The 461,373-nt window shown below is 43.4% G+C and carries 388 protein-coding genes, 11 tRNA genes, 1 other RNA gene, 4 pseudogenes and 1 riboswitch (2 of these 405 running past the window's edge); of the genes and pseudogenes, 277 read left to right on the top strand and 127 right to left on the bottom strand.

What is annotated here, in order from left to right; genetic code table 11:
* Both DC094_RS02535 and DC094_RS02530 read right to left on the bottom strand, forming a co-directional pair.
* Positions 1-650, bottom strand: partial view of a KpsF/GutQ family sugar-phosphate isomerase gene (locus DC094_RS02535; protein ID WP_116685507.1) — the 5' portion only. The gene continues 325 nt to the left of window position 1, outside the view; the window shows 650 of its 975 coding nt (coding positions 1-650); its start codon is at positions 648-650; the stop codon falls past the left edge of the window.
* Between the two features lie 25 nt (positions 651-675).
* The gene (locus tag DC094_RS02530) at positions 676-1,635 is read right to left on the bottom strand and encodes a calcium/sodium antiporter (protein ID WP_116686179.1); all 960 of its coding nucleotides are present in this window, start codon (positions 1,633-1,635) and stop codon (positions 676-678) included.
* Positions 1,636-1,854: 219 nt separating this feature from the next.
* Between DC094_RS02530 and DC094_RS02525 the strand changes: the two genes are divergently transcribed.
* The 10 genes from DC094_RS02525 to DC094_RS21825 all read left to right on the top strand — a co-directional run bounded on the left by DC094_RS02525 (position 1,855) and on the right by DC094_RS21825 (position 8,693).
* Positions 1,855-2,670: an ATP-binding cassette domain-containing protein gene (locus DC094_RS02525; RefSeq protein WP_116685506.1), complete on the top strand. Its 816-nt coding sequence runs from the start codon at positions 1,855-1,857 to the stop codon at positions 2,668-2,670.
* Positions 2,670-3,455, top strand: a complete 786-nt coding sequence (mlaE, locus tag DC094_RS02520) for a lipid asymmetry maintenance ABC transporter permease subunit MlaE (protein ID WP_116685505.1) — start codon at positions 2,670-2,672, stop codon at positions 3,453-3,455. The genes DC094_RS02525 and mlaE overlap by 1 nt, the downstream gene beginning before the upstream one ends.
* Complete coding sequence (gene mlaD / locus DC094_RS02515; protein WP_116685504.1) at positions 3,455-3,937, top strand: outer membrane lipid asymmetry maintenance protein MlaD; 483 nt, start codon at positions 3,455-3,457, stop codon at positions 3,935-3,937. The genes mlaE and mlaD overlap by 1 nt, the downstream gene beginning before the upstream one ends.
* On the top strand, positions 3,938-4,549 hold the full coding sequence (locus tag DC094_RS02510) for an MlaC/ttg2D family ABC transporter substrate-binding protein (protein ID WP_116685503.1): 612 nt from the start codon (positions 3,938-3,940) through the stop codon (positions 4,547-4,549).
* Entirely contained in the window at positions 4,542-4,874 is a 333-nt protein-coding gene (locus DC094_RS02505; protein ID WP_116685502.1) for an STAS domain-containing protein, read from the top strand. Before DC094_RS02510 ends, DC094_RS02505 begins: the two co-directional genes overlap by 8 nt.
* Before the next feature lie 51 nt (positions 4,875-4,925).
* Entirely contained in the window at positions 4,926-5,192 is a 267-nt protein-coding gene (locus DC094_RS02500; protein WP_116685501.1) for a BolA family protein, read from the top strand.
* Between the two features lie 17 nt (positions 5,193-5,209).
* Positions 5,210-6,472, top strand: coding sequence for a UDP-N-acetylglucosamine 1-carboxyvinyltransferase (murA, locus tag DC094_RS02495; protein WP_116685500.1), 1,263 nt, complete (start codon positions 5,210-5,212; stop codon positions 6,470-6,472).
* A gap of 12 nt (positions 6,473-6,484) precedes the next feature.
* Entirely contained in the window at positions 6,485-7,126 is a 642-nt protein-coding gene (hisG, locus tag DC094_RS02490; RefSeq protein ID WP_116685499.1) for an ATP phosphoribosyltransferase, read from the top strand.
* Between the two features lie 77 nt (positions 7,127-7,203).
* A complete protein-coding gene (hisC, locus tag DC094_RS02485) occupies positions 7,204-8,316 on the top strand; it encodes a histidinol-phosphate transaminase (protein WP_116685498.1) in 1,113 nt (370 codons plus the stop codon).
* Between the two features lie 179 nt (positions 8,317-8,495).
* A complete protein-coding gene (locus tag DC094_RS21825; RefSeq protein WP_133245446.1) occupies positions 8,496-8,693 on the top strand; it encodes a hypothetical protein in 198 nt (65 codons plus the stop codon).
* A 167-nt stretch (positions 8,694-8,860) separates the two neighbouring features.
* Here the strand turns inward: DC094_RS21825 and DC094_RS02480 are convergent, their stop codons facing one another.
* Complete coding sequence (locus DC094_RS02480; protein ID WP_116685497.1) at positions 8,861-9,979, bottom strand: S1C family serine protease; 1,119 nt, start codon at positions 9,977-9,979, stop codon at positions 8,861-8,863.
* A 238-nt stretch (positions 9,980-10,217) separates the two neighbouring features.
* On the opposite strand from DC094_RS02480, the gene DC094_RS02475 reads away from it, so the two are divergent.
* Together DC094_RS02475 and DC094_RS02470 are read left to right on the top strand one after the other, a co-directional pair.
* Positions 10,218-10,964 (top strand): Nif3-like dinuclear metal center hexameric protein, encoded by a 747-nt coding sequence (locus tag DC094_RS02475; RefSeq protein WP_116685496.1) that lies wholly within the window; start codon positions 10,218-10,220, stop codon positions 10,962-10,964.
* Positions 10,965-11,178: 214 nt separating this feature from the next.
* On the top strand, positions 11,179-13,302 hold the full coding sequence (locus DC094_RS02470) for a two-component system response regulator (protein WP_116685495.1): 2,124 nt from the start codon (positions 11,179-11,181) through the stop codon (positions 13,300-13,302).
* Between the two features lie 117 nt (positions 13,303-13,419).
* Here the strand turns inward: DC094_RS02470 and DC094_RS02465 are convergent, their stop codons facing one another.
* Positions 13,420-14,787, bottom strand: a complete 1,368-nt coding sequence (locus tag DC094_RS02465; protein ID WP_116685494.1) for a DegQ family serine endoprotease — start codon at positions 14,785-14,787, stop codon at positions 13,420-13,422.
* Between the two features lie 435 nt (positions 14,788-15,222).
* Here DC094_RS02465 and DC094_RS02460 point away from each other — a divergent pair, with 435 nt between their 5' ends.
* From DC094_RS02460 to DC094_RS02430, 7 genes are all read left to right on the top strand, one after another.
* Positions 15,223-16,356 carry a hypothetical protein gene (locus DC094_RS02460; RefSeq protein WP_133245445.1) on the top strand — a complete coding sequence of 378 codons (1,134 nt, stop codon included), beginning with the start codon at positions 15,223-15,225 and terminating at the stop codon, positions 16,354-16,356.
* A gap of 351 nt (positions 16,357-16,707) precedes the next feature.
* Positions 16,708-17,121: a hypothetical protein gene (locus DC094_RS02455; protein WP_116685492.1), complete on the top strand. Its 414-nt coding sequence runs from the start codon at positions 16,708-16,710 to the stop codon at positions 17,119-17,121.
* Positions 17,122-17,616: a hypothetical protein gene (locus DC094_RS02450; protein WP_116685491.1), complete on the top strand. Its 495-nt coding sequence runs from the start codon at positions 17,122-17,124 to the stop codon at positions 17,614-17,616.
* A gap of 204 nt (positions 17,617-17,820) precedes the next feature.
* Positions 17,821-18,357 (top strand): hypothetical protein, encoded by a 537-nt coding sequence (locus DC094_RS02445; RefSeq protein ID WP_133245444.1) that lies wholly within the window; start codon positions 17,821-17,823, stop codon positions 18,355-18,357.
* A gap of 8 nt (positions 18,358-18,365) precedes the next feature.
* Positions 18,366-18,749 (top strand): hypothetical protein, encoded by a 384-nt coding sequence (locus tag DC094_RS02440; protein ID WP_116685489.1) that lies wholly within the window; start codon positions 18,366-18,368, stop codon positions 18,747-18,749.
* Between the two features lie 316 nt (positions 18,750-19,065).
* Positions 19,066-19,818, top strand: a complete 753-nt coding sequence (locus DC094_RS02435) for a hypothetical protein (protein WP_116685488.1) — start codon at positions 19,066-19,068, stop codon at positions 19,816-19,818.
* Complete coding sequence (locus DC094_RS02430; RefSeq protein ID WP_116685487.1) at positions 19,818-20,033, top strand: hypothetical protein; 216 nt, start codon at positions 19,818-19,820, stop codon at positions 20,031-20,033. The genes DC094_RS02435 and DC094_RS02430 overlap by 1 nt, the downstream gene beginning before the upstream one ends.
* 17 nt (positions 20,034-20,050) lie before the next feature.
* On the opposite strand, the gene tnpC (DC094_RS02425) is transcribed toward DC094_RS02430, so the two are convergent.
* A complete protein-coding gene (tnpC, locus tag DC094_RS02425) occupies positions 20,051-21,493 on the bottom strand; it encodes an IS66 family transposase (RefSeq protein WP_116685486.1) in 1,443 nt (480 codons plus the stop codon).
* Positions 21,494-22,119: 626 nt separating this feature from the next.
* Here tnpC (DC094_RS02425) and DC094_RS02420 point away from each other — a divergent pair.
* A complete protein-coding gene (locus DC094_RS02420; protein WP_116685485.1) occupies positions 22,120-22,320 on the top strand; it encodes a hypothetical protein in 201 nt (66 codons plus the stop codon).
* A 249-nt stretch (positions 22,321-22,569) separates the two neighbouring features.
* Positions 22,570-23,076 carry a hypothetical protein gene (locus tag DC094_RS02415; protein ID WP_116685484.1) on the top strand — a complete coding sequence of 169 codons (507 nt, stop codon included), beginning with the start codon at positions 22,570-22,572 and terminating at the stop codon, positions 23,074-23,076.
* A gap of 273 nt (positions 23,077-23,349) precedes the next feature.
* Here DC094_RS02415 and DC094_RS02405 read toward each other — a convergent pair whose 3' ends face one another.
* A complete protein-coding gene (locus tag DC094_RS02405; protein ID WP_116685482.1) occupies positions 23,350-25,011 on the bottom strand; it encodes an FAD-dependent oxidoreductase in 1,662 nt (553 codons plus the stop codon).
* A 252-nt stretch (positions 25,012-25,263) separates the two neighbouring features.
* Positions 25,264-25,788, bottom strand: coding sequence for a peptide deformylase (def, locus tag DC094_RS02400; protein WP_116685481.1), 525 nt, complete (start codon positions 25,786-25,788; stop codon positions 25,264-25,266).
* A 111-nt stretch (positions 25,789-25,899) separates the two neighbouring features.
* Here def and DC094_RS02395 point away from each other — a divergent pair, with 111 nt between their 5' ends.
* From DC094_RS02395 to DC094_RS02355, 9 genes are all read left to right on the top strand, one after another.
* The gene (locus DC094_RS02395; protein ID WP_158527195.1) at positions 25,900-26,544 is read left to right on the top strand and encodes an alpha/beta hydrolase; all 645 of its coding nucleotides are present in this window, start codon (positions 25,900-25,902) and stop codon (positions 26,542-26,544) included.
* A gap of 128 nt (positions 26,545-26,672) precedes the next feature.
* On the top strand, positions 26,673-27,761 hold the full coding sequence (zapE, locus tag DC094_RS02390) for a cell division protein ZapE (protein ID WP_116685479.1): 1,089 nt from the start codon (positions 26,673-26,675) through the stop codon (positions 27,759-27,761).
* Between the two features lie 85 nt (positions 27,762-27,846).
* Positions 27,847-28,275: a 50S ribosomal protein L13 gene (gene rplM / locus DC094_RS02385; protein ID WP_116685478.1), complete on the top strand. Its 429-nt coding sequence runs from the start codon at positions 27,847-27,849 to the stop codon at positions 28,273-28,275.
* A gap of 9 nt (positions 28,276-28,284) precedes the next feature.
* Entirely contained in the window at positions 28,285-28,677 is a 393-nt protein-coding gene (rpsI, locus tag DC094_RS02380; RefSeq protein ID WP_116685477.1) for a 30S ribosomal protein S9, read from the top strand.
* Between the two features lie 453 nt (positions 28,678-29,130).
* Positions 29,131-29,730: a ubiquinol-cytochrome c reductase iron-sulfur subunit gene (gene petA / locus DC094_RS02375; protein ID WP_116685476.1), complete on the top strand. Its 600-nt coding sequence runs from the start codon at positions 29,131-29,133 to the stop codon at positions 29,728-29,730.
* A complete protein-coding gene (locus tag DC094_RS02370) occupies positions 29,730-30,935 on the top strand; it encodes a cytochrome b (RefSeq protein WP_116685475.1) in 1,206 nt (401 codons plus the stop codon). The genes petA and DC094_RS02370 overlap by 1 nt, the downstream gene beginning before the upstream one ends.
* On the top strand, positions 30,935-31,672 hold the full coding sequence (locus DC094_RS02365; RefSeq protein ID WP_116685474.1) for a cytochrome c1: 738 nt from the start codon (positions 30,935-30,937) through the stop codon (positions 31,670-31,672). Before DC094_RS02370 ends, DC094_RS02365 begins: the two co-directional genes overlap by 1 nt.
* Before the next feature lie 101 nt (positions 31,673-31,773).
* Positions 31,774-32,400 carry a stringent starvation protein SspA gene (gene sspA, locus DC094_RS02360; protein ID WP_116685473.1) on the top strand — a complete coding sequence of 209 codons (627 nt, stop codon included), beginning with the start codon at positions 31,774-31,776 and terminating at the stop codon, positions 32,398-32,400.
* Between the two features lie 2 nt (positions 32,401-32,402).
* Entirely contained in the window at positions 32,403-32,969 is a 567-nt protein-coding gene (locus tag DC094_RS02355) for a ClpXP protease specificity-enhancing factor (RefSeq protein ID WP_369406192.1), read from the top strand.
* Positions 32,970-33,143: 174 nt separating this feature from the next.
* Here the strand turns inward: DC094_RS02355 and DC094_RS02350 are convergent, their stop codons facing one another.
* From DC094_RS02350 to DC094_RS02340, 3 genes are read right to left on the bottom strand one after another with little or no spacing between them, the layout of a single operon-like run.
* Positions 33,144-33,734, bottom strand: coding sequence for a phosphoheptose isomerase (locus DC094_RS02350; RefSeq protein ID WP_116685472.1), 591 nt, complete (start codon positions 33,732-33,734; stop codon positions 33,144-33,146).
* 12 nt (positions 33,735-33,746) lie between these two features.
* Positions 33,747-34,142, bottom strand: a complete 396-nt coding sequence (locus DC094_RS02345) for a YraN family protein (protein ID WP_206605552.1) — start codon at positions 34,140-34,142, stop codon at positions 33,747-33,749.
* On the bottom strand, positions 34,139-36,004 hold the full coding sequence (locus tag DC094_RS02340; protein ID WP_116685471.1) for a penicillin-binding protein activator: 1,866 nt from the start codon (positions 36,002-36,004) through the stop codon (positions 34,139-34,141). Before DC094_RS02340 ends, DC094_RS02345 begins: the two co-directional genes overlap by 4 nt.
* 49 nt (positions 36,005-36,053) lie before the next feature.
* Between DC094_RS02340 and rsmI the strand changes: the two genes are divergently transcribed.
* From rsmI to lpxC, 19 genes are all read left to right on the top strand, one after another.
* A complete protein-coding gene (gene rsmI, locus DC094_RS02335) occupies positions 36,054-36,911 on the top strand; it encodes a 16S rRNA (cytidine(1402)-2'-O)-methyltransferase (protein WP_116685470.1) in 858 nt (285 codons plus the stop codon).
* A 192-nt stretch (positions 36,912-37,103) separates the two neighbouring features.
* Positions 37,104-37,460: RNase P RNA component class A (gene rnpB, locus DC094_RS02330), an RNA gene on the top strand.
* 291 nt (positions 37,461-37,751) lie between these two features.
* Positions 37,752-38,207 (top strand): division/cell wall cluster transcriptional repressor MraZ, encoded by a 456-nt coding sequence (gene mraZ, locus DC094_RS02325; RefSeq protein WP_133245442.1) that lies wholly within the window; start codon positions 37,752-37,754, stop codon positions 38,205-38,207.
* The gene (gene rsmH / locus DC094_RS02320) at positions 38,138-39,151 is read left to right on the top strand and encodes a 16S rRNA (cytosine(1402)-N(4))-methyltransferase RsmH (RefSeq protein ID WP_422615579.1); all 1,014 of its coding nucleotides are present in this window, start codon (positions 38,138-38,140) and stop codon (positions 39,149-39,151) included. Before mraZ ends, rsmH begins: the two co-directional genes overlap by 70 nt.
* 2 nt (positions 39,152-39,153) lie before the next feature.
* The gene (gene ftsL / locus DC094_RS02315; RefSeq protein WP_116685467.1) at positions 39,154-39,435 is read left to right on the top strand and encodes a cell division protein FtsL; all 282 of its coding nucleotides are present in this window, start codon (positions 39,154-39,156) and stop codon (positions 39,433-39,435) included.
* The gene (locus DC094_RS02310) at positions 39,432-41,150 is read left to right on the top strand and encodes a peptidoglycan D,D-transpeptidase FtsI family protein (RefSeq protein WP_116685466.1); all 1,719 of its coding nucleotides are present in this window, start codon (positions 39,432-39,434) and stop codon (positions 41,148-41,150) included. The genes ftsL and DC094_RS02310 overlap by 4 nt, the downstream gene beginning before the upstream one ends.
* On the top strand, positions 41,134-42,654 hold the full coding sequence (locus tag DC094_RS02305) for a UDP-N-acetylmuramoyl-L-alanyl-D-glutamate--2,6-diaminopimelate ligase (RefSeq protein WP_116685465.1): 1,521 nt from the start codon (positions 41,134-41,136) through the stop codon (positions 42,652-42,654). The genes DC094_RS02310 and DC094_RS02305 overlap by 17 nt, the downstream gene beginning before the upstream one ends.
* The gene (locus DC094_RS02300) at positions 42,647-44,017 is read left to right on the top strand and encodes a UDP-N-acetylmuramoyl-tripeptide--D-alanyl-D-alanine ligase (protein ID WP_116685464.1); all 1,371 of its coding nucleotides are present in this window, start codon (positions 42,647-42,649) and stop codon (positions 44,015-44,017) included. Before DC094_RS02305 ends, DC094_RS02300 begins: the two co-directional genes overlap by 8 nt.
* Positions 44,017-45,099 carry a phospho-N-acetylmuramoyl-pentapeptide-transferase gene (gene mraY / locus DC094_RS02295; RefSeq protein ID WP_116685463.1) on the top strand — a complete coding sequence of 361 codons (1,083 nt, stop codon included), beginning with the start codon at positions 44,017-44,019 and terminating at the stop codon, positions 45,097-45,099. The genes DC094_RS02300 and mraY overlap by 1 nt, the downstream gene beginning before the upstream one ends.
* Positions 45,100-46,443 (top strand): UDP-N-acetylmuramoyl-L-alanine--D-glutamate ligase, encoded by a 1,344-nt coding sequence (gene murD / locus DC094_RS02290; protein WP_116685462.1) that lies wholly within the window; start codon positions 45,100-45,102, stop codon positions 46,441-46,443.
* Positions 46,440-47,675 carry a putative lipid II flippase FtsW gene (gene ftsW, locus DC094_RS02285; protein ID WP_116685461.1) on the top strand — a complete coding sequence of 412 codons (1,236 nt, stop codon included), beginning with the start codon at positions 46,440-46,442 and terminating at the stop codon, positions 47,673-47,675. The genes murD and ftsW overlap by 4 nt, the downstream gene beginning before the upstream one ends.
* A complete protein-coding gene (gene murG, locus DC094_RS02280; RefSeq protein ID WP_178030860.1) occupies positions 47,672-48,754 on the top strand; it encodes an undecaprenyldiphospho-muramoylpentapeptide beta-N-acetylglucosaminyltransferase in 1,083 nt (360 codons plus the stop codon). The genes ftsW and murG overlap by 4 nt, the downstream gene beginning before the upstream one ends.
* A gap of 16 nt (positions 48,755-48,770) precedes the next feature.
* Positions 48,771-50,165: a UDP-N-acetylmuramate--L-alanine ligase gene (gene murC / locus DC094_RS02275; protein ID WP_116686176.1), complete on the top strand. Its 1,395-nt coding sequence runs from the start codon at positions 48,771-48,773 to the stop codon at positions 50,163-50,165.
* Positions 50,165-51,055 (top strand): UDP-N-acetylmuramate dehydrogenase, encoded by an 891-nt coding sequence (murB, locus tag DC094_RS02270; protein WP_116685459.1) that lies wholly within the window; start codon positions 50,165-50,167, stop codon positions 51,053-51,055. Before murC ends, murB begins: the two co-directional genes overlap by 1 nt.
* On the top strand, positions 51,052-52,047 hold the full coding sequence (locus DC094_RS02265; protein WP_241503945.1) for a D-alanine--D-alanine ligase: 996 nt from the start codon (positions 51,052-51,054) through the stop codon (positions 52,045-52,047). The genes murB and DC094_RS02265 overlap by 4 nt, the downstream gene beginning before the upstream one ends.
* A gap of 4 nt (positions 52,048-52,051) precedes the next feature.
* Positions 52,052-53,029 carry a cell division protein FtsQ/DivIB gene (locus DC094_RS02260; protein ID WP_116685458.1) on the top strand — a complete coding sequence of 326 codons (978 nt, stop codon included), beginning with the start codon at positions 52,052-52,054 and terminating at the stop codon, positions 53,027-53,029.
* A 24-nt stretch (positions 53,030-53,053) separates the two neighbouring features.
* Positions 53,054-54,289: a cell division protein FtsA gene (ftsA, locus tag DC094_RS02255; protein WP_116685457.1), complete on the top strand. Its 1,236-nt coding sequence runs from the start codon at positions 53,054-53,056 to the stop codon at positions 54,287-54,289.
* A gap of 78 nt (positions 54,290-54,367) precedes the next feature.
* Entirely contained in the window at positions 54,368-55,507 is a 1,140-nt protein-coding gene (ftsZ, locus tag DC094_RS02250) for a cell division protein FtsZ (protein ID WP_116685456.1), read from the top strand.
* A gap of 161 nt (positions 55,508-55,668) precedes the next feature.
* Positions 55,669-56,577, top strand: a complete 909-nt coding sequence (lpxC, locus tag DC094_RS02245) for a UDP-3-O-acyl-N-acetylglucosamine deacetylase (RefSeq protein ID WP_116686174.1) — start codon at positions 55,669-55,671, stop codon at positions 56,575-56,577.
* On the opposite strand, the gene DC094_RS02240 is transcribed toward lpxC, so the two are convergent.
* The gene (locus DC094_RS02240) at positions 56,578-57,039 is read right to left on the bottom strand and encodes a DciA family protein (RefSeq protein ID WP_116685455.1); all 462 of its coding nucleotides are present in this window, start codon (positions 57,037-57,039) and stop codon (positions 56,578-56,580) included.
* Here DC094_RS02240 and DC094_RS02235 point away from each other — a divergent pair.
* The 5 genes from DC094_RS02235 to DC094_RS02215 all read left to right on the top strand — a co-directional run bounded on the left by DC094_RS02235 (position 57,038) and on the right by DC094_RS02215 (position 63,176).
* On the top strand, positions 57,038-57,982 hold the full coding sequence (locus DC094_RS02235; protein ID WP_116685454.1) for a M23 family metallopeptidase: 945 nt from the start codon (positions 57,038-57,040) through the stop codon (positions 57,980-57,982). The genes DC094_RS02240 and DC094_RS02235 overlap by 2 nt on opposite strands.
* Before the next feature lie 140 nt (positions 57,983-58,122).
* Entirely contained in the window at positions 58,123-60,834 is a 2,712-nt protein-coding gene (gene secA, locus DC094_RS02230; RefSeq protein WP_116685453.1) for a preprotein translocase subunit SecA, read from the top strand.
* A gap of 71 nt (positions 60,835-60,905) precedes the next feature.
* The gene (argJ, locus tag DC094_RS02225) at positions 60,906-62,123 is read left to right on the top strand and encodes a bifunctional glutamate N-acetyltransferase/amino-acid acetyltransferase ArgJ (RefSeq protein WP_116685452.1); all 1,218 of its coding nucleotides are present in this window, start codon (positions 60,906-60,908) and stop codon (positions 62,121-62,123) included.
* Entirely contained in the window at positions 62,123-62,971 is an 849-nt protein-coding gene (gene mutT, locus DC094_RS02220) for an 8-oxo-dGTP diphosphatase MutT (protein WP_116685451.1), read from the top strand. The genes argJ and mutT overlap by 1 nt, the downstream gene beginning before the upstream one ends.
* Positions 62,964-63,176, top strand: coding sequence for a DNA gyrase inhibitor YacG (locus DC094_RS02215; RefSeq protein ID WP_116685450.1), 213 nt, complete (start codon positions 62,964-62,966; stop codon positions 63,174-63,176). The genes mutT and DC094_RS02215 overlap by 8 nt, the downstream gene beginning before the upstream one ends.
* Here the strand turns inward: DC094_RS02215 and zapD are convergent.
* From zapD to DC094_RS22490, 6 genes are all read right to left on the bottom strand, one after another.
* Positions 63,139-63,882 (bottom strand): cell division protein ZapD, encoded by a 744-nt coding sequence (zapD, locus tag DC094_RS02210; RefSeq protein WP_116685449.1) that lies wholly within the window; start codon positions 63,880-63,882, stop codon positions 63,139-63,141. The genes DC094_RS02215 and zapD overlap by 38 nt on opposite strands.
* 23 nt (positions 63,883-63,905) lie before the next feature.
* Positions 63,906-64,517 carry a dephospho-CoA kinase gene (coaE, locus tag DC094_RS02205; protein ID WP_116685448.1) on the bottom strand — a complete coding sequence of 204 codons (612 nt, stop codon included), beginning with the start codon at positions 64,515-64,517 and terminating at the stop codon, positions 63,906-63,908.
* Positions 64,518-64,525: 8 nt separating this feature from the next.
* The gene (locus tag DC094_RS02200; RefSeq protein WP_339374112.1) at positions 64,526-65,428 is read right to left on the bottom strand and encodes a prepilin peptidase; all 903 of its coding nucleotides are present in this window, start codon (positions 65,426-65,428) and stop codon (positions 64,526-64,528) included.
* Positions 65,429-65,507: 79 nt separating this feature from the next.
* Positions 65,508-66,725, bottom strand: coding sequence for a type II secretion system F family protein (locus tag DC094_RS02195; RefSeq protein WP_116685447.1), 1,218 nt, complete (start codon positions 66,723-66,725; stop codon positions 65,508-65,510).
* Positions 66,726-66,878: 153 nt separating this feature from the next.
* Positions 66,879-68,600 (bottom strand): type IV-A pilus assembly ATPase PilB, encoded by a 1,722-nt coding sequence (pilB, locus tag DC094_RS02190; RefSeq protein WP_116685446.1) that lies wholly within the window; start codon positions 68,598-68,600, stop codon positions 66,879-66,881.
* A 161-nt stretch (positions 68,601-68,761) separates the two neighbouring features.
* On the bottom strand, positions 68,762-69,196 hold the full coding sequence (locus DC094_RS22490; protein ID WP_116685445.1) for a pilin: 435 nt from the start codon (positions 69,194-69,196) through the stop codon (positions 68,762-68,764).
* Positions 69,197-69,367: 171 nt separating this feature from the next.
* Between DC094_RS22490 and DC094_RS02180 the strand changes: the two genes are divergently transcribed.
* The 3 genes from DC094_RS02180 to DC094_RS02170 are packed head-to-tail and all read left to right on the top strand — an operon-like array spanning position 69,368 to position 73,786.
* The gene (locus tag DC094_RS02180; protein WP_116685444.1) at positions 69,368-71,251 is read left to right on the top strand and encodes a hypothetical protein; all 1,884 of its coding nucleotides are present in this window, start codon (positions 69,368-69,370) and stop codon (positions 71,249-71,251) included.
* Entirely contained in the window at positions 71,248-72,117 is an 870-nt protein-coding gene (locus tag DC094_RS02175; protein ID WP_116685443.1) for a glycosyltransferase family 2 protein, read from the top strand. The genes DC094_RS02180 and DC094_RS02175 overlap by 4 nt, the downstream gene beginning before the upstream one ends.
* Entirely contained in the window at positions 72,110-73,786 is a 1,677-nt protein-coding gene (locus DC094_RS02170) for an ATP-binding cassette domain-containing protein (RefSeq protein WP_158527194.1), read from the top strand. The genes DC094_RS02175 and DC094_RS02170 overlap by 8 nt, the downstream gene beginning before the upstream one ends.
* On the opposite strand, the gene DC094_RS02165 is transcribed toward DC094_RS02170, so the two are convergent.
* Genes DC094_RS02165 through DC094_RS02145 form a run of 5 tightly spaced genes read right to left on the bottom strand, consistent with a single transcriptional unit; the run spans position 73,731 to position 78,331 of the window.
* Positions 73,731-74,843, bottom strand: coding sequence for a UDP-N-acetyl glucosamine 2-epimerase (locus DC094_RS02165; protein ID WP_116685441.1), 1,113 nt, complete (start codon positions 74,841-74,843; stop codon positions 73,731-73,733). The genes DC094_RS02170 and DC094_RS02165 overlap by 56 nt on opposite strands.
* Positions 74,840-75,805 (bottom strand): glycosyltransferase family 2 protein, encoded by a 966-nt coding sequence (locus DC094_RS02160; RefSeq protein ID WP_116685440.1) that lies wholly within the window; start codon positions 75,803-75,805, stop codon positions 74,840-74,842. The genes DC094_RS02165 and DC094_RS02160 overlap by 4 nt, the downstream gene beginning before the upstream one ends.
* Complete coding sequence (locus DC094_RS02155; protein WP_206605550.1) at positions 75,802-76,158, bottom strand: DMT family transporter; 357 nt, start codon at positions 76,156-76,158, stop codon at positions 75,802-75,804. The genes DC094_RS02160 and DC094_RS02155 overlap by 4 nt, the downstream gene beginning before the upstream one ends.
* Positions 76,155-77,546: a glycosyltransferase family 39 protein gene (locus DC094_RS02150; RefSeq protein WP_116685439.1), complete on the bottom strand. Its 1,392-nt coding sequence runs from the start codon at positions 77,544-77,546 to the stop codon at positions 76,155-76,157. Before DC094_RS02150 ends, DC094_RS02155 begins: the two co-directional genes overlap by 4 nt.
* Positions 77,543-78,331: a hypothetical protein gene (locus tag DC094_RS02145; RefSeq protein WP_116685438.1), complete on the bottom strand. Its 789-nt coding sequence runs from the start codon at positions 78,329-78,331 to the stop codon at positions 77,543-77,545. The genes DC094_RS02150 and DC094_RS02145 overlap by 4 nt, the downstream gene beginning before the upstream one ends.
* Before the next feature lie 413 nt (positions 78,332-78,744).
* Between DC094_RS02145 and pdxH the strand changes: the two genes are divergently transcribed.
* From pdxH to DC094_RS02130, 3 genes are all read left to right on the top strand, one after another.
* On the top strand, positions 78,745-79,386 hold the full coding sequence (gene pdxH, locus DC094_RS02140; RefSeq protein ID WP_116685437.1) for a pyridoxamine 5'-phosphate oxidase: 642 nt from the start codon (positions 78,745-78,747) through the stop codon (positions 79,384-79,386).
* 158 nt (positions 79,387-79,544) lie between these two features.
* Entirely contained in the window at positions 79,545-81,653 is a 2,109-nt protein-coding gene (locus tag DC094_RS02135; RefSeq protein WP_116685436.1) for an ATP-dependent helicase, read from the top strand.
* 63 nt (positions 81,654-81,716) lie between these two features.
* The gene (locus DC094_RS02130; RefSeq protein WP_116685435.1) at positions 81,717-82,349 is read left to right on the top strand and encodes a hypothetical protein; all 633 of its coding nucleotides are present in this window, start codon (positions 81,717-81,719) and stop codon (positions 82,347-82,349) included.
* 138 nt (positions 82,350-82,487) lie between these two features.
* On the opposite strand, the gene DC094_RS02125 is transcribed toward DC094_RS02130, so the two are convergent.
* The 12 genes from DC094_RS02125 to trxB all read right to left on the bottom strand — a co-directional run bounded on the left by DC094_RS02125 (position 82,488) and on the right by trxB (position 96,931).
* On the bottom strand, positions 82,488-84,083 hold the full coding sequence (locus tag DC094_RS02125; RefSeq protein WP_116685434.1) for an ABC-F family ATPase: 1,596 nt from the start codon (positions 84,081-84,083) through the stop codon (positions 82,488-82,490).
* A 324-nt stretch (positions 84,084-84,407) separates the two neighbouring features.
* Complete coding sequence (locus tag DC094_RS02120) at positions 84,408-85,751, bottom strand: sulfurtransferase (protein WP_116685433.1); 1,344 nt, start codon at positions 85,749-85,751, stop codon at positions 84,408-84,410.
* A gap of 39 nt (positions 85,752-85,790) precedes the next feature.
* Entirely contained in the window at positions 85,791-87,140 is a 1,350-nt protein-coding gene (locus DC094_RS02115; protein ID WP_116685432.1) for a hypothetical protein, read from the bottom strand.
* 13 nt (positions 87,141-87,153) lie between these two features.
* Positions 87,154-87,975: a hypothetical protein gene (locus DC094_RS02110; protein WP_116685431.1), complete on the bottom strand. Its 822-nt coding sequence runs from the start codon at positions 87,973-87,975 to the stop codon at positions 87,154-87,156.
* A gap of 438 nt (positions 87,976-88,413) precedes the next feature.
* Positions 88,414-88,797 (bottom strand): GrdX family protein, encoded by a 384-nt coding sequence (locus DC094_RS02105; protein WP_116685430.1) that lies wholly within the window; start codon positions 88,795-88,797, stop codon positions 88,414-88,416.
* 297 nt (positions 88,798-89,094) lie between these two features.
* Positions 89,095-90,393: a glycine reductase complex selenoprotein B gene (grdB, locus tag DC094_RS02100; RefSeq protein ID WP_116685429.1), complete on the bottom strand. Its 1,299-nt coding sequence runs from the start codon at positions 90,391-90,393 to the stop codon at positions 89,095-89,097.
* Between the two features lie 10 nt (positions 90,394-90,403).
* Positions 90,404-91,696, bottom strand: a complete 1,293-nt coding sequence (locus DC094_RS02095; RefSeq protein WP_116685428.1) for a glycine/sarcosine/betaine reductase component B subunit — start codon at positions 91,694-91,696, stop codon at positions 90,404-90,406.
* Between the two features lie 75 nt (positions 91,697-91,771).
* Complete coding sequence (gene grdD, locus DC094_RS02090; protein ID WP_116685427.1) at positions 91,772-92,926, bottom strand: glycine/sarcosine/betaine reductase complex component C subunit alpha; 1,155 nt, start codon at positions 92,924-92,926, stop codon at positions 91,772-91,774.
* Between the two features lie 2 nt (positions 92,927-92,928).
* Entirely contained in the window at positions 92,929-94,455 is a 1,527-nt protein-coding gene (gene grdC, locus DC094_RS02085) for a glycine/sarcosine/betaine reductase complex component C subunit beta (RefSeq protein WP_116685426.1), read from the bottom strand.
* Positions 94,456-94,662: 207 nt separating this feature from the next.
* On the bottom strand, positions 94,663-95,109 hold the full coding sequence (gene grdA / locus DC094_RS02080) for a glycine/sarcosine/betaine reductase complex selenoprotein A (RefSeq protein WP_116685425.1): 447 nt from the start codon (positions 95,107-95,109) through the stop codon (positions 94,663-94,665).
* Between the two features lie 237 nt (positions 95,110-95,346).
* Entirely contained in the window at positions 95,347-95,664 is a 318-nt protein-coding gene (gene trxA, locus DC094_RS02075; protein ID WP_116685424.1) for a thioredoxin TrxA, read from the bottom strand.
* 58 nt (positions 95,665-95,722) lie between these two features.
* Positions 95,723-96,931 carry a thioredoxin-disulfide reductase gene (gene trxB, locus DC094_RS02070; RefSeq protein WP_116685423.1) on the bottom strand — a complete coding sequence of 403 codons (1,209 nt, stop codon included), beginning with the start codon at positions 96,929-96,931 and terminating at the stop codon, positions 95,723-95,725.
* Positions 96,932-97,736: 805 nt separating this feature from the next.
* Here trxB and DC094_RS02065 point away from each other — a divergent pair.
* The 5 genes from DC094_RS02065 to selD all read left to right on the top strand — a co-directional run bounded on the left by DC094_RS02065 (position 97,737) and on the right by selD (position 104,125).
* A complete protein-coding gene (locus DC094_RS02065) occupies positions 97,737-98,777 on the top strand; it encodes a PTS sugar transporter subunit IIC (RefSeq protein WP_116685422.1) in 1,041 nt (346 codons plus the stop codon).
* A 346-nt stretch (positions 98,778-99,123) separates the two neighbouring features.
* A tRNA-Sec gene (locus tag DC094_RS21995) sits at positions 99,124-99,215 on the top strand.
* Positions 99,216-99,450: 235 nt separating this feature from the next.
* Positions 99,451-100,833, top strand: a complete 1,383-nt coding sequence (gene selA / locus DC094_RS02055; RefSeq protein ID WP_116685420.1) for an L-seryl-tRNA(Sec) selenium transferase — start codon at positions 99,451-99,453, stop codon at positions 100,831-100,833.
* A 240-nt stretch (positions 100,834-101,073) separates the two neighbouring features.
* Positions 101,074-102,858 (top strand): selenocysteine-specific translation elongation factor, encoded by a 1,785-nt coding sequence (selB, locus tag DC094_RS02050; protein ID WP_116685419.1) that lies wholly within the window; start codon positions 101,074-101,076, stop codon positions 102,856-102,858.
* A 208-nt stretch (positions 102,859-103,066) separates the two neighbouring features.
* Complete coding sequence (selD, locus tag DC094_RS02040; RefSeq protein ID WP_116686171.1) at positions 103,067-104,125, top strand: selenide, water dikinase SelD; 1,059 nt, start codon at positions 103,067-103,069, stop codon at positions 104,123-104,125.
* A 138-nt stretch (positions 104,126-104,263) separates the two neighbouring features.
* Here the strand turns inward: selD and DC094_RS02035 are convergent, their stop codons facing one another.
* Together DC094_RS02035 and DC094_RS02030 are read right to left on the bottom strand one after the other, a co-directional pair.
* The gene (locus tag DC094_RS02035; protein WP_133245441.1) at positions 104,264-104,674 is read right to left on the bottom strand and encodes a hypothetical protein; all 411 of its coding nucleotides are present in this window, start codon (positions 104,672-104,674) and stop codon (positions 104,264-104,266) included.
* 916 nt (positions 104,675-105,590) lie between these two features.
* Positions 105,591-106,229 (bottom strand): hypothetical protein, encoded by a 639-nt coding sequence (locus DC094_RS02030; RefSeq protein WP_116685416.1) that lies wholly within the window; start codon positions 106,227-106,229, stop codon positions 105,591-105,593.
* A 246-nt stretch (positions 106,230-106,475) separates the two neighbouring features.
* Here DC094_RS02030 and DC094_RS21990 point away from each other — a divergent pair, with 246 nt between their 5' ends.
* The 7 genes from DC094_RS21990 to DC094_RS02005 all read left to right on the top strand — a co-directional run bounded on the left by DC094_RS21990 (position 106,476) and on the right by DC094_RS02005 (position 112,475).
* The gene (locus DC094_RS21990) at positions 106,476-106,646 is read left to right on the top strand and encodes a hypothetical protein (RefSeq protein ID WP_158527193.1); all 171 of its coding nucleotides are present in this window, start codon (positions 106,476-106,478) and stop codon (positions 106,644-106,646) included.
* A 273-nt stretch (positions 106,647-106,919) separates the two neighbouring features.
* The gene (locus DC094_RS02025) at positions 106,920-107,255 is read left to right on the top strand and encodes a hypothetical protein (RefSeq protein WP_116685415.1); all 336 of its coding nucleotides are present in this window, start codon (positions 106,920-106,922) and stop codon (positions 107,253-107,255) included.
* A gap of 153 nt (positions 107,256-107,408) precedes the next feature.
* Positions 107,409-107,555: a transposase gene (locus tag DC094_RS22670; protein ID WP_255420855.1), complete on the top strand. Its 147-nt coding sequence runs from the start codon at positions 107,409-107,411 to the stop codon at positions 107,553-107,555.
* A 188-nt stretch (positions 107,556-107,743) separates the two neighbouring features.
* On the top strand, positions 107,744-107,905 hold the full coding sequence (locus DC094_RS21985; protein ID WP_158527192.1) for a hypothetical protein: 162 nt from the start codon (positions 107,744-107,746) through the stop codon (positions 107,903-107,905).
* Between the two features lie 444 nt (positions 107,906-108,349).
* Positions 108,350-109,447, top strand: a complete 1,098-nt coding sequence (locus tag DC094_RS02015) for a transposase (RefSeq protein WP_116685413.1) — start codon at positions 108,350-108,352, stop codon at positions 109,445-109,447.
* Positions 109,448-110,053: 606 nt separating this feature from the next.
* Positions 110,054-110,944: a hypothetical protein gene (locus tag DC094_RS02010; protein WP_116685412.1), complete on the top strand. Its 891-nt coding sequence runs from the start codon at positions 110,054-110,056 to the stop codon at positions 110,942-110,944.
* Between the two features lie 208 nt (positions 110,945-111,152).
* Entirely contained in the window at positions 111,153-112,475 is a 1,323-nt protein-coding gene (locus DC094_RS02005) for a hypothetical protein (protein WP_116685411.1), read from the top strand.
* Positions 112,476-112,717: 242 nt separating this feature from the next.
* Here the strand turns inward: DC094_RS02005 and DC094_RS02000 are convergent, their stop codons facing one another.
* The 5 genes from DC094_RS02000 to DC094_RS01975 all read right to left on the bottom strand — a co-directional run bounded on the left by DC094_RS02000 (position 112,718) and on the right by DC094_RS01975 (position 121,094).
* Positions 112,718-113,686 carry an IS4 family transposase gene (locus tag DC094_RS02000; RefSeq protein ID WP_158527191.1) on the bottom strand — a complete coding sequence of 323 codons (969 nt, stop codon included), beginning with the start codon at positions 113,684-113,686 and terminating at the stop codon, positions 112,718-112,720.
* Positions 113,687-114,140: 454 nt separating this feature from the next.
* On the bottom strand, positions 114,141-117,263 hold the full coding sequence (locus DC094_RS01990) for an efflux RND transporter permease subunit (protein ID WP_116685408.1): 3,123 nt from the start codon (positions 117,261-117,263) through the stop codon (positions 114,141-114,143).
* On the bottom strand, positions 117,260-118,597 hold the full coding sequence (locus DC094_RS01985; RefSeq protein WP_116685407.1) for an efflux RND transporter periplasmic adaptor subunit: 1,338 nt from the start codon (positions 118,595-118,597) through the stop codon (positions 117,260-117,262). Before DC094_RS01985 ends, DC094_RS01990 begins: the two co-directional genes overlap by 4 nt.
* A 21-nt stretch (positions 118,598-118,618) precedes the next feature.
* Positions 118,619-119,350, bottom strand: coding sequence for a TetR/AcrR family transcriptional regulator (locus DC094_RS01980; protein ID WP_116685406.1), 732 nt, complete (start codon positions 119,348-119,350; stop codon positions 118,619-118,621).
* Between the two features lie 283 nt (positions 119,351-119,633).
* Positions 119,634-121,094 (bottom strand): aminotransferase-like domain-containing protein, encoded by a 1,461-nt coding sequence (locus tag DC094_RS01975; protein ID WP_116685405.1) that lies wholly within the window; start codon positions 121,092-121,094, stop codon positions 119,634-119,636.
* A 136-nt stretch (positions 121,095-121,230) separates the two neighbouring features.
* Between DC094_RS01975 and DC094_RS01970 the strand changes: the two genes are divergently transcribed.
* The 6 genes from DC094_RS01970 to DC094_RS01945 all read left to right on the top strand — a co-directional run bounded on the left by DC094_RS01970 (position 121,231) and on the right by DC094_RS01945 (position 131,301).
* Positions 121,231-122,136, top strand: a complete 906-nt coding sequence (locus tag DC094_RS01970; RefSeq protein WP_116685404.1) for a DMT family transporter — start codon at positions 121,231-121,233, stop codon at positions 122,134-122,136.
* A 1,662-nt stretch (positions 122,137-123,798) separates the two neighbouring features.
* Positions 123,799-125,250, top strand: coding sequence for a DUF3360 family protein (locus DC094_RS01965; protein WP_116685403.1), 1,452 nt, complete (start codon positions 123,799-123,801; stop codon positions 125,248-125,250).
* Between the two features lie 2,511 nt (positions 125,251-127,761).
* Positions 127,762-128,409: an acetate uptake transporter gene (locus tag DC094_RS01960; protein ID WP_241503943.1), complete on the top strand. Its 648-nt coding sequence runs from the start codon at positions 127,762-127,764 to the stop codon at positions 128,407-128,409.
* A gap of 292 nt (positions 128,410-128,701) precedes the next feature.
* Positions 128,702-129,424 (top strand): spondin domain-containing protein, encoded by a 723-nt coding sequence (locus tag DC094_RS01955; protein WP_116685402.1) that lies wholly within the window; start codon positions 128,702-128,704, stop codon positions 129,422-129,424.
* A 317-nt stretch (positions 129,425-129,741) separates the two neighbouring features.
* A complete protein-coding gene (locus DC094_RS01950; RefSeq protein WP_170114586.1) occupies positions 129,742-130,647 on the top strand; it encodes a DUF2167 domain-containing protein in 906 nt (301 codons plus the stop codon).
* Between the two features lie 12 nt (positions 130,648-130,659).
* Positions 130,660-131,301: a hypothetical protein gene (locus DC094_RS01945; RefSeq protein ID WP_133245440.1), complete on the top strand. Its 642-nt coding sequence runs from the start codon at positions 130,660-130,662 to the stop codon at positions 131,299-131,301.
* A gap of 58 nt (positions 131,302-131,359) precedes the next feature.
* Here DC094_RS01945 and DC094_RS01940 read toward each other — a convergent pair whose 3' ends face one another.
* Both DC094_RS01940 and DC094_RS01935 read right to left on the bottom strand, forming a co-directional pair.
* Complete coding sequence (locus tag DC094_RS01940) at positions 131,360-131,713, bottom strand: HPP family protein (RefSeq protein ID WP_422615578.1); 354 nt, start codon at positions 131,711-131,713, stop codon at positions 131,360-131,362.
* Positions 131,714-131,756: 43 nt separating this feature from the next.
* Positions 131,757-132,419: a hypothetical protein gene (locus DC094_RS01935; protein WP_116685399.1), complete on the bottom strand. Its 663-nt coding sequence runs from the start codon at positions 132,417-132,419 to the stop codon at positions 131,757-131,759.
* Positions 132,420-132,912: 493 nt separating this feature from the next.
* On the opposite strand from DC094_RS01935, the gene DC094_RS01930 reads away from it, so the two are divergent.
* Positions 132,913-133,893: a hypothetical protein gene (locus DC094_RS01930; RefSeq protein ID WP_133245439.1), complete on the top strand. Its 981-nt coding sequence runs from the start codon at positions 132,913-132,915 to the stop codon at positions 133,891-133,893.
* A gap of 44 nt (positions 133,894-133,937) precedes the next feature.
* On the opposite strand, the gene DC094_RS01925 is transcribed toward DC094_RS01930, so the two are convergent.
* The 5 genes from DC094_RS01925 to DC094_RS01905 form a co-directional block, all read right to left on the bottom strand.
* On the bottom strand, positions 133,938-134,456 hold the full coding sequence (locus tag DC094_RS01925) for a GNAT family N-acetyltransferase (protein ID WP_241503942.1): 519 nt from the start codon (positions 134,454-134,456) through the stop codon (positions 133,938-133,940).
* A 33-nt stretch (positions 134,457-134,489) separates the two neighbouring features.
* Positions 134,490-134,783, bottom strand: a complete 294-nt coding sequence (locus DC094_RS01920; protein WP_116685397.1) for a hypothetical protein — start codon at positions 134,781-134,783, stop codon at positions 134,490-134,492.
* Between the two features lie 1,036 nt (positions 134,784-135,819).
* On the bottom strand, positions 135,820-137,631 hold the full coding sequence (locus DC094_RS01915) for an ABC transporter ATP-binding protein (RefSeq protein ID WP_116686167.1): 1,812 nt from the start codon (positions 137,629-137,631) through the stop codon (positions 135,820-135,822).
* The gene (locus tag DC094_RS01910; RefSeq protein ID WP_116685396.1) at positions 137,621-139,417 is read right to left on the bottom strand and encodes an ABC transporter ATP-binding protein; all 1,797 of its coding nucleotides are present in this window, start codon (positions 139,415-139,417) and stop codon (positions 137,621-137,623) included. The genes DC094_RS01915 and DC094_RS01910 overlap by 11 nt, the downstream gene beginning before the upstream one ends.
* Positions 139,418-139,964: 547 nt before the next feature.
* A complete protein-coding gene (locus DC094_RS01905; RefSeq protein ID WP_116685395.1) occupies positions 139,965-140,504 on the bottom strand; it encodes an NUDIX domain-containing protein in 540 nt (179 codons plus the stop codon).
* 423 nt (positions 140,505-140,927) lie between these two features.
* On the opposite strand from DC094_RS01905, the gene DC094_RS01900 reads away from it, so the two are divergent.
* Positions 140,928-141,161 (top strand): hypothetical protein, encoded by a 234-nt coding sequence (locus tag DC094_RS01900; protein ID WP_116685394.1) that lies wholly within the window; start codon positions 140,928-140,930, stop codon positions 141,159-141,161.
* Between the two features lie 288 nt (positions 141,162-141,449).
* Here DC094_RS01900 and DC094_RS01895 read toward each other — a convergent pair whose 3' ends face one another.
* The 5 genes from DC094_RS01895 to DC094_RS01875 form a co-directional block, all read right to left on the bottom strand.
* Positions 141,450-142,061, bottom strand: coding sequence for a cytochrome b/b6 domain-containing protein (locus DC094_RS01895; RefSeq protein ID WP_116685393.1), 612 nt, complete (start codon positions 142,059-142,061; stop codon positions 141,450-141,452).
* 1 nt (position 142,062) lies between these two features.
* Entirely contained in the window at positions 142,063-143,697 is a 1,635-nt protein-coding gene (locus DC094_RS01890; RefSeq protein ID WP_116685392.1) for a tetrathionate reductase family octaheme c-type cytochrome, read from the bottom strand.
* Between the two features lie 284 nt (positions 143,698-143,981).
* On the bottom strand, positions 143,982-145,010 hold the full coding sequence (gene tdh / locus DC094_RS01885) for an L-threonine 3-dehydrogenase (protein WP_116685391.1): 1,029 nt from the start codon (positions 145,008-145,010) through the stop codon (positions 143,982-143,984).
* A 36-nt stretch (positions 145,011-145,046) separates the two neighbouring features.
* Complete coding sequence (locus tag DC094_RS01880; protein WP_116685390.1) at positions 145,047-146,243, bottom strand: glycine C-acetyltransferase; 1,197 nt, start codon at positions 146,241-146,243, stop codon at positions 145,047-145,049.
* Positions 146,244-146,482: 239 nt separating this feature from the next.
* Positions 146,483-148,378 carry a methyl-accepting chemotaxis protein gene (locus DC094_RS01875; protein WP_116685389.1) on the bottom strand — a complete coding sequence of 632 codons (1,896 nt, stop codon included), beginning with the start codon at positions 148,376-148,378 and terminating at the stop codon, positions 146,483-146,485.
* 503 nt (positions 148,379-148,881) lie between these two features.
* On the opposite strand from DC094_RS01875, the gene gap reads away from it, so the two are divergent.
* Together gap and pfkA are read left to right on the top strand one after the other, a co-directional pair.
* Entirely contained in the window at positions 148,882-149,889 is a 1,008-nt protein-coding gene (gene gap, locus DC094_RS01870) for a type I glyceraldehyde-3-phosphate dehydrogenase (RefSeq protein ID WP_116685388.1), read from the top strand.
* 206 nt (positions 149,890-150,095) lie between these two features.
* Positions 150,096-151,082, top strand: a complete 987-nt coding sequence (gene pfkA / locus DC094_RS01865) for a 6-phosphofructokinase (RefSeq protein WP_116685387.1) — start codon at positions 150,096-150,098, stop codon at positions 151,080-151,082.
* 133 nt (positions 151,083-151,215) lie between these two features.
* Here pfkA and pssA read toward each other — a convergent pair whose 3' ends face one another.
* On the bottom strand, positions 151,216-152,553 hold the full coding sequence (gene pssA / locus DC094_RS01860) for a CDP-diacylglycerol--serine O-phosphatidyltransferase (protein ID WP_116685386.1): 1,338 nt from the start codon (positions 152,551-152,553) through the stop codon (positions 151,216-151,218).
* A 552-nt stretch (positions 152,554-153,105) separates the two neighbouring features.
* Between pssA and DC094_RS01855 the strand changes: the two genes are divergently transcribed.
* Positions 153,106-153,984 (top strand): DMT family transporter, encoded by an 879-nt coding sequence (locus DC094_RS01855; protein WP_116685385.1) that lies wholly within the window; start codon positions 153,106-153,108, stop codon positions 153,982-153,984.
* Between the two features lie 84 nt (positions 153,985-154,068).
* On the opposite strand, the gene DC094_RS01850 is transcribed toward DC094_RS01855, so the two are convergent.
* Positions 154,069-154,734, bottom strand: a complete 666-nt coding sequence (locus DC094_RS01850; protein ID WP_116685384.1) for a thiopurine S-methyltransferase — start codon at positions 154,732-154,734, stop codon at positions 154,069-154,071.
* A gap of 100 nt (positions 154,735-154,834) precedes the next feature.
* Here DC094_RS01850 and rarD point away from each other — a divergent pair, with 100 nt between their 5' ends.
* The 7 genes from rarD (at position 154,835) to DC094_RS01815 (ending at position 165,062) form a co-directional block, all read left to right on the top strand.
* Entirely contained in the window at positions 154,835-155,716 is an 882-nt protein-coding gene (gene rarD / locus DC094_RS01845) for an EamA family transporter RarD (protein ID WP_116685383.1), read from the top strand.
* A 222-nt stretch (positions 155,717-155,938) separates the two neighbouring features.
* Positions 155,939-156,457 (top strand): type IV pilus modification protein PilV, encoded by a 519-nt coding sequence (pilV, locus tag DC094_RS01840; RefSeq protein WP_116685382.1) that lies wholly within the window; start codon positions 155,939-155,941, stop codon positions 156,455-156,457.
* Complete coding sequence (locus DC094_RS01835; protein WP_116685381.1) at positions 156,454-157,218, top strand: PilW family protein; 765 nt, start codon at positions 156,454-156,456, stop codon at positions 157,216-157,218. Before pilV ends, DC094_RS01835 begins: the two co-directional genes overlap by 4 nt.
* 23 nt (positions 157,219-157,241) lie before the next feature.
* Positions 157,242-157,856: a pilus assembly PilX family protein gene (locus DC094_RS01830; RefSeq protein WP_116685380.1), complete on the top strand. Its 615-nt coding sequence runs from the start codon at positions 157,242-157,244 to the stop codon at positions 157,854-157,856.
* A gap of 1,335 nt (positions 157,857-159,191) precedes the next feature.
* Positions 159,192-162,677: a pilus assembly protein gene (locus DC094_RS01825; RefSeq protein ID WP_158527190.1), complete on the top strand. Its 3,486-nt coding sequence runs from the start codon at positions 159,192-159,194 to the stop codon at positions 162,675-162,677.
* A gap of 194 nt (positions 162,678-162,871) precedes the next feature.
* On the top strand, positions 162,872-163,075 hold the full coding sequence (locus DC094_RS01820) for a type II toxin-antitoxin system HicB family antitoxin (RefSeq protein WP_116685378.1): 204 nt from the start codon (positions 162,872-162,874) through the stop codon (positions 163,073-163,075).
* Positions 163,076-163,214: 139 nt separating this feature from the next.
* The gene (locus DC094_RS01815) at positions 163,215-165,062 is read left to right on the top strand and encodes a DEAD/DEAH box helicase (protein WP_116685377.1); all 1,848 of its coding nucleotides are present in this window, start codon (positions 163,215-163,217) and stop codon (positions 165,060-165,062) included.
* 66 nt (positions 165,063-165,128) lie between these two features.
* On the opposite strand, the gene DC094_RS01810 is transcribed toward DC094_RS01815, so the two are convergent.
* A complete protein-coding gene (locus DC094_RS01810; protein WP_116685376.1) occupies positions 165,129-165,800 on the bottom strand; it encodes a YiaD family glycine zipper/OmpA-like lipoprotein in 672 nt (223 codons plus the stop codon).
* 263 nt (positions 165,801-166,063) lie between these two features.
* Positions 166,064-166,366 carry a ribosome assembly RNA-binding protein YhbY gene (gene yhbY / locus DC094_RS01805; RefSeq protein WP_116685375.1) on the bottom strand — a complete coding sequence of 101 codons (303 nt, stop codon included), beginning with the start codon at positions 166,364-166,366 and terminating at the stop codon, positions 166,064-166,066.
* Positions 166,367-166,483: 117 nt separating this feature from the next.
* Here yhbY and rlmE point away from each other — a divergent pair, with 117 nt between their 5' ends.
* The 16 genes from rlmE (at position 166,484) to DC094_RS01725 (ending at position 182,559) form a co-directional block, all read left to right on the top strand.
* On the top strand, positions 166,484-167,104 hold the full coding sequence (gene rlmE, locus DC094_RS01800; RefSeq protein WP_116685374.1) for a 23S rRNA (uridine(2552)-2'-O)-methyltransferase RlmE: 621 nt from the start codon (positions 166,484-166,486) through the stop codon (positions 167,102-167,104).
* 80 nt (positions 167,105-167,184) lie between these two features.
* Complete coding sequence (gene ftsH, locus DC094_RS01795) at positions 167,185-169,134, top strand: ATP-dependent zinc metalloprotease FtsH (RefSeq protein WP_206605580.1); 1,950 nt, start codon at positions 167,185-167,187, stop codon at positions 169,132-169,134.
* Between the two features lie 145 nt (positions 169,135-169,279).
* Positions 169,280-170,119, top strand: a complete 840-nt coding sequence (gene folP, locus DC094_RS01790) for a dihydropteroate synthase (protein ID WP_116685372.1) — start codon at positions 169,280-169,282, stop codon at positions 170,117-170,119.
* A 2-nt stretch (positions 170,120-170,121) separates the two neighbouring features.
* Positions 170,122-171,474, top strand: coding sequence for a phosphoglucosamine mutase (gene glmM / locus DC094_RS01785; protein ID WP_116685371.1), 1,353 nt, complete (start codon positions 170,122-170,124; stop codon positions 171,472-171,474).
* Positions 171,475-171,498: 24 nt separating this feature from the next.
* Positions 171,499-172,248, top strand: coding sequence for a triose-phosphate isomerase (tpiA, locus tag DC094_RS01780; protein ID WP_116685370.1), 750 nt, complete (start codon positions 171,499-171,501; stop codon positions 172,246-172,248).
* Positions 172,249-172,254: 6 nt separating this feature from the next.
* Positions 172,255-172,623, top strand: coding sequence for a preprotein translocase subunit SecG (secG, locus tag DC094_RS01775; RefSeq protein WP_116685369.1), 369 nt, complete (start codon positions 172,255-172,257; stop codon positions 172,621-172,623).
* Between the two features lie 9 nt (positions 172,624-172,632).
* A tRNA-Leu gene (locus DC094_RS01770) sits at positions 172,633-172,717 on the top strand.
* Positions 172,718-172,809: 92 nt separating this feature from the next.
* Positions 172,810-172,885: transfer RNA gene (locus DC094_RS01765), tRNA-Met, on the top strand.
* A 96-nt stretch (positions 172,886-172,981) separates the two neighbouring features.
* On the top strand, positions 172,982-173,437 hold the full coding sequence (rimP, locus tag DC094_RS01760; RefSeq protein WP_116685368.1) for a ribosome maturation factor RimP: 456 nt from the start codon (positions 172,982-172,984) through the stop codon (positions 173,435-173,437).
* Between the two features lie 40 nt (positions 173,438-173,477).
* On the top strand, positions 173,478-174,971 hold the full coding sequence (gene nusA, locus DC094_RS01755; protein ID WP_116685367.1) for a transcription termination factor NusA: 1,494 nt from the start codon (positions 173,478-173,480) through the stop codon (positions 174,969-174,971).
* Between the two features lie 20 nt (positions 174,972-174,991).
* Positions 174,992-177,685, top strand: a complete 2,694-nt coding sequence (gene infB, locus DC094_RS01750; RefSeq protein WP_116685366.1) for a translation initiation factor IF-2 — start codon at positions 174,992-174,994, stop codon at positions 177,683-177,685.
* A 5-nt stretch (positions 177,686-177,690) separates the two neighbouring features.
* Complete coding sequence (gene rbfA, locus DC094_RS01745; RefSeq protein WP_116685365.1) at positions 177,691-178,065, top strand: 30S ribosome-binding factor RbfA; 375 nt, start codon at positions 177,691-177,693, stop codon at positions 178,063-178,065.
* Positions 178,065-178,994, top strand: coding sequence for a tRNA pseudouridine(55) synthase TruB (gene truB, locus DC094_RS01740; protein WP_116685364.1), 930 nt, complete (start codon positions 178,065-178,067; stop codon positions 178,992-178,994). The genes rbfA and truB overlap by 1 nt, the downstream gene beginning before the upstream one ends.
* 75 nt (positions 178,995-179,069) lie before the next feature.
* Entirely contained in the window at positions 179,070-179,336 is a 267-nt protein-coding gene (rpsO, locus tag DC094_RS01735; RefSeq protein WP_116685363.1) for a 30S ribosomal protein S15, read from the top strand.
* 31 nt (positions 179,337-179,367) lie between these two features.
* Entirely contained in the window at positions 179,368-181,524 is a 2,157-nt protein-coding gene (gene pnp / locus DC094_RS01730) for a polyribonucleotide nucleotidyltransferase (RefSeq protein ID WP_116685362.1), read from the top strand.
* A 246-nt stretch (positions 181,525-181,770) separates the two neighbouring features.
* Positions 181,771-182,559 carry a hypothetical protein gene (locus DC094_RS01725; RefSeq protein ID WP_133245438.1) on the top strand — a complete coding sequence of 263 codons (789 nt, stop codon included), beginning with the start codon at positions 181,771-181,773 and terminating at the stop codon, positions 182,557-182,559.
* A gap of 160 nt (positions 182,560-182,719) precedes the next feature.
* Here the strand turns inward: DC094_RS01725 and DC094_RS22665 are convergent, their stop codons facing one another.
* Complete coding sequence (locus tag DC094_RS22665; RefSeq protein WP_255420853.1) at positions 182,720-182,842, bottom strand: hypothetical protein; 123 nt, start codon at positions 182,840-182,842, stop codon at positions 182,720-182,722.
* 77 nt (positions 182,843-182,919) lie between these two features.
* Between DC094_RS22665 and DC094_RS01720 the strand changes: the two genes are divergently transcribed.
* Both DC094_RS01720 and DC094_RS01715 read left to right on the top strand, forming a co-directional pair.
* Positions 182,920-183,525, top strand: coding sequence for a DUF2238 domain-containing protein (locus DC094_RS01720; RefSeq protein WP_116685360.1), 606 nt, complete (start codon positions 182,920-182,922; stop codon positions 183,523-183,525).
* 192 nt (positions 183,526-183,717) lie between these two features.
* Positions 183,718-184,179, top strand: coding sequence for a DUF2489 domain-containing protein (locus DC094_RS01715; protein WP_116685359.1), 462 nt, complete (start codon positions 183,718-183,720; stop codon positions 184,177-184,179).
* 65 nt (positions 184,180-184,244) lie between these two features.
* Here the strand turns inward: DC094_RS01715 and DC094_RS01710 are convergent, their stop codons facing one another.
* Entirely contained in the window at positions 184,245-184,772 is a 528-nt protein-coding gene (locus tag DC094_RS01710; RefSeq protein ID WP_116685358.1) for a P-loop NTPase family protein, read from the bottom strand.
* A gap of 113 nt (positions 184,773-184,885) precedes the next feature.
* A complete protein-coding gene (locus DC094_RS01705; RefSeq protein ID WP_116685357.1) occupies positions 184,886-185,185 on the bottom strand; it encodes a hypothetical protein in 300 nt (99 codons plus the stop codon).
* A gap of 1,181 nt (positions 185,186-186,366) precedes the next feature.
* On the opposite strand from DC094_RS01705, the gene DC094_RS01700 reads away from it, so the two are divergent.
* Positions 186,367-186,573: a cold-shock protein gene (locus DC094_RS01700; RefSeq protein ID WP_116685356.1), complete on the top strand. Its 207-nt coding sequence runs from the start codon at positions 186,367-186,369 to the stop codon at positions 186,571-186,573.
* Positions 186,574-187,029: 456 nt separating this feature from the next.
* Here DC094_RS01700 and DC094_RS01695 read toward each other — a convergent pair whose 3' ends face one another.
* Together DC094_RS01695 and DC094_RS01690 are read right to left on the bottom strand one after the other, a co-directional pair.
* Positions 187,030-187,257, bottom strand: a complete 228-nt coding sequence (locus DC094_RS01695) for a hypothetical protein (protein WP_116685355.1) — start codon at positions 187,255-187,257, stop codon at positions 187,030-187,032.
* 175 nt (positions 187,258-187,432) lie between these two features.
* Positions 187,433-187,855: a cupin domain-containing protein gene (locus DC094_RS01690; protein WP_116685354.1), complete on the bottom strand. Its 423-nt coding sequence runs from the start codon at positions 187,853-187,855 to the stop codon at positions 187,433-187,435.
* Between the two features lie 62 nt (positions 187,856-187,917).
* Between DC094_RS01690 and DC094_RS01685 the strand changes: the two genes are divergently transcribed.
* Entirely contained in the window at positions 187,918-188,808 is an 891-nt protein-coding gene (locus DC094_RS01685; RefSeq protein ID WP_116685353.1) for a LysR family transcriptional regulator, read from the top strand.
* 45 nt (positions 188,809-188,853) lie between these two features.
* Here DC094_RS01685 and DC094_RS01680 read toward each other — a convergent pair whose 3' ends face one another.
* Complete coding sequence (locus tag DC094_RS01680; protein WP_116685352.1) at positions 188,854-189,768, bottom strand: pseudouridine synthase; 915 nt, start codon at positions 189,766-189,768, stop codon at positions 188,854-188,856.
* 191 nt (positions 189,769-189,959) lie between these two features.
* Here DC094_RS01680 and DC094_RS01675 point away from each other — a divergent pair, with 191 nt between their 5' ends.
* The 3 genes from DC094_RS01675 (at position 189,960) to hemH (ending at position 191,898) form a co-directional block, all read left to right on the top strand.
* Complete coding sequence (locus tag DC094_RS01675; protein ID WP_116685351.1) at positions 189,960-190,616, top strand: glycoside hydrolase family 19 protein; 657 nt, start codon at positions 189,960-189,962, stop codon at positions 190,614-190,616.
* Positions 190,617-190,659: 43 nt separating this feature from the next.
* Positions 190,660-190,812 (top strand): hypothetical protein, encoded by a 153-nt coding sequence (locus DC094_RS21980; protein ID WP_158527189.1) that lies wholly within the window; start codon positions 190,660-190,662, stop codon positions 190,810-190,812.
* 66 nt (positions 190,813-190,878) lie between these two features.
* Positions 190,879-191,898 carry a ferrochelatase gene (gene hemH, locus DC094_RS01670; RefSeq protein ID WP_116685350.1) on the top strand — a complete coding sequence of 340 codons (1,020 nt, stop codon included), beginning with the start codon at positions 190,879-190,881 and terminating at the stop codon, positions 191,896-191,898.
* 81 nt (positions 191,899-191,979) lie between these two features.
* On the opposite strand, the gene DC094_RS01665 is transcribed toward hemH, so the two are convergent.
* A complete protein-coding gene (locus DC094_RS01665; protein WP_133245437.1) occupies positions 191,980-193,131 on the bottom strand; it encodes a hypothetical protein in 1,152 nt (383 codons plus the stop codon).
* Positions 193,132-193,406: 275 nt separating this feature from the next.
* Here DC094_RS01665 and DC094_RS01660 point away from each other — a divergent pair, with 275 nt between their 5' ends.
* Positions 193,407-194,168 (top strand): SDR family NAD(P)-dependent oxidoreductase, encoded by a 762-nt coding sequence (locus tag DC094_RS01660; RefSeq protein ID WP_116685348.1) that lies wholly within the window; start codon positions 193,407-193,409, stop codon positions 194,166-194,168.
* Between the two features lie 103 nt (positions 194,169-194,271).
* Here DC094_RS01660 and DC094_RS01655 read toward each other — a convergent pair whose 3' ends face one another.
* Positions 194,272-194,436 carry a CCGSCS motif protein gene (locus DC094_RS01655; RefSeq protein WP_304598346.1) on the bottom strand — a complete coding sequence of 55 codons (165 nt, stop codon included), beginning with the start codon at positions 194,434-194,436 and terminating at the stop codon, positions 194,272-194,274.
* 244 nt (positions 194,437-194,680) lie between these two features.
* Between DC094_RS01655 and DC094_RS01650 the strand changes: the two genes are divergently transcribed.
* From DC094_RS01650 to DC094_RS22985, 4 genes are all read left to right on the top strand, one after another.
* Positions 194,681-196,168: a cryptochrome/photolyase family protein gene (locus DC094_RS01650; RefSeq protein WP_116685346.1), complete on the top strand. Its 1,488-nt coding sequence runs from the start codon at positions 194,681-194,683 to the stop codon at positions 196,166-196,168.
* 616 nt (positions 196,169-196,784) lie between these two features.
* Entirely contained in the window at positions 196,785-197,924 is a 1,140-nt protein-coding gene (locus tag DC094_RS01645; protein WP_116685345.1) for an ISAs1 family transposase, read from the top strand.
* 662 nt (positions 197,925-198,586) lie between these two features.
* Complete coding sequence (locus tag DC094_RS01640; protein ID WP_116685344.1) at positions 198,587-199,462, top strand: DUF5677 domain-containing protein; 876 nt, start codon at positions 198,587-198,589, stop codon at positions 199,460-199,462.
* 102 nt (positions 199,463-199,564) lie between these two features.
* Entirely contained in the window at positions 199,565-199,717 is a 153-nt protein-coding gene (locus DC094_RS22985; RefSeq protein WP_422615575.1) for an ECs_2282 family putative zinc-binding protein, read from the top strand.
* Positions 199,718-199,843: 126 nt separating this feature from the next.
* Here DC094_RS22985 and DC094_RS01630 read toward each other — a convergent pair.
* Positions 199,844-200,642, bottom strand: a protein-coding gene (locus tag DC094_RS01630) for an IS5 family transposase (protein ID WP_116685343.1) whose coding sequence is annotated in 2 segments (ribosomal slippage) — positions 199,844-200,362 and positions 200,364-200,642 — 798 coding nt in all. Because the reading frame shifts where the segments join, the coding sequence is not laid out codon by codon here.
* A gap of 388 nt (positions 200,643-201,030) precedes the next feature.
* Here DC094_RS01630 and DC094_RS01625 point away from each other — a divergent pair.
* From DC094_RS01625 to DC094_RS01600, 7 genes are all read left to right on the top strand, one after another.
* Positions 201,031-202,008: a hypothetical protein gene (locus DC094_RS01625; protein ID WP_116685342.1), complete on the top strand. Its 978-nt coding sequence runs from the start codon at positions 201,031-201,033 to the stop codon at positions 202,006-202,008.
* 50 nt (positions 202,009-202,058) lie between these two features.
* Positions 202,059-202,205 carry a hypothetical protein gene (locus tag DC094_RS21975; RefSeq protein ID WP_158527188.1) on the top strand — a complete coding sequence of 49 codons (147 nt, stop codon included), beginning with the start codon at positions 202,059-202,061 and terminating at the stop codon, positions 202,203-202,205.
* A gap of 165 nt (positions 202,206-202,370) precedes the next feature.
* Positions 202,371-203,354 (top strand): hypothetical protein, encoded by a 984-nt coding sequence (locus tag DC094_RS01620; protein WP_116685341.1) that lies wholly within the window; start codon positions 202,371-202,373, stop codon positions 203,352-203,354.
* Between the two features lie 176 nt (positions 203,355-203,530).
* On the top strand, positions 203,531-203,845 hold the full coding sequence (locus DC094_RS01615; RefSeq protein ID WP_133245436.1) for a hypothetical protein: 315 nt from the start codon (positions 203,531-203,533) through the stop codon (positions 203,843-203,845).
* A complete protein-coding gene (locus tag DC094_RS01610) occupies positions 203,842-205,356 on the top strand; it encodes a hypothetical protein (protein WP_116685339.1) in 1,515 nt (504 codons plus the stop codon). Before DC094_RS01615 ends, DC094_RS01610 begins: the two co-directional genes overlap by 4 nt.
* Before the next feature lie 88 nt (positions 205,357-205,444).
* Positions 205,445-205,693: a hypothetical protein gene (locus DC094_RS01605; RefSeq protein ID WP_116685338.1), complete on the top strand. Its 249-nt coding sequence runs from the start codon at positions 205,445-205,447 to the stop codon at positions 205,691-205,693.
* Positions 205,690-207,204, top strand: a complete 1,515-nt coding sequence (locus DC094_RS01600) for a hypothetical protein (RefSeq protein ID WP_116685337.1) — start codon at positions 205,690-205,692, stop codon at positions 207,202-207,204. The genes DC094_RS01605 and DC094_RS01600 overlap by 4 nt, the downstream gene beginning before the upstream one ends.
* Before the next feature lie 555 nt (positions 207,205-207,759).
* On the opposite strand, the gene DC094_RS01595 is transcribed toward DC094_RS01600, so the two are convergent.
* A complete protein-coding gene (locus DC094_RS01595) occupies positions 207,760-208,569 on the bottom strand; it encodes a YopT-type cysteine protease domain-containing protein (RefSeq protein ID WP_116685336.1) in 810 nt (269 codons plus the stop codon).
* A gap of 218 nt (positions 208,570-208,787) precedes the next feature.
* Between DC094_RS01595 and tnpA the strand changes: the two genes are divergently transcribed.
* The 3 genes from tnpA to DC094_RS01580 all read left to right on the top strand — a co-directional run bounded on the left by tnpA (position 208,788) and on the right by DC094_RS01580 (position 210,479).
* Complete coding sequence (gene tnpA, locus DC094_RS22980; RefSeq protein ID WP_422615574.1) at positions 208,788-208,892, top strand: IS66 family insertion sequence element accessory protein TnpA; 105 nt, start codon at positions 208,788-208,790, stop codon at positions 208,890-208,892.
* 345 nt (positions 208,893-209,237) lie between these two features.
* Positions 209,238-209,690 (top strand): hypothetical protein, encoded by a 453-nt coding sequence (locus DC094_RS01585; protein ID WP_116685334.1) that lies wholly within the window; start codon positions 209,238-209,240, stop codon positions 209,688-209,690.
* Positions 209,691-209,708: 18 nt separating this feature from the next.
* A complete protein-coding gene (locus DC094_RS01580) occupies positions 209,709-210,479 on the top strand; it encodes a transglutaminase-like domain-containing protein (protein WP_116685333.1) in 771 nt (256 codons plus the stop codon).
* A 41-nt stretch (positions 210,480-210,520) separates the two neighbouring features.
* Here DC094_RS01580 and DC094_RS01575 read toward each other — a convergent pair whose 3' ends face one another.
* Together DC094_RS01575 and DC094_RS01570 are read right to left on the bottom strand one after the other, a co-directional pair.
* Entirely contained in the window at positions 210,521-212,428 is a 1,908-nt protein-coding gene (locus DC094_RS01575; RefSeq protein WP_116685332.1) for a methyl-accepting chemotaxis protein, read from the bottom strand.
* Positions 212,429-212,706: 278 nt separating this feature from the next.
* On the bottom strand, positions 212,707-214,569 hold the full coding sequence (locus tag DC094_RS01570; protein WP_158527187.1) for a methyl-accepting chemotaxis protein: 1,863 nt from the start codon (positions 214,567-214,569) through the stop codon (positions 212,707-212,709).
* Positions 214,570-215,260: 691 nt separating this feature from the next.
* Between DC094_RS01570 and ygeW the strand changes: the two genes are divergently transcribed.
* The 9 genes from ygeW to lpoB all read left to right on the top strand — a co-directional run bounded on the left by ygeW (position 215,261) and on the right by lpoB (position 226,961).
* Entirely contained in the window at positions 215,261-216,454 is a 1,194-nt protein-coding gene (ygeW, locus tag DC094_RS01565) for a knotted carbamoyltransferase YgeW (protein WP_133245434.1), read from the top strand.
* An 83-nt stretch (positions 216,455-216,537) separates the two neighbouring features.
* Positions 216,538-217,740 carry a threonine synthase gene (locus DC094_RS01560; RefSeq protein ID WP_116685329.1) on the top strand — a complete coding sequence of 401 codons (1,203 nt, stop codon included), beginning with the start codon at positions 216,538-216,540 and terminating at the stop codon, positions 217,738-217,740.
* 74 nt (positions 217,741-217,814) lie between these two features.
* Positions 217,815-219,032, top strand: coding sequence for a YgeY family selenium metabolism-linked hydrolase (locus DC094_RS01555; protein ID WP_116685328.1), 1,218 nt, complete (start codon positions 217,815-217,817; stop codon positions 219,030-219,032).
* 90 nt (positions 219,033-219,122) lie between these two features.
* Positions 219,123-220,592, top strand: a complete 1,470-nt coding sequence (hydA, locus tag DC094_RS01550; RefSeq protein WP_116685327.1) for a dihydropyrimidinase — start codon at positions 219,123-219,125, stop codon at positions 220,590-220,592.
* Between the two features lie 682 nt (positions 220,593-221,274).
* Positions 221,275-222,234 carry a carbamate kinase gene (gene arcC, locus DC094_RS01545; RefSeq protein WP_116685326.1) on the top strand — a complete coding sequence of 320 codons (960 nt, stop codon included), beginning with the start codon at positions 221,275-221,277 and terminating at the stop codon, positions 222,232-222,234.
* 193 nt (positions 222,235-222,427) lie between these two features.
* Positions 222,428-224,287, top strand: coding sequence for a sigma-54 interaction domain-containing protein (locus DC094_RS01540; protein ID WP_116685325.1), 1,860 nt, complete (start codon positions 222,428-222,430; stop codon positions 224,285-224,287).
* A gap of 304 nt (positions 224,288-224,591) precedes the next feature.
* The gene (locus DC094_RS01535; RefSeq protein WP_133245433.1) at positions 224,592-225,911 is read left to right on the top strand and encodes a COG3014 family protein; all 1,320 of its coding nucleotides are present in this window, start codon (positions 224,592-224,594) and stop codon (positions 225,909-225,911) included.
* Positions 225,912-225,941: 30 nt separating this feature from the next.
* On the top strand, positions 225,942-226,334 hold the full coding sequence (locus tag DC094_RS01530) for a YcfL family putative periplasmic lipoprotein (protein WP_116685323.1): 393 nt from the start codon (positions 225,942-225,944) through the stop codon (positions 226,332-226,334).
* Between the two features lie 12 nt (positions 226,335-226,346).
* Positions 226,347-226,961 carry a penicillin-binding protein activator LpoB gene (gene lpoB / locus DC094_RS01525; RefSeq protein ID WP_241503941.1) on the top strand — a complete coding sequence of 205 codons (615 nt, stop codon included), beginning with the start codon at positions 226,347-226,349 and terminating at the stop codon, positions 226,959-226,961.
* A gap of 72 nt (positions 226,962-227,033) precedes the next feature.
* On the opposite strand, the gene DC094_RS01520 is transcribed toward lpoB, so the two are convergent.
* Positions 227,034-228,743 (bottom strand): FG-GAP repeat domain-containing protein, encoded by a 1,710-nt coding sequence (locus DC094_RS01520; protein WP_116685322.1) that lies wholly within the window; start codon positions 228,741-228,743, stop codon positions 227,034-227,036.
* A 777-nt stretch (positions 228,744-229,520) separates the two neighbouring features.
* Between DC094_RS01520 and DC094_RS01515 the strand changes: the two genes are divergently transcribed.
* Together DC094_RS01515 and DC094_RS01510 are read left to right on the top strand one after the other, a co-directional pair.
* Positions 229,521-229,922 (top strand): DUF4870 domain-containing protein, encoded by a 402-nt coding sequence (locus DC094_RS01515; protein WP_116685321.1) that lies wholly within the window; start codon positions 229,521-229,523, stop codon positions 229,920-229,922.
* Positions 229,923-230,265: 343 nt separating this feature from the next.
* Positions 230,266-231,456 carry a multidrug effflux MFS transporter gene (locus tag DC094_RS01510; protein ID WP_116685320.1) on the top strand — a complete coding sequence of 397 codons (1,191 nt, stop codon included), beginning with the start codon at positions 230,266-230,268 and terminating at the stop codon, positions 231,454-231,456.
* Between the two features lie 86 nt (positions 231,457-231,542).
* Here DC094_RS01510 and DC094_RS01505 read toward each other — a convergent pair whose 3' ends face one another.
* Genes DC094_RS01505 through DC094_RS01495 form a run of 3 tightly spaced genes read right to left on the bottom strand, consistent with a single transcriptional unit; the run spans position 231,543 to position 236,558 of the window.
* Complete coding sequence (locus DC094_RS01505) at positions 231,543-233,300, bottom strand: ankyrin repeat domain-containing protein (protein ID WP_116685319.1); 1,758 nt, start codon at positions 233,298-233,300, stop codon at positions 231,543-231,545.
* Positions 233,300-234,898, bottom strand: coding sequence for a hypothetical protein (locus tag DC094_RS01500; RefSeq protein WP_116685318.1), 1,599 nt, complete (start codon positions 234,896-234,898; stop codon positions 233,300-233,302). The genes DC094_RS01505 and DC094_RS01500 overlap by 1 nt, the downstream gene beginning before the upstream one ends.
* 4 nt (positions 234,899-234,902) lie before the next feature.
* Complete coding sequence (locus tag DC094_RS01495) at positions 234,903-236,558, bottom strand: hypothetical protein (RefSeq protein ID WP_116685317.1); 1,656 nt, start codon at positions 236,556-236,558, stop codon at positions 234,903-234,905.
* Between the two features lie 665 nt (positions 236,559-237,223).
* Here DC094_RS01495 and DC094_RS01490 point away from each other — a divergent pair.
* On the top strand, positions 237,224-238,627 hold the full coding sequence (locus DC094_RS01490; protein WP_116685316.1) for a hypothetical protein: 1,404 nt from the start codon (positions 237,224-237,226) through the stop codon (positions 238,625-238,627).
* Positions 238,628-239,076: 449 nt separating this feature from the next.
* Here the strand turns inward: DC094_RS01490 and DC094_RS01485 are convergent, their stop codons facing one another.
* The 3 genes from DC094_RS01485 to DC094_RS01475 form a co-directional block, all read right to left on the bottom strand.
* Positions 239,077-239,799, bottom strand: a complete 723-nt coding sequence (locus DC094_RS01485; protein WP_116685315.1) for a hypothetical protein — start codon at positions 239,797-239,799, stop codon at positions 239,077-239,079.
* A gap of 202 nt (positions 239,800-240,001) precedes the next feature.
* Positions 240,002-240,199, bottom strand: a complete 198-nt coding sequence (locus DC094_RS01480) for a hypothetical protein (RefSeq protein WP_116685314.1) — start codon at positions 240,197-240,199, stop codon at positions 240,002-240,004.
* Positions 240,200-240,303: 104 nt separating this feature from the next.
* Positions 240,304-240,570, bottom strand: coding sequence for a hypothetical protein (locus DC094_RS01475; RefSeq protein ID WP_116685313.1), 267 nt, complete (start codon positions 240,568-240,570; stop codon positions 240,304-240,306).
* A 202-nt stretch (positions 240,571-240,772) separates the two neighbouring features.
* Here DC094_RS01475 and DC094_RS01470 point away from each other — a divergent pair, with 202 nt between their 5' ends.
* Entirely contained in the window at positions 240,773-241,351 is a 579-nt protein-coding gene (locus DC094_RS01470) for a hypothetical protein (RefSeq protein WP_116685312.1), read from the top strand.
* A gap of 9 nt (positions 241,352-241,360) precedes the next feature.
* On the opposite strand, the gene DC094_RS01465 is transcribed toward DC094_RS01470, so the two are convergent.
* Together DC094_RS01465 and DC094_RS01460 are read right to left on the bottom strand one after the other, a co-directional pair.
* Positions 241,361-241,675, bottom strand: a complete 315-nt coding sequence (locus DC094_RS01465; RefSeq protein WP_116685311.1) for a hypothetical protein — start codon at positions 241,673-241,675, stop codon at positions 241,361-241,363.
* A gap of 275 nt (positions 241,676-241,950) precedes the next feature.
* Entirely contained in the window at positions 241,951-242,346 is a 396-nt protein-coding gene (locus DC094_RS01460; RefSeq protein ID WP_116685310.1) for a hypothetical protein, read from the bottom strand.
* Between the two features lie 1,091 nt (positions 242,347-243,437).
* Between DC094_RS01460 and ygfK the strand changes: the two genes are divergently transcribed.
* From ygfK to DC094_RS01435, 5 genes are all read left to right on the top strand, one after another.
* Positions 243,438-246,599 carry a putative selenate reductase subunit YgfK gene (gene ygfK / locus DC094_RS01455; protein ID WP_116685309.1) on the top strand — a complete coding sequence of 1,054 codons (3,162 nt, stop codon included), beginning with the start codon at positions 243,438-243,440 and terminating at the stop codon, positions 246,597-246,599.
* 451 nt (positions 246,600-247,050) lie between these two features.
* A complete protein-coding gene (ssnA, locus tag DC094_RS01450; RefSeq protein ID WP_116686165.1) occupies positions 247,051-248,388 on the top strand; it encodes a putative aminohydrolase SsnA in 1,338 nt (445 codons plus the stop codon).
* 365 nt (positions 248,389-248,753) lie between these two features.
* Positions 248,754-250,130 carry an NCS2 family permease gene (locus DC094_RS01445; RefSeq protein WP_116685308.1) on the top strand — a complete coding sequence of 459 codons (1,377 nt, stop codon included), beginning with the start codon at positions 248,754-248,756 and terminating at the stop codon, positions 250,128-250,130.
* Between the two features lie 380 nt (positions 250,131-250,510).
* Positions 250,511-251,290, top strand: coding sequence for an FAD binding domain-containing protein (locus tag DC094_RS01440; protein WP_116685307.1), 780 nt, complete (start codon positions 250,511-250,513; stop codon positions 251,288-251,290).
* A complete protein-coding gene (locus DC094_RS01435) occupies positions 251,290-254,181 on the top strand; it encodes a molybdopterin-dependent oxidoreductase Mo/Fe-S-binding subunit (RefSeq protein ID WP_241503940.1) in 2,892 nt (963 codons plus the stop codon). Before DC094_RS01440 ends, DC094_RS01435 begins: the two co-directional genes overlap by 1 nt.
* 143 nt (positions 254,182-254,324) lie before the next feature.
* Here DC094_RS01435 and DC094_RS01430 read toward each other — a convergent pair whose 3' ends face one another.
* From DC094_RS01430 to DC094_RS01415, 4 genes are all read right to left on the bottom strand, one after another.
* On the bottom strand, positions 254,325-254,966 hold the full coding sequence (locus DC094_RS01430) for a hypothetical protein (protein WP_116685305.1): 642 nt from the start codon (positions 254,964-254,966) through the stop codon (positions 254,325-254,327).
* Positions 254,967-255,046: 80 nt separating this feature from the next.
* Positions 255,047-255,757, bottom strand: a complete 711-nt coding sequence (locus DC094_RS01425) for a hypothetical protein (protein ID WP_116685304.1) — start codon at positions 255,755-255,757, stop codon at positions 255,047-255,049.
* A 135-nt stretch (positions 255,758-255,892) separates the two neighbouring features.
* Positions 255,893-256,546: a hypothetical protein gene (locus DC094_RS01420; RefSeq protein WP_116685303.1), complete on the bottom strand. Its 654-nt coding sequence runs from the start codon at positions 256,544-256,546 to the stop codon at positions 255,893-255,895.
* A 38-nt stretch (positions 256,547-256,584) separates the two neighbouring features.
* Positions 256,585-257,277, bottom strand: a complete 693-nt coding sequence (locus DC094_RS01415) for a hypothetical protein (RefSeq protein WP_116685302.1) — start codon at positions 257,275-257,277, stop codon at positions 256,585-256,587.
* 790 nt (positions 257,278-258,067) lie between these two features.
* Here DC094_RS01415 and DC094_RS01410 point away from each other — a divergent pair.
* The 4 genes from DC094_RS01410 to DC094_RS01395 all read left to right on the top strand — a co-directional run bounded on the left by DC094_RS01410 (position 258,068) and on the right by DC094_RS01395 (position 266,149).
* Positions 258,068-259,756 (top strand): NAD(P)-binding protein, encoded by a 1,689-nt coding sequence (locus tag DC094_RS01410; protein WP_116685301.1) that lies wholly within the window; start codon positions 258,068-258,070, stop codon positions 259,754-259,756.
* A complete protein-coding gene (gene nifJ, locus DC094_RS01405; protein ID WP_206605546.1) occupies positions 259,753-263,376 on the top strand; it encodes a pyruvate:ferredoxin (flavodoxin) oxidoreductase in 3,624 nt (1,207 codons plus the stop codon). The genes DC094_RS01410 and nifJ overlap by 4 nt, the downstream gene beginning before the upstream one ends.
* Before the next feature lie 822 nt (positions 263,377-264,198).
* The gene (locus tag DC094_RS01400) at positions 264,199-265,641 is read left to right on the top strand and encodes an SIR2 family protein (RefSeq protein ID WP_116685300.1); all 1,443 of its coding nucleotides are present in this window, start codon (positions 264,199-264,201) and stop codon (positions 265,639-265,641) included.
* A gap of 13 nt (positions 265,642-265,654) precedes the next feature.
* Entirely contained in the window at positions 265,655-266,149 is a 495-nt protein-coding gene (locus DC094_RS01395; RefSeq protein ID WP_116685299.1) for a TIR domain-containing protein, read from the top strand.
* 249 nt (positions 266,150-266,398) lie between these two features.
* Here the strand turns inward: DC094_RS01395 and DC094_RS01390 are convergent, their stop codons facing one another.
* Together DC094_RS01390 and DC094_RS01385 are read right to left on the bottom strand one after the other, a co-directional pair.
* On the bottom strand, positions 266,399-267,451 hold the full coding sequence (locus DC094_RS01390; RefSeq protein ID WP_116685298.1) for an IS91 family transposase: 1,053 nt from the start codon (positions 267,449-267,451) through the stop codon (positions 266,399-266,401).
* A pseudogene (locus tag DC094_RS01385) lies at positions 267,448-267,957 on the bottom strand (tyrosine-type recombinase/integrase); the annotation flags it as partial. The pseudogene DC094_RS01385 and the gene DC094_RS01390, both read right to left, overlap by 4 nt.
* A 154-nt stretch (positions 267,958-268,111) precedes the next feature.
* Here DC094_RS01385 and DC094_RS01380 point away from each other — a divergent pair.
* Complete coding sequence (locus DC094_RS01380) at positions 268,112-269,215, top strand: transposase (RefSeq protein ID WP_133245432.1); 1,104 nt, start codon at positions 268,112-268,114, stop codon at positions 269,213-269,215.
* A 248-nt stretch (positions 269,216-269,463) separates the two neighbouring features.
* Here the strand turns inward: DC094_RS01380 and DC094_RS01375 are convergent, their stop codons facing one another.
* From DC094_RS01375 to DC094_RS01360, 3 genes are all read right to left on the bottom strand, one after another.
* The gene (locus tag DC094_RS01375) at positions 269,464-270,147 is read right to left on the bottom strand and encodes a hypothetical protein (protein ID WP_133245431.1); all 684 of its coding nucleotides are present in this window, start codon (positions 270,145-270,147) and stop codon (positions 269,464-269,466) included.
* A 1,064-nt stretch (positions 270,148-271,211) separates the two neighbouring features.
* A complete protein-coding gene (locus DC094_RS01370) occupies positions 271,212-272,603 on the bottom strand; it encodes a hypothetical protein (RefSeq protein ID WP_116685294.1) in 1,392 nt (463 codons plus the stop codon).
* 282 nt (positions 272,604-272,885) lie between these two features.
* Positions 272,886-274,268, bottom strand: a complete 1,383-nt coding sequence (locus tag DC094_RS01360; RefSeq protein WP_116685292.1) for a hypothetical protein — start codon at positions 274,266-274,268, stop codon at positions 272,886-272,888.
* Between the two features lie 825 nt (positions 274,269-275,093).
* Here DC094_RS01360 and DC094_RS01355 point away from each other — a divergent pair.
* The 6 genes from DC094_RS01355 (at position 275,094) to DC094_RS01330 (ending at position 282,722) form a co-directional block, all read left to right on the top strand.
* A complete protein-coding gene (locus DC094_RS01355; RefSeq protein WP_116685291.1) occupies positions 275,094-276,089 on the top strand; it encodes a dihydroorotate dehydrogenase-like protein in 996 nt (331 codons plus the stop codon).
* Positions 276,090-276,515: 426 nt separating this feature from the next.
* Positions 276,516-277,832, top strand: coding sequence for a guanine deaminase (guaD, locus tag DC094_RS01350; RefSeq protein ID WP_133245430.1), 1,317 nt, complete (start codon positions 276,516-276,518; stop codon positions 277,830-277,832).
* A gap of 121 nt (positions 277,833-277,953) precedes the next feature.
* Positions 277,954-278,511, top strand: coding sequence for a hypothetical protein (locus DC094_RS01345; protein WP_116685289.1), 558 nt, complete (start codon positions 277,954-277,956; stop codon positions 278,509-278,511).
* Positions 278,512-278,952: 441 nt separating this feature from the next.
* Positions 278,953-281,247 (top strand): xanthine dehydrogenase subunit XdhA, encoded by a 2,295-nt coding sequence (gene xdhA, locus DC094_RS01340; protein ID WP_116685288.1) that lies wholly within the window; start codon positions 278,953-278,955, stop codon positions 281,245-281,247.
* 18 nt (positions 281,248-281,265) lie between these two features.
* Entirely contained in the window at positions 281,266-282,198 is a 933-nt protein-coding gene (xdhB, locus tag DC094_RS01335; protein WP_116685287.1) for a xanthine dehydrogenase subunit XdhB, read from the top strand.
* The gene (locus DC094_RS01330; RefSeq protein WP_241503939.1) at positions 282,198-282,722 is read left to right on the top strand and encodes a (2Fe-2S)-binding protein; all 525 of its coding nucleotides are present in this window, start codon (positions 282,198-282,200) and stop codon (positions 282,720-282,722) included. The genes xdhB and DC094_RS01330 overlap by 1 nt, the downstream gene beginning before the upstream one ends.
* Positions 282,723-282,855: 133 nt before the next feature.
* Here the strand turns inward: DC094_RS01330 and DC094_RS01325 are convergent, their stop codons facing one another.
* Positions 282,856-283,440, bottom strand: a complete 585-nt coding sequence (locus DC094_RS01325; protein WP_116685286.1) for a ricin-type beta-trefoil lectin domain protein — start codon at positions 283,438-283,440, stop codon at positions 282,856-282,858.
* A gap of 268 nt (positions 283,441-283,708) precedes the next feature.
* A complete protein-coding gene (locus tag DC094_RS01320; RefSeq protein WP_116685285.1) occupies positions 283,709-283,909 on the bottom strand; it encodes a hypothetical protein in 201 nt (66 codons plus the stop codon).
* 139 nt (positions 283,910-284,048) lie between these two features.
* Here DC094_RS01320 and DC094_RS01315 point away from each other — a divergent pair, with 139 nt between their 5' ends.
* Positions 284,049-284,294: a hypothetical protein gene (locus DC094_RS01315; protein ID WP_133245429.1), complete on the top strand. Its 246-nt coding sequence runs from the start codon at positions 284,049-284,051 to the stop codon at positions 284,292-284,294.
* A gap of 67 nt (positions 284,295-284,361) precedes the next feature.
* Entirely contained in the window at positions 284,362-285,717 is a 1,356-nt protein-coding gene (locus tag DC094_RS01310; protein ID WP_241503938.1) for an NCS2 family permease, read from the top strand.
* 64 nt (positions 285,718-285,781) lie between these two features.
* Here the strand turns inward: DC094_RS01310 and DC094_RS01305 are convergent, their stop codons facing one another.
* The 3 genes from DC094_RS01305 to DC094_RS01295 form a co-directional block, all read right to left on the bottom strand.
* Positions 285,782-289,513 (bottom strand): pilus assembly protein, encoded by a 3,732-nt coding sequence (locus DC094_RS01305; protein ID WP_116685283.1) that lies wholly within the window; start codon positions 289,511-289,513, stop codon positions 285,782-285,784.
* A 389-nt stretch (positions 289,514-289,902) separates the two neighbouring features.
* Positions 289,903-293,739 carry a pilus assembly protein gene (locus tag DC094_RS01300; RefSeq protein ID WP_116685282.1) on the bottom strand — a complete coding sequence of 1,279 codons (3,837 nt, stop codon included), beginning with the start codon at positions 293,737-293,739 and terminating at the stop codon, positions 289,903-289,905.
* A 375-nt stretch (positions 293,740-294,114) separates the two neighbouring features.
* Positions 294,115-294,354 (bottom strand): hypothetical protein, encoded by a 240-nt coding sequence (locus DC094_RS01295; protein WP_116685281.1) that lies wholly within the window; start codon positions 294,352-294,354, stop codon positions 294,115-294,117.
* A gap of 92 nt (positions 294,355-294,446) precedes the next feature.
* Between DC094_RS01295 and truA the strand changes: the two genes are divergently transcribed.
* The 21 genes from truA to DC094_RS01180 all read left to right on the top strand — a co-directional run bounded on the left by truA (position 294,447) and on the right by DC094_RS01180 (position 319,029).
* Positions 294,447-295,250 carry a tRNA pseudouridine(38-40) synthase TruA gene (gene truA / locus DC094_RS01290; protein WP_116685280.1) on the top strand — a complete coding sequence of 268 codons (804 nt, stop codon included), beginning with the start codon at positions 294,447-294,449 and terminating at the stop codon, positions 295,248-295,250.
* Positions 295,251-295,398: 148 nt separating this feature from the next.
* Positions 295,399-296,013, top strand: coding sequence for a phosphoribosylanthranilate isomerase (locus tag DC094_RS01285; RefSeq protein ID WP_116685279.1), 615 nt, complete (start codon positions 295,399-295,401; stop codon positions 296,011-296,013).
* Between the two features lie 16 nt (positions 296,014-296,029).
* On the top strand, positions 296,030-297,229 hold the full coding sequence (trpB, locus tag DC094_RS01280; RefSeq protein WP_116686161.1) for a tryptophan synthase subunit beta: 1,200 nt from the start codon (positions 296,030-296,032) through the stop codon (positions 297,227-297,229).
* Positions 297,226-298,038 carry a tryptophan synthase subunit alpha gene (trpA, locus tag DC094_RS01275; protein WP_116685278.1) on the top strand — a complete coding sequence of 271 codons (813 nt, stop codon included), beginning with the start codon at positions 297,226-297,228 and terminating at the stop codon, positions 298,036-298,038. The genes trpB and trpA overlap by 4 nt, the downstream gene beginning before the upstream one ends.
* Before the next feature lie 15 nt (positions 298,039-298,053).
* Positions 298,054-298,914, top strand: a complete 861-nt coding sequence (gene accD / locus DC094_RS01270; RefSeq protein WP_116685277.1) for an acetyl-CoA carboxylase, carboxyltransferase subunit beta — start codon at positions 298,054-298,056, stop codon at positions 298,912-298,914.
* Positions 298,911-300,191 carry a bifunctional tetrahydrofolate synthase/dihydrofolate synthase gene (gene folC / locus DC094_RS01265; RefSeq protein ID WP_116685276.1) on the top strand — a complete coding sequence of 427 codons (1,281 nt, stop codon included), beginning with the start codon at positions 298,911-298,913 and terminating at the stop codon, positions 300,189-300,191. Before accD ends, folC begins: the two co-directional genes overlap by 4 nt.
* Positions 300,188-300,781, top strand: coding sequence for an SPOR domain-containing protein (locus tag DC094_RS01260; RefSeq protein ID WP_116685275.1), 594 nt, complete (start codon positions 300,188-300,190; stop codon positions 300,779-300,781). The genes folC and DC094_RS01260 overlap by 4 nt, the downstream gene beginning before the upstream one ends.
* Positions 300,782-300,834: 53 nt before the next feature.
* On the top strand, positions 300,835-301,320 hold the full coding sequence (locus DC094_RS01255) for a CvpA family protein (RefSeq protein WP_116685274.1): 486 nt from the start codon (positions 300,835-300,837) through the stop codon (positions 301,318-301,320).
* A gap of 212 nt (positions 301,321-301,532) precedes the next feature.
* Positions 301,533-303,041: an amidophosphoribosyltransferase gene (purF, locus tag DC094_RS01250; RefSeq protein ID WP_116685273.1), complete on the top strand. Its 1,509-nt coding sequence runs from the start codon at positions 301,533-301,535 to the stop codon at positions 303,039-303,041.
* Between the two features lie 269 nt (positions 303,042-303,310).
* Positions 303,311-304,513 (top strand): O-succinylhomoserine sulfhydrylase, encoded by a 1,203-nt coding sequence (locus DC094_RS01240; protein ID WP_116685271.1) that lies wholly within the window; start codon positions 303,311-303,313, stop codon positions 304,511-304,513.
* 103 nt (positions 304,514-304,616) lie between these two features.
* Positions 304,617-305,564 (top strand): AAA family ATPase, encoded by a 948-nt coding sequence (locus DC094_RS01235; protein ID WP_116685270.1) that lies wholly within the window; start codon positions 304,617-304,619, stop codon positions 305,562-305,564.
* Entirely contained in the window at positions 305,561-306,541 is a 981-nt protein-coding gene (locus tag DC094_RS01230; RefSeq protein WP_116685269.1) for a DUF58 domain-containing protein, read from the top strand. The genes DC094_RS01235 and DC094_RS01230 overlap by 4 nt, the downstream gene beginning before the upstream one ends.
* Positions 306,531-308,513 (top strand): transglutaminase TgpA family protein, encoded by a 1,983-nt coding sequence (locus DC094_RS01225; RefSeq protein ID WP_116685268.1) that lies wholly within the window; start codon positions 306,531-306,533, stop codon positions 308,511-308,513. Before DC094_RS01230 ends, DC094_RS01225 begins: the two co-directional genes overlap by 11 nt.
* Complete coding sequence (locus DC094_RS01220) at positions 308,513-309,334, top strand: ferritin-like domain-containing protein (protein WP_116685267.1); 822 nt, start codon at positions 308,513-308,515, stop codon at positions 309,332-309,334. Before DC094_RS01225 ends, DC094_RS01220 begins: the two co-directional genes overlap by 1 nt.
* Positions 309,335-309,931: 597 nt before the next feature.
* Positions 309,932-312,199, top strand: a complete 2,268-nt coding sequence (locus DC094_RS01210) for an nSTAND3 domain-containing NTPase (protein ID WP_116685265.1) — start codon at positions 309,932-309,934, stop codon at positions 312,197-312,199.
* A 331-nt stretch (positions 312,200-312,530) separates the two neighbouring features.
* Entirely contained in the window at positions 312,531-313,652 is a 1,122-nt protein-coding gene (locus DC094_RS01205; protein WP_116685264.1) for a transposase, read from the top strand.
* A 381-nt stretch (positions 313,653-314,033) separates the two neighbouring features.
* Positions 314,034-314,450 carry a hypothetical protein gene (locus DC094_RS01200; RefSeq protein ID WP_116685263.1) on the top strand — a complete coding sequence of 139 codons (417 nt, stop codon included), beginning with the start codon at positions 314,034-314,036 and terminating at the stop codon, positions 314,448-314,450.
* Positions 314,451-314,966: 516 nt separating this feature from the next.
* Positions 314,967-315,482 carry a metal-dependent hydrolase gene (locus DC094_RS01195; RefSeq protein WP_116685262.1) on the top strand — a complete coding sequence of 172 codons (516 nt, stop codon included), beginning with the start codon at positions 314,967-314,969 and terminating at the stop codon, positions 315,480-315,482.
* 184 nt (positions 315,483-315,666) lie between these two features.
* On the top strand, positions 315,667-316,053 hold the full coding sequence (locus tag DC094_RS01190; RefSeq protein WP_116685261.1) for a tetratricopeptide repeat protein: 387 nt from the start codon (positions 315,667-315,669) through the stop codon (positions 316,051-316,053).
* A gap of 288 nt (positions 316,054-316,341) precedes the next feature.
* Positions 316,342-317,784, top strand: a complete 1,443-nt coding sequence (gene tnpC, locus DC094_RS01185; RefSeq protein ID WP_116685260.1) for an IS66 family transposase — start codon at positions 316,342-316,344, stop codon at positions 317,782-317,784.
* A gap of 396 nt (positions 317,785-318,180) precedes the next feature.
* Complete coding sequence (locus DC094_RS01180; protein WP_133245428.1) at positions 318,181-319,029, top strand: glycosyltransferase family 32 protein; 849 nt, start codon at positions 318,181-318,183, stop codon at positions 319,027-319,029.
* Between the two features lie 101 nt (positions 319,030-319,130).
* On the opposite strand, the gene brnQ is transcribed toward DC094_RS01180, so the two are convergent.
* The 4 genes from brnQ to DC094_RS01160 form a co-directional block, all read right to left on the bottom strand.
* On the bottom strand, positions 319,131-320,450 hold the full coding sequence (gene brnQ, locus DC094_RS01175) for a branched-chain amino acid transport system II carrier protein (protein WP_116685258.1): 1,320 nt from the start codon (positions 320,448-320,450) through the stop codon (positions 319,131-319,133).
* A gap of 158 nt (positions 320,451-320,608) precedes the next feature.
* Positions 320,609-321,334 (bottom strand): UDP-2,3-diacylglucosamine diphosphatase, encoded by a 726-nt coding sequence (locus DC094_RS01170; RefSeq protein ID WP_116685257.1) that lies wholly within the window; start codon positions 321,332-321,334, stop codon positions 320,609-320,611.
* Positions 321,335-321,387: 53 nt separating this feature from the next.
* The gene (locus tag DC094_RS01165) at positions 321,388-321,888 is read right to left on the bottom strand and encodes a peptidylprolyl isomerase (RefSeq protein WP_116685256.1); all 501 of its coding nucleotides are present in this window, start codon (positions 321,886-321,888) and stop codon (positions 321,388-321,390) included.
* A gap of 8 nt (positions 321,889-321,896) precedes the next feature.
* Positions 321,897-322,469, bottom strand: a complete 573-nt coding sequence (locus DC094_RS01160; RefSeq protein ID WP_116685255.1) for a peptidylprolyl isomerase — start codon at positions 322,467-322,469, stop codon at positions 321,897-321,899.
* A 571-nt stretch (positions 322,470-323,040) separates the two neighbouring features.
* On the opposite strand from DC094_RS01160, the gene DC094_RS01155 reads away from it, so the two are divergent.
* Positions 323,041-324,072, top strand: a complete 1,032-nt coding sequence (locus DC094_RS01155; RefSeq protein WP_116685254.1) for an AraC family transcriptional regulator — start codon at positions 323,041-323,043, stop codon at positions 324,070-324,072.
* A gap of 82 nt (positions 324,073-324,154) precedes the next feature.
* On the opposite strand, the gene DC094_RS01150 is transcribed toward DC094_RS01155, so the two are convergent.
* On the bottom strand, positions 324,155-328,042 hold the full coding sequence (locus DC094_RS01150) for a hypothetical protein (protein WP_116685253.1): 3,888 nt from the start codon (positions 328,040-328,042) through the stop codon (positions 324,155-324,157).
* Between the two features lie 316 nt (positions 328,043-328,358).
* Between DC094_RS01150 and cysS the strand changes: the two genes are divergently transcribed.
* The 12 genes from cysS to DC094_RS01090 all read left to right on the top strand — a co-directional run bounded on the left by cysS (position 328,359) and on the right by DC094_RS01090 (position 339,121).
* Positions 328,359-329,732: a cysteine--tRNA ligase gene (gene cysS / locus DC094_RS01145; RefSeq protein WP_116685252.1), complete on the top strand. Its 1,374-nt coding sequence runs from the start codon at positions 328,359-328,361 to the stop codon at positions 329,730-329,732.
* A gap of 232 nt (positions 329,733-329,964) precedes the next feature.
* Positions 329,965-330,041: transfer RNA gene (locus DC094_RS01140), tRNA-Arg, on the top strand.
* 19 nt (positions 330,042-330,060) lie between these two features.
* A tRNA-His gene (locus DC094_RS01135) sits at positions 330,061-330,136 on the top strand.
* Between the two features lie 67 nt (positions 330,137-330,203).
* Positions 330,204-330,279 (top strand) — tRNA-His (locus DC094_RS01130).
* Positions 330,280-330,319: 40 nt separating this feature from the next.
* Positions 330,320-330,404, top strand: a tRNA-Leu gene (locus tag DC094_RS01125).
* 130 nt (positions 330,405-330,534) lie between these two features.
* Positions 330,535-331,839 (top strand): trigger factor, encoded by a 1,305-nt coding sequence (gene tig / locus DC094_RS01120; protein ID WP_116686160.1) that lies wholly within the window; start codon positions 330,535-330,537, stop codon positions 331,837-331,839.
* Between the two features lie 200 nt (positions 331,840-332,039).
* A complete protein-coding gene (gene clpP, locus DC094_RS01115; RefSeq protein ID WP_116685251.1) occupies positions 332,040-332,669 on the top strand; it encodes an ATP-dependent Clp endopeptidase proteolytic subunit ClpP in 630 nt (209 codons plus the stop codon).
* Positions 332,670-332,784: 115 nt separating this feature from the next.
* The gene (gene clpX / locus DC094_RS01110) at positions 332,785-334,074 is read left to right on the top strand and encodes an ATP-dependent Clp protease ATP-binding subunit ClpX (RefSeq protein WP_116685250.1); all 1,290 of its coding nucleotides are present in this window, start codon (positions 332,785-332,787) and stop codon (positions 334,072-334,074) included.
* Between the two features lie 124 nt (positions 334,075-334,198).
* Positions 334,199-336,622, top strand: a complete 2,424-nt coding sequence (gene lon / locus DC094_RS01105) for an endopeptidase La (protein WP_116685249.1) — start codon at positions 334,199-334,201, stop codon at positions 336,620-336,622.
* Positions 336,623-336,733: 111 nt separating this feature from the next.
* The gene (hbs, locus tag DC094_RS01100; RefSeq protein WP_116685248.1) at positions 336,734-337,006 is read left to right on the top strand and encodes a non-specific DNA-binding protein Hbs; all 273 of its coding nucleotides are present in this window, start codon (positions 336,734-336,736) and stop codon (positions 337,004-337,006) included.
* Positions 337,007-337,015: 9 nt separating this feature from the next.
* Positions 337,016-337,089, top strand: a tRNA-Leu gene (locus DC094_RS01095).
* 145 nt (positions 337,090-337,234) lie between these two features.
* Positions 337,235-339,121: a SurA N-terminal domain-containing protein gene (locus DC094_RS01090; protein WP_116685247.1), complete on the top strand. Its 1,887-nt coding sequence runs from the start codon at positions 337,235-337,237 to the stop codon at positions 339,119-339,121.
* A 60-nt stretch (positions 339,122-339,181) separates the two neighbouring features.
* Here DC094_RS01090 and DC094_RS01085 read toward each other — a convergent pair whose 3' ends face one another.
* Positions 339,182-339,943 carry a PNPOx family protein gene (locus DC094_RS01085; RefSeq protein ID WP_133245427.1) on the bottom strand — a complete coding sequence of 254 codons (762 nt, stop codon included), beginning with the start codon at positions 339,941-339,943 and terminating at the stop codon, positions 339,182-339,184.
* 308 nt (positions 339,944-340,251) lie between these two features.
* Here DC094_RS01085 and DC094_RS01080 point away from each other — a divergent pair, with 308 nt between their 5' ends.
* On the top strand, positions 340,252-341,253 hold the full coding sequence (locus DC094_RS01080) for an AraC family transcriptional regulator (protein ID WP_116685245.1): 1,002 nt from the start codon (positions 340,252-340,254) through the stop codon (positions 341,251-341,253).
* Between the two features lie 53 nt (positions 341,254-341,306).
* Here the strand turns inward: DC094_RS01080 and DC094_RS01075 are convergent, their stop codons facing one another.
* The 4 genes and pseudogenes from DC094_RS01075 to DC094_RS01060 form a co-directional block, all read right to left on the bottom strand.
* Positions 341,307-342,785 carry a hypothetical protein gene (locus tag DC094_RS01075; RefSeq protein WP_116685244.1) on the bottom strand — a complete coding sequence of 493 codons (1,479 nt, stop codon included), beginning with the start codon at positions 342,783-342,785 and terminating at the stop codon, positions 341,307-341,309.
* Positions 342,786-342,819: 34 nt separating this feature from the next.
* On the bottom strand, positions 342,820-344,085 hold the full coding sequence (locus DC094_RS01070) for a hypothetical protein (protein WP_116685243.1): 1,266 nt from the start codon (positions 344,083-344,085) through the stop codon (positions 342,820-342,822).
* Between the two features lie 215 nt (positions 344,086-344,300).
* Positions 344,301-345,743, bottom strand: a complete 1,443-nt coding sequence (tnpC, locus tag DC094_RS01065; RefSeq protein WP_116685242.1) for an IS66 family transposase — start codon at positions 345,741-345,743, stop codon at positions 344,301-344,303.
* Positions 345,744-346,330: 587 nt separating this feature from the next.
* Positions 346,331-346,495 (bottom strand): annotated as a pseudogene (locus DC094_RS01060) (YciI family protein); the annotation flags it as partial.
* Positions 346,496-346,741: 246 nt separating this feature from the next.
* On the opposite strand from DC094_RS01060, the gene DC094_RS01055 reads away from it, so the two are divergent.
* The gene (locus DC094_RS01055; protein WP_133245426.1) at positions 346,742-347,329 is read left to right on the top strand and encodes a hypothetical protein; all 588 of its coding nucleotides are present in this window, start codon (positions 346,742-346,744) and stop codon (positions 347,327-347,329) included.
* An 82-nt stretch (positions 347,330-347,411) separates the two neighbouring features.
* Here DC094_RS01055 and DC094_RS01050 read toward each other — a convergent pair whose 3' ends face one another.
* Genes DC094_RS01050 through DC094_RS01040 form a run of 3 tightly spaced genes read right to left on the bottom strand, consistent with a single transcriptional unit; the run spans position 347,412 to position 348,581 of the window.
* Complete coding sequence (locus DC094_RS01050; RefSeq protein ID WP_116685239.1) at positions 347,412-347,708, bottom strand: YciI family protein; 297 nt, start codon at positions 347,706-347,708, stop codon at positions 347,412-347,414.
* Positions 347,690-348,004, bottom strand: coding sequence for a hypothetical protein (locus DC094_RS01045; protein ID WP_133245425.1), 315 nt, complete (start codon positions 348,002-348,004; stop codon positions 347,690-347,692). Before DC094_RS01045 ends, DC094_RS01050 begins: the two co-directional genes overlap by 19 nt.
* Positions 348,005-348,032: 28 nt before the next feature.
* On the bottom strand, positions 348,033-348,581 hold the full coding sequence (locus DC094_RS01040; RefSeq protein WP_116685237.1) for a septation protein A: 549 nt from the start codon (positions 348,579-348,581) through the stop codon (positions 348,033-348,035).
* A gap of 139 nt (positions 348,582-348,720) precedes the next feature.
* Here DC094_RS01040 and DC094_RS01035 point away from each other — a divergent pair, with 139 nt between their 5' ends.
* The 10 genes from DC094_RS01035 (at position 348,721) to DC094_RS00990 (ending at position 358,356) form a co-directional block, all read left to right on the top strand.
* Positions 348,721-349,569 carry a PHP domain-containing protein gene (locus DC094_RS01035; protein WP_133245424.1) on the top strand — a complete coding sequence of 283 codons (849 nt, stop codon included), beginning with the start codon at positions 348,721-348,723 and terminating at the stop codon, positions 349,567-349,569.
* Positions 349,570-350,193 carry an L-threonylcarbamoyladenylate synthase gene (locus tag DC094_RS01030; protein ID WP_116685235.1) on the top strand — a complete coding sequence of 208 codons (624 nt, stop codon included), beginning with the start codon at positions 349,570-349,572 and terminating at the stop codon, positions 350,191-350,193. It begins immediately after the preceding gene.
* A 101-nt stretch (positions 350,194-350,294) separates the two neighbouring features.
* Complete coding sequence (locus tag DC094_RS01025; RefSeq protein ID WP_206605545.1) at positions 350,295-351,500, top strand: tryptophan--tRNA ligase; 1,206 nt, start codon at positions 350,295-350,297, stop codon at positions 351,498-351,500.
* Positions 351,501-352,514, top strand: a complete 1,014-nt coding sequence (locus DC094_RS01020; protein WP_116685234.1) for a segregation and condensation protein A — start codon at positions 351,501-351,503, stop codon at positions 352,512-352,514.
* Positions 352,514-354,163: an SMC-Scp complex subunit ScpB gene (gene scpB / locus DC094_RS01015; protein WP_116685233.1), complete on the top strand. Its 1,650-nt coding sequence runs from the start codon at positions 352,514-352,516 to the stop codon at positions 354,161-354,163. The genes DC094_RS01020 and scpB overlap by 1 nt, the downstream gene beginning before the upstream one ends.
* Positions 354,160-355,044 carry a 23S rRNA pseudouridine(2605) synthase RluB gene (gene rluB, locus DC094_RS01010; RefSeq protein WP_116685232.1) on the top strand — a complete coding sequence of 295 codons (885 nt, stop codon included), beginning with the start codon at positions 354,160-354,162 and terminating at the stop codon, positions 355,042-355,044. Before scpB ends, rluB begins: the two co-directional genes overlap by 4 nt.
* 659 nt (positions 355,045-355,703) lie before the next feature.
* Positions 355,704-356,258 carry a 3-hydroxyacyl-[acyl-carrier-protein] dehydratase FabA gene (gene fabA / locus DC094_RS01005; protein WP_116685231.1) on the top strand — a complete coding sequence of 185 codons (555 nt, stop codon included), beginning with the start codon at positions 355,704-355,706 and terminating at the stop codon, positions 356,256-356,258.
* Positions 356,259-356,261: 3 nt separating this feature from the next.
* The gene (gene fabB / locus DC094_RS01000) at positions 356,262-357,467 is read left to right on the top strand and encodes a beta-ketoacyl-ACP synthase I (RefSeq protein ID WP_116685230.1); all 1,206 of its coding nucleotides are present in this window, start codon (positions 356,262-356,264) and stop codon (positions 357,465-357,467) included.
* 145 nt (positions 357,468-357,612) lie between these two features.
* A complete protein-coding gene (locus DC094_RS00995) occupies positions 357,613-357,897 on the top strand; it encodes a nucleotidyltransferase domain-containing protein (RefSeq protein WP_116685229.1) in 285 nt (94 codons plus the stop codon).
* Positions 357,898-357,912: 15 nt separating this feature from the next.
* On the top strand, positions 357,913-358,356 hold the full coding sequence (locus DC094_RS00990; RefSeq protein ID WP_116685228.1) for a hypothetical protein: 444 nt from the start codon (positions 357,913-357,915) through the stop codon (positions 358,354-358,356).
* A 111-nt stretch (positions 358,357-358,467) separates the two neighbouring features.
* Here DC094_RS00990 and DC094_RS22790 read toward each other — a convergent pair whose 3' ends face one another.
* The 4 genes from DC094_RS22790 to DC094_RS00975 all read right to left on the bottom strand — a co-directional run bounded on the left by DC094_RS22790 (position 358,468) and on the right by DC094_RS00975 (position 360,954).
* The gene (locus tag DC094_RS22790; RefSeq protein WP_369406195.1) at positions 358,468-358,644 is read right to left on the bottom strand and encodes a hypothetical protein; all 177 of its coding nucleotides are present in this window, start codon (positions 358,642-358,644) and stop codon (positions 358,468-358,470) included.
* 181 nt (positions 358,645-358,825) lie between these two features.
* Positions 358,826-359,665 (bottom strand): polyphosphate kinase 2, encoded by an 840-nt coding sequence (gene ppk2, locus DC094_RS00985; RefSeq protein ID WP_116685227.1) that lies wholly within the window; start codon positions 359,663-359,665, stop codon positions 358,826-358,828.
* Positions 359,666-360,080: 415 nt separating this feature from the next.
* A complete protein-coding gene (locus tag DC094_RS00980) occupies positions 360,081-360,455 on the bottom strand; it encodes a nuclear transport factor 2 family protein (RefSeq protein WP_116685226.1) in 375 nt (124 codons plus the stop codon).
* A 34-nt stretch (positions 360,456-360,489) separates the two neighbouring features.
* Complete coding sequence (locus DC094_RS00975; RefSeq protein WP_116685225.1) at positions 360,490-360,954, bottom strand: VOC family protein; 465 nt, start codon at positions 360,952-360,954, stop codon at positions 360,490-360,492.
* Positions 360,955-361,063: 109 nt separating this feature from the next.
* Here DC094_RS00975 and DC094_RS00970 point away from each other — a divergent pair, with 109 nt between their 5' ends.
* The 5 genes from DC094_RS00970 to DC094_RS00950 all read left to right on the top strand — a co-directional run bounded on the left by DC094_RS00970 (position 361,064) and on the right by DC094_RS00950 (position 367,100).
* Complete coding sequence (locus tag DC094_RS00970) at positions 361,064-361,996, top strand: LysR family transcriptional regulator (protein WP_116685224.1); 933 nt, start codon at positions 361,064-361,066, stop codon at positions 361,994-361,996.
* A 145-nt stretch (positions 361,997-362,141) separates the two neighbouring features.
* Complete coding sequence (locus DC094_RS00965; RefSeq protein WP_158527186.1) at positions 362,142-363,917, top strand: esterase/lipase family protein; 1,776 nt, start codon at positions 362,142-362,144, stop codon at positions 363,915-363,917.
* 64 nt (positions 363,918-363,981) lie between these two features.
* Complete coding sequence (locus tag DC094_RS00960; protein ID WP_133245423.1) at positions 363,982-364,929, top strand: hypothetical protein; 948 nt, start codon at positions 363,982-363,984, stop codon at positions 364,927-364,929.
* 125 nt (positions 364,930-365,054) lie between these two features.
* Positions 365,055-366,014 (top strand): hypothetical protein, encoded by a 960-nt coding sequence (locus DC094_RS00955; protein WP_116685221.1) that lies wholly within the window; start codon positions 365,055-365,057, stop codon positions 366,012-366,014.
* Positions 366,015-366,137: 123 nt separating this feature from the next.
* Positions 366,138-367,100 carry a hypothetical protein gene (locus DC094_RS00950; protein WP_116685220.1) on the top strand — a complete coding sequence of 321 codons (963 nt, stop codon included), beginning with the start codon at positions 366,138-366,140 and terminating at the stop codon, positions 367,098-367,100.
* 55 nt (positions 367,101-367,155) lie between these two features.
* On the opposite strand, the gene DC094_RS00945 is transcribed toward DC094_RS00950, so the two are convergent.
* Entirely contained in the window at positions 367,156-367,428 is a 273-nt protein-coding gene (locus tag DC094_RS00945) for a hypothetical protein (protein ID WP_206605544.1), read from the bottom strand.
* Positions 367,429-367,703: 275 nt separating this feature from the next.
* On the bottom strand, positions 367,704-368,183 hold the full coding sequence (locus DC094_RS00940) for a hypothetical protein (RefSeq protein ID WP_133245422.1): 480 nt from the start codon (positions 368,181-368,183) through the stop codon (positions 367,704-367,706).
* Positions 368,184-368,602: 419 nt separating this feature from the next.
* On the opposite strand from DC094_RS00940, the gene DC094_RS00935 reads away from it, so the two are divergent.
* Positions 368,603-368,950 (top strand): hypothetical protein, encoded by a 348-nt coding sequence (locus DC094_RS00935; RefSeq protein WP_116685218.1) that lies wholly within the window; start codon positions 368,603-368,605, stop codon positions 368,948-368,950.
* A gap of 210 nt (positions 368,951-369,160) precedes the next feature.
* Positions 369,161-370,603: pseudogene (gene tnpC / locus DC094_RS00930) on the top strand (IS66 family transposase).
* 206 nt (positions 370,604-370,809) lie between these two features.
* Here tnpC (DC094_RS00930) and DC094_RS00925 read toward each other — a convergent pair.
* From DC094_RS00925 to DC094_RS00910, 4 genes are all read right to left on the bottom strand, one after another.
* Complete coding sequence (locus tag DC094_RS00925; protein WP_116686157.1) at positions 370,810-371,574, bottom strand: YciK family oxidoreductase; 765 nt, start codon at positions 371,572-371,574, stop codon at positions 370,810-370,812.
* Between the two features lie 47 nt (positions 371,575-371,621).
* On the bottom strand, positions 371,622-372,296 hold the full coding sequence (locus tag DC094_RS00920; protein ID WP_116685217.1) for an HAD family hydrolase: 675 nt from the start codon (positions 372,294-372,296) through the stop codon (positions 371,622-371,624).
* A gap of 121 nt (positions 372,297-372,417) precedes the next feature.
* Entirely contained in the window at positions 372,418-373,131 is a 714-nt protein-coding gene (ubiG, locus tag DC094_RS00915) for a bifunctional 2-polyprenyl-6-hydroxyphenol methylase/3-demethylubiquinol 3-O-methyltransferase UbiG (protein WP_255420851.1), read from the bottom strand.
* A 63-nt stretch (positions 373,132-373,194) separates the two neighbouring features.
* The gene (locus tag DC094_RS00910) at positions 373,195-374,514 is read right to left on the bottom strand and encodes a TRZ/ATZ family hydrolase (protein ID WP_116685216.1); all 1,320 of its coding nucleotides are present in this window, start codon (positions 374,512-374,514) and stop codon (positions 373,195-373,197) included.
* Between the two features lie 208 nt (positions 374,515-374,722).
* On the opposite strand from DC094_RS00910, the gene mtnA reads away from it, so the two are divergent.
* The 25 genes from mtnA (at position 374,723) to DC094_RS00785 (ending at position 401,853) form a co-directional block, all read left to right on the top strand.
* The gene (gene mtnA / locus DC094_RS00905; RefSeq protein ID WP_116686155.1) at positions 374,723-375,808 is read left to right on the top strand and encodes an S-methyl-5-thioribose-1-phosphate isomerase; all 1,086 of its coding nucleotides are present in this window, start codon (positions 374,723-374,725) and stop codon (positions 375,806-375,808) included.
* A 113-nt stretch (positions 375,809-375,921) separates the two neighbouring features.
* Positions 375,922-378,606 (top strand): DNA gyrase subunit A, encoded by a 2,685-nt coding sequence (gene gyrA / locus DC094_RS00900; RefSeq protein ID WP_116685215.1) that lies wholly within the window; start codon positions 375,922-375,924, stop codon positions 378,604-378,606.
* A gap of 54 nt (positions 378,607-378,660) precedes the next feature.
* Positions 378,661-379,770, top strand: a complete 1,110-nt coding sequence (gene serC / locus DC094_RS00895; RefSeq protein ID WP_116686154.1) for a 3-phosphoserine/phosphohydroxythreonine transaminase — start codon at positions 378,661-378,663, stop codon at positions 379,768-379,770.
* Positions 379,771-379,832: 62 nt separating this feature from the next.
* Positions 379,833-380,954, top strand: a complete 1,122-nt coding sequence (gene pheA, locus DC094_RS00890) for a prephenate dehydratase (protein WP_241503937.1) — start codon at positions 379,833-379,835, stop codon at positions 380,952-380,954.
* Between the two features lie 136 nt (positions 380,955-381,090).
* Positions 381,091-382,224: a histidinol-phosphate transaminase gene (gene hisC / locus DC094_RS00885; protein WP_116685214.1), complete on the top strand. Its 1,134-nt coding sequence runs from the start codon at positions 381,091-381,093 to the stop codon at positions 382,222-382,224.
* Positions 382,214-383,110 carry a prephenate dehydrogenase gene (locus DC094_RS22785; RefSeq protein WP_116685213.1) on the top strand — a complete coding sequence of 299 codons (897 nt, stop codon included), beginning with the start codon at positions 382,214-382,216 and terminating at the stop codon, positions 383,108-383,110. Before hisC (DC094_RS00885) ends, DC094_RS22785 begins: the two co-directional genes overlap by 11 nt.
* A 2-nt stretch (positions 383,111-383,112) precedes the next feature.
* Positions 383,113-384,477: a 3-phosphoshikimate 1-carboxyvinyltransferase gene (gene aroA / locus DC094_RS22780; RefSeq protein WP_116685212.1), complete on the top strand. Its 1,365-nt coding sequence runs from the start codon at positions 383,113-383,115 to the stop codon at positions 384,475-384,477.
* On the top strand, positions 384,474-385,148 hold the full coding sequence (cmk, locus tag DC094_RS00870) for a (d)CMP kinase (protein WP_116685211.1): 675 nt from the start codon (positions 384,474-384,476) through the stop codon (positions 385,146-385,148). The genes aroA and cmk overlap by 4 nt, the downstream gene beginning before the upstream one ends.
* Before the next feature lie 122 nt (positions 385,149-385,270).
* Positions 385,271-386,944, top strand: a complete 1,674-nt coding sequence (gene rpsA / locus DC094_RS00865) for a 30S ribosomal protein S1 (protein ID WP_116685210.1) — start codon at positions 385,271-385,273, stop codon at positions 386,942-386,944.
* 102 nt (positions 386,945-387,046) lie between these two features.
* A complete protein-coding gene (ihfB, locus tag DC094_RS00860; RefSeq protein ID WP_116685209.1) occupies positions 387,047-387,337 on the top strand; it encodes an integration host factor subunit beta in 291 nt (96 codons plus the stop codon).
* A 177-nt stretch (positions 387,338-387,514) separates the two neighbouring features.
* Positions 387,515-387,745 carry a LapA family protein gene (locus tag DC094_RS00855; RefSeq protein ID WP_158527185.1) on the top strand — a complete coding sequence of 77 codons (231 nt, stop codon included), beginning with the start codon at positions 387,515-387,517 and terminating at the stop codon, positions 387,743-387,745.
* A gap of 5 nt (positions 387,746-387,750) precedes the next feature.
* Positions 387,751-388,908 (top strand): lipopolysaccharide assembly protein LapB, encoded by a 1,158-nt coding sequence (gene lapB / locus DC094_RS00850; protein ID WP_116685207.1) that lies wholly within the window; start codon positions 387,751-387,753, stop codon positions 388,906-388,908.
* Positions 388,909-389,040: 132 nt separating this feature from the next.
* Entirely contained in the window at positions 389,041-389,787 is a 747-nt protein-coding gene (gene pyrF, locus DC094_RS00845) for an orotidine-5'-phosphate decarboxylase (protein WP_116685206.1), read from the top strand.
* Between the two features lie 260 nt (positions 389,788-390,047).
* Positions 390,048-390,377: a helix-hairpin-helix domain-containing protein gene (locus DC094_RS00840; RefSeq protein WP_178030857.1), complete on the top strand. Its 330-nt coding sequence runs from the start codon at positions 390,048-390,050 to the stop codon at positions 390,375-390,377.
* A gap of 182 nt (positions 390,378-390,559) precedes the next feature.
* A complete protein-coding gene (gene kdsA, locus DC094_RS00835; protein WP_116685205.1) occupies positions 390,560-391,399 on the top strand; it encodes a 3-deoxy-8-phosphooctulonate synthase in 840 nt (279 codons plus the stop codon).
* Between the two features lie 204 nt (positions 391,400-391,603).
* A complete protein-coding gene (locus DC094_RS00830; RefSeq protein WP_206605543.1) occupies positions 391,604-393,697 on the top strand; it encodes a type VI secretion system Vgr family protein in 2,094 nt (697 codons plus the stop codon).
* Complete coding sequence (locus DC094_RS00825; RefSeq protein ID WP_116685204.1) at positions 393,694-394,392, top strand: DUF4123 domain-containing protein; 699 nt, start codon at positions 393,694-393,696, stop codon at positions 394,390-394,392. Before DC094_RS00830 ends, DC094_RS00825 begins: the two co-directional genes overlap by 4 nt.
* A gap of 65 nt (positions 394,393-394,457) precedes the next feature.
* Positions 394,458-394,748, top strand: coding sequence for a PAAR domain-containing protein (locus DC094_RS00820; RefSeq protein WP_116685203.1), 291 nt, complete (start codon positions 394,458-394,460; stop codon positions 394,746-394,748).
* Positions 394,749-394,775: 27 nt separating this feature from the next.
* Positions 394,776-395,132 carry a hypothetical protein gene (locus DC094_RS00815; protein ID WP_116685202.1) on the top strand — a complete coding sequence of 119 codons (357 nt, stop codon included), beginning with the start codon at positions 394,776-394,778 and terminating at the stop codon, positions 395,130-395,132.
* Positions 395,122-396,861: a lipase family protein gene (locus tag DC094_RS00810; RefSeq protein ID WP_116685201.1), complete on the top strand. Its 1,740-nt coding sequence runs from the start codon at positions 395,122-395,124 to the stop codon at positions 396,859-396,861. The genes DC094_RS00815 and DC094_RS00810 overlap by 11 nt, the downstream gene beginning before the upstream one ends.
* Positions 396,858-397,877 (top strand): hypothetical protein, encoded by a 1,020-nt coding sequence (locus DC094_RS00805; protein ID WP_116685200.1) that lies wholly within the window; start codon positions 396,858-396,860, stop codon positions 397,875-397,877. Before DC094_RS00810 ends, DC094_RS00805 begins: the two co-directional genes overlap by 4 nt.
* 30 nt (positions 397,878-397,907) lie before the next feature.
* Entirely contained in the window at positions 397,908-398,849 is a 942-nt protein-coding gene (locus DC094_RS00800; protein ID WP_116685199.1) for a hypothetical protein, read from the top strand.
* Positions 398,846-399,859 (top strand): hypothetical protein, encoded by a 1,014-nt coding sequence (locus DC094_RS00795; protein WP_133245420.1) that lies wholly within the window; start codon positions 398,846-398,848, stop codon positions 399,857-399,859. Before DC094_RS00800 ends, DC094_RS00795 begins: the two co-directional genes overlap by 4 nt.
* A 30-nt stretch (positions 399,860-399,889) precedes the next feature.
* Complete coding sequence (locus DC094_RS00790) at positions 399,890-400,837, top strand: hypothetical protein (protein WP_116685197.1); 948 nt, start codon at positions 399,890-399,892, stop codon at positions 400,835-400,837.
* Positions 400,834-401,853: a hypothetical protein gene (locus DC094_RS00785; protein ID WP_116685196.1), complete on the top strand. Its 1,020-nt coding sequence runs from the start codon at positions 400,834-400,836 to the stop codon at positions 401,851-401,853. Before DC094_RS00790 ends, DC094_RS00785 begins: the two co-directional genes overlap by 4 nt.
* Positions 401,854-401,926: 73 nt before the next feature.
* Here the strand turns inward: DC094_RS00785 and DC094_RS00780 are convergent, their stop codons facing one another.
* The 3 genes from DC094_RS00780 to DC094_RS00770 form a co-directional block, all read right to left on the bottom strand.
* Complete coding sequence (locus DC094_RS00780; protein ID WP_116685195.1) at positions 401,927-403,357, bottom strand: pectin acetylesterase-family hydrolase; 1,431 nt, start codon at positions 403,355-403,357, stop codon at positions 401,927-401,929.
* Positions 403,358-403,612: 255 nt separating this feature from the next.
* Positions 403,613-403,688 (bottom strand) — tRNA-Asn (locus DC094_RS00775).
* 300 nt (positions 403,689-403,988) lie between these two features.
* Positions 403,989-405,173: a pyridoxal phosphate-dependent aminotransferase gene (locus DC094_RS00770; protein ID WP_116685194.1), complete on the bottom strand. Its 1,185-nt coding sequence runs from the start codon at positions 405,171-405,173 to the stop codon at positions 403,989-403,991.
* 95 nt (positions 405,174-405,268) lie between these two features.
* On the opposite strand from DC094_RS00770, the gene uvrB reads away from it, so the two are divergent.
* Together uvrB and DC094_RS00760 are read left to right on the top strand one after the other, a co-directional pair.
* On the top strand, positions 405,269-407,284 hold the full coding sequence (gene uvrB / locus DC094_RS00765; RefSeq protein ID WP_116685193.1) for an excinuclease ABC subunit UvrB: 2,016 nt from the start codon (positions 405,269-405,271) through the stop codon (positions 407,282-407,284).
* A 489-nt stretch (positions 407,285-407,773) separates the two neighbouring features.
* Positions 407,774-407,850: transfer RNA gene (locus DC094_RS00760), tRNA-Val, on the top strand.
* Between the two features lie 171 nt (positions 407,851-408,021).
* Here the strand turns inward: DC094_RS00760 and DC094_RS00755 are convergent.
* Together DC094_RS00755 and DC094_RS00750 are read right to left on the bottom strand one after the other, a co-directional pair.
* Positions 408,022-408,459, bottom strand: a complete 438-nt coding sequence (locus DC094_RS00755; RefSeq protein WP_116685192.1) for a hypothetical protein — start codon at positions 408,457-408,459, stop codon at positions 408,022-408,024.
* A gap of 91 nt (positions 408,460-408,550) precedes the next feature.
* On the bottom strand, positions 408,551-409,369 hold the full coding sequence (locus DC094_RS00750) for an alpha/beta fold hydrolase (protein ID WP_116685191.1): 819 nt from the start codon (positions 409,367-409,369) through the stop codon (positions 408,551-408,553).
* A gap of 352 nt (positions 409,370-409,721) precedes the next feature.
* Between DC094_RS00750 and DC094_RS00745 the strand changes: the two genes are divergently transcribed.
* Positions 409,722-410,360 carry a DUF2268 domain-containing putative Zn-dependent protease gene (locus DC094_RS00745; protein ID WP_116685190.1) on the top strand — a complete coding sequence of 213 codons (639 nt, stop codon included), beginning with the start codon at positions 409,722-409,724 and terminating at the stop codon, positions 410,358-410,360.
* Between the two features lie 85 nt (positions 410,361-410,445).
* On the opposite strand, the gene DC094_RS00740 is transcribed toward DC094_RS00745, so the two are convergent.
* Positions 410,446-412,656: an acyltransferase family protein gene (locus DC094_RS00740; RefSeq protein ID WP_116685189.1), complete on the bottom strand. Its 2,211-nt coding sequence runs from the start codon at positions 412,654-412,656 to the stop codon at positions 410,446-410,448.
* 679 nt (positions 412,657-413,335) lie between these two features.
* Between DC094_RS00740 and thrS the strand changes: the two genes are divergently transcribed.
* The 10 genes and pseudogenes from thrS to tcdA all read left to right on the top strand — a co-directional run bounded on the left by thrS (position 413,336) and on the right by tcdA (position 421,824).
* Entirely contained in the window at positions 413,336-415,264 is a 1,929-nt protein-coding gene (gene thrS, locus DC094_RS00735) for a threonine--tRNA ligase (RefSeq protein WP_116685188.1), read from the top strand.
* A 9-nt stretch (positions 415,265-415,273) separates the two neighbouring features.
* On the top strand, positions 415,274-415,792 hold the full coding sequence (gene infC / locus DC094_RS00730; RefSeq protein WP_422615573.1) for a translation initiation factor IF-3: 519 nt from the start codon (positions 415,274-415,276) through the stop codon (positions 415,790-415,792).
* A 43-nt stretch (positions 415,793-415,835) separates the two neighbouring features.
* On the top strand, positions 415,836-416,033 hold the full coding sequence (gene rpmI / locus DC094_RS00725) for a 50S ribosomal protein L35 (protein WP_116685186.1): 198 nt from the start codon (positions 415,836-415,838) through the stop codon (positions 416,031-416,033).
* 16 nt (positions 416,034-416,049) lie between these two features.
* Complete coding sequence (gene rplT / locus DC094_RS00720) at positions 416,050-416,406, top strand: 50S ribosomal protein L20 (protein ID WP_116685185.1); 357 nt, start codon at positions 416,050-416,052, stop codon at positions 416,404-416,406.
* 127 nt (positions 416,407-416,533) lie between these two features.
* Positions 416,534-417,559: a phenylalanine--tRNA ligase subunit alpha gene (gene pheS, locus DC094_RS00715; protein WP_116685184.1), complete on the top strand. Its 1,026-nt coding sequence runs from the start codon at positions 416,534-416,536 to the stop codon at positions 417,557-417,559.
* Between the two features lie 20 nt (positions 417,560-417,579).
* Positions 417,580-419,961: a phenylalanine--tRNA ligase subunit beta gene (gene pheT / locus DC094_RS00710; protein ID WP_116685183.1), complete on the top strand. Its 2,382-nt coding sequence runs from the start codon at positions 417,580-417,582 to the stop codon at positions 419,959-419,961.
* 4 nt (positions 419,962-419,965) lie between these two features.
* Entirely contained in the window at positions 419,966-420,265 is a 300-nt protein-coding gene (ihfA, locus tag DC094_RS00705; RefSeq protein WP_116685182.1) for an integration host factor subunit alpha, read from the top strand.
* A pseudogene (locus DC094_RS22480) lies at positions 420,246-420,500 on the top strand (MerR family transcriptional regulator); the annotation flags it as partial. The gene ihfA and the pseudogene DC094_RS22480, both read left to right, overlap by 20 nt.
* Before the next feature lie 360 nt (positions 420,501-420,860).
* Positions 420,861-420,937, top strand: a tRNA-Pro gene (locus DC094_RS00695).
* A 92-nt stretch (positions 420,938-421,029) separates the two neighbouring features.
* Complete coding sequence (tcdA, locus tag DC094_RS00690; protein ID WP_255420850.1) at positions 421,030-421,824, top strand: tRNA cyclic N6-threonylcarbamoyladenosine(37) synthase TcdA; 795 nt, start codon at positions 421,030-421,032, stop codon at positions 421,822-421,824.
* 26 nt (positions 421,825-421,850) lie between these two features.
* Here the strand turns inward: tcdA and DC094_RS00685 are convergent, their stop codons facing one another.
* The 4 genes from DC094_RS00685 to DC094_RS00670 form a co-directional block, all read right to left on the bottom strand.
* Entirely contained in the window at positions 421,851-422,303 is a 453-nt protein-coding gene (locus tag DC094_RS00685) for a SufE family protein (protein ID WP_116685180.1), read from the bottom strand.
* Positions 422,300-423,532, bottom strand: coding sequence for an aminotransferase class V-fold PLP-dependent enzyme (locus tag DC094_RS00680; protein ID WP_206605542.1), 1,233 nt, complete (start codon positions 423,530-423,532; stop codon positions 422,300-422,302). Before DC094_RS00680 ends, DC094_RS00685 begins: the two co-directional genes overlap by 4 nt.
* Before the next feature lie 151 nt (positions 423,533-423,683).
* Positions 423,684-424,502, bottom strand: a complete 819-nt coding sequence (locus tag DC094_RS00675; protein ID WP_116685179.1) for a 4'-phosphopantetheinyl transferase family protein — start codon at positions 424,500-424,502, stop codon at positions 423,684-423,686.
* A 260-nt stretch (positions 424,503-424,762) separates the two neighbouring features.
* On the bottom strand, positions 424,763-425,401 hold the full coding sequence (locus tag DC094_RS00670) for a hypothetical protein (protein WP_116685178.1): 639 nt from the start codon (positions 425,399-425,401) through the stop codon (positions 424,763-424,765).
* 140 nt (positions 425,402-425,541) lie between these two features.
* Here DC094_RS00670 and mobA point away from each other — a divergent pair, with 140 nt between their 5' ends.
* From mobA to DC094_RS00540, 26 genes are all read left to right on the top strand, one after another.
* Entirely contained in the window at positions 425,542-426,111 is a 570-nt protein-coding gene (mobA, locus tag DC094_RS00665; protein WP_116685177.1) for a molybdenum cofactor guanylyltransferase, read from the top strand.
* On the top strand, positions 426,108-426,599 hold the full coding sequence (moaC, locus tag DC094_RS00660; protein ID WP_116685176.1) for a cyclic pyranopterin monophosphate synthase MoaC: 492 nt from the start codon (positions 426,108-426,110) through the stop codon (positions 426,597-426,599). The genes mobA and moaC overlap by 4 nt, the downstream gene beginning before the upstream one ends.
* Entirely contained in the window at positions 426,592-426,840 is a 249-nt protein-coding gene (gene moaD / locus DC094_RS00655; RefSeq protein WP_116685175.1) for a molybdopterin converting factor subunit 1, read from the top strand. Before moaC ends, moaD begins: the two co-directional genes overlap by 8 nt.
* On the top strand, positions 426,840-427,286 hold the full coding sequence (gene moaE / locus DC094_RS00650) for a molybdopterin synthase catalytic subunit MoaE (RefSeq protein WP_369406191.1): 447 nt from the start codon (positions 426,840-426,842) through the stop codon (positions 427,284-427,286). Before moaD ends, moaE begins: the two co-directional genes overlap by 1 nt.
* Positions 427,287-427,536: 250 nt before the next feature.
* A complete protein-coding gene (locus tag DC094_RS00645; protein WP_116685173.1) occupies positions 427,537-427,995 on the top strand; it encodes a hypothetical protein in 459 nt (152 codons plus the stop codon).
* Between the two features lie 160 nt (positions 427,996-428,155).
* A complete protein-coding gene (locus DC094_RS00640) occupies positions 428,156-429,838 on the top strand; it encodes an Ig-like domain-containing protein (RefSeq protein WP_116685172.1) in 1,683 nt (560 codons plus the stop codon).
* Between the two features lie 92 nt (positions 429,839-429,930).
* A complete protein-coding gene (locus DC094_RS00635; protein ID WP_116685171.1) occupies positions 429,931-432,231 on the top strand; it encodes an ATP-binding protein in 2,301 nt (766 codons plus the stop codon).
* A gap of 23 nt (positions 432,232-432,254) precedes the next feature.
* On the top strand, positions 432,255-432,509 hold the full coding sequence (locus DC094_RS00630; RefSeq protein ID WP_116685170.1) for a DUF1315 family protein: 255 nt from the start codon (positions 432,255-432,257) through the stop codon (positions 432,507-432,509).
* Positions 432,509-433,072: a rhomboid family intramembrane serine protease gene (locus tag DC094_RS00625; RefSeq protein WP_116685169.1), complete on the top strand. Its 564-nt coding sequence runs from the start codon at positions 432,509-432,511 to the stop codon at positions 433,070-433,072. The genes DC094_RS00630 and DC094_RS00625 overlap by 1 nt, the downstream gene beginning before the upstream one ends.
* Before the next feature lie 129 nt (positions 433,073-433,201).
* Positions 433,202-435,229, top strand: coding sequence for an NADPH-dependent 2,4-dienoyl-CoA reductase (locus tag DC094_RS00620; protein WP_116685168.1), 2,028 nt, complete (start codon positions 433,202-433,204; stop codon positions 435,227-435,229).
* A gap of 286 nt (positions 435,230-435,515) precedes the next feature.
* Complete coding sequence (locus DC094_RS00615) at positions 435,516-436,343, top strand: DUF2797 domain-containing protein (RefSeq protein ID WP_116685167.1); 828 nt, start codon at positions 435,516-435,518, stop codon at positions 436,341-436,343.
* 49 nt (positions 436,344-436,392) lie between these two features.
* Positions 436,393-439,008: an aminopeptidase N gene (pepN, locus tag DC094_RS00610; protein WP_116685166.1), complete on the top strand. Its 2,616-nt coding sequence runs from the start codon at positions 436,393-436,395 to the stop codon at positions 439,006-439,008.
* A 1-nt stretch (position 439,009) separates the two neighbouring features.
* Positions 439,010-439,231 (top strand): DUF2835 family protein, encoded by a 222-nt coding sequence (locus DC094_RS00605; protein ID WP_116685165.1) that lies wholly within the window; start codon positions 439,010-439,012, stop codon positions 439,229-439,231.
* A gap of 101 nt (positions 439,232-439,332) precedes the next feature.
* The gene (locus tag DC094_RS00600; protein WP_116685164.1) at positions 439,333-440,040 is read left to right on the top strand and encodes a hypothetical protein; all 708 of its coding nucleotides are present in this window, start codon (positions 439,333-439,335) and stop codon (positions 440,038-440,040) included.
* Positions 440,041-440,247: 207 nt separating this feature from the next.
* Positions 440,248-445,086 carry an NAD-glutamate dehydrogenase gene (locus DC094_RS00595; RefSeq protein ID WP_116685163.1) on the top strand — a complete coding sequence of 1,613 codons (4,839 nt, stop codon included), beginning with the start codon at positions 440,248-440,250 and terminating at the stop codon, positions 445,084-445,086.
* A gap of 11 nt (positions 445,087-445,097) precedes the next feature.
* Positions 445,098-446,495, top strand: coding sequence for a glycosyltransferase (locus tag DC094_RS00590; RefSeq protein WP_206605541.1), 1,398 nt, complete (start codon positions 445,098-445,100; stop codon positions 446,493-446,495).
* Between the two features lie 147 nt (positions 446,496-446,642).
* Positions 446,643-447,623 carry a hypothetical protein gene (locus DC094_RS00585; RefSeq protein WP_116685162.1) on the top strand — a complete coding sequence of 327 codons (981 nt, stop codon included), beginning with the start codon at positions 446,643-446,645 and terminating at the stop codon, positions 447,621-447,623.
* Between the two features lie 54 nt (positions 447,624-447,677).
* On the top strand, positions 447,678-447,962 hold the full coding sequence (locus DC094_RS00580) for an IQM protein middle domain-containing protein (RefSeq protein WP_116685161.1): 285 nt from the start codon (positions 447,678-447,680) through the stop codon (positions 447,960-447,962).
* A gap of 204 nt (positions 447,963-448,166) precedes the next feature.
* On the top strand, positions 448,167-449,162 hold the full coding sequence (gene pyrD, locus DC094_RS00575) for a quinone-dependent dihydroorotate dehydrogenase (protein WP_116685160.1): 996 nt from the start codon (positions 448,167-448,169) through the stop codon (positions 449,160-449,162).
* An 8-nt stretch (positions 449,163-449,170) separates the two neighbouring features.
* On the top strand, positions 449,171-451,141 hold the full coding sequence (locus DC094_RS00570; RefSeq protein ID WP_116685159.1) for a heme lyase CcmF/NrfE family subunit: 1,971 nt from the start codon (positions 449,171-449,173) through the stop codon (positions 451,139-451,141).
* Positions 451,138-451,662, top strand: coding sequence for a DsbE family thiol:disulfide interchange protein (locus tag DC094_RS00565; RefSeq protein ID WP_116685158.1), 525 nt, complete (start codon positions 451,138-451,140; stop codon positions 451,660-451,662). Before DC094_RS00570 ends, DC094_RS00565 begins: the two co-directional genes overlap by 4 nt.
* Positions 451,659-452,147 (top strand): cytochrome c-type biogenesis protein, encoded by a 489-nt coding sequence (locus DC094_RS00560; protein WP_241503934.1) that lies wholly within the window; start codon positions 451,659-451,661, stop codon positions 452,145-452,147. Before DC094_RS00565 ends, DC094_RS00560 begins: the two co-directional genes overlap by 4 nt.
* Positions 452,140-453,465 carry a c-type cytochrome biogenesis protein CcmI gene (gene ccmI, locus DC094_RS00555; RefSeq protein ID WP_116685157.1) on the top strand — a complete coding sequence of 442 codons (1,326 nt, stop codon included), beginning with the start codon at positions 452,140-452,142 and terminating at the stop codon, positions 453,463-453,465. The genes DC094_RS00560 and ccmI overlap by 8 nt, the downstream gene beginning before the upstream one ends.
* Positions 453,466-453,644: 179 nt before the next feature.
* Positions 453,645-453,876, top strand: a riboswitch (cobalamin riboswitch).
* Between the two features lie 165 nt (positions 453,877-454,041).
* Positions 454,042-458,655, top strand: coding sequence for a cobaltochelatase subunit CobN (locus DC094_RS00550; protein ID WP_116685156.1), 4,614 nt, complete (start codon positions 454,042-454,044; stop codon positions 458,653-458,655).
* 1 nt (position 458,656) lies between these two features.
* Positions 458,657-459,220: a MotA/TolQ/ExbB proton channel family protein gene (locus DC094_RS00545; RefSeq protein ID WP_116685155.1), complete on the top strand. Its 564-nt coding sequence runs from the start codon at positions 458,657-458,659 to the stop codon at positions 459,218-459,220.
* Entirely contained in the window at positions 459,213-459,506 is a 294-nt protein-coding gene (locus tag DC094_RS00540) for a DUF2149 domain-containing protein (protein ID WP_116685154.1), read from the top strand. Before DC094_RS00545 ends, DC094_RS00540 begins: the two co-directional genes overlap by 8 nt.
* Before the next feature lie 79 nt (positions 459,507-459,585).
* Here the strand turns inward: DC094_RS00540 and DC094_RS00535 are convergent, their stop codons facing one another.
* On the bottom strand, positions 459,586-460,461 hold the full coding sequence (locus DC094_RS00535) for a DNA replication terminus site-binding protein (RefSeq protein WP_133245419.1): 876 nt from the start codon (positions 460,459-460,461) through the stop codon (positions 459,586-459,588).
* A 453-nt stretch (positions 460,462-460,914) separates the two neighbouring features.
* On the opposite strand from DC094_RS00535, the gene DC094_RS21820 reads away from it, so the two are divergent.
* Positions 460,915-461,097 carry a hypothetical protein gene (locus DC094_RS21820; RefSeq protein WP_133245418.1) on the top strand — a complete coding sequence of 61 codons (183 nt, stop codon included), beginning with the start codon at positions 460,915-460,917 and terminating at the stop codon, positions 461,095-461,097.
* A gap of 93 nt (positions 461,098-461,190) precedes the next feature.
* Here DC094_RS21820 and DC094_RS00530 read toward each other — a convergent pair whose 3' ends face one another.
* On the bottom strand, positions 461,191-461,373 hold the 3' portion of the coding sequence (locus tag DC094_RS00530) for an HU family DNA-binding protein (protein ID WP_369406194.1). 114 nt of this gene lie beyond the right edge of the window; the window shows 183 of its 297 coding nt (coding positions 115-297); its start codon lies off the right edge, out of view; it ends in the stop codon at positions 461,191-461,193.

The following is a 461,373-nucleotide window of genomic DNA, read 5'->3' as shown; positions in this document are numbered from 1 at the left end:
TCTTCAGGTACTGATGGAATCCGCTCGCCGGTATGCATCAAATCGCTGACCTTAACCAGTAATCTTCTGCCGAGGCTGCCGCCAGGATGAGAAAAAGCAAAATCTTCTTCAGTAAAACCCTTGGCTTCTAAAAGCGCGACCGCCAGTGCATCGCCCATCACCAAAGTGGCAGTGGTGCTGGATGTTGGCGCTAATCCTAATGGACAGGCTTCTTTTTCGACTGCCACATTCAAATTGACGCTAGCGCGGCGAGATAAAGTTGATTCTGGTCGGCCTGTCATGCTGATAAGAGGAATATTCATTCGCTGTATCAGTGGCAACAAGGTGATGACTTCAGAAGTTTCGCCAGAATTGGAGAGTGCCAATACCACATCTTGGCGGGTAATCATGCCAAGGTCGCCGTGACTGGCCTCACCCGGATGAACAAAAAATGCCGGAGTGCCGGTACTGGCCAAAGTGGCTGCAATTTTTCCGCCGATATGGCCGGATTTACCCATGCCGGTTACGACAACACGGCCTTTGCACTCGAGCATAATCTGACAGGCTTTGCCGAAATCCTGATCGATTCTTGATTGGAGTGCTGCAATGGCATCAGTTTCGGTACGAATAACCGCTAGGCCAAGCGCTAAAAACTGTTCTTGCTGAGTCATGGGTATTTCTCCGATAGGAATTCAGTTAACTAACGCTTTGGAATCCCAGTAAAGTCATATAGCCAATAAACAGGCTTAAAAGAAGTGCGCCTTGTCGACGGCTAAGCTGCTGTCGATGTCTGCCGTGCATTAGAAACAGAGCAAGCAATAGCGTCAAGCCCACCATTGCCGGTAAGTCACGATAAATAGCTTCGCTGGCGACATTAGATGGGCTGATCAGGCCGGGAATACCCAATACAGCAAGAATATTGAAAATATTCGAGCCGACCACTGCGCCAATCGCCATTTCACCGTGGCCTTTTCTTGCACTGGACACTGCGGCAGCTAATTCCGGCAAGCTGGTACCGATAGCGATAATGGTTAAGCCGATTAAAAGTTCACTAAGACCGGCTAGCCGAGCTAGGTCTACCGCGCCAGAAACTAGCATTTTCGAACCCATCGGCAGCAAAATCATGCCAGCAACTAACCAAAACCATGCCTGTTTTGGTTGCATCGGATCAGGCATATCAACCTCAGGCGCTTTGCCGCTTTTGCTCTGCTGCATACCTTGGCGAATTAGCCAGATCATAAACACGGCCAAGCCAACAAAAAGAATCGTGCCGTCTAGTTGATCAAGGTGGCCATCTACTAATAATCCCGCAGCTAGCAATGTGACGAGTAATAGCTGTGGGATTTCACGTTTTAATATTGCGTTATCGGTAGTTAATGGTGCGATTAGCGCTGAACAGCCGAGAACCAAGGCAATGTTAGTGATGTTGGAGCCGATAACATTGCCGACCACAATATCGCCAGCACCTTCGCTAGCCGCGATAACACCGACCAGCATCTCTGGAGCAGAAGATCCGATAGCGACGATGGTCAAGCCAATCAGTGTTGGAGATATGCCTAATAAAGCGGCAACTGCAGCGGCACCGCCGATGAACTTATCAGCACTCCAACCGAGTAAAACCAAACCTGCGAGTGTGAGTAAAATTGCTGTAATCATAATTTCGAGCTTTAACAATAATGGCGGCAATGTAAGAAGAGTGCACCAAAGATGCAACTGTTTAATTCATATTGGTTATTGACCACGGCTGTCAGACCGGACAAACTTGCGATCTTCCCGAGGTATGGGATTTTGTTTTTTTTATGGATTTTGTACTGATTTTCACCGAGTTAGAAACTAATGTGAACTTTAGTACAGTGAAAGCGTGGCATATTGTAAATGACTCAACAGAACGACAATCTGATTGAAGTTCGTGATTTAAAATTCTCTCGCGGCAATCGCATTATTTATGACGGAATCGATATGGATATCCGTCGCGGAAAAATTACTGCTTTTATGGGGCCGAGTGGCACGGGTAAAACTACCTTGCTGCGGATTATCGGTGGTGAGCTGACTCCGGATTCTGGTGATGTATCAATTGATGGGCTGTCTGTGCCTAATATGACGCGCAAACAGCTATTTGATATCCGGCGTGATATGGGGATGATGTTTCAAAGCAGTGCATTGTTTAGTCAGTTAACTGTTTTTGAAAATGTCGCTTTTCCTATCCGTGAACACACCAATCTGTCAGAAAATATGATTCGTGATTTAGTGTTAATGAAACTAGATGCGGTGGGATTACGCGGTGCTAGGGATTTAATGCCAACCGAACTTTCTGGTGGTATGGCTCGCCGGGTTGCAATGGCCAGAGCGGTTGCATTGGATCCGGCGTTAATTATGTATGACGAACCTTTTGTAGGTCAGGATCCCATTTCAATGGGCGTACTAGTTACGCTGATCAAACGGTTAAATGATGCATTGCAACTTACTTCAGTAATTGTTTCTCACGATGTGCCAGAAGTAGCTTCAATTGCTGATTACATTTACTTAGTTGCCAATGGCAAAGTGATTGGCCAAGGCACCCCTGAAGAATTGAAATATAATGATGCGCCGAGGGTTAAGCAGTTTATGACGGGCTTACCTGATGGTCCGGTGCCATTTCATTTTCCGGCTGAAGATTTTGCCAAAGATTTATTGGCCGGGAGTAAAGCGTAATGCTGGATCATATTTTACGCGTTGGCAGATCTGGTAGTGACTGGATCGAGACAGTAGGCCGTGCAGGTATTTTTCTCGCCCAATCCATTTTCAGAGTACCCAAACCGCGTAGCGGCTTTCCTGCGTTGGTTGGGCAATTATATTCAGTGGGTGTTTTATCGTTACTGATTATTATTGTTTCAGCGCTGTTTATTGGCATGGTACTCGGGCTTCAGGGCTACACTATTTTGGTATCGTTTGGTGCTGAAGAAGCGTTAGGGCCGATGGTATCTTTAACGCTGGTTCGAGAATTAGGCCCGGTAGTTGCTGGTTTATTATTTGCCGGTCGTGCTGGTTCGGCATTAACTGCTGAAATTGGTTTAATGAAGGCAACAGAGCAGCTTTCTTCGATGGCAATGATGGCGGTTGATCCATTGCAACGAGTGATTGCACCAAGGTTCTGGGCAGGTTTTATTTCATTGCCGCTGCTAACGTTTATTTTCACCAGTGTTGGTGTAATGGGCGGTTATCTAGTGGGCGTGCAATGGTTGGGAATAGATAGTGGTGCCTTTTGGGGCAACATGCAGCAGGCAGTCGATTGGAGTGATGATGTTTTAAACGGCACGATAAAGAGTATTGTTTTCGGCGCTGTAGTTACTTGGATTGCTGTGTTTCAAGGATTTAATTGTATTCCGACTTCGGAAGGGATTGGTCGAGCAACCACAAGAACAGTGGTCTACGGCTCGTTAGCTATTTTGGGGTTGGATTTTATACTGACTGCCGTGATGTTTGGAGGATTGGCTTAATGAGAAGCCGTGGTCAAGAGTTTACCGTTGGTCTGTTTTTAATTATTGGCTTTGCTGCATTAGTGTTTATCGCGCTAAAAATCAGTGGCCTTGCGTTTGGTCAAGATCGTCTTGCTTACTCAGTTTCTGCTCGCTTTGAAAATGTTGGAAGTTTAGCAATTAGGGCACCTGTCACTATTGCTGGTGTCAAAGTAGGTGAAATCACCAAAATTGATTTTGACTCAGATACTTTCGAAGCAGTCGTAACCGTTGGAATGTATCAAGGCTATAACAAAATCCCCGCGGATACTTCTGCTAGCATTCATACCGCAGGCTTATTAGGTTCCCAGTATCTGGCCTTGTCACCTGGTGGTGATGATGAGTCGTTGGAGCAGGGTAGTGAAATTGAAATTACCCAATCAGCATTGGTATTAGAAGAACTGGTTGGACAGTTCCTGTTTAACGCAGGTTCAAATAGTAGCAATGAAGACGAGGAATTCTAAGTGAAAAAGTTATTGGGACTGTTTTTGTCTTTATCTTTGTTAATCAGCAGTTCTGTCTATGCCGATGATAACGCAGATGGTATAGCCGCGGTTCAGCTAGTTGATTCTGCAATTAGTAAAATGCTGCAGGAATTAAATCAGCGCAAAGATGAAATTAAAACGGATGACACGGTTGTTCCGGATATTCTGCGCCGTCAGGTAGTGCCGTATTTTGATGTGGTGCGTATGTCAAAAATTTCTTTAGGAAAATACTGGAGAAAACTGACGACTGATCAAAAGAGACAGTTTCTTGCTCGCTACACTGAATTAGTTATTGATACCTACAGCAAGGCTTTTGGCTCTTATAACGGCGAGCGAGTTGAAATTGTCGATAAAGTCAGCAAGGTGCGTAAAGGCAAAACGACCGTGCGTACACGTATTTTAAGAGATGTTGGCGCGCCGGTTTCAATTAACTACAAGATGTATACTGCCAAGTCGGGTATGTGGAAAGTCTACGACGTGCAAATTGAAGGCATTAGCATGGTGTCTTCATACAAGTCGCAGTTTTCTTCAACCATTAAGAAAGATGGTATTAATGGTTTGATGGAAAAATTGGGAATGGGTAATGGGTAGTCCTGTTGCCGAGCGAAATCTGAAGCAAAAAGCTCTGTTGCAAATTGAATCAGATGGTTGCTGGAAGCTCTCTGGCTGTTTGAACTTTGCTTGTGTATCCATGCTGGAACAGCAACTGGTTCAGGCAATAGAAAAAGCCAACCAAGATTTGCAGATAGACTTATCCGGCGTTGAGCACAGTGATTCCAGCGCAATTGCGCTATTAGTCAGCGCTTGGCGACTCGCCGAGCGACAAAATATATCAATAAAATTTACCGGTTTGCCGGACCAATTGATAACCATTGCTCAGTTATCTTCCCTCGATCACGTGCTACCTCTCGCCTGAGGTAGCAACTTTCATTATAATTGTTCGCTTGCCCGTTAGTTGGGGATATCGATGGATACCAATCAAGTCAAGCAGCTGCTCGAAGCAGATCTGCCAGATTGCTCGTTTGAAGTAAAAAGTGAGCATGTCGCCGGTGATGGCGGCCATTACGAAATTCATGCTGTGGGCGAATGCTTTGGCGAGTTGTCTCGAGTAAAAGCGCAACAGTTAGTGATGCGATGTATTGCAAAGCAAATTGCATCCAATGAAATTCATGCGGTACATATTCGTACTTACACACAACAACAATGGAATTCCTATCAGGGTAATCAATCCTGATTCGAGGCTGGTTCTAAATGGATAAATTAATGATCACCGGAGGCTCACCATTAGAAGGTGAAGTTCGTATTTCCGGTGCTAAAAATGCGGCGCTGCCGATTTTAATGTCAACTGTGCTGGCTGATGGTCCTATGTTGATCAGCAATGTGCCTCATCTGCACGATGTCACCACGACACTGGAATTGCTCGGTCGTCTGGGTGCGGAAATGACTTTGCATGAAGGCATGGCTGTTGAAATTGACCCAACCAAGATGGATTCCTTTGTCGCGCCCTACGAATTGGTGAAAACCATGCGCGCCTCTATCTTAATTCTTGGCCCGTTATTGGCTAAGCACGGTAGGGCTGATGTGTCTTTACCGGGTGGTTGTGCGATCGGTTCTCGTCCGGTTGATTTACACCTGAATGGTTTAACTGCCATGGGTGCAGATATCAAACTTGAAAATGGTTATATCAAAGCCCGGGTCGATGGTCGTTTAAAAGGCGCTCGGTTGGTGATGAATGAAGTCACAGTAACTGGTACCGAAAACCTGATGATGGCGGCAGTGCTGGCTGAAGGTACTACTACGATCGAAAATGCCGCGCGTGAACCAGAAGTAGTTGATTTAGCGATCTGCTTAAACGGCATTGGCGCTAAAATCTCTGGCGCTGGTACCGATACCATCACCATTGAAGGTGTTGAGCGTTTAACGGGTGGTGAGCACAGAATTTGTCCAGATCGTATCGAAACCGGTACTTATTTGGTGGCCGCGGCAATTACCGGTGGCAAAATCAAGTGTACTCATGCCGATCCAAGCTTGTTGGATGCCGTAGTCGTTAAGTTGGAAGAGTGTGGTGCCGATATCGATTGCGGCAAAGACTACATCACGCTGGATATGAAAGGTAAGCGACCTAAAGCAGTGAGCTTTAAAACGGCACCTTACCCAGCTTTCCCTACCGACATGCAAGCACAGTTCACAGCTTTAAATTTGGTTGCTGAAGGTGCAGGTATGATTACCGAAACCATTTTCGAAAACCGGTTTATGCATGTGCAAGAAATGCAGCGCATGGGCGGTAATATTCGAGTGGAAGGTAATACTGCATTTAGTCAGGGCGTTGAAAGCTTAACGGCCGCACCAGTAATGGCGACCGACTTGCGAGCGTCTGCATCTCTGGTATTAGCCGGACTGGTTGCTAAAGGCACCACCATTGTTGATCGGATTTATCACATCGACCGTGGTTATGAGCGAATTGAAGAAAAACTGTCACAGATTGGCGCCAAAATTAAACGCTTACCGGATTAAAGTGACTTTATTATGAGTGATAGCAGCCTGATTATTGCCCTGTCGAAGGGGCGCATTCTTAAAGAAACGCTGCCAATGCTGGCTAATGCCGGCATTGAATTACTGGAAGATCCAGATACCAGCCGCAAGCTGATTTTTGATACCAGTGATCCGCAGGTAAAGCTGGTGATTATTCGAGCGACCGATGTGCCGACTTATGTTGAGCATGGCGCGGCCGATTTGGGTGTTGCCGGTAAAGATGTGCTGATGGAGCATGGCTGCGAAAACTTGTATGAACCGCTGGATCTGAAAATTGCCAATTGCAAATTGATGACTGCGGCAGCGGTAACCGCTCCGGCATCGAACTCGGCGGGTAGAAGCCGAGTTCGTGTTGCGACCAAATTCGTCAACATCGCCAAGCGCTGGTACGCCAGTCAAGGCATTCAAGCCGAAGTCATTAAACTCTATGGTTCTATGGAATTAGCACCATTAGTAGGGCTGGCAGATGAAATTGTTGATGTAGTCGATACCGGAAATACCCTGAGAGCTAATGGATTAGAACCTCGGGAATTAATTTGTCATATCAGTTCGCGTTTAGTGGTCAATAAAGCTTCTATGAAGTTAAAACACCAAAAAATTCGCAGCCTGATAGATAAACTGTCGCAAGCCGTTTAATATTTTCTGTTTGTTTAAATAGAAAAAAACGGCGCTAGCCAACTTGTGATAATCACCCTGATTTTCCTGGAACCGCTATGAATAAAACGGCTATAAATACAACGATAGACACGCTAATTCGTCCAGAAATTAAAGCGCTCAATGCTTATAACGTGCCTTCATCCGATGGCATGATCAAATTAGATGCTATGGAAAATCCTTACGGTTGGCCCAAAGAGCTCAAGAAAGAGTTAAAGGCTCGCTTGGCCGACGCTGCAATTCATCGTTATCCAGACCCAAAAGCAACCGGCCTTAAAATGCAGTTGCGCCGAGTAATGAATGTGCCAGAAACCCAGGCAATGATGCTGGGCAACGGTTCAGATGAATTAATTCAGGTGCTAGCAATGGCAATTGCCAGCGCAGATCGAGTGATGATGGCGCCTGAGCCTGGCTTTGTGATGTATCCGATGGTGGCTAAATTTGTCGGAATGCAATATGTCGGCGTGCCGCTTAATAGCGATTTTTCTCTCGACTTGGCGGCATTTTTAACCGCGATTGAAACCCATCAGCCCTCGTTAATTTTCTTGGCCTATCCCAATAATCCAACCGGTAATTTGTTTGACGCTGAAGCGGTAGAAAAAATTATCGAAGCAGCGCCGGGCGTGGTGGTGGTTGATGAAGCCTATAACGCATTTACCGACCAAAGCTTTATGTCTCGCTTGGGGCAGCCGGGTTTTGAAAATCTGTTAGTGATGCGCACGGTGTCAAAAATGGGTTTAGCAGGCTTACGGTTAGGCATGCTAGCGGGTTCACCAGCCTGGGTTGCCGAACTAGAAAAGCTGCGTTTGCCGTATAACATTAACTGCCTAACTCAAATTGCAGCAGAATTTATGCTCAAGCACGACGGCAAGCTGGCCGAGCAAGCGGATGCTATTCGTGTCGATCGACAAAAAATGCAGCAAGATTTACAAATGCTGCCGGGAGTTGAAGTCTTTCCCAGTGAAGCCAATTTCTTGTTAGTGCGTGTGCCGCAAGGCAAAGCCAGTTGGTTGCACCAACAATTACAGCTACGCCGCATTCTGATTAAAAAGCTCGATGGCGGTCACCCACTGTTAACCGATTGCTTGCGCCTAACCATTGGCACGCCAACCGAGAATATGGCGCTAATGGCGGCATTGGTTGAGTTGCTCGACCCGGAGTCAGAAAGCTAAGTTTAATTGGATTGTTGATTTGAAAGGCCGGTTTTCCGGCCTTTTTTGTGGGTGGTGGAAAGGTAGTGTCCCAATTGTTTTAATAAACTTCATAATGTGGCTTAGTAAACCTAGCAAAGCGCTGCTAAGTTTTTTCTATTGAATCTTGCTAAGAACTAATAATTTAAAAGGAAGTTATAATGACTCATACAGTAACTAAGGTGGTTTGTTCCGATTGTAATCAAGAGTTTCCAGGGGTTCTACATGGTTTATTTGATCTAAATAAAAGATACGCTGCAGAGTGCCCTGAATGTAATAATGTGACTATTTTCAATGGAGTCTCTGATTTTATTGATACAGAAATTTCTTCTAGTGCGGTTGAAATAAAATGTATTTAAAGTCATAAATGTAATAATGTTTTTTTGCTTAAATAATATCTGCGATAGTCACGGTTTCAGTAATGAATGCAGGATGTAGTTTATAAAAGTAAGTCAGCCTGTATTAATAATGCCAAAAGAAAACCGCACCTTGCCATCAGGTGCGGTAATAGAACGGAATTTTAAGTTTAACTCTCTGGCCGAGTCCCCGCAGTCGCCATCAGTTTTTTATTTTCGCCGTTGCGCACTATTTGAATACTAAATCGATTTTCTGGCCGCATGCGGGCGATAAGGTCGAGTGCTTGGCGCTGGTTGTAGATGGCTTCTTGGCCGATGTAGGTCAGAATATCGCCGCTTTTTAAACCGGCTTTATCGGCAGGGCCGAGTGGTTGCACGCTGACCACTAATAAGCCGTGTTGTAAATTAAATAGGTGCATTTCCTGAGGTTCTAACTGGCGGGCACTAATGCCGAGCCAGCCGCGAATGACTCGGCCATATTGAATGATTTGCTTCAGCACTTCAGTGGCCAAACTAGACGGAATAGCAAAACCTATGCCGTTAGAACCGCCGCCATTTCGTGAATAAATCGCCGAATTAATAGCAACCAGTTCACCCCATGCATTAATTAATGCACCGCCAGAATTGCCCGGATTGATTGCAGCATCGGTTTGAATGAAATCTTCAATGGTGTTCAAACCTAGCCGATTAAGTCCGGTGGCACTGACAACGCCCATGCTCACTGCTTGACCCACGCCAAACGGATTACCAATCGCCAGTACAATGTCGCCAATGCGTACTGGGTGCATGGTGTTCAATGGAATGGTCGGTAATTGGCCGAGGTCGATTTGTAAAACGGCTAGGTCGGTATCTCGGTCAAAGCCAACGAGCCTAGCTTGTGAGAAACGACCATCGCGTAAACTGACGTTAATCGAGTCGGCGTTTTGCACCACGTGATAGTTGGTCAGTACATAGCCATCTTTAGTAAAGATAACTCCGGAACCGAGGCTGGTTTCGAATTCAGGTTTTGCTCGAAATGGCTGGCTCTCGATTAGTGGCAGTAGATCGGCCGATTTCAGCAATGGGTTGAGCGGTTGACTAATCGGTTGTTCAATTCGCTTGCTGGTATAGATATTGACCACGGCCGGTGCAGCTTTTTGCACTGCATTGGCAAAGCTAGTGTGGGTTGGTTGGAAGTCATCGTTATCACTGGAACCACTGAAAATCTCTGGCTGAATCAGCCATAACAGCGCGGCAGCCATCAAACCGGTGGCAATGCTCTGAAGAAAAAACTTTACGCTGCTGTTCATGGTTTAAAGTTCATCGTCCATTAAGTTGTGACTTATTTGCTAGTGCTACCAAATAAGTTTGGCAGACTGATTTTGACATTTTGTTATGAAATGTCGGTCGAAATCTCATTTTTCAATTGAATATCGACAATAGCAGGCAAGCGAGCCAAAATTGTTTGCCTATTGGCTGAGGACAAAATCTCAAGCGATAGGTATAAAGATCAATAATGCTTTTTGATATTGAGGATTACAACTGATCATGGCGCAACTGCGAGAGATTTGCCGTTACACGGATCAACTGCTGGAAGCTGGCAGTTTTAAAGACTATTGCCCGAACGGTTTGCAGCTAGAAGGAAAGGCTGAAGTTAAAAAAATTGTTTCAGGCGTTACCGCATCGGCAGACTTGATTGATCAAGCGATTGCCCAGGGTGCCGATTTGCTGCTGGTCCATCATGGTTGGTTCTGGAAAAACGAGCCAAGCCCAATTATTGGAATGCGTAAACGGCGCATTGCCAAAATGCTCCAGTCAGATATCAGCCTGCTGGCTTATCACTTGCCATTGGATGCACACCCGCAGCTAGGCAATAATGTACAACTTGGTCAGCTGCTCGATATTGATTTTCAGCCAGCGCAAAATCAGATGTTAGTTACGCAAGGTGAGTTGCCCCAGGCAATGTCAGCCGAGCAACTAGCGCAACATCTTGAATTAAAACTAGGTCGTGCACCGCTGCATTTTGGCCATGGCCCAAAGCAGATTAAGCGAGTGGCTTGGTGTACCGGTGGCGCACAGTCTTATATTCAAACGGCGCTGGATATGGGGGTTGATGCTTATATTACCGGTGAAGTTTCCGAGGCAACGTTTCATATTGCTAGAGAAGCAGGGATTCATTTCTTCGCTGCCGGTCATCATGCAACCGAACGTGGTGGAGTAAAAGCACTTGGTGATCACCTTGCAGAAAATTTTTCGATCGAACATCAATTTATTGATCTAATCAATCCGGTCTAACTCACCATGAGCGGCCAAATATTTAGATTGAGCGGTGGTTTTCTGTTTTAACCCATCGCTCAATTAATTACGTCACCTGTGGTATCAAATTTCCTTTGGTTTAAGTCTTTTTCTGTTACCTATGCTTTGTCTATGGAGGATAGCTGTCACTGCTGACATGTTGTCTGCCAGATAGGTTATTCACCCAGGGAAAAACTAACAGGGACACTGCTCTATGCAGCCACACGAGCTTCCGCAGCATCAACCATTGGTATTAGTGGTCGACGATGATCCAGTGATAAGGATGATGCTCAAACGCTTTTTGGAAGCGCAAAATATTCAGGTCAGTGAAGCAGTCAACGGCCAGGTCGCGCTGGACAAAATAAACCAGGAAAAACCAGACTTGGTATTGCTCGATTGTGCAATGCCGGTAATGGATGGTTTTGAAGCTTGCCAGAAGCTGCGATCAATTGAGCAATTTGCAGAAATTCCAATACTAATGATTACTTCATTAGAAGATGAGGCGTCAGTCGATAAGGCCTTTGAAGCAGGCGCCAGCGATTACATTACTAAGCCAATCAACTGGGCAATTTTGCGTCATCGTTTACATCGAATGATTAGCTCACGACAAACTCAAAATGAATTGGAATTAGCGTTTCGGGTGCTTGAAAGCACCAGCGAAGCAGTGATTATTATGAGCCTTGAAGGGGGCTTGTTGTCGGTGAATCGAGCGTTTACCAACATTACCGGCTTCACCCGGGATGATGTTCAAGGCCACAGTTTCAAATGGCTACTCAGTGAGTGCGATGATCATCAAGTGGAAATTGCTTGGTCGGGCTTAATGCGTGACGGTCATTGGCAAGGCGAACTAAAAGGGCGACGCAGAAAAGGTGACAGCTTTCCGCAATGGTTGAGTTTGTCGCTGGTGCGTAATAGTCGCGGTGAGGCAGTTAACGCATTGGCAATTGCCGCTGATATCAGCCGAATTCGCGATTCCGAACAGCAGCTAGATTATCTAGCCACCCACGATCCATTAACGGATTTGCCGAATCGCAGCCATTTCTTTGATCGCTTGCGCCGTTCTATTCGCCAAAGACAAGATCCGGGGATGTTGGCGGTGATGCTGATCGATCTTGATCGATTCAAAATTATCAATGAAAGCCTCGGCCACCCAATTGGTGACCAATTATTGTTGGCTGTGGCAGAACGATTAAAAGCAGAATTGCGTGAAGGCGATACGATTGCCAGACAAGGCGGTGATGAATTTGCGGTGGTGCTTTATGGAGTCACTCGAGTTAGAGCGGTTGCTGATTTAGCCAATCATTTATTAAAACAACTCACTGCGCCGTTTCAGCTGAAAGAACACCAATTGCATATCACCAGTTCCATCGGCATTAGTTTATGTCCAGCCGATGGCACTGATGCAGCGACCTTACTGAGAAATGCCGAACTGGCAATGTATTACGCCAAAGACCAAGGCAAAAATACCTTCCAGTTTTATTCACCAGAAATGAATGCTAAGGCGATGGAAAATCTATCGCTGGAAAATGATTTACGTGGTGCGCTAGCTCGAAATGAATTAGTAGTTTTTTATCAGCCTAAAGTAGATATCGCATCGGGAATTACTGTCGGTGCTGAAGCACTAATTCGCTGGGAGCATCCAAAGCTTGGGCAAATCTCACCGCTGAAATTTATTCCAATTGCTGAAGAAATCGGTTTGATCAATGACATTGGCCAATGGGTGTTGGCGCAAGCTTGTACTCAAGCCAAGCTTTGGCAGCAGCAAACGCCGGGTTTTGTAATTAGCGTGAATGTTTCACCGCAGCAATTTCGAGACGAAGATTTATTAGATCGAGTACAGGCAACGATTGCTCGTTCAGGCATCGACCCGTATAAGGTTGAGCTGGAATTAACCGAAGGCTGTTTGATGGATAGTGTCGAAAGTAATATCCAAACGCTGGAGGCACTAAAAGATCTTGGAGTTCGGCTGTCAGTAGATGATTTTGGAACGGGTTACTCTTCGTTAGCTTATTTAAAGCGTTTTCCAGTCGATGTATTAAAAATTGACCGATCTTTCGTTCGAGATTTAGCTAGTGACCCTGAGGATGCAGCGATTGTTTGCACCATTATTTCATTGGCGCATAGCCTGAAATTAGAAGTGGTTGCAGAGGGCGTTGAAGATACCGAGCAGTTGGCATTTCTAGCCAAACAAAATTGTGATCAATTTCAGGGCTATTTGTGTTCTCGCCCGGTGCCACCGGAAAACTTCCATTCTTTATTGAGCGCTCCGGCTAATTGGTTTTGTCTGCCAAGGCAGAAACAAAAAAGAAGTGACGATTCGCCGCCACTTAATCCGTAATTCTTAGCCTGAAATGTTTTTTGTTGAGTTGAATTTAGTTTTACTTCGAAAAAAAGGCCGTCATTTTAAATGACGGCCATTTTTTTATTGCTGTTTGTTGTTAATGGGTGCTTTTAATTACTTGAGCAGTAGGTAGAAAGAACCACGACCTCGAATCACATTTAACAGCAGTTCGCTTTGTGAGCGCTTAGCAATTTTACCTAGCTGCTTGATGCTATTCACACCACGGCGATTGACTGAATAAATAATATCGCCTGGGCGTAAGCCTTGATTCCATGCCGGGCTAAAGCGCTCAACTTGAGAGATCTCGACACCTTGCACGCCTTCAGTAATTTCTTCATCGCGGGCTTTTAAAATCGCACCCGCCAGTTGAGGGTGGATTGTTTCAGCTCGAGATTTTTTCTGCTCAGGTGCTTGAATCACCACTTTGGCAATTTTCTTTTTGCCGTCGCGAATATAAGTCACTTTTACTTTAGTGCCGCTGCGCAATAAACCAATGCTGTTGCGTAATTGGGCGCCATCCTTAACTTTTTTACCATCGACAGCGATGATGATGTCGTCTTTTTGCAGGCCCGCTTTTTTAGCGCCGGTGTTATCAAAGACTTTTTGTACCAGTGCGCCGTAGTCGACATCTGTGTCGAAATAAGGCTGTAGTTCGGCAGTAAAATCGCCAATTTGAACCCCTAAAATACCGCGTTGAACTTCACCGTGTTTCACGAGTTGATCGGTGAGGCTTTTTGCCATATTGATTGGAATAGCAAAGCCAATACCAACGTTACCGCCGCCTGGAGCGATAATAGCGGTGTTAATGCCGACTAGTTCACCACGAAGGTTAACCAGTGCGCCGCCGGAGTTGCCGGGGTTAATTGAAGCATCGGTTTGAATAAAGTCTTCATAGCCTTCAATACCTAAACCACTACGGCCTAAGGCGCTGACAATACCGGAAGTGACGGTTTGCCCTAATCCGAATGGATTGCCGATGGCAACTACAAAATCACCGACCCGCAAGCTATCGGAATTAGATAAAGGAATCGCAGTGAGATTTTTCGCTTCAACTTGAATTACTGCAACGTCTGAATCTGGATCGCCACCAATTAACTTAGCGTCTAATTCACGGCCATCACGCAGGGTGACTTTAATTTCATCGGCTTTATCGATCACGTGATTGTTGGTCAGGATGTAGCCGTTTTCAGCATCAATTACCACGCCTGAACCGAGGCTTTGTGTCGGGCGACCTTCTTGGCGAGGGCGGCGAGCGTTAGGGCCAAAGAAGAATTCAAATGGGTCAACTTGCTGTCTGGACGATGATTTGGCTTTGCTGCGAGTTGCAATGTTTACAACTGCAGGGGTGGATCGTTCCAGCATAGGTGCAAGGCTGGGAATTTGTTCACCATCAACCGCTAAAGGCAATGCCGCTTGGGCTGCGCCTGAAGTTCCGACAACAGAGGTGAAAACTAAAATGAAGCACGCGAGCAATTTTTGCATAATTATGGGGCACTCCAGCCGATAGGAAATGGATAAAATAACGTTTCAAGATCTTAAAAAGGTCGTATGAGATGACGAGCTTTGCAAGCTTGTTGTTGGTGATTTTGAGTGATAAATGTGGCTGAAGTTCAGCAAGCAATGTGCAGAAATATGGGAAGTACCTAATGTAAAGCCGTTGATCGTTAGATCTTGCAGTGCGATTGCTGACGGTTCCGGCAATATAATCTTGTTAGATGCTAGGTGGAGGTCGCTCTAGAGAGAGTGAAAACGTTACTTAATTTGATGGTGTGTCAGCTTTTTGATTGAGGTAATATCTATTTATATATAGAATAAGCGGCAAATATAAAAGTAATCAGCGGTGTAATGTGAGTTTGAAATAATTGCCTTCCAGTTTGCCAGTTAATGCTTTATTACCTGCCAGGCCGTGGCTGGAAAATGAGTGCTGATAGTCCAACCTACGCGGGTGCTTATTTAGCAGTGGGTGTTGATTTACAAGGTATTGCACCGAAGCAGTTTGAGCAGTTGCAAGTCGAGCTAGAAGCCACTAAAGCCCAGCTTGAAGAGGAAAACCTCGACGGCTTGACCAAGCACGATCTAACCGGGGCCATTATGCAAACCGGTGTGCTAGGTTATTTCGGCATGACCTATGCGCAAGATAAATTGGCAGCGCAGTTACAAAATGCAGTGACGTATCGCACGCCGTCCTACGGCACGTTTGGTATTGCGCCGACGGTAAGTTATTGGTTTGGTTTACCGCGTGATATCAAATTTGCTGGAGTGGGAATGGATATCGACCGGCTGGGGTTTGCGACCGAAGTGGGTAACAATTGTTATGTCGATTGGACCACATTGAACAGAGCCAGCGCAGCCCGGGCATCGGCATTTGAACATTTAATTCCTGAGATGCTGTTTGCTAACACCTCACAAACCAACTCTGAAGGCTCTGCCCAAGGCTCACCTCAAGGCGTTAGTGCGGTTAAGGCACTGCAAGTTGCAGCGCAGCAAGGGCAAAAGATTTTTACCCTGACCCAGACTAATATCGACCAGCTGAACAATATCTCGATTGATTCCGCCACCAAAAACGAAATCCGCAATGCGATTAGCCAAGGAAAAACCGTGCAAGTTCATGAGCGGGAAATCAACTACTTCGGCTGGAGTGGCTCGGGTTATATTATCGAAAATCCAGAAACCGGCAGTGGTGCATATAAAATTACCGGTGGGGCGAATGGGGCAATATTAATAGTTCTTGGATTACTTGTTTTGTTTTTATTGGGAATTAAAATATTTTTGCTCGGTGGAGTTGTGCTTACAGCTGTTATGAGTGCAGCGTTGGTTGCATTTGTTAATGCTGCTTTGGCGATGATTGCCTTAGGTATTTCTTTAGTTGCAGAAAGCTTGGGGCAGAAATTGATTGCAGATGTAGCATGTGCATTTTCATGGGTGTTTATAGGAGGGTCGATAGGAGGGTTGTTGGCTTTCTTTTTACCTGCTGTAGGAATAATTGGATCCAGTATAGTTAGTGAAGCGATAGGTGTTATAGCAATATTTTCTCAGTGTTCGATTTTATGATTAGGCTTTTTCTGGTTTTACTTACAGAGTTGATAGCTATTTCTTTAGGCGGGTATTTTGCTTTCAAATATGAGTCTATAGCCTGGGGCGTTGCAATGTTTGCTGTTTATAATTTGGCTTTTCTTCCGGTAATTTTCATAAAAAGGGAATAGGGTGAAGTGCATTGCTTAAAGGCAGTGCCATATATGGCAGGTTTTGTCGTGTGTTTTCAACAGTTGCTTTGACTATCGGCGGGCTGATTTTGGGTGGTTTTTGGGTAGGCGCTCTTGTGTTCTGGGCAGCATCGTTTTTGCTAGGGAATGCCCTTGTAGCAGTTGCTCAAAGTGAAGTGAGCTGCTCTTTGAGAAGAATATGATCAGATCAATTTATTTTGAATCAGAACAAGTTGCCAGAAAATTTTTGGCTTTATCTGTAGTCTGTCCTCCGTGGGCGATAATGTTGTTGCCTAAGCGGCACAGGGTTCTGGCAAGTGGTGCTTTCTTGTTACTGCTCGGAGCTGGAGTAGTTATGTACTTATCAAACATTGGGAACTGGTTTTATCAATATGCGATGTATACAGGCTCCTACTCCCTGATTGCTTTTTATCCGCTGCAAAAGCGTTTCAGCGAAAAATTGATTCTTACATATAAGGCCCTGCTTTTGCTGGTATGGCTTATCTCAATGGGGCTGGCTTTGACCGTCCCGTTTGTTTTAAAAGGTGTCGCTGTTTTGCTGCTTGGCCTAATTGCTTGGAGTTTTTTATGGCTTGATTTCAGGGGAGATTAGATGGGCTATTTTGTTTTTGGTCTGTTGTTATGGATGACGGGCATTTGGGGATTTTATCGTTTTGAGCATTCGGAGTACTTACAGGGCGTGTGGTACTTTTGGATTATGCTGGCTGGACTGTTTTTGATTTACCAGAAAACCCCCGGTAACAAGATTTTCTATAGGGATAAAGAATCTGTGGTTAAAGAATTGTTGCTTGGAATCGTTTTTTTCGGGTCTTTCCTGAGGGGGTATTTTTCTAATGATTATTTTGTAAACAAAGAGCTACAAAAACATGGTGCTTACACAAAAGTAACCAAACTAAGCTGGCGTCGAAACTGTGATGGCAAGTACGCATGCAAGGATAAGGCGTACTTTGAATTTGAGTATAAAGGGGAAATATTTCGTAATGCGCATCGGGTTGATTGGGAAGATCGAAACCACCCGGTTCAAATTCACTTTTCTACCAATACTCCAGATGTTGCGTTTTTAGTACCGGTGGATGAAAAGAAGTAATGATATTTGGATTTGACTGGCAGCTGTGACAATTCCGGTTGCACTTAAGTGCTATTTGGAGAGCTAACACATAAAGGCAGTGCCGCCCAACAAGGGCAGAAGATATTTACCTTAACCAAAGATAATATCGATCAGTTAAATAATATCTCGATTGATCATGCCGCCAAAAACGAAATCCGTAATGCCATTAGCCAGGGTAAAACCGTGCAAGTGCATGAAAAAGAAATCAACTACTTCGGCTGGAGTGGCTCGGGATATATTATCGAAAACCCCGAGACCGGCAGCGGTGCATATAAAATCACCGGCGGGGCGAATGGGGCGGCACTTATAAATTATCTTTATGGCATGATCGCTTTTTTATTGGGTGCGGCTGATGGATATACGGGTAAGTTTGCTAAATATGCTGATGCATGGTGGTCGGAAAAAATAAAAAAACTTCAATCAGCTGCAAAATTAGCAAAAGTGGCAGGAGTATTTGGTTTGCTTGTAGGGTTTACTTCAATTGCCTTAAGTGAACACTCTTTAGAATCAAAAATTGGATTGGCAGTAATATCGGTAGTTGCATTTGCAATTACATTAGAAGTAGTTGCGCTGGTGGTCGCTGCGATATCTTCTTCGGCAATCGCCTTTTTAATTGGAGGTGCAGTTGCAGCAATAATTGCTGTTTTTGCAAATACCTTGGGTAATTATTTGTTTTCACATGTGAGACGATGGGATGAGCAGTTCGCTCGGTTTGCATAAGGATTGAAATGAATATCATCATTATATTTATGGGTTTGGCTATCTGCTTATATGCAATCATTTGGTATGTTTGGAGTTTGTTTTGGGTGGATATTCAGGCAAAAGTAATGCAGGTCGAGTATGTAAATAAATCTGTTCCTGGAAGTGTTCTCTTTAGATTGAAATATAAGGCGGTCTTATATAAATTCATGTTAAATAAAGAAAAGAAGCTTGGGGGGCAGCAAGGGTTGTTTTTGAAAGGGTTTGGCCCAAATGTTTTAGTTGGAGATACTGTGATTGTTATAAAAAACCCTTCAAGCAATTTTTTCTGTTTGAAAAGAAGGTTTTTTGATTTTTGTGTAATGCTTGCACTGATTGCTGTTGGAGCAGGGGCAATGTTTGCATTTTGGTAGAGAAAAGCATACAGCCCAAAGGAATGGTAAGAGCAGGAGCAAATGAATCTTATGCATAAGTAATCTGATTTTCTTTTGATTGGAAAATGAGTATTGATAGCCCAGCCTATGCCAGCGTTGGTCTGGTGGTTGGGCTTGATTTTCGGTGTTAACGAAACAAGGGAAAACAGATGCCAGCCAAAGATTTCACTCCTTCATAATGGCTGCAAATAAAAAATATTAATTCACGGTAGACCAGTAATGAAAATTACTGGTCTACCGATATGATGTCAGTGTCATCAAAACCATTAATCTTGAACAGCTGGGAGCGACCGAAGTGGGTAATAACTGCTATGTCGACTGGACTACTTTAAACCGCACCAGTGCGGCGCGGGCATCGGCATTTGAGCATTTAATTCCTGAAATGCTGTTTAACAATGATTCAACAGACCCGGCAAATGCGCCGCAAGCTGTTAGTGCTGTCAAGGCGTTGCAAGTCGCTGCGCAGCAAGGGCAAAAAATCTTTACCCTGACCCAGGAAAATATCGACCAGCTGAACAATATCTCGATTGATTCCGCCACCAAAAACGAAATCCGCAATGCGATTAGCCAAGGAAAAACCGTGCAAGTTCATGAGCGGGAAATCAACTACTTCGGCTGGAGTGGCTCGGGTTATATTATCGAAAATCCAGAAACCGGCAGTGGTGCATATAAAATTACAGGTGGAGCGAATGGGAGTTGGGAAGCTCTTGATGAAGACCTCGCCGGTTGGTTAACGGCCATTGGTTTTTTCACTGGGATTTTAGCGGGTGCTGTCAGTTCTGTTTTGATTGCTGTTCTTCTTTTGGTTGTATCGATAGTTATTGCTGCAATCCTTGTATATGACTTACTGCACGCGAGAGCAAATTCAGATAGCAAATGCAGGGATGCGTTTTTAGCTTTATCATCAATTGCTGTTGTGTTTGTAGTTATAGGTTTTTTTGTGAATCCGATGTTGGGTCTAGTTGCTTTATATGCTTCCCTGATTGCGGGGAATTCTTTAGCGCCATCCGACCAGGCATGTAAAGACTTAGCAAGGAGGCCTGCTTGATGTTGCCAATTATTGGTTTTGGGTGTCTGGGCGCAAGCTTGTTCTTTTGTATTTATTTTGTCTATGCGCTTGTATCTAAAAAAGTATATGCGGCAGGTAGATGGCTATATCGTTGTGAAGATACAGCGGCGTACTGGATTGCTTTAGTGGGGGTTGTCGTGATGATGGTTTTCACTTTTTTCTGCGCTGGGATATATCTGCCAGGTTTGTTTTGAGGTAACCATTCAGCATGTCACACCAACCGATCCAATTTCTCCTGAATAAAGTCCGGCCATTTACCCGCAAATAATAACGACAAAGCTTCCCCAACACCGACCCCATTTTTTTGGCAGGTCGATATATAGCTCCGGATTCTGCAATACGCTTTCACGCCATCCCATGAGCGGAAGCAGCCTGATATCTTCTGCTGAACCTTGCTCATACGGAAGTCCCGTTCACCCTGATTATTGGTAAACGGTGCTCGGGTATTACTCATAAACCGCAGCACGTCTGCTTCAAAATCCCGCAGCCGCTCTAATAAATTTCTCGATTTACTTCGTGCTAATTTCCCTCGTTTTAATTGACCTTTTTTATCCGCTTTTTTTGGCTCAGGTGCCGGGCATTCCCGATCACCTGCTTTTAATATTTTTCGATATCGCTTCACCCATTTTTGACACTGCTTTTCATCCAACTCACCCCCCGCCTCATTGACTGCCGTATTCATTTCATAAAGCAGATCTTCCATTGCCTTGGCCCACTGCTGGCCATCTTGCTCATGGGCTCGCGCCAATTCACGTACATGATGGGCGTTACACAATACATGCAAGCACAGCACAAATCGGTAGTAGCTTTTCCAGTGATCGTGTACCAATAAACCGGTAAATTTAGGCAAGATGTCGATCGCTTCCATTGCCTCGATACCTCTTGATTCATGCGCTTCAATCCACGTCCAGCGGTCATTGCTCGCGACATGTAGCCACTTTCGTTTACCATTGATATTGACGCCGGTTTCATCGGCATGAATCAAATCTCCAGCACGCAAAATAGCCGGTACTAACTGAGCAAATGGCTTCAGTCGATGAAAAGCTTCCTGATTAAAATTGGCAAGGCTACCGGTGCTGATTGGCGCATCCAATATCTCAGCGAAGTGCTTTTGAGTCCGTTCATAAGGAATCAGCTGGTAGCTCGACATATAAACCGCGTTGGCTTTAAACTCATTGCCATATTGTATTGGCCGAGTGACCCCTTGCGGAAACTCAGCAACAAACTGGTTACCCTGCTCGTCTTGTAGAATCTGCGCCCGATATTCGGTGACATATCGGGTAATACGAACATCAACTACTTGGCGGCTTTCACTGCCAACAACACGGTATTTTCCTTTCGGCAATTGGCTACGATCAATCGTAATATCCAGCACTTCATCTGGGTCTTTCACCGGTGATAAATTACTGCCTTTATGGCCAGGCTGCCCGCCTGGGTTTTTATTGCTTTTGGCGCGCGATTTCTTTTCTCGATTAGGATCTGCCGATGGCGGAATGCTGGAGTTTTTGCTGTTTAGCCCTTTGCTATCAAGCAATATCTTAACGACGAGCATCAGCATACGAACCATCGCCACCAGTTCGGGCGGTAAGCTTTTGCTTTTGGCTAACAATCGCTCGGTTTCAGCGATTGTTTTATTAATTTCGATTGAGTCCATGCGGTTATTATCGCACAGGTTTTCAGGGTGGTTTTTTTGTCTCTGAGGCTTACTGTGGCGACTTTTTAGAAGCGGAATGCTGATGCGCTATTCTGAGCAAAAAACATTGATAATCAGGTGTGTTAATAGCAGTTTAATGCGGCGTTTAAGTGGTATTCTGAAAGAGGTGCTTAAATTCGGGAAAATATCAAAAAACCTGTCAAGCGATTTTTATATTAAATTGTGCTGAATGGTTACGTTTTGAGTGCATAGAAAATTAACCTGTATTTACGGGGTATATATGAACAAAGTGCACATTGCTTGGAAGCTGTTGACTACTTCAGTCGCTTTTTATACAGGTGAACAATGAAGCAAGTATATGTACCGCAACATAACCCCAAGCAGCTGAACCGATTTAAGGTGCTTTTTATTGGTGTCGCACTGTCCATTGCTGCGGTCATTCAGTTTGAAAGGGAGGTTTATGTTTAAGACCATGATGGTTTTTCTAGCTGCAATGACAGGCTTGTGGTGTCTTTGTCGGTCCAATTATTGGGATTGTATTAATGTATACGGGATTAATTGCGGCAGGTGGAGCAATGGCTGCGGCAAATAGCGCGATTTGCAGGAATAGCTGAGGTGCTGACATCGTGGATGTGCTCAAATATGCAGGAATGTTTGAAATTGTTTTTTGTTGTTATGGGGTTATATCTAGCCGGATTTTCTTTAAAGGCGGTTGGCAGTATCGGTCTGAACCAGGGGATTCTTATTGGTCGGGCGTCTTTATTCATGGCTTTGCCGGGGTTATGCTGGTAATCGTTACGGGTATGGCACCTGATGCTGCATTTTAATACAGCCAATTTTTGGGGGATGAGTTTGTCGTAATGTTGTCGGTAATAGGTTTTGGATGCTAGTTTTTTCTTTGTAATTTATCTGGTGCATGCGCTTTTATCAAAAAAAGTTTATGCGGCGGGGCGTTGGTTGTATCGCTAAGATAATGCTGCAGCTTATTGGTTTGTTGTACTAGGTGTTGTGATTATGATTGGATTTACTTTCGCCGGTGCCACGATTTATATTCCGAGTTTATTTGAGGAGCAAGTTTGATCGAGTCAAATACCAAGCAGAATTTTGCCCCGCAGCACTCGCCAGAGAAAATTCGTCGTTTTAAAGTGGTTTTTATTTCACTGGCAATAATGGTTGCTGCGGTAATTCAGTTTGTTTGGTTTCCATGGTTTCGAGAATTTGCCGATACTGTACAGTGTCAAAATTATCTTTGGTTTGATGCCGAGGTTAATGGCGCTGGAGTTATGTTCTACGGACTTTTTGTGGGTATTCCGGCGATGTTCGCATCAATCGGAATAGGCATGTTTTTATTACGCGGCAGAAAAATACTGCGAGCGGGCCAAGATCCATTGCCGGGTGAAAAGGTCTATTTCCGCAGGCGCTATGTATTTGGCATGACTGTCTATGCTAAAGCGTTGTTGCCAGTGTTGCTTGGCGTGTTCGCATTAATGATGGCGTTTTGGGGGTATGGTCAGGCAGGAAATATATTGGCTGAAACTAATTGGTCGCAAATTAACCAGGCGTGTATTGCTGGCCTAGGTTAAGTGTTGCAGAAACTTAAAGCTGCCCTGAACGCAAGGTTGGAAGAACTCCTGAGCCTTCTGGTAGATATCGTAAAATGTCAGATGGCGCTTCGTGACCGCCATGGATGGTGGAAATTCCGAGAAATCAAGGGATCATTTCTGGTCTTATCTAACCTACTTGGCATCGAATTAAGCATCTAAATAAATAAGGTGTTTATTAATGCTATGGTTTTAGGTTTTTAAAAAAAACAGCACTTGCAAAACTTTTGCAAGTGCTGTTTTTTTTGCCGTAAATTAATTGGCAATTTTCTGTTGCGGATCTTCTATTGGCACAGGCTTCAAATATTCCGGGTAATGACTTTCGATATATTCTTCGAAATATTGTTCTAGTGCTGGGAAGACTTTGGTGAAACGACGGAAATCTTTACGATCCATCACCAAAACGGTGGTTTCTTCTAAGGCAGTTACTGCGCCGGTAGTAGCCGATGGCTGGCCGGGTATTTGACCGAGCAATTCACGCTCACCCAAATGTTCGCCCTTGCCCATGGTTTTAATGAACTGCTGGCCATCAGGGCCTTTCATGGTTACGCCCAAGGTGCCTTTTACAATGGTGTAGAAACCTTCTGGAATCTGGCCGGGGTAAAAAACAATATCGCCTTGGGCAAATCGCAAATAACGAGCTGAAGGTTCTGACCATTGCTTGAACTTAACTGTGGTGCGTGGAAAGCAATAATCTAGGAACCAGTTAATACCCACTCGTAGCTTGGTCATGCCACCGGGCAGCATGCCGAGATAAAAAGTACGCCATAAAATCCAGGCAAAGGTGCCAGAAAGTTTAATGCCGAACATTTCACCGACTGCCTTATAAGCACCAATCGAGGCTAGTGAGCCGAGCGGTTTATAGTCAAATGGCTTTAACGGTTTTTCGGTGAGCAGGCATTGCATGTTTCTTGCCAAGCACAATGCTTCGCGAGACGCGAATTGCGCTGTTGGCGGTGCAAAGCGCGGTTTGCCGTCTTTGTCTTCGGGTAATGGAATTAGTGCCGCATCACCTAATGCCCAAACCCGTTCCATTCCTTTGACTTGAAAGAACGAATCAGTCGCCAGTTTGCCGCGTTCTAATTCAACTGGAAGTGCTTTTAGTAACTGGGATGGGCCGTTGCCGATAGTGGCAACAATGGTGGCGGTTTCCAGTCGCTGGCCATCCATAGTTTCGACCATGGTGCCAGTGGCTGATTTAATGCCAACACCTAACAGCATTTCTATGCCGCGTTTTTTTAGCTGTAGTGCGGTGTAATCTGCTAGTTTTTCCGGTAGTTCCGGTAAAATTCTTGGCAAGTATTCAATCAACATAATGCGGATTTCTGCTCGGGTAATGTTCGGGTAGAACTTGAGTGAGCGCGTCAGCATTTCTTCCATTTCACCGGTGGTTTCAACCCCGGAGAAACCACCGCCAGCAACGATAAAGGTTAATAATCGTCGTTTTAATTGCGGGTCGTGGGTGACGTCCGCATGTTCCAGGCAGTTGATAATATGATTACGCAGCCGATGGGCGTCGGCGAGGTTTTTCATTCTTAGGGCGTGTTCTTGCAAGCCCGGAAAGCGACTCAGGTCCACTTGCTGGCCACTGGCGATAACCAGTTGATCATAGCTCAGTGGAACCATAACGCGTTTGCGTCCCTGCATTACATAGACACGCTGGTTTGCGTGATCAATCCGACGAATATCCGCCATACGGAATTTGACGCCGGGTAACAGGGCGCGCAGAGGGGAAACTGCATCTTCGGCATTGATGGTGCCAGCAGCAACTTCAGGCAGCAAAGGCTGAAATACGAAATAGTTGTTTTCGCAAACCAGCTCAATATCGTGGTCTTTTCCTAGTAACTTTTGCAGATGTTTGGCGCAGAATACGCCGCCAAAACCGCCTCCGAGCACTAGTATTTTTTGCCTTGCCATTGTTATACCTCCAATATCACATCTTGAATGAAGGTGCCGGACAGGTTGCTTTTATAGTTGCGATTGAGTGATTTTTGGTGCGACAAATAATGTAGCTAACCTATCGTCTCAATGCCTGTCTGGCTAAATTTTTATATTTGTGCGTTGCAGCAAATTGGTTGTGGATTAAGCCGAAGTGGCGGTTAAAAGTCAAGAAAGCGCTTAAAAAATTAAGGGTTGTTAGTTGGTTGTCAAGAATGCACTGAAAAACATTCAAGTCTGGTTTTGCTGAAAAAGCTCTTCTTCAAAACCTAACGTTTCTAAGCTAGTCATGCGATCTGGGAATAATCGACCTTCTAGGTGATCGCATTCATGCTGGATGACTCGAGCATGAAATCCACTCACTTCGTTTTCTACTTTGTTGCCGTTTTTATCTAAGCCGTAATAATGAATTTGATGAAAGCGAGGCACTTGTCCGCGAATGCCGGGCAGGCTAAGGCAGCCTTCCCAATCTTCAAATTTTTCTTGCGATGTTGGTGTGATCATTGGATTGATAAGAATGGTTTGCGGTATTGCTGGCTGATCGGGATAGCGCGGATTGTGTTCAAAACCAAAGATCACTAGCTGCAGATCAATGCCAATTTGTGGCGCGGCTAGCCCGGCACCATCATAATGGCGCATGGTATCAAGCATGTCTTGAATCAGTAGTTTGATATCAGCTGAGGTTGGATCTTCAACTTCGCGTGCCTGACGGCGCAGTAACGGATCACCCATCCGTAGGATACGTCTAACAGCCATTTGGTTGCTTCCCGTTGCCAGTTAATGCAGCTTCTATTATCGTCGCAGGCGAGCACTTTTGAAAAGTGCATTCGAGCAAATAAATTATTTATTAGAAATCAGGAGTTTCAGATGATTGAAATGCCAAGTGGCGATGCTGCGCTGAACTTCATCGGCGGCGGTGGCAATATTCAGGCGCACTGGACTGCTCCTAAGGGTGAGTCAAAGAATGTTTCTGCTTTGGTTTGCCATCCGCACCCGCTGGGTGGCGGCACCATGGACAATAAAGTGGTTACCACGCTGACACGTAATTTCCGCGATGCAGGTATTGGCTGTTTGCGGTTAAATTTCCGTGGCGTTGGCCATAGTGAAGGTGGTTTTGATTTTGGTGTTGGTGAATCAGAAGATGTAATGATTTTGCTGCATTGGTTGCGCAGGCAAAACCCTGACCACAAAATTTTGCTGGCTGGCTTCTCTTTTGGATCGTTTGTTTCCCTACGAGCAGCGAATTTACTTCCTAAAGAGATTGTTGAGCGTATTTTATTGATTGCACCGCCAGTGCTTCGTTTTAACTTTCGAGCGATTGGTGCGCCGGTGCATCCGTTAACCATTATTCAGCCGCAACAGGATGAAATAGTTTCACCTCAGGCAGTAGAAGCTTGGGTTTCTGAGTTGCAGGGTGATAAACAGTTTATAAAAGCAGAAGCTTGTGGTCATTTTTTCCATGGCCAGTTGAGCTTGCTAAAGGATTTGGTTAACCAGAACTTTGTTGGTTAAATCTTGAGTTGAGCCGGGTGGGTGGATGATCTGCTCGGCTCAATTGAAAAATATAATTATAAAGCGCCGATTAATTGGTGAATTTTGTCATTTGATCGGCCAAGTTGTTGCGGTAGGAGATAAACAGGGTGACACCCGAACAAAGATATCAGCAGGATCTTCAACAGCCGGGATTCACTTCTGATCCAGCACAGCAATTAGCGGTGTCGCATTTGCAGCGTTTGTATCAGGACTACTGTGCCGCCATCAATAAAAAGGCCGGTTTGCTTGACCGCTGGATTAAGAAAAAGAACGAACCGCTCAAGGGTGTTTATTTTTGGGGTGGCGTTGGTCGAGGCAAAACTTATCTAGTAGATGTTTTCTTTGAATGCCTGCCAGGCGAGCGAAAGCAGCGAGTGCATTTCCACCGCTTTATGCGCAGCGTTCATGCTTCATTGGATAAACATAAAGGTCAGAAAAACCCGCTACAGGTGATCGCTAAAGAATTTGCCGATCAGTGTGACATTCTTTGTTTCGATGAATTTTTTGTCTCAGACATTACAGATGCAATGATTTTAGCTGGACTAATGGAAGCCTTGTTTGAAAATGGAGTTTCCCTGGTGGCGACTTCTAATATTGCGCCGGACGGTTTATATCGAAATGGTTTGCAGCGAGCGCGTTTTCTACCGGCAATTGATTTGATCAAGCAGTTCACGGAAGTGGTGAATGTGGATGGTGGTGTCGATTATCGATTGCGAGCACTGGAAAAAGCCGAGATTTATCATTCGCCGCTAGACCAGCAAGCTGAAAAAGGTTTGCGGCAATATTTTTCAATGCTGGCGCCTGAAGTCGGCGGGCGCAGTCAGCAAGCGTTAGAAGTAGAAGGGCGTTTAATTGATGTCAAAATGGCTGGCGATGGTGTGGTTTGGTTGGATTTTCATGCCATTTGTAAAACCGCCAGAAGCACTGCCGACTATATAGAAATAGCGCGCTGTCATCATTCTGTTCTGGTGTCAGGTGTCGAACACATGGATGATGCCGGCAATGATCATGCGCGGCGGTTCATTAACATGGTTGATGAATTTTACGACCGCTGCGTTAAACTTATAATGTCTGCAGAAGTGCCTCTGGATCAGCTATATTCCGGTAAACAGCTTGCTTTTGAGTTCAAAAGAACTCGCAGTCGGCTGCAGGAAATGCAATCTCATGAGTATCTCGCGCGTAAACACTTGCCATAAAACGTGAATAAAGGCTTGTGTGCGCTGGAGGGTTTATGTAGAATCCCGGCACTTTCTACAGTCAATATCCTGTGGTTTCAAGATAATGAAGACTTTTACAGCTACGCCGCAAACAGTCAAACGTGACTGGTATGTCGTAGACGCAGAGGGCAAGACTCTCGGTCGTATGGCGGCAGAAATTGCAACTCGTTTGCGCGGAAAACATAAGCCTGAGTACACTCCTCACGTTGATACTGGTGATTACATCATCGTTATCAATGCTGAGAAGGTTAAAGTTACTGGTAATAAGGCACAAGACAAAATGTACTATCACCACACTGGTTTTCCAGGTGGTTTGAAGACTGTCAACTTCGCTAAGCTGAATCAAACTTTCCCTGAGCGGATTATTGAGAAAGCGGTCAAGGGTATGTTGCCCCGCGGTCCTTTGGGTCGTGAAATGTATCGGAAGCTGAAAGTGTATGCGGGTGCCGAGCACCAGCACGCAGCCCAGCAACCTCAGGTACTGGACATTTAACGGAGAGCTATGATGGCAAACTTTGATTACGGTACTGGTCGTCGCAAGAGCTCTACAGCTCGTGTATTTATGCGTCCAGGCAGCGGCAACATTACGATTAATGGCCGTTCGATAGATGTATATTTTGGTCGTGAAACTTCTCGCATGGTTGTTCGTCAGCCATTAGAGTTAGTTGAAATGACTGATCGTTTTGACTTGGCAATCACTGTTAAAGGTGGTGGTATTTCTGGTCAAGCGGGCGCAATCCGCCACGGTATTACTCGTGCGTTGATGGAGTATGACGAAACTTTGCGTGGCGCACTGCGTCAAGCTGGTTACGTTACTCGTGACTCGCGTGAAGTTGAGCGGAAGAAAGTGGGTCTGCATAAAGCGCGTAAGCGTCCGCAGTTCTCCAAGCGTTAATCCGCTGCCTCCGGGCAAAAGATCAAAAAAGCCGACTTGTTTACAAGTCGGCTTTTTTTATGGTTTTTATTTTAGAGGGGGCTTTTGTTGTCTTTGCTCAGCTTTTTGTATGGCTGTTGAGGCCTAAATGGCCCGGCAATACAAGAACTTGATATGTACCTTTGCTGATTTCCCCTACATTTTCTATTGATTGCTTGTTGATAGATGAAAAAATTTATTAAGCCGCTTCAGCTGTTTGGTTGTAATTAAACGTTTTGATCAGTGTTGATGAATGCTTTGATTGTTGTAACGCTTGGTGCATTTCTTTATCATTCGTGCGGTTTTATGTTTCTTGCCCCAGGTCAAGGGTGGACTAAGTGTTCACGCTAGGTCAGGAGGTCGAGCATTTAGGGGCATTCGCTTGTCCGCGTTCCATCTCGAGAGACATGGATAAAAAAATAGAGGGTAGAAGTAATGAGTGCTGACGGTATTGATACTGGACGCCGCCGTTTCTTGCTGGCTGCCACCAGTGCGGTGGGTGGTGTAGGTGCGGTAGGTGTAGCAGTACCTTTTGTTTCATCCTGGCAGCCTAGTGCCAGAGCTCAAGCGGCAGGCGCGCCGGTTGAGGTTGATGTGAGCAAACTTAATCCAGGTGAGCAAATCACGGTAAGCTGGCGAGGAAAGCCAGTTTGGATCGTCAGACGTTCCCCAGAAATGTTGGATCAGCTTAAAGAGCTGGATGGACTGTTGCGAGACCCTGCATCTGAAGTGGATAGTCAGCAGCCGCTTGGTGGTTACGCGACGAATGCGCATCGCTCGATCAATCCTGAGTATTTGGTTTTAGTCGGTTTATGCACCCATTTAGGTTGCGTGCCACTATTTAAGCCAGAAGCGGGAAGTGTCGGTGATGATTGGGTTGGAGGATTTTTCTGCCCTTGCCACGGATCGAAATTCGATTTGGCTGGTCGAGTATTCCAGGGGGTGCCTGCACCAACTAACTTGGTAGTTCCTCCTTATACATTTGTCAGTGAATCGGTCATGGTTGTTGGCGTTGATTCAGGGGAGGCTGCGTAATGAATGGTTTAATGACTTGGCTTAATCAGCGCCTGCCGGTGACTGATAAGTGGAATCAACATTTGGCGCAGTATTACGCCGCAAGAAACCTGAATTTTTGGTATTTCTTTGGTTCGTTGTCGCTGTTGGTTTTGGTTAACCAGCTGCTAACCGGCGTATGGCTGACCATGTTTTATGATACGGGCAGTCCATTTGCCTCGGTTGAATACATCATGCGTGATGTTGAGTTCGGTTGGTTGATTCGCTACATGCACTCTACGGGTGCTTCGGCATTCTTCTTAGTTGTGTATCTGCATATGTTCCGTGGCTTGTTGTATGGCTCTTACCAAGCGCCACGCGAATTAATTTGGACCTTCGGCATGCTGATTTATCTGGCATTGATGGCTGAAGCCTTTATGGGTTATTTGCTGCCATGGGGTCAGATGTCTTACTGGGGTGCGCAAGTAATTATTTCGCTGTTTGGTGCCATTCCAGTGATTGGTGATGACCTTACTTTATGGATTCGTGGTGATTACGTTGTCTCGTTAGCTACCATGAGCCGCTTCTTTGCGCTGCATGTAGTAGCTTTGCCTCTAGTGTTGGTTGTGTTGGTATTCTTGCATTTGGTTGCACTTCACGAAGTGGGTTCAAACAATCCTGATGGCGTTGATATCAAAAAGCATAAGGATGAAAAAGGTGTTCCCCTTGACGGAATCGCTTTCCATCCTTACTACACGGTTAAAGATATTGTTGGTGTAGTGTTCTTCCTGATTTTGTTTTGCGGTGTAATTTTCTTTGCGCCAGAAATGGGTAACTACTTCCTAGAAGCAGCTAACTTTGAGCAAGCAAATCCACTGAAGACACCAGAGCACATTGCGCCAGTTTGGTATTTTACGCCTTTCTACGCAATTTTGAGGGCGGTGCCAGATAAGCTGGGTGGCGTTATTCTAATGTTTGCTGCGGTAGGTATGTTGTTTGCCTTGCCATGGTTGGATAAGAGTAAGGTGAAGTCGATTCGCTATCGCGGTTGGATGTTTAAGTTGGCGGTGACTTTATTCACTATTAGCTTTGTAGTTTTAGGTTGGTTGGGTCTTCAAGCGCCAACGGACGCTAAGACGTTGTTATCGCAGCTTTGTACCTTTATCTACTTTGCGTTCTTTATTCTGATGCCGTTTTATACCAAGTGGGATAAAACCAAGCCTGTGCCAGAGAGAGTGACATCCTAATGAAAAAGTTGCTTATTTCCTTTTTGATGTTTCTTTTGCCGAGCTTGTCAATGGCAGCTGGTGGTGGCTACCCACTAGATAGTGTTGATCTTGATCTGACTGACAAGGCTGCGTTGCAGCGGGGTGCCAAGCTGTTTGTTGGCTCTTGCATGGGTTGTCACTCAGCTAAATATCAGCGTTGGAATCGTATGGGTAAGGATCTGGGGATTAGTGACCAGCAATTGCTGGATAACTTTATCTTTGATGGATCTAAAGTCGGTGACCATATGACCAGTTCAATCGATCCGGTTGATGCGGCAACATGGTTCGGCGCATCGCCTCCTGATTTAACCTTGGTTTCTCGTGTTCGTGGTAATGATTGGTTATACACCTACATGCGTAGCTTCTATAAGGATGAGTCTCGCCCTTGGGGTGTTAACAATGCAGTCTTCCCGGATGTGGGTATGCCTCACATTTTGCAAGGCTTGCAAGGTTTGGCGGATCCGGTATGGCGCACTGAAAAAGTGGGCGATAAAGAAATAAAAGTTCTAGATCGTCTGCAAATGACCCAGCCTGGTTCGATGTCTGTTGCAGAATATGATGCAACGGTTAAAGACCTCGTAACTTTCCTGAGTTATATTGGAGAGCCAGTTCAGCTGGAGCGTCAGCGGCTGGGTGTATGGGTTATTTTGTTCCTGATGGTGTTATTGGCGTTCTCTTACCTGTTGAAGAAAGAGTTCTGGCGAGACGTGCACTAATTTTTCGGGCATAATACACCTTTGGAGTGTCGGGTTGCCGACACTCCTTTTCGTGTTTTTGAATGGTTGGTTTTCTTTAACTCTAACCAGGGGAGCGAGTAATGGCGACAGTAGCCAACAAGCGTTCTGTGATGACGTTGTATTCTGATCCGGTTGACTTGTATAGCCATCAGGTTCGAATCGTTTTGGCAGAAAAAGGCGTGAGTTTCGAAGTAGTTGATGTAGCACCAGAGCGTGCTAAAGATCTACTGGCAGATATTAATCCTTACGGCATTTTACCTACTTTGGTAGATCGGGATTTAATGCTGTATGACGCGGCGATTATCATTGAATATCTTGATGAGCGTTTCCCGCATCCACCATTGTTGCCTGTATATCCAGTTCAGCGTGCGCAGTGTCGTTTAATGATGCACCGTGTTGAGCAGGATCTTTATTCGGCACTGGCTCGTGTTCAAAGCGGTAGCAAGACTGATGCTGCTAGAGCGCGTAAGGAAATCATTGATAGCTTGGTAGCTATCGCTCCGATTTTCGGTGAAAAGCCATTCTTCATGAGTGACGAATTTACTTTGGTTGATTGCTATTTTGCACCGCTATTGTGGCGTTTACCTTCTCTGGGTATTGAATTGCCAGCCACGGCGCGTGATATTCATGAATACCAGAAACGTTTGTTTGATCGTGAATCTTTCAAGGCAAGCTTGACTGATTCTGAGCGAGAAATGCGGAGCTAATCATGATGACTCCCCGGCGTCCCTACATGCTACGTGCAATTTACGACTGGCTGCTCGATAACCAGTGTACGCCACACTTATTGGTGGATGCAGAGCAAGAAGGGGTGGTAGTACCAACTCAATACGTTGAAGGTGGGCAAATTGTTTTAAATTTGGCACCCACTGCAGTTCGCGGCCTTGAGTTGGGGGATGACGAGGTTGGTTTCTCAGCACGTTTTGGCGGTACGCCAATGCAGGTTCGAGTACCTATGTCTGCTGTTTTAGCGGTATATGCCCGCGAAAATGGGCAAGGTATGGTGTTTCCTGAAGAATATCTTCAGGAGGGTGGTGAGGCTGAAGCTGAAGGTTTGATTTCAGAAGGTGAATTATCAGTAGAAAAAACTGAGACGGCACCATCAGCATCTTTGTCTGGATTGTCTAGCGTAAAAAAAGCTGCTTTAGAAGGCGTTGAAGCGGTTGAAAGTAAATCGGCGGTTGAGTCGGTTGCTAAATCAACCAGTCAAAGTTCCAAGGCTGCAACGGCAAAACCTGCTGAAAAGAAACGCCCGGCATTGCGCGTAGTAAAATAAACTGCAATTTCGGAAAAAAACGGCAAGTCAGTGAAAACTGATTTGCCGTTTTTTTTATGTATAGGTTTCTTTTATTTTTTGTAGATTTAATCGCGGCTAAATTTTAGGCATAAAAAAACACCTTGCGTGATTAGCTAGAGGGCTGCGCAAGGTGTTTATTGTGTCTAAAGGTTTCTATTCAAACCCAAATAAGCAGTTGTCAATCAGGTCGCACAAACTGTGGATGACCAGCATGTGGACTTCTTGAATTCTTGGTGTGCTGTCGCAAGGAACTCTGATTTCAACGTCATTGTCGGATAATCGCTCGGCCATTTCGCCGCCGGTTTTTCCGGTTAAAGCGATTACCACCATTTCACGTTCATGGGCAGCTTCGATGACTTCAACCAGATTGGCAGAATCACCGGAAGTGCTAATGGCGAGTAAGATGTCACCTTCCTGGCCTAGCGCGCGTAATTGCTTAGCAAAAATTTCGCTAAATCCATAATCATTGCCAATTGCGGTGATGGTGGCTAACTCTGAAGTTAGTGTCATCGCAGGCAAGCTGGGGCGCTCGGTTTCAAAGCGGTTTAATAGGCCGGCAGTAAATAGTTGGGCGTTGGAGGTTGAACCGCCGTTTCCGCAACTAACTATTTTTTTTCCGTCGATAAGGCATTGAACCATCAGGTCTGCTGCGGCTGCGATAGGTTCTGAAATTTCATCTGCGGCAACAATTTTTGCCTGAATGCTATCGCTAAAGCTTTGTCGAATGCGCTCGGTTAAATCCATTGGTCTTCCGTATTAAAAGGCTCCGGGCAGCCAGTTGGTCTTGCCAGGTTGCAGGGAGATTACATCAAAACGGCATCGTGGCTCCATGCTATTCCGATGAACATAGCGCTGGAGGTAGATTTGTGCGCTTTTGCGAATCTTATTCTGCTTGCTTGGTGAGACGCTGGCAGCCGGTGATCCGTGTCGGCTGTTGTTGCGATATCTGACTTCGACAAACACCAAGGTTTGCCGATCTTTCATAATTAGGTCGATTTCACCGTGTTTGCAGTGAAAATTTCTGCCCAGTAGTTTTAAGCCTTGCTCAATTAAAAATCGCTCTGCTTGGCGTTCTTTTTTCTGCCAAAGTCGCAGGCTGGAAAAATGCTCCAGCCATTGTAGGATGCGATTGAAAATTAAAGAGTTGCTCAATTAACTGGTTTCTCTCGAAGTTGGCTGTGACCCCTGCGATATTTTGCCCAAACCAGATTTCGATGAATGCTCTGGTCTTGGTCCATGCAGAGTTGCCCGGTTTGTCCGTTACTGCAAAAACCTTCTAGTTGAACAAACCTTGGCAGTTGGCTAATCAGATTGTAGGCGTCAAAACCGAAGGCATACAGATTTTGATAGCGAGGGTCCTGATAAATTTCTGCAACTGGCTTTAGTGGGCTGGACTGATACTTCCATGGCAGATCAACCAAACGGATTCCGTTGAGGTCTTTATCGCCATCACCTGTTGCTTGATATTGGCTATTTACATGGGAAGTTGCGTAGACCGGTATGTCGGCAGCGTAATAGTAATCAAATAATGGCCGTAATAATTTTGCTTGCTGCGGGCGTGATGCGATGAAGATAGCATCTATGTCTTGTCGGCGACGTGGTCGGCTTTCCATTTGGCGGCCGTAAACTCGTTTTAGGCGACGAATTCTTGCTTCAGAGCTATCGACTTTCAGCAGTTTGCGAATGCCTTTAGATAGTTGGTCGTCGGTGGTAAAGCGAAACTGGCTGGCTACTTCGCCGTCCAATTTTTCCCATTCTTGACTAAATGCACGATTTAAACGATCACCCCAAGAACTGGCGGGTGTCAGTACAGCGACGCGCTCGATTTCATCAAAATGCATCTGTTCGGCAATTTCCCGGGTGTCATCTTCCGGTGATAGGGCGAACTGGAATAGCTGTTGGCTCGGTTGGCTATCTAGCGAGTCGTTGCGGTTATCAAGCGTTACTACTTCTACACCGAGGGTTTCTTTTAAGTAGTTAAGTGCCAGTACTGGTACTTGAAGATCCATTTGTGCCAGCTGGCTAACTCTTTCTTTGGTTAGTGGGCCAATCACTGCTTGTGCGCCATCGGTAATCGCCTGCTGGTAAACCAAGCCGATGTCTTGCTTACTGGTGTCATAAACTTTTAGTGTCGGCCTTTGCTCTGCTGATTGTTCAAACCAGGCAGTGCTGATGCCGCGCATAATTGCTTTGCTGGCAGCTTCGGTTCGGCCGCTGGCAGGTAAAATAATTGCAATTTGTTGCGGCATAAATGGCATGGCTTGTAGAAGCTTGCCGACGCTTTCAGGGGTGAAGTCTTTTGCCGGATGTGCTGGGTAGCTGGCTTGCCAGTTTGACCAAGCGCCCTGGAATTGGTCTGGATCTGCAGCATTGTTGTTGGATAGTAAGCGTAGATCTATCCAACCACTGGCTTCATCGGGTGGCGGCTGAAAACGAAAAGCATCTAAGGCAGCGGCTTCCATTTTAGAAAGATTTTGCCACAGCCTTTGATAGTTTTCTGCTTTAGCTTGTTGGTTGATTAACTGATGACCTAGATTAATTCGGGCTTGTAGGCTGTCGAGCAAATTATTAGAAGCTTCTGCTTGCAGTGCGCGAATTTCCATCAGCATTAACCGCTGTTCGGTAAGGAGTGCTGGTTGGGTTAGCAGTTGCAGGTAAATATCAATTTGCGATGGATCACCTTGTAATAATTCCAGTTGAGCAATCAATAGCAATGATTGATTTTGGTAAGGCTGGGAAAGCATTTGTGGCTTAATTTGCCGTGCAATTTCCAGTGCTTGGGGTAATTGTTGCTGTTGCTTTAGCCGTTCAGATGCTTCCATAAGCCACCGAGCCTTGCGGCTGCCGCTACTTTTTTCTGCTTGAAGTAATAGTTGTTCAACGCTAAGCGAGTGTTGGTCAAAGCGCTCCACCGGGGCGCTAATTTGTTTTGCTGGGGGTGTGCTGGAACAAGCAGCTAGTAAAAAGCTGGCAACGAGGAGGCTTGCTGGAAGATAATGGCTAACTGGTTTCATCTCGGCTCTGGATTGCTACCCGGGCTCAATAGTGTACCCGTATAAAAGTATGGATGAAAAAACAAATATTACACCTGCAACGCTTTATATCGTTGCAACGCCGATTGGCAACTTACAAGACATCTCTGCGCGGGCTCTGGCCGTTTTGGCTCAGGTCGATGGTGTTGCTGCAGAAGATACCCGTCATACCAGAAAATTGTTAGATTTTTTTGGTATCAAGCAGTCTTTGGTGTCACTGCATGACTATAACGAACAGGCGCGTTCTGTTGAATTAGTAAAGCGACTGGCCAATGGCGAGTCTTTGGCGCTAGTTTCCGATGCCGGTACACCGCTAATTAGTGATCCGGGTTATCGGTTGGTCAGTGAAGTGCGAAAAGCGGGTTTTGCTGTCAGTCCGGTGCCGGGGGCTTGTGCTTTAGTTGCTGCGCTGTCTGCTTCTGGTTTGCCGAGTGACCGCTTTGCCTTCGAAGGTTTTTTGCCAGCGAAATCATCGGGACGAAAGCAAAAGCTGGAAGCGATCGCAGCAGATACTCGAACCCTGATTTTTTATGAATCTTGTCACCGTATTGAATCTTCTTTGCAAGATATGCAACAAGCGCTGGGTGATCGGCAGGTTGTGTTAGGTCGTGAAATTACCAAGCGATTCGAAACCTTTTTAGAAGGATCTTTTTCTGAGTTATTGGTGCGACTTGCTGAAGATTCGGATCAAAAGCGCGGTGAGTTTGTGGTGTTGGTGCGTGGTGCCGACGAAGATATCACTAAGCTGGTATCGCTTGATGCAGAAAAAGTACTCAAGTTGTTATTGCCTGAGTTACCACCGAAAAAAGCGGTGAAAATTGCTGCTGAGTTAACCGGCGAGGCGAAGAACGTGCTTTATCAAATGGCGCTGGATATGAAAGATCAGTAGCCAGTTATAGTCAGTGGTTTTTTTTGATTGCGGGCTATTGCAAAAAAAGCACCAGTAAACAACGCAACTAAATGATATGAAGTGTAAAAAGTTAAAGCGTGATTTTTTAGCTGTTAGCCATTGAAGATTGATCTTCGATATTTGGTCAAATGATGCTTGCTTTTTATCTGTTTCGACATTAGCCTGCACGGCGGAGTTGACCTAGACAATCGCCGCCTGACTTGCTTGCATTTCAGGGGGAGGAAAGTCCGGGCTCCATAGGGTAGAGTGCCAGGTAACGCCTGGGGGGCGTGAGCCTACGGAAAGTGCAACAGAAAATAAACCGCCTAAGTGCCTAGCACCGGTAAGGTTGAAATGGTGCGGTAAGAGCGCACCGCGCGGCTGGTAACAGGCGTGGCATGGTAAACCCCACTCGGAGCAAGACCAAATAGGGATCCGCTAGGCGTGACCCGCGCCGGATCCGGGTAGGTTGCTTGAGGCTTGTGGCGACGCAAGTCCTAGACGAATGATTGTCCACGACAAAACCCGGCTTACAGGTCGACTCCACCTTCTTTATTGATATCTGCCAGCACATTTATACTGGGTGCTGGCAGAAATCAAATCTTGATATTGCTCACGAAACAAAACAAATCATTTCATTTTTCCAAATTCAATAAGTAGCTGTTTTGCTGAAGCGAGCCGTTAAGGTTTGCCGATTTTGCGTTGGTAACTGCTTGTTTCACGTGGGAAACGCTGTTGACAAGCGGGGTGGCGCAGACCATAGTGTCGGAAAGTGGGGTGAAGTGTCTGATAGTGGGATAATTCAACTCGACCAAGGAACGGTTGCCTTAAGGATTATTCGTGTTACTCGGAACCAGTTTTGTCAATTTAGATAGCAAAGGACGAATGGCTTTGCCCAGTCGTTATCGCACCTTGCTGTCTGAAACACTGGATCTGGATGACGGAGATTCGATTCAACTGGTTTTGGTACCTGACTTGGAATCTGCCTGTTTGTCTATCTATCCATTGAATCAATGGCAGCTAATCCTGAAAAAAATCGATGGCTTGGCCAATACCAGTGGCAATAAACAGTTTAAGCGCTGGTTGTTGGGTAACGCCGAAGTGGTGGAAGCGGATCGCAATGGTCGAATTCTAATTCCGCCACGTTTAAGAGAAATTGCCAAGCTGGAGCGTGCTCTCGCTTTAGTCGGACAAAGTACCAAGTTTGAAGTCTGGGACGACCAACGCTGGAAAGCCGCCAATGGCGAGCTGCCAGATATGAGTCAAGTGTCAGGCATCGAGGAGATTCCACTCTGAGTAATGAGCAGTACAGTCACAAGCCGGTACTTTTTGAGGCTTGCATTGACGGATTAAATATTAAACCTTCAGGTCGCTATCTCGATGGCACTTTTGGGCGAGGCGGCCACAGTCGCGGAATTCTAGAAAAGTTGGATCAAGATGGTGAGCTTTGGGTAGTCGATCGTGACCCAGAAGCTTTAGCAGTTGCCGACGCGCTAGCTGCAGAAGATTCTCGAGTAAAAGTCTGTCGCGGTAGTTTTGCTGATCTGGCAGAAATGATCGACCTCGATCAGTACGGTGCCAGCTTTGATGGGGTGCTGTTTGATTTTGGCGTTTCTTCTCCTCAGTTAGACGATGCACGTCGCGGATTCAGTTTTTTGCGCGATGGCCCGTTAGATATGCGGATGGATCCTACTAGTGGCATCAGTGCCGCAGAATGGTTGAATACTGCAGCTCCAGCCGATATTGCGGCAATTTTTCATCGTTATGGTGAGGAGCGTTATACCCGTCGTATTGTTGATGCAATTATTGAGCAGCGCGAAGAAGAGCCGCTTGAAACGACTAAACAGTTGGCAAAGCTAGTTGATTTAGCCGTGCCGAAAAGATCGCGACAAATTGGCAAACACCCTGCGACTCGGGTATTCCAGGCCACGCGAATTTTTATCAATGATGAATTGGGCGCAATCGAAACTATGTTGCCTGCGACTTTAAAGTTGCTGGTACCACAAGGACGGTTGGTGATTATTAGCTTCCATTCACTGGAAGACCGAATTATTAAGCGCTTTATTCGTGATCAGGAACGAGGCAAGCAGTTGCCGCGTGATTTGCCTGTGATGCATAAGGACACGGAAGGCACGCTTAAAGCACTTGGCAAGGCAATTAAAGGCAGCGCTGAAGATGCCTTGGAAAATAGCCGAGCACGAAGTGCTGTGCTGAGAATTGCGGAACGCACAGGAATTTAACTATGGCTGCGCTTGGCAGGCAGTGGTTACTGGTCAGCATCGCGCTTTGGTTATTGGTGATAGGTTCAGCCGTTGCAGTCGTCAATGTAACGCACTTGAATCGACAAACCTTTGCCCGGTGGCAAAAGTTGCAAGTTGAAAAACAGCAACTGGAAGTTCGCTGGCAGCAATTGTTATTAGAAGAAAGTACCTGGGCAACACATAGTCGTGTTGCCCAGGTAGCGCAAAAAAAACTGGGCATGGAATTGCCCAAGGCAGCAGACGTGATAGTGGTGAGGCCATGACTGAACAACTAAAAAGCATCAAGGACTGGAGGCTTTGGCTGGTTGCCATTTTAATGATAATGGCGCTAGGTGCAGTGTTGTATCGAATGGCTGATATTCAGTTGTTGAATCCAGATTTTCTTCGTAATCAGGGTGATGCTCGATCGCTACGGGTAGTGTCTATTCCTGCTGGTCGCGGCATGATCACCGATCGCTATGGCAAGCCGCTTGCTATCAGCACCCCGGTTAAAAGTGTTTGGGCCGATCCTTCCAAAATTGATCCAGAAAATGAGCGCTTAGATAAGCTCTGTCGCCAACTTTCCCTCGGTTGTAAAAAATTACGCAAACGTTTAACCCGCTCTCAAAGTAAAGAGTTTCTGTGGGTCAAACGGCATGTCAATCCAGCGCTAGCTGAGAAAGTAAGCGCGCTAAAAATCCCTGGCATCTTCTTACAAACCGAATATCGCCGCTACTACCCTGCAGGTGAAGTTGCCGCCCATGTGGTGGGCTTTACCGACATCGATTTGAATGGTCAGGAAGGTATCGAGCGTAGTTTTGATCGTCAGCTTCAGGGTGCTAATGGCAATAAGCGAGTGTTAAAAAACCTGCAAGGCCAAGTGGTTGAAGAGATCGAGCGAATTGCTGAACCTCGTGCTGGTAAATCTTTAGCCTTAAGCATCGATTTAAGAATGCAATATCTTGCCTATCGGGAATTAAAAGCCAAGGTGGCCGAAGTAGGCGGTAGCGCTGGCTCGGTAGTAGTAATGGATATTAAAACCGGTGAGGTTTTAGCCATGGCATCTCAACCTTCATTTAATCCCAATGACCGACGCCAGTTAAAGCCACAGTCATTGAGAAATCGCGCGGTAACCGACACGATTGAGCCAGGTTCGACCATGAAGCCGTTAACGGTTTTAGCCGGAATTGAGTCAGGCAAGTTTGATATAGATAGTTTGATCAATGTTTCGCCCCGCGTAATGAAGCTAGACGGTGGTGTGGTTCGAGATCATCGAGATTTTGGCAAGCTATCGCTGGCCGGCATTTTACAGAAATCCAGTAATATTGGAGTCAGTCGGATTGCTTTAGATTTACCACCGAATCAATTGCAAGGTACTTTTGCCAAAGTAGGGCTAGGTATGGCTACCGGCATAGAGCTTCCAGGTGAAAGTAGTGGAAAGCTTTCGGATCGTTATAAATGGAAAGAAATCGATTTGGCTACCATGTCGTTTGGATATGGTTTGAGCGTGACGCCGATTCAGCTGGCGCGCGCCTATTCAGCTTTGGCCAACAAAGGTAAATTACTTCATCCAACCTTATTGAAAACTGACAAGGTGCTGGGCGGCGAGCAGGTACTTGATGCGGTAGCTAGCGAGCAAGTTGTTTCAATGATGGAAGGTGTCGTCAGTCGAGAAGGAACCGCTTTTAAAGCGAGCGTTGCTGGTTATCGAGTGGCAGGAAAAACCGGTACGGTCCGTCAAGCAACGGCCGGTGGTTATTCCGATGATTCTTATATGGCTTTTTTCGCCGGTGTTGCACCGGCAACTAATCCTAGATTAGCCATGGTAGTCGTAGTCCGTGATCCGCGCGGAGATAATTACCATGGTGGCGATGTCGCTGCACCGGTGTTTTCCCGGGTGATGGCGGGAGGTTTACGTTTAATGAATATTGCTCCGGATCAGAGTTTACCGGGGTTGCTGGCAGCTCGAGAGGTGATTACTAATGAAGTCACTCGCTGAGCTGTTGTCTGGCTGGTGTGAAGTTCCGGATCTGCAAGTTAAAGGTCTAGCTTTAGATAGTCGACAGATTCAACCTGGATATGCGTTTATCGCAGTACAAGGAAATACTGGCCACGGGCTGGATTTTCTTGCTCAAGCAGAAAAAGCAGGTGCTTGTGCAATTATTCTTGATCAGCATGACGATTCCGCTTTTCAAAGCGATTTACCGCTAGTTCGATTGCCTAAATTGAAAAACCGGGTGGGTAAATTAGCCTCGCGTTTTTATGAGCACCCTTCAGTGCAAATGCCGTTAGTTGGCATTACCGGCACCAATGGTAAAACTTCCTGTAGCTTATTTTTAGCTCATTGCTGGAATCAACTAGGTTCGCAAGGTGGCGTCATTGGTACTTTAGGTACTGGCGCGGTTGATAGTGACCAAGATGCGGCAGAACAATTGCAAGAGACAGGTAATACCACGCCGGATCCGGTAACTGTGCAAGCGGCTTTAGCGGGAATGTATCAGCAAGGTGTTCGCCATGCAGCGATTGAAGTGTCATCCCATGCAATGGATCAGCATCGAGTGGAAGGCTGCCGTTTCGAAACCGGCTTATTCACCAATTTAACCCAAGATCATCTGGATTATCACAGCTCGATGGAGCAATACGGCGAAGCGAAAGCCAAGCTATTTCTGGAAATGCCATTGCAGCATGCGGTAGTGAATTTGGATGATGCTTTTGGCATTCGATTGCTGCAACAACTGAAACAACAACGACCAGAAATTACCCGTATCGGTTATAGCGTTTATCCGCAGCCACAAGGCTTAGATTTGTGTGATCGTTTTGTAGTTACCGAACAATCGGTATTAGATCAGAACGGTTGCCAAGCGAAATTAAATACTAGCTGGGGTCAGTTTGATTTTGCCAACCAGCAGTTGCTGGCCAGTTTTAATCTGTCGAATTTGTTGGGTGTGATCGGTTGCTTACTGTTAGATTTCGCACCAGAGAAAGTGCTGCAGGCAGCATCAAATCTTAAGCCAGTGCCGGGGCGACTGAATCGTTTTGGTGGTAGTGAACTGCCACTAGTTGTCGTTGATTACGCCCATACGCCAGATGCATTGCAGCAAGTGTTATCTGCGTTACGTCCGTTGGTCAGCGGCAAAAGTTACTGTGTCTTTGGCTGTGGTGGTGATCGGGATCGTAATAAGCGACCTCAAATGGCCGCCGCTGCAGAACAAAATTCTGATCAGTTGGTGATTACTCAAGATAATTCTCGCTTTGAAGATCCAGCGCAAATTTTTGCCGATATTAAAACCGGCTTGCAGCAGCCTGATTTAGCCTGGTTAGAGCCAGAGCGCAATCAGGCAATTGCCAAGGCGCTGTCGGTTGCCAAGGCGGGAGATTTAATCGTTGTGGCTGGCAAAGGCCATGAAGATTATCTGGATATTCAAGGTAAGAAATCCTTCTGGTCTGATCTACAAGCGGTAAGTGAATTGTTGCAAGCAAAAGCTGGAGAGCAATATGTTTAATGCTTCTTTAGCCGATATGGCAAAAATGCTACGGGCAGAATTAACTGCCGATGTGCAAGTAACCGGCGTTTCGATTGATACGCGAACTATTACGTCGGGTAATTTATTTGTGGCGATTGCCGGTGACCGGTTTGATGGTCATAACTTCGCCGAAAAAGCGGCTCAGCTGGGTGCTGCAGCATTGTTAGTTGAGCGAAAGCTAGATGTTGATTTGCCAATGCTGATTGTCCCTGACGCTACCTTGGCTTTAGGAAGAATCGCCCGTTGGTGGCGAAGGCAGTTAGATCTTAAAGTCGTTGGTATTACTGGTAGCTGCGGCAAAACCAGTGTTAAAGAAATGCTGGCATCGATTTTGAGCGGTCAAGATCAGACCTTGGCAACTAAGGGTAATTTAAATAATCACTTGGGCGTGCCACTAACCTTGCTTCAACTCAGCGAACAAGATCGTTATGCAGTGATCGAAATGGGTGCCAATCATGTCGGTGAAATTGAATATCTAACTGGGTTGGCTAAGCCTGATGTGGCATTAGTAAATAATGTTGCTGCGGCGCATTTGTCTGGTTTTGGCAGTTTGCAGGGTGTTGCGCGTGCTAAGGGCGAAATTTATCAATCGCTACGCGGCAATGATGTTGCACTGATAAATGACGATGATCAGTATGCTTCCTATTTCAGTCGATTAGTCAATTGCCATGAAAGCCGTTTTGGCTTGGGTGCTGGCGCTCGAGTGACTGCCGATCAAATCAAGATTCAATCTAACGGTTGTTATCAGTTTCAATTGGTAATGCCCGAAGGGAGCTATCCGGTCAAATTGAGTTTGCCAGGTCAGCATCAAATTAATAATGCACTAGCGGCAGCATCTGCCGCACGCGCATTAAAAATAGCACCGGAAATTATTGTCGCAGGGCTACAGCGTGCGCTGCCAGTGTCGGGTCGTTTGCGTCCAATTGAACTAAGTGATGGCTCGTTGATTCTGGATGATAGCTATAACGCCAACCCAGATTCGGTAAAGGCAGCGATAGATGTTGCGTTGGAATTGGCTAAGCATCGCCAACAAAAATCCTTGTTGCTATTAGGTGATATGGCAGAACTGGGTGAAAGAGCTGACGAGCTGCATTATCAAGTTGGTGTATATGCCCGGAAAAAAGGCCTGAATGGTTTATTATCGGTCGGCAAATTATCAGCCAAGGCAGCCAGAGGCTTCCTCGGTAAGCAAAGAGACACTAATAGTAGTTTTTCCGACCAGCAATCACTGGTCGAAGCTGCTCGAAAGCAGATGAGTGTGGGAGCCGTTGTGTTAGTTAAAGGATCAAGAAGTGCCGCTATGGATCAAGTTGTAAGTCAATTGTCAGAGGGAACCAACTAATGTTGCTTTGGTTGAGCCAGAATCTGACCCAATATTATTCAGGATTTAATTTATTTCAGTATTTGACCATGCGTGGCGTATTAGGTGTTTTAACCGCGCTGGCATTTTCATTGCTACTTGGCCCATACATGATTCGCAAGTTACGTGAGTTATCAATCGGACAAACAATTCGTACCGAAGGCCCGCAAACCCATTTAGCTAAATCAGGTACGCCAACTATGGGTGGTGCACTGATTTTATTGTCCATCGGTTTTAGTACTTTGCTATGGGCTGACCTGAGCAACCGCTACGTTTGGGTGGTGTTGTTGGTGACCTTAGTTTTTGGTGCCGTAGGCTGGGTTGATGATTGGCGCAAGGTCGTTAATAAAGACACCAAAGGCTTGCCAGCACGCTGGAAGTATTTATGGCAGTCGGTTGCAGGTTTTGGTGCAGCGATTTATCTCTATTATGGCCATTCTTCACCGGCAGAAATTGATCTATTGATTCCGTTTTTCCCCGGCGTATCGTTCATGATTGGCCCGGCATTTATTGCACTGACTTATTTTGTAATTGTTGGTTCAAGTAATGCGGTCAACCTGACTGATGGTCTGGATGGATTAGCCATTATGCCAACAGTATTAATTGCAGGTGCTTTGGCAATTTTCGCTTATGCCTCAGGTCGAGCAGACTTCTCTGATTATTTAGGTGTGCCATTTATCGCAGGTTCTGGCGAATTAATGGTGTTCTGTGCCTCGATTGTTGGCGCCGGGTTGGGCTTTTTATGGTTTAACACTTATCCAGCCCAAGTATTTATGGGAGATGTTGGAGCTTTGGCATTAGGTGCAGCGCTGGGTGTTGTCGCGGTTATTGTTCGCCAGGAATTGGTCTTCTTCATTATGAGCGGCGTATTTGTTGCTGAAACTGTTTCGGTCATTCTACAAGTGGCGTCATTTAAATTGACCGGCCGTAGAATTTTCCGTATGGCACCGTTGCACCACCACTTTGAATTGAAAGGCTGGGCGGAACCAAAAGTCATTGTTCGGTTTTGGATTATTACAGTAATTCTGGTGGCGATTGGTTTGGCCAGCCTCAAGATTAGGTAGATGATGGAAAAAGATTTAACGGTAATTGTCGGGCTAGGCCTTAGTGGTTTGTCAGTTGCTCGCTTTCTCAAATCGAGATCGCGGGCTTTTGCCGTTATGGACACGCGCCAGCAGCCTCCAGGAATGGATCAATTAACCGAGCTTGCACCAGAGGCACATTTAATTTGTGGTCGATTGGATCAAGCGCTGTTAGAAAGTGCGGCCTTGGTGGTAGTTAGTCCGGGTATTTCAATTAAAATACCAGAGATTGCGGCGCTGCCGGCGCAAAAAATAATCGGTGATATTGAGTTATTTGCTGATGCGCTGCGAAAAGAGCAGTCGGCGGCAAAAGTCATTGCGATTACCGGTGCTAATGCCAAAAGCACCGTAACCACTTTAATGGGCGAGATGGCGCAATCTGCCAGAGTTAATGCGGTTATCGGCGGTAATTTAGGGCGGCCCGCGTTGGATTTATTAGCAGAAAAAGCCGACTGGTATGTATTGGAATTATCCAGTTTTCAACTAGAAACCACTTCAACATTAAAACCTGCCGTTGCGACGATTTTAAATATTAGTCCTGATCATATGGATCGTTACGACAGTTTTGCGGATTATTGCGCCGCTAAGCAACGGGTTTATTTGGATGCTGAGCATTGTCTGATTAATCAAGATGATCAATTAACTTGGGTTGATAACAGTTCAGCAAATTTTGCTATTGGATCGATTTGTTCTGATAGTCAGAGCTGGCGTTTAGATAATGGCCAATTATTTAAAGGCACTGAAAAATTATTATCGATTGCAGAAATGAAGCTGTCAGGTTTACACAACCAAGTGAATGCGCTGTCTGCTTTGGCATTAGCAGACCTAGCGGGTTGGCCGCTTGAAAAGTGTTTAGCTGGAATAAAACAATTTTCTGGCCTAGAGCACCGCTGTCAATGGGTTGGCAATGTTGCTGGAGTCGATTGTTATAACGATTCTAAAGGCACCAATGTTGGCGCAACAGAAGCGGCAATCGCCGGTTTAGCCGATTATTCTGAAAATGGCCGAAAGCTGGTTTTAATAGTGGGTGGCCAAGGTAAAGGGCAGGACTTTTCACCTTTAGCTCAAGTTGCTAATCAAGTGGTGTCGCATGTGGTGTTGATCGGTGAAGATGCCCAGCAGCTGGCCGAAGTATTTGCTCCGATTTGCTCGTGCCATTTTGCTGATTCAATGGAAAATGCAATCGAAATGGGTTTGCACTTTGCAAAGGCCGGTGATGGTTTATTGCTTTCTCCCGCCTGCGCCAGTTTTGATATGTTCAAAAGCTTTGTTGTTCGCGGTGAAGTGTTCACTCGTGAGATTAAACGTCTTGAGGTGCTGGCATGAGTAGCACTTCTATTTCAGCTAACTTCTCAACGCTTGTAAATTACAGTGTGGAGAATTTTAGCTGGAAGAAAATACTGCAATGGCCAAAACCAGATGCAACATTATTAACTGCTGCACTCATTTTAGCGAGTATTGGACTAGTAATGGTGGCATCAGCATCGGTTAGTGTTGCCGATAAAAACTTTTCTGATCCATTGCATTATTTTTGGCGTCAGGCTGCATTTTTGTTGATGGGTCTAATAATAGGCGCTATAGCATTTCGCTTGCCATTACAGTTCTGGTATCGAATTAGTAAGTGGCTGTTGATTTTAAGTATTGCATTACTAATTGCAGTATTAATCCCTGGTGTTGGTAAATCGGTTAATGGCAGTATCCGCTGGATTCCCTTGGCAGGAATTAATATTCAGGTTTCTGAGCTGGTTAAGCTATTTGTGATTATTTATTTAGCCGGTTATCTACAGCGTCGCCAAGAAGAAGTGAAGCTAGAGTTGATGGGTTTTATCAAGCCACTTTTGTTGCTGGGAATGGTGGTGGGTTTGTTGTTATTTGAGCCAGATTTTGGCGCGTCGGTGATTATTATGGCAACGGCGATGGGGATGATGTTTTTAGCCGGTGCCAAGTTAGTTCAATTTGCAGTGCTAGGCGGCAGTTTGGCAATTGGCGCATCAGCGTTGGTAATTGCAGAGCCCTATCGATTAAGTCGTTTAACCAGTTTTTCTGATCCATGGGCCGATCCATTTGGCAGTGGTTATCAGTTAACTCAGGCGTTAATGGCGATCGGCAGAGGCGACTGGTTTGGCTTAGGATTGGGTTCCAGTATTCAGAAAATGATGTATCTGCCAGAAGCACATACTGATTTTATTATTTCTGTGTTGGCTGAAGAACTTGGCTTTATTGGGATTGTATTTATTTGCGGTCTTTTTGCTTGCTTGGTTTGGCGGGGGCTATTGATGGCCTATCAAGCGAAACAGCAGCAGCAATTATTTGTGGCTTATTGTGGCTTTGGAATTTCTTTGTGGCTGGGTTTGCAAGTGATCGTTAATTTGGGGGTGAATGCTGGATTGCTACCCACCAAAGGACTCACCTTGCCATTGATCAGCTATGGCGGTAGTTCATTGATCGTAAACTGCGTGGCGATTGCCTTATTGATGCGAGTGCAGCTTGAAACGATGCAGTTCGCAAAAACGGGCACAAAGCAGGCTAAAAAAAGTAGTAGGGAGAAGCGATCATGAGCCGAGTATTAGTGATGGCAGGTGGTACCGGTGGCCATATTTATCCGGCACTGGCGGTCGCAAAAAATCTAACAGCAAAAGGCTGGCAAGTTGAATGGTTAGGAACCCCAAGAGGTTTGGAAAATCAGTTGGTGCCGCAAGCTGGTTTCCCGTTGAATCATATTTCTGTCAGTGGTGTTCGCGGTAAAGGGGTTGCTGGGTTGTTGGCAGCACCTTGGAAAATTTTAAAGTCTTGCTTGCAGGCTAGAAAATTACTTAAACAATTAAAGCCAGATTTGGTGATTGGCTTTGGTGGTTTCGCATCTGGCCCCGGTGGTTTAATGGCTAGCGTTATGAATATACCGTTGGTCATTCATGAGCAAAATGCAATAGCAGGCACCACCAATAAAATTTTGGCTGGTCGGGCTAGCCGAGTTTTACAGGCTTTTCCTAATGCCTTAAAAAATGGTGTGGTCACTGGTAATCCGGTTCGTGATGAAATTGTCGAACTGAGTGATTTAGTGGTTGCTGAGGCTATTGATAGTTCTGTACAGAAAAAACTGAAATTGTTAATCGTGGGTGGCAGTTTAGGTGCTTTGGCATTGAACAAAGCAATGCCAGCAGTTGCTTCAGGTTTGGCTGATAAAGTAGAAGTTTGGCACCAAACTGGAGCGCGTACTTTAGAGATTGCCCAGCAAGGTTATGCTGAGCAATCGTTAGTTATTGAGCCCAAAGTCACCGCTTATATTGACGATATGGCTAGTGCATATGCATGGGCAGATCTAGTGGTTTGTCGTGCGGGTGCTTTAACTGTTTCAGAAGTCGCGGCGGCAGGTTTGCCTGCGATATTTATTCCTTTCCCGCAAGCGATCGATGATCACCAAACGGCAAATGCCGGTTACTTGGTTGATAAAGACGCAGCGGTATTACTCGCGCAATCGGATCTGACATCAGAAAGATTGCAGAAATTAATCGAATCCTATTTAACACCCGAAGGCCGAAAACAGCTGGCGCAAATGGCAAGCAATGCCAAAAAAGCCGCCATCGTTGATGCTACTGAGGTTGTTGTTAAGCATTGTCTGGAGGTCACTGGTGGCTGATTCAAAACTTTTTTCTATGCCGCAAATGCGTCGAACCAATCATATTCATTTTATTGGAATTGGCGGTGTTGGTATGGGTGGTATAGCAGAGGTTTTATTAAACCAGGGCTATGAGATTAGTGGTAGTGATCTTGCCTCAAATCCGGTGACCAAGCGGCTGCAACAGGCCGGAGCAACGATTTATTCTGAGCATTTAGAAAGTAATGTTGAACGCGCCGATGTCGTAGTGGTTTCCACTGCAATTAACGAAGCCAACCCAGAAATTCAACGTGCCCGTGTTTTGCGCATTCCAATTGTGCCACGTGCTGAAATGCTGGCTGAGCTAATGCGTTTTCGCCACGGTATTGCGGTTGCTGGTACTCACGGTAAAACGACCACTACCAGTCTGACTGCCAGCCTGTTTGCCGAAGGTGGCATGGATCCCACCTTTGTTATTGGTGGTCGATTAAATAGTGCCGGTACTAATGCTCGCTTGGGTAGTGGTCGCTATTTAATTGCCGAAGCTGATGAGTCGGATGCATCATTTTTGCATTTACAGCCAATGGTTGCTGTCGTCACCAATATCGATGAAGACCATATGGCAACTTATGGTGGTGATTTCGAAAAGCTGAAAGATACATTTGTTGAGTTTTTACACCACCTGCCATTTTATGGCCAGGCAGTGATGTGTATTGACGATCCCGTTGTGCGGGAAATTTTGCCAAGAATTCAACGGCCATTGATGACTTATGGCTTTAGCGACGATGCAGACTTCCGTGCAATTGATGCCAAATTTGATGGCATGTGCAGCCACTTCACAGTCATTACGCCGGAAGGCATTCGTTTTCCGGTGAAATTAAACCTACCGGGTCAGCATAATATTTTAAATACTTTGGCTTCTATTGCAGTGGCGATGGATCACGGCGTTGACCAGCAATCGATTATTAATGCATTAGAAAAATTTGAAGGTATTGGCCGTCGCTTCCAGGTTCACGATGTAAAGGCTCCGGCTGGTGAAGTAATGATGATCGATGACTATGGCCATCATCCACGCGAAGTTCAGGCGACTTTATCGGCCATTCGTAATGGCTGGCCTGAAAGACGATTAGTTGCAGTTTTCCAGCCGCATCGTTATAGCCGCACCCGAGATCTTTATGAAGATTTCGTTCAAGTGTTATCACAAGTTGATGTGTTGGTCATGCTGGAAGTTTATTCGGCCGGTGAAAAACCTATTCCAAATGTTGATAGCCGATCTTTGTGTGGTTCTATCCGCCAGAGAGGTTCGGTTGATCCAGTTTATTGTGATCAGAAAGAATTAAATAGAGTGCTAGCTGGATTGCTGCGAAGTGACGATATCTTATTGCTTCAAGGTGCCGGAAATATTGGTCAATTAGCAGCGGCTATTGCCAATGATGGGTTGGAGGCGAATTAATGCAGTCGCTTGAGCTGAGAGGAAAATTGCAAGAAAACCATTCGCTAGCAGCTCATACTAGTTGGCGAGTCGGTGGTGCTGCTCAGCGTTATTATCAGCCGGCTGATTTAGCTGATCTGCAAGTTTTTTTATCTCAGCTACCTGAAGATGAACCTTTGTTCTGGTTGGGGCTGGGAAGTAATATTCTAGTACGTGATGGTGGTTTTAAAGGCACAGTAATCGCTACATTAAATCGTCTGAATAAACTGGAAATTGATAGCCAGCAACAAACGGTATACGCCGAAGCTGGCGTTACTTGTAGCAAGCTGGCTCGTAATAGCGCCAAAGCGAATTTAATTGGTGGTGGCTTTTTAGCTGGTATTCCAGGAACTATCGGTGGCGCGTTAAAAATGAACGCAGGTGCTTTTGGTGGTGAAACTTGGCCGCACGTCCAATTTGTTGATTGTTTGAATCATCAAGGTGCATTAATTCGACGATCTGCCGATGAATATAAGGCGGGTTATCGTTCAGTTATTGGGCCTGAAAATGAATGGTTTGTTGCGGCTGGTTTTGTTTTTAAATCGGGTGATGGCGAACAAGAGCTAGAAGCGATTCGAGCTTTATTAGATAAACGTCAACAAAGTCAACCAATTGGATTGCCGACGGCAGGCTCGACATTTAGAAATCCACAAGGGAATTTTGCTGCCAAGCTGATTCAAGATTGTGGATTAAAAGGATATAAAATTGGTGGCGCCGAAGTATCGCCAAAGCATGCCAATTTTATTGTAAATACTGGTGGTGCTAGTTCTGATGATATTGAAGCATTAATCGAACTGGTGCAGCAGCGGGTTTTTGAGGATTCAGGCATTAAACTGCAGCCTGAAGTAGAAATGGTTGGAGATCGACTATGAATGATCAGATGCTGGCAGATTTTCCTGAGCTGAAAATAGATCCAGTGGATTTTGGTCGAGTAGCCGTTTTGTTAGGCGGCGACTCTGCTGAGCGGGAAGTTTCTTTGCAATCTGGCGCTGCTGTTTTAAGTGCTCTGCAATCACAAGGGATTGATGCTTTTGCATTGGATACTGCAAAAGCTGACTGGCAGTTGCAATTGTCTGGAATTAATCGAGTCTTTAATGCATTGCATGGTCGAGGCGGTGAAGATGGTTTAATTCAAGGGTTGTTGGATTCGCTGAAAATTCCTTATACCGGAAGTGGTGTGCTGGGTTCTGCTTTGGGTATGGATAAACTGCGCTGCAAAATGATCTGGCGTCAGTTGGATTTACCTACACCTGATTGGCAGGAAATAGTGATTGATCGGCAAAATTTCTCCACTTTAGAAAAACAATTGGAAAAAATGCCCTTGCCGGTAATGATCAAGCCATACTGTGAAGGATCAAGTGTTGGGATGAGCCCGGTTTTCAATGCCGTTGAATTGAAGCCTGCATTAGAACTGGCAGCAAAATATACCGATCACCTTTTAGCTGAATCATATATTAAAGGTGGTGAATATACGGTCTCTATTTTAGGTGGTAGAGCACTGCCTTCGGTGCACATGGAAACGCCGAATAAATTTTATGATTATGACGCTAAGTATTTAGCGAATGACACTGAATATTACTGCCCAGGCCTGGATTTAGAAACTGAGCGATTGTTAGGTGATATTGCACTCAGGGCATTTAAAGCCGTTGGTTGTAGTGGTTGGGGGCGTGTTGATTTTATGAGAGATAGTCAGGGTAATTTCTGGCTACTTGAAGTGAATACTATCCCCGGAATGACTAGTCATAGTTTGGTGCCGATGGCAGCCAAGAGTATTGGCTTGGATTTTCCCATGTTAGTAAAAGTTATTTTAGCGGCAACATTAACTGGAAATCCAAATATCACTACTAAAGATTACGGAGCATAGGCTGATGGACCAGCGAATTGAGCCACAGATGTCGAATGAAGCAAATCTAAATCTTGATTCAGACGCGCTTTCTGTGGACGCTTCGCTGGAAATTACCTCATCTACAGGTGAAGGCTTTTCTTCATTAACTGATGATGTGTTAACTGCTCGATCAGATGATGAACTTATTGATCATGTAAATGAAATTGCTATGCCAACTAAAAAGGTTAGCAAGGCTAGAAGGCCAGTAATTAAAGTGCAATTAAAAAGGAGCTTTCGCCATAGACTGACGGTGGCGAGTTCTTCCAGTATTTTACTGTTGGTTTTTGTTGTTATGTGGGGTGGCGCGGTATTAATTAGCAGACCACAAAATTGGCCAATTAGTCATGTTGAAGTGATAGGTGTGATTAACCAGCAGGATCAAGCGCGGATACAGCAGCAATTAAAAGGTATTGCGTCAGATGGTTTTTTTAATTTGAAATTACCTGAATGGCAGTACAAGTTAGAGCAAATCCCTTGGGTGGCTCAAGTGCAGTTGCAAAGAGTTTGGCCGGATCATTTACGGGTTCAAGTGGCAATGCGTCAGCCTGCTGCTCGTTGGGGAAATCAAGCATTGATTGATATCTCCGGTAAAGTTTTTTTACCTGGAGGGAAGGGATTGCCGACAGAGTCGGGTATCATTGATGCACCTGACAGTTTGTCAGAATCAGCCTTGGCATTATTCGCTGCCAGCAGTGAACTTTTAGCGTCGGAGCAGTTAACTATTGAGCGGTTAAGACTCAATCAGCGAAGAAGTGTCGAAATAGTTTTAAAGAACGGTTTGTTGCTTAAAGCGGGTGATATGGCTTTAGCAGAAAATCGATTACGGCGGATGATCGGTGTCTATAAAAAGCACTTAAGTCCGGTTTTGAATGATATTGACTATGTCGATTTACGCCATACGCACGGTTTTGCTGTAGGATGGCGCGAATCGGTAAAAGCTCGGAAAGGAAAGAATGCCTGAGTTATGGAGCGGGGATAAATCTCAATGACGAGAAATCCAGAGAAGAACCTGATTGTCGGCCTCGATATTGGCACTTCGAAAGTAGTGTGTATTGTGGGTGAGATAGCGGTTGATGGTCGACTAAATATCGTCGGTATCGGCTCTCAGTCCTCGCGTGGCTTGAAGAAAGGTGTTGTGGTTAACATCGAATCGACAGTTGATGCGATCCAGCGGGCGGTTGAAGAAGCAGAATTGATGGCAGGTTGCCGTGTTCATTCTGTTTATGCCGGTATTGCTGGAAGTCATATTCGTAGTTTGAACTCCCATGGAATTGTTGCGATTCGCGACCAAGAAGTGGTTGAAGCCGATGTTGATCGTGTTATTGATGCTGCTAGAGCAGTAGCAATTCCTGCCGATCAGAAAATTCTGCATATTTTACCGCAAGAATTTGTAATAGATACTCAAGATGGTATTCGTGAGCCGGTGGGCATGTCGGGCGTACGTCTGGAAGCTAAAGTCCATATGGTAACGGGAGCAGTCAGCGCTGCGCAGAACATCATTAAATGTGTTCGCCGCTGTGGCCTTGAAGTTGAAGATATTATTCTTGAGCAATTGGCATCTAGTTATTCTGTTTTAACAGATGACGAGAAAGAGCTCGGTGTGTGCTTGGTAGATATCGGTGGCGGAACAACCGATATGGCAATTTATACTGATGGTGCAATTCGCCATACAGCAGTCATTCCAATTGCCGGTGATCAAGTCACTAATGACATTGCGGTCGCACTAAGAACACCGACCCAACATGCCGAAGACATTAAAATCCGTTTTGGTAGTGCATTAACCTCACTGGCCAGTATGGATGATCGAGTAGAAGTACCAAGTGTTGGAGATCGACCTCCAAGGCAGATGTCTCGCCAAACTTTAGCTGAAGTGATTGAACCAAGGTATGAAGAATTATTCACTTTGGTTCAGGCTGAGCTTCGTCGAAGTGGTTTTGAAGATATTATTGCTGCCGGCATTGTATTAACCGGTGGTACTTCGAAAATGGAAGGCGCAATTGACCTGGCTGAAGAAGTATTTCATATGCCGGTTCGATTGGGTGTTCCGCAAGGGATTAGTGGTCTTTCAGATGTTGCATGCAACCCAATCCACGCCACAGGTGTTGGATTGTTATGCTATGGTCGCCAGCAGCAACATACCTCTAGAAAATCCAGGCTACCTGTAGAGAAAGGTGATGGTTTGTTTAGTAAGGTCAAAAATTGGTTTCAGGGGAATTTCTAAATTGTTCTGGAAAAAAAGTATTGAAAAAAGGGAAGCGCACGCGCGACGGGTAAACCGGGAAACTGGAGGAGTTTCTGTATGTTTGAATTAATGGATACGTATCCTGATAGTGCAGTAATCAAAGTTGTTGGTGTCGGTGGCGGTGGCGGTAATGCTATTGATCACATGATGAGTACTGCCATCGAAGGTGTTGAATTTGTTGTTGCGAATACGGATGTTCAGGCGCTGAAGAAAAGCCCTGCGCAATCAACGATTCAATTGGGTCAGGAAATTACTAAAGGCTTGGGTGCTGGTGCCAATCCAAACGTGGGTCGTGAGGCTGCATTGGAAGATCGCGAAAGAATTCGTGAGATGCTAGATGGTGCCGATATGGTCTTTATTACTGCAGGTATGGGTGGCGGAACCGGAACAGGTGCTGCGCCAGTATTTGCAGAGATTGCTAATGAGCTAGGTATTTTGACAGTAGCGGTAGTCACAAAGCCGTTCCCGTTTGAAGGCCGTCGCCGCATGGATATTGCACTTCAAGGTATTGAAGAGTTAAGTAAACATGTTGACTCGCTGATTACGATTCCAAACGAAAAGCTATTAAGTGTTTTAGGTAAAGGCACCACTTTACTCGATGCATTTAAAGCCGCTAACAGCGTATTGCAAGGTGCCGTTCAAGGTATTGCGGAGCTGATTACTCGACCTGGTTTAATTAACGTCGACTTTGCTGACGTGCGAACTGTAATGTCTGAAATGGGCATGGCAATGATGGGTACCGGTATCGCCAGTGGCGAAGGCCGTGCTCAAGAAGCCGCGCGCATGGCAATTTCCAGCCCGTTATTGGAAGACGTTAACTTATATGGTGCTCACGGTATTCTGGTCAACATCACATCCGGTATGGATATGGCAATTGACGAGTTTGAAGAAGTGGGTAACACGGTTAAGGAGTTCGCATCTGATGATGCAACGGTTGTTGTCGGTACCGTAATTGACCCAGAGATGCAGGATGAAATGCGGGTAACCGTGGTTGCAACTGGTCTGGGTGAAGTACAAAAGAAAGAGTCTGTGAAGTTGGTGGCAGAAACCAAAAAATCAGATGGTACATTAGACATCGATAAGTTGGATCGTCCAGCTGTATTGCGCAAGCAGGAAGCTCAAAAGGCAGCTAACCCAGCTGGCTCAGATATGGAGTATCTTGATATTCCAGCATTTTTGAGAAAGCAGGCTGATTAGGTTATTTGATGTTCAAGCACGTTTGAAATGAGCGCTAGGCTAAATGCTAACTTGATGCACTTTTTTTATGTTAGTATTTGCCATCATTTTGGATCTGCTTGAGCGATAGCCGCAGAGCTCCAGTTTTATTAACGATTTATGCCGCTTTGGTGCCAGTAGAAATGATCAGGCAGAGAACTTTAAAGAACAAGATTCGAGCAACAGGTGTTGGGTTGCACACAGGTGAAAAGGTCTATTTGACATTGAAACCTGCTCCGGTGAATACAGGTATTGTATTCCGTCGTGTCGACTTAAACCCGGTTGTCGAAATCCCTGCCAGCTTTGATAACGTTGGCGATACAACGCTGTCTACCACGTTGGTAAACGGTGATGTGCGCGTTTCTACAGTTGAGCATTTGCTGTCTGCGATGGCAGGATTAGGAATCGATAACGCCTATGTTGAAGTAACGGCTTCTGAAGTGCCGATTATGGATGGTAGTGCGGGTCCTTTTGTATTCCTGATTCAATCTGCAGGTGTTACTGAGCAATCAGCGCCAAAAGAATTTATTCGCATAAAGCGTAAAATTGTTGTTGAAGATGGCGATAAACGTGCTGTTTTTGAACCGTTTGATGGCTTCAAAGTATCTTTCACTATTGATTTTAATCACCCGGTATTCCGTGGCCGTAGTCAGCATGCGATGCTAGACCTCTCTAGTACTTCTTTTGTTAAAGAGATCAGTCGTGCGCGTACTTTCGGCTTTATGCGTGATATCGAATTCCTCCGTGAGCGAAATCTGGCTTTAGGTGGCAGTGTTAATAATGCGATCGTAATGGATGATTACCGAATTCTAAATGATGACGGTCTTCGCTATGACGATGAATTTGTAAAACACAAGATATTAGACGCTATCGGTGATCTTTACTTGCTAGGCAAAGGTTTAATTGGTGCATTTATTGGTCATAAATCTGGTCATGGTTTGAATAATCAGTTGTTACGTGAACTGGTTAAAAACCCTGATGCTTGGGAAGTTGTGACATTTGAAGCGGAAGACGTCCCCGTTTCTTATATGACACCGGTTACTGCCGATTAATTAGTTATCAAATCCGGCGCTGACGGCGAGGTTTTTCAAAGCTGCGCTCAATTCCGGATCTGAAATATCTTGCGCAGCATTAGTGAGTGCTTCTTTTGCTGTGCGAGACTTTCGTGCTTCTCGTTTACCCTTTAAGCCACCTGACATTTTCGGCTTGTGAACGGTTGGTCGGATAATCACTTCAAGTGCGGAAATACTCCTCAAGCCCACTTCTTGTTGGCAGCGAGCCAAGATTTCCGGTGTTAAAAACTTGAGTCTGGTCGCCCAAGCGGAATGTGTTACCTGAAGCACCAACTTTCCTACACTATAGTTAGCTACAGTAACCTGAGGTGCAAGGATAGGGGGAAGTAGCAGTTTGAATCTTAGATCCAGACGCTGAAGCTTTTCGGCACGACTAATAAGGTTGTTGAGCTTACTTTCTGTAAGCAGCTGTTTAATAGGTCGGGTATTGGAAGTTTGCATGGGTAATAAGTCTTCAGCACAGTTCGCAGAGTTTACTTTAATCAAGCGTAGTCTCAAAGGTGTTAGTAGTCGTTCGTTTAATCTACGTCCGCTTATCTTTGGGTTAATTTCGCTGGTTATCGTTCCTGCATTGGTTACATCTTCTTTCACTTGGTTTTTCACTGGTAAGCCTGCCAGAGAAGATCGTCAAAAAATTGTTCAACTGCAGCAGCAAACGCAGGATGATCAACTTCAATTGCAAGACCTACAACGTCAATATCAACAAGATTTGGATGCTTTAGCCATTCGCATGGGGCGCTTGCAGTCACATATGATGCGATTAAATGCATTAGGTGGTCGCTTGGTTGAAAATTCAGGTCTTGAAAAAGGTGAATTTGATTTTTTGTCTGAGCCAGGTCGTGGTGGCCCTGGAGATGTGCTTTATGCGGAAAATGGTATTGGTGAAAGCAAGCTTAAAGAGCGAGTGAACCGATTAACCGGTTTGATTGCAGATCGGGACATGCAGTTACAAGCCCTTTCAAAGTTGTATACCGGCAGTGAAATCTCTAAAGAATCCAATCTTTCTGGTAGGCCCATTTCTGGTGGGTGGTTGTCGTCTCCCTATGGTATGCGGACAGATCCGTTTAATGGCCGTCAAGTACTGCATAAGGGCATCGATTTTGCCGGAAAACTTGGCAGTGAAGTCACTGCAATTGCCGGAGGGGTCGTCACATGGGCAGACAAGCGGTATGGTTATGGGCAAATGGTTGAGGTAAGTCATGCTGATGGGCTGGTCACTCGATATGGGCATAATAGCCAGTTGGTTGTAAAACGGGGGGATTTGGTTGCAAAAGGACAGGTAATAGCCAAGATGGGATCGAGTGGTCGATCAACGGGACCTCATGTACACCTTGAAGTCTTGAAAAATGGTCGCCATGTTAATCCTTCACGATATTTACGATAGAAATCATCGTAAATTCGCTGTGTGGCCAGAATTTTTTGGATGATCTTGCCCACAGTCTATTTCACGGCGTTAGAATAAGACGCTAGAATGCCTTATCTCCTGCAAGAAAGGGCAGGCAACCAACGGATAGCTACTGCCACATGATCAGTAAAGTATTTACCAAGATTTTCGGAAGTCGCAATCAGCGGCTGGTTCGAGGCATGAACAAAACTGTTCAACAGATAAATGTACTTGAGCCCGACCTTCAAAAACTCACCGACGAACAATTAATTGCTAAAACAGCGGAATTCCGTGAGCGCATCGCCAATGGTGAAACATTGGATAAGTTGCTGCCTGAAGCATTTGCTGTTGCAAGAGAAGCATCGGTTCGAGTGATGGGTATGCGCCATTATGACGTTCAGATGATTGGTGGCTTGGTGCTACACCAGGGCAAGATCTCTGAAATGGCCACAGGCGAAGGTAAAACCCTGATGGCAACCCTACCTATCTACCTAAATGCATTAACCAGCAAAGGTGTTCACGTTATTACCGTGAACGACTACCTTGCAAAGCGTGATGCCGAGTGGATGCGTCCATTATATGAATTCCTTGGTCTATCTGTTGGGGTAAACCTTTCAGGTATGCAGCCTCCGGAAAAGCAGCAGGCTTATGCTTGTGATATTACCTACGGCACAAATAATGAATATGGTTTCGATTATCTTCGAGACAATATGGCATTTCGCGCCGAAGACAAGGTTCAGCGACCGCTGAATTTCGCAATTGTCGATGAAGTGGATTCGATCCTGATCGACGAAGCTAGAACGCCGTTGATTATTTCTGGTCCAGCTGAAGACAGCTCTGAGTTGTACAATAAGATGAATGTTCTGGCACCTCAGCTAGAACGTCAGCAAGAAGAAGAAGGTCCCGGTGACTTTTCGGTAGATGAAAAGAGCAAGCAAATTTTCCTGACTGACCAGGGTCATGAGAAAATTGAAGAATTGTTAGTTGATGCTGGCATGATGGATGAGGGGGACACTTTATACGGTGCTTCCGGTGTTAGCTTACTGCATCATATTAATGCGGCGTTACGTGCGCATAATTTGTTCCAGAAAGATGTCGATTATATTGTTCGTAATGATCAAGTTATTATCGTTGATGAGCATACAGGTCGAACCATGGAAGGCCGTCGCTGGTCAGATGGCTTGCACCAAGCTATCGAAGCTAGAGAAGGTGTATCGGTTCAAAATGAGAACCAAACGCTTGCGTCTATCACCTTTCAGAATTATTTCCGTATTTACCAAAAACTGGGTGGCATGACCGGTACTGCTGATACTGAAGCTTTTGAATTCCAGCAAATTTACAGCTTGGAAGTGGTGGTTACTCCAACTAACCGACCTATGCAGCGTAAAGATCATGGCGACTTGGTTTATCTGAATCAGACCGATAAATTCAATGCAATTGTTGAAGCTATTAAAGAATGTGCTGAGAAGAAACAACCGGTTTTGGTTGGTACGGTATCAATTGAAATTTCAGAATTTTTATCGGACATGCTTAAAAAAGCAGGTATCGAGCATAATGTTCTGAATGCTAAATTTCATGCTAAAGAAGCCGAAATTGTTGAGACTGCCGGTTTACCAGGTCAGGTAACGATTGCAACCAACATGGCTGGTCGTGGTACCGATATTATGTTGGGTGGTAATTTAAATGCAGAGTTAGATCTGCTGGAAAATCCAACTCAAGAAGAAATTGATGCAGTTAAGGCTGATTGGAAAAAGCGCCATGAAGCAGTATTGACTGCTGGCGGTCTGCATATTTTGGGTACTGAACGCCATGAATCTCGACGTATCGATAATCAGTTGCGTGGTCGTGCTGGTCGTCAGGGTGACGCAGGTTCCAGTCGTTTCTATCTGTCATTAGAAGATGATTTAATGCGAATTTTCGCTTCTGATCGAGTTTCTGGAATGATGCAGAAGCTGGGTATGGAAGAAGGTGAAGCGATTGAACACCGTTGGGTGAGTCGAGCGATTGAAAATGCTCAGCGTAAAGTTGAAGGTCGTAACTTTGATGTCCGTAAGCAATTGCTGGAATATGATGATGTTGCTAACGATCAACGCCGAGTAGTCTACCAGCAGCGTAATGAGTTGCTAGAATCTGAAGAAATTATTGAAACCGTTAATACAGTTCGTGAAGATGTACTGGATACTGTGTTTGGTTCGTATGTTCCACTGCAAAGTTTGGAAGAGCAGTGGGATGTTAAAGGATTAGAGCAAGCGATTGCTCAGCAGTTTGCAACTGAATTCCCATTACAGCAGTGGCTGGATGAGGATGATAAGCTGGACTCTGAGAAGCTGCGCGACAAGATTCACAATGAGCTGGTTACTATTTATCAAACCAAGGTTGAGCAGGCTGGATCGGATATTTTCCGCCAGGTTGAAAAGAGCCTGATGCTGCAAACGCTAGATCGGTTGTGGAAAGAGCATTTGGCTGCAATGGATCATTTGCGTATGGGTATCCACTTCCGTGGTTATGCGCAGAAGAACCCTAAGCAAGAATATAAAAAAGAAGCCTTTGAATTATTCAGCAATTTACTAGATGAGTTGAAAGCTGAAGTCATTAAGTTGTTGAGCTTTATTCAAGTGCAAAGCCAAGATGAAGCTGAGGAGCTGGAAGAAGAGCGCCGTCGTCGTGCAGCCGAACTAGAGCAGTTAGAGTATGCGCGCGAAGAGATGAATCAACAGGCAGAAACAAGCCAAGCAACCGGTACCGATGGTGCTAATGTACCTTTCCGACGTAGTGATAAGGTAGGCAGAAATGAGCCCTGCCCTTGTGGTTCGGGTAAAAAGTACAAACAATGCCACGGCAAGCTTGCTTAAAAGTTAAAAAAACTCGATAAACAAATGGCTCCGAAATGGAGCCATTTTTTTAAATTTGGCGGAGAAAAATAATGGCTGTGGGTACAGGTGAATTTCCAGAAATGAACCCGGTAAAAGGTTTTGCTCTAGGTACTACCAAAGCAGGTGTTCGCTATCCGGATCGTAAAGACCTGGTAATTATGTCGCTAGTGCAAGGTTCAGAAACTGCCGCTACTTTTACTAAAAACCGTTTTTGTGCCGCACCAGTTACTTTGGCCAAGCAGCATATGCAATTGCAATCTAGTCGGTACTGGTTAGTCAATACAGGTAATGCGAATGCAGGTACCGGTCAGCAAGGTATGCAGGATGCGCTTGACTGTTGTGCTGCGCTAGCTAAAAAAACCGACCAACCGATTGAGGCTGTACTGCCATTTTCTACTGGTGTGATTGGTGAAAAGCTATCTACAGATAAGGTAATTGCTGGCTTGGATGCTGCGTTGTCGGATTTAAATGAATCTGGTTGGCTGTCTGCTGCCCAGGGCATTATGACCACAGATACTCGACCTAAAGGCGCTTCAATTAAAACCGAAATAGCAGGTAAATCGGTCACGCTAACAGGTATGTCGAAAGGGGCGGGAATGATTTGTCCTAACATGGCAACCATGCTTGGTTTTGCTGCGACAGACGTAAAAATGCCCGCGGATTTATTGCAACAAGCGCTAGCTGAAGCAGTAAATCAGTCGTTTAATTCGATTACTGTTGATGGCGATACTTCTACTAACGATGCTTGCATGTTAGCGGCTACGGGGCAGGGTGAGTTGGAGATTACTTCAGCGGATCAAGCTGAGTACCCGATATTCTGTAATCTATTAAATCAGCTAATGCTTGAGCTAGCACAAGCGATTGTTTGTGATGGCGAGGGCGCGACCAAACTGATCGAATTTAAAGTAATTAATGGTGCGTCGGTCGAAGATTGTCGCGAGGTTGGTTATACCTTGGCACATTCTCCTTTGGTAAAAACTGCATTTTTTGCTTGCGACCCTAACTGGGGCAGAATGGTGGCGGCAATTGGTCGAGCAAAAATCGATCAGTTGGATATTGATGCTATTTCGTTGAAATTAGGGGGTGTGGCATTAATCACCCAAGGTCAGCCAGATCCGACTTACACCGAACAGGCAGGGCAACAGGTGATGGATCAGCAGTCGATTTGTGTCACTGTCGATCTAGCTGCGGGTAATTCGCAAGCCAGCATCTGGACTACCGACCTTTCCCATGAATATGTAACGATCAACGCGGATTATCGTAGCTAATGTTGCAAGTAGTCGCAGGAATTATTCGTCGCGCGGGTAAAGTTTGTATTTGCCGGCGACCGTCGGATAAGCATGAAGGTGATAAATGGGAATTCCCTGGTGGAAAAATTGAGCCAGGTGAAACCCATCAAGAGGCGCTTTATCGCGAACTAGATGAAGAGGTTGGTATTCAGATAGGTCAGGCAGAACCATTGTGTCGATTAGTTTATCGCTACCCAGAAAAAACAGTCTGTTTGAATTTTATGGTAATCGATCATTTTTCAAATGAGCCGTGGGGTAAAGAGGGGCAACCGCTTCAATGGGTCGATCAGAATGACTTGGCAAGTTTTACTTTTCCGAAAGCCAATTTCCCGGTAATTAAAGTATTGTCATTGCCGCAACAGTGTCGAGTTGTTTCTGCCGAACAAATAACCGAAAACATATTGAGTGGGTCGGCGCAAAATGCGGATTTATTGTGTTTGCAACGAGGCCGTCAAACAATAGTCGAGTACGCTGAAACAGCTGCAAATTTGCTTTCTAATTTGCCCTGTGCAGATCATTTATTAGTTGATGACTTTGCTTTGGCACAGCAATTAGCGTGTGGTTATTTTGGCGGAATTTCTGATTCAATGCATGATGGCAAGAAAATACTATTGGCTCAGATTTGTAGTAATGCTAGTCAAATTGAGAAGGCGATTAATGCCAAAGCTGATGTGTTGTTGCTTGATAAAATCACAGATTCTTCTGAATCGATTTCACAATTAATGGATTTCTGCTCGTTACCCGTTTATCTGCAAGCGGCAAATATTGTGCAAGCCAAACGCTTGGGTGCCAAGGGCGTTATTTTAAGAGAACAAATGAATGACTGATCAAACTTCGAAAAGCGAACAGCGAATTCACCGCTGCCCGCAATGTAAAAAATCAATGATATGGAGTACCGATAATCCATGGCGCCCATTTTGTTGTGAGCGTTGTCGGCAAATTGATTTTGGTGATTGGGCAGATGAAAAACACCGGATTGCCGGTGATCCAGTGCCTAATAACAGCCAAGATCTAGAGGATGACTATCTTTAATAGCAATGCCTTGCTGAGAAAATAATTGCAAGGTAAAGCACTGGCCGCTGCCGCTGATAATGGGGTAGCCAGTAAAACTTTTGGCGAGCTGGACTCTAACCAGTCGCCATTTTTCACTATTTTTAGGCTTAGGGGATTCAATTGCTCCTGAGCTAGCTTCTAACCTTTGATAAGGTGAAAAATCTCGCGCCAATTGCAGTAAAAGATCCAGTCCATGTTCGAGCAATTCAAATTGTTGGTGCCATCTTCCTAGGTCATGAGCACTTTCTTCGCTATATAGCCAGTGCTTCAATATCGGCATTTCAAAGTCACAAAACCCGCCGGGAAGCAAAGCTTTTCGAGTCATGGCTTTCCATAAGTGATCACTTTCCAGCGTACTATCAAACCTACCGGCTCGGCCGCATAAATCACGAGAAGTGTTTTGTAATTCACCGATTAAGTAATCTAGCCGACTTTGGTCAACCGCCGGATTAGTTTGTAATGGTTTGAGTTTGAGCTCGAGTTGATCAAGGCTGCGAGAAAGCTCAACTTTGGGATCGACACGCATACACAAGGTAGACACCTCGACTAATGAGCGAGCTGCGGCAAGTTGTTGTCCATTGCTGTTGTAGCATTTGAAATGCTGAAAAAGCTGATGAAGTCGCAGAAACTGGCGAAAAGCTTCATCTAATGGAAATTCGTATGTTAAAAAATCAGAAGATGCCATTTGGCTCTGGCTAAAATAAGTATTTAATCAATTTTAGCAGAAGCTAATCTGAGATAGGTATTTTGCAGTGAAACTAATTGCGATTGCTGCATTTCGATCGGCTGTGAATTGTCGATGACATCGTCTGCCGCTGCGATTCTTTGTTCTCGAGTGGCTTGAGATGCAATGATTTTGTTAACTAACTCTAAATTTGAACCGTCTCTGGCAATCGTTCGCTCTATTTGCAATTCGATGGGGACATCGACAACTAAAATGCGGTCGACTAATTTTTTGAAATCAGATTCAATTAATAGCGGTACTTCAAATATGACGTAGGGGCTGGAAGATATTTGAGCCTGATGCAACATATGTTGACGAATAGCGGGGTGTAACAGTTGTTCCAGCCATAATTTTTGTTTAGGTTGATCAAAAATTGCAGCGCGAAGTTTATGTCGATCTAGTTGATGATTTTGATCGACAATATCTGATCCAAAGTGAGTGATAATTTTTAAAAGAGCAGGTGTTCCCGGTTCAACAACCGCACGAGCAGTTTGGTCTGCATCAATTACATCGATGCCTTGCTGGCGAAAGAATTGGCTAATGGTGCTTTTGCCACTGCCAATTCCTCCGGTTAAGCCGACAATAAAATTACTCATTTCCCAGCTTATCCCAGTAAGTAGCTTTGATAGAAATTAATAATTTGATCACCCCATAGCAAACAAATCCAACCAGCAGCAGCTAAAAATGGGCCGAATGGAATTGGCTTAGATTTATCTCTGCCTTGCAATGCGATTAATGCGATGCCTACTACCGCACCGACTAGTGATGAACATAAAATAATGACTGGAAGTTTTGTCCAACCCATTAATGCACCAAGCGCAGCCAGTAGTTTGAAGTCACCATAACCCATGCCTTCCTTGCCAGTGATTAGTTTAAATACCCAATAAACGGACCATAAACTTAGGTAGCCAGCCATTGCGCCAATCAGCGCTTGTTCCGGTGAGACAAATACATTGCCAAGACTGGCAAGTAAGGCAAGCCACAATAGTCCCAAAGTTAATTGATCTGGAAGAAGTTGGGTGTCGTAATCAATCATGGTTGCTGCGACCAGAATCCAACTTGCAATGACTGCAACTAGACCGGCTTGAGTCCAACCAAAATAGTAGAGTGCAATGGCTGAAATGGTGGCAGTTGCTAGTTCAATAATCGGGTAGCGCGCGCTAATGGGGGTTTTGCAGTCGCGGCACTTTCCGGCTAAAAACAAATAACTAATCACAGGGATATTTTCTAATGCAGAAATTTTGTGGCTGCATTTAGGACATCGTGAAGCGGGTGTTGCGATATTAAATTTTGACTGTTGTTGCTCTTCGATGGCTTTGCGAGCAGATTCGGTTAGATCTTGAGGGAAGCATTCGGCGTATTCCTCACGCCAGCCACGCTCCATCATGATCGGCGTGCGATAAATAACCACATTTAGAAAGCTACCAACCAACAGTGAAAAAATAAAAACGATCGAGACTTGTGCCATCAAAGGCAAAGATGCGAGCTCAGCTAAGAAAGAAAACACCAGTTAGGAATCCTGCAAGGAGAGAAACTACCAATCGGCACTCGAGTGAATCGAGCGCCGAATTTATATGATTTGTGGTTTATACCACTTGGCCTAGCTTGAAGATTGGTAAGTACATAGCAACTACTAAGCCACCGATGACTACGCCAAGGAAGACCATGATGATTGGCTCTAATAAGCTAGAAAGGCCATCTACTGCAGTATCTACTTCTTCTTCATAAATATCTGCGACCTTTTCTAGCATGCTGTCCAAAGCGCCGGATTCCTCACCAATCGCCACCATTTGAACGACTAGGTTAGGGAATAGATTTCGTTCCCTCATTGCAGCGTTTAACCGAGTACCTGTCGCTACTTCATCTTTAATTTGGTGGATTGCTTTCTGGTAAACTAAATTGCCACAAGCGCCGGCAACTGTGTCCATAGCTTCAATTAGAGGTACGCCTGCGGCAAAAGTAGTTGATAGCGTGCGAGCGAATCGCGCAACAACACCCTTGTCTAAAATTGGGCCAATAACTGGGATTTTTAACAGGAATCTATCGATTCCGGCGCGAAATGCTTCAGATGATCTATGGGTCTGAATGAAGGCATATGAAGATGCAACAATAATACCTAATGCTGCCCACCAATAGTCTTGCAAGAATCGAGAAGCACCAATAACCATCTTGGTAAAGGCTGGTAAATCAGCGCCGAAACCAGCAAACAGAGTCTCAAACTGAGGTACCACAAAGATTAGCAAAATAGCAGTAACGATCATTGCCACCAGCATGATCGCTGTTGGATAGAACATTGCTTTTTTGATTTTACGCTTCAAAGATTCTGACTTTTCTTTATATAGCGCAATTCGCTCCAGCATTGCTTCCAATGAACCGGATTGTTCGCCTGCTGCTATCAAGTTGCAAAATAAGTCATCAAACTGTCGAGGGTGTTTTTTTAGTGCAGATGAAAAAGTAGAACCACTTTCGACGTCAGTTTTGATATCCAAAATCAACTGGCGCATGCCTGCTTTATCTGAACCTTGGGCGCAAATATCAAAAGACTGAACTAACGGAACACCAGCCTTCATCATTGTTGCCAGCTGCCTTGCAAAAGCAGCAATATCCTCAGTCTTAGGCGGCTTGATTCTAGCGGCAAATAACGGTTGAGGTTTTTTGCGCACGCGTTTTGGGTTGATTCCCTGTTTACGCAGATTAGCCTTGGCAATTGCAAGAGAAGGCGCGGTAATTTCTCCGGTGGATGCCTGTCCTTTGCGATCGGCTCCCTGCCAAGAAAAAACAAAGGTTTTTATCGTTTCAGCCATGTTTTAATCCTGAACCATTCTAAAGGGGCAGCTGGAAGCTGACCTGTTTGTCCCAAATTGTACCAGTATGTTCGGTATATCAATACTGACAAGTGGTTGAGAAAATAAATTAGTGCATTTTCTTAACAATTTGTCACCGAATTAACAATCGGCTTAATCTTTGGTTACCCGATTCACTTCAGCCAAACTGGTCACTCCGTGGCGAATTTTTTCAAGACCTGATGCTCGAAGGTCTGGGATTTCTTCTTTTTTCGCCTGGTCGGCAATATCGATAGCATTGCCACCGCTCATAATGATTCGGCCAATGCTATCGGAAATCGGCATTACTTGGTAAATACCAACACGTCCTTTATAGCCACCAGTACACCGATTACATCCTTTAGGTTCAAAAACAATCAGATCTTCGACTTCTTCTTTCTTGAAACCTTCAGCAAGCAGTGCTTCTGTAGGTATTTCAGCGCGAGTTTTGCATTGCTCACAAAGACGTCGAGCAAGACGCTGCGCAATAACTAATTGAACTGATGTTGCAATGTTAAACGGTGCAACACCCATATTAAGTAATCGAGAAAGTGTTTCTGGGGCACTGTTGGTGTGAAGTGTGGACAGTACTAAGTGACCTGTTTGCGAAGCTTTAATCGCAATTTCGGCCGTTTCTAAATCTCGGATTTCACCAACCATAACTACGTCAGGGTCTTGGCGAAGGAATGCTCGTAATGCAGTGCTAAAAGTCAGGCCGGCTTTAGGGTTAACGTTAACCTGGTTTACGCCGGGCAAGTTAATTTCTGCCGGGTCTTCAGCAGTAGAAATATTGCATTCAGGCGTATTAAGAATATTCAAACCGGTGTAGAGAGATACTGTTTTACCGGAGCCAGTTGGCCCAGTAACCAGGATCATTCCTTGAGGTTGAGAGAGTGCGGCTTCGTAAATAGCTTTCTGTTCTGGTTCGTAACCCAGAGCATCAATGCCAAGTTGGGCGCTGGATGGGTCGAGTATACGCAGTACAACTTTTTCACCAAACAAGGTCGGACAAGTACTAACACGGAAATCGATAGCACGATTTTTTGAAATGCGCATTTTAATTCGACCATCCTGCGGGACGCGTCGCTCGGAAATATCTAAGCGAGACATTACTTTTAAACGCGCTGAAAAACGTGCCGACAGGTTGACTGGAGGTGTCGCAACTTCTCGTAAAATACCGTCTTGCCTCAGACGGATACGATACATTTTCTCATAAGGCTCGAAGTGAACATCAGATGCGCCAAGGTTAATTGCATCTAATAAAATTTTGTTTACATAGCGGACAATTGGTGCGTCATCTTCTCCGTTACCAACGCCAGAATCCTGGCCTTCGCCTTCTTCATCACCACCAATATCCAATGTATCAAGGTCAGTATCGGCAAGGTTGTCAAAAGCAGAAGCTTGTTGAGCGCTTAGAACCTTATCAGCAATACGCTTTAACTTATCTTCCTCAACCAAAATTGCTTCAGTACTAACGCCAGTATTGAATTTAATTTCATCTAGCGCTTGCAGGTTGGTTGGGTCAGAAAGGGCTACAAATAAGCGATTACCGCGACGTAATATAGGTAAGGCGTTGTGTTTACGAATTAATTTCTCATCAACAATGCCTAGAGGAATGACTTCTGGGTCAATCGCATCAAGATCGAAAAATGGAGTGCCAAAATGCTCGGATGCAGTTGCTGCAATCTTGGTTGGCGAAATAATGCCTTCTTCAACCAGATAGCTTACGAGGTGTTTTTTTTTCTTCTGTGCTTCTTCAACAACAGAACGGGCTTGTTGTTCTTCGATTAAATTGCTAGTGATCAGCTGTTTAATCAAGCCACTTAAATGAGTATTGCCGCCACTTCTTGGTGTCATAACGAGATGCTAGGTCCTTGATCAAGCACAATATATCGGTTTGAAGGCATTGGTTGCCGGTGTCTGGTGGCGACAAATGCTTAAATAGTATGTAGCAAGCAATCCAACTTGGGAAGAGGTGCGACCAAGGTATAGTCACACCTCGACTATTTAGTATCGAATTATTTACAGCTTGATGGAGAGTAGTCGGCGCTAAATGGTGTGGCCGTATTGGTAGTACAAGTCCAAGTCAGGCGGCCATTAGTAATAGCTGTCCCTGAGTTGCTGACTAGATTAAATTGAACCCGTTTGTTAGTACGAACGGTACCCGTTGCAGTGATGGTAATAGCAGCATTACTGCCACCGCCAGTAATGTTAACACTGCCATTTGGGGTTGATGGGCTTGAAACCGAAGCTGAGCTTGGAGTGCGTAATTCAACCGCAACAAATTCTGCAATTTCAGCTTTAGGCTCCGAAGTTAGTGCTAGGACCTCAGTTGCTTCTGCGCGACCCAAATAAGTTTGGTATGCAGGCAAGGCTACCGCGGCCAAAATACCAATGATCGCAATAACGATCATCAATTCAATCAATGTGAAACCTTTGTTTAGTACTTTCATTGTCTATCCCTTTCAATGTTGTCTAACCTTGGCTGAATTAATAGCGGTTATTAGCCATGGGTAAGAGTGAATTTATACCCTCAGCCAGAGTATGGTTCAGAATAATTTTTTTTTATGACAAATTTTGTCCGTCTGACTACATTGTTTTTATGGCACTCAAAAAAAAACTCTATGACTAGCCGGTTGGTTATTGTTGCAGCCATTTTTTTATTTTTAATTTCTGGTGTAACAGGTCCATTCATGTTGGATGATTTTCCCAACATATTGCACAATCCGGCAGTGCTTTGGGGTGAGTTTAGTTTTGCCAATGTTGTTAATGCTATTGCCTCTAGCCCCAGTGGAATTATCAATCGTCCCTTACCTGTATTGAGTTTTGGTATTACATACTGGTTGTTTGGTATTGATGCAACAGCATTTAAACTTATCAATTTTGTGATTCATATCGCTAACGCTTTGTTGGTGTATTCATTAGTTAAGCATCTTTGCCGGTTATTACCTGAAAAACTCCGTCAGCAGAATTTAGCCTTTTGGATTGCATTGATTTGGGCGCTCCACCCTCTGCAGATTTCTTCTGTATTTTATGTCGTACAGCGCATGACGCTAATGTCTAGTTTCTTCATGCTGTTAATCATGAATGTTTATTTGCTGGCTTTGCTGAAGCCAGATGCTAATCACAAAAAATACTTGCAAGGTTTGGGGTGGGTGCTTGTTTTGTTAGTTCTGGGTTTTCTGTGCAAGGAAAATATAGTTCTGGCAATACCGCTAATATGGCTTTTAGATAGAGCGTTTCGCACAGGAGGCCAAGTAAGGCAAAGTAACTTGATTGGCCATGTGTTTTTTTCAGTATTTCTATACCTTCCTGCCTGTTTGATTGTTATTTATTCTTTTGTATCTCCTGAATGGTTTCTGGTGGACTACAGCAAAAGAGATTTTGACCTAGTAGAACGACTATTTTCACAAGTGATCATTGTGAAGAATTACTGGGTATGGTCAATTTGGCCAGATATAAGCCAGCTAGGGCTGTTTCATGATGATTTCGTTATTGTCAGATCAATGAGCTGGGCGTTATGGCTAACGTTATTCTTTCATGTCGCATTGTTGATCGTTAGTTTGGTTTTATGGAAAAGATCGGTGTTTTTTTCTGTCTCGATTCTGTTCTTTTATACTAACCACTTACTAGAGTCGACTTTAATTCCATTAGAGCTGATTTTTGAGCACCGTAATTATCTAGCATTACTTGGTCCTGTTTCGATTGTTGTTGTAGCGGTGAGCTCACTTTTAACAAAGATGCAAAATATCAGGTTACGTCCGATAGTCATGTTTGTCCTTGTTTTGTGCTTTGCCTTGCCTGCTTCACTTCGAGCCTATCAGTGGGGTACACCGGGATTATGGGTGCAAATGGAGGTTGAGAATCATCCTAAATCAGTTCGAGCAAGGCATGCTTTCTTAGTTCAGCTATTTCATAACTCGGTTGAGAATGGAATATCACTAAAGACTGAACAGCTTATAAATGTGCATTTAAATAAAGTATTACAACTAGATCAGAATCATTTGGCCTCCCTAGTGATGATTATTAAGTTGCGATCAGTATTGGAAAAAGAGCAAAGAGATCAAGACTTGCAGCTATTATACGGCAGACTTAGTAAGGCAAATGCTAATTTGGAGCTTCATAAATCTCACTTTCAGGACTTACTTCAATGCCAGCTTGACGGCTACTGTAAATTTAAACCTCAGGTGTTAGAAAAATCTTATGCTGCGATTGGCAGTAACCCAAATTATTCTGACGAATTTAGAGCAGATCTTATGGCGACATGGGCTGTTTATGTCGGCCAGGCATATAAGTTTGATAGTCAAATTGAAGCACTATTATTACAAGCGAATGCAGTAGCCAAAACCCCTTACGTATACGAATCTCTTGCTCAATATTATCTATTGTCAGGTTCATTAGGCAAAGTGAATCAGTTATTGAGCGAATGGCCACAATCTCGTGGATCATGGATCGCCCGGCGTCGAGTAAAAGGCTGGTTAAAAAACTATTCGGAAAATAAAAAATGAGTAAGGATCTAACAATCATTCTTCCAGCCAAAAATGAAGCGAATACCATCGGTTTGTTATTGGATCAATTAGTTGAAAAATTCCCTTTAGCGACTGTTATTGTTGTCAATGATGGCTCAAGTGATGATACCGGAGTCATTGCAAAGCAGCATGGTGTGTCAGTCATTTCGCATCCTTACTGCAAGGGTAATGGCGCTGCAATCAAAACCGGGACTCGGCAAGTAAGAACTCAGTGGATTGCAACCATGGATGCCGACGGACAACATCAAGCACAAGATTTAATGTTGCTATATAAAAAAGCTCAACAAGGTTTTGATATGGTGGTTGGCGCAAGAAACAAGCAAGGTCAAGCCAGTATTTTTCGTTTAATGGCAAATAAGTTTTATAACACTTTAGCAAGCTGGATTACCGGCCATAAGATTCAAGATTTAACATCGGGTATGCGTGTAGTTCGAACTGATTGTTTTCGTCGTTTTCTCTACCTTTTTCCGAATGGGTTTTCTTATCCGACTACCTCGACAATGGCATTTTTTAGAGCTGGATATAGTGTTACGTATCAAAATATTGATGTGAAGAAGCGGGTAGGAAAAAGCCATATAAAAATGTTTCGAGATGGTGCAAGGTTTTTACTGATTATCTTTAAAGTTGGTACTTTGTATTCGCCTTTGAAGCTTTTCACGCCAATCAGTTTGGTATTTTTTGTTCTGGGGCTTGCTTATTACGGTTACACCTTCAGTTTCTATAGTCGCTTCACCAATATGTCCGCATTACTTTTGATTACTTCAGTGCTGATCTTTCTTATCGGAATTGTTTCTGAGCAAATTACTGTGCTTCAGTACTCTAAAGGTGATGTGGAAGATGAATAAGCTGCTAGTCAGGTTATACCAGGTCATTGAAGCTGAGCAGAAAAAGCATGTGTGGATATTGCTGGTTTTAATGGTGCTGACCAGTGTTACTGAGTTAGCGGGTATTGGTGCTATAGTGCCGTTAATGATGGTGGCCAGTTATCCGGAAAAAATAAATGATTTTGGCCTGCTGATTCCTGACTGGTTGTTGGTTGGCAATAATTTATTGATTGTCTCTGGTGCAATTTTTCTCGTTTTTATTGTGATTTCAAATCTAGTGCAAATCTTCACGCAATTTTTTCTAAATCGATTCTCTCAGGGTGTTGCTAGTAAGTTAGGTAATCGTCTTTTAGTTTATTATCTTCATCAACCTTTAGTATTTCATCTGAATAGTGATAGCAAACAGCTTCAAAGCTATATGATCAATGAACTTGATCGGGTCGGTACGAACATTATTGCACCAGCCTTAAGATTTTTTTCACGCGTTATTTCTATTGCCCTAGTAAGTGCTGTGGTTTTTGTTCTATCACCGATCATCGCGATATCGCTAATGGCCGTGTTAGTAGGTGCTTATTGGTTGATTTTTAGAGTTTTGAGAGGGCGGGCAGAAAATAATGGCCGTGAAATAAGTCGGCTGTCGACCAAAAGAATACAATACCTCATCGAGGGTTTTGAAGGTATTCGAGAGTTATTGATCTATCAGAAGCAACAGCTGTATACCGATAGTTATGCGAAAACTAATTTGCAGATTAGTCGTTCGCAAGCAGACAATCTCACGCTGGGTTTTGCACCTCATTACTTGGTTGAATTAGTCGCTTTGGTTGGCATGCTAGTGATTACTTTGAGCTTTATGATCAGCATGGGAGGGATCGTTAATGCATTGCCATGGATTGCTTTTTACGCGATGGCTGCATTTAGGTTGATTCCAGCTTTTCAGCAGGCTTACTTGGCCTTAGCTAGTATGCGAGGAAGCCAAGCATCACTTGAACTATTAATTGATGATCTTGAAAAATCGAAATTGTTTAGACCAGGATTAATCGATGAAGTAGATGTTAATCCAATTAACGTAATTCAGTTAAAAAATATGGATTTTTCTTTTAATGGCGAGTTTAAATTGTTCTCTAAATTAAATTATTCTTTTTTCAATGATGGGATAACCTTGCTTAAAGGGCCTTCGGGTCTGGGTAAGAGTACACTAGCAAATCTGATTATGGGATTGCTTAAACCTGATTCTGGAGAAGTTCAATATGACCAGCAACCATCTGCTTATGGATTGATAGGTTTGGTGCCTCAGCATGTGTTTTTATTGAATGCCACGGTGGAGAAAAATATTGCTTTTGGTAAAAAAATTGATCCGAAACGAATTTCTTGGGCAATTAAAATGGCAGAAATAGATTTTCTTAGCCAAGATGGGGCGCAACAAATAGTCGAAGATAGCGGTAAAAATTTCAGTGGTGGTCAGAGGCAAAGGCTGGGTTTAGCAAGAGCTTTATATCAGGAACATAGCTGGTTGGTTTTGGATGAAGCAACCAGTGCACTGGATGCTGATCTAGAAGAAAAAATTATTGCAAGCATCCAAAGCTACTCCAAGAATCATGGTGTTATTGTTATTAGTCATAGTTCGGCCTGGGAGTCTAAGGCTGACAAGATTCTGGATCTACAGCAGCAACATAGCGAGCCAGCCAGCTAACGATATAGGCACTGGGAGAGTCTTGACTGAATTGGTCAGGGCTTTGGAGTTTCTCGATATTATCAATACACCGAATAAGCTGCTGCATATTGCCACAAAGTCGCACATTAGTGGTTAAACCTTCTTGGCGCTCGGTATGATTTCTCGCTAATAAGCAAGGTTTTCCCAAGTAACTACATTCCTCCTGGTTACTGCCACCATCGCTGATTAATAGTTCTGCATGTGTTAACAGATGTAAAAAATCCCGATGAGTGTATCTAGGCCTTAATTCAATGTTGGGGTTGTTACCTAACCGTTCGGTGAGTTGAAATTTTTCTAATTGTTTAACAGTTGGTGGATGCAATATAAACAATAATGGGATTTTTTTTGCTGCAACTTCCAGCCAATGAATTAATTCAATAAATCTTTCAGAATCAAAAATATTTTCAAATCTGTGTAGTGATACCAATGCATATTTATAGTTAGGAATAGATAGATCATCAGATGCAGGTTGTGAAAGTGAATATTTTACAGAATCAAGTAAAGTATTTTGTTGGGTGTTAACACTTTGCCCTGAAAATTTTTCTAAGTTTTTCTCAGCCCAGTCACCAGGGGCGAAGTAGATATGGCTGAGTCGGAACACTAAAAGCCGTGTCAATTCTTCAGGAAATGGGTTTCGTAAATTGAACGAACGCAAACCTGATTCAACGTGGGCAACTTTCATTCCTGCCAACCTAGCAATCAAAGCGCCAATCAATGTGCTAAACGTGTCGCCATGCACCAACACGATGTCGTCAGGCCCGGTGTTTTTACCCCACACCCATGACTTAAAAAAAATCCCCATGCTAATAAGTTTTAACATCCATAACAGCATAGAGAACATTCCTGTGATGTCTTTATGCTGGTGTAAGGTAACATCAGGATTTTTTAGTCCAAAATCGCTTCGTAAGCTGTCAATAGTCTGCTGATGTTGACCGGTAAAAATAAACCGCCATTCGAGTTGTTTCTCTTGTAATTCGATCATGATCGGCGCCATTTTAATCAATTGTGCCTTGGTACCTAAAATTACATGAATCATGGCGCATCTCCATTTTCTGGAAGTACTTTATGTAACGGGATTCTCGGTTCAGAAGCGATATCTTGCTGTAATGTAGCTAATAACAATTGAAAACCTAATATAATCGGTAGAGCCGACAACATAACAGTACCATTGCTAGCAAATTCACCTGAAATAGAAAACTGAATCCACTTGATAATTCCAAATACAATGCCATAGCCAGTTAAAAATATTCCGCTTAACATCCAGATGCTGGCGATATTGAAATCCCGTAGAAAGTAATTGTAACCCAGTCGTTTAAATAGGTTTCTGCAATGCTTTCGGCTGAACTCTCCAATGCTAGAAATTGGATTTAAGCTACTAGGTTCGCCTTGATAAGTTGCTTTCATGGGGATGTCGATCACCAGTGCACGAATCGTGTTTAACCTGAAAAGCAGATCAGATTCGAAAAAATAACGCTGTTCTAATTTATCTAGCTCTAGCCGACGAGCAACATGGCTATGGATGGCGAAAAAACCATTGTTGGGATCCATAACACTCCAATAGCCGGTAGATAACTTGCTAAGAAAAGACAACCCGGCGTTGCCAAATAAACGAATTTTAGGCATTTGTTCTAGCATTGTAAGGCTCCAGAATCGATTGCCCTTGGTAAAGTCTGCTTTGCCTTCAATAATCGGCGCAATAAATCTAGGAATGATCCTTGGATTCATTTGGCCGTCACTATCGATACGAACAATCACTTTAGGGTTAAGCTTAAGTGCCGCTTTAATTCCGCTACAAACTGCACCGCCAACCCCTTTGTTTTGTTGGTGCTGAATTACTTGGATTCGGCTGTCAGCAATGATCGACATTGCATGTTGAACAGAATTTTCTGGGCAAGCGTCATCTACCAGAATAATAGAATCAATTTCAGGGCCAACTTGCTTTAAAACTTCTGGCAGCTGATCTCGTGTTTTATAACAAGGAATTATTAAACAGATCATGCGCTAAATCCAATAATCATAACACCAGAAATGATAAATAAAATTCCACATAATTGAGGTGTGGAAATCGGTTCGTTAAATAAAACAAAAGAAAATAGAGGAACTAACCCAAAAGCAAGTGCAATAAATGGATAGGCGATATTTAGCGGAACGCTTCTGAGTAATTGAATCCATAAAATAGTCATGGATCCATACAAGACGAGTGCGCCCCATAATAACGGTTGATGTAATCCGCTAGCGAGTGCAGCCAACCCTTCTCCTTTGATATTAACCGCACCGGCACGGAACATTAATTGCCCGCCACTAAGACCTAAAACGCATAATGCACACAAACCGGCTTGATTCAGGGTCATTGTTTGCCTTTTTCTTTAGTTACGAATTTAAGCCATAGAAGGTATGCACTAGAAAAGGCAACTAAATAGATTGCCCAATGAACCGGCCAGCCGTAGCGTGGTAAGGGTGCCATCACTACATGAACCGCTGTGAAATAAACCACGAGTAAGCTAGAGATTAACAGTGTTATGTTGTGCCCGCGAAAGAAAGTAGCAAAAACAAATAATGCAGCGAATAATCCAAATAAATATATCGGCGTATGAATGGTTTGTACTGACTTCTCGATCGCATCGAAAATGGTTACATTATCAAACAATGAGTAGTTGACTGAATAAATATGAGGGCCGCCAGCACCTGCAATAATATTGCCTGACCAGAACATTTGAGGTTTCTCAAATAAATACCATCGTAGGTATTTGTCTGGTTCTTTTTGAGCTCGCTGTGAAATTATAGATGTCGCATTGCTAATCGATTGAGACATAAGCTGATATTCGGGATCTTCCTGATAAGGCCTGCCCTGTAGTGTTGGGTCATTATGAATTAAGTCTGGATAACCGCCAAGTGCGATAGAGGGCGCTGCCAAGCCTGCTTTCCCTGACACGTGAATTTGCCAGGGCATGATAACCAACAACCAACTAACAAAAATGAGCAGTGCACTTTTTTTGAAAGTTTTTACTGCGTGAGGAATTAGTAATAACGGAAATGATAAAATTGCAGGGCGAATGAGAGCAGAAAATCCAAATAAAATACCGCAAGCAAACAATAACCATCTTTTATTGTTTTCATTGGCGGCAATGTAGCACCAACAAGACAGTAGTAAGCAAAATATAAACCAGGCTTCAGTTAATACATAACTGACCGATGCAATCATCCAAGGTGATACGCTAAAAATCAAAGCAGGGAAAATACTAAAAAGATTAGGAATTACTCTTAAACTGAGACGATAAACAATGAGTGCGCTGAGTGCGCCGAGAACAGATTGAACCATCAAGGTAATCATATAAAACTGATGTTGATTGCTACTGAAAGACCAGATTGAAGATAACAGCCAAGGGTAGCCTGGAGTAATGTAACTAGTCGCCTCGTAGGGTACAGCCATGCTTAGAGAGTAGCCATGGCCAGTAGCTAGGTTAAAGCCAAGCAGTGCATACTTACCCGCATCAGCTCGAAAAGGAAGGTCAACATCTACCGTTATTGCATAAGTAAGCCGTAGAATTAATGCGAGTGAGAAAATGGCGAAGCTAATTAGATAGTAATTAGGCCGCTGGTGAGATTCTGTTTCACTACGAACATAAGCGGCTTTTTCTTTAGCGGCCCTAACTTTCTCTCTTTTTTCTGCAAGCGCCTTGTTTAACTGATGGTAGCCAGTGATCCCCGGTTTCTTCTTATCTTTGACAAACATATTCATTGTATTGCGTCCATTGCAAAGTGATTGACTAGCTTGCCGTTTTGATTGATGAGTAATAATCGACTTTGATAATGTCCAGCATGAATTACTGGATATAAAACCAAATTATCTTGATTAATATTGTCTTGTATTTTTTTAGTGACTTTAGCATTTTCAAAAAAATCGCTGTTGAATTTTTTTGCTGCAATAAATCGTTCAAGGTTTTGTGGAAAGCTTGAAAATAAATCGCCCTGACTCCATTCAAAAATACCTGACTGGATTTTACTAATTGAAGCTAAAAGCTTATCAACATCATCTTCAGCGGCGGGTTCAATAAATATTAAGGCAGGAGATTGATCGCTAAAGTGAGTGGCGTGGTCGGCTGGCAATCTTTGTGTGATTAGTTCGTGGGCATAAAAGGTATGGAACTTACCATTAGTTTCAACAAAACTAATCCCTGCCGGGCGACTTTCCCATGTTGCCCAAACACCGCCACTTAGCGCAGCTAATTGAATAAAACCAATAGCTAACAAGTCTTTTTTGATTAAGCTAGTAGCTTTGTTAGGGTTGAAAATTATTAATGTAATCAGCGGTCCTAATACAAGATCGCAACCAAGAATTAGCCACAAACCCTGGTAGCCGCCGTCGGTGAAGAATAATGGCCCGGGATACCAGATAAAAACTAGCCAATAAGAAAGTACAATCAGAATTAAGGTACTGATGAGCAGATGAATCAAAAATGCTTTGGCGCGAGTTTTTGCAGTAACAAATAGTATTGCTGGAGTAATCTTTTCAACCTGTTCCATGGCTTATTTTCTTGATTTTGTTTGCAGGGGATACCTCACAAAGTGTAGACCCAATTTTCTGATTGCTGGATTTAATTGAGTCGAACTCAATAGCGAGCCAAGTTAATTTTATGCATGTATTTTATACCGTTATCATTGATGCTGTTGATGTTGGTTAGAATAGGTGTTTCAGGTTGTAATAGGTTGCTCTTTTAGCTGTGTTTTTAAATGTTGGTTCGAATGGTGTTTTGAATTTATCAGTAAACCTATAGAGAGAGCCGCTATTCAACCATGGTTGGTCAGGCCAAAGAATCGATACAAAGCTGATGATGACTATGCTAAAAATGCTGATATGAGTGGGGTAGCCCAATTGAATCCAGTACAATCTGTAGTAGATAAACGCTACTGCACAGCACAATGATTGGAGAGGCTGAATGCGCGATCTGAGTGATATCCGCCGTGAGTATTGTCAAGGCGGCTTAAGAAGAGACGATTTGCCAGAGCAGCCTATGGCGTTGTTCGAACGTTGGATGGAACAGGCAAAAGATGCCGGCTTGTCAGACCCAACAGCAATGAGCGTTGCAACGGTCGATCATAGCGGCCAACCGTTTCAACGAATTGTTCTGCTTAAGCGGTTTGATGACAATGGCTTTGTTTTTTTTACCAATTTGGGCAGCCGCAAGGCAAAACATTTGGCTGAAAATTCCAAAACCAGTTTATTGTTTCCATGGCATAGCCTGGAGCGCCAAGTTCATATAACGGGTGAAGCAGAAAAGCTGAGCACAACCGAAGTGCTCAAATACTTCATGACTCGGCCAAAAGAAAGTCAGATTGCTGCCTGGGTTTCCAAGCAAAGTAGCCGAATTACCGCGCGAAGTGTTTTGGAAGGCAAGTTCTTTGAAATGAAGCAAAAATTTTCTAAGGGTGAAGTTCCTTTACCAGAATTTTGGGGTGGTTACCGGATAAAGGCGGAAACCATTGAATTTTGGCAAGGCGGTGAACACCGATTGCATGACCGCTTCCTTTATAACAAGCAAGATCAGCAAGATTGGGATATTGAGCGGTTAGCACCTTAATTACCTAATAAGAAATAAAAAGCAGTGATTGCAACAAGATTTTTATACTGGTTGCAGCGCTGCTTTTAACTAGAAAGACAGTGCCATTCTCAATTGCTTTATGATTAGTGGCGCAACCGGTACAATCCATCGCTTGATTTTCTAAATAAGATCCTGCTTTGGTTGCGCTGACGTTTGAACAACAAGCGGTGGTTACCCACGCTTCTAATGCCCCATCTGATGGTTCATCCCATGCATTAGTTGCTGCGGTTGCCGGTTCCGGTAAAAGCACCACATTGGTTGAGCGAATTATCTATTTGCTTTCTCAGGGTACAGACCCGCAACGAATACTGGTGTTGATGTTCAACAAATCAGCTCAGGTCGATTTTCAGAACAAACTCAGCCAACGTTGCCGCCAAATGCAACTGCCGAATGTGCAGGTATTAACCTTTCATGCGTTAGGGTTACGAATTTGCCGCTGGATGAGCAAGCAAGGCATCATGCCCAGCATGAGATTGCTGGAAAGTGACGGAAAATTACAGCAACTATTAAAGCAGGCAATTAAGGCTTCAGCGCCGGTTCCCAGAGATAAAGATCAACAAGAAATGCAGCAAGAGCTGCTTGACTGGATGGACTTGTGCAAATCAGAAAACCTACCGCCGCATAAAGCTCATGCTTGTAAGGTGGATGGAAAAACCGTCGACGCGTTTTTTCTGCGAGTATTTGCTAACTATGAAAAATTGCGCCATCAGCAAGATATCCAATCTTTTTCAGACCTGATTTATGACCCACTGCGTTTATGCGCAACTGATGCGGCATTGGCCAAGCGACTGGGCAATCGATACGATCATATTCTGGTCGATGAATACCAAGATATAAATTTATCGCAGCAATCGTTGCTAGAGCTATTGGCCGGTGAGCGGGCCAAGGTGATGGTAGTCGGCGACGAAGACCAGTGCATTTATGCCTGGCGCGGTTCTCGACCAGAATTTATGGGCCAGTGGTTTGAACAACGTTTCTCTAATGAAGCACACAAGGTTCAGCGTTATACCCTGAGCTATACCTTTCGGTTTGGTCATCAGCTATCGCTACTGGCGAATAGCCTAATTCGACATAACCGCCAGCGACAAAGAAAATTATGTATTTCCCATGCCAGTTGCGGCGAAACCAAAATTATCCAGCGTGGTTTTAAATCAGAAGCGGCAGAAAGCCATTTGCCTCAACTACTTAGCCAATGGAATTTATCCGGCAGAAAACTCAGTGAAGTAGCAATATTAGTTCGGACTTTTTCGATGAGTCTGGTTTCTGAGCTGCAACTTCGCCAAGCAGGCATTGCTTATAAGATTGAAGGAGCTGCGCCATGCTCTGAGCGTGCCGAGCTTCAGTTATGGTTGGTACTGCTTTCATTAGGATTAGATAAAGGCTGGGCAGATCAAAACAAAACTTTTTTGATTAAAGGCTTTCAGGCGTTGTTACGCTTTTCTGGTTTGTATCTTACAGCCAGCTGGCAAGAATCAATCGCTAGGGAAATGGCCTCAGCGCCAGAAAAAGCATTAAAAACATTCGATGACTTAACCGACAATTCACAAATTAAACCCTTTGTTCGTAGTCGCATGCGAGATTGTTTGCGGGCATGGCGTTGGTTAAGGAAACATTTGCAACCTGATATGAATGCCGCCGACGCATTGGTTGGAATTGAACAGCAGTGTGATTTGTTATCGCAGTTTCGTAGCCAAAGCCTACGTCAGGAATTGGCCACCGATCGACAGCGATTATATGAAAGCCTAATTGATTTTGCCCGGGCCAGTGATTACTCGCTGCAAGCGTTATTGGCAGAATTTTCAAAACCGCAAACCCAGCCGCAGGGTGATTGCTTGTTGATTACCTCGGTGCATCAATCTAAAGGCCGGGAATGGCCATTAGTGATTTTACCGGAGCTATTTGATGGCCGTTTCCCTTGGTATGCCGGTTCAGCTGGCTCAGTGCTACAAGCCGATCTTGAGGAAGAGCGGCGACTATTTTATGTCGCAGCGACCCGCGCTAAAGAACAATTATTGTTGCTTCACCCATACGACCCTCGTTTGGCTCGATTCACCCAGAACAATCGCGCAGCCAAAAACAGCACGCCAGTGGCCAGTCGCTTTTTATATGAATCTCAATTATCAGAGGTGCGGCAATGGAGTGCGCAAATAGAGCAGGGTGAAATGACTGATGAAGAAAAGTTGCCAGAATGGGTGAAGAATTATTTTGATATTGTGTATCCGGCGCAATTAGTCGATGTAAAATAAAGCCCCTTTTTTCAGAAGGGTAGTGATTGCAATTGTAAGATAAAACAATCAAAAGGTGTTGAGTTGAAACATAAAGTTGCTGTTGTATTTATTTGTATGCTTATCTCTGCTTGCTCAGGAACTGGGGGGGCAATTGGAGGTTTAATACCTGCGCCAAAATTATTAAAAGGAAATGTTTCAGGCGATATTTATTATGCTCAAGACGGTTCTTTTCAGGTGAATTTACCCCATCCTCCGAGTGTAAGCTCAAGTGAATGGAGGTATACAAAGGTAACTGAAGGAACAACTGATACATTCACTAAAGTTATTTTTGGTCCGGCGGCTTTTGATATTAATTTTTATCATGTGACTTTTATCAAGCAGTCTGAAATCAATGGTTTTTCGAGTCATTCTGACCAATTGTTTAATGACGTTACAAAGATGCAAGTATATCGTGAGGTGCATGAGCCTAAACAGTTGGTTAAAAAATCAATTGTGATTAATGGTAATAAAGGTTTCTACTCAGCCCATCAAATGGGCCCTTCGCAATGGCTTCTAGCCGCCGTTGTTTATTTTGATGATAGTTATTATGTTGTAGAAGCTGACATATCAAGATCTGTTAAAGGGCCGTTCAATCCTTCCGAGGAAGAAGTTATTAATATGGAATATCAAGTATTTAATCGTTTATTGGAAGGTTTTAAGGTATCGCCACAATAGAAATGTTCAATGTACCTATATGTTAAGTGCTTTAGATATTCCCTAATAAAAAAGCGGTTAATAACGCAATGTTATTAACCGCTTTTTTTGATCATTTAAGATCTGCCGTGTGGTGGCAAATTAATTAACTAATCGTAATTAACCCTTCAAACCTTGGCTAGCAAGGTATTCATCGTAGGTGCCTTGGAAATCAATCACTTTATGATCTTTGATTTCTACGACACGAGTCGCTAGCGATGATACAAATTCACGGTCATGGCTCACGAAGAGCAAGGTGCCATCAAACTCTTTAAGGGCGATATTCAGTGCTTCGATTGCTTCCATATCCATGTGGTTGGTTGGCTCATCCATGACCAAGACGTTAATGTCCATCATCATTAACTTACCAAACAATAAACGGTTTTTTTCGCCGCCTGAGCAAACTTTAGCTTTTTTGTTAATGTCATTTTCAGTAAATAACAAGCGCCCTAACATGCCACGAACCGTTAAATCGTTATGTTTCGGAGTGCGCCATTGGGACATCCAATCAAACAGGTTCAAGTCGCCTTCAAATTCATCGCTACTATCTTGCGGGCAATAACCGATGGTGGCGTTTTCAGACCATTTAATTACACCGCTGTTGGCTTTTAGATCATTGATTAAGCAACGTAAGAAGGTCGTTTTACCCACGCCATTTTCACCAATTACTGCCAGCTTGGCACCAGCTTCTAAAATAAAGCTACCGTCGTTAAACAGTGGATGATTATCAAAACCGTGGGATAGCTCTTCTAATATCAAAGCCTGGCGGTGTAATCGTTTGTCTTGTTTAAAGCTGATAGACGGAACTAAACGGCTTGAAGATTTAACTTCATCTAGCTTAATTTTATCCATCTTCTTGGCGCGAGAGCTGGCTTGCTTAGCTTTCGATGCATTAGCACCGAAGCGATTGACGAAGTCTTGTAGCTCGTCAATTTCAGCACTCTTTTTGGCATTTTCAGAAAGCAACTGATCACGAATTAAAGAAGATGCCGCCATAAAGTATTCGTAGTTACCGGGATAAATGCGTAACTCGCCGTAATCAATATCGGCCATGTGAGTGCAGACTGAGTTTAAGAAGTGACGATCGTGGGAAATAATGATCATCGTGCACTTGCGCTGGTTCAGTACGTTTTCTAACCAACTAATAGTATGGATATCCAGGTTGTTGGTTGGCTCATCGAGCAGCAAAATATCAGGGTTAGAAAACAGAGCTTGGGCTAACAGCACGCGTACTTTCCAACCGGGAGCGACTTGGCTCATTAGCCTAAAGTGATATTTTTCACTGATACCGGCTTCCAGCAAAATGTCGCCAGCGCGGCTTTCAGCGCTGTAGCCGTCCATTTCGGCAAACAAAACTTCAAGGTGCGCAACTTCCATGCCTTGTTCTTCGCTCATTTCTGGCAAAGAATAAATCCGATCACGCTCTTGCTTGACCTTCCACAGTTCAGTGTCACCCATGATTACCGCATCAATCACGCTGTATTCTTCAAACGCAAACTGATCCTGGCTTAACGTGCCTACCTTCTCGCCTGGAGTAATTGAGATGTTGCCCGAGGTTGGCTCTAGCTCACCACTGAGGATCTTCATGAAAGTCGACTTGCCACAGCCGTTGGCACCGATCAAACCATAGCGGTTGCCGTTACCAAATTTAGCTGAAATGTTTTCGAACAAAGGCTCAGCGCCAAACTGCATGGTGATATTTGCGGTAGAAATCAAAGGAGTTCCATGGAGGGAAATAAAACGTGAATGAACCAATAGCTAAAAAGCTGAAGATGTATAGCCAAAGTGATCGGAGATTCAGGTGGACGGCTAACGAGTGAACCCCAAGAGCTCACATTAGTAAGCGATTAGAGTCAACGAGAGCACAGCAGCTTCAAATACGACGGGCATAGGCGCGCGCAGTATAAATAGATGTAGAGCAAAAGTCGATTTTAAGAACAAGCTCAACCAAGGTTGTCGCTAGGTGGGGCTGTAGCAATAATGTCTTTAGTTGATTAAGACCGATCACCCGGTCTTAATCATTTAGAATAAGCACTACAACTATTTAGATAGCGCTTGCTGCTTGTCTAATATTTGCGGTTTATTAATGGTTCCTTTGCTGATGGGGTTGCTTGCTTCGCTACTCCAGCGCATCCAGCCACTACTATAAATACTGGCATTTTCAAATCCCATCGCGCGGGTGTACCACCATACTTCGGCAGCACGCCAGCCAGAACCACAGTAATAAGAAATATTCATTTCTTTTGAAATGTTGTTTTGATCCAAGAAATTTTGCAATGACGCTTGCCAGCGCATGGTTTGATCGGGATTACGGTAATTAGACATGTCCCAGCTGCCTTTTGGCCCTGAAGGCGCGTTTAAGGCACCTGGAATCCGACCTTTTTTATCAAAATAACCATAGCCACTGATTTCACCGTAGAACTCCGGTAAAGACCTTACGCTGACTAGTGCTGAGTTTGGCTGTTTACGCAGTTGCTTGGCTTGTTCGATATTGATAATCACCGTGCTATCGCCTTCGCCGGTTACGCCAAAGTTCTCAATTGACTGAGGTTGATTCCAACCTTTTTCTAGCGGCATTTCGAGTTTTTTCCAAGTATCAAAAGTGCCATTGAGAACCTTAACGTTTTCTACTCCGGCATATTGCATAATCGCACCGCCACGGGTTGAACCCATAGGATCGGAGCTATAAACAATTACTTCTGAATTTTTGTCGATGCCGATTTTTTCCAGCGCAGTACGAATCACTTCTACCGGGCGAGCCTCCCAAATCGGTGGCATTTCAAATTCAATGTCATCCCAGTAAATTGCACCGGGAATATGACTCTTTCGATAGTCTTTGCCTTTGCCACCGTCCCAGCCAATTTGAACAATCACTGCTTTGCCAATACGGCTTTCAATATAACTAGCCGGAACTAGCGTTTGAAATCCCTGCAACTTTTGTAGCTCGAAGTTTTTGCCCCACTGGCTAAATTCACCGGTGACTTCAAAAACTTGTTCAGCTGAAATGTTTTTTTCAGCAATTAATCGCTTGGCAACGGTTTCACGCTGCAAATCAGTTTCACCATAAACGGCAATTTTCTGGTCTTTTTTAACTTCCAGTCGAGCAATTGCTGCATCCAGATCCAGCTGCCAATTTATCCAACGTGCAGAAAGTAATTCAGCAGATGGTAAGTGGCCACTAGCAGCATCTTTGTTTTTTGTCCAGCCGTTGAATGCATCAGGACTGCGGCTATCAACCAGCAGATAGTCGCCAGATAAAGCTTGGCTTGGCTGAATTTTCGTAAGCTGATCTGACGCTGGTGCTTTTTCAGCGGTAGCAAAGCAACCGGCAAGCATTAAACTGGCTGCAAGCGCGCCAAAGCTACGGGAAAATTTAAATTTCATATTCACACTCCGATTTTCGACGTCCCTGTCTGAAAAATATTAAATAATGTTGATTGGGTAGTTTAGAGTGATGCGGGTTTGATAGCTGGTGCGCACGGAACCGGAAGTACCTGTTCCGCCATAATCTGGATCGCTATCTATGAAACGACTTTTCTGTGTCTGTTTGTTTCTAGAATGCTGCAAGCTAAGCTCTGCGCCGTTGCTGCCAAATTGCTGGCTGATTTTCAAGCCAAATTCGCGCTGACGGTGTAAGTACATATCCATGGTTTTTCTAAGTTGCTTGTGGAGATCATCGCCGTAAATTAGATAGCTATCGATAGATAAACCTTGCTGCAATTGGTCTAAGTTCGCGCCAAGATTCCACTTAATTGCTTTTTCTCCAGCATGATGGAATAGAGAGTTATCGTTATAACCGGCAACATAAAAACCACATGATTGGCATGATTGACCTTGCTGATTTCTCCAGCGAGTAGACATTTCCAAGTCTGATTTGTCATTGGTATAACTAAATGCCAAGCCACTGCGGAATTGGTTATAACTGCCGCCCATACGCAAACCAATATGATTATTTTCGTATTGGGTACCGCTATTTTCGATTTCTTTACGTTCACGATATTGAACGCCAGCTTCAATGCTCAATTGATTTGATAAGCGAGTTTGGAATTCTAATTGAGCCATTCGATAATATTTAATGCCTTTTTGCCGTGCAAAACTAGCTAACCCAGACAGTTGACCATTAGAAAAGTCAGCTTGTGCTACATAGATGGGTGCTTTTCTGACGATACCCACACCGGTTTCTAACTTTGCAAAGCTTTCATAGTTTTGATCATTCGATGCACTAGATCGAGATGCTTTAGTAAGGTCTAGTTTGAATAAATCGGTTTGATATTGTAAAGAGGTGGCTGCAAATATCAGTGGTGCAGTTTTAATATCACCTGAATTTAATAATTCTAAATCTAACGGCATGTAACCGTAGCGAATTTTGCTATTGCTATTTGGTGTTATTTCTAAAGCACCTGATATTCTTCCGAATGAATTTTTATTATTTTTTAATACATAAAGACTGTCATCACCATCAGGATCATCAAGGTTTAGATGCAATTTTCCAACCAGATAAGCGTTGCTTTCCAATGTTAAAAAAGGATTTATTTTTGCTTTTCCAAATAAATGAAATGCTTGCGCACGGTAGTGGCTGTACTTATTTGTGAAGCTAGCGTTAATATATGGTACGTCATCAGGGTGCTTTGAAATAAATGAGGAGTTAGAATCATTACGTTCTAAAACATCCATAGAAAAAGTCCGGCTTAACATATTCAAGCTATATTCTGGTGCTGCTTGTGCACTGCCACAGGCCAGTGCGATTAATGTTACGATATTAATTGCTTTCATGATGATGCTCTCCCTAGTTTAAATTTATTTTAATTTGATGTTGCTGTTGACCTAACTGAACTTGAATCTGCATATCAGACATTTGTAATTGTTGAGGGTCTAGTAATAAATACCCGGTAACCACTTGGCCTGGAGCTACTTCAGTGGCTTTTAATGCACTATTCCAACCGGCTGGAGGGATAAAGCCTGCCATAGTCCTTGCCGGATCAACTTTGCAATCTTTGCCAAATGCCGAGCTGGAAAATTGTTTCAAAACTTTTTCGGCTGAGTTGCCGTAAAGTTTCTGTAAGTCGATTTTTGACTCTATTTTTAAATCTTTTGTCGGGTCGAAAAGAAAGCTTTTGCTTCCATTGTTGCTAATCATTAAAACTAGTTTTGATGGTGTTTTTGCATATTGAGTTTCAGGTAAATAAACCGCTAAATCTGAAGATGGCAGTTGACTGATGTTTGCTACATAGCCAGGTATTTGTGTGTCTGGTTGCTGTAAATGCTCAAAAGTAACTTTTTTCGGTGTACTAATGCAGGCGGTCAATAAAAAGGCAGCCGCAGTGATACCCCAGAGATTTCTGGTGCCGGAATGATTCATGGTTTTTTCCGTAAAAAGCGAGTTATGAGAAATGTTGCAGATAGAAGTATCTGATGAAGGCGTTTTCAGATTAGTGTCGATCGGAATAAAGCGATTAACTAGAGAACGTTTAAATTCAAAGAGGGTATGGAGAAGATCTAACGAAGTTTTTTTAAAACGAACAGGTGCGTTGTCAGAATGTAGAGAGGCTACATTACTGGCTTTGCGGGGTAAGGTGTCGACACGCGACACGCCTTTATAGGCACTCATTGGCGCGCTCGCAACAGGTAAGACCTGTTTGCAGCGCTATCTAGAAAATTCATTTTTGAAATTCACTGATAGATAAATTGAAATTACTCGAGCAGTGTATCAAGCATGTTTTTTTCAACTAATGATGAAAGTCAAATATATTGAGCTATTCAGTTAAGAATTAAATTTAGGCAAGCAGTGCTCAGCAATGAATAGTGATTAATTCAATTGCTAGAAAATAATAGTGGTGACTGAAATTTTGATGATTGGATACAGATAAAGCGTATTGCAAAGGAGAGTAGGGTGGTTGCTTTGCTTTTTGTTGTATTGCCACGAATTTTGAAAAGTTGCTTCGAAGCTAAGTTACTTAGTAAGCCTCTTGTCGCCTGTCTGCCAGGCCAGGCGACATTTGAGGTAACTTCCCTGTCTCAATATTTCACTGAGCGCAATAAGAAGACTTTATACCTTTGGTAATACTTTAATTCCGGTACTGACCAAAGAGTTATCAATTACTCGGAAATCTTCTAGAGTCGCTTCATTAAAAACACGCTTTCTGGCACAGCCAACCAACATGTGAAAACGATCCAGTGCATTTTCAATAATGCTCAAAGATTCCATGTCCATTGCAGCACCGTCTACTACATTGACAACCACTGAACGGAAAGGACTTTCGCCAGGTTTAACACTACCCGCCATTGGATGGGTCATGATTTTCGCACCGGTATGAACCAAGTCACGAACCTTAACAAAGACCGCTTCATAGCTATCCATTTCTTCAATTGCGTAAGTGCTGGACCAGTTTTCAATGACCAGTCGGTTGTTGGTAACAATGGTAACTGCCATGAGCATCTCCAATAGAATTTGGTTTTACAAAAGCCGAATAGAATGTTTTCGGTCAGACCAAATCCTAAAAAATAACGAATAAATAATGACTAACAGTATCTGTGATTTTGACAGTTTTGCATTGATCTAAGCAGATTTTATAGTTAACTATTTTGAATGGTGGAGCGGTTGATGATTTGAATAATATTGGTGATTATCAGATTACTTATGGCAGCGGGAATTGATTTGCTGGTGCTTTTATTTCAGACATAAAAAAAGGAGCGCCGAAGCACTCCTCTTTTTGATAGCTAAACCGACTTAGAATACAGTCTGTTCAGAAATTTCTGTAACCAAAGATTGCAGAGATTTTTCTACCATGTTGTAACGTAACTTGTATTCGTCTTCCTTGCTTTGCTTCGGATCACCCAGTGGATGAGGGATAGCAATAGCAGGAACGATACGGTTCGCGCCAACAGTCAATGAGATTGGCACAACAGTTACGATGTGAACAATCGGCATTACTTTTTCAATTTCTTTCAGAATCGTTGCGCCGCAACGAGTACAAGTGCCTCAAGTGGAGGTCATGATGGCTGCAGAAACACCTGCATCCAGCATTCTTTGTGCGATTTCTGCGCCGTAAGCTTTAGAGCTTGAAGTTGCAGTACCGTTACCAACAGTTGAGTAGAACTTGTTATGTAACTCGCCCAGCTTGCCTTCTTTAACCATGTCACGCAGAACGTCAACAGGCAGAACGCGGTTTGGATCTTCGTTACATGCAACCGGATCGTAACCACCGTGTGCGGTTTCGTGATCAGCTTCGGTCAGCGTTGCGAAGTCGGAGATATCATACTCGCCGAACTTGGATGCTGAAGAAGACTCGATGCGATCAGGGTTGCCCTTAGGAACAACACCACCAGAAGTAACCAGAGCAATTTTAGCGTTAGCCAGGCTCTTGATTGCTGCAAATGGTTCAACACGGTCAAACGTAGGCATAGCGTATTCAGTTTCGAATTCCGCGCCTTCCAGCTTAGCGATCAGCATTTCTACTGCACGAGCTGCACCACGTTTTTCAGCGAACATGTTGATACGCAAGCCGCGAGGCATGTAGCCTTCTTCAGCTGGCATACCCAGTTTGCCGTCTTTCGCGATGAAAGATTCAACCAGCTTGATCATGGCAGGCAATGATTTACGCATGCCGCCAGCGCTGTTTGAAGTCTCAACCATGAAAGAGAAGTTTTTGAACAGGTCGTAACCTGGATTCTCTGGGTACATACCAGTGATGGTAGTAATACCTTTCTCTTTAGCGATTTCGCCAACACGGCCACAAGCCATGCCGTAACGACCAGCGTTGAAAGCAGGACCAGCAACGATCAGGTCAGGCTTAACAGCGTCGATAGTTTCAGAGATAAACTGCTCAGCTGCTTCTTCGTTCTCGTTGAACCAAGAGTCACCGCAAATGATAGTTTTAACAACTTCAGCCTTACCAGCCAGTGACTTATGCACTTGTGCTGAAGGACCAACTTGTCCGTCTACCAGCTCTGGCCCGATGTGAGCCATTTCCTCGCCACCCTTCTGACCGAAGAACTGGTTGAGGTAGTAAAGAATTTTAATACTCATATTCTACTCCTTAGCCCGCACGCGCAGTCAGAAAGTTATAACCCAGCTCGTTAGTAGCACCGGTGATTGCTTGAATTTCGGTTACGATTGAACCGTCTTCACGCAAACTTCCGTCAGTACCACCAGCAATCATATCGGCATACTTAGCATGACCGATGATCCGCTCCATAGGAGGCAGTTCAACAACCATATTCGCATTACCGTTAGAGATAACTGCGTCGCCTTTAGGAGTCGAGTCAGCCAGTGAAGGTGAATCGCCTTTAGGACCAGCATATTCGTCAGTAACTAGAACAGTCTGCAGACCTTTAGCGGTCAGCTTGTTACAGTTCATGACCAAGTCAGCGTCTGGGTTACCGAAGCCTTCTTCAGAAACGATAGCTGCATCCCAGCCCATCATTTCAGCTAACTTAGCTACGTAGTTTGAGCTACGTTCTTTGTCAGCCAGAGTAACGTTTTCATTAGTAATGATAACGCCCATGAAGTTGTACTTCGTACCGTGATGCTCATACAGCTCATGAATGATTGGGCTGTTCTGATGCACGATGGTAGGGTTTTTGTCACAAGCTGATACACAGTTACCGCTGATGATCGCGCCATCCATTACTTCGGTAGGGTAGATCAGAGTAGGCAGGATCTGTTTAACATCAACACCGTACAAGTACGTGTCGTGCATCAGGCCCTGGCTTTGCAGCATGTAAACGTAACCAATCTTAGGCAGCTCAGGGTATTGAGCAGCCTGCTCCAGCATAGGCAGAGTTTCATAAGATTTAACTTCGTCAGGCTTAGCCTCTAAAGCAATCTTGCCAATGAACTTGGCAGTCTCTAAACCTACTGAGCGCAGAATTTCTTCGTGAATGTATTGGTTACATTCTTCAGAAACTTCGCAAGTAACAACCAGGTTCTTAGTCTTAGAGAAAGGCGTGTATTCCGCGCCAGTTCCAGACATATCGATGATGCCTTCCTGGAAACCAACAACGTGACCACAAGTTACAACAGCCATACCTTTCAGTACGTTGGTGCGACCTTCGCCAACCATTGCTTCTTCACCAGATAAACGACCTGGGAAGATAGTACCTGGACCAGAAACCTTAACGCGAGGCTCGATTACGTCCTTAACAGGCATAATACGAGTGCTCTCGCCAGGTAAAGCGATGTCCAGCTTGATTTCAGTAATACGATCGTCGAGGGTGCGGATGAATGCCACCAGCTCCTCGTTGTTGATAACGACCTCATTGCCGTTCAGCTTGGTTTCGTTGCCGAAACTTAGCTTCTCGACTGAGATGTTTCCAATTTCAAGTTTCATTTCGTTCTCCAGAAGGAAACTTATTAAAAACAATGTGGAATCGGAGCCCGCGTCCGGCGGACCCCAATCCACCAGTTAGGCGATGAATTCTGCTTTTGTCAGGATAACTACTGATTTTTCACGATCTTCAGCGGCCATCATGACAACAGGTCCGGTACAACCCATTCCTGTCTTGGCAAAGATGCCTTCTTTCCAAAGTGCAACTTTTGCATCTTCGATATCGAGAATGTCGACACCTCCGATATCAGCGTCACAAACTTTTTCAGCAGGCTCTTTAACGTCTTCTTCGGTAGAAACAGGCTTGGCTTTAGGTGCAACACTTTCCAGTGCAGCTTCCAGACCTGCTTTCTTAGCTGCGGCCAGTTCGGCGCTATACAGCTTTAATACGTCTCTTTCCGCACAATCAGCGATCAGGCGCAGGGCTCCAGCAATCATTGGAGCGCCAGAAGCGCGAGAAATAATACCGACCAAGCGCTCAGCTTCTTCACCTAAACCTGGACCGTAACCGAAGCCTGTTGCTTCAAAGCTGCCGCCAGTGGTGTAAGAGCTGAAGATTTTCATCATCAGGTTGCCAGTCAGGCTATCGCAAACCATTACGTCTGGAGTGCCTTTCAGCAGGTCGTTGCCACGCATCAGAGCGCCACCGTCTGCACGGCTTGACTCGGTGAAGGTTGCATCCCAACCGCCGTCTTGCAGCTTCTTGACCACACGCTCTACTACTGAAGCAGAGTCGATGTTCAAGATGCCGATCGTTGGCTTAGCAATACCGGTGGCTTTCGCCAGAGCGATACCTGCGATGGCATTCTTAACCATTGCTGGAACACGAGCGGTGTCGCTGGTACCAGTAGTGGTTGCAATAATCATTTCGCGACCTTCGGCAGGTGTAATCACCTTACCGACTGTTGCTACACCCAGAGGGAAGCTATAGTGCACGGTCACACAACCCATGATTTCGCCGCTGTCTAACAGCTTTTCCATCACTTCGTGGGACTGGTGCAGATCCGTTGCTGGATGCTGCTCGAATTCGTCTTGTTCGATATCACTACCGATCAGAACAACTTCGATGTCTTTGTTACGAGCTGCCAAACGAGCTGCGCGCATCAATTCTTCAGGGCCATGCTCGCTACCGGTCAAGGTGAGACCGATCCGCTTACGACCCATTTGGCCGGTCAGCAGGCCAGAGGCCGAATCACTGAAAGCACCGGCCAGTGCTTTTTTAAGCTCTGACATGATTACTTCTCCAGAAGACGCTCAGCGACATCCTTCATGGCTTCAGCTACTAACTGACGCGCTTCGTCTTGATCGAAACCGGCAGATGCAGACTCGCCAGAGTTCTTCTCGATCAGAACTGAGATACCGTCAAACAGGTTGGTCATACGACCCAGGAACAATGAACCTTTACCAACAACCATAAAGTTGTTGATTTTTTCGCCCATGATCGCGTCACGACCGTGGCCTAAGTAAGGTGCGCCTGAAGGGATATGACCCTGAGTAGGAGCGAAACCAACGATGCCGTGATCGGCAACAAAGTTCATCAGTTCTTTACGCTCTAACTGACCTTGTTTAACTGCTAAAGCAGCAATCATCTTGTAGTTGGCTTCTGGAACATCACCGGCGCCAGCAGGCTTGGTGATTTCAGCGTTTTGCAGTTCAGCAGAGAAACGGTCAACACTAGTGATAGGGCGACCATGCTTAGCTAAAGGTGCGCTGATCAGAGCGTTCATTACTGCTTGAGGAGCAGAACCGGTACCGATGGTGTGACGACCTACGATATCGGTGTTAACGATTGGGCTTACGCCGTCGTTTTGACCAATGATGCAAGCGAAACCAGCCAGCATATCTTCTAATACAGGTACGTCTTTCTTAACGTGATCACGGCCGTTCAACGCCAGCTTGCCTACAGCACCGCCAGCAACAACCATAACCTTGTTAAATACGCCGGCTTTTACTAACGCAGCAGCGTGAATGATGGTGTGAGCAGGTGCCGCACAGAAGCCGCGGATGTCACAACCTGTTGCAGCGTCGCAACCTACTAATTCACCAATCGCTTTAGCGAAGTTACCGCCGCCACGTTGGTTGATGTCGCCACAAGCTTCTTCTGAACATTCGATGATGTAATCAACGTCGCTCAGATCTAAACCTTGTTGCTTAAGGTGTAGGGCTGCTAGAACACCTGAAGCTTTAACTGCCAGGTTTTCTAAAATGATGTGTGCAGACAGGTTTTCGTCTTGATCGTGTGCTTGCTTAACCACACCAACCAACTGACCTTCAAACATCAAAGGCTCAGCTTTATGTGTGTCAACCAAAGCTTGCATGCTCGCCTGGTCTTCTGCTTTAGCAGCGTCCAGAGTGAACAAGTCTTTCAGTACAGGGTGATTAGCAACTTCAACATTCGCTCTTTCGATGAAGTCAGCAGTTAAAGTCACCAGGTCGAAAGCATCGTTGTACTTAAGCAGTGCGTAGAATTCGATTTCCGGCATGATTTCGCCGAACTTACCGAAACGACTGACAGTAGCATCTTGGTTGTTGTACCAAGGCTGTGGAATTTCGGCCAACTGCTCAGGGGTGATGTTACCGATATAACATTGGTTTGCAGGATAGGCTGCAGAAATATCGAATGGGCGAACCGCCTTCTCCAAGTTGTCCAGGAATTCCTGGTCGCCAGCTGTACGAGCTGCAACTTGGTTAGAACCGAAGGGGATAAAGTCGGGGGTTTGCGCCAATACGTAACTGGCACCTGTTAGAACCGGAAAGTCCACGACTGCTACTCCGTTAAATTGATTTCAGAAATTGCTCGAAAAAAAAGCTGAATAAATAACATCAGTTATTTTTCGGTCAAACTCTGCAACTCAGGATTGCTAAATCTGTGATTATTTATTTTATTTCCGCCCGCCAGCAGTTTAAAAAACTGCTGGCCGCGGATTGAAAACCGGTTTATTAGCGAGAGCCAACAAACCTATTTTCAATTAACGGAATTCTTTCATTTCTGAAACAATTTCGTCTACTGGCAGAACCATTTCCATCATGCCAACCTGTTCTTCGAACACGTCTGCATCACATTCTGCTTTAATCTCGTCTTCAACTACGTGGTACACGGAAAGTCCTAACTGGACTCCGGCCAAAGGACCTGCAAAAGTAGGATCGCCAGAGATAACAGTTTCAGCAGCTAAGCCAGAGGCTTCAGCTTCTGCGCCGCCCAAGATCACAACTAGATCTTCAGCACCGTATTTTTCTGCTAAATCTTTAATCCGCTTTTGGTTTTCCAGGTCCATGGCGCCAGCGCTAGTTCAGACGAAACACTCGGTAACACTAAATACAACTTCAGCACCTGCGGTCTTAACTACTTCTTCAATAGCTGGACCTGGTACGCCGTCGCGGTCACCGAGAATAACGACCTTTTTGCCCTTCAGCATGGTAATTACTCTGGTTAAAAAAACTCAAAAACAAGAAAATAAAAAAGCATCCTAATTTTTATTTTCACCTGAATGCCTTTTTCGCATCCAATTCCCTTTAGTGGTTTTACCATTTAACTGGTCATTCCATTTTAAGGGAAAGCAAGAATTCCGTTGCCTGCTTTGATACTTAGTATTCTACGACGCTGAATTTACGAGACGATGATTAAAGTCAGTAATTATTACGTCGCAAAGCACTTAAAGGTATTTTTTAATAGAAGCTTCGATTTCTGAAGCGTCCATTTCTTCGCCAGACAGGTGCTCTTGCTTCTCACCGTTGACGTAGAAGACCATTGAAGGCAAGCCCATTACGCCTTGCTTCATAGCTAAGCGACGGCCACCTTTGATATTCAACTTACAGAACTTAATCTTGTCGCCGTACTGCTCAGACAGAGCAACTACGTCAGGCATAATTTCCATGCAACGACCGCAGCTCTCGCCCCAGAAGTCAATCATTACAACGCCTTCAAAATTAGTAACTTCTTCTTCGAAATTGTCTTTAGTGATATCAAGCATTTTAGTGCCCCTAATAAATTTAAATATTAATAAAAACTTAATAAACGAAATTAATCGATTATAACAATTCTTTTAAAGTGTCAGCAGTTGGTGATGCAACACGCTTAATTTCTTGGCCGTCACGGAAGTGAATAACAGTAAAGCCGCCAGAAACGCTATAGCGATCTGCGATATTGCTGCTTTTATAAGTATCCATAGTGACCAGCTTCAAGCTGTTATCAGCTGCTAGCTTATCTAGGTGAGGCATCATTTCGATGCTCATTTCTTCCAGAGGATTCCAGAATACAACCAGCACATCGCCTTCAGCTTTAGTGACTGAATGCTGCCAGTGTTCTTCTTCGTGGATGTAACGCTCTGAAGCAACCGCTGCAGTTGCACCGTCGCCCGCTGCAGTTACTACCTGACGCAAGAATTTGTCACATACGTCGCCAGCAGCAAATACGCCAGGAACGTTGGTTTCTTGCATGTCACCAGTGGTGATGTAGCCGCCGTTGCTTAATTCAACGAAGCCTTCCAGGAACTTGGTGTTAGGTACGGTACCAACGAACATGAATACGCCGTCACACTCGACTTCTTCAATCTCACCAGTCTTCAGGTTTTTAACCTTAACGCCACCAACTAATTCGTCACCGCAAATTTCAGCGACAGAAGAGTTCCAGATGAACTCAATCTTGTCGTTAGCGAAAGCCTGCTCTTGGGCAGTACGGTCAGCGTCTAGAGTACCTTCGTCGTGCAGTACAACCATTTTCACGCTGTTAACGAACTTAGTCAGGAATACTGATTCTTCAACTGCAGTATTACCGCTACCTACAACAACGATGTCTAAATCTTCAAAGAAGTCAGCATCGCAAGTTGCGCAATAAGAAACACCTTTGCCGGTGAATTCTTTTTCGCCAGGAATATTCAGAATGCGTGGGCCAGCACCTGTAGAAAGAATCAGGCTCTTGGCTTGGTAAGTTTCACCTTTTTTAGTGGTGACAGTTTTAATAAAACCATCGTCTGCCACTTTAATGTCGGTGACTTCACCACGTTTGATTTCTACACCGAATTTTTCAGCATGTGCTTGGAAAGTGTCCATCAGCGCTGGGCCGGTAGATTCCATTACACCAGGCCAGTTTTCTAGCTCAGAAGTTTTTGCACACTGTCCGCCAGTACGTGAAGCACCTTCTAACATAAGTGTCTTCATTTTACCGCGTGCACAATAAATACCAGCAGTCAGACCACCAGGGCCTCCACCAATAATAAGAACGTCATAGATATCAGTCATGTCACTCATTCCTTACTGTTCGTTGACTCAAGCTAACGGTCTGTTTTATCGGTGGCTAAACAACAAGTACGTTGTTTAATAATTCTGCCATCCTAGCAACAAATTAACTTCGTTAGCGGCCACTAAATAACCCTGCGAGAATGGTGCTCTTTAACCCTTTAGAGGTAATTGATCTGTAGCAACAGAGGGTCTTTTTATTCAATAAATATTGTGAACATTCACTTTTTTTGAAAATGATTTTGTGTCACGTTAATTTTAAAAAGACCTAACTGGTTATATTTAAAAGTTAATTTCGATTTCTAGATATTGGTAAGACAAATTTTATTTACATAACAGATAAACGCTAAATAGTGTCAGTTATTTGGTATTACCAAAGTCTGCATACTACTAGTCAAAACAAAGGTAGTTGATGTTTTGGTAATACCAAAATTTATTTGTGTCGCTAAAAATGCTTTTTTAGAAAATAATAAATAGTTTCGAGTTGTCAGGAATTTTTCTGAAAGTGATACAGATGTAAATCTGGTGGGATTAAATTCAATGCGAAATTGTTGCATTGAAGATTAAGTTAACACTAAAAAAAACCAAAAACAAAAGAAGATGCCAATGCAGATCATAAATTCGACGGGAATGAATTGTCATACCAGTGGAAGTTGATCCCGGTCACACGCCAACTTTATTTTGGTTACAAAATCGAGCCTCACTGCAATTTAGTTGATTGCATTCGACGGTGAAAGAAAAGCGCCGTACAGAAGAATTTTTAAAAGATCATATAAAGATCATCCTGCAGGTAAAGAGAGGTATCAGCATGGAACTCGTTAAAGGTATTGGCTTGCTATTAGCAGCCTTAACTGTGTTTTCGTTATTCAGTCGTTACGCCCCTAAGGGCAACAAAGCAATGGGCGGCCTTGCGGCTGCAGCAGTTGCAAGTTTTCTGGTAGAAGCAGTACACGCTTATATCACCGGTGATTTCATGGGAATCGGTTTCTTGAAAGAGACTGGTTTGGCAGCAGGCTCCATGGGTGGCCCAGCAGCAGCAGCTTTAGTTGCACTTTCTCTGGGTGTTGCACCTGTATTTGCTATCGTTGCAGCAATTGCTGTTAAAGGTTCTGGCATTTTAGCTGGCTTTATTGCTGGTTATATTTGCTCGTTCTTATCACAGCAAATTCAGCGTCATTTGCCAGACGGCATCGATATGATCGTTGGCGCCATCGTTATTGCTCCAATCGCTTATTTAATTGCCTTCTACTCAGGCCCAGTTGTTGATAGCGCGATGGCTGTAATTGGCGGCGCGATCACACAAGCAACCACATCATCTCCATACATGATGGGCTTCTTGTTAGGCGGTCTGATCAAGATGATCTGTACTTCTCCACTCAGCTCCATGGCACTAACCGCCATACTGGGACTGACGGGGCTACCGATGGGTATTGCAGCACTGGCTTGTGTCGGCGGCTCATTCACTAACGGTATTATCTTCAAGCGTCTGAAGCTGGGTGATAACAGTCGTGTTGCAGCAATCATGCTGGAGCCACTGACTCAGGCTGACATCGTTACCCGTAACGCATTCAAAGTTTACTCTTGTAACTTCTTTGGTGGTGCGTTGGCAGGTATGGTTGCGGTTTACTTCAACATCATCAACAACGCTCCAGGTACTGCGGCTCCAATCCCAGGTTTGTTGGCACCATTCGCCTTTAACGATGCATCGACTGTATTGATGGCGATTGTTGGCGCAGCAATCGGTGGTATTGCAGCAGGCTTTGTATGTACAGAAGTACATATCCGAGTTGCAAAAATGCGCGGCAAGCCAATCAGTGCAGAAGCTGAGATGGTTCCAGAGGCTGCATAAATTGCCTTCTCTGTAGCACGCGTTATAATCTCGATCTAACAAAGGGCCTTGCTTGCAAGGCCCTTTGTTTTTTTAGCTACAGCCATAGGGTTTTAGCTAGAGAATGTTTAGTAGGGCAGTTTGTTTTAAGTGTTCCTGTAAAATTGTTTTATCTAATATAGCTAGCAATAAACCATGCGTAATTTGTGGTTTTAAAAAATTGTTAAATAAAGAAGCGTATGACTAAAGCGCTCAATGGTAAGACCTTTTGTGTTTTTGAAATTAAAAATAAAAAGCACAAAAATTTGCAGGGCTGATTTAAAGCAATGTTTAAATCGTTTTTTAGGCTATTATAAAACGCATATTCGGAAGCAGATGAGATCTGGTGGTCTCCGCGGTCTTCAAAACCGTTGTTAGCCGCTTCGGCTATGGCAAGTTCGATTCTTGCCTCTTCCGCCAAATTTTTTCGTCACCACAATCTGTTTTGTTTGTCGCGGTTAGTTAACCCGGTGGCGAATATTAGAAAGCTGATACACGTGGTGTATCGGCTTTTTTTGTATTGATACTTTATGTTTTATCTAAAAAGTCTCGAGTTTTGTCCCTCGGGCGATTTGATAATTAATAAGGCACTAATACTTAACCGAATGCTTCAATCTTGGTGCTCTATCCTATGTGGAGTACGGGAGTGTGATTCATGACCGAACAATCTAACGACAGCCTATCTCGCCGCTTACCCCAAGTGGAGCAGATTCTTCAGGCGCCTTCTCTTCAAAAACATATCGATCAATTAAGCCGTCCTTTAGTGACTGCATTGGTGCGCCAAGCCTTGGCTAAAATTCGTGCCAGCGAAACCTTCCGTAGCGAAGGTGTCACTGAAAAAGCGGTTTGGAAAGCGATCCACCATATTTGTGATGATCAACTGCAGCAGCGCCATCAGCGGGTAATCAATGCGACAGGTACGGTCATTCACACCAATCTAGGTCGATCTCCGATTGATCCGGATATCTGGGATGCAGTAAAGGCAGCGAACACTGGCTACTGTAATCTGGAAATTAAATTAAATGACGGCAAGCGCGGACAAAGAAAAGGAATTATTCCTCAGCTTTTAACCGCATTAACCAGCGCCGAAGATTCGACGGTGGTTAATAACAATGCGTCGGCTATTTATTTATTACTTAGCGAATTGGCCAGCGGAAAAGAAGTCATTGTTTCTCGTGGCGAGCAGATCCAAATTGGTGGCGGTTTCCGCATTCCTGATATTTTGCAGCAGTCCGGCGCAATATTGGTTGAAGTGGGCACCACTAACATCACCACTGCCGATGACTATATCGATGCCGTAACAGAAAATACCGCCATGGTATTGATGGTGCACCGTTCCAATTTTGCGATTCGCGGCTTTACTGAGTCACCTTCAATTAAAGAAGTGGCCGACCGGTTGCCCAAGCATGTTTTGTTGGCGATGGATCAGGGCTGCGGCATGACCACAGAAACCTTCACCGATGAACCCCAAGTGAGCAGTTACTTAAAAAGTGGTGCTGATTTGGTGTGTTTTTCAGGCGATAAAATTATCGGTGGCCCGCAAGCCGGGATCATTAGTGGCAAGCGGCCATTAATCAAGCGAATTGAAAAGCACCCATTAATGCGTGCCTTTAGACCTTGCCGAATGGTCTATTCAATGCTTGAAGAACTGATGATTCAAAAACTCAATAAAAAGCAGGCTGGTAGCGGCATTGCAGAAGCAACGGTTAATTGGGTTGACCAGGCACAGCAAAAAGGTGCCCAACTGGCAGAGAATTTAAATGCTTTGTTGGCCGATCAGCCTAAGCGCTCGGTTGAGCTTTTCCAGGATCAAATGATGGTGGGCGGTGGCACGACGCCAGATGAATACTTCCCATCATGGGCGCTGGAGCTAAAGCTCAACCAGCGGCCTGATAAATTGCTCGAGACCATGCGTTGCTGGCCAACCCCGGTTATCGGCACGATCCGTGATGGCCGAGTGATTTTGAATATGGCGACTATTCTGCCGCAAGATTGGTCGGTGCTAGAGCAGCAGCTGAGTAATTACTTACAAAGCTAGTGTTGCTGTTGAGTGATGTATCCAGTTAAAAAGTTTTTGGTTAAATAAGTGCGCCGGAGAAAATTAATTCGAAAATAAATTAAATTGGTAAAACCTTTTTTTTGTTTATTTTAAGTAATTAATTTATAACCCGGAGTTAAATTTAAAAAATCTGATATTTGTAAAAAGACTATTTGCCGGGAACATATTTAAATCCAGCAAAAATTACTGAATGTCAGAAAATGGTTAGGAGTTCGCCGCGTGAGAAATGCAGTTATTGGCACTGCCGGCCACGTAGACCACGGTAAAACAGCACTGATTCATGCATTAACCGGCATTATGACCGCGCGTAAGCATGAACAAGACCGTGGTATGACCATGGATTTGGGCTTTGCCTGGTTCCCCGATGATGAAGGCGGTGCGGTAGGTGTGATCGATGTACCGGGTCACGAGCGTTATATCCGCAACATGGTATCCGGTGTTTGGAGTCTTGATTTAGCATTGCTGGTGATTTCTGCTGAAGAAGGCTGGATGCCAATGACCACCGACCATTTACGTGTGCTTTCTGCCATGGGGGTAAGCAACGTTATTTTGGTGGTCAATAAATGTGACTTGGTTGATGCTGAAACATTAGCGATGGTTGAAGAAGACGCGCTAGATAAATGCATGGAAATCGCCGATATCTTGCCAGATTCCATTAGCGTTTCTGCACTTGAAGGCACTAACATTCAAAAATTGCGTCAAATGGTGCTTAAGCAATTACGCACTGGTGAGCAACCGCCGCGCATGCCAGGTTCACACCTTTATATAGATAGAGTGTTTACCGTTAACGGCATTGGTACTGTGGTAACCGGTTCGTTAGCGGGTGAGCAAATTGAACATGGCCAGAAAATGACCATGTTGCCGGGCGGCCAGCAAGTGCAAGTTAAAGCACTTCAATCTTATAAAAAAGATCTGAAAACTGCCGTGCCCACTTCGCGAGTGGCGGTGGGCCTTAAAGGTGTTGCCAAAAAAGATGTCGAGCGTGGGCATTGTTTGGTTGCTAGCGGCAGTGGCTTTAAACCGATTAAAGATATGCTGGTGCGGCTGGATTTTGAAGCCGCTGGTGGCAAGCACAACCGTGAAGTGGAAGTGGTGTTAGGAACGGCTCACTCATTGGCACGTTTGATCCCGTTAAAAGATAGCCGTTTTGCCCGCTTGAAAATTAGCGATGCAATTAGTTGTCACTGGGGGCAAAAGCTAGTGATCATTCGCCACGGTGGTAGCGACATTTTACATGCTGCCGAAGTGGTTTGGATGGGTGAGCTTGAGCGTTCATTGCGTAGCAAAGTTCAGCCAATGCTAGAGCGATTACCTGAAAAACTCGAAACACACCTAGAGCAACAGCTCGGCTTAGAAATCAATGGCTATGCTGAAATTTCTGTGAGTGAACGCTCACTTTCGGGTGATTATGTGACCTTGGGCCGTTGGTTGGCCACCCAGAGTTTCCAGCAAAAAAGTTTCGACAAAATCGTTGAACTCCTTGGCTCAGAAACGACCACATTTAGTGCGGATGAAATCAGTTCCAAGTTGTCTATAGAAATTGGCTTGTTGGAATTGCTGCTCAACCAGTTGCAAGAGCAAGGATTGATTCGAAATCAAGGTGGTGTATGGCAAACAGGTGGCGGTGCTGATGAAGCGCAGCTATCTGAGTTGGCACTGACCATTTTACAAAAAATCCGTGACAACGGAAAAGCAGGTTTCGAAGCCGAACGTGAAAAAATTCCAGGTGCCCAGAAAGAACTGCGAAACTTGGTGCGACTTGAATTTATCATTCAAATGGAAGGCAAGTTATATTACCCGCTTGATTTATACCAAGAGCTGGTGGTTGAAATTCTTCAAGGTCGAGCAGTCGGTGACAAAATGACCATTGCGCAAGCTAGAGAAATTTCCGGCCTATCGCGAAAATTCCTGATTCCGTTGCTCAACCGCATGTCGATTGATGGTTTTGTTCGTAATGAGAATCCAGAGCGGGTCGTGCTGAAGTTGCCACAAGCTGAATTATAGGTTGGATGAGCGCAGCGCCATCCGACATCGTTTGTGTATTTAAAGCGTTGTTGGTGCTTCAAGTATTGTTGTCGCTATCTGATATCGTGAGTGTTGTCGATTTTGTTAATCGCAGCATTTATAAGTTATTACTCACTAACTCGTCTTGGCTCTTGTTCTTTCAGGGCGGGTTGGAAAAGCCAGCAAATTAGCAGGCAGGATGAAAACGATGAGTCAAGAAATCGAAACAACTGAACCGGTCCGTCTCACCCAGTATTCCCATGGCGCTGGCTGAGGCTGCAAACTTTCTCCCAGAGTTCTGGGACAAATTCTTCAAGGAATGGAAGCATCGCCTGACTTTCCTGGTTTAATCGTTGGTAATGACACCAGCGACGATGCGGCTGTGTTTGATATGGGAAATGGTGAGTCAATAATCTCGACCACCGATTTCTTTATGCCGATTGTTGACGACCCATACGACTTCGGCCGTATCGCGGCAGCCAACTCGATTAGTGATGTCTACGCAATGGGCGGAAAACCCATGATGGCGATTGCCATTTTAGGTTGGCCAATTAACAAGCTCGGCCCAGAAGTTGCGCGCAAAGTTATTGAAGGTGGTCGAGCAGCTTGTTTGGAAGCCGGCATTCCTTTAGCAGGCGGTCATAGTATCGATGCGCCAGAACCTATTTTTGGTTTAGCAGTTACCGGTCGTGTGCCAACAGAAAAAGTGAAACGCAATAACTCGGTTAAAAAAGGCGACAAGCTTTATTTAACCAAACCATTGGGTATTGGCATTCTGACTACCGCAGAGAAAAAGGGTAAATTGCAAGCCGAGCATGCCCATGTTGCCCGCGATGCCATGTGCCAGTTAAATAAAATTGGTGCAGATCTTGGCGAAATGTCAGGTGTGCAAGCCGTTACTGATGTCACCGGTTTTGGTTTAATGGGCCACCTGCTAGAAATGATTCGCGACAGTGAATTTCAGGCCGAACTGGATTTTGATTCGCTGCCGTTAGTAGAAGGCGCAGAACATTATCGCCAGTTAGGTTGTGTACCAGGCGGAACTCATCGCAACTTCGAAAGCTTCGGCCATCAAGTGGCTGAACTCACCGAACAGCAAAAACAGATTTTATGTGACCCACAAACCTCAGGCGGTTTGTTGGTTGCAGTATCTGAAGATGCATGCGCTGACGTTGAAGCACTGGGTCAGAAATACGGCTTGGAGTTAAAACCGATTGGCGATATTACCGATCGAGCGGCAGAAGAAACTTTGGTGGTAATGAAGTAACGACTTACCGCTACAGTTGTATAAAAACCGGAGTTGCGAAAGTGGCTCCGGTTTTTTGTTTAAGTGGTTGAGGCAATCTTTTTTGTTTAATGCTGGTTTGGTTATAGCTGTAGGTGGGAGGGGGCGCTGGCAGGTTGTTTAATCTTTACAGAATGCTGAATTTTCAGTATCACCTCGGAGCCATTCTCGCTTTTCCATAGAGACTTTTTTTGTGGCGTCATTCATTTCCCAGTAGCAAGAAAAAAGTTCACTTTTTGCATTGAATACATACTTGTGCCCGTCTTCAGGTAAGAACCGTAAATTCAGTAGGCAATAGGTCTCGGAAAAACCCACGCTGTATTGAAATGACAGCTCTTGGTCAGCTAAAACTACATGAGTGACTTCTTCAGATGGTTTTATGATGGGGAGTGATTTGCGTCGCTCGCAATTTTTAGAAATTTCATAAAAGGCTAGACCAAGCTTTCCGTTAGTCATGTTGTTGAAGGTGATTTCAGCGCGAGGGCCTTCTGTAGGAGCAACATAGGGAATGGAGCATCCGCTGAATAACACAGCAAATACTAAAGTGTTTTCATATCATTATTCACTTTCGAAAAAATTTAAGAGCAGCGTATTATTTTAAATCAATCGCTTTAGGAAAGGTACTGTTTGACAGTCATAAAATTATTCGTCAATTTTAAGCCCAGTTGAGTTGAATAGCATGTTTACAGTGGTCGAATAGCTTGCAGCCCATGATTGGTTTGAGGTACTAGCGGCAGATCAGTCGCTGGTAGTTTTGAAGTAACGACTTGCCGCTACAGTTGTATAAAAAACCGGAGTTTCGAAAGCAGCTCCGGTTTTTTTGTGCCGGTTGGTTAGATTAGGCTAGGAATGATCCCTTTATTTTTTGGAATTTCCATTATCTGTGGTAGTCACGCAGCGTCATCTGACACCATTCAGGGTGGCCACGAAGCACCATCCGATATTTTTCCAAAACCTGTAGGTTGTGCTGATCCTAAAGTGAACCACAATAACCCAAAATGGAAAGTTTGAATTGCAAACAAAACCTGTCAAAACAAAACCTGTCAGGCATAAATTGATTTATAAGACCCTACTAATAATTAATTCTTTTAATTTTTCAGTAGGGTTTTTCTTTTATATGCTACCTAAACTTCAATAGCGTAGGTATGCAGTGCTATGACAGATCACAATTTTAATTCTGCTCAATCTCTTTCTGATAGCCCCTTTGATTTAGGTCGTCGCTATACCAAACAAAACTTGCCAGGCATAAATTGATTTCTGCTGGCGCTAAAGGCATTGCCTCTTCTATAATGGCTGACCCTTGATTTCAAACATTGCTACGGCTCACGCAAACCACCATGCAGTTTTCTAAATTTACGCCTTGCATAGCAGCAATCTCATATTTTCTATCAAAATCATAAGGTTGCTTCTGTCGCGTAGCTTCCAAAGCCAGAATTTCCTAGTTTAATTATTGAGCAGTTAATTCTGCAACAAAGAACTTTTCCGTCCCAGGAAAACAGCGCAAATGTTGGTTAATCCAAGTACCTAGGGAAGATTCTGGTACAAAATACTCACCATTCATTGAGCAAAAAAAAGCATAATAATTTTTGCCTAAAGATTTCTCAACATGACATGCGATAGCGTGCCCATTTCCTGGTGCGTAAATTCCAATTAAAAAGTATGAGCCCGTTTGAGCAGAAAACATAAGATCAGTTAACAAATGATTGTCTTCCGCACTACCTATTGGTATCCTACTCAAGTTTTTTTCGGATGTCGCCAATTCCAACCCAACAAAATTTGCCGCCGCTTGCAGGGATGAGTGCAAGCATTTGTTTTTGCTTTCGCCTTTGTTTTTGCTTTTTCTTAATAATTGAATAAATATATTTTGAACAGCTAAAGTTGAATAATAATAAGAATCTGTAGCTTCTTTATCAGATATTCGAGAAATTCTCTCTTCTTTTTTTTCAAAAATACTAAACTTGGCGATTGACCGCAACCAGTTTAGCGACATTCCAAAACATAACCCTCTTCGTTGAACGGGATAATCTGTCAACTTTCTCACCAGGCTTGCATCACTATACTCTTGGGTTTGAAATAAACTGTTCATATTTAGCTCCAGTAGCGTCAAAACGCTATGCTACAACTATCAAACAAAACCTGCCAAGCATAAATTGATTTATAAGATCCTACTAATAAATAATTCTTTTAATTTCTCAGCGGGGTTTTTGTTTTATATGCTACCTAAGGGGCGCAGAAATTTAAAAAAACCTGAACTATCGAATTGTTCTGCTGCCAAACAAATATCGCATTCAAATTGTTTCCTGCTGTGTTAGACATACCTAAATCGAAAGACATGAAGTTATGGGAAGACACTGCCAATCAACTCAAAGGCAGTGCAAGACGGAAATTTATGGCCCAAGTCGTTGATTCTTCAGGCAGAAGCGGCCAAGTTTTTGCACAAGATCACCTTGGCTGGAGTCGCTCCACTATTCAGAAAGGCGCAATTGAGCTGGCCACCGGCTAGGATTTTCAAGATCAATTCCATCTGCGCGGTAGAAAAAGGCTGAAGAACGACTGCCACAGCCGCTTGCAAACAAAACCTGCCAAGCATAAATTGATTTATAAGATCCTACTAATAAATAATTCTTTTAATTTCTCAGCGGGGTTTTTGTTTTATATGCTACCTAAGGGGCGCAGAAATTTAAAAAAAACCTGAACTATCCAATTGTTCTGCTGCCAAACAAATATCGCATTCAAATTGTTTCCTGCTGTGTTAGACATACCTAAATCGAAAGACATGAAGTTATGGGAGGACACTGCCAATCAACTCAAAGGCAGTGCAAGACGTAAATTTATGGCACAAGTCGTTGATTTTTTGGGCAGAGGCGGCCAAGTTTTTGCACAAGATCACCCCGGCTGGAGTCGATCCACTATTCAGAAAGGCGCAATTGAGCTGGCCACCGGCCAGGATTTTCAAGATCAATTCCATCTGCGCGGTAAAAAAAAGGCTGAAGAACGACTGCCACAGCTGCTTGAGCATATTCAAGAGATTGTTGAGCCCACTTCACAGACGGATCCCACGTTCCGTAGCACCCGAAGCTATACCCCTATCACTGCGGGCATGGTTCGCTAGAAATTGATTTCTCAATTTAAATACAAAGACGAAACCCTTCCTTGCGAAAGAACTATTTTAAACAAACTCAATCAATTGGGTTATCACCCAATGAAAGTTCGTAAATGTAAACCTTTAAAAAAAAACAAAACTTGCCAGGCATAAATTGATTTAGTGGAGCCGCCTTTTGGAAACATCAACACAACCAAAGGTCTCCGTCAATTCAGTTTACGAGGAAAGGCCAAGGTGAATGCGCAGTGGTTGATGTTCTGCATGGTGCATAACATCGAGAAAATTCAAAGATATGGCCAAGCAGTTTGAGATTGATCTGATTGATGGAAAATAAACCGACAATCCGGCAATATAGTCGACCAAAGCAACAACCAAACCGAGCCAGAACCACCCGATTATGAATCTGAGATTCGCCATTGGCAGACCAAGTAGACTCAAAATTCTGATTGAACCGGGTTAATCTACAGGCTCGTTATGTTTTATCGTCGAGGTCACGTGTGAAATTAGTACAATGGACATTATTCATTGATATGTTGGGGTATCGAGATATCAATGGCGCAATAAACTCTGAAGCTAAAGCAAAAGAGTTTATTGCCTTCATGGAAGAAAACAAAGCAGGTTTAGATTTTACTAATAGGTCTGAAGTTAAAGAAAAATAGTAACCATTCAGCATGTCATACCAACCGATCCAATTTCTTCTGAATAAAGTCCGGCCATTTACCCGCAAATAATAACGACAAAGCCTCCCCGACACCATGTTTTTGGAAAACAAAACCTGCCAGGCATAAATTGATTTATAAAGCCCCGCTGCGAATTAATTCTTTTAATTTCTCAGCGGGGTTTTTGTTTTATATGCTACCTAAACTTCAATAGCGTAGGTATGCAGTGCTATGACAGGTCATAATTTTAATTCTGTTCAACCTCTTTCTGATAGCCCGTTTGATTTTGGTCGTCGCTATACCGATACGGTTGAAATTGCGAACAAAACCTGCCAGGCATAAATTGATTTATAAAGCCCTGCTGCGAATTAATTTTTTTGATTTCTCAGCGGGGTTTTTGTTTTATATGCTACCTAAACTTCAATAGCGTAGGTATGCAGTGCTATGACAGATCACAATTTTAATTCTGCTCAATCTCTTTCTGATAGCTCCTTTGATTTTGGTCGTCGCTATACCGATACGGTTGAAATTGCCAAGGTGGGGCCGCGTCGTGTGGGAATGAACCCACAGTTTTGCCATTGGTTCCACTGCATGAGTAGGGTATGTCGCAAGGCGTGGCTGTGTGGTGTTGACCCGGACACCGGTGAAAGCTTTGAGCACCGCCGAGATTGGATTGTTAAGCGTTTGGCATTGCTGGCTGACGCTTTTTCTATTGAAATTGCTAGTTATACCGTGATGAGTAACCATTACCATTTGGTGCTGTGCGTTAACTTAGAAAAAGCCAATAGCTGGAGTGGTGATGAGGTTTTGCGCCGTTGGTGCAAAGTGTACCAAGGGCCTGAAATGGTTCGCCGTTATTTAGAGGGTGACAATTTAATGCCGTTAGAATTGCAATATGTTGAAAGTTTTGTTGATGAATATCGCCAGCGGTTGGTCGATTTAAGTTGGTTTATGCGCAGCCTGAATGAACCATTAGCAAGAATGGCGAATAAAGAAGATAAATGCACTGGGCATTTTTGGGAAGGGCGCTTTAAAGCGCAGGCTTTGTTAGATGAACAAGCCATTTTAACTTGCATGGCTTATGTTGATTTAAATCCGTTGCGTGCAGGTATAGCGAAAACGCCAGAGCAGTCAGATTATACTTCGATCCAACAAAGAATTATTCGTAATAGTAAGAAAAAATCATTCAAATCTGCTAAAGAAAAAAAAGGTAGCTCTGTAGTTAAGCCAAAACTAAAATCTTTTAAAAGCAAGGACTCGTCCCAAGAAAACATTCCTTTCTCTTATCAAGATTATTTAACGCTGGTTGACCAAGCCGCACGAATTATTCGTTCAGGAAAAGCTGTAATAGATGATTCTTTACCGCCGATTATTGAACGGTTAGATATTGACCAAACCGTTTGGATTCAGACTATGGGCCAAGGGGGTAATAAATTCCACCGGGCAGTAGGGTGTTTGGCATCGCTAAGAAAACATGCGCTTCAATTGAAACAATTTTGGGTCAGCGGTTCGGGTTCGGATCGATTATTTAAAAATTCATGAGTGAGGGCCGTAGAATTTAATAAATACCCTATCTCTTTCGGCACTTAATTTTATGCCAGGTAGGTTAGATTAACGGAGCGCCATCTGACACTTTGTATTATTCGTCAGACGGCGCTGGGGCTTTTCTAACCTACGGGATGATTTTAAATTTCCGTGATCCTAAATATATTCTATTGTGAATAAAATAAATAATGCCTGGCATGTTTTAGACAATATTAAAGAGCAGAGCAACCATTATCATTTAGTGCTGTGCGTTAACCTAGAAAAAGCCAATAGCTGGAATAGTGATGAGGTTTTGCGCCGTTGGTGCAAGGTGTGCCGATTTAGACCGCTGGGTAGAATATTACAACCATGAAGGAACTTATCAGGGGGAAATGTGCGGTGGCTGAACGCTAGCGACTACACTCGAATATGGAAAAAAGATTTGGGCTGAAAAGAATTCAGTTAAAATTAACAAGACAATCTCGGAAAAATAATCGACAGCTGTCAGGTTAAGTCTGAATCACTACGCATTAACAGTAATTGTTAAATATATATTTAACTAAACAATGCCTTCAGCCCCTAGAGATTTTTACTGATCAACATAGTGAATAAAGAAGCAAATAAATGAATAAATTATTGTTATCAGCTGGTTTATTACTAGCATCAGGTCCAGCATTAGCAACTGACAACGTTCAGTATCAACGCTGTTTCATTAATGGCTTCAGTAGCTACGCATATACAGTTACCGATTTAAATGGTGATACTACAGTTACGGCTCAACTTTTAGCTCCTCGCATGCAAGACTTAACATATCGAGATTCTAATAGTGTTAGCCCTGTAGGTTATCGTGCTACAGAGTCACGCTACACGGTTACTTTATACTTGCGAAATGGCACTTCACGCGACTTCACTAGTTTTGATGGAATGGGTGGTGGTAACCTAAATATTCCTCAGGTTCATGACCAAGTTAATGCTTACATGTTAGCTGTACCTCATGATTTAGCTCCTATTGATTATAATGTGGTTTACAACTTTGAAGCTCGTGCTCGTGAAGGTGCAAGTACTTATGAGTACCGTTACTCTACGTCAAGCTTATTCCCTGAGTTAGTAGAAGATTTCCCATGGTTACTCGATGGAGTGTTCGCTGCTCAAGAGCATGTCTTAGACCCTCAGATATACACTCAGTGCTGGAATATCGATACACCAGATGATGTTATTTCTGAACCAGATGTACCTACTCCAACTGAAGAAAATGCCATAGGTAATGAGTGGATTGAACGTTTGATTTTATTGCACCCAGAATTAGAAATATTTAACCTTGATGTTGACAGTGCTATTGCAACATTAAATGGATCTCAACGCTACTCAGCTAAAAGATACCGAGCTGGAACATACACTAAACAGTGGGCTGTAGATCGTATTAACCGTCACTCAGAAACGCCCATCGACGTAACACGTCTTAAACTTGTGCTTCAACATATTGATGAGCAAGAACCGGATGTAGAGCGTCAATAAAGACAAATTATGTCCAGCATGTTTTATTAATATTTAAATTAAAAAATTATGAGGAGGTTATTATTAGGATTATTAGAAATTGGATTATTGGCATTAATAGCGCTAGGAGCTAAGAGAGGTGTATTCGTTTACAGAACTGATATTAAAAAGTTAATTAAATTATAATAAAGGGACGCCTTAACAATTCCTGACGAGGAAAATTAGAATAATGAGTAAGACAATGAAAAAACTATTATTACTAGCAGTAATCGTTATGGGAACGGTTGCTTGTCAGCAAGGAGAGCAAACAGTCTTAGAGGCTGAAATTCAAGAAGTTGAAAATAGTTGGCAGGACTCCTTAACTCAAGTAGACAGCAAGGAGCCTAATGCCGGAAGGTATGCAACTCCAGTCCCTCGACATGGATTAGTTAAGCTTGGAACTCAAGACAGGCGTACTAGAGATTTTAACCTTATCTGGTCAGAGCATATCTCGGATGTGACTATACTCGTTGTCCTAGCACACGGAGAAGGAATATGGCATGGAGAACACTATGACTCACAGACTATTAATTACGTTAGAGACTCTAACTTGATTGATGAAGTGTATTTCACAGGCGTAGATGTTACTGGAACACGTATCACTGGAGATGTTAATTTAGTAACTAAACGAGACGAGCTACTTCGTAATAATCTATTATATGCTGTCGAGGGAGCAAATAGCTTAGAAGGCGTTGTAGGAGATGAGTTTTATCTCTATTATGCTGATACTCGCACATACATTAAATTCAAAAGCAATACTGAAGACAACTCTGGCGGATCTGTTGAGAGCTATGTAAGCTTTCCTTTTGACGCTAACGATGAATTCATTCGTGACTGTATTGAAAACCACTCATACACTACTCGCCTAGGTGATTACCGAATTGAGTATGGTGTGATTAAATGGCAACTAAATGGAGAGGATCAACCAGACTTAGATTCGTTTGAGCAAGCTGGTCCAACTAGCTACTGGCCTAGTCAATTTCTAGTACCATCTTATACTAATACTACTTACCGTCACCCATCTTTAGGTTATTCTAATTGGAGAGGTGTATTATTCTTTACTGAAGCAGACATAATTGCTGATCCAAATACTTCATACTATTCCTATCGTAGAATCTGTACAGGTGATCCTGTGCTTCCTGTGCTTGGTTCTTTAGAGAATCCTGTTGAAACTGCTGACGAATTTGCATCAGTTAGGGATACTGACTCTATCTTTGTTAAGCAAACTTCGACTGGAGCGATCCTTCGTCTAGGCAGACAATGTGGACCGGTCTTTAAGTTTGCTGGAGATATTGCTGACGGATTAGCTGATTGGGTTATCAATGATGATGGTACTTTATCATTCATCTCATGGTTAAACGGACAGCGATGTGCTAGTACTGCAAACATCAACGACGAGCATAAGCAACTGCAGTATATAATTGAGACACAGCTTCAATGGACTACATCTACTAACTTTGGAACAATAGTTCCTAGAGAGATCTACCCTAACGGAGATCCTGCTGGAAACTAATCACTAAAAACAATATGAAAAAACTATTATTAATGGCGGCAATCATCCTAGGGGGGGTGCTTACCAAAAAGAAGATGTAGCTAACGATACTATGTTAGTTCAAGAGATTGAAACAGTTAACTGGCAGGATTCACTATCGCTGGTAGATAGCAAAGATCCAAGTGCTGGGAAGTATGCAACACCACTACCTCAATATGGGTTAGTTACGTTGGGAGATAAAAAGCCTAATGGAAACTCATTCGTCAGACATTAAGAGTGGGTGTCATTACTAACCCACTATTACAACGACCTTTTTTATTGTCTCGCTTTTTATTTTGCCTACCCGCTTCCTCACCCCATAGCCACATTAATTGATCCCAGCACTCCTTCGCTCGATCTGTATATTTTCGTACAAACCAACGCCAATATTCTGTAATTTGTGAAGTGCCTAGTTTTGAAGCCTGCCAAGTTGACAATACCCGATCAACTACCTGCTCACTCTGGTAAGCCATAATTCGGCGGAGCAAAGCACCAATCAAACTCGCCCAAATTAGACCTTCTGCAATCTCTGGATTTCTAGTATTTATTTTTTTCAGGTTTGTCAGGCTTTTCCACTCTTTAAACAACAATTCAATTTGCCAGCGCAGCCGATAGCCTTGGCGAACGTCATCCGCGCTAAATTGGTCTTCCTGCAAGTTGGTCGCAAGGCTTTCAAACTGTTTCTGGTCTCGATTCCAACGTACAATTAATCTGACGTTGTGTTCGCATCCCTTCCATCGCACTTGTAAATCAGTAGGTTGTCGTTGTTTGAATTTGCTATAGGCATCTTTTAACTTTTTCCCTACCAGTTTGGGGTTACTCGAACAGGCCACTATTTCAGGATTAATTGAGATGCTTGCACGCACAATATAATGCACATTACTTGCACTCCATTGATCCATTTGTTGCGTATCAAAGTAGCCGCAGTCAAGTAGCCCTAACACCGATGATTGATCCGTCCAGTCCGGCATATACTGGCGCTCAGCATGCGTATCTGGCGAATCATTTAGTAAATCCATGGTGCAATGAAGTTCAATGGCTGCGGGTGATGTTTCACTAAACCTGCCAGGGAATGCGTTTTTCAGTCCTTTGTGCAAGCCCATGCTACAGCCGTCATGAGCAAAAATTCTTTTAAAGACTTTGAATGGACTATCTTTTTTAAATTTCAACACTTGTGACTTAAATTCAGCCAAAAGCAAGCCGAGCAATTAGCGCATTGTGTCAGCAAATGCAGGTTTTGAAACACGGTAATAACAAGCGCGATAACTAAGAGAAATGCCCGTTAAATCTACAAAATGCGATTTTAAGCAGGAAACGCCTCGAATATTACCTTGCATGACGGCAGAGATAATGGCACTAAGAAACTGATCAGGAATAACTTTTCTTATTCGCTTGAAAAGCTGCTTATCCGGTTCGTCATTTTTTTTGAGAATCGAGTCAAACAAAGATTGGATTTTTTTGTAAAAAAGTTAAATTTATGATTGTTCATGCTGCGCTTGAGGATTGTTTTGGCGAATATGAGACAAGTGTGGCGTGAGCAAATTCCCTTCAGATCCACTTCCATTCTAATTCGATATAACGCACTGATTTTTAGATAAACCTTTCTTATTGTCTAACGAATGTTACTTGGCTAGGTTTTTCTTGAATTTAAGAGGTTTTTAATTCTACCAAACCAAAATCTTCCAGGATCATATAAAAACAAGGCAAAATTAACACTACCAGAATACTCGAGCTGGCGAGGCCAAAGATTAAACTAACCACTAATGGCTGCACGATCTGCGCCTGTAAACTGGTTTCTAATAAAATTGGCAAAGTGCCTGCTATGGTGGTGGCGGTGGTAATGAAAATGGCACGGAAGCGTGAGTGCGCCGCCTGAACAGCGCTTTGGTGCAAGCTCATGCCGTCAGCAATATGCACTTTAATATAGGTCACCAGTAGTATTGAGTTGTTGACCACAATGCCCGCCAGAGAAACAAAACCAAGCATGCTAGGCATGGTGAAATCATAACCAAACAGCAGATGCCCCCATAAGCTGCCAATCAGTGCCAAGGGAATGGCCAGCATAACAATAATCGGTTCGGCATAACTTCGGAACTGAAAACTAAGAATAATAAAGACACCGATTAAACCCATTAAAAACTTTTGCATGATGGATTTTCCGGTGGTATTTCCTTGCTTAAGTTCTCCTTGGTAACTGAAAGATAAATTCGGGTATTTTTCTAGTAATGGCAATATGGTGGTTTTTTCAACTTCAGCAATAATTTGCTGAGTATTGGCATAGCGGGTATCAATATCGCCAATTAAAGTGACGGTACGTTGCCCGTTGACTCGGTTAATCCGTGCATAGCCACGGTCAGGCGTAATATTGGTTAAAGATGCCAGTGGAATTTGCTGGCCATTATTCAAGGTGATTGGGAAATTCTGCAATTGCTGCAGGCTGGATTTATCTCGGTCAGATAACTGAACATCAACTTTTAAAGTCTGGCTGCCCCGTTGGAATTCATCGGCGGTGATCCCAAAATAGCCGCTGCGCAACTGGTTAGCGATTAATAAACCATCTACGCCCAATGCCGATGCTGAAGGTAGTAGTTCGATTTTCCATTCAGGCTTACCGGGGCGTAGATCATCCAATACATCGACAACGCCTTGATAGCTAATCAGTTGCTGTCGGATTTCCCAGGCGGCTTCAGAGAGCTGTTGTAGGTTTTCACTATGTAATTGAATTTCAATCGGCCGGCCCGATGGGCCAAGTGTAGGTTCTTTAAAAGCAAGCTGAATAGCACCAGCCACTTCGCCTACAGAGTCGCGCCAGCGATCTTTAACGGTATAAATAGAGCTATTTCGCGTCTCGGCAGTTAATATGTCGGCTCTAACTGTGGCGATATGGGTGCCTTTTTCAAAAGCATCGCCGTTTTGATTGTATTCAACAGTTATGCTTTTAATCAGAGATTGTGGTTGACCATTTAATTCTGGCTGTAACAGCGTTAAATCCTGATTAATTAATTCCAGTTGTTTAACACTGCGCTGAACAATTTTTTTGGTTTGATCTAAAGGCGTTCCTTGCGGCATAAGTAACCGCATTTCTAAAATATCACCTTCAAGACTAGGGAATGCTTTGAATTTAATGGCACCACCGGCCAGCAATGAAATAGTCATAAAAAACAAAGCGAACGCAGCGCCAGAAGCTAGGTATCGATGTTGGGTCAGTCGCTCAACTAGGTTGACTAATTGCTTGTGACGGAAGTTTTCGAATGTCTGATTAAACCACCGTTTTATTTTAGGCTGCTTGACTGTTTCTTCAGCGGTTTGAGGGTGCATTAAAAGGCTGTGATACAAATGGCAGGGCAAAATAAAGAATGCTTCGATTAAGCTAACAGCGACGGTCGCCAATAACACTTGGGGGAAAACTTGCAGTACCGCACCGATATCGCCGCTCAGCCAAAGTAAGCCGATAAATACTGAGGCGGTGGTTAAAAAGGATGAAAATACGCCAGGGCCAACTAACAATACGCCGTCGATAGCGCCTTGTAAGGCACTTTTGCCTTTTTCTAGTTGATGGGCAATGCTCTCGGCAATAACAATTGCATCATCCATTAAGATACCGATCGACATTAATAGCGCGACCATTGAAATCATATTGATGCTGACGCCCATTAATGACATCAGCCAAAATGCGCCCATAAAGGAAACAGGCAAACCCATGGCGACCCAAAAAGAATAGCGCCAGCCAAAGAACAGCCACATTACAGCAAACACTAATAAAATACCTTGCCAGGCATTGCCCAAAAGCATGTTCAAACGATCTTCAACAATTTTGGCAGTATCTTGCGTCAGCGTCAGATCGATTCTTTTAGGTGCTTGTTTTTCTAATTGGTTGACAAACTGTTTTACCTGATCGACTAATACCAATGCATCTTGTGATTTGGTTTTATTGATTTTTAATAGTGCAGTACGTTTTCCACCTATAAAAACCGATACTTCATCTTTTTCAAAACGCTCGGTTACCTGTGCGATATCGGAAAGGCGTAGTACGCCGCCCTGTGGCGTGTTCGATATAATAGTTGTTGCCAAGCTGACAGCGGTTACTTTTTGCTGATCGACCCGGATTAATAAGGTTTTACCCTGTGTTTCAAGATTGCCAGAAGGCAGCTTTACATTTTGCCGTTTAATTCGCTGCGCCACTTGTTCAATCGATAAACCATATTGGCGTAATAATGGCAGATTGAGGCGAACACTTAATTGTTGATCAGAAAATCCTTGCAGCTCTATTAAAGAAATATCAGGCAGCTTTTGTAATTGGTCTTTCACTGATTCAGCATATTGTTTGAGATGAAAATCTGCAGTGTCAGCACTAATTGCCAGAGTAATTAATGGATCGTTGCGACCGATTTCTTTAATCAGTGGGCTTTCAGCTTGCTGGGGAAAATTATCAATAGCATCAACTTCGGTTTTTACATCTGAAAGCAAGCGGGCAATATTACCGCCTTCCTCTAGCTCGACGGTTAGTTTTCCCTGACCTTCACGGGATTCACAACTTAAGGTGTCAATCTGCGCTAAGCCATCGATGGCCTCTTCTAATGGCACGCAAATACCCGTTTCTACATCACTGGTGCTGGCACCGGGATAAATCACGCTGACTTGCAGCTTGCGGTTGGCAAATTCGGGAAAGGTTTCTCTTTTAATATTGGGCAGCGCACTCACGCCCAATATTAAAATAAGCAACATTAATAAATTCGATGCAGTGGGGTGCTTGGCAAAGTAACCGATCATTGGTTTTCACCTATTGCTTGATTACTCGTTGTTTGGTTAATTTTTTGACGAAGCTGCATGCCAGCAACGGCAGGCACTAAATCATTAAGTACCAGCCGCTCGCCACCGATTAGGCCGCTATTGATGATGGTTTGGTTGCCAATTTGAAAACCTGGCTGAACCTTATGAATTTGTAGTTGCTGATTTTTATCGAGCAAATAAACTTGTTGCCCTTGCAATGCTCGAGTTGGAATAGCGATGAGCGATTGCTTAGGGGCAAAAATGCGCACTTCAACGTACATCTCATTAGTAAGTACGGGTCGATTGGCAATATTAAAAATTTGCTGCTCGGGTTTTATATCAACCGTTAAAGGCAATGTATTGGACCGAAGATTAATACTCTCACCGGTGGATGTCACTTTACCCTGCCAGCTAAAGGTTTGCTGGCCGAGATGCAAAATAACCTTAGCTGGCAGGTTTAATTGTTGAATATCTGGGGTGGTTGGGCTGAGAAGTTCAAGCTGCTTGATATAAGCGGTGAACTGGCGTAGTTGGCTAATTGAAACTTCAGCCGGAACCTGCATGGTGCCGACCTGATGCGCCACGACCATTAATTCAGAAGGTGAAACCAGTTGAAAATTTTCGGCATTAACTTTGGCAATTCTGGCGTCAAATGGCAGGCGAACTTCAGTTTTATCGAGTAAACGTTGTGCTTGGGAAATTCGTGATTGGCTAACAGCAATTTTTGCCTTGGCAATTTCAATGGAAGCGGGTTGCTGTTCAAGATTATTTTTAATATCCAATAATTTTTTCTGCTGGGAAAAAACGTGTTGTTGCTCGGCATCAACCAAACTTTGCGACACTAGATTTTTCTCAAGTAAACCTTGTTTTCTTTGAAGCTCTTTTTGTTGTAACTGTAAATTGTTTCTTTCCAATTTAATCGAGAGGGTTAGCTTTTTTTGATTTAATAAAATTCTCGATAGTTCCGCTTCCGATGACTGTAGGTCTGATTTCGCTTGGGCAAGTTTAAGCTGATAATCCACCGGATCAATTTTTAAAATTAAGCTGTCAGCAGGCAGTGTTTTTCCCGGTTCTAGGTCAGGGTGACGGTAGATCACTCGGCCAGACACTTCAGAGCGAGCATTCCAGGTTTCTTTCGGCTGAACACGGCCATAGCCAATTAGGTAAGGCTGTAATGTTTGTGCCTGCACCTGAATGGTTTCGACTAGCACTGAGTTATCTAGTGCTGTTTTTTTTTCAGGGGCGGGTTTGTTTTTGGCGATAACAATTAAAATAAAAATAGCGATAATAGGTAAAATAATCAGCCAGGATTTTTTCTTTAGTAGGATGTTCATAATTACCTCCTGAGCTGATGGTTATTGTTTTTCACTATTTTTATTGGCAATGCTTTTATCATCAGAGCTTTGATCTTGCTTGCAACCATTTTTCAAAACTTCTAGGTTGTGCTGCAACATGCTGTCGGCAAAATCATTATCAAATGGCAAGCCGGTGACAAACTCAATGTTACTGCGCATTATCCAGGGGAATAGGGTAATAGACATCATATGTAGATGTAGAAAAACAGAGTTTATATCTGATCGCACTTGGCCGGATTGTTGTAAATCTTCAATGAGTTTTTTAAAGTGGGGAAAACGATCTTGCTTGATTACCTGTAGAAATAAATCTCGATATTGCCCCTCGCCCAGCACCATTTCTCGCATCATCAACACCGGGAATTGCGGGTGTTGCTTGATGACTTGTTGGAACGCAGTTGGCAGCATTTCTAATGTAAGTGGCTGGTTTTCAGAATAGCTTTCTAGGAAATTCAGAACGTCGCCGGTGACCGCTTCAAACATTGCCTTGTACAGGCCTTCTTTATTGATGAAGTAATAACGAATCAATGCCGGTGTCACGCCAGCTTCTGCTGCGAGCATTCGGGTGGTTACTTTGTGGTAAGGCGTTTGGGTAAAACAGGTTTTAGCCGCTTCGAGTAGCTTGCCTCTGGCGCTGTCTTTGCTTGGCTGATTGGATGAATTGGGCATGCCCGTTGCTGCAGTCGGAACGGGTGATATCGGCAGGTTTTTTTTAGGGCGGCCAGGCTTTGCCATCGCAAACGTCTCAACAAGAATAACGAGTGACTATGATATGGCTTTACTAGAAATTCACCAGCTGATTAATTATCCATTTAATGGCTTTTGAGTAATAACGCCGTGTAAGTTTGACGAGGCCGAGAATGTTCCAAGCATTTTCAGCATTTCTTACTCCCCACTTCCATGTGGATCATGTAACGAAATCAGATGCCTAGCAAATAATTTGTAAGCATCTGATTGCGCTTAAAGTTTATCAAGCTTACAGTGATCGAGATAATTTTCCGTTCTGTAGATCATGGTGTTAAGGATTTTTCAAAACTGCTTGATTAATCAGCTTGCCAATCAATACCAATGCAGCAATTTGCTGCTCATCACCATTAAATGTTGAAAAATTCATCCGTAAACAATTTTTAAACTGGCCGCTGGCAGAAAATAAACTACCTGGAGTAATGCCGATATTGTTTTGATCGGCCTGTTCAAAGATCCAGTTAGTATCGATGTTTTTGGGAAACTCAACCCAACAAAGGAAGCTACCGGTAGGCTCGCTTAGAGTAAAAAGTTGTGGCCAATGTAAATAGAGCGCTTCTTTGAAGTTAAGCCAGCGCTGCTGATAAATGCTGCGCATTCTTCTTAAGTGTCGTTCATAGTGGCTGTCTTTTAGAAAATCGGCGGCAGCATATTGAACCACACCAGGCGAGGCCATCGTCATCATACATTTCAAAAAGTTAACTTTTTCAAAGTACTTTCCTGCAGCCACCCAGCCGATTCGTATATCTGAATGCAGTGTTTTAGAAAGAGAGCTGCAATAAATAACACGATTCTCCTTATCGAGGCTTTTGAGGGTGGTTGGTTTGTTGTGGTAATAAAGTTCGCCGAACACATCGTCTTCAATAATAGGAAGTTGTTGTGTTTTGGTAATGTCTAATAATTGTTGTTTTTTATTGGTAGGCATTTCAAAACCCAGTGGGTTATTGAAATTAGGATTTAATAATAGGGCTTTTATTGGCCACTTTTTAAGTGCGTCGTCCAATAATTCCAGATTAATACCATGTGACGGGTCTGAAGGGATCTCCAGTACTTTCATGCCTAGCGCTTCAATGCAGCTTAAAGTGCCATAAAAACAAGGGGTCTCAACAGCAATAGTATCGCCAGAATTGGCAGTGGCTAATAACGATAGGGTGACTGCTTCTTGGGCGCCGTTGGTAATTACTAGGTCATCGGCTGATACTGTTTGGTTTCCAATAGAAAGGCGACGGCAAATTTGCTGTCGTAATGCTAATAAACCGGGTGCGTGGGTGTAGTGGCTGTTGGCTTTGCTGCTGTTGGCAAATTGATATGATTGGCGTGCAAGTATCTGATAAAAACGGCGGCAGGCAGGGTGCTGAATTGCTGGGTGGGCGCTACCAAACTGAATTTTATTTTGATCCGATGCGGCGGCCAATACTTTTAAGGGCAGTGCACCTAGCTGAACTTTTTTCGGCTGAAGTGCATTGGGTGAGGCTTTTGCTTTGCTATGACCGCTTGTGCTGGTGCCATTTGTTTCGGCGCGATTTACTTGGTGGGTAACCACAAATCCGCTACGATCTTTAGGTTCAATTAATAGCTCAGCTTCAAGCTCTTGGTAAGCTCGAATAATGGTGTTTTTGCCAAAACCACTTTGCAAACTCAGGCTTCTAATCGACGGCAAGGTATCACCCGGCCTGAGTGTGCCTTGCTGGATTTGTTGCTGCAGTTGCTGGAATATAATCTGATATCGCTTCATGGGTACAGTTTAACGGAAAATGAGTTTGTTGAGTGTGTTTTTATAACTGTACCCATAAAGGAACATGCAATCTGTTTCTGTCTTTATCTGTTAAATATCTGCAGAGTAGTCGTATGACAACATTTACTTTACCTTCATGTTAACTCAACTTGGCTCGCCAGCACTTCGCCAGCAACTAACCCAATGGATTCCATTGGTTTTTGTGCTGTTGTGGAGCACTGGTTTCATCGGTGGTAAGTATGCCTTGCCGTATATCGAGCCATTTTATCTGTTGTTTATTCGGATGCTGATCACTTTATTGGTATTCGGAGCGCTGATTAGCCATTTCAAACCAAGTTGGCCGACATTTCGCCAAGCTGGGCATCAATTATTGGTGGGTTCTTTAGTGCACGCGGGGTATTTGGGCGGAGTTTATGCTGCAATAAAATGGCAAATGCCGGCAGGAATTGTTTCTTTGCTAGTTGGCCTGCAGCCCTTATTGACTGCAGTTATAGCATGGTTCGTTATTTCTGAGCGTTTATCAATCCGACAATGGACAGGCTTGTTGCTTGGCTTAGCTGGTGTTGTGATGGTGTTGCTTCAAGGACAAGCCGTTGGTGATTTTCAGTTGTCACCTGCTTCAATGATTGCTGCTGCTGTCGCATTGGTTAGTATTTCTATAGGAACGCTGTACCAGAAAAAATTCGGACAAGGGGTCGATTTATTAACCGGTACCTTCTACCAGTATGTGGCTACAGTATTTTGGATGGGCTTGTTGACTTGGCAATTTGAGGATCAATTAATTATTTGGCAGCCGCAATTAATTATTGGGATGCTTTGGTTAGTTTTTGGTGTGTCGGTGGCTGCAATATTGTTATTAATGCTAATGATTCGACAGGGTGCTGCATCCAGTGTTGCCAGTTATTTTTACTTGGTGCCACCGGTTACCGCAATTGAGTCATGGTTATTGTTTGATGAATCGCTTTCCGCCGGTGCTCTAGCTGGAATGGTGCTTGCAGTAACGGGTGTTTATTTAATGGTTAAAAAAGCAGGGGGTAAGTGATTTAATTCGAACAATAATTAAATCAGATTTGTTTTTATTTAATGTTTTATGTTTGTTGTTTATTGTTTTTCATCCCTTCTTTTAATAAATCATTATTTCAAAGCTCAGATTTAATGTTAACTTCCATCTCGATCGCCATTTCTGCAAGACACTAGGTTTTCAACCACTGCTACACCAACTTCCCGCTTTTTGGTAAATATCTACAAGCTTCCCACTTAAATCTCTAGCGGCTTAACACTTGTTGGGTAGCTATCTTTCCTCAAATGATGGCTTTTAACTAGGTCATGACCAATCGCAGTCAGCTCAAAAGTTCGGCTCTTGATTCTCAAAACAGCGATTGCTTCGTTCAGTCCAGTTTCTTAGGTATATGCATTATTGTAGAAATTAATATTTTCCATTAATGAATGTTTCTATAGAAAGTGTATTTTTCTTTTTTGGTTAGTGGCGTCAAAACGAACATTTACACTCCACCTATTGGTATGACATCTGTTGCAGCATATTTGAGAATATTGACCTGAGTTAGTGGTTAAAAGGCATCGATTTTATCTGGATACAACTAAGTATTGGTAACTAGTTATTAAATAAGTGAAATTATTTTTTTGACGAGTAAAGAGGCACTGAAAATAGATGTTTATTGTCTCCGGTCAGTAATCTGTTCGGAGTTGATTGACTCAAATTTTCTCTCAATATAAAGTTTTTATGAAATCCACTGTTGCTTATTCAACAGTTCACGCAATAACGGTCATTTCTTTTGTAGTTGATAAAAAATCAACTTTGGGTGCTTGCTGATTTTTGAAGCAAACATGCTTAGATATTAGCCAACTTGTGTTGTGCTTGTTGTTACTAATGCTTTCTCTTTACAGTGCAGCTAATGCTTATCATGCTGATTTTAAAGTTTTCTTTGAGTCTTGGCTATGTTTTTTGGTTAGCGCTCTAGCTTTGCTGTGAAAGATTCTTTCTTAAGAACATCTTATTATCGATTTCGCTTATCAGATTAGTAAACTTTTATCATTTCTCATTAATCTGATGAAGTTGTTTTTTATTCGGATGTGATGAATTTTATTGTTTCTATGTAAGATATTGGGAAGAAAGCTAACTAACTGAAATAATTGTTTATTTTTATTTTTGTTTTTGGTGAGGTGTTTTATTAGCTTCTTGTACTTCATTGAATCGCGAATAAAAACAATCCAATGAGTTCTATGACTGACTGTTTTGTTGTCAAGATGGTCAGTATTTCAGTGCCCGAAAGATAAGTTTGTATGGTGCGTTTGGCGGTCAAATGTTTGGTCGACCAATTTGTTTGCAGTTGCTAGTTTTCTTGAACCCTTTGAATTATGGGCTTTTGCGGTGATCTTGTCTGATTGATTGGCTTGAAGAGTCAATTTAAATCAATGTTTGAGCGGGTTTAAGGTAAATCCGACCTGCATCAATTGACGAGGAATACCTCTCAAGATAAAGTCCAAAATATTAAATTTTTGTGTTTTTGTTTTCTTAAAATTTTGAGATTTCATTTATGAATATAAATCGAATGGTTTCCATAAAAGGAGCCATAACAAACCCCGCGATCATTGGGCTGATGTATTTTGGTATTACCACAATACTGATGGAAGTTCATAGTACTGATTTCTTATCGTTTTATTGGACTTGATCTAGGGGTAACTAATGTCAGAACAACCAGCTAGCGAATACCAGCAGCGCCATAAGCCTGCTAGTGAATTCGAGAGTCGCGATGAATATTTAAATCACGAACTCTCTATTATGAGTTTTAAAAGATGGGGAATTAACCTGCCTTTTAAAGATTATGGTGTTGAGCTTGAAGATTGGGTGCCTGCTTTGGCAGCAACCATTGGTAAAGTAGTAATGGTAACGGCCATGGCAGCAGCGTTTGCTGCGCAGTTTGGTCTAACGCCTGAATTCGTTGCCGAGAACGTTCGATATGAATTGTTGATTGGTGCAGTGTTTGTACTGATTTTTGCAGCAGTATTGAATCCAAATACCAACTTGGCAGGCACACACGGACCAATGATTCCATTGATTCCGTTGATTGCTGCTGCGGGTGGACACCCATTGGCGCTTGGTTTAATGGTGGCAGCATTCGGTCTTTTATTAAGTGCGACTAAAGGCGGCTCTAAACTGGTCAATTTGACGGGTGAGGGAGTAAGGGGTGGTTTGTTAATCTACCTCGGTGCCGTAGGTTTGATCGGTCAGATTGGCAAGTTAGAAATCTGGGCGGAAGGTATTGGTCGGGGTGAAGTATCCTTCGGCGTAATTTTGGCCACCATCGTTATTTATGCCTACCTAGCCCGGGTACAAAAACGCTGGTTGGCCATTCCATTGTGTTCCTTATTAGCGGGTGTTGTAGCCTTTGCGATGGGAACGCCGTTTGAATTTGTGACCGAGCCTGGCTTGCCAGAGTTCAGCCCATTCTACTGGTGGGGTGAGGACACAGGTTGGAAGATGGGTTGGCCTGAACTGAGCCATTATATTGCAGTAATGCCTTATGCATTGTTAGCCGTTGCAATGTGGTCTCCAGACTTCCTAGGTCACCGTGTATTCCAGGAATTAAACTATCCAAAGAAAGCTAAAAACGTTCTGATGAATGTTGATGACACAATGACTGTGTGTTCAGTTCGTCAAGGTGTTGGTGTCTTCTTGGGCGGTTCGAACTTAGCATCTTCTTGGGGTACTTACATGGTCCCAGCAGCTATTGCTAAGCGTCCAATTCCAGGCGGTGCAATCCTGACTGGCGGAATGTGCTTCGCTGCTGCGGTTATTGGTTATCCAATGGATCTGGCAATGTGGGAACCGGTATTACGTGTTGCCTTATTAGTTGGTGTATTCCTGCCATTGCTGGAAGCGGGCATGCAGATGGTTCCAGATAACAAGAGCGCGCAGAGTGCGGGTATCTGTATCTTCTCATGTGCTTTCATCAACCCTGTATTCGGTTGGGCATTAACCATGTTGCTCGATAACATGGGCTTCATCGGTGATAAAGAGCGTAGTGCTAAATTGCCAATGATGGATAAGCTAAGTATTCCTCTGGCGGCGTTTGTTGTTTGTGTGGGTGCTTTGGCACTGGTCGGACAGTTGCCAGGTATTCCAGCGCTGCTGTAATCGATTGAAAGTGTGATACGTTAAAAGTCTGCAAAATTTTTATGGCCACGAATATTGTTGGGTCAAAATGTCTTTTACTACCTTGTAAAAGACATGGTTCAACAATAATTGTGGCCTAGCACTTATTCCCCCTCCCGCTTTACTTAACATCACTTCCAGCTATCCCAAACACTTAACATCCACCATGCTTACCATCTGGCTGCATTTCAACTTGCTGTTGATATTGGCTGTTAGAATCAGCATGCTGATATTTGCTAGCTGGTGGTTCCATTCTGCTGATTACTGTTGATCCAATTCTTTAGGCACTTCAATTTCTAAGCTAACTTTTATGTTGTTGCTTACGATGTTTTAAAAGGCTGCTTTTTTGAAATTCTTGTGCTGCTGATTACCCATCCATACACCCCCGTTTTCTCGTTACCTTTCCTAATACAGCTCCTTTCTCCCTGAGATTTCTTTGCCGGTATTATAAACCAGCTGTTTTGAAGCTTAGGCTTTGTCGTGGCTCACTTGTGTGTCGTAAGGTGCCTAGGCTCCAATTACTCACTTGGTGGGAATAAATGTTGAGTTAAGGCTCAGAGAAGATCTATGGTGCTTAATATCCAGTGAATCACCAGATGAACAAGCTAGACAATACAGGCGATAGTGTTGAGGGCGGTTTTTACTTAGGCTGGCCGAGTGCCAAGTTGGACTAACCAATACCAATTAGTGGCTGAGTCGCAAATGCTCGGACTGAATAACTAATCAAATGCTATGCAAGCAACAGAGAGCACCAAATTGTTGGAGTTATTTTGTTGAGTGCAATCATGATTGTGAAATGTAGCTTTGAGGTGGGTGAAAGTTTTTTATGCAGAGGTAAGACAACTCGAGCTGTCAGTTTGCAATTTATGGGTAAAACGTGACTGATCTTCTTGGTTGTCTTCGTTTCTTGTGATTTCTAAGTCTTGCTCTAGATCAAGTAGTTTGTTGACCTATCTGCATCAGCTGAAGTTTGATTGTTCCTTTTCTTGCTCTAATGATTGATTTAGAAAATATCAATGCAACTCAAATCGACTCGTGAGGGCTGGTTGTTTGTGATGGATTGCCTTACTTAATCGTTTTAGCAATCATTTCCCGCTGTACCCTAGTTTTATTGAGATGGTTGTATCTTGTATTGATAGTGCTGTTAGTGGCTCAATTCATGTCTGAGTGCAAGCAAAGTTTTCCTGCTGTTATTCACGATAGTTGACAGGTCTCTGTGTTTTGCCGGTAGCTGCCTCTCAACATGTGTTGGTGTCGATCGGTTGGTTTACCTGTTGTAGTGTATCTGATTGCTTTTTATGGTTTTGTTGCACTTGCTGCTTAGAGCGATGGTGTTGTTTTTAAAAAACTGAAAGATGTTTTTCTATTCGTTAGGTGCTGGTGAGCTAAATATATTGAAAATAAAGATGCTTTATATAAGTACTTTCATTTAAAAGATTCATTGCATTTTCTGATTAAATTAAAATCTAATGAAGACTATAGGTTGAATAAGTTTTTACGCCAGAATATGTCGAGTCCGATGCCAGTGTCAAAATTAGTGAAAGCGTTGGCGTCAAAATTGGTACTGGCATCAATGAATAGTAAAGCTTCTACTCTAATTTTTTAACTTGTTGAAATTATGAGTTATATTAGATTGTTCTCGAAGTGGAAAGAAACCGTTCTTAAGAAATGGAACTTAAGGTTTATCTAAAAAAAGTGCCAGAAAAACAAAAGTCAACATTGGTATTTAAATGAATTAATTTTTAGTTTCTGAGTTTTGTGGTGGTAGCTTATCGGGCCGATAGAAGTATTTTTTTTGAATGTTTCATTTGATTATTTTTTTATTATGATGATTTAGTTGTGTATCTTTTGGTAAATGAGTCAGGTGCTCAGCTTTAAGTAGTAATGAAAGCTGTATTTATGCCTTATTATCATTTGGTTGTCAGTCTTTTTTGGTCATTGCTTTTCAGATTTTTTCAAAAAATCTGCGTTGAAATTCGCCGCTAAAAATCAGTCTTGGTGGGTGATGCAAAAACAGTTGTAAAAAAAACACTGGAAATCGACTTAAAGGTTCATACTACTTTCTGGGTGTTGTTTGTTTTTCAGCTCAGCTTGTACGAAGAACTTCTCTGTTTGAAAATGCGCGCATTTCGGTAAAATATTATATTCAATCTTTTTACTTGTATCAATTTGCAAGTGGTTGTTAATTATTGGTTGAGTTTTTTCGTAGTCTGAAAATCAGATTATTATCAGGTGCTTGTGTGAGGTTTGCGTTGCAAGCGAGGTTTTTTAATATTTCTTATGATGATGTTTTTGTGAATCATTTGTTATGTTTATGATATTGAAAGTTAAATGAATGATTTTTAAAATGAGTTATTTTTTCATCTTAAAATGTTATTTGTCGCTAGTCAGTAATAAGATTACTCTTAATTGACTCTCTTAAATGCTCGAGATAAAGTCTGCCGGATTTTTTTATATTCATGATCAATTCAAAAAAATTCGGGGATTTCATCAGTGAGTAACGCACAGGTCGTTGATCTACAGGAAGCAGCTGTAGCGCAGCCGGTTTCACAGCCGATTGCACAACAAAGTGGAGAGCAGATAATTACGGTTAAAGATACCATCGCTAACCCAGCACCATTGGGATTGATGTGTTTTGGTATGACAACTGTATTGCTTAATATCCATAACGCAGGTTTTTTACCTTTATCAGCAATGATTATTGCAATGGGTTTGTTCTTTGGTGGCGCTACGCAAATGATTGCGGGTGTTCAGGAATTCAAAAAGAACAATACTTTTGGTGCAACTGCATTTACATCGTACGGTGCTTTCTGGATTGTTTTGGTTGGCATCTGGACATTGCCTGCAATGGGTTTGGCGGCAAAGCCAACAGCAATTGACATGGGTTGGTTCTTGGTAATGTGGGGCATCTTCACAGCGTTCATGTTTATCGGTACTTTAAAGCAGACGCGTGCTAACCAAACCATCTTTGGTTCGCTGACAATTTTGTTTTTCTTGTTAGCAGCAGCTGATTTTACCGGTAGTACGACCATCAAGCATATTGCTGGTTGGGAAGGTATGTTCTGTGGTTTCTCTGCAATTTATACTGCAATGGCACAAGTTTTGAATGAAGTGTATGGCCGTAAGGTTTTACCACTGTAAGAGTTGGTGAGTAGTTCGCGCTCTGGTTTAAAGCCAGACTAGGGCTAGTTTTCAGGCGAATGCGTGGGAAGCGCGAACTACCTACAACTTATTACAGATTTCACCGGTATATGTTTCACTAATTTTTTGCTCACTATTCGGCTCAAACGCATCAGTTAGAGTCAAAAAGTACACCTCTGTGAATCTCTTTTTTAGAATATAACTGCCAAATGTAATAACGAGTATGCAGATCGAGCAGTGAACTTTCAGCATTTCGATAAGTCGTATTTAAAAATCACCAAAAAAATATGACATGAAAAACCAATTTTATTTTGTAGCAGCAATTTTGTGTTCAAGCTTGCTCATGGGTTGTGGCGGCTCTAGTAGTTCTGACAATAGCGATGCTGGCATTAATAACCAAGGTGCAGCTCAAGCTAACTACCGGCTAACCTTCAGCCCTAGCTGGAGTGCAGTAGCCTTTCCAACCAACTTCCCTTTTGGCCCGCATTTCTCGCCAATTATTGGTGCAACACATAACCAACAAACGGTTATCTGGCGACCGAGTGATCAACTATCTACTTCAGGTATTGAGTCAATGGCTGAAACTGGGAGCACTAGTGGTTTACGCAATGAACTGCAGTTGCGGCAAAATCAAGCAACAGTAGATCAAATCTTCAGTGGCCGCTTAATCAATTCTCCTGGTAGCACCAGTATTACTCTTACGGTCAGTGAATCTCATCCGCTCGTTTCGGCGGTCAGCATGCTAGCGCCAAGTCCCGACTGGTTTGTTGGCATTCGAGATGTCTCTTTAAGAGAAAATGGCCAATGGATAGATTCGATTAATCTAGACCTTGCTTTATATGATGCAGGAACTGACTTAGGTGAGCGATATACCTCAGCCAACAGAGATGGTGGTGATCGAATAATTACTCGTTTGACCAGTGATTCTTCTGATACAGATTTTGCAAACGGGGTTCATCGAACCAGTGGCGTTTTTGTTGGCACGATTGAGATTCAACGTGTTGATATCCCCTAAACCGAATGCATTTCTCTTGCAGTGAACGAACAATGACTAGTCAATTGATAGCGACTGGCTAGTCATTGTTCGTGGTATTTGTGTTGTACCATTCCCGCCTCGAAAGACTCGTTAGATCATCACCCCATAAGCTGAGTTATGGCATTCTCGATTGCGATTCAGAGCGCAGGTAAGTTGCTATGCGTGGCGATTGAAGCCTGGCAACTGCGCACGATTGATTCTTCTATTCAAGTTTATGAATAGGTATTCATTAGTTTTGATCCGGATTGAATAAATTATTGCCACAGAGTAGTCAGTATTCAGTCCTGGGGGATGGTATGAAATTAACAGTGTTTTTAAAAAAAATAAGCTGTGTTTGTTGCTTGTTATTGCTATCGGTAACTGCAATGGCACAACAAGAAAGTGACTCTGGAATTACCCAAGAGCAGCAACAAGAAATGCAGCGCTTTGTTGATAGTATCAACTGGCAACAAGGTGAAATTAAATTATTAGACGGCGCGGTTACTTTAAATGTCGGCTCTGAATTTTACTATTTAAGCCCGGCTGATGCAGAAAAAATTCTAGTCGAGTTATGGGGCAATATTCCCGGCGCTGGATCTCAAAGTGTCGGTATGATTTTCCCGTCTGATGTGTCTCCATACGAACAAGATTCTTGGGCATCAATCATTCAATATGAAGAAGATGGTTATGTTTCAGACGAAGATGCGGCTGATATTAACTACGATGAATTGCTTGGGACAATGCAAGACGATACCAGAGAATCGAGCAAGCGGCGAACTGAGCGAGGTTACGGCACAGTCGAGCTGATTGGTTGGGCATCACGCCCTTATTATGATTCGGTAAATAAGAAATTGCATTGGGCCAAAGAAATGCGTTTTGATGGAAGTGAAGCGCATACCTTAAATTATAATATTCGAGTTTTAGGCCGCAAAGGCGTTCTGGTGTTGAACTTTATCGCTGGAATGGATCAGTTAGACCAAATTAATGGCAGTGTAGATAAAGTACTGCGAATGGCTGAATTTAACCAAGGCGATCGATATCAGGATTTCGATCCAGATATCGATGAAATTGCTGCTTATGGTATTGGTGCATTGGTCGCCGGTAAGGTCATTGCCAAAACAGGCCTTTTGGCGGGCTTGTTCATTCTTTTGAAGAAGTTTGGCATTATTGGTTTGGTTGCACTGGCGGGCTTATTTGGTAAATTCTTTAAAAAGAAAAAATAGGGAGTGGAATAAGTGAAAAATCTAATAAAGTTAATGGTAATGTTAATTCCGGTGTGGGCTTTGTCTGGCTGTATTATGGCGGTAAATAATGTCAATAAAGGTTATCAGTTCCCGGTTGAAAAAAATGAAGGTGTTTTGTTAGCAAGTATTACCCAAGCAGGATTTGGGGCTAGAACCGCTATTTCATCGACGTATTATTTTAGAAATATAGAAACCGGAAAAAAGCATAGAATCAGTATTTCTCCAAGTCTATTGCCTGGTTTAGGGTCTAATTCTGATTTTTCTTCAGATTATGGCAAAGTCGTTGCAGTGAATTTACCTGCAGGAGACTATGAGTTTAACTCATGGCGTGCAAGTAATAACCAAGTTGCGCTAACTCCAGGGTATTTGCTGCCAGCGGGGTTTACTATTGAAAAAGGTAAAGCTACTTATGTTGGTAATATTTATGCTCAGATTCGATCAATGAAAAATTTATTTGGTATTAGTGTTCTGGGCGATGTAGAAGTATCTTTTTTAGATAAATTGCAACGAGATTTACCTGTTATTACATCGCTATACCCATTTGTGAATAATCAAAACTTAACGGTGAAGATTGCTCATGAAGGGGCTTGGCCAATTGACATTGAACGTTTGAAAGCCAACCAAGCTCAATAAATAGAACCCCCTGTGGCGATGGTCCAATAGTCACAGGGGTTGTCGGTTGTTTAGGCGATTAAAATCTTTGATGAATTTTTTTAGCCAGCCACGCAAGTGCGACCATTAATAAGGCACCACTTAAAACCGGCGTTAAAATAAACCCCCGGTTTTGCCCAGTCAGCATAATCAACATAGGGTTAGCACCAGCAGGTGGATGCGTTGTTTTACTGGCTAACATTGCGGTAATTGCTAGGCCGGTAGCCAAACCCAGTGACCAAGGTGCAACGCCAACAAACTGGCTAAAGCCGACGCCAATAATCGCTGCAATCAAATGGCCAAATATCACATTCTTAGGTTGGGCTAATAGGCTGTCGGGTACACCGAAAACCAGCACTGCGGTTGTGCCAAAAGGTGCCATTAGCCATAGAATGCTGCACAGAGCTTTTATATTAAAAATCTTAAGCGCTTAAAAATCAAACACCTAAGGAATCTAAGAGTGCATTCATCTCTAATGAGTAAGTTGCTTTGGTAGAGTCCATTGCAGAATAATTCATGATTTGCATATTCGTGCGGTGCTTTTCAGAGTCGTCAATGAGTATTATATCTGTGGAGTCTTGGTCAGCATACTTTAGTTGATCATTCAATAAGAAATAAGTCTGAACAACCTTGTCGACCCAAACGCCATTTCTGGTCATGCCAAAAAGTAAGTTTCCCTTGCCAAAGAATGGCTTTCCTTCACCGGTCATCTCATCGTTAACAGCACTCATTATGCTGAAAGGATCTCCTATGTTGGATCTGTTTATCACTCTATGTTGGATGTCTGGGGCTAAGCATGCCCCGGCATTGAAGTGTTTAGATAAAAATTCGACTACGGGTTTTTCAGGATAAATCGCAGCAGTCATAACTCTGAACTCGGCTTTTCCTTGACTTATCGCTTGCCCTAATCGGGAAAAGAAACTGATGTGTAAGGCTTGATGAAGCAAGTTAAACTCATGAATCAAACCATCCTCAGTGACTTGCATAGCATAAGTGTCAGATGACATGTTTTTTTTCTGAAAGTCACTCAGCTTTTCTTTTTGAGAGCTATTACAAATTATTGTTTGGTCTAGATCGAGAAAAATCAATTTTTTTGACATTGTGTTGTATTAACTTTTAGATCGCATTAAATTGATTTTTTCATAAGCTGGAGCCATAGGCAAACGTGGCAAGTTAAATTGTTTTTTTTCTAACTACCTGTTTAATTTGTATTAAATGATTTTGTTTATTTTTTGGTTGTTATTTATTTTTATTCTGACAAGTGGTTCACATTTCATTAATCTCTTTGGATTTAACTGGCGTAGAATATAATCCCCCCCTGTTTCTTGAGACAAATAACCGCACGTTTTGTGTTTGATTTCGTTGTTTGATTTCGTTGTTTGACTCACATGGAAGTGGAAGATCTCGAAAAATGTTGGGAACATTTCGGTCTAATCAAACTTACAGTAGGCGCTAGCGAATAGCTTACATAGTGCTTGATAAAATGTGGGCATCGTAGGTCAGAAGATGTGAGAGGTTTTCTATCAATATTCGGACAATTTTAAATTTCTGAGGCCCTTATATTGTCGAATGCATCTTAAAGCTTGCACGAGCTTGCTTGAACAAAGAAAGGTAGCGGCAGAATTTGATAAAAAGATACCTTCTGGTCCAGCTGAATACTACACTGCAGAAGCATGGAAATCGGTCTCTTTCAGGGTAGAAGGAATAAAAAACATGGATGCTGTATTTCACAATTTATTTTGCAGAAGGATTGTTATCGACGGTAAGCTAACTTGGATGCCACCAAGACCTTCGGCGACTGACGGTCTTTCTGCTAAATTAATGGAAACAGAGGTAATATTTCATCGGGAATATATAAACTTCATTTCATCTGAAAATGTAATAAGTGAAACCTTTGAAATATGTAGCCTGGTTATTGAGCATTTTCCACCGGATCAATATTGTTATATTGGGATAGGCTCGTCACCCTTAATGATTATCCCAGGGCTTCAGGCATTAGCTCCCGAAGCTACATCATGCTTGATACCATTTTGTTATACTGACAGAACAATAAAAGATCAAGAAAAACATGAAGTTCTTGACATAAGCGAAGATCAAAGAAAAAATCTACAAGCGCATTTTTCATACTTCATATCAAAAGCGCCAAATAAGAAAGTTTTAATTATTGATAAAATAGCGACGGGTGCCAGTCTGTTTGTTGCTCTGGGTGAACTCGGGAGATATTTTGGAGGTGCCGAGGTAGAGGGGTTAGCTTTGATATCTAGTCTTTATGAAAAAGAAGATATAGATTTTTCAACTGAATATATTTCAAAGTCTTTTGGAACGGTCAAGACCTCATTTTTGCACCCGATTAAATTAACGATCTTTTCTGAATTAATGGAAAATCGATACATTAAAGCATTAAAAAATCATCCGCAATACCGAGTTCCTGAAAGCCCTGTTCCTACCCGTTCACCACCAAGCCTTACATGGCTGGCACTTAAAGCAGTAATAGAATTAAAGTTTGCTGAGATTTCCAAAGGAGCACCGCTTTCAAATAAGCGATTTGCAATAACTAGGAAAACTCAAAATTAACTGGGTTTTGATGGATGTTTTGTGATTGTTTTTTTCAAAAAAAATCAATCTTGTTCTGAAAACGATTCATGGTAAGTAACCGTGCCTTTAGGATCAGCGTCTTGAAGCACCAATGCTTGAAAATATTCAGCAGGAACATCTGGAGGTATCAGGCTATCTAGCGGTTTAAAGCCAAACCGGTGATAGTAATTAGGATCGCCAAGTAATACACAGCCGTTAGCATTGAGTTTTTTCAACTCTACAATTGCTGCATGCATTAATTTAGAACCAACGCCCTTGCCTTGTTCTTTTGGTGTCACAGAGATTGGCCCCAAGCCATACCACCCATCTGATCCGCATGAAATCGCAACCGGTGATAAAGCCACATGCCCAATAATTTGAACCGAATCTTCTGCAATAAGTGAAATTGTTAATGCGCCAGAATCACGCAAAGCTTTCACAATAAATTGTTCAGTGTGATCGGTATGCGGTGCATTAAGAAACGCAGCAACCGTAACGTCATCAATGTTTTGAATATCGCTGGTTTTTTCTGGTCGAATGTTAATGCCAATGAAATGCCTCAAAATAAAATTATTTGTTTTTTTGTTATCTGCAAATTAACTCATCAAATCTTTATGCCAGTAAGCCACTTTGTTTTGAGTAAACCATTTCATGTTTTCAGGGCCTTCAAAAACTCGAAGTTGCTTAAGCTCGATACCATAGCGAGTAAAAATTGCGATTAAGTCTCGCAACTCTTCGTCAGAAATATGATTGGATGAAACTGTCACCTCAAGTTCAGTGCCAAAACCTTCAACCTTGGTGACACTTTCAATTGAGTTGAGCCAATTGAAAAATGCAGTTTCATCGCCTTGGGATAGGTATGAAACACTATCGAAGATTAATTTTACCACTGAGTTTTCCTTTGTAAATTAAAATTGAGGCCAGGTATTTGGGGTTGTTATGCATTTTTACTCCAAACTGGACCATTTTTTCTTGAATAGTTGATTAGCGCGTAATAGTAAGGGGTGGGAAAAGCTATAGCAATAACGATCATACCTGCTAGGTGATAGGGTGGGATGATACTTTCATTAAATATGATGTAGGTTTTTGACAAGATACTATATGAAAAGCTTGCCAGCCTGAGGGGTTCCACACTTTAATTCTTTTTACATAGCAGTAAAGTATGAAGCAGCCTACAAGGTTGAAAGTACCAGAGAACAAATTTCCAGTTAATAGTGTTCCCAATGAGCTGAAGGTAAAGATAAATATATAAACATTCCAGAGTTTGTTTTTCATATGTGTAAGATTAAAAAATATGTAACCGGTTGTTAGAATGCGTGCTCGATACATTGATTGTTCAGTATGCCAGTCGAATCATTACATTTATAAATTAAAAATGTTTTTGATTTAACCTTGTCTGGCAACTCGTTCACGCCCGTTTTTTTCAAGATAACAAGTTTCTTGTTATCCGGAAATGCTTGCTGGTTAACTTACTGATCTAAATCTATTTGGTTTGAAGATTATTCGGTGAACAGCAGACTAAAAATGGTCACTGAATGGCTTTCAACTTCCAATTGCGCTGTTTGTATATACAGTTAATGTAGGTTTGTGCGAGATAGTTGATACATTTTATTAGATTAATTCAAAGCTGATGTTATGAGAACAAGTTCATGTATTCGTAGTATGCCGAAGTGTGCTTGAATGGCAAGGGCATTCAGATATATGAAAGAATCTCAAAACGGTCTGCTGGGAGCGCGGGTGGCCCGCCTGCAAAGTGCCAAAGGCACTCTGTTGAAGATGATAATGCTGATGCATTATCAATGCAGGCGAGCCGCCTCAGCTTGGGCATGAAGGAAATGCAGAACGAATGTCGGGAACATTTTCTGTCTGCGCCATCCTACTCAGGGCATCCTGCCCTGCCATTTAGTCGTGCGCTCCCAGTAATTATCAGCTTGCGGCTTCCACCTTGGCGGCTTGCTGCTGCAATTGGTACATCGAACGGTAAAGCCCATCGTCTAGTTGCATTAATTGTTGATGATTGCCGCTTTCAACAATTTCGCCATGGGATAACACCAAAATATTATCAGCATGTTTAATGGTCGATAATCGGTGAGCGACCATAATCATGCTGACTTGTCCGTGTAATTCCATTAATGCGCGCTGCACCACTTGTTCGGTTTCTGAATCGACATTGGCGGTTGCCTCATCCAATAACAAAATTCTTGGCGATGCTGCCAGCGCTCGGGCAATTACTAATTGCTGCCGTTGGCCGGTTGAAAGGCGGGTGCCGCGCTCACCCAGTTCGGTTTGATAGCCATTAGGTAATCGACTGATCATGCTATGCAAGTGCGCTTGCTTGGCTGCTTTTTCAATTTGCTGCTGCGGTAATTTACGCCCCATATCGATATTCTCACCAATGCTACCGGCGATAATAAATGGCTCTTGGGGAATTAAGCCGATACCTGCACGTAATGAATCGTGACCAAATTGTTCGATCGGTTGATCATCAAAACAAATGGCATTTTCATTGGCAGAATAAAAATTGAGCAACAGTGAAAGTAGTGTGCTTTTACCACTGCCGGTATGGCCGACCACGGCATAAAACTGCCCAGGATTTACCTGAAAATTAAGGTCTTTTAATATGGGTTTATCTGGGTGATACGCAAAGTTAAGCTTTTCAACGCAGATTTTACCCTTGGTGATTTCTGCCTCAGTTTGACCAGAGCTTTGACTAGAGTTTTGATGCCAAGTTTGCTCACCGGCTTGCATTAAACGGTTAACCCGCTCACCGGCAACCATCGCTTGTTGGTAGAGATTAAATCGCTGGGTTATTTCTGCCAATGGCTCAGTGAAGCGACCGAGGTAACTTAAAAAGGCGTACAGCACGCCGATTTCAGCAACACCGGAAACCACTTGTAAGCTGAAAATCCAGACAATCGCTAACAGTACTAATACGCTTAGCAGATCAATCATTGGCCGCAGCAATGCGCCGCTGGCGCGGATAGTTTTCATTCGAGCCAGGTAATAACCTTGGTTCACTTTTGAAAACTGATCGCTAAATCGCTGCTGTTGATTGCTTGCTTGTAAAACTGTCATGCCAGAGATGGATTCACTGACTCGGCCGTTAATGTCTGAACGTAATTCTCTAGCTTCTTGTACTGCGGCGCCAGAAAACTTTTCATACAAGTAAATCACACAGATAACCGCGGGAATCAGTGCCAGAGCGGCTAGCATTAGTTGGACATTCAGCAGCGCCATTGCAATTAAAATGCCTGCAAGAAAAACAACGTTGCCGATGACCACCGATAAAAACTGAACATATAAGTCTTTGATAGATTCAGTGTCATTAGTGATTCGGCTCACCAGTTGCCCGGTCATGGCTTTGTCAAAATAAGCCATGGGCAGTTTTAATACGTGGGCAAATACTTTCTTGCGAATATCTTGCACGGCTTCTAGAGCGATATCGGTAAAACGCATGGTTTGCTGGTAACGAAACCAAGCAGCAGCAAATTGTGAAATTAAATAAGCAGATAATAATAAAATTAAACTGATTGATTCAAAATTTTTCGGCAGCAGGTAATCATCGATGAATATTTTAGCCAACATTGGGCCGACAACGTCCGCCACAGTTGCTAGTAGAAGAAACGTCACGGCTCGGGTTAATAATGGTCTATCTCGCCAGATATAGCTGGTGAGTAGTTTGAAAGCGCCGTGCTTTTTATCGGCATGGTTAGGCTTTAGCTGCTGGTTAGTGCTCATCTTGACTTTTCCCATCTAGCTCGGCTTCCATTTGCTGATACGTCCACATACGGCTGTACCAACCATCGCTTTTACTCAGCGTTAAATGATCACCTTGTTGGCTAATTTCACCATGATTGAGCACTAGAATTTGATCGGCTTGTTCAACAGCAGATAAACGATGGCAAATGATAATACAGGCTCGGTTGGGTTGTGCTTTGAGTTGCTGTCGTAAGTGAGACAGAATTCGCTGTTCGGTATGTACATCTACCGCCGATAACGCATCATCCAATACTAAAATCGGTGCCTGACTAATTAATGCCCGGGCGATGGTTAATCGTTGTCGTTGTCCGCCCGATAAGGTGACACCGCGTTCACCGACTAAGGTGTCATAACCTTGGGGGAAGTTTTGAATGTCATCATCGAGTGCGGCTACTTTAGCTGCTTGACGAATTTCTTGCATGGTGGCGTTAGGCCTTGCCAGTGCAATGTTATCGGCAATTGAAATACTGAATAAGAAACTGTCTTGTGGCACCCATGCGAATTGAGCGCGAAGTTGATCTAGTGTTAATTGCTCTAATGAAATGCCGCCCAGTTTAATTTGTCCGGATTTGCTTTGCCATTGCCGCATTAAAAGTTGAATTAATGTGGTTTTGCCTGAACCGGTTGGCCCAACAATCCCCAGTAATTTTCCAGATTCCAGTTCAAAGCTAATGTCATTGAGAATTTTGACCGGTTGCTGTTCCGGGTAGTCAATAATTTCGGTGTCATCATGCTGATAATCAAAGTCGAGGTTGTTGACTGAAATTTCGCTGGAGGCCACCGAAACATTGCCGTTATCGGCAATCGTATCAGGCGTATTTAACAATTTATCGACCCGTTTAAATGCCGCGCTACCTCGTTCGATAATATTTAACAGCCAGCCAAAGGCGAACATTGGCCAAATTAATTGCCCAAGATAAAGCGAAAAACTGGTGAGCTGGCCAACAGTTAATTGGTCTTTCCAGATTAACCAGCCACCACCGGTCAGTGTTAGAAATGTGGCTAGGGTCAGACTGATATAAATAGCCGGTTCATATAAAGCTTCGGCTTTAGCAACCTGATAATTTGACTGGGCTGCTTTTGCAGTAATTTGGTTGAATTGATCGCTTTCGGCTTGTTCTCGGCCCATTGCCTTGACCAGGCGAATCCCTGAAAGTGCTTCTTGAGCTTTATCATTTAAGTCAGAGAAGCGTTCCAACGAATCATGAAAATGCTGGTGAACCTGCATGGATATTTTATAAAAGGCATATCCCATAAAAGGGAAGGGCAGCAGAGCGATCATGCTTAAGCGCCAGTCAATAGCGACAACCATCATTACCAGCACTAATAAAAACGTCAGTAATCCATCAAAGCCAGACAACACACCTTCACCGGCAGCTAATTCAATTGCATCGATATCATTAGTGGCGCGCGCCATTAAATCACCAGTGCCGTGGCTGCTATAAAATGCAGAACCAAGCCGGGTTAATCGGTCAAAGAAACGTTGGCGTAAAATTCCACCTAGCTGATAAGAAGTCCCAAATAACACGACTCGCCAGCCATAGCGCAAACCATATATCGCCAGACCAATAGTGAATAGTAGCCCGAGGCGAAATGAAATGTTGCTGGTCATATGGCCAGCTTGAATCAGCTGGTCGATGGTATCGCCAACCAGCCAGGGTACCGACACGTTCAGCGCAGATACTGCCGCTAGCATCAGCAGTGCAACAGAGTAGGTACGCCAGTTTTCGAGGAAGAACCATTTGAGGTGGCGAAACAGCGCCATAGAGCTACAGCCTAAAATTTTTACCGAATAAGATCAGGTCATATACAGGCGAGAAGAGTTAAAAACAAGACTGCAGAAAAGTAATCGGCAGTTTCAATAATGCAATATCAGCGAATAGGCTTTTATTTTTTTCAGACAAAAAAAACCAGAGGCTGGGAAAACCTCTGGTAAGTGCCTTATTTCGCATTCAAACAGAGAGAACTATCTTTGCAGGGCGAGCATCACAAGCCTTCGCTTCGATGGGTGTTAATTTACCGTTCTATATTGCAACAAATATTGACCAAATGTGATTGTTGCAATGGGTGTAGTCGTCAGGGTTATGACGCCAAATTGTAAGCAAAAAAAACCAGAGGTAGGGAGCCTCTGGTAAGTGTCTACTTTATATTCAAACAGAGAGAACTATCTTTGCAGGGCGAGCATCACAAGCCTTCGCTTCGATGGGTATTAATTTACCGTTCTATATTGCAACAAATATTGACCAAATGTGATTGTTGCAATGGGCGAGTTAGTTATAAAGGCCTGTAACAGATTTGGTGTAACTTCCTGCTTAACTCGCTATTAATTCCTCAGCTATTACCTTCAGCATGAAGGTTTCGCGCTCAATCGATAGCCCTTTCTTTGGACTATTGGCGATGACATCTTCATTATGAGCAATCGCAGTATCGATATTGATCCATATAGGCTTCATGCCGTTGCTGACTTCATGGGATTCATAAGCGGTATCACCCAATTGGTCATCTATTTCACAGGTATAACAATGGGAGATCATATGAATGATGTCTGCATCCGTTTTATACCAAGGGCGGTATTCATCATAACGGGCGAACGGCTGCACATTGCAAATACCCTGCGCACCGGTTTCTTCCTTAAGCTCGCGGATTAAACCTTCTACCTCATCTTCCCCTTCGTCGATACCACCACCGGGTAGGCTGTAATCATGATAACGCTCTGTAAATAACAGCAGAATGTCAGAATCCCTTAAGACAATAGCACGGGCAGCATGGCGTTCGATAATGATGTGCTTAGATGTAGATGAGACATCCGATTTAGATAGCTCTGGATGGAAAGCAGTTTTTAGTAGGCGCATTTAAAAGATTCAAAACTATGGGTAGTTAATTCAGCGGCATTTTAGCGTAATTAGGCGAGACGGCACGAAAAAATATTTTGTTTTTATCGGGGACTCTGACATAAGGAGTGTGGAATATAATAAATAGTCCGTTTAGAAGTGCCTAACATTATGTTGTGCGGTTTGATAAGCCAAAGGTCAATCAGGTAATTCTAAATTTTAAGCAAAAAAAACCAGAGGTAGGGGGCCTCTGGTTAATCAGTTTCTTGCAGAGAGGGGTACAAATTCAATCGGCTAGCCAACGCTCTTTGGTTGCCAATGTTGTTTAATTTAATTGACAATCTTGCAACAAAAAATCACCAAATAAGGAAGCACTATGCAGAGTGGTGAAGTGATTTATCAAGAGTAAATCTAACGGTCATAATTTACAGGTTAAAGGTTGCTTTGTCTGAAATCCAAATAAAATTCCGCATTGAGCATAAAGAGACAGCTGCTTTAAAAAACACCACAACAGCGGTCATACCAGCTGTAGCTAAGAATTTGGCGAAGGTTTTTAGGCTCAAAATATCACTGGGAGCGCAGGCAGCTCGCCTGCAAGGTGTCGAAGGCACAGTTGATTCTTATGATAATTTCAAACGCTATCGCATTTTAAAGCAAGCCGCTTCGGCTTGTGCGTGACCTCCAAGGAAGGAGGAAATGCAGAACAAATGTTGGGAACATTTTCTGTCTGCGTCACCCCATCTCCTAAATTACGATTTTAGCGCCTGCGTCATCCTACTCTGGGCATCTTGCCCTTCTATTTAGTCGTGCGCTCCCAGTCAGTTTTGAGTTTTTAGCAAAAAAGTATACTCACAAAGCTTCCAGTTTCGGCTATGTGTATCTTGATAAAAAAAGCAAGCATCATATGGGGGGATGCTTGCCGTTGCTCAGCTGAGCAGTGCTGATGAAAAAATGTACCAACTTGGATTACTCTTTCTCGTTTTCGTCCTCTTCAATTTCAGCATATCCAGTGACCATCGATTTAATGTGTTCGGTGGGTGTTTCGCCGGTGGTGGTTAAGTAAATATGACCTATTACGAAAACCAGCATTAAAAATGCACCGGCAGTATGCAGCCCGGCGATAATGGGCAGCGCTTGGTGTGCACCGGTGCCCATCCATAGTCCGTAGAACATGTAAAACAGTCCGCTACCCCATATCAGTGGTAGCAGCAGCATTTTTAATCCTAGATAGGCCAGTCTCTGCAGTGGATTATGTTTGGCCCAGCGCTTGCGACGGTAAGGGTGGTTTTCTCCTTTAAAAATACCCACCATATAAAAGCGAATAACATCATTTAATTGATAGCTAGTCGGCACATAATGGCGCCATTGTCCGGTGGTTAAATGCCAAAACAAAGCGAATACCCAGAGACCGATTAATATCCAAGCAGTAATTTCATGAATCATTACCGCTTGTTTAAATCCCAGCAATTGATAACTGCCATGAATTTCAAAGCCACTCGCCAATAAGGCAAAAATCATCAGCATTTGTGAGCCATGCCAAAAGCGTTCAAAGCGAGTAAAAATCAATGCTTGTTTCATGTTATTGCTCCTTTGAACTGCTACGAACCACTCTAAATAACCCGTGAGCTAGGACGCCAGCTAGTGTTAGTAAAACTAACAACCAACCGGTTGTATCTAGCCAGCTAAAGGAATCTCTGCCGGGTAAATACATATCCGTTAGCTTTGCCAGTCGGCTGTTTTTCTGTTGATGGCACTGCTGACAGTCGAGCGCATTTTCTGCCGGGGCAACCATATGAGTAATTGGAAACAAATAAGTGGATGAGACAAATTCCAGTTGGCCACTATAAGGTTGTCCGGCCGCTTTCATGCCTGTTTTGGCGGCTTTATCCCAGTTGAAGTGTTTCCAAAAAGCATTTTCATCTTTACCAAATAAGTGCGGAACAATCATTTGCTCAGTTACTGCATCTCTGGGCGTGACACTACGCATCACTTTAAATGGCCAAATACGCGCTTCTGGATCGGCGGCGTTACCTTGTAGCTTAACTAGGTCAACTGAACCATCTTCATTTTTAGTGGTTTTTTCACCAATTAATGTGTAATCGGTTTTTCCATTGAACCAGAAATATTCAGGTTGAACATTTCGTTGCCATTTAAAATCACCTTTTTTAGGGTGATAAGTAATATAGCCTTCATCATCTTTAATCATTTTCTTGCTGTTTCCTGCGGTTGACCAATCCCAAAACACTTTGGTTTTTCGCTGCCGAGCAAACTCGGGAATATGGCAGGTTTCACAGGCTACTTTTTCTGTGTGCTGATTCAGTTTTTCGGCTGCATCACCTTTGTGGGGTGTTTGATCGTGGCAAGATTCGCAGCTGGCGCGTCCGCCTTTACTATGACCAGGTATATCTATGCCGTTGTTGTCTTTAGCATTCATCACCAATCGGCTACCTGCTGTTTGGTGTGACTCGGTGGTATGGCAATTCTGACAGCTGAAATTTAAGCCATCTTCATCCATATGCACATCTAACTCGAAATCTGGTTGCTTCAAACTGGAGTCCAGATCACCATGTTTTACCCCATCACCGCCGCCGCCATAGAAATGGCAAGCGCCGCAGTTCTCTCGTTTTGGATCACCCACATGCTGTGCCACATTGACTAAATCGACGGCTGGGCGAATCTTGCCAGATTTTGCTGGCCATTCTTTTGCCTGATAATTGGGGTGGCCAGCATCAGTCGGGAATTTTTTATATTTGCCGGTGGTGTCATGGCATGCAAGGCAGTCAACTCGGCTTTGATCTGAAAAATCAAAACCATCATCCTTCCAGCCATACCCTGCATGGCAGCTAGTGCAGCGGGCTTCATTCGTTTTTACCGCCATGCAAAAATTATTAATTATGTTGTCTTTTCCCGGCGCATTTTCAGCGGTAATTAATTGATCACTAGAAAATTTTGCTGGGTTGATTTTCCAGTTCCAGTGAATGCTTTTATGTACTTGGCTTGAAGCTTCGGTATGGCATTCAAGGCAGGCTTTAGTCACATCAGGGCCGGTTTTAAATGGGCCTTTTAGTTGCTCAAACTGGCGGTGATCAGCAGTAGATGCCTGAAGTGGTAATGAAAAGAAAACAACAAAAACGAGTAGCAAAGCAAAAAAATGATTGATTTTGCCAAGCGACAATAATAAATATTTTAAAGGTTTATTCACTCTGCTATGCATCAGGGATGTCCTTTGACAAAGAGAAGTTACCGGTGATGTTAAAGCGCTATTGATATGGTTAATTTGATCTGCGTCAATTTATTAGATAAATCTAATGTGTTATTTCTAAAGTATCTTGCCAGATGTATCTTGAGATTGGTTTTGATACTGCCGATGAAGGGGAGTTCTGGTTAATTTTGAGCATAAAAAAGCCCAGTAAATTTACCAGGCTTTTTGATTGCGCTTAAGCCAATTAGAAATCAGTGAAAGCTAATCAATAAAACGCATCAGTAAAAACCAATAGTTTAGGTCCAATCCAGAACCACTTTACCGGCTTTACCGCTAGCCATGACCTCAAAGGCTTCTTTGTAGTCATCGACTTTGAAGTGGTGGGTAATAATCGGAGAAATATCTAAACCTGACTGAAGCATACTGGTCATTTTGTACCAGGTTTCAAACATTTCTCGGCCATAGATACCTTTAATGGTCAGCATTTTAAAGATCACCAAATTCCAGTCGATGGTGGTGTCTTTTGCAGGAATGCCTAGCAGAGAAATTTTACCGCCGTGTTCCATGCGCTCTAACATTTGTTGAAATGCCTGGCCATTGCCAGACATTTCCATGCCGACATCAAAACCTTCTTTCATACCCAGCTCGGCCATCACGTCATCAAGATTTTCAGTGGCCACGTTAACCGCACGGGTTACCGCACCCATCTTACGTGCCAGATCTAACCGGTATTCATTTACATCAGTAATCACCACATGGCGAGCACCAGCGTGACGTGCGATGGCAGTTGCCATGATGCCGATTGGCCCTGCACCAGTAATTAATACATCTTCACCGACCATATCAAATGAAAGGGCGGTGTGGACTGCATTACCAAACGGGTCAAATACACTGGCCATATCATCGCTGATATCATCGGGCAGTGGATAAACATTGACCGCAGGAATACATAAGTATTCAGCAAAAGCACCTTCACGGTTAACACCAACACCCTTAGTGTTAATGCATAAATGGCGGCGGCCTGCGCGGCAATTACGGCAATGGCCGCAAATTAAATGACCTTCACCAGAAACGCGCTGACCAATTTTCAAGCCAGCAACTTCAGAACCTAATTCAACAATTTCACCGGCGAATTCATGGCCGACGGTCATTCCAAGAGGAATGGTTTTTTGCGACCATTCATCCCAGTTGTAGATATGGATGTCAGTACCGCAAATAGCGGTCTTTTTAATTTTGATCAAGACATCGTTGTGACCAACTTCGGGGACGGGTTTATCGTCCATCCAGATGCCTTTCTCACCATGTAATTTGGCAAGGGTTTTCATCGTAATACTTCCTTAAAATAATTAACTGATTACGGTTTAAATAACGCCCAGTTCACGGCCGATTTTTTCAAATGCTGCAATGGCTCGGTCGATATGAGATTTATCGTGAGCTGCTGACATTTGAGTACGAATACGCGCTTGCCCTTTTGGCACCACTGGGAAACTGAAATTAACAACATAAATGCCTTCAGCCAGCATTTTTTCAGCAAAGCTCTTCGCTAGCTTTGCGTCACCCAGCATCACTGGAATAATCGCATGATCTTTACCGGCTAAGGTAAAGCCACGCTGCTGCATTTCGCTACGGAAGTAGGCGCTGTTGTCTTTTAATTTCTTGCGTAAATCGCTACCCTGACTAAGTAATTCAAGTACCTTGATAGAACCACCGGCAATAGCTGGTGCCAAGGTATTTGAAAATAGGTAAGGGCGTGAACGGTTACGCAACCAGTCGATGACTTCTTTTTTAGCAGAAGTGTAGCCGCCAGACGCGCCACCTAAAGCTTTGCCCAGGGTACCTGTGATGATGTCTACTCGATCCATTACATCGCAGTATTCGTGGGTGCCGCGGCCGTTTTCACCAATAAAGCCCACCGCGTGTGAATCATCAACCATCACTAATGCGTTGTATTTATCTGCTAGATCACAAATACCTTTTAAATCAGCAATAATGCCATCCATTGAGAATACGCCGTCAGTGGCAATCAACTTATGGCGAGCGCCTGCTTCATCGGCAGCTTTTAACTGAACTTCTAAATCGGTCAGATCGTTGTTGGCATAACGGAAGCGCTTGGTTTTTGATAAGCGAACACCGTCGATAATTGAAGCATGGTTTAATGCATCAGAAATAATCGCATCTTCTGGGCCAAGCAAGGTTTCGAATAAACCGCCGTTGGCATCAAAGCAAGAAGAATAAAGAATAGTATCTTCCATGCCGAGGAATTCAGAGATCTTTTGCTCTAGCTCTTTATGTACATCTTGGGTGCCGCAGATAAAGCGAACTGATGCCATGCCATAGCCATATTTTTCAAAAGCTTGCTGGCCGGCCTTGATCAGTTCAGGGTGATTGGCTAATCCCAAATAGTTGTTGGCGCAAAAGTTCAGTACCTGCTCGCCGCTGCTGACTTGAATGGCAGCCTGCTGCTGGGAAGTAATCACCCGCTCATCTTTATAAAGACCCTGTTCTTTAAGGTCTTCGAGCTGATTTTGGATTTGGCTATAGAAAGATGACTTACTCATGTTTGTATTCTCGACTCATGTTCAGAGAAGGTTGTCAGTGCCCGTGCTCATGCAGCGGTTCCAACAAATATAGTGACATTGTTATTGAAAATTGGCTGGTAAAAATTGTCAGTCATCATGTAAAAGAAGAGTTGTATCAGGTTTAGCAGTTTCATATAGAAAAACCGCGAATGATAGCTGAATCATTCGCGGCTGGTTATGTTTCGAGATAAAAGGTTTTGTCTATAATAATGAGTTGGTTAAGACAATTTGAACTGTTTAACCAAGCTATTTAACTGATCGTTGCAGCTGGCCAATTGTTGGGTGTTACTGTTGGCTTGTTGGCCGCTTTGTTCTAACTGCGCCACCATTTCACTGATTCGATTCAAGTTGCGACTAATTTCATCAGAAACGGCGCTTTGTTCTTCTGCTGCGACGGCAATTTGTGAGCTCAATTCATCAATTTGTTTAATGCTGCCACTCATTGAATCCAAGCTGCCGGAAACATCTGAAGTCACTTCGGCGGTTTGTTGACAACTTTGACGGGTTTTATCCATCGCATTAACCATGCTGGCAGAACCGTTATTTAAGCGGGCTAGCATTTCATTAATTTCAGAAGTGCTTTGCTGGGTTCTAGCAGCCAGCGCTCTTACCTCATCGGCAACGACTGCAAAACCGCGACCTTGTTCACCGGCACGTGCCGCTTCAATCGCCGCATTTAATGCTAATAAATTCGTTTGTTCGGCAATGCTGCCGATCACTTCTAATACTGAGCTGATCTGGTGGGTATCTTGGCTCATTGATTCGATCGATTGCGACATCGAATCGACTTCACCGACTAGGTCAGCAACGCTTTGTACTGACTGTTCAACTACTTTTTGTGATTGGGCCGATTCATTATTGGCCGAGTTGGTAAAGCTGGCAGTATCGGTTGCGCTCTTGGCAACATTTTCTGCGGTGGCATTCATTTCAGTGACTGCAGCAACGACCTGTTCGGTTTCTGCAACATGGGCGGTTAGGATTTTCTGGTTATGCTGATTTTGTTGTTTAAGTGAGTTAATTTCAGCTGAGATATGAACACTTGCTTGATCGATTTCCAGCATCATGCTTTGCAGTTTTTCAATAAAGCTATTAATACCCAAAGCGATCTGCCCTAAATCATCCTGACTATTTACTTCTAGGCGGCGAGTTAAATCACCCGAGCCTTGGCCTAATGAAACAGCCATTTGTTTTAATGAAGTAATGGGTCGATAGAGAATATTCAGAATCAAGACAATCGCAATCATCGACAGAATGATTAAAATCAGAGAGCTGGTAATTGATGCATTAAGTGCTTGGGTAACCTCGGCGTAAGCGACGTCCTTATCAACACCAATTAATAAATACCAATAGCTACCATCAAATTGTTGAATCGGTTTAATATAGGCAATTTTATCAACGCCGCCGAGTACAAATTCAAATTGATTGGTTTGTCGTTGTAACATGACACGTTGCAATTCAGCTAATTCAGGGTGTTGCCCTAGCTGTTGCCCAGGTTTATCGGCTTCACCAGTCGAAGCAATGGTTCTGCCCTTGCTGTCGTAAATGGCTGCAATACCGCCATTTAGGTCGATACCTTTAACAATTTCAGTTAACCGGTCGAGATAGACATCCGCTAAAACTACGCCGCGCAGGGTTGGTGTGACAAGACTAATCACCGGTTTTCCGGTAATGGAATCGGTATAAATTTCAGTCATTGCGGTTCGGCCTGAGCGACGACCTAATTGATACCAAGCACGGCCAGTCGGACGATAGCTTAGCGGAAATACGCCGTTGTCGCCGCCAACAGCACCATAAGCTGTGTCATCGTCATAAGCGGCGATTAGGTTTGAAATTCCTGAAATGTTAGTAATGGCCTTAGCTGTATCTACATAGCTGGCTGCCGTGCGATTCTGGTTATAAAATGCAACCGACTGTTCAGTGACGCGAGCTTTATCATTCAGCCAGCTCTTGATGCTTTGTGCTTCAGAAGTCATGATTTGTTGAGACAGAGTCTCAATGCTTTTTATTTTTTCTTGTTTAAAATTGTCAAAAGCCATCCAGTTAGAAACCACTAGCGCTAAAACGACTAATAAAGCTGATGACAAGATGATTTTTTCTTTGAATCCCAGGCGCATTTTTCAACACTCTAATAGGTTTGATGTAAAGCTTATGCGCTCTTATCGGCTAAATTGAGCTGAGCTAAAGTGTTATTGAGTGTTAGCTTTGTCTTGCTTGATTTGAGTCAATTTCTTGGTCTTTGAATATTCTGACTTGGTTTTTATTGGCAACTGATAAAGGTAGAAGAATTTTTTCCATGACTGATTGTTTTTTTTAATCTTATAATTTCAAGAGGTTATTTTTATGGCGCAAACTGTCAGGTTTTTTGTTACCGAGCTAAATGAAAGTCGCTAACCTATTTGTTGCCAAGTCTTTCATGAGTTTCGACAACGTTTACACCATCTTTGATCAAGGGAAGTCGTCTCAAACTAGGCTAAAATCTGCATCTCAATAGTGAATATCGACTTTGGTTATTTGATGACTTCTCGGTATTGGCTGGTTTGCCCGAATCTATCGCGTCCAGTGCAAAGCTGGTCATTAGTGGTGGTGGGCTGGATTTGTTAGATGAGAGAGCGGATAGATGATTAAAATTGCAATTAATGGTTATGGTCGTATCGGTCGCAACGTACTGCGTTCTTTATATGAAAACGGCCGCACAGAAGAATTCCGTATCGTTGCTATCAACGATTTGGGTGATGCGAAAACCAATGCGCACCTGACCCAGTATGACACCGTTCACGGCCGTTTCGCTGAAACCGTAACTGCGACTGACGACGCACTGATGATCGCGGGTCATGAAGTTAAGATCTTCGCTCAACGTGATCCTGCTTTATTGCCATGGGCTGAGCTGGAAGTTGACGTTGTTCTGGAATGTACCGGTATTTTCCGCTCTAAAGAAGCTTGCCAGGCACACATCGATGCTGGCGCTAAGAAAGTCATCGTTTCAGCTCCAGGGCAAAATGTTGACGCGACCATCGTATATGGCGTTAACGAAAGCGAAATAACTGCAGACATGACCGTTATCTCTAACGCGTCTTGTACTACAAACTGCCTGGCACCAATCGCTAAGCCATTAAACGACGAGTTGGGCATTGAGTCTGGCGTGATGACCACCATCCACGCTTACACTAACGACCAAGTGCTAACTGACGTTTATCACACTGACTTGTACCGTGCACGTGCGGCAGGCCTGAACATGATCCCTACCAAAACCGGCGCTGCAGAGGCGGTTGGCCTGGTAGTACCAGAGCTGCAAGGTAAGTTTGCAGGTATGGCGGTTCGTGTTCCTACTGCTAACGTTTCTTTGATTGACTTGAACTTCATCTCTGGCCGTGACACGACGGTTGAAGAAGTGAATGCAATCATCGAAAAAGCAATGGGTCAGGGCAACATGGGTAAAGTGTTACACGTAAACACTAAGCCATTAGTTTCAATCGACTTCAATCACAGCGCATTCTCTTCAAACTTTGACGCGACTCAAACTCGAGTACAAGGCCGTCTGGTTAAGGTAATGAGCTGGTACGACAACGAGTGGGCTTTCTCCTGCCGTATGTTAGACACTGCTAAAGCGCTGATGGAAGCGAAGTAGTCGTCATAGCGGGCGGTATTCATTAATCTAATGCCGTCCGCTTTTTGTATGATATGTTTTTGTGAAAACACGTAAGTGTTTATCGATTAAATAGCTCGGAGATAAGTTGTTTAGTCAATAAATATTCAGATTTCAAAACAACCGCGAATTGCCATAAATAAATTCTAATTTTAGTTTGTGATATTAAATTTACTGGAGCTGAAACCATGCTGAATGGATTAAAAAAAATTGGTGTAATGACCTCAGGTGGTGACGCCCCTGGTATGAATGCAGCTGTTCGTGCAGTGGTTCGTGCTTGTAGTTATTATGAAATTACACCTTGTGCAATTTATTCCGGCTACCAAGGTTTGATTGACGGTAAAATTGAAGAAATGGGCCCGCGTTCGGTAGCGAATATTTTGAGTCAAGGTGGCACGGTTTTAAAGTCTGCCCGGTGTATGGAATTTCGAACAGAAGAAGGCCGAAGAAAAGCCTATGAGCAATTTATGGCAGCTGGTCTAGGTGCTTTGATTGTTATTGGCGGTGACGGCTCATTCACTGGTGCGCGTTTATTCCAAAAAGAATTTGGTATTCCGGTGGTCGGTATTCCTGGAACTATCGATAATGATATTTTTGGTACTGACTTTACCATTGGTTATGACACAGCGCTCAATACCGTAGTCGATGCTGTCGATAAAATCCGCGATACTGCTAGCTCACATGATCGGTTGTTTTTTATTGAAGTGATGGGTCGTGATGCGGGATTTATTGCATTAAATTCAGGTATTGCTACCGGTGTAGAGCAAATCTTAATTCCAGAAATTAATAAGCCAGTTGAACAATTAATTGATCGTATTCGCCAGAGTGGCCGGGCAGGCAAAGGCTCTAGCATGATTATGGTTGCTGAAGGCGATAAAAGCGGTAGTAATATTTATCAGCTGGCAGACAAAGTGCAAGAACAGTTGCCAGAATATGATATTAAAGTAACCGTGCTAGGTCATATTCAACGTGGCGGTCGACCAAGTTGTTCTGACCGAGTGTTAGCCAGCCGGTTGGGCGTTGCAGCTGTTAAGTCTTTAAAAGATGGCATTAGCGGCGTAATGGTGGGTGTTCGTAAGGGTGAAGTTGCCTTAACACCATTGGAAGAAGCGATTAAGCAACACAATGAAATCGATCCATTGTTGCTGGAAGTTGCAGAGATCACTTCGATTTAAGGGACTAATAATTCAATTGCAATATCGTTTTTATTGAACGCATAATTAATAAAATAGATACAAAACGGGAAGCTATTTGGCTTCCCGTTTTGCATGATCGATGATTCCGAAATAGTTGTAAGAATATTTCAAGCTATAAAAAGTTTCGTAAAATAAGCGTAGATTGTGTTCGTTGAACACGTTTTAACAGCCGCTGCACTTTTTCCGGGTAGCTTTTTTGCTCGTCAACATCAGTGTAATGATCTAAACGTTTTGAGTGGGTTAATATTTGCTGTTGTTCTTGTTGAAATTTATCAGCGAGTTGGCCTGTTTTATCATTAATAAGCAAGCCATTTTCTAAGTCTCTACCCCAAGCCCTTGGGTTTAGATTGTTGCCGGTAATCATGGCGTAGCGCTGATCAATGAACATTCCTTTTAGATGGAATGAATGGTGATCATGCTTCCAAAGCCTAATGTTCAATTGTTGATTATCAATAAAACGCTGATATCGTTTAGTAAATTTGCGTAAAATTGTTTCATACAAATACGGGACGGCCCCGATAATTGAAAATGGCTGATCTTCAGGAATATAAAAATCATTAGCAGTTTTGTCGCCAACAATAATCGTGATAGTTACTCCACGCTTTAATAGTTGAGTGATGTCTTTTGTGACACTGCGTGGGAAATTAAAGTAAGGCGTGCAAATAAATACCGATTGATCTGCGCTTTGAAGCAAGTGATGAATGCTGTTATTCAGTGGGTTCTGCTTTTTACCTAATCCTGCCAGCGGTGTGACGGTTAAATCACCTTCAGACGCAGTAAATTGATAATTTAATGTACGAAGATGGCGTTTAAAGCTGGCAATTTCTGATTTAATCATCTTGGCAGAAGGGATATCAACTTGGTCGAGACGATGCACTGCGCTGGTAGCGATAATGCCGTTCAGCAAGTAATCCGCCATGCTGTTGGCTAATTCTTGAGATTCAATTTGGTGATAGCGATCGTAGCGATAACGATCTTGTTGGTGTAAATAAACATCATTGATGCTGGCGCCGGAATACAACACCGTGTCATCAATTACGAATCCCTTAAGGTGTAATACACCCAGAAACTCTCTGCCTTTTACCGGAACACCATAAATTTCCACACCTGACTGGTGCTTGTTGGCCATTTGTTGGTAGAAGGTGTGGTTGCCACCACCGGCTTTACCAATCAACCCTCTTTGCGCCCGGTGAAAATCTACCAGAATTTTAACATCCAACTCCGGCCGAACGAGTTTGGCCTGGTGAAGGGCTTGTAAAATTTCCCGGCCAGCATCATCTTCTTGCAGGTAAAGTGCAACAATATAGATACGGCGCTGTGCCTGTGAAATTAGCTCCAGCATGCGGGCTTTATAATCACGGGCTGAAAACAGTACCTGTAATTGATCGGCTTGTACTGGTACGCCTGGCAAATTTGCTAGGAAGTCCATTGAGCGGGCGGGTTGGGCCATGGTTCGGGTAACGATCCGTCGCGGTGTTGAGGGTTTGAATTGTAACAGTGCTTTGTAAGGGTGCAAAATTCTGTTGTTACCTCATGTCGGGATTCAGGGTTGTTTAATTATAAGTTGTTGTAATAAGGTATAATTATGAGATTCGTTTAAAACTGAAACTTATCTAGTTGTCGTTATTTTAAGCAAGAAAACGTTTACATAAGACATCTTCTGTTGCGGCGCTTATCCTATTATCTTGAACGAAGGAGGTTAAAAAGGGGCGTTAGGTGTCTAGCCACAAGAAGTCACGCCAACATCAGCAACAAGTGATTTTAAAATCTGGGCAACCATTAGTGTTCGGCAGCGTGAGTTGTTCGCCTATTACTTTTGATATGTTATTGCAGGCTGAGTTTGGCTCGCAGCTTCTCAAAGGCAGGTGCAACAAGATGCTATAAATAAGAGTCGCTTGGTTTTTGTTCGAGCAGAGTTTTTTGTTTGCCAAGGTGGTTTGCTTTTGTTCTATTTTTTCTAGTTTGAGATTGCTAGCTTTAAAAAAAACATTTGGAATAGTTGATGAATAATGAAAGCAAAGGGATGATGTACGGCGTGCTCGCCGTGAGTGCATTTTCCTTAACGCTGCCGGCGACTCGTCATATTATTGAGTTTTTTAATCCGGTATTTCTAGGTTTGGGGCGAGCGGTTGTCGCTGCGCTGATTGCTGGTGGTATTCTAATTTTCACTGGTCAATCCTGGCCTTCAAAACAACAACTAGTTCAATTAATTTTAATCGCCTTAGGTGTAGTGATTGGCTTTCCAGTACTTTCAGCTGTGGCGATGCAGTATGTTGCTGCTTCCCATGGTGGTGTTGTGCTCGGTCTATTACCATTAACCACAACACTGTTTGCTGTTTTGATTACCGCAGAAAGACCATCAACGGGGTTTTGGCTGATGGCTATATTGGGAAGCTTGTTGGTGGTCGCTTTTTCCTTAATTAAAGGCGGGGGAAGTTTACATCTGGCCGATTTCGCTTTGCTAGGAAGTATTATTTTTGCCGGGGTGGGTTATGCCGTGGGTGGCAAGTTATCCCGACAGCTCGGAGGCTGGCAGGTAATATGCTGGGCACTAGTGATCGCGCTGCCGTTCATTGTAATTCCAAGTGGCTATTATTTTCCTGAAAATCCAGAATTAATTCCATTGGAGGCATGGCTTTCGTTTTTATATTTAGCTTTGGTTAGCCAGTTGTTTGGTTTATTTTTGTGGAACAAAGGCTTGGCTATAGGTGGGATTTCAAGAGTGAGTCAAACTCAATTGCTACAACCCTTTATTACACTTATAGCCTCGGCAATAATGTTAAGCGAAGTGCTAGAATTGCAGACTATTTTATTCGCGATGGCTACCGGGTTAGTCGTTTTTTTCGGAAAGAAATCGGCGATTAGAGCATCCGTAAAATAATATTTTGATTGGGAAATTTGAGCAGGAGTGCTCTTGGCCAAGTGAAAAGCTAGTTTGGCTAGCAAATATCACCCGGCCTAATAATTACTTGCGCTGAATTAACCAAGCTGTTTCATACACCCACTGAGCGCCTTTTTTTCTAAATTTTCCTTCCTGCTGTAACACATCGGCTCGTTCGAGTTGTTTGACTTGCCAATTATTTGCAAATAGCTGTTCAACCTGCTGAGGCGATGTCGAAAAAGGAGGGCCAATGATAGTGTCGTTTTGCGTATCGTAATCCAGTGTAATCAACAGAATATTGCTGCCTGGCGCTGTGATCTGATATAGCTTATCGATATAATTTTTCTGCATTTTTTGTGGCAATGCGATTAGTGCAGCTCGATCATAAATTAATGAATAAGTATTTGTTTCTGATAATTTAAAAAAATCACCCACCATAATTTCTAGTTGATCAACGCTGTAGTGGCTGAAATCTTTTTTAGTAGTAATTGTTGGTGTCAGCTGCTGTTCAGAGAAAAAATCTGATGCAGCGATCGCGCTCAGTTCAACACCTTGCACATTGAATTTTTGCTGGCGCAGCCATAACAAATCGATACTTTTTCCACATAAAGGCACCAGAACAGTTGCATGACCAGGTTTGTGCCCAGCCGTTTGTGAAAGCCAATATTTTTCGAGTAGCGGGTGACTGTGTGGCAAATGAAAACCAATTTGCTTCTGTTCCCATTTGTTATGCCAAAACTGGTGTTCCATAGCTGCCTTTGATCAATAAGAGTTGGACTTGATTAGCCAAACAAGTAACCTTTCTCTCCCTTTGAAGCAAGTTTTTAGTGAAGTTAAGAGGAATGTTTTTGTGGAACAAACGACCCGGGGCAGCAGTTTCGCATTGCTGGCGTTTATTTGGTGGGGGTTGTCGCCAATCTATTTTAAAGCAGTTTCAGATGTACTGCCGGTCGAAATTTTAGCTCATAGAGTGGTTTGGTCATTCTTACTGGTTTCGCTGATTTTATTTTTTACTCATAAACTTGATGGCGTTCGCCGAATCCTTTCTAGCAAGAAACAAATTGGTTTTATGCTGCTTAGTTCATTACTGATTTCAGGCAATTGGCTGACTTTTATTTGGGCTGTGGGTAACGATCGAGTAATAGAAGCTAGCCTTGGTTATTACATAAACCCATTGGTATCGATTTTTCTAGGCATGTTATTTCTAGGCGAGCGATTAAACAAGGTGCAGTGGTTAGCACTTACTTTGGCTGCAACTGGTGTGTTAATACAGTTAGTTGTAGTCGGTTATTTGCCATGGGTTGCTTTGGTTTTGGCATTTAGCTTTGGTTTTTATGGACTTGTCCGCAAAATAGCCCCAGCTGATGCCTTTACTGGTTTATGGTTTGAAACCGCTTTAGCATTGCCGCTAGCGTTAATGGGCTTGGCTTGGTTGGGTGGTGGGGAAATAGTATCGGGATCTGCTATTGATGTTGGATTGTTGGCGATTTCTGGAGTAGTCACAACATTGCCATTAATTTGGTTTGCTATCGCGGCTCGTTTGTTGCCATTAAGTTTTTTAGGGTTCTTTCAATATATTGCGCCGACCGTTTCATTATTGTTAGCGATATTTTTGTTTGGTGAATCTTTGACCGCTTCAATAATGCTGACGTTTGCTTTTATATGGACAGCGCTTGGTTTGTTGGTTGCTCAAGCTGTGAGGCGTTACAGTAAAACACGTCGCAATGCTTAAATTACATTAACTACTTGGTTTTAAAGTTTTTAATGATTTCTGTGATGGGCTTGTCATACTGCTTATATTTCTAGTAATTTTTTCCTCAATTTTTGATTGATTAGGTTTGTCCTGCTCGCTGTACCGTCCGACTGAAGTTGCATGCGCTGCCTAGATGGCTAGTTATAAGATTTTTAACAAGAAACACTAAATCTGACGTATCGCAAAGCAGGAGTTGATCGTATGCAGCGGGGGTTTTCCCTTATTGAGGTCCTTCTAGCGCTGGTAGTAATGAGTGCAGGCATGCTTGGGCTGGCCTTTCAGCAGCTGGAAGCTGCGCAAATGGGCACTGCTCGGCAACTTCAGTCTCGAGCAGTGGCGTTAAGTAATGAATTGATTGAGTCGATCAAGGCTAATCCTGCTGGGTGGAGTGGATATTATAAAGCGCCGGGTACAGCATTCCCTGTTGAAATCGCTGCTTGTACTGCAGCGACATCTTGCACAGTTAGCGAATTGGCAGCGCGTGAATTATTTGATTGGCGATTAAAGGTCAGGCGAATGATGCCACAAGTAACAGACGCTCAGCTAAATAGTGGTTTTTATATTTGTCACGATCCAGACCCAACTGATGTAAATGTTTGTAATGGTGATAATGCTAGTAGTGAGCGCCAGCAAACGGTCATTCAAATGACTTGGGATTCTTTTGCCGATGGTTCGGGTGCAGTAACAACCCAGCAATTTAGAGTGGTATTTTGGCCATGATTAAATTTTCTCGACCTTCTCAACAACAAGGCATTAGCTTGATTGAGCTGATGATCTCATTGGTGCTGGGGTTGTTGGTTTTAGCTGCGGTTTCGAGAGTATTTGTTGCAGGGCAAACAACCGATCGAAATATGATGGTTCGCCAGCAATTACAGCAGCAAGCCAGATCAGTCGAAAGCCGGATTGAATTAATGCTGAGAGAAGCAGGCTATCGGATTCGTGCTCAAGATGATCCATGGTTAACTTTTCCTGAGGTTGCTGCAGCTAACGATTGTCCAGCAATGGCCGCTGGGGTTGTGATTGCACCGGCAACTACAGGAAATGGTATTTGTTTCCGTCGGCAGTTTTCTACAACGGATAAAACTTGTCTTGGAACATTTGCTGGGGCAGAGGCTGTGCATACTCAGCGAATATTTTTTAATGCACAAAATCAATTACGTTGCGCGGTTGGTGCAAATGATAGTTTATTAGCTAGCATGGTGGGTGATTTCAGAATTCGTTATGGCATTAGACCCGCAGGACAAAGTTCGGGTTTAAGCTATTTTACAAGTGGCACAACGTCACCTACTGATGCTGAATTGACTCGATTGGGTGCAGTTCGACTTGATTTACTTATGCTTAGTACGCAAAACGTGAATAGCGCTGTAGCTAATTATTTTTTTCCGTTAGATGCTGCTGCAGCCACCACAATTACAACGGGAGATGACCGGTTATATATTCCTCGCAGCATGGTTATCAGTATTAGAAACCGAACGATTTAATTTAGTTGGCTAGGAAGTAAATAATGATGAAGAAACAACGCGGGATCGTTTTACTAGTCAGTTTGGTTTTATTGATCGTCATGAGTTTGATTGTTTTACCGACTTTAGAGCAAGGCGTTATTGATCAAAAATTAGTCGTAGTTAACTCAGATCATCAATTGGCTGATGTTGGGTCAGAGGCTGCTTTAACCGGTGGCGAGGAAGCATTGCAAAACCTGACAGATGCGCCTGCTGCAGACCATAAAGCTGATGACATTGTAACGCCAGCCAGAGTAGATAGTTCAGGTGAACTTGAAGACTTACCTGCGACTTGGGCTTGGTGGTTAAATCCTGAGGATGATGGTTTACAAAAAACATTCCAGTTTGGTTTGAAAATTACTGGAGAAGACGGTAATGCAGTCACGGACGCTGATGGTAATAATCAAATAAAATTTGGTGACTTAACTGCACCGCCAAGGTATGTAATTGAATATGTGGGTTATGACTTGCAGGATTCTACTGGGCGAGTTGAAGTAGTAGACCCTGCTCAAAGAATGCGCCGAATTGGTCCTAGTTATTATCGAGTGACCAGTGCCAGTGTTGGTCGAGATCAGGAATCACTGAGTCGTTTTCAAAGTCTCTATATAAAAAGGCAGTAGCGAGAAACTCATGAAAAAATAATCTGTTGTTTAGCCGCAAGGAAATGTTCTCGCTAAAAACGTCTTTATGGCGGCAAATTTGAGTCAGGCTCGTTGTTTATAGGGCAAGGTAGAGCTCCTAATATTATTTTAACACTGAATGGCTCAAGGTGTATGACTGAGGCTCAATCAGATATATTTGGAGGTTGTAGATTCAAAAGGTTTGCTTTTAAGGAAGCCCTTTGTATTGCAATTCTGGCTTTACTTGCGTGTGTCCATTAAAGGTAGGTGTACAGCTTATCAACCCGATTTTTACAAGACATATTATAATAGATTTTGGTCACGGCAGAGTTTTGTAAATATACGTATAGCGGAGGGTTTCGTGCTCCTGCTTTATATGGGAGTTGGCTATGGCAATAATCAGCTTTGGGTGTTTATCAATCGGCATCGAAATAACTATTTTAGCTGATTGGAAAAATTTAAAGTGGATAGCGGAACACCCTTGAGGCCAGGGGTGAACCGAGCCGGAAAGCAGCATGCAAAAAAAGGCATTGACAGCCCTTGTGAGCACATTCCATTTCAGTAAAAACCTTCAATATTAAATTGCCGCCAAAATTATCATGTCCCTTTAATCAAGAGTTGTAGCGACATAAGTGTCGAGAGTTGGATCTATGGTGTAGGTGCCGCCACAGGAGGTGTGTTGGATTTCTCTTTCTACGATTTGAATCAGGATGATTTGTTGAAAAGAGGGTAATGACCAGGCTTAGTGGTGACCACCCAATAATGGTGATTAAATTAGATTCATTTTAAGTTTTGACCTTGATATGTGGGCGTGTTCATTACAATAGCATGGATGATGCGATTTATAGTCCAGAAGATCGTAGGGTCGGGCGGCAAGCTTGGAAAAAACTAAATTAAATAAGCTCTTTGACTTGTACAAAAAAGCCGCGCATATTTGCGCGGCTTTTTTTTGTTTTTTTTATCGGTTTTGGTTGTGTAGATTTTTAGATGGTTTTTTTTGCAATGCATGTTTTTATATGTCTCTATTGAATCCGCTGTTTTCTAGAAGAATCATTATAGTTTACTAGTATTCTATTTTACCAATATGCTTACTTTATTTGATTTGTTGTAGCGTATTTCTTGCTGGGCAGCCCCTGTCGCTTGAAAACCTCCGCTTGCACAACTGACTTTCATTAGTTCATTTCATGTGCGTTATAAATAAAAGAAATGACCTCAGAAAACAATTTATTTTTGACTTTTGTGTCAATAGCTTGTTTTTAAATTTGATGGTCTTGTCAATTATGCAGTGGGTTGACTGTCGCTTCAGTACTATTGCTTGGGAAAATGGAATCTTGGATGAGACATAAATTAATAATAAGTATTGCAGCTATGGTTTTTAGTTCAAATGCTTTGCCGGCGAATAATTTGAGTGAAATTCCTTTGTTTATTCAACAAGGAGTTGAACCAAATATTATTTTAACCATTGACGACTCAAATAGTATGAGGCGCGGTTATGATGAATTTGTGTTGTCGAGTTCAAATTATCGTAAAAGAATTTATCTAGCTTCAGATCAGAACCCACTTTATTTTAATCCTAGTGTTGGATATAGCGCTCCTATACAGGCTAATGGTCAGCCCTATGTGACTAGTTTTTCGTCTGCCTTTTTTAATGGTTTTCGTACAGATAAAGGGACAACTAACCTAGGGAGTGATTATTTGCCCACGACGAGATATGACAGTACCGGTAATCAACATCAAAAGGTTCGTCATATGGGGCAAGACGGGCCTTTTGAAGCGGGTCGTGCTTTTTTTTATACTTGGACGCCTACGCTGCCTGCTTGTACAGGTGATCTGTTGGATGATGGGTGTTATGTAAAGCAAGAAGTTTCTGCTGCACAAGAGCAGAATTTTGCTAGCTGGTTTTCTTTTTATCGAACGCGTTTGTTGACGGCGCAAACTGCAGCTAATCGAGCATTTCATGCTTTGCCAGAATCGGTTCGTGTGGCTTTTCAGTCTTATAACTGTGGTGGATTTGCTTTCGGTGATTGTCGAGATTCGCAAGAATACGAGTTGGTTGAGAATCGTCTCCGTAATTTTTCTGGTGAGCATAGAGCCGAATTATTTAATTGGTTGGGTAATCTGACATCGAGTTATGATGGGACGCCGCTTCGTTCAGCTACTGCTAGGGTTGGTGAGTATTTAAAAATACAAAGTGGCGTAAATAGTCCTTATGCATTTTCTCCATCTGAGACTGAGCAGCCTATTTATAGTTGTCGCCGAAATTACCATGTTGCGTTAACAGATGGCTTGTGGACTGGCAGTAGAAATTCTATTCAGAACCTTGACAGTAGAAGTGCAACCCTTCCTGATGGTCGTTCTTACGTACCACGTGCTCCGTATCAAGACCAGCAGGTTCAGTTTCCATCTAACGGAGGGGGGCAAGATGGAGATGATACTTTAGCAGATATAGCTTTCCAGTATTGGTCTTCCGACTTAGCCGCAGCTATCGCCAATGATGTTGTGCCAAGTATTAATCAGAGTGTGTCAGATAGTTCTGCTGAGTATTGGTTGCCTCAAAATGATCCGGCGACATGGCAGCACATGGTTAATTATTTTGTAGGTTTTGGGTTGCAAAACTTTTTGGTGAATCCGCCTTATATTGGTAGTACTTTTTCTGGTGGTTTCAGCCAACTTCTTTCTGGTGCTGCTCAGTGGCCATTTTCTAATGAGATTAATGGTGAGGGCTGGAATGAAGTTCGAGCATATGACCTTTGGCATGCGGCGATTAATTCCCGTGGAGAATTCTTTAGTACATCAAATTCAACGGACTTAGAAATTGCGTTTCGAAATATTGTCGAGCGAATTACTCGGAAAAATTACTCTTCGTCTGCAGCTAATTTTGATTCGGCAATTTCTTCAGGTTTGACTCGGTCATATATCACCAGTTTTGATAGCGAAGATTGGAGTGGTGATGTGCGTGCATTTAGAACTTCTAATAATCAATTGTTGTGGAGTGCTAAAGCACAATTGGCTGCTGCAAATGTTTCTGAAAGAAAAATTCAGTTTTCCCGTGCCGAATCTTTAGTTGATTTTAAATGGGGTAGCTTGAATTCGACTGAGCGAGCATTATTTAATACTAATGCTTTTTCTTTAACTGATGTGCTGGGCCAGCAGCGATTAAATTGGGTCCGTGGTGATCAGAGCGGGGAAGGTAGTGGTGGTGGTTTCCGCACGCGTTCAAGCTTGTTGGGCGACATTGTAGAAAGCTCGGCTGTTTTTGTTGGCAAGCCAGATTTGGTCGGTCTTGGTGATAGTTATGCTGCTTTTGCAAGTCAGCAGGCGTTGCGAGAAGAACGTGTCTATGTAGCAGCAAATGATGGAATGCTGCATGCGTTTGATGCTGCGACAGGTGATGAACAATATGCATTTATTCCTGCGAAAATTCTCTCGTACCTGCCTAGGTTGTCAGATGCAAATTACAGCCATAAACAATTGTTAGATGTCACTCCAGTTGTTCAGGATGTTTATTTTGATGGTGCATGGCATACGGTGTTGGTTGCAGGAATGAAGGGTGGGCAAGGGTTGTATGCACTGGATATTACAGATCCCGGTAATATTAATTTGTTGTGGGAATTTAGTGATGCCGACGATGCCGACCTCGGCTTTGTTTACCAGCAGCCATCAATTGCAAAATTAGCTAATGATAAATGGGCAGTGATTTCTTCAAATGGTTATAACAACTCGTTGGCTGACTCAAGTGTCTCTACTTCTGGTCATGCGTCAATATTACTCATTGATATTGAAGATGGCTCTGTAATTAAAAAGCTGGATACACAAACAGGAAGCATTATTGCGCCGAATAGTTTGTCGCAACCTTCAGTGGTCGATGTTGATGGGGATCTAGTTGTTGATTTCGTTTATGCCGGCGATCTGCTTGGGAATGTATGGCGCTTTGATTTAATTGACGCCGGTGACAGTCCAGCCTTTGCAGTAAGTGCGCCGGTAGATTGGCAAGTTGGTTTGGCGGGTGAGCCAATGTTTTCTGCCAAGGATGGCGATAATAATCCTCAGCCAATCACTAGTCGCTTACAAGTGATACGCCATCCAGCAGCAGAAGGGCATTTGGTGCTTTTTGGTACGGGTCGATATTTGCAGCAGGGTGATGCTTTGGCGAACACCAATAAAGTGCAATCTTTTTACGGTTTGTGGGACTGGCAAACTGATGGTGCAATTTCCGTCGCGGCGAGAACGTCGTCTAATCAAGTTGTTTCAAGATCGAGTCTAAAATCTAGAACTTTGAGTGATGAAATTTCTCAAGCTAGCTTTGGCTTGCCTGCGCCAGCAGGGAGTGGGTTAATTGAACTGCGTGATGTAAGAACGTCAAATATTGGAGTAATTAGCTGGAAAACGTCAGAGGGCGTTCGTGATCAATTGGGTTGGTATATGGACTTGCTTGATGGTGGCGAAGCTCGGGGAGAGTTGCAGATTTCTAATTCACTAGTTAGTGGAGAGCTATTGCTGTTTACTACTTTAACGCCATCGATCGATCGTTGCTCTGCCGCGGGTGTCGAAACCTGGTTGTATGGGTTGAGGGCTGCAACTGGCGAGCGTTACCTGTTTCCTTATTATGATTTGAATCGTGATCAAGAGGTTAATCTGGAAGATTTCTTAGTGACGGCTGATGGGCCTCAAACCGCAACTGCAATTCGCTTAGATGCTTTATTAGCGCCATCTTTGGTGGGCAACCAAGTGATATATAACGGTCTTAATGGTACGACCAGCGTTCTATTTGAGGATGGTTCGCTGAGAAAAGGGCGGCAAAGCTGGCGTCGGCTTAATTAATTTTTTGTAGGTGGCTTGCCAAAGTTCAGGTGAGTCACCGTTTATGCTGACTATTTCCCGATTTGGTAAGTCTTTTACCAAAAACTAACGTACTTGGGGTTGTGTCATGCAATGGTGTTCCGTTAGGCTGCAAGGGATGCGTCAAAAAAGATGTATTGCTTTGTTTTTCTGGCCGAACCAAAGGAGGCTCGTATATGAAAATGCACGTCCTGCCCAATCATGATAAAGGCCAGTCTTTTAGTGTGACAGTCCCTGACTTTCCGCTAACTTTTTCCACCGGAGAAGAGAACCTCGAACAGGCGTTAGCGTGTGCTACTGAAGCCATGCAAGCAAGGTTGTCGCCAATCGAGTTAGAAATCGATCTTTTGCTGCATAGCGCTGCATTTAGATCTGGTTAAGTTCAATCCCCCGGCGGCCTGTAGATTGGGCCGCCAAAGATTAATCTCCGAATTGTTTTTTGTTAAGGATTTTTGTCTGTTCTTACTGTACAATCTTGCCCCCTTTGTCGTCCATTTCTCTTCATTTGGTAGTACCTGAATGTCTGAATCTTCTTCTGCAGAAGCTGAAACCTGCACTTTTGACCAACTTGGTCTTTCTGAGCCAGTTCTTAAAGCGCTGACCGCGCTGGGCTATGAAACGCCATCACCTATCCAGGCAGAAAGTATTCCTGCCTTATTAACTGGTGGGGATTTGCTAGGTCAAGCCCAAACCGGTACCGGTAAGACGGCGGCTTTTGCGTTGCCATTATTGGAAACCATCACTGATTGTAAGAGTGGTCCTGCTGCTTTAGTGCTTACTCCGACTCGTGAGTTAGCGATTCAGGTGGCCGAGGCATTTCAGAGCTACGCCAAATATATGCGTGACTTTCACGTGCTGCCTATTTATGGCGGTGCTGGATACACTGAGCAGCTGCGTAGTTTACGTCGCGGTGTTCATGTTGTTGTCGGCACGCCTGGGCGAGTAATGGATCACATCCGTCGCGGCAGTCTTGACCTTAGCGGTTTAAAAACCTTGGTACTTGACGAAGCTGACGAAATGTTGCGCATGGGTTTCATCGACGATGTCGAGTGGATCCTTGAGCAAACGCCAAAACAGCGTCAAATCGCACTGTTTTCAGCGACCATGCCCCATGAAATCAAGCGAGTGGCAGATAAGTATCTGACCAAGCCTCGTGAAATCCGTATTAAGCAAAAAACTGCAACTGCCAGCACTGTTCGTCAGCGCTATTGGCAGGTAGGTGGTTTGCATAAATTGGATGCTTTGACTCGTGTTTTGGAAACCGAAGCATGCGAAGGCATCATTATTTTCGTTCGAACTCGAACCATGACGGTAGAATTGGCTGAGAAGCTGTCTGCCCGTGGTTATGCTTGCGAAGCCTTGAATGGTGATATTGCGCAGAAATTGCGTGAGCGAACTGTTGAGCGTTTGAAAGCAGGGAAGTTGGATATCTTGGTTGCAACCGATGTTGCGGCACGTGGTCTAGATGTTGAGCGTATTAGTCATGTCATTAACTATGACATTCCTGCTGATACTGAGTCTTACATCCATCGTATTGGCCGTACTGGTCGTGCGGGTCGTTCCGGTCAAGCAATCTTGTTTGTTGCGCACCGTGAACGTTATTTATTGCGTGCAATTGAGCGGGCAACGCGCCAGCCAATCGAACGTATGGAAATGCCTTCTGCTGACGATATTAACGTGACGCGTAAGCAGCGTTTCCAGCAGAGAATTTCTGAAGTAATTGCAAGTCAGGATCTGGAAGTTTTTGATCAACTGATCGGTGAGACTTTAGCTGCGACAGAAGTTGATCCAGTTAAAGTTGCTGCTGCCCTGGCCTATATGGCGCAAGGTGATCAGCCGCTGTTTGTTGAAGATAAACCGTTCCAGCGTCGTGATGATTCTGAACGTCGTGAGCGTCGAGACAGCCGGGATGGTGGTCGTGATAGTAACCGACGTCAGCCGCGCGAGCCTAGTGAACCAGGTAAGCCAGTTGCTCTCGATCCAAAAGCGCGTCCATTGAAGGGCCGTCCTGAAGTCGAGATGAATCGCTATCGTTTAGACGTAGGTTATTCTCATGGTGTTAAGCCAGGCAACATCGTTGGTGCAGTTGCCAATGAAGGTGAAGTAGATAGTAGCTACATCGGTCATATCGAAATCTATTCCGATTTTTCTACCATCGATTTGCCTGCCAACTTGGATGAGCCTACTCTAGAAAAACTGACTAAAGCACGTGTTTGTCAGCAAAAACTCGGTATGGGTACCATCAAAGAAGGTGATGTTGGGTTGGTTGCGCCGCGCCCAGCGCGTCGCACTGGTGGTGATCGAGATAATCGTGGAGAGCGTCGTGGTCCACCACGTCGTCGCCCACAAAATCGTGATCGCAGCTAAATCTGATCTATAAAAAACGGCCAATACTGAAAAGTACTGGCCGTTTTTTTTATGGGCTAATTTTAATTAACTTTTTTGCGGTGGAATAACTTTGATTTCAACTCTGCGGTTTTGCATTCGACCGGTTTTTTTATTGTTGCTGGCAATTGGGAAGCGTTCGCCGTAACCGGTAATGTGCATGCGCCGGCGGTCGATACCTTGCTGGTTCATGAACGAAGCAACACTCTGTGCTCGGTTTTCACTCAGCTGCTGGTTGTGGCTGTCACTGCCTGAGCTGTCGGTATAGCCTTCAACTTGAATTGAGGTTTCTTTGAACTCTACTAAGACTTCGGCAACAGAACTGAGGATTGGGTAGAAATCAGATTGAACGTTTGAGCGATTTACCGCAAAAGTAATATGCCCTGGCATCACTAAGCGAATTGAGTCGCCATCACGCGAAACGCGTACACCAGTATTTTCCAGACGCTTGCGAAGCTCTGCTTCCTGAACATCCATTCGATAGCCAACACCACCGCCAATGCCTGCGCCTAACAAAGCACCTTGAAGTGCGCCCTTCTTACGATCTTTTTTGCTCGATATGGCTGCGCCTAAAAGTGCGCCAGCGACTGCGCCAAGTCCGGCGCCTTTGGTGGCGTTGCTGGTTTTTTGCTCGCCACTATAAGGGTTGGTTGTTGCGCAACCTGCTACGCCAATAGCGATAACCAGTGCTAGGGATATCGTCCGAATTGAATGTTTCATTGGAGTTTCCTTATCTCAAGTCGGTAGTTTTTCAGAGCACCAGAACGATTTGCACGGGCAATGAATAGGTAAGTAGGCCGAACAATAAGAAATTAATAGCTAATGATCAATCAGCAAAAGAGGTAATGGATAATTTTATCTATATTGGGTGCAAGAAAAGGTGCGGTAATAGTTTTCTAGTTGGTCTGATCTTTTGAGGTGGTTTACTTGGTAGGTGAAAATTCAGAGAGGGCACGTAAAGTGCCCTTTCTTATGCGATAAGCTTATTTGGCTTTTGGCAAGTCGATGTTGCTATCTTTTGCGCGTTGCAAAAAGACGATTGCGACATGACCGATTGCGCCGACCAAGGATGCGCCGCTCGATTTGCACATTTGCTCGATAATTTCTGCTCGCTGCTCGCGGTCACCAGCATTGACGCGAACTTTAATCAGCTCGTGTTGGTCCAGTGTTTTTAAAAGTTCTGCTTCCAGAGCGTTGGTGTATCCTTTGTCGCCAATAATGATTAATGGCTTAAGTGAGTGCGCCTGACTCTTGAGGAAGCGCTTTTGTGATGCAGCTAAATGCATAATTTTGAATTGCCTGTCATGCCGAAATGGCTAAAGCACCATTCTACTCTGTTTCAGCCCTTGTAAAAACTTTCTCTTGTCTCCATATACCTTCCATTGACCCCAGAGACCCTATGTATGGCCCGTTCGAAAAGTAGTAAAAACTGGCTCCAAGAGCATTTTGATGATCCTTACGTCAAGTTAGCGCAGCAAAAAGGTTACCGATCTCGCGCTGTTTTCAAGCTTGAAGAAATGAATCAGAAAGATAAGTTGTTGAAGCATGGCCATACCATTGTTGATTTGGGTGCTGCTCCAGGAGGCTGGTCGCAGTATGCAGCGAAACAGATCGGAGAAAGTGGTTGTGTTGTAGCTTTGGATATTTTGCCGATGGACAGTGTGCCGGGTGTCGATTTTATTCAGGGTGATTTCAGGGAAGAGTCGGTTTATCAGCAATTGTTAGATACACTGAACGGCAGGCAGGTTGACCTTGTCTTATCGGACATGGCACCCAATCATAGTGGTGCTAAAGCCGTGGATCAGCCAAGGGCGATTTACTTGTGTGAGTTGGCGCTAGAATTTGCCAAGCAAACACTTCGCCCAGGCGGTACGCTATTGGTTAAGGTGTTTCAGGGTGAGGGGTTCGATGAGTATTTACGCCAAGTGCGTGAGTGCTTTGGTAAAGTTCAAAGCCGTAAACCTGATTCATCACGCGCAAGATCTCGTGAAATATATTTGTTGGCTCGCCAGTATAAGGGCTAGCTGTATTACTCTGCTGCATTAAACTTGTCATGTGCATCAGGACGTAGGAAAGGACACAAGAGGATTCCGCTTTGAATGACATGGCGAAAAATCTGGTTTTATGGTTGGTGATAGCCGTCGTATTATTGTCGGTATTTAACAGCTTTAATCAGCGGCCCGACTCTTCGTATGAGTTGAATTATACCCAGTTTGTTGAAAGTATTGATCGTGGTGAAGTGGAGTCTGTCCGTGTCAGTAGTGATGGTCGAGAAGTTGAGGGTCGTCTGAGTAATGGCGAAACTTTCCTTACGGTTATTCCTTTGTACGACAGAAGCCTCGTAGATCAATTGTTGGAAAAGAAAGTCACTATTGAAGGTGAGCCTCCAGAGCAGCAAAGCTTCTTGTCGCAAATCTTTATTTCTTGGTTCCCAATGCTATTGCTGATTGGTGTGTGGATTTTCTTCATGCGTCAAATGCAAGGTGGTGGTGGCCGCGGTGCTATGTCTTTTGGTAAGAGTAAGGCGCGTTTGCTTGGCGATGATCAAGTGAAAGTTACTTTTGCCGATGTTGCTGGTTGTGAAGAAGCCAAGGAAGACGTAGCCGAATTGGTGGATTTCCTGAGAGACCCTTCCAGATTCCAGAAGCTGGGTGGCAAGATGCCTCGCGGTGTTCTTATGGCAGGCCCTCCAGGAACAGGTAAAACTTTGCTAGCACGCTCTATTGCTGGTGAAGCAAAAGTACCTTTCTTTACTATTTCCGGTTCTGATTTTGTCGAAATGTTTGTTGGTGTGGGTGCATCTCGTGTGCGCGACATGTTTGAACAAGCTAAGCGTCAGTCGCCTTGTATCATCTTTATTGATGAGATCGATGCGGTCGGTCGTCAGCGTGGCGCGGGTATGGGTGGTGGTCACGATGAGCGTGAGCAAACCTTGAACCAGTTGTTGGTAGAAATGGACGGCTTTGAAGGTAATGAAGGTGTTATCGTTATTGCTGCGACTAACCGTCCCGATGTATTGGATCCAGCTTTGTTGCGCCCCGGTCGTTTTGACCGCCAAGTAACGGTTGGCTTGCCAGATGTTCGAGGTCGTGAAGCGATTCTTAAAGTGCATATGCGCAAAGTCCCTTTGGCCGATAACGTTAATGCTGCAGTGACGGCTCGTGGAACACCTGGTTTCTCGGGTGCTGATCTGGCTAACTTGGTTAACGAAGCTGCGTTGGTTGCTGCGAGAAACAATCTTCGTCATGTTGGTCAGGCGGAATTTGATTCTGCTAAAGACAAAATTATGATGGGTGCCGAGCGTAAGTCGATGGCGATGACTGAAAAGGAAAAGCGCCTAACTGCTTATCACGAGGCGGGTCACGCGATTATTGGCTGGTTAGTGCCTGATCATGATCCGGTTTACAAGGTGACGATTATTCCACGCGGTCGTGCGCTGGGTGTCACGATGTTCTTGCCAAAGCAAGATCAATACAGCCATTCCAAGCTAAAGCTCGAGAGTCAGATGTCGACTTTGTTCGGTGGCCGAATTGCTGAAGAGTTGATTTTTGGTGAAGACGAAGTAACAACCGGTGCGTCGAACGATATTGAGCGTGCAACCAGCATTGCTCGTAATATGGTTACTCGCTGGGGTTTGTCAGCTCGTTTGGGTCCATTAACTTACGGTGAGGAAGAAGGTGAAGTTTTCCTTGGTCGTCAGGTAACCAAAACGAAAGAAGTCAGTGACGAAACTGCGCACATTATTGATGAAGAAATTCGCAATATCGTTGATCGCAATTATCGTCGCGCTGAGACTTTATTGACTGAAAATAAAGATAAATTACATGCGATGTCTGACGCACTGATGAAATGGGAAACCATTGATGCTGATCAGATCAAAGACATTATGGAAGGTAAAGAGCCTCGCCCACCTGCAGAAACTAGTAAATCAGGGTCTTCTACAGGTGGTGGGTCGGCGTCAGCTGAAGTAGTTGAGCCAGCAGTTGAGCCAAAGAAGCCTGCGGCAGACGATGATGGTAAATCTGGTATTGGCGGTCCTGCAGGCGAACTGTAGCGATAGTCGAAACTGATAAAAAAAGCCGATCTTAGGATCGGCTTTTTTTATCGCTGGCTAATAGCAAATCACATTTATTCAATTTTTATCAATGTGATTTGCTGCAATGTTTTTATAATCATTTTTTTCATGGAGAAATAGTTTCATGTTGCTGGAAATTGGCGGTAGGTCGCTGGATTTATCTCAATCGATAGTGATGGGGATTTTAAACGTCACACCGGATTCATTTTCTGACGGTGGCTGCTTTGATCATCTCGAAGCGGCAGTCGATCAGGCGAAAGTCATGCTTGAGCAAGGTGCGCAGATTATCGATATTGGTGGTGAGTCTACCCGACCGGGTGCTGAAGCTGTTTCTGTTGAAGATGAATTGCAGCGAGTGATTCCAGTGATTAAGGCGATTGCTTCGATTCCAAATATTTTAATTTCAATCGATACCAGTAAGCCAGAAGTAATGCGTAGGGCGATCGCAGCAGGTGCAGATATGATTAATGATGTGTCGGCTTTGCAGTTGCCTGGTGCTTTAGAAGCTGCGGCTGAGTTGGGTGTGCCAGTTTGTTTGATGCATATGCAAGGGCAGCCACGAACTATGCAGCAAAGTCCGCAATATAATGACGTCGCAATGGATGTCAGAGAGTTTTTACAGCAGCGAGTCGACGCATGTGTCGCTGCAGGTATTGCTCGAAAGCGATTGCTATTAGACCCTGGTTTTGGTTTTGGCAAAACACTCGAGCATAATTATCGGCTATTAAGTGACTTGCAAAAACTACAGTCTTTGCGACTGCCGTTATTAATCGGCATTTCTCGTAAAAGCATGATCGGTAATTTATTAAATCGCCCGGTTGAAGATCGGTTGGCTGGCAGTTTGTCGGCTGCAGTGATTGCTCGAATGAAGGGTGGTCAAATTTTTCGAGTGCACGATGTAGCACCAACAGTCGATGCATTAAAAGTAATTGATATGACGCTGACGCAAACTAGTGCGGAGTAAATATGGCGCAAAGAAAATATTTTGGTACAGATGGTATTCGCGGCAAAGTAGGTGAATTCCCAATAACCCCTGATTTTATTTTAAAGCTGGGTTGGGCAGTTGGTCATGTGCTTGCGGGTAAAAATGAGGGGCGTGGCCGGGTGTTGATTGGAAAAGATACCCGTATTTCTGGCTATATGTTTGAATCTGCTTTACAGGCAGGTCTTTCTGCTGCAGGTGTCGATGTGCGGTTATTAGGGCCGATGCCAACGCCAGCAATTGCTTATTTAACCAGAACGCTTCGCGCTGATGCGGGTATTGTGATTAGTGCTTCACATAACCCTTATTACGACAACGGTATTAAATTCTTTTCCCATGAAGGCTTAAAGTTGGATGATGAGCTGGAAGCGGAAATAGAAGCGTTTCTTGAGAAGCCGATATCTACCGTAGACTCGATTAAATTAGGTAAGGCACGCAGAGTGGTAGATGCGGCTGGCCGTTATATTGAATTTTGTAAGGCTTCAATTCCTGGTGACGTCAGTCTTAAAGGTATGAAAATTGTTTTGGATTGCGCCCATGGTGCGACCTATCACGTTGCGCCGGATGTATTTAAAGAATTGGGTGCAAAGGTAACCTGTATTGGTCATGAGCCAGATGGTTTAAATATTAATCGAGGTTGTGGCTCGACGAGCCCTGAAAAATTGCAGCAAACAGTCATTGAGCAGGATGCTGATTTAGGTATTGCTTTTGATGGTGATGGCGACCGATTAATTATGGTTGACCATAAAGGTGAGTTAGTTGATGGCGATGAACTTTTATATGTAATAGCTCGTTACTACAAGCGCAAAGGTATTTGTCCTGGCGGTGTGGTGGGGACTCAAATGAGTAATTTGGGTTTGGAGCATGCACTAGAAAGATTGGGTGTCGGCTTTGTTCGTGCCAAGGTCGGTGACCGATATGTGCTGCAGCAGTTGCAGGAAAAAGGTTGGCTGGTGGGTGGGGAATCGTCAGGTCATATGATCTGCTTGGATAAAACCACCACAGGTGACGGTATTATTGCCGCGCTCCAGGTATTGAATGCGCTGGTAGATGAAGGTGTTTCGTTAGCTGAAGTTAAAAAAGAGATATCCAAGTATCCCCAGAGCATGATCAATGTTCGGATGCGAAGAAAATGCGATCCTTTGGCTAACGAAGAAGTTCGACAGGCTGTAGCTGAGGCAGAAAAACTACTCGGAAGTGAAGGTCGAGTATTGTTAAGGCCTTCCGGCACTGAGCCGGTCGTGCGTGTCATGGTGGAAGGAGTTGGTGAGCAACGTACTCGTCAAGTTTGTGAAGATTTGGCTTTGGTTGTTGAAACTGCTTTGGATAAAGATTAACTAGTTAGCAGGAGATATCTGATTATGAGAACCCCCTTAGTTTTAGGTAACTGGAAGCAAAATGGCTCGCTGGCCACAATTGCTGATTATGCAGCTGAAATGGCGAAGCAAGCTTTGCCGACAACAGTTGAAGCGGGTATTTGCCCGCCAGCGCTTTATGTTGCTGCTGCAATAAATGCTTTAAAAGAAACAAAGCTGGCGGTAGGTAGTCAAGATTGCAGTGAGTACAGTGGTGGTGCTTTTACCGGTGAGATTAATGCAGCCATGATTTCTGATATGGGTTGCGGTTATGCGTTAGTGGGTCATTCTGAGCGTCGTGAGATGTTTGGTGATACCAATGCACGCGTTGCTGACAAATTTATTGCAGTTAAAGCAACGGATGTAACGCCAGTGCTGTGTATTGGTGAGTCGCTGCAGGATCGCGAATCAGAAAAAACTTTTGATGTTGTAGGCGCACAATTGCGCGCAGTATTAGAAAAAACTGGCGAAGAAGGCTTTATTGGTGGTGTAATTGCATATGAGCCTGTGTGGGCAATTGGTACTGGCTTGACCGCTAGTCCAGAGCAAGCACAGGAAGTCCATGAATTTATTCGCGGCGTATTGGCTGAATTTGGTGAAACATTGAAAAATTCCACCAGACTACTTTACGGCGGCAGTGTAAATAAGGATAATGCGCGCGCTCTCTTCGAGAAACCAGATATTGACGGCGGATTGATTGGTGGCGCTTCATTGAAAGTTAATGATTTTGCCGCGGTCATCCAGGCCGCAGGATAAGGATAGATGCATACACTGTTTATCGTCATACACGTTCTAGCCGCAGCAGGTGTCATAGGGTTTGTACTGCTGCAACAAGGTAAAGGTGCTGAAGCCGGTGCAGGTTTCGGTGGTGGCGCTTCGGGAACTGTATTTGGTGCGAGCGGATCAGGTAATTTTCTGACGCGTTCAACTGCCATCTTGGCCGCTATATTTTTTGTGACCAGTTTAACGCTGGGTTACTTCGCGACTGGTAAGCAGGCGCCTGTGAGTATTTTTGGTGGAGATCAACCGGCAGCGGTTGAGCAGCAGGTAGAAATACCTGTAGTTGAAACACCCATCAATGATTCAGACGTACCAGTAGTAGAGTCTATCGAAGCTGAAAAAGCTGAGTAAAACTGATTTGCCGACGTGGTGAAATTGGTAGACACGCCACCTTGAGGGGGTGGTAGCGTGAGCTGTGCCGGTTCGAGTCCGGCCGTCGGTACCAATTGAAAGGGCTGCTATATGCAGCCCTTTCGCTTTTAAGGGCGGAATGTTGCTTTTACAGCCACATTTCGTTATATTTCCGGGCGCTTTTGACGCGGGGTGGAGCAGTTGGCAGCTCGTCGGGCTCATAACCCGAAGGTCACAGGTTCAAGTCCTGTCCCCGCAACCAGAATGATCCTTCGAAAGCCCCTATATGGGGCTTTTTCGTAGGGATAATCGCTGGGAGTGGGCTTTTTAGCCCATTTTTTGTTTTTGAGGTATTACATTGGCAAAATCTGCGGACAGACTTCAAACCATGGTGCAGCCTTCTGTTGAAGCGCTGGGTTTCGAGTTCGTGGGGCTGGATTATCGGGCTCAAGGTCGACATTCACTACTTCGTATTTATATTGATGCTGAGCAAGGCATCAATGTGGATGATTGTGCTCTTGTGAGTAGGCAAGTAAGTGCTGTGTTGGATGTTGAAGATCCGATTACCGGGGAATACACCTTGGAAGTCTCATCTCCTGGCATTGAGCGGCCTTTGTTTACAGCAGAACATTACCGTGCCTATGTTGGGGAGCGGTTAGAGATACGTACTACTGTGCCAGTAGATGGGCGTCGTAACTTTGTTGGGACACTGGCGGCTGCGGATGATGACGCAGTTGATGTAGAGATTGATGGACAGGTTTACAAGTTGGCGCTGATTCAGATTGATAGAGCCCGTTTGAAACCACAATTTTAAGGACTGCCCTAGTGCAGCCAGTGTCGAGGCCATAGGAACGATGAGTAAAGAAATACTGCTGGTAGCCGACGCGGTTTCGCATGAAAAAGGTGTCGATAAGGAAGTAATCTTCCAGGCACTGGAAGCAGCGCTAGCCATGGCGACCAAAAAGAAAAACCTGGAAGAAATTGATGTCCGGGTGGTGATTGACCGTACAACCGGCGAATATGAAACCTTTCGACGTTGGTTAGTTGTTGAAGGCGATCATGAAGGATTTGAGCCAGCGGTTCATCTTTTGGAAGGTTCTGCAGCACTTAAGGATGACACCTTAGTAATCGGTGATTATCACGAAGAGCAGTTAGAATCGATCGAGTTTGGTCGTATCGCAGCGCAAACCGCGAAGCAAGTTATTGTGCAAAAGGTACGTGAAGCAGAACGTGCTCGCGTAGTAGCTGCATTTAAAGATAAAGTAGGTGATATTGTTTCCGGCGTGGTCAAGAAAGCCACTCGTGATCAAATCATTGTTGACCTGGGTGATAACGCGGAAGCTGCAGTGTATCGCGAGCAAATGATTCCGCGTGAGTCTTACCGTCCAGGTGATCGTTTGCGCGGTCAGTTATTCGAAATTCGTACCGATACTCACGGCCCTCAGCTGATGATTAGTCGTACCAGTCCCGAATACTTGATCGAGCTGTTTAAAATCGAAGTGCCAGAAATTGGTGAATATTTGATCGAGATTATGGGCGGTGCCCGTGAGCCAGGTCAGCGTGCCAAGATCGCAGTTCGAGCGAAAGATAACCGTATTGATCCAGTTGGTGCTTGTGTTGGCATGCGTGGTTCGCGTGTACAGGCCATTACTAATGAATTGAACGGCGAACGAATTGATATTGTTTTGTGGGATGAAAACTTGGCGCAATATGTAATTAACGCCATGGCACCTGCAGAAGTCGCTTCAATCGTAATGGATGAAGACAGCCACAGCATGGATATCGCGGTTGCTTCAGACCAGCTTTCTCAGGCAATCGGCCGCAGCGGGCAGAATGTTCGTCTGGCAAGCCAGTTGACTGGTTGGGATCTCAACGTCATGACAGTTGAAGATTTCCAAGAAAAGAATGCGAAAGAAAACCAGGAGCTGATTAATCGCTTTGTTCAAGATTTGAGCATTGACGAAGAAATGGCGTTGTTACTGGTTGAAGAAGGTTTTAGCTCTCTTGAAGAGATCGCTTACGTGCCTGTCCAGGAAATGCTGGAGATTGATGGTCTGGAAGAAGATCTGGTTGAAGAGTTGCGCACCCGGGCACGTGATGCTCTGTTGACTAAGGAATTGGTTAACGAAGAGCAGTTGGACAATGCCCAACCAGCAGAAGATTTGCTGGCATTAGAAGGTATGGATGAGCATTTGGCACGTCAGTTGGCGAGTCAGGGCATCATCACCCAGGAAGATCTGGCAGAACAGTCGGTGGACGACTTGCTAGATACCGAGGGTTTGAGTGAGGAACGTGCAGCTGCGCTGATTATGGCGGCCCGTGCTCCTTGGTTTGAGGATCAGCAATAAATCGGGGTAATGGCGACGATATGGCAGAAGTAACAGTCAAGGAACTGGCCGGTACAGTAAACACACCTGTCGACAAGTTGATGGTTCAGCTTAAAGATGCAGGTGTGACCGTCAACAGTGCGGATCAACGCATCAGTGACAGTGAAAAGCAGCAGTTGCTCAGTTATCTCAAGCAAAGCCATGGCGAGCAGACGGATGCTGCACCCAAGAAAATTACTTTGAGTCGTACTAAGAAGACTCAGCTTAAAGTGTCCGGTTCTACTGGTGGCAGCAAAACTGTGAATGTTGCAGTTAAGAAAAAGCGCACTTATGTAAGCCGGGCAGCTGCCGAGACAGAAGATCAGTCTCGAATTGCTGCCGAGCTAGACGCTCAGCGTGCTGCTGAAGAAACAGCGCGTAAAGCAGCAGAGGATGCTACAGCAAAAGTTGAGCAGGAAAAATCTGCTCAAAAGGTTGCTAAAGAACAAGCCGCACGTTTGTCTGCTGAGAAAAAAGCAGCACAAAAAGCGGAAGCAGAGGCTGCAGCGCTTAAATCTGCAGAAGAGCAAGCGGCACGTAAAACTGCAGAAACAGCAGCGCGTGCTGAAAAGCAAAAAGCTACCGAGCAGGAAACTGCGCGGAAAGTTGCTGACAAAGCCAAGCCACAGCCTACTGCTGGAGAGCGTCAGAAACCTGCACCGCAGGATTCTGGCAAAGCGAAATTAAGTAACAAGCCCCGTCAAGATACACGAAACCGTTCCGGTGGTGGTCTGGCAGAGCAGGGGGGTGAAGTGCGCACTACTAGCACAGCCAAACGTAAAGACGTTAAGAAGGGCGGTAATACCAAGAGTACCGCTAATCGCCGCCAAGGTATGGCAGCGGATGATAATTCACGCCGTCGCGGTCGTCGCGGGGGTTCCCGTAATCGGCGCGGCGCTCAGCAAGATAATGAGCATGGCTTTACTAAGCCAACTGCACCGGTGATCCATGAAGTCAAAATCCCGGAAACCATTACTGTTGCTGAATTAGCGCAGAAAATGAGTGTTAAGGCCGCAGAAGTAATCAAGCACATGATGAAGCTTGGTGCGATGGCGACTATTAACCAGGTGATTGACCAAGAAACTGCCACTATCGTGGTAGAAGAGATGGGTCACAAGCCAGTATCAGTCAACTCAAACGCATTGGAAGATGATGTGCTTGAGAGTATTGAACGTTCAGGTGACACAGCGAATCGTGCACCAGTAGTTACTATCATGGGTCACGTTGACCACGGTAAGACTTCTTTACTGGATTATATTCGTCGTACCCGCGTTCAATCTGGCGAAGCTGGCGGTATTACTCAGCATATCGGTGCTTACCACGTTGAAACTGAGCGTGGCATGGTTACCTTCTTGGATACTCCAGGTCACGCCGCGTTTACCGCAATGCGTGCTCGTGGTGCCAATCTAACCGATATCGCGATCCTGATTGTTGCAGCAGATGATGGCGTAATGCCTCAGACGATTGAATCAGTTCAGCATGCTCGCGCAGCTGGCGTTCCAATCATTGTTGCAGTCAACAAGGTTGATAAGCCTGAAGCAAATGCTGATCGTGTTAAGACTGAATTGTCCCAGCATGAAGTTATTTCTGAAGAATGGGGTGGCGACACTCAGTTCATCGAAGTATCAGCAAAAGAAGGTACCGGCATCGATAAGCTGTTAGAAGCGATCATCGATGAATCAGAACTTCTTGAGCTAAATGCAGTTGCTAACTGTCCTGCCCAGGGTGTTGTTGTTGAAGCGCGTCTTGATAAAGGTCGCGGTGTTGTCGCAACAGTTCTGGTACAAAACGGTACTTTACGCAAAGGCGATATGGTTCTTTGTGGCAGAGAATACGGCCGGGTTCGTGCCCTGTTGGATGAAAATGGCAAGCCAGTTGAAACGGCGGGTCCTTCAATTCCAGTAGAAGTTCTGGGTCTGTCTGGCGCTCCGAATGCCGGTGACGAAGTCACTATGGTACCGAACGAGCGTAAAGCTAAAGAAATCGCACTGTTCCGTCAGGGTAAATTCCGTGATGTGAAACTGGCGCGTCAACAGAAGTCCAAGTTAGAGAATATGTTCTCTAACATGCAGGAAGGCGAAGTCAGCACCGTTAATGTGGTGCTGAAAACCGACGTGCAGGGTTCTCTGGAAGCAATTACCGAATCTCTAGCCAAGCTTTCTACTGACGAAGTACGTGTAAGCGTTATTTCTTCAGCGGTTGGTGGTATCACCGAAACAGACGTTAACCTGGCTGCTGCATCTAATGCACTGGTCATTGGCTTTAACGTTCGTGCTGATGCTACGGCTCGCCGCATTGTTGCAGAAGAAGCAATTGAACTGCGTTACTACAGCGTTATTTATCACCTGATCGATGAAGTGAAACAAGCCATGTCTGGCATGTTAGCGCCTGAGTTCAGAGAAGATATCGTTGGTCTGGCACAAGTTCGTAGCATATTCCGTTCACCTAAGTTTGGTGCGGTTGCTGGCTGTATGGTACTGGAAGGTACTGTTAAGCGTAACGAGCGAATCCGCGTATTGCGTGACTCGGTTGTTATCTATGAAGGTGAACTGGAGTCTCTGCGTCGCTTCAAGGATGACGTTAATGAAGTTCGCAACGGTACTGAATGTGGTATCGCTGTTAAGAACTACAACGACGTTAAAGAAGGCGACCAGATCGAGGTTTACGAGCAGATTGCTGTTCAGCGACAGTTGTAAAAAATATGGCAAGAGAATTTACACGAATAGACCGCCTGGGCGATCAGGTCAGGCGGGAGCTTTCTCAGCTAATACAGCGAGAACTGAAAGATCCTCGGATCGGCATGGTAAGCGTGACAGCTGTTGTAGTGTCACGCGACATGGGCCACGCCCGAGTATATTTTAGCGTGCTCGACGAAGCAGAAGCAGAAGCAACCTGTAAAGTGCTGCAAAATGCCGCAGGTTTTCTTCGCCATAACTTGATGAAACAGATCAAGATCAGGGTTATGCCGCAGCTTCGGTTTTATTATGACAACTCAACTAGTCGTGGATCTGAGCTATCAGCACTGATAGACTCCGCGCTGGCTGAGGATCGACTTCATCCGGGAGCAGAAGACTAGTGGCTCGCAGAGGCAGAAATAGAAGGCGCGGTCGTCCAGTCGATGGCGTTCTTTTGCTCGATAAGCCACTTGGCTTGAGCTCGAATGAAGCATTGCAAGAAGTGAAAGGTATGTTGTTTGCCGAAAAAGCGGGCCATACCGGTAGTCTTGATCCGTTAGCCAGTGGAATGTTGCCACTGTGCTTCGGTGAAGGCACCAAGTTTTCACGCTTCTTGCTCGATGCAGATAAAGCATACCAGTTCACCATGAAACTGGGTCAGCGCACCGAAACCGGTGATGCTGAAGGTGAAGTGATCGAAACCCGTCCTGTGGATGTTAATGAAGCACAGCTGCAACAAGTCGTGGCTGAATTTAGAGGTCCCCAGGATCAAGTGCCTTCCATGTATTCTGCTATCAAGCATGAAGGCCAACCTTTATACAAACTGGCTCGCCAAGGTATTGAGGTAGAGCGTCAACCACGGCCAATCAATGTTTATTCTTTAGAAATTCTAGAGTTGAACGGCGATGAAGCAACGCTTGAAGCTCGGGTTAGCAAGGGAACTTACATTCGTAGTCTGGCCGAAGATATCGGTGAGAAACTTGGATGTGGCGCTCACGTCATCATGTTACGACGACTGAGTGTTGGTGGGTTAGATGACGCCACGATGGTAACGATGGATCAGCTCAAAGAATTGCGAGAGCAAGAATTAGGGCGCGATAAGGTAGAAGCGCTGTTACAGCCTATCTCCACCATGGTTAATCATTGGCCGACGCTAACATTGCCAGATGCCTCCGCATATTATTTGCGAATGGGGCAGCCGGTAGTAGTTCCTAAGGCACCTACCGAAGGTTGGGTTAGCTTGCAATTGCAAGATGAGCGTTTCCTAGGTGTAGGCGAAGTACTGGATGACGGCCGGGTGGCTCCAAGGCGTTTGCTGACGGAAGCTTGATTCCAATTTAATTGGCATTGCACACTGCATGCCGATGATTATTTTTTTAGATGACTTGTAATAGGAGATATCCATATGTTATCTGCAGACGTAAAAGCGCAGATCGTAGCTGAAAACGCACGCGGTGAAGGTGATACCGGTTCCCCAGAGGTTCAAGTAGCACTGTTGACTGCAAATATTGTTGAATTGACTGAGCACTTTAAAGCACACAAGAAAGATCATCACAGCCGTCGTGGACTGCTGCGTATGGTTTCTCAGCGCCGTAAATTGCTTGATTATCTGAAAGGCAAGAATCTGGATCGCTATCGCGCCCTGATCACTAAGCTTGGCCTGCGCCGCTAATTTCAGATATTAACTACTAAGGATCTTCCGAGTGACTCCGAATAGAAAAGTTTTCCAATACGGCAAGCATACCGTCACCATGGAAACTGGCGCGATTGCACGCCAGGCAACGGCAGCGGTACGAGTCGATGTAGATGGCACCACTGTTCTAGTAACTGTTGTTGCTAAAAAAGAGAGTGACGGTGACCGCGGCTTTTTCCCGCTGACGGTTAACTATCAGGAGCGTACCTACTCGTTAGGGAAGATCCCTGGTGGTTTCTTCAAGCGCGAAGGTAGACCGACCGAACGGGAGACTTTAATCTCCCGTTTGATCGATCGCCCAGTTCGCCCGTTATTCCCAGATGCGTTCCAAAATGAAGTTCAGATCGTTGCAACCGTAATGTCGTGGAATCCAGAAGTGGACCCAGATATTCCTGCATTGATTGGTACTTCAGCTGCATTGTGTATTGCTGGTGTTCCATTTATGGGCCCAATCGGTGCGGCAAAAGTAGGTTACGCCAACGGCGAATATCTGCTTAACCCTTCTTTTGAAGAGTTAAAAACCTCCAAGTTAGAATTGATTGTTGCTGGTACTGAAAGTGCAGTGTTAATGGTTGAATCTGAAGCTGAAGAGCTGTCAGAAGAAATCATGTTAGGTGCTGTAATGTTTGGTCACGAGCAGCAGCAAGTTGCTATCGCTGCAATCAACGAGTTCGCTGCCGAGCACGGCAAGCCAGCTTGGGATTGGGAGCCTCCTGCTGAAAATGAAGCATTGGCATCTAAAGTTGCTGAACTGGCAACTGAAGGTATGACTGCTGCATATCAGATTCAGGAAAAAATGAGCCGTTACCAGGCAGTGGGTGAGCTGAAAGCTCAGACTATTGAAGCCCTGGCTGCTGGTGATGCGCCAGAATTCGATGCTAAAGAAGTATCTAAGTACTTCGGTAAGCTAGAAAAAAGCGTTGTTCGTAGCCGCGTATTGTCGGGCGAGCCACGTATCGATGGACGTGAAACTGATACAGTTCGTCCAATTACTGTTGAGCATGGCATTCTGGATCGTACCCACGGTTCTGCATTGTTTACTCGCGGTGAGACTCAGGCAATCGTTACTGCCACTTTGGGTACTGAGCGTGATGCACAGCGCCTGGAAGGTCCAAACGGTGAGCAGTTCGATACCTTCATGTTGCACTACAATTTCCCTCCATTCTGTGTAGGCGAAACTGGCTTCATGAGCGGACCTAAGCGTCGCGAAATCGGTCACGGCCGTTTAGCACGTCGCGGTGTTCAAGCGATCCTGCCTAAGTTCGAAGATTTCCCATACAGCATTCGTGTGGTTTCTGAGATTACTGAATCAAACGGTTCAAGCTCTATGGCTTCTGTTTGTGGTACTTCTCTGGCACTGATGGACGCTGGTGTTCCTGTGAAATCCGGCGTTGCCGGTATCGCAATGGGCTTGATCAAAGGCGACGATTGCTTTGCAGTTCTATCTGACATTCTGGGTGACGAAGATCACCTAGGTGACATGGACTTTAAAGTAGCCGGTAGCCGTAACGGTATCACTGCACTGCAGATGGATATCAAGATCGACGGTATCACTAGCGAAATCATGGAAATCGCTTTAAGTCAGGCAAGTGGCGGACGTTTGTTCATCCTTGACGAGATGGAAAAAGTGATTTCTCAGCCACAAGGCGAGTTATCTTCTTTTGCACCTCGCATGCTGACCATGAAGATCAACCCTGACAAGATCCGTGACGTTATCGGTAAAGGCGGCGCAACTATCCGTCAAATCACCGAAGAAACTGGCGTTGCGATCGATCTGGATGACGACGGTACTGTACGTATCGCCGCGGTTGATTTGGAAGCTGGCGAAAAAGCTAAGAAGATCATCGAACGAATTACTGCTGACGTAGAAGTAGGCACTATCTACCAAGGTACAGTTCAGCGTCTGATGGAATTCGGTGCTTTCGTTAACATCCTGCCAGGCAAAGATGGTTTGGTGCACATTTCTCAAATCGCTGACAAGCGTGTCGAGAAAGTGGCTGACGAACTGAATGTTGGTGATGTGGTTGAAGTTAAGGTACTGGAAGTTGACCGTCAGGGTCGCATCCGTCTTTCTATGAAAGAAGTCGTATCTGACCGTTTAGAAAAGCCTGATGCTGAAGCAGCACCAGTAGTAGAAGAAGCTCCAAAGCAACCAGCAGCTGAATAATTTCAGCCAGCTAGATTGTAAAGATGCTTTTGAAAAAGACGCCTAAGGGCGTCTTTTTTTATGTCTGTTATTTATGGTTCTGCGCTTGATGTGGGTTGTGTTGAAACTTTATGCGAGCCACAACAATAGAATCGAACCTATTAAAAGCAACAAAATAAACCAGCCCAGCCGATCAACCAGCATTGCAGCTCGCCGCTAATTCGCGCATTATGGCCGCTTGTTCAAAAGAAGTTGCTGTAGATGTTATTGAAAGGGAATTTTACCGAGTTTTATCTGGGCTTTTCAGCTGCGAGTTCTAAAGCACAGGCAAGGAAAGCCTGCGATGAAGCTGCTGCTTCACTAAGTGATGCGTTCCAGAAATGGCGCGTCAGTTCTGGCGTGCGCATCCCGCTTGACTGTGATTTATCGCAGGACACATTAGCTTGGGGTGATTTGATTAATCAGCTAGATTTGCCGCAATCACCGTTATTAATTCCATTTCATTGGCCTGAAAATACCAAAACACTGATTGCCAGTTGGCAGCAGCTAATCAAAATTTTCCCGTCGACCGCTGAAGCTGACTTTGCACTGCAAATGCTTTCAGATGCTGGTGACCAGCTACAACACAATCGACAAGCTTGGGCTGATGAAATTTTTCGTTGCTTAAAAGATGCGCTCTATGTCGTAGCGAACAACTTTCAAGCTAAAAAAACGACTCAACTGGAACAGCAGCAGTTAGCTGATGCATGGCTAAAGGCAGCAGAGCGGTTGCTAGAACAGAGGCAATCGCAAGCTGAGTTTGTAGCGATTAGGACCGATGCTGAGCAAGCTGAGCAAGCTTTTCCTATGAGCTGGCGACAAATTCAGCGGTTCTTGATCCGCTTTGCCGGCCTGGCTTCCAGTATCGATTTGGAGCAAGTGATGCAGCAACAGCAAGCTATCGAACGTAATCAGCAGCAAATCCTTGAGCAAAACCAGCAGCAAATGCAGAAAATGCATGGCATAGAAGCCAAGTTAGATAAATTACTGCAACAGCAAACCGAAACCGCCAGTTAACTTCCCTCTTGTTTTTCTCGTGGCAGCTCGGAGCAAATGATTGGGTACTCGTCATTCTCGCCAAGGAAGACGGGAGCCCATTAACAAGAAAGTTAAAGCTCCAGCCAAACCATCAGAAATTAAATTTTACCCTCCGTAGCCATAGATTCCGTACTTCCAGTTACAGAATGACGCGAGGGTCAGCAAGTAACCGCGTCATTACTTTTAGCGCTAACATGCCAATATGGTGCTTTTGTCTTTGATCTGCATCAAGCGAAGCTTTACCCGAATTAAGCTCGTTCACAGTTTTTTACAATCAGGATTGCGCCTAAAGCATTAATTATTTCATACTGTTGTCTGACCAAATCAACCGGAGTGCTTATGGCTGTCAGCCGTTTCCCATCAATTCTTGCCCTAGTATTCATTGTTTTTTTTATTGTACTGGGAATAGATCCAGTATCTCGGGAAGTATGGTTGGCCGAAGTTATCCCAGTGGTGGGGGTTTTTCTGATATTGCTGGTGAGTTACCCGGCATTTAAATTTAGTAATCTAGCTTATTTGATGATGGCGTTCTGGATGTTTTGGCACACCGTCGGCGGCCACTACACCTTTGCCAATGTGCCATTCGGTTTTGTCACGGATCTATTGGGCAGCGAGCGAAATCATTTCGATCGAATTGGCCATTTCTCGGTCGGTTTTTACGCCTATCCATTAATGGAATATATGACCCGCCGCCGCTTTGCCGGTGTGTTGCAAGCCAGCTTTATGGGGCTGTTCTTTATTATGGCGGTTGCGGCGGCCTATGAAATTATTGAATGGCAATATGCAGTAATAGAAGGCGGTGAAGCCGGAATTGAATTCCTCGGTTCGCAAGGCGATATCTGGGATGCGCAAAAAGATATGCTCTCCGATACCTTGGGTGCGCTGTTTTCAATCGTCCTATTTTGGATGGTTCGCCCGGATAAAAAAGTCAGAACCGTTTTTTAGGCCAACAACATTTCTATGTCGGCGGGGGCTGATGGTTGGCCCTCGCTTCATTTCAAATCGCTGGCAAATCTCAATAGGCGCTTAGCCATAGTCCTTGCGCTCGATACTGCCGAAATCACCTCGAATGGATGTCGCTGGTGCCTCTGTTATAATATGCGCATCAGGTTGTTCTTTTGAAGTGGAAGTTTACCTATGAATGGATTTTGGCTGCTGACGGCATTGATAATTATCTGCCCGTTGGCAATTTATGCAGGCTTTCTGCTGCAGAAGTTACGGGCACAACAGCACAAGAAGTTGGAGCTGGAAAAGCAGGCGCAAGCCGGTATTGCGAAACGCACTAAGAAAATTCGCGATTCAGTTGAAACCATCGCCCGCATGATGGTCGAGCAAGACCTTAATATTTCCGAAGGTTCTATCCGCATTGGTAAAATGCTCGAAGGCTGGCCAGGCAAAAGCTACGACTTTGAAGGCGATTACACGCAGTTATTTACCTTGTTCCGTAAAGCGAATGAATTCGCCATTCTTGATGAACGAAAAGAGCTGGCTAAACAAGATTTAATGCGCCAGGACTATCAACGAGAACTGCTGGAAGCTGAATATAAAGAAAAAGTGTTGGAAGACGCCAAGCGGCTTTTGGGGCATTCGTGGACATAACAGCGTGTTGATTTGAGAAAGGGCCGAAAGGTCCTTTTTTTGTGCTTGAGAAGTCTAGCTGCTTACTATGTATATGTGCATGTTTGTGAGCTTGCCTGTGAGAGATATAAATTAATTTCCTCTCTATTTTTGAGTCTGTGCTTTTTTCTTTGGAAAGATTGAAAGAGCTGGTTGTGAAATGAATATGAAGCTTTTGAGCTTCTGTTTTTATATTCGGATGCCCATGTAACTAACTTGTTGAAATTTCTCTCTGCTAGATCTTGATTAAGTTGTTTTGAGCTTTCTGAACCCCTATTAATTAGGTTTCCCTTACATTCGTCCCAAGGCAGATCTAAAAATATGATTTCGCTGGCTGCTGGGATGAATTTTTCAATCAGGCTGCCAAATACACCCTCGACTACCCAATTATCGTTAGACTTTATTTCATTTATTCTTTGGTCGATGGCTTCCTGTGATCTTTTTTGAAAATAGCCTCCAGGAAGCCAAAAAATACTATCAAGATTCACCTCTAATGATTTAGTTCTCTTCGATAGTTCGCCAGATAGCCAGCTTTTTCCTGAGCCGGAATTTCCAAAAATAAGGATTTTATTCATATGGTTAGATTAAAATCTCTCTGGTTGTAGAACATGGTAATGAAGGGGTGATGTAACTAGATTAGAGCCAAACCAGCAAAAGGCCTGTTTAAATAGTAGGTATTTGCAAGCTTTCAATCGCTCTCAGAGCGAACATTGAACTTGCCAATGAATGCCATGCTAAAAAATAGTATTAGTCGATCCAAGACGTCGCCTAAATAAAATAGCTTTTTATTTTTAGAAATTTCTGCCTTTACCAAAATCAGCTCGTGAACAATTAAGTTGCATTGATCGTTTGAAAAAGAAAGGTCCCGATAAAAATCATTTTTGATGCGAAGCAATTGAGCGTGAGATTCAGTAACAAAAGAAAAGATCTCTTCTTCGTGATGTTCAATGCTTTCGCTTGTTGAGCCAAAATATAAATCAAATGCCATAGTTGTTCGCTATTTGGTTGATTGTTTTGCCAAGAGCTGAATTACGCTTGATATCCAGCTGTGCCGCGTAATACACCAGCGAAGTCGTGATCTAGTGCTAATGCTCGTTAACTGCTAAAGGCTGCTTATGAGTTACTTGGGAGCAAGTTTACGCCGGTAGCTTTAGAATCGGCAACTACCAGAGTCAACAGGCTAATTGAAATTGATAGAGAGCCTAAAGCGGATAGCTACCACTCATTATCCGATAGATTCTTCCAAAACATCTCTATATAGATAGCCTGCCGGTTAACTGGTAGTCATAGGACGGCATTGAGGCTAAATAGATATTTTTTTGCGGGTAGTTGTTTTTATAGCTATTTTTTGTAGCTGTATTCTTGTTATTATGCCGGTAGTCGCTTGTTATTGCGCGCTGGGCATTAAATTTGTCGAATGATCGAGTGAATTGGTTTTACGGTTGTATGTACACACAGTTGGCGCTGTTTTGAGGCATTTGATCTGCACAGTTTTGTAGCGTCAGGTTTTCTCTAACTACGATACACCGGTAAGTCATTAAAATTATCGACAATAAATCAATTAGTTAGATATCGCCCATTCTAAGATAACAAGAAACCTGTTATCTTACGTGCAACGAGCGATTAAGCTTGTTTGCGAGGGTTTAGGGTTTATCTAAAAAATGCTTTTAGATCAACTTGTTATGGAAACCTCGATTAAGCAGCTATCATGTTGTCTTGGAAGCGCCGTTGAAGACGGTTTGAACAGTGCATCGGTTAGGTGTCGATTGGTGAGAAGCCAATAGATTTGCTAATGGTTAACTAATTGTTCGTTAGCGTTTTGAAGCATGAGTTGGTTGTAGTGCTGAGTAATTTGCAATTGATATAAGATTGATTATTTCATGCTGCTAAGTTTGGCGACTGATTTATGAGCTATAAGTATCCTCGTTAAGGATTGCTGCAGAAGTACTTGGCTTGAGCCAAGCTAATAAGTAAAGTAGTTGTGATCGTAAATGTTTAACAGGTCGATGGATTCAGGCTTGCTAAAGCGAACACCTCTCAGTACTAAAAGTCCGTAACTGCATTCTTTAATGTTTGATACGGCAAGCGTTTTACCTAATTTCTATTTATACTCGAACCGGTGAATTCGGGTATGATTATTACATTTCACCAATAATATGAGTAAAGAACATGAGCAAAGGAACAGTTAAGTGGTTCAACGCCGACAAGGGTTTTGGATTCATTACTCCTGAAGATGGAAGCAAAGATTTATTTGTTCACCATTCAGAAATTCAAGCTGGCGGCGGATATGCTACTTTGAATGACGGCCAACAGGTTGAGTTTGAAGTTGGTCAAGGCCAGAAAGGCCCATGTGCAAATAAAGTAGTTCCTCTTTAGAGCACATAGAATACCAAGTCAGTTGGACGGCTTTGCCGTCCTGCTGCTTTGGAGTTAACCTCGCAACGCCCCTCTTTCTCGATTATTTGTTCTAAGCCAAGTCCCTTTGATTGTCTGTCTAAGCCAAATCATTAAAAGCCGTTAGCTCATACTATCGAAACACGCATCAGCTACATCCTCAACAAGACTCAGCTAAATCTATCATCGGCACCATCGCTAAATTATTACAGCTATCAACTAACCAGTTGTGCCAAGTCAGAGTGAATACTTCTTCAATTTAGGTGTGTCTGCAGGGATCGTCAGCATTTTTGATTCCAGTATTTGTCCTAGTTTCAATTATGATAATTGCGCTGTTATTCAGAGGGGTAATGAAGCAGGTGTGTCTAGAAAGCTTGTGTGATGGTGAAAAAAAACCGCGACATGCTGGTCACGGTTTTTATGCTGCAAACTGCTGAGCTAAATGACTTGACTGTATTCTATAACAACTGAATCTGGTGCAATTAAGTCCAGAAATGGCTTGCTATCAGGGTGGGCTAAAAAAGCATCTAACCCAATTTTTGCGGCATCCATGTCTCTCCAGAAAACAACCTCGACCCATGTGCCATTGTCTTGTCGACTGATATAGCGCTTGATATACCCATCAATTTCATCAAGAATTGCATCAGTTGCAACTGCTTTTTGCATTAGCTCTGCTGAAGATGCTGTGTTTAGTTGTTTAAATGTAACGTACTCTATTACATTTGGGTTTTCTAAAGTATGTGTTTGCAAAGCCATTATTTACCGTGGTGTCGAATTGAAAAATCAATCATATGTGATAGAAACTAAATAAAGTGCTGATTTATGACAACAAGCAGTGATTTTATTTTTCAGGAAGCAGTAGATCGCCTTTGTGATTTTGCTGAATCAATAAAATACAAGCTTCTGGACCTTTGCAGCGATCGTTGTGAAATTCTTTTCCAGGCTGAAAAACATATGAACCTACTGGCAGTCGCTTCCATTTGCTTCCAATTTTGTGTTCCCAGACGCCCTGAATTGTAATTCCATTGTAATCATGAGTATGTGCATGGCTTCCGGTTTCAAAACCTGCAGGCAAGCGCAAATAAGTTCCATTGGCACCTATAGCCCGATCGCCCCATAACACTGAAAAGTCTATGGGTGTATTGCCTAATTTTGACCAAGGAATTTCTTTGGCCGAAATCATTTGCCCTTTAGTTTGGTGTGCTGAAACGCTTGAAACACTTAGTGCCAAAGTGATGGCGAGTGACGTTAATAATAATTTCATGGATTTTCTCTGGTGATCAATATGATTACCTAGTTTAGATTTGTTTTGCAAAAGGAAAATATGTGACTACGCAAAATGATATTTCATCGATGCAAAAGCTGTTTGGCAGCAATGAGTTACTTTTTATTTATGCGTTGTGCCAAGGCGGTACTTTAGAAAAAGCAGCCAAGCTATTAGAAAAGAACCCATCGTCGGTATATCGAGCGATTCAAAAGATTGAGCAAGCTATAGGTGCGCCACTTTTTACCCGTTCCAAGCAGGGCTATGCACCCAATGATTTAGCGAGAGAGTTGGCGGTTCAGGGTGAAGTGGTTTTCAAAGCAATTAATACTGCCAATGACTTTTTAAGCTCAGGTCAGCGCGATGGAAAAGTAACACTAAAAATTACCACAACCGATTTGTTGTTTTCATGTTGCTTGCTGCCAATATTTGCCCGTTATTCTGATGAGAACCCAGCAATCGATTTTAATATTAGCATTAGCAATGACACCTCAATGTTATGGGAAAGAGAGTTTGATTTAGCGATTAGGCCGACTAATTTTCCACCAGAAACAATGATTGGAAGAAAAATAACTCAATTTTCTCATAAGGTTTCTGCCAGCAATGCCTATTGGGAAAAGCTTAAAAGTAATAAAACAGTGCAAACTTGGCTAATTCCCGGTGGCGAAATTAAAAACCACTACTACAAAATATGGTCGCAAGAAAATGCACAGGCCGATGCATGTTTTCATAGTTTTGATTCAATGCTTGCTATTCGAAATGCGGCAATGGCTGGTATAGGTCAGGCTATTTTGCCCGATTTGAAGGGTGCTCTAGATGGTTTGGTTGAAGATAGTCGCTGTCATTTTGCTGAAAAAACAGATCTTTGGTTGTTATATCATCCAGATAGTCGAGCGAATCAAGCGATTTCAGATTTTGCTCGATATATTCAAAGTGAATTGTCTGATCGATAATGTAAAAACCAATTGCAGATATGTAAGCGGCTTCAAACCGTCAAATTAAAAATTTAACCCTTCGCAGCTGACATCAATTTTTTGTTGAGTGATCGGGTCGGTAAAACGTAATCTTTTTGCCAGTAGCTTTAGTGGGTTTTCAAAATCATCGGCGGCTTTATCTAATAATTGCGGATATAGCCGATCATTATGAATCGGCATTCCCAAGCTCATCATGTGCAACCTTAGTTGATGCGTTTTTCCAGTGACCGGTTCCAACTCAAATAATCCTAAGTTGTTGTTCACTTCAATCAAACTAATTTCAGAATGGCTGTTGGCTTCACCGTCGATAACATGTCGCATGAAGCTAGGCGTTGCTTTAGCAATATGGTTTCTGACAGACCAGTTTTGAGGTACGGCTAATTGGCCTTGTTCAAGCTGCTGCAGCGGGCTCGATAAAGTAGCGATTGCTTGGTAGGTTTTGCTTATTTTTCGTTGTTTGAATAATTCATGGTACAGATGGCGATTTTCAGGTTGCTTACACAGCAGCATAATGCCTGCGGTAGCACGATCTAACCGGTGGCTTGCCACAATATTCGGATTATCCAGCTTTAGTCTTAAGCGATTGACCAAACACTCATTTACAAAATTGCCGCTGGGATTAACTGCCAGAAAATGAGGTTTGTAGACCAGCAATATATGGTCGTTTTGGAACAGCAGTTTTTCTTCAAACGGAATTAGCGACTCCTTTGCTACTTCTCGGTAGTAATAGACCCGTTGCCGTGGAACAAACTGACTGTCTAGCGAAATTAGCTGGCCATCGTGCCAATGCACTTTGCCATCAAGGATTCTCTGTCGCCAAACATCTGCGCCTATTTGCGGGAAATGGCTGGTTAAAAAACCGAACACGGTCGGTTGGTCGGTAACAGTTTCAGGTAATACTACAGAAGACGCTTGGGCGGCTCGAACCGATGACTTCATAATGCCAACTTGATGAAAATAACTTGGCTATATTAACCAAAATTTCCGATGCGACCTAGATTGAACTGCTAAAAAGTGACTAGAGGGTGGCACAGGTACAAGTGGTTTGGCCGGAATGAACAATAGCCATAAGGTCATCAAAATTAACTTTTGTCACACTATAGAGACCTGTTTATTTGTTGGGTCTAACTATGTCTGATATCACAGAAGCGCACAGCGATGTTTCCTTGTTAACGGTTGAAAAGCTATCGCAGTTACTCAGTCATGATGCGGCTGATCTTGCCAGTAAGTACTTCTTACCACTGGAACAGCAGATGCAGCATTACCAGATAAATACACCGCTCAGGCAAGCACATTTCCTTGCACAGCTCATCCATGAAAGCGGTGGTCTGCGCTATAACGAAGAAAACCTTAATTACAGCTCTGAAGCATTAAGGAGTGTTTTTGGTAAATATTTTGAGTCCGATGAAATGGCCAATGCCTGCGCCCGAGCGCCCGAACAAATCGCCAATATTGTTTATGCCAATCGAATGGGTAATGGAGATGATGAGTCGGGAGATGGCTGGCGCTATCGAGGTAGGGGGTTAATTCAATTGACCGGCCATGATAATTATCAGCTTTTTGCCGATGCTTGCGGTATTGATGTGATCTCAGATCCAGATCTTATCGCCAAGGAAATTCCATTGAGTGTCGCCACTGCAACCTGGTATTGGGATCATTGCCAGCTGAATCAATTGGCTGACAAAGATGACCTTAGAGAAATTACTCGTCATATTAATGGTGGCGATAACGGTTTGGAAGATCGACAGCGATTATTAGACGATGCAAAAAATATGCTGCAAATTTAAAGAATTCTAAAAGCAATATAAGTAAGTGTGTGAAGGCTTTATTATGAAAATAATAAAGCCTTTTTTGGTTACTTTTATGGTTGATGATACCAAACGCTTGATGGGCTCAGGTGTATTTTTCAGAACCCAATATGATGATTTGAAATCTAGTTACGTTGGTGGCTGGTTTAACCGTCTGATGCCAAGTATTATTTAGCCAACTTAGCCGTTGCCTGCCGCTAGGCTTAAGATTGGCAGCCTTGATCGAGTGAAGAGACGAACAATGCAATTTACTGGCCAGACTGAATACGATCATGAAAACAGTAGTTTGAAGAAAGGAGTGCTGTTGTGCAATCTGGGAACACCAGACGCACCAACGCCAAAAGCCCTAAGAACTTATCTGCGACAATTCTTGAGCGATTACCGAGTCATCGGTATTCCCAAGCTACTATGGTGGGTGATTCTCAACTTAGTTATTTTGCCATTTCGGCCAAAATCTTCCGCCAAACTCTATCAACAGGTTTGGACCGATCAGGGTTCTCCTTTGCTGGTCACCGCTAAGGCCCAGCAAAAAAAGCTACAGCAAAGGTTCGATCAACAATTTGGTGAAGGCCAAGTGCCGGTTGCTTTAGGCATGAGATATGGCAACCCGTCTATAGAATCCGCTATTCAGCAGCTGACCGATCAGAATGTTCGCGATATCGTAGTCTTGCCGCTTTATCCGCAATATTGTGCCGCCACCGCAGGCTCAACTTGGGATGCTCTAGCTGACACACTAAAGAAATATCGCTGGGTGCCCAGTGTTCGATTTATTAATGGCTACCACACCACCGATGGTTATTTAACCGCGTTGGCGGCATCAATTCAGCAGCAGATTGATAAAACCGGCATGCCAGATAAAATCATTTTGTCATTTCACGGCACACCGGAATCTTATTTAAAACAGGGTGATCCGTACCACTGCTTCTGCCATCAAACCACACGCTTGGTTACTGAGCGGTTGGGGTTAGAAAAAGATCAAGTAATGACCACTTTTCAGTCACGTTTCGGCAAGGCTGCTTGGTTGCAACCTTACACAGACAAAACCTTACAAGCATTGCCTGAGCAAGGGGTGAAAAACATTTTAATCGCTTGCCCGGGCTTTTCTGCTGATTGTTTGGAAACCATTGAAGAGATTGATGCTGAAGGGCGTGAAACATTTATGCATGCCGGTGGTGAACAATTTCATTATATTCCTGCGCTTAATGACAGGGATGATCATATTGATGGTTTGTATGATTTGGTGACGAAAAACTTCAGTTGATTTAAATTGATTGATCAAGAAAAGCTCGGCAAATAAATTGCCGGGTTTTTTTTGTTTTTATATAAGCTATTAATTCTATGATTAATAGTTTGTTACAGCTTTAAAGTATGCATCGTCCCAGTAAGCAGAAAACTCACCTTCTCCCTTAATGCTTTGAATAATGCTAACTCTGGCACTTGTAGCACCGCTAGGTGATTTCAGGTTTTTAACCACCAGATTTTGCCAGCCACTCATTGGTTTTGGGTCAATATGTTTGCGATCGGTTGTGCTTTGTCCTTGGCAGTTCTCTTTCTCATACCAGGTTACCCGAAACCGTCCGCCGCCTGTTTGCGTAGACGTTTCACTTTGTTTAAAGCGGACGCCCATTTCGAATATTTGCGGCAGGCCAAAGTTTGTACATTGATAGGCTACGCCGGTTCCTCTGCTGCCGGATGGTGAAACAATTGTTCCTAGGAGTGCACCGCGGTTATGGTAACCATCTTCGGCAGTCCATTGGCTTTCAGAATAAGCACGCCAGTGCTGATTATCTTTATCAAACGCACTGTTTTTCAGATAATTTTCACCTGCAGGCAGCACATATTTGCTGTTCACCGATGGATTGTCGGGAATTGCCTGGCTGAGTTTGGTTGGAATCAAACTGATATTATCCCAATAGCCATGTGCCAGAGGAAAAGGGCTTGCAATATTAAACCAGCTAAGAACCCAGACTAGAAAACTTTTTAAATAACCCATTTCCTTTGCAGAAGAATGTTGATTCTGCGCTAGAACAATTTTTACCGATTTTGCATTCAAACTGGCAGTTAGGTTTTTGCTGTATAGATTTTGCCAACCATTTTTTATTTTAGGCCTTAAGAAAGTGCCTTGCTGTCCGCCTTTGGTACAGTTGTCACCGTCATACCAAACAACATGTATCTCATGCCCGTAGCGCTCAATGGGAAGTGAATCATAACGAAAAGATGCATTCAGGCTAAAGTTCCTGGCGTTTTCAATTTGTATGCATTGGCTGGCGGTCTTAGCGTAGATATAGCCATCACGTAGGGCCGCTTCAGCATTCATTAAAATACTACCTGAGCCGTCAGCGCCATTATTCGCAGACCAGCTTAAGGGAGTTTGTAACTGCCAATATTGAGACGATTGCTCAAAATCACCGTTGTTGATCATGTTTTGACCAAGACTGGCGGCCATTGCATTGCTGCTAAGGAGAAGTAGAAGTAGCGGTAAGAAACGTTTCATGCATTTGCTCTTATTATTTGTTATTTATCAATCGATAAGAAAGGTTAGTTTTTTGATGGTATTGGCTCGATATGCATTTTACGGTTGATTTTTGTTGATTGCATTGGTCAATTATAATGCCGTACTGTCGGTGTATTTTCCAATGAGGAAAGTACAAGAAAGGATTTGCATGATTTATTTCGAGATAAGCTTGTTAGCTTGAGCCTTCCCTAAGCCTGCTACACTGCTTCTCTGCAGTCATTTTTTGGCTGAAGTGCAATGAACAGGAGTCAGTAATGGATGACACAAACCTACTTGCCAGCTTTCCCGGACCGTTAAATATCGCCATTATTGGCAGCTCAGGCGCGATTGGCTCAGCGATGATGAGTTTAATAGGCAAAGAACTAGCGGGTGCAAACCTTCATTTGTTTGCGCGTTCTTGCGCTGCTACACCGGATGACTTGCCAGCTTTAGCATCCATTCGCTGCCATTCGATTGATTTAACTGACCCGGATTCAATTGAGCGTGCAGCAGAAACTATTGAGCAGCCGTTAGATATGGTGCTGTTGCTAACCGGGTTGTTACATCAAGATGATCTCCAGCCAGAAAAAAGCCTGAAAGATATCGATGCGGTAGCAATGCAAAAAGTATTCGCTATTAACACGATTGGCCCTGCACTGGTTGCTCAAGCATTTTTACCTAAATTAGCCAAAAATAAAAAAACAATATTTGCTGCGCTCTCTGCTCGAGTAGGCAGTATTTCAGATAACCGATTAGGCGGTTGGCATAGTTACCGTGCTTCAAAGGCGGCATTGAATATGCTGATTAAAAACTTTTCAATTGAAGTGGCCAGGAAAAACAAGCAGGCGATTATTGTCGGGTTGCACCCGGGCACTGTTGATAGTCGATTGTCTAAACCTTTTCAGAAAAATGTTAAGCCAGAACAGCTTTTTAGTGCAGATTACTCTGCCAAAAAACTTTTACAGGTGATAGACCAATTAACAGTTAAAGATAGTGGTGGATGTTTTGCCTGGGACGGCAAGAAAATTCCGGAGTAAATCGCTAGCTTTAAAAAAATGCCAGAAGCTTAAACTTCTGGCATTTTTTTGATTTTAATTCCTGCAACGGTCGAGCTTTATCGATGTGCAGTTTAAATCGATATTATGAGCATGAACCACAGCAGAAACCTGGCTCATCGTGCTTCTTTTCAGCTTTTTTAGTTTCTGCTTCAGTAGGTGTTACTTCTGCTGCAGTCGCTTCAGTTGCTGGCTTGGTAGTTTCAACAGTTTCTTTAGCTTGTTCGCTCATAACATGTTCCTCAAATATAGTCTTTTAAACCGGCAAATAGGTTTAGCTTGCTGATTAGTTTATCGATGCGAATTCGTCCTCTGGGCTGATGAATCTGCATCGGATTTGAATCTTTCAGCGAGAGTAAAGTGCTTGAGTGGTTCACTCAACTATGTCTGATCCATGAAACTGATTACAATCAAGAACAGCGAAAACTATCCGGCATTCTGATCGTTTTCTGAGAAGCTGAGTCGGTATTTTAAACTGTGACAAGGAGTCGCTTATGGTTTCTATTATCTGGTTTCGACAAGATCTGAGGTTGTCGGATAACCCCGCTTTACACGCGGCAGTAGCGCGTATGAAGTCTTGCGGTGGCAAGCTGCTGGCAGTCTATATCGATGATCAGAAGTGGCCGAAGGCATCTGTTGCTGGTGCTGCCAGTCGATGCTGGTTACACCACAGTCTGCTTGCACTTGATCATTCTCTGAATGGGCGCTTGCTGGTTTGTTCCGGTGACCCGGCGAAGATTCTTGCTGAGCTGGCTGAGCAAACCGGGGCTGATTCAGTCTACTGGAATCGTTGTTATGAGCCTTGGCAGGTTCAGCGAGACAAGCAAATAAAGGCCAAATTCAAGCAGCGAAACATAGCCTGTCAGAGTTTTAACGGAAGCTTGCTATGGGAGCCGTGGCAAGTGCTTAAAAAAGATCAAACGCCTTATAAGGTTTTTACTCCGTTCTACCGTCGTGGCTGTCTGTCTGCACAGGTGCCCAGAGAGCCATTACCTGCGGTGGATTTAAATCAGGATCAGTTGCTTGATATTTCCAAGCTAACGAGAAGCTCGATAGATCAATTAAAGCTGTTGCCTGAGCATAATTGGGCCGATGATATGTTGGCACGTTGGCAAAATACCGCAGGTGAATTGCAAATTGGTGAAAATGCAGCGAAGCAACGTTTGGCGACCTTTCTCAATCAAGGGTTAGCTGGCTATAAACAAGGCAGAGATTTTCCAAGTCAATCTAGTGTTTCCCGTTTATCACCGCATCTGCATTTTGGGGAAATTTCGGCAAATCAGGTCTGGTATGCAGCAACAGATAAAGTGTTGGCTGATTCTGGCGCAGATACATTGCAAAGCGATCTTGATCATTTTCATAGTGAGCTGGCTTGGCGTGAGTTCTCTTACTATTTGCTATATCACTTTCCTGAAATTCCCACTGAAAATTTCCAGAAAAAATTTAATAATTTTCAGTGGAAAGCAAATGAAGCGTATTTATTAGCATGGAAAAAAGGCCAAACTGGAATTCCAATTATTGATGCTGGTATGCGTGAGTTATGGCAAACCGGTTATATGCATAATCGAGTGCGAATGTTGGTCGGTTCATTTCTGGTGAAAAATCTACTTCAACCATGGCAGGAAGGAGCGAGCTGGTTTTTTGATTGTTTAGTAGATGCTGACCTGGCTAGTAATAGCGCCAGCTGGCAGTGGGTAGCCGGTAGTGGTGCCGATGCCGCACCTTATTTTCGAATCTTTAACCCGGTCACCCAGGCCGCAAAGTTTGATGCAAATGGCGAATATATTCGCCGCTATGTTCCTGAAATTGCAGCGCTGCCCAATAAATACCTGTTTGATCCTTCCAATGCGCCTGATGACATATTGCAGCAAGCAAATATTAAACTTGGTAAGGATTACCCATTCGCAATTGTTGATTTGAAAGCTAGCCGTGAGCGAGCACTAGCAAAGTTTAAAGACCTTGGTAGCGCTATAGAAAGATAATACGATTTTATTGATTCCTCTAAACATTGATACTCAAGCCTTGTGGTGGGCAACTGCCATGAGCGGCAGCAGCGGCGTGTTGGCGAGCGCTCGACGATTTGCTCATGCGATAGGTGATAGGTTGAGCCTGAAGCAGTTTCGTCAGCGAGTTAAAGAATAAAGGCTGAGAGCAAACAAAGGCCTGGCGAGAACAATAAGCCGTAGAAGCAGCTAAAATAAACTCCAACTCCGGTGGTACCTCACCGCCTAGCTAGCCTTTTCAAACAAAGCTTAAAAACCAAACTAACCGGACCTGATCCAGTATTTTTGCTGCGCTAAATTTCATAGAATCACATCAGTTGCGCAGAAACTGTTGGGTGAATGTGACTGGCGGCAGTATTTTGCGCCAATAGCCGTTATTAGAGTGATTGATAGAGATATTAATCAAATGATCGCTGGCGTTGGGTTTGCGGAATTAAATCGATAAATTAATTGCTTGCCCGCGTAGGTTGCACGGAGCGCTATGCGCGACCTGCAACTTTCGGGGGTATCGATGAATTCCCTATAGGCAATAGATCCAGGGCAAACGCATAAAAAAATGTTAGAATACAGGCATTTTTAATCTTAGTGTTTAGCCATGTCACCTACTGTTCTTGATTACTTTTCAGATATCGAAGATCCTCGCCAAAAAGGTAAGGTCACTCATTCCCTAGATAAAATTCTTTTGATCAGTCTATGCGGCATGCTATGCGGTGCAGATGACTGGGAGACCATTGAAACATTTGCTGAAAATAAACAAGCATGGCTTGGTCAGTTTGTTGATATGAGTGATGGCGTTCCCAGTCACGACACCCTTGGAAGAGTATTCTCAAGAATACGGCCTGAGCAGTTCACGCAATGCTTTATTGAGTGGGTTCAAGGATTTATTGAACAACACAAAGATGTAGATAAAGAAACATTGTCTGTCATTGCACTCGATGGGAAAACAGCCCGAAGAAGCCAAGACAAAAGAAATAGCAAGAGCGCAATGCACATGATGAATGCCTGGTGTTGCGCAAATCAGCTCGTGCTGGGGCAATTAGTGGTAGATGAAAAAACTAATGAAATTACTGCATTACCCGACCTACTGAAATTGATCGACGCACAAGGCAGTATCATTACTGCAGATGCGCTAAATTGCCAAAAAGATATCACTCAAGCGTGTATTGAATCGGGCGCAGATTATTTGCTGGCAGTAAAAGGTAATCAGCCTACATTACACGAGTATATTCATGATTATTTTGAAAAAAAGAAACCCAAAGCTTACAGGCGCCCAGAGATTAATTTTTTTGAAAGTAGTGAAAAGAATCGAAACCGGGATGAAATTCGTCGTTGCTGGGTGGCAGATGCCTCTGACTTAATACCAAATCGAGCAGAATGGACATCGCTAAACAGCATTGTCCGGATAGATAGAAGCCGAACAATCGATGAAAAAACATCTTTCGAAACACATTATTATATTTGCAGTAACAATCAGTTATCAGCAGAAGAGGTTCTTTCAGCAGCCCGGCAGCATTGGCAGGTGGAAATCATGCACTGGACGCTGGACATGTGTTTCAGAGAAGACGAACAACGTGCTAGAAAAGACTATAGTGCAGAAAATATGACGATTATGCGGCAAGTATCAATGAATTTATTGAAGCACGATAAGACACCAAGGCTCAGCATGAAAAGAAAACGGCTGGTAGCTTGCATGAATGAAAGCTACCTTGAGAAGCTGTTGTTTTTAAATACCTGATCATGCGTTTGCCCTGGCAATAGATCGGGGATGACGGTGAATTTCCTGCAAACATTATGTCGGAATTGTTTTGTGGTTTTTGGTGGATCTATCAACCGTTGAAATCAATTACAAGGCTGTTCCGTACAACCTTTAGCCTTGTAGCCTGGGTAAGCTTCAGGCGCACTCGGGTTTTTCAGAGTGTTTTATATCTTCCGAATCCTTAACGTGATTCAGCCATAGAAAAATGAGTCGTTTAATTAAACCCTAACCAGATATTTAAACAAGCCTCTCGCGTCAAACCACCAGACTTCCAGTACCAAATAACTCACCTCAAAGCCATCAAAGCAACCTGCAGTGAAAAACTGTATATGAACAGTCTATTTCTGAGAGCGTTGGTTTTTATGCGCGTTTTGACTGAACGGTATCGCTAGAATGCGCGTTTTACCGAAGGTAAACCAGTTTAAATAACATCATATCAATAGGTTGAGGTGAGTCCGTTCCGAAATAACGAGAAACCTGTTATCTTGAGATAACAGGCATGCGCGGTTTCTCGGGCAGGATTGGTAGGCATGAGGAAAATTAGATGTATTTCAAATGGTTGCAAATTTACCAGTGTACTGCAAGACCGGTATATCGTGCATGCATACTATTAAGCTGTTAGCCATACATCAGAGTAAAGCATGGACGAAATAGAAGCTATTATAAGTCGATATGATGAAGAGTATGTTGGCGATAGCCTGAAGTCACTTGATGATATAAATCGATTTACTGGTACTTTCGTAAAGGATGTTGCAGAGATTTATGATTGCATTACAAGAGTTCGAAATATAGAGCGTAATCCCAGTGGGTTTGACTTAAATGATGCTCCTATATTGGGGCTATTAACTAGGATATGGAAGCTACTCAAAGAAATCGTAACCTACTATGAAAAAGATAATGCCGAGATCATAAGCATATTGGAAAGGCCGTTAATTGAAGCAGCAATAACCGCTGAATATTTACTGATGAGTGATTCAGCTGTAATCGATGATTACAGAAAATGCTCATATAAAGATCGACTGAGAATGCTACGAGAGTTAAAGGAAGGCTCTCGTTTTTTTGAGACAAAGGCGGGCAAAAGGCTGCTTAAGTCAGTTCAGGAGAAAATGGACTTAGAAGGTTTCTCAGAAGACGATTTCAAGGAGCAAAAGAAAAATCGATGGAGGCTTCAAGGGAAGACCTTTTTCGATATATTCAAAACCATTACAGATGAAGATCTGTATAAATACACCTACGGGATGATGTCGGAATCTATACACGGATCATGGAACGAATCCATGGACTGGTGCCTTCAAAAGAACGAAGATGAAACATTCTCTGTATATCCTTTTTATCATGAGGCCGATGTAAGATATATCAGCCCTACACTCAAGTTTTGTAACGAGTCCTATAGGCTTTGGTTGAGGCGGATTGATTGCGAAGACGAGAATATGACGAATGTACTTGATTGGATTGAAAGAGTTAATAATAGAATATTCATGATATTCGATCAAAAATATGACGGGCCAAATGGCTAACAAGGCCAGGCACAGCGACGGCTTTTCCGTTGCGGCTTCGCCTCTACTACAAAGCCGCGCATGCCGGCGGCGTTACGTGTCCCTACATGACGGAGAGATAGGATGAATCCTGAAAAATACAACAGAAATATAAGCCTGCTTTGCCCTACATGCGGCTGTTCAGACTTTTCTTATGAAGAAGGGTCTGATGAAACAATACAAATTATGACTTGCGCATCATGTAAGTGCGAGTTTAATAAAGACGAGCTAATCTAGGAAAATAGCGAGAATATAGATGAGCACGTTTCAGAGATGAAGGAAGAGGTAGTTAAAGACGTTGCCGACGAACTTCGTAAGACTTTGAAGAAAGCGTTTTCTGGTAGCAAAAATATAAGAACCTGTTTAGGATCTCTGAAGCAGTAGCCTTAAGAAAGCTAAGTGGATGAAACTTAAGCTACTGTTTAACAATCTTTCACAGTTTTTCCATAGCCTTCGGTTCTTTTCCAGCCAGGCAAATGATCGCTCCACTACCCAACGTTGTGGAATAACTTTAAAAGTGTGTAACTCTGATCTTTTTGCCACTTGAACCTTGGATGAAATAAGCAAATTAACACCTTCAGAAAATGGTTTTCCAGTATACCCACCATCAACCAAAATATTATCTATATCGGATAAATTGTCTTGGTGAGATTCAATTAAAAACAAACCGCCTTCCCTGTCTGAAACGTCTGCAGTAGACACGGCAACTGCATGTGGTAAACCGCCATGATCGACCAGAATATGCCGCTTGATCCCAGATACTTTTTTGCCAGCGTCATACCCTTTTTCTTCAGCAGTATCAGTGTTTTTTACACTTTGTGCGTCGATGATGCCAAAGCTAGTCTTCTTCTGGCGGCCTTGCTTCTTTCGCTCCTCGCCAACCTGATTTTTTTAAAGCCTGCTCAAGAGGGCTTGGGCCACCATCTTGTGCAGGTTCTTTCCAAATTTTGTAATAGGAATAAATGCACTGCCATTTTGGAAAGTCATGAGGAATACAGCGCCAAGGGCAGCCTGTTCTCAAAAGATACAAGAGCGCACAAAATACTTCATAAAGATCAATTTGCCGGGGTTTTGTTTGCTTGCGAGCACTTTCAAGTATGGGAGAAATCAAGGCAAATTTTTCACGGGTTACATCGCTGGGATAAGGCTGTCTTTCGGACATCAAAGGCTGCTACATAAGTACTTTGATTGTAATTATCTCACAGCATAGAGATTCTAAACAGGTTCTAAGGTTCAGGAAAACTGATGCCACCCAAAAGGATGACTATACAAGATAAAAAATAACTTATGAGTAAACTGGTTTGATGATTTAGTAGTTTGCTTGTTATAAAAATATCTTATTGTTGGCCAAACACGATTGTGGATGGCAAGCAAATTTTTTTCATGGAAATACTCAACCAATGGAAAACATTGTGGCGCACCTAGTGGTGTTAGTTTTGACTGGAGGGGCTTGACTATAGATTTGACATTACAGGCGCGACAGGGAAGTTAAAGGATGTTCCAGTGACGATTCCATTTGGTCCATACTTTTTATAACAGAGGTAAAGTTAATGAAAATAATGCTTGGATTGTTTTTTGCTTTTTGTTTGGCTTTGATTAGTGTTTTTTTCAGTTTTCGCCTTGTTTTATATGTTCCGATATATGCAAGTGTAGAAGGGAGTACTTTTCGAACAACCGCCTTTGTCAAGGTTCAAGGTGAAGCTTATGGAAAGAAAATAGATGAATACAGTGGTCGCTATGAAAATGTAATAAATTTTTATAGCGGTGTTCTGGAAAAAATCCATGCAGGGAATGATGTAAAGGGTTTTTTTGTAAATGGTACGAGTGATGAGGTTGCAAATTTTATTTCGGTTGAGCAATTTGGCAAAGGAAAAATTGCCTCTGAAAAATTACTCTCAGCCATAGAATATGGCGGGAAAACATACCTGTTTACTCAAAGAGAGCTGATTGGCTACGATATCAAACCATTAATGGTGCGTACAATTATTGATGAAGGGCGGGGTGAATATAAGGTTTTTCCAGGAAATCAACTTGGAGTAATTCCTAGGGCTTTATTAGAAATAGGCTTTCGTGCAAGAGAGAATCAGGCACCTATTGAATTTTTAGGTTTTTTTGATGCTTTAGCTATTAATTTAGGCTGTTTTTTTTCGTGTCAAACATATCAAGAAAGTGGTTATTCTATTGTTGTGACGGGAAAAAAATTATCGGTGAATGATTCGATTGTTGATTTGATTGAGCAGGGTGATAAGAAGCTAGGTGTTGTAATTAATGAGTCTTATTTTTCAAAAACTTCAGTTGATACCCTTAAGAAATGGGTGGAAGGTGGTGAGCTGGGGTTGGATGAGATTTCAGTGTCATCGCTTTATGGTAGTGGCTTAAAATTCAGTAAAATTGTTCCGTTGAGCGATGAGTGCCAAATTTATGTTTTTTCAAAAAAAGAGGGCTCTATGAATGTGTTTGTTTGTAATGATTTAATTTCAAATGTTTTCTACTCTGCTGAAAATAATGAGATTTTCAAAGGTATTTGAGTGGCTATCTACAAGGGGTTGTGGCTGTTTTTTTTGTATTGGAGTAAGTGATGAAGTATTTGCTGATGTGTTTGTTTTTTTTGAGTCTTCAAGGGTGTTCAGGGAATCAGCCTGATGAAAGTTCTGAGATACAAAAAAAACTTGATTTGTTAATGGTAGAGGTTGTTTCTCTCAGAGATGAGGTGGCGGAAAACTGATGCCACCCAAAAGGACGACTATACGAGATAAAAAATAACTTATGAGTAAACTGGTTTGTTGATTTATTAGTTTGCTTATTATAAAAATATCTTATTATTCGCCAAACACGATTGTGGGTGGCAAGCAAGTTTCGCTGTAAAGATACCTTTTGGACCGTTCTTCTTATGATTTCAAAAAAAATACTTCTTTATATTTTCTTTCTTGTTGTTTTTCTGGGAGCTGTGTTTGTTGTCTACAGTGATGATTCTATTTATTTGAGAGTTAATGTAAGTATCGAAGAGGAGTTGAGGCCTTCTGATACCGTTCTTAAATTTAAAGGTGAGGTTGCTAAGATAAATGTTGCCGAATATGGTGGTAAGTTTCATGGGCAAGTTGATTTTTACCAAGAAACGTTAAGGAAAATATACGCTGGTGAGTCTCTTGCTGGACTATTTTTGAATGGGTTGGATGATAAGGATAAAGATTTTATTGATGGTTTGAATAGGCTCAAAAAAAGGTTGGTAAGACATGAGCTTATAGCTATTGTTGATAGAGGGGAGGAAGTGGTTTTATTTGTCAAGAAAAGATATCGTGATCTCAAGTTTGATCCGATAAGTTTTGTAAGAGTTGTCAAAGTCGATTCTAGTTATAAATTGGAGCGGCTTCATGAGCTGGATCCTATATTAAAGGAGATGCTCAATGCTGGGTTTTATGCGAGAAAAAATAAGAGTGAAATAACTTTCCTTGGTCTTTTGGATGTCGTTAAAATTGAGTTTTCATCTTGCTTTTTTGGGCGGGTAGTTGATGTCGATAATCTTGGTTTTCTGATGTTTGAGAGAGAGGGTAGGGAAAATAGAAAGTTAATAAACTTATTCGAAATAGAAGCATTTTCTCTCGAAGATGCTTTTGAGTTCGCCATCTTCTCGAATGATTCTAAAAAGGTTGTTTTGGAATGGGTTGAGCGTAATGGTATGTCTCTGGATTCTATGTATTTATCTCAAATTTTTGGTCAAAACCTAGTCTTTGAAAAACTCTACTCTTTGACAAAAGAATGTCAAATTTACATTTTTTCTAGAAGTGGGGGAGGGGCTAAAGTGTTTATCTGTGATGGTCTTGTCTCTAATGTTTTTCTTGAGTCAATGGACAATCAAATTTATTTGGAGATTTGACGTATGAGCGGTGTCGTTGCTGGGCTTAAGGCATTGTTTTTTTTGCAGTAGAAAACTGATGCCACCCAAAAGAATGACTATACAAGATAAAAAATAACTTATGAGTAAACTGGTTTGATGATTTATTAGTTTTCTTATTATAAAAATATCTTATTATTCGCCAAACACGATTGTGGGTGGCAAGCAAGTTTCCTTTTGCTAAACCCAAAAGTGTTAATGGCCATAAAAAGCAATGGCACTTTTTGCCAAGTATTGCCGGGCATAATCCAACAGCAGATGATTTAAGTAACATTACAGAGGAAGTCTATGAGCATATTAGAAAACAAATGCTGAGAAAAGATAAAGAGAAAGATCTCTATAAATTTATTGTTGGTCCTAAAAAAAATTACAGCCAAAATAAGTGGGTTGTTAAAGTTGACGATATTATTGAAAAAATGAAAGAAAATGATTTTGTGGTTATTAACGCCTTAGCTGGAGTGGTTGGCAAGTGAAAAAAATATTGATATCAGCGTCTGAATTATGGCAAGGGGAAGATCCTCGATTTCCAATTGTTTGTAGAGGAGGGTTTGGTGGAAAGCTCGCTATCAATAGGGATCAGATAAGAATCCTGCATTATGGACTGCCTTATTTTACAGGAACAGTTGCTTATAATGGACAACGTTATGCGTTGGTCAAGGATGACCTAAATCCTGAGGGTAATGGTTTTGACTCAGGGGAGTATCATTTTATCTCCCAAGATAAAAAAGAACTTAAAATTGATGAGGATGTTCTTTGCTCATTGAGCAGATCAATCAGTTTTGATATTCAATATAACGATGTGATTATTGCTTATGATTGCTATGAACGAATCGTCAAAAGCGTTGATTTGATCAGTGGCAAGGTGGTTGCGAAAAAAATAAAACTTGGATGGAAAGAGCAAGCAGGTGATTATTATTGTGTTATTGATAGAGAAAACAAGATAAGCCTTTATAATAAGGAATTAGCTTTGCAATGGTGCTGCACACTCCGGGAGATTGAATATATTAAGCCATACTCTCGTTTTTTCTCTCGGTTATATAAAGATGCCTTACTGGTCAACTTAGGTTCTTTTGATAAGAAAGAGGCGCTGCAGCAAGGTTTGCTTGAAAAGTCGGGTTTAAGCGCTTCACAAAGGACATCTGAACTAGTTAATTTTAATCTTAAAGATGGCCATAAAAACTGGACTTACTTCACGCAAAGCGAGATCGAAGCCTGGCAGCTGGTTGACGACAGAATCTACTTAGCGACCAGCTATGAATTGCAGGTATTAGATGCGAGCAGTGGCAAGGTGCTTGTGCATAAAAATTTCCCATGGACAGACCAATTAACTGAAGAATTCAGTGCCGGTCTTTATGTGACAGAATCACTGGTCATCTATGGCCATGCCGAGCAGCGTAAGTTATTAATTCTGAACAGCTCTGATCTTTCGCTGATTCGTGATGTCACATTACCTGAAAACTGGTATCCATCCTCCCAGTTTAGAGCTTTCAACGATCAGGAGAATAGCTTGCTCTATATAGAGTTAACTACGGATCAAGTGGTTGACTTAACCGGAGCGCAGCTCGCTATTGACTTATCAGATATTCAAGCTCCATTAGAAATTGAAAAAACACCAGAGTTCAAGCTGGAATGGATAAAAAGCAATCTCGATGAAAGCAGGCAAAGCTTAGTTATCACCTGTGATGACCCCGATTACGCTGATGATTTTGATACTGTGCTACGGATTTCGGATCGTTTAATTCGAGACCAAGCCTATTATCATTCCAGTTACTGCCCGATGAAAGGGCTAAGGGGCCAGAATGATTATTGTACCGCTGATTTTGATGGGCAAATACGCTTTAACTTTTTCGGGAACGCTTTTAATACAGCGCTGGTTCAGCAGCGGATGGAAATGATGGAGCAACTTTTTGCTAACTGGGTTGAAAAAATGAGTATTTCAAGTAACAACTTCCCGGTTGGACTGACCACCAACCGAAAGCGTTGATTTTTTTAGTTGCATCAAGAAAACTGATGCCACCCAAAAGAATGACTATACAAGATAAAAAATAACTTATTATTCGCCAAACACGATTGTGGGTGGCAAGCAAGTTAGTATTAATCCAACAGCAGATGATTTAAGTAACATTACAGTGGAAGTCTATGAGCATATTAGAAAACAAATGCTGAGAAAAGATAAAAGGAAAGATCTTTATAAGCTCATTATTGGAGATGAAAAGTTCGATGGCGATAAGTGGAGGCAGTATGTTAATGGCGCTGTTAAGGACATGAAAGCTAGTGGTTTTATTATAATTAATACTCTTGGGAGTGTCATTAAAAAATGAAAATGGTTTATATTCAATCTCCCGACTTATGGAAAGGGGAAGCCCCTGATCATCCAGCTGTCTGCAGTGATTCCTTTCTTGGGAAACTGTCTTTGCTGAAAGAAAAAACAAGCTTTTTAGACTACGGTGGAGGGCATTTTTCTGGAACAGTTTTATTTAATGGGCAGCGTTACGCACTAATCAAAGACGATCTTTTCCCTGATGGAAATGGCTTTGATTCTGGGGAGTATCATTTTTTTTCTAGCAACAAAGAAGAGCTTGATGGGAATGAGGATATTCTTTGCTCGTTAAGCAGATCAATTAGCTTTGACATTGACTATACGGATACTATCATCGCATATGATTGTTTTGACGATATGTTTAAGAGCGTTGATTTGAATAGTGGACTAGTTGCTTCCATGTCCCTTGACTATTGGTTTGATGAGCAGGTAGGTGATTATTATTGTGTTATTGATAGAGAAAATAAGCTGAGCCTTTATGATAAAAATCTGGAGTTACTATGGAACAGTCCACTGCAGGCTATTGAATATGTAAAGCCATACTCTCGTTTTTTCTCTCGGTTATATAAAGATGCCTTACTGGTCAACTTAGGTTCTTTTGATAAGAAAGAGGCGCTGCAGCAAGGTTTGCTTGAAAAGTCGGGTTTAAGCGCTTCACAAAGGACATCTGAACTAGTTAATTTTAATCTTAAAGATGGCCATAAAAACTGGACTTACTTCACGCAAAGCGAGATCGAAGCCTGGCAGCTGGTTGACGACAGAATCTACTTAGCGACCAGCTATGAATTGCAGGTATTAGATGCGAGCAGTGGCAAGGTGCTTGTGCATAAAAATTTCCCATGGACAGACCAATTAATTGAAGAATTCAGTGCCGGTCTTTATGTGACAGATTCATTGGTTATTTATGGGCATGCCAGTCAGCGCAAGCTGTTAATTCTTAATCGCTCTGACCTTTCACTGATTCGTGATGTAGCCTTACCTGAACATTGGCATCCATCATCGCGCTTTAGAACTTTTGCAGATCAGGATAACGGCTTGCTATATATTGGCCTAACTACTGACCAGGTAGTTGCATTAACTGGCGCACAACTGGCAATTGACCTAGCAGACATTCAAGCTCCATTAGAAATTGAAAAAACACCAGAGTTTAAGCTGGAATGGATAAAAAGCAATCTCGATGAAAGCAGGCAAAGCTTAGTTATCACCTGTGATGACCCCGATTACGCTGATGATTTTGATACTGTGCTACGGATTTCGGATCGTTTAATTCGAGACCAAGCCTATTATCATTCCAGTTACTGCCCGATGAAAGGGCTAAGGGGCCAGAATGATTATTGTACCGCTGATTTTGATGGGCAAATACGCTTTAACTTTTTCGGGAACGTTTTTAATACAGCGCTGGTTCAGCAGCGGATGGAAATGATGGAGCAACTTTTTGCTAACTGGGTTGAAGAAATGAGTATTTCAAGTAACAACTTCCCGGTTGGACTGACCACCAACCGAAAGCGTTGATTTTTTTAGTTGCATCGAAAACTGAGAAAACTGATGCCACCCAAAAGGACGACTATACGAGATAAAAAATAACTTATGAGTAAACTGGTTTGATGATTTATTAGTTTGCTTATTATAAAAATATCTTATTATTCGCCAAACATGATTGTGGGTGGCAAGCAAGTTTTTATTATTCGCCAAACATGATTGTGGGTGGCAAGCAAGTTTCGTGTTGACTGAATGTGTTTGGCGGCAGAGTATTTTGCGCCGAAAGAGGTCATTAGGCCGATTGATAGAGATATTAATCGAGTGATGGCTGGCGCTGGATAGCTTTGCAAAAGGTGCAGCCGCCTCTACCTAGCGTGCCATCGCGATTAGGACAGGTAAAACCGGCATCGATGCCAATTTTCTGTACTGGAAAATCGAAACAGCTTTTCAAGTGTTTGCCAAGGGTATTGATGTATAAGTCAAGTTGCATGGTGGGCGATGTGGCAGGGAAAAAGAGTGCAGATGCTATCAGCATCAATATGATAAGCAATGATGTATGGCATGGATGTTAATGTTGCCAGAAGCTTGCTATTTATATGAGCAAGTCCATTTAGAAATGTAAAAAGTAGGTAGGACAAAATGAGTGAGGCAGGCTTTCTTCCAATATTCATAAAACCATTCTGTAAACCCGTCTTTAGAAGGGAACCAGAATTCTCCTATTTCAGGGTCAAAAAGCACAATATCTTTTCCAGACCACATGCTTATGCAATGGCCATGTTGCTGAACGTTATAAAATCTCAGTAAGATATAATGATCTGTAGTATTAAAAATCTCAGATAATAGGTGATCCAAATTTTGTTTGATTGGATTGTTCTGGAAGGTGATTGATGCTTCATAGTCGTATTGACCAATTAAGGGGTAGGGTGTCATGCCGTAAAAATTAAAAATCATTTTCTGCCAATGAGATTTGGAACTTCCGTAGTAAGTAAAATAATTAAAATATGGCTCACTTACACCTTTACTACTTGCCTGCAGTGCCAAAATATAGCTGGCAGGTCCGGATAAAATGTCACCACATGAACATTGCAACCATGGCCAAATGCTTCGACCATGGGCATGTTCAGTAATCCAGGTAATAGATAGAGCGTGACAAGCGCCACCCCAAACTTGATGATCGGGGGTGAGTGCTGGATCTTTAAACCAACTACCCATGCCTGTTTTTATATTAAAAGACTGTTGTTCAAATTTTTTAGTTCTACATCCGCCAAATTGTGATGCTTTGCTTGCAAGTAAATCAGATAAATCGTTTGATTGAATATGACGGTCAATTAATCTGTAGTCACATTGAGGGAAGGTGCTTGTTGAGGAAATGTTAGTTTTATCTGGGTTTCGTGGCATATTTGTCTGGCTTGACGAAGTTGGGGTTTGTTAATTATAGAATAGTTGACGGTTTAAAAATGATGAAAAAAATGGCTGCTATTTTGAACAACACCGAGAATATTTGCATTTGAGCTGATTGCTTCTGCCATTTCGAAAGTAAGCGCCCCATTAACCCCATCTGTTTTCCTTTGAATTTTCGCTCTAACCTGTGATCTCCATTTTTAGGGGATTCATTCATGACCAAACAACAAATCTGGCAGCAGCGTATCGAACAATGGCAGCAAAGCCAGCTTTCACAAAAACAGTGGTGCGAGCAACAGCAAATTAAAGTAGAAAACTGATGCCACCCAAAAGGACGACTATACGAGATAAAAAATAACTTATGAGTAAACTGGTTTGATGATTTATTAGTTTGCTTATTATAAAAATATCTTATTATTCGCCAAACATGATTGTGGGTGGCAAGCAAGTTTCGGCAAGCAAGTTTCGTGTTGACTGAATGTGTTTGGCGGCAGAGTATTTTGCGCCGAAAGAGGTCATTAGGCCGATTGATAGAGATATTAATCGAGTGATGGCTGGCGCTGGATAGCTCTCTTGGCTTTAAAGTGACTTTGGGTCGTGATGATTTTAGTACGCATCCATTTAAAGTGATTATTTTTCCTGGCATTAGTCTATAGGATGAAATTATGAGACTGTTTTTCTTTTGTTTGCTTGTTTTTGTTTCTTTGGATGTGAGAGCTATTTCTTTGCCCGTTCACATGTCTTTGGAGAAAAAGTATTTTGAATCTGATGTATGGGTGGAGTTTGATTTTTCGAGTAGCCAAATTGGGCGAGAATATAGTGAAATCAATAGTTTTTTTGAAAGAGGTGACATTGTAGGGTTGAGAGACGCTATCCCAGAATGGAATCATAAGAAAAATGGAAGGTTGGCCGAATATGTTGAAAAATTTTCTTCTGTATTAAAATCAAAGAAAAATCTTGTCGGTAGCGTGAGTTTAAAGGATAAGTTTAAGGTTGCGAATTTGCTATATTTCCCTTTGCAAAACCGGGTTGTCAATCCTGGTAGGGTTATAGATGAGAGGATTTTTTCAAAAATAAATAGCCTGGTAGTCGATCAAAAACAGAACGTCCTAAAATGACCGGTTACGGTGGTGGTTATGTCGCATGAGACTCTAGCAAGAAAAGTTGTCCTTGAGTTTTCAAAGACAACGATGGCCGACTTCCAACCCATTTACTCATCTTATGATGAGCCCTATCTCAGAGAAATGCGCAGCCGTTTTCAATTGCTGGAAAAAACTGCAAAGGTTCAGGATAGCTACAGCAAGGTAAGAATACTCACACAGTGGGTACATGGCTTGTGGCAGCATGATGGGGTCAATCAACCTGAATCATCAGACCCGATATCTATTATCGAGCAAGCACTGCAAGGACAACGTTTTCGCTGTGTCGAATATTCAATTGTATTGAATGCAGTGCTTAATGCTGTTGGACTTGTTTCGCGTATACTTTGGTTGGCAAGGGCTGATGTAGAAACCCGAGAGAGTGGCGCAGCTCATGCTGTAACTGAGTTCTTTTCTCCTGATTTGAACAAGTGGATTATGGTCGATCCACAAATGGGGGTAATGGTCTGCAAAGATAATATGCCACTGAGTGCCATCGAGCTACAGGCTGAAATTGTTCTGAATTCCAAGCTTGAGCAATCGGATGAAACAAGCGAGTTGCCGATGAGCTATTTTGAATGGATTTATCCTTATCTTTTCTATTTCGTTATTTCATATGATGCACGGATCAATCCTGAAAAGCCCCAATCAGGGCAATTAATGCTGGTGCCTATCGGCGAAAACCAGCCAAAAGTTTTTCAAAAAAAATTGCCGATTAAAGTTAACTGTACGCATTTGTTGGCTGATTTTTATCAAAAGCCAGCCTGATTGATGGTGCGTATATTTTTGTATACGCACCATCAAAAAAATTATTGCAAACGGAATTTGCCAACCAGACCTTCCAGCTGGGTATTGGCTGTTACCAGGCTTTCAACACAATTACCGGTTTCACTGCCACGTTGGTTTAATTCCAGAACAATGTTTCTGATATTTTCCAGGTTGCGGCTAATTTCATCTGCGACGGCACTTTGTTCTTCAGCAGCAGTGGCTACCTGAATATTTAAACTATTAATGTTGCCAATGGTGCTATTAATTGCACCAAGGCTGGTAGTGACTTCAGAGGTGCTATCAGCAGTGCTTTGACAAGACTGGCGAGTATTGTCCATTGCATGCTCAACCTGTGAAGAGGCGCTATTTAATTTATCCAGCATTTGACTAATTTCAGAAGTGCTCTGCTGAGTTCGAGCAGCAAGTGCGCGTACTTCGTCGGCAACTACGGCAAAGCCACGGCCTTGATCACCAGCACGTGCTGCTTCAATTGCTGCATTTAATGCTAATAAATTGGTTTGTTCAGCGATGCCACCAATCACCCCTAATACCGTGCTGATCTGGCGGGTATCTTGATGCATATCCTGAATTTTTTGTGCCATTGCATCGACTTCATCTACCAGTGCTGCGACATTAGTGACTGCCTGGCCAACCACTTGCTGTGAAATTTCTGACTCATTGGCTGCTTGCTGAGTGTTGCTTGCGGCATCGGCTGTGCTATTGGCAACACTAGATGCTGTTGCGCTCATCTCGGTAACGGCAGAAACTACCTGCTCGGTTTCGCTGCTATGGCGATTTAACACTTTCTGGTTAGCCTGAGTAATACCGTCAATTTCACCAACATTAGATGCAATATGGCCGGTGGCTTGTTTTACATCGAGCAACATTTGTTGCAGATTCTCAATGAAGGTATTAATACCCTGTGCGATTTGCCCTAAGTCATCGCGGCTATCAACTGATAATCGACGGGTTAAATCACCTTCACCACGCGCTAAATCTTGAACGACTGCTTTTAAACTGATAATTGGACGATATAAAACATTGAGCACCATGGTGGTAAAAAACACCCCCATTGCGGTAAACAATAATGTCATCCATATCATGCGGGTCGCTTCTTTGTCTAACTGCTGATAGAGCACTGCTTTGTTAACAGTTACTAGCAGTTCCCAGTGCTGGCCATTGCCTAGGGGAATGTCACTGAAAAAGCCAATTTTATTATCGCCATTCATGGTGTATTCAACGCTACCAGATTTCTGGGAAAGCATTGCTCTCTCTAAATCTGCCAGTTCGTTGCTTAAACCAGAAAGGGTGCCTTGTTTTTTTACTGAGGCAAAATCAGCCAATGCTTGACCATTTTGGTCGAATAATAATGCATAACCTCCATCAAACTGAATTTTCTGAATTTTTTCCGTGACAGCTTCAAGGCTGATGTCTGCCAATACCACACCAGAGAACTGGCCATTTTCTGTAAAAGGCTTACCAATACTAATTACGCTTTTTTTGGTGGTGGCATCAATATAAACATCGGTGATAATTCGAGCGCGAGCGTTTTTTGCCTGAATATACCAAGGTCGAGTTCTAGGGTCGTATGCATCTGGATTCATTCTGCCATTTTTGCTTGAAATTGCTTGGCCATTTTCCCATCCAATATAAGCGTCTTCTAAATGGCCAGATTCAACTATTTGATGGGCATTTTGAATGATTGCTTCAGGATTTTTAACCTGACTGAGGTAATTGCTAGCAGCATCTACCAGACGATTTTTTTCATCAATCCAGCTGGCAATACTCTGTGCTTGAGAATCGAGCACTTGTATTGAATAGTCATTGGCTGCTTTTGAAATGGATTTTTCAATTCCGCGATAAGCCATAAAGTTGGTAGCGCAAAGTGACAACATAATGGCCAGACCGACACAGCAATAAATTCGTGCCTTAAAGCTTAGATTATTCATTCAATAGGTCACTCGGGTTAAAAGCAGGGCGCCAGTACGGCAAGAGATTTTGTCAGCAATTTAACGATTCTTTTACTGGGAAAGTATTACTTACGTCAATAAATTACGCCCGATATTGAAAACATGTCACGTTATTGTCAGCGATCAATCAACAGATGTTAGCAAATTGCTGCTAAGTAAAATTAGTTGAATCTTTATGTGTTACTTATCGTAAAGGTAAAGCTGAAAAAAAACGGACCGAGGCCCGTTTTATAGCGTTTGAAAAAAAGTTTTACCGGCTAATCTAATTTAAATTTTCCGATTAGCTGTTCCAATTGCTGATTGGTGCTAACTAAGTTTTCAACGCATTGTCCAGTTTCACCACCACGAGAATTTAATTCAACAACAATGTTTCGAATATTAACTAAGTTTCGGTTAATTTCATCGGCGACTGCACTTTGTTCTTCTGCTGCGGTGGCCACTTGAATATTCAAATTGTTGATGTTGGAAATGGTGTGATTAATGGTTGTTAGGCTACTGGTCACTTCAGCGGTACTTTCTGCTGTGCTTTGACAAGATTGTCGAGTGCTGCCCATGGCATTTTCAACTGAAGATGAAGCCTGATTAAGCTGATCTAGCATGCTATTAATTTCAGCGGTGCTTTTTTGAGTTCTTGCTGCCAATGCGCGAACTTCATCGGCAACGACTGCAAAGCCGCGCCCTTGATCGCCAGCTCGAGCGGCTTCGATTGCCGCATTTAATGCCAATAAATTGGTTTGCTCTGCAATATCACCAATTACATTTAATACTGAGCTAATTTGCAAAGTATCTTGATGCATGGTTTGGATGCGCTGGGCCATATGGTCAACTTGTTCGACTAATGATTGAACATTATCAACCGCGTGATTGACTACTTTTTGTGAAGCAGATGATTCTTCAGCCGCTTGCTGAGTGTGGCTAGCGGCATCGGCGGTGCTATTGGCAACACTTGACGCAGTAGCGCTCATTTCAGTGACGGCAGAAACGACCTGCTCAGTTTCACTGCTATGGCGATCTAACACCTGCTGGTTTGCTTGAGTAATATTACTGATTTGATCGATATTGCTGGCGATTGAACCAGTGGATTGGCAAACTTCCTTCAGCATCGATTGTAAATTACCAATAAAGGTATTTACGCCTTGTGCAATCTGTCCAAGATCATCTTTACTAGTGACTTTTAAACGACGAGTTAAATCACCTTCGCCACCCGCTAAATCTTGAATCATTTGCTTTAAGACTAAGATAGGGCGATAGAGAATGTTTAATACTAAAATCGTAATCGCAACGCCCAAAATGGTAAAGCCAAGCGTTGACAGCAGCATAAAGCTAACCGCTTCATTTAACTCTTCGTAAACTACTTCTTGGTTAACGGTAACCAGTAGCTTCCATTTTTTACCATCACCCAATTCAATGTCGTTAAAGAAGCCGACTTTATTATCGCCATTTAATTGATACTCTAAGCTGCCAGAGTTTTGGCTGATCATCGCTTTTTCTAAGCTTCGCAATTCTGGGTCTGAACCACTTAAAGAACCGTCTTTTTTAACGCCGGCGAAATCAGCCAGTGCTTTACCTTTTTGATCGAATAAAAGGGCATAGCCACCTTTAAACTGAATTGATTGCACTCGTTTAGTAATTTCAGCCAGGCTGATATCGGCTAAAACAGAACCGGAAAACTGACCATTAATAATGATTGGCATACCAATGCTCATCACATTATTGCCGGTGAGAGCATCTGCATAGACATCAGTTACTACTAGTTGGCGGGTTTGCTTGGAATCGGCGTACCAGGGGCGAACTCTTGGATCGTAACTCGAGGCATCAAGCAATCCTTTCTGGCTGGTATAGGCGCTGCCATCTTCATAGCCAATGTAGGCTTCTTCTAATTGGCCGGTCACCACCATTTGCCGAGCATTGGCAATAATCATTTCGGAAGATGGATTGTTAGCAAGAAATTCTGCTGAGGCAGTGACTAGGCTTTGTTTGGCTCTTATCCAGGCAGATATTGCTTTGGCTTGTGAGTCGAGTACCAACATCGAGTAGCTATTAGCGCTACTGGCAATATTTTTTTCGAATTCTTTATAAGCTAGATAATTGGTAGTCGACAGGGAAAGCAAAATTGCCATTCCCACACATAAATAGATCCTAGCTTTAAAACTGAGATGAATCATAGCCTGCTCTCTGATGTGCCCTGATAACAAGTTATCGGCTTTAGGACCTAACAACTTGAAAGCAAAACAGATGAACGGCGACAAAAAAATACCGCTTTTGCGGCAAACAATCGTTTGTTTCAATCGATCATAAGTGATAAAACACAATTGTAATCAATATTTAGTTTCAAGGATTCGCTTAGCTATCGTTTGATTAAAATTATTTTATTTTGGTGTTAGTAGCTAGTTCGTCTGGTATGACCATTTGATAATTAAAATTGGATGTGAAGCTTATTAATGAGTTAAGCCCATCTCGCAGATTCAGATCCCACTCAAATTTTCATATTGATTCCTGTTTTGTAGTGCTGAAGATCAAACTGATAAACCCGCTAGCGTTGATTCACTAATTAGATTTCGATAATGCATAGGTTGTTTTGAACACTAATGCGATAAAGTTTTAAGTTGTTGTTTGTTATTGGTTATTTATTTAATTTTATTTGGTTTTTCCTAGCTGGCACGCAAATTGAACTGTATCTGGCAAGCGAGACGCTCCTGGTTCCTTGCATATTTGATGGACTCGGTAGGGAGCTTTCTCAGCGTCGAACGTATCGATTGTGTTGAGCGTATCGACTGATTTTATTAATTATCAGATTAAGGGAAACCCATCATGTCCGATTTAGCTAAGTTGCTTGAACAGATTGAATCACTGGATTCTGAGTTGCACCTGAAAGATTTCTTGCTGACTTGGGAGCAAACCCCGCAAGAGTTAGAGCAAGTGCTGCTGGTTGCAGATGCCTTGCGTGAAATGCGTAACCAGAATATTTCCAGCCGTGTATTTGACTCTGGCCTAGGTGTTTCTTTGTTCCGTGATAATTCTACCCGGACACGTTTTTCTTATTCCTCAGCATGTAATTTATTGGGCTTGGCAGTTCAAGATCTAGACGAAGGCAAAAGCCAGATTGCTCACGGTGAAACTACTCGTGAAACAGCCAATATGATTTCTTTCTGTGCAGATGTTATCGGCATTCGTGACGATATGTATCTTGGTCATGGCAACAAGTACATGCGTGAAGTAGCTGATGCATTGGACTTCGGTAAAGAAAATGAAGTACTGGCCCAGCGCCCTGCATTAGTTAACCTGCAGTGCGATATTGACCACCCAACTCAGTCAATGGCGGACTTGGCATGGTTAAAAGAGCATTTCGGTTCTTTAGAAGCATTAAAAGGCAAAAAGATTGCAATGACTTGGGCGTATTCTCCAAGTTACGGCAAGCCACTGTCAGTTCCTCAGGGCATTATCGGTTTGATGACTCGCTTTGGTATGGATGTGACGCTGGCCCACCCAGAAGGCTATGACCTGATTCCTGAAGTCGTTGAAACCGCTAAGCACAATGCTGAGGCCAGCGGCGGTTCTTTTACTCAAGTAGCCAGCATGGAAGAAGCATTTAAAGATGCCGACATTGTTTACCCTAAATCCTGGGCGCCATATCAGGTAATGGGCGAGCGTACAGAATTGTTATATGCCAATGACCAAGAAGGGCTGAAGCATTTAGAAGAGAAATGTCTAGCACAAAATGCCCAGCATAAAGATTGGCATTGCACCGAAGAAATGATGAAGCAGACCAAAGACGGTGAAGCTTTATATATGCATTGCTTACCAGCAGATATTACCGGTGTTTCTTGTAAAGAAGGCGAAGTGACTGAAGGCGTATTTAATAAATACCTAGTAGACACTTATAAAGAAGCGGGTTGGAAGCCATTCATTATTGCTTCAATGATCTTTAACCGTAAGTTTGCTGAGCCAGCAAAAGTACTGAAAGAGCTAATCGAGCGTTCACAAAAGCGTGTAGAAGCGCAGTAATTGTTGATCGGTGTTCCGGTCTGCCTTTTTAAGGCAGACCGGGGTTTTAATCCCGGGTACTTTGGGAGTTCAGGAGCTTAAAAATGGCGCAGTATCGCTGTAATGAATGTCACACTCACTATCCAATCTCAACTGATTTGATGCTTTGTCCTGCTTGTAAAAGTAAGCAAAAAGTAAATGAACCACTGCGTGGTGTATTAGAAGTTGATTTTTCTGTTAAAGGAAAAAGTGATTTGTCTGGTACTTCATTGAGTGATATTCGTGATTGGTTACCTGTTTCTAAACAAAGCTTTGCCCCCATCCCTGTTGGCAATACGCCGATGTGGTCACCGACTCGATTGAGTGAATCGCTTGGGTTAAATAATTTATTTATTAAGGATGATGGTGCTAACCCAACTAGTTCGTTCAAGGATCGTGCATCCTGGATGGTTTCAGCATTTGCTAAAGAAAATGGCATTAATGAAATTGTGTTGGCATCCACCGGTAATGCGGGCTCATCCATGGCCGGTATTGCAGCAGCATCAGGTCAGAAGGTTACCTTGTTTCTGCCAAAGGCTGCACCAGCAGCAAAAATGATTCAGGCGCAACAATATGGTGCCAATTTAATTCTGGTTGACGGTAATTATGACCGGGCTTGCGAACTCGCGCTGGATTACAGTAATAAATTTGGTGGCATGAATCGAAATACTGCTTTTAATCCGATGACGATTGAAGGTAAGAAAACCGTTTCCATTGAAATGGTCCGTCAATTGGAAAAAGCACCTGACCATGTTTTTGTAGCGACGGGCGATGGTTGTATTGCTGGCGGTGTTTACAAGGGTTTCCGTGATTTAATCGAAGCGGGTGTAATTGATGAAATGCCGATTATTTGGGTGGTGCAATCATCTAATAGCGATGCCTTGTGTATTGCGATGGAAAAAGGGCATTTCGAAAAAATTTCTGCCACCACGATTGCCGACTCAATAAGTGTTGATGTGCCAGCTAATGGCTATCAATTATTGGGTTATTTAAAGCAATACGATGGGCGCTGTATTCGAGTGGCAGATGACGCCATTTTAAAAGCGCAAAAGTATCTATCTGAATCGAGTGGACTGTTTTCAGAACCAGCAGGTGCAACGGCGTTTGCTGGTTTGTTGGCAGTAAAAGACCAGTTGCCAGCTGACAGCACAGTTGTAGTTTTGGCAACCGGCAATGGACTTAAAGATGCGGCTACCGCAGCGAAAGGTAATCCACTATTACCTGAGCCAATAGGCTCAATTAATGAGTTACTGGTAAGCGAAGCCTGAAAAGGTATTTCGGTAAAAGCATTAATTATTAAGCGTTAATTGTTAATCAGTATTTAAGTTTTGAGGTGAATCAAATGAGCGATAAAAAAGTCATTCCTTTTTCTGAAGTGCTAGAGAAAGCTAAAGGTTACCGTGCTGATATGTCAGCGTTTTTGCGCGATATGATTCGCATTCCTAGTGAATCTTGCGATGAAGAAAAAGTTGTATTGCGCATTAAAGAAGAAATGGAAAAGGTTGGTTTTGACAAGGTTGAAATCGATCCAATGGGCAACGTATTAGGTTATGTGGGCCATGGTGAGCGGATTATTGCGATGGACGCACACATCGACACAGTCGGTGTTGGTGACCAATCACTGTGGAACTACGATCCCTATGAAGGTTTTGAAGACGACGAAATCATTGTAGGTCGTGGTGCATCAGACCAAGAAGGCGGCATGGCTTCAATGGTTTATGCCGGTAAGATCATTAAAGATTTAGGGCTGGAAGATGATTATACGTTAATCGTTACCGGTACCGTTCAAGAAGAAGATTGTGACGGTCTTTGCTGGCAGTACATTATCGAACAAAGCGGTATTAAGCCTGAGTTTGTAGTGTCTACTGAGCCTACCGATGGCGGCATCTACCGCGGTCAACGTGGTCGGATGGAAATTCGTGTTGAAGTGAAGGGCGTTTCTTGTCACGGATCTGCGCCAGAACGTGGTGACAATGCAATCTTTAAAATGGCTCCAATCCTTAGCGAAATCAAAGTGCTTAGTGAAAATCTAGGTGATGATGAATTCTTGGGTAAGGGTACTTTGACTGTTTCAGAAGTGTTTTTCACTTCACCAAGTCGTTGTGCGGTTGCAGATAGCTGCGCTATTTCAATTGACCGTCGCCTGACTGCAGGTGAGAGCTGGGAAGGAGCGCTGGAAGAAATTCGCGCATTGCCAGCAGTACAAGCGGCTCAAGGTGAAGTGACCATGTACAACTATGATCGCCCAGCATACACAGGTCTAGTTTACCCAACTGAATGTTACTTCCCTTCATGGGTGATTCCATCGGATCACGTAGTGACTGAAACACTGGAAGACAGCTATCGCTTGTTGTTCGACAAAGAACCTCGTACTGATAAGTGGACCTTCTCTACCAATGGCGTATCTATCATGGGTCGCCATGGTATTCCTTGCATCGGCTTTGGCCCTGGTAAGGAAGCAGAAGCGCACTTCCCTAACGAGAAAACTTGGAAAGAAGATTTGGTTACTTGTGCCGCTATGTACGCAGTTATTCCGCTGATGTATTTGGATAAAGCGTAATCGATCTGGTTAAAAACAAGATCTGACTTAGGCATGATTCACCCGACTCAGAATGTTTCGAGTCGGGTGTTTAATCCCAGAGGAAAAATTATGTCAGCCGCAGAAAAAAACGCTCAGATTAATAGTGATAATAACCTGGCGAAAGAGGGCGGTAAGTGCGCCACTTTAATTAAAAATGCAACTTTGGTTAATGCTGATAGTACCAGCCATGTCGATATTTTAATTGAAGACGGTAAGATCGCCGAAATCGCGCCATCAATTTTTCGGCCTGATGCCGAGCAGATCGATGCATTTGGTAAATATGTAATGCCCGGTGGCATCGACGCTCACACCCATTTCAATATTGATGTGGGGTTGGCGCAAAGTTGTGACGATTTTGAATCAGGCACAATTGCGGCAGCCTGTGGCGGCACCACTACGATTATCGACCATATGGGCTTTGGCCCTGAAGGTTGCAATCTCCACCATCAATTAGCACGTTATCATGCTTTTGCAGCAGATAAAGCAGTGGTCGATTACAGCTTTCATGGCGTCATTCAACATGTTGATGATTCGATTCTTGATGAAATGGAATCGATGGTACTTCAAGAAGGTATTTCCAGTTTTAAACTTTATTTAACTTATAAACACAAGCTTAACGATGGCGAAGTGCTTCGTGTGCTTGAACGGTTAGGTCAGCTGGATGCCTTAGCCTGTGTTCACCCAGAAAATGATCAAGCAATTAGCTGGTTGCAGCAGAAATATATTTCCCAAGGAAATACTGGGCCAATTTATCATGCATTAAGCCGCCCACCAGAATGTGAGGCAGAAGCGATTGCTCGGATGATTAATTTAGCAGCAATTGCCGGTAATGCACCTTTGTATATTGTTCATTTATCTAATGGTCCCGGACTAGATTATATTCGGTTATCCCAGCAAGAAGGTCAGCCTGTTTTTGCTGAAACCTGCCCGCAATATTTAACCCTCGATATCGGCCGTTATAACGAGCCGGAAATGGGTGGTTTGAAATATATTATGAGCCCACCATTGCGCGATATGGATCACCAGAACAGCTTATGGCAAGGCTTGCAAGATGGCAGTATTTCTACCGTTGCAACCGATCATTGTAGTTTTACTTTCGAACAAAAATTATCGGGAAGAAATGATTTTAGAATGTGTCCCGGTGGTGCACCAGGTGTTGAAACGCGCATGCCGCTGATGTTTTCTGAAGGGGTCATGAAAGGCAAGCTGGGCATTAATCGTTTTGTCGATATAACCAGCACTCGACCTGCTAAATTATTTGGATTATATCCACGCAAGGGTGTGGTTCGTGAAGGCGCAGATGCTGATTTAGTGATATTTGATCCAGACCGCTGTGTTCGCATTACTCAGCGCCATTTGCATGGAAATAGCGACTACAGCCCATTTGAAGGTATGGAAGTTCGTGGTTGGCCAGTTCTGACTATGGTACGTGGTCAGATTGTTGCTAAGGATGGACAATTTGTCGGTGCTCCAGGGTATGGCGAGTTCTTAAAACGCTCGGGTTTGCCAGAGGAATATCACTTCTTTCAAACAGCTTAGTTCAAGGTAATAACTGATATATCATGCGTTTCCAGCTGCCAGTCCTTGCTCTTATTCTCATTGTGAGAGGTTAGAATGAGTAGTAAAGGGTAGGCAGCTGAGAGCGTATTTTTTTTGTAGTTTATTTATCGCATTTTGATATTTTTTCACCATTAGAAATTAACAAGACAACTGCAATTCTCAATATATATTTGCAGATTGATCAAACGATTGTCTGCCAGCTATTTGTCATGGTTCACGCCACTAATTAATACCACCAATTAATACCTTTTATACTTATAGAAACCCTTTGGCACTGTTTTTTTTAATTTTAAAAATAGCTAAGAGGCTCAGGAATTTGAAATTGTCTCGGACGTTGTAGGTTTGATGAGTGTTAACGAAATCAGACATCTGGCGATAGATTCCAAAAGTGTCTGATTGCGTCGAAGGCTTATCAAACCTACCCACAACCTAAAGTTCGACACCTCGAAAAACAGGGTGTTTATTATATTTTGAAGCCCTAAGAAGTTGGTATGGATGATGCATTGAATCATGCAATATCAAGTGTAGGGGGCAACACTGAAATGATTAAATTTCAGCTGCTTTTACTACATGAATTTTAAATTAAAAATAGATCTTAAAATCACAGACATCAGACGTGTTTGACAAGTCTGAATGATTTTAAGAGCGTTAGAGGTGAATTATGCTGGTTGTTGTAGCTTTAGGTGGAAATGCCATTTTACAGCGGGGCGAGCCGTTGGAATGTAGCGTTCAACGTGAAAACATTCGGACTGCTGCTCGTTCTATTGCCAAGTTGGCAGAGAATCATCAAGTGGTTTTAACCCATGGTAATGGACCGCAAGTGGGTTTGCTGGCATTAATGAATGAAGCTTATAGCGATGTAGCTCCTTATCCACTGGATGCTTTGGGTGCCCAAACTCAAGGCATGATCGGCTTTATGTTCGAGCAAGAACTGCGCAATTTTATGCCAGATCGTAAGGTGTGCACGGTATCCACTCAAACATTGGTTGATCCTCAAGATCCTGCATTTTCTGACCCAGATAAATTTGTTGGGCCGGTTTATAGCAAGCAGCAGGCAGAAGAACTGTTAAAGAAAAACCCAGGCTGGGCAATCAAGGCCGATGGTAAATATTTCCGCCGGGTTGTGCCTTCGCCTATGCCAAGTGAAATTCTCGAATTACCTTCTTTGCGTCATTTATTATCCAGTGGCGACATTACGGTAATTTGCGGTGGTGGCGGTGGTATTCCAGTTAAGCGCATTAATGGAAAACTCGAAGGTGTTGAAGCGGTGATCGATAAAGATCGCGCTTCTCGAGTGCTGGCGCGTGATATTGGTGCTGATGCTTTGTTGATTTTGACGGACGTCGCTGCGGTAGCCACCCAATACGGTGATCCTGCTTCTCAAGATATTCGCTTGGCAACGCCAGACAAAATGGATTCTTTTGGTTTTTCTGCAGGTTCAATGGGACCAAAAGTGGAAGCAGCCAATGGTTTTGTTCGTGATGGTGGGAAATTATCTGGTATTGGTTCATTAGAACAAGCTGCTGAAATAATTGAAGGCTTAGCGGGCACTACGATTAAAGCAGAAGTTGAAAATGAGATTCAATATTATTCGTCGATTGAGCAAGCTGCAGGTTTTTAAAATAGTTTAATAGACACTTAAATATGCATGCAGGACACTTCAATCAATTTGATAAAGTGTCCTGTTTTTATCATTTTGTTGTCTCAACTCAATAAAGTTTATTCCGATTGTTACCATAATCAAATCAGCTTCAAAATTGGTCAGTCAGATTATTTGCTGGCGGACAACCAGTTTTTAGGGAGGAGAGCTTGTTGTGCAATCTGAATTAATGTCTGTCCAGTCATCGGTAAACCGTTTTGTTCAAGTGTTGTCCCGAATACTAAAACTCGAAGTTGAAGTGATTGACACAGATATGGTTCGTGTCGCTGGCACAGGGCCTTATGGGCAAGATATTGGTAAACAATTGCATGGTGGTACACGTGTATTGCGCGGTGTATTGTCGACCAGAAACCACAAAATTGTTCGTCATGCTGGCCAAGACGTGGCTTGTGAGGGGTGTAGTAAGCGAGAGAATTGCACAGAAACTGCCTCGATGGGCGTTCCGCTGATTATTGGCAATGATATTCTCGGTGTGATTAATCTGGTGTGTTTTAATCAAGATCAACGGGTTCGCCTGCTCGATAATATCACCGACTTATTAGAATACATTAAAGGTATGGCACAGTCTTTTATTGCAAAAGTGCTGCAAGATAGCCAGCCAGTGATGGACTCTGCTTCTTTGATTCGAATGCTGGCAAGTAGCTTAAATCAAGGGCTTTTATTGATGAATGATCGAGGGCGCGCTATTTTTGCCAATCGGTCAGCCAGAGAACAATTAGGTATAGGTTCTTTAGATTTAATGGAATCAGATGTCATGCTTCGGCCGTTCGGCCAGGCATCTTCCTCTGCCGGATTTCGCCAAGAATATCTAATTCGTATGGCAGATATTGAGCAGCGATTACCCGGGCAATTATTACACTGTGGTAGTCAACAAATTCTGGTGTTATCTGACGACTATATGCCACCCGAAACTATGAAACGCCCCGGCCAAAAACAGAGAATGGTCGGTAAGTCGGCGGCAATGGATAAACTTAGAAAGCAAGTTGCACAAATTTCTTCCAGTCCATCTAGTGTCATGGTTTGCGGTGAAAGCGGCACAGGTAAGGAAGTACTTGCCCAGGCGATTCATGATTCTGGTTGTCGAGCATCGAGACCTTTTGTGGCAATTAACTGTGCAGCAATTCCAGCTGAATTGTTGGAGAGTGAATTATTTGGTCATGTCAAAGGCGCATTTACTGGTGCATCGAGCAAAGGTAGTACTGGCCTGATTCGTAGCGCCGATGGCGGCACTTTGTTTCTGGATGAAATTGGCGATATGCCGATTCATTTACAAGCCAAGCTATTGAGAGTGTTAGAAAAGCGCGAAGTGACACCAGTGGGTTCAAGTAAAACTGTTCCAGTAGATATTCGGGTGATTTCTGCAACTAATCAACACGTTGATCAGTTGATTGAACAAAAATTGTTTCGTGCAGATTTATTCTACCGTTTGAACGTTATACCTATGTATTTGCCACCGCTTCGAGAGCGGGGCGAAGATATTTTATTGCTGACTGATTTTTTCCTCGGGCTTCACTCAAGAAATCTTGGTGTGCAGCGCCCAGATTTGACACGTGAAACTAAAAATTTGCTGCTTCGCTGGAACTGGCCGGGTAATGTACGAGAGCTGGGTAATTTGATTGAATTTTTAGTCAATATGGTTGAGCCTGGCCGTAGTATTGATACTGAATTATTACCCGATTATTTTAATCCGAATTTTGTTCGGCCAAAGCCACATTTGATTACTGCTTCTGCCATAGCACCTCAGCCATATTCACAGTCAGCGGCACAACCCATTATTGCACCAGTGCCGGTGGCAGCTGAACAGGTTGCTGAAAGATCTGCTGCTCCAGTGCAGTTAGTGCCATCTCAAGCAACAGATGATTTTGATTTAGAGCAGCTAGAAATGCATACCATTAGTCAAGCCTTGGCTCATTTCGGTCGCTGCAATGAATCCAAGCAGAAAGCTGCGGATGCGCTAGGCATTGGTATTGCTACCTTGTATCGAAAAATTAAGAAATATCAGTTAGAAGATTAACAGTTACTTTTTATTGAACAGAGCGGTTGCTCGATTGACCGCCTTTTCGCTTATCTATTGAAAATACGCTTAGATTTTTAGTATTTACAAATCAATACAAAAGTAATCAATAGTTGGTTTTTATTGTACGAGGTTGTTTTACATATCAGTTGATCAATTTTTTTTCGGTAACAGGCGTTAAATAGCAGTTAACTGTGAATTATTTCCTTCTTTTTAAGTAGTGGTAAGGCTAGACTTGGCGAAAGTTAACCGAGTCGTTAAGGTTTTTCTCTTGCCTCTTATAAGGATGTTGAAGGTTGTTTGCTTGTCGCTAATGCTCTTTATAGGGCTGTCAGGTTGTGCAACCAGTTCCATATTTCTTCCCTATCCTGAGCAGGCCGAACTGGTCAGGCAATCTTTGGCTAGCCAGCCACCGCAGCTTTTATCTACATCGCCCGGACCAAATTTACTTTTACATGAGCTGGAAAACGGGAGAGTTCAACAGCTAGCTTCTGAATACGCTGCTTCGCAAATCAGTTTTGATGCCGCAAGTCGCCAATACCAGGAACGTGACACAGAAGCAGTCTTGGACATTAGTAATGGGGCAACTCAAGCAGCATCATTGGCAGTTAATGATAATTTGCTGACATATCCTGAATATGGATATGAGCGAGTTTTGTTGCATTTGTATCAAGCCTTTAATTATCTTGGACAAAATAATCTGGTTGCGACTCAAGTTGAGTTACGCAAGGCCGCTGAACATCAGCAATATTTGCAAGACAATTTTTCTGAGCGTTCGGCTAATCAGATCGATAAAGCCAAAAAGTTTCATATTGATTTGTCTCAGCTAGATAGTGCGCTTCCGCAATTAAGTCAGCAGCAGGTACAGGTTAATAACTCTTATCAGAATGCATTTGTTTATTACGCTTCAGCCATTATTTGGGAAGCATTAGGTAATACTAACGATGCGTTAGTTGATTATCGAAAGGCTAGTACACTGGTTCCAGATAATGCTTGGCTTGCTGCTGATTTGCACCGACTTGAGCAGGGGCAGCAAGTGGCCGATGAGGAACATGGCCGGCTGGTTGTTATTTATGAAGATGGTTTAGTTGAGCCGAGAAGTGATCTTTCTTTGGATATTTGGTTGTACCCGGATAAAATTTTGCCAATCAGTTTTCCTTGGTATGCCGGATACCAAAAATGGAATAGCAGTAGTTTGCAGGTTTCTACCGAAAGAGAGAGTCTGGGGCAAACGCAAGTAATCGCCAATATTCAAGGTTTAGCGGTTCAAGCATTAAAAGAAGCTTACCCCGGTATTTTAATTCGAGAAATTTTACGTGGCAGAGCCAAGTATGAATTACTCAATAACACCGTTGATAATGACAACATACTGGTTTTTATTGCAGCCCAAGTTTATACCTTAGCAACATCTGGACCTGATTTGAGAAGCTGGCTGACTTTGCCAGATAACGTGCAGATTTTGAGCCGACAATTACCGGTGGGCAAACAAAAGATTCGTTTGAATTCAGGTGCAATTAGTAGAGAAGTTGAGCTAGATATTGCTCCAGGAGAAACGCGGATTTTACGTGTGCTTAGAGTGAACTACCTACTCGACTATCAAGAGTTTACGATTAATCGCCAGTAATATACGCTGGAATAACTGAAAGGTGAGAATATGAAATTCAAGGCTTTGCTTGCCGCAGCAGCTTTAACAGCGTTGGCGGGTTGTAGTGCAGTCAATACATCGGCGGTGGTCGATACTGGTAAAGAAACCACTATTATTTCTAGTCAAAATAACCCGTTGCTATCATCTCGACTGGAAATCGCTGCTGTTAAAACAGCAACAGTAGGTGAGTTGTTTAAAGCGCAAGTTGAATTGCGAAACCGTTGGGTGTTTGAACTAGATTTTGAATATAAATTTCAATGGTTTGATCAAGATGGTTTTGAATTAGCAACGGAGCAGCGACCATGGACTCGAGTCATTTTCTCAGGAAGTGAGAGCAAGTTTGTACAAGCAACGGCACCTATGCCACAGGCTGTGTCTTTTAAAATTCTAGTTAGGGATTAACGGAGAAAATTTATGAAATTTTCGAAAATGGCTTTAAGATTCTTGAAAATAACATTAGTAGTGCCGCTGATAGTCGTTGCTGCTGGCTGTAGTACAAAAATCGTTTACCAAGATCCACAATCGGTTGAAACGGTTAATGAGAATTTTGGTTCGACTGACTTGCAGCAAATTGCTACGGCAATGGTTGATGACATGCTGAGTTTTGGGCCTTTGGTGAAAATTACCGCCAATAGCCGTCCGGTAATGTTTGTTGATCAAATCAAAAACAAAACCAGTGAACATATTGATACAGAATCCATCACGGACACCATTCAAAGTCGACTTCTGCGTTCAGGTAGTTACCGATTTATAGATACCACTGCGCTGAAGCAAGTAAAGGATCAACTGTCTTACCAGCAAGACACTGGGTTAGTTAATCAAGCGACTGCGGTAAAAGTTGGTCGACAAATTGGCGCGCAATATATGCTTTACGGCAATTTGTCGAGCATTGTAAAACGCCAGAGTGATAAGCGCAGCGTTTATTACAAGTTCACACTTAAACTACTCGATTTGGAAAGTGGTTTAATTGAATGGACCGATGAAAAAGAAATTCGTAAGTTAAGAGAAAAAAGCTTATTAGGCTTGTAGATAAACTTTGTAAATAAGGTTTATAGATAAAAAAAAGAGCTGGTATTTCGCCAGCTCTTTTTTTTGTTTTTATTATAATTTTTTCCGTCTCAAGTAAAAAATACTGAAGATTGGCAGCAATAATAAGTAGATCCATGAAAAGACAGCACCACCAGACTCGCTGCCTTGTGTGGTTGACACATCACTTGAACCTAATGGGTTAAAAAATATTTGTGTACCGCCATTGGTTTGCGATGCAGCAATCAAGTCAGGATAGTTGTCATTGTTTATGTCAGCAGAAGTAACCACCGGATTTGATACTGTATTGTAAGCTACAGGTGCTGCATCATAAACATTTTGTTTCCGACTACCACGGCTATAGAGTAAGCCATCTCCATTGGATAGCTGTAAATAAAGATCGTCGCGACCATTATTATCAAAGTCGGATACTAATAAATCAGTTATTGAATTAGGAACTGGAGCGAAGCTCGCGCTGTTAAAAGAATGATTGAAATTTAAAGCATCAACCAAATAACCTTGGCCATAGTCAACTGATCTTCCAAGGACCCCCGGTATGCCTGCACCGATAAAGTCAGGTGTTTCATCGCCATTACCAAAGCTGGTAAATTTACCGGCAATAAAGTTTGATGAAAAAATTACATTGTCGTCGATTTCAGGTGTTGGAAACCTTGTTGCCAGTGAAGTTTCTGTTGAGATGGACTCATAAATATAACTAAGGCCATCCTGATTCATAAAGAAAATATCAGGCACGGTATCATCATTAATTAATGCGGTTAACACGCCGCGAGTCTCAAAATTGCCGTCAATAGAAAGGCTTGGGCTGTTTGCTTGAGAAATGCTTGAGCCTGTATTAGTGACAATAAGATTCGGCCCTTTATTTCCTAGAATTAAATCAGGCAGTGCGTCTCCTGTGATATCTACAAGTGCTGCAGATCGTATGTCTTGTGGTGATACAGAGACTAGATTGCCTACTGAAAAAACTTGCTGATCATTTATTTCATATTGCACCAAGCCACCAGTTGAGGCTGGAACTCCACTAGATGCAGGGATAGAAGGGTAGGTGACAATTAAATCTAATAAATCATCGCCATCAATATCGCCCGCTAAAATTTCATTGGCTGATGGTGTTGCTGCTCCGGGCAAAGAGATAGGTGTTGTGCTGAATAACCCGTTACCCTGATTAATAAAAATTTTCACCGTCGATGCGCCATGGGAACCCACAAGTAGATCTTTGTAACTATCACCGTTTACATCAATTGCTCGTACAACGCTGGCATTATTTGCTGAAGCCAAGGTTTGCTGAGGATTGCTTCGTACTTGATTAACAATCTGTATTGTAGGGTAGGCGTCGTTATTAAAGCGATCTGTTTCAGCATTTGAAGCAGTGATGCGGCCAACAATACCTAGCGCATCCAAAGGGATGGAGTTTGCTGTGATTTGGACCTGAATAGTTTGTGGCGTGTTGGCTTGAAGTACTAATGGGCAAGAAAAGCTAGACTGACCAAAAGTGTTGGTTGTGAGGTCACTGCAGGTAGTAGTGTCACTGGAAACAACAGTTTCAACATCACTATTACTATGAGCAAAAGAAATGCTGGTTGTTCTGCTGGCAGCTTCACTAGGGCTGGCGGAATACTCGACAGAAAAAGTAAAGATCGCAGGCTGGTTAAGCTCAACATAATTACGATTGGTAGTACTATCAACCGTAACGTCAAAAGCGTAGCTTTGAGTCGCAAATAATAATGCTGACAGGGTGCTAAAGGTGAATGTTTTTTTGATGCTCATAGTTTTACCAAGTAGAAAGTACGTTGAATTTAAAATTAATAAATGTTGTTGTTTTGACAGTTTAGTAAAAATGAATGGTGTCGTTCTTTAATAATAAACTTGTTATTTGTTTTGAGGGTTGGTTGGCAAAAAATAGTATTCCAGTTTACTAGCTTTTTCATTGTTGCATGAAGGAAAGGTAGTAGTGGTGGGGTAGTTGCTAAACCGGGTTTGGTTTGTGGGTTTTCTAAGATTAATAGAGCTTATGTCGTGATTTAAATAATTCTGGTTTGGTTTATTATTAATCTGGTTTACTAGCTATGTTTTCTATCGTTTCTTAAGCATGGCTAAGTATTTATTAGTCCTGTTGGTTAACTGGTTGGTAGGTCATTTCAAGCCTTTTGGATATTCATTTTCATTGTTTGTAACGCAATAAATTAAACCTGCAATCGAAACGCCCAACTCCGTATGATGAAGCCTTGTATTGCACATTTTAGCAATTACAAAATAGTTCGGAGTGCTATCCAGTTTTATGGTGATTGTAATAGACTAGCTCTAGAAAACTTCTTGATTACAAATGGTCGGTGACAAATGTAATAGTCGTGCCTGATTTTGTAGCGTCCGACAAAAGACAATGAAATAGATCGGGTGTTAACTTAAAAGGTATAGCAAACCATCTTTAGCTGGGTATCGATAGATTTTCTGGTCAAATTCAATGAAATAAAGTTAAGATACCGCAGGTGCAACAAACCTCCCCTGGCAGTGGACGCCAATAACAATAAAATCAGGGAATTCAACATGGACAGTAATCTCGATACAAAACCGCAGACCCAAGATGATTCAAGGCCGCCAACTTCCGCAGCAAGCACTGCTGAAGTAGTTGTGACCCAAGATAGCAAAAATCTCGCTTTGCTTACTTGGCTCGCTACATTCTTTCTTGGTTTTGTACCAGGACTCATCATTTATGTATTCAAGAAAGATGATGCCTATCTGCTAGATCAGGCGAAGGAAGCCTTAAACTGGTCAATCACGCTCATCTTGGCCTATACGATAGCATTTGCTTTAACCTTCGTTGTTATTGGCATCTTGCTGATTCCAATTGTCGCATTATGCCATTTGGTTTTTTGTATTATGGGTATGGTTAAAACACACGATGGTGCAGCGTTTAGAGTGCCATGGACTCTGCGTTTAATTAAATAAATCAACTAGATGTTTTTATAAAGCTCAATCGATATCTTCGGTTGAGCTTTTTTGTTGTTTTCTAATTTAAGGTTTTGCCACTTTTTTGGAGGGAGATAACTGCTGATGAGTTGTTCTCGTTTGACAGTTACTCTGCTCAAGTCAGAAAAATTGAAACCAGTAGGACGGCAGCTTGAAACATTGAGCTATTCCAACAAGGACTATCAAAAAGATAATAATGATCATTTTAATTTAAGGGGTAAGGCGGATACAATCCGCGCAGTTTTTGAGTCGTAAGTTAAGATTGCTTGCGACCTTTATTTAATGACTTTTTAGTTATTCACCATTAGTTAAGTGAGATTTAATGCGCCTAAGCAATCCCCTGCCACTGTTTATGTTAATGGTACTGTTCTCCCCGTTGGCAATCGATATTTTCTTGCCAGCGATTCCACAAATGGCGCAAGCCTTGTCGGTTCCTGTCGCTTGGATACAACAAAGCTTACCTATGTTTATGTTGTCATTTGGTACAGGCCAATTGATCGCAGGCCCACTGGCGGATCGTTATGGGCGTCGGCCGATCGGCTTGATAGGTGTGCTGCTTTATATTATCACTTCATCAATTGCTGCCAGCGCTGACGTTTATTGGGTATTAATGGCGGCAAGATTAGGCCAGGGACTTGCTGCAAGTTGTCTGTCGGTTGCCGCATTTGCTGGCGTTCGAGATTTCTTTGGTGCTCAGCGTAGCGGTGCAATGTTCAGTTATCTCAATGGGGTAATTTGTATTGTTCCAGCAGTCGCGCCTTTGTTAGGTGGTTTGCTGACCGTCTGGTGGGGCTGGGAATCTAACTTTTGGTTTATGGCCGGCTATGGCTTGATCATGTTGGCAGCATTAACTGCAATGCTGCCTGAAACCCGACCTGCAAATACTTCAAGTGAAGGTAAGTTGTTTAGCTGGAACCGATATCAAGCAGTTCTGACGGTGCCGGTATTCATTTTTTATGCCACGCTGGCATTATTAGGCATGGCGATGATTATTGGCTATGTCACACAATCGCCAAGCCGTTTGATGATTGATATGGGGCTATCAGCAAGAGATTACGCATTATGGTTTGGTGCCAATGCGGTGGTTAATATTACCTGCGCTTTTGCTGCGCCAAAATTGATTGAAAAGGTTGGTAAAAAAACGGCGTTATGGGGTTCAGTTTCAGTGATGGCCGTTGCCGCAGTAGCAGAATATGCGCTGGGATCAATCATGCATCCGCTGGCCTTTATGGGGCCAGTTTTCACCGCGAGTGTTGGTTTTGCCACCATGATGGCGGTATGTGCTGGCAATGCGTTAGCCCCTTTTGGTGATCGGGCCGGTACCGCATCAGCATTGCTGGGATTATTTCAAATGACCGGTGCTGCGATTGTGGTGGCATGCCTGGCAGGAAGTCAGATGCTGGCGGTTGAGCAGCTATCACTAATGATGCTATTACCATGGGTTTGGGTGGTGGTGAATCGGATGTTGCGCGGCCGCTGTATGAGTGCTGAAACAGGTAATTGTCAGGTGTAAATTCGATAGATAAAAAAACCGCTGGTAACGATTAAGTTGCCAGCGGTTTTTTTTGAAATTTTTAAAAAAATTGAACAGAACTCTTGTTACTGTAGTTGTTGTAATGCGGCCAGATGCCCACGAGATTTTGCCCAGTGTGCAGCGTTTTTCCCTTGTTGATCAACTAAGGTTTTGTCTGCACCGGCCGATAATAATTCAGCAAGGCTATTTTTTTTGTTTAACGCCGCGGCAGTCATTAATGGGCTTCGCTGTTTGTTGTCTAGTGCGTTTATGATTGCGCCAGATTTCAATAGCAGGTTAACCGTTGATTGTTGATTGCTTTGTACCGCCCAATGTAAAACACTCCTTCCTTGCTTATCTGTTTCATTAATCGCATTTTTTTTCTGTAGCAGCAATTTAATTAAATCGTTATTGCCAGATAATGCAGCAGCCATTAGCGGACTAAAGCCTTGATAGTTACAAATGGTTGGTTTGGCGCCGCGCTGCAGCAATTGTTCGGCAATATCGCTGGCATGGTTGCCAGCAGCGAGTAGTAGGCCGGTTGCCCCGCGGTTATCTTGCCAGTCAATATTTATTCCAGATTGAATCAGTAGTTTTGCCGCTGCGCTATGCCGTTTGGCTATGGCATAGAATAATGCATTCCATCCAGCGGTGTTGGCCAAGTTCAATTTAGCATTATGCTGTATTAACAAACGGATACTCTTAATGTCACCATTGCCTGCAGCCATCATTAATGCAGACACCTTGCCGCTATTTTGTGCATTTACCTCGGCGCCTTGTTCCAGTAGATAACTCACTAGATCGCTATGGCCAAGATTTGCAGCAAACATTAAAGGGGTAAATTGATGTTTTTGTCGGCTATTAATATCTAAGCCTTGTTGTAGCAATAGCTTGACTGCGGCCAGGTTGCCACTGCTGGCGGCGAGGTGTAGCACGTTATGATCGTATTGATCGCGCTGATTTAAATTGCGATTTTTAGTCATTAATAAATGCAGAAACTTTGTATTACCATCAACAGCAGCCTGCATAAAAGCGGAACGGCCATTTTCATCGACAGCGTGCTGATCTGCACCATAAGACATCAACAGTTTTGCAATGGTAATCATTTGTCGCTGGGTCGCGATGGCTAATAGCGTCCGACCTTTGCTATCACGATCATTTGGATTGGCACCATGTTCCAGCAGTTGCTTAATTAATGGCAATTTGCCCGATTGAACGGCAAGCAGTAATGGTGTGGCATTGTTTTCATCAGCTAAATGCAGGTTAGCACGAGCTTTTAATAACATGCTGACAATTTCTGGTTGGTTGTTTTTTACTGCCAAAAATAGTGCGCTGCGCTGAAAATTATCTCTATGGTTAATGTCGATGCTAGCTGCAATTAATAATTGGCTGGCAGACATGTTGCCATAACTGGCAGCAACCATTAATGGTGTTTGACCACTTCGGTTGAGGGTTTTTAATGCTGAAGAATAGCCAATTAATAGTGATGTTTTCGCAGGCTTATTTTTAATAATGGCTAGCCCAAGTAAGCTTTGGCCGTTTTTTCTGTCAATAGCAGTTAGCCATTGCTGGTTGTTTTTTAGTTGTTTTTCAAATTGAGTAGTTGAGCTATTTTCTAGTGAGGCTAAGGCCTGCGGTAGCAAAAAAGCTACCGCAGATTGTTGGTTACGCGTGGCGTAATGACCGCCTTTTCCTTTGGGCATTACATCGGCAGCAGCCCAAAGTAAATTGGCTTGAACTAATAGTATTAGCAATAAGAGCATGTTGACAATTGTAGGGTTGCTTGGCCTAAAAACTGTCGCTAGATGGCGTTGATTAGGCCATTGCTCTATTTGCTTGGTCATTAGTTTTGGTCATCCCATTCGATTTTAAGCGTTGCGCTATAAAGTTGAATCGCTTTTTTATCGCCCTTGACATAAATCGCTAAATCAAAATCTTCGGTTAATGGTAAATAGTTGATGGAAGTCCCGTTACCATCTTCAACACTATTACTCGCCATGCCGATATTGACGTTGTTTTGGCTTGCATCTATCCAGCCGCTGCTAGTGAGTAGAGGTGAAATGTCTTCAGAATCAAGCAGGTTAATGGTAGTGGTGACGATATCGCCCACGGTATATTTTTGCGTATGTTTGCTAAAAGGTGGTGCCTGTACACATTCAGCTTCAGCGTTGGCAATTTCTAGTCCAGGTATGTCCTGGCCATATTTATTAGGTCTTAGCCGCCAGCGAGTTGCAGATTCTTCACCAACTTCAAAAGGACCGCGGTTAGTTGAGGTGTACCATGCGTTAGTTAATCCATGTTTTAAATCATCAGAAAATGCAGTTTGGTTTGCAAACTCTGCATTTTTAAACAAAGTACCTTCCGCAATAAAGTCGCCGTCACCTTCATAGCAATCTTTTGCCGATATAATGTTGTCGCCTGAGAATTCAGATTCAGGTAAGCGACCAATTGCTGCTTCATTTTCCATGTCTTCTGGGCGAATCTGATCATTCGGATTATTGGTAATGCTATGAACGACCGACAGTGATGCGCTGGTAATGCGGTAGACCGTTTCAGGGTTTTCTTTCCACGCTTGTGGAAGTGGCATTTTCGCATATAGACGAATATCTACAGGCCGTTTTACTGCATTACCCCAACGATATAATGGCTTACCATCATCTTTGAGGGTAATCGAGTAGTCTTTCCCTACTGCGATATCATCACGAACAGTCGATTCATTGGCGATCATTTGATCACCTGGCGTTGTACTAGTTAAAGCTTCTTCAGTAACTATTCCATTGCGTACTAGATATAATTGGTTATCTAGTTTTGCATCTGCGCAGCTTCCAACCTTGAGTTTGGTTTCAGGATCTATCAAATCTTTTTGCATACCGCCCAGTGGATCTTTTGTGGAATAGGGGATGGTTTCATTACATGTCAATACATGTTCCATCACCACGTAATGCTCAGATGAACATTTAACCATTTTTCCACCGAGGCCTGAGCACCAAGTTCCATAGGGGTCTTTTACCTTGAAAACATTGGTTGCCACATTGGCAATTGCTACCCCTGCGCCATGATCAGGGTCGACAATGTTACCGGCAAATCCTTCTTTATAATTCTGGTCGAAAGTTCGGTCGGCAGCACCGACAAAATCAGACACGTTAAATCCAAAATTACTTTCTATCGGATATAAGGTGTGATTATCTTTGTCTGCTTTTGGCTGCTGCACATCGGTTGGGCAGGTGGGTTTACTGCTGTCGGGCATGCCGCACAGAACCGTTTTATCATCGGCGTAAGTAGCGAAGTTTTCGCCACCTTGAATATCGCTGACGCTAAAAACGTGTGTTTCACTGGTGGTAATAATTTCCGCATTAGCAAGTGATGCACATAACATCAAAGGCAAGCCCGCGGCCAGACGGAATTTTTTATTTGATAACATAGGTGAATGATTGTTTTTCATTATGTTATTCCTCAGCAGCTATGGCTTGATATTTAAGATATAAAGTCGCGTCGTATAAGCGAGTCCCTTTTGCATCGCCTTTAACATAAATTGCCAAATCGAAATCTTCAGTAAGTGGCAATCCGTTGATGGATATACCGTTACCGTCGGTATTCAATCCGCTTTTGGCAATGTTAATTTCGTTATGGCTTGCATCAATCCAGCCAAGGCTGCTGGCTAATGGAGATTCAATATCGGGTTCAAAATCCAGTAGATTAAGCGTGGTGACGGTTTCATCACCAACCGGATATTTGTCGACGCCGTGAGCGAATGGAGGTTGCAAACAATTTTTGGTTGGAATTTCCAAAGATGGAATGTCCTGGCCAAATTTATTCGACTTTAATCGCCAGCGTGGGCCGGTCGCATTGGTTATATCTTCATCGGGGTTTAATGCCGCAGCAAATGGGTCTCGGTCTGTTGTAGTGTACCAAGCGTTGGTTAAGCCTAATTGCAGATCTTCGGAAAAAGCTGCTTCTTCGGTAAAGTTACTATTTTTAAATAAGGTTCCTGCGGGAATATAATCGCCATCGCCTTCGTAGCATTCTTTGCTAGACATCCAATCTGAGCCAGTGACAACATATTCAGGCAGTTGGCCAATTGCAGCTTCATTTTCCATATCTTCAGGACGCACCTGATCGTTAGGATTGTTGGTGATATGGTGGTTAAGCACTAAAACGGCTTTTAGTACTTCAAATTCTGCACCCGGTACTTTCCATTCTTCGGGTAATGCCATACGAGCATAAAGCCGTATATCATTTGGGCGTTTAACAGCATTTCCCCAGCGATATAATGGTTTGCCATCATCTTTTAAAGTGATTGAATAATCTTTTCCTACTGCGATATCATCACGAATTGTTGACTCATTTGCTTCCATTTGATCGCCAGGAACAATGCTGGTAAGTGGTATGTCAGTAAGATTGCCAGCTTCCATAAGCAGTAAATTATCGTCTAGCTTGGTTTCCGAGCAGTTTCCAACAATGCTGCCATTTTCTGGATTAAGTAAATTTTTTTGATCGGTGCTGGTGGGGTTATCTGTAGTGTAAGGCACAGATTCATAGCAGGTAAGAACATGCTCCATAGTGGTGTAATGCTCAGTGGAACACTTAACCAATGAGCCACCTAAACCTGCACACCAACTGCCAGTGCGCTTAGGTGCTTTAAATGAAACCGTTTTAGCATTGGCAATAATTAAACCATTAGCTAAGTCAGCAACCCATCCTTCGCCGTAATTCTGGTCGAATTTTTTTTCTGCAGCACCAACAAAGTCTTCAACGTAATAACCAAACTGGCTATCAATTGGATAGACAATTTCGCCAGTTTTTTTCACGGTTGTTGGTTGAGCTGCATTGTCTGGACATTCGGAGTTCTTGCTATCAGGTAAGCCACAAATAATCGCCGGATTATTGGCAAAAGTGGTGCCGTTGTAGCCGCCTTGAACATCATTAATAGAGAAGGTGTGGCTGACTGAATAATTAAAGTCACCATCTATCGATGCCTTGGCAACTTCGGTTTGAGAGTCGCAGCCTGCCAGGCCGCCCAGTAATAGGCAACAAGCAGTTAAAAGCCAATGCTGAGGCGCGACGCGAAAAATAGGTATGCGTTTTGGGTGGGATTTACTCATGGCGCTTTCCTTTGCATCTTGTAGTTTTTAGTTGTGCAACGGTTTAACTAAACGGTAACGTTGTTTTAATTGTCTTGCAATTTAAATAAGTAAATATGGTATGAATATTTAATGAAACTTTTTGTGTCATCTTTGTTAGAATTGAATTGTAAATATTTGGTAATCAATGTCTGTTTAAAACTGAGAAAACGCTGTTTTTCGATACATTGTTTACAGCTGGTAGCGGCTTGGGTTTAGGGTGAGTTATAAAAAAACTAAATCAATATTTTGCGGGTGAATACATAAGATAAGGCGATTCAGCCAGTCTATGTTCATAGGTATTTTCTATATGATTAAGTACTGTCAATCTTAGTTTTGGCATGACGATCCATAGATGGAAGAAATCCAAGGAAAATGTTTGGAACATTTGCTGCCTGTATCACCTATATTGGCGTAACTATGGTTTCTTGGTGAGTATCGCGGCATGCCTTGAACGTGTCATTTTGAGCATAAATACGAGAGCTCAGTTGCTAGAGATAGTAGTTGGATAGTGACGGACGTAACAGTAAATGCTTTAATTCAAGCATTTACTGTTACGTCTGGTGCTTTTAGAACATAGCTCTCTGGCTGATTCAGGTTTTAGTTGACTATCATAACTATCACTCATTAATAACTCAGTATTGATCATGCCACTACAACGCTTAGATCTTCCTAGTATTGAAAGTAATTATTGGCTTAAGCCTTTATTTGAGATGCTTTGCGTGCGCCTTCAGCAAGTAATCGACGACGTTGTTGCTGATCAATTGCCGCCATCACCTAAAACATCTCGATGCATTGCTGTGTTGCAGAGATTTATAGAGATCATTCAGGCTTATCAGAGAAAAAATAATTTTTCCAATGCTTATTTATTGGTTTGCCAAGTTTATTTTTACTGCATTAAAGATACCGATGAACATAAGAAATATCGAGGCGGTGACGCATGCATGATAAAAATAGATTTGGATCTTTCAGGACCAATAAAAGATCAATTGCTTCTGGTTTGTAATATTTTCATGAGCCAATTTCAGAAAAATTTCAATCAAAGCGTACAGCAGCTATCCAGTGAAGATGGAGTCGCTATTATCCATAGAGTTTGGTTAGGCAGCAGCCCTGATGAAGAATGTTTAATTCGTGTTGCGAACACTAATCGTAATCTAGAAAGGCACTGGAGAGTGAAAGGCAGGGTTGCTCATATTCTCTGGACCAATGCTCCAACACTACTGGCACAAAAACATAGTAAATTATATGGTGTATTTGAAATAAAAGATATTAATGAGCTGATGGTTCTGGCCGATAAAGTTTGTGATTTAAATACGCGAGTGCGCTCTTATATTTTGTGGAAACAGTATTCATATGCTTGCGATATTTTGAGAATTCTTGCATTGTACTTTTATGGTGGATTATACTTGGATTTTACTTGGGTGAGTGATTTCATTGGTACTGGTTTTGATGCTACAAAGAATGATGTGTTTTCACCAAAAAAATCTACTGATAAAATATACAAAGAATTGTCATCAGAGAGAATTATCCCCTTTCATTTCCAGCATGACAAGGTTACAAATGATCATTTGTTAACTCATGAACTTATTAGTAGAGATAAACGTAGTTCAGCATTTATGCATGTCAATCATTTTGTTGATAATAATATTTTGTATTCGGGCGCGCAAGAAAGTCCTTTTATACGAGAAATATTAGAAAACATGGTTGATACCTATGAAAATGATAAAACCCAAAATTCATATGGAAAAATTCTGAAGTTGACGCACCAATCCAAACTGCCGCACAAAACTTTGATACATAAGCAGCTCAGAAAACATTTTATACCAGGTAGAGTCATTACTTGTGCGGGCATTCTCCCTGCGGCATTGCGTCGTATGTATTTCCTAGCATCAGTGATTCATCTTAGAATACCGGATGACAATGTGTTCTTCGTTGCCACCGATAAAGAAGGTAATAGACTTATCAGACAATTAGGTTTATTTAAGTTGCAAGGGCTTAGTTGGGCGAAAGTAGATTCGAAAAAGCAAGGCAGTGTAGAAGCGCCATTTTAATGTTGGCAGTTTGGTTTAATAAATGTGAAAGTCATGAAGTTGCTTGCGATTAAATTTTATAAGTTTTTTTGCCTGTTTTTGTATCTTTTTTTTCACTGTTCATAAAATATTCAGGCTAGAGAACGAAGAAGGAAAGCTAATAGCATTGATTGGAAGTGCGTTGTTAATTAAAAATGATGGTGCATGTAATAATAATGATGAGCCTAATAATTGTTTATCAAATTAATGTTGAATTATTGCTAGCGTTTGCTTTTCACTATAGGGCATAAAAACCTCTTAACATTTTAGTTTGATGGAGAGGTGTTTATCTAGATTAAAATATTAAAGATAACTTTCTGAGGAGTTCATTCTATTGTTAGATAGTAATTTCTTGCCTTGCTTTGAGTGTGTTCACTTTATTAATTAGTGGTTTAAGTGTGCTCAGTGGTTTTTGGTTTCTACTATAAAATCTAAGTGATTTTATTTGATGGGTAATTAATTGCAGGGCTGGCTATAATTGCTAACACAGAACCGTATGAACGATAACCAGTTAAAATATTATTTGTAAGTTGGATGAGTTGCAAAACAAGAGCTCCTGATTCTTTATTGAGAGGTGTTTCATATTGACCACTGCAAGGGTCGAACATCGCTAGCCTGCTCAAGTCGTTTTCCTTAGAATGATTGAGAATAATGGAAATTGCTGTATCTTTCTCGTAATAGAGTGTTAATACCACCAAGCCAGTTTTGGCTAAGTATTTTGCACATATTTGTAGCAGGACAATAAATGTATTGCTAGTTCCAATAGTTATGATTTCAGATGATTGACGAGCAATCCACAGTTTATGAAAGCTATCTGCTTCAGCTTGATAATGATCTTTTTTGTTTTCATATTCAGATTGACTAGCGCTTTCATATGCATGTTGATTGGAAATTACACTCATCAGCGATGGGTTTTTTTCTAATGCGTTATTATATGCTTCTACATTGCCAGCACAGTTAATATAAAGAGCGCAAAATCCGAGGCGGTAACCTTTGCCCGATCGGCCATAGAATTGAACGAGATCGTCTTTTGAGAGGGTGTTTTGGTATGTAAGTAGAGATTGTTGACGTAAAATATCAGTCTTGTAGACGCTACGGTAAGTGCATCCGAAAGTTTCGGCATATTTCTTATAATCTGTCATCTCAATGGGCATACAAATCTTCCGTGAAAGCATTGGGTTTAGTATAGCTAAAGAGGCTGTAAAAAAGATATCTGCAAACTCTGAAGTTGTTCACTAGAGTGAGTAGCACAGCACAGCACAGCACAGCACAGCACAGCACAGCACAGCACATCACATCAAATTGAGCTGTCTGCTAACCAGCGATAAAACGGCTGATATATGACTGACTTGGTAGCTATGCTTTAGTTGACAAACTTTTTATCAAATTGTGCTCTAGTCTTTCTAAAGGTTCATTTAATCTGCGCATAAACCAGCTGATGTCAGTTAATCTTTCCCGATATTCTTCAACAAAACTTTCGACATGTTTTACTTCAGATGGCATTAAATTATCGCCAGCTGAATAGCGCTGGACAATTTCTGGGCCTTTATACACTTTGCACCAGCGATGAAGTACTTAATCACCTTGCCAGCTGTTGGCTTTTTCCAGATTGACACTTCATACCAGATGGTAGTGATTGCTCAGCTCTTTAATATAAATCATGCATAACTGGCAATTTCAATTGAAAATGCATCGGCTAATAATGCCAAGCGTTTTATTATCCAGTCACGACGGTGCTCGAAGTTCTCGCCAGTATCCGGGTCAATGCCACACAACCAAGCTTTGCGACATACCCTGCTGACGCAGTGAAACCAATGACAATGCTTGGTGTTCATCCCTGCACGGCGTGGCCCAACTCGAGCAATTTCGACGGTATTGCCTTTGGAGTGAGCAGAAAAGGCAGAATTAAATTGATGACCCGACATAGCACAACCACCTACGCTATTAGAATCTGAATACAATAATTCAGTTAAGTGGCTGTGAAAAATGAAAAGAATTAATGGGATGGTTCAGGCATAACTTGAATTATGCCTGGCAGATTTTAGTTAGTTATAAAGCTAATGGCGTTTATTAAAGGTTTGTTTTGCGTTACTATTTGCAATCTAACCCAGCCATTATGGTGCTCTTGTGCCTGCTGTTATTATACTTTTTCTGCTGATGTTCAGTCATGCTGTGTCTGCTCAGGAGGTGGACTGCTTTGAAGCTTCACCAGCTTTCAAACAGTTAAATGATGATTATTACGATCTCTCGCAGGGGATTGAACTGTTGCCTTCAGAGGTAAAGCAAGTTCAAACATTGACCAAGAAATTGAAGGGAAAGTGGCAAGGAAGTCTTGAAGAGATTTACTGCTATGGTTCAGATCAATCACCCCGCATAAAAAATTCTAAAAACAAAGTTGAAGCAATTATTACAAGTGATTCCAAAGACTTATTGGTGATAAATTTAGAGGTTTTTGATCAAGGCAAGGGTAGTAACAAAAAAGATAAATTGTATATAGTCACTAAGGGGCAATTATATCAATTGCAACTATCTGAAGGAAATATTGAGTCGAATCGAAAAGTTAAAGCTTCTTCGGGTATGTTTTCGAAACGAATTAGAGAGTCTGTAATATCCCTTTCATTCAAACAGCGCACTATGATACTCGTTGCCGACTTTTACTCTCAAGGGCACTTTGAAGCAAGGCGCAAGCTTGTGCTGAAGAGGTAGGGGTAGTTTTCAGTTAGAGTGCGAAGTGATTACTCTGCTCTTTAATATCAACCATGCATAACTGGCAATTTCAATTGAAAATGCATCGGCTAATAATGCCAAGCGTTTTATTATCCAGTCACGACGGTGCTCGAAGTTCTCGCCAGTATCCGGGTCAATGCCACACAACCACGCTTTACGACATACCCTGCTGACGCAGTGAAACCAATGACAATGCTTGGTGTTCATCCCTGCACGGCGTGGCCCAACTCGAGCAATTTCGATAGTGTCAGTATTGCTTTCGGAGTGAGCAGAAAAGGCAGAATTAAATTGATGACCCGACATAGCACAACCACCTACGCTATTAGAATCTGAATACAATAATTCAGTTAAGTGGCTGTGAGAAATGAAAAGAATCAATGGGGTGGTACAGGCATAACTTGAATTATGCCTGGCATGTTTTTATAGCTCTGGGAGATGGCATGATGTTAAAAAGACAACTTTTACAAGTGCCGTTCCTGCAAATATCAACGGTTGTCAAAGATTGAGTCAATGACAACCGCATGAGAAATTGAATGTTTTTGGGCAGGAATAAATTGAATGATGGGTGGCGATGACGTTCATAGAGTGGTTGCGAGATGCGCCCTTTGTAATTCAGAGGAAATTATCTGAGAAGTGATATTCAAGTCTTCAAATTTATTTTGAGAGATTGGATTACCATATCGATACTGTTCACAATCGTCGCGATATGCACCATAAATGGTCCATGCGATCAGTCTTGGCCAGCTTAAATTTCTAAATTTATCATCTTGTTCCTTTAAAAATAAAGCTGCTTTCTTTACATGTTCTATATGATTGAGGATGGCATTATTATAGTACGCAACTGGAACGCTAAATTCAGAGATTGCAATATGCCTTGCCTCCTTTCCAATTTCTTGGCTGCGACTTGTAGATATTCCTTTCATTATGTTGTAAATAAACCAGCACGCAACAAAAAAAACAATAAGCTTTAACATTGCTATTTTTCCTATATGTCAATGGAGTGGCAGTGATCTAAGTAACATGATCTGTTGAATAAAGGCCTTATTTATTTGATAGTGTGGGGGCTGCTAATTTGTGCTTAAGCAAGTAGACCCATAGTTGATTTTTATGACGCTTCCATCGCTATATTTACAATATCGATTTGTGCCTTCTGTCCATTGAGACATCAGAACGCTTGCTGATGCTACAGATGAAATTAAAACTAGTGCTAAGCCAAGTTTGATTCTTATATTCATGATTTTAGATTGCAATTAAATAGTATATGGAAGATTACGATAGCTATTGTTTTAGTCAATGATATTTTTAAGTGGCGAGGTTTTTCTTGGTGGGGAAGCACAAATTAATGACTTGCATCAAATTTTCTGGAGGGGAGGAGGGAATACTTATTACGATGATTAGGTGTTGAAATTATTGTTTGTGATAAATTTAGTCAAATATATCAGCGAAATCGTTTGGGTCTCTACTTTGCACTATAAAAAAATTGTAAATATGAGCATGTCGTAATAACAGTTTGCTTTTGCTTGGCGTCTACCCATCCACCTCCCACCCTCTCATTCTGATCCTCTCCCAGTTTCCCCCGACCACCCTCATTACCAGCTTGATAAAACCCCCGCGCTTTTGTCGCTGCCTATATAGATGTAGGCGGTTGATTGGCTTGGTAGTGAGAATGCATATCAATAAGCGACTAAATCAATCAAAACCTAATTCTTATCGGTCGATAAAGTTTTTAATTTGGCATGACCGGCTTGCGTAAATTTGACTCATATCATTTCTGTTGATGCTAGTGATCGGTCTGACCATTGATTGACTCAAGACTGGTACGAATGATGCAAAAAACTCAGCAATACATTTGCAGGTGCTGACTTGGCCGCTGGTCAAAAGCCATTTCAGCAAGCGTTTTTCTCATTATTTTTTTAGATGCTTTTTTATATACACGAAATAATTGGAGTTGCAGGTAGGCAATGCCGCTGTGTCTTCGAATATGACGGGTATAAGTAACCAGCATTAAAAGTACTGGTACATCAGAATTACTCAGATGATGGCTGGTCAGGAGAGGGCAAGTTTTATGGCTGATATTATGCGACCCGTACCATTCAAATCGCTGATCGAGCGGATTGTGGGTGAGTATCGTCAAACCAACAGCATTTTTGGTATTCCTGCTAAGCAGTTTTTCCGCAAGCAGAATGCCCATCATATTAAGGTCTTTGAAGAGCGAGCTGAGACACCTGTCGGTCCAGCAGCCGGACCTCATACCCAGTTAACTCAAAATATTTTAACTTCATGGCTTACCGGTGGCCGTTTTATTGAACTGAAAACCGTTCAAATAATGGATGAACTGGAAATTGAAAAGCCATGTATTGATCCAGAAGACGAATGTTTTAATACCGAATGGTCTTCTGAATTTACCTTAACCAAGGCGCATGATGAATATTTAAAAGCCTGGTTTTTAACTTATTTATTGGAAGAGTTATTTGATCCGCAGCCAGATGGCAAGCGCTCATTTATTTTCAACATGAGTGTTGGCTACAACCTGGAAGGAATTAAAACCGACCGGATGCAGACCTTCATTGATGACATGATGGATTCTGCTGCTCACCCAATGTTTGCCGTGTACAAAGCTCAGTTGCAGGCGCTGGTAAATGATGAAGACTTTATCAAATTGATGGGGCTGCAAGGCGAAGCCGAGCGTATTCAACGCTTGCGCGAATTACCCAGCCGCATTCCTGGGGGCATTAGTCAGTCGATGACTTTATCGACCATGCACGGTTGCCCACCAGCAGAAATCGAAGCAATTTGTAACTACATGTTGACCGAGAAGAAGATTAATACCTTCGTCAAACTCAACCCGACCTTACTGGGCTTTAAAACCGTTCGCGGTATTTTAGATGGTTGTGGTTTTGATTATATCGGTCTGAATCCTGAAGGCTTTGAGCATGATCTGAAAATTGAACAAGCCTTGCCAATGCTGCATCGACTGGTAGCAAACGGTAAAGAGCATGGCCGTCGTTTCGGCGTTAAATTGACCAATACTCTGGCAAGCATTAACCATAAAGGTCGTTTGCCTGGGCCTGAAATGTATATGTCGGGCCGGGCGCTTTATCCATTAACTATGAACGTTGCTGCATTGTTAGCGCGTGAATTTAATGGTGAGCTGCCAATGTCTTATTCCGGTGGTGCTTGGAAAGGCAATATTAACGAGATTTTTGATACCGGCATTCGCCCAATCACCATGGCGACCGACCTGCTCAAGCCTGGCGGTTATCTGCGATTAAAAGACTGTGCAGATCGCTTGGAAACCAGCGATGCATGGGGCATGACTAAGGTTGATGTGGATGCGGTAGAAGCGCTGGCCAAAGCTTCGCTGGTTGATGATTACACTCAAAAAGAGTGGCATGAAAACCAGCGTAAAAAGCCGGTAAAAGTACCTCTGACTGACTGTTCTATGGCGCCTTGTAAGCAGGCTTGCCCAATTGAGCAAGATATTCCTGAATATATGCAAATGCTGGCCGCCGGTAAGTACCGTGAGGCGCTGGAACTGGTTTATAGCCGCAATGCATTGCCTGCAATTACAGCGCATATTTGTGATCACCAGTGCATGTACGCCTGTACTCGTCAGGATTATGAAGGGTCAGTAAAAATCCGCGAAATGAAAAAAATCGCGGTAGAAAAAGGTTGGAAAGAATTTCGTGGTAGCTGGCAAAAGCCGGAAATTACTCGTCAGGAAAAATGTGCAGTCATTGGTGCTGGCCCCGCTGGTTTGGCGGCTGCTTTATTTATGGCACGCGGCGGCTTCCCGGTTACCCTGTTTGAAAAAGAAGCTAACGCTGGCGGCATTGTTAAAAATGTAATTCCGCAATTTAGAATCGCTGCTGAAGTAATCGAGCAGGACATTCAATTTATTGCCGATAACGGCGTGAATTTTGAATTTGGCTGTGACCCGGAATTAACCGTTGATGGATTAAAAGCCCAAGGCTTTAAATATGTATTTGTTGGTACCGGTGCTGAAAAAGGTAGTGCAATTCCCCTGACTGGTGATGGAGCGCAGGGTGATACCAGCAAGGTAATTAAGTCACTTTCCTTCCTGCGTCAGTTCAATATGGATAAAACCGCACTTCAACTTGGTGCTCATGTGGCAGTGGTTGGTGGTGGTAATACGGCAATGGACAGTGCTCGCGCAGCCTTGCGTTTGCCAGGTGTCGAGCAGGTAACGGTGCTTTATCGCCGTACCGAAAAAGAAATGCCGGCCGACCGTGAAGAATATGAAATGGCCAAGGCGGATGGTGTGACCTTCTGCTTCCTGACTAATCCCGAGTCAATCAGCCCTGAGTCCATGAGCGCTGGTTCAAAAGGGGAGAGCGGTGAAGGTTCTTGTGAGTTAGTCGCTCGAGTAATGGAATTAGGCGAGCCAGATGAGCAAGGCCGCCGTCGCCCGGTTAAAACCGATAAAACCGTTACCTTGCAAATCAATACTTTGATTTCTGCAATTGGTGAGCGTCCTGATTGCGCTGCTCTGGAAGCTAAAGGCATTGCGCTGGCTGAAGATGGCTGGCCAGTGGTTGACAGCAAAACCTGTGAAACCGCCGCTGAAAACGTATTCCTGATGGGTGATGCCTTTACCGGCCCATCCAGCATTGTCAGTGCGATTGGTTGTGCTCGCAAAGCGGTGGATTGTGCGCTGGAAAGAGAAGGTACTTCGTTGGAAGTTCTGGAGCGTGAAGAACGGACTTCAATTGATGAAATCTTTGATCGTAAAGGTGCCATCCCACTGAAACTGGTTGAAGAGGGTGATGAAGGCTTTATCGCTCAGGAAGCTAGTCGCTGTTTGGAATGTAATAGCGTTTGCTCCAAGTGCGTCGATGTTTGTCCTAACCGCGCCAATATGGCATTTCCAATCCCAGGGTTTAAAGATCCGCTGCAGATTATTCATATCGATGCTTACTGCAACGAATGCGGAAACTGCGGTCAGTTCTGTAACTGGATGAGCCGTCCTTACAAAGAGAAATTCACCCTGTTCAGCCTGATGGAAGATTATCGTGATAGCACTAACTTCGGCTTCCTGGTCGATGGAGAAAAGGTGCTGGTACGAGTCGAGTCGGGTGAATTTGAACTAGGACATAAAAATGGTCTGCTGGTGGGTGATTCGATAGTTGAGCTGGGTGATGAGTTGCGGATTATTAACTACCTGATGAGCAATCACAGCCATTTGTTGAATGAAGTTTTGTTGTAACGCATACCGGGCGAGCTACTGGTTTTTTATAACCACAGAGCTCGCCCGATTTGTTTGGAGCTTTGTAGAGTGCTTGGTGGTTCCGAGTTTAATTGTTAGGCAGCGCGTCATTCCGAGCATGGACGCCGGAATCCATAAGCCATGGAGGGTGAAGGTTTGGGGTTGGTAGGAAGTTGCAGGTTTAACTTCCCTGTTTCTGGGTAAGTTACACGGAGGTAACGAATGCAGAAAAAGCAAGGACGCAATTTTTCTGCCCCCGCCATTTCGGCTTTGGCTCCATGCGTCGCTCTACCTTCCACATCCATGTGGTCGCCCTTGCGAGGATGACGCGGGAGCTAGCAAATTACTCCGAGCTGTAATACGCGGTGTTAAATATTTAGAGATGTAGGTTTGATTTTGCGTAAAGCGCAGCAAACCTACATTTCATCTTCGAATGATGAAGGAAAAAATTATGTTGCTGATTAAAAATGCAACCTTGGTTCAATTCCCTAGTGAATCTGATCCAGCCAAAATTCAGGAAGGTGTCGATATCCTGGTTGATGGTAGCGAAATCGTTAAGGTGGAATCTTCCATCGAAATCGCTGCCGGTATGGTGGTGGATAAGGTCATCGATGCTAAAGGCAAGCTGGTCATGCCGGGTATGGTTTGTAGCCATAACCATTTTTATTCAGGTTTGGCGCGCGGCATTATGGCCGACATCAAACCTTGCCCGGACTTTGTTTCTACCTTGCAAAACCTGTGGTGGAAATTAGACCGAGCACTCGACCAAGAATCACTTTATTACTCAGGTTTAATCTGCTCATTAGAAGCAATTAAATCGGGTTGTACTTCGGTGATTGATCACCATGCTTCACCTAATTTTATTGAAGGCTCGCTGAGTGTTTTACGCGACGGTTTTATTAAAGCCGGGTTACGTGGCATGACCTGCTATGAAACAACAGATCGTAACGGCGGTCTGCGTGAACTAGAGCGCGGCGTTGAAGAAAACGTTAACTTCGCTAATTTGATTGATAGCCAAAAAGACCAGTCTTATCTGGTAGAAGCGCATATTGGTGCCCATGCGCCATTTACCGTTGCCGATGCGGGTTTGGAATTAATGGGCCAAGCCGTTAAACAAACCGGTCGTGGCATTCATATTCATGTTGCTGAAGATAAATACGACGTTTCCCATAGTCGTCATATGTATGGCATGGAGCCATTGGCGCGTTTAGACAAATTTGGTTTGCTGAATCACAAGAGTGTGATTGGTCATGCGCTGTTTCTTGAAGATGGCGACATTGAATTGTTAAATCAGCGTGATGGCTTTTTAGTACACAACGCCCGTTCCAATATGAACAATGGTGTTGGCTATAACCACAAGCTGGGCCAATACCGCAACTTGGCGCTGGGCACTGATGGTATTGGTGCCGATATGTTTGAAGAACTGAAAATGGCTTTCTTTAAGCACCGTGATGCCAAAGGTTCTATGTGGCCAGATAGTTTCTTGAAATTCCTCAATAACGGTAATCAATTGCTGGAACGCAACTTTGACGCCCAGTTCGGCAAAATTGAACCAGGTTACAAGGCCGATATTCTAATTTATGACTACACCACGCCAACGCCATTGGTGGCAGATAATCTGCCGGGCCACATGGCATTTGGTATGAATTCAAGCGGTGTTCGCACGGTAATTGTTGATGGCAAGGTGGTACTGGAAAACAGCGAATTTCCATTCGATGTTAGTGACATTTATGCCGAGGCGGCCAAACAAGGTAAACGCTTGTGGAGCGCCATGGATCAGCTGGGGTAATAAATCACAGGAATTAATTTTTGGTATGCAAAAAGTGCCGAGGTTAATTGGTTGCTGTGGTCATTCTCGCCAGGGATGTTAAAGGTTTGATGAGTTCCAACGAAATCAGACACATTTAAACGCCGAGTAGCAAAATGTCTGATTACGCCTCTGGCTAATCAAACCTACGAAATGGCACAAGGCTAGCAATTGACTCCGTACTTCGGAGCATGCAGGAGAAGTAAAGAATTAAAAAATTAGCAAGCCCAGGATGGGCTTCGGCAGCAGCCAAAATGCTGCCAGCTCTGGATTGAACAATCGCTAGTCGTGGGGAGACGACTAGCGATCGCGAACAAACACGCAAGTTCCAATCGAGGTAAAGAACCATGAGTGACAACCAAACTGCCGCGGTGACAGCTGAAAGCAAAACCGCTTCTGCTGTTGCTAATAAAAGTGGCATTGAAGGTACATTGGATCGGTTTTTTAAATTAACCGAGCATAAAACCACAGTAAAAACCGAAGTGTTGGCCGGTTTCACAACCTTTATCACTATGTGTTATGTGGTATTTGTGATTCCCGGTATGTTATCCGCCACCGGTATGGATAAGGGCGCACTATTTGTTGCGACCTGTCTGATTGCTGGCGTATCTACCATCATTATGGGTCTGTATGCCAACTGGCCAATCGGCCTAGCACCTGGGCTTGGTCTGAATGCTTTCTTTGCTTATGCGGTAGTTTTGGGGATGGGTTATTCCTGGGAACAAGCGATGGGTGCCGTATTCTGGGGTGGTATCGGTTTTATGGTACTGAGCCTGTTTAAAGTGCGCGAATGGATTGTCGATAGTATTCCACCGAGCCTACGTGCAGGTATCACTTGTGGAATCGGTTTCTTCTTGGCAATTATCGCTTTGAAAACTGCTGGTGTGGTGGTTGCTAACCAAGGCACCATTGTTGGCTTGGGCGATATTGTTTCCTTTGAACCTCTAATGGCAGGTTTAAGCCTGATTCTGATTCTTGCATTAGCGCAGCGTGGCCTAAAAGCTGCGGTATTAATTGCGATTGCAGTGGTGAGTTTGATTGCTCTGGCGACTGGCCATGTCGAGTTTTCCGGCGTTGCATCTATGCCACCTTCCATCGAACCTATTCTTGGCAAGCTGGATATTATGGGTGCGCTAAATGTTGAAATGGTCGGTGTCATTATTGCTTTCTTGTTCGTTAACCTTTTCGACACCACCGGTACGCTAATTGCCGTAGGTGACCGTGCCGGTTTAACCGATGAAAATGGCAAAATGCGCAATATGAGCCGGGCAATGGTTACTGACGGAACAGCTTCATGGATTGGTGCATTGTTTGGTACGCCTACCGTGACCTCTTATATTGAGAGTGCTTCAGGTGTATCTGCTGGTGGCCGTACGGGTTTAACTGCGGTTGTGATTGGCGCGCTATTTTTGGTGACTTTATTCTTGTCTCCTTTGGCAGGAATGGTGCCTGGTTACGCGACTGCGGGCGCATTGCTTTATGTTGCGATTCTGATGACCAGTTCACTGGCCAAAATTGACTGGGACGATATGACAGAAGCCGGTCCGGTCGTAATTACCGCGCTAATGATGCCATTAAGTTTCTCAATTTCTAACGGTATCGCTTTAGGCTTTATCTCTTATCCATTAATCAAGCTGTTGGCAGGCCGTCATTCTGAAATTTCTATCAGCATGTGGGCACTAGCTGCATTATTTGCTCTGAAATTTGTGTTCTTCGGCGTGTAATAAATCGCCCCGTTTTATCAGTAAATGGTATCGCGGGGCGTTTTTGTGTGTGTCATTTCAATAATAGAAATCGGTTTAATGGCAAGTAATAGCTTTGATCAAAATGATAGGAACGGCTTTTGCAGGGGTTTCTGTAAGTGTTTTGATAAGCCGTAGGTGCTACCAAGTGGAAAATAACTTTGTAGTTAAAGTGTCTGATTTCGCTTGAAGTGCATCAAGCCTACATAGGTCAAACCAATTATGTGTTTTGCTGCATTACCAATGATCTACATCATCGGAAATGTTGCCAAATAGGCAGATAGTTGAATTACGGGAGTCAGTTTGTTGCCAGCTGTGCTTATCGCCGTGGCAACACTCCAGTCTCCGGAGAGGAGTGAAAAATGATCAAGGCATTTCATCGCCCAGATACGCTGGACGAAGCCCTGGCACTGAAGAAGCAGTTTGCTGCAGATGCCGTTTGGATGGCGGGTGGGTCAAAACTCAACGCCAAACCTTCTATTTCTTCAGCAGAGATAGCTATTAGCTTAAGTCAGCTTGCTTTAGACCAGATTCAGTCAACTGAGACTGCTCTGGAAATTGGCGCAACGGCTAGCTTGCAATCACTGATTGACCATCCACAAATTCCTGCTGCTTTGTCTGATGCACTTGGGCAAATGTTCAGCCGTAACCTGCGTAACCAAGCCACTTTAGGTGGTGAAATTGCGCTAGCAGATCAGCATAGTGTTGTATTGCCCGCTTTATTAGCATTAAACGCTGAATTAGTTTTAGCTCAGGGCAATAATGTTTCCCTGAAAAAATATATTGCTGAAAAATCCGACCAGTTAATTCTTCAAATTCGTTTGCCATTAAATATTAAAGCGTGTTTCAGCCATAAAATTTCCAATACCTGTAGTGCTAAGCCAATGGTGTGTGTTGCCGTTGCTTTAACTCATGATGACCAGTTAAAAATTGGCTTGTCGGGTGTTGGACCTTTGTTAGATTTAACACTGGCGGCCACTACTGAAATTGAAGCGATTGTTTTAGCAGTTAAAGAAGCGATTGCACCTGAGTCTGATTTTATTGGCGGTGCTGAAGCCAAATCTTATTTAGCCGGTGTGTTAGTAAGCAGGCTGGTCGAAAAAGCGTTAGCTGAACAAGTCCTGAGTGAGGAGGCTAAATAATGATTTCTTTTATTCTTAATGGCCGTCCTTGTCAGGTGCAGGCTAATGTTGGCGAAAATGTTCAAGCGTTATTAAAGCGTTTGGGTTATCGCGCAGTTCGTAATAGTGATGATGGAGCAGGCTTTGCCGGTTCCGACACTATTTTACTAGGTGGTGCGGCGGTCAATGCCTCTCTGTTGATCGCCGCGCAACTGGAAGGTGCTGAGGTGGTGACACCTGAGTCACTTAACAGTTATGGCGAATTAACCGCAGTTCAATCGGCAATGGTCGATTGTGGTGTGGTGCAATCGGGTTATAACGATCCTGCATTAGCGCTATTAATTACTGATTTGTTGACGCGGATAGCCAAACCAACCAAAGCTCAAGTTATCGATACTTTGTCGGGTATTTTCCTGCGTGAAAGTGCTTACCAACAAGTTTTCGAAGCGGTTGAATTAGCGCGTCAGCGTTTAATGCATTCTGATTTACAATCTAGCCCGCAATTAAATGTACCGGATTTTTCTGGCGACAATCGTTTTGTTGGTAAAGCCGTCGCTAAACCTGATGCAGTTAAAAGTATTCAAGCAGAGCCAAGCTTTGTTGAAGATTTTGTAGAAGAAGGTTCTTGCGTATTAAGAATGCTGCGCAGCCCACACGCTAGTGCTTATATTACTAGCATTGACACTTCTGCTGCTGAAGCGGTAGAAGGCGTTGTAATGATTATTGATCATCGCAATTGCCCAGATGTTTATTACACCCCAGGTGGCCAGACTGCACCTGAGCCATCACCACTTGATCGTCGTATGTTTGCCCAGAAAATGCGCCATTACGGTGATCGAGTAGCTGCAGTGGTTGCAGAGTCTATTGAAGCGGCTGAAGCTGCAATGAAGCTGATTGTGGTGGAATATGAAGTACTCAAGCCAGTGTTGTCGATTAAAGAAGCAATGGCTGACGATGCACCGATTATTCATCAATCATTAATTAGTTACAGCGCCGGTGCGCCAGATAACCTGGCAGAAATGAATAAATTTGCTGATCCACGTGATGGCAAGGTTCATTTCAATTTCCCATTTGGTGGCGAACCGCATAAAAACATTGCGGCACGTGGCCACGGTGATATTGGTGATATCGAAAAAGGTTTTGCCGAAGCTGACGTAATTCTTGAGCGGACTTATCAGTCTCGCCAGGTTCAGCAGCTGCCTCCTGAGCAACACCTTTGCTACACCTACATGGATGGTGACCGCTTAGTATGTCGTGCAGCGACTCAGGTGCCTTGGCACTTACGCCGCAAGATCTCAAAAGTATTGGGCATTAAGCAAAATAAAATTCACGTTAAAAAAGAGCGTGTCGGCGGTGGATTCGGTTCCAAGCAAGACATTCTGGTCGAAGAAGTTTGTGCTTTTGCAACCTATAAAACCGGCCGTGCGGTGCATTTCCGACATAATCGTGAAGAAGAGTTTATTGCGACTTCTACCCGGCATGTGGCAGAAATTACCGTTAAAATGGGTGCTAAAAAAGACGGTAGCATTACCGCTTTTGACGTCAACTTCCGTTTTAATACCGGCCCATATGGCAACCACTGTTTGACGGTTCCTTGTAACGCGCCGGCGATTTCTTTGCCGCTTTATCCTTGTGATAATGTGAAATTTGCCGTGACCACCTATTACTCGAATATTGTGCCCACCGGCGCATATCAGGGTTATGGCGGGCCTAAGGGCAATTTCGCAATCCAGATGATTGTCGCAGAAATGGCCTATGAGCTGGGTATCGATCATTTAAAAATGGTCGAGAAAACTCGGGTTCATGAAGGTCAGAAATTAGAGCTTTTAGGTAAGGTCGGTGAGGGTAAGGCCCCAACGAGCGTACCGACTGCGCATTCTTGTGCGCTGGGCAAAATTCTTGCTCGCGGCAAGCAAATGATCGATTGGGATTCGGTTAAGACTGACCCGAAAAAGCCAAATATCAAGATTGGTCGTGGTGTTGCTACCATGATGCAAAAATCGGGTATTCCGGATATCGATCAGGCGAATGCAACCGCTAAGTTAGCTTCCGATGGCACATTAATCATTCACTCGGGTGGTGCTGATTTAGGAACGGGTTTAGATACTGTGGTGCAAAAGCTGGCTGCAGAAGTGATGCAAACCGAATTAACCGACGTTCATGTGGTTTCGGGTGATACCGACCATTGTCTGTTTGATAAGGGCGCTTATGCATCATCAGGTACTTGTTTCTCAGGTAACGCTGCCCGTTTAGCTGCTGAAGATCTGCGCAGGCAAGTATTAAACGTCGCTTCTGGTTTGATGAAGCAACCGGTTGATAATCTGGATTTGGAATTCCCGGGCAAAGTAATTTGCATCGATGGTAGCGAAAAGTTTCTGTCACTGGAACAAATTGCAGAATACGCCGAGTGCGGTACTGGCCCAGGTCAGTTGCATGGTAAAGGCAGCTTTATTACTTCTGAATTTGCCTTCCCTTATGGAGCAAACTTCGTTGAAGTCGGCGTTGATACCGACACTGGTGAAGTAGAGCTACGTAAGTTCTATGCCTTGCTAGATTGTGGTACACCGATTAATCCGGATCAGGCATTAGGTCAAATTTACGGTGCCAGCATGCGAGCAATTGGCCACACCTTGTTTGAGTGCATTAAATATGACGAAAAAGGCCGGGTATTAAACGCTAATTTCCGTGATTATGGTGCACCAATGATTGGTGATTTGCCAACAGATATGCGGGCTGAATTAATTCCAAGTGACGATCCTGTTGGGCCTTACGGTGCTAAGAGTGTTTCAGAAGTTGGGGTTAATGCTGCTGCACCAGCGATTGCCAGTGCAATCCACGATGCGACTGGTGTGTGGATACGTGATTGGCATATGACACCAGAAAAAGTATTGAAAGCTTTAGGTAAACTGTAATTTTTAGGGTTACTTAATAGCGCTTGATGCGAGATGCTTTTAAATCAAAGCATTAAAGATAAAAAAACCGGGTGCTGAGAAGTGTCCGGTTTTTTAATATAAGTGACAACTGAATATTTACTGCTTTTAATTAACTATTCAAATTATGAATAAACAGATTTCACCGGACAATCAGTATCGCAGTAGTTGTCTCTATGGGGTGAAAAAATATTTGTTGCTGGGAGCTTGCTAGTAAAGAGTGATAATACTGATGCGTAATCTGCTGCTGCTGGGTTGATGACTTGAAAGCCTCGCCGCATGGCTGCAAAGCGGTTGATGGGGTTATCATCGATAAGAACAAAGTTCTGCTGAGGAATTGCCAAACCTGCATGTCCTGATATTGTTCGCCATACATTATTCATCACCGCTGCTTTTCCTTTTGCCATTGCATTAACTCGTTCTTCATTAGATGCTGTTTGGTAATCGATTCCTGCTGCGATTATTAAATCATTTCGATTGTAAAATGGTTTCATGCTGATCATGAGTTTTTTATTGATGTCCGCACCAAAAAAAATCGACAAAATGTTTTTTGTCGGCATTTCTTTATAGCTGGCAGCTGTTATAAATGTTATAGAAATGCTCGCACTAAAATTTCCACACAAGCTAGAGAAAAACTGACGGTGTTGCATGTGGTAAATTGGATTGCAAATGTGATCTCCAGCTTTGTATTTGTTTATATTTCCTGTCGAAAGATTTCCAATCAAATTGACTTCAAGATTTTCTATTTGCGGTGTGGTCAAATACATGTCGAAGTCTCTACGACAAAATAATGTTGAATCAAGATCAATAAAAAAGTGCCACATAGAGAGTATGTCCAATCTAGTAATTACGTGTAGATGTCAGCTTCTTGATTGTAAAATAATATTTCTTTTTTTATTTCATGGTTATGGAAACTGTAAAAGGAATAATCACCTGAAATTGCACTAGCCAAAGTTCTTATAATAATTGGGTAAGTGTCGTCTGTAGGATTAATGACTTGGAAACCGCGCTTAACAGCAATTTCTCTGTTAGCTTCGCTGTCATCGATAAGAATCATATTGTTGCGAGTTTTAACAGATTGAGACATTAAAACACGTTCTATATAATCTGCTTTTGCTACTGCGAGAGCTTCTACTAATTTATCATTGCGTTCCTCAGGGTCTCCTTCGAAATCATCCAGTTTTCTGCCAATCAGGCCATCAAGAAAACTACGATTTATAAAATCTGAAGAGTTAATTGCTCGCTGTACACGCCTATCGCTGTTAGAAAAAAAAGTGTTCAATGCGAGACAAGTCGGTGATTGCTCATAAGATCCGGCGGTGATAAAGTGAAAGCGAGCGCGACTACCGGCTAAAACTAAATTTAGAAATAATTGCTGGTGAAGCTGCTGATAAAGCGGGCTAAAGACAATATCAACACCATTAAAACTCTGGCTACCATTTACGGTGAGATTGCTGGTTTGTGATGATAGATAGTCCAGCTGCACCCCTGATAGCACTTGATCAATGTCCCGCCTAATAATCAACGTCAGATCTAAATCAAAGAAAATATTCAACATGCTTTCAAATCCGTTTGAATGATGGCTATTAAAATAGCAACTATTTAGTGTTAGCTGAAACAAATAGTGTTTGTAGTAAGAGTGTCAAGAAAAAACAATAGCGGTGTTGCTTAGCATGCTCCCAGTATGGTTTCTTCATCGATTATGAGGGTTGCTAAATATTGAATTAGAATTAATACAGTGGATTAATGTTTGTAGTACCATTTTGTAGTCCTCCCTAGTTGGATCAATCACCTGATAACCATACATTGAAGCAGTGCTTCTATTTATAACGCTGTCATCAACCAAAATCACATTGTGAGCAGGTATTAATTTTTTAGTCTGCAATCGTAAATGACTTGATTCCATTTGCTGTGCTTTTGCATCGGAAAAAGCCTTAAGATAGGCGTTTCTATCTGACCAATCGAGATTTTGAGGAAAGTATCGCATTAAGATAGAGGCATTGATGAAGGTTGAGTGCTCTATGAAATCTTTTTTTTCTTCTGAGTTGTCTGTGAGCATGTTGGCTAAAGTGGGTTTGAGAGATTGTGCGTAGTAGCTACCAGCTGTAATAAAAAAAATACTGCAGTTATCTTTATTTTCATAAAGGAGATTAAAAAATTCTTTATGTAGAGACCAGTAAATTGGTTGTAGCAAAAGCATTTCTGGCTGACCATCGCCTGTATTTTGATTTGGGATGCTATAGCAAGGTGCAGTGTTAGTGTTAGATAGTTGTGATTCAGATAAAAATACTGGGTGATCTTTTAGATAAAAAAGCGTTTGGTCAAGATCAAAAAAAATTAGCCACATATAGTGAAATTACCTATTAGTTACAGCCTGTTGCTTGCTTAATTTCCAAGGGCGGCAACAGGGGGTTGTTTATTAGTATCGTGGTTATGAAAGCTATAAAATTCCCCGTCGGACGAAATTGCATTGGTTAATGTCCTTAAAATAATTCCATAGTTCGTTTTTGTTGGGTCAATAATCTGAAAGTTATAATGAGATGCATAAAACCGATTGCATTCGCTATCATCAACAAGAATCATTTTCTGACAATTATCGATAGATTGTTCCATAAAAACACGCTTCATATAATCAGTTTTTGCTGATGCAAGAGCTGGAATTAATATCTGTTCAAAATCTTCACTTTTTTTGTCATAACTATCCAAATCGTTTCCAATCAGTTTATCGAGCGCGGCGCGGTTTATAAAAGGCGCATTTTCGATTGAACGGCGTACAAGTCCGTTGCCATTAGAAAAAAAAGCCTTTAATGCAAAACGGGTAGGTATTTCTAGATAAGATCCTGCAGTGACAAAGTGAAAGTTGCTATTAGAGTCAGCCAAGGCGAGAAAAAGCTGTTGGTGTAGATCTTGATATAGTGGGCTGAAGACCACATCACCTTCCTTGTCACCCCGGGCAAAGCCTGCGGTAAGATTACTTGTTTGTGGTGACAGGTGTTTTCTTTGTGCTTCGGATAGCGCTTGTGCAATATCTTTTCGCACAATTAAGGTCAGGTCCAAATCAAAGAAAATATGCCACATCTTTCAAATCCATTTGAGTGATGGAGCAAGTATAGCCATTGATTCTTTCCAAACCAGAGAATAGACAACCCTGCTGTTGAAAAACTAATCACTTGTCAAAAAATGCAGCTTTGATGCTGTCGTTTTGTTGATGCAGATTAAAACCGCACAACTGAAGATGATCAGACCAATTTAATCTTGGATGAGTTAATTACGATTAATTCTCAATTGCATTTTTTATTCAGTTTAATCTCATTTCAATTACAAACAGGCACAGAATTTGCTCTCATCTCTGTTCGATAGTGATTAAATTGCTTAGTTTGATATTTGTGTTATCAGCGAGCTATTTGATTGATTTTATATGAGATTTTATGAATTTCATTTTGAAACTGAATGTCAACTTATAAAAACCCCCACTTTATTGATTTATATTGGGAAAACGGGTTGGTTGATGTTCTATGTTGAAGGTGTTCATGAGAATTGACTCTGGTTGTTCATCTTTTCGCTTCTCAGATTGATAGAAGTTGAGTGGCTGATGAATCTTCAGATTTAAATGATCGTGTAGTTAGTAATGTAGTTAACGGCATCTCAGTGCTACAGGTTCCAAATCGAGACTTTGGCAGTGTAGCCGGGTGCAAAACTTTTTGAGCCGATTTTCCAGGCGAATGGCATGTACGCCGGCGTGGAATTTCGCAGCCCCAGCAGCATCTTGAAAGTATTTTAAGATGCACTGTGCAAGGCGGGCAGGATGCCCAGAGACGGGGCCTGAGCTCCAGGGTTGTTCACGACCCGGAATCAGCAGGTACGTATCATGACGATTAAGGATATGGCTCGTTTGCCCGAGCCAGTTCAGCATACAGGCACCGGTGCAACCCGGAGCCGCAAACCTATTTATCAAAACTCCTTACCTCCATGTAACCAGGCGTGTCCCGCTGGTAATAATATTCAAAAAGTAATGTTGTATGCCCAGGAAGGTGATTTTCGAGCAGCGTGGCAGGCTTTTTGCGAAACTAGCCCCATGCCATCGGTTTTTGGTCGGGTGTGTTATCACCCGTGTGAAGGTGGCTGTAACCGCGTCGATGTAGAAGGCGATGCCAGTCAAAGTGTTCGCATTCACGGTATTGAGCGCTTTTTAGGCGACTTAGCAATTGAACAAAATTGGCAGTTTGAGCCGCCAGCAATCGAAACCGGTAAAAAAGTTTTGGTGGTTGGTGCTGGGCCATGTGGTTTGTCAGCGGCCTATCATTTGCGTTTGGCAGGTCATCAGGTAGAAATTCGAGAAGCGGGTCCGGTGGCTGGCGGAATGTTGCATTTTGGTATTCCGGCTTATCGATTACCGCGAGATATTCTACAGGCGGAAGTGGACCGATTAGAAAACATTGGCGTTACAATCACGCTCAATCATAAGGTTGAAGATTTAGCCAAAGAAAAAGCTGAAGGTGGCTTCGATGTGGCATTTATTGCCATTGGCGCGCACATCGGCAAACGCACTGATATTCCTGCCCGTGAAGCGGGCACCATGTTAGATGCGGTTAATTTTTTACATGATGTTGGTACCGGCCAGCAGCCAAAAATGGGCCGAAGAGTGGCGGTTTACGGTGGTGGTAACACTGCAATGGACGCTGCCAGAACAGCGAAGCGGATGGATGTAGATGAAGTAATGATCATCTATCGTCGTGACCGTGAGCATATGCCTGCGCATGATTTTGAAGCCGAAGAGGCGTTAGCTGAAGGGGTGAAAATCCATTGGCTGCGGACCATTCAGCAAATTGAAGGCGATGATATTCAGGTTGAGGAAATGGAAATCGGTGAAGATGGCCGACCCAAACCAACCGGGCGTATGGAAACCCTGCAAGCCGATACATTAATTATGGCGTTGGGTCAGAATATCGAAAGTCAGTTGTTGGCGAATGTCGATGGCATTGAATTGAACCGCGATGGCACAGTTCAAGTGGCAGAAAACATGATGACTGGCCACGGCGGTGTTTTTGCCGGTGGCGATATGGTGCCATCAGACAGAACGGCAACCATTGCAGTCGGCCATGGCCGCAAAGCAGCCAATCATATTACGGCCTGGTTAAATAACACCACATTTGAAAAGCCTGCGAAAAACCCGGTCATTGGCCATGAAAAATTACATTTATGGTATCGCACCCTAGCACCGCAACAGCAGCAACCGGCTTTAACCCCAGAACAGCGTAATGACTTTTCTGAAGTGGTTGGCGGTTTAACTGCCGAGCAAGCATTATTTGAATCGGCACGCTGTTATTCCTGCGGAAACTGCTTTGAATGCGATGGCTGTTACGGCAGCTGCCCAGAAGGTGCCATTCAAAAGCTCGGTAAGGGTAATGGTTATAAAATCGATTATCAGCGTTGCACCGGCTGTTCTGCTTGTTATGACCAATGCCCATGCCATGCAATTGAAATGGTCGGTGTTGAAAAGCTAAATGCTGAGCCATCGACAGAAAATGCAGTTCAAACTCAGGAGGTGCGCTCATGAGCAGCTCTGAAAAAGTATTCAATCCATCAGACAAAAAAATGTCGATTATTGATGGTAACGAAGCCGCAGCCTATATCGCTTATAAATTGAGCGAAGTGTGTGCAATTTATCCAATCACCCCATCTTCAACCATGGCGGAGCTGGCAGACCAATGGTCCTGCGAGCACAAGCCAAACCTGTGGGGCACTATTCCTTTAATTGCAGAAATGCAAAGTGAAGGTGGTGCTGCAGGTACGGTGCATGGCGCACTGCAAACCGGTTCATTAACCACCACATTTACTGCATCGCAAGGTTTAATGCTGATGCTGCCTAATATGTATAAAATTGCCGGTGAATTAACGCCGTCGGTTATCCATGTTGCAGCGCGTGCATTGGCCACGCAGGGCTTGTCGATTTTTGGTGACCACCAAGATGTAATGGCGGCCAGAAGTACCGGTTATGCCATGTTAGCTTCGGCATCGGTTCAAGAGTCAATGGATATGGCGCTGGTGGCGCACGTTGCCACCCTAGAATCACGCATTCCTTTTATCCATTTCTTTGATGGTTTTAGAACCTCCCATGAATACAACAAGGTCGAAATGATTGACGACCAAGTTGTGCGGGAAATGGTTAATTTTGACCGGGTAACTGAGCACAGAAATCGTGCTTTGAATCCAGAAAACCCGGTGATTCGCGGAACAGCACAAAACCCAGATGTTTATTTCCAAGCCCGTGAAGCTTCAGGCATTTATTACCAAAAAACACCGAAAATTGTTGCTGACGCAATGCAACAATTGGGTGAATTAACTGGCCGACATTACAAGCCATTTGATTATTACGGCGCTGAAGACGCAGATCGCGTTATTGTAATTATGGGTTCTGGCGCTTCGGTGGTTCATGAAACGGTTGAATATTTAAAGCAAACCGATAGCTCAGAAAAAGTCGGTATGCTGCAGGTTCGCCTGTTCCGTCCTTTCTCGATGGAGCACTTGCTTGAAGTACTGCCAAAAACGGTTAAATCGATTGCCGTGTTGGACCGTACTCGTGAGCCAGGCGCGACTGGCGAGCCATTATTCCAAGATGTTTTAACTTGCATTACCGAAGCCTATAGCGATGGTGACTTAGACTATTTGCCAAAAATTATCGGCGGCAGATATGGTTTATCCAGCAAGGAATTCACCCCGGCGATGGTCAGAGGTATTTTTGCTCACCTGACTGAAAGCAAGCCAAAGAAACGCTTTACCGTCGGTATTATTGACGATGTTTGCCATACCAGTATCGATTATGACGACCGCTTTATTACCGAAGATCCACAAAGCGTTCGCGCTATGTTTTATGGCCTGGGTTCAGACGGCACGGTCGGTGCCAATAAAAACTCAGTCAAAATTATTGGTAGTATGGATAGCCACCACGCCCAGGCGTATTTTGTTTACGACTCGAAAAAATCCGGTTCACAAACCGTTTCGCACCTGCGTTTTGGTAACCACCCAATTGAAGCACCTTACCTAATTCAAACCGCCAGCTTTATTGCTTGCCACAAGGATACGTTCCTTGAGCAGGGTAATATTCTGCGCAATATTGAAAGCGGCGGCAGCTTCTTATTAAACAGCCAATGGCCGGCAGATAAAATTTGGCAAAAACTGCCAAAAATTATCCAGCAAACTATTGTTGATCAAAAATTATCCTTCCATGTCATTGATGCTTATAAAGTGGCAAAAAATTCTGGAATGGGTTCACGCATTAATACCATTATGCAAACCTGTTTCTTTGCTTTGTCGGGTGTATTGCCGCGCGATGAAGCGATTGCCGAAATCAAAAAAGCGATCGAGAAAACCTATGCCAGCAAGGGCAAGCAAGTAGTTGAGCGTAACTTTGCTGCAGTCGATCAAACCCTAGCGCATTTAGACCAGGTTGAGATTGGCCAGGTTAATCTCGCTGAGGCAGATAATTCCGAGCAAGCCCAGCGACTGGCTAAAGCACCTGAATTTGTTCAATCAGTCACTGCCAAATTAATGGCCGGTGAAGGTGATTTAATTCCGGTCAGTGAAATTCCAGTGGATGGCACTTGGCCAACAGGCACCACCCAATGGGAAAAGCGTAATATTTCCCGTGAAGTACCCGGTTGGGAGCCCGATCTGTGTATTCAATGTGGTAACTGCTCGGTGGTTTGCCCGCATGCGACGATTCGCGCCAAATATTTCCATAAGGATTATTTAGCCACTGCACCGGCAGAATTTGTCACCGCGCCAATTACTGCACGTGGTTTCCCAGAAACTCGTTATCGCTTACAAGTTTATGTGGAAGACTGCACCGGTTGTGGCTTATGTGTTGAAGCTTGTCCGGTTCAAGATCCGAAAAAGAGCGGTGGCCGTGCGATTAATATGGTGGAGAAGCAGCCAATTCTGGAAACAGAAAAAGCCAATCTCGATCATTTTGAATTTTTACCGCAAACCTCACGTAGTGATGTTGATTTCTCAACCATTCGTGGTGCCCAGTATCTTGAGCCTTTATTTGAGTTCTCAGGTGCCTGCTCCGGTTGTGGTGAAACCCCTTATCTGAAGTTAATCTCCCAACTGTTTGGCGACCGGTTAATGATTGCTAATGCCACCGGTTGTTCTTCAATTTATGGTGGCAACCTGCCAACAACCCCTTGGGCGAAAAATGCGCAGGGTCGTGGCCCGGCATGGGCTAACTCATTATTTGAAGATAACGCTGAATTCGGTTTTGGTTTCCGTTTATCAATTGATAAGCAAATGGAAATGGCTTCTAACCTGCTCAGCCAGTTGCGTGAAAAGCTACCGGCTGAATTGGTTGATGGTTTATTAGGTTGCTTGCAGCAAACAGAAGTCGAGCTGGCAATGCAACGAGATCGACTCGAACAGTTAAATACTTTATTAGTCGATATTGACGATCCTAAAGCCCGTGAACTACTCGATTTATCGGATCGATTAATTAAACGAGTATTATGGATTGTCGGTGGTGATGGCTGGGCTTACGATATTGGCTCAGGCGGTTTAGATCATGTATTGGCCAGTGGCAAAAACGTCAATGTGCTGGTAATGGACACCGAAGTGTATTCCAACACAGGGGGTCAGGCTTCTAAATCTACGCCTTTAGCGGCGGTTGCTAAGTTTGCCAGTGGTGGTAAACGTTCCGCCAAGAAAGACATGGCACTGCAGGCGATTGCTTACGGAAACGTCTATGTAGCGCGCATTGCAATGGGTGCCAACCCGCAGCAATCCTTGCAAGCAATTCGTGAAGCAGAAGCTTACCCGGGGCCGTCGATTATTTTGGCGTACAGTCACTGTATTGCCCACGGTATCGATATGCGCCAGGGAATGCGTCAGCAAAAGCTAGCAGTAGAATGTGGCCATTGGCCGTTATTCCGCTATAACCCTTCACTGCGTGACCAAGGGTTAAATGCCTTCCGCCTTGATTCCCTGCGACCTAGTGTGCCGCTTAAGGAATATATCAATGGTGAAATGCGTTATCGCTTGCTCACTCGCGCTGCACCAAAAGAAGCAGAAGGTCTGCTGCAAGAAGCACAGAATCTGATTCAACGTAAGTGGGGCGTATACGAAGAAATGGCGGTACATAACTCGCTAGATTTTGTACCGGAGAAACTGGCGACGGTGACTTGATTACTTAATGCTAACTAGAAAATAAACCTTGAAAGGCCGCGAAAGCGGCCTTTTTTTCCGAAGAAAATCGTTCTACTTAAATAAAATTAAACATATCTGATTCGCTGCTGGGAAGCTTGGCGTTTATAAGTCAATAAAAATGCAGAAAGTGTGATTCCCCCCCCCTTTGCTATTGGCCGAAAAAAACGGGTTATTTAGTGATGTTGAGTCCGGTGCGTACAACAGAGCAGTTGCAGCCTGATATAAATGACCAAAAGCGGGAAAGTAACGGTCGCAACCCTTGTGGCTGATTGAATTTGTTAGTTGAACCTGTTACTGACAGAGCTCCCAAAAGACTGGAAATCAGCCCTTCGACCAACGATCGACTTCCTTGGAATATCGATTCAGATTCCCTTCGAAGCAAATAAGCAATCGCTAAAATGTTTCGTTGGCCTGTGGTTAATGGGTGTTGGTAAACTGCGTCTAGATACAGTGTTGGTGGCTATCAAACTCAACAAAAGTTAACCGTATATGTCGATTGAGTAAACTGCAAAACAACCATTTTATTTCAATGAGTTGAGGTGCTTTTTCAAAAACCCTCTGTTCAGCGGCATTTTGTCGATAGTTCAATCAATTGACATACACGGAATCAAAATATATCGTCGCCAACAAGCCATGAAAAGGCAAGCAAGCCACCAGAGTAAAGGCCTAGCGGCGAGCTAAAGCGGAATTTGTCTTTCATATTTATATAAGACTATGCGGCAAAAATGCGGTATAGGTCGCTGTTAGGTTTATCCATGCATTATGCGCACTCTATCCAAGTATTCAGGGAGAATCAATTTCATGACATTCAATAACGAAATTGAAGTATTTATTAAAGATTATGTGAAGGACCTACATGAAGGGTCTGCATCTATATTTGCTGGGGCTGGCTTATCCATTCCTTTAGGTTTTGTAAACTGGACCGATTTGATGGAAGAAATTGCTCAAGACCTTGGTCTTGATGTGAAAGTTGAATCAGATTTAGTTTCCTTGGCACAGTTTCACGTAAATGAAAACAGAACACGCTCCAAAATTAGTAGGAAAATTCTTGAAGAGTTTACTGAGGATACAGCCGAGGGTGAAAATCATCGTATTATTGCTAGATTACCTATCTCATCAGTTTGGACGACAAACTATGATGAAATCATAGAGAAGTCATTCTTGAAGCAGGGAAAAGTTCCTGATATTAAATATAACAATAAGCAGCTTCTTTCAAATAAACCTAAAAGAGACGTTGTCATTTATAAAATGCATGGGGATGTTTCGCACCCATCAGATGCAATTATTACGAAAGAACAATATGAAAGTTACCATCAAACTCACGAGCCATTTATTAATGCACTTACAGGAGAGCTGATTACTAAAACATTCCTTTTTCTTGGGTTTAGCTTTACAGACCCTAATTTGGATTATGTATTAAGTCGACTTAACTTTAGGTTTAAAGAAGATAAACGATTGCATTATTGCATTGTGAAAAAACATGTACTTGGTGATTCCTTAAACCCTGATCAAGCTTCTTATGATTATAACTCTAGAAAACAAGAGTTAGTAATTAACGATCTTAAAAGATATGGAATTAAAACTCTTCTCGTTGATGACTATGCGCATATAACTTCTATTTTGCGTGAAATAGAAACTCGTTACAAAAAACGAACAATATTCATATCTGGGAGCGCAGAAATTTATGACCCTTACTCAAGAGTCGAATCAGTAGGATTTATTCATGAAGTATCTAAAAAAATAGTCGAAAAAAACTTTAGGATCGTAAATGGATTTGGTTGGGGAGTAGGTAGTTCTGTCATCAATGGTGCACTTGAAGCTATATACAATAATCCGTTGAAATATTCTGAATCACAGTTAGTGTTAAGACCTTTTCCTCAATTTGAGTCTGGTAGCAAAAAGTTACCTGAACTTTGGGAGGAATATAGAAATCAAATGATATCGTTAAGTGGTATTTCATTGTTTTTATTTGGAAATAAAAACCTCAACGATGAAGTTGTAGATGCAAACGGTGTAATTAGAGAGTTTGAAATTTCAGTATCGTTAGGAAATATAGCTATACCCATAGCCTGCACTGGGTATGCGTCTAAAGCAATATATGAGATTATTATTGCATCAATAGAACAATATTATTCTGACCCATTAATGGCTAAACCTTATCTAGAAAAACTAGCCGATCCAAACACAACATTAGCGGAAAAAATTCCGGTATTATTAAAATTCATTAGAGAGTTAACAAAATAAAGGAGTAGATTTAATGGCTAGAAGAGCATTTTTCAGTTTTCACTATACAGGTGATATCAATCGAATTGGGATCGTTAGAAATTCATGGTTAACTAAAAAAAGTAAAGACGACGCAGGATTTTGGGATGCTGCTGATTGGGAGGAAGTCCAAAAAGATACTGACTTAGCTATAAAGAGATGGATTAATAAACAGTTTGAAAACACTAGCGTAACTGTCGTTTTAATCGGTTCCGAAACATCTGAACGTCCTTGGGTTAACTACGAAATCGAAAAAAGTATCGAGCGAGGAAATGGATTAGTAGGTATACATATACACAACATAAACGGCCTAGGTAAAGGGGTTAGTAAAAAAGGTAAAAACCCATTAGATGGGCATCTAGTCAAATGTACTGATGGAAAAAGTTATAAAGCTTCAGCAATTTATAAAACCTACGATTGGAACTTGAATGATGGTTATAATAATCTAGGTGATTGGATTGAAGAAGCTGCTAAAAAAGCAGGTAAATAAACCTAACAAATAAGGATAGGTGTCGCGCAGCCGACACCTTATCCGGGTGTTGAACAAGCCCGGGTGGCACTCTCTATAGTAAATTACAGATATTTCAACTAAGTAGGTCACGCCCTGCCGCTAAATGCAGGGCGAGCAAAGCTATAAACGCTGGAATCAGCATTTTTGAGAGTGCATTTTTTAGGTCTTTTTGTAACGGCCCTCCTGCTCAATAATTACGCCATTATCCTTATTGTTTTTGCCTTTCGGCTAGACCGGTCGTACCACGCCCAGGCAGCGCATTTCTTCTTTACAGCAAGGGCAAATACGGCGGGGCTTGGTTTTCTCTGGTATTTTTTTGGGGATGATGTAATCCAATAGCGTGCTGAGTACCAGTAATATTCTATAACGCAGCTTTTTGGCGTTTCCGCGTAAAAAACCATAGTCCCGCACCCGTTGTAATCCTTTTGGCAGAACATGTTGCATAATCAACCATAAGAATTCGAGTATCGGTAAGCTTCTGGTTTTCTTTGTTTTACTCTGGCTATCTTGATATTTAAACGTGACCTGAGTGTCGGTGGTTTTAATAATGTCCTTGTCGGGTAATACGCCTCGATATAAATAACGAGACAAGTATTTTAATGCGGGCAGACCAAAACCGACTTTGCGACAATCGACCACCCATTTTTCTGGCAGATAATCAGGTAACCATAATGATTGATGCGCATGTATTGCTTGCAGCATCCGAGCTTTCCAGACTTTTGCTAAAGCAAAGGCATTAAATAAGTATTTTTGGTTGCCTTTTTTCCATTGCTTGGTTTTAGTATTAAATCCACCCGCCGCCACAATAATATGTAAGTGCGGGTGTAAATTCCTTTGCCTGCTATGGGTATGCAATACCGTTGTAAAGCCGATATCGCCAAGCTTTTTGCTTTGGCCAAAGTTTTTGAGAATAGACGCGCTCACCGTGAACATAATTTTATAAAGTGCTTTAGGATGGGTTTTCGCTAAACATCGGAGTTCAAATGGCAAGGTAAAGGTCACCATAAAGTAATGCACGGGCAGCAGTTTTTTTTGCTGTCGCGCCAGCCAATCAGATGTGGTTTGTTGCTGACATTGTGGGCAGTGCCGATGGCCGCAGGACATCGGCAGGCTGTCTTCATACGAGCAGCGGGTACAAGCCCAACTCGAATTGACCGGTGAAGACACTCGGCAATTAAGCAGGGCATGAATCGCATTGCGCTGATCTTTATTGAGCTGGTGACGATATTGCGTTTCAAATGAATCACGATGCTTCCGCAACAATTGAATTAACTGGCTCATTGTAAGCTCCACTGCAAGTTTAAATGGTTGGCCAGTTGGTTGATGGCTGCTGCGGCATTGTTTTGCTTGATGGGGGTTAGCTGAGTATATTTCGCAGTAGTATTCAAACTGCCATGACCGAGCAGGATTTGCAGCGATCGTAAATCCAGCCCTTGCTCTAGCAAATGCGTGGCAAAGCAATGCCGCAAAGAATGCGGGCTAATCAGTTTATTTATTTTACAATCTTGCAGGACTTTTTTAAGTGCTTTTTGTACGCCACCTCTGTCCATAGGTACGTTATTGTTTTTACCTGAACCAGGAAAAATCAAAGTGTTGTGGCGATGGGTTTTCCAATGGCTGCGCAGTGCCAACAGGGTTCGTTGAGGCAACGGTACTAGCCGATCTTTACCGCCTTTGCCATCTCTAATGTGCAACTGCATGGTTTTACTATCGATATCATGAATGGTTAAATTCAGTCCTTCGCTGAGCCGCAAACCCATGCTATAGAGCGTCAGAAAAAATACTTGATAGCGTTGCTTTTGTAAACAATAACGCCACCCAAGATATTATTTATACCTGTCAAAAAACATTTGATTTCTCATTCAGTTGCCATTGATTTAATCTTTGTTAACCGTTGATTTTTGCAGGAGCGGCACTTGAAAAAGTTGTCATTTTCACATCATGCCATCACCCAGAGCAATTCTATACGATCCGAAAGAAAATCCATTTCTCCATGTAATTTCGCGTTGTGTTAGGCGAGGGTGGTTGTGCGGAGAAGATCCAACACTACTCAAAAAGCACCGTAAAAATTACGACCATCGCCGCCAGTGGATTGTCGATAGAATTGATCGACTGAGCAAAGCGTTTGCGGTTGATATCGCAGCTTACGCCGTCATGAGCAACCACTACCACCTGGTGGTTTTTGTGGATGTGCAGCGCGCGAAAAACTGGAATATCAAGCAGGTGTTGTTGCAATATTGCAAGGTGTTCGAGGCGCATCCATGGGTTAAGAGTTATCTCGATCCTGACAAATTTCACATGCTGACTCAAATGCAAATTCAATGGGTTGAAGAAACTGCTGATACTATTTATCGCAAGCGATTATATTCCATTAGCTGGTTTATGCGCTCAATTAACGAGCCGCTGGCACGAATGGCCAACGCGGAAGACCAATGTACTGGTCGATTCTGGGAGGGCCGCTTTAAAGCACAAGCATTGCTGGATCAACAAGCCCTGCTAACTTGTATGGCTTATGTCGATCTTAACCCGCTTCGTGCCGGTATTGCACAAACGCCAGAAAGTTCGAATTACACTTCGGTTCAAGCCCGAGTGGAAACTGAATTACCTGCCAGTAATCATCGTAGAAAGAAAAGCCGAAAAACAAATAATCAGCGGCGCTACGATTATAATTTCGCCCGATTAAAACCTTTTGTTGATAGCAAAACCAAATCTAGCATTAATATCAAAGATAAAATTCATCTGCTGCCATTTAAATTAAAAGATTATTTGGAATTGGTTGATGCCAGTGCTCGCATGGCGCGCACTGATAAGAAACACATGGACAGCAGTTTGCCGCCCATTTTTGAACGATTAGAAATCAAAACAGATGCACGCTGGTGGGCTTCTGCCATGAGCGGTCGCAGCACTGTGATGGCCAGTGCGCGACAGTTTGCCCACGCAATGGGTAATGCGCTGAACCTCAAGCAGTTTCGTGATCGAGTTAAACAACAAACTGAAACTTGGCGACAGCAAATACCATCGCCTGGAAAACAACCACCTTCTTGATAGTCGTTTTTATTGAGTGGGTCTAAATCCAAAATCTTTAAAATCAGATGTAATTTAAATAACCGGAGCTGATCCGGTTTTCGCCGTGGCATCAATTTAATATAATTGCATTCGAGAAGAAGAAAATGGTTGCCGCAATCGCGCTGAATGCTAAGTTTTTGTAGTTATTCGATCATTTAAATTTTTGATCAAGATATATTTAAAATCATGGGTGGCGTACTGAAAAAAAGGCGACACTTATTTTGCTATCATTTATTTCTTATCCGCGCTGATCTGCGCAAGGGCTGCCATGGTTCTGATGACGTACTAGTGTCTGGGTGGGCTATTGATGATACTAAACTAGTAAGTTGATCAATAAAATCTGGTTGTGTAGGGTCAATGACTATAAAATTATGTCTTTTTGCCGATTCTCTTTGAGTGATTTTATCATCAATTAATATTACGTGATGGTTTTGGTAGGTGGTGTTAGTAGTGTGTAAGAGTTTTTTAATATAATTGCCTTTTGAATAAAGGTCTATTTTCTGGTGATGGTCATTGGTTTCTTCTAAGAAAGATGCTACTTGTGTTCGGTTGATAGTTTTTCCTTTAAAATCACCGCCATTTAGGTAAGTCTCTTCAATGAAGGGAATGATTGTCTTTGAGCAATCATAAGTTGCAGTAGTTAATATATTAAAAGATACTAGCGGGCTACGGTTTAATATTTGTAAAATAGGAGGAAGTTCTTGAGCATATAATGCAAGTATTCGTTTTTTAGTAGAAAAATCGACTATTTCACTATCTGATAAATGCTGAGATTGAATTCTAGAGAGCTTTTCTTTCGAATTTTTTCTATCAATACACAGCAAGGTTTGATCCAAATCGAAGAAAAACCAATAGATCGGGTGGATCCCTGCTGGTTGCTGCAAATCCATTTGATGTGCTTGAGTATCCAAAAATCACCGATGAATAAGTGGTTAAGTTAGTTAGATCGAGTCTAGTACAGTCTGTACTATATCTTGTAAAGGCCAAAGCATGCGGTAGCCATAACCATCGCAAAACACCGGTCAGTCACGGCTTTATCAATCCATCCAAAAATGTTTTTTATCATCAGTAGATTGGTTTAGAGTCAGCTAGTCTAGGGGTTGTTAAGTGTGACGGAAGGTGACCCCATCATCTACAGTTTTGGTTTCGCTGTGTAAATTACTTTGATGAATCTACTGGGAGTGCAAACGGCTCGCCTGCCTGGATATCAGATTTGAAGCGCACGTTCGCCATTATTTAAATATATCTATGGCTGCCTGTACTTGCCTGTTCCATTCTATTTTTTATCCGCTCTGATCTACGTAAAGGTTGCCTTGGCATATCGCTGACTGGATTAGGTATAGATGCCATTAGGCTAGTAACAGAAAATCTTGTTACCCAAGAGAATAGCGATGCAAGATGAAAAATAATTTATGAGTGAGCTGGTTGGGTTGTTTATTGGCTTGCTTTTTATAAAAATATCTTGTGCTTGACCAAATTCGATTGTGGGTGGCAAGTGTTTGAGTATTTGCATTGACCAAGTGCGATTATGGGTGGCAAGTATTTGGCAGCAAGTATTTGGCAATAAGTTACCCTGATGGTTTATTGAAATAAGGGCCGTGGAAATAAATAATCTTTCTGTATCTTCTCGTAGGTCATCCCTGAGCCTCGGCGAAGCGTGACATTTCGTTGGCAAGTCGCTATTCGCTTCGCTCATGACGACCTACATTAAGGGTGTTTATTAAATTCCGTACCTCTAGCGCCTAAAAATACAGAATAATTATTGAATTCTGAAACCCTAAATATGTCTATGGCGCATTTTATCAGGCGAGCCGACTGTGCCCCAAAAATCAAGAAAATTTTCAATTATTAAAAAATATATTTCGATCACGACATAATTGCTATAGTGCCAACATGAGATGCAATTTGATCATTCTGTGATCGAGTTCAATAGCTAATGTTTTGAAATGTCATTGATAATTAAGTTGCAAGCGTTTTAATAGTTAGCGGCGCAATACTCTAGGACTTCTGTGTTGCTAAAACATGAATCAACATTTTCGTGGATGGAAATCAGGCTGCTGGTTTCTTTTTTATTTATTATAGGGCAGAGAGCAGAGCAATCTGACAGAATGTTGTTGTGATCAATAATTAAAACGCTGTTTTCATAAGGATGGTAATCGGCACTAGGATAATAAATAAAACTAGGAAAAAGCACTTTTGTTATATTTAAACCTTCTAGATTATTTAGTTTGTCATTGGAAGATATATGAAGCATTTCATAGATTGACGTCACATTAGAAATTCCTTTGATTGATTCAAGTGATTGATTATATCCGATATAGATTGTGCGTCCTATCGATTTTAGATTAGCCAACCCGTCAATATTAATTAAGTTATCATTACCATTAAGCGTAAATTTTCCTCCAATCGATGTTAGTTTAGATAAAGGTTCTATCGTTCTTAATCCATGAACAGCTACGATATAAAGATTATTAGCGATAGAAGATATCATATTAAGACCTTCTAAATTTGTTATATCGTAAGCTTCGTCAAAATTATTATCAGCACCTATAATTAAACTGCCTTTAATGCCAGTGCATTTATTTTTTGCATAAAAGTCGTCAATTTCGCTTTGTTTTGTAAAGGTGTAATCTCCTACCGGGCAAAATGTTTCAGCTCCACAGTCTTTTTTAACGCTATTCAAGTTAGCGCACTGCGCTTTATTTCTAGCAATATTAGCACCATCTAATAAGCTTGATTTATTCGAAAGAGTTGGGCAAAGGCTAGAGCAATCCGAGAGAGATGGATTCCCTGAAATGATCAAATTTTGTTTGTAATTGATAGTATCTGCGAGCGCAATATTTATTCCATAAATATGGGGTAAAGACTGATTGTTAATGACACTGATATTTCCTCCAATATCTTGTAATTTTGAAAGTCCGCTTACATTATATAAACTGTTATTTGAATCGATAGATAGGTCACCCTCCAAAGTAGTAAGGGCATAAAGCCAGTCGAATTGAGAGAGTAGTGGGTTTTCACTAATGAGTAAGTTTTTTCCTATAAAAGTAATACCGTGTAAACCAAAAAGGCGAGTTAATGATTCATTGTTTCTGATCTGAAGACTTCCACCTATTGACGTTAAATGTTTCAATTTTGATATGCTGTAGATATTTGATTTGATTTTTTGATCATTGCCAATGATTAAATCTCCAGTAATGATTTGGCAATCATCCGGGAAGGCATCGACTTCAGCTTGCGTACTTAATTGATAAGATGATTCTTTGCATATTACTTCACCCAAAGTAGTAACGACCTCGGCGTAAGCGCACCCATAAAAAATTGTTTGAATTAATATGGTCAGAATAAAACATTTAATGTTTTTCATATTGTAAGTCCAACTGTCTGTTTTTAAATTAAACGGCAATTAGCTATAGGATGTTTGGCTTTGTAATTTTATTTGCAGTTTCAAGATGTATGTTTAATGGTGAAGTTCATGTATAAAACTTTAACACCAACTCACCCGTTCACCAGCTTATTAGCAAACTGCTCTGGGACAGAAAAATTACAAGCGCTGAGCCTAGCGCTACTATTGCCGTTGCGTCAAACTGTCAAAACAAAAAACACACCGCAGCTTTGGCGCGCCGTCGATTATTTAAACATAATCAGTTTAATAATTAACAGCGCAATGTTCTAGTACTTCTGTATTGCTGAAGCATGATCCGATATTTCTTTGGATAAAAATAATATTGTTAAGATCTTTTTTATTTATAATAGGGCAGAGGGCTGAGCAATCTCTCAGCATGTTATTGTCATTAATAATTAAAGCATCTCCTTTAAAAGGAGAAAGCACTTCTGTTATATTAAAACCTTCTAGACTATCCAATTTATCATTGTGCTCTATCTCTAATCCTTCATGAATTGACGTCACATTAGAAATGCCTTCTATCGATTCAAGTGATTGATTAAAAGCAATATAAAGCCAACGTCCTATCGAATTTAAATTAAAAAGTCCGTCGATATTCGTCAGGTTTTTATTAGCAGAAATTTTAAGGTGTCCTCCAACCGAAATAAGCTTAGATAGAGGATCTATCGTTTGTAAGTCATGAATAACCATGATAGAAAGATTATTGGCGACAGAGGATATCATATTAAGACCCTCTAAATTCGTTATGTCGTAAGTTTCGTTAAAGTTAGGTGTGGCACTACCTATTATTAAGTTTCCTTGGATGCGAGTGCATTGGCTTTTAGCATAAAAATCATCAATTTCGCTTTGTCTTTCAAATGTATAGTCTTTTGCTGGGCAAAGTGTTTCAATTCTACAATCTTCTTCTACGCTATTCAGGCTAGAGCACTGTGCTTTATTCCTGGTAATATTCACCCCATCTAACTCTGATTTATTCAAGAGTGCCGGGCAAAGGCTAGAGCAATCTGAGAGAGATGGATTCCCTGAAATAATCAAGTTTTGTTCGTCATTTACAATATTGTCAGGTTTTAGATTAATTCCATACAGCTGGGGTAAAGACTCGTTGTTAATGACACTGATATTTCCTCCAATATCTTGTAATTTTGAAAGTCCGCTTACATTATATAAACTGTTATTTGAATCGATAGATAGGTCACCCTCCAAAGTAGTAAGGGCATAAAGCCAGTCGAATTGAGAGAGTAGTGGGTTTTCACTAATGAGTAAGTTTTTTCCTATAAAAGTAATACCGTGCAAACCAAAAAGGCTAGTTAATGATTCATTGTTTCTGATTTGAAGGCTTTTACCTATTGATGTTAAATGTTTCAATCTTGATATGCTGTAGATATTTGATTTAATTTCTTGATCGTTGCCAATGATTAAATCTCCAGTAATGATTTGGCAATCATCCGGGAAGGCATCGACTTCAGCTTGCGTACTTAATTGATAAGATGATTCTTCGCATATTACTTTATGTGTTTCAATAGAGTATTGATTCTCTTTCAGAGTAGTAGCTTCTTCAGCGTAGGCACTTCCATAAAAAATTATTTGAATTAATATGGTTGAAATAAAACATTTAATGCTTTTCATATTGTAAGCCTGGTTGTTTGTTTTTATTGAAGCAGAGCGTTATGACTTATTGATATTTTGGCTTTGCACTTTATCTTCGGTGTTAATTTTTAGAATGAAATATCTAGCAGTTAACTGTTTAATCAATCAATGAAAACAAGAGAAGTATTGTAACGCTTAAAGTCTACAAGCTATGCAGAATTACATGTTTCTCAAAAGACAGTGGGTCACTTAAAAGTAATAGAGGGGTGCTATGTTAACGTGTTCATTTTACATTCGGGTTATCTTAATTCTTTAATTTAATTGTGTTTCTGGTGTTGGGCTTTGATGTTTTAGATTATATCTGAAGCTGATTGGTTGGTGGCAAGTGCTAATGCATAGCCGCAGAAACTTAAAATTGTCCGAATAATATTTGCGGAGCATGGCAGGCATTTTCTGACCTACAATACCCGCAACCTATTAGAAGTGTAGATTTAATAAGCGCCCAGATCACTGGCAATGTTAAGGGAAGGTCGACGTTAAATAATGCTCCAGTTTATCTTTGAATATTTGAATAAGTTTTAGAATCTTGCTCCCCCTTGCATATGGATCTCTACCGCTACCTTTGGCTGCTATACGATTTTGTATTGATTCGAGTAAACAGTGAAATACTAAAGATTACTAGTTTCGGCAAGCTATTTGCATGGATTTACTGATTTATCAGAATGGTGTTATGTGAGTCATATTTAAACTGTCGATGCATTGACAGCACCGCTGGTTACTTTGGGTGTATAAAGAAGTTGCGGATAACGGATCAAACCGATTCAATAGCGGTTAAATAACATTTACGAAGTAAGGGAGAATGATATGGATCTGAGTAGCCGTTATATGGGGCTGGATCTGGCGCACCCACTGATGGCTTCGGCCAGTCCTTTGTCGATGACTTTAGATGGTATTCGAGCACTGGAAGATGCGGGTGTTAGTGGGTTGGTGTTGTTTTCCCTGTTTGAAGAGCAGCTGCAAGCTGAGCAGGATTTTGATGACTTGCTGCAGTTATATGGAGATGACAGCTTTGCCGAATCTTTAAGTTTTCTGCCGCGTCATGGCCATTATTCAGAAGCTGCTGAACATTACCTGGAATTAATTCGCAAGGCTAAAGACGCGACAAATATTCCTATTATTGGCAGCATTAATGGCGTGACTTCTGATGGATGGATACAGTACGCCAAGCAAATGGAGCAAGCAGGTGCAGATGGTCTAGAGCTGCACTTGTATTATCACCCGCCATCGTTAGATATTAGCGGCCGTGAAGTTGAAGCCCACTATATTGAAACGGCCAGGCGAGTGAAGCAGTCGGTTAATATTCCTGTAGCACTCAAGCTTGACCCTTATTTCAGTGCTTTTGGCAATATGGCAAAGCAGCTGGACCAGACTGGTGTTGATGCATTAGTGATGTTCAACCGGCTGCTGATGCAAGATTTCCGCATTGACAGTTTGCAGATAAAATCAGCACCGCCCTATAGCCATCCTGGTGATATCGCTTTGCCGCTGCATTGGATTGCTGTGTTATATGGCAAGTTAAAAACTTCGTTGGCAGCAACGACCGGAGTGTATTGCGCTGATGATGCGATTAAATATTTGTTGGCTGGTGCAGATTCAGTGATGTTGGCTTCTTGTTTGATTAAACATGGCCCTGAACATGTCCAAACTATTTTGTCTGGCATTAAACAGTGGATGGAAGTGCAGGGTATGCAATCTATCGATGAAATGCGCGGCATTATGAGCGAATCGGCTGTACCTAATCCAGAAGCGTTTGAGCGCTTGAGTTATTTAAGTACCATCGCCGCAGGTAAGCGCGCTTAAATGTTAAGCGATGGTTTTTGCCAAAATGATCGAATAACAGACAGTGGTATTGACTAGATTGATAAACTGTTCTGACGCTTGTGATCAATTTTGATAATATCCTTGCGCAATATACTTGGAAATCCCGGCAATATTGCTCCAGTAGAGCGATCACCGGGATTTTTTTTGGCTTAAATCTAGCCTCAAGTGAGTTCACCGAGTCGAAGGATCGACGGTTTCACGCAGTGTGCCAAGGACTAGCAAATGCGATATATGCTTGATTGAACAAGAGTTGCCAGTTGGTACAGTTAATATGCCAATGGCGGTAAATAGAGCTCTGAAGCAGCGGGCAAACGGTTAGATGCTAGGTTATTTAGGAAAGCTGGCGCGCTAATTGCGTTATAAAGCCTAATGCTTAGTGATGAAATAGATCGAGGACATAATGTTATGGCTCAGTCAGCCGGTAACTTGAAGGCCTTTCGCGGCAGTTTGGTCGATATCGCCAAAGTAGTGGATCAACCACAAGATATTGACCAACAAGTTCGCAGTGTAGAAGATGGATTATTAATTGTTAAAGACGGCAAAATAGAATTTGCCGGCGAATATCAGCAAGGTAAGTTATTGCTTGCCGACGATGTTTTAGTACATGACTATCGTGGCAAGCTGATTGTTCCAGGGTTTATTGATGCCCATATTCACTATCCTCAACTGGAAATGATTGGCGCCCATGGCGAGCAATTATTGGAATGGCTGAACACCTATACCTTCCCAACCGAGCGTAAATACGGAGATAAGGAATATGCCACTGCAATGGCAAAATTATTCCTTGATCAGTTATTCCGTAACGGTACCACCACGGCTTTGGTTTTCTGTAGTGTGCATCCTGAATCGGTCGATGCATTATTTGAGCAAGCAGAAAACTTTAATATGCGGGTGATTGCCGGCAAGGTGATGATGGATCGCAATGCCCCTGACTATTTGCTGGATACCCCAGAAAGTAGTTATAGCGATAGCAAAGCGTTAATTGAAAAATGGCACAAAAAAGGCCGCGCACTTTATGCGATTACCCCGCGTTTTGCTCCAACCTCAACACCAGAGCAGCTAGAACTAGCGGGTCGATTACGCGAAGAATATCCTGACACCTATTTGCATACTCATTTATCAGAAAACCTCAATGAAATTGCTTGGGTAAAAGAATTGTTCCCAGAGCAAAATGGTTATCTGGATGTTTATGACCACTACAAGTTAGTCGGTGAACGTTCGGTGTTTGCGCACGGTGTGCATCTGGAAGATCATGAGTTTTGCTGCATGGGTGATAAGGGCGCTGCAATAGCATTCTGTCCTACGTCGAACCTGTATTTGGGCAGTGGTTTATTCAAACTGCACAAAACTTGGCAGTATAATGTTCGCGTCGGTATGGGTACTGATATTGGTGCAGGCACCAGTTTCAATATGCTGCAAACACTGAATGAGGCGTATAAGGTTTGTCAGTTGCAAGGTAAAAAGCTCTCTGCATTTGAAAGCTTTTATCATGCAACACTGGGTGGCGCTCGTTCGTTGTATCTGGAAGACAAGCTAGGTAACTTCGACCAAGGCAAAGAAGCAGATTTCGTGGTGATGGATCCGGCAGCGACTAGTTTGCAACAGCTGCGCTGGGAAAACTCTAAATCCTTAGCTGAAAAGCTGTTTGTATTAATGACGATTGGCGATGATCGAAATATCTATCGTACTTATGTTGATGGCAAGCTAGCGTTTCAGAAGTAAATCTTTCGATTAAATAGCAAATGCATTATTGATAATCATTGCTAGAGTTAGAAGGCGGTTACCGAGAGATGGGTAGTCGCTTTTTTTATTGGTTTTATTTAGACATTGGCAAGGAAGCGCAATGTACCATTTGTTTTTTGATGTGGATTTAACCTTGGCTTCACATGCAAATGATTTGCAGTGGATGGAGGCTGGATGGAGAGATAGGGCCATGGCTAATTGTGGAGAGCCTTATATTAACGAGGCATGTGGGTACATTCATAGTCCATTGTTTAAAATGCATCATCAGCAATTTTTTATTAAGATAAAACCATTGGTTTTTAGTTATTGTAAAATTTATATCGTAGCAGCGGGCTATGCGAATGATAAGGATTCATTGTTAGAGATGATTGAATATTTTTATGGCCAAGGAATTTTTTCTGTAGAAAGAGTATATAACCGAATTGACTTAATTTTCTATGAAGGGGAAAAAACTGATCTGATCTACGATGTTATTGGTGAAGCTCAACTCGCCACAGAACAGCAGAAAAAAAGAATCGTTCTTATAGATGATAAGGTTGATTTCAGATTTAGTGCTGAAACTTTTGGTTTTAGAACTTTAAATCCTACTGCTGAAGATTATGTAGAACAATTAGCTACGTTGCAAAAAGATATTGTTGCATTGGCCCAAAAGCCCTAACAATAAATTGTCGTTTTTAGTAATATCAAACTGATAATCAATTATTAAACAGCTACTTACCTAGCACTTGTTTTACTGCTTGATAGAGAGCTGCTCTATAATTGAGTATAAGGCTGATTAAAGTTCTCTTTTTTCTTTCAAAGACTAGGTTTTCTTTCTTTTCGAACACTAAAGTATTCGTTTACTCCTTCCTTTAATGATCTGTCCCCGTCGCTCTGGCAGGTTTTTTGCACTGATTCCTGTAGATCGTTTCTAAGTTGTTTTTTCCAGAAAGGCTACGCTGGATTTTCATCAGAAATTGTTTGATTTACCTGTTGAAAATCAATGAAAAAAACCAGTCGATAAGCAGTCACTAACACTGAAGATCAGCTGCATGTTTTAGCAAGCGTAACTGCTGGAATAGCATTGGGATTCACCCTAATAAAAGGGAGCTATGATTTTATGGCCGTAGGAGATTCAGTCCCGCGCATTGAGGCTGCTGCCAAGGTTACAGGTCGCGCCAGATTCGCCGGAGATTTCACCCTTCCCGGAATGCGTATTGCTAAGTATTTACGCAGTTCCATCGCCCATGGGCGTGTCACTTCTATTGATGTTTCGAAAGCCAAAGTGCTGCCTGGTGTTGATGGCGTATTTACCTTCGCAGATGTCCCCAAAATTGATTTCGCCACCGCTGGCCACGCTTATTCATTAGATCCACGCGCCCGCGATGTCGAAGACCGCATGCTATTGACCGATCATATTCGTTATCACGGTGATGAAATTGCCATTGTGGTTGCAGCGAATGATTTAATTGCGCGCCAAGCATTAGAATTGATCGAAGTTGAGTATCAAGAGTTACCACCGATTCTGACGGCTGAGCAGGCTTATCAAATTGATGCAGAAGATCTTCATCCAGGTAAAGGTACAACATCAGTAAATGAATGCGGTGCCCATGAATATGTTCTGGGTAATGTTGAGCAATCATTGGCCGATGCCGATCATCTTTTAAATGGCCGTTACACTACGCAAATGGTGCAGCATTGCCATATGGAAACCCATGTTGGCTATGCCTATATGGATGATCTGGATTATATCGTGGTGGTTTCTTCTACCCAAATCCCCCATATTTGCCGCCGAATTGTTGCCCAGTCACTCGATATGCCATTGCACCAAATTCGGGTGATTAAACCGGCAATCGGTGGTGGTTTTGGTAATAAGCAAGATGTCGTGCTTGAACCCATGCTGGCGTTCCTGACTAAAAAGCTGGGTGGTTTGCCGGTTAGAATTGAAATGACCCGCGAAGAAAATATGGTAGCGACTCGGGTTCGTCACCCATTTGATGTCAAAATTAAAGCTGGTGTTAATAATGACGGCACTTTAAAAGGACTGTCATTAGATGTGCTTTCTAATACCGGTGCATATGCTTCCCATGGTCATTCCATTTGTAAGGCAGCCGGTAGTAAGTTAGCACCATTATATCCGCGGACAGCGCTTCGTTATAACGCAAAAACATTTTATTCGACCCTGCCTGCCGGCGGCGCGATGCGTGGTTATGGTTCGCCACAAATTATTTTTGCGGTTGATAATATGATGGAACAAGCCGCAGCCAAAATTGGCATGGACCCGGTAGATTTCCGAATCAAAAATGCTGCAGTTGCTGGTGATATTAATCCGCTTTCTGGTAAGGCAATTGATAGTTGCGGTTTAATTGAGTGTTTGCAAAAAGGTCGTGACATTCTTAATTGGGATCAGCGGCGAAAAGAATTACAGCAGCAGACCGGTCGAGTTCGTCGCGGTGTCGGTGTTGCCTGCTTTGCCTACGGCAGTGGTACTTATCCTGCTGGTGTAGAAATCGCTGGTGCAAGAATGGTATTGAACCAGGACGGCTCAGCCAATTTACATGTTGGAGCGGTTGAAATAGGCCAGGGTTCTGACACGGTTTTTGCGCAAATGGCGGCAGAACGATTAGGTATATCGGTTGATATGATTCGAGTGGTCTCTACTCAGGATACTGACAGCACACCATTTGACCCAGGAGCGTTTGCTTCTCGTCAAACCTATGTTGCCAGCCCTGCGGTAGCCGGTGCTGCAGAAAAACTGCGTAAAAAGATTCTTGACCATGCGGCATTAATGCTTGAGAAAAAAGCAGAAACATTAGATATCCATCAGAAAGATATTATTGAACGCACCAGTGGTGAAAAACTACTGAGCTTACAAGATTTATCATTAGATGCTTATTATCACAAAGAGCGTGGTGGCCAGATTACCGCTGAAATGTCGACTAAAATGACCGCCAATGCCTATGCATATGGCGCGACCTTCACCGAAATTGAAGTCGATTTAGATATGTGTCGGATTGAAATAAAAAAAATCTGGAACATCCATGATGCCGGTAAAATTATCAACCCACTGTTAGCTCGAGGCCAGGTAGAAGGTGGTGTTGGTATGGGTATTGCCGGTGCGCTGGCAGAAGAAATGTTGATAAATGCCAAGAACGGAAAAATATTAAATGGCAATTTATTAGATTATAAAATGCCGACCTGCCTTGATTTGCCCGATATTGATTGTGATTTTGTTGAAACAGATGAATCGACAGCCCCCTTTGGTAATAAATCATTGGGTGAACCGCCGCTATTATCAGTAGCACCTGCGATTCGTAATGCATTATTACATGCAACAAGTGTTCAGGTGGATTCTTTGCCAATGTCGCCAAAAGCATTGTTTATTCATTTCCGTGATGCGGGCCTGTTAGGGTAATTGGGGGAGTAATTAGTAATGTTTGACTTAAATACTTATCACCGGGCCAGCAGTGCACAAGATGCAGCAGTTCTGCTTGAACAATATCCAGATTGTAAAATTCTTGCAGGCGGTACCGATGTATTAATTAAATTGCGAGAAGGCGATAAATGCTTTGCTAATTTAGTCGATATTAGCCGTTTACCAGATTTATCTGATATTAAAATGCGCGATGACGGTTCAATTGAAATAGGTGCTTGCGTCACTTGTTCGCAAGTGATTAATCATCCGCTAGTTCAACAATATATTCCTGTATTGGCTGAAGGTGCTGGCTCGTTGGGTGGGCCGCAAGTGAGAAACGCAGCCACTATTGGTGGTAATTTGTGCAATGGTGCGCCAAGTGCCGATAATTCTTCGCCTTTATTGGTATTGAATGCTCAGGTGGAATTATTGTCAGCTGAAGGCAAAAGAACCATGCCTTTGGAGGAGTTTTATCTCGGTCCGGGAAAAGTAGCGCTAAATCCTGGTGAGCTAATGGCGCACATTGTGATACCGGTTGATGGTTATCAGAACATGGGTGGGCATTTTATTAAGTACGCGATGCGTGGCGCAATGGATATTGCAACCATCGGCTGCTCAGTTGCCTGCCGGCTTGAAGGTGGCAGTGCAGGTAATAAATTAGCCGACTTTAGAATTGCTTATACCGTATCTGCTCCAACACCTAAGCGCTGTCGTAATGCTGAACTTGCCATGGTGGGTCAGTCGATTGCTGATGCTGCGAGTATTGATCGTCTGCTGGAAAAGTTGTCTCAGATGGTGCTAGATGATTTAAACCCCCGTGACTCATGGAGAGCCGGTAAGGAATTCCGTCAGCATATTATTCGAACTTTATCACGCAAGGTCTCAAAGCAAGCCATTGAACGAGCCCAAAGTGCTTTCTTGGTAGGGGCGATTTCGGGAGGTACCGTTTAATGAAAAAAGCAATGAAGCGAATTATTAGCTTGGAAATCAATGGTAAGCCAGTTGAGCTGACCGTTGATATTCGACAATCATTACTGGAAGTGCTGAGAGAGCAAGGTTTTACCGGCGCGAAAGAAGGCTGCGGTGTTGGTGAGTGTGGTGCTTGCACGGTTTTAATTGATGGTCTGCCGATTGATAGTTGCATTAGTTTGGCGGTGTGGGCTGAAGGTAAAAAAATTGAAACGATCGAAGGTCAGGCAAAAGGCGAGCGATTAAGTAAAGTGCAGCAGGCTTACGCTGACACTGGTGCAGTGCAGTGCGGTTATTGCACGCCAGGTTTGGTGATGAAAACGACCGAGTTTTTAGAAACCCATAAAGATCAACTCGCTAAAGGCGAGATGCCAGATCGACAGGTTATCCGCAAAGAGCACTCGGGTAACCTGTGCCGTTGTACTGGTTATCAAGGCGTGGTTGATGCTGTTGAATCATGCTGTAAAAGTTTAATTTCTGAAATTAGTGAGCCAGAAGCAAAATAAACCATTGCTCTAAAGAACCCTCGCAAGAAAAATCTCGCGTTTATTGGAAAATAAGCGCGGGATTTTTTTTGGTCATTATCTGAAGAAATAAATCTCACCGCAGTTTTAGTGTTTTTGTCATTAACAACAAACATCAGAAGTTGTACTTGTCATTGTCATTGGTTATTCCAAAATCTAGATTGATAAAGTTGACTTTAATATTACCTGTATCAGACAAGCTGACTTGAGATGTAGATTGAACAGGGTGTTTATGCCATTTGTGAGCAGGCTCAACTGCACTGTCAATAAAAGCCAGATAGTTATTATATCTGGGCACTGCATGGTTAGTGCGTTTTTGGAAAGTAGTTTGTAGCAATTGATCATTCAATTTTACGGCCGCGAGCTGCGGTATTTGCTTTATTGAGCTGCAACGTAATCCCAGCATCAGTGGAGATAGGGAGTGTTGGCCAAGACATAAGCCATCACTGTTGACCAACACGCCATCAGTCGTATTTTGCCAGCGTTGTGACGGTGATTTCGGATCGCAAGGCAAGCGAAGAATTATTTTAATTCCTTTGCCATTATAAGGTGCAGTACCAAGGCAAATTTCCGTTAGAGAATTTTTTAATAAAAATTCACTTTCATTTTCACTTGCTTGTGCTGAGAGACTCATCAGACAAAGAAATGTATGGCCTATTAACAAAAAGAACGAGTAGGTGGAAAATTGTTTTTGTTTCATATATATACTGCTATTTAAGACTGAAACTAAAATTGACATATTCTGCTGATTGTAGATCGCTCCTTGTATTTGTGTCAGAGGCTACGCTACAAGATGTGATAGATGGTTGTTTTGTATAGATCTACAGCAAGTAATATCGTCACGCTAATATGTAGTTAATTTGTATAGTTGCAGATTGTTTTTTTAAATGAATATTTATTGCCTTCTGATATTAATCATCTAGAAAAACAAACTATTTTTTAAATGATGCTCGCACGAGATGTCGTATTTATTTCCATTCAATGGGAAGTAATAACCATCTATTTTCAAAACCAAAAAATATATTACGAACAGCATAGAAAAATATTGGAGGTTTAATGTCAGGATTGCCCTCAATGGCCATGTTTTGTGGAAAACTTCCATCAAATTTGGAAGCTGGTTCATGCTGTTGAAGGAGTGGCTTATTTTTTATTTGTTGTTGCTGAATCAAGGAATCTCTGTTTTGTTGTCTGAGATCAAGCTGGTCTGCTGATATGTATGGATAATGCCGCCGCAAATTACTAGCGAATTTGTAGTGTTTTGCCGAGTTTCGTTTGTATCTCAAGCGAACGTGCAACAGCTTAATTTTATTGTTATTAGTTCGTCTGAGTAAGTATCCTTACGTTATTCAATATAACGTTCCAATCATATTATTCACTGCCTTGACTGTTTTAGCAGTCACATCATGGCAGAAGCGACTTATCGCTGTTGCTGACTTAGCAGCAGCGCAGAATCCATCAGCGTTGGATGTTCAATCGAATGCTGCTGTGACGTTGGAAATGGAAGGCCCAAGCAATTGCTACAAGGGCTTTCCCACTAAACATCAGGCGGAATAGATTTTTTATCTCAAATAAAAAATCCCGCTGGAAACAGTAAAATTTTTCCAAATTAAGGAAGTCGCCCGTGAGTAAAGTTCGCGCTGATCGCGCAGAAGAAGTTTCGGCTACCTGTCATTCAGGCTTGTTGGAGCGAGTATTTCATCTGACTGAAAAAGGAACCACTGTTCGTACTGAGCTGGTTGCTGGTTTCACTACCTTCATCACCATGGTGTATGTGGTATTTGTGATTCCTGGCATGCTATCGGCTGCAGGAATGGATAAGGGCGCTCTTTTTGTTGCTACCTGCCTCGTTGCAGGGTTATCAACTATCGCTATGGGTTTATACGCCAACTGGCCGATTGGCTTGGCACCTGGCCTAGGTTTGAATGCCTTCTTTGCTTATGCCGTGGTACTGGGTATGGGTTATAGCTGGCAGCAAGCTATGGGTGGTGTGTTTTGGGGCGGAATTGGCTTTATGCTGCTGAGCTTGTTTCGGGTTCGCGAATGGATTGTCGATAGTATTCCCGATAGTTTGCGCAGTGGTATTACCTGCGGCATTGGTTTTTTCTTGGCAATAATTGGTTTGAAAAATGCCGGTATCGTTGTTGCTAACCCAGCAACCTTCGTCACCATGGGTGATATCACCGCTTTTCAACCATTAATGGCTTGCTTGAGCTTGTGCCTGATCTTGGCGTTCGCCCAGCGAAAAATGAAATCAGCGGTATTATTAGCGATTGCAATTGTCAGTGTGATTGCCTTAATTGGCGATGATTCCGTGAGCTTTAGTGGCGTGGTTGCAGCGCCACCATCGATTGAGCCAATTTTAGGTGGGCTAGATATTATGGGCGCACTGAATGTTGAAATGATTGGCGTAATTGTTGCCTTCCTGTTTGTTAATTTATTCGATACCACGGGCACTTTAATTGCAGTGGGTGATCGGGCAGGGCTGGTCGGTAAGGACGGTTCAGTAGAAAATATGCGCAAAGCGATGGTCACTGATGGCACGGCTTCGTGGATTGGTGCTTTATTTGGCGCGCCCACCGTGACTTCTTATATTGAAAGTGCTGCAGGGGTATCGGTTGGTGGTAAAACCGGTCTAACAGCAGTTGTGGTTGGTTTGCTATTTTTGCTGATGCTGTTCTTCTCACCATTAGCGGCAATGGTACCTAGTTATGCGACTGCAGGAGCCTTGCTCTATGTTGCAATTTTAATGACGAGCTCATTGGTGAAAATTGACTGGGATGATTTAACTGAAGCCGGCCCAGTGGTAATTACTGCATTAATGATGCCGTTAAGTTTTTCAATCTCCAATGGTATTGCACTCGGTTTTATTAGTTATCCGATTATAAAGCTATTGGCAGGTCGCCACTCTGAAGTGTCAGTCAGCATGTGGGTATTGGCTGCGATATTTGCGTCAAAGTTTTATTTCTTTGGTGTTTAATGCTTTAGAGCTTTATCCGTTGTGATAAAAAAGCGAGCCTAAGTGGCTCGCTTTTTTATTCTTTCTATTCTTCTTTTTCGATGGGTGCTTCTTGGTAGTCGGTTAGTCGTCGCCAGGACTGTCTGGCAGATTTTATGGTATCAATTTTATATTTCATTTTGGCTAGATCACCGCTTGGGAGTGTGAAGTAGATATAATTCCCAAGTACCGCTGGAGCACCGTAACTAGGTAGTTTTTCTGCTGAAACTGATTGTTTTTTACCATCGACAACATGCAAGTCTTCATCGGTAAATTCATCATCATCAGACAAGTCAAACTGAGGGAACTTAACCCGGCTACCTGTGGTGGCGTCGATACCATAAAGCCAACTGACTTTATTACCATCATCATTAGAGCATCCTTCGTTTTTAGAAAACTGCGATGTGTACATTAGTAATAAATTAGCGCGTAATTCGCCACTAAAAATAGTCATTTCAGGTGTTTTAGGATTGTCGATCGATTGATCTAAATCCATGTACCATCCGTAGTGCGGGCTTTTCCAACTTGGCTTTTTGTCGGTAGAAGTTCGAATGATGTGTCGAGAGCTAGAAAAATTAGCAATCACCTGCTCTGAAATTTCCTGCTTTAATAAAGATTGTTGGCCAGCTTCAATGGTACGGTCTAACGTAATCGATACTTCGTTGGAGCTAGAGCCATCAGTTTGTTGGTCCCATATGCCATAAAAGGAGTTGGTTGATTCAGAGATTTGATTGTTATTGCTATCGGAATCAAATAGGTATCGGCCAGTGCCAAAAGTGATTACATAGCCTTTATCCTGATGGATGTTTTTGGAAATTAATGGTTTTGTGGTAATTGACTGAGGGTGGCCGTTATATTTTGCAGAGTATAGTGGTTTACCTTCAAGGCCGACCTTCCAGTCGCTAGATGAGCCAGAACCAAATCCTTCACTACTATTAACAAAATCAAAGCGCCATAGGTTGCCGTATATATCACCGCCATAGGCATAATCGGTAATCAAATCGCCGTTAATATCTGCCAGTGCAACTTCAGACAACCCATTAGGTGCAGCAGCAGAACCTATGCCGGTATCTAATTTTTCTGAAACCACAATGTCACCAGACTCAATGTCAATTAGTAATAAGGCAGCGTGGCCAGTATAGCCATCTATTTGCTTTGTATTAGCACCTACATAGCCATTAGGAACTAAAGCATACCATTTACCATCGTTAAGTTTAGCGATGGCAGGTTTAGCGTAAGTAAAACCTAATAAGCTGCTGTCACTTTGATCTTTTTCCCATAGAAGGTTTGGCTCTTCAGGGTTGGTGATATCGAGTGCATAAATACTACGTGCACCACGCATGCCTCCAATTAAAACCGTTCTCCACTTGTTATTAATGTAGACATCGGAGACTACCGGAGTACTATCCATTAAATATTTGTGGATGTAATTTAAATCAGAAACACGAGCTAACTTAGGCAGTAATGCACTAGGGGTGAAAGCGAATAACTCGTCAAAATAATTAGCGGTTGGCAGTTTGTCTGTAGCCGTAGTGGTAACGTCAAAGGCATGCAGTAATCCGTCATTGGTAACAGTGTACAAAGCATGCTTGCGATTAGCATTCGCTGTCGCGAACGCTTTGTAGTCGCCGGCTGCACTGGTTAATGTACCATTTTCAGATTTCATGTTTGCAAGGCCAAAGCTGTCAGGTGCTCCAACAAAAACCGGTGAGGCAAATGTAATATCGCCAAATGCGCCAGGTCGAGCTCGCAGATTTTCGTCTCTAGCGCCCCTTAGCCAGTTCAGTCGTTTTTCACCTAAGCTATCTGCTTCGTTGGTTGCAGTTATATTAAACAGCGCTCTTTGGGCATCGTTTAATTTGCTCCATTTAAATTTTTCTAATCGTGAAGTATTGTCTGTCGATTGAGCCGTGTCAGCGAATAAAAAATTTCGGTTGGCTGGAGTCTTTATTTTTTGGCTGGCTTTTATAGACTTACTGGGATTGGTGTCGGTATTAAAAACAAGACTGTTATCCAGATGAGAGGCTATGATCTCGCCACTCCAAAATTCTTGAGCATAATTAACGGTAAAGCCATATTTTGTTGAATCTGCAGTAGGTCCAGAAAAATCAGCTTTACTGTTGCTGGCAGAATCTTCGTTTAATCCGGTAAGAATTTTATCCAATACATATTGGAGCTGGGTTGGTTTGTCTATGCTGTGAAAAGTGCCCCGTGAATTTATTGCAGTGTGCCATAGGTCGTATAGTTTTTTCTTTTTTATTTCGGTAGTTTGCGCTGCATTGCTTTCATAGGTCGGCCATTGAGTAGGTGTGCCATTTTGAGTGGGTGTGCCACTTTCTATTTTTTTAAAAAAACCAGAATAGGTATCGCCAAGATAATCGCCTGAATCAAAAAAGTTATCTAACCCTAGTCCAATTGCGTAGGTGGTTAAATGTTGCCAAGATGCTGGGTTGCCTCGTGCATTCCAATTATTAGTAGATGTTTTAGTTTTAATGTTGTTGTTAAGCAAATTTGATAAGTCAGTTGCCCAATAATAAAAAGCAATATCGGCCAGTGTTTTTTCACTCTCGCTAGAGAATGGAACTTGCGACGTGTATTCAGAACCATCTGGTAGTGTAATATCAGTGTTGTCTGCATCGTGCAGCGCAGCTGCATCATAGTATGATGGCTTGTTCTCCTTGGGGTCGGGAGTATATGCGCCATCTGTTAATAAAATCTGTGCATTCTTGCGACAACTTGACGCACTAGCTTTAGTCGGAGCGCTAGCATTGCCATTTTCATCATAAATTGCATAGGGGCCATCTTTGGTTTCATTTTGAAACCAGAGGCCAGCCCTATGATAGGCTTGTCGCGTTGGAGTTGATTCTTTAGTTTTGATTGTAGTTAACCACGTCATAAAATTATTTCTGTCGGCCTCGGTGTAAGGCTTGATGAAATTATTTATATTGTCAGGGCAGCGATTTTCAGTGCCCTTATCAAGGAAGCAATTAAGTAATCCTTGCCAACCAAAGCGAAAGTTATTGGTTTTATCTTGCCTAGAAAAAAACGCAAGGTTGATAGCGGACTGAGTTGCTAATAAGCGAGTACGATAAAATGAGTACCATATCGCAAATTTTCTTTTCAGCTCGGCAGTGTCGGGTGTTTTTAGTTCATAGCAGCTTTCAATAAATTTTTGATTGCCGGTGCAAGTAGATTTAAATTGGTAATAATAGGCTGTAGTTTCTGCATTTTTTGAAGTAAATACTTTGTCGCTATCGCTATCGCTTGCAGTAACAGTATCGATAGTTGGATGCAGTGCAAATTTCTGCTTAGAGAAATCAGTTTTAGAATCACCTTTTTTAGGGTATAGCCAGGTTGGGCGGTATTGGGTTGTTAAATTGTACGTAGTATTTAAATCGGGTTGAAAACCATTGATGTGTGCTGCAGAAAACTCGGTAGAAAAACGAGTGGTGTTGTCTTTATAAGGAAGTTGATAATCTATGGTTGGGTCAAAATAAATGCCATTTAGTTCACTTGAATAATAATAGCGTTTTGGAGCCTCTAATGCTTGATTCGGCTTTTTATTACCTATGATTACGTCAATAAATGCACGGCGCATGCTATTGGAGTCATCAATGGTAAATAGAATGTTAGGCGCAATTGGCTCAGACAATTCTGCTGGTGATTGAGATAGTGCGTTAATAGCGTGGCCACTTTGAGTTGCTTCTGCGGCATAACCAAGTGACGGTAACAATAGAGCCGACAAGGCGATTGAAATAGTTATTTTTTTGTTCTGCATAGCAGGCAACCTTCCCCCCTCGCTTCAATCTGGATTCGGTAGATGCTGACCCAATCTGGTTCCAGTGTTGAAGCGATGTTTCCGTTTGATCGCAGCATCGCCGTTAGACGAAACATGTGATCGGTTTTTCAAAGATCGTGTGAGGTTATAACGATGAGTTAGCAAAATCGTTAAGTATGCGACTCTATGGGCGGGTTAACAGAATAATTGGTCACATTGTTTTGAATGGTTACTTTTCTTCTCTAAAAGCCATTTTTTTTGTCAAGGTATAGTCTTTATTAAATGTGATTTACATCACTTTCCGCATGCAGTCTTTGTTTGATTTTTTGGCATAAAAAAGGCAACAATATTTGCTGCCTAGATTTTTTAGGGTTATTCGCTTAGCAAAGTTACTTTAGTTTTCTCCACACTTGCCTAGCGTTTCTACGTGAACCTGACTGATATCGTCGTTTAGTCACGCCTGAAGTGGTTGAGAAATAAATATAATCGCCAATTACTGATGGCGCGCCTAAACGCTTAAGTTCCAAAGCTGATATTGATTGACGCCCTTGGGGGGATAAAATTTGATCTTGCAGGTCAAGTTCATCATCGCCACTAACATCAAACTGAGGGAAAGTCACTTTTTTACCAGTGACGGGATCCAAGCCATATAGCCAGCTATTTAGCGTATTTTCACAAGGTGTTGCTGCTAATTGAGAGGTCTGAAATAGTAATAGGTCACCTCGAACAGCACCTTCAGTAATCACCATTTCACCACCTTCGCTGCTATTGCCTGCAGGGAAATCTAAATACCAACCCAATTGGCCATTAGTATTGCTAGCTGTTCGCCAATCAGGTTCGTTTTCAGTGGTTGTTCGAACGACTTCGGTGATTGATTCGAAGGTTTTGTTAACTGAAAAATTGGTAATAGTTTGCTGTAGCAAATTATTACGCTGAATGTTTACGCTATTGGATTGTGTGCCTTTGGTTTGTTGATCCCAAATACCATAAAAGCTGTTTCTTGATGCAGTGGCTTGTAAATGATCTTCAGGTTCAATGTATTTACCGGTGCCAAATAACACAATATGGCCAGGTTGTTCTCGGTGCTTAACCACGTAGGGATGGCTAGTAATTGGTTGTGGCTGAGTAGTTTGAGTGTTACTTAAGCTATTGAAAACTTCTGATTTAGATGAGTAGAGAGGTTGTTGGCCAAGGCCTACTTTCCAGTCGCTTGGGCTGCTGGTACCAAACGGATTGTTGCTATCTGGCTTATTAAAATCAAAGCGCCATAAATTGCCAAAAAGATCGCCTGCATATGCATAATCAGTAATTAAATCACCGTTAATATCCGCTAAAGCGACTTCTGATAAACCATTCGGGTTAGTTGCGCTGCCGGGGCTGGTTTGTAAAGTCTTAACTAATTCACCATCTTCAATCCGGATAACAAACAATGCCGCTTTACCAGAGGATGGTAAGCCATCGCTCTGATTATCATAGCCATTACTGACTAGCGCGTACCATTTACCGTCCGCTAATCTTGCAACGACTGGCTTGGCATAGGTATGGCCGAGTAATTCAGAATTCAACAAAGGGTTGCTTTTTTCATTAAATTCCCATAGCAAAGATATGTTGTCTGGGTCAGTAATATCTAATGCGTAAATACTTCGAGCACCGCGCATGCCACCAATTAAAATGGTTTTCCAGCTACCTGAAGCATAAACATCTTGAACAGTCGGTGTGACGTCTAAATAATATTGGTGATTATATTCTTGGTCAGTTAACCGTGGTAATTTATCTAGTAAATCTGAAGGTATGTAGGCGAACTCTTCTTTAAAGAAATCACCGCTGCTTAGAATGCTTCCGCCATTTACATTTAATTCATTAGCATCAACATTGAATGAATGCAGCATGCCATCATTGCTTGCAACATAAAGTCTAGGAGACCGATTAGCTTGTCTTGTCATAAAAGACTCGTAACTAGTTCCTTCCGGCGTCAGCGTCGACAAGCCATAGCTGTCGGGCTTTCCAACATACACAGGTGCTGCTGCAGTAATATCGCCTAAACGGTTTTGCTCTGTCCGCAGTTGATTAATTTGAGTATTGTTTCTATCTCCTCGAAGCCAATTTAATCTTTGTTGCCCTTTATTATCTGCAAGTAGCGAGCTATTTACATTCATTAATGATTTTTCGGCAGTATTTAAACTATTCCATGAAAAATCAATCAGAGAAAAGCCAGTGGCAGTTTTTCTAGCAAGCTTAATATTTCGATCTGATGCTGATTGAGCATTTAGTACGCCAGATGCAGTAACTTCAGAGCCATTGTTAAGTACCAAAGGGATTGAATTTGTGAGCAATTGCGGTGGCTGGCTATTGGAAAATAATTTATTGGCCTTTACTTCACCAGACCAATTTTGACTATTGAATGAAGAGGAAAAAGCAAAGTCAGCCGTGCCTAAAGTTGCGCCAGAAAAACCAACTTGAGCAGCAGGTATTTCTTCGCTGAGATTGCCAAAAATTGTTCTAAAAGCGGCTTGTAGGTTTTGTGGATTAGAAGCGCTAAAAAACTGACCGCGAGAATTAACTGCTGCGTGCCATAAATCAAGTACTTTAGTTCGAGCGTTACCACTACCATCGAAGCCAGTTGAAGGCCAATTTACACCGACATCTCCAGGGCTGTTTATGATGCGATCGTAGAGTCCACCATAGGTATTGCCGTTATAGTCACCATCGTTCAATAGGCTGTTTAGCCCTAACCCAACTGTGAAATTCACCATGTGTTGCCAAGTTGCTGAATTATATCTGGCATTCCATGGTTCTCTAATTGCATCTTCCGAAATTGCAACATTATTATCTAATGCCGATCCCGTTAAGTCAGTAGCCCAGTAGTAAAAAGCCATGCTGGCGAGGCTTTTAGGTGCAACTGATTTAAATGGTGTGCGGGGGGTATATTCGGTTAAACCATCCCCTAAGGTCTGATTTATATTATCGGCATTATGTGTAGCAGTCGCTGCAACGTAATCATCTACAGCCGCTAGACTTGCAGTGGTGCTATCATTGGATCTTCTGTTGTAGTTCGTAGATGTAAAGGTGCCGTCAGTCATTAATAGATGATAGTTCTTTCGACAACTAGATGCACCACTTGCAGCAGGCGCTGCAGCTAGCCCAGTTGTTCGATCAAATACAGCATATGGGCCTCTGGCGGTGGTATTTTTATACCATTCTCCAGCACGATACATGGCCTCGCGAGTCGGTGTGCTGTCGCGAACTGGAATATCTTCAAGCCATTCTATTAGATTTTGTTTGTGCTGCGGCGTAAAGGGAAGCACTCGGTTGTCTATAGTTCGGCCATTGGTTTGGCATGCTTCTGGAGCATTCGCGGGGGCGGGGTCTTCAAGGTAACAAGACAGCATGCCTTGCCAGCCCACTCTGAAATTTTCATCTAAATCTGAAAAAGCTAGATTAGAAACAGTCTGAGTGGCTAATAACCGGGTACGATAAAATGAATACCAATTAGCAAAATTTTGTTGCTGAGATGCTGGAATTCCTTTTTTTTCAAAACAATTAGTATTATTGATATTTGCTGCATTTGCTGCAACTGATCTATCACATGTACTTTTGAATTGGTAATAGTAAGCTGATTCGCCAGCTTTTCTTAGCTCGTTGTCATCATGGCCGGGATGATCTGCGTGACCAAGATTTACTGGTTGTAATAGTCCGTGGGGATGCCATTGCAACATCTGCAATCCATCCGGATCTATAATTTGGTGCCTGTCGTCATTTTCCGCGACGGTTCTTTGAAGGTCTCGTGAGGTTAATGGAAATAAGCCTGTAGGTCGAAAATTAACCGAAAGATCGACGAAGTCTTCATTGCCATCACCATTTAAGTCTTTTTTGAAACCACTGACATAAGCTCTATTCCAGCTGGTTTGATAAGGCGTGCCATCTGCATGTTTTGGTGGCATATAAATAATTGGGTTGCTCGGAGTGCCTGGATTAAAATACAGCTCATTAAATTCTGGGCTCATATTTTTGTATAAGCCCAAATTACTGCCATCAATCAGTGCTCTACGCATACTGTTTGAGTCGTCTAATGTTAGAATCAGATTAGGCTCGACACCCTGGCGCACAAATAACGGCCCATCACTTAATGTTGTAGCGCCATCACCAGTATTTGAGACTGCCTGGGCGGCTGATGCAAATACCAGTAAGCTGAGCCCTGATATGTTGGCTAAAGCCTGTTTTTTCATAATAGAACCGCCTATTTCAACTGATTGCTTGTAACGGGTTGTCAGAAAAAGCCGTAAGCATTGCAATTAAGCCAAGCGAGCGCAGCTGCTTATTTCGACAAAACCTGTCATACAATTACAAATTAAAAGAATGGAAATGGAATAGATTAAAGTGATGATATCAATGTTAATGCCAATTAAGTCGCTTGGCGGCTCTGTGGGGCTGTACTTGGTGTAACTGGTAGTCCGGTATACTGAAATTGATGTTTTAAAGAGTTATTAGTTAAGTTTTTGTTAGTGTTTTCGCTTGATTAAGCATGGTTTGGTCTGCGTAGAATGTTTGTATTGTGAGTTGCCAATATTTTGTTATAGGGTTTCTGAAAGGGTGGTTTGTTTTTAATTAAAAGAGGAAGCATTAAAGCCGAATAAAAAACTTTTTAAAAACGTGATAAATAATTTTTTAATTTTTGAAAAGTGAGAGTTTGTATTGGAGTCGCTAATAGAAGTTTGCATCAACAAAGTTTTGACCACAAAGCCATGACGACTCAAATTGGCTGCTTCAATTGAATCACCAGCATGCTGTTGTATTTCGGTATATACCCAAGCCACTCCAAGATGGCGATGTGAATCCTGCATCTTGAGGTGGTTTGGGTATAATGCCGATTATTTGCTGTCGCGGCGTTTTAGCCAATAGCGAGCAGTTGGACTTTCAGTGTTAAGAGAATCAAATGAAATTTGCGGCAGGTGTTGAGTACGATGGCCAGGCATTTAAAGGCTGGCAGCGACAGAAAGATGATGTTCATACAGTACAACTTTTTGTAGAGCGGTCTCTGTCGAAAATTGCCAACCATCCGGTAACGGTACATTGTGCCGGTAGAACTGATGCCGGCGTTCATGCGACAGGACAGGTTGTTCATTTTGAAACCGATGCAGTTCGCGATGAGCGTGCTTGGACTTTTGGCGGTAATACTAACTTGCCGGATGGTGTCAGTTTTAAATGGGTTAAGCCGGTTTCTGATGATTTTCATGCCCGCTTCAGTGCGACTGCCCGGCGTTATCGGTATGTGATTGCCAATACGCCGCTGCGTCCTGCTTTGTTTGGTAAACACCTCAGTTGGAACCGCCGCCCATTGGATGAAAAACTGATGCACTTGGCGGCCCAATCGATGTTGGGTGAGCGAGATTTTTCCTCATTTCGAGCGCATGGTTGTCAATCTAATACCCCTTGGCGTTTTATGCGGCATATCCATGTATTCCGCCAAGCTGAGTATGTGATCATCGATATTAAAGCTAATGCTTTTCTTTATCATATGGTTAGGAATATTGCTGGGGCGCTGATGGAGGTCGGTGCTGGCTTGAAACCGGTTGCCTGGACGGCTGAATTAATGGAAGCTAAGGATCGAAGCCAGGCAGGTATTACTGCACCGCCGAATGGATTGTTTCTGGTGGAAGTTGATTACCCAGAACAATTTAACTTACCTAAACACGCAATCGGACCTTTGTTTCTGGAATCCGGCTTGCCCCCCTGTTAAGGTTATTCCTTATAAGGAAATTTCCTTTGTTGGTTTACGATCAAATGATCGTTTTGGCGCATTTCATTCAATGTTTGTTGAATAACAATGTATTCCAGTAGCGTCACTCTTTACTGGTTCTTTTGATTTTTGGGGTAGGTAGCGTTTAGTGGTTTGGATCAAAATCTGTGGGATCACCCGTGATCAGGATGCGCAGGTTGCAGTTGAATCTGGAGCCGATGCACTTGGATTTGTGTTCTTTGAAAAGAGCAAGCGTTATGTCAGCGTTGAACAGGCTGCGGCAATTATTGATCAATTGCCCGGGCATGTGACGCCGGTTGGCTTGTTTGTAAATGCACAAACAGCGTTTGTTCAATCTTTACTGGACCGATGGCCAGGCTTACTTCCTCAGTTTCATGGTGATGAGTCCCCTGAGTTTTGTGAACAGTTCAATCACCCTTATTTAAGGGCGGTTCGTATGAAGCCAGATGTTGATCTGCACCAAATAGCCAAAATGCATCCTAATGCCCAGGCATTATTGTTAGATGCATTCAAACCCGGAGAATATGGCGGAACTGGAGAGACCTTTGACTGGTCTCAAATTCCCGATCAATTGGCAAAGCCAATTATTCTTGCTGGTGGGTTAAACCCTCAGAATGTCTCTTTGGCACTGGGAAGCAGTAAGCTTTACGGTGTTGATGTTAGCGGTGGCGTTGAAGCCTCCGCAGGAAAAAAAGATCCGCAACTAGTGCGGCAGTTTATTCAAGGAGTTAAAGGTGACTGAGCAAAAAGACTTGTGCATGCAGCCCGATGCTGAGGGGCGTTTTGGGCGCTTCGGTGGAAAATTTGTTTCCGAGACTTTAATGGCATCACTTGAGGCGCTCGACAAGGCTTGGCAAAGTAGCCGCAATGATCCTGAGTTCCTTGAAGAATATAAAAGCGACCTTAAGCATTTTGTGGGTCGTCCTTCACCGTTGTATTTTGCGGAACATTTAACTCGGGATGTTGGCGGTGCCAAGATCTATTTGAAGCGTGAAGACCTTAATCACACCGGCGCACATAAAATCAACAACACCATCGGCCAGGTATTGTTAGCACGCAAAATGGGCAAAAAGCGCATTATTGCTGAAACCGGTGCTGGCCAGCACGGCGTAGCGACTGCCACGGTATGTGCTCGTTTTGGTTTGCAATGCATTGTTTACATGGGCGCAGACGATATCGCCCGCCAAGCATTAAATGTTTATCGAATGAAATTATTGGGTGCTGAAGTGCGTCCAGTAACTTCAGGTTCGCGCACTTTAAAAGATGCATTAAATGATGCAATGCGCGATTGGGTAACCAATGTCGATGACACCTTTTATATTATCGGCACAGTGGCCGGGCCGCATCCGTATCCAGAAATGGTACGTGACTTCCAGCGAGTGATCGGTGTAGAAGCGCGTAAGCAAATCCAACAACTGGAAGGGCGACTGCCAGATGCAGTGGTAGCTTGTGTCGGTGGTGGATCTAACGCGATTGGTATTTTCCATCCATTTCTTAACGACAAAGAAGTGCGTTTAATTGGTGTGGAAGCGGGTGGTTTGGGTATTGAAACCGGCAAGCACGCTGCGCCATTAACCGTTGGTAAAGTCGGCGTATTGCATGGCAATCGTACTTACTTGATGGCCGATGAACATGGACAGATTATCGAAACCCATTCGGTATCTGCCGGTTTGGATTATCCAGGTGTTGGCCCTGAGCATTCATGGCTCAAAGATATTAAACGTGCTGAGTATTGTGCGATTAATGATGACGAAGCTTTAGCGGCATTTAGAACGCTGAATCGGACTGAAGGTATTTTACCTGCATTAGAATCCAGTCATGCAGTGGCCCATGGTATGAAAATGGCCGCTGAAATGAGCAAAGATCAAGTGGTCGTGATTAATTTATCGGGTCGTGGCGATAAGGATATTCATACTGTTGCGCAAATCGATGGTGTGACGTTAGGGGATTTACTATGAGCAGAATTGCCGAGACTTTTTCAAAGCTTGCAGCCCAAGGTCGTAAAGCGCTGATCCCTTATATTACTGCCGGTGATCCAGATCCTTCGATAACCGTTGATGTTATGCATTCCCTCGTAGAGGGTGGAGCAGATATCATCGAGCTAGGGGTACCTTTCTCTGATCCCATGGCAGACGGTCCGGTCATTCAGCATGCTTGTGAGCGAGCGCTAGCAAAAGGCGTTTCTCCAATTCACGTGTTTGATATGGTTCGAACTTTTAGGCAAAAAGACGCAACAACGCCCGTTGTATTAATGGGCTACCTAAATCCGGTTGAGCATATGGGGTATCCAACCTTTGCTGACAAGGCGTCGGATGCAGGTGTTGATGGCATTTTGCTAGTAGACATGCCACCTGAGGAGGCGGCCGAGCCTGCAGAAATTTTTCAGGCGCGTGGAATTGATCCTATTTTTCTTTTGGCACCGACTTCGCCAGAAGACCGGATTAAACGAATCTGCGCATTGGCCAGCGGCTATGTTTACTATGTTTCGCTTAAGGGGGTCACCGGCAGCGCCAACCTTGATGTTGATGCTGTCGAGAAAAAAGTAGCTGAGATTCGCGAACATACTCGAGTGCCAATTGGCGTCGGGTTTGGTATCAGCACGCCAGAAACTGCGGCGGCTGTCTCCAAAGTAAGTGATGGTGTCATTGTAGGCAGCGTACTGGTTCGCCAGTTGGAAGCATCAAACGATGATCCTGCCTCAGCACCCGCTAAATTGGAGTCGATGATCTCGTCCATGAGAAAGGCTATGGATAATGAGATTAACTGAACTGGAATAAATTGAATGAGCTGGTTTGAAAAACTGATTCCTGCCCGGATTCGTACTGAATCCCGGCAAAAGAAAGGAGTGCCGGAAGGCCTCTGGATCAAATGTAAAAAGTGCGAATCGGTTTTGTATCGTGCTGAAATAACACGCTGTTTAGACGTGTGCCCAAAATGTGATCATCACATGAGAATTGGTGCGCGCCGCCGCTTGGATATTTTTCTGGATGCTGAAGATCGTCAGGAAATTGGAGCCTCATTGGAGCCGGTGGATCGCCTGAAATTCCGCGATACTAAAAAGTATAAAGATCGTATTACTACGGCTCAAAAAGCCACCGGTGAGAAAGACGCACTGGTTGCCATGAAAGGTTCGCTGAAAGGCGCTCCTGTAGTGGTGTGTGCTTTTGAATTTGCCTTCCAAGGCGGTTCTATGGGCGCGGTAGTCGGTGAGCGTTTTGTCCAGGCGGCGAATCAGTCGTTGGAAACGGGTGCACCGTTAATCTGCTTCTCTGCCAGTGGTGGCGCGAGAATGCAGGAAGCTTTATTCTCTTTGATGCAAATGGCAAAAACCAGTGCGGTTTTGGCTAAATTAGCTCAAAAAGGTGTTCCGTTTATTTCAGTGTTAACCGACCCAACCATGGGTGGTGTTTCGGCATCATTGGCCATGTTAGGTGATTTAAACGTAGCCGAGCCCAATGCTTTAATCGGTTTTGCCGGTCCTAGAGTCATCGAGCAAACGGTTCGTGAAAGCCTGCCTGAAGGCTTTCAGCGCGCAGAATTTTTAATGGAAAAAGGCGCGATCGATATGATTATCGAGCGTCATAACATGCGCGATGAGCTTGCTGAAATTCTTTCCAAGCTTCAATTACGACCTGCTGTATGAGCCAACTGCCAAGCAATTTGGCAGACTGGCTAAGCTATCTTGAGCAACTCCACCCCAGCACAATCGAGCTGGGGTTGGGGCGGCTGAAGCAAGTAGCAGACAAGCTAGGCGTGCCTAACTTTTCAATTCCTGTGGTTACCGTTGCTGGCACGAATGGCAAAGGCAGCACCATTGCGACCCTTGAACAAATCTATAGCGATGCTGGCTATAAAGTAGGCTGTTATACCTCGCCACACATGATTCGTTTTAACGAGCGCATTCGTTTGGCAGGAAATGAAGCGGATGATGGATTAATTTGCGCAACACTAGCGCGAATCGAAGCTGCCCGTACAAATGTGGAGGGCGGTGTTTCTCTGACTTATTTTGAATTCACTACTTTGGCTGGCTTGATTATTTTATCTGAAGCTGAGCTCGATGTGGTGCTGCTAGAAGTAGGTTTGGGCGGCCGGTTAGATGCAATCAATATTGCCGATTGTGATTTGGCGATAGTCACCACGATTGCACTGGACCATATGGATTATCTGGGGCATGACCTTGAAGGTATCGCCAGAGAAAAAGCCGGTATTATGCGGGCAGGAAAACCTGCTTTATATGGCGATATGAATCCGCCAAAAGCGATTGCCGAAGAAGCTGCTTTAGTCGGTGCGCAGTTACAAATGACCGGCAATGATTTTTCAATGCAACGCCAAAGCGACAAAAGCTGGTTGTGGCAATCGGGCAGTGAATCGATTGCAATTAATCAATTGCAATTACCTTGGCAAAGTATTTCGCTGGCATTAAAAGCCAGTCAGTTATTGCAAGATTGTTTACCGCTGCAGCGAGACAAATTGGCTACTTCTGTAGCAAAAGCCAGTTTGACCGGTCGAATGCAAACCGTGATGCAAACACCGCAAGTGATTGTCGACGTGGCGCATAACCCGCAAGCAGCAGAAAATTTGCAAAAGCAATTAGCTGAGCAAAATTGCCAGGGTAAAACCTATGCAGTGATTGCTATGTTGTCTGATAAAGACCGAGCTGGTAGCTTGCAGTTTTTGTTAGATTCTGTCGATAGCTGGTATGTCGCCGGGTTGGATATGCCGCGAGGAAGTAGTAGTCAGTCGATGGCTGATTTGTTGTCAGATTTGTCTGTTGCTGATATCTCTCGCTGTGATACGGTTGCCCAAGCTATTTCACAGGTTTTACAGCAGGCAAGCCCGCAAGATCGAGTGTTGATTTTTGGCTCGTTTTTTACGGTTTCCCAAGCGATGCAATATTTTCAACAGGAGAGGTTGGCTTGAACAAAAAAGTACAACAAAGGATCGTTGGACTTTCTGTCGTAACTATTCTGGCAATTATAATTTTGCCTTTAGTGTTACCAGATGGGGCGCCGGAACCCCAGCATGTGCCATGGAAACCGTTGCCTCGAAAACCTGAAGCAACGGTGGCGCAACCTTTGCCATTTGACCACGCCAGCTTGCAAGATAAAATTAGCAAAATGGAAAAACAGGTTGAATCGACGGATATAGCGCAGCAACCGCGAATTGATAGGCTGGTTGTTGGTGCTTCTTCGGTTGAGGTTTCTACTGGTACGCCTTCAGTTACTGAACCGCTAGTAGTTAAATCAACCGTTCCAGCAGACCCCACTCGCCCAGCATGGGTGGTTCAATTAGCAACCTTATCTAGCGAAGCATCAGCTAAAAAACTAGTCAGTCGGTTGAATGGCAAAAAAATTCCGGCATTTTACCGGCATCGTAATGCAGGTGAGCGCTCTTTATGGCGTGTTTTGGCGGGGCCTGAGTTAAAAAAATCATTGCTTGAGCCTTACCAAGAGCAGTTGCTGGAAGAATTTCCTGATCTGAAAATTATCAGTTACAGACCGCTGGGCTGATACCCCGGCTTCTGTTAGACTGCCGCCATCTTTGATCAGCCCTGACAGCCTTCATGCTCTGGATCGATTGGGTCATCATTAGTCTGGTTGGAATTTCTACTCTAATCAGCCTGGTTCGCGGCTTTACCCGCGAAGCACTTTCTTTGGTTGTCTGGGTTGCTGCCTTTGGCGTGGCAGTCAGATTTGCCGAACCGTTATCTATTCATTTCTCTGCGGGTATTGATACGCCATCACTGCGTTTTGCAGCGGCTTTCGTATGCTTGTTTGTTGTGACGCTGATTATCGGCGCGCTAGTTAATTTCCTGATTGGCCAATTGGTAAAATCGACCGGTTTAAGTGGAACTGATCGGATGCTGGGGATTTTCTTTGGCGCAACTCGCGGCGTTTTAATGGTTGCCGTTGCGGTATTGCTGATGAGCTGGACGCCATTAGTACAAGATCCCTGGTGGCAGGGTTCACAGTTGATACCTCATTTTGAATTGTTGGCCAATTGGGTGCAGCAATTCTTGCCAGAACAAGCCAACGCCTTGATCAGCTGATCGGGGCGTTGTTGTAACTGACTATCAAAACATGTTGTTGCTTAATAGCTATTTCTTGATAGTGGGTTAATAAAATATGCAGATTTACCAGCTGATCGGGCTGGTAAGTCAAAAATGACAGTAAATTTAATTTGCTGGAAAGATAAAAGAACCTGGGCAAAGACTCAGGCCACAGGGCACAAGCCCTAATATATGTCCGAGGTAGTTGCAGAATGTGTGGAATTGCAGGACTGGTCGCCCGTTCGCCGGTGAACCAGAGTCTTTTTGATGCGTTAACTGTGTTGCAGCATCGGGGGCAAGATGCCGCCGGAATCGTCACCTGCCAGAACGGAAAATTGTCGATGCGAAAAGACAATGGTCTGGTTAAGGATGTATTTCATACTCGCCACATGCGCAAACTACATGGCAATATCGGTATTGCTCATGTGAGATATCCAACTGCCGGTAGTAATAGCTCAGCCGAAGCTCAGCCTTTTTACGTCAACTCTCCTTTTGGAATTGTGTTGGCGCATAACGGCAATCTAACCAATGCAGAACAGATTAAACAGGATTTATATCGCGAAGACATGCGCCATATAAATACCACCTCCGATTCAGAAGTGTTGCTGAATGTTTTAGCCCGTGAATTGCAACGACAAGGCAAGCTCAAGCTGGACCATCAAGATGTATTTGATGCGATTCAACGAGTGCATCGCTGGTGTCGTGGTGGCTATGCGGTGGTGGCAATGATCGTTGGTTTCGGTCTGGTGGCATTTCGCGATCCTAACGGTATTCGTCCAGTAGTATTTGGCTCTCGGGAAACCGAGTTAGGCAAAGAATATATGGTGGCTTCAGAAAGCGTGGCGCTTAACGTGCTGGGCTTTGAACTGGAACGAGATATTGCACCAGGTGAAGCGATTTGCATTACCGAAGAGGGTCAGTTAAATACCCGCCAATGTGCCGATAATCCAAGCTATTCGCCTTGTCTTTTTGAGCATGTTTATTTGGCACGTCCTGATTCATTAATGGATGGTATTTCTGTTTATAAAGCCCGAATGCGAATGGGTGAAGCGCTGGCAGACAAGATTATTGCCGAGCGGCCTGAGCATGACATCGATGTAGTGATTCCGATTCCAGATACCAGCCGAACTTCGGCGCTAGAACTGGCCATGAAGCTAGGGGTGAAATATCGCGAAGGTTTTGTAAAAAACCGTTATATCGCGCGAACCTTTATCATGCCGGGTCAAAAGCAGCGTCAAAAGTCGGTGCGACAAAAACTAAATGCGATTGATTTGGAATTCCAAGGCAAAAATGTTTTGCTAGTCGATGACTCGATTGTTCGTGGTACCACCTGTAAACAGATCATCGAAATGGCACGAGATGCCGGTGCGGCTAAGGTCTATTTTGCATCAGCTGCGCCGCCGGTTCGTTACCCGAATGTTTATGGTATCGACATGGCCAGCGCCGATGAACTGATTGCCCACGAGCGAAGTGTTGAAGAAATCCAACAGCAAATTGGCGCAGACTGGTTGGTTTATCAAGACCTTGATCAATTAGTGAATGCGACGCGGGGTAGTAAAAGTCAGATCACTAACTTTGATGCATCGGTGTTCAATGGTGAATATGTAACAGGCGATATTGATGATGCATATTTCGCCCGGTTAGATGCCGAGCGTAATGATCAAGCCAAGAGTAATTCGGAACTTAATGACAGTGAGATTAGTCTGCATAATTCGGTATAAAATTTAATTACCGGTCGCTTGGCTGATGGCTGTATTTAATGTTGTAGGTTTGATAAGCCGCAGGCGCAATCAGACAGAAAGTAACTTTATGTTGGTTAAAAGTCTGATTTCGCTTAAAGCTCATCAAACCTATATCGAGGTATGGCTTTAAATTCTCGGTGATGACGGTATTTGTTTTTTGATATGGGTCGGTTGGATAATCCAATCGACCCATGTGTATTTTTATTTGCTGTGTTAATTCGTTGCAAAGATTAGCTGTGAGATGAGTCGTGAAAAGTAGTGAGACAGAACCATTCAATCCATCGGCTTGGCAAGAGCAAACGGTAGCGCTGCGAGCCGGTGTTGAAAAAACGGATCAAATGGAAAACTCTGAGGCATTGTTCCTCAATTCCAGTTTCAGTTTTGAAAGTGCAGAGCATGCTGCAGCTACTTTTGCTGGCGACCAGCCAGGTAATGTTTATTCCCGTTTTACCAATCCAACCGTTCAGGCGTTTGAACGCCGTTTAGCGGCGATGGAATCTGCCGAGGCTTGTGTGGCCACTGCATCGGGCATGGCAGCAATTACAGCTTTATGTATGGGCCTGCTCAAGCAGGGCGATCACATTCTGGCATCCAAAGAATTATTTGGTTCAGTACCTTCGTTGTTCGATAAGGTTTTTAGCAAGTTTGGTATTGAAACCAGTTATGTCGAAGTGGCGAATCTAGAGCAATGGCAAGCCGGTATTCGTCCAGAAACTAAAATGCTGTTTTTGGAAAGCCCGTCCAATCCTTTAGGGGTGCTGGGTGATATTCCAGAGATTTCAAAAATTGCTAAGGCAGCCAATGCATTGCTGGTGGTAGACAACTGTTTTTGCACGCCTATTTTGCAAAAGCCACTTGAGTTAGGTGCAGATTTGGTCGTGCATTCAGCAACCAAATATCTCGATGGCCAAGGCCGTTGTATTGGTGGCGCGGTTTGTGGCAGCCAAGACTTAATTGATGAAGTTTTTAATATCGTGCGAACTTGTGGCCCGAGCATGAGTCCATTTAATGCCTGGGTATTCCTCAAGGGGCTGGAAACACTGCCACTGCGGATGCCATATATTTGTAACCAGGCATTAGAATTAGCCCGGTGGCTTGAACAGCAACCGCAAATCGAAACAGTTAATTTTCCTGGATTGGAAAGTCACCCACACCATCAGCTGGCTAAAAAGCAGCAAAAATATTTTGGTGGTGTGGTGTCTTTTGAAGTCAAAGGCGGCCGTGAAGCAGCGTTCCGTTTTATCAACAATGTTCAGTTGATGAGTTTGACTGCCAATTTAGGCGATGTCCGAACCACGGTGACCCATCCCTCAACCACCACCCATGGTCGGTTGACAGAAGAAGCGCGTCAGCAAGCAGGAATTCACCAAGGTTTGGTTAGAATTGCTGTCGGTTTAGAAGCTTTAGAAGATTTGCAGGCGGATATCGCAAAAGGTTTGTCCGCAGTTTGAGTCGATTCACATCATTTACATGTTTGCGCAGCTAGAGTCTCACAGAAGATAAAATTCATGGTCTCCTGTGAGACTGCGCAGCCTGAATAAGGAATGTCTGTAGATGCGCTTATTGGCAGATAAAAAAGAAACACCGTCGGCACTCATTGAAGTTTTGAAGCACCTTGATCAAATCGTGGTAGGTAAGTCACGACAGGTCAGATTGTCTCTCGCCTGTATATTGGCCAGAGGCCATTTGCTGGTAGAAGATTTGCCGGGCATGGGAAAAACTACCTTGGCACATGCCTTGGCTAAAGTGATGCATCTGGATTTCCAGCGACTGCAATTTACCAGTGACTTGTTACCGGCAGATATTACCGGCGTTTCAATTTACGACCGTAATACCGCCAGTTTTAGTTTTCATCCCGGGCCGGTTTTCACTCAGCTAATGTTGGCTGATGAAATTAACCGCGCCACGCCAAAAGCACAAAGTGCTTTATTGGAAGCGATGGAAGAAGGGCAGGTAACGGTTGAAGGTGAAACGCGCCAGTTACCAGAGCCGTTTTTTGTTGTCGCAACGCAAAACCCGATTGAACAAAGCGGTACCTTTGCTTTGCCGGAATCTCAGTTGGACCGTTTTTTAATGCGGATCGAATTGGGTTATCCCGATCATAAGGCAGAAAGAGAGATTCTATCTGGCCGTAATCGAAAACATATGATGACCGATTTGCAAGCGGTGTTGAATCAGCAGCAATTGCTTGATTTCCAACAGCAGGTCAGTGAAGTGTTTGCCAGTGATGCGGTGTTGGATTATCTGCAACAAATTTTGGCTTATACTCGCCAGTCGGGTGAATATCGCGCCGGTATTTCACCACGTGGTGGTTTGTCTTTATTGGCTGCGGCTAAAGCCTGGGCATTTCTCGATGGTCGCAATCATATGTTGCCAGAAGATATTAAAGCGGTGGTGCCCTGTGTGTTATCACACCGGTTACAACCGGTAGATGGTCGAAGTGCCAGCTTGGATCATCAGGGAATTGAAAACCTGCTGCAGGCGGTGTCGGTTAATCTATGAGTTTTGCTACGCGAGTCAGGCGCTGGGCATTGCGTCGAGCGCCGCAATCTGCTCAGGCAATTTTAAATCACCGCTGTATTTATGTGCTGCCCAATGCACGCGGCGCGGTATTTATTATTTTATTGTTGCTGATGCTTTTGGCGGCAATGAACTACCAAAAAAGTCTCGCTTATGTGATGACATTTATTCTGGGTAGTTTATTACATTCAACCATTGTTTATACCTACCGAAATTTATCTGGATTAAAACTATCGCTTAATTCAGGTAGAGCCTGTTTTGTTGGCGATTTAGCTAGTTTTCAATTGGTGGTTGAATCACCACGAAAAGGCCGCCAGCAATTAAGATTTCGAATTTCTGAATATTGGAAAAATCTGGATCATCTGCGAGGTGGTCGAGAAGTGGTCGATATTGAAGTGGCCGCCAGTAAAAGAGGCTGGTTACAAGCGCCGCCATTAGAAGTGGAAACAGATTTTCCAATGGGGTTGATTCGTGCCTGGAGCTGGCAGAATTTATCCTCTCAAGTTTTAGTTTATCCGCACCCGTTAGCACCGCCAGAGCGTTTAGCGCAACGAGGAGGAGGTGATGGTGACAAACCTAACCCAACTCCGGGCCAGGAAGATTATCAAGGCATGCGCCCTTATCATTTTGGTGATTCACCGCGTCATTTGGCCTGGAAAGCTTTGGCCAGTGAGAAGGGATTGTTCACTAAAGTATTTGACGCTGCAGTTAGTGACGACATGTGGTTCGAATGGGATGCATTTTCTGGCATAGCCGTTGAGCGACGTTTGAGTTATTTGACTTGGCAAATATTAGAAGCTGATCGACGTAATTTAATTTACGGAATGAAATTACCCGGCACCACATTAGGCCCAGCATCTAGCAAAAAACATTTCAAACAATGTTTGCAGGCGCTAGCGCTTTTTGAAGGTGGCACTGCCGAATCCCATAAAGTGGAGGCGGTTAATAATGCAAGGTAATTTAAGCCAACAACAAATCCAACGATTAATCGTTTTGCAGGGTGTGGTTTTGTTGCCGCACTTTTTTCGATTCTCCTGGTTAGTAACGGTTATTTGGGGTGTTGGTGCCCTATGGCAATGGTTTCGCCTGCGCAATAACTGGCCGCTACCGGGTAAAAAAATTAAACCTCTGCTGGTAATTGTTGGCTTGGTTGCCAGTGGCATGACCTTATCTGGCTCGGGCAAGCTAGAAGGCGCAGCCTCATTTTTATTGGTGATGGCGGCATTAAAATTATGGGAATTAAAAAACTCCCGTGATGGTTTTGTATTGGCCTGCACCAGTTATTTTCTAATTTTAACTTTATTCCTGTTTGATCAAACCTTACTGATGGGCGCGTATTTGCTGCTGTCTATCTGGTTGATCACTATGGGATTAATTAGCGTTAATGGCCGGGCAGAATTTAGTTGGAAAGCCGGGCTGAAATTAAGTGGTGGCTTGGTGCTGCAATCGCTGCCATTAGCGGTGGTGCTATTTTTAATTTTCCCTCGGCTATCAACGCCCTTGTGGAGTATTTGGAAAGAATCATCGGCCAAGGTTGGTTTGTCTGACCAAGTGTCGCCGGGTGATTTTTCTCGTTTAAGCAAAACCAATGAAGTGGCATTTCGCGCTAAATTCTTTGGCGAACGACCTGCTAGAAGCGATCTTTATTGGCGGGCAATGGTGTTATCTGAGTTTGATGGTGTGCGCTGGCGGCGGGCGCCGCGGGCTAAGCAGCTTCAGGAATATTACCTTGGCCAGCTTCAGTCGTTGCATCAACTAACGCCAACTGGCCCGGCTTATGAATATGAAATAACACTGGGTGCCACCGAGCAGCGTTGGATGTTTGCGCTCGATCGGCCTTCGGGCGTGCCATTAGATGCCACAGCAGCTTATGGCGGTAATATTCAAGCCAATAGTAAATTGCATTTGCCGATTTTGTATCAATTGCTTTCTTACCCGTCTTATCGAATGGCTGGTTCGATTAGTGATTTTGAATTAGATTTGGAAACCCAATTACCTGATGGTTATGCTGAACAAACTCGGCAATTCGCCCGGGATATGTTTAAGAAATATCCTAATCCGCAACAGTTTGTCAGGCAGGTATTGGCGTGGTTTAACCAGCAGCCATTTTATTACACCCTTGAGCCACCACGATTAGGCAACAATCCAGTAGATGAATTTTTGTTTGATAGCCGACGCGGTTTTTGTGGCCACTATGCCAGTGCAATGGCGGTTATTTTACGAGAAGTTGGCCTGCCAACGCGCTTGGTTTCTGGTTATCTCGGTGGTGAATATAATCCGGTCGGTAATTACCTGATTGTTCGTCAGCGTGATGCCCATGCCTGGGTTGAATCTTGGCTGCCCGGTACTGGCTGGACTCGAATTGACCCAACCGGTGCGGTCGCGCCAGAGCGGGTGTTGCAGTCGGTTGAAGAGGCATTAGAACAACGTGATCCGGGTTACCAAAGTTCATTCTTTGAAACCGCAATTCGCGACAGTTGGTTTAATGGTGCACGGCTGGCTTGGGATTCGGTCAATAACAGTTATAACCGTTGGCTAATTGGCTACGACCATCAGAGGCAAAATGAATTTTTAAAATATTTCGGTTTAGATACGTTAAAGCCTTGGCAACTCGCTGCGCTGTTTGCTGCCTTTATGGGAATAGCTTCAATGGTTGCTTTGTCTGCCTTGTTGCTTGGCCGAGAAAAATTATCAGCAGAATCCATGGCGTATCAGGCATTTTGTCGTAAATGCGCCAGACGCGGTGTTACGCGACTATCTAACGAAGGGCCGATTGATTTCCAGCTGCGGTTAATTGAGCAATGGCCCGAAAAAGATGCCCAAATCGATAAAATAACAAATCTCTATATTCAGCTGAGATATTTGCCTGCACAGGCAAAGCAGAGAACTGAACTAGTTCGCTCGCTGAAAAAGGGCGTGCGGAGTTTCTAATGACCAACATGCAACAAGGGGCATTTGAAGCCCTGCAAAGCAGTGAGTGCGATGAAAAATGCTCGCTGGTATTTCAACTGGAAAACCAATGGCTAGCAGGTGAATTAACCCTTTTTTCTGGTGAATCACATGCCTCACTCGATCAACCCGGTCGGCCGACTCGACCGGTTCTAGTCGAGCCATCGCAATTGGCTTCTCGTTCTTTAGGTTCTGAAGAAGGGCGAATTGGCCTGATTCATTCATTGGCCCATATCGAATTTAATGCAATTAATTTAGCGCTCGATGCGATTTGTCGTTTTTCTGGTATGCCAGACCCTTATTATTCCGATTGGTTAGAAGTGGCCCGAGAAGAAGCTGAGCATTTTTTAATGCTGCGCGAACACTTGCGCCGTTATGGCCGTGATTATGGTGATCTGCCTGCCCACGGTGGTCTATGGCGAATGGCAATGGACACAGCGCATGACCCAATGCACCGAATGGCGCTAGTGCCTCGGCTGATGGAAGCGCGTGGCCTGGATGTAACGCCGGGCATTATAAAAAAGCTGACCTCAATAGGGGAAATGGAGTTGGTTGCTAGTCTGCAGCGTATTCTGGATGATGAAATTGGCCATGTAGAAGTCGGTAACCGCTGGTATGGCTGGTTGTGTCGTCAACGAGAACTCAACCCGCTAGCCACCTTTAAAGAACTGCTATCAACTTGCCCGGTATCTATTCGTGGTCCTTTTAATGAAGCAGCCCGCTTGGAGGCAGGTTTTACGAAAGAAGAAATGCAATTGATTAACGAATTAGACCAAGCAATGCGCCGACCGAAAAGCGCTTAGCTTTATAGTTGGTTCCAATGCTTGAATAAAAACGGCAGGTTAATTTAATTATTAACCTGCCGTTTTTTTTATGGTGCAACAAATTGCAGCAGCTCGATGTGATTGGATGGCAAGCCCTTCGGTATGCTCCGAACCCGTCATTCTAAGCAGGGAAGTACACGGGCAGATGTACCGATTAGGGCGACGCAGGCAGCAAACGCTCAAGAGTATTGTTTGCCTCCGCGTCATCCCGAGCAGGGAAGCCGGGATCCAAGCGCCACGGATGGTAACTGCGGGGTTTGCCTGCTTTCAGCTAACTTACTTTTGAATCAGTTGGTTGCTGTGGCGGCGTTTCGAAATAACGAAAAACCTGTTATTTTGGGATAATAGGCATGCGCGGTTTTGAGGCCAAAATTAGCTGGTTAAAGGAAAACCAATTGAATTTCAGGTTGTTGTTAATATATCGATATACTGCATAACCAGTATATCGAGTATGCATACTATTAAGCTGTTATACGATGATTGTGCTAAGTCCCCATAGCGGACATTATTAAAACTCAAGAATTGTCATGGTAAATATTGACCTGAGTGTACGCTACTGAAATTTTTAGGAAACTAATGTCCAGACTAGAAAACCTATCCCCTATTGATTTTGAAGACCTTTGTCGCGACCTTGCACAGGTTGAAACCGAAAAACGCTTTTCAGCATTTGGATCCGGACCTGATGGTGGGATAGATGGACGCCATTCTCTGGGCGACGGAACAGTGATACTACAGTGCAAGCATTATGAGGGTTCAGCCTTTTCTTCTCTAAAAACGGCTGCAAAAAAAGAAGTGGAGAAGATAAAAAAACTTGCACCAAAACGCTACTTGTTTTTTACATCTCAATCTCTGACCCCTAAAAAAACCGATGAACTCGTCACTATTTTCGGCGATCTACTAACACAGCCTGATGACATATGGGGGCGCGAGGACATCGAAGGTGCGCTGAGAAGAAACCCAAGCATAGAAAAATCGCACATCAAACTCTGGTTATCAAGTACGGTTGTTCTTGAACGAATTTTACAGTCTGGACTTGAAGCCTACACACAGGCAACGAAAGCTGAACTTTTAGAAGACCTTAGGGTTTATGCTCGCAACCCGAGTTTCGATGAAGCTATTGAAAAACTAGAAGAAGAAAAAATATTAATTGTTTCAGGGCCGCCGGGTGTAGGAAAGACAACTTTAGCAAAAATGGTGGCCTACAACTATTTAAACGACGGATGGATGTTTTATGCAATAAACTCGTTGGAAGACGGCTTCGCCAAAATTGAAGATGACAAGCCAACAGTCTTTTTCTTTGATGACTTTCTTGGACGAATTGAACTTGATCGACAATCCCTTCTTCAGCGAGATACGGCACTATCAATATTTGTTAAACGGGTAAGGACATCTAAAAATACTAGGTTTATTCTTACTACACGGGCGCATATATTTGAGGAGGCTAGAAGATTGTCCGATCATGTTGATGATCGGCGGCTTCAATTGGCTAAATATTTACTAGATATTGGTGCATATACGCGAAAAATAAAATCGCATATCTTTTTTAATCATTTGTTGGCCTCAGGGCTTTCTCAGCAGCACTTTTTATCCTTGCTTGAAGATGATTGGCTGAGAAAAATAGTGGATCATAAGAACTATAACCCCCGTGTTATAGCTTCGGTATCCAGTGATTGCCTTGATCGTGTTGAGCCAGATGATTACCCAAAATATATCTATTCCGCCTTAGAAAACCCTGACCTTATTTGGAGCAAGCCTTTTAAAAATCTTGACATGAAGTGTCAGAATCTTTTGATCACTTTATTTTTTGGTAGCCAGTACGGACAGAGCATTGAAATTCTTAGAGCTAATTATTTAAAGGCTCACCGCGAAGTATGTTTATTTTACTCACAACCGATTGATCCAAATGATTTTGAAGAAGCTTTGCGAACACTGGAATCAGGTTTTATTTCGATTGCGAGCAACTCGGTAACATTTATTAATCCATCTCTTAGAGACTTCCTTAAATCATATCTTACCAATAAAGAGCTTTTAGAGTTATTACTTAACGCCGCAAGTCGATCCGACTGGGTTGACCATCTATGGGATCATATTATAGATGTATTTGGAACACACGAAGAAGATCAGCGCTTTTTTGTATCATGCCTAAAGGGCTTTGCTCGCAACATAGCTGTAACACCAACTTATGAACGTGTAGAAAAAAATGGTTCTACATTCTTACACCGCGACGACCTTCCACTTTCCGAAAGGGCAGTCTTACTATTTCGCTGGTGGGAATGCTCACAAGATGAATTTTTTCTTGAGACAATGCTTAGCCTACTTCAAACTAATTCTCTTGATTTGGTCTCTTGGCGAGATGGGCCGGAACTACCTGAACTGCACTGGAAAATTAACAACTATATCGACGACGACCACCTAAAGCCTCAATTATTGCTCGCGATTGAAGGTAAAATTGTCAATGTATTTGCTGAAGGAATTCCTTCAGATGAATTAGTATCAATTGTTGAGAAAGTTAATGAGTATATACCTCATGGTGAGGCTGATCATGTCGATAGTGCTGTCGACAATGCGGTTAACTATGAGTTTACGGAGACGACTGATGCTATCAGCGATAAATATACAGAGGATGAGCTTACAGAGCATATTAATTTTTTAACTTCACTTGCAAACATTACTGGTCATAACCCCGATCAAGCAAAGGCTATTGTTCAAGATCGTATTTATGAACTGGAAGAAGAAGATGATCCATCTGAACAAAGAGCATCTTATCAGCCTTCTACTGATATCGCCGAGGAAAAGTTTACTGACGATGATCTAAAAAGCCTTTTCTCTGGCCTTATAAAATAAGCCTGATTTCAATGTCCGTTTTAAATTGATTATCTGCCAGGCATAAATTGATTAACACTAAAAATATCTGCCAGGCATAAATTGATTTACAAAAATATCTGCCAGGCATAAATTAATTGATGAAGCCCTGGTTGGGATTAATTATTTTGATTTCTCGGCGGGTTTTTTCTTTTATATGCTACCTAAACTTCAATAGCGTAGGTATGCCAAAAATATCTGCCAGGCATAAATTGATTTATAAAGCTCCGCTGCGAATTAATTCTTTTAATTTCACAGAGGGGTTTTTGTTTTATATGCTACCTAAACTTCAATAGCGTAGGTATGCGGTGCTATGACAGGTCACCATTTTAATTCTGCTAAACCTCATTCTGATCAGACCTTTGATTTTGGTCGACGTTATACCGACACGGTTGAAATTGCCAAGGTGGGGCCACGTCGTGTTGGAATGAATCCTCAGTTCTGCCATTGGTTCCACTGCATGAGTAGGGTATGTCGCAAGGCGTGGCTATGCGGTGTTGACCCGGACACCGGTGAAAGCTTTGAGCACCGCCGAGATTGGATTGTTAAGCGTTTGGCATTGCTGGCTGACGTTTTTTCTATTGAAATTGCTAGCTATACCGTAATGAGTAACCACTACCATTTGGTGCTGTGCGTTAATTTAGAAAAAGCTAACAGCTGGAGTGGTGATGAGGTTTTGCGCCGTTGGTGCAAAGTGTACCAAGGGCCTGAAATGGTTCGCCGTTATTTAGAGGGTGACAATTTAATGCCGTTAGAATTGCAATATGTTGAAAGTTTTGTTGATGAATATCGCCAGCGGTTGGTCGATTTAAGTTGGTTAATGCGCAGCCTGAATGAACCACTAGCAAGAATGGCGAATAAAGAAGATAAATGCACGGGGCATTTTTGGGAAGGGCGCTTTAAAGCCCAGGCTTTGTTAGATGAACAAGCCATTTTAACTTGTATGGCTTATGTTGATTTAAACCCGCTGCGCGCAGGTATAGCGAAAACGCCAGAGCAGTCTGATTATACTTCAATCCAACAACGAATTCTTCGCAATACTAAGGTTGAGAAAAAACCAGCTGATGCCGATATTGAAGTAATATCAAATGAAACTTCCAAAGCTAACTTAGCTATTAAACCTAAATTAAAGCCATTTAAAAGCAAAGATCGGCTACAAGAAAATATTCCGTTTTCTTATCAAGATTACTTAACGCTAGTTGACCAAACTGCACGGATTATCCGTGCAGGAAAAGCTGCAATGGATAATACTTTACCGCCAATTATTGAACGTTTGAATATTGACCAAGCCGTTTGGATTCAAACCATGGGCCAAGGCGGTAATAAATTCCACCGGGCAGTAGGGTGTTTGGCATCGTTGAGAAAGCATGCGGTTCAGTTGAAACAATTTTGGGTGGGCGGTTCGGGTTCAGATCGATTGTTTAAGAATCCATAGGAACATGTAGCGAAAACTGTACCCCCGCAAAAAAAACCACCGTTCGAATAAATGGTAATAGTTGGATAAATTAATCTTATAATCAGTTCAGTAACTATTCTTGTTGGTTTACCTTTAGTGGAAATAATTTTGATGTTATCAGAGGCGTCATGGTTGAAGGGGGTTTGGTTTTTAAATCATGTAGTTGCTGTAATGGCATTTCGAAATAACCAGAAACCTGTTACCTTGTCAAAATGCGCATGCGACTTTTGTTTTGGTTTGTTGCCAATTAGTATGGTGAATTTGTTTTGAATCAATGCCTTGCTGGTGTGGCTGGTAAGCTGAGTTGGTAGTGTATCGAGCATGCATGGTATTAGGCAGTTATATTTTTAGAGAGGATCTATGAGTTCTTATATTGTAAGGCATATTCCAGAAGATCAGGGGCCTGTAACTAGTCTTTATCCAGAAATCCGGAAAGTGCCATTTTCGTACACCAATAAAAAGAAAGAAGCTGAATTGGCGGCGGAAGGTTCGAATATTTACGTAGTTGAAAGAGAAAAACAGGGTAGAAAAAATATTTACCAGTTTGCTTATCGCTATAAGTGTACTGAATGCTTTCGAAAGGCCGGTGGTAAATGGCTTGGGAAGTTTGATTATAAAAATACAGTAGAATATGAAAAAAATGGTGAGCTTGAATTATTAGACCCGCCATTAGTAATAACCGACCCTGATTTTATAAAATGGTATAAAACTAAAAACTTTGGAATGTGTGAAATACCTGCTGAATATGAAGCTGTGTTAAAAGCGATGTTGGTATAGTTTTTAATGTTATGGCTAGCAGGCTTTGGTTCGGTAAGCGGGTTCATTAGATTGCTCAGTTAAAGTCCATACCTGCTGGTTCCAGCGTCAAGCTAAGCCAGTTTCCGGTTCCAGCGTCCAATGGTACTAACTTAAGCAATAAGCATTTGAATTAAAAGTTCTGATTTTAATTTATTACTTCTGAGTTGTCATCCATGGCGTCTAGGTTCCGGCATCCATGCTCGGAATGACGGCTTCGGAGTATGCCGCTGGGCTCGTCATCCCGTCAGGGATTGGCGGAATCCAGTCACATGGAGGTGAATCCACTGCGTTGCATTAAGGTAATTTTTTGAAATAACATGATTTTATTCGTTAAGTTAGTGCTATTAGTTCTAGCATCAACGCGCTCACCATCGACGTAAAATTCTGAACAAGCATTAGCATTAGCACTAGCGCGTAATTTCTCTAGTGTGTAATGGGCCCACTGCTGAAACTAAATATTCGATTTCATCGAGCGGATCATCAAGTAGAGAGCGTATGCCTTTTACCCCTTTTCACATGGGACCCGCAATAGTGGTCAAAGCATTGTTGCGTGGCAGCTTCAGCTTAATGGTTTTTGGCTGGGCGCAGGTTGTTATGGATATCCAGCCTCTAATCGTCATGATATCTGGCGAGGGGCACCTTCATGGTTTTTCACATACTTATCTGGGTGCAAGCTTAATAGCGATATTCTCAGCATTAACCGGCAAGTACTTATCTGAAGTTAGTCTTTTCATATTGGGTTTTAATGCTCACTGGAAGATTAAAATTTATTGGTGGGTTGCTTTCTTGTCTGCTTTCATTGGCACATTTAGTCACGTATTGCTCGATAGCATTATGCACTCTGATGTCGAGCCATTCTTCCCGATGACAACTAGCAATGTGTTGTTGGGGCTGATTTCTACGCAAGCGTTGCATCAACTGTGTCTGTATAGCGCTCTGGTAGGTGGTGTTTTATATTTCGGCGTCAACTGGGTGCAAAAATTTAACATTCAAAGGAAAGGTGGCGAGTAAATCAAATAAAAACCTTACCAGTCAAAGGAATGCTAATACGTGGTCGGGTTGATTTTATAAAAAATTGTTAAGTATTCTAGTTTGTCTTCGATAGTAATGATTACTTGCAGTAAGAAATATCAGGGTTGGTGACGGTTTGCTGCTCACTGGTGCGGGCGCCAGCTTCTAATAATTGGAAATATTTATGAAGCATTTGGTTTGTTTTATCTTATCGCTATCTTTGCTTGCTTGTAGTTCAAAGTCAGGTAAAGAAGAAAAGGAGCTTGCCACCCAAGCGTTCATTAATTGTGACTTTTATACTGCGATTGAGAATGCGGAAATGGCAATTCAATATGCCGGTGAGGATATCAATGTATCAGTTCCTGCTTTGTTGATTCTAGGCAAGAGCTTAGATATTTCAGGTGATAGCACTGCGGCAATCGCTGCATATGAAAAAATTGTGCTTCTGGCACCGGGAATTAAAACGGTTGTTGAAGCCCAAAAAATTGCTAATAATTTTGTCGGTAAGCTTTCAAGGTCAGCTCCTGAAAAAGTTAAACGTTGTCCTGCGCTTCAAAACGATCTTCGGTAATTAATACTCATAGAAGTAGTGATCCTGGCCAAATTAATCTTATGCTTTTCGTAACCATTCAGCACAATTTAATATAAAAATCGCTTGACAGGTTTTTTTGATATTTTCCCGAATTTAAGCACCTCTTTCAGAATACCACTTAAACGCCGCATTAAACTGCTATTAACACACCTGATTATCAATGTTTTTTGCTCAGAATAGCGCATCAGCATTCCGCTTCTAAAAAGTCGCCACAGTAAGCCTCAGAGACAAAAAAACCACCCTGAAAACCTGTGCGATAATAACCGCATGGACTCAATCGAAATTAATAAAACCATCGCTGAAACCGAGCGATTGTTAGCCAAAAGCAAACGCTTACCGCCCGAACTGGTGGCGATGGTTCGTATGCTGATGCTCGTCGTTAAGATATTGCTTGATAGCAAAGGGCTAAACAGCAAAAACTCCAGCATTCCGCCATCGGCAGATCCTAATCGAGAAAAGAAATCGCGCGCCAAAAGCAATAAAAACCCAGGCGGGCAGCCTGGCCATAAAGGCAGTAATTTATCACCGGTGAAAGACCCAGATGAAGTGCTGGATATTACGATTGATCGTAGCCAATTGCCGAAAGGAAAATACCGTGTTGTTGGCAGTGAAAGCCGCCAAGTAGTTGATGTTCGTATTACCCGATATGTCACCGAATATCGGGCGCAGATTCTACAAGACGAGCAGGGTAACCAGTTTGTTGCTGAGTTTCCGCAAGGGGTCACTCGGCCAATACAATATGGCAATGAGTTTAAAGCCAACGCGGTTTATATGTCGAGCTACCAGCTGATTCCTTATGAACGGACTCAAAAGCACTTCGCTGAGATATTGGATGCGCCAATCAGCACCGGTAGCCTTGCCAATTTTAATCAGGAAGCTTTTCATCGACTGAAGCCATTTGCTCAGTTAGTACCGGCTATTTTGCGTGCTGGAGATTTGATTCATGCCGATGAAACCGGCGTCAATATCAATGGTAAACGAAAGTGGCTACATGTCGCGAGCAATGACCGCTGGACGTGGATTGAAGCGCATGAATCAAGAGGTATCGAGGCAATGGAAGCGATCGACATCTTGCCTAAATTTACCGGTTTATTGGTACACGATCACTGGAAAAGCTACTACCGATTTGTGCTGTGCTTGCATGTATTGTGTAACGCCCATCATGTACGTGAATTGGCGCGAGCCCATGAGCAAGATGGCCAGCAGTGGGCCAAGGCAATGGAAGATCTGCTTTATGAAATGAATACAGCAGTCAATGAGGCGGGGGGTGAGTTGGATGAAAAGCAGTGTCAAAAATGGGTGAAGCGATATCGAAAAATATTAAAAGCAGGTGATCGGGAATGTCCGGCACCTGAGCCAAAAAAAGCGGATAAAAAAGGTCAATTAAAACGAGGGAAATTAGCACGAAGTAAATCGAGAAATTTATTAGAACGGCTGCGGGATTTTGAAGCAGACGTGCTGCGGTTTATGAGTAATACCCGAGCACCGTTTACCAATAATCAGGGTGAACGGGACTTCCGTATGAGCAAGGTTCAGCAGAAGATATCAGGCTGCTTCCGCTCATGGGATGGCGTGAAAGCGTATTGCAGAATCCGGAGCTATATATCGACCTGCCAAAAACATGGGGTCGGTGTTGGGGAGGCTTTGTCGTTATTATTTGCGGGTAAATGGCCGGACTTTATTCAGAAGAAATTGGATCGGTTGGTGTGACATGCTGAATGGTTACTGCTTTTCAAGCGTTTTACGACACTAGAGTCGTATTCATCTCGATCAAGCAGAAAAGGTCCTTCAGACCCTGTTTTTAAGATAGGCGGGTGATTAGAATGGTCGTTTCTCACTCCAACCCTATTGCTGGCTTAACTATCATCGCTACTTCAGTCATTAATCAATCAGATGTGTGGTTTTCAAATATCCGAAAAGCTGTGGGTACCGGTTTTCGCTAAGAATGCGCTTAAAGCTGATGTAGTCTTTTAAATTACAATAATTCAACTTTCACGGTTCGATTTTATTTGTTTGTGACTCACCACCCAGTTATACTGGTAAACTGATTTACCTGTGGTTCAATAATCTTTAAAAGAATAGATTAAATTAACTGCTTGGGTGTGATTGGCTTGCCTAAAAAAAGAGTGTTTTTTAGATAAGCCTAAATTAACAATTATGAAAATACCGAAATTTATTCATTGGGTTTGGTACGGGAAAGACATTTCACCGATATTCGTAGCTAATATGCAAAGGGTTATATTAGATAACCCAGATTATAATTTCTTTATATGGTCTGATCGCCCAGGTGTTCTCCATAATACTATTGCCAGAATGGACGGTATATCTTCAGAGTTAATGTCTGAGGTGGAGGTGCTAGATCCAATGCATGCTTTATGTGCGATAGAAGATGAGGGCGTTCGAAAACATATTTCTTCTATCGTTGCTCGAGAGTTGGGGGGGCCATTAAGAAATTATGCTGCTGCGAGCGATGTAGTTCGATTGCTAATTTTGAACTGTTATGGCGGGATATACATGGATGCAGATGTCGAGATAAATTACTCTTTAGATGATTTGTCTGCTCCTAGGGGAGTTATGTTTTTACCTTCGACCAGAAACTTGTTTTCCAATGCCATAATTGCCGCTTCAGAGAACAATAAGTTGCTCTATCAATGTCTAAAAAAAGTTGCGTATTACTATTATTTAGATCCTTTTTGTTCGGAAAAATCTTGGGAAGCTAAAAGGAGTTACCCTGCGGCGGTTTCAGCATATGCTTTTCGAACTATTGGCACTACAAGTATGACCGGTCCAAGAATGGTTAAGAGAGTGATTGAAGAATTTATGCCCGATTTATTTAATTCTCTTGGAGAGTTGCAGTTCGGTTCGGCTTTCCCAAAAGGTATGTTCAAAGACCCAGATGATAGTGGAACAAGTTGGTTAAAGCCTCAGTTCAATTTAAGGGCAGCGGATATATAGTGTTTTTATCATTTAGCCAACTTGCTGTATTTTTTGAATTTAAGTAAACAAAAAGCCAGCTCATTGAGTTGGCTTTTTTTGTTGAATCAAGCTTTTAGCGGTTAGGCTGCTGCGAGCTGTCTCGGTGGAATTGCCTGACTGATTGCTAGTGCAATAATTGCGGGTAATAACCAGCCGAGGCTTTGTTCAAATAGCGGCAATATTGCGGTAATTTCTTGTAGAGATTTAGCCCACTCAAAACCTGCCACATTTAATCCGTCAATTAAGCTGATGGCAAATGTCACGGCCAATGTCAGGCCGAATGCTGATTCTGGGTTGCGCAGTACCGGTTTCAATAGATTTAAAATAATCAGTACGATGGCAACAGGGTAAATGCTAATTAGAATTGGCACTGAAATACTGATTAAGGTTGATAAACCGACGTTGGCAACAATGGTACAGACAATCAACAGGCCGGTGGTCATCGTCCGGTAGCTAATTGCTGGCCAAAGTGAGCAAAGGTATTGACTGACTGCAGTGCTCAAGCCAACTGCTGTGGTTAAGCAAGCCAGAATAATTACTGCCGCCAGTGAGGCTACGCCGGTAGTGCCGTACATTGAATTAACATATTGAGTGAAGATTACTGCGCCGTTGGTGCCATTTGGTGAAATGCCGCCGCTAGTTGCGCCAAGGTAGAACAGTGAGAAATAAACAATCGATAAACCAACCGCCGCAATGATACCTGCATAAATGCAGTATTTGGTTAGTGCGCGGCCATCAGTGATGCCGTGGGCTTTCAGATTGGTGATAATCACCATGCCAAACATCATCGCTGCCAGGGTATCCATCGTCAGATAACCTTCAGTAAAACCCTTAGAAAAAGGAGTTGTCAGCCACTCGCCAGAAGCTGCTCCGATTTCGCCTTGGGGAATAATAAAGGTTGAAATACTGATCACCAGTAATAGGAATATTAATGCTGGGGTGATCACTTTTCCGATGGTGTGCATCAGTTTGCCGGGATTGATTGCAAGCACCCAGGCAACTGCAAAAAATGCTACAGACCAAACAGCTTGAAACAGTTGTTTGCTCTCTTCGCCAATAAACGGAACGATGCCCATTTCAAAAGCAACCACTGCCGTTCTTGGCATTGCCAGCATTGGGCCGATTGCCATATAAATTGCAAAACCAATCACCACCCCAACGGTTTTTGGTAAATGCTTGGTGAGGGTTTCAAAGCCACCACCGACCACTGCCATGGCAATAATACCTAATAAAGGCATACCAACGGCGGTGAGTAAGAATCCAGCAACTGATAGTAAATAGTTGTCGCCCGCCAACTGACCGGCTAGCGGTGGGAAAATAATATTGCCCGCTCCAAGGAATAGAGCAAAGGTCATAAAGCCTATGGCACATGTGTCGTGCCAATTTAATTTATTATGCATGAGCAACCCTGAGGTTTGTTTAACCACCGAGAAGTCTTACCAAAATTGACTGACAAGTCGTGTCAGCGTTGAGGTATAACGTCCCGGAAAGGGACGTCATAATAAAGAGGCATGCCAATATAGGAATGACCTGAGTCACTACAAGGAATACCAGCTGACTAACTGGAGAAAGCTGATGATCTCAGGTCGAATTTTCCATTTTCGAACTCCAGCACGCTGCATTGGTGATACCAATCGCCCAATACAATTCGTTGGGCTGGCTGGCCATCAATTTGCAGTGAATGAACTGCCGGGCGATGGGTGTGGCCATGAATTAATGTCGCGACATTATGCTGTTTCATGATTTGCTCAATCGCTTGTTGATTGGTATCCATGATCGACATGTTTGTCTGGCTAGTATGTTCGCTACTTTCAGCGCGGGCTTGCTGGGCAAAAGCGATTCTTTCTGGAATTGATTTTGACAAAAAATCTGCCTGCCATTGCGGGTTGCGTAGCATTGGCCGAATTTTTTGATATTCCAAATCGTCGGTGCATAGACTGTCGCCGTGCATCAGCAATACTTTTTTGCCATCTAACTCGATGGTCATTGGATCGCTAATTAGTTCACAGCCAGTGGTTTTGGCAAAATCTTCGCCGATTAAAAAGTCACGATTGCCATGCATAAAGAATATTTTCAAACCAGTATCGGTTGCTAGCTTAAGTTGCTGCATCACTTGCTGGTGAAAGGGATCTGGGGAGTCATCGCCGATCCAGGCTTCAAAAAAGTCGCCCAGAATATACAACTGCCGAGTATTACCCGGCAGTTGTTGTAGCAGTTGGAAAAAACTTTCCGCTGCTTTTGGCTGAGATGCATCCAGATGTAGGTCGGAAATAAACCGGATCATAGATTACTCAACTTATATATTGCCCAGCTAATAAGTAGCGGGCGGCTGATTGTTTATGCAACAACCTTGGCTGATTCAATAAATACGTCTTCTACTGGCACGTCTTGGTGGCCCATGCGAGAAGTCGTTTTTACGCCAACAATTTTTTCAACAATATCCATACCGCTAGTTACTTTAGCGAATACGCAATAACCCCAGCCCTGAGCGTGGGCATCGGTAAAGTCGAGAAATTTGTTGTCAGAAACGTTAACGAAGAACTGGCAGCTAGCGGAATGTGGGTCGTTAGTACGAGCCATTGCTAATGTGCCGGTCAGATTAGATAAGCCGTTATCTGCTTCGTTGCGGATGGCTGCTTTGGTCACTTTTTGCTGCATACCTGGCTCAAAACCGCCACCCTGAACCATAAAGCCCGGGATAACGCGGTGAAACAAGGTGTTGCTGTAGAAGCCTTCTTCTACATAGGCCAGAAAACTTTCACAAGTTTTTGGTGCTTTTTCTGTTTCCAGATCAATCTGGATGTCGCCCATGTTGGTGGTCAATACAACAGCTGTCATAGGTATTCTCACTTACTGGTTTCAATGATGATGATTTTTTCAATAATTACCGGCTTTCGTGGCACATCCTTACGGAAGCGGCCACCTGCACCTGTTGGCAGTTGGGCGATAGTGTCGACAGTCGACATGCCCTTAATCACTCGGCCAAATACGGTATAGCCCCAAGCTCGAGCTGTTTTCTCGCGGAAATTGAGGTTTGAGTTGTTGGCCTGATTGATGAAAAACTGGCTGGTGGCTGAATGAGGATCGTTCGTTCGAGCCATGGCAATAGTGCCGCGCTTGTTGGAAATGCGGTTGTCTGCTTCATTTTCAACCGCAGGGCGGGTTTCTTTTTTTGCCAGCTTGGCATCAAAACCACCACCCTGAATCATAAAGCCGGGGATTACTCGATGAAAAACAGTGCCTTCGTAGTAACCGGCTTTTACATAATCCAGGAAATTTTTAACGGTTTTAGGTGCTTTGTCATCAAACAACTGCAGCGTAACGTCACCTTGGTTAGTTTTCATTAACACCTGAGTGTTGGCCATTGCTGACCAGCTAAAACAAATTAAGCTGGCTAGCAAGAGTGCTCGCTTGAACATCCTTATCTCCTAGATTTTTTTACTGGCTGCATGATAAGTCATTAGGCGGTACTTGGAAAATATCGTGATTTTGCTGGAAACTCTAAGGGAGTTATTTTCTGATTGCGTTGTCAAAAGCACTCAGGATTTGTCGCTAACCGCTGTCGCCAGTAATTAACAGTTTTCTTGTGTCTAATGCTCATCACTTAGTTGATCAGATAGGTTTCTGCACTTTCAGTTGAATAAGTAATTGAATAGGCAATTGAATAAGGTTGATCTTAATAATATGGTGCATCAACCATATAAGATCACATGATCAAAAGGTTCGTTCGTAACGTTTTGTAGTGAAACTTAAGGTGATCAAGTTTATGTTGTTGCTCTCCATAGGTGGTCAACCGATGGAATAAAAACTGATGGTTATTATGCTCAGTTAGTTTTCTAGTCGAATAGTGCACTAACTAAAGGAATTAGGGTTGGAAAGTGTAGTGTTGTTGTGGCGGGTTAATCGGCATGATGTAGTTTTTCTGTTCAAAATGTAATTCATTACAATGAAGTTACCGACTTTTATGGTTGGTTGTTAAAGGCGGTTTTTATGTTCGCAGAGCTTGCTCCAACAGATACAGTTCATCTGTTTTCTTTGATCCAATATTTGCGTCGTCAAGGGCATAATACCGGACGTATTTTACGTGCGATGGACCTTAATCGCTTTGGGACACAGGTTGAACAATTACCGGCAACACTACCTTTACGCGATTTTATGTTGGCGATTGCCAAAGCAAAAGCATTTAGCAATGATCCATTGATTTGTTTTCATGCTGGGCAGCAGCAGACGGCTGCTGACTTCTCGTTGTTACCGCAACTAAGCTATTACAGTCGCGATATTGAGCAAGCGTTGCGACTTTACTGTCGCTATTTAACCGTATTTAATCCGGGCTTTCCTACGCGCTTACTCATTACTAATAACGAAGTTAAGACACCGATTAGTAACCCGCACTGGACAATTGAGCAGGCTGCGCCATTAATGGAGCTCCGTTTATCAAATTGTGCTCGCTTGTTACGTGTTATTTCTGGATACCAATCTCCCGATTTGATTCAGCGGATTGAATTTGAGCATGCTTGCCCTGAGAAAAATTTTAATTTTGATGAACTACTGCAAGCTGAAGTTAAATTTAATCAACCTTGTGCGAATTTGGTTATTCGCCGTGATGCGCTTCATTGCCCCATTCTTACTAGTCAGCCAGATATGCTAAATAAAGTAATTAGTCTGGTTGAAGAAAAACGATTGGCAGCCGGTAGCGACTCTAGGCATACCGTAATAAGAGTGCGGGCAGCCATCCGAAGTGGGTTATCGGTACAACAAAGTTCATTGACCTATATTGCCGAGCAGTTAAATACCAGTGTAAGTAGTTTGAAGCGGCAGCTTGCAGCCAATGGTTGTGGGTTTCAGCAACTACTTGACTTGGAGCGACAAAAAGAAATGAATTACTGGATAATACATACGCCAGTAACTCTAGAGTCGATTTGTCAAAAGCTGGGTTATGCTTCGCAAGCGTCATTTAACCAAGCTTGTCATCGCATTATGGGGCGGTCTCCGTCTGCTTTACGTAAGCAAGCCGTTGGTTAATTGTTAATTGTTTTGAAGTAAAAAGTTTTGAAATATAAAAAAGGAGCAAAAATGCTCCTTTTTTTATAATTATGGTGACGTGTTAGCGTGTGCGAGGGTCGGTTAAATAGTAATCGTACATATTATGCTGATACGCCACACCTGGGTCAGGCGCATCCATCCAATCGGCACCATTGATGTGTGGATACGGCATATTTTTTAATACCGGAATATGGCCTTCGGTTAAATCAAAATCGCCGGTTGACCAAACCCCCGTATATTGGCTGCTGCTTTTTGCGTCAGCTTCCAATCGACCACCGTTCTCCCAGTTCAAATCGTTTGGCGCATCTGGGTCGGCGAGGCCATCGTTATCGATATCTCGCAATGAGTTGCCAACGTGGCGAACAATCACGCTGTTATTACGATCTTTAATAAAGCGCCATTTATCATTGCTGCTGCCATCGAGTGCTGGTACTAGGCCGCGTGTTCCGTTAGAAAAACCACCAATCTGCAAACCTCCACTAATTGATCGTGCTGGATTACTGATATCAAACTGAATTGCAGAAATAAACTGGGTTGAATCTATGGATTGCACGTTGCCATTGTCGGTAAAACCATTAATGCCACCTATCATTGGGGCGTTGTCTTGGCTGACAATACGCCCATTAGAATAGCCAGAATAGAGGACAGCGGGTGCGCTTCCTGAAGCAAATAGCCCGCTGGCGCGAATGCGTTGTGTTCGGCGCGCTTGGCCGATATCGATATACATATTGGCGTATATCCGACGCATATCACCGGTTAGTGTTAAGGGAGCGCTCGTAATTCTTTTTCGCTCAGCCAATGCCATGACGCCTTCAACAAAAACACCGTCAGTGATGTTATTAGCGCCTCTATTGTTAATAATCGTATTGTCAGTTCTGACATCGGTTAAGCCTAGGTTGTAAAGTCTCATCCAGTTGAAGCGATTGATTTGGTATAAAAAACTCTTTCCGTCAGCTAATCTCAAACCATCAATAACATGTCTGCGGCCATCAATTTGCCCTTCAAAGAAGTAACCCGGCCAGTGTCGGCCTGCTTGTTTAGTTTCACTGGCGTCAATGTCATCACCCAGTTGTATGAACATTCCAGCACGATTCTGCTCGCTAGCCCTGGTGAGGCTAATTAAGTCAAAACCAATATTTTCGCTGACAAACCGACCTTTCATGAAACTGTGAAACTCATTAAAACTGCTAATAGTGAGTGGTTCAGCTTCACTGCCGTTTTGTACGTTGTAGATACGCAACAGCAAAGAAACGACGTCATCACCTAGCTGTAATTCGATGCTGTAAAAGCCGCCACCCTTTTCAAAGTCAAAGGGTTTTTGAGCATAAATCTCAACAATGCCAGTCGCTGGATTAATAAATAGGCGAAACAGCCGATCAATCTCGTCAGCGTCGGTTAAGAGTTCATCTGATTCTGTTTTTACCGAAGCGATACGATTGGGAAAACCGGCTGATGACAATTGGAAAATAGACTCAGGATCATTGATGTCAGTGTGCAGTCTCACTGGAACGTCATTGATCCTACGATTCTCCGACAGCACAACGACATGATCATAGCCTTCAGGGTCTGGACCTTCCCCGGTGTAAACTGTCCCTTCTAATATTTCAATGATGAGATTTTGCTGGGTTGAACTTGTTCTGTTGCTGCCGATTGCTTCGAAAACAGTTGATTCCAGCGCTTGATCGGCAGTACCTAGTAATGCACAACTTCGACCTTGTCGAGTAAATGACAAGCCAGCGGGTAAAGCAGGCGTTATAGCGCATTCAGTCACATCACCACCGCTGTTCTCTAAGCTGAGAATGACATCGCGGCCTTGCTGCCAACTGAAAAAGTTATTGCCCAATGCAACAAAAGCGGGTGCTTCAGGTGGCTTCGGTAATACCGTTAACCTTAGCGTTATATCGCTGTCTCCGGCGTCATTACGAGCGAGAACAACATAATCAGTCAATGCGCGATCTGCTGTTGCAGAGCCATGTACCACACAACTTCCAGCGACGACGGAAAGACTCAGGCCCGCGGGAAGTGCAGAGGATTGTTGAGCCATAATGCATTGAGTTGCAATGCCACCCTGATTAATTAAATCAAGAAAGAAAGAATCACCGACAGTTAGAGTGCTAGTTAAATTAGTTTGTGTGAGTAATGGTTTCTGTAAGTCAGGTGCATTCACTGTCAAAGAAAAGCTAGCTGAATCTTGGCCACTGCGGTTGAGCCCGGTGATTGTATAGGTTGTTTCCGGGCTAATATCGGTGCTTGCACCACCAATGCTACAGCTGCCTTGGCTTTGATAGAGTACCAAGCCTTCTGGTAAATCAGGTGCTATTTGACAGTCGTTAATTGGGCCGCCGTTGTTTTGTATTTGCAGTGCAAAGTTGCTTTGGGTGGAGGTGATGAATTGGTTGGCTGGTGGTTGCACCAACGCCGGTGTTGCCAAAGGCGCATTGCCACGAATTGTAATGGCCAAGTTACGGCTTGCTGCGCCAGCGGCATTGCTCGCAGTTACAGTGTAAATAGTTCTTGGTATTGCAATATTGGTCGCGCCAGCAATCACACATGTGGCAGGCGAACTCAGTAGCAATAAGCCTCTTGGTAAATTTGGGGTGATATCACATTGGTTAATCGCACCACCATTATTAATCAGGCTCAGTTGTGCTGATTGATTAATATTGCCTCGTAATGAAGTGGGTGCTTGAGCAGCAAAAACCGGCACCAATAAAGGACGGCTGTCACTGATTGTTAGAGTTAGCCCAAGAGTTGATCTGCCAGAACTGTTAGCTGCAGTAATTAGATAGGTCGTTTCTGGTGATGGTGACAGGGTTGCGCCAGCCAAAAGGCAGCTCTGTCGAGAAGGCACCAAAGTTAAACCGGCGGGCAAGCTTGGGTTTGCAGTACAACGATCGACTGCGCCGCCACTGTTAATGAAAGGTAATGAAAAGGCTTGTTCGGTGTCCATCTGATGCGTTGACGTCGCTAATGATAATGCTGGTACTTGCAGTGGCGGTCGATTCACAGTCAAAGCAATAGACACTTGGCTTCGCCCGCTATTATTTATACCGCTCACTACGAAGGCAGTTGTCGATAATTCATTAGCAGTTGAGCCACTAACACCGCAGCTACCATGGCTTTGATAAAGCACTAAACCTTCTGGCAAATCAGGTGATATCTGACAGTCGGTAGTGGGGCCGCCGCTATTTCGTAATTGCACCCCAAAATTGCTTTGGGTGGTGCTGGTAAATTGATTGACTGATGGTTGCACTAGCATTGGTGTTGCCAAAGCATCACCACCTTCAATGTTCATAGTCATACGGTGGCGTACTTCGCCAACGGCATTGCTCGCAGTTACGGTATAGGTTGTAGTTGGTTTCTCAATATTGGAGGTTCCAGCAACAGCGCATGCTGAGGGTGTACTTATCAGCGATAAACCTCCAGGCAGCGCTGGAGTGATAGTGCATCGATCAATTGAGCCACCGATATTACCCATGGTCAGCTCTATCGACCTATTAGCATTGTTTTGTAATGAGGCAGATGTTTGAGCAATAAAGGCAGGTGCTTGTAAGGGTTGAATGTCGCTGATTGCTAGTGTCAGAGCTAAGTCAGATTGACCAGCACTATTGGTAGCAGTGATTTGATAAGTTGTTGAAGGTAAGGCCGACAGTGCGGCTCCTGTGACTACGCAGCTCTGCTGAGAAGGAAGGACGCGCAAGCCTTGTGGCAAATTCGGATTAGCCGTGCAGCTGTTGGTTATGCCGCCGCGGTTAGTGATCGGTAATGAAAAAGCCTGTTCGGTGTCTAACTGATAAATCGATTTTTCTAATGATAATAAAGGTACCTGCAATGGTGGTTCCTTCGCACCATCATTTATACCATCGCTACCGCTACTGCCGCCACCACCACCACATGCGGCAAGAAGTACAGCGCTAAAAAGAAGAGGTACGCTTATTATTCGTTTCATAGTTAGCCTTTAAGAAAACAGCAGCAAGGATGTGCAATTAGGCGCACGCTAGCAAAGGCGGCTGAAAAAAAAGGAGGGCTAGCTGTCGTTTATTTTTTTTTGAGCTAATACCTAAACCAAGCAACAATGGTTAGCTCGCTTAAAAAACAAGATGTGACATCTGGGTGAATTGCCTCATGATATTGATTGAAGGTATCCAAAGTTTTTTCTTGTTGTATGGCAAACCTCAGTAGCTCTTTGATAAGGGTTTTTCTTTTTAGTGAAGAAATTCGCTAGAATCACTGACTGATTTGAGATGCGGATTGCAACTTCAACGATGCTTAAGATTTACAACACCCTTAGCCAGCAAAAAGAAACCTTTACTCCACTAGTTGCCGGACAGGTCAGCATGTACGTGTGCGGAATGACGGTTTATGACCTGTGCCATATTGGTCACGCCCGAGTGATGGTGGCTTTTGATGTGGTGTCTCGTTACCTGCGTAGCTCTGGCTATCAAGTGAAGTACATTCGTAATATCACCGATATTGACGACAAAATTATTCGGCGTGCCAATGAAAATGGCGAAACTTTTGAAAATCTGACCGAACGAATGATCGGCGAAATGTGGCAGGATGCTGAAACGCTCGGTGTGCTGCCGCCGGATGAAGAGCCGCGCGCGACTTCGCATATTGATGGCATTTTACAAATGATCCAGGAATTGATCGATCTGGGTTATGCCTATGCAGTAGATAATGGTGATGTTTATTATCGGGTGCGTAAATTTGAAGGTTACGGCAAATTGTCTGGAAAGATTCTTGACGAATTGCAATCAGGTGCCCGAATTCAGGTCGGTGAGCTTAAAGAAGATCCGCTAGATTTTGTTTTGTGGAAAGCGGCCAAGCCGGGTGAGCCTGCTTGGAAGTCTCCGTGGGGTGAAGGTCGCCCTGGTTGGCATATTGAATGCTCGGTAATGTCTCGCTGCTGCTTGGGTAAAACTTTTGACATTCACGGCGGCGGACCTGATTTGAAATTCCCGCACCATGAAAATGAAATTGCCCAGTCGGAAGCCGCCAATGGCGAGAAATTCGTTAACACTTGGATGCATGCCGGTGCAGTTCGAGTGAATAATGAAAAAATGTCTAAGTCTTTGGGTAATTTCTTCACCATTCGCGAAGTGCTTGCGCAATATGATCCTGAGGTTGTGCGCTATCTATTGATTGGCTCCCAGTATCGTAGCCCGATTAACTATTCGGTTGATGCGTTAGTTGAAGCCCGTGACAAGTTAGAACGTCTATACACTGCATTGCGTGCTACGCCGATTGCAGAGCAGCCAGCTAAGGGTGAGTGGCGAGAAAGATTCACCAAAGCAATGGATGATGACTTTAATACGCCCGAGGCGCTAGCGGGTTTATTTGAGCTGGTTCGAGAAATTAATCGAGGTAAGCAGGCTGGGCAAGATGTCTCGGCGCTGGCTGCTGAATTAATCGCTCAAGGCGAAATGCTAGGTATTTTGCAGCAAGATCCAGATGTATTTCTTCAAGGCGGTTCAAATGGCGATGAATCGGCACAGATAGAAGTATTGATTCAACAGCGTGCCGATGCCAAGGCATCAAAAAACTGGGCGGATGCTGATCGGATTCGTGATCAGTTAAAAGAAATGAACGTTGTGCTGGACGATGGGCCACAAGGAACCACTTGGCGTAAAGGTTAGTCGGTATTTTTTTGTTAAAAAACCAAGAAAAGCTCAGTGTTTCGCTGAGCTTTTTTTTAATGATTAAAAAATGATTAGGGTTTGCTGGCAAAATCTTCCGCTACTGCTTTAATTCATACCGATTAACACTGATCGCACAAGGGTGCTTGACGAGTAGAGGTCTCATCAGTAGACTGCGCAGCACAAATTAAGGGGTCGCCGCCAAACGGCAGTTGTGATTGCTTTTAATTAAGCGCCCGTAGCTCATCTGGATAGAGCATCGGCCTTCTAAGCCGAGGGTAGTAGGTTCGAGTCCTACCGGGCGTACCATCTTAATTTGTTAGATTTGGTGGATATAGCTCAGTTGGTAGAGCCCTGGATTGTGATTCCGGTGGTCGTGGGTTCGAACCCCATTATTCACCCCATATTTTGCAGAGTGGTTCTGCGGCGCTAAATGGGTAATATGCCGGTTTAGTTTTATAAGAGTTTCTGGTGGGTATAGCTCAGTTGGTAGAGCCCTGGATTGTGATTCCGGTGGTCGTGGGTTCGAACCCCATTACTCACCCCAGATTAAATCTTGATTAATTTTAATTAAGATTTTGTAAAAAGCGAGAGTGGTGAAATTGGTATACACGCTGGTTTTAGGTACCAGTGCCGCAAGGCGTGAGAGTTCGAGTCTCTCTTCTCGCACCATTTTTAACAGGCTAGTCGTTCTGCGACTGGCCTGTTTTTCTATTGAAAGCCTTTTTCCTATAATGCGGCACTTAATTACCGAGTTGGGCTTTAATAAGCCTTGCCGGCCGCTGTTATCGAGGTTGATTTGATGCAAGTTTCCGTAGAGACGACACAAGGTCTAGAGCGCAAGCTGACTATCCAAGTACCAGCTGAGCAAGTAAATTTAGACATTGAAAAGGAACTCCAGGGCATAGCGCGTAGCGTTAAGATAGACGGTTTCCGTCCTGGCAAAGTTCCAATGAAGATCGTTCGTAAGCGTTATGGCGCTGACGTTCGTGGTGACGTATTAGGCAAAGTTATTCAACGTAGCCTGTACGAAGCATTGGCAAAAGAATCTCTAATGCCTGCTGGCACCCCAGAGGTTGAGCCAAAGAACCTAGATGATGCGGAAACTATCGAGTTTACCGCGACTTTCGAAGTTTACCCAGAAATCGAAGTAGCTGACTTTGCAGATATCTCTGTAGAGAAAGCGACTGCTGCAGTAGTTGATTCCGATGTTGATGCAATGTTGGAAAAGGTACGTCAGCAACAAAAGAGCTGGGAAAAAGCTGATCGTGCAGCCGCTGAAGGCGATCAAGTTGTGATCGACTTTGTTGGTAGCATTGACGGTGAGGCATTCGAAGGTGGCAAAGCTGAAGGTTACGCCCTGGAGCTTGGTTCTGGCAGTATGATCCCGGGCTTTGAAGAAGGTCTGACAGGCGCTAAGGCAGGTGACGAAGTTGAGTTGAAGGTTTCCTTCCCAGCTGAGTATCACGCTAAACACTTGGCCGGTAAAGAAGCAGTATTCGCAACCAAGGTTCAGAATGTAAACGTTGCTGTTTTACCTGAATTAAATGACGAGTTTGCAACCAAGTTTGGTTTGGAAAATGCGAGCATGGACGCACTGCGCGTCGATATTCGTTCCAACATGGATCGTGAGCTGGAAAATGCTCTGAAAGGCCAGGTTAAAAACCAGGTTTTAGAGCAATTACTAGCTAAAAACAGCTTCAACGTGCCTAAGGCGTTGGTTGCTGAAGAAAAAGGTCGCTTAGCTGACCAGATGCGTCAACAGATGCAGCTGAAAGCTGAAGACGAGCTTCCAGAAGCTATGACCGGTGGTATGGAAGAGCAAGCTTCGCGTCGCGTTTCTTTAGGTTTGTTGATGGGTGAAATCATCAAGAAATTTGAAGTTAAAGCTGACGCAGACAAAGTTAAGGAAGCGGTTGAGCGTGTAGCAGCCCCTTATCAACAGTCTGAAGAGGTTGTGAAGTACTACTACCAGGACAAAGAGCGCTTGCAAGAAATTGAAGCGCTGGTACTGGAAGAACAAGTTATCGAAAAGGTTCTGGAAACAGCTACAGTAGCTGAAAAAGCCCAGAGCTTTGACGAGGTGATGAAAACTCAAGGCGAGTAATGCTTTGATTTAGTTACCAACAAAAAGGCCGGCGCAAGTCGGCCTTTTTGTTTTGAGCTGTTTGAGCCTTCGCTGCGTGGTATATCGTGGTTTCATGCAGTAAGATCAGTTGATCGGAATTATCGTGAAAACTGATCTACACTCCCGATGATAAATTTGTTTAATACGTAAGCTTACCGGGTAAAAGGAAAAAGATAATCATGGAATCCTTCTTCAAGAATCATGGTGGTATCTTGCAACAGCCAGAAAACGCGCTGGTGCCAATGGTAATCGAGCAGACCCCGCGCGGGGAGCGTTCATACGACATCTACTCTCGACTGCTGAAAGAACGAGTGATTTTTCTGGTGGGTCAGGTTGAAGATCATATGGCAAACTTAGTGGTTGCCCAGATGCTATTCCTCGAGTCAGAAAATCCAGATAAAGATATCCATCTTTACATTAATTCTCCAGGCGGCTCTGTAACTGCGGGCATGTCTATTTATGACACCATGCAGTTTGTAAAGTGTAACGTCAGTACGCTGTGCATTGGCCAGGCGGCTAGTATGGGTGCGGTATTATTGACTGCAGGTGAAAAAGGCAAGCGCCATTGTCTGCCAAATTCTCGGGTGATGATTCATCAACCATTAGGCGGTTTCCAAGGTCAGGCATCTGATTTTGAAATCCACGCTAAAGAAATTCTGTCGATAAAAGATCGCTTGAACGGGGTCTTGGCGCACCACTCAGGTCAGCCATTGGATCGCGTAGCAGCCGATACCGATCGTGATAACTTTATGAGTGCGGCGGACGCAGCAGAATATGGCTTGATTGATTCAGTTTTGACCAGTCGTTAATTGGCAAGCTATCGGTTTTGTCTATGCTTTGAAAAGAATGCGGGTCGGGGGGTTGAAATTAGCTGTCTAGGCCTGCATCTAGAAAACAATTTACTGGCTAGTGAGGTAGTCACATATGAGTGACGAAAAACACGGCGGTGGTGAGGACAGTGGAAAACTGCTCTACTGCTCTTTTTGTGGGAAAAGCCAGCACGAAGTTCGTAAGCTGATTGCGGGTCCCTCCGTTTTTGTCTGTGATGAATGTGTCGATCTGTGCAACGACATCATTCGTGAAGAAGCCCAAGAAAGCAGTACTGAAACGGGTAGCCGATCGCTTCCGACACCAAAAGAAATCAAGGCTAGCCTTGATGAATATGTAATTGGTCAGGAAAGGGCTAAAAAAGTTTTATCGGTAGCGGTTTATAACCACTACAAACGCTTGAAAGAAGGTGAGAACAGCTCTAGCGATGTTGAGTTGGGTAAAAGTAATATTTTATTATTAGGTCCAACCGGTAGTGGTAAAACACTGTTGGCTGAAACAATGGCCAGAATGCTCGATGTTCCTTTCACTATGGCAGACTCGACAACACTGACTGAAGCAGGTTATGTGGGTGAAGATGTTGAAAATATCATCCAAAAGTTGTTGCAAAAGTGTGATTACGACGTAGAGAAAGCGCAACAAGGCATTGTTTACCTGGATGAAATCGACAAGATTTCTCGTAAATCAGATAACCCTTCAATTACTCGAGATGTTTCTGGTGAAGGTGTTCAGCAAGCATTGCTGAAACTGATTGAAGGTACGGTTGCTTCAGTGCCCCCTCAGGGTGGTCGTAAGCATCCACAGCAAGAATTTCTGCAGGTAGACACATCTAGCATTCTGTTTATTTGTGGCGGTGCTTTTGCTGGCCTTGAAAAAGTCATCATGCAGCGCTCTGAAAAAGGCGGTATTGGTTTTAGTGCAGAAGTTAAAGCCAAGGATCAACGTAAGACTGCAGGCGAAACCTTGCATGATGTTGAGCCGGAAGATTTAGTCAAGTTTGGTTTGATTCCAGAGTTTGTCGGTCGTTTGCCTGTAGTGGCAACACTTGATGAGTTGGATGAAATTGCTTTGGTTCAGATTTTGAAAGAGCCAAAGAATGCATTAACCAAGCAATATGGCAAGTTGTTTGAGCTTGAAGGCTGTGAGTTGGAGTTCCGTGATGCTGCTTTGAAGGCAATTGCCAAAAAAGCAATGGAACGCAAAACCGGTGCACGTGGTCTGAGATCTATCATGGAAGAAGCTTTGCTCGAGACGATGTACGAGCTTCCTTCCCAAGAAAATGTGATCAAAGCCGTAGTTGATGAATCGGTTATTTCTGGCGATGCCCAGCCACTTCTGATGTACGATAGTGGTGAAGCTCAGTCGCAAGCAGCTCCAAATCAATAGTTTGTCTTAACATGAAAGCCGGCGCAGGCCGGCTTTTGTGTTTATACGGCAAATCACAAGCAGTTTTCTCAAGCGCTGGAGTCAGCCAGCTCTGATTTCAGATCAAGAGTAAAGAGGTCTTTCCATGAGCAAAAGCAGTCCACTCGGAGTAGATGAATTAGTGGAATTACCATTATTGCCCCTTAGGGATGTTGTTGTTTACCCCCATATGGTGATCCCGCTGTTTGTCGGTCGGGAAAAATCTATCAATGCGCTTGAAAGCGCAATGGCTGCCGACAAGAAAATTCTGTTGGTGGCACAAAAAAATGCTGAAACAGATGATCCGGAAACAACCGATTTGTTCTCGATCGGTACCGTAGCAACCATTCTACAGTTATTGAAATTACCTGACGGCACGATCAAAGTGCTGGTTGAAGGTGCTGGGCGTGCCAGCTGGAAAGTCAAAGAAGAGCTGGAAGAATATGTGGTGGTAGAGGCGCAAAGCCTTGAAGAGCCAGAGATGGAGCCCCGCCAAAGTGAAGTGCTTTCTCGTTCGGTGATGAGTCAGTTTGAACAATACGTCAAGTTGAATAAAAAGATTCCTCAGGAAATTTTATCTTCTCTGGCCAGCATCGAAGATCCAGGTCGTGTCGGTGACACGATTGCTGCGCACATGAATCTGAAGATTGAAGATAAGCAACAAGTTTTAGAGATCATTGATGTAGCAAAGCGATTAGAAAAATTAATTGCCCTGCTAGATAGTGAAATCGATCTGATGCAGATGGAAAAACGCATCCGTGGTCGAGTTAAAAAACAGATGGAAAACAGCCAGCGCGAATATTATCTGAATGAGCAAATTAAGGCGATTCAGAAAGAGCTGGGTGATATGGAAGACGGTGCCGGCGAGCTAGAAGAATTAGCTGAGAAAATTGAAAAAGCGGGCATGCCTAAAGAAGCTCATGACAAGGTGCTTTCTGAGCTTGGCAAGTTAAAAATGATGTCACCAGTTTCGGCTGAAGCTACTGTAGTCCGCAGTTATATTGACGCCATGATTAGTGTGCCATGGAAAAAACGCAGCCGAGTCAGAAATGACTTAAGTGTTGCCGAGCAGATTCTTGAAGCCGACCATTATGGGCTTGAAAAGGTCAAAGAGCGCATTCTGGAATACTTGGCAGTGCAAGGGCGGGTCCGCAAGTTAAAAGGGCCTATTTTGTGTCTTGTAGGGCCTCCAGGCGTTGGTAAAACCTCACTTGGTCAATCGATTGCTCGTGCAACGCAGCGCAAATATATTCGTATGGCGTTGGGTGGTGTTCGGGATGAATCAGAAATTCGCGGCCATCGTCGTACGTACATCGGTTCTATGCCGGGTAAGATCATTCAGAAGTTGTCAAAAGTAGGGGTGAAAAACCCACTGTTTTTGCTAGATGAAATCGATAAGATGGGCATGGATCATCGAGGTGACCCAGCATCAGCCTTGTTAGAAGTGTTAGACCCTGAACAAAACAACACTTTTAACGATCACTATCTGGAAGTCGATTACGATTTATCCGATGTGATGTTTGTTGCCACCGCCAACTCAATGAATATTCCGGTGCCTTTGTTGGATCGGATGGAAGTGATTCGTCTACCGGGTTATACCGAAGATGAAAAAGCCAGCATTGCATTGAAGTATTTGTTGCCGAAACAAATTACCGACAATGGCTTGAAAGCGGATGAATTAACCGTAGAGCCTAGTGTCATTACCGATATTGTGCGCTACTTCACAAGAGAGGCCGGTGTACGTGGTCTAGATCGTGAATTATCGAAAATTTGTCGTAAGGTAGTGCGTCAGCTATCACTGAAGCAGATTGAAGCGCCGGTTACGGTTACCAGCGATTCTATTGAAGATTACCTTGGCGTGAAGAAATTCCGTTATGGTTTGGCAGAAGCAGAAGACCAAATCGGCCAGGTTACTGGCTTGGCATGGACTGAAGTTGGTGGTGAGTTGCTTACTATTGAATCAGTGGTGGTCAAAGGTAAGGGTAAAGTAGTTACCACTGGTCAGTTGGGTAGCGTAATGCAAGAATCGATACAAGCTGCGATTTCTGTGGTGCGTAGTCGGGCTGAACATTTAGGTTATGCAGCCGATTTTTACGAAAAGAACGACATTCACGTCCATGTTCCTGAAGGTGCAACACCAAAAGATGGCCCAAGTGCCGGTATTGGCATGTGTACGGCGCTGGTATCTACTTTAAGTAAAATTCCAGTGAAATCTTCAGTGGCTATGACCGGTGAAATCACCTTGCGTGGTGAGATTTTGCCGATTGGTGGGCTAAAAGAAAAATTACTTGCAGCCCGCCGAGGCGGTATAACAGATGTTATAATTCCTGAGGAAAATGTCAGGGATTTGAGTGAGATACCAGAGAATATTAAAGGTAAACTTAATATTCATCCGGTAAAATGGATTGATCAGGTTCTAGAAATAGCGTTGGCGAAAAAGGTTGATTCAACCGGTGGCAAAAACGATATTAAGAAGACTCCTGAGAAGCCAGAGTTGAAGGAAACCGGTGACAGAGTAAGTCATCATTGATCAAAAACCTCTGGAATCCGCTTGACACCGCTTTCTAGGCGTTGGTATAAAACGGTCGCAGGCTGATTTCAGGTTCGAATTGACACTAATAATCCTTAGGGAGACACGTCCGTGAATAAAAGCGAACTGATCGATGCAATTTCTGAGGCAGCAGACATTTCTAAAGCTGCAGCCGGACGTGCATTGGACGCAACGGTAGAAACAATTTCTGGAGCACTGAGCGATGGCGATCAAGTGACTCTAGTTGGATTTGGTACTTTCCTGGTACGTGAGCGTGCAGCACGTACAGGCCGTAACCCACAAACTGGTGCAACTATCCAGATTGCTGCGGCTAAAGTACCAGCTTTCAAGCCTGGTAAGGCTCTGAAAGACGCAGTTAACTAAGTCCTTTTCGAGTGGTTAGCTCAGCTGGTAGAGCGTCGCCCTTAAAAAGGCGAATGTCGGGAGTTCGATCCTCTCACCACCCAACAAGGCATAGGAGCGGTAGTTCAGCTGGTTAGAATACCAGTCTGTAACACAGGGAGTCGCAAGTTCGAGTTCCAGCCGCTCCGCTAATTAGTTAAGTGCACCTTAGGGTGCACTTTTCATTTCAGCTAGACCAAGGCCACTGTCATGATGATGGATAGTATCCGCCACGGCGTTAAAAAGCCGGTTGCGGGAGTAATTATCGGCGGATTGATTCTCAGCTTTGCCCTATGGGGTATTCAGGGAGTCGGTACCTCCGGGCAACCAGGTGTTGCAACAGTCAATGGTGAGAGCATCACCGATTACAACTTGCAGCAGGCGCTTCAGAATCAGAACCAACGTCTGGGTGAAGCCGTTGCACAGTACGATGACGCCAGTTTGCGTCAACAAGCATTACAAGGTTTGATTGCTCGTGAACTGTTAAGCCAAGCGAATCAGAAAGCCGGGTTTGATTTTGGCGATCAGCAATTAAAGCAAATTCTGCTTTCAGAACCTTCGTTTCAAGAAAATGGCAAATTTTCAAAAACATTGTTTGAACGCCAGTTATTGCAATGGGGTTATCCAAATGAGCAGGCATTCCTGAGAACACTGGGTCCTTCAGAGCGTGATCGTCAAGCAAACAATGTGCTGACCGCCAGTGATTTTGTACTGCCTTCAGAAATTATTAATCTGGTTCAACTGTTCCAGCAGCGTCGTAGCTTTGACGTTCTAACAGTGCCAGCTGCTTCTCTGTTGGATGCAAAAGCAATTTCACAGGCAGACATCGAAGCGCAATATAATGCGACTCCAGATGCTTATATGGCTTCAGAGCGTGGCCAGTTTGAATATATCGAACTGAGCGTTGCTAAAATTGCTGAAAGTATCCAAGTTACTGATACCGATCTACAAGCTTATTACGATCAAAATCAAGTATTATTTACTACGCCTGAACAGCGTTTAGCGGCACATATTCTGTTTAATGCAGATATGGATAATGCTGGTCAAGTCGCTGCGGCTAAGGCCAAAGCAGAAGCAGTATTCGAACGTTTGCAAGCAGGCGAGTCATTCGCTGATATTGCAACAGCAGAATCTGATGACCTAGCGAGTAAGGCTCAAGGCGGTGTTCTGGATTGGATCGTAGCCGACCAGGCCGAAGAAACATTTGAAACTGCACTGTTTGCATTGCCTGCTAAAGGTGATTTCAGTGAAGTCATTCAATCTGAATATGGTTTTCAGATCGTAGAAGTTCGCGATGTAAAGCCTGGTTCAATTCGCCCATTAGGCGAAGTACGTGACCAGGTTGCGGCAGATCTGAAGAAGAACCGTGCAGCAGAAGAGTATCAAAACCTTTATGACTTGCTAGTTAACAGCAGTTATGAGCAGTCAGATTCGTTAGCTGCCGCGGCCGATGAAACCGGTTTGCCATTACAGCAAAGTGGTTGGATAGAAAAGACTGCCGCGAGTGGTGTATTTGCTGATGTTAGAGTTCGCGACGCGGCTTTCTCTGATCAAGTGATCTCAGAAAACCTGAACAGTGAAGCAGTTGATCTTAGCGATCAGCATGTTGTTGTTGTTCATGTATCTGAGCATCAGCCATCAAGGGTTAAGCCTCTGGCAGATGTGAGTCAGCAGATCAGAACTGAATTAGCCGAACAAAATGCTGCGACAGCGGCGGCTGGTTTAGGCCAGAAATGGTTGGCTGAATTAGCAAAAGGTGACGCACCCGCCCTCGATTTGGCCGGTACGCCTTTGCAATGGGTCGTCAATGACGCTAGCCAACGGTTCCAGTTTTCAGTTGATCCACTGATTACTACTGAAGCATTTAAAATGGCAGCGCCAAAAGCAGATCAGCCAGTACTAACCGGTATTGCACTGAATAATGGTGATTACGCATTGGTTCGCCTGCGTAAGGTATTACCAGGAGATGCTTCAGAGCTTCAAGATCAAGCATTAGCCGGCTTGACTCAAAACATTGAGCGCCAGACAGCTAATCAGATTGTTGAGCGTCGTCTCGATTTATTGCGAGAGAAAGCCAAGATTATTATCAGCGAATAAGTTTTTGCTGATAACATCTTTAAAGCCCCGGATCAGAAATGGTTCGGGGCTTTTTTAGATCTAATACAAATGTTTCATATCAATTTTAGTGGCCAGTGTAACGACTGGCTGTAAGAGCTTTTTGATTGTGTTTGATCGGTGGAGGTGCTGAGACATCGCTTTGGAAAAATCAGTCAGTTCAATTTTTTGTGGCGTGCTATTTTTTAGCATTGGGACCTGAAAAGGCTGGTCTGACAGTTGCGTTTCTTGTTCGATAACCGTGGCGAGTAATGCGGGCTTTTTTTGGACAGACATGCTGCTTAGCAGCTCAGGTTGGTCGCTGATAAAACATGCCCCCGATATGTATTTTGCATGCCCAAATTGATTGAGTAGTAAAATTGCGGCCTTTCCGGTTTGTAATATATTCCGTAACGAAATAGCTACTTTATTTCCCGGCCTTTCTGGTATTGCCCATTGCCGTTCATTTAACTGATAAATCAGATCGGTCGGCTCTCCTTTGGGTGATATCTCACTCTTCCCGGACCAATTATGTGTCAGCAGTAGCCCGTAATTAAAGATATCCGGGTTGTTGTTTGCCCATAGCTGAGCTCGAGTTGCCGCTCGAGCGCATTGCATATAAGCAGATTCGACCGTGATTGATAATTGGCAAGTGCTGCCAGTTTGAGTGCTGCATATGACTCCATTGACCCGCAAACCATGATCAATGTCAGGAATTAAAAAATACAAGCTACCCTGGAGCTTGTTACTCAGCACCGGTTGAAAAGGTTCGCTTGCAGAAACATTGATACCCTGAACCGCTAGCTGCATCGTTGTTGCAGACAAGTCGACTGCTGAAATTGTAAGCAACCTTATTTGAAGATTTTTTTTGTTAGAGCAAGTGCCCAGTATGCAGTGTGTGGCTTTACTTATGAATTCCTGGCAAAAGTAGTCGAGCTGAGGTTGAATTCGGTTGTCGAGTATTTTTGGGTAGGGTTTTATGATTTTTCTCAGGTGACTTTCGTCCTTGATTTGACTGTATTTCATTTCACTATCCTCTTTTTTTTCAGCTGATTCTAGAGAATAATGCGATCAGGGTATTCTCCTCCTGTTTCAGATATTTCTCCCTGGGTATCAACTATGAAGAGGCGTTGATGGCGGAAGTTTCAGCGATAGCAGTGATTGACCTGGCGGATCAATTAATCTCACGAGGCCTGGTCAATATTGAACAGTGCAATGAAATTGATCCTTCAATTATCAGTTTGCTTAATGAAGATAATGCTGCGACCAGGAAAGTTGCTTTATCTGAAAATTTAATGCCAGAAGTATGGCTGCTTCGATTGTGGCAACTGGCTCAATTGAAAGCAGGGCGTAGCGGAGTGGGCATTTTAATTGGCCAGCAAATAGAGGTTGGTCGTTTGGGTATGCTGGCGAACTGGATCGGTGCGACAGCAACACTTGGCGAAGCTTTTGAAGTATTTGTAAACAATATTGTTCTGATGAATGCTGCGGAGCATTGGCAAGCATCGCCTGTAGAAAATGGAACACTACTGGAATTTAGTTTTGTCAATTCAGGTTATCCCGAAATTGCTATTCAAAGATCAATGTCGGCACTTCTTAGTTGGAGCGGTTATCTTACCGGGCAGTTTGTAAAGCCAATCAAGGCAAATTTCTCATTTTCAGCACCAGATAATATAGATCTTGTGCAGAAAGTTTTTGGTCCAAACTGCCAGTTTGATATGCCAGTAAATCAATTGTTGATTGAAAATGCTTGCTGGAGTTTGCCTGTCCAATCTAAAAATAATTATCTAAAGCAGCTCTTGTCTGAAAAAGCGCTTAAACGGAATGTCCCTTATATTGGTGAGTTTGCACATCAGGTGACTGGCTTGTTAAGTCAGGATTTAGTGCGTTATAGCTCGTTGGAAAATGTTCTTGAGGCGCTGCATTGCAGTCGAAGTTCTTTGTCGCGAAAGCTTAAAGCGGAAGGGACCAGCTTTAGTTTGCTTCTTGACCAGCAGCGACAGCTAAATTTTCAGAAAATGGTTGCTGCAGATAAACCTTATTCAGATATCTTTCCTCGGTTGGGGTTTCAAAGCATTAGTGCGATATATAAAGCTGTAGTGCGTTGGAAGTTTGAAAATAATACTGGCCTTTGAATTAAAAAGCCCCGCAAAATAATTGCGAGGCTTCGGCTGGTAAGCTTTAAAAATTACAGCAAACGATGAACAATCGGGCAGTTAATAATAATGCCTGATGAGCCATAGGCAGTGCCACCAGGGCCGGTCAAGAAACCACGTTCGACCATACCTAAAATAGCAAATTCTTCAGTCATTCTTGAACGATAGCCACGATCTACGGCTTCTTGAGTCCATTCGCCTAAATTTAAGTCCCAAAGCGGACTGTAGTCCGTAGCAATCGTCGGAATGCCACCAAGCACATTCAATGGGCCGCCTTCGTCGCGAATTGCACTATTAAACCCTTGGCGTTGCGGATTAGATTCAATTTCAGTTTCACCTTCAGGTATCTGGTTCACTGGGCCGTTGGTGAAACCGAAAATCCGCTCAACTGGGCTGAATAATGAATCGTCGCGACCAACAGGGATATTAGCTAATGCTGGTGCATGAATAGCGTTTTCTAAAGCCGCTGCAATGGGGGTTGAAGCATCGGTTGAAAGATATAAAACCGGGCGGCCAAAGCTAAAGCCTTGAACCAAATTAATCGTTACAGTACCGGGCTCTCCATCATCTCCTGGGCAAATGCGAGATACACTGTCATGCAATATTGCCCTTGCTGCAACTTCTTCTGATGGATCGATACCATCGCAATAAGGGCTTAATTCGTCAGCGCTAGCGGCAAAAGAAACCATCGGTGCGTTATAAACATGATTGCCAGCGTTGCTGATTTGAACCAGTGGTGAATAAAATCCATCATCACTATCGCTGTCGGAGCCTTCTGCGCCAGGTGTTGGTGTAACTGTTGAGATTAAATTACTCGTTCCAGATGCATCGTTGCCTGGAGTGCCTAGGTTTCGGACAGGAGAGAAATCTACCGAGCCACCCGAAAAAATTAACTGGCCGTCAGCATTGTAATAAGCGCTTCTGACAGTACTTGACATTCTGCTTTCAGTTTCGCTTGCCGGTATGTCTGCAAATAACAATTTAGCACTGAAATTAAGGCCCAGTGCTTCGGCATTATCTTTATCGGAGGTATCAGTGACGATATACCAAACTTCTCGATCGCTATTGTCACTGTCGCTGCCACCACCGCTATCAGATCTTAAAACACCCTGGTATAAAGGAAGGGTAACCGTAGCAGCATTAACCGACTCTAAATCCAGCGTGCCAGCAGTTAATAACTGCAGTGGGCCAACTAAATTGCGGTTAACGGTGGTTGGTGATGGGCCGAAATAGGTCACTGGGATATCTGCGCCAATTGACGGTGGTGCAGGTGCAACATCATCGTCGCCGCCATCGGATTCAAAATCAATTGGGCTGCCAGGAATTGCACCATTTAGTGCATTGGTCGTTCCAGCGGTTGCATCGGCAATGGTTTGAGCTAGCTCGCCACCAGCTAATTGATTGCTGGGTGCGTTTTTTGATTCGTTAGAACTATTGCCACAAGCCGATAAAGCTAATGTCACGGCAATGGCAACAGAATATTTCACGGATGATTTTTTAATAAATTTCATTTGAGAAGGCCTCATTAAATACGACATAAATGAATTACAGGAAACGATGAACAATAGGGCAGTTCACAATAAATCCTGATGAGCCATATCGAGCGCCGCGAGGGCCGGTAATAAATCCACGTTCTACAAAACCAAGGATTTGAAACTCTTCTGTCACGCGTGAGCGATAACCGCGATCAATTGCTTGTTGTGTCCATTCGCCAATATTCAAATCCCATAAAGGACTGTAATCGGTAGCCACGGTTGGAATGCCGCCAAGTACGTTTAATGGTCCGCCTTGCCCTAATAATGCGCTGGTTAAACCTTGGCGCTGTGGATTTGTTTCTAATTGCGCTGCTTGTGTTTCAGTTGCTGCTGCAATTTGGAAATCGTTAGTTGGCCCGTTAACAAAGGTGAAAATTCGCTCTACTGCACTAAATAATGAATCATCACGGCCAACTGCCACATCACGCAAGCCAGGTGCGTAAGTCGCGCCTTCTAGTGCTGCAGGAAGTGGGTCGTTAGCATCGGTAGACATATATAACACCGGCTTAGCAAAACTAAATCCTGAAACCAGTCGCATTGTAACGGTGCCAGGCTCGTTGTCTTCACCGGGACAAATGCTGACAACGCCATCATGCACCAAGCTGTAATCAACATTAATACCGTCACAAAAACTAATGTCGTCTGCGGTTACGTTATAAGCCACCATCGGCGCATTATAAATATGGTTGCCGGTGTTGGTAATTCTTACCAATGGTGAATAAAGCTCATCTCCCACCGAACCAGGTTGCAATGTTGCAGCTAATGGTGGGAAAACTGCAGCATTTGGGTCGAGTGTATTGCCTGGCTCAACATTACGAACTGGTGAAAAGTCTACGCTGCCACCGTGAAATAATAACGTGCCATCTTGGCGTGTTTCGGCGATGCGAACACCGCGGCTATTATCGGCGAAAACTAATTTTGCAGCATGATTTAAACCAAGGCTTTCTGCTGCCGCACTATCGGTTGTATCTGTCACGATATACCAAATGGATTCGCCGGTTTCTTTTAGCTCACCACGATAGAGCGGCAGGGTTATTGTTCCAGCATCTTCATCTAGCGTGCCCGCTGTGAGCAATTGATAGGGCCCGATAAGTTCAGGTTCTACCGAAGAAGGCGGTGGCCCAAAATAGGTAACAGGAATATCTGTGCCAATCGATGGTGGTGCAGGGCGGACATCGTCATCATTTGATGCTTCTTGAGCATAAACATTATTAATTGCTAAGGCAGTCATAATTGCAGCGCTGACTTTAAGCATATTAGAAACAGCTTTAATCATAATTATTTTCCGGCATTGAAAATTGCGCTGTGATCATTGCACGAGGACTTTGCAAAAATATTGTGTTTTTAGGGTGCTTGGTTTTATTTAGAGAATGGGTGGGCGTTCTTTGTTGGGTTTTTAAATGACGAAAGAAAGTTCATTTTGTTTTTATGTTTTTGGTATAAAAAACAGATTGTTTTGTATAGTTTAATTAAATGTAACCATTCAGCATGTCACACCAACCGATCCAATTTCTTCTGAATAAAGTCCGGCCATTTACCCGCAAATAATAACGACAAAGCCTCCCCAACACCGACCCCATGTTTTTGGCAGGTCGATATATAGCTCCGGATTCTGCAATACGCTGTCACGCCATCCCATGAGCGGAAGCAGCCTGATATCTTCTGCTGAACCGTGCTCATACGGAAGTCCCGTTCACCCTGATTATTGGTAAACGGTGCTCGGGTATTACTCATAAACCGCAGCACGTCTGCTTCAAAATCCCGCAGCCGTTCTAATAAATTTCTCGATTTACTTCGTGCTAATTTCCCTCGTTTTAATTGACCTTTTTTATCCGCTTTTTTTGGCTCAGGTGCCGGACATTCCCGATCACCTGCTTTTAATATTTTTCGATATCGCTTCACCCATTTTTGACACTGCTTTTCATCCAACTCACCCCCCGCCTCATTGACTGCTGTATTCATTTCATAAAGCAGATCTTCCATTGCCTTGGCCCACTGCTGGCCATCTTGCTCATGGGCTCGCGCCAATTCACGTACATGATGGGCGTTACACAATACATGCAAGCACAGCACAAATCGGTAGTAGCTTTTCCAGTGATCGTGTACCAATAAACCGGTAAATTTAGGCAAGATGTCGATCGCTTCCATTGCCTCGATACCTCTTGATTCATGCGCTTCAATCCACGTCCAGCGGTCATTGCTCGCGACATGTAGCCACTTTCGTTTACCATTGATATTGACGCCGGTTTCATCGGCATGAATCAAATCTCCAGCACGCAAAATAGCCGGTACTAACTGAGCAAATGGCTTCAGTCGATGAAAAGCTTCCTGATTAAAATTGGCAAGGCTACCGGTGCTGATTGGCGCATCCAATATCTCAGCGAAGTGCTTTTGAGTCCGTTCATAAGGAATCAGCTGGTAGCTCGACATATAAACCGCGTTGGCTTTAAACTCATTGCCATATTGTATTGGCCGAGTGACCCCTTGCGGAAACTCAGCAACAAACTGGTTACCCTGCTCGTCTTGTAGAATCTGCGCCCGATATTCGGTGACATATCGGGTAATACGAACATCAACTACTTGGCGGCTTTCACTGCCAACAACACGGTATTTTCCTTTCGGCAATTGGCTACGATCAATCGTAATATCCAGCACTTCATCTGGGTCTTTCACCGGTGATAAATTACTGCCTTTATGGCCAGGCTGCCCGCCTGGGTTTTTATTGCTTTTGGCGCGCGATTTCTTTTCTCGATTAGGATCTGCCGATGGCGGAATGCTGGAGTTTTTGCTGTTTAGCCCTTTGCTATCAAGCAATATCTTAACGACGAGCATCAGCATACGAACCATCGCCACCAGTTCGGGCGGTAAGCGTTTGCTTTTGGCTAACAATCGCTCGGTTTCAGCGATGGTTTTATTAATTTCGATTGAGTCCATGCGGTTATTATCGCACAGGTTTTCAGGGTGGTTTTTTTGTCTCTGAGGCTTACTGTGGCGACTTTTTAGAAGCGGAATGCTGATGCGCTATTCTGAGCAAAAAACATTGATAATCAGGTGTGTTAATAGCAGTTTAATGCGGCGTTTAAGTGGTATTCTGAAAGAGGTGCTTAAATTCGGGAAAATATCAAAAAAACCTGTCAAGCGATTTTTATATTAAATTGTGCTGAATGGTTACAATTAAATTACCTTGATAGGTAATTTGTAAAGCTTATTCTTCTACTTTAGTTTTTATTTTATTAGGGTTTTATGTCTTTATTTTTCTAAATAGTAGTGATTTAAAAAGTAAGGTTTTTAAGTAATGGATGAAATTTTGGCGTGTGATATTCAATCTTTATTGTGAGTGATTACTGAGAATGGCAGTGTTTAAGCTGTTGTGGGTTGCTATGAGTTCAGTGCATGGCAATGCATGCTGAGCTTTGATGGGTGCAGTGGTGTTTGATTTGTGCAGAAGTAATGTGGATGGATATAGGCGAGTATTAGCCCCGAACCAAAGCAAGAGTCAAGGGCCAATATTGCAGTATGTATTAAAACACTTTCTTAAATGGTTTAACTGAAACAGATTGATAGACGCCAGCGTCAACATATGGATCTGCATCAGCCCAAGCCTTAGCTGCTTCTAATGATGCAAAATCTGCAATCACCACGCTGCCGGTAAAGCCAGCTTCGCCTGGATCTTCGCCATCAATGGCTACAGTCCAAGGCTTGCTATCATTCCAAATGAGCTGGATTAACAGGCTGTTTCCAATGTTCCGTCAGTATGTAATCAAGTATTGGTAGATACAATGGCAAATAAGCTAGCAATCCGGCAATATGTTTGGCCGAGGGTAGTGAGGGCTCGTGGAGGTAATTCTGTACGTTGAGTTCATTTTCTTTTGTGATATTTTTGGTTTGTATCTATCTCCAGTTTTGATTTTTTTAGCTTATAAGTTTTGGTTGTGATTGAAAAAAGGTTTAAATTTTTACTGCTTTTCTTAGCCATGCTGATGGTTATTATTTTGTGCAAACAAGCAGAGCTTATGTTTGGTAAAGAGAATCAAGATCAGGCTGATTTGATAATGCTTGTACGCACCCCGATTAGCATTGGTTTGTTGCAAGAGCATCTTAAAGAGCTGCAGAATATGACTAAAGAAATAGATGCTTATTCATTGTCGGAGATTAAGGTTAATTTTGAAAAAACCACTCGAATTTTAGAAATGGTTGATGCTGAGATAACTGCTCAGCAAAAATCTTGGTTCAATCTATCTCAGAGGCTTAAGCAGGATGCTGGAGAATTTAAAAAATTAAAAGAAAATCTTGATGCTGTTCAAGTGCTTACTAGTAATGAGTTGGAGAGGATAAACGCTATGATTGAAGATGCAAGTAAACCGAGATTGCTGGATTTAATTGGCAGTTCGGTCTGGGCTTTTATACTAGGCATCATGTCATCAGTTTTTGCAACAGTCGTTATTCTGTTTTTCAAGGAAAAGCCAAAAATAATAGTAAATTTTATGAAAAGAGTATTGCCTTCGCATAGTGCGAACTGATTAGGTTGCAGGGGCTATTGAAAACGAATCAGCAGTCAATTGTTGTAGGGTGGCTTAGCCCCAGCCCCTGCATAAAGGTTGCTTAAAACACTTTCTTAAATGGCTTAACTGAAACTGATTGATAAACGCCAGCGTCAACATATGGATCTGCATCGGCCCAAATCTTAGCCGCTTCTAATGATGCAAAATCTGCAATCACCACACTGCCAGTAAAACCTGCTTCACCTGGATCTTCACTATCAATGGCAGGCAGCGGGCCTGCGGTCAGTAGGCGCCCTTGATCTTGTAAGGTTTGCAGTCGCTGCAAATGAGCCGGGCGAGCTTGCTTGCGCAGTGGCAAGCTGTTTTCAATATCTTGACTTACAATGGCATACCACATAATTGCCTCCAGAGACGTTTAAAGGGTTGTTTGAAATCATTTGCTTTGTCAGCGTTTAAAGAATTCGGAGGCATGCTTATGGCAACAACAAACACCAAAAGCTGCCTCCAGAGACGTTTAAAGGGTTGTTTGAAATCATTTGCTTTGTCAGCGTTTAAAGAATCCGGAGGCATGCTTATGGCAACAACAAACACCAAAAGCTGCCTCCAGAGACGTTTAAAAGGTTGTTTGAAATTATTTGCATTGTCATCGTATAAAGAATCAGAAGGCACGCCTATGGCAATAAAAAATGCCAAAGACGGCCTCCGGTGAATCTGCAAAAAATTACTTGGAATTTTTTGCTTTGTCATCGATGTACGGAATCAAGGTCATGCTCATGGCGACAACAAATACCAAGGTCAGGCCAAGAATGCCAAACACTTTGAAGTTGACCCAGAACTCTTGGGAGAAGTTAAACGCGACATACAGGTTTAAACTACCTAGCGCGAGAAAGAATAATGCCGCGGCAATATTGAGCTTCGTCCAAAGGCTGTCAGGTGCAGGTTTTGATGTTTGGCCAGACAGAAAATCCTTAACCAGATTGCGGCCCATCAGTGGCGCACCCAACAAAATTACTGTAAATAGCCAGTTCACCACGGTGGGTTTCCACTTGATGAAAGTGTCATCTTGAAATATCAGTGTTAGTCCACCCATTACCAGTACAATCACCAGTGTGAATAGGTGGATCTTCTCAACTTTCTTATGGCGAAACCATTGGTAGCTAAATTGAAGCAAAGTCACCACAATAATGACCGCAGTGGCGGGGTAGATGCCGTAAAGCTTGAAAGTAGTGAAAAACGCGATCAGCGGGAAAAAATCAAACAACAGTTTCATCGAAAGAATGGGCTCTCATCTAATGCGGACAGACAATTTAGCATAGCAACCTAGCATAGCAACTTGCTAGATTAAAACGCGGCTAACACTGACGTAGAAAAACTGAGTATATGAATGAATTTGAAAAGGATATGAGATCTTGAAGGTAGATTTTCACTTACACAGTCATTTTTCTGATGGCACTATGTCGCCTGAAGAACTGGTGGATAAACTGGCGGAACGTGAAGTCGCTGCCGCTGCATTGACTGATCATGATTCGGTTAATGGCTGCTCAAGATTTCATAAGGCGGCAGCTGATAATAACATTGCCAGTTATAGCGGTGTTGAAATCTCAACCTTATGGGATGGGCTGGAAATTCATGTGGTGGGTTTGAATATCGACCATACCGACGCTCAGTTATTAGCCCGTCTGGAACAACAAAGAGCACGTCGTACAGAGCGCGCCTTTGCAATGGCTCAGCGGCTAGAAGGTGCCGGTTTTATCAAGGTCTGGCAGGGCACTTGTGAGTTAGCTGGTGACGGTGTTGCGCCAGGAAGAGCACATTTTGCACGATATTTGGTAGAAAGTGGTCAAATTGCCAGTCCACAAAAAGCATTCAAACGCTGGTTGGGCCAAGGTAAACCTGCGTATGTCGCATCTCAGTGGTGTGAAATGGCACAAGCCGTAGACTGGATTATTCAGGCTGGAGGCTATGCAGTGCTAGCGCATCCAACCCGTTACAAAGCAGGCCGTGGCCGACGGGAAAGATTACTCAAGGCATTTGCAGAGGCCGGTGGTCATGCAATTGAAATACCTTTATATAACCTTGAAAGTTCAGAAGCACGACAGGTTCTCAAGCTAACAGAAATGTTACAGCTACAAGGCGGTGCGGGCAGTGACTATCATGGTGCCATAACACGCTGGATTCAGCCGGGTGTCGAATATGATCGGCAAACTTTGCCTTCACCTGTTTGGGATCGCTGGATCGAATTATCTCAGGAACAATAGATGGCTCAATTTTTAGAGATACATACACAAGATCCGCAACCTCGCCTGATTAGCCAGGCAGTGGCGCAAATTCGCCAAGGCGCGGTAGTGGTTTATCCGACGGACTCTGGTTATGCGCTAGGGTGTGGGCTGGATGAAAAATCAGCGGTTGATCGAATCCGCCAGATTCGTCGGCTGGATAAAAAACATATGTTCACTTTGATCTGCCGTGATCTAAGTGAAATTTCGACCTATGCCCAAGTTAATAATATGGCGTATCGCCAGTTGCGCAGCCATACCCCTGGTCATTACACGTTTATTCTTCGTGCAACCCGTGAAGTACCACGCCGCTTGCAAGATGATAAGCGTAAAACGGTAGGTATTCGGGTGCCTGAAAACCGTGTGGCACAGGCGTTGCTTGATGCTTTAGGTGAGCCATTACTGAGTTGCTCGCTAATTTTGCCAGACGATGAAAGCCCTTTATTAGATGCAGAAGAAATCCTCGATAGAGTCGGCTCGCAAGTTGATTTAGTCATTAACGGCGGTTTTTGTGGTGATGACCCAACCACTGTGGTTGATCTGCAGGGTGACTCACCAATCGTATTACGTGAAGGTAAAGGTAATTGCGACGCTTTTGCTGAGTAATTTTTTTCATTTTATGGTTTCCTTTGATTAATTTACAAAGGTTGCAGTGTAATTTAGCTGGCCACATATAAAATAGTTTTTGCAGTGTTTAGGAGAAGTCATTGAACACAGGTCATCCCGATCAGCGAGTGCTATCTGGAATGCGTCCATCAGGGGCGTTACATTTAGGTCATTTTCACGGTGTACTGAAAAACTGGCTCAAATTCCAGCACGAGTATGATTGTTTTTTCTGTGTTGCCGACTGGCAAGCACTGGGGCGTAACTTTCAGGCGCCGAAGAATATTGCACAACATATTCAAAACCTGGTAATCGATTGGTTATCGGTGGGTATTGATCCGGCATCGGCAAAAATATTTTTGCAGTCACGGGTGCCAGAACATGCCGAATTACATTTATTGCTATCGACCATTACGCCGCTCACCTGGTTGGAGCGGATGCCGGCGTTTAAAGAAGCTCAAGAAGCTAACGAATCGTTAAGCTTGTCTGATATTAGCTCACCTCTATTAAAAACTACCGATATTCTGATTTACCAGGCAGGCTTGGTAACGGTCTCTGATGAACATGAAGTGCATGTTGAATTGGCGCGGGAAATTGCCCGTCGATTTAATCATCTCTATGGCCGCGAAAGTGATTTTGAAAAAAAATCCGAGCAAGCCATCGGTAAAATGAATAAAAAAGTCTCCAAACTTTACCAGAATTTGCGCCGCTCATTTCAAGAGCAGGGTAATCAAGAAGCTTTGCTAATGGGCCGTGCCTTGTTGGAAGACCAGCAGGTGTTAACCATGGGTGACCGAGATCGCTTGACCGGTTATTTAGAAGGTAATGGCCGTCAATTATTAGCAGAGCCGCAAACGCTGGTAACTAAGGCGGCCAGAATTACCGGTTTAGATGGACGCGTCATGTCCAGAAACTATAACAATATTATTTCGCTGCGCGAAACCAGCGACTCAGTGGAACAAAAAATCCGTACCATGCCGACCGATTCCCGCCGAGTGCGTTTAACTGATCCGGGTGATCCGCTGCGTTGTCCAGTTTGGCCGTTGCATGAAAATTTTTCTGATCAGAAAACCTGTGATTGGGTAACCGAAGGTTGCACTACTGCAGGCATAGGTTGCCTGGAATGTAAAAAGCCTTTGATAGACAATATCAATGCTCAGCTGGAACCGATCCGAGTTCGAGCCAAAGAATATGAAGAGCATCCAGGGCTGGTTAAAGACATAATTTATCAGGGAAGTGATGATGCTAGAGATGTCGCAAGGGAAACCCTTGATCGGGTGCGTGATGCCATGGGAATGGTGTATTACTAAATGAGCCAGTCAGATCAAGATGCCTCAGTAGAAAATATTGCTACAGATGAAAATACAGAAGCTGCGGTTGTGTCAGAAGAAAACCCTGATACTGATTTAGCTGCAGCGAATGTAGATATTGCAGAAAATACGCTTCAGCCTGAAGTGGATCAAGCAGACCCCCAGTCAGATTTAAAAGCAGATTCGACGGCAGGGCAACCAGCCGACACTCATGCCGATGGCGAACAAGCAGTGCAGCAGGAGTTACCATTAGCGTTTGTTAATGGTGAACCGATGACTGCATGGCCGCATGATTTATTTATTCCACCCGATGCATTGGAAGTATTTCTAGAGGCTTTTGAAGGGCCGCTAGATTTATTGCTGTATTTAATTCGCAAGCAAAACCTCGATATATTAAATATTCCAATTGCTGAAGTGACTAAGCAATATATGGCGTATGTCGATTTAATGAAAGATATGCGGTTAGAGCTTGCGGGTGAATATTTGGTAATGGCTGCAATGCTAGCGGAAATTAAATCACGCTTTTTATTACCAAGACAAATTAAAGATGACGAAGAGGAAGAAGATCCTCGGGCTGAGTTAGTGCGTCGACTGCAAGAATATGAGCAGTTTAAAAAAGCTGCGCAAGATATCGATGAATTGCCGCGCCAAGGGCGAGATGTTTTTAATGCTTCAGTCGTCATGCCAGATGTTGATAAAGAACTGGTTTATCCAGAAGTTTCGCTAGATGAATTATTGCATTCTTTATCAGAATTATTGCAGCGTGCTGAATTATTTACCTCGCACCAAATTAAGCATGAAACCTTGTCAGTACGCGAGCGAATGAGCATATTGTTAGAGCGATTGTCCGATCAGGAATTCACCGAATTTCAAACCTTGTTTCTACCAGAAGAAGGCCGTCCAGGGATTGTGGTGACATTTTTGGCAATGATGGAACTGATTAAAGAAGGCTTGGTTGAGTTGGTTCAACAAGCAGCTTTTGCTCCAATACATCTTCGAATAAGAGTGTCTTGATGGAACCGGAAAAAATCAAAAAAGTTATCGAAGCCGCTATTTTTGCTGCAGATGCGCCATTAAGTATTGAAAAATTACGCGGATTATTTCTGGAAACCGGTGAGCCGGATGTTTCAATAGTGCGAGAACAGCTACAGCAATTATCTGATGATTATGCCGGGCGTGGCATCGAACTGGTGCAAGTTGCCTCCGGTTGGCGCTTTCAGGTCAACCAAGAGTGTGCACGAATTGTTTCCCGATTATGGGATGAAAAACCGCAAAGATATTCCCGCGCATTTTTAGAAACTCTGGCTTTAATTGCTTACCGGCAACCGGTAACGCGTGGTGAAATTGAAGCGGTACGTGGTGTAGCGGTTAGCAGTAATATTATGCGCAACATGCAAGAGCGAGAATGGATCAGGGTTGTTGGGCATCGCGATGTACCGGGACGACCTTCGCTTTATGCAACCACTCGACAATTTCTCGATGATTTTGGTTTAACAAGTCTTGATCAATTACCGGCATTATCAGAATTAAAAGATATTAATCAGCTAGCAGAAAAACTGGATTTATTTGACAGTGTTCCACCGGCTGAAGGCAATCAAATTACCGGCGATGCTGCTGATCAAACTGCCAATGTAGAAATCGTAGAAAATACAACGCAGGTAGATCCGCAAAACCCAGAAGGCACCGCCGATACCCAGGTTAAACTTGCCACGAGTGAACCTGAAAACCTGCCGGCTGCTGATCAAGCTCAAGCAACAGGGCAAGGCCAGGATCTAACGCAAGATAAAGCACCGGCGCAGGACGATAATTGGCTGACACCAGTCGCGCAGATTCAACTGCCTGAATTTGAATTACCCTCAATTCCAGATAAATCAGATATCGCACTGGCTGATGCTGTTTTTGAACAGCACAGCGCTGGACAGCAAGATTCGGAATTAGAAGATTCGGAATTAGATAACACCGAGTTGGTAAAGCCTGAACAAGCAGCGGTATCATCAGAAATTTCTGAGCTGGAAAATACTAAATTAACCGCGCCTGAATTAAATAATCTCGCACCAGAAAGCCCAGTATTTGAAGCAGATGGCTTGGCAATTGATGATTCAGAGCAAAGCGAATCAGGCAAGGCTGAATTAACTGAGATTGAATCAGAACAGTCGCCATCAGCAAGTGTTATTCAATCATTGCCAAGCATGCCAATTGCTGAATTTGAAGGTGCGCCGTTAACTGAGTTATTGCAACAGGCAGATCAACCTTTTGTTGAAGCAAATGAAACAGTAGAACCGGCAAATGATGCGGTTGAAATACACCAAACAATCGATGCGCCAGCGATTGAAAATTTAAACGATTCTGCCACCGAAGAGTTGAATCCTTCGCAGCAACAATTGGTTGATCAATTAACCCATTTGCTATCGCCGGATGATAATTCACTACAAAATATAGAATATGGTCAGTCAGATACCCCACTTGAGCCTGACGCGCTGGCTTTGCCGATAGAAAAAAGGCAGGATGCGCAGCTTGACTCAGATGTATTTGAGCAAACAAATTCCGAAGAGATCGAAGTGCTCGAACCATCACAGGTGTCGAATACTACGAATTCTGAATCGGATCCCACAAATAAACATGTCTCTGCTGATGAAGCACCGGGCATGCAGGAAGATGTATGAGCGAAAGCGATAAACCGGCAGTAACCGGTGAAAAAATTCAAAAAATTCTGGCTCGTTCTGGAGTAGGTTCTCGTCGAGAAATCGAACGAATGATCGAACAAGGGCAAATCAGCGTTAATGGTAAAGTCGCCACATTAGGTGATCGAATTAACGGTGATGAGCGAGTTAAGGTTTCTGGCCATTTGGTTGCTGTCAGAAGTCAGGTCGGTTTCCGTCGTCGTGTATTGGTCTATCACAAGCCAGAAGGTGAAGTGTGTACCCGTCGTGACGAGCAAGGTCGCCGTACCATTTTTTCTTCCCTGCCAAAAATTTCTAACGGCCGTTGGATTAACGTCGGTCGCCTGGACTTAAACACTTCCGGTTTATTGTTAGTGACCAATGATGGTGAGTTGGCCAACCGGTTAATGCACCCTAGCCACGAAGTAGAGCGGGTGTATGCGGTTCGTGTTTATGGCGAAGTTGATGATGAGATGATTGCACGTTTACAAAAAGGTGTTGAGCTAGAAGACGGCCCAGCAGCTTTTGAAGCGATTGTTGAAGCCGGTGGTGAATCCAGAAACCGTTGGTTCCATGTCAGCTTGCGTGAAGGTCGTAATCGCGAAGTGCGCCGTTTGTGGGAAAGTCAGGGCGTTAAGGTCAGTCGATTAATTCGGATTCGTTATGCTGGTATGGACTTACCTCCAGGGCTGAAAAACGGTCAGTACTCAGAAATGGAAGCGCCAGATGTTGAGCGGATGGCAGTTTCTGTTGGCTTACAAAAAAGTAGTGCACCCGTTGCAGGTGTAGGCCAGCGTGCGCCATCGCGTTCGCGTTCTAATAGTCGTGTTAATAATACGCGACCTGCTGCTCGCTCAAATAGCGGCAGACCAAAGCGCAAGTAGCGTTAATCAATCAGCAGCGGATGGTTTGTCGGCTTTATCCTACAGACCGTCTGGGTGCGCCTTAGCGGCTTTTGCTATTGGGACAAGCGTTTGATTATTAGCTGATGCTATATGTATCGCCCCAGCGCAAGTCATGTCTGCTGGTAACACCTGCCACTGCTTAAATACTTGAGAAAATGCCGGTTTTTAATATTGCTAAAATGTGACATTTTACTTTGAAATGTCATTGGGTCGCAGGCCTGATAATGGCTGAAGCGGTTTATTATTTTTAGAAATATCAGTAATAAGCTCCCAAAGCAGGATTTCCATTTCGGCGATCACTCCGGCATTATTAGACACTCGATTTATTGGATTTTGTTACGGCGCAAGCTGTTTCATTTCTGCAGTACTGGTTTTGCAAGTGAGCCTCAGGCGTGTGGCAATCTTAATAATCAAAATCAGCTGAATCACAGACTGGGAATACTCAGCGGGTTCACTGCACAGTTCAGTATCGAAAAAAATACAATTTGTTGGCACTTACAAGGTTCGAAGGGGGTATTTCGGCTGGCCAGCAGATTTTGGGCAATTTCCCGGAGCAACCGGCTGAATGTCATATTCAGCCAATAGATTGAGTTGCCGGTGATGAAATTGTCGATTGAATTTAATTCCGAGGATAGTAAATGACAGCTGGATCTGAAGAGACCGCAGGTGATCAACCTGCTGCGCGCGTAGAATCTTTCAATCGTGAGCAGTTGCTGGATTGTGGTAATGGCCGCCTGTTCGGCGAAGGTAATGCTCAGTTGCCTGTTCCTCCTATGTTGATGATGGATCGCATCATTACCATCAGCGACAAGGGTGGCGCTCACGGTCTTGGTTATATTGAAGCTGAACTGGATGTTACGCCTGAGTTGTGGTTTTTCGAATGCCACTTCCCTGGTGACCCGGTCATGCCAGGCTGCTTAGGCCTTGATGCTATGTGGCAGTTAGTTGGCTTTTTCCTCGGTTGGGGCGGAAGTCCTGGTCGTGGTCGTGCGCTGGGTTCAGGTGAAGTTAAATTCACTGGCCAAATTACCCCGGCCAACAAAAAAGTTACCTATAGAATTGATCTAAAACGACTGGTTCGTCGCAAGCTGGTTATGGGCATTGCTGATGGTTCTGTCAGTGTAGATGGACGTGAAATTTACACTGCCAAAGATCTTAAAGTGGGTCTATTTACATCCACAGAAGGGTTTTAAAAAATGCGTAGAGTCGTAGTTACTGGAATGGGTATTGTTTCTAGCATCGGTACTGGGGTCCAGAATGTTCTGGAGTCTCTGAAAACTGGTGCTACAGGCATTCGTTATAACGAAGAATATGCCGAAAAGGGCCTCCGCTCTAAGGTATGTGCCGCGGTTAAAGAAGATGTTGCAGAAGGCATCAACAAGAAAGACCGTCGTTTCATGGGCGATGCAGCGGTATACGCTTATGTATCTATGGAACAAGCAGTCAAAGATAGTGGCCTGTCAGATGACCAGGTTTCTAACATTCGCACCGGTCTGATTGTAGGTTCTGGCGGCGCATCTAACGCTAACGCATTAGAAGCCGTTGCAATTCTTGAAGCAAAAGGTGTTCGTCGCGTGGGTCCATATCGGGTACCTCGCACCATGGGTTCAACCACTTCAGCTTGTTTGGCAACCCCATTCAAGATCAAGGGCGTGAACTATTCCATCAGCTCCGCTTGTGCCACCAGTGCTCATTGTATTGGTAACGGCGTTGAGCAAATCCAGATGGGCAAGCAAGACATTATTTTTGCCGGTGGTGGTGAAGAGCTACATTGGAGCCAAACGGTATTGTTTGACGCCATGGGCGCATTAACCACTAACGAAGATCCAGATAAAGCGTGTCGTCCATACGATGCAGACCGTGACGGTTTTGTTATCGCTGGCGGCGGCGGAATGGTGGTTCTGGAAGAATACGAGCACGCTGTAGCTCGTGGTGCCAAGATCTACGCTGAAGTGACCGGTTACGGTGCCACTTCCGATGGCTACAACATGGTTGCTCCATCAGGCGAAGGCGCAGTGCGTTGTATGCATCAGGCGCTGGCAACCGTTCCAGGCCCAATCGATTACGTAAACGCCCACGGCACTTCAACGCCTGCCGGTGACATTACCGAGTTGAATGCAATTGCTGAAGCCTTTGGCGATCACCATCCGTACATCTCTTCTACCAAGTCACTGACTGGCCACTCTCTGGGTGCTGCTGGCGTGCAGGAAGCGATCTACACCTTGTTGATGATGAACAACAGCTTCATCTCGGCAACGGCTAATTTGGACAATCCAGATGAAGGCGTTGGCGAAAACAAGATCGTCGGTGAATTGATCGAAAATATCGAAATCAAGCACGCGCTTTCCAACAGCTTCGGCTTTGGTGGCACCAATGCTTGTGTGGCTTTCTCTAAGATTTAATTAATCTGGAAAAAGTGATATTTAAAAAACCGTAGTCTGATTAATCAGGCTGCGGTTTTTTTGTGCAGGTAGTATTCATTTGGTTTTGCCATATAATTGCATTCAAACGGGCGCTGGCTTGAGTAGAAGCTGAATTGAAGGTTTTATGAGATTAACTGCAAGCGAGCAAGGCGCAATTCGCCAAACTGTTGCCAACTATGACCAGCAAGCCAAAGTGTATCTGTTTGGCTCGCGGGTCGATGATGCAAAGAAAGGCGGTGATATTGATTTGCTGGTGATTTCACCTAGGCTGGGTTTTGCTGAAAAATTAAATATTTTAGCGGATTTACATGAGCAGCTAGGTGATCAAAAAATCGACCTACTGCTTGATAAAGACGGTGGCGGTGAATTCACTCAAACCATTTTACCTGGTGCTGTTGAGATCAATTGATGACTGGAATTTCTGATGACTGAAAAGAAAATTGCTTTGCTCAAACAGCACTTGTTGCAAATGCACAAAGCGGCAGATCGTTTGCGCTGGTCTTTTGGTCGTTGCCAGCTTCTGGATGTGCATAAGTTATCTGCTGAGGATGAAGAAAAGTTTGAAACACTAACCGCACGATTTGCTCGCCTAAGCGATATTCTGATTCAAAAACAGCTACGTTTGATTGACGAGTTAGACTTGGAATCAGCGGGTACCGTTCGAGACAGAATAAATCGTGCGGAAAAGAAAGGGCTAATAGATTCGGCACGGGATTTCATTGTTATTCGTGAATTGCGCAATGCAATTGCCCATGAATATGAAGATCAAGCGCTGGAGCAGATTCATCAGCAGGTTATGCAATATACGCCGATGTTATTGGAAGTGCCTGAGAGAGTTGAGGCTTATTGCTGTAAAATTATTGGTTAGTATGTAAAAAATAAAAGACAATTAAAAACATTGAGATAGTAGACTGCTTTTTGGTTTGTTTTTAGTAGATTCTATAATCCAATTGACTATTAGTTGTAGCTCATTTTCTGTTTAATTTTCATTAATTTCCTCGTCCCTCCATTTTTTCCAGATAAATTCAAAAAGCTTTGTGCAGATTTCTGGAGGGTACATGTTGTCGCTTTCAAATACATTAAAAAGAGAAGTTTCAGACCATTCTGGGTTGAAATTGTCATGCCAGGTTACTATAGCTTCGACAGAGTGCGAAATTGTCTCGAGTCAATTCGATTGATAATTTGTCGAGGTGGTCGTAGCGAGGATTGTTAATAGATATTTCAAAATTCATTGTTTAAAATCGAAATGTTGTCTGGAATGTCTATAGCTATAGCAGCAAGTTTTTTGCAATGCAAAAGCGAGCCCGAAAGCTCGCTTTCATATCAATCTTTAAAACTTACTCGAACCCATTGCCATGCTTACCAACTACTTGTGGGTCAGGTGCATAGGCGACCGATTTATCTTTTCCGGTATAAGGCAATTCACTGAGTAGACTACGCATGGCGTTTAATCGGGCGCGTTTCTTGTCGTCCGATTTAATGATGGTCCATGGTGCATCTAAAGTGTCGGTGTAATGGAACATCTGCTCTTTGGCGCGGGTGTAGTCATCCCACTTGTCGATAGACGCTAAATCAACCGGTGACAGTTTCCATTGCTTGAGCGGATCGACCCGACGGCGTTCAAAGCGCTGGCGCTGTTCTTCCTGGCTGACAGAGAACCAGAATTTGAACAGGCGGATACCGCTGTGAACCATCATCCGCTCAAAGTCGGCCACTTCACGAATAAATGACATGTACTGACGAGGTGTGCAGTAGTTCATTACCAATTCAACGCCAGCGCGGTTATACCAAGAGCGATCAAATAAAGTCATTTCACCGTGGGTCGGCAGGTGAGAGACGTAGCGCTGGAAATACCATTGGCCGAGCTCGGTTTCGCTGGGCTTTTCTAGGGCAACTACTCGTGCGCCACGGGGGTTGAGGTGTTCGGTGATCCGCTTAATTGTGCCACCCTTACCGGCGGCATCGCGGCCTTCGAATAAGATGATCACTTTCTCGCCACTGGTTTTCACCCAGTTCTGCATCTTGATCAGTTCGATTTGCAGCTTGCGTTTTTCCCGCTCATATTCTTTGCGACCTAACTTTGGCAGACCGGTGCTTTCAATGATGAGGGGTTGCTTGCTCTTGTTTGAAACGGGTGTGATCGTCTCAATTTTGGCTTCTGGTTGAGCAATAGACATGCTTGGCAACTCCTTATTGTTGTTTGTTATTTTTTGGAATTCCGTTAGGGGTATATTGCATCAAAATGAGCATAAAAGGAACATAAAATGTGAGGTGGTTTCATCAGGTTGTTCGGGCTTTCTTGATAGAAGCTGACAATATCTTGTCTGCTATGCCAGCTGGTTGAGCAGAATGCAATTATCTATTTAGTACTGAAAAATCGGGTAGCAGTTGTTATTTAGTCAGAGTAGGTAGATGTTGATTCTTGTTTTGGAAGAAATAGAAGTTAAAGCACATTGGTAATGGAAAATACCAGAATGTTAAGCTGGGCTTTACGCTTAAAATTGGGAAGAGGGGATTTTGATCTGAGCTTCTACCGGGCACCAATTATAGTGATTGCCCGGTTTGAATGCTCAATGTGGATGCCTGATTAGATTACAGAGGGGATATATCAACGTAAATCTGATAGTCGTTGATGAGCCCTGATTCTAGTTTAAAAATGCCAGAAAAAGGAATCTCCAGAGTGCTGCTGTCGTGGCGGGTATAGTGCACTTTTCCGGCGCAAATAATATTGTTGTTTTGCTGCCAGATATTGAGAATGGTATGGCGCATTGTATTGATTGACTGAAAGAATGCTGCGTTGGCATTGATGATCTGTTCTTTTCCCGAAATTGCACCATGGTTGCCGAGTTGAAAGCGAGCATTGCGGGTTAAAAATTGGCCGACACTTTTGGCATCGAGCCTGTCGACCGCCTGATACAACGATGCAATTAATTGAGTGGCCTGGTTTTCTGTAATGTTTTGAGTCATCTGTATTTCCAGTATTATTTGATTAGTCGATGCATTAATTGTTTTCAGCAGCAAAACTGACGGTGGTTGAGCCAATATTGTCGTAGCGATTTTTTTCTGCCGGTTGTTGGCTTAAATATTCAATAAATTCAAATTCGAACCCTGAAGGCTCAATAAAATAGGCAATTTTTCGAAAAGGATGGCTATTAAGCATATCCACTCGAATCTGATAACCCTTTTGAGTTAAGCGGTTTACGATGTTGTCGATATCATCGACAACAAATGCAATATGCGCCAGACCCGGTGAATGACCGCTAAGGTTTCGGTTTTCTCCAATGGCGTTATCGTTAAGGCTTAGATAATAATCGTCATCGCCAACATGTAGCCATTGCCGTTCAACGCCGTGCCAGACATTTTTTCCTTTTGCACGTATTTTCCATTCAGGAAAGGCAGTCAAAATAAAATCCAGTGAATCTTCAAGTTTTACAACCGAAAGGTTGGCATGTTCAATCCGTACCATGTTGCAGTTCCTTTGGCTTGGTGAGTTGTTAAGGTCACTATAGTTGTTTCCAAATAAATGATAATCATGCATATTGGAAACTTACTGATGAAATAAAGAGAACGACAAGGTGAATCATCTTAGTGCGCTGGCAATATTCGTTTCGGTAGTTGAAAACAATGGTTTTGCTGCGGCGGCGCGAAATCTGGGTGTATCCAAGTCATCGATTAGCAAACGAGTCACTCAACTAGAGGCACATTTGGGCGCTCGGTTGCTCAATCGCTCCACCCGAAAATTAAGTTTGACTGAAGCGGGGGAGTGTTATTTTGCCAAAGCGGTGAATGCACTTGCGGCGGCTCAAGAAGCTGAGGATTCTGTTTCCGAGTTGCAAGGGAAACCAAAAGGCTGTTTGAAAATTACCACGCCTATGTCGTTTGGGCGTTTGTATATTGCACCGTTAATTGCGCAGTTCTTGCAGTTATATCCTGATATTGAAATCGATATGGTCATGGAAGATAGCGTGGCAGATCTGGTGGGTGGTGGTTATGACCTAGCAATTCGAGGTGGTGTTTTACCTGACTCCTCATTGATTGCTCGAAAAATAGCGCCTTGCCACAATATGTTGCTTGCCAGTGCTGACTATTTAAATAAATTTGGTATGCCGAAAACCCCGGCAGATTTATATCAGCATAATTGTTTGCATTATGTTTATTTCAGCGGTGCAAGAGAGTGGACGCTGATTGGAGAAAGTGGCCCAGTCAAAGTTCAGCCAACCGGGAACTACCAGGTTAATAATAGTGAAGCGCTAATGACTGCAATTCTGGGTGGTGTAGGTATTGGAAGGCTAACGACTTTTACTGCCAGCGAGCAAATTCGATCAGGTGAGTTAGTGCGGGTGCTGCCGGAATACAGCCTGCCGCAGCAAACTATGTATGCGGTTTTGCCCGAGCGTAAGCATTTGCCTGCCAAAGTGCGAGTATTTATAGATTTTATTCTGGATAAAATTGGTAGAGAGCAACCATATTGGGATCTTGGTGTGGTTGACGCAGTGCAGGCAATATAATGCCTGCTTTTAATGGATAAAAACCAAATCAAATTGTGGTCAATATCTTAACGCCCTGTGAGATATTGGCTATTCCCCGCCGTTTAAATCCCAGCTAATCTTTTTCCTCTGGTCACGGATGACCTTTAGAGAGCAAGGAGGCTGCATGAACTGTTGCGATCCAAGCACCAAACCCAACCCAAACGTCGAGCCTTGCCGTTGTAAGCCCGGAGCAATTGCGCTGGTATTTGTGCCGGGGATTATGGGTAGTCGATTAAGAAATACCAAAACCCAAGAGGTTGTTTGGGACCCTGCGGCTGGCCAGCATGGATCGTTATCACCAGCTTTCGATGAAGCTGCCCAAAGAAATAAAGAGAAGCTGGAATCTTATGAGGTAGCTTCAGATGCGTCGTTTTGGACGAAGTCTTATAACAGCCTAAAAAAAGTTGGGGTAGGAAGTTATGGGAAATTAAAAAACGATGCTTCGGAGGTGTATCGGCAAGGACGTCGAAAATATCGTTTTGTAAAAAGTTTGGCTGAATTTACATTTTCAGATGCTGCAGATCGAAAAGCTTTATTAGTAAATACTCAGCTAGGAGCTGTCATTAGAGATGATGGATTGCTCGAAGTGGATGATGGGACTGATAGATATTTCTATACCATTACAGGTCGAACAGGCCTTGGAACCGAAGAAATCAAATCGCGTGGCTGGGGCGAAATTTCTTGGGATAGTTATGGCAATTATTTAAATTTTTTGGAAAAAGAGATTGCTTGCGGTGATGTTGCTCGTAAATTCCCCGGCTATAAAATTCAAACCTATGCAGTTGGTTATAATTGGATGTTGAGTAATCGGGATTCAGGTAAACGGCTGAAGCAGCGCTTAGTTGAAATTAGGAAAGAATTATCTGAACTGGCCGACATACCTCCAGAGAAAGTTAAAATTGTAGTGATTACCCATTCTATGGGCGGTTATGTTGCTCGTTCTGCTGCAATTTTAGATGGTGCCGTGATAGATAAAATGATCCATGGCGCAATGCCAACTCATGGCAGTCCAGCGACTTATGCTAATGCTCATCATGGTTATCCTTATTTTGAGGGTCTTGTGCTGGGTGTAAATGGAGCAGAAGTGTCTGCAATTCTGGGGTTTTGCCAAGGTGGTTTGGAATTGCTGCCAAATCAACATTACAAAAAGGTTGATGGTACCCGTGATTGGTTGTGGATTGAAAATGATCAAGGTGAAAAAACTAGTTTGCTTGAAGGATATCAGGGGCTAAATATCTATGAATTTTATAAGGACTTGGATAGTTGGTACAGCTTTGTGTCTGTCGATTTGCTGATGCCTGATAGAAAAAAAGTTCAGGTAGATTATGGAAAGTTAGGATTAAATCATAGGATTAGGATTTCCATGGTTAAAAATTTTCATAGTTTATTATCTAATAAATTTCACTTAGAAACATTGATCCTATTTAATGAAGATCTTGATATTCAGTTTCCTTCATATGACGAGTGTATATGGTCAGGAAATGATTATCCGCGAGGAGTATGTAGTGACTGGCTATTAGCGGATGAAAATTCTACAAATAAATTCTTCAGCAAAAGAAATATTACGCTGACTAGTGCTGCTGATCTAGATGAATATCAGCAACAAGTTAAGCAGCATGAAAAATTTCCATTTTTAAATGGCCATAGTGCTGTAGCAGATCCCAAGCTGCAAACCGTAACATTTGAGCTAAAAAATCCAAGCGCACCGGGTGATGGAACGGTACATCAAGGCGCTGGAAATCAGCTCGCTCTTGGATGCGGGGTTAAGCTCCCGATAGTTGAAGGAGAAGCGCATCAAGAGTTTTACGATTCTGGGGAAGTGAGGCAAGCAGTAAAATCTGAATTGGAGCATTACATAGAAAAATCATTTTATGAGGATTATAAGTATGGTGTTTCTTAATCGTTTGATGATTGCTTCACTAGTTATATCGCTAGTCGGTTGTATTAAAGCAAAGGATCTGAACATGGATGATCAAGATTTTTTTCAAGAATATTGCATAGGTCGTTTTCAATTGCAGCTTCCTTTGCGATCAAAGTTAGTTGAATCATTGATGTTGAGTGAACATTTGGATGTCGATTTTTCAGAAGCTGAATCTATCGGGAGCCTAGGCTTATTCCATGGCGTTGAAGGAGAGGAGCGCTGGAAAGACGCTATTGAGATTGATCGTAAGAAAAAAAATGCTGATTATGCTTACAAAGAGAATCAATCAGAAGTGAAAGTAGTTGTGCTCAACCAGCATTTTGATGCTTTTAGAGAGACAGGTGAATCGAACTTGTCTGATGTTTATGTATTGAAAAAATTTCCAAAATCTGATTTTTCTCTTTCAATTAAAGAAGGGCAGGGTCATGGGTTTTATCTTGATGAAAAAGGGAACTACCAAGATCAATTGAATGCTTCTCTTTCAAAAATTATTAAAGAAAATATATTGATTAAAGACTTTTCATGGCCGCACAACCAGTTAGGGTTGTGCTTGAGTAATCAGTTGGTTTTTAATCAAAATCGTGCATATGAGAATGAATTTTATAAAGTTGGATTTAGATTAGGCGAGGGTAGTTATTTTAAATTTGAATCTATCGCATACAGTGATAAATGGGAAAAACTGGTTGATGGCCGAAAGGGTGCATTTAACAAAGTCCTCAGCCTTTTTGCATCCAAAAAATTAACCGTTGCGGGCTTTAAAGGCAATCTGGCAATCAGTGATAACCGCTACAGTGAATCTGCAGTAGATTTTAGATGGATTTCTACTGATGCGAAATTTGGGACCACTCGTTTTCCAGCGCTCAAGATTGAAGGTACGATTGAAATAGAAGATTGGCCGGGGCTTTCAGAGGTTGGAAATTCAACCGATTTGTTGATGACGATTCTTTCAACGATCAAACCAAGAGAAAATGGCTTTGTTGGTACTTGGTAATATTTGGGTTGTACTTTCGGGAATAAAAAAGTATGTCCGTAATAAAACAATTTTATTTGCAGTTAGCGTTTAGTTTTCTGGTGTGTTGCTTGTTGGTCTCGTGCGCACAAACCAGGGAAATAAAAGTGGATCAAGATAAGGAAATTAAATTTTTTAACAGCCACTGCGCTGGCCGATTTGAAATGAAGCTACCCATTGGTTCAACAATTATTTCTTCGCAATTGGAAAGTGAGTTTTTGCATTTAACTTTTAATGACCGCCAGACAGAGAATGCTGTTGGCTTGCACCTTGGCCAAAACCGAAAAGCTGTCTGGGAAAATAGTGCAGAGAAAATTAGGGTCAAGTGGGGGAACGATTATGTTGAGCAGAAAGCGTCAAATGGTATTGGATTGATTGGTATGACGCACCTATATGATAGTCAGTACAATAAGCTGGATCCTGCTTATATGACGGAAGTTCTGGTGTATAAAGATTTTCCACAACTTGAATTTGCTATTTCTGGAAAGGAGGTAGGATCGATAGGTGTTTTAGATCCAGAGGTTGAAAAGTTTGAGGTTCAGTATCAGCAATTGGCCAAAAACGTACTTTCTGAAATGAACCTAGTAAAGCATGTGCCCTGGCCGCACAACCAGTTGGGTTTATGTTTGAATAATCAACTGGTTTTTAATCGTCAAAAAGCTTATAAAAATGAACTGTATGCGGTGGAATATAAGTTAGGTGACATGAGTTTTATTCGTATTGAATCGGTGGCGTATAACGAAGGTTGGAAGAAAATGATTGATGGCCAGCGTGGCCCATTCAAGCGCATGCTAAGTGTTTTTTCCAACAAACGTGTCAAGGTGGCTGGGTTTGATGGTTATTTAGCGGTTGCTTTGCATCCATATCATCGTGAAGCGGTAAAATTCAAATGGCTCTCTAGCAGTCCGAAGTTTGGCACGACACGTCATCCATCAATTAAAATTCGCGGCACCATTAACATTAATGATTGGCCGCAAATTGCAGATCGCGGAAAGTCTCTAGATATGTTGATGACGATTCTTGCGAGCATTCAGCCGAGAGAGAATGGCTTTGTCGGGACTTGGTAAAGCTTGTTTTGTGCTTCCTAGGATAAGAATATGTCTGTAATAAAAAATTTTTATCTGCGATTAGCGTTTAGTTTTCTGGTGTGTTGCTTGTTGGTCTCGTGTGTACAAACTAGGGAAATAAAAGTGGATCAAGATAAGGAAATTAAATTTTTTAACAGCTACTGCGCTGGCCGGTTTGAAATGAAGCTACCCATTGGTTCAACAATTATTTCTTCGCAGCTGGAAAGCGAATTCCTGCATTTAACTTTTAATGATCGGCAAACAGAAAATGAGGTTGGATTTCATTATGGTAATGATCGGGTGGAAAAATGGGAGGCGAATATTGAAACCAAAAAATCTCGGCGAGAGGCTACGCAATATATCTCTAGTTTTGAAAGGGGGGACATGCAAATGCTTGGGATTAATCGAAGAATGCAGGAAAGCTACAGTAAAAATGGACCAGTAAATTTTTCAAATGTTTTTTTATATAAAGATTTTGCTGAGCTGAAGTTAGGGGTTTCAGGGAAAGAAGGTCTTTCAAGAGGCACGCTATATGAAAGAAATGGTACCTTCGAGTCACAATACCAGTCGTTGATTGACAACGTGCTTTCCGAAATGAACTTAGTAAATCATGCACCTTGGCCTCATAATCAGTTGGGTTTATGCCTGAATAATCAATTGCTTTTCAATCGTCAGCGCGCTTATGAAAATGAGTTGTACGCGGTGGAATACAAGCTGGGCGACATGAGTTTCATGCGTGTTGAATCGGTGGCTTATAACGAAGGTTGGAAGAAAATGATTGATGGTCAGCGTGGCCCATTTAAACGAATGCTGAGTGTATTTTCCAACAAACGTGTCAAGGTGGCGGGGTTTGATGGTTATTTAGCAGTTGCTTTGCATCCATATCATCGTGAAGCAGTAAAATTCAAATGGCTCTCTAGCAGCCCTAAATTCGGAACAACACGTCATCCATCAATTAAAATTCGCGGCACCATTAACATTAATGATTGGCCGCAAATTGCAGATCGTGGAAAATCTTTAGATATGTTGATGACGATTCTTGCGAGTATTCAACCAAGAGAGAATGGCTTTGTCGGGACTTGGTAGTTGTTAAGGGCTCGATCGGCTCGCTTCACCTGCAATAAAATGTGGTAATGTTCAATTAAACAAATAGTTGCACGGAGTTGTTTACAGGCTCAGCCGACCCCTTACCGGCAGCATCGCGACCTTCGAACAAGATGATGACTTTCTCGCCACTGGTTTTCACCCAGTTCTGCATCTTAATCAGTTCGATTTGCAGCTTGCGTTTTTCCCGCTCATATTCTTTGCGACCTAACTTTGGCAGACCGGTGCTTTCAATGATGAGGGGTTGCTTGCTCTTGTTTGAAACGGGTGTAATTGTCTCAATTTTGGCTTCTGGTTGAGCAATAGACATGCTTGGCAACTCCTTATTGTTGTTTGTTATTTTTTGGAATTCCGTTAGGGTATGTTGCATCAAAATGAGCATAAAAGGAACATGAAATGTGGGGTGATTTCTGAAGTTTGCTGATGCATTATGTTGCTGGGGCGGTGACCCGTTGAGCCTGCTTCTGGCAGTTGCTAGCTTTGTTGGTTCAGGATTCTTCTTTTAAATGTAACGTAGACAAAAGTAGCGTTAGTGTTTGATGCATAGCAAGCCTTCATGAAGCGATTGGTTGCACAGGTGTTCATCTATATTTCGAGTGATTGCATTAATTCGCTTAGTGTTTTTCGGGGGCGATCTTGATCATCTTTAATAAACCTATGCATGCCACTAGGGATGAGTGATTGCAATGTTTGAAGGCGTGCAGTGTAACTAGCTGCACAAGGGTTGATTACTTGAAAATATTTTTTTAATACAGCTTGCCGATTTGCTGGTTCATCGTCAATTAATATGACATTAAGAGGGGAGATTGACTGTCCTGAGTTGGCACTTGCGAATTCACCGCTCTGAAGTTGCATCATCATAGCTTTAGCTTCTGCCATGGCAGTAATTCTTTCTGCTTCAGGGGTTTTATCATAGTCAATATTGGCAAAAGGCAATAAATCATTGCGCTCAAAATAACCTGCATTGTCTATGAGGTGCTGTGAAGATTCACTTCTTGCAAAGAACATTTTTAAAATGGTTTTTGTTTTTATTTCTGGGTAATCACCAGCAGAGATAAAAAACAATTTGGCTTTTCCTGCTGCATTTCTTGCGAAATGTTCAAAGAACTCTGTGTGTTGTTGCTGGTAGATTGGGCTGCAAATGGGATCGGTTGGGTTGTATTGGTTTGTCGCGCCGGTAGAAAGGTTTCCGATGACATGTTGTGAAATATTGGTGAGTTGAGGCTTGGATGGATGTTGTGTGGCGTCTCTTCGGCAAATTAAAGTTAAATCGAGATCAAAGAAAATGTGCCACATATCAGGTCCGTTTGAAGTTGTATGGTCAAATTAATGGTTATGATATGGCAGTATAGTAATGATTTCTTTAGTTGTTGGCTTGTGGGTTTGTTCTTTTGAATATGGCGTAGCTAAAAGTAGCATTAATGTTTGATGCAAAGTGGGTGCCTACCAAAGCGATTGACTGAAGTTGAAAGAGAGTCCGGGGAATGAGATGGAAAGGTTGGTTGATTTTAATTGCTGCCTTTGCGATGGCGCTATTAACTAGGCATGCACTAGCGATTGATGGCGCGGATCAAATAATAATGCAGGTAACAGATTGGTTCACGGTAAGTCAGCTTGCAGGCGCCACTTCTATTGCTCGGCCAACGCCGTTCTTTTTTATTGAAAAAAATGCACTTTATTTGTTTTTGACAATTTCAATTGTCTTGGCGGCTTTAGCGTTTTTGTTGGAGGTTGTGCGAGTGGTTAAGGCTGGAAGGAATTATCAATCAGCTTCAATTATCAGTCTTGCTTTTGTTGCTTTGTTTGTAACCATTCAGCACAATTTAATATAAAAATCGCTTGACAGGTTTTTTGATATTTTCCCGAATTTAAGCACCTCTTTCAGAATACCACTTAAACGCCGCATTAAACTGCTATTAACACACCTGATTATCAATGTTTTTTGCTCAGAATAGCGCATCAGCATTCCGCTTCTAAAAAGTCGCCACAGTAAGCCTCAGAGACAAAAAAACCACCCTGAAAACCTGTGCGATAATAACCGCATGGACTCAATCGAAATTAATAAAACCATCGCTGAAACCGAGCGATTGTTAGCCAAAAGCAAAAGCTTACCGCCCGAACTGGTGGCGATGGTTCGTATGCTGATGCTCGTCGTTAAGATATTGCTTGATAGCAAAGGGCTAAACAGCAAAAACTCCAGCATTCCGCCATCGGCAGATCCTAATCGAGAAAAGAAATCGCGCGCCAAAAGCAATAAAAACCCAGGCGGGCAGCCTGGCCATAAAGGCAGTAATTTATCACCGGTGAAAGACCCAGATGAAGTGCTGGATATTACGATTGATCGTAGCCAATTGCCGAAAGGAAAATACCGTGTTGTTGGCAGTGAAAGCCGCCAAGTAGTTGATGTTCGTATTACCCGATATGTCACCGAATATCGGGCGCAGATTCTACAAGACGAGCAGGGTAACCAGTTTGTTGCTGAGTTTCCGCAAGGGGTCACTCGGCCAATACAATATGGCAATGAGTTTAAAGCCAACGCGGTTTATATGTCGAGCTACCAGCTGATTCCTTATGAACGGACTCAAAAGCACTTCGCTGAGATATTGGATGCGCCAATCAGCACCGGTAGCCTTGCCAATTTTAATCAGGAAGCTTTTCATCGACTGAAGCCATTTGCTCAGTTAGTACCGGCTATTTTGCGTGCTGGAGATTTGATTCATGCCGATGAAACCGGCGTCAATATCAATGGTAAACGAAAGTGGCTACATGTCGCGAGCAATGACCGCTGGACGTGGATTGAAGCGCATGAATCAAGAGGTATCGAGGCAATGGAAGCGATCGACATCTTGCCTAAATTTACCGGTTTATTGGTACACGATCACTGGAAAAGCTACTACCGATTTGTGCTATGCTTGCATGTATTGTGTAACGCCCCTCATGTACGTGACTTGGCGCGAACCCATGAGCAACATGGCCAGCAGTAGGCCAAGGCAATGGAAGATCTGCATTATGAAATGAATAAAGCAGTCAATGAGGCGGGGGGTGAGTTGGATGAAAAGCAGTGTCAAAAATGGGTGAAGCGATATCGAAAAATATTAAAAGCAGGTGACCGGGAATGCCCGGCACCTGAGCCAAAAAAAGCGGATAAAAAAGGTCAATTAAAACGAGGGAAATTAGCACGAAGTAAATCGAGAAATTTATTAGAACGGCTGCGAGATTTTGAAGCAGACGTGCTGCGGTTTATGAGTAATACCCGAGCACCGTTTACCAATAATCAGGGTGAACGGGACTTCCGTATGAGCAAGGTTCAGCAGAAGATATCAGGCTGCTTCCGCTCATGGGATGGCGTGAAAGCGTATTGCAGAATCCGGAGCTATATATCGACCTGCCAAAAAAATGGGGTCGGTGTTGGGGAAGCTTTGTCGTTATTATTTGCGGGTAAATGGCCGGACTTTATTCAGGAGAAATTGGATCGGTTGGTGTGACATGCTGAATGGTTACCTTTGTTTTTTGATTTTAAGCTGTTTGTTACTATCTAGTGGTTTTTGAATAAATTTGGGTGATATTAACTGCTTCGATATTTCTGTCTCTTTAAGATTAAAATAAAAATGGCCAGCTATTGAGTTAGATGGCCATTTTTGTTTTCAGCGATTGCAACGAGGCATGAATGCCGCTGTATGTATTTTTCTATCTATTCCGGCTGCTGATCATTTGGCTTTTGTGCATCAAATGTTTTGCCATTTACCCCGATGCTGTCATCGCCTAGCAAATATAAGTAAGCAGGCATGATGTCATCTGGCGTTGCCAGTGTATTTGGATTCTCGCCAGGGTAGGCATTGGCGCGCATGCTGGTGCGGGTGGCGCCGGGGTTGATGCAGTTAGCACGAACGTTGGTGTTTTCATCCAACTCGTCGGCTAATACCTGCATTAATCCTTCAGTAGCAAACTTAGATACGCTGTAAGCGCCCCAGTAAGCGCGGCCTTTGCGGCCCACTGAAGATGAAGTGAATAAAATGGAGGCGTTATCTGCTTTTTTTAATGAAGGCAATAAATGCTGAGTCATTAAGAAAGCCGAATTAACATTTACCTGCATTACATTGAGCCATTTCTGTGGGTCGAAATTAGCTAAAGGCGTTAGGCTGCCGAGAATGCTGGCGTTATGCAATATGCCGTCGAGCTTGCCGAATTCGTTTTCAATGGCATCGGCTAAATCTTGAAAGTCTTTTGGGCCGGCGGATTCTAAATTCATTGGAATGATTGCCGCTTGTGGGCCGCCAGCCGCTTCGATTGCATCGTAAACGTCGCTGAGCTTTTGAGTAGTTCTACCCAGTAAAACGATGGTGGCGCCTAACTTGGCCAGGTTAAGTGCAGCAGCCTTGCCAATGCCAGCGCCAGCGCCGGTCACCAGAATGACTTTATCTTGGAAAAGTTTCTCTTTGGCGTCGTAGGTAAACATATTGGCTCTTTTACTTTCGGTAATTAAATGAATTATTAAGCAGTAATTTAATTGCTTAACCAATGGAGTAGTTCGGTCGGGCTGGTAAAATCAAAATCGGCTTGCCATAGCGCCGGTTGATCGTTATCGCTGATATAACCCCAGCTGGCTAAAACAGTGGGGCAATTCACCACCTTGCCAGCCTGAATGTCTCGCTCGGCATCGCCAATATATAAACAATCCGTTGCGGCGACCGCTATTTTTGATAATGCCAAATGCATTGGTGCCGGATCGGGTTTTGGTTTGGCTGCGGTATCGCCACAAACAATGCAGGCGGGTTGGCTGGCCAGCGGAGATTTTTCAGCCATGCCTTTTAATAAAGGCAAGGTTAAAAATTCCGGTTTGTTGGTGACGATGCCCCAGCGAATGTTGTGATCGGTTAGATAATCAATTAACTCAGAAATCCCATCGAACCATTGGCTACTGGTGGCAATATTTTGCAGATAAAGCTCCAGGTAGCGTTTTTGTAGTGGAGGAAAGTTTGAATCATCGGGTTCGATATTAAAGCCGGTTTTGATTAAAGCGGCGCTGCCATGTGAGGCGGCTGGGCGAATAATATCAAATGGCAGAGCAGGTCGGCCATTTTCTTGCAGTAGCAAATTCAGTGCGCCTGCTAGATCAGGGGCGGTGTCTAATAGTGTGCCATCAAGATCGAACAGCACGCCTTTAATAGATTGAGTCATCAAGTTCCGGACCTAATCGGTGGGTGTTGTAGGTTTAATGAGCTTTAACGAAATCAGACATGTTTTGAATCGATGCAATGTGTCTGATTGCGCCTTTGGCTTATCAAACCTACCGTAGAAATTATAACGGCGTGGCATGCCCCATATAATTTACTGTTAGGTTTTTGCCAGTGGTAAAAGCTCGGCTTAATGGGTTGTAAATAATGCCGGTGCAATCATCTAGTTTTAAATCGGTGGCGCGACACCAACTTTCCAATTCAGAAGGGCGAATAAATTTTTGATAATGATGAGTACCGACAGGCAACATTTTCATAATGTGTTCTGCACCCACCACTGCAGTCAGCCAAGCGGCTGGGTTGCGGTTAATGGTAGAGAAAAACACATGGCCGTCTGGTTTTACCAGCTTTTTGCAAGCGGCAATAATAGAGCCTGGATCAGGTACGTGTTCTAGCATTTCCATGCAAGTGACGACGTCGAATTGGCCGGGCATTTCTTCGGCGAGTTGTTCCACCGGAATTTTGCGATAATCCACTTCCAAGCCAGATTCCAGCAAGTGCAAGCGGGCAATTTCCAACGGGCCGTCGCCAAGATCAATTCCAGTTACATCGGCTTGAAGTTTAGCCATGCTCTCGGAAAGAATGCCGCCGCCGCAACCTACGTCGAGTATTTTTTTGCCTTGCAAACCGCCACTAAGATGGCTGATGTAATCCAGTCGCAACGGATTAATCTGATGTAATGGCTTGAATTCACCTTCGGGATCCCACCAGCGAGATGCCATGGCATCAAATTTGGCGATTTCTTGTTGGTCGGCATTGATCGGGGTGGCACCTGTCACAGCTTGGCTCCTCGGGGTCCTGAATTCAGCTGGCAAGCATCTTGCCAGCGGATCTACTTTCGATTATTGAGCGATCTTATCACGCCATTGCGTCGCAATGCTCACCAGCTCGGATTGATTTAAACAATCGCTAGTCAATTGACGCTCATTTAATAGGCAGCGCCCGGCAACCCAAGTGTGGCTCACTTGATGGCGACTGACTGCGTAAACTATTTGTGAGATTGGATTATACATCGGCTGACATTCTAGATCGCTGAGATTGATTGCTGCGATGTCAGCGAATTTGCCTACCTCTAAAGAACCAATTTTATCGTCCAAATGCATTGCTTTTGCACCCCCCATGGTGGCGGCATAAAGTGCCTCGCTAGCAGAAAGTGCTGTGGCATCTTCTGCGACTGCTTTGGCGAGCATGGCTGCGGTGCGCATCTCACCGATCATATCCAGATCGTTATTACTGGCTGCGCCATCGGTACCAATCGCAATATTGATGCCGGCTTTTTGCAATCGGCCAATGGGTGCAAAACCACTAGCCAGCTTTAGATTAGACTCCGGGCAATGAACCATGCTGGCACCTGCTGCGGCGAGCTGTTCAATTTCTTGTTCGGTGGCTTGGGTGAAATGCACTGCCTGTAAATATTTATTAATAATGCCGGTGCGAGTTAGCCGCTCTTGCGGTCGAACACCAAACTGTTTGATGCTGTCTTCAATTTCTTGCTTACTTTCATGTAAATGCAGCTGAATTGGCATTTGATATTTCGCTGATAGTTCGGCAACTTTTTCAAAAGAAACATCAGAGACGGTATAAGGTGCATGGGGTGCCCAAGTAGCCGTTACTAATGGCATATCTTTTATGTAATCAATATGCGCCAGACCTTTTTCGAAGTATTCATCTGGGCCGGAAGCATAAGCGGTTGGGAATTCTAAAACAGGTAAACCGCTGCTGGCGCGAATGCCTGCTTGTTGGCAGATGTCTGCTTCTTGCTGATTAAAAAAGTACATGTTGTTAAAACAAGTGGTACCGCAGCGAAGCATTTCAGCAATCGCCAGTCGGGTGCCGTCTTCCACAAAAGAGGGCGATACAAATTTAGATTCTGCTGGCCAAATGTGCTCTTGTAACCAGCTCATTAATGGTAGGTCGTCTGCCAAACCTCGAAAAAGGCTCATCGCTGCGTGGGCGTGGCAATTTACCAAACCAGGAATGAGCGCATGATCTGTTAGATGGTATTGCTGATCAGATTGATATTGTGCTTTGGCTTCAGCGCTTGGCAAAATATCGATAATTTTATCTTGTTGAATAATCAGGGAATGGTTTTCTAATACTTGGCTGGTTGGACTAACCGGTATAACCCAGCGGGCGTGAATGATCGAGTCGGCAGCTTTCATGAGTCCCTATACTGATTTTTTAATATTCAGCGCAGTATATACCCAAAATAATTGCAGGTGCAGTTAGGCCGTTTGTGAGGGATGCTAGATGGGCTTGTGCTGGTGAGAAGTCAAGGTAGTAATCGGCGTACTGATAGTCGTTAATGTATTGATTGATTTTAATACCAAAGCGTTAGTGTCATATGGTATCGAATTAGGAGTTCCAGAATTGAAACAATTTCTAAGGCAGCAATTGCAAAATTATGACCAAGTTCGGGCGATTAAATGGTCATTTGAAGATGGCCTTTATCTGCTTGATCAACGCTACCTGCCGCATAAAGAAGATTGGGTTTGCTGTAATAGCGCTAAAATGGCGGCCGATGCCATTACTGATATGGTAGTACGTGGTGCGCCAGCGATTGGTGTTACTGCTGGCTGGGGATGTGTGCTTTCGCTACAGGAATATGTCAATCATTCGCAATGGAAGGATTTGATTGCAAAGGATTTTGACTATATTGAAGCATCGCGACCCACTGCAATTAATTTACATTGGGCGATTGGTAAAATGCGTTTGCTGTTAAATGCAGCAGATTCAGCGCAGCAGTTATTGCAGCAAGTGAGTCAGCAGGCCCAGGCAATTGCCGATGAAGATATCGATGCCAATTACGCTATGGCAGAGCTCGGGCTTGAATATGTGCGAGCGCATGGCGGCGGTAATATTTTAACCCACTGCAATACCGGCTCGCTGGCTACTGGTGGGTTGGGCACCGCGTTAGGGGTGATTCGAGCTTGTTTTGCCGATGGTCAAACCGAGCAGGTTTTTGCCGATGAAACTCGGCCATGGCTGCAAGGCGCACGATTGACTGCTTGGGAATTGGCTAAGGATCAGATTCCAGTCAAGCTGATCGCGGAAGGCGCAGCGGGATACCTAATGCAACTGGGTAAGGTTAAGTGGATTATGGTGGGCGCTGACCGAATTACTGCCGATGGTGATGTTGCCAACAAAGTGGGTACTTATAACTTGGCGGTGTTGGCAAAACATCATGGAATCAAAATGATGGTGGTGGCGCCTTCAAGCACATTTGATTTGTCGATTGAATCGGGTGATCAGATACCGGTGGAGTTTCGTGATCAGAGCGAATTGTTGCAATTTTCTGGTCAGCAGGTCGCCCCCCAAGCAAGTGAAAAGCTCGGCGGATGGAACCCAGTATTCGATGTCACGCCAGCAAATCTGATCGATTGTATCGTCACAGAGCGAGGGGTGATTGAAAACCCTAACAAACAGGCCGTGAGAAGCGTTCTGGGCATCGCATGAGCTATTTGATCGTGCTATGATCGATCCTCTTTTTTCCGAAGGGATTCGGCACTGACTTTCAGTTAGTCGATTTTCCCTTTTGGTTTTGCATCACTGTATAAGGAAACGCCTTCATGGGTGAAATGGCACGCGAGATACTGCCAGTAAATATTGAAGACGAGATGAAGCAGTCTTACCTCGATTACGCAATGAGTGTAATTGTGGGACGGGCGCTTCCCGATGTACGGGATGGTCTCAAACCAGTTCACCGGCGCGTTTTATTTGCGATGAGTGAATTGGGCAATGATTGGAACAAGCCTTATAAGAAGTCTGCCCGCGTCGTTGGTGACGTAATCGGTAAATATCACCCGCATGGTGATTCTGCTGTTTATGACACGATTGTTCGTATGGCACAGCCTTTCTCAATGCGTTACTGCCTGGTCGACGGCCAGGGTAACTTTGGTTCCATCGACGGCGATAGTGCTGCCGCGATGCGTTATACCGAAGTGCGTATGGCCAAGATCGCCCACCAAATGTTGGCGGATCTGGACAAAGAAACGGTCGACTTCGTTCCAAACTATGACGATACCGAGCAAATCCCAGACGTTTTACCTACCCGTGTTCCATGCCTGTTGGTTAATGGTTCGGATGGTATTGCGGTCGGTATGGCAACCAAAATTCCCCCGCACAATTTGGGTGAAGTGGTTGATGCTTGTATCGCTCTGGTTGACCAACCTGATCTGTCTATCGATGATCTGATGGAATATGTGCCAGGCCCGGACTTTCCGACAGGTGCTGTGATTAACGGTAAGGATGGAATTATCCAGGCATACCGCACAGGTCGTGGTCGAATTCATGTCCGTGCCGTAACCAATGTTGAGGAAGAGAAGTCCGGTAAACAATCCATCATTATTACCGAGCTTCCTTATCAGGTGAACAAGGCTCGTTTGATCGAAAAGATCGCCGAGCTGGTGAAAGACAAGAAAATTGAAGGCATCACTGCACTGCGTGATGAGTCTGATAAAGACGGCATGCGGGTGGTTATCGAGCTGCGTCGTGCGGAAGTGCCAGAAGTTATTTTGAATAACCTCTTTGCACAAACTCAGATGCAAATCGTTTATGGCATTAATATTGTTGCCTTGCTAGATGGTCAGCCACAAACGCTGAACCTGAGTCAGATCCTTAACGCTTTCTTGCGCCACCGCCGTGAAGTGGTTACCCGTCGTACTATTTTTGAACTGCGTAAAGCACGTGAACGGGCGCATTTATTAGAAGGTTTGGCGGTTGCAATTGCCAGTATTGATCCGATCATTGCCATGATCAAGGCATCGCCAAATGCTCAAGAAGCGAAAGAAAAGCTGCTTGAGCAGGTTTGGCAGCCAGGTGCCGTCGGTGAAATGCTGGAGCGTGCCGGTGATGATGCTTGTAAACCAGAAGACCTAGATGAGAAATTCGGCTTGCATGCCGACGGTTATCATCTGTCTCCTGCTCAGGCACAAGCAATTTTGGAAATGCGCTTGCACCGTTTGACGGGTTTAGAGCATGACAAGATTCTCAATGAATACACTGAGCTGTTATCGCTGATCGAAGGCCTGCTGGAAATCCTGCGTTCTCCGGAGCGTTTGATGGCAGTGATTCGTGAAGAATTCGTTAAGTTGCGTGAAGAGTTTGGTGATGAGCGTCGTACTAAGATTATCGATGCAGTCGCCACGCTGTCTATCGAAGATCTGATTGCTGAAGAAGAGCTGGTAGTGACCTTGTCTCGTGGCGGTTACGCTAAAGCTCAGTCATTAGATGAATATCGTGCTCAGCATCGTGGTGGTCGTGGTAAGTCAGCAACCAAAATGAAAGATGAAGACGTAATTGATCGTCTGCTGATTGCCAATACTCACGATACGATTTTGTGCTTTACCAATGCCGGTAAAGTTTACTGGAAGCGTACTTTTGAGTTGCCAAGAGCCGGTCCTGGTTCACGTGGCAAGCCAATTGTTAACCTGTTGCCTTTAGAAGAAGGCGAGAGCGTTAATGCGATTCTGCCAGTTAAAGAATATAGCGATGATCAGTTCATTTTCTTTGCGACCGAAAACGGTACCGTCAAGAAGACGCCTCTGACAGCATTCTCTCGTCCGCGTGCCAATGGTATTCGTGCAATTGGACTGGAAGAAGGCAACAAACTGATCGGGGTTGACCTGACTGATGGCAATCAGGAAGTGATTTTGTTCTCTGATACCGGTAAAGCGATGCGCTTTAAAGAAGAAAACGTCCGTTCAATGGGTCGTACTTCTAAGGGTGTTCGCGGTATTCGATTGAAAGAAGGTCAGAAGGTTATTTCTCTGGTTGTAGCGCGTGACGATGCGGATGTATTGACGGCAACCGAAAACGGTTTCGGCAAGCGTACCGCAATGAGCGGCTACCCAACTAAGGGTCGTGGCGGTCAGGGTGTTATTGCGATTCAAACCAGTGATCGTAATGGTCAGTTGGTCGGTGCAATAGCCGTTGCAGAATCTGATGAAATGATGCTGATCACCGATGGCGGTACTTTGGTACGCACCCGGGTTGATGAAGTATCACAGGTCGGTCGAAATACTCAGGGTGTTACCTTGATTAAACTCTCCAAGGGTGAACAGCTGGTTGGTTTGGCGAGAATCGCTGAGCTGGACGTTGGAGATGAAGATGATGTTATTGATGGTGAGCCTAGCGTTGATCCAGATGGTCAACCAAATGGCGATCCGGAGACTGGCGACACTGAAAGCGGTCCTGTAATAGAAGGATCAGGCGTTAGTGAAGCGCAAGACGCGCAACAGCCAGACGATCAGTAATTCAGGTAGTGATACAGGGAGCCGCAAGGCTCCCTTTTTGTCGGAGGGGTGGATGTGAATCAGCAGGTATTTAACTTCTGTGCAGGGCCAGCAACTCTGCCACAAGAAGTCTTAAAAGCAGTGCAGCAAGAATTGCGCGATTGGCAAAACTTGGGTGTTTCGGTGATGGAAGTAAGTCATCGCAGCAAACCCTATGAAGCGATGGCCGCAGAAGCTGAGCAAGATCTTCGCGATCTGATGCATATCCCGGATAATTACAAAGTGCTGTTTCTTCAAGGCGGAGCAACCGCACAATTTGCCATGACAGCGATGAACCTGTTGGGTAAATCGGGTCAGGCTGATTATATTCAAACCGGTATTTGGGCGACCAAAGCAATTAAAGAAGGCAGCCGTTATGGTGAAGTCTCTATCGCAGGTGATTGCACCGAAAACGGTTTTAGCCGAGTGCCGCAGCAATCGGAATTAACCTTAAATCCAAATGCTGATTATCTGCACTACACCACCAATGAAACGATTGGCGGCTTGGAATTTAATTACATTCCAGATGCTGGTGATGTGCCGTTGGTAGTCGATATGTCTTCTAATATTTTGTCTCGGCCAATCGATGTTAGCCGTTTCGGTGTTATTTACGCCGGTGCGCAAAAAAATATTGGCCCTGCCGGTTTAACCATTGTGATTATTCGTGATGATCTGATGGAGCAGTTTTTACCGTTTACGCCAACGGTATGGCAATACAAAAACCATGCAGACAATGATTCCATGCTCAATACTCCGCCAACTTTTGGCTGGTATCTGGCGGGCCAAGTATTCAAGTGGCTCAAGCGTCAAGGTGGCATAGAGGCCATTGCAGAAATCAACCAGCGTAAGGCGCAAAAGCTTTATGCAGCGATTGATCAATCTGAATTCTATTCCAACCCGATTGACCTGATGAATCGTTCTTGGATGAATGTGCCTTTTGTATTGGCTGATGAATCGTTGAATGCGGCATTCCTTGAACAGGCAGAAGCGCGCGGTCTATTGAACTTGAAAGGTCATCGAAGTGTTGGCGGTATGCGCGCCAGTATTTATAACGCGATGCCTGAAGCCGGTGTAGATACCTTGATTGCATTTATGGCTGAATTTGAACAGAAAAACTGGCAAAGCCAAACAATACAGACTGCCTGATTTTTGGCGTAGATGTCTGGCATAGCGGCTGTAGATGCCGGACATAGAGGTTGAACCAAATTATGTCACAAGATAAAAAACAGATGCTTGAGCAGCTACCGGATAATTTGCCGGGGCTGCGTGATGAAATCGATCAGTTGGATAGCAAAATCCAACAATTGATTAATCAGCGGGCGCTATGTGCCGAAAAAGTGGGCGAAGTGAAGATGAAAGCGGGTGAAGATCCGCTGTTTTATCGCCCGGAAAGAGAAGCGCAAGTGCTGCGTCGGGTTATGGAGCGTAACGACGGCCCGGTGGGGAATGAACAAATGGCGCGTTTATTCCGCGAGGTGATGTCGGTTTGTCTGGCATTGGAAGAGCCAATGAAAATTGCCTTCCTCGGCCCAGAAGGTACCTTTACCCAGCAAGCATCGTTAAAGCATTTTGGAAATTCTATTATTTCCAAGCCGTTGCCAGCGATAGATGAAGTGTTCCGTGAAGTAGAGGCGGGCGGCGCTAATTACGGCGTGGTGCCGGTTGAAAATTCTACTGAAGGCGTGGTTAACCACACACTAGATACCTTCGTAAAATCACCGCTGAAAATTTGTGGTGAAGTCGAACTGCGGATTCACCACCATTTTATGGTGCCGGAATCACTGAAAAACCAAATCGGTACTATCAAGCGAATTTACTCGCATCAGCAATCGCTAGCGCAATGCCGCGAATGGTTGGATCGACGTTTTCCGGGTGTTGAGCGGCATGCGGTTGGCTCTAACGCAGAAGCAGCAAAAATTGCCTCAGAGCGAGACGATGCTGCAGCTATTGGCGGTGAAATGGCGGCCACTCAATATGGTTTGGCAATTCATGCCAGCAATATTGAAGATGAGCCAGACAACACCACTCGTTTCTTGATTATTGGTCGAGAAACCGTTCTGTCATCGGGTAAAGATAAAACTTCATTGCTGATTTCGGCAGAAAACCGCCCAGGTGCCTTGTTTGGCATGCTGGAGGCCTTTGCTAGAAAAGGCTTGGATTTGAGTCGAATCGAGTCTCGTCCATCGCGTCAGGGCAATTGGAACTATGTGTTCTTCCTTGATGTGTTGGCGCATAACGATGACCCTGCAATGCAAGCAGTGCTTGAAGAGTTCGCAACAAAACCTATGTTAGTCAAGGTGTTGGGTTCTTATCCGATTGCAGTGCTTTAAAGCAAAATAAGATAGGTTGCGCTGCACTTATCCAACCTACAGAAAATCAAAACATTTAAAGGTGAATTTGGCGAGACGCCTTTGAATGTGGCCCCAAGGGTGTATTCCTGCTGGGCAGGAAATTAGGAATAAAATAATGAGCTGTGATTTTGAAGCACTGGCACAAGTTGGAGTTCAAGGCTTAAAGCCTTATGTACCAGGCAAAGACGAAGATGAATTAAAACGCGAGTTAGGTTTGACCAGCGTTGTCAAATTGGCCAGCAATGAAAATCCTCTTGGTATTTCAACCAAAGCCAAAGCGGCTGCAGAAGCTGTTTTGGCCGATTTAACCCGCTATCCAGATGATGCTGGCTTTTCACTTAAACAAGCGTTAATAGCACGTAATCCTGGCATTACTTCTGAGCAAATTACCCTAGGCAGTGGTTCAAACGATAACCTTGAATTACTGGCGCGAGTATTTGCTGGGCCGGGCGATCAAGTGGTGTTTTCCGAGCACGCATTTGCGGTATACCCGATTGCAACTAAAGCCGTGGGTGCCGATGCGGTGATCGTTCCCGCTAAAGAATATGGCCACGATTTAGCAGCAATGGCAGCGGCAATTACCGATAAAACAAAATTGGTTTTTTTGGCTAATCCAAATAACCCTACTGGAAGCTGGTTTGACCGCACTGCCTTTGAAGCCTTTATGGTGCAAGTGCCTGAGTCGGTAATTGTGGTGCTGGACGAAGCCTATGGTGAGTTTGTCAATTTACCGCAATATCCGCGTGGCACCGATTATATGGGGCAATATGCCAATTTGGTGGTGACGCGTACCTTTTCCAAAGCATGGGGTTTGGCCGGTTTGCGGGTTGGTTATAGTTTTGCATCGCCGCAAGTCGCCGGGTTGCTAAATCGGGTGCGTCGTCCGTTCAATGTGAATCAGATTGCAATGCGAGCCGCTGAAGCCGTATTAACTGATCAAGATTATTTGGATCGAGTGATTCAGATGAACCAAGCGGGCTACCAGCAACTGGTGAATGCCTGTGATCAGCAAGGGTGGGCTTATTTGCCATCAATCGGTAATTTTCTCTGTATCAAAGTGGCTGAAAATGCTGCGGACTCGGACCAGATATTTAATGCGTTGCTGCGCAAAGGCATTATTGTTCGGCCAGTTGCAGGTTATGGCATGCCAGAATATTTGCGGGTTAGCGTCGGTACTGAATCAGAAAACCAAGCGTTTATTGATGCACTGATTGAAGTATCTAGTGCAGGACCTGCCAATGCTAATTAACCGGCTAGTGGTCATTGGTGTTGGCCTAATTGGTGGTTCGGTTGCTCGAGATGCGCGCAAGTTTGGCTTGGTCAAAGAAATTATCGGCTGTGGTCGCGGCGAAGCTAATTTGCAAAAAGCGGTTGAGTTGGGTGTTGTCGATAGTTACACCACCGATGTTGCTGACGCAGTCAAAGATGCCGATATGGTTTTAATGGCTGCGCCGATGGGCGCTTTTGAATCGCTTTTTCGAGCCATGAAACCTGCGCTATCACCGAACACCATTATTACCGATGCCGGTAGTGTTAAAGGTTGCGTGGTTGACGATGCAATAAAGGTCTTCGGCGAAGTACCTGCTAACTTGGTGCCAGCCCACCCGATTGCTGGAACTGAAAAATCCGGTGTTGAAGCTTCGTTTGAAGGGCTTTATCGAGATCGACGAGTGCTGCTAACGCCAACCGAGCAGACTGATCCACAAGCGACTGCCAAGGTGCGCGCTCTGTGGACGGGTATTGGTGCTCGGGTCGATGAAATCGGCGTTGAGCACCATGACAAAGTGCTGGCTGCAACCAGTCATTTACCGCATTTGCTAGCTTATGGTTTGGTCGATACCTTGGCGCGAATGGATGATAGTCGAGAAATATTTTCCTACGCCGCCGGTGGTTTTCGTGACTTTACCCGAATTGCCGCCAGTGACCCGCAAATGTGGCACGACATTAACTTCACTAACCGCAAAGCCATTTTAGAAGTGCTCGATTTATATCGCGCCGATCTGGATCAGTTGCGTCATTGGATTAGCACCGATGATAGTGAATCGTTAATGACTTGTTTTAAAAACGCCAAATCCGCCAGAGATCATTTCTCCAGCATTTTTCACGCCGGAAAGCCGGGTGATGGAGACGAGTAGTTATGTCTAAAAATACGTCCGAAAAAATTAAATTTGTAACTTCAGCAGCGCGTCCTTTAACTGGCGAGCTTCGCGTGCCTGGTGATAAATCGATGTCACACCGTTCGGTCATGTTTTCTAGCATTGCCGATGGCACCAGCCATGTAACGGGTTTCTTACAAGGAGCCGATGCAATGGCGACCTTGAATAGTTTTCGCGCCATGGGCGTTGAAATTGAAGGGCCGGTTAATGGTGAATTGACCGTCCATGGTGTCGGTGTTGACGGTTTGAAACAGCCTCAAATCGATATCGATCTGGGTAATTCAGGTACTTCGATTCGCTTGCTGTCAGGTTTGCTGGCGGGGCAGTCGTTTCCGGTGGCTATGGTCGGTGATGCTTCGCTTAGCCGTCGTCCAATGGGACGGGTTGCCGATCCACTGCGCCTGATGAATGCCGATATTGAAACCGCTGAAGCTGGCCGTCCGCCACTGAAGTTAAAAGGTGGTGCTCAATTAAAAGCGATTGACTATCCAACGCCGATGGCCAGTGCTCAGGTGAAATCTTGTGTGCTGTTGGCCGGTTTATATGCCGATGGCGTGACCCGGGTGAAGGAACCTGCGATCACTCGCGATCATACTGAGCGGATGTTATCTGCCTTTGGCGTTGAAATCGGTAAAGATGATCAAGGCTGGATTTCTATTGAAGGCGGTCAGCGATTGTCTGCTTGCGATATTGATGTTCCTGCTGACATATCTTCTGCTGCTTTCTTTATGGTAGCGGCATCGATTGTGCCGGGTTCAGAGTTGTTACTTCAGCATGTAGGTATCAACCCAACCCGCACCGGTATTATCGACATTCTGCAATTAATGGGTGGCGATATTACGCTGGAAAATCAGCGAGAAATTGGCGGTGAACCGGTAGCTGATATTCGAGTTAAAGCAGCTCAATTGAAAGGAATTCATATTCCTGAACATTTGGTGCCGCTGGCGATTGATGAATTTCCGGTGTTGTTTGTAGCGGCGGCATGTGCCGAAGGCGAGACCATTTTAACCGGTGCAGAAGAGTTACGGGTTAAAGAGTCAGACCGAATTCAGGTGATGGCGGATGGTTTGCAGATTTTAGGCGTTGATGCGCAACCGACTGCCGATGGCATGGTTGTTCGTGGCGCGGGTTTGAGCGGCACTGTATCAGGTGGCGCGTTTGGTGGTGGTCGGGTAATGAGCGACCATGATCACCGGATTGCTATGAGTTTTTCGGTGGCCGGTTTGCGTTCCACGGCACCAATTGAGATAGATGGCTGCGAAATCGTCGCAACCTCTTTCCCTAACTTTGTTGAATTGGCTTGCAAGGCTGGTTTTGGCCTGCAGGCAGTTGAGGAAAATGAATGACAGTTCCTGTAATCACTGTTGATGGACCTGGCGGCTCAGGCAAAGGCACTTTGTGTCAATTGCTGGCAAGTGAGTTGGGTTTTCATCTGTTGGATAGTGGTGCGCTTTATCGAATTTCTGCTTTGGCGGCGGTTCGTGCCGGCCTAGATAAATCCCAACCTGAGCAATTGGCGGCAATGGCAGCTAAGCTGGAAATTGCTTTTTTGCCGGGTGAAGTCGGCGAGCCGACTCGAGTGCTAATGAACGGTGACGATGTCACTGCTGAAATTCGCACCGAAAAAACAGGTGAAATGGCTTCGAAAATTGCTGCATTACCTCAATTGCGCGATGCGTTGTTTCAAAAGCAGCGTGATTTTCAGATAACGCCCGGCTTGATTGCCGATGGTCGGGATATGGGTACGGTGGTATTCCCTGAAGCACCGTTGAAAATCTTTCTTACCGCCAGCTCAGAAGAACGGGCAAAAAGACGTTATAACCAGTTGAAGGCCAAGGGGCTAGATGTTAATCTTTCCGCCCTTCAGCGGGACATTGCTGAACGAGATCTGCGCGACAGCCAGCGAGCTACCGCGCCGCTTAAACCAGCTGTCGATGCTGTAATGCTGGATTCCAGTACACTCAGTATCGAGCAAGTGCTTGAAAAAGCGCTGCAATTGGCTAAGCAACGGATCTAAAACTCTCCCATGTTGAATTTTTCAGCAAGGGCTTTTTTTAACCAGGCCCATATCGCTAGATATTTTAGCTTTGTGGAGTAACTTGAAAAGGCCGCATCGGGCGCCCTTAGGAAATATTTGTAATGAGCGAAAGCTTCGCAGAACTCTTTGCCGAGTACGAAAGTCAAGAAATGAAGTCCGGTTCCATCCTGAAAGCGACTGTAATCGCTATCGATCGGGAAATGGTAACTGTTGACGCAGGTTTAAAATCTGAAGGTTTCATCCCTGTAGACGAGTTCTACGGTGATAATCGTCAGTTAGAAATCGAAGTCGGTGACGTGGTAGACGTTGCACTGGAATCTGTTGAAGACGGATTCGGTGAAACTCGCATGTCTCGCGAAAAAGCCAAGCGTGCTGAAGCTTGGGGCGTTCTTGAGGCTGCCTTTGAAGCTGAAGAAGCTGTTAAAGGTGTTATTTCTGGCAAGGTTAAGGGTGGTTTCACCGTTGATATCAGCACTATCCGTGCGTTCTTGCCTGGTTCTCTGGTTGACGTTCGTCCAGTTCGTGATACGACTCACCTGGAAGGCAAAGAGCTCGAGTTCAAGGTTATCAAGCTTGACCAGAAGCGTAACAACGTTGTTGTTTCCCGCCGTGCCGTTGTAGAACAAGAAAGCAGTGCAGAACGTGAGCAGTTGCTGGAAAATCTGCAAGAAGGTATGGAAGTTAAGGGTATCGTTAAGAACCTGACTGACTACGGTGCATTCGTAGATTTGGGCGGCATTGATGGTCTGTTGCACATTACCGATATGGCTTGGAAGCGCGTTAAGCATCCTTCAGAAATCGTAAATGTTGGTGATGAAATCAACGTTAAGGTTCTGAAGTTTGATCGCGAGCGTACTCGTGTATCTTTAGGCCTGAAGCAGTTAGGCGAAGATCCATGGGTCGAAATCAGTCGTCGTTACCCAGAAAGCACGCGTCTGCGTGGTCAAGTGACTAACATCACTGATTACGGTTGCTTCGTTGAAATCGAAGAAGGCGTTGAAGGTCTGGTACACGTTTCTGAAATGGATTGGACCAACAAAAACGTTCACCCAAGCAAAGTTGTTCAGCTGGGTGAAGAAGTTGAAGTTATGGTTCTGGATATCGACGAAGAGCGTCGTCGTATCTCTCTGGGCATTAAGCAATGCCAGACCAATCCATGGGAAGATTTCGCGACTACCAAGGCTAAAGGCGACCGTGTTTCCGGTAAGATCAAGTCAATCACTGACTTCGGTATCTTCATCGGCTTGGACGGCGGCATCGATGGTCTGGTTCACTTGTCTGACATCTCCTGGACTGCAGCTGGCGAAGAAGCCGTGCGTCAGTTCAAGAAAGGCGACGAGTTGGAAGCAGTTGTACTGTCTGTTGATCCTGAGCGTGAGCGTATCTCACTGGGTATCAAGCAGATCGAAGAAGACCCATTCAATGGCTTCGTAGCGACTAACCCACGTGGCACTGTAGTAACCGGTAAGGTTATTGAAGTTGACGCTAAGGGCGCAGTTATTCAGTTAACTGACAGTGTTGAAGCCTACTTGCGCGCATCTGAAATCTCTCGTGACCGTATCGAAGACGCTACTAAAGTGTTGACGGTTGGTGACGAAGTTGAAGCTAAGCTGATCAGTGTTGATCGCAAAGCTCGCAGCCTGAGCCTTTCCATTAAGGCGAAAGACAGCGAAGAAGAGACCGTTGCAATGGATGATTACACTCGTCGTACTGAGGAGCTAGTTGCTCCTGCGACTTTGGGTGATTTGATCAAGCAACAGATGCAAGGCAAGTAATTTACCTAATGCATTAGTGCTTTATTGAGGCTGGCCAAGGTCAGCCTCAATTATTTTGTGTAGTATCCCCTTGTTTTCAAGTTATTAGTCAGAGTTATTTCTATGACCAAATCCGAGCTGATCGAAAGGTTAAGCCTTAAGCAGCCACACTTGTCCTATAAAGATGTGGAAATGTCAGTAAAAACCCTCTTGGAAGAGATGGTTGGCTCCCTGGAAAATGGCGAGCGCATTGAGATTCGCGGGTTCGGCAGTTTTTCCTTGCATTACCGTGCACCTCGTAACGGTCGTAATCCAAAGACCGGCGAAACTGTTGCATTGGACGGCAAATTTGTGCCGCACTTTAAGCCAGGTAAGGAATTGCGCGAACGCGTAAATGAGAAATTTGCTGATTAGTCTTAATCAGTAATTTCCAAATTAAAAAAAGCGGCGTACTCTTTTAGCGCCGCTTTTTTTATAGCTGCAGTTTGAGTAGGCAAAAAAATAAGCATCAAGAAGTGCGCATGGATAGCAGTCCGTGAAGTTGCATGATGGTAAGTCTGCGTGATGGTACATATGCATATAGGTGGAGCGATGAGAACAATAAGAATTTTGATAATGCTAACCCTGTCTCTGGCGATAGTAGGTTATGGTATCGGTTTTGGCATGATCAATTCCGAGACGATCACTATTAACTATTTGTTGGTTGAGCAAAGCTGGCCGGTTGGCTTGCATGTATCGCTTGCCTTGTTGTTAGGTGCGAGTGCCGGTTTTATTGCAGCGTTGGGGTTTACGTTAAAAAAGAATCCCCCACGGGAGGGTTAAATTAAATGGTTGAAGCGCTATTTATGCTGGCGGTGGCTTTAATCCCGCTAGCGGCTATCTCGGGATGGTGGATAGGTGCGCGTCAAAAAAAGCATGCTGAATCTGGCGAATTGTCACAGCAGTATGTTGCCGGATTAAATTTTTTATTGAGTGAGCAGCCAGATCTTGCGGTTGATTCTTTTGTTAAATTAGCTGATCTGGATAAAAATGCCGCCGAAGCACATCTGGCTTTAGCGCATCAATATCGAAGTAAAGGTGAAGTTGATCGAGCGATTCGCTTACATCAAAATCTAATTGCTCGTCCTAATCTTTCTGGTTATATCCGCGATCTAGCATTGTTCGAATTAGGGCTAGATTACATGGCTGCTGGTATCTATGAGCGAGCTGAGGGTATTTTTAGCGAGCTAATCACCAAAAAAGATTACCGCCGCCGCTGCCAAGACCAGTTACAAAAACTGTATCAAACTGAAAGCGAATGGCAAAAAGCGATTGAGGTTTTGCGTCAGCGTAAAGCTTCTGAAGTTGGGCCAGTGGTTGCGCACTATTATTGCGAATTGGCGGATCAGAGTTGTAAGGCGGATGAATTATCGACTGCATTAAAATTTGCCAATAAGGCGATAGCGGCAGATCGAAACTGCGTTAGAGCGAGTTTGTTGATTGCGCATCATTATCAGGTTTTGGGTAATCATCGATCGGCAATCCGACACCTAGAGCAGGTGGCTGAGCAGCAAGCCGATTTTTTGCCAGAAGTGTTGCCGCTTTTAAAAGAAATTTTTGATCAGACCGGCAATCATCCAACTCGAATTAATTTATTAAAGCGCTTTAGTCAGCAATCTGAATCGATTGCGATTGTATTGGCGTTGGTTGATGCAATCAGTGTTGCTGAAGGTCAAAAGGCTGGTAGTCAGACGCTAATTCAGGCAATGAAGCAAAAGCCCTCGCTACGTGGCGTTGAGCGATTGATTGAATTGCAGTTGCCCAGTTGTTCGGAAAGTGCAGAGAGTTTGCAGGTTATTCAACAGCTGGTCAGTCAGCTCGTTCAAAACAAGCATAAATACCGCTGTTATAAATGTGGCTTTAAAGGCAACCAATTGCATTGGCAATGTCCCGCCTGCAATGACTGGAATAGCGTACGTCCGGTCATTGGTGCAGAAGGGGCGTAATCAGTTGTAATGCGTTCCTATCAAAGCAAAGCAAAGCAAACGATCCTAGGTACCCGGTCAGTTGCAGTGCATTCGCAAGGCAGTATTTTCGATTCAAAATATTCAAAGTAAAATATAATCAGGACAAAAAGTATGGCTGAAAACAATCAAGCAGATTATGAAGTGCACACCAATTGCAGGGTATTGGTCGCGCTGGATTTTAATAATCCTCAAGATGCGCTGGCTTTTGCTGATCAAGTTTCTCCTTCTCAATGTCGCTTAAAAGTAGGTAAAGAATTATTCACTTTGGCTGGACCGCAGTTGGTTGATCAATTGCAGCAAAAGGGTTTTGAAGTTTTTCTTGATTTAAAATTCCACGATATTCCAAATACAGTTGCAGCGGCGTGTAAAGTTGCTGCTGAAATGGGCGTCTGGATGGTTAATATTCATGCCAGTGGCGGCGTAAAAATGATGCAGGCAGCAAAAGAAGCTGTTGCATCAGTGGCACCTAAAAATGGCAGAGCTAAAACCAAGTTAATTGCAGTGACAGTTCTAACCAGCACTTCAGAGCAAGATTTTGCTCAATTGGGTTTTAGTGGCTCGATTGAGCAACAAGTAGTTAATTTAGCCAAACTAACTTATCAAGCGGGTTTGGATGGTGTGGTTTGTTCGGCGCGAGAGGCAGAAGTTTTACGCCGAACAATCGGTGAAGATTTCCTTTTGGTAACGCCAGGCATTCGTCCCGAGGGCTATGCCAAGGACGACCAAACTCGAATTGTTACACCGCGTCAGGCACTGATCAATGGATCCAGTTACTTAGTGATTGGTCGGCCAATTACTAAGGCTGAAAATCCACAGTTAGCTTTGCAACAAATCAATCAATCAATTAAGGGCTTGTAGTTTTTTTGAAGTGATAAGTTTTTGTTTGAGTGATCTCTACACACATGCTTTTTTAAATAGATAGAAATCATCTTGTAATAAAAGTGTCGTTTAACCACGATTAAAACGCTTTGATATTTGATTTTGGTGTAAATCGTCAAGATTGAATTTCAAGGCGTTTTTATTTGCAGGTTATTTTGAAAGGTTGAGTCATATTTTTCGGTAAAACAAATCATTGTTACCCGGTGTGGCTTGCATCAATAACAACAAGGAGACGTTGTATGAAATTTGCCAAGGTTGGCTGGTTTGTATTGTTATTTTCTAGTGCCATTCTATCGTTTTCAGGTATGGCCACTGCAGAGTCATCTACCAAATCGACGCTGGCTCAAACTGCAGTTCAAGCTGAGTCGGTAATCGATATCAATCAAGCATCGGCTGAACAAATTGCTGATGCTTTAAAAGGTGTTGGTCTTTCCAAAGCACAGGCCATTGTCGCTTATCGAGAGGTACATGGGCCATTTGTTAAGGCTGAAGAGCTGATTAAAGTGAAGGGTATTGGCCAATCGACTGTGGCAAAAAATATCCAGCGTATTCAAATTAATCTGCAATAGTTTTGTATCTGCCCAGGCCTAACAAACCAATTTCGGTCAGCGTCCGGTTTGTTAGGTTTTAGGCAGGTAGTCCATAGTGAGTGGGCAAGAGCGAGTTTGTGATATCGGTGGCTGCATAAATCTGGCAAAAGCGTATAATCTGCGCCAATTTGTTCCCTTGGTCTTAGAGACGGACGCTATTTATGAAAATGATTCAGGTTGCCGATATTGAAGTCGCCAACGATTTGCCGATGATTTTGTTGGGCGGCATGAACGTGCTGGAATCCCGTGATATGGCAATGACGATTGCTGAAAAGTATGTTGAAGTGACACGCAAACTGGGCATTCCATATATTTTCAAAGCGTCTTTTGATAAGGCGAATCGTTCTTCTATCAACTCTTATCGTGGTCCGGGTATTGATGAAGGCTTGAAAATTCTTCAAGAAATCAAAGACACGTTTAATATTCCTGTAATTAGCGATGTTCACGAGCCAAGCCAGGCGCTCCCTGCGGCTGAAGTGTGCGATATTATTCAGTTGCCTGCTTTCCTGTCTCGTCAAACAGACTTAGTTGAAGCGATGGCTAAAACTGATGCGGTTATCAATATCAAGAAAGCGCAATTTTTAGCACCACGTGAAATGGGACATATCCTGAAAAAGTGTGAAGAAGCAGGCAATGAAAACCTGATTCTCTGTGAGCGTGGCAGCAGCTTCGGTTATAACAATCTTGTGGTTGATATGCTGGGCTTTGGTGAAATGAAGAAATTTGAATACCCAGTGGTATTTGACGTGACTCATTCATTGCAGTTGCCTGGTGGTACGACCACTTCAGCTGGCGGTCGCCGGGCGATGGTAACTGATTTGGCGCGAGCTGGATTGAGTCAGAAAATTGCTGGCTTGTTCCTTGAAGCGCATCCAGATCCAGAAAATGCACGTTGTGATGGTCCATGTGCATTGCGCCTCGATCAATTAGAGCCATTTTTGATACAAATGAAACAGCTGGACGATTTAGTTAAATCAATGCCAGATCTTGATACCGAATAAAAAATTCGAATTAAAAAGCCGCAAGCAAATTATTGCTTGCGGCTTTTTTTTGTCTTGAGAAAAAGCTTAGCTAAAATAGGGCGAATATCTCAAAGGTTATATGGCTAAAGTCTGTCTCTTTTTATTTGATTTGAGCGTAATCTAGTTATTCATTTCAGGTGTGCAATGCGCCTGGTAGGTTGAATTACTAGTCGAGGTTTCGCTATGGATGGCGTGATCGAAGATGTTGAACAAATGGCTGCAAAATTTGCTAATGCAGATTCTGCGCGAGGATTGCAGTTTACTCTAACTTGCAGCGAACTGGCTGATGATGTTTTTTCAGTGGTTAGTTTTGATGCAGAAGAAAAATTATCTGCACCCTATTGCTGGAATATTTCACTTGCTAGTCGGGATCATGCGATTTCAGCCAACAATGTGGTCGATTTACCGGTTAGCTTGATGATATGGCGCAATGGTCAGTTGCAGCGCAAGGTCTCCGGCATTGTCAGTTATTTCTCTAAGCAAGGCGCAGGCTTACAGCACAGTTTTTATAAACTCACGCTGGTGGCACCGTTCTATCGGTTATCATTACGAACCAATTGCCGTATTTTCCAGCAACTAACTGCCCGGCAGGTCATTGAAATATTGCTAAAAGAAATGGCAATTGAAGATTATGTTTTTGAATTAAAAGATTTTCACCAAAAGCGTGAATATTGTGTTCAGTATCGCGAATCAGATTTAGACTTTATTAATCGGATTACTGCTGAAGAAGGTATTTTTTATTATTTTTCTGCCGATAGTCAGCAACTGATTTTTTCAGATTGTTCGCAAACTTCGCCAGAGCTAGAGCCGTGTTTGTTTAATAATCAAAGCTCTGGCAATGGTAGTCAGCCATCGATACAACGTTTTGAGCAAGGCTTTCAAATAGCGCAAACCGATACCGAGTTATCAGATTATAGCTTTAAGCAGCCTTACGCTCAGCTATTTGCCGAATCTTTGGCAGATAATGCCAGCTATCAGAATAAAAATTACCAACACTTTAATTATCCCGGTCGATTTAAAGATCGAGCTAGCGGCAAAGCATTTACCCAATATCGAATGCAAGCGCTGAGAAATCGTGCTCGGCTAGCTTACGGTTTTTCAGATATTGCCGATCTTCATTGTGGCGGTCAGTTTTCATTAATTGCCCATTCAGTGATCGAGGTGGATCAAAAATGGCTAGTGGTTGAAGTTTCCCACCATGGTAATCAAGCGCAATCATTAGAAGAATCGGCCGCAAATGGCTCGACTGATTATCAGTGTAATTTTACGGTTAGCGAAGGACAGCAAAGCTGGCGGCCAGATCCAGCAAAAGCTCCGCTGGTTGATGGGCCGCAAATTGCCCGAGTGGTCGGTCCGAAAAATGAAGAAATATATTGTGATCAATATGGTCGGGTGAAAGTTCAGTTTCCATGGGATCGTTACGGCGCGAGTAATGAGCAATCTAGTTGTTGGGTGCGGGTGGCTCAGGGCTGGGCCGGTGCTGGCTTTGGCATACTGGCAATACCAAGAATTGGTCATGAAGTGATTGTTGATTTTTTAGAAGGCGATCCTGACCAGCCGATTATTACTGGGCGAACTTATCATGCAGTTAATACACCGCCTTACCCATTGCCGGCTAATAAAACTAAAACCGTGATTAAAACACGCACCCATAAAGGACGTGGTTTTAATGAGCTGAGTTTTGAAGACCGGGCGCAACATGAGCGAATCTACCTTCATGCTGAGAAAGATTACGATTTAGATATTAATCATGATCAGCAAACAACCGTTGGTAATGACCGAACAAAGTTTGTTGGAAATGATCAAAAAGAATTAATAAAACAAGATGAGATTGTTTCAATAGGCCGAAACCGTGATGAAACCATCGAAAATGATCTTACCTTGCGGGTTAATCGCGATTATAAAACACGAATTAAACGCCATTATCAAATTGAAGTGCAAGATCAGCGATTAGATGTTTGCCATGCCAGTCAGCAGCAAAAAATTAAAGGTGATTTTACTGAACTGGTAGAGGGGAAGACTCATCATAAATCGGGGCAGTCGCTGCTGTTGCAAAGCAAGACGATCACTATGACGGCGACGGACAAGCTGATTATTCAAGGGCCTGGCGGTAAGATCACTATCGATAGTGCAGGAGTGACGGTGGACTCGCCACAAATCAAACTCAATGGACAAGTCGCCGTTTCAACCGGTTCAGCTTCCAAATTGGAAGCGCTAAAAAGTGCCGCTGAAACAGGTACGCCGATTGTTGAAAATTGCCTGGATTGCCAATCATGAATGGGCAATTACTTGAGAAGAAAATAAGCTGGTTGGAAAAACAATCTCTAAATGGAAAGTTATATTGTATTGCCGATGGTGCATTAATTTCAGACGTGGTTCAAGCAATGGGTCATTACTTACCGGCTTCGAACATAGTGAGTCTTTTTAAACAATCCGACTACAAATTAGCCAGCAATGGCCCTTGGTTGTGTGATTTAAATGGACTTAAAAGCGATGAGCTTCAGTCGGTAATTCGATTGCTGTTAAGCGATGATCGCCATGCTAAGAGTGTTTGCTGGTTAGCCTCAGATCAACCAATTTTTAAAATAAAGCAGCACTTAAGTGATTATATTTATGCGCTGCCAGCTGAAAATTCTACTTTTATCGAGAGTAAACCTCGCTGGTGGCGTATTTATGATCCTCGAGTATTAGATACCTTTTTAAGCTGTAGTGACGACTCAAAAAAATCTCTTTTTTTGAGTTGCTTTGAATGGGTTGCTTATGTCGATAGTAACCCGTTTCTGGCGGATCAATCTTGGGTTGTTTGGCAACAAGATGTAATCGCGTTATCCGAATCACTCATTGCATTGCCTGAAGATTCATCAGCTTGTTCTGTCGTTTATTCGGTTAGTAGGCATGACTTTGAAAAAGATAAGTTGTTGCCAGTTAGGCAAATGATATTTCCTGATATCTCGAAAGATTTGGTGGTTTGAACATTTGAGCGTTTGTTGGGAGTTTGGTAGTTAAAAAACCTCCAGAAAATTAGAGGAGAATTTAAATGGCAATAGCAGTTGCAGTGCAAGGACACGATCATAAATGCCCGTTATATTCCGGAAAAAAAGCCCATAAAGGCGGCCCAGTTATTGGCGGTGATGGCGGTTTAACTATTAATGGAATCGCAGTGGCGTTAGTCGGGCACCCATGTAGCTGCGAAGTCGCTGGGCCAGATGTCATCGTACAAGGTGCGCCGGGACTAACTGTTAATGGGATTGCTGTGGCGCTCAAAGGTTCGCCGACGGCTCATGGCGGACAAATCACGGAAGGTGATTCGGCAATGACAGTGGCTTAAATAAAAAATGCGAATCAAGGATGATTTATGGTTTATCTACTGACTGATGATGATCTTCAGGTCTTTCAATATCAGCAATTAACAGTGTTACGAAATTCATTAATTGAACATCTGCTGACATTGCCTAACCCGCCAGATGATTGGGCTGTATTAGAACCGGTGTTAATACCACAAATTAGGCTGTTGCGCAGCTTAGGCTTTGTTGAGCTGCAGCACTTAAAGAGAATGATAGAAGCATTGCACTTTATTCCCGGCCTGTTGGGGCAAGCGTGGGTTATTAAACTGCTGAAATCGCCAGCTAAAAAAGAATCGATTAGTAAGCAACTGCAGTTGTTTGCTCAGCGGCAGTATCAAGCGAATAAAGGAGATGATTGTGCCAGTTGAGCAAAAATGCGCATGTAAAAAAGGTGCAGTAGCATTTGTTTTTGTGCCAGGGATTATGGGGAGTCGATTGTATAGTACTGACCGTGAAGATGTGGTGTGGGATCCTGCTGCGGGCTTGCATGGTGAATTATCGGGTAATTTTCTTCGGGAGACGCTGAAAAGAAAACAAGTGCTTGAAGATTTTAATGTTGAGCCTGAATGGTATATGGAAGCAGGCAGAATGCTGAAAAAGCAGTATTATCGATATGTTAAGCCTGTCACCAAAAATGTTAATGAAGCGGTAATACAGGTAGCGAGAAAATTCAGAACAGGTGCCAGTTTATCAGATCTTTTTTTGAAAGACGCAGAAAGCAGAAAGGTATTACTGGTTAACTCTGATTTGAGCAACGGCTATGAAAGGCAAGATGACCTATTGGAGGTGGATGCCGGTAGTAACGATCATTTCAGGTATGTCACAACCGTTTTTCCAGCCGAGATTGAACAAAAGCGAAAGCGGGGGTGGGGAGAAGTTACGTGGGATAGCTATGGTAATTTTTTACATTACCTAGATAAAGAATTATCACAAACCCTCAAGTGGCAAGAAGGATTTCATGGTGTTGAATTTGGTACCTTTTGTGCCGGTTATAATTGGATGCTGAGCAATGAAGTCTCTGGTAAAAGAATTAAACAAAAAGTAACTCAATTTCGACAAGAAATGGCAAAGCAAGCTGAAGTTTCTGAATCAGATGTGCAGGTCATTATGATCACTCATTCAATGGGTGGACTTGCCGCACGTTCGGCACATCTTCAAGGTGCAGAAATTGATTATATGATTCACGGTGCTATGCCAACAAATGGTTCAGCGGCGACCTACCGTAATGCTCACTGTGGCTATGACGGTATAGCAGCTCCGATACTTGGAAAAAATGCTGCAGAAGTGTCTGCTGTTCTGGCTTTTTGCCAAGGCGGACTTGAGTTGCTACCAAATCATTTGTACCAAACTATACAGCCAGATTACAAATGGTTGAAGTTAGTTGATCGTCATAAAAAAGAACATAGTCTGATTGATGCCTATCCAAGAGAGAAAATATATGACTTTTATAAGACCACATCTCAGTGGTATTCATTGTTTTCTGATGAGCTGATATCTGTGGGGGTTGAAAAGATCCCTAGAAACATCGAGCTTGTTAAGAAAAATTACATGAGAAGAATAGTTGCTGCAGGTCGATTTTGGAGTGTTTTAGGAGGAAAGTTTCACAATGATACGACAATGTTTTACTCAGAGAATTCCGAAATGCCATCTTATGATGTTTGTATCTGGTTGGAGCGAGGTGGATGTAGTGGTAATTATTCTTCATGGGAAATAATAAGCAATGATAATCATAAATGGTTTTTTGCTGCAGGGAATAAAGAAGTGGTAAATAAAGAAGAAGAAAAGAACTACCAGGCAGTCAAAAAAGCAAGCTTGCGTTCAAGTTATTGGGCTGGTCGCGAAAGTATAACTGGAAAAATACCAGGTATTTCTTTGATTAAATTGTTACCACCGTGGGCTGGTGGTGATGGAACGGTACATAAAGGATCTGGAAGAGACGTGAGATCTGAAAATGGTTCTTTAATTTCAATTGGCTTGCAAACTGAGGAAGGTCACCAGGCGTTTTTTCTTGATCATCAGGTGTCCAAGGAAATTACATCTCGTATTCAAGAGATTATGCAGGAGACTTATAAATCAAAATGTCAGGTGGCGCTATGAAAATAACGCTGGGACTGTTGTTTATTTTATCTTTGCAAGGATGCGTTAGTTCCATGGATGAACAAATTGATAAAGATTTAGGTTTGGGTTTTAACAACGTTTGTTTGGGGCGCTATCAAATGGACTTGATAGACACGATGAAAATGTCCAGCGTAATGTATGGGAATGGTGATATATCCCTTTATTGGCGCGATCCTGAAGAAGGGGAAAAAGGTATGTTTTCAGGTGATGCTAGGTATCAAAATTGGCTTGACTATGTTCACAGGAAAAAAGGAAATGATGAATTTTTTCATGTTAACTCGACTGAAGGTGTTAGTATTATTGTAGGTTATTCTTTTTTTCATGATGAATTTAATTCCGGAAGAAAAAACCATTTTTTAAATGGGTATTTTTATAAAGATTTCCCTAAAGTGAAAAAATCATTAGGGTTTGACGTGAATGGTGGTGACAGCTACGGTGTATATCCAGTTAAGGATGTAAATTACAAGAAAAAATATTATTTGTATTTAAAAGAAATTTCGATTTACCCTAAGTCGTTGATTTATCTGCTGTGGCCACACAGTCAATTGGGTGTTTGTTTAACGCCAGAATTCACCTTGAATGTTGCTAAAGCAGGCGGAGAAACGCATTACCGTACGGTTTATTGGAATGGCAAGAATGATCGTTTTCAAATGACTGCCAGAGTAATGGAAAGCAGAGAACAATTGAATAAAAAGCGCGGTATGGCGCAGAAGTTATTTGGTTTGTTTGCTAGTAAAAATCTTGATTTGGCCGGGCGAGATGGCCAGCTATTTTTGAGTGATGCGCGCTATGCCGAAGATGGTCTGGAGTTTCGCTGGGTCACCACAGATGCAAAAATTGGCTCAACCGCCAGACCTTATATTGAATTGGAGGGTACGGTGGATATGGCAAATTACCCCAAGCTTAAACAGGTTGGCATGGATGCTAGAGATATTATCGTGATTATGCTGAAAACTTTTCGAGTAAGAGAAAATGGTTTGATCGGAACCAGTTGATTTTTAATTTTTGAAAAGCAATTCGTAAAAATGGGAGCTTTAATAGCTCCCGTTTTTATGATTCATGGTGCTATGCCGACTAATGGTGCTGCAACAGCTTATCGAAATGCCCATTGTGGTTATGATGGTGGTGTAGGTTTTGTGTTAGGTAAAAATGCTGCTGAAGTTTCTGCAATGCTGGCTTTTTGCCAAGGTGGACTTGAGTTGCTAGCAAATCATTTGTACCAAACTATACAGCCAGATTACAAATGGTTGAAGTTAGTTGATCGTCATAAAAAAGAACATAGTCTGATTGATGCCTATCCAAGAGAGAAAATATATGACTTTTATAAGACCACATCTCAGTGGTATTCATTATTTTCATTGAAAATAATGTCGCCTGAGAATGACAGTTTTGATGTGGATAGCTATAGGGATGAGTACGAAAAGAGGGTTGATAAAGTTGCCGATTTCTGGCTTTTTACAGCAGGAAAATTTCATTCTGATACAGTGCTATTTTATTCGGTAAATGCTGATATGCCTTCTTATGATGTTTGTGTCTGGGGAGAACGAGGGAAATGCTCAGGTGATTATATTGAATGGGAAATAATAAGCAATGATAATCATAAATGGTTTTTTGCTGCAGGGAATAAAGAAGTGGTAAATAAAGAAGAAGAAAAGAACTACCAGGCAATCAAAAAGGCAAGCTTACGTTCAAGTTATTGGGCTGGTCGCGAAAGTATAACTGGAAAAATACCAGGTATTTCTTTGATTGAATTGTCACCACCGTGGGCTGGTGGTGATGGAACGGTACATAAAGGGGCTGGAAGAGATGCAAATTCTGAAAGCGGTTCTTTGATTTCAATTGGCTTGCAAACTGAGGAAGGTCACCAGGCGTTTTTTCTTGATCATCAGGTGTCCAAGGAAATTACATCTCGTATTCAAGAGATTATGCAGGAGACTTATAAATCAAAATGTCAGGTGGTGGTATGAGAATAATACTGGCGCTGTTATTTGTTTGTTTTTTACAAGGATGTGCTGGTTCTATGGATGAGCAGATTGATGAAGATTTAGGATTGGATTTTACTAATGTCTGTTTGGGTCGTTATCAGATGGATTTGATTGATACTTTGAAAATGTCCAGTTTGATGTATGGCAACAGATCGGTTTCATTTTATCTTGATAGTAATCTGACTGAAAGTTTGACCTTTGATGGCAGGGAAAGGTTTGATAAATGGTCAAAAAGTATTCAGAAAGAATCTAGAAGGAAGTACAGGGCATACCCGTTGAGTGATGATGTTAGGGTTATTGAATCTGAAACATTTTTTGAAAATAAATATGGCGATGAGGGTGAGAAGTTTTTATTGAAAGGTTTTTTGCTAAAAGACTTTTCATCATTAAATCGTGCAGTATATGCCAGGTTAGCATTGTCTGGCACGGAAGGTAATTTTTTAGCAAGTGATTCTGAATACCGAAATAAATTTAAAAAACTGCTGCATCCGGCGAAAGATGATCTGGATCGTCTACTTCACTTGCCTTGGCCCCACAATCAACTGGGTGTTTGTTTAACATCTGATTTTACTTTAAATGTTGCTAAGGCTGGTGGTGAGAAGCATTACCGAACCGTTTGGTGGAACGGTAAAAATGATCGGTTTGAAATTAATGTAAATGTAATGAAAAACAAAGAGGAGCTCAGTGAAAACTACGGCACGGCACAAAAGCTACTCGGCCTGTTTGCCAGTAAAAGCTTGGATTTGGCAGGGCGATCAGGGCGTTTGTTTTTAAGTGATGCTCGCTATGCAAAAGATGGTCTGGAGTTTCGCTGGGTCACCACAGATGCAAAAATTGGCTCAACCGCCAGACCTTATATTGAATTGGAGGGTACGGTGGATATGGCAAATTACCCCAAGTTTAAACAGGTTGGCATGGATGCTAGAGATATTATCGTGATTATGCTGAAAACTTTTCGAGTAAGAGAAAATGGTTTGATCGGAACCAGTTGATTTTTAATTTTTGAAAAGCAATTCGTAAAAATGGGAGCTTTAATAGCTCCCGTTTTTATGATTCATGGTGCTATGCCGACTAATGGTGCTGCAACAGCTTATCGAAATGCCCATTGTGGTTATGATGGTGGTGTAGGTTTTGTGTTAGGTAAAAATGCTGCTGAAGTTTCTGCAATGCTGGCTTTTTGCCAAGGTGGACTTGAGTTGCTACCAAATCATTTGTACCAAACTATACAGCCAGATTACAAATGGTTGAAGTTAGTTGATCGTCATAAAAAAGAACATAGTCTGATTGATGCCTATCCAAGAGAGAAAATATATGACTTTTATAAGACCACGTCTCAGTGGTATTCATTGTTTTCTGATGAGCTGATATCTGTGGGGGTTGAAAAGATCCCTAGAAACATCGAGCTTGTTAAGAAAAATTACATGAGAAGAATAGTTGCTGCAGGTCGATTTTGGAGTGTTTTAGGAGGAAAGTTTCACAATGATACGACAATGTTTTACTCAGAGAATTCCGAAATGCCATCTTATGATGTTTGTATCTGGTTGGAGCGAGGTGGATGTAGTGGTAATTATTCTTCATGGGAAATAATAAGCAATGATAATCATAAATGGTTTTTTGCTGCAGGGAATAAAGAAGTGGTAAATAAAGAAGAAGAAAAGAACTACCAGGCAGTCAAAAAAGCAAGCTTGCGTTCAAGTTATTGGGCTGGTCGCGAAAGTATAACTGGAAAAATACCAGGTATTTCTTTGATTGAATTGTTACCACCGTGGGCTGGTGGTGATGGAACGGTACCTAAAGGATCTGGAGGAGACGCGAGATCTGAAAATGGTTTTTTAATTTCAATAGGTTTGAAGGTTGAAGAAGGTCATCAGACGTTTTTTCTTGATCATCAGGTGTCCAAGGAAATCACATCTCGTATTCAAGAGATTGTGCGGGAGTCTTATAAATCAAAATGTCAGGTGGTGGTATGAGAATAATACTGGCGCTGTTATTTGTTTGTTTTTTACAAGGATGTGCTGGTTCTATGGATGAGCAGATTGATGAAGATTTAGGGTTGGATTTTACTAATGTCTGTTTGGGTCGTTATCAGATGGATCTGATCGATACGATGGAGATGGCTAATGTGATGTATGGCAACGGGGATATCTCTTTTTATTGGAAGGATCTGCATGAAGGTAAAGAGGGCTTGTTTCTTGGTGATGATCGCTACCAGAGGTGGCTTGACTATGTTCATCGTGAAAAAGGTAATGATAGTTACTATCAGGTAAAATCAGTACCAGATACGCAGATTATTGTTGGTGAGTCTTTTTTTTATGATGAGTTCGGTTCGGGTAGTAAGGATAACTTCCTTAATGGCTATTTCTATATGGACTTTCCGGAAATTGGCAAGTCAGTTAATTTAAGTGCGATTGGTGGCGACTACCATGGGGTTTATCCTGCTGCAGATAAAGTTTATAAGAGAAAGTATGAAGATTACCTCAGAGATATATCTGTTCATCCTAAATCGATGCGTTATTTACCATGGCCGCATAACCAGCTAGGGGTCTGCTTAACTCCTGAATTCACATTAAATGTCGCTAAAGCGGGCGGTGAAACTCATTATCGTACAGTGTACTGGAATGGTAAAAATGATCGTTTTCAGATGCTTTCCAAAGTGATGCGAAACAAAGAAGAGTTAAATGAAAACTACGGCATGGCACAAAAGCTACTCGGTCTTTTTGCCAGTAAAAGCCTGGATTTGGCAGGGCGTTCAGGGCGTTTGTTTTTGAGTGATGCTCGCTATGCAAAAGATGGTCTGGAATTCCGCTGGGTGACTACTGATGCAAAGGTTGGCTCAACCGCCAGACCTTATATTGAATTGGAGGGCACCGTGGATATGGCCAATTACCCCAAACTCAAACAGGTTGGCATGGATGCTAGAGATATTATCGTGATTATGCTGAAAACTTTTCGAGTAAGAGAAAATGGTTTGGTCGGAACCAGTTGATTTTTAATTTTTGAAAAGCGACTCGTAAAAATGGGAGCTTTAATAGCTCCCGTTTTTTTTGTTCAGCCAATATTTATTCTTGTGGGCGATATGGCCCTAAAGCGGTTAACTGCTCAAGAGTGAAGCTCTTGGCTTGAGTTGCTCCAGAGCTTTGACTTTCTTCGTCTGCTGCAGGTGCTTCGCCGCCGATGCCGGTTAAGGCGATCATTAATTCCCAATACAGTGACTTACGCTCAAGTTCTGCAGGGTCAGCTGCTTCGAAGTGACTTTGTAGTGGCTGGGTTTCATCAAGCAATATATTAATGAAGTTGCCTAGGTGCATCATTTTTCCGTCACCATTATCGGTGCCGGTGATTTGAGTGTCGGTAAAGTCAAGAATACTGGTGCAATGACTTTCATTGAATGGGCGAAAATATGGAATAAAATAGGCCATGTTTTCGTATTGGTCATAAATATCCATTAGATTTTGTTGGTCTTCACCCCATAGTCGGTGGATTTCTTCGTCACCTGGTTGAAGATTAAAAAACCGCTCATAGGAATAACCAGAATAATTAGCGTCACGGGTAAATTGAGTGTGAGCTAATCGATCTTGTGGCCAAGTGATAGCCAATGCTTGATTTATATTACCGATATTATCGGTTGAAATACCGGGAATATCAGCAGATACGGCATTAAGCATGGTGGTGATATTCCAGCTATCGGCAATTTTCTGATGTAGTTGCCAGCTATTATCACCTAATTGAGCTGGATATAGCGGGCCAGAGTCATTTAGCATAAATCCGATTCTTGGATTGATGTGCTTTCGCAATGACTGGTAATGAGCCAGCGCGCCAACGCCACCGGCGCTGCAACCATAAGTCATCATTCGATCAACTTCAGTGAATTTCTGTTTTAGCCAGCCAATAACTCGTAATGTATTGGTTGCGCCAGCGTGCTTCCACTGTAAATCAGGGTTTTCACCAGTAGGATCTGGGTAGCTGAGCTCTTTATCTCCGGCGAACACATCGCCAGTACAATAAGGAAGAAATACCTTGTTCCACTTGGCTGGCTCGGTTTTATGCCACGGGTGATTTTGCAGCACCATTGGAGATGAAGCGCCCCAGAAACTGCCGCCATTATCCATATCAAGGAAATTCATAAAATTGTCGGTAATGCCGTTGGGGTTAGCTGCGCCACGGATACCATTTTGACCGGTGCAACTTTCGTAATCCCAGCAAGCACCGCCACCCTGAAAGGCGATTAACAAGTCATCGCTCTCGGCATCTAGGTTTACAAAAAATTTGTATTGGCTGCCGTCACCGCAATAAGTGTCGGCTAGTTCAACCCTTTGCCAGTGGCCGGGTTTTACGGATTCTTCGAAAAGAACTTCTACAGGTTGATTGACTAAATCAATGGGTGGAGTGTCGATGTTGCCGTCACCTTGGCTATTTTTCGAATCGCTCTGATCTGACCCTGCGCAGGCCAATAGAGAAAAGCTGAGGCAAATGGCGAGCAAATACTTCATCACAATTCCTTTTGTTGTTTTTATTGTTATTCAACAAAGTTAACCAGTTATCGAAATTGAGGTAATGCAAAATAAGGCCAGATTACAGGTCATTGGCGGCAAACCGTGTGCTTTGGTATCAATATTTTCTCGACAGGGTTGATAGATGATTTTTTTGACTTTTTGGAAGCTGAGTTATTTAAAGCGGTGGGCTATTAAGAGAGAAGAAAACAGCAAGCAAAAAAAAGCGAAGCCTCATGGCTTCGCTTTTAAATTTGGCTCCCCGAACTGGACTCGAACCAGTGACCCAATGATTAACAGTCATTTGCTCTACCAACTGAGCTATCAGGGAATGCTTGGTGCTTTTTAAGGGCACAAAAATATTCTACTTGCTAATCGAAGTGGGTCAAGTGAATTGAATCAATCTGTGACAAGAAATCTGTTGTATTTGATTTGTTGCAGGTTGTATTTTTGTATACAAAACAAGATGTGTATCAAGAGTGCTGGTTCGATTTTTTAGGTGTTAATCGTAGGTCACCTTGAGCGCAGCGAAACGTGACAATAAAAATTGTCGCCATTCGCTTTACTCATGATGACCTACGGAGCTCGCAATTTTTCGCTAGGTTAGGTTTCTTAGGTCAGGAAAGCTAAATTAAACTTCCAGTGCCTTACGAATTCTTGCCAATGCGTCATTTAAAATCGCTTCTGAAGTGGCAAATGACAGGCGCATATGACCCGGTGTGCCAAATGCTGAACCAGGAACCAATGCCACGCCGGCTTCATTTAACAGATACTCTGCTAAATCGAGATCATTCTTAAAGCCTTTCTTTTCCATTGCTTCATGGAAGCTAGGGAAGCTATAGAAAGTGCCGTCAGAAGGGATCGCTTTTACCCCAGGAATTGCATTCAAACCGTCCAGTACCAGCTTGTGGCGAACTTCAAAGGCTTCCAGCATTTCTTTAACGCAATCTTGCGGGCCGTTAAGTGCCGCTTCTGCGCCCCACTGGGCAATTGAGGTTGGGTTAGAAGTGCTTTGTGATTGAATCTTTTTCATAGAAGCAATCAGCGGCTGAGGGCCAGCGCAATAACCAATTCTCCAACCCGTCATTGAATAGGCTTTAGAAACACCGTTCATTACAACGCATTGGTCGTAAAGCCCAGGGCAAGCATTCAAAATGTTGGCGAATGGCTCGTCAGCCCACAAAATATGTTCATACATATCGTCGGTGGCAACCACTACATCTGGGTACTGAAGCAGTACTTCGCCCAAAGCTTTCAGCTCGGCTAATGTATAAGCCTTGCCGCTTGGGTTAGATGGACTGTTGATGACCACCAGCTTAGTTTTTTCAGTGATTGCTGCAGCTAACTGCTCTGGAGTGATTTTAAAAGCCTGTTCAACCGGGGCTTCTACAACAACAGGAACACCATCAGCTAATAGCACGATATCTGGATAAGAAACCCAGTAAGGCGCAGGAATAATCACTTCATCGCCCGGATTAATCAGCGCTTGGGTCAGATTGAAAAAGCTTTGCTTGCCGCCGCAAGAAACCAAAATCTGATTGGCTTGATAATCAAAACCATTGTCACGCTTGAATTTGTCGATGATTGCCTGTTTTAGGCTTGGGGTTCCATCAACCGGGGTGTATTTTGTTTTGCCATCGGCCAGCGCTTTAACGGCGGCTTCTTTGATATGATCTGGCGTGTCAAAATCCGGTTCTCCTGCGCCTAGTCCAATAATGTCCTTGCCAGAAGCGCGAAGCTCAGCGGCACGGGCAGTGACTGCCAGGGTGGGGGATGGCTTGACGTTTTTTACTCGATTGGAAAGCTTCAGGTTCAAAGCGGCATCCTCATACTGCGGGTTAATGGAAACGAAACCGTTCGATCATACGAAGATATGATGCGCTCGGCAAACAAAACAGGTGGTTGTATATCGTGAGCGGTGTATTCAAGCTTCATTCAGATTTTAAGCCTGCAGGTGGTCAGCCTGAAGCAATCAAACAATTATTAGAAGGGCTGGACGATGGTTTGGCTAGTCAGACTTTGCTAGGTGTGACCGGTTCAGGCAAGACCTACACCATCGCGCAAGTCATCGCCCAAACCAATCGGCCGGCCATTGTAATGGCGCCAAATAAAACGCTGGCGGCGCAATTGTATGGCGAGATGAAAGAATTCTTTCCCGAAAATGCGGTTGAGTATTTCGTTTCTTATTACGATTATTATCAGCCAGAAGCCTATGTGCCCGCGTCAGATACTTTTATCGAGAAGGATGCATCGATCAACGAGCACATTGAGCAAATGCGTTTGTCGGCCACCAAAGCGATCATGGAAAGATCCGATACCATTATCGTCGCTTCGGTTTCGGCAATTTATGGTTTGGGTGATCCTAAGTCTTATATGTCGATGATGCTGCATATTTCAGTCGGTGAAAAAATTGATCAACGGAAAATTCTGCGTCGACTGGCCGAGCTGCAATACACTCGAAATGATGTTGAGCTTGGTCGGGCCAATTACCGAGTGCGCGGTGATGTGATTGATATTTTTCCGGCGGAATCGGAAAAAGAAGCGGTTCGAATTGAATTATTTGATGATGAAATTGAACGGCTCAGTTGGTTTGACCCCTTAACCGGCGAATCACTTCGCAAAGTAGGGCGATTAACTATTTATCCGAAAAGTCACTACGTCACACCGCGTGAGCAAGTAATGGCGGCGATTGAAACCATTAAAGCCGAACTGGCCGAGCGATTACCGATTTTAGAAAAAGCCAATAAATTGGTCGAAGCCCAGCGTTTAAATGAGCGGGTGAAGATGGATTTGGAAATGCTGACCGAGTTTGGTCATTGCTCGGGCATCGAAAACTATTCGCGCCATTTAAGTGGTGCAGCGCCGGGCGAGCCGCCATCAACCCTAATTGATTATCTGCCAGATGATGCGTTGATGGTGATTGATGAATCCCATGTCATGATCGGTCAAATCGGTGCCATGTACCGTGGTGACCGCTCGCGTAAAGAAACCCTAGTGGAGTACGGTTTCCGTTTGCCATCGGCGTTAGACAACCGGCCGCTTAAAATTGAAGAGTTTTGGCAGCGCTGCCCGCAAAGTCTTTTTGTTTCGGCAACTCCGGGTAATTACGAGCTGGAAAATGCCGGGCAAACGGTTGAGCAGGTGGTTCGGCCAACCGGCTTGCTCGATCCGCAAGTTGAAGTGCGACCTGCGACCGGTCAGGTAGATGACGTTTTAGGTGAAATTCAATTGCGGATTGAGTGTCAGGAGCGAGTAATCATCACCACGCTGACCAAACGGATGTCAGAAGATTTAACTGAGTTTTTAGCTGAAAGCGGTATTCGGGTGCGTTATTTGCACTCAGATATCGAAACCGTTGAACGAATCGAAATTATCCGTGATCTTCGTTTGGGCGAGTTCGATGTACTGGTTGGAATTAACTTGTTGCGCGAAGGTATCGATATTCCTGAAGTCTCGCTGGTGGCGATATTTGATGCCGACAAAGAAGGCTTTCTTCGTTCAGAGCGTTCGTTGATTCAAACCATTGGCCGGGCGGCGCGTAATCTGCAAGGCAAGTGTATTTTATATGCCGATCGGATGACCGATTCGATGCGCAAAGCGATTAGCGAAACCGATCGCCGCCGCATCGTCCAGCAAGATTATAACGAGGTGCATGGCATTACGCCGCGTAGCATTAAAAAACAAATTACCGATGTGATGCAGCGGGTCGGTGGTGGCAAGGGGCGGAATAAAAACAGTAAAAAACGTTCCGGTGCCGTGGCAGAAACTGCCGCCCAGTACATTGTGCATTCGCCAGCAGAGCTAGATAAGAAAATTGCCCAGACCGAGAAACAAATGCTGGCTCATGCCGCTAATTTGGAGTTTGAGCAGGCGGCAAATATGCGTGACGAATTATCTGAACTCAGGCAGTTACGGCTTGCTCTTTAACGAACAGATCATGGTGGATGCAAAAGAAAGTGCTGGCAAATACGCCAGTTTTGAGTTCGAACAGGCAGCAAATATGCGTAATGAATTAACTGAACTCAGGCAGTTATGACTCGCCCTTTAACCGGTACGTCATGAAGGGTGCAAAAAAAAGTGCTGGCAAATACGCCAGTTTTGAGTTTGAGCAAGCAGTCAATTTATCTAATGAATTAACTGAACTCAGTCAGTTACGATTGGCTCTTTAGTGGGTAAGTCATGAAGGGTGTAAAAGTAAAGTGCTGGCAAGTACGCCAGTTTTGCATTTGAGCAAGCGGTTAATTTATGTAATGAATCATCTGAGCTCAGGTGGTTACGTCATGCTATTTAACGATCAAGTCATGAAGGGTGCAAAAAAGGCGCTGGCAAAGGCTTGCCACGGCGAGGCGGTTTCATTATAGTACGCCTCGCTCCTGACGGAACAGGCATTCTATTGTCGCCTCAGCGAAGCAATCTAGGACTATAGCTCAGTTGGTTAGAGCGCTACCTTGACATGGTAGAGGTCCCCAGTTCGAATCTGGGTAGTCCTACCAAATTTTAAAAGCCCGCTTTCGCAAGAAAGCGGGCTTTTTTTGCTTTGTTTTATTTTTGATGGCTTGAATTCTATTGCTTAGACATTCTCGTAGCTCACCATAACCTGCAAACCATGTCATTCCTTTCCCTTCGTGCAAATACCGCCATCTTTCAAAAGCAAGGTCAGAGTTTTAAAGTAACTTATGTACGTCCCATTCGAATTTTTTTACATGTTGCCGTAACTGTTGAGATAGTTCTTTGTATTGTTGGGATTGCTTTGTTATGCGAGACATGTCATCTCTGATAAATTGTTTAGTTTCATCAGTTAATGCAGAAAACAACTCAAGTAATTTGTGTCCTTTGATTTCATGGCCTGTTTCCAATGCATGTAAATACTTCATCTTTATTTCAAGGCTGAATGCGCCGTTGATGATGTAGGAAGCTATGTATTCAGGGTTTGACCCTCCTTGTGTCGCAGATGGGGTGAAGCAGCGGGTTTTTCCTTTTGAGCAAGCGATGATGGGGAGGTATGGAATCTTGTCCTCAGGCATTCCGGTTAATTTTTCTAGAATTGCCATTGTTCCTTTGTGTAAACGGTTTGCGTGAATTTCCATCGATTCTATATTCATCTTTATGTCTTATTGGCTTTACTTGTATTGGTATTTTATTGAACAATATCTGCCAAGCATAATTTAATGTATTGTTTGTCGTGTTGGTGTTTTATTTTTCTAGCTTTAATTTTAATGCTTTCAAAAAATCATCGCGAGAAGTTGGCTCTAGCCATGGGAAGTGCCCAGACTGTTCTATTTCGTGAGTTTCAATGTCGTCAATATTCTTTCGTAAAAAGGCAAATGTTTCTTTGCAGGGAATCGGGTCGCTATCGCCATGAAATGCAATTACCGGAATTTTGATGGCTTTTAAAATGCCTGGAATTTCTCCAGCATCGATGATGTCCCAAATAGAATTTATACTTTCGAGGAACGTTGTGAAATTCCACTTTGTCGCCGGGATCAACTCCTCTGTTTTTGGGTTTAAGTGATAGAACGGGCTGGTTAGTGCTAGGCGCTGCTGCATTAAAGAATTTCTGTTTTCTACCGTCAGCTCTTTAGTTAATTCTTTGCCAATTAGAGCGAGCTTCTCCTTAGTCGCTCTGTTATATCTGGCGTTTAAGGTATCGCTATGCCAATCACTGATCTGCTGATTAAGCGCTGCAGTTGAAAGCAGTATGATTTTTTCAATCTTCTCTGGATGCTCGGAAGTGGCAAGTAGTGCCAAGTTAGCGCCCCATGAATGACCAATAAGAATAACCTTTTCTTTTTTGGAGTGCTTTGAAATTAAATTGGCTAAGTCGGTAATATGGCTCGCCATGGTTACTTTTTGGTTGGCGGGTGATTCAAAGGTGCCTCGCTGGGCATAATCAATAATTTTGTATTGATTCTCGAGTAGCTCATCCAAAGACTTCATATAACCAAAAAGAGAAGGGCCGCCGTGGATCAAGATGATGGTTTTATTTCCAGAGCCGTATTCATTTGCCAGCATGCATTGTCCTTTGTTGAGTGAGTGGTGGTGTGCTAGCTGCAAGCATCTTCTTAATGCGTGCTCGTTGACTGGTTGCTTACGCTACGATAGCATTAAATTAATCGCCGATAAAAATAAAAGTAAATTTTGCAAGGTTTTCGCGTGGAGCGCAGACAGCTTGCCTGCATTTGAATGTAAAGCACTTATCTTTCAATGGATTGTGCTTTCAGCACTTTGCAGGCTGCCCGCCTGCGCTCCCAGTAGAGATACTGGCTGAGAGTGTCATTTACAAGCTTTCAGTCCGTAACACGAATTCTCCGAATATCTCGTCTTACCCAAGTAAGGTTATTCCAAATTTCCAGGTATTGTAAAAATGAAAAATAATAATATTTCAATATTGAATTCAACCGGGCGCTTCAGTCGTGAGGTACGCGACAGCATTGCTTTAGTTGCTCAGCAGTCGCTGGCTTTGATTGGTGAGCACTTTGACTTAAGTGATGTAGATATTACTTTTAGCCCCTTTTATTCAGATCCCGCGCCTTCAGGTATTGGCGGTTATGCGCTTTCACCCTTTAGATTAGAAATTCTAATTGATTGCAATAGAGAAGATATCGTCGAAGCAATAAATAAAGAACTCCGCTCGGTGCTGGCCCATGAAGTTCATCATTGCATGAGAATGGCTGTAGTTGGTTCTGAAAATTCGTTGGCTGATAACATTATTACCGAAGGCTTGGCCTGTTATTTTGAAAGGAATTTTAACGGCGGTGTAGTGTCTTCGCTTTTCAATGATATGAGTGAATTGAACTGGCAAGATATTTATCGAAAAATGAAGCCGGAAATAAACAGTGAATCTTTTAACTTCAATCTTTATTTTTTAGGTGCAGATGTCGCGCAGTATGCAAAATATGCTGGCTACTGGGTTGGGTACAACTTGGTTAAGCGTTTAGCTGAAGAAAGAGGGTTGGACGATTCAGAACTTATGAAATTGCCGGTTGAGGATTTCTTGCTCTAGTTTTTCTGCGTGCTCAGATAAAAAAAGAGTATGCCGAACAAGCCGATTTGATGGTCAATCAGCTTGTTCGGCATAAAAGTAATAGTCAGATTACTTTGGTTTCAGGTGTGACTGGCTCTTGAGAGGGTTTAGTTGCAATCTGAATTTTGTTGATGCATTTTTGAAAGGCTGGCAGGAAGTTTTTTGAAAGATCAAGCGACGTTTGCTTTGTAATGTGATTCCAGTCCCACATGATGTACTCGCCATTTTTATCTGTGACATCAATAGAAGTGTTATTTCCATACATGACATTCAAAGGGTCCCAGGTGCAAGTGTTAGAATGCTTTTTATTTAATTCGTTATAAACCATATCTTGGCGACGCCTCGTGTGTCGGTCTTGCAAGGCGGACACGTTGCAAACGCTAGAGCCTAAGTATTCAACCTGTAACTTACATGAAGGGCTTGTTGCAATTGTTGCCATGAGTGGTGTGTCTCGAAGTAAAAGCGAGACGCCTCCAGCGTTGGTGATCTTATTTTGAAATTCAAGATAATGCCTTTTAAAGGCGAGTGATTTTTTGTTTTCTTTTACAATCTCTTGTAGTGGTATGTGTTTGTCTCTTGAATTGTTTAGTCGTCCACGGTGGAAAGCTAAAGCTACTACGTCTCCAGGTTTGATATTTTCAACTATGTACTGCATTGATTTTGATTTTTCATTTCTGTTGATTATACCATCAATAGAGCCGTCATTTATAAATCTGACTTGATATGAAGTCTTTGCCAGCGCTTTGTTAGCCATAAAATAAAACTGCGCGGCATGAGAATCGCCTATTAGATAAAATGCTTTCGGCTTGTCGTTGTTTCTAGTCGGCTCTAAGCACTCTTTTACTGGATCTTTCTTTTGGCTGAGGTCAAGTTCTCCGTGGCAATCTACATCATCGCCCCAAGGTATTACTGGTTCAATTTCGTATAAATCAGCAATTATGTTGTTGTAATTTTTTGAAAATCTTGGGGCGTATGAAGATATTGAAAGAGCTGCGAGTACCATTAAAGTAACATAGAGTGACAGTTGCTTTTTTAAGCTGAAACTATATTTGATGTTCCGGAGAGGGCGTTCAACTAAATAATATGAGCTGATTGAAAAGAATAGGATTAGTACGATGATCGCTGGAGCGGTCTTTCCTTGTAGCCCAAGGGTGTGCTTTCCAAGGACCAAGATTGGCCAATGCCAGATATACAATGAATACGATAGGAGGCCTACCCAAACCATTGGGCTGCATGATAATAGTTTGCTAACAATAGTCTTTGAGTGGCAGTCGCTTAAAATAATTAAAGCGGATGTTATGACAATCAGGGGTGTAGTGAATGCTTGATATTCTTCTGGAAAATAAAGGCATGCCGTCAGGCCAAATAATGCGACCCAGCTGGTCAAAGGGTTCTCGAAAATCCGCATGCCTTTGTTTTTATTGATATAGGTATAATAGGCTAGGCAACCTACCCCCAGCTCCCATAACCTGAAAGGCAATAGGTAAAAGCTAGCGCTTTTGTCTGTTATTTGGGTTATTTCATAGCCTACAAATGACGCTACCATTAAGATTAAAAGCAAGGTTGTTCGATAGCGGCTTAATTTTTTTCTTGTGCCTAGAACTAATCCTGAAAAAATAAGCAGCGCTGGGTAAATTAAATAAAACTGCTCTTCTACGCCTAGTGACCACATATGGGTGAAAGGGTTGAGGCTGCTGTCTAAAGAAAAATAATCACTTGATTTCCAGTATAAGTAATTGTTAGTCATGCCAATAATAGACATGGCTGCAGTTTTAAAAATCAGTTTTTCAGGTCTTGTTACGAAGATGGCAATGGCTGCACAGGTGACGAGAGTGCAGACCACCAAAGCAGGGAAGATGCGTTTGAATCTTTTAAGATAAAAATCAACTAAAAAACTTTTAGTATTATTCCAGCGGGTGTTGTTTAAGTAGTTTGTAATTACAAACCCAGATATTACAAAGAATACATCTACTCCTAGGTACCCGCCTGGCAATAGGCCTTCATTAAAATGGAAAATGATAACTGCCATAACAGCAATTGCCCTTAATCCATCAATATGCGGGAAATAAATTTTATTGTGCAAAAGATCCTCTGTATCGTTATGGTAAGTAGTACAATGGGAGGGTCGCTTTCCCTTCAAAAAAAGGGGGGTGCAGAAAATATCGTGCCAAATATTTTCAATAGCGTGGTGTGTTAAAAAATAGCGTGGTGTGTTAAAAATTGAATCTATCATTTGCTGTAGATTGTAATCAGGCGGAAATCTATTTTCCAGCACTAAAGATCTCCAGTGTGAAAAAAAAGGGAGCGGTTTTTTTCATATTGACGATTTAGTCGTTCAATAGTGGAGGGGGATAGTTAAAATCGATTGTCTGTAGCTAATGCTTCATAAATTATTGATTTATTTAATGTAAATACATTCACTTGTACGCGTGTTGTGTTTGACGCGATTGGTCGTCAAGCTTAGATACATTGAAAATATTTATTGGTAATCTTGAATAGATGGTTGTTCTTTCAAGTTAATTTGTCTTTTGTGTCATAGGTGTGTGTGACTTACTATCGATGCCGTTTTTGATGTGGTAGCAAGGTCGAGTTGGCAGCGGTTGTTTCAGAGTGTTTGCGGTAGTTGTTATCTTGACGGTTCGTATGGTTCTGTTGTGGTTGGTCATACCGCCAATGATTACAAAGATTGCAGTTAATAGATGAAGCGAAAATGCAGCTTATCGAGTTGTATTGTCAGGTTACTACAACCCCAAGGCGGTTAATTACGCTAGTTTTGTAGTTGTTTGGGCTCCGTAGCTAACAAAACCGTTCGGTTTTTCGATTATTTGCATTTATTTAGGCCCAGCGGGCAAAACAATCACTCAGTTGGATTGCGCTTTAGACCGCATTTTATATAGAATCCCCTCCCTTGTGTTTTATTTGAAAGTCTCACCTTAGTTAAGGATCAAGCAAGTATGCCTGTAGTTACTCTTCCTGACGGTAGTCAGCGCAGTTTTGACGGGCCGGTAAGTGTGATGGATGTTGCCATGGACATAGGTCCAGGTTTGGCAAAAGCCACAATTGCTGGTGAAGTAAATGGTGTTTTAGTCGACGCATGTCACACCATTACCACCGATACTACGCTGAGATTAATTACCGCCAAGGATCAGGAAGGTGTTGAGATCATTCGCCATTCCTGTGCTCACCTGATTGGTCATGCAATAAGGCAGATCAAGCCGGGCACCAAAATGGCTATCGGGCCAGTGATTGCTGATGGCTTCTATTACGACGTAGAAGTACCAGAATCTTTCACTCAGGACGATATGGCTGCGTTGGAAAAGCGTATGGCCGAGTTGATTAGTAAAGGCTATGACGTCGTTAAAAAAATGACGCCAAGAGCTGAGGCGAGAAAGATTTTTGATGATCGTGGTGAAACCTTCAAGGTTCGCCTGATCGATGATTTAGATGAATCTATCACTGAGATGGGTCTCTATTATCACGAAGAATATGTCGATATGTGTCGTGGCCCGCATGTGCCAAACACCCGTCACTTAAAGCACTTCAAATTGATGAAATTGGCTGGCGCTTACTGGCGCGGCGATGCTGAAAATGAAGTGTTAACCCGTATTTACGGTACTGCCTGGGCAGATAAAAAGCAGTTGAAAGCTTATATCTTGCGTTTGGAAGAAGCGGAAAAACGCGATCACCGTCGTATCGGCAAACAGTTGGATTTATTCCACTGGCAAGAAGAAGCGCCTGGAATGGTGTTCTGGCACGCAAAAGGCTGGAGTATTTACCAATCTTTAGAAAGTTACATGCGCGGCAAATTAGCTGAGTATGACTACGAAGAAGTGCGTGCCCCGATGATTCTTGATGTCGGTATGTGGGAAAAATCAGGTCATTGGGATAAGTACCAAGACAACATTTTTGCTACAGAATCTGAAAAACGTACCTACGCAGTAAAACCTATGAACTGCCCAGGTCATTTGCAGATTTTCAATCAAGGTTTGAAATCTTACCGTGATTTGCCATATCGTATGGCGGAATTTGGTATTGTTCACCGTAATGAACCTTCTGGTTCTTTGCATGGCCTGATGCGCGTTCGCTCATTTACCCAAGATGACGCGCACGTCTTCTGTACTGAAGACCAGATCCTGCAAGAAGTATCTAACTGCATCAATATGGTGTATGACGTTTACCGTGATTTCGGTTTCTCCGAAAACATTGAAGTAAAACTGTCTACTCGCCCTGAAAAGCGTATTGGTTCAGACGAAGTTTGGGATAAGTCAGAGAAGGCACTGGCTGAGTCTTTAGAAGCCAATAATGTGAGCTATGAGATTCAGGCAGGTGAAGGCGCTTTCTACGGCCCTAAAATTGAATTTACCTTGTTCGATTGTTTAAATCGTGCATGGCAGATGGGCACCATCCAGCTGGACTTCTCAATGCCAGGTCGTTTGGGTGCTTCATATATAGATGAAAATAATGAACGTCAGACGCCCGTTATGATCCACCGAGCTATTTTAGGTTCGCTGGAACGTTTCATTGGTGTTTTGATTGAACACTACGCTGGAAAGCTGCCAGTTTGGTTGGCTCCAGTACAAGTTGTTATCGCGAATATTACCGACCGTTCAGCCGAAGCAGTGACTTCAGTCGCCCAAACCTTGAAAAAACAAGGTTTCAGGGTCGAAACAGACTTGAGAAACGAGAAGATCGGCTTTAAAATCCGCGAGCACACATTGCAGCGAGTCCCTTACATAGTTGTAATCGGAGATCGCGAAGCTGAATCTGGCGAAGTTGCAGTCCGTACCAGAGAAGGTAAGGATTTTGGAACCATGAGCCTTGACGCTTTCGCTCAATTGCTGCGAGATAGCAATGCCCAACTTGGGCGCAAACAGGAGGATTGATCCATTAGCGTGCAGAAGAAGGCTCGTCTTAACGAGCAAGTAAAGGTGCCAACCATTCGTTTGATTGGCCCTAACGGCGATCAGATTGGCATAGTAGAAACTCGAGAAGCATTAAAAGCTGCTCGTGATGCGGGATTAGATCTTGTTGAGATCTCTCCTAATGCTGAGCCGCCAGTCTGCCGGATCATGGATTATGGCAAGTTCCAGTTTGAAGCTAAGAAGCTTAAGAGCGAACAGCGCAAGAAGCAAAAGCAGGTTCAGCTGAAAGAAATCAAATTCCGTCCTGGTACGGATGAAGGGGATTATCAGGTAAAACTACGTAACCTGATACGTTTCCTTGATGAAGGGGACAAAGCGAAAATCACTATTCGCTTCCGTGGCCGCGAGATGGCTCACCAGAATTTAGGCATGCAATTGCTTAACCGGGTTGAGAAAGATCTCGAAGAGTATGGAACCGTTGAACAACGGCCCAAACTTGAAGGTCGCCAGATGGTGATGGTGCTCGGTTCTAAGAAAATGAAGAAGTAACGGTTTCGACTGTTGCATTGTTAAATACGTAGTAGAGGTTAGTATGCCAAAACAAAAAACCCATAGCGGTGCCGCCAAGCGTTTCAAAAAAACAGCTTCTGGTGGTTACAAGCACAAGCAGTCGCATTTGCGTCACATCCTGACTAAAAAGAGCTCCAAGCGTAAGCGCCAGTTAGGCGATCTCGCGATGATTAAGAGCTGCGATAATCGCAGCATTAATCGTATGTTGCCTTTTGTATAAGCCGGGGAAGTAGAAGATGCCTAGAGTAAAACGTGGTGTGACTGCCCATGCGCGTCACAAAAAAGTATTGGCGCAAGCCAAAGGTTACTACGGAGCACGTTCACGTGTTTATCGCGTAGCTGTTCAAGCGGTAACTAAGGCAGGCCAGTACGCCTACCGTGACCGTCGTCAAAAGAAGCGCGTTTTCCGTGCTTTGTGGATCACCCGTATTAACGCAGCTTCGCGTCAATGTGGTTTGAGCTACAGCCGTATGATCAATGGCCTCAAGAAAGCTGATATTGCTATCGACCGTAAGGTTCTGGCTGATATCGCTGTTCATGATAAGGCTGCTTTTGCTGCTATTGCTGAGCAAGCGAAGGCCTCTCTGGCCTAATTTGTTCGCATAGTGCAAATTAAGTCTTGCCTGGCGTTGATCTGATTCGTTTTTTTCGTCTTTTGAACAGTGTCAGGTGAAGTAGGGGAAGGGCTTAGGCTCTTCCCTTATTTGTTTGGAGAAAACCATGCAACAACTACAAGCCATCCTTAAGGCTTCGCTTGAAGCGGCCGAGTCCTCACAAAGCATTGTCGAGCTGGAACAAGTACGTGTTCAGTATCTTGGCAAAAAGGGTGAGTTGACTGGGCTACTGAAAAGCCTTTCTGGTCTGTCAAAGGAAGAAAAGCCCAAGGCTGGGGCGGAAATCAACAAAGCCAAGCAGCAACTGCAAGCTCAGCTGCAAGTTCGTAAGGAGCTGTTGCAGCAGGTAGAGCTAGATGCACGTCTTGAAAAAGAGCGTCTGGACGTTACCTTGCCAGGTCGTCACGTAGAAAACGGTGGTTTACACCCGATTACACGTACCCTGGAGCGAATCGAAGATTTCTTTGCCAAGGTTGGTTTTGGCATTGCTGAAGGTCCGGAAATCGAAGATGACTATCACAACTTCGAAGCGCTGAATATTCCGGCGCACCATCCGGCACGTGCTATGCACGACACCTTCTATTTTGATGCGTCAACTGTATTGCGTACCCATACTTCTCCGGTTCAGATCCGGGTAATGGAGCAACAGTCAGCGCCGTTGAAAGTAATTGCACCAGGTCGCGTTTATCGTTGCGACTCAGATTTGACCCACACACCGATGTTCCACCAGGTAGAAGGCCTGGTTGTCGATCGCAAGACCAGCTTTGCCGAGCTTAAAGGTCTGTTGGGCGAATTTATGAATGTTTTCTTTGAGAAGGAATTGGAAGTTCGTTTCCGTCCTTCTTATTTCCCGTTTACCGAGCCTTCAGCTGAAGTTGATGTTCAGTGCGTAAGCTGCGCCGGTGAAGGGTGTCGGATCTGTAGCAAGACCGGTTGGTTGGAAGTGCTGGGCTGCGGCATGGTGCATCCTAAAGTTCTGACTGCTGCGGGCATCGATCCGGAACAATACAGCGGCTTTGCATTCGGTATGGGTGTTGAGCGATTGGCGATGCTGAGATACGGCGTTAATGACCTACGAACGTTCTTTGAAAACGATTTACGTTTTCTTGAGCAGTTCAAAGGCGGTCAGTAACCCAATTCAGGAAGACAGAAATGAAACTGAGTGAAAAATGGCTTCGTCAGCTGGTTAATCCTGAAGTAGATACTGATCAGCTGATCTCGCAATTAACCATGGCCGGTTTGGAAGTCGACGCAGTAGAGCCTGCTGCAGCTGACTTTTCTGGTGTTGTGGTGGCAGAAATTATTTCTGCTGAGCCTCACCCTGAAGCTGATAAGTTACAAATTTGTCAGGTGAATGCCGGTGATGAAACGGTGCAAATCGTTTGTGGTGCGCCCAATGCGCGTGCTGGCTTAAAGGCGCCATTAGCCAAAATTGGTGCGGTATTACCGGGCGATTTCAAAATCAAAAAAGCCAAGCTGCGGAAGGTTGAGTCCTTTGGCATGCTGTGTGGTGCAGACGAGCTGGGCTTATCTGATGACCGCGATGGTTTATTTGAATTGTCTGCTGATGCGCCGGTTGGTGCTGATTTGCGTGGCTACCTTGAACTGGATGACCAGTGCATCGAGGTCGATTTAACGCCAAATCGTGGTGATTGTTTAAGTGTTGCTGGTATTGCTCGCGAAGTCGGTGTTTTAAACCGTGCGCCAGTTGAGTATCAGGACATTGAAGAAATTTCGCCTGAAATTGATGATCAGCTGTCGATTGAATTGTTGGCACCTGAAGCTTGCCCGCGTTATTGCGGCCGCATCATCAAAGGCATCAAGATTGATGCAACGACTCCGGTTTGGATGCAAGAACGGCTTCGTCGTTCCGGCGTTCGTTCTATTTCGGTAGTTGTCGATGTCACTAATTATGTGATGTTGGAGTTAGGTCAGCCAATGCACGGCTTTGATCTAGCTCAGATTGAAGGCGGTATTCGGGTTCGAATGCCAAAAGTTGGTGAAAAACTGACTTTACTGGATGGTAAAGAGCTGGAATTAAAGCAAAATACCCTGATTATTGCTGACCACGCCAAGCCTTTGGCTTTGGGTGGCATTATGGGTGGTGAACATTCGGGTGTGGCAGACACTACTCAGGATATTTTCCTAGAAAGTGCCTTCTTTGCCCCGATTGCGATTGCTGGTAAAGCACGTGGTTATGGTTTGCATACCGATGCATCTCATCGTTATGAGCGTGGTGTTGATTTTGAATTGCCAAAACTGGCAATTGAGCGTGCAACCCAGTTGATAATTGAGATTGCAGGTGGTCAACCTGGTCCAGTGACTGAAGCAGTAGCTGAAGCGCATTTGCCGACGCGTGAGTCGGTTAAATTCCGAGCAGCACGTTGTTGTCAGCTGCTAGGCGCTGAGATTCCTGTCGATGAGATGGAAGAGATTCTTGAGCGTTTGGGCATGTATGTTGACTATCAAGGCGAAGATGTTTGGCAGGTAACGCCTCCAGGCTATCGCTTCGATATCGCAATTGAAGCCGATTTAATTGAAGAAGTTGGGCGAATTTACGGTTACGACCGTTTGCCTGTCTGCTCATTAAAAGGCGATATGACGCTTCAGTTAAATCTTGAAAAACAAGTACCTTTGCGTGCGATTCGTCGTCGCATGGTCGGCTTGGGTTATCAAGAAGCAGTGACCTATAGCTTTGTTTCTCCAGAGATTCAGAGCAAAATGGATCCTGAATTAGAGCCGGTGGCGTTGGCTAATCCGATTTCTGCTGATATGGCGGTGATGCGGACTACCTTGATGGCAGGTTTGGTGCAGGCAATGCAGCATAACTTGAATCGTCAGCAGTCGCGGGTTCGCTTGTTTGAAACTGGCCTTTCGTTCCGTAAGGAACAAAATGGCGAGTTAATGCAGCGCCCTATGTTGGCAGGTATTATTTGTGGTCCTCGTAAGCCTATGGGCTGGAGTAACGATAAGTCTTTAGTGGACTTTTTCGATATGAAGGGCGATCTGCAAGCATTACTAGAAATGTCTGGTCATGCGGAAGATTTCACCTTTGCGACTGCAAGTCATCCTGCGCTTCATCCGGGGCAGACTGCACGTATTATGTTGGACGATCAGCCGGTTGGATGGCTCGGTGCTATCCATCCGCGACTGGCTAGTGAACTGGATCTCCCGTTGGGCGTGTTTGTGTTCGAAATCGAGCTAGAAGCACTGCAAAATGGCCGCGTTCCGGGGTTCACCCCAGTTTCGAAATTCCCGGAAATTCGCCGGGATCTGGCGCTAATTGTTCCAGATACACTGCCTGCGCAATCAATTATTAATTGTGTGCAGAAAAATGCCGGATCTCTTTTAAAAGAGGTTCGAATGTTTGATATCTACCAAGGCCAAGGTGTTGCTGAAGGTTCATTGAGTATTGCAATTACTCTAGTGATCCAACATCAGGACCGTACTTTGGAAGATGACGAGGTTAATCAGTTAGTAGATACCGTGATCGGTAAGCTAACTGAGGATTGTAAAGCTTCTTTGAGGGATTAATTCCATGGCATTGACAAAAGCCGCATTAGCGGAAAAGCTATTTGATGATATAGGTTTGAACAAGCGCGAGTCGAAAGATTTCGTTGAAAGCTTTTTCGAAGAAGTAAGATGCGCACTGGAAGAGGGTGAGCAAGTAAAGCTTTCCGGTTTCGGTAACTTCGATCTCAGGGAAAAGAACGAGCGTCCAGGACGGAACCCAAAAACAGGTGAAGAGATTCCGATAAGTGCACGTCGGGTCGTTACCTTCCGTCCAGGCCAAAAGCTCAAGGCCAGGGTAGAAGAATATGAGGGTGCAGTCGAGTAATCTACCGGTTATACCGGATAGAAAATACTTCACAATTGGGGAAACCAGTGAACTTTGCGATCTAAAATCTCATGTTTTGAGGTATTGGGAGCAAGAGTTTCCTCAACTGCAGCCGGTAAAGCGACGGGGTAACCGTCGCTATTACCAGCGACATGATATCGAGCTGATTCGTAAGATCCGCTCGCTATTATATGAGCAAGGTTTCACCATTCATGGTGCACGCCTAATGCTCAATAAGAAAAAAACCAAAACTGTTGCAGCATCGATAGCCGAAGTTTTGGCAAAAGAAGTTGTGACGGAAACGGCAAAACCTGTCGAATTGGAGACAATTGCGGCAGAATCGACTGTAAGTGTTGAGTCGGAAAGTATTGCAAGTCAGCAAGAAAGTGTTCAAGAACGAAATCAAGAAAGAGTAGAGCAGCAGACCGATTTGGCACTGGAGAGAACGTCAGCTTCAGGTATTTCCATTCCGGTCGATCCGCAGTTGCGACGGCAACTCATTGAAGAGCTTGATAGCGTTATCCAGCTTCTCAAAAAATAGCGGAAACTCCTTTGCAACCGGTGTCCCTTTGGGTATTATTCGCCGCGTTGAACTCGGGATGTAGCGCAGCCTGGTAGCGCACCTGCATGGGGTGTAGGTGGTCGGAGGTTCAAATCCTCTCATCCCGACCAAATTAAGGTCTTTTTTTGAAAGACCGAAAAAAGCCTTCACAGTAATGTGAGGGCTTTTTTGCGTTTAGCACAATATTTTTCTGGAGATTACAGTGGCTGATCTAGATAGCGGTTATCAAAATCGATTTGGTGGAATGGCTCGTTTATGCGGTCAAGTCGGCCAAAAGGTTTTGCAATCTAGCCATGTGATTGTGGTTGGTATTGGTGGTGTTGGCAGCTGGGTTGCTGAATCTTTAGCGCGCAGTGGTATTGGTCAAATTACCCTGATCGACCTAGATGATGTTTGCATTACCAATACTAATCGGCAGATTCACGCGCTGAAAGATACTGTTGGCCAAAGCAAAGTTCAGGTGATGGCAGAGCGGATTGCTTTAATTAATCCCGATTGCAAGGTGAATCAAGTTGAAGAGTTTGCCGACCGAGATAATTTATTCGAGCTGTTTGATGTCGGCGCAGATTATCTAGTCGATGCCATTGATGCCGCATCAGTGAAAGCCGCGATGATTGCTTGGGCTAAGCGCAACAAGCTTCCCGTAATAACAGTGGGCGGTGCTGGTGGCCAGCTAGACCCGTTGCAAGTTGTGGTGACAGATTTAAGCAAAACCATTCAAGATCCACTGTCGGCAAAAGTCCGTTCACTATTGCGTCGGCATTATAATTTCACTCGAAATACTAAGCGACGCTTTGCCGTGGAATGTGTGTCATCGACAGAACAGCTGCAATATCCTCAAGCAGATGGCAGTGTTTGCGGCGTTAAATCGGCAATGGAAGATGGCGTGCGCCTAGACTGTGCCGGTGGTTTTGGTGCCGCAAGTTTTGTCACTGCCACCTTTGGCATGGTCGCGGCTTCTCGGGTCGTTAATAAGTTAATTCAGAAAACTAAGTAATTGTTGGTGTGATTTAGTCGATCTGATTAATTTTGCGCTTTGATTTCTGAATGCGCTCGTTCAATTATTACTTTGGCAATCGCGGTTAATCCGCTGGCGCGGCTAGGGCTTAATTGTTTTTGTAGCCCCAGTGTTTGCATATAATTAGCCAAATCAAACTGAATAATTTGCTGGCTACTTTTCTGATTGAATGCCGCGAGCAAAATACAGCCCAATCCTCGAACTAGTTTAGCTTCCGAGTCGATTAATATTTGCCACTGATTTTTCTGATTTAATTCCATGATTAGCCAGCTTTTGCTCTCACAAGCAAAAATTCTAGACTGATCATTTTTTTGCTCATCAGCCAATGTTGGTAATTGTTTAGCAAGCTCGACTAATAATTTAATTCTTTGTTGCCAAGCTTTGGCTTTAGCAAACTGCTGTTCAATTTCTGCAGTATCGATGCTTTGACCAAAAACATGTTGAGGAATGCTATTCATTCGGCTAATAACTCCATTGCCTGTTCTAGGGCTTCTGCTAATGCGTTAATTTCGTTGGCGGTGTTGTAAGGGCCAATAGAAACCCGAAGGCAGCCAGCTAGGCCAAGGCTTTCAATTAATGGCATTGCGCAATGATGACCACTGCGTAGGGCAATATTCTGTTCATCAAGAATCATGGCAATATCGGCGGTATGAACGCCAGTAATGGCAAAAGCCTGAATTGATCCGGTGTTCGGCGTTAAAGCACTCACCCCGTCAATTGCGGTTAATTTTTCGCGGCATAATTCAGCTAACTGCTGCTGCCAATGTTCAATAGCTGGTTGATTTTGGCTTTTCAGCCAATTAATTGCGCTGGCCATGCCCAATGCGCCGGCAATATTGGGGGTGCCAGGCTCGAATCGGAAAGGCGGATTTTGAAATTCGCTGTAGTCACGGCAAACTTGGCGAATCATCTCGCCGCCAAATTGTACGGGTGGTAATTGCTCTAATAATTGGTAACGACCATAAAGCGCGCCAATGCCAGTAGGGCCAAATAGCTTATGGCCTGAAAATGCCAGAAAATCGCAATCGAGTTTTTTTACATCGATAGGTAAGTGAGTGATCGATTGTGCTGCATCGATTAAAGTAATTGCATTAATTTTTTTTGCATCAGAAATTATTTTTTCAATTGGATTAATGCTGCCAATGGCATTAGAAATATGACTGATTGCAACCAGCTTAGGTCGCTGTTCCAGTATTTGCTGCCAGCATTGCATATCTAACTGATTGTTCTTATTTAGTTCAATCCAACATAGTTTTAATTGTTTGCGTTTTGCCAGTTGCTGCCATGGCACCAAGTTCGCATGGTGCTCCATTACCGAAAGCGCAATTAAATCGCCGGGCTGAAATTGATTTTCTAATAATTGCGCCGCCAAATTAATTGCTTCAGTAGTGCCTTTGCTGAAAATAATTTCTTCAGGTTTCGCCTTAATAAATTGAGCGACTGTGGCGCGTGCCGATTCAAATTGCTCGGTGCTTTTACTAGCCAACCGATAACTAGCGCGATGGACATTGGCCAGCCCGGATCGCCAAACTTGATCCATTGCTTGAATAACCGACAATGGTTTTTGGCTCGTCGCTGCACTATCAAAATAAATTGGAAAATCATCTTCAGAAAAGCAAGGGAATTGATCTCGCCAAGGGCTTGAGTCCGGCATATCCAAAATAGAAGCTTGGGATTGTTTTGACATATTTGATTGCGGCTTTTGAGGCATGAGGAACCAGATAAAGATTTGGCCAAAGGCGATTGCTGCGCGATAAGCGCGGATCATGCATCAGCAATAAAGTGAGATCAAGCCTTGTCAGATCAAGGCCGGTTTGCCTGCAATAAGCTGAGCGCGTTTAGCGTTTTTTAATTGATCGGGCGGCGAGATCAACCGCAGTGGATTGAAGTTGCAGCTCTGAAGATAAATCTAGTAAATAGATATTTGGAGCCTGTTTAAATGTATGGCCACTGGCTGCGACATGAAACTGACCCTTTGCCGTGGTGTGTTGCTGAAAAAGCCACAAAGGATCGCTGTTGCTATTTTGGTTATCTGAAAAGTGGCCGTCTGAAAAATGGCTGTTTGTGGATTGACTGTCTGGAAAGTTCGGCTGATCGAGATTGAATTCAAGGCTTTTGGGATCTTGTGAAAATCCTTTGCCGATTAATTTTAAACGGGCTTCTTTAGCGACCCATAAATCAAAAAATAATTGCAGTGGATCAGATGATTGCTCGAGTTGTTGGGTTTCTTTGCCAGTAAAGACAGTGCTGGCAATTTCAAACGGATCAAGCTTATTATTGCACCATTCAATATCCAGCCCGCAGTCTCCATTAGGATTGACTAGTAGGCCGATTAATTGTTGGCTGTGGCTTAGATTGAAACCGCATGATGGTTGTTTAAGCTGTTGCTTTAGATAGGGCTTGCCGTTGTCAGTGATTGCTAACTGCCAAGCATCAAACCAATGGTCAAATAACAGCTGAATCAACAAACGACTGATTTTAAATTCCTGTGCAGGTTTGCTGGCAAGTCGCTGTAATTTTTGTTGCTGTTCCGGCGCAAGCAGTTGATCGGAAGATTGCAACAGATATTGGCCAAGTCGACTGTGCTGCTCAAGCAGAAAAATGGTGGGCGTAATGGGAAATGCTATGGGAAATGCTAATGGGTGTTTGATAGTCACTTGCGGCTACTCAAAAAAAAGCGCTTATACCCATCGTACTTGAAAACGCTCGGGCGTTGACTGCTTTCGCTCACCCCAATCACTCATAACCGTAAGCTCATGGGGCTTCGCTCACTTGCCGCCTACTAGCATCTCCAATTACTTTGGGTATAGGCAAAACAAACCATCGCTACTGCTTAGCTTCTGCGATGGTTAATCATATTGATGTGAAAACTATCAAATAATGATGGGGTTTGTTCAAGCGCTATTTTAGCGAGTGGCTAATTTTCTTTTGCTTTGAGCTTTAAAATGCTAGCGCTGGGCTGCTCTGGTTTGCTGAGTGATAGGCACCAATCTCGTAATAATTGGTTTGGAATTACCGGCGCATTGGTCGGGTCATGGTATTGAGTTTGAAAATTCAAATAGGTCTTCCAGAGATAACAAGGCGCGGCTTTATCATTGAGCATGTTCAGTAATTGGTATTCATCATCTTCGCCGTAAGTCTGCCAAACCGTATCTATTAAAGCATTCATTGCACTGAAAGCTTCATTTTCCGGTAGGGTTTGGCCGGTCGGCTCAGATTTATCTTGCAACGGGCTTTGTAGCAGCATGCGATTGAAGCGAAGGTCGGCGGGTAGATCTTTAAGCGTGATATACCAATAAATAGTATTGATGAGTGGTAATTCTTTGGCAGCATAAACTGGTTCACGGATGAGCGGTATGTCATGAACTGCCATATGCCAACCATGCGTCAGAATCATCAATAAATTCAGTTTAATTGCATTGATTGCGATACCTTCTTTCTCACTGCGTTCAATCAGGGCGTTGGCTAAGGCTGAGGTCGCGACCATTCCGTAATGAGGTAAAAGGTGTTGCGGTTCGGCTCGATATTTATCGAGGTTGGTTGTGTGCCAGTCCATTGGATACCAGAATTGTTTGACTTGGTTATAAGCGTAATACCTCTGGGCGGAAAGTTAGAAAAATCGAGGTAGGAAATTCCTAAACTGAGATCTGCTGGGTATCCTTTGGCGAAAGCCAAGATGTTTGTTAGGAGAGCGGAATGTTGGCAGGCATACTTCTGGCCGGTGGTCGATCCAGCCGGATGGGACAAAATAAAGCATTACTGCAATATCAAAATCAGCCGTTGCATCAGCATATGGTCGGACTTTTGACGCAGGCAGGTGCAGGGAAGGTGGTGGTTAGTGGCTTGCCTGAACATCAGGGGTATGTGCCAGATCGTGTTGAGGCGCAAGGGCCTATTGGTGGTATAGATGCCTGTATCCAGCAACTTGATACAGCAGAATATGTGCTGGTTTTGCCAGTGGATATGCCGTTGCTACCAGTCGCATGTTTAACCCAATTAGTTGATCAGTTAAAAGCAAATGCCAGTGGTGTTTGCTTTGAAAAATACTGGCTACCTTGTGGCCTGCGAAATGATGCGGATTTAAAACAGCTGCTTACAAAATTAATGGCTTCGCAAGACGGCCGTGACCGTTCAATGCGAGCGCTTTTGAAAGGTCGCGAGTTAACTCAACTGGATTTAACTGCAGATCATCGGCGATTTATCAATGCCAATACCCCAGGCGAGTGGCAAACTTGTTTGGAGTTTGATCAAGGAAAAGAAGCATGACTCGATTGACCCACTTAGATGAACATGGCAAAGCCCATATGGTTGATGTGGCAGATAAGCCGTCAACTACTCGAACCGCCTGTGCCCAAGCGCAAGTCACCATGAGTGAGCAAGCTTTTCAATTATTAAATGAAGGCACTCACAAAAAAGGTGATGTGCTGGCTGTTGCCCGAATTGCTGGCATTCAAGCAGCTAAGCAAACTTCAAACTTAATCCCTTTGTGTCACCCGTTGATGTTGACCAAAGTTCAGGTTGATTTCGAGCTTTGCCCGCCGAATCAGGTAAAAATTGCCACCCTGGCCAAATTGAATGGCCAGACCGGCGTTGAAATGGAAGCTTTGACCGCAGCGAGCGTTGCTGCATTGACGATTTACGATATGTGTAAAGCAGTTGATAAAGGCATGGTTATTGATGGCGTTCGTTTGTTATCAAAATCAGGCGGTAAAAGTGGTGACTATCAAGCAGGCTCAGGTGGCGTAAATGATTAAAGTACTTTTTTTCGCTCGATATCGTGAAGCTTTAGGATGTGAAAGCGTTGAAATGCCAGCGGTTGATGATTTGACGGTTGCCTTGCTTAAGACGCAACTTTCCGAGCAAGGTGAAAAATGGTCGCAAGTTTTATCCGAGTCTCGAGGTTTGGTTGCAGTTAACCAGCAAATGGTTAAAGACAGTCACCTCATAAAATCGGGTGACGAAGTTGCATTTTTCCCTCCGGTCACCGGAGGTTAATGATGATTTCAGTGCAGCTGGAAGATTTTAATTTGGGTGATGAGTATCAGCAGTTATCTGATGACTCTGAAACAGGTGCAATTGCCACTTTCGTTGGAAGAGTGCGTGGTAGTGAATCCGGTTCTGGAATTGATGCGCTTTACCTTGAGCATTATCCAGCGATGACACAAAAATCTCTGGAGCAAATTGTTGAGTTAGCAAAGCAGAGATGGAATTTATTACAAGTGCGGTTAATTCATCGCTTTGGAAAACTGGAAGCAGGCGCACAAATTGTATTTGTTGGTGTCAGTTCTTCCCATCGCTCTGATGCATTTGCCGCTTGTGAGTTCATCATGGATTATTTGAAGACCTCAGCACCGTTTTGGAAAAAATCAATTTCTGATGCCGGAGAAACTTGGGTTGATGCCAAGGAATCGGATCAGGACCGCGCTTCTCGTTGGGACTGATTTTTCAGTTCCGGCGTTTCACCTCTAGTTTTTACCTAATTGGTTGTCAGCTATTTTTCGGCCTTGCAGCTTGCTTTTTGCTGATTTTTGACTATTCCAGTGTAAGGGTTTTGTTGGCTGGGCTGCTGGTTTGATTTCAAAAACCACGTTCAGGCAATTTCCGCTAGTTGTTTTCTAGTAGTTCTTCTTCGATAGAACCTAGTAGCCAAATCCGTAACTAATAAAATAGAAGTCCATAGGGGATAGTCCAGTGAACTGGCTTTTTGCTTTTTTTGATAAACATCCCGATCTACCTCAATTGCTGGATCAGCAACCCATTTACGCCGATGAAGATCTTAAAGTTTCATATTCTGGCGCAGTAATGATTCGAGACGATGAAAGCATTTGGCTTGAATTAGGCCGCCGTTTGAAAACCCGAGCAAAAAAAATCACCAGCTATGAAGTGCAATTTCAGCGCGCTTTGTTACTTAAAGCACTTAGTTGGAGGGTTGGCCCAGATAGCTATACCAGATTGAAGTCTTCTTTTGATAAATTATCAGAGGCGCGCTTACATATTACTAGTGTGGTAAAGGGCGCGGCAGAAAACGAAACAATCCCGCTGCTTGAGTTAATTGAAATGCCAATGAAAGGTGAGTGGTTGGTTCAAATTAACCAACAAGCTTGGGAAATTTTGGCGCGAAATACAGATGAAATAGCAAAAGCCAGCTAATTTGTTGTTGACGACCACGTTTTTGCATTTTGTTTTTAATGTATTTGCCAATTGGGATTGTTATTCGCGGCGGCATTCTTTACATTTCGTAAGTATAAGTGGACGAATTTAAGGCGTTGGCGCAGAGCCAACGTTTCGGCTTGTTAAGGAGAATTCAATAATGAAAAAAGGCTCTTTTCTGAAAAGGAGTGCAGTTGTTGCCTTTAGTGTTCTGCTAATGGCGGGCTGTGGGGGTTCTGGGGTAACTGATACGACTTCTGGTGGTGGAACAGATGGTGGAACGGATGGTGGAACGGTTACGCCGCCGACAACACAACCATTTGCTACTACCTGTGTTGGTACGGGATCTTCTGCGACACTTGGCTTTGTCAATTTTGACGGCGCATCTTCTTTGGAGTTAGCACAAAAAGGTAGCCAAAGTGATAATCGACCTCAAAGTTCTACTGTTGTTTTTAGTGCGTGCAGTGAGGATGGAACACCTGTTGCTGGTTTGACTGTTTCTTTCAGTCTTAGTACTTCATCAGGTGGAATTGCTATTAGCCAAGCATCGGCAACAACAGATGCTAACGGACAAGCCAGCACCACTATAACCAGTGGAACAACAGCAACTGCGTTTATTCTTGCGGCATCAGTACAGCAATCATCAATAACTGAAACTAAGAACCAAGTATTTACCATTGGTGGATCAGTGCCGGATGCTAATTCCTTTTCGTTGTCACAGGCTGCGACTAACGTCGATGGCTATGAATTCGATGGCGCAACTGCAGGGATTAATATTCGATTGGCTGACCATGTAAATAATCCAGTTCAAGATGGCACGCCAGTTAGTTTCATTACCAATGGTGGTGCAATCCAGTCAAGTTGTCCAACGGCCCTTGCTGGAGGAACTGCATCTTGTTCTGTTACTTGGGAAAGTCAAGATCCGCAGCCTTGTTATTACGAGCAAGTGACCTTGAGTGCTGCTCAAACCGGTCTCACAGGCATTGATATTAATGAAGCTGTTGCTGTTTGTGGCCGAGCTGCCGTTTTAGCGTGGACTGAAGGCGAAGAATCGTTTAATGATCCAAACCAAAATGGTGTCTATGATGCTGGTGAAACAGTTATTGGCGTTAATAATCAGCCAGGTGGTGATTTAGCTGAACCTTATCTGGATGTGAATTTTAACGGTCAATATGATATTGCTGAGGCATTTGTTGATGCAAATGGCAATAGTGCTTTCGATCCAAGTGAAACTTACACTGATTCAAATAATAATGGTGTTTATGATTCAGCTGAGCCGATTGTAGATCGTGATGGTGATGGCACTAGAACGGCCGGGGATGCGAAATACACAGGTTTGCGTTGCGAAGAGACAAATGCATCTTGTACTAGAGGAACATTATTCCTTTATGATCAAAGAACCGTTGTTATGTCGGGTAGAACGATAAATGCACGAATTTTGCCAGCAAGTGCTAGACCTATAATCCAGGCAGCAGTTGCTAGAAGTTCATATGCTCAAACTATTGCTATCTTGGATAAGTTGGTGGCTGAAGCAACTCCTTATACATATGGGGATGAACTTACACTGTTGGTTCAAGATCAAAATGGCAACCCTTTAGCTGCTGGTACGACAATAGCTATTGCTGCTGAAGATGTTGACATGATACCCGCTGCACCAAGTGCAACTCTGGGGCAGACGGCTACTCTAGAAAATGGACAGTCTTGGTTGAACTTCACTTTGGTTCAGCCAGATGGCGGTAGTGGAACGCCTCCAGAAGAAGGCACTCTGACGGTGACTATTACTGTTTCACGAGCTGATAGTGGTGTCTCTACGCTGGCGATTACATATGTAGTTGAAGATTAATTGTATTGAAGAAGAAGCCCCGCATCGCGGGGCTTTCTTTTGCCCTCACATTTGCTTACCCTTCCTTGATGCTGTTTTCATAACAAGACCAAATGCTTCCTCCTGATTATCGCAACAGTATTGCCTTTAAACTGGCTCTTAATATTTTGGCTTTCAGTGCGCTGATCACTGTGCTGGCGACTGGGCTACAGTTGTATCTGGGTTATGAAAAAGACCGGGCAACTATTGAGCGCAGGTTAAATGAAGTTCAATTTAGTCATCTCGGTGCGATATCTTCTGCTTTATGGAATGTTGATGAGCAGCAGCTCAATTTGCAACTGGAAGGCATTCTAAAAATTCCTGAAATTCAATATGTCGAGCTGGCAACACCCTATGAGGTAATCTCTCGGGGCGTGCCTGCTGAGGCAGATCACCTCGCGTTACAGCGCACTTTCTTTGTCATGGATGTACAAGGCGGCACCGAATACCCATTGGGTGTTTTGCATTTAACCGCCAACATCGAAGCAGCCTGGACGCGTCTTAAAGATCAGATGCTGACCACGTTTGTTGCAGAAGCATTAAAAATATTCTTGTTTGCCGCATTTTTGATTGTCATGTTTCAGCTGATGGTGACCCGGCATTTAAATGATATGGCAGCTTATGCTCGGCGGTTAGACATTCATCATTTAGATCGTGAGTTAACCATTCGCGGCGGTCGGCGCAAAAAAACCGGGTTAGATGATTTAGATCAGGTAGTCGCGGCGATTAATACCATGCGGGTCAATCTGGGTGCTGAGTTGGAGCGACGGCTGGAAGCACAAAGTCGTTTATCAGAGCAGCGGGATTTGTTAAATAACATTATCTCCAATCTACCCAGTGCGATTTATTGGAAAGATCGAGCCAGTCACTATTTAGGCGGCAATGAAAATTTTGCCCGCTTGGCAGGTGTTAGTAGTTCTCGGGAAATTGTCGGTTTAACTGATGACGAGTTGAATCTGGCGCTGCCGGTGTCAAAGCACCAAGACCAAAAAATTATTGAAACCGGTCGGCCACGAATTAACCGTGAAGAAAGTTTCGTTAATGCCGAAGGGCGAATGGCGACCTATCTAATTTCTGAAGTGCCGATTCACGATAAAGCAGGCCAGGTAATCGGTATCTTGGGCATTCATACGGATATTAGTGAGCGCAAAGAAACTGAAGAACGCATTCGCGATCTTAATCATAATCTGCAAGTTCAGCTTCGCGCTGCCGAACGCGCTGAACGTGAACTAATTCAGATTAAAAACTTCCTGAAAAATATCATTGATGCCATTCCTGCTGTGTTAGCGGGTGTTGATACCTATGGCCGGGTGACGCATTGGAATCGTGCTGCAGAAGTGTTGTCTTTCCGGCGAGAAGACCAAGCGCTTGGCCAACCATTACATGAATTGCTTGAGCCTTTAAGCGGTGAGATCGGCAATATCATTTCCTGTATTCGCCAAAAAACACCGTTGTTGCGGCCAAAACTGCAACATATTGATGGTGATACGGTTCGTTATTATAACTTTGCGGTTTATCCGTTAGACGGTCAGGGATTTGAAGGTGCGGTAGTTCACCTAGAAGAAGTGACCGACCAGGTTCGCCTGAAAGAAATCATGGTGCAAACCGAGAAAATGATGTCAGTTGGCGGTTTGGCTGCAGGCATGGCGCATGAAATCAACAATCCGCTGGGTAGCATTTTGCAAAGCACGCAAAATGTTGAGCGCCGATTAAGCAGTATATTGCCGAGAAACCGTCAGGTAGCCAAAGAGCTTGGGCTAGATTTGCTCAAGGTTGAGGAATATCTCAAGCGCCGCGATATTTTGAAGTTTCTTGCTGGTGTCAGAGAGTCTGGCGAGCGAGCATCGACCATTGTTCGAAATATGCTGGGCTTTAGTCGTCGCAGTGAAGGCAATCATACCGAAACCGATATTCATCGATTGCTTGATCGGTCAGTTGAATTGGCGGCTAATGACTATGATTTGAAAAAACATTTTGATTTTAGAAGCATTGAAATTCAACGAGAATACGATGTAGATATTACTACCTTGCCGTGTGACCCAGGTCAGATAGAGCAAGTCGTTTTAAACCTGCTGAAAAATGCCGCACAAGCAATGGATGGAAGAGTCGATCATCCGAAAATAACCATGCGAAGCACCAAACTAGAGGGTAAGGCACGACTTGAAATCGCGGATAACGGGCCGGGAATTACTGAAAAAATTCGCAGTCGAATTTTCGAACCCTTCTTTACGACTAAAGCAGTCGGTATTGGAACCGGGCTTGGTTTGTCGGTTTCTTATTTCATTATCACGGATATTCATAGCGGTACTATTCGTGTCGATTCTCAGCCGGGGCAGGGCAGTTGTTTTATCATTGAGCTGCCCTTATCTAAGTAGTTCGTTTATTTGTGAGACGTTGTATGTCGCTGCAAGCCATGGTTCAAAAAATGAGCCGAGAAACCTATCTTAATATCAAGCAATCGGTTGAAACCAGTCGTTGGGCCGATGGTAATTATTTATCAGCAGAGCAAAAACAGCATTGTATGGATTTGATGCTGGCTTGGGAGCAATTACACGGTGAGTCGCTTACTCGTACCAAATCAGAGCTAGGCTGCAAAAGCGTGATGCCTAAAGCTGAAGTAGTGCCGCAAGTCATCAAATTGAGTGACGAATAATGAGCAATCGTCAGCCAATAATGACGATTGCTTTTATTGCTGCGTCGTTATTGTTGAGTCTGCCATTTCTGGCGCTCAACCAAAATTGGCCGTTTCAATTCTTTGCCATCTCGGCTTACCAGAACAGCCTTTCTGCATTTGATCAGCCGTGGCGTTTTGTTACCCCGATATTTTTACATTTCTCAGCACTGCATCTGATTTTCAATATGTACTGGCTGTGGGAATTTGGCCGTCAAATTGAAAGAATTCAAGGCCGATATGTATTACTGGGATTGGTTGTAGTAACTGGGGTTATTTCAAACCTGGTTCAGTATTATATGACAGGGCCTTTCTTTGGCGGTTTTTCTGGCGTGCTGTATGGATTGCTGGCTTGGTTGTGGCTCTGGCAAAAGCGCGAACCTTGGTCTGGCTATTTAATTCCTTCCGGTTTAATGACCATGATGCTGGTTTTTCTGGTGCTTGGTTGGACTGGCTTACTAGGTAGTATCGCTAACTTTGCCCATCTTGGTGGTTTAGTTGTCGGTGCCATTCTTGCTGCAGCAGTTCTGGCTTTTAGAAAATAAAGCCAGAATCCAACTCGTTATCATCCCTCGCTTTACTGCCTTCATTTATTGTTGCCTCTAATATCTTGCTTGCCAGTTATGACCGTTCGGGCATAATGCTGACATAGTGTCGAAATAAGAGGCATAACAATGACACACTCGAAATATCCGAATTTGCTGCAACCGCTCGACTTGGGCTTCACTCAATTGAAAAATCGGGTGCTGATGGGCTCGATGCATACAGGCCTTGAAGAAAGCCTGTTTGGTCGGTTGGATAAAATGGCCGCATATTTTGCTGAACGCGCCCGTGGTGGTGTTGGCTTGATGGTCACGGGTGGTATTGCGCCGAGTTTGGCTGGACGAGGTGCGCCGACTCACGCTCAAATGACCAATAAACTCCATGTCTGGAAACATAAGGTCGTTACCGATGCAGTTCACGCAGAGGGCGGTAAGATTTGTATGCAAATTTTGCATACTGGACGTTATGCCTATCACCCGCTGGCTGTTGCACCTTCCCCGATTAAATCACCGATTAGTCCTTTTAAACCTAAGCCAATGTCAGGCCGTAAGGTTGAAAAAACCATTGATGACTTTGCTCGTTGTGCTTATTTGGCTCAACAGGCGGGTTATGATGGCGTTGAGGTAATGGGCTCGGAAGGTTATTTAATTAATCAGTTTATTGCTGAGCATACTAACCACCGCACCGATGATTGGGGCGGAAGTTATCAAAATAGAATTCGTTTTCCGCTGGAAATAGTTCGTCGTATTCGCCAAAGAGTCGGCGAAGAATTTATTATTATTTTCCGCTTGTCGATGCTCGATTTAATCGAAAAAGGCAGTAGCTGGGAAGAAATTGTTTTGCTGGCTAAAGAACTAGAAAAAGCCGGTGTGACGATTATTAACACCGGTATTGGCTGGCACGAAGCGCGCGTTCCAACCATTGCAACCATGGTGCCTAGAGCAGGTTTCAGCTGGGTCACTAAAAAGTTACGCGGTGAAGTGAATATTCCGCTGTGCACCACTAACCGAATTAATATGCCGCAAGTAGGTGAAGATGTTTTGGTTCGTGGCGATGCCGATATGGTGTCGATGGCGCGTCCATTCTTGGCTGATCCCGATTTGGTCATCAAAGCCGAGCAAGGCCGTGAAGATGAGATTAATACTTGCATCGGTTGTAACCAAGCGTGCCTTGACCATGTCTTTAAAGCCAAACGTGCATCTTGTTTGGTCAACCCCCGCGCTTGTTACGAAACCGAACTGAATTATTTGCCGACCACCAGCAAAAAGAAAATTGCAGTGGTAGGCGCCGGCCCTGCTGGTTTAAGTTGCGCCACAGTGGCTGCTGAGCGAGGTCATGACGTGACTTTGTTTGATGCAGCACCGGTTGTTGGCGGCCAATTTAACGTGGCAAAACAAATTCCTGGAAAAGATGAATTTTCAGAAACGATTCGTTATTTCGGCCGTAAAATTGAAACTACCGGTGTCGATTTACAATTAAATACGCCAATTATTGCTGAAGATTTAATCGGTAAGTTTGATGAAGTCGTTTTGGCGACGGGAATTTTACCACGCACGCCACCGATTGAAGGTGTCGAACATAAAAAAGTGCTCGGCTATTTGGATGTGTTAAAGCATAAAGCGCCGGTTGGCCAAAAAGTAGCCATTATTGGTGCGGGTGGTATTGGTTTTGATACCGCGGAATATTTAACCCACCAAGAAGCACTTAATCAAGACCCGGTTGCCAGTTATATGGCGGAATGGGGCGTTGATATGAGTAACGAAACTCGTGGTGGTGTGATTGCACCGGTACGGGAAAATCCGCCGCGGCAGATTTGGTTGTTGCAACGGACACAAGGCAAGCCAGGTGCCAAGCTAGGTAAAACTACCGGCTGGATTCATCGAACCCAATTAAAAAATCGTAATGTTCATATGCTGGGCAATGTCAGTTATCAAAAAATTGATGACCAAGGCTTGCACATTAGCATTGATGGCAAAGCACAATTACTCGATGTCGATAATGTGATTATCTGCGCCGGTCAAAGCTCTGAAAAATCACTGCAGCAACCGTTAATTGATGCTGGTGTAAAAGTGCATTTAATTGGCGGCGCAGATTTGGCGAGTGAACTCGATGCCAAGCGCGCGATTAAACAAGGTGCCGAAGTCGCTGTTTCGATTTAATGGTTAGATATTAAAAAATGACTGACATTTGTCAGTCATTTTTTTGCTTGAATTATCGTTTTCCTGTGTGGGTTGTCATGAGCATTGCGAGTAGCACTGGTTGTTGAAATGTCACGCTCCGCTCTAAACAACCTACATATTTATTAAGATCGATGCGTAATTATTCAAAAAATCCGATGCTTATTTCAATTGATACATCTGATTTTCATTAGCTATTCCCTGCTTTGTGCCAAATCTGCCCAAATCACGTACAATCCGTCCACCTGTTTTCTGTTGAAGATACCCGATGGACAAAATTTTCTCTGGCTGCTTGCGCAAAATGGCCACCGAGCAAGCCGATCCGGTGAACTATTGGCTATTGAATGCCGATGGTGAACAACTATTGCTAAATGACTTTATTGGCAAAAAAATCCGTTTGAATTATCAGGGTATTATTCATTGCACTAGCTGTGGCCGTAAAACCAAAAAAAGTTTTAACGGCGGGCACTGTTTCCCGTGCTTTAAAAAATTGGCATCGTGCGATGTCTGTATGGTCAGCCCGGAAAAATGCCATTTTGATCAAGGTACTTGTCGTGAGCCTGAGTGGGCTGAAAAGCATTGTATGCAACCGCATACGGTTTATTTAGCCAATTCTTCTGGTTTGAAAGTCGGGATTACTCGAATGCCGATTGGGCGGTGGATTGACCAAGGTGCTGCGGCTGCTTTGCCGTTATACCAAGTTTCTAGTCGCTATATTTCCGGTTTGTTGGAAACCCATTTAAAACAGTTCTACGCCGATAAAACCAATTGGCGGAAAATGTTGAAAAATGAGCAGCAAGAAGTTGATTTAGTTGAGGTGCGAGATCAAGCGTATTTGCATGCTGCCGATTATGAACAGCAGTTAATCGAGCAATTCGGTGAGGGTAGCGTAATACGACAAACCGAAGCAGAAATGCATCAGTTTAGTTACCCCTCCATTCAATGGCCAATCAAGGTCACCAGTTTTAATTTTGACAAGCAGGCCGAAGTTGAAGGCACTTTACATGCCATTAAGGGACAATATCTGATCCTTGATACCGGCGTGATAAACATTCGTAAGTTTGCCGGGTACGATACCGAGGTTTTTTCTGATTAGATCTGAGCAGCATACAAATTACTGCTGCCAGACACAGGGAGTTATATAGATGCAAGGTGCACAGCCAGAGGTTAAATACCTCAAAGATTATAAACAGCCAGATTACCTGATTAGCGATGTTGCGCTGACCTTTAAGCTGGATGAAACCGAAACACTGGTTTCGGCAAAAATGAATTTAAATGCGACTGGCGATGCTAGCCAGCCATTGCGTTTAGATGGTGAAAAACTAGAATTGTTATCGTTAAGCATTAACGGCCAGTTGCTCAACCAAGACCAGTATGCGGTAGATGATGAAGGTTTAACCATCCATAGCGTACCGGCTGAATTTGTATTAGAAAGTCAGGTGCGTATCCACCCTGAAACCAATACTGAACTGGAAGGCCTGTATCAGTCTTCTGGTAATTTCTGCACCCAGTGCGAAGCCGAAGGTTTCCGCAAAATCACCTATTACCAAGATCGCCCCGATGTAATGGCTAAGTTTATTACCCGAGTTGAGGGTGATAAAAGCCGTTATCCGGTGCTGCTGTCGAACGGTAACCTGATCGAGCAAGGTGAACTGGACGGCGGTCGCCATTTTGCAACTTGGCAAGATCCGTTTGTAAAACCAGCCTATTTATTTGCGCTGGTTGCCGGTCAACTGGAATTTATTCAGGACAGCTACACCACTATTTCTGGTCGTGAAGTTGATCTGCGCATTTATGTTGAATCGCAAAACATCGATAAATGCGACCATGCTATGGAATCGCTGAAAAAGTCGATGAAATGGGATGAAGATACTTTTGGTCTGGAATATGACCTGGATATTTACATGATCGTCGCGGTCAATGATTTCAATATGGGCGCGATGGAAAATAAAGGGTTAAACGTATTTAACTCTAAGTTTGTTCTTGCTAAGCCAGAAACCGCAACCGATACCGATTATGAAGGTATCGAGGGCGTTATTGGCCATGAATATTTCCATAACTGGACCGGCAACCGAGTCACTTGTCGTGATTGGTTCCAACTGAGTTTGAAAGAAGGTTTAACGGTATTCCGTGACCAAGAATTCAGCTCAGATATGAATGCGCGTTCGGTTAAGCGAATTGAAGATGTCGCCGTAGTTCGTGCGCACCAGTTCCCGGAAGATGACGGCCCAATGTCGCATCCAATTCGTCCGGCTTCTTACATCGAAATGAATAACTTCTACACGGTAACTGTCTATCAAAAAGGCGGTGAAGTGATTCGGATGTACCAAACTTTGCTCGGCAAAGATGGCTTCCGTAAGGGCATGGACTTGTACTTTAAGCGTCACGATGGCCAAGCGGTTACTTGTGATGATTTCTTGTCGGCCATGCAAGATGCAACCGGTGTTGATTTAAGCCGTTTCAGCCGTTGGTACGCCCAAGCAGGCACGCCACGTTTGACGGTTCGCAGCGAATTTGCAAATGGCACCTTCTCTTTAAAAGTGTCACAAGCTACGCCCGCAACTCCGGGTCAGGAAGAAAAACTTCCGTTCCATATTCCACTGCGCTTTGCTCTGCTAGATGGCCAAGGCAATCGGATGCCGCTGAATCTGCAAGGTTCAGACAAGCCAGTAACTGACGAACTAGTGTTGGATGTACTGGAAGCCGAACAGACTTTCGTATTCTCAGGCTTAGCTGAAAAGCCAGTGCCTTCATTGCTGCGCGGTTTCTCTGCGCCAGTGATTATGGATAGTGATCTGACCGACCAAGATCAGTTGTTCCTGGCCGCTAACGACGATGACGAATTCAACCGTTGGGAAGCCATTCAGCAGTTAGCGATTAACTGGATGCTTGATGGCGTTGCCAAATTAGCCAAGGGCGAAAGCCTGCAGCGGCCACAAGGTTTGGTTGAAGCATTAGCTAAAACATTGGTTGATGAATCCTTGAATCCTGCACTGCGTGCATTAGCACTCGGCTTGCCGGCAGAATCGGTATTGGCAGAGAAAATGGATGTTGTTGATCCAGATGCAATTCACCAAGTGCGCAGCTGGTTGCGCCAAGATATTGCAACGGCGATGACTGAGCAATTTAAAGCGACCTATCTGAAGTTGGCTGAAATTGAGCCAACGGCCGATAACGCATCTAGTGTGCGTCGGTTGAAGAATTGCTGCCTTGGTTATCTGACCAAAATCGACAGCCAGTTAGCCACTGAAAAAGCCCAGGTACAATTTGCTGAGCCGAACATGACTAACGTAATGGCCGGTATGTCTGTGTTGGTTGACCTCAATGGCGCAGCAGGCGAGCAGGCGTTGGTGGATTTTTATGCCAAATGGCAGGCTGATCCTCTGGTAACAGATAAGTGGTTTATGCTGCAGGCATCTGCCGGTGAAGGTGACACCTTAGCCAAGGTTAAAGGACTGTTAGAACATAAAGGATTTGATATTCGCAATCCAAATAAGGTTCGCAGTTTGATTGGAGTGTTTGCCCGCAATCAGGTGCATTTCCATCGCGCAGACGGTGAAGGTTATCGCTTTATCGCCGATCGAATTCTTGAGCTAGATGCAATCAATCCACAAATTGCAGCACGTTTGGCCGGTTCATTCTTGCGTTGGAAGAAGTTTGATTCTGATCGCCAGAAATTAATGAAAGCAGAAATGGAGCGTATGGTGGCGGCAAAATTGTCGAAAAATACCTACGAAATCATTTCTAAGTCATTGGCATAATATGCTGAGCGTTGTTGTTGATCTGGCGATTTCGCCAGAAGAATACCAGCGCTACTATCTGAGCCCGCACATTAGTGTGCGGGCCAGAAGTATCGATGGCCGCTCCATATCATTCCCCGCCAGTGTGCTCCAGCACTGCGTCTCCTACAACGGCATCCATGGCCGTTTTCGTATTGAATTCTCTAGCCAGGGCAAGTTTATGTCGGTGGTAAAGTTGGGTTGATTACGGGATCAAAAAAATGAAAAGACTTCATTGCGCATTAAAATATTGAGCTATAGGTTTATTTATTAAGGTGAATAGGTTTTAGGAATGAAGGCGAATCAATGGACTATGAGATATATACATCAGGAGACTCAACTGGGTATTCGATAGCTGCAACTTCAGAAATAATTAAAAATCAATCTGTTTTAGGATTTAGAGGGGATTCTCGCAACGAAAAATTGATTTTCAATTTCGGGTTTCAGCGAAAATGGAACATGCTTGAATTTGCGATGCTAGCTAAAAATGATGAGCTATCGATGTACCCTCATATGGTTTTACGTGTAAAGAGCTTTGGCCCATGGCAGAAATACTTAATCGAAATAGAGGAATTCTCTCTTGTGTGTGCATCGTTAGTGCCTTGTTTGGCTGCATATTTCCCAATGCCAGTGAATCGGATTGTCGGATCAGAGAAAAACTATGTTTATGCTGTCTATGTTGAAACTGCAATTGATCGGACGTTATCGGCAGAGGCTGTGAATAAGCATGTTTTTTCAGGCATGCAAGGTGAACTTGCAATGAACTCTGAATCAGTAAAAGAAGAGGCGATGTACGATATTCCAGCAGGGCACGTCATAGGGTGTTTCTCTGTAGAACGTGAACGAATAGAAGAATCAGGTGTTGGCTATTACATGCTGGTTTTTGGTGATTTTGTTGAGAATATCCGATCAATCGGATGTCCAAAAAGATCAGTGTTGATAAAGCAAGCAGAGCAGTTTGCTCATAAAAAATATAAGTTGAATATTTCCACTTTAGATGTGGAGGATTTGTAGTAAGTGACCGATTATTACCATCAAGTGTTGCTGGGTGGGTTTTTTCTCTGAAATGCTCTTCATTTCGCAGCCCTAGTCACGCTTATTAGAACCTGAGTGTTGACCCGCTTCACAGAATACATCTAACAATCGCTGAACTGCCCATACGATAGGCCATGGGTTGCTAATCTCTGAACAGGATAATAGTGGCTAGAGCAGGTTGAATGCATGGATTCGGTGATTGTTCAAGAGCATAGGGAAAAGCTTAGAGAGTTAATTGAGCAGCGGAACCCTTCAGATCGAAGTAGTTTGCTGGATCGATTTCTCGATCTGAATTACACCTTGAATACCCCGGAAGCTTTTTATCAAAAGCAAGCTGAACAGTCATATGCGGCTTTGCTTGGTTTGTGGCGTTTTGTGCGAAAGCGCGGTACTAATAAAAATAAATCTATGCTTCGAGTGTATAACCCCGACCTGGAGCAACACGGCTGGCAATCTAACCACAGCGTGGTAGAAGTGCTCTCTGATTATCGACCTTTTTTGGTGGATTCAATCAAGATGGCGATTAAGTCATGCGGCCTTGATATCCACTTGATAAATTATCCGTTAATGCAAGCTAAGCGCTCTGTTCGAGGGCAATTGTTAGCATTGGATTCGGCTAATGCCAATGCCAGTGAAGATGAAAGTCTTGAAATGGTGTTGTTTATTGAGGTCGATCGTCAAGAAAGCCAGCTGCTGTTAAATATGTTGGAAGGGGCGATTCGACAAGTGTTATTACATGTTGAAACCAGTGTTAATGACTGGCGACCCATTTGTGATCATGTCCGTCAGTCAATTCGCCAGCTGGCCACAGCCCAATGTAGTGAGTCTCATCGGGAAGAAAGCCGAAGTTTTTTGAGTTGGCTGCTAGATAACCATTTTACATTTTTAGGCTCGATTGATTACCAATGGCAAGGCCGTGGTAAGCAGCGGCAATTAAAAGTAAATGAAACCAGCGGTCTTGGCATATTAAGTGCTGGTTTAAATCCTGATTTAGTTACGTTATGCGAACTGCCCGAATTACCAGTTGCTGATGTTGACAACAAAATAAGGCCGGAAACTGAAACCTTGGTCACTGTGTGTAAGTCAAGTGCATTAAGTAAAATTCATCGCCCGGAGTTTCTAGATTTTCTAGCAGTGCCAATTTTTAATAAATCAGGAAAAGAAATAGGTGAACGCCGATTGCTGGGCTTGTTTACCTCCCAAGCACATCAAACACCGGCTGAGCGAACGCCATTGCTCAGACGAAAAATTGAAGCAATGCTGGCCCGTGCTGGTTGTTCATCTTCTGAGCATTTGGGCCGAAAGTTGCTGAATATTGTTGAAAAAATGCCTTGGGATGAATTGTTCCAAATGAATGATAAGGTGTTATTTCAGCATGCGAGGCAAATTCTATTGCTGCAAGATTGCCCAGCAGCAAAATTGTTAGTGAGAGTCGATCCTTGGCAGCGTTATGTAGTGTGTAGTGTTTATACGCCAAGAGAAAAATATACTACGGAACTACGGAAAAAAATTCAGATCATTCTCCAAAAAGGCTTTCAGGGCGCTGAATGTAGTTTCAGTACCATTCTTACTGATTCAGAACTTGCCCGAACACGATTTGTGGTTCAGTTAAATAATCGACAATTACCTGAATATGATCAGGATAAAATGGAGCGGCAGATTATTGAGTCTGCCAGAGAATGGCGTGATGAATTGCACTCGGCTTTAATTGAATATTCGGGTGAAGAGCTCGGTAATGTTCGCTGGCAACAATTTGCCGAAAGTTTTCCTGTTAGTTACCGAGAGGCTTTTAGCCCAGCAGTCGCTGCCAGTGATGTTGAGCATATTTCTAGTTTGAACGAAGCTCATGGGATCTCTTTGAGTTTTTATCGGCAGCTGGAAGATCCGGCATGTCAGTTTCGCTTAAAGCTGTTCCAAAGTGGCTTGCCGATGACATTATCTGATGTGTTGCCGATTTTAGAAAACCTTGGTTTAAAGGTGATGGATGCGCACCCCTATGCCATTTCGGTTGAAACACTTGAGCAATCTAATTCAAAAGCTAATGTAAAAAATAAAAAGCAGCAAACGCAAGTTTGGATTCATGATTTTGTCTTATCACCAGTCAATGGCGATAAATTTCAGTTGGATAAAGTACAAAAAAGCTTTTGTTCAGCATTTGAAAAAATCTGGCAGGGCCAAGCAGAGAATGATGCATTTAATGCCTTGGTGGTTACTGCAGGGTTAGATTGGCAGCAAATAGCATTGGTTCGCTCTTATGCGCGATATTTACGCCAAATTAACTTTTCATTATCGCAGAGCTATATTCAAGCAGCATTAAATCAATATCCAGCCATGGTCAGTCGGTTAATAGAGATCTTTGAGCTAAGATTTTCGCCTAAAAAACAAAACAATAAAGCGCTTGATCAAAAAATAGATGCCTTTTTGTCAGAACTTGAATCGATTGAAAGTCGAGATGTTGATAGGATTTTCCGTCGCTATCTGGCGCTATTTCAAGCAACTTTGCGCTGTAATTTTTATCGGCCGAAAAATCATTCAGAACGTGCATCATTATCATTTAAATTAGATCCTTCAAAAATACCAGGTATGCCATTACCTCGTCCGATGTTCGAGGTTTTTGTTTATTCGGCGCGAATGGAGGGGTTGCACTTGCGCGGTGGCATGGTTGCGCGGGGCGGTTTGCGTTGGTCTGAGCGGCCTGAAGATTTCCGTACCGAAGTGCTGGGTTTGATGAAAGCTCAGCAGGTAAAAAATAGTGTCATTGTTCCTGCCGGTGCCAAAGGTGGTTTTGTTATTAAAAACAACAGCCTTGCGGGAGCAGAGCTTCGTCAAGAAGTCGAGCAATGTTATAGCGAGTTTATTCGAGGGTTGCTTGATTTAACAGATAATTTAATTGAAGGTGAAGTAGCACCGCCTGAGCATGTGGTGTGCCATGATCAGGATGATTCTTATTTAGTGGTTGCTGCCGATAAAGGTACCGCGACTTTTTCTGATTTAGCGAACCAGATTGCCAGTGAATATCATTTCTGGCTAGGCGATGGCTTTGCATCAGGTGGCTCGGTGGGTTATGACCATAAAAAGATGGGGATTACCGCTAGAGGCGCTTGGGAGTCGGTAAAACGTCACTTTTTGGAAATGGGCGTTAATGTCCAAAAAACACCATTTTCAGTGATAGGTGTTGGTGACATGTCGGGTGATGTTTTTGGTAATGGCATGTTGTTATCCAAAAACATTTGTTTAAAGGCTGCCTTTAATCACCAGCATATTTTTATTGACCCAATGCCAAACGCAGCAAGTACTTTTAAAGAACGCAATCGCTTATTTAAAGCAGCCAGCGGTTGGGGTGAATATGACCAAAGCTTAATATCTGAAGGTGGTGGTATTTGGTCTCGCCAGGCGAAATCGATTGCGGTGCCAGAAATTGTGCGGCAGTGGCTAGGCATTGAACAAAAAAGAGTCGAACCCAATCAGTTGATTCAAGCACTGTTAATGGCAGAAGTTGATTTGCTTTGGAATGGTGGCATTGGCACCTATGTTCGAGCCAGCCACGAATCTGATGCTAAGGTTGGTGATCGAGTCAACGACCTGTTACGTGTTGAAGCAAAAAGCCTGCGCTGCAAAGTCATCGGTGAAGGTGGAAACCTAGGTCTGACTCAAGCAGCGAGAATTGAATTTGCTGAGATGGGGGGACGAGTAAATACCGACTTTGTCGATAATGCCGGTGGCGTTGATTGCTCAGACCATGAAGTCAATATTAAAATTTTATTGAATGGCTTAGTTGCTGCGGGTGATCTGACATTAAAACAGCGTAATAAACTGTTAGAACAAATGACCGATGAAATTGCAATGCTGGTGCTGGAAGGTAATGCGCGCCAGTGTTTGTCACTTAGCGTTAGTGAATTGATGGCGGCGGTTAAGTTTCGGGAAGATGTACGGTTTTTGCAGCATCTGGAAAAAAAAGGCACGTTAAATCGTCAGCTGGAAGTATTGCCTGATGATGAGCAATTAGCAGAGCGACAAGCACAGAAAAAAGGCTTAACTCGGCCAGAATTAGCAGTGTTAGCTGCTTATAGTCGATTAGAAATTAAAAAGGCCTTGCTGGAAGATGATTTATCGGATGATAAATATTTATTAAATCGTTTGGCGCAGGGTTTCCCGAAACAAATTTGTCAGCAATTTGAAAGCTCTTTATCTAGCCACCCACTTAAAAATGAAATTGTTGCCTGCCAGATTGCCAATGACTTGGTGAACCGTTTAGGTGCAACCTTTATTAACAGGATTTCTTTGGAAACTGGTGTTTCATTAACGATTGCGGTTAAAGCAACTTTGCTTAGTCTGGAATGCTTAGGGTTGGAGTCGATCTGGTTAGAGCTAGAAGCTAATGGCGATAAAATTGCTAACCAGTTGCAGCTAGAAATGATGAATGAAATCAGACGGTCGTGCCGAAAGGGCGCGCGTTGGTTTATTAATCATTATCGAAATTGTTCTGATATGGCAGCGCTAATTGAGCGTTACCAAGCATCGGTTGCCCAGGTTGCAGATAATTTAATGGAACAATTGGTAGACCATCCTTCAGCGGCAGAATGGCCAGAATCAGTGCCGCAGCGATTATCAGCCAAAGTAGCCAGCATGCCGTATTTGTACGGTGCTCTGGATATCACTGATATCGCATGTTCTAGCAGAAGAAAGTTAATGATGGTGTCTGATTTTTATCTTAAATTAGGCCGCAGTAGTGGCATTAACCAGTTGCGCCAATTATTAAATCGCCAAGGTGTGACGAATCATTGGCAAGCGTTAGCCAGAACCGCTTTTAGAGATGAACTGGATGAATTACAACGTTCTATCGGTTCTAAAATTGCTCAAGACTGCAAAGCGAGCGAAGAAGTTGAATTGTGGCTGCAACAGAAAGAGCCGCTTTGGGAGCGCTGGAATCAGTTGTTGGCTGAATTAAAAGGTACTTCTGAAGTGGAATATACCGTCTACCCGGTGATGCTGAGAGAGCTGACTGCGGTGGTGGGGCAGTTGTAAAGAGCGTTAGCATGGCGGTTACTATCAATGATGGCAGAATAAAGTTGATGTTGGCGATATTAAGGGCTGAACTCAGTCCTTTGGGTGTGTTGGATGAAGAGCCTGCAAAGAGTGCGTTCTCATTTAGTAACGCAGGAATTGCCAGTCTTGCTTATGTTTATTTTGGCTTTGAATCACTTTTTCGCAACGATGCTGAAAATGCTAAAAAAGATTTGGGTAGATTTTATATAATCAGCCAGTCAGATGTTCATAAAGTATTTTGTGAGTATCTGATTAATTTGAAAGTCTCTGATAAAATAATCGCAAAAGCGGCATTTTCTAGAGCATTCTATCAAATGGTTGATTTGTTTTTTCCTGTAATTGAAAAGAGGGGATCACATTTTACGAAGGGTGAAGCTTGTACTCATAGAGTCTGGATAGGGAGGCCTCCGAATGAAAATTTAATGACTTTTGTTTGTGCTGCGAATAGGCAAATTGAAAACAATTGGGAGCCAAAAGCAAAAATAAAACATATTATTTGGACGGATGTTAAAAAGTTAATTAACGGTGCGTATTGTCTTCATGACACAGTGGCGCTGGATTATCGAGAATTGCTTGTTTTTGACAAAAAAGATGAAGAAAGTGTTTCTTGGTCAAGTATTTCATTTTATTGTCAGAGTTTAATTGATAATAAAAAATATGCTCATGCAGCAGATATTCTAAGATTGCTAGCATTATATAAGTTTGGCGGTCTTTATCTTGACTTTGAATTTTCTTGCCCAGGTCCTGTCGAAAAAGAAAGCAGGAGAGGATTTAAATATAGAGAATTGAAACACCAAAAATTTACCCCTTCAGCAGACAAAATTTCAGTAGTAGATACAGATGTGAGCATAGGGCTTCATTTACACTTAGGTTTGTTATTTGGCTTGAATACACTTCAACAATCATCTGCTATGGCAGATCATATGAGTCTATTGTCAGTTGAAAATACATTAATGTATGTAGGCAGGCGCCAGTCTGTGTTTATTCGAAAAGCATTGTCTTTTATTAGTGAGGTTGCGAAAAGCAAGAGTATACAATTTTTTGCAAAACCTACGCGTTACCCTAACAGCTTGTATCAAAAAGAAGACCTTCATGAATTGCTTGACTTTTACCCGCTTCACCACGCGTTTATACAAACGGGCTGTATTCAAAGATGGAACATTAGACTTTCGGGAGAGGTGAATAATCTTTCTTGGCAAGTGACTCCTCTGATGGGCAGTGCGAATTATATTAAGACAGAACCTGACTATCATCGCTTAATCTTGCCTTACGATCACATGGGTTCTTCGGGGTATTGCTCAAATATATTCAATGTTCCTGACTTGGGGGTTGCGAAGGGTTTGCAAAACTCTTGGAAGTCAAAACAAGGTTTTTCACATGAAATATAGTGACTTTGAAAGTGTTGAGATAAAAATCCCCGGGGCAAGCCCTCCGCCTCCTCCGGAGCGGGGTATTTCGATTACAGGTTTAATTTATACGCCGCAAACGGCGGGGAATTAGACCCAAAGAGATTAATAAATTATGTTGGGTGGGGTATGGACTTTCAAAGAAATCTTACTAGAATCGCTGGTTGTAAATGTCCAGAGCTAACTGATGTAAATGATGTTGATAAACTTAGGTCATTTATTTTACAAAAAATAGGACCGACCTTAGGCGGCGGTTGTTTGTTGGTTTCCGCAGAAATTCCTAGTGCTTATGAGTGGTTAATGTCGGTACGTTCTGATGAAAGCGAAATAATTGAAAGCGTTGAAAGTTTTGAGTGGTTGTGGAAAGTCAATAAAATGGGGGTTTGTATTCGTTTTGGAGTAGGTCTCGACTTTGCAAAAATTTCAGATGTGCTGGCTCTTTATCATGCATCGGATGATAAGTACGAAAGCGCATTTATCCTATATAAAGTATTTTTAGATGCCGAATCTTATTTAGTGAATAATCAGCATAATATTCATTACGAAGGGCTTTGTGAGAGTGCCGCAAAGAAACATTATTTGGCTTATGTAGCGATGATGGTTATGTTTAGCCGTGCTTCATTGAAACTAAGAGAAATATTCGAGGTTCGAGACTACAAGAGTATAAAAAAAAGAATAGAGGAATTCATGGGAAGGAGAAAAGTTTTACTCCAACCGCCTCCAAGCGGCCCTGTGCCAACATCGCTGTTGATTAGTATGTCGCAAGACCAGCTTGATCAAGATGAGCAGCGTTTGCTTCATTATCTTTCAGAATTGCAAAGAGATTTTTATAAACTGAGGGTTAATTGTGGGATAGTATACTCGTTAATTAATACATTAGAAAAATCTCTGTTTCTTCCATCGAAGTATTATTCAGAAATAGATGGGAAAGACTATATGAAGGAAAAATTAAAAAAATTAGATTTGTCTAAGTCGAATAATGGCTCATGTCAGCCTCATTTAACAATGTCTCGATTTAACTCAAAAGCAATGCCTTTTGGGGGGATTAGGGATCTTAGGCCAAAGGATTTTCTCTTTTGTGAATTTGTGATCGATGCTGACTGGTTCTGATATTGCGCACTTCACGTAAATAGTATATCGAGGGCAGATCCATGCAGTAGGAGAGTGAAGTGTTTTCATCATTCGAGTTACTTTGGTAATGCGGCTATTGCTTTTGCTGGTGGAATTAGAATTGAAAATGGCATAGTTACCGGAATAAGCAACAACAGCGGGCACTATAAGCCTACATTAGTTAGCTTGAAACTGGCGTTATTAGCTCTAAGGCATCATGGTATCGATTTAACCAAAGTTGAGGTTAATCTTACAGAGGGTGGAGGAAGCAATTTTATAGGTTGGGGGCATGAAGTTGTAGTTAGCAGTGAAGAGCTAATGAGTGAGGTTGAAAAATAGAACAAAAATTGTAGTAGTTCTGATCATGGCTGAGTCATAAAAAATGAATGAATTACCGATCAGATGATATGACAGGCCATAGTTTGTGATGCTGACCAGCATGATTGTCTTGCACTTTTTTCCCACATTTGCCCTTTATAGACTCCCCGAGATCACTCAACTTTCTGATAGAATGCGCCAAACCTGATTTGAGTGCAGTTACAGATGATCTACTCCGCGTTACGACCATTGATCTTCAAGCTTGATCCTGAGCAGGCGCATGAACTGACCATGAAGGTTTTGTCCCTCGCTGGCCACTTACCGATTCAACATCTCAAGCCCGGATTGTGGAAGCCTCGCAAGGTGATGGGTTTGGAATTTGATAATCCGATTGGCGTTGCTGCCGGTTTGGATAAGGAAGGGGTTGCCGTTGATGGTTTGGGCGCTATGGGTTTTGGCCATGTTGAAGTTGGAACGGTCACCCCACGAGCTCAAATTGGCAATCCGAAACCCAGATTGTTCCGTTTACCGGAACATCAGGCGATCATCAATCGGATGGGTTTTAATAATCATGGTGTTGATCAGTTGCTGGAAAATTTAGCTTCCAGCCGTTACTCAGGCGTGACCGGTATCAATATTGGTAAGAATTTCGATACACCTATCTCTAAAGCGGTAGAAGATTACCTGATCTGTTTTGATAAGGTAGCTTCACGAGCTGATTATGTGACGGTTAATATCTCATCGCCTAATACTCAAAATCTGCGCGATCTTCAACATGGTGACGCTTTGAGGGATTTGCTCTCTCAATTGAAAGATGCTCAGTTAGCGAAGGCAGAGTATTGTCCTATTGCAGTTAAACTGGCACCTGATCTTTCTGAAGCGGAACTGCAGCAGATTGTTGAGATCATATTGCAGTGTGAATTAGATGGTGTGATTGCAACCAATACCACCTTGTCCCGTAACCAAGTTGAACAGCATCAATATGGTGCAGAAAAAGGCGGTTTAAGCGGCTTACCACTTAAAGAGGTAGCAGCAGCTAGGTTGGATAGTATTGTTAAACAGGTGAATGGCCGAATTGCTGTGATTGCAGCGGGCGGTGTAATGGAGCCTGAAGACGTAATGCAACGACTGGATGCCGGTGCAGATCTAGTACAGATCTATACCGGGTTGATTTATCAAGGTCCGGGATTTCCCCGGAAAATCTTCAGCCATACCCACTGAGGTGTTGAATGACCGCTGAAATAGGCCACTTATCGCTAATCATCGCTCTGGTGATGGCTATGGTGCAAGCAACTTTACCACTGGTTGGCGCCAGCAAAGGTACGGTTAAACTAATGGCGCTAGCTCGACCAGCAGCACTGGGGCAATTCTTATTTTTAGTAATTGCGTTTGTTTGCTTAAGCCAAGCGTTTTTGCACAATGATTTTACTGTTCGATATGTAGCACAACACTCAAATAGTTTGCTGCCATGGTATTACAAGCTTTCAGCAGTATGGGGCGGACACGAAGGCTCTTTATTATTGTGGGCAACTTTATTAGCTGGCTGGAGTGCGGCGGTTGCAGCATTTAGTCGCGATATTCCATTAGCGGCGATTTCTCGTGTGCTGGCGATTATGGGCATGGTTGCGGTGGGCTTTTTGCTATTCACCGTGATTACTTCCAATCCATTCGACCGGTTGTTGCCTGACTTCCCACTGGATGGTGCTGACTTAAATCCGCTGTTGCAGGATTTCGGCCTGATCATTCACCCACCTACCTTGTATATGGGTTATGTCGGTTTTGCAGTGGCGTTTGCCTTTGCTTTAGCGGCGTTGCTTTCTGGTCGTTTAGATTCGGCCTGGGCGCGCTGGGCACGACCATGGACTACTGCTGCATGGGCATTCCTGACTATTGGTATTGCATTAGGTAGTTGGTGGGCTTATTACGAACTTGGCTGGGGCGGCTGGTGGTTCTGGGATCCAGTTGAAAATGCATCGTTAATGCCATGGTTGGCCGGTACAGCTTTGATTCACTCATTGGCAGTGACTGAAAAACGAGGTGTATTTAAAAGCTGGACGGTGTTGTTGGCAATTTTGGCCTTCTCGCTCAGTTTGCTAGGCACTTTCTTGGTGCGTTCTGGCGTTTTAACCTCGGTTCACGCTTTTGCTTCTGATCCAACCCGTGGTCTGTTTATTTTAATGTTCCTCTGCGTCGTTGTTGGTGGTTCATTTACCTTGTTTGCGATTAAAGCACCGTTATTAAAAGGTGAAGGCCATTACAAACCCTATTCTTTAGAATCGGCGCTGCTGGTTAATAACTTGCTGTTTGTTGTGGCTTGTATGGGTGTGCTGTTAGGAACCTTGTTCCCGCTGCTGGCCGATGCAATGGGCAACAAGGTTTCAGTTGGGCCGCCAGTATTTAACTTTATGTTCGTTCCTTTAGCCTTGGGTTTGTTAGCTTTAATGGGCTTTGCACCGAATTTACGCTGGAAACAAAATGATCCTCGTAAATTATTGCCAGACTATCCAATTTTACTCTTGGCAGCAGTGGCTGCTGGGGTTGGTTTGCCGTTGGCACTTTATGGCGGCGCAGATGGTGGCACCTTTCTTGGCATGACTTTGGTTTTCTGGGTGCTTTTCGGAACGATTCGCCAAGTTAAAGAAAAGACTAAAAATGCACCGTCATTTTTTTCAGGTGTTCGGAAATTAACGCCTTCCTACAAGGGCATGTTAACGGCTCATATCGGTGTGGCGATTGCGATTGTCGGTGTGGTGATGTCGAGTGCCTACTCGGTTGAAAAAACTGTGCGATTGGAAGTCGGCGATAAAGTCGCATCAGGTCCATATGAATTTATCTGGCAGGGTGTCAAAGAAGTCCGTGGTGCGAATTATACTGCGGCTCAAGGGCAACTTCAGGTGTGGAAAGATGGTGATATGTTAACCATCATGCAGCCAGAAAAACGTTCATATACCGTGAATAAAAACAGCATGACTGAAGCAGCAATTAATACCGGTTGGACGCGCGATTTATACGTTGCGATGGGTGAGCCTCTTGCGGGCGAATCTTGGGCAGTACGTATTTATTACAAGCCTTTTATCAGCTGGATTTGGGGTGGCGCACTGATTATGGGGTTGGGTGGTTTCTGGACAATAACCGATCGTCGATATCGTGCCAGAAAGCCTGCCAAAGCTAAATTGGCTCAGGGAGCGAAAACTGCATGAAAAATAAATGGCTTTTATTTATCCCATTAGCTGTTTTTGGATTGTTGACCGGATTATTTGTTTTTGGATTGCAAAATGATCCAACCAAATTGCCATCTGCCTTAGTTGGCAAGCCGTTTCCTGAATTTCAACTCAATCAGCTGGAGGCGGGTAAAACCGTCTCCAAGCTCGATATCCAAGGCCCAGCATTAATTAATGTCTGGGCTACTTGGTGTCCGACTTGTCGGGTTGAGCATAAAGCGTTGATGAAGTTAGCTGATATGGGCGTCAATATTTATGGGATTAACTATAAAGATGAGCGTGGTGCTGCGAATCAATGGCTGAACCAGTTAGGCGATCCGTATGCGGTTAATATTTTTGATCCTGACGGCAAGCTGGGTTTTGATCTAGGGGTTTATGGTGCTCCAGAAACCTTCTTGATCGATAAAGAAGGCGTGATTCGCTATCGCCATGCCGGTGAAATGACGGTTAAATTTTGGCAGGAAACGCTTCAGCCACTTATTGCTGGAGGTAAATCATGAAATTGTTGGCAGGCATTACCTTTGTTGCCGCAATGGTTTTTTCTATGGCTAGTTTTGCTGCGATTGATGTTTATGAATTTGATAACGTGCAGCAGCAAGAACGGTATCGAGATTTAATTGAAGAGCTACGCTGCCCTAAGTGTCAAAACCAGAATATTGCTGATTCTAATTCGCAAATTTCAATTGATATGCGGGAACTGGTGTATGAAAAAGTACGCCAGGGCGAAAGCAATGATCAAATTGTTAATTTTCTAGTCGATCGTTTTGGTGATTTTGTTCGTTATCGTCCAGATACCGGCGGGATTAATTTAATTCTTTGGTCTGGCCCGTGGATTTTGTTGTTGCTAGGTGGCTTCATTGTTTTTAAGTTTGTTCGGGGGCAGGCGCAAACTGCCGAAGTCGAGGCAAATGAAGGCAAGGCTGATGAAGATCTAGAAAGAAAAGTCTCCGATTTGCTGAAGCAGGAGCAAAAGAAGCATGATTGAATTTGTATTCGCCGGTGTTGTTTTAGTTTTACTGGCGCTACTGGTGTTGTCGATTCCGCTTTGGAAGAAAACAGAATTTAAAGCAGAAGACCCTCAAGGTTTAAACGTTCAAGCTTATAAAGAACGTGTGGTAGATCTAGAGCAAGATAAGGCCTCAGGATTATTAGATCCCAGTGATTTCCAAAAACTAGAAAAAGAACTCAAGTTAACGTTACTTCAAGATGCTAGCGCTAAAAGCAGCTTTGATACCGCTGATTTTAACTCAGGTAAAACAGCGATTATTGCCGCTTTGTGTATTTTGCCATTGCTAGTGGGTGGTATTTATATTGCCAAGCGCGATCCGCAAGCTTTTAAGTGGATGGAAGCAACGGTCGAACTGAATCAATTAGCTAAGCAGGCGATTATCACTGGAGATCTACCATCAGATCTGGGTGATTATAATGCAGGTGAGTTTATTCGAGTATTGCAAGCAGGTTTGCAGAACGGTGAATTAAACCAAGAGGGCTGGCCGCTGTTAGGCATGGCGTTAGATCAGGTGCAACGGCCTGACTTATCTGCTCAAGCTTGGGGTAAAGTTTGGAATAATGATCCAGGTAACCCTCGTGCCATGCTCAATTACGCTCGGGCGCTGGTGAATAATGAAGGCTTGACTACTTTTTCTCGCAACCTTTTAAATCAAGCTTGGGAAAAAGCACCTGAAATTTATTCCAGCATGGTTGTGCTGGGTATGGGTGAATATCAGCAGGGTAATTTCCGGGCTGCGGTTAGTGCTTGGGAAACGGTGATTAATTATTATCCAAATGAAGAGCGTTTGGCTTCTTTGCTTAATAAAAGTATTGCTTCTGCTAAGAAAGAATTAGGCAGTGTTACAGCTTCACCGCATGGCCAAGCTATGCCACAAGGGCATCCAACCGTTGCTCAGCAGCCTGATGTTCAAGTTGATACTCAGGCAGGAGTCGCTTCATCTTCCGACGCAGCAGATATTAGCATTACCGTCAGTTTGGATTTGTCAGATCAATTGAAAAATGCAATCGACGGACACCATAGTTTGTTTGTATTCTTACGACCTTTAGCTGGTGGGCCACCACTTGCTGCAGTGCGTAAAAGTGCTAATAGCTTACCGCTGGAAGTCACCATTGATGGCAGTAATACCATGACTGGCGCACCCTTGGTCGCCGGACAAAAAGTAATGGTAGTTGCTCGTTTAGTTAAAGGCGGTGGACCTACTGCATCATCAGGTGATCTGGAAGGGATTTTGGGGCCAGTTGAATTAGCTAATTCAATGTATCAATTAACCATTGATAGATTAATTCCTTAAATCGAAATTCGATCCTGAATAAAAATGGCCCTTATGGAAACATAGTGGCCATTTTTTTTGGTTGATGCATTGAATAGGAGATAAAAATTAGAGCGTCAGTAGGTAAAGAAAAAGCGATGTTTAATTACAAAAAAATAATCAATTGAGCTGAAGCAACTTTACAGTTACTCTGTGCGCCAATTTTCAGGTGCACGACCGGTTACTTTGAATTGGCTAAATGCCGCCAGAGTAGCTTCAGTGATAATCGGGAAACAGGAGTAACCTGTGCTGCCCCCGCAACGGTAAGGATTTTAAGTCGAATCAGCCACTGTTCATTTATTTATGAATGGGAAGGCTCGACATAATAGGTCAAATAGTAAGTTTTCCCTATTATATCCCAGCCCGGAGACCGGCCTGAATACTATAAATGCATCGGGCGGGGTGATCCGAATCGCTATTTCCGTATTACGGAAATCGTGTGTTCTCGTGCACCTAAATCGCTTCAATATGTAGGTCTTTAACGGTCCTTAATATCTTGAGCTGGTTTAGTTATGTGCTCTCCTGTGTTGGTGCGTGTGTTAGCTTCAGGAGTTCTGCATGCGCAATTTTTTATTTCTCTTTGCTCGAAAGCTGCTCGTTAGTTGGTTCGCTTTAGTTTTTTTTCCGATATCGGTTCTGGCTAACGTTCCGTTATCCGTGGCACCGACTACTTCATATAGTGGTTTGGCGATCGTTTCTGATCGGTCGGCAGCTGCATTAGCAGCAGCAACTCATCGATATTTAGAACAATTTCCGGATCAAAAAATTCAACTGCGCAGCGTAAGTCAAGTTCAAGCGATGGATCAACCGGCGTTACTTGAGCTGATCAAACAAAGTGATCAACTATTGATTGCATCGGTGTTCGGTGAATTAGTAGAGCGCTTGTTGGCTATGAATATTCAAAATGATTCGATTATGGTGATTAATAGCGATCATCGTTTATTAAAATTGAACCGACAGTCAGCACAGGTATTGCCATTTGAGAGTTTGTCAGCACAACAAAAGAAAAAGTTATTTTCCAAACCTACCGAAGCTGATGAAATTGACAACTGGTTAAAACAGCAACAAATTCGCTTTCCTGAATTTTCTCGTTGGTTATTAGCGACCAGTTATTGGAGGGCCAGAAGCAACCAGAATGTGGCTAATATTTGGCGATTATTAATTACAGAAACCAGTTTTTCTGAACAATTAATGCGCTTTCCACCGCGATTACCTGCGAGTGTTCGTTATTTTTTACAAGCAAGGCCATACAGTTTAGCGAAACTTGCCAATCAAATTGATTGGCAACAGCCAATATTATTATTGCTTGATCATGATGCTGCTGACCGTCCAGGCGATTGGGCGCTACATCAGCAAATTTGTAAGGCTACTTCCTATCAATGCCTGTCGGTGTTGGCTGGTTGGGGGCAACCCACGGTTTATGCCATTTCTCAGATTCAGCAATTATTCCGCCAACAACAAACTAACCAAATAAATAAAATCTCCTTATCCGAAATAAAATTAGCCGTTGTATCTTTGCAAGATTTTGTGCTGGGTGGTGGAGAAGGTCGTTTGAAAGTCAGTAAAAAATTACAGCAATTAAATGTGCCAGTTTTAAAGGGAATCCGACTCACAGAATACTCCTACGCACAGTGGAAACTTTCCAGCCAAGGGTTGCCAGCAGATTCAGTGCATTATCGTGTGGCAATGCCCGAACTACAGGGAGTTAGCCAACCATTAGTGTTAGCGGCTACGTCTGTGACAACGACCGATTCACTAACTGGGTTAAAAATAACGACCAGTCAACCGATAGCTGAACAAATAGACTATATGCTTAGGCGAATTAATGGTTGGTTATCGTTATCGACTAAAGCCAATCAACAGAAGAGAGTGGCACTAATTTATTATAACCACCCACCGGGTCGGCATAACATTGGTGCTGATAATTTAAATGTTGTTGATTCTTTATGGCAAATGTTGGTTAATTTGCAGGCGCAAGGTTATCAAACAGGGACATTGCCTGAAACACCGCAAATATTACTAGATTTATTACAACAAAAAGGCGTGAATTTACCTCAAGATAAATCGGCATTGGCTAAAATGTCGTCATTAATCGCAGGTGTTTCCAGTGATGATTATCAGCAATGGTTTTCCAGCTTACCCCAACCTATTCAGCAGGAAATGGTTGATGGTCCGTTAGGGTGGTTAACAGCAGTTGTTGATACGCAGCTAGTTAGTAAAAACTGGCAGCAAAAACAAGCTAAGCAGCTGTTGCAAGAAACAATTTTCCGGACTTTGGAAGATTTACGCCATGTGCTTGACGGCGTAAGAAGTCAAAATCGTCAAAGAGCATTGTCGCTATTAGTCCAAGTCAAACAGCAATATCAAACCATGCTTGTACAGTCTACGGTCGGCCAGGCGAAGCAGATCGCACAAGAAGCTAAAACGTATATTCGAGCCATTGTTGATTTAGAAATTGAAGGCCTGCGAGGCTGGGGTGAAGCACCGGGTTACTCGATGGTATGGCAAGATCGTTTGCTGATTCCCGGGGTGCAATTTGGCAATATATTTGTAGGGCCGCAGCCGCCTCGTGGTTGGGAACTAAATGAAGAATTGTTGCACGCCAATATGTCATTTCCGCCACCGCATCAATATATGGCTTTTTATTATTATTTAAAAAATCATTTTAAGGCTGACGCGTTAGTTCATGTAGGGCGTCACTCCACTTATGAATTTTTGCCACGTAAAAGCCTTGGCCTAGATGCTAATGATTATTCTCGACAAATGGTAGCAGGTTTACCGAGCATTTATCCTTATATCGTTGATGGAGTCGGAGAAGGTATTCAGGCAAAGCGTCGCGGTATGGCAGTAATGATTGACCATTTAACACCACCTTTGGCAGTTACAGAGCTTTATGATGGCTTATTAAGCTTGCGCCAATTAATTGAAAGTGCTGAAGCGGCTTCTGATCAAGCAACCGTAAAACGTGCTGTAGTACAAATTCGTCAAAAAATTGAGGAACTGAATTTAAGAGATGCGCTAGAAGCCAGTATGGATGAAGAACTGCAGGTAAGAGGGATTGGTTTTGATCAAGTGGAAGATGATTTCTTATTACATGAAGTAGGGCATTACTTAACAAAACTCCAAGAAAGTTTTATGCCGCTTGGTTTGCATATATTTGGCAAGCCGTGGAAAAAACCGGCGATAGACACCATGTTACAATCAATGATTGGTGGCTCGCTAGCAGAAAATGCAAAAGGTCAAAGTGCAGCGCTTAATAAGGAACAGCAGCGCTGGAAAGCCAATCTACAGCAATCACCCAAAGCCGAGATGGATAGTTTTATCAATGCATTGAATGGTGGTTTTGTTGCACCGGCGAAAGGTAATGACCCGATAAAAACTCCCGAGGTATTACCCACTGGGAGAAATTTTCATGCGCTAGATAGTAGTTTATTGCCAACCCCGTTGGGTTATCAGTTGGGTGCTGAATTAGCCGCTAAGGCCAGAGAAAATCAAACTCCAGCACAATTAACAAAAAAAGAAGCAGTAATTCTTTGGGCATCTGATGCGGTTCGCGATGAAGGCGCGATGATTGCATTTGCACTTGATATGTTAGGAGTCAAGCCAATATGGAACAGCCGAGGCATTGTTAAACAAATGACATTGGTGCCATTAACACCACAAAGGCCCAATCGACATGATGTGCTATTAACTACGTCGGGGTTATTTCGAGATTTATACGGTAAGCAAATTCTCTGGCTGGATCAGGCTGTATTAATGGCGCTGGCAGCAAGTGGTGTCACCATTCAACAAGATTATCCCGCATTATCTCTGGCTTTGAATAGTGCATTGCAAGCGCTACCAGCAGGAGTGAATCAACAGGATCTGTTAGGAAATGAACCATTAGAAAACAATCTAGTTGCGGCAAACTGGTTAGATGAAGCTAGGTTATTATTGAGAACTTCAGGTGGACATTTATCGCAACAGCAAATAGGTCGTCAAGCCAGCTTGCGAATTTTTGGCACGGCACCAGGTGCTTATGGCGCAGGGATTAACCGATTAGTTGAGCGTTCAGGTAGCTGGGATGATCGCCAGCAATTAGGTCAAGCCTACATTACACGGATGGGACACGCTTATGGTATTAATGCCCAAGGAATTAGTGCACAGAAAGCTTTTTCTGCCCAGTTAGAAAAGGTAGGAAAAAGTTATCTAGGTCGTGCGAGTAATTTGTATGGATTAATTGATAACAATGATGCGTTTGATTATCTTGGTGGTTTAAATTTGGCGATTGAAACCGTTACCGGTAAAGCCCCAGACAGCTTTGTAATTCAACATGCATCGGCAGAGAAAGCCCGTCTTGATCCATTGCAATTGGCTTTAACTAGTGAGTTACGAGGGCGGTTTTTTAATCCCCAGTGGATTAAACCATTAATGAAGCAAGGTTATGCGGGTGCCAGAACCATGGGTAGTGAATTTATTGAATATCTTTGGGGTTGGCAGGTTACTAGCCCTGAAATGATTAAGTCTTGGGTGTGGGATGAAGTAAAGGCAGTTTACATAGATGATCAATTACAGCTGGGTTTGGATGATTTTTTACAGCAAGGTCATAACCAGCAAGTAACAAGTAATATTTTAGCGGTAATGTTAATTGCAGCGCAAAAAGGCTTTTGGCAAACCGATCAACAAACCTTAAAACAGTTAGCTAATCAGTTTGCAGAAAGTATCGTTAAAAATGGTATTCCCGGTAGCGGACATACTCATGCTAACCATCCAATTTATCAGAATATTCAAAATTATTTGGCTCCGGCACTTAACCTTAAACTTCAAGCAGTGCTAGATGCCAGTCGATTACCCGAGCAAAGTCAGCTGGTATCGTCACCGATTACGATTCAGGAAATTCAGCTAAACCAACCTGCCACTGACAATAAGTTAAAAGAAGATAATCAAAACCAACTTGCCACTAATGAGAAATCTGTAAACCAGCAATTGAATAAACCATTGTCAAAGCTAAAAGATCCAAAAGATAATTCGACTATTTCAGAGGATGCGCAGCAAGCCGAAGATGCACGGCAAGCCTCTGAAAGTGATTCGAAACAAGTGGTTGATCAACCAAATCATTTATTGATTGCTGCTGTTGTTCTTTTGTTTTTGCTCATGATTGCAGGTATCGCGAAAGGGCGAAGAGGGATTTAATATGTTGTCATCTTTTTCAATTTCATTAATGCATCAGCTCACTAATTGGCTGCTTGAACCAGTAATTTGGTTGCTGATCTTAATGGTATTCTTATCGATTTGGGAAGCAGGGCAAGCAATTGGAGAGCGGTTTGACGGATTAAAACAGTTGGCTGAAAAAGCAACTATTAATCAAGTTGAAAAATTAGCTAGAAAACGTATTGAGCGAGCTGATTTTATTACTCGAATTTCACCGATGCTGGGTTTGATGGGTACTCTAATCCCGCTTGGGCCTGGCCTGGCAGCTTTAGGTGATGGTGAACTGAAAATTTTAACTACGGCAATGACGGTTGCATTCGATACTACGGTTATGGGGTTGTTGGCAGGTATTTTCGGTTTTGTTTTAGCTCGGCTTCGACGACGCTGGTACAGCGATTTACTTGATGAAATGGATCTTCAGCAACAAGTTTCGTTAGCAAACCACCAAGCTTCTCAACAATTTGACGAACAAACAAATACGCCCAGTCAATCAACAGTCGCAGCGATTAGTGCACAGAAAACGATAAAGGTGGCATCCGATGGTTGATCGATTTAGCCGAAACCGGTTTGATGAACAGGATGCTGAGCCAATGGGGCCAATGGCTAATCTGCTGGATATCATGCTGGTGTTTGCTTGTGGGTTGATTGCTGCATTAGTTGCTGCCAGCCCAGATTTAAAACAGCATTTTCAGAAAACAGAAATCCAGCAGGGTAGAGAATTGCCGCAAGTTCCGCAAGGTATTCAACAAGCAGGTAGCGGTTATCAAGCGGTTGGTAAGGTCTATAAAGATCCCAAAACAGGCAAGCTGATTTTGATTGGGGAAGGTAACTAAAAGCTTGGAAAGTTTGAGCCATAATTGAAAGCCCTGTTCAGGGCTTTTCATTAAGATTAGTTACAGGCTCAATTGTTAATTAATTATTTTCGATATATCGATGAATTCGTAATGAAGGGATAAAAACTTCTTCTTCGATTTTTTTGTCCAAGCGTTCCAATCGATCTGCACGAGAAGGCTGAGCGCTGCAGGGTCGAAAATCGGGTAGTTTTTGGTTTGCTAGGTCGGGATACAATATTGGCAGCGAACCTTTAATCATTTGCCGGCGAATTTGATCTTGTTCTTTAAACACCAAATTGACTCGGCGATGAGGGGTTAGTTGTTGAACCTGGGCAAGCAAAGTGTCCGCAGTTAAGGTTTGCAGTTTGGCCAGCTGAACTTCTTTTGCATCGCTGTCGGGTCTTTTTAATAGCATTTCTATTGCTTTGGATGTTTTGATTTTCTTTATTGCCCGAGTGTTGGCCCAACTCCAGCTTACCTTGAGTGGCTTTTGTTCTAGCACGGTTATTTGCCGATAGCACTGGCGAAGATTCAAACGAGCCAGACCATGTCGATTGAGCGTTTCATATGCTTCAACATTTCTTAATTTTAATATTTGTTCAATGCTCGCGGTGAGGCTTTCTTCATCGCGCTTAATTTTTTCTGTTTTTAATTGTTGCATCAGTTTTTCAAAGCGCTGCTTTGCTGCATTGAGCTGCGTAGCAATTGAGAGGGTTTCTGCAGTGCAGGCGAGCAGCCCAGGCATGGTGATCGTGTTGCGAGATGGTTGCTCATCGAGGTACTGATATTGATTGAAGATTTTTATTGCAGCGCTTTGAGCTGGTTGGTTAAAAGATGCTTCGCCATCAGGTAGTTGTACCCAAGCTGCGAAATTCTTCTGTGCTGCGATTGAGCCACCCAGCTGCTGGCTCAGGCTTAGCAGCTGCTCCAACGAAGTAATTAGATCAGCAATCATGTTAATTTCCATGGTTAATATACCATTATCATTGTTGATGTTGGCTTGTTTTGCAAGCAGTTGGTCATGCTGTGAGGTTAATTCAGGTTAGCCGGGCTTGGTAGTGTTGCTAGTTGTTGCGTCAGGATAGATCGGTTAATTATCGCTATTTCGCCTGAGCTGTAAGGTGCAGTGGTGAATCATTGTCATCACAGGGCCGTTATATAGGTGCGGTGTATCGTAGGGTAAGTGATTTTGAAATAGTTAAGCGGCTAAATGGTTTTGCACTGAATCTATCAGAGTATTTAATTTTCGGTATAATTTTCGGTGTTTTGCGGTGTAGGAAATTAAATTTGTAGCCGAAATGCTCTACTTGGAAAAGTGAAAGTGATCCCAAGTCAACTGAAAGCTTATTTTTGTTTTTTAGGCTATTTGCTTTAGTGCAATAAATTATATTCACTTTTATGTGACGGAATGGCGAACTCAAACGGTATGTTCCGAGCATGGATGCGCCAATTAAAGCGACGTAGACGCAGAATGCTGGAGCCAGACGTCAACAGCATTAGTGGATTCAAAGACAGAAATACTTTGATTCAGTTGTTTGCTGATTTAGTTGGTGCAATGGGTGTCTGTGATTATGAAAAAGTGGACGCTTGAATGGCGATGTCAGGTATGTAAGGCAGAAGTGAGCCGAGTTTGCTCATAAAAAAACGGAAACCAAAAGAGGTTTCCGTTTTTAAATAATGCGAATTAATTATTTACAGCTTCGCGCAATGACTTGCCTGCTTTAAATGCGACTGACTTGGATGCAGGTATTTTAATGCTTTTACCGGTTTGAGGATTATGGCCATTTCTTGCAGCACGTTTGCGTAACTGGAAGCTGCCAAAGCCAATCAAACTAACATCTTCGCCTTTGGAAACCGCTTGGGTAAT

The sequence above is a fragment of the Pelagibaculum spongiae genome (genome assembly GCF_003097315.1).
Taxonomy (GTDB): domain Bacteria; phylum Pseudomonadota; class Gammaproteobacteria; order Enterobacterales; family Pelagibaculaceae; genus Pelagibaculum; species Pelagibaculum spongiae.
This window is presented reverse-complemented; position numbering and strand designations above follow the sequence as displayed.

What these genes read in the sequence shown, in the direction of transcription:
- DC094_RS02530 (WP_116686179.1), bottom strand. Translation starts at nt 1,635, where the DNA reads ATGATTACAGCAATTTTACTCACACTCGCAGGTTTGGTTTTACTCGGT.
- DC094_RS02525 (WP_116685506.1), top strand. Translation starts at nt 1,855, where the DNA reads ATGACTCAACAGAACGACAATCTGATTGAAGTTCGTGATTTAAAATTC.
- mlaE (WP_116685505.1), top strand. Translation starts at nt 2,670, where the DNA reads ATGCTGGATCATATTTTACGCGTTGGCAGATCTGGTAGTGACTGGATC.
- mlaD (WP_116685504.1), top strand. Translation starts at nt 3,455, where the DNA reads ATGAGAAGCCGTGGTCAAGAGTTTACCGTTGGTCTGTTTTTAATTATT.
- DC094_RS02505 (WP_116685502.1), top strand. Translation starts at nt 4,542, where the DNA reads ATGGGTAGTCCTGTTGCCGAGCGAAATCTGAAGCAAAAAGCTCTGTTG.
- DC094_RS02500 (WP_116685501.1), top strand. Translation starts at nt 4,926, where the DNA reads ATGGATACCAATCAAGTCAAGCAGCTGCTCGAAGCAGATCTGCCAGAT.
- murA (WP_116685500.1), top strand. Translation starts at nt 5,210, where the DNA reads ATGGATAAATTAATGATCACCGGAGGCTCACCATTAGAAGGTGAAGTT.
- hisG (WP_116685499.1), top strand. Translation starts at nt 6,485, where the DNA reads ATGAGTGATAGCAGCCTGATTATTGCCCTGTCGAAGGGGCGCATTCTT.
- hisC (WP_116685498.1), top strand. Translation starts at nt 7,204, where the DNA reads ATGAATAAAACGGCTATAAATACAACGATAGACACGCTAATTCGTCCA.
- DC094_RS21825 (WP_133245446.1), top strand. Translation starts at nt 8,496, where the DNA reads ATGACTCATACAGTAACTAAGGTGGTTTGTTCCGATTGTAATCAAGAG.
- DC094_RS02480 (WP_116685497.1), bottom strand. Translation starts at nt 9,979, where the DNA reads ATGAACAGCAGCGTAAAGTTTTTTCTTCAGAGCATTGCCACCGGTTTG.
- DC094_RS02475 (WP_116685496.1), top strand. Translation starts at nt 10,218, where the DNA reads ATGGCGCAACTGCGAGAGATTTGCCGTTACACGGATCAACTGCTGGAA.
- DC094_RS02470 (WP_116685495.1), top strand. Translation starts at nt 11,179, where the DNA reads ATGCAGCCACACGAGCTTCCGCAGCATCAACCATTGGTATTAGTGGTC.
- DC094_RS02465 (WP_116685494.1), bottom strand. Translation starts at nt 14,787, where the DNA reads ATGCAAAAATTGCTCGCGTGCTTCATTTTAGTTTTCACCTCTGTTGTC.
- DC094_RS02460 (WP_133245445.1), top strand. Translation starts at nt 15,223, where the DNA reads ATGAGTGCTGATAGTCCAACCTACGCGGGTGCTTATTTAGCAGTGGGT.
- DC094_RS02455 (WP_116685492.1), top strand. Translation starts at nt 16,708, where the DNA reads ATGATCAGATCAATTTATTTTGAATCAGAACAAGTTGCCAGAAAATTT.
- DC094_RS02450 (WP_116685491.1), top strand. Translation starts at nt 17,122, where the DNA reads ATGGGCTATTTTGTTTTTGGTCTGTTGTTATGGATGACGGGCATTTGG.
- DC094_RS02440 (WP_116685489.1), top strand. Translation starts at nt 18,366, where the DNA reads ATGAATATCATCATTATATTTATGGGTTTGGCTATCTGCTTATATGCA.
- DC094_RS02430 (WP_116685487.1), top strand. Translation starts at nt 19,818, where the DNA reads ATGTTGCCAATTATTGGTTTTGGGTGTCTGGGCGCAAGCTTGTTCTTT.
- tnpC (WP_116685486.1), bottom strand. Translation starts at nt 21,493, where the DNA reads ATGGACTCAATCGAAATTAATAAAACAATCGCTGAAACCGAGCGATTG.
- DC094_RS02405 (WP_116685482.1), bottom strand. Translation starts at nt 25,011, where the DNA reads ATGGCAAGGCAAAAAATACTAGTGCTCGGAGGCGGTTTTGGCGGCGTA.
- def (WP_116685481.1), bottom strand. Translation starts at nt 25,788, where the DNA reads ATGGCTGTTAGACGTATCCTACGGATGGGTGATCCGTTACTGCGCCGT.
- DC094_RS02395 (WP_158527195.1), top strand. Translation starts at nt 25,900, where the DNA reads ATGATTGAAATGCCAAGTGGCGATGCTGCGCTGAACTTCATCGGCGGC.
- rplM (WP_116685478.1), top strand. Translation starts at nt 27,847, where the DNA reads ATGAAGACTTTTACAGCTACGCCGCAAACAGTCAAACGTGACTGGTAT.
- rpsI (WP_116685477.1), top strand. Translation starts at nt 28,285, where the DNA reads ATGATGGCAAACTTTGATTACGGTACTGGTCGTCGCAAGAGCTCTACA.
- petA (WP_116685476.1), top strand. Translation starts at nt 29,131, where the DNA reads ATGAGTGCTGACGGTATTGATACTGGACGCCGCCGTTTCTTGCTGGCT.
- DC094_RS02370 (WP_116685475.1), top strand. Translation starts at nt 29,730, where the DNA reads ATGAATGGTTTAATGACTTGGCTTAATCAGCGCCTGCCGGTGACTGAT.
- DC094_RS02365 (WP_116685474.1), top strand. Translation starts at nt 30,935, where the DNA reads ATGAAAAAGTTGCTTATTTCCTTTTTGATGTTTCTTTTGCCGAGCTTG.
- sspA (WP_116685473.1), top strand. Translation starts at nt 31,774, where the DNA reads ATGGCGACAGTAGCCAACAAGCGTTCTGTGATGACGTTGTATTCTGAT.
- DC094_RS02355 (WP_369406192.1), top strand. Translation starts at nt 32,403, where the DNA reads ATGATGACTCCCCGGCGTCCCTACATGCTACGTGCAATTTACGACTGG.
- DC094_RS02350 (WP_116685472.1), bottom strand. Translation starts at nt 33,734, where the DNA reads ATGGATTTAACCGAGCGCATTCGACAAAGCTTTAGCGATAGCATTCAG.
- DC094_RS02340 (WP_116685471.1), bottom strand. Translation starts at nt 36,004, where the DNA reads ATGAAACCAGTTAGCCATTATCTTCCAGCAAGCCTCCTCGTTGCCAGC.
- rsmI (WP_116685470.1), top strand. Translation starts at nt 36,054, where the DNA reads ATGGATGAAAAAACAAATATTACACCTGCAACGCTTTATATCGTTGCA.
- ftsL (WP_116685467.1), top strand. Translation starts at nt 39,154, where the DNA reads ATGGCTGCGCTTGGCAGGCAGTGGTTACTGGTCAGCATCGCGCTTTGG.
- DC094_RS02310 (WP_116685466.1), top strand. Translation starts at nt 39,432, where the DNA reads ATGACTGAACAACTAAAAAGCATCAAGGACTGGAGGCTTTGGCTGGTT.
- DC094_RS02305 (WP_116685465.1), top strand. Translation starts at nt 41,134, where the DNA reads ATGAAGTCACTCGCTGAGCTGTTGTCTGGCTGGTGTGAAGTTCCGGAT.
- DC094_RS02300 (WP_116685464.1), top strand. Translation starts at nt 42,647, where the DNA reads ATGTTTAATGCTTCTTTAGCCGATATGGCAAAAATGCTACGGGCAGAA.
- mraY (WP_116685463.1), top strand. Translation starts at nt 44,017, where the DNA reads ATGTTGCTTTGGTTGAGCCAGAATCTGACCCAATATTATTCAGGATTT.
- murD (WP_116685462.1), top strand. Translation starts at nt 45,100, where the DNA reads ATGATGGAAAAAGATTTAACGGTAATTGTCGGGCTAGGCCTTAGTGGT.
- ftsW (WP_116685461.1), top strand. Translation starts at nt 46,440, where the DNA reads ATGAGTAGCACTTCTATTTCAGCTAACTTCTCAACGCTTGTAAATTAC.
- murG (WP_178030860.1), top strand. Translation starts at nt 47,672, where the DNA reads ATGAGCCGAGTATTAGTGATGGCAGGTGGTACCGGTGGCCATATTTAT.
- murC (WP_116686176.1), top strand. Translation starts at nt 48,771, where the DNA reads ATGCCGCAAATGCGTCGAACCAATCATATTCATTTTATTGGAATTGGC.
- murB (WP_116685459.1), top strand. Translation starts at nt 50,165, where the DNA reads ATGCAGTCGCTTGAGCTGAGAGGAAAATTGCAAGAAAACCATTCGCTA.
- DC094_RS02265 (WP_241503945.1), top strand. Translation starts at nt 51,052, where the DNA reads ATGAATGATCAGATGCTGGCAGATTTTCCTGAGCTGAAAATAGATCCA.
- DC094_RS02260 (WP_116685458.1), top strand. Translation starts at nt 52,052, where the DNA reads ATGGACCAGCGAATTGAGCCACAGATGTCGAATGAAGCAAATCTAAAT.
- ftsA (WP_116685457.1), top strand. Translation starts at nt 53,054, where the DNA reads ATGACGAGAAATCCAGAGAAGAACCTGATTGTCGGCCTCGATATTGGC.
- ftsZ (WP_116685456.1), top strand. Translation starts at nt 54,368, where the DNA reads ATGTTTGAATTAATGGATACGTATCCTGATAGTGCAGTAATCAAAGTT.
- lpxC (WP_116686174.1), top strand. Translation starts at nt 55,669, where the DNA reads ATGATCAGGCAGAGAACTTTAAAGAACAAGATTCGAGCAACAGGTGTT.
- DC094_RS02235 (WP_116685454.1), top strand. Translation starts at nt 57,038, where the DNA reads ATGGGTAATAAGTCTTCAGCACAGTTCGCAGAGTTTACTTTAATCAAG.
- DC094_RS02240 (WP_116685455.1), bottom strand. Translation starts at nt 57,039, where the DNA reads ATGCAAACTTCCAATACCCGACCTATTAAACAGCTGCTTACAGAAAGT.
- secA (WP_116685453.1), top strand. Translation starts at nt 58,123, where the DNA reads ATGATCAGTAAAGTATTTACCAAGATTTTCGGAAGTCGCAATCAGCGG.
- argJ (WP_116685452.1), top strand. Translation starts at nt 60,906, where the DNA reads ATGGCTGTGGGTACAGGTGAATTTCCAGAAATGAACCCGGTAAAAGGT.
- mutT (WP_116685451.1), top strand. Translation starts at nt 62,123, where the DNA reads ATGTTGCAAGTAGTCGCAGGAATTATTCGTCGCGCGGGTAAAGTTTGT.
- DC094_RS02215 (WP_116685450.1), top strand. Translation starts at nt 62,964, where the DNA reads ATGACTGATCAAACTTCGAAAAGCGAACAGCGAATTCACCGCTGCCCG.
- zapD (WP_116685449.1), bottom strand. Translation starts at nt 63,882, where the DNA reads ATGGCATCTTCTGATTTTTTAACATACGAATTTCCATTAGATGAAGCT.
- coaE (WP_116685448.1), bottom strand. Translation starts at nt 64,517, where the DNA reads ATGAGTAATTTTATTGTCGGCTTAACCGGAGGAATTGGCAGTGGCAAA.
- DC094_RS02195 (WP_116685447.1), bottom strand. Translation starts at nt 66,725, where the DNA reads ATGGCTGAAACGATAAAAACCTTTGTTTTTTCTTGGCAGGGAGCCGAT.
- pilB (WP_116685446.1), bottom strand. Translation starts at nt 68,600, where the DNA reads ATGACACCAAGAAGTGGCGGCAATACTCATTTAAGTGGCTTGATTAAA.
- DC094_RS22490 (WP_116685445.1), bottom strand. Translation starts at nt 69,196, where the DNA reads ATGAAAGTACTAAACAAAGGTTTCACATTGATTGAATTGATGATCGTT.
- DC094_RS02180 (WP_116685444.1), top strand. Translation starts at nt 69,368, where the DNA reads ATGACTAGCCGGTTGGTTATTGTTGCAGCCATTTTTTTATTTTTAATT.
- DC094_RS02175 (WP_116685443.1), top strand. Translation starts at nt 71,248, where the DNA reads ATGAGTAAGGATCTAACAATCATTCTTCCAGCCAAAAATGAAGCGAAT.
- DC094_RS02170 (WP_158527194.1), top strand. Translation starts at nt 72,110, where the DNA reads ATGAATAAGCTGCTAGTCAGGTTATACCAGGTCATTGAAGCTGAGCAG.
- DC094_RS02165 (WP_116685441.1), bottom strand. Translation starts at nt 74,843, where the DNA reads ATGATTCATGTAATTTTAGGTACCAAGGCACAATTGATTAAAATGGCG.
- DC094_RS02160 (WP_116685440.1), bottom strand. Translation starts at nt 75,805, where the DNA reads ATGATCTGTTTAATAATTCCTTGTTATAAAACACGAGATCAGCTGCCA.
- DC094_RS02155 (WP_206605550.1), bottom strand. Translation starts at nt 76,158, where the DNA reads ATGACCCTGAATCAAGCCGGTTTGTGTGCATTATGCGTTTTAGGTCTT.
- DC094_RS02150 (WP_116685439.1), bottom strand. Translation starts at nt 77,546, where the DNA reads ATGAATATGTTTGTCAAAGATAAGAAGAAACCGGGGATCACTGGCTAC.
- DC094_RS02145 (WP_116685438.1), bottom strand. Translation starts at nt 78,331, where the DNA reads ATGGAACAGGTTGAAAAGATTACTCCAGCAATACTATTTGTTACTGCA.
- pdxH (WP_116685437.1), top strand. Translation starts at nt 78,745, where the DNA reads ATGCGCGATCTGAGTGATATCCGCCGTGAGTATTGTCAAGGCGGCTTA.
- DC094_RS02120 (WP_116685433.1), bottom strand. Translation starts at nt 85,751, where the DNA reads ATGAAATTTAAATTTTCCCGTAGCTTTGGCGCGCTTGCAGCCAGTTTA.
- DC094_RS02115 (WP_116685432.1), bottom strand. Translation starts at nt 87,140, where the DNA reads ATGAAAGCAATTAATATCGTAACATTAATCGCACTGGCCTGTGGCAGT.
- DC094_RS02110 (WP_116685431.1), bottom strand. Translation starts at nt 87,975, where the DNA reads ATGAGTGCCTATAAAGGCGTGTCGCGTGTCGACACCTTACCCCGCAAA.
- DC094_RS02105 (WP_116685430.1), bottom strand. Translation starts at nt 88,797, where the DNA reads ATGGCAGTTACCATTGTTACCAACAACCGACTGGTCATTGAAAACTGG.
- DC094_RS02095 (WP_116685428.1), bottom strand. Translation starts at nt 91,696, where the DNA reads ATGAAACTTGAAATTGGAAACATCTCAGTCGAGAAGCTAAGTTTCGGC.
- grdD (WP_116685427.1), bottom strand. Translation starts at nt 92,926, where the DNA reads ATGTCAGAGCTTAAAAAAGCACTGGCCGGTGCTTTCAGTGATTCGGCC.
- trxA (WP_116685424.1), bottom strand. Translation starts at nt 95,664, where the DNA reads ATGCTTGATATCACTAAAGACAATTTCGAAGAAGAAGTTACTAATTTT.
- trxB (WP_116685423.1), bottom strand. Translation starts at nt 96,931, where the DNA reads ATGACTGATATCTATGACGTTCTTATTATTGGTGGAGGCCCTGGTGGT.
- DC094_RS02065 (WP_116685422.1), top strand. Translation starts at nt 97,737, where the DNA reads ATGGAACTCGTTAAAGGTATTGGCTTGCTATTAGCAGCCTTAACTGTG.
- selA (WP_116685420.1), top strand. Translation starts at nt 99,451, where the DNA reads ATGACCGAACAATCTAACGACAGCCTATCTCGCCGCTTACCCCAAGTG.
- DC094_RS02030 (WP_116685416.1), bottom strand. Translation starts at nt 106,229, where the DNA reads ATGAACAGTTTATTTCAAACCCAAGAGTATAGTGATGCAAGCCTGGTG.
- DC094_RS21990 (WP_158527193.1), top strand. Translation starts at nt 106,476, where the DNA reads ATGAAGTTATGGGAAGACACTGCCAATCAACTCAAAGGCAGTGCAAGA.
- DC094_RS02025 (WP_116685415.1), top strand. Translation starts at nt 106,920, where the DNA reads ATGAAGTTATGGGAGGACACTGCCAATCAACTCAAAGGCAGTGCAAGA.
- DC094_RS02015 (WP_116685413.1), top strand. Translation starts at nt 108,350, where the DNA reads ATGACAGATCACAATTTTAATTCTGCTCAATCTCTTTCTGATAGCTCC.
- DC094_RS02010 (WP_116685412.1), top strand. Translation starts at nt 110,054, where the DNA reads ATGAATAAATTATTGTTATCAGCTGGTTTATTACTAGCATCAGGTCCA.
- DC094_RS02005 (WP_116685411.1), top strand. Translation starts at nt 111,153, where the DNA reads ATGAGTAAGACAATGAAAAAACTATTATTACTAGCAGTAATCGTTATG.
- DC094_RS01990 (WP_116685408.1), bottom strand. Translation starts at nt 117,263, where the DNA reads ATGATCGGTTACTTTGCCAAGCACCCCACTGCATCGAATTTATTAATG.
- DC094_RS01985 (WP_116685407.1), bottom strand. Translation starts at nt 118,597, where the DNA reads ATGAACATCCTACTAAAGAAAAAATCCTGGCTGATTATTTTACCTATT.
- DC094_RS01980 (WP_116685406.1), bottom strand. Translation starts at nt 119,350, where the DNA reads ATGGCAAAGCCTGGCCGCCCTAAAAAAAACCTGCCGATATCACCCGTT.
- DC094_RS01975 (WP_116685405.1), bottom strand. Translation starts at nt 121,094, where the DNA reads ATGAAGCGATATCAGATTATATTCCAGCAACTGCAGCAACAAATCCAG.
- DC094_RS01970 (WP_116685404.1), top strand. Translation starts at nt 121,231, where the DNA reads ATGTTAACTCAACTTGGCTCGCCAGCACTTCGCCAGCAACTAACCCAA.
- DC094_RS01965 (WP_116685403.1), top strand. Translation starts at nt 123,799, where the DNA reads ATGTCAGAACAACCAGCTAGCGAATACCAGCAGCGCCATAAGCCTGCT.
- DC094_RS01955 (WP_116685402.1), top strand. Translation starts at nt 128,702, where the DNA reads ATGAAAAACCAATTTTATTTTGTAGCAGCAATTTTGTGTTCAAGCTTG.
- DC094_RS01950 (WP_170114586.1), top strand. Translation starts at nt 129,742, where the DNA reads ATGAAATTAACAGTGTTTTTAAAAAAAATAAGCTGTGTTTGTTGCTTG.
- DC094_RS01935 (WP_116685399.1), bottom strand. Translation starts at nt 132,419, where the DNA reads ATGTCAAAAAAATTGATTTTTCTCGATCTAGACCAAACAATAATTTGT.
- DC094_RS01915 (WP_116686167.1), bottom strand. Translation starts at nt 137,631, where the DNA reads ATGAGCACTAACCAGCAGCTAAAGCCTAACCATGCCGATAAAAAGCAC.
- DC094_RS01910 (WP_116685396.1), bottom strand. Translation starts at nt 139,417, where the DNA reads ATGGCGCTGTTTCGCCACCTCAAATGGTTCTTCCTCGAAAACTGGCGT.
- DC094_RS01905 (WP_116685395.1), bottom strand. Translation starts at nt 140,504, where the DNA reads ATGCGCCTACTAAAAACTGCTTTCCATCCAGAGCTATCTAAATCGGAT.
- DC094_RS01895 (WP_116685393.1), bottom strand. Translation starts at nt 142,061, where the DNA reads ATGAAACAAGCATTGATTTTTACTCGCTTTGAACGCTTTTGGCATGGC.
- DC094_RS01890 (WP_116685392.1), bottom strand. Translation starts at nt 143,697, where the DNA reads ATGCATAGCAGAGTGAATAAACCTTTAAAATATTTATTATTGTCGCTT.
- tdh (WP_116685391.1), bottom strand. Translation starts at nt 145,010, where the DNA reads ATGAAAACCCTTGCCAAATTACATGGTGAGAAAGGCATCTGGATGGAC.
- DC094_RS01880 (WP_116685390.1), bottom strand. Translation starts at nt 146,243, where the DNA reads ATGAGTAAGTCATCTTTCTATAGCCAAATCCAAAATCAGCTCGAAGAC.
- DC094_RS01875 (WP_116685389.1), bottom strand. Translation starts at nt 148,378, where the DNA reads ATGCGCCTGGGATTCAAAGAAAAAATCATCTTGTCATCAGCTTTATTA.
- gap (WP_116685388.1), top strand. Translation starts at nt 148,882, where the DNA reads ATGATTAAAATTGCAATTAATGGTTATGGTCGTATCGGTCGCAACGTA.
- pfkA (WP_116685387.1), top strand. Translation starts at nt 150,096, where the DNA reads ATGCTGAATGGATTAAAAAAAATTGGTGTAATGACCTCAGGTGGTGAC.
- pssA (WP_116685386.1), bottom strand. Translation starts at nt 152,553, where the DNA reads ATGGCCCAACCCGCCCGCTCAATGGACTTCCTAGCAAATTTGCCAGGC.
- DC094_RS01855 (WP_116685385.1), top strand. Translation starts at nt 153,106, where the DNA reads ATGAATAATGAAAGCAAAGGGATGATGTACGGCGTGCTCGCCGTGAGT.
- DC094_RS01850 (WP_116685384.1), bottom strand. Translation starts at nt 154,734, where the DNA reads ATGGAACACCAGTTTTGGCATAACAAATGGGAACAGAAGCAAATTGGT.
- pilV (WP_116685382.1), top strand. Translation starts at nt 155,939, where the DNA reads ATGCAGCGGGGGTTTTCCCTTATTGAGGTCCTTCTAGCGCTGGTAGTA.
- DC094_RS01835 (WP_116685381.1), top strand. Translation starts at nt 156,454, where the DNA reads ATGATTAAATTTTCTCGACCTTCTCAACAACAAGGCATTAGCTTGATT.
- DC094_RS01830 (WP_116685380.1), top strand. Translation starts at nt 157,242, where the DNA reads ATGATGAAGAAACAACGCGGGATCGTTTTACTAGTCAGTTTGGTTTTA.
- DC094_RS01825 (WP_158527190.1), top strand. Translation starts at nt 159,192, where the DNA reads ATGAGACATAAATTAATAATAAGTATTGCAGCTATGGTTTTTAGTTCA.
- DC094_RS01820 (WP_116685378.1), top strand. Translation starts at nt 162,872, where the DNA reads ATGAAAATGCACGTCCTGCCCAATCATGATAAAGGCCAGTCTTTTAGT.
- DC094_RS01815 (WP_116685377.1), top strand. Translation starts at nt 163,215, where the DNA reads ATGTCTGAATCTTCTTCTGCAGAAGCTGAAACCTGCACTTTTGACCAA.
- DC094_RS01810 (WP_116685376.1), bottom strand. Translation starts at nt 165,800, where the DNA reads ATGAAACATTCAATTCGGACGATATCCCTAGCACTGGTTATCGCTATT.
- yhbY (WP_116685375.1), bottom strand. Translation starts at nt 166,366, where the DNA reads ATGCATTTAGCTGCATCACAAAAGCGCTTCCTCAAGAGTCAGGCGCAC.
- rlmE (WP_116685374.1), top strand. Translation starts at nt 166,484, where the DNA reads ATGGCCCGTTCGAAAAGTAGTAAAAACTGGCTCCAAGAGCATTTTGAT.
- ftsH (WP_206605580.1), top strand. Translation starts at nt 167,185, where the DNA reads ATGGCGAAAAATCTGGTTTTATGGTTGGTGATAGCCGTCGTATTATTG.
- folP (WP_116685372.1), top strand. Translation starts at nt 169,280, where the DNA reads ATGTTGCTGGAAATTGGCGGTAGGTCGCTGGATTTATCTCAATCGATA.
- glmM (WP_116685371.1), top strand. Translation starts at nt 170,122, where the DNA reads ATGGCGCAAAGAAAATATTTTGGTACAGATGGTATTCGCGGCAAAGTA.
- tpiA (WP_116685370.1), top strand. Translation starts at nt 171,499, where the DNA reads ATGAGAACCCCCTTAGTTTTAGGTAACTGGAAGCAAAATGGCTCGCTG.
- secG (WP_116685369.1), top strand. Translation starts at nt 172,255, where the DNA reads ATGCATACACTGTTTATCGTCATACACGTTCTAGCCGCAGCAGGTGTC.
- nusA (WP_116685367.1), top strand. Translation starts at nt 173,478, where the DNA reads ATGAGTAAAGAAATACTGCTGGTAGCCGACGCGGTTTCGCATGAAAAA.
- infB (WP_116685366.1), top strand. Translation starts at nt 174,992, where the DNA reads ATGGCAGAAGTAACAGTCAAGGAACTGGCCGGTACAGTAAACACACCT.
- rbfA (WP_116685365.1), top strand. Translation starts at nt 177,691, where the DNA reads ATGGCAAGAGAATTTACACGAATAGACCGCCTGGGCGATCAGGTCAGG.
- rpsO (WP_116685363.1), top strand. Translation starts at nt 179,070, where the DNA reads ATGTTATCTGCAGACGTAAAAGCGCAGATCGTAGCTGAAAACGCACGC.
- DC094_RS01720 (WP_116685360.1), top strand. Translation starts at nt 182,920, where the DNA reads ATGGCTGTCAGCCGTTTCCCATCAATTCTTGCCCTAGTATTCATTGTT.
- DC094_RS01715 (WP_116685359.1), top strand. Translation starts at nt 183,718, where the DNA reads ATGAATGGATTTTGGCTGCTGACGGCATTGATAATTATCTGCCCGTTG.
- DC094_RS01710 (WP_116685358.1), bottom strand. Translation starts at nt 184,772, where the DNA reads ATGAATAAAATCCTTATTTTTGGAAATTCCGGCTCAGGAAAAAGCTGG.
- DC094_RS01705 (WP_116685357.1), bottom strand. Translation starts at nt 185,185, where the DNA reads ATGGCATTTGATTTATATTTTGGCTCAACAAGCGAAAGCATTGAACAT.
- DC094_RS01700 (WP_116685356.1), top strand. Translation starts at nt 186,367, where the DNA reads ATGAGCAAAGGAACAGTTAAGTGGTTCAACGCCGACAAGGGTTTTGGA.
- DC094_RS01695 (WP_116685355.1), bottom strand. Translation starts at nt 187,257, where the DNA reads ATGCAAAAAGCAGTTGCAACTGATGCAATTCTTGATGAAATTGATGGG.
- DC094_RS01690 (WP_116685354.1), bottom strand. Translation starts at nt 187,855, where the DNA reads ATGAAATTATTATTAACGTCACTCGCCATCACTTTGGCACTAAGTGTT.
- DC094_RS01680 (WP_116685352.1), bottom strand. Translation starts at nt 189,768, where the DNA reads ATGAAGTCATCGGTTCGAGCCGCCCAAGCGTCTTCTGTAGTATTACCT.
- DC094_RS01675 (WP_116685351.1), top strand. Translation starts at nt 189,960, where the DNA reads ATGTCTGATATCACAGAAGCGCACAGCGATGTTTCCTTGTTAACGGTT.
- DC094_RS21980 (WP_158527189.1), top strand. Translation starts at nt 190,660, where the DNA reads ATGAAAATAATAAAGCCTTTTTTGGTTACTTTTATGGTTGATGATACC.
- hemH (WP_116685350.1), top strand. Translation starts at nt 190,879, where the DNA reads ATGCAATTTACTGGCCAGACTGAATACGATCATGAAAACAGTAGTTTG.
- DC094_RS01665 (WP_133245437.1), bottom strand. Translation starts at nt 193,131, where the DNA reads ATGAAACGTTTCTTACCGCTACTTCTACTTCTCCTTAGCAGCAATGCA.
- DC094_RS01660 (WP_116685348.1), top strand. Translation starts at nt 193,407, where the DNA reads ATGGATGACACAAACCTACTTGCCAGCTTTCCCGGACCGTTAAATATC.
- DC094_RS01650 (WP_116685346.1), top strand. Translation starts at nt 194,681, where the DNA reads ATGGTTTCTATTATCTGGTTTCGACAAGATCTGAGGTTGTCGGATAAC.
- DC094_RS01645 (WP_116685345.1), top strand. Translation starts at nt 196,785, where the DNA reads ATGTCACCTACTGTTCTTGATTACTTTTCAGATATCGAAGATCCTCGC.
- DC094_RS01640 (WP_116685344.1), top strand. Translation starts at nt 198,587, where the DNA reads ATGGACGAAATAGAAGCTATTATAAGTCGATATGATGAAGAGTATGTT.
- DC094_RS22985 (WP_422615575.1), top strand. Translation starts at nt 199,565, where the DNA reads ATGAATCCTGAAAAATACAACAGAAATATAAGCCTGCTTTGCCCTACA.
- DC094_RS01625 (WP_116685342.1), top strand. Translation starts at nt 201,031, where the DNA reads ATGAAAATAATGCTTGGATTGTTTTTTGCTTTTTGTTTGGCTTTGATT.
- DC094_RS21975 (WP_158527188.1), top strand. Translation starts at nt 202,059, where the DNA reads ATGAAGTATTTGCTGATGTGTTTGTTTTTTTTGAGTCTTCAAGGGTGT.
- DC094_RS01620 (WP_116685341.1), top strand. Translation starts at nt 202,371, where the DNA reads ATGATTTCAAAAAAAATACTTCTTTATATTTTCTTTCTTGTTGTTTTT.
- DC094_RS01600 (WP_116685337.1), top strand. Translation starts at nt 205,690, where the DNA reads ATGAAAATGGTTTATATTCAATCTCCCGACTTATGGAAAGGGGAAGCC.
- DC094_RS01595 (WP_116685336.1), bottom strand. Translation starts at nt 208,569, where the DNA reads ATGCCACGAAACCCAGATAAAACTAACATTTCCTCAACAAGCACCTTC.
- tnpA (WP_422615574.1), top strand. Translation starts at nt 208,788, where the DNA reads ATGACCAAACAACAAATCTGGCAGCAGCGTATCGAACAATGGCAGCAA.
- DC094_RS01585 (WP_116685334.1), top strand. Translation starts at nt 209,238, where the DNA reads ATGAGACTGTTTTTCTTTTGTTTGCTTGTTTTTGTTTCTTTGGATGTG.
- DC094_RS01580 (WP_116685333.1), top strand. Translation starts at nt 209,709, where the DNA reads ATGTCGCATGAGACTCTAGCAAGAAAAGTTGTCCTTGAGTTTTCAAAG.
- DC094_RS01575 (WP_116685332.1), bottom strand. Translation starts at nt 212,428, where the DNA reads ATGAATAATCTAAGCTTTAAGGCACGAATTTATTGCTGTGTCGGTCTG.
- DC094_RS01570 (WP_158527187.1), bottom strand. Translation starts at nt 214,569, where the DNA reads ATGGCAATTTTGCTTTCCCTGTCGACTACCAATTATCTAGCTTATAAA.
- ygeW (WP_133245434.1), top strand. Translation starts at nt 215,261, where the DNA reads ATGTCCGATTTAGCTAAGTTGCTTGAACAGATTGAATCACTGGATTCT.
- DC094_RS01560 (WP_116685329.1), top strand. Translation starts at nt 216,538, where the DNA reads ATGGCGCAGTATCGCTGTAATGAATGTCACACTCACTATCCAATCTCA.
- DC094_RS01555 (WP_116685328.1), top strand. Translation starts at nt 217,815, where the DNA reads ATGAGCGATAAAAAAGTCATTCCTTTTTCTGAAGTGCTAGAGAAAGCT.
- hydA (WP_116685327.1), top strand. Translation starts at nt 219,123, where the DNA reads ATGTCAGCCGCAGAAAAAAACGCTCAGATTAATAGTGATAATAACCTG.
- arcC (WP_116685326.1), top strand. Translation starts at nt 221,275, where the DNA reads ATGCTGGTTGTTGTAGCTTTAGGTGGAAATGCCATTTTACAGCGGGGC.
- DC094_RS01530 (WP_116685323.1), top strand. Translation starts at nt 225,942, where the DNA reads ATGAAATTCAAGGCTTTGCTTGCCGCAGCAGCTTTAACAGCGTTGGCG.
- lpoB (WP_241503941.1), top strand. Translation starts at nt 226,347, where the DNA reads ATGAAATTTTCGAAAATGGCTTTAAGATTCTTGAAAATAACATTAGTA.
- DC094_RS01520 (WP_116685322.1), bottom strand. Translation starts at nt 228,743, where the DNA reads ATGAGCATCAAAAAAACATTCACCTTTAGCACCCTGTCAGCATTATTA.
- DC094_RS01515 (WP_116685321.1), top strand. Translation starts at nt 229,521, where the DNA reads ATGGACAGTAATCTCGATACAAAACCGCAGACCCAAGATGATTCAAGG.
- DC094_RS01510 (WP_116685320.1), top strand. Translation starts at nt 230,266, where the DNA reads ATGCGCCTAAGCAATCCCCTGCCACTGTTTATGTTAATGGTACTGTTC.
- DC094_RS01505 (WP_116685319.1), bottom strand. Translation starts at nt 233,300, where the DNA reads ATGACCAAGCAAATAGAGCAATGGCCTAATCAACGCCATCTAGCGACA.
- DC094_RS01500 (WP_116685318.1), bottom strand. Translation starts at nt 234,898, where the DNA reads ATGAAAAACAATCATTCACCTATGTTATCAAATAAAAAATTCCGTCTG.
- DC094_RS01495 (WP_116685317.1), bottom strand. Translation starts at nt 236,558, where the DNA reads ATGAGTAAATCCCACCCAAAACGCATACCTATTTTTCGCGTCGCGCCT.
- DC094_RS01490 (WP_116685316.1), top strand. Translation starts at nt 237,224, where the DNA reads ATGCCACTACAACGCTTAGATCTTCCTAGTATTGAAAGTAATTATTGG.
- DC094_RS01485 (WP_116685315.1), bottom strand. Translation starts at nt 239,799, where the DNA reads ATGCCCATTGAGATGACAGATTATAAGAAATATGCCGAAACTTTCGGA.
- DC094_RS01475 (WP_116685313.1), bottom strand. Translation starts at nt 240,570, where the DNA reads ATGTCGGGTCATCAATTTAATTCTGCCTTTTCTGCTCACTCCAAAGGC.
- DC094_RS01465 (WP_116685311.1), bottom strand. Translation starts at nt 241,675, where the DNA reads ATGTCGGGTCATCAATTTAATTCTGCCTTTTCTGCTCACTCCGAAAGC.
- DC094_RS01460 (WP_116685310.1), bottom strand. Translation starts at nt 242,346, where the DNA reads ATGTTAAAGCTTATTGTTTTTTTTGTTGCGTGCTGGTTTATTTACAAC.
- ygfK (WP_116685309.1), top strand. Translation starts at nt 243,438, where the DNA reads ATGGCTGATATTATGCGACCCGTACCATTCAAATCGCTGATCGAGCGG.
- ssnA (WP_116686165.1), top strand. Translation starts at nt 247,051, where the DNA reads ATGTTGCTGATTAAAAATGCAACCTTGGTTCAATTCCCTAGTGAATCT.
- DC094_RS01445 (WP_116685308.1), top strand. Translation starts at nt 248,754, where the DNA reads ATGAGTGACAACCAAACTGCCGCGGTGACAGCTGAAAGCAAAACCGCT.
- DC094_RS01440 (WP_116685307.1), top strand. Translation starts at nt 250,511, where the DNA reads ATGATCAAGGCATTTCATCGCCCAGATACGCTGGACGAAGCCCTGGCA.
- DC094_RS01435 (WP_241503940.1), top strand. Translation starts at nt 251,290, where the DNA reads ATGATTTCTTTTATTCTTAATGGCCGTCCTTGTCAGGTGCAGGCTAAT.
- DC094_RS01430 (WP_116685305.1), bottom strand. Translation starts at nt 254,966, where the DNA reads ATGTATTTGACCACACCGCAAATAGAAAATCTTGAAGTCAATTTGATT.
- DC094_RS01425 (WP_116685304.1), bottom strand. Translation starts at nt 255,757, where the DNA reads ATGTTGAATATTTTCTTTGATTTAGATCTGACGTTGATTATTAGGCGG.
- DC094_RS01420 (WP_116685303.1), bottom strand. Translation starts at nt 256,546, where the DNA reads ATGTGGCTAATTTTTTTTGATCTTGACCAAACGCTTTTTTATCTAAAA.
- DC094_RS01415 (WP_116685302.1), bottom strand. Translation starts at nt 257,277, where the DNA reads ATGTGGCATATTTTCTTTGATTTGGACCTGACCTTAATTGTGCGAAAA.
- DC094_RS01410 (WP_116685301.1), top strand. Translation starts at nt 258,068, where the DNA reads ATGACGATTAAGGATATGGCTCGTTTGCCCGAGCCAGTTCAGCATACA.
- nifJ (WP_206605546.1), top strand. Translation starts at nt 259,753, where the DNA reads ATGAGCAGCTCTGAAAAAGTATTCAATCCATCAGACAAAAAAATGTCG.
- DC094_RS01400 (WP_116685300.1), top strand. Translation starts at nt 264,199, where the DNA reads ATGACATTCAATAACGAAATTGAAGTATTTATTAAAGATTATGTGAAG.
- DC094_RS01395 (WP_116685299.1), top strand. Translation starts at nt 265,655, where the DNA reads ATGGCTAGAAGAGCATTTTTCAGTTTTCACTATACAGGTGATATCAAT.
- DC094_RS01390 (WP_116685298.1), bottom strand. Translation starts at nt 267,451, where the DNA reads ATGAGCCAGTTAATTCAATTGTTGCGGAAGCATCGTGATTCATTTGAA.
- DC094_RS01380 (WP_133245432.1), top strand. Translation starts at nt 268,112, where the DNA reads ATGCCATCACCCAGAGCAATTCTATACGATCCGAAAGAAAATCCATTT.
- DC094_RS01370 (WP_116685294.1), bottom strand. Translation starts at nt 272,603, where the DNA reads ATGAAAAACATTAAATGTTTTATTCTGACCATATTAATTCAAACAATT.
- DC094_RS01360 (WP_116685292.1), bottom strand. Translation starts at nt 274,268, where the DNA reads ATGAAAAGCATTAAATGTTTTATTTCAACCATATTAATTCAAATAATT.
- DC094_RS01355 (WP_116685291.1), top strand. Translation starts at nt 275,094, where the DNA reads ATGGATCTGAGTAGCCGTTATATGGGGCTGGATCTGGCGCACCCACTG.
- guaD (WP_133245430.1), top strand. Translation starts at nt 276,516, where the DNA reads ATGGCTCAGTCAGCCGGTAACTTGAAGGCCTTTCGCGGCAGTTTGGTC.
- DC094_RS01345 (WP_116685289.1), top strand. Translation starts at nt 277,954, where the DNA reads ATGTACCATTTGTTTTTTGATGTGGATTTAACCTTGGCTTCACATGCA.
- xdhA (WP_116685288.1), top strand. Translation starts at nt 278,953, where the DNA reads ATGGCCGTAGGAGATTCAGTCCCGCGCATTGAGGCTGCTGCCAAGGTT.
- xdhB (WP_116685287.1), top strand. Translation starts at nt 281,266, where the DNA reads ATGTTTGACTTAAATACTTATCACCGGGCCAGCAGTGCACAAGATGCA.
- DC094_RS01330 (WP_241503939.1), top strand. Translation starts at nt 282,198, where the DNA reads ATGAAAAAAGCAATGAAGCGAATTATTAGCTTGGAAATCAATGGTAAG.
- DC094_RS01325 (WP_116685286.1), bottom strand. Translation starts at nt 283,440, where the DNA reads ATGAAACAAAAACAATTTTCCACCTACTCGTTCTTTTTGTTAATAGGC.
- DC094_RS01305 (WP_116685283.1), bottom strand. Translation starts at nt 289,513, where the DNA reads ATGCAGAACAAAAAAATAACTATTTCAATCGCCTTGTCGGCTCTATTG.
- DC094_RS01300 (WP_116685282.1), bottom strand. Translation starts at nt 293,739, where the DNA reads ATGAAAAAACAGGCTTTAGCCAACATATCAGGGCTCAGCTTACTGGTA.
- DC094_RS01295 (WP_116685281.1), bottom strand. Translation starts at nt 294,354, where the DNA reads ATGCAGGATTCACATCGCCATCTTGGAGTGGCTTGGGTATATACCGAA.
- truA (WP_116685280.1), top strand. Translation starts at nt 294,447, where the DNA reads ATGAAATTTGCGGCAGGTGTTGAGTACGATGGCCAGGCATTTAAAGGC.
- trpB (WP_116686161.1), top strand. Translation starts at nt 296,030, where the DNA reads ATGCAGCCCGATGCTGAGGGGCGTTTTGGGCGCTTCGGTGGAAAATTT.
- trpA (WP_116685278.1), top strand. Translation starts at nt 297,226, where the DNA reads ATGAGCAGAATTGCCGAGACTTTTTCAAAGCTTGCAGCCCAAGGTCGT.
- accD (WP_116685277.1), top strand. Translation starts at nt 298,054, where the DNA reads ATGAGCTGGTTTGAAAAACTGATTCCTGCCCGGATTCGTACTGAATCC.
- folC (WP_116685276.1), top strand. Translation starts at nt 298,911, where the DNA reads ATGAGCCAACTGCCAAGCAATTTGGCAGACTGGCTAAGCTATCTTGAG.
- DC094_RS01255 (WP_116685274.1), top strand. Translation starts at nt 300,835, where the DNA reads ATGCTCTGGATCGATTGGGTCATCATTAGTCTGGTTGGAATTTCTACT.
- purF (WP_116685273.1), top strand. Translation starts at nt 301,533, where the DNA reads ATGTGTGGAATTGCAGGACTGGTCGCCCGTTCGCCGGTGAACCAGAGT.
- DC094_RS01235 (WP_116685270.1), top strand. Translation starts at nt 304,617, where the DNA reads ATGCGCTTATTGGCAGATAAAAAAGAAACACCGTCGGCACTCATTGAA.
- DC094_RS01230 (WP_116685269.1), top strand. Translation starts at nt 305,561, where the DNA reads ATGAGTTTTGCTACGCGAGTCAGGCGCTGGGCATTGCGTCGAGCGCCG.
- DC094_RS01225 (WP_116685268.1), top strand. Translation starts at nt 306,531, where the DNA reads ATGCAAGGTAATTTAAGCCAACAACAAATCCAACGATTAATCGTTTTG.
- DC094_RS01220 (WP_116685267.1), top strand. Translation starts at nt 308,513, where the DNA reads ATGACCAACATGCAACAAGGGGCATTTGAAGCCCTGCAAAGCAGTGAG.
- DC094_RS01210 (WP_116685265.1), top strand. Translation starts at nt 309,932, where the DNA reads ATGTCCAGACTAGAAAACCTATCCCCTATTGATTTTGAAGACCTTTGT.
- DC094_RS01205 (WP_116685264.1), top strand. Translation starts at nt 312,531, where the DNA reads ATGACAGGTCACCATTTTAATTCTGCTAAACCTCATTCTGATCAGACC.
- DC094_RS01200 (WP_116685263.1), top strand. Translation starts at nt 314,034, where the DNA reads ATGAGTTCTTATATTGTAAGGCATATTCCAGAAGATCAGGGGCCTGTA.
- DC094_RS01195 (WP_116685262.1), top strand. Translation starts at nt 314,967, where the DNA reads ATGCCTTTTACCCCTTTTCACATGGGACCCGCAATAGTGGTCAAAGCA.
- DC094_RS01190 (WP_116685261.1), top strand. Translation starts at nt 315,667, where the DNA reads ATGAAGCATTTGGTTTGTTTTATCTTATCGCTATCTTTGCTTGCTTGT.
- tnpC (WP_116685260.1), top strand. Translation starts at nt 316,342, where the DNA reads ATGGACTCAATCGAAATTAATAAAACCATCGCTGAAACCGAGCGATTG.
- brnQ (WP_116685258.1), bottom strand. Translation starts at nt 320,450, where the DNA reads ATGCATAATAAATTAAATTGGCACGACACATGTGCCATAGGCTTTATG.
- DC094_RS01170 (WP_116685257.1), bottom strand. Translation starts at nt 321,334, where the DNA reads ATGATCCGGTTTATTTCCGACCTACATCTGGATGCATCTCAGCCAAAA.
- DC094_RS01165 (WP_116685256.1), bottom strand. Translation starts at nt 321,888, where the DNA reads ATGACAGCTGTTGTATTGACCACCAACATGGGCGACATCCAGATTGAT.
- DC094_RS01160 (WP_116685255.1), bottom strand. Translation starts at nt 322,469, where the DNA reads ATGTTCAAGCGAGCACTCTTGCTAGCCAGCTTAATTTGTTTTAGCTGG.
- DC094_RS01155 (WP_116685254.1), top strand. Translation starts at nt 323,041, where the DNA reads ATGTTCGCAGAGCTTGCTCCAACAGATACAGTTCATCTGTTTTCTTTG.
- DC094_RS01150 (WP_116685253.1), bottom strand. Translation starts at nt 328,042, where the DNA reads ATGAAACGAATAATAAGCGTACCTCTTCTTTTTAGCGCTGTACTTCTT.
- cysS (WP_116685252.1), top strand. Translation starts at nt 328,359, where the DNA reads ATGCTTAAGATTTACAACACCCTTAGCCAGCAAAAAGAAACCTTTACT.
- tig (WP_116686160.1), top strand. Translation starts at nt 330,535, where the DNA reads ATGCAAGTTTCCGTAGAGACGACACAAGGTCTAGAGCGCAAGCTGACT.
- clpP (WP_116685251.1), top strand. Translation starts at nt 332,040, where the DNA reads ATGGAATCCTTCTTCAAGAATCATGGTGGTATCTTGCAACAGCCAGAA.
- clpX (WP_116685250.1), top strand. Translation starts at nt 332,785, where the DNA reads ATGAGTGACGAAAAACACGGCGGTGGTGAGGACAGTGGAAAACTGCTC.
- lon (WP_116685249.1), top strand. Translation starts at nt 334,199, where the DNA reads ATGAGCAAAAGCAGTCCACTCGGAGTAGATGAATTAGTGGAATTACCA.
- DC094_RS01090 (WP_116685247.1), top strand. Translation starts at nt 337,235, where the DNA reads ATGATGATGGATAGTATCCGCCACGGCGTTAAAAAGCCGGTTGCGGGA.
- DC094_RS01080 (WP_116685245.1), top strand. Translation starts at nt 340,252, where the DNA reads ATGGCGGAAGTTTCAGCGATAGCAGTGATTGACCTGGCGGATCAATTA.
- DC094_RS01075 (WP_116685244.1), bottom strand. Translation starts at nt 342,785, where the DNA reads ATGAAATTTATTAAAAAATCATCCGTGAAATATTCTGTTGCCATTGCC.
- DC094_RS01070 (WP_116685243.1), bottom strand. Translation starts at nt 344,085, where the DNA reads ATGATTAAAGCTGTTTCTAATATGCTTAAAGTCAGCGCTGCAATTATG.
- tnpC (WP_116685242.1), bottom strand. Translation starts at nt 345,743, where the DNA reads ATGGACTCAATCGAAATTAATAAAACCATCGCTGAAACCGAGCGATTG.
- DC094_RS01050 (WP_116685239.1), bottom strand. Translation starts at nt 347,708, where the DNA reads ATGTGGTATGCCATTGTAAGTCAAGATATTGAAAACAGCTTGCCACTG.
- DC094_RS01040 (WP_116685237.1), bottom strand. Translation starts at nt 348,581, where the DNA reads ATGAAACTGTTGTTTGATTTTTTCCCGCTGATCGCGTTTTTCACTACT.
- DC094_RS01030 (WP_116685235.1), top strand. Translation starts at nt 349,570, where the DNA reads ATGGCTCAATTTTTAGAGATACATACACAAGATCCGCAACCTCGCCTG.
- DC094_RS01020 (WP_116685234.1), top strand. Translation starts at nt 351,501, where the DNA reads ATGAGCCAGTCAGATCAAGATGCCTCAGTAGAAAATATTGCTACAGAT.
- scpB (WP_116685233.1), top strand. Translation starts at nt 352,514, where the DNA reads ATGGAACCGGAAAAAATCAAAAAAGTTATCGAAGCCGCTATTTTTGCT.
- rluB (WP_116685232.1), top strand. Translation starts at nt 354,160, where the DNA reads ATGAGCGAAAGCGATAAACCGGCAGTAACCGGTGAAAAAATTCAAAAA.
- fabA (WP_116685231.1), top strand. Translation starts at nt 355,704, where the DNA reads ATGACAGCTGGATCTGAAGAGACCGCAGGTGATCAACCTGCTGCGCGC.
- fabB (WP_116685230.1), top strand. Translation starts at nt 356,262, where the DNA reads ATGCGTAGAGTCGTAGTTACTGGAATGGGTATTGTTTCTAGCATCGGT.
- DC094_RS00995 (WP_116685229.1), top strand. Translation starts at nt 357,613, where the DNA reads ATGAGATTAACTGCAAGCGAGCAAGGCGCAATTCGCCAAACTGTTGCC.
- DC094_RS00990 (WP_116685228.1), top strand. Translation starts at nt 357,913, where the DNA reads ATGACTGAAAAGAAAATTGCTTTGCTCAAACAGCACTTGTTGCAAATG.
- ppk2 (WP_116685227.1), bottom strand. Translation starts at nt 359,665, where the DNA reads ATGTCTATTGCTCAACCAGAAGCCAAAATTGAGACGATCACACCCGTT.
- DC094_RS00980 (WP_116685226.1), bottom strand. Translation starts at nt 360,455, where the DNA reads ATGACTCAAAACATTACAGAAAACCAGGCCACTCAATTAATTGCATCG.
- DC094_RS00975 (WP_116685225.1), bottom strand. Translation starts at nt 360,954, where the DNA reads ATGGTACGGATTGAACATGCCAACCTTTCGGTTGTAAAACTTGAAGAT.
- DC094_RS00965 (WP_158527186.1), top strand. Translation starts at nt 362,142, where the DNA reads ATGAACTGTTGCGATCCAAGCACCAAACCCAACCCAAACGTCGAGCCT.
- DC094_RS00960 (WP_133245423.1), top strand. Translation starts at nt 363,982, where the DNA reads ATGGATGATCAAGATTTTTTTCAAGAATATTGCATAGGTCGTTTTCAA.
- DC094_RS00945 (WP_206605544.1), bottom strand. Translation starts at nt 367,428, where the DNA reads ATGTCTATTGCTCAACCAGAAGCCAAAATTGAGACAATTACACCCGTT.
- DC094_RS00935 (WP_116685218.1), top strand. Translation starts at nt 368,603, where the DNA reads ATGAGATGGAAAGGTTGGTTGATTTTAATTGCTGCCTTTGCGATGGCG.
- DC094_RS00925 (WP_116686157.1), bottom strand. Translation starts at nt 371,574, where the DNA reads ATGTTTACCTACGACGCCAAAGAGAAACTTTTCCAAGATAAAGTCATT.
- DC094_RS00920 (WP_116685217.1), bottom strand. Translation starts at nt 372,296, where the DNA reads ATGACTCAATCTATTAAAGGCGTGCTGTTCGATCTTGATGGCACACTA.
- DC094_RS00910 (WP_116685216.1), bottom strand. Translation starts at nt 374,514, where the DNA reads ATGAAAGCTGCCGACTCGATCATTCACGCCCGCTGGGTTATACCGGTT.
- gyrA (WP_116685215.1), top strand. Translation starts at nt 375,922, where the DNA reads ATGGGTGAAATGGCACGCGAGATACTGCCAGTAAATATTGAAGACGAG.
- pheA (WP_241503937.1), top strand. Translation starts at nt 379,833, where the DNA reads ATGTCACAAGATAAAAAACAGATGCTTGAGCAGCTACCGGATAATTTG.
- hisC (WP_116685214.1), top strand. Translation starts at nt 381,091, where the DNA reads ATGAGCTGTGATTTTGAAGCACTGGCACAAGTTGGAGTTCAAGGCTTA.
- DC094_RS22785 (WP_116685213.1), top strand. Translation starts at nt 382,214, where the DNA reads ATGCTAATTAACCGGCTAGTGGTCATTGGTGTTGGCCTAATTGGTGGT.
- aroA (WP_116685212.1), top strand. Translation starts at nt 383,113, where the DNA reads ATGTCTAAAAATACGTCCGAAAAAATTAAATTTGTAACTTCAGCAGCG.
- cmk (WP_116685211.1), top strand. Translation starts at nt 384,474, where the DNA reads ATGACAGTTCCTGTAATCACTGTTGATGGACCTGGCGGCTCAGGCAAA.
- rpsA (WP_116685210.1), top strand. Translation starts at nt 385,271, where the DNA reads ATGAGCGAAAGCTTCGCAGAACTCTTTGCCGAGTACGAAAGTCAAGAA.
- ihfB (WP_116685209.1), top strand. Translation starts at nt 387,047, where the DNA reads ATGACCAAATCCGAGCTGATCGAAAGGTTAAGCCTTAAGCAGCCACAC.
- DC094_RS00855 (WP_158527185.1), top strand. Translation starts at nt 387,515, where the DNA reads ATGAGAACAATAAGAATTTTGATAATGCTAACCCTGTCTCTGGCGATA.
- lapB (WP_116685207.1), top strand. Translation starts at nt 387,751, where the DNA reads ATGGTTGAAGCGCTATTTATGCTGGCGGTGGCTTTAATCCCGCTAGCG.
- pyrF (WP_116685206.1), top strand. Translation starts at nt 389,041, where the DNA reads ATGGCTGAAAACAATCAAGCAGATTATGAAGTGCACACCAATTGCAGG.
- DC094_RS00840 (WP_178030857.1), top strand. Translation starts at nt 390,048, where the DNA reads ATGAAATTTGCCAAGGTTGGCTGGTTTGTATTGTTATTTTCTAGTGCC.
- kdsA (WP_116685205.1), top strand. Translation starts at nt 390,560, where the DNA reads ATGAAAATGATTCAGGTTGCCGATATTGAAGTCGCCAACGATTTGCCG.
- DC094_RS00830 (WP_206605543.1), top strand. Translation starts at nt 391,604, where the DNA reads ATGGATGGCGTGATCGAAGATGTTGAACAAATGGCTGCAAAATTTGCT.
- DC094_RS00825 (WP_116685204.1), top strand. Translation starts at nt 393,694, where the DNA reads ATGAATGGGCAATTACTTGAGAAGAAAATAAGCTGGTTGGAAAAACAA.
- DC094_RS00820 (WP_116685203.1), top strand. Translation starts at nt 394,458, where the DNA reads ATGGCAATAGCAGTTGCAGTGCAAGGACACGATCATAAATGCCCGTTA.
- DC094_RS00815 (WP_116685202.1), top strand. Translation starts at nt 394,776, where the DNA reads ATGGTTTATCTACTGACTGATGATGATCTTCAGGTCTTTCAATATCAG.
- DC094_RS00805 (WP_116685200.1), top strand. Translation starts at nt 396,858, where the DNA reads ATGAAAATAACGCTGGGACTGTTGTTTATTTTATCTTTGCAAGGATGC.
- DC094_RS00800 (WP_116685199.1), top strand. Translation starts at nt 397,908, where the DNA reads ATGGGAGCTTTAATAGCTCCCGTTTTTATGATTCATGGTGCTATGCCG.
- DC094_RS00795 (WP_133245420.1), top strand. Translation starts at nt 398,846, where the DNA reads ATGAGAATAATACTGGCGCTGTTATTTGTTTGTTTTTTACAAGGATGT.
- DC094_RS00790 (WP_116685197.1), top strand. Translation starts at nt 399,890, where the DNA reads ATGGGAGCTTTAATAGCTCCCGTTTTTATGATTCATGGTGCTATGCCG.
- DC094_RS00785 (WP_116685196.1), top strand. Translation starts at nt 400,834, where the DNA reads ATGAGAATAATACTGGCGCTGTTATTTGTTTGTTTTTTACAAGGATGT.
- DC094_RS00780 (WP_116685195.1), bottom strand. Translation starts at nt 403,357, where the DNA reads ATGAAGTATTTGCTCGCCATTTGCCTCAGCTTTTCTCTATTGGCCTGC.
- DC094_RS00755 (WP_116685192.1), bottom strand. Translation starts at nt 408,459, where the DNA reads ATGAATATAGAATCGATGGAAATTCACGCAAACCGTTTACACAAAGGA.
- DC094_RS00750 (WP_116685191.1), bottom strand. Translation starts at nt 409,369, where the DNA reads ATGCTGGCAAATGAATACGGCTCTGGAAATAAAACCATCATCTTGATC.
- DC094_RS00745 (WP_116685190.1), top strand. Translation starts at nt 409,722, where the DNA reads ATGAAAAATAATAATATTTCAATATTGAATTCAACCGGGCGCTTCAGT.
- thrS (WP_116685188.1), top strand. Translation starts at nt 413,336, where the DNA reads ATGCCTGTAGTTACTCTTCCTGACGGTAGTCAGCGCAGTTTTGACGGG.
- rpmI (WP_116685186.1), top strand. Translation starts at nt 415,836, where the DNA reads ATGCCAAAACAAAAAACCCATAGCGGTGCCGCCAAGCGTTTCAAAAAA.
- rplT (WP_116685185.1), top strand. Translation starts at nt 416,050, where the DNA reads ATGCCTAGAGTAAAACGTGGTGTGACTGCCCATGCGCGTCACAAAAAA.
- pheS (WP_116685184.1), top strand. Translation starts at nt 416,534, where the DNA reads ATGCAACAACTACAAGCCATCCTTAAGGCTTCGCTTGAAGCGGCCGAG.
- pheT (WP_116685183.1), top strand. Translation starts at nt 417,580, where the DNA reads ATGAAACTGAGTGAAAAATGGCTTCGTCAGCTGGTTAATCCTGAAGTA.
- ihfA (WP_116685182.1), top strand. Translation starts at nt 419,966, where the DNA reads ATGGCATTGACAAAAGCCGCATTAGCGGAAAAGCTATTTGATGATATA.
- DC094_RS00685 (WP_116685180.1), bottom strand. Translation starts at nt 422,303, where the DNA reads ATGAATAGCATTCCTCAACATGTTTTTGGTCAAAGCATCGATACTGCA.
- DC094_RS00680 (WP_206605542.1), bottom strand. Translation starts at nt 423,532, where the DNA reads ATGTCAAAACAATCCCAAGCTTCTATTTTGGATATGCCGGACTCAAGC.
- DC094_RS00670 (WP_116685178.1), bottom strand. Translation starts at nt 425,401, where the DNA reads ATGGACTGGCACACAACCAACCTCGATAAATATCGAGCCGAACCGCAA.
- mobA (WP_116685177.1), top strand. Translation starts at nt 425,542, where the DNA reads ATGTTGGCAGGCATACTTCTGGCCGGTGGTCGATCCAGCCGGATGGGA.
- moaC (WP_116685176.1), top strand. Translation starts at nt 426,108, where the DNA reads ATGACTCGATTGACCCACTTAGATGAACATGGCAAAGCCCATATGGTT.
- moaD (WP_116685175.1), top strand. Translation starts at nt 426,592, where the DNA reads ATGATTAAAGTACTTTTTTTCGCTCGATATCGTGAAGCTTTAGGATGT.
- moaE (WP_369406191.1), top strand. Translation starts at nt 426,840, where the DNA reads ATGATGATTTCAGTGCAGCTGGAAGATTTTAATTTGGGTGATGAGTAT.
- DC094_RS00640 (WP_116685172.1), top strand. Translation starts at nt 428,156, where the DNA reads ATGAAAAAAGGCTCTTTTCTGAAAAGGAGTGCAGTTGTTGCCTTTAGT.
- DC094_RS00635 (WP_116685171.1), top strand. Translation starts at nt 429,931, where the DNA reads ATGCTTCCTCCTGATTATCGCAACAGTATTGCCTTTAAACTGGCTCTT.
- DC094_RS00630 (WP_116685170.1), top strand. Translation starts at nt 432,255, where the DNA reads ATGTCGCTGCAAGCCATGGTTCAAAAAATGAGCCGAGAAACCTATCTT.
- DC094_RS00625 (WP_116685169.1), top strand. Translation starts at nt 432,509, where the DNA reads ATGAGCAATCGTCAGCCAATAATGACGATTGCTTTTATTGCTGCGTCG.
- DC094_RS00620 (WP_116685168.1), top strand. Translation starts at nt 433,202, where the DNA reads ATGACACACTCGAAATATCCGAATTTGCTGCAACCGCTCGACTTGGGC.
- DC094_RS00615 (WP_116685167.1), top strand. Translation starts at nt 435,516, where the DNA reads ATGGACAAAATTTTCTCTGGCTGCTTGCGCAAAATGGCCACCGAGCAA.
- pepN (WP_116685166.1), top strand. Translation starts at nt 436,393, where the DNA reads ATGCAAGGTGCACAGCCAGAGGTTAAATACCTCAAAGATTATAAACAG.
- DC094_RS00605 (WP_116685165.1), top strand. Translation starts at nt 439,010, where the DNA reads ATGCTGAGCGTTGTTGTTGATCTGGCGATTTCGCCAGAAGAATACCAG.
- DC094_RS00600 (WP_116685164.1), top strand. Translation starts at nt 439,333, where the DNA reads ATGGACTATGAGATATATACATCAGGAGACTCAACTGGGTATTCGATA.
- DC094_RS00595 (WP_116685163.1), top strand. Translation starts at nt 440,248, where the DNA reads ATGGATTCGGTGATTGTTCAAGAGCATAGGGAAAAGCTTAGAGAGTTA.
- DC094_RS00590 (WP_206605541.1), top strand. Translation starts at nt 445,098, where the DNA reads ATGGCGGTTACTATCAATGATGGCAGAATAAAGTTGATGTTGGCGATA.
- DC094_RS00585 (WP_116685162.1), top strand. Translation starts at nt 446,643, where the DNA reads ATGGACTTTCAAAGAAATCTTACTAGAATCGCTGGTTGTAAATGTCCA.
- pyrD (WP_116685160.1), top strand. Translation starts at nt 448,167, where the DNA reads ATGATCTACTCCGCGTTACGACCATTGATCTTCAAGCTTGATCCTGAG.
- DC094_RS00570 (WP_116685159.1), top strand. Translation starts at nt 449,171, where the DNA reads ATGACCGCTGAAATAGGCCACTTATCGCTAATCATCGCTCTGGTGATG.
- DC094_RS00565 (WP_116685158.1), top strand. Translation starts at nt 451,138, where the DNA reads ATGAAAAATAAATGGCTTTTATTTATCCCATTAGCTGTTTTTGGATTG.
- DC094_RS00560 (WP_241503934.1), top strand. Translation starts at nt 451,659, where the DNA reads ATGAAATTGTTGGCAGGCATTACCTTTGTTGCCGCAATGGTTTTTTCT.
- ccmI (WP_116685157.1), top strand. Translation starts at nt 452,140, where the DNA reads ATGATTGAATTTGTATTCGCCGGTGTTGTTTTAGTTTTACTGGCGCTA.
- DC094_RS00550 (WP_116685156.1), top strand. Translation starts at nt 454,042, where the DNA reads ATGCGCAATTTTTTATTTCTCTTTGCTCGAAAGCTGCTCGTTAGTTGG.
- DC094_RS00545 (WP_116685155.1), top strand. Translation starts at nt 458,657, where the DNA reads ATGTTGTCATCTTTTTCAATTTCATTAATGCATCAGCTCACTAATTGG.
- DC094_RS00540 (WP_116685154.1), top strand. Translation starts at nt 459,213, where the DNA reads ATGGTTGATCGATTTAGCCGAAACCGGTTTGATGAACAGGATGCTGAG.
- DC094_RS00535 (WP_133245419.1), bottom strand. Translation starts at nt 460,461, where the DNA reads ATGATTGCTGATCTAATTACTTCGTTGGAGCAGCTGCTAAGCCTGAGC.
- DC094_RS21820 (WP_133245418.1), top strand. Translation starts at nt 460,915, where the DNA reads ATGGCGAACTCAAACGGTATGTTCCGAGCATGGATGCGCCAATTAAAG.